Below are 461,373 nucleotides of genomic sequence, written 5' to 3'. Positions count from 1 at the left end.
ACTGGATATTACGGAAGATGTTTATTATGAGATTATCCGTCAGAAAACAGCGACCTTAATTGCTGCATGTTGTGAAATTGGTGTTCTGTCCAACAATGCGGATGAAGCGCTTGCTAAGAAAATGATGGATTTCGGGACCTATACCGGTATGGCTTTTCAGATTAAGGATGACCTTTTTGACTATTTAAGTTCAAATGTTATCGGGAAGCCTGTAGGAATCGACATTAAGGAACAGAAAATGACGCTTCCTCTTATCCATACTTTGAAAATTGCTAATGAAAAGGATCGGAAATATTATTTTAACACTATAAAACGGTATAATAATGATCCCAAACGTGTTAAAGAACTTATAGACTTTGTCAAAAATTCAGGAGGTATGAATTATGCTATTAAAGTGATGAAAGATTTTCAGCAGAAAGCAAAAGACATCCTGAATGAATTTCCTGATTCTGAAGCAAAAAAATCACTGCACAGTATGCTTGACTATGTAATCGAAAGAAAATTCTAAGAATTTGAATTCAATGAAATAAAAAACGGGATGCAAAAACATCCCGTTTTATTTTTAGATTAAATTTTTTGTACCGTAACATTCGTAACGTTTCCGTTTCCTGTAGGTCCCATTTCTGTTGACAATACTGTGCAGGCCTGGTTGGGTGCTGCAGTAAAGCGAACCTGATAATTAGCAGTAGGAATTATGAGCAATGTCGTATAATTCATTAGCTCACCAAGTCTTGTAGTAGAGGTTAGGTTAGGAGTTGTAGTAGCAGCGTAATGACTGCCTCTTCCTAAATAAGTTGCGTCAGGAACTGGCCTAATTCCTAAAAGCAGCTGTGCATCCGCAGAAATACCCGCAAAACTAGCCTGTAGCGTTACCAGATAATTTCCGGCCTGGGTGAAAGTTAAAACTCCTGTGCTTGTGTTATAGCTATAAAACGGAGATGTTGCTATGGGTGCAGCAAACAGAAGAGTGGTAATCGTAGCACTTCCGGAAATAGTTTGATCCGCTGCCAAACGGGCATGGAATAAGGAATAAGCAGTGAAATCTATTGTTTTCAATACCCCGTTTGTATCGGCTACAACTACTCTGTCAGTACCTCCAACTCCGATGTTAGTGTTGATGTTTCGGATTCGTGCATTTCCTGAAGCTACATCCAGTTTGTCCAATGGAGATGTAGTTCCGATACCTACGTTTGCTGTATTCGTTACAACGAAATCATTTACTTGTTGAGCGGCAGAAGGAGCTCCGGATAAGGGATTATCTTTTGCTGCATCAATGTGAAAACTAGCCTGTGGATTGTTTGTGTTTATACCTACTTGTGCGCAGATGATGCCTGACGTTAAAAAAACGCCAAGAAGCGAAATAAATTTTTTTCTCATTTCTAATTAATTTTTTTTCTTTTGTGTATTAAAATTACGTAACATTTCTTTCCGTTTATCAATTTTTATACCATTATAGAAATAATGATTAATAATATGATGGTTTTAATGTTGTTAATTGAAAGTATTGCAGATTATATTAGGGAATTATCACTTTTGTTTGATTTAATTTATACAGTGGAGAACCTTATTATTTACCATAATAAGAACTAAAAGGTGATTTATTTACAGCGAAAAAAGAATATTTTAAAAATTGAAATTATTAGATTATAGATTTAATCAATTATTTTAACAGTCACAATAACAACTGCTAAAACAATGCAAAATAAAGCGATTAAAAATAGATAATCCGCAATAGTCTCATATTTAGTCTCCCGTTGTTCGCTTTTCGTTCGGATCGCCAGGAAAGAGAAGAAGCAGCTGCATGCGAAAAGCAGGCACGATAAGCCGGCAAACTCATCCAGATGTGTATTCCCACTGATTTTAGTGATTTTTAGTGATGTGATAATGATCAAGGAAAAACCTAAAAGATTGCTTGATGCATTTAGAATGTGTGGTGACTTTTTTTCCATCATTTACAATTTTTCACAAGATAAAACACAATTTTTTTATTATCAAATTTTTAAAAAAAATTATTGAAAATTAAAATTAGTTTAAAAATTGTATATTAGCGCCATACTTGAAGAATAAAAACTTTTTATATCTAGCTATGCAGACAACCTATATTGAAACACAGCAAATCTCTTTCCAGGATTTTAAAAATCAGATACTTGAAGATTACAGGTTAGGAAGGATATCGCGCGAAATGTCTTATCTTGGAAGAAGGGAAGTACTTACAGGAAAAGCTAAATTCGGAATTTTTGGGGATGGTAAAGAGCTTCCTCAGCTGGCAATGGCGAAAGTTTTCAGAAATGGAGACTTCCGTTCAGGATATTACAGGGATCAGACTTTTGCATTAGCAGCAGATGCTTTAACAGTTGAAAGTTTCTTTGCACAACTGTATGCAGATACAAGTGTTGAAAGAGAACCGGCCTCAGCAGGAAGGCAGATGAACGGACACTTCGCAACAAGAAGTTTAAATGAAGACGGGAGCTGGAAAGACCTTACGGCACAGAAAAACATCTCGTCCGATATTTCTCCGACAGCAGGACAGATGCCTAGATTATTAGGATTGGCTCAGGCTTCCAAAGTATATAAAAGTGTAAAATTTGAAGGTTCAGAAAAATTCTCAAAGAATGGTAATGAAATTGCTTTCGGAACAATTGGGGACGCTTCTACGGCGGAAGGACATTTCTGGGAAACTTTGAATGCTGCATGTGCGCTTCAGGTTCCTATGATTGTTTCTATCTGGGATGACGGTTACGGAATTTCCGTTCCAACCAGAAATCAGCGTGCAAAAGCTGATATTGCTGAAATGTTAAGCGGTTTCCAGAGAAAAGAAGGCGAAAACCAGGGATGTGAGATCATTCAGGTAAAAGCATGGGATTATCCGGCATTATTGGATGCTTATGCTAAAGCTGAGCATTTTGCAAGAACAGAAAGTATTCCGGTTGTGGTTCACGTTATTGAAGTTACACAACCTCAGGGACACTCTACCTCAGGATCTCATGAGAGATATAAAAATGAAGAGCGTCTTTCTTGGGAAGCAGATTTTGATGGTTTGGTGAAGTTCAAAGAATGGATACTGAACTATTCGATCGAAATTGAAGGAAAAGAAGAAATTATTGCTTCTGCGGAAGAATTGGATGCGATAGATGATGAAGCTAAGAAAATAGTAAAGGCAGGCCAGAAAAATGCCTGGGAAAACTATCAGAAAACGATTACAGATTTAATTCAGGCCGTTCTTCCGTTAGTTGAAAACCTTAAAGGGCATAATGCTGAAATTGAAGGTTATGTTGCCCAGTTCAGTAAGTTGGTTTCCAAAGCTAAAAAAGATATTTTCCATCTGACAAGAAAAGCTTTATTGGCTACAAGAGGAACTAATTCTGCAGAAAGAATCCAATTGATGCAGAAGTACAATGAAGTTTTTGAAACAGAAAAAGATAACTATTCTTCTCACTTATATTCACAGTCTCAGTGGAAAGCTGAAAATGTGAAAGAGATCAAACCTGTCTTTTCAGACAGTTCTGAAGAAGTGGACGGAAGAGTAGTGGTAAGAAATAATTTTGACAAAATTTTCGAGAAATATCCTGAAACCTTAGTGTTTGGTGAAGATGCCGGAAATATCGGTGACGTAAACCAGGGGCTGGAAGGGATGCAGGAAAAATACGGTGATGTACGTGTAGCAGATACCGGAATCCGTGAAGCTACAATTCTTGGTCAGGGTATCGGGATGGCAATGAGAGGCTTAAGACCTATTGCTGAGATCCAGTACTTAGATTATATTCTATATTGTTTACAAGGAATGAGTGATGATCTGGCAACTGTTCAGTACAGAACAAAAGGCGGTCAGAAAGCTCCTGTAATCATCAGAACAAGAGGCCATAGATTAGAAGGTGTTTGGCATTCAGGTTCTCCAATGGCGGGGATTCTGAACCTTTCCAAAGGAATTCTGGTATTGGTACCTAGAAATTTAACGAAAGCTGCCGGATTCTACAATACAATGCTTCAAAGTGATGATCCAGCGGTAATCGTGGAATGTCTGAATGGGTACAGATTAAAAGAAAAGCAGCCAGATAACTTAGGTGAATTCACTGTTCCTGTTGGAAAAATTGAAGTGACGAAAGAAGGAAAAGATGTTACTTTAGTGACTTACGGTTCTACTTGGAGAGTTGTTATGGACGCAGCAGAACAATTAGAAAAAATAGGTATTTCTGCAGAAGTGATCGATGTACAGTCTTTAATTCCTTTCGATTTAACGAATGAAATTGCCGAAAGTGTTAAAAGAACCAACAGATTAGTCGTTATTGACGAAGATGTGGAAGGTGGAACTTCAGCATTTATTCTTCAGCAGATTCTTGAGAAACAGAAAGCATTCAGATATCTGGATTCAGATCCGTTGACGATCGCTGCTAACGATCACAGACCGGCTTATGCAAGTGACGGTGATTATTTCAGCAAGCCATCTTCTGATGATATGGTAGAAAAGATCTATGCTATGTTTAATGAAACAAACCCTCAGAAATATCCTGCGATATTTTAATTGGGATTTTAGATATAATAGAGCCGCTTTCTTTTTTGGAGAGCGGTTTTTTATTGATGAATGCGTAATTTTGAATAACCCTTAAATTTTAAAATACATAAAGATGAAGATCACCAAGCTTGTTATTCTTTTTAATTATCAAAAAATCCTGTTAGGGATTGTCATTTCCATTCTATTCTATGCTTTGTCATTTTGGATAAATTTCAATCCTATTATTTTATTATTGAGGATTTTAAGTGTTCTCATTATTTTAAATATAATTGCGTCACTCGTTGCTTCTTACATTTTGTACGACAATTCTGATCTGTATGAATTAAACAGTTTAAAAGGAATAATTGATTGGGACAAAACCAAAAATGCCATTTTAGTTCACGCGAGTTTTGATCCTTTGTCAAAGCGGTTAGAAGAGAAATATCCGGATTTGAATTTAACGGTTTGCGATATCTACGGAAATAGGCACGAACATGAAAAAGGAATAGAAACCTCAAAGAAAATATTTCCACCCAATCCCAAAGAAATAAAGATCTCACCGGATAAACTACCTTTTGAAAATCAGTCACAGGATGTAATTCTTGCTTTAACAGCATTGCATGAGATTTTAGATCATCAAAAAAGAGTTTTATTTTTTAAAGAAGCAAAAAGAATTTTAAAAGATGGTGGAGTAATTATTGTTTCTGAACAATTTAGAGATTTTACCAATTTTGTTTTCTTTAATATCGGAGCATTTCATTTTTTAAGTCAAAAGCAATGGAAGAAAGCAATTTCAGAAGCAGGTTTAAAAATAGTTTCCAATCAAAAAATTACTCCTTTTGCAAATATGCTGATCATAAAATAGTTAAAGATAAAAATATCAAACTTTAGCTACTTTTTGATCTTCTTTATTCAGGAAACTACAATTTTTATCATCCTGCAAATCTTTATTCTGATATTTAGCCTCCCATTCCTCCAGCATATACAGTATAGGTAAAAGCGCGAGTCCTTTTTCCGTAAGAGAATATTCCACTCTTGGAGGAAGCTCTTTAAACTCTTCACGGATAATCAGTCCATCACTTTCCATTTCTCTTAACTGATCGGTCAGAACTTTTCTGGAAATCACATGAATTCTTACGGCCAGTTCTCCGAAACGAAGCTTACGGTCTTTAATCACCAGAACTATAATCGGTTTCCATTTGCTCCCCAAAGCGGACATTGCCTTGCCTAAAGGACAGCTGTATTGCATCATTTCATTCTTTTTCATATCTGTTACTTTGATGTTACTAATGTAAGTTACTGCGAAGTTACCACTATTTTTTCAATATAAGATACAAAAACAAACTATTATTAGTTACTTTGTGTAACAATTATAAAATATCAATTTAAAAATGAGTATAGAATCATTATTTAAACCGTTTACTTACAAAAATCTGGAACTTAAAAATAGAATAGTAATGGCTCCTATGACAAGAGCACAATCTGATAATGGAGTTCCTACCCAAAATATCGCAGAATATTACGCTAGAAGAGCTGCTTCAGAAGTAGGGTTGATTCTCTCTGAAGGAACAGTAATTAACCGACCTTCTTCAAAAAATATGCAGAATATCCCGGATTTCTATGGAAATGAAGCATTGGCAGGCTGGAAAAACGTTATTAATGCCGTTCACCAAAACGGTGGAAAAATGGGACCACAAATCTGGCATGTAGGAGACACCAGAATGACAGAGGACTATCCGCTGGCTCCAATGGAAAAAGCATCAACAATGACTCTCGAAGACATTCAGGATACTATTGTACAGTTTGCTGCTTCCGCAAAAGCTGCGAAAGATTTAGGTTTTGATGTTGTTGAAGTTCATGGAGCGCACGGCTACCTTATCGACCAGTTCTTTTGGGAAGTAACCAATACAAGAACGGATGAATATGGCGGAAAAACAATCAAAGAAAGAAACCGTTTTGCAGTAGATGTGATTAAAGCAATAAGAGCTGCAGTAGGGGAAGATTTTACGATTATTCTACGTCTTTCACAATGGAAACAACAGGATTATAACAGTAAACTGACTGCTAACCCAAAAGAAATGGAAGAATGGCTATTACCATTAAAAGAAGCAGGAGTAGATATTTTCCATTGTTCACAGCGTCGTTTCTGGGAGCCGGAATTTGAAGGTTCAGACTTAAATTTTGCAGGTTGGGCAAAGAAGATTACAGGACAGCCGACAATAACAGTAGGTTCTGTAGGATTAAAGGGAGATTTCATGGGTGCTTTTGCCGGACAGGGAACAGAAAAAACTGATTTGACTGAGCTGATCAAAAGACTTGACAATGGAGAATTTGATCTTGTGGCAGTAGGACGTGCACTTTTACAGGATCCTCAATGGGTTAAAAAAATAAAAACCGGAAACACAGAAGAACTCCTGGACTTTTCAGCAGAAAGCATGGCTAAACTGTATTAAGATAAAAATCAAATATGAATAGTGAATTTGGTTGTCAATTTTTAGCCTTTAAATTAGGTTAATCCACAATTAACAATTGAAATTAATCATCACAGTTTTCTTTATTTTTATATTAAATTTTCACCTATTTATTTAAAAGAAACCCGCTTTCAGAATTTCCGGAAGCGGGTTTTGATTGGTTTAACCTGGGCATTCCATCGTATCTGAAATGCATTTCCATCGGGATGGAAACCCATTTTGAGGAGGAATGTAGCAGGCTGTTGTCCCTGTTGGACAATCAGGTGCATTGCCACCATTGATTTTCTTTAAATCAGATTTTGCTAGTTTTTTTAGATTTTTCATATTATCATAATTTGTTGATCATTAAAAGTATAATATTTTCACCAAATAGTGTAATAATTTAGAATAATTTTCAAATTATATAAAAATAACCGCGCTCCAAATATTTGGAGCGCGGTTTTAACAGATTTAAATATCTAAAATTACCGTAGTGACCGGTAACAGTGATTGCTTATTATAAACCAATATTTTTTGTAGGCTTTAATTGCTTAAGGATACTCTTTGGGACTGCATTCTTATGAACTAGAATCGCGGTTGATTTGTATTCAACATAAGGTCTTGTAACATAAATATAACCCTCAAAGTCGTTGGTTACACCCCAGGAATTCTTTACCATATAATATTCCTTACCTGTCTGATCTTTTGCCAATCCTACGATATGCATACCATGGTCATCTGTTGTAGAAAGATTGTTAAGCCCTTTTTGACGCAGATCTTCCGTGATTGTTTTATCTTTTTTAGATTCAGTGAATAATGACTGTTTGTTCTCGTCGGTAATCTGGTTCAGATCCATATCCGGAACATAAGCTACTCCATTCTTATAAGAAAAATAAGGTTCAGTAACATCTGTTGCCCATCCTACAGAATATCCTTTGTTTACAGCATTGTCGATAATGGTTGTAAGATCCTTCATCGGAACATTCCAATCGGTGTCATGGCTCCAGTTATCAGGAATTGGAACTACGAATTTCTGGTAATACGGATAATCTTTGTAAGAAGAGATTTCTACATAGTCTTCAGGATTAATGCCTACCACTTCTTTAGCAAATGTTTTAGGAGTGTAGTTTTTTCCTTCATAAGAAAAATTAGTAGGTACTTTTCCAAGGTATTCATCCAGGATTGCATCCACCGGGTCCATCCAGTTGTCAGTCAGTTTTGCTTTTGAACCGGCCTGAACAAGACTGTCTAAAACAGTTTTTAATTTTCCCTGCATTTCTTTGAAATTATTCAGGGTTTGTCCGGCTTTCAGTCCCGTATAAACTTCCTGAGGTACGGCACCGTATTTTTTGTACATATTGATTACATCATGAAGCTCACCACCGTCACCCCAGCTGATAGCTCCGTTATTCAGTACATATAGCTTTGCTTTATCGTGGTAAGAATTTCTTGCTGTAAAAATTTCAGCAAGGTCTATAGGTTTTTTCCCCATTCTCTGCATTTCAGATTCAAGGAAAGAATTTCCCGAGTAACTCCAGCAAGTTCCTGATGAACCCTGGTTTTTTACTGAAGTAGCGCCTATATCCTTTAACGTTGTGAACTGAAAATTAGCGTTTTGAGATTGATTGTTTTTTAATTTGTTGATTAAATCATCCTGGGCAAACATCATACTTCCTGCAGACAAAACAAAAAGTAATGAGGCAATTTTGGTATTTTTCATTACTATAAAAAGATTATTTATATAAATAGTCGTTCATAATAGAGATTTGTTACAAAGGGAAAAGTTAAATTTAGAAGTAAAAAAAATAAAAGGAGAACAAGTAAATTGGTTGATGTATGAATTAACTTTTTTAACTTTTTCCCATAAAAAATTAAATGTTTCCAACCTATCCAAAAGTTTATGCATCTATAAAAGTATAAAGCCTGACTATGGAAAGAGAATTACTAATAGAATGCCAAAGGAACAGCCGCAGTGCACAGCGGAAGGTTTACGAAAAAATGGCAGGCAAGCTGTACTCGGTCTGCCGACGCTATCTGAAAAATGATGAAGATATTGAAGAAGTATTGGCCGATACTTTCTACAAAATATTTACGAAAATCAACCAACTCCAGAATCTTGATACTTTTGAAGGATGGGCCAAAAAGATTGCTGTCAATGAATGCCTTCAGAAACTGAGAGCTGCCAAAGCACAGTTTATCTCTATGGATGACAGCTTTGCCGAAACTTCCGGCACTTTATCAGAAAGCGTTTCATTCGAGAAAGATATTCTGAGCCTGCTGAACTTTCTTCCTGAAGGCTGTCGGGCAATATTCAATTTGTTTGCAATTGAAGGTTATCCTCATAAGGAAATTGCATCAATGCTTTCCATAAGTGAGGGAACCTCAAAATCCCAGCTCAATTTCGCAAGAAAAAAACTACAGGAACTTTTGGTCAATCAGAACATTTAAATTTTAGGAAAATGGAAAATAATCACGATATAGATAAAAGATTCAATGATGCTTCTAAACTTTCAGAGGAGCCGGCTGTTTTTCCGGGTTTTGATAAGGTTTGGGCAAAAGTTGAGGAAAAATTAGATAAAAAAGAAGAAAAGAAAAGAATACTGCCGGTTTGGTTTCCTTATGGAGTTGCGGCAAGCTTGATTATTGGATTGGGAGCATTTTATTTCATCAGTAAGAATAAAACTGTAGATACTTCAAAACCTGTCATTGTAGAAAACAGACTTGAAACCCATTCTGAAAAAAATACAGTTCAAATGGTTGACAGTACTGTAAAGTCTAATATTGAAAAAGAAATTGAATCTTCAAAATCGTCTCAAAAACCACCTGTCTTAGCTTATGAGCCGGAAGTAATAAAAAAAGCTGCTGATAAAAGATACGATGAAATCTATTCTTCAAGAAAAGCAGACTATTCAACAGACGGATATTTGATTAAAAAGAAAGAAGAGATTGGAGCAATACCTCAAAGAAGAGGAGGGCAATGGAAGGATACTGCAAAAACACAGGATATTGAAGAGGTGGTAGTAACAGCTGCGTTTGGCATAAAGAAAACGGTATCTTCCACAACTTCATCAAGTGTTATAACTACTTCAACAGATAAATTAGCTGGAAGTATGACGGTATCTTCTACTTTGAGTGGTAAGGCAGCAGGATTGAAAATTTCTTCAGGACCTGGAAAATCTTCAGAAATCATGATAAGAGGTTCCAGAAGCATTAGTGTAGGCAAACCTCTGTTTGTAGTAGATGGGAAAGTGTTTGAAGCAGATTTGTTCAGTGTGCTGGATTCGAAAAATATCAAAGAAGTAAGAGTCATTAAAGGAACAGAGGCCACCGCTTTATATGGAAGCAAGGCGAGTAACGGGGTGATTTTGGTTACAACTAAAGGGTTATCAGCATCGGATCTGGAAAAGATTAAAGAAACTGCATCCAAAAAAACGGAAGAGATCATAAAAGAACCAGAGGTAGAACTTCCGAAAGCAGGACAGCTGACAGCCGGAGAAGTAAACGATTTTTCAAAATGGAATTACTGGAAAGATATTGCCGTTCCTACTCTTGATGAATATAAAAACCTCTGGAAGCTCTTTCCTGACAAAAGAGTTTCTGTACAGTTGGTTAATAAAAGCAGAAAGCCAATAATCGGAGAAAAAGTAAAATTGCTGAATGAGAAAAAAGAAATCATTTGGGAAGCTGTTTCTGATAACTTAGGAAATGCTGAACTGTGGATAGAGCCTAAGATTGGCGGTACATCTGCTTCGGCAAAATATTACCTGGCTGACGGTTCCGGACAGATCATCAGTACCAATATCAGGGATTTTAAAAGCGGACAAAACCTTATTATGCTGGATAAAGCCTGCCTTACAAAAAGAACTCTGGAACTGGCATTTGTAGTGGATGCTACGGGTTCTATGGGAGATGAAATTTACTACCTGCAGTCTGAACTTCTTGATGTTTTAAGAAAAGTTGAAAGCAATCTGAAAAATACAACCGTAAGATACGGATCTGTTTTTTACAGGGATCAGGGTGATGAATATGTAACCAGAAAATTTGATTTCTCAGACAAAGCAGAAGACCTGGTTAATTTTATTAAAAACCAAAAAGCAGGCGGAGGCGGAGATACTCCGGAAGCGGTAGTAGAAGCCATGCAGGTTTCCATTGATGACTTGAAATGGAGCAATGAAAATTCAGCTAAAATCATGTTTTTAATCCTGGATGCACCCCCACACCGTTCGGATGAGAATATTAATAAACTCTATGAGAAAATAAAACTGGCTGCTAAAAAAGGAATTACAGTTATTCCTTTAGCGGCAAGCGATACGGATAAACAGACAGAATATCTGATGAGAACCTTTGCTTTACTTACAAATGGAACCTATACTTTCCTTACCAACGATAGCGGAATCGGGAATGATCATATAAAACCTACCATTGATTCCTATGAAGTTGAGAAACTTAACACTTTGCTTTTACGATTAATTCTGCAGAGAGCTACGCTTCCGGAATGTAATGATGGTATCTCAAACGATTACCTGAACAAAAAGCTTGAAACTGAAGTTAATAACCAGCCGGAATCCAAAACCTTGATTTTTCCGAATCCTACAAAAGGTATTATCAACATAAAATCAAGAAGTACTATGGATGAGCTCTTTGTCTATGATCTGGCCGGAAAGATTATCATGAGAAAAGAGAATCTGAGTGAAGGTAAAAACATAATAGACATTACTTCCTATCCGCAAAGTATCTATCTGATAAGGCTGAGATCTAAGGATCAGTGGGAAACCTTTAAGGTGATTAAAAATTAATAGTTGTAAAATCCATTCAAAAATAACATCATAACAGACATTTAAAACAATGTCTGTTTTATTTTAAAATTAATTTTCAAAAATTATTGAAAATTCAAAAAATATAATTACATTTGTAGCAGAAATAGAAAATGAGAAGCCAATGAAACTTTCAGAAGCAAAAGAAAAATACATCCAGACATGGGGAACCTTCGCCACGAATTGGGGAATCAACCGTACTATGGCTCAGGTTCATGCACTGCTTCTGGCCAGCGGAAAACCTTTATCTACGGATGAGGTAATGGAGCATCTGGAAATTTCAAGAGGAAACGCCAATATGAACCTCCGTGCTTTAATAGACTGGGGAATTGTAAGAAAAGAATTCATAAAAGGTGACCGGAAAGAGTATTTTGTAGCAGAAAAAGATATCTGGTATCTGTTTAAACAAATTACCAAAGAACGCCGGAAAAGAGAGATAGAACCGGTAATTTCTTTTCTGGAAGAACTGAAGAATATAGAGGACAGTGATTCCCAGGAAGCTAAAGAATTTATAAAACTGATGGAAGATTTCAGTTCTGTAACCGGAAAGATCAATAATATTATGGATATGGCTATAAAAAGTGATGATCACTGGCTGGTAGGAAAAATTACCAATCTGTTAAAATAGAAAAGGACTTAAATCCTTTTTTATTTGAATTTAATTTTCAAAAATTACTGAAAATATAATATTTATAAAATGTTTAATATAATCTCATACATCATTTTCCTTACGGTCAGTTCTTACATTACTATAGATGTGGGAAGGAGATGCTTTCAGGCAGGAAAGTCTTATCTGGAATACCTTATTCATGACAAAGATACCTGTCTTACGATCAACAGGATACTTCTTGGGTGCTATTATCTTCTGAACCTCGGGTATATTGCTGTTAATCTGGCTTTCTGGGACAAGGTGTATACCACAGAACAAGTCATTGCTGTTAGCGCTGTCCGTATCGGATATATCGCTTTGATCCTTTGTGTACTACACTATATAAACATTTTTACACTTTACTTTTTAAGAAACAAATTAACCCTAAAATAATACAACTATGACAACAACAGTTTTAACCACGACGTACAATTTTTCAGCGTACATGATCTACCTGCCAATTGTAATTGCCCTTACCGTATTTGTATCCCAGTTTCTGTTCAAAAATTCAAAAACATTCATGATTGATATTTTTCACCAGAAAGAAGATATTGCAATGGCAACAAATTCCCTCTTCAAGATTGGTTTTTATCTGCTCAATATTGGTTTTGCCTTATGTATTATTGAATTTTTCCAGATTGAAACTGTAGAAAGACTGGTTGTTGCATTAAGCAAAAAGATCGGCGGATTCTCAATTTATCTCGGAATCATGATGCTTCTTAATCTTCTGTTATTTCTAAGAGGCCGTAAACATGCTATGAGAAAAGAAAAAATCATTGAAAATGAAAACACTGATATTTAAAATCTGGATGTATTTTACCTTCAGATTTCAGAACAAAAGAACCAGAGGCGATTTTCTGACCTTTTAAAATAAATCAAGATGAAAGCATTCGCAAAATATGATTTTTATATCCAGTTAGTGATTTTAATTATAGGAATCTCAATCCCAATAATAGATAGTTCTTTTATTGACGGATTATCATTTCATTTTATAGTAGGAATTTCACAAATTATAAGTTATACAATTAAGCTCTTTTTTAAGATAGAAAAATCTATACTATTTATCATTTACGGAATATTTATTATACCCATTTGGATTTCTCTGCTATTGCTTATGCTTTTTCAGTCAGGGGGGAGCGAAGTTTATAATTTGTTTATAACGATTCCGTTTTTCGGGTTTTTCTATAGTCCAGTTTTAGCGATGGTTTATATTTTCGACAGTTATAAATTCTACCAATATCAAAAATAAATACAATGAAAACCTTGAAAAACCATACACTCATCTACGACAACGAATGTCCGATGTGCAATATCTATTCTAAAGGCTTTACAAAATGCGGAATGCTGGATGAGAATGGGAGAGAAGCCTTTACAGAAATATCACAGACCAGCAAATCCATAATAGATTTCAACCGTGCAAAAAATGAGATTGCATTGATAGATCACAACAAAAATGAAGTGGTTTACGGATTGGAAAGTCTTCTTCTCATCATTGGAAATTCTTTTCCTCTGCTGGAAAAAACAGCCAGAATAAAACCTTTGTACTGGTTTTTCAAAAGACTGTATTCTTTTGTTTCTTATAACCGCAAGCAGATCATTCCGTCAGCAAAAGATCATACCGAACAGGCCTGTATTCCTGATTTTAATCTTAAATACAGAATGGCATACCTTACTTTTGGAGTCATCTTTTCAGCTTATGTTTTAAGTATGTTCTCCGGAAAACTTGGATTTCATTTAGATCATAATTTTACGAGAGAGTTTGCAGTATGTATTGGGCAGATCCTTTGGCAGACTTTATTTCTGAAAACCTATTTAAAAGACAAAGTCTGGGATTATCTTGGAAATATGATGACCGTTTCTCTGCTCGGAACATTACTTTTAATTCCGGCTTTATTGACTGATTTCAACTCTGTTTTTTATATCATTTATTTCGGAATTGTAGTATTCATCATGTTTCTGGAACATCTGAGAAGATGTAAAATCTTAAAACTGAACTACCTTCCTACCATTTCATGGATATTATTCAGAATGACAGCTTTAGCCCTTATTATTTGGTTTATTCATTAAAAATCGAAAATATGAATCACCTTGAACTCATCAAAAAAGTAGAATGGAAAGACCTCAAAACACTTTCCCAAAAAGAAATGCTGATCGAAAATAATATCAGTCTGCCGTGGTTTTTTATTTCTCTTCTTTTGGCTTACAAAGGATTTTACTGGCTGGCTTTACCCTTCTCCGGGTTTTATTTTCTGACAGCGCTCAGACAGGTGCATAATGGTTTTCATAATGCTTTGGGAACTGGAAAATTCCTTACCTGGCTGTCTCTGTATCTGAACAGTATTCTCATGATGACATCTATTCATGCTGTAAAGTTCAACCATATCAGACATCACAAATTTTGCCTTTCGGAAGAAGACTACGAAGGAAAATCTGCAGCTATGAAGTGGTATGAAGCCATTTTGTACGGCCCGAAACATATGTTTCTGATCCATTGGATCACTTTAAAAAAAGCCAATAAAAAGTACAGGAAAAATATGATTCTCGAGCTTGTTTCCATAGCAGTTTTTGCTTCTGCTGTATTCTATTTTCAGATTCATTTCCTGATGTATCACGTATTGGTTATGTTTTTTGGAGAATTTTTGATGGCATTCTTTGCAGTATGGACCGTTCATCACAATACCCATGAAAATCCTAATATAGCAAGAACACAGAGGGGATTCTGGAAAAATAAACTTACTTTCAGCATGTTTTACCATATGGAACACCATCTTTTTCCGGCCGTTCCTACAATCAAACTGCCGGAACTCGCCGAAAGAATTGATAAAACATTACCGGAATTGGATAAAAAACAAACCTTTTAAAATCAGAGTATGGCTGCAATTTATTTAGAAACGCCCATCAAAGCAGATATTCATAAAGTTTTTGATTTGGCAAGAGATATTGATCTGCACCAGCAATCAACAGGAAAGACCAATGAAAAAGCAATAGCAGGAAGAACTTCCGGTCTTATTGAAGAAAATGAAACCGTTACATGGAGAGCCAGACATTTAGGGGTTTATCAGACATTGACAACCAAAATCATTAGTATGGAAAAGCCGGTTCAGTTTACGGATATAATGCTGAAAGGAGCTTTTAAAATGATGAAACATCAGCACATTTTTAAAAAGAAAAATGATATTACATTAATGATTGATATTTTTGAATTTGAATCTCCGTTAGGATTAATCGGAAGACTTTTCAATCGTATTTTCCTTAAAAATTATATGAAAAATTTTTTACTGGAAAGAAATAAACTGATTAAAAATCTGGCTGAAAATCACTGACTAAACCTTAAAACACAATTATTAACTCTTAACTAAAAAAAATGAACTTCCTGAAAGCCGAGTGGCGGAAACTCGCCATTATCAATTACGAAATAAACCCGGAGATTCTGGAAAAATATCTTCCCGAAGGCACAGAACTCGATTTCTATCATGGAAAATGCTATGTAAGCCTTGTTGGATTTATGTTTTTAAATACTAAATTATTGGGACTTTCAATCCCTTTTTATAGAAATTTTGAAGAAGTGAACCTTAGGTTTTACGTTAAAAAGAAAGAAAAGAATGTCTGGAAAAGAGGTGTGGTTTTCATCAGAGAGATTGTTCCGAAATATGCACTTAGTTTTGTAGCCAATTTATTTTACAGGGAGAATTATAAAACAATGCCAATGAACAATGATATCCAGGTGAATAATGATGAACTGACAGTTAAATATTCCTGGAAAGACAAGAGTTGGCATTCTCTTCAGATTATTGCTGAAAGTAATGCATTGCCAATGGAAAATGATTCAGAATTTGAATTTATTACAGAACATTACTTCGGGTTTACCAAAAAAGAAACGAAAACCTCAGAATATGAAGTCTGCCACCCGAAATGGGATCATTATAAGGTCAAAGAGTACCGGCTTGATATTGAATTCAGTATGCTTTATGGAAAAGAATTTGAATTTCTGAATAATCAGGAACCTGTTTCAGTAATGCTTGCAGAAGGCTCTGAAATAGAAGTAAAAACAAAGAAATACATTATGTGATTTTAAAACAATAATATATAAAATGCGTAAACATCTCGAGCTCAAAAAAATCTGCGTCATCTGTAAAATCTGCGAGAGAAATGATAACAAATTTTATAATATAAAACCCAAACCAAATGAAAATAGTAATCGCCGGCGGAACCGGATTTCTTGGTGAAAGCCTGGAAAAATATTTCAAGGAAAAAGACGATCAGGTATATATCCTGACAAGAAAACCAAAACGCGACCACGAAGTATATTGGGATGCCAGAACATTAGGAGAATGGAAAAATACTATAGAAGGAACCGGTGTATTGATCAATCTCACAGGGAAATCCGTAGACTGCAGATATACGGATAAAAATAAAAAAGAAATTTATACTTCAAGAATTGAAAGTACAGGAATACTTCAGGAAGCAGTTGATCAATGCAATATGAAGCCTAAAGTCTGGCTGAATGCTTCTTCAGCAACGATTTATATACACTCAGAAACACAATTGAATACAGAAGAAAACGGAACCATAGGAGACGATTTTTCAATGAATATCTGCAAAAGCTGGGAAAAGGAATTCTTCATGGTTAATAATGAAAGTGTAAGAAAGGTAGCACTGAGAACTTCTATTGTTTTAGGAAACAACGGAGGTGCTTTTCCAAAGCTTCGTACCATTACAAAATTAGGACTGGGTGGAAAACAGGGCAGAGGGCAGCAGAAAGTCAGCTGGATCCACATTGATGATTTCTGTAAAGCTGTTGAATGGGTCATTGATAATGAAAATATATCAGGACCTGTCAATATAACAGCTCCAAATCCTGTATCCAATGAAGATCTTATGACAAAAATGAGAAAACACCTGAAAATCCCTTTTGGATTGAACGCCCCTGTCTGGCAGCTGGAAATAGCTTCCCTTTTTTTGAATACAGAAACCGAACTTTTACTTAAAAGCAGAAATGTATATCCTGAAAAACTAACCAAAAATGGTTTTCATTTTTCCTATCCTGATCTTGATGAGGCTCTTTATAATTTACTGAAAAATTAAGGCTTGCTGATTAACCGGAGGATGATTAAATTAGCAAAAACGAGCCACATATGTTCACTACACAGAAATCAAAAGCTCTTTTGCTTTCATCTTTCCTTATATCCTCAGTCTTCTTTTCGCAGGCACATAATGTCTCTGCAGGTTATCAAAAACCGGATGATCCATTAGTCATTCAGAATCTGGAGCAATGGCAGGACCTTAAATTCGGATTGTTTATGCATTGGGGAACCTACAGTCAGTGGGGAATTGTAGAAAGCTGGAGCTTATGCCCTGAAGATGAATCCTGGACGCAGAGAAAGCCGGAGCATGGAAAATCTTACAATGAGTATGTAAAGAATTACGAAAACCTTCAAACTACCTTTAACCCTGTAGAGTTCAATCCTCAGAAATGGGCAGATGCCGTAAAGAAAGCAGGAATGAAATATGTGGTCTTCACAACAAAGCATCATGATGGTTTTGCCATGTTTGATACCAAAGAATCTGATTATAAAATAACTTCTTCCAAAACACCTTTTTCAAAAAATCCAAAAGCTGATGCCGTCAAGGAAATTTTCAATACTTTCAGAAAAGACGGGTTCAAGATCGGTGCTTACTTTTCAAAACCCGATTGGCATTCCGAAAACTATTGGTGGTCCTATTTTCCGCCAAAAGACAGAAATGTGAATTACGATCCGAAAAAATATCCGGAGCGATGGGAAAACTTTAAAAAATTCACATTTAATCAGTTAAATGAAATTACTTCCAACTACGGTAAAATTGATATCCTTTGGCTGGATGGAGGTTGGGTACGACCTTTCAAAACCATTGATCCTTCCGTGGAATGGCAAAGAACCATTAAGGTAGAGCAAGACATTGATATGGATAAAATAGGAACCATGGCCAGGAAAAATCAGCCGGGAATCATTATTGTAGACCGTACTGTACCCGGAAAATGGGAAAATTATGTAACACCTGAGCAGGCGGTTCCCGAACATGCGCTCTCCATTCCCTGGGAAAGCTGCATCACTATGGGAGATTCTTTTTCCTATGTTCCCAATGATAACTACAAATCTTCCCGAAAGATCATAGAAACCCTTATAAAGATTATTTCAAGAGGCGGAAATTATCTGATGAATATAGCACCGGGACCTAATGGTGATTATGATGCTGTGGTTTATCAAAGGTTAAATGAAATCTCCGGATGGATGGAAAAAAATCAATCAGCTGTATTTTCAACAAGAAGTATAAAGCCATATCACGACGGGAACTTTTATTATACCCAGGCTAAAGACGGTAAAACTGTAAATGTTTTTCATATTGATGATCAGGCAGATTACAAAATCCCATCCGTCCTCACTTTTCTGCTTCCTGAAAATTTTAACCCCAAAACATTGAAAATTCTTGGACTTAATTCAAAAGTGCAATGGAAGCAGACCGGAAATAAAATTGAAGTAAAAATTCCCGGAGAAAGAACAAAACTTAAATATGCTGCTGTAATTCAAATGACGAACTAATAAGACAGAATACTTGTTTCAACAATACTAAAGAATGTTATTTGAAAACCATAAAAAACAATGGTATGATATATGTAATATTTATTTAAATGTGAATGAATTTAATTAATAATTATTAATTGGTTTAAATCATTCAGAAAAAGTAAATGTCATGAGAAAGTTTTTGATATCAACGCTGGTGCTATTAGGCTTATCAATGAATGTTAATGCCCAGAAAAGTCCTCCGGCTCCGCCGCATCCTTCCAAAGCCGAGCTGATTAGTATGAAATCACGTGAGCTGGACAAAAGATACAATACAGAAAAAAAACTGATCCTGAATCATCCGCTTGCTACTAAGAAAATGAAAAGAGATCAGCTAAAGGCTTTAAATGAAAAATATCAGAGCCAGAAAAGATTACTGAAAAAAATGTAATCTTAAAATTTTTAGAATAAAATAGGTAAGGAGAATGCTTTTTTGTATTCTCTTTTTTTGTTTAAAGTGAATGTGATCCATCTTCATAATACATTCTCAGATGAATTTACAGAAACGTGCTTCATCCAATATTTTTCCTTAAATTCGCATAAAAATTTTTAAAATAATGAACTACGATATCATTGTCATCGGAAGCGGTCCTGGCGGTTATGTTACAGCGATCAGAGCAGCACAATTGGGTTTCAAAACTGCAATTATCGAGAAAGAAAACTTAGGAGGTATCTGCCTGAACTGGGGATGTATTCCTACGAAAGCTTTATTGAAGTCTGCCCAGGTTTTTCATTATATCAACCATGCTGAGGACTATGGTCTGAATAAAGTGGAAGCCAGCTTTGAATTTCCAAACGTAATCCAGAGAAGCCGTGGCGTAGCCGGCAAAATGAGCAAAGGAATTGAATTCCTTATGAAGAAGAATAAGATAGACGTTATTCTTGGTACAGCTAAAGTTCAGAAAGGTAAAAAAGTTTCTGTTACAGATAACGATGGTAAAGTAACTGAGTATTCAGCAGAAAATATCATTATTGCAACAGGAGCCCGTTCAAGAGAACTTCCAAACCTTCCTCAGGATGGTAAAAAAGTAATCGGATACAGACAGGCTTTATCTCTTCCTGAGCAGCCGAAATCTATGATTGTTGTAGGTTCAGGTGCTATCGGGGTAGAATTTGCCGATTTCTATAATACAATGGGAACTAAAGTAACTGTCGTAGAATTTATGCCAAATATCGTTCCTGTAGAGGACGAAGAAATCTCCAAACATCTGGAAAAATCTCTTAAGAAGACAGGAATCGAGATTATGACCAATGCATCAGTGGAAAGCGTAGATACAAGCGGAGAAGGAGTAAAAGCTACTGTAAAAACGGCTAACGGAAACATTACCCTTGAAGCTGATATTTTACTTTCTGCCGTAGGTATTGCTGCCAATATCGAAAACATCGGATTGGAAGACGTAGGAATCCAGACAGATAAAGGAAGAGTTTTAGTAAACGAATGGTACGAAACTTCAGTTCCGGGTTACTATGCAATCGGTGATATTATTCCTACTCAGGCTCTGGCACACGTTGCTTCAGCTGAAGGAATCACCTGCGTTGAGAAAATCAAAGGAATGCATGTTGAAAAGATCGACTACGGTAATATCCCTGGATGTACGTACTGTCATCCTGAAGTTGCATCAGTAGGACTTACAGAAAAACAGGCTAAAGAAAAAGGATACGAAATCAAAGTAGGAAAATTCCCTCTTTCTGCAAGTGGTAAAGCTACTGCTAACGGAAATACGGACGGTTTCATCAAAGTTATCTTTGATGCTAAATATGGGGAGTGGTTAGGATGCCACATGATCGGGGAAGGAGTTACGGATATGGTGGCTGAAGCTGTTGTTGCAAGAAAACTGGAAACTACAGGTCATGAAATCATCAAATCAATTCACCCGCACCCGACAGTTTCTGAAGCAATTATGGAAGCTGCTGCTGCTGCTTACGGAGAAGTTATTCATATCTAATTATATATTTAAGAGACACAATTTATGTTCAAAAAACTAGCCGCGGAAGCATTAGGATTAGGAGACATCGGTAAAATTATTCCTTCTCACGATTATGATAAGGTAGATTCTGACGATTATATTTTATCCGAAGACAATGAGAAGATTTTCTTTTTGATTAAATCTAAAAGAGATGAATATTGTTTCACAAACAGAGCTTTAATTCATATCGACGGAGCAAGTGCCTTAGATAAAAAAAGAGTGTTAAAGAGATACGAGTATTATCAGTTTCCTTTTTCAAATATTGCGCTGCAGACTGCAGGAACAATAGATCTGGATGTTGAAATTTCTTTTAACATAGGAAATGTTCCTTTGATGATCAGCGTTGCAAAAGCTCAGATTGATCAGCTGAAAGATCTTTATAAGGCACTTTTGGCTATTCAGCAGGTTGTGCATCACAATCATTCACTGTTGAATTTTTCTAACGACAGTTTGCAGAAAGCAGTAACAACAGTGGCTTCAGGAAAACAGGAAAGTGTTTCTAAAAGTCAGGAACTGAAGGCCATCAACGAATATATTTTCGCCTGGAATACAAACAGTTTCGACAGATATAATCAGAAAGATTTTTCAGCGATTTTTGAAAAATATATCAATAATTAAAAGATCCAAAATCTTTAATATAAAAACCACGGGCATTTTGTCTGTGGTTTTTTTTGTAAATTCAGTCAAAATTTTAACAATGAAAAACAAATATATTGTTCTTGCCCTTTCTCTGGCAGGGCTCCTGTCTGCACAGACGAAAAATGAATTTGTAAGTCCCAATGAAAACCTTATTGCAGAAAATATCCTGCCTATTTCAAAAAGTCTGAATCAGGGTATCAAAAAATATTCAGAAAGCAGAAATGCAGGTATTGCAGGCGTTCATCCCAATGGAAAAGAAATCATTGCTACAACCCGTTTTGCCTCTACCAATCAGCTTCATAAAATTTCTGTTCCGATGGGTGCGAGAAAACAGATTACCTTCTTTGATGAACCTGTAAGTACAGCATCCTATGAACCTGTAAAAGGAGATTACCTGATTTATGGGAAAGATACCGGAGGAAATGAATTCGGGCAGCTTTTTAAGCTTGATCTGAAAACCCTGGAATCCAAACTGCTTACAGACGGCGGAAGATCACAGAACGGAGGAGTAACCTGGAAAAAAGACGGATCAGGATTCTACTTTTCATCAACCAAAAGAAATGGAGGCGACAGGGATATTTATTATATGAATCCTTTAAAGCCGGAAGAAACTCAGCTTGTTTTAGAAGTAAAAGGCGGTGGCTGGGGAATTTCCGATCTTTCTGAAGATGGTAAAAAACTTCTGATATCAGAATACGTTTCTGCCAACGACTCTTATTTGTATATCTATGATCTGGAAACCAAAAAACTGGAACCCATTACCGACAGAAAGGAAAAAGGAGTCGTACAGGGCGAGGCTTCTTTCTGTAAAAATCCTGACGAAATCTTTTATATTACAGACAGAAATAACGAATTCAGCAGACTGGCAGTTTTAAATTTAAAAACCAAAAAAACGGAATACCTGACATCTTCCATTCCATGGAAAGTAGAAGATTACGACCTTTCCGAAGATCAGTCTAAACTGGCATTTGTAACCAATGAAAGCGGAATCAACAGATTATATATTCTGGATACAGCTACGAAAAAATATGTACCTGTAAGCCAAATTCCTATCGGTTTAATTGGCGGAGTGAAATTTACCAATGACGGAAGATCTCTTTACTTTTCGCGATCTGCGGCAGATTCCGGTTCAGATATTTATAAAATGGATTTGACCAGCCAGAATATAGAAAGATGGACAGAAAGTGAACAAGGTGAAATGCAGCCTGCCGACATGTCTGTTCCAAAACTGATAGAGTGGAAGAGCTTTGACAATATGAAAATTTCAGGGTTCTATTACCCTGCAGCCTCTAAATTTACAGGTAAAAGACCTGTAATCATTTCTATTCACGGCGGCCCGGAAGGGCAGTCGATGGCTTCTTCTTTAGGTTCTTCCAACTATTTTACCAATGAAATGGGCGTGGCCATGATTTATCCCAATGTAAGAGGTTCATCAGGCTTTGGAAAAACATTTATTGCTGCGGATAACTGGGATCTGAGAATGAATTCCGTAAAAGATATCGGAGCCCTTCTGGACTGGATTGCTAAGCAACCTGAACTGGATAAAGACAGGATCATGATTATGGGAGGAAGCTACGGTGGTTTTATGACCTTAGCTACGGCTTATGAATATGCCGATAAGATCAGATGTTCAGTGGATATTGTGGGAATTTCGGATTTTAATACTTTTCTTAAAAACACAGAAGAATACCGCAGAGATTTAAGAAGAGTAGAATATGGTGACGAAAGAATTCCAAAGATGGCAGAATTCTTCACAAAAATAGCCCCTCTGAACAATATCGATAAGATCAAAAAACCAATGTTTATCATTCAGGGAACCAATGATCCAAGAGTTCCTGTTACAGAAGCTGTTCAGATGAGAGATAAGCTGAAAGCCCAGGGAAAAACAGTATGGTATCTGGAAGCTAAAAATGAAGGCCACGGATTCAGGAAAAAAGAAAATGTGGATTTTCAGCGCCTTGCAGTAATCAGATTTATGCAGGAATATCTGCTGAAATAATTTTTAACATAATATTTATACAATTTAAACTTAATTTCTCGCCCTGTTTTCTTACATTTATTCTATGAATTTTGAGAGAACAGGGCTGGTTTTATCAGGAGGCGGTACCAAAGGGATTGCCCATGCAGGAGTTTTAAAATTCTTGAACGAAAAAAACATAGATATTGATGTGCTGTCCTGCTGCAGCGCAGGATCTATTGTGGGATGCCTTTATGCAGTGGGAAAAACACCGGATGAGATTCTTGAATTCTTCAATTCGGTTTATTTTTTCAACTGGAAACATTTTACTTTCAACCAGCCGGGATTGGTTTCTTCCGTTATTTTCAGGAATTACCTTAAGCCTATTTTTCAGGATATGAAATTAGGAGATCTGAAAAAAGAAGTGAAAATTGTAGCAACAGAACTCGTTTCCGGAACCCAGAAAATATTTGATGAAAACTTTAAAGTGGTGGATGCCATTATTGCATCATGCTCCATTCCGGGAGTTACAACACCTTACATCATTGGTGAGGAAATGTACTGTGATGGAGGGGTACTGAACAATTTTCCGGCAGATATCATCAGGGACGAATGTGATCAGCTTATCGGTGTTTTTGTTTCTCCTCCCCATGATATTGATATCAAAGATTTAAAATCAATCAAAGCTATTGTTTCCCGTTCCTATGATCTTCTTTCCTATAGAATTGAGAAAGGAAAATTCGATTACTGTGACTGGTTTATCACTTCCCAAAAACTTTCCTCATACGGAACTTTTGAAAGAGGAAAAGACCGCCTGGAGGAAATTTTTAATATAGGTTATAAAGCTGCAGAAGAAAGCTATGAAGCAAGCCGTTTCCGTACACAGCTGAGACAGTCGGGAACATAGATATTAAAATATTATCCTCGCTTCATCAAATCAGCTTGCTGATTTCCTCTTAGCTTCCTTAAAATAATACAGAACCATATTGAAACCTTTGCGTTAAAAAAATCGCAAATTTGGGTAATTCCATAAATTTTTAATAATAAAAATCCCGCAGATTACACAAATTCCACAGATTGTATTGTAACTGAGAATATGGTAATCTGCAGGATTTATATTGGTTTTGCCTGTTTAAATTAGGATTGTTTTATTGTTTAACGACCATTCCGTCTTGACGTACCACTTCATTACCGTTTTCGTCATTTACGGCTAGTGTGTAAGGCGCTTTGGTAGCAGAATCGGTAAGGTAATTTCTCCATACCTGATAATTATAACCTTTATTTTCAAAGCTGAAATAATAATTTCCTCCCGAACCGTCAGGAATAAGCTCACCGTCACTGATGATCATGCTTGGTTTTGAAGTGATCCTTGCATTGGCAGCCCATGACTGGTAAAGATATTTTCCATTAGGCTGTTTATCGATCCTGATTTTAAATTTTTTCGTCTTGATGATTACTGTTTTAGGGACTTTCTGAAACGGCTGTACCTCGTTGGAAACAACAGGCAGGATTACTGGTTTTTCAATTGCATAAGCTAAAGAAAACTGAGCCATGCAAAAGGCTCCTAATAAAATCTTTTTGACCATTATATTAAGGTTATTGGTTAGGTTTTAGTCCCATCAAATATGAAGCCATTATGCCTGCCTTAATAGGGTCTCACTGATCCAGATATTTAACTCAGTAGTGTTTCTTAGAGTTTTCAGAAACCAGACATCTGTTTTATAATCTTCAACATATTGAGGAAAATAAACATTTAATCCTTTCCTGAAATTGAAAAAGCTGAGGTGTATATTTTCTCTCAAAAAATCAAGACGTTTGTTCAGCCACATTCTTTCATCTGATGAGCCGGATTTGTGATGCCTGATAAGAACTTCAATGATGGCGATGTCAATTCTTTCCGATTCTCTCAGTATTTTATCCAAAGCATTGGTTAATACTTTATCATTGATGAAATTAATATCAGGCAGATTTTCATCATTATTTTGAAAGAAATGTTCAAATTCAAAATCGCGAAGCAGGCAGTAAGCTCCATGCATCAATTCTGAAGCAGAACTGAAGCCATCATTATCCTTAGCAATAAATACCGCCGGAATATCTATCTTAAGTTTTGTATAAGCTTCAATTTTATGATGCCCGTCCAGTACAAAAGCACTGCTCATCTGTGGATCCCGGTTATACAGGCTGTAAAAGATTACAGGTTTTGGGCGGCCTCCATTTCTGATAAGCTGTGTATAATATTCTACTCTTTTCGGATTAATACTTTTACTCTCGAGCGTATACAGGTAATTAAAATCCTCAAAAGGGTAGAACCAGCCGGAAAATTTCTGGCTGTCAGGAGTATTTTCATCGGCAGGTAAAGGTCTGCTCATATAAAAACCGGAATTGTCAAACGGGATCGTACCTAAATTAACCTGGTAGCTTCCGTTTTCAAAAAGATGGAGAAAGACCTCAATTCCGGCCATGATTTCAGCCTCAGTTCCCTCCGTAAGTGATCGGTTAAGGTTATCGGCTAATGCGATCTTTTCTTCTTCAGAGAGTCCGGATACCGCATAATATTCACCAACACTTCCCCTGGAATCCGGCCAGTTAACGGCTACGGGACGCCTGACGATTAAACAGCTGGCATAGCCATCGCACAGAACCCGGATAATGTTCTGTCCGTTAGTAATGTGAATTTCCATGAATAATTAAGAAACAGCCGTATAGCTTGCAAAAGCTTCTTCAAGGCTGTCGAATCTGCCTTTGAATTCATCAATAGGGCAGTCCTGAAGAATATTTCCCTTATGAATAAGAATAACACGGGAGCACAATGCTTCCACTTCCTGCATGATGTGGGTAGACAGAAGTACTGTTTTTTGCTGGCCGATCTCTTTCACCACATTTCTGATCTCGATGATCTGGTTCGGATCCAGGCCGTTGGTTGGCTCATCCAGAATCAATAAGTCCGGCTGGTGGATGATAGCCTGTGCAAGTCCGACTCTTTGTTTATATCCTTTAGAAAGCTGTCCTATCTTTTTTGATCTTTCCGGGGTGATGCCCACAAGCTCAATCACTTCATCCACTCTGGCAGAAGAAATTTTATGGATATTGGCAACAAACTGAAGGTATTCTTTAACGTACATCTCCAGATACAGCGGATTGTTTTCAGGAAGGAAACCTATTTTTTTCTTGCTTTCAATCTCATTTTCGGAAATATTCATTCCGTTAAAGATAATTTCGCCCTGATCAATTTTCAATGCCCCGACAATGGATTTCATCAGTGTGGATTTTCCGGCACCGTTCGGACCGAGAAGGCCGATGATTTCATTTTTATCAATAGATATATTAATATTGTCCAGTGCAGTCTGTTCTCCAAACTTTTTGGTTAAATTGATTATCTGAAGCGGCATAATAAATAAGTCTTTGTGCAAAAGTAAAAATAAAAAACTCATTCGGATGAATGAGTTTGGTAATATTGAGAAATAATCGTGTTATTTCTTTGATTTTTTGTTTTTATTGCCAGTACCTGAGGCCGGTGCGGCAGTAGATGCCTGATTTGATGTAGATCTTACACCATTCATTCCGGGCTTCTCATACATTGCAGATTTTCCGTTTGTTTTTCCGAAGATCTTCTCAACCTGCTTTCTGGTCAGAAACTGGGATTTCCCAACATATTTACGGTTTTTATTGATGTACTGGATAAACTGTACGGTAGGCTGCCCGTAATTCTTCTCGTAATGAAGTTCTATAATATCATTAGGAAGTTCCAGAATAGTGTTTTCGTCCGGGATGGATATGAACCCGTCTACAATCAGTTTATACAGACCGGATACATCGCTGTCCAGATTCTGGAAAGAAAAAGACCTGATGGTATTCAGGTTACTTGTATTAAGATCCTGATAGTTGATGGTAAATTTATCCTCTTTTTTATATAAACCTACGGAATTATCTTTGCCAATTTCCACCAGGCTTTCATTCTTCAGCACTTTAATCTGTGAGAAAACTGAAATACCGAACATGCATGTAATGAGTAGAATTATTTTTCTCATGTGGAGGGATTTTAATGTTTATAAATTTGTGTCTTAAAATTACTAATAAAAAGCTTTTAAACAATCTTAATAGTTCAAGCAAAAGTAATACTTTTTTTAATATCCATAATGAGCAGGCTGCTGATATTATGCAATTCATTGAATGTGAAAACATTTGCCAATCTTTTATCTGCAGATATTTGTAATTATTTTTGTAGATTTTTTAAAAATCATAAATTAATTTAATAAGTCTTTTTTTGTTGATGTAAACTATTAATTTACAAGTGACAGGTATTTTGGAATCAAAAATTTATCGGGATTGCAATCTGATATTTATAGTTTAAAATTCCTAAATCCAGATAATCTAACGGTTTTTTATTCTATATAATTTGTACTTTTATCTTTCCATTACAATAATTTTCAATATGCGTATTCTACATCAGGATCAAAACTTCATAATCCGTGAATTTTCAGCAGAAGAACATAATTTGTTCTGTAATCTTTTTGAAGACGAGGAGGTTACAAAATATCTTCCCTATCGTTCTCCCGAGCAATATATGGAAATGTTTGAAATAGCACTGGCAGATTACCTTAAAGGTCCTTTCGGCCGTTTTGGAATATTCGGTGCAGAGAATAATGATTTTATCGGAATGTGCCTTATCAGAAACTTTGCCGATGTATCCGGTCAGGTTGAAATAGGGTATACCTTAAGTAAAAAATATTGGGGAAAAGGTATAGCAACGGACGTTAGCCGGGCTTTGGTTGTCTATGGCTTTTTAAATACAAATACAGATGATATTGTAGCTGTGACCGATCTGGATAATACCGGCTCACAGAAAGTATTGGAAAAGGCGGGTTTTAGCAGGATAAATAATCTGGAACGGGAAGACGGAGAGCTGGCCTACTATATTGTTACACGCAGTTAACTGCTTATTTTAAATAGTTCCTGTCAGGAATGGAACTTTACTGATTGGCGGATCCTTTAAAAATTCCTGTTACAAAAGCATTGAACTCATTCTTATAACTTCTGCCTACAGGAATATGATAAGCTCCAAGTATGACTTCGTTGTTGCTAAAAGCTGTAACAAATTTAGAATTGATTATAAATGAACGGTGAACTCTGACAAAATTTCTTCCTGATAAAACAGATTCCAGATCCGTTATTGTACCTTTTGAAATAATGGTTTCATTGCTGACCAATACCATCTTGATGTCGTTTCTCTGGCTTTCGGTATAAATAATTTCCTGAATGAAAATCTTTCTGTTCATTCCTTCCGTTTTTATGAGGATAAAGTCTTCCTGAGAATCAGTGCTGTTTCTTAAAACCCGCTCCACAGATTTGAAAAAGCGTTCAAAAGTAATAGGTTTCAAAAGATAATCTACTGCTTCCAGCTCAAAACCTTCTATTGCAAAATCACGGTAAGCTGTTGTGAATATGGTAGGCGGTTTCTGCGGTAATGACCTTAGAAAATCAATTCCGGTTAAGTGGGGCATCTGGATATCCAGAAACATAAGATCTACAGATTTTGTCTGCAGAAGTCGGTAGGCATCCATCGCGTTTTCAGCTTTTCCAGCTAGTTTTAAATGTTCTATTCTGGAAATATGTTTTTCCAGCAGGAGAGCGGCGAGAGGTTCGTCATCTACAATAATACAGTTGATCATAGGGTTGCCGGGGTTTTTATTTCAACCTTAAAAATATTATTTTCTTTTGAAACTTTAAGTATAAAATCATCCGGATAATGAAGCCTGAGCTGTCTTTCTATATTTTTCAGCCCGATTCCTTCAGAAGAATTATCTTCATCACCTTCACAAGTATTTTCAATTCTGAAAACAGAATAAGAGCGATCTGTAGATACATCAATTTTTATTTCAGTTTGGCCTGTAGTCTTTCCGGCGCCATGTTTAAAAGCATTTTCAACCAATGTGAGATAGAGAAGCGGAGGAATGGTGACTGCAGGATGTAATGTGACTGTTTTACTGATCTTTAATCTTCCTTCACTGTATCTGAGACTTTCCAATGCTGTATAATGATCAATTACAGCGAGTTCCTCAGATATAGGAACTTCATTTCTAGGACCTTTGTACAGGATATAATCCAAAATATCTGAAAGCCGGCTGATGGACTCAGACGTTTTCTCTGAATTGCTGAGTGAAAGGGAATAGATATTATTTAAAGTATTGAACAGAAAATGGGGATTGAGCTGGGATTTCAGGGATTTTAACTCAAGCTCGGCTTTTTCCTGCTGAAGTTTTGCGGTGTTTTCTTTTTCATCCTTATACCGGATCACAAACATCACTGAGATAAAAATAAAAGCTCCGGTGATAATCGGGAACGTATAATGGGTCCAAAGATAGCCGATGTCGGTAAAAATGCTGAAAAAGCTGTCTTTAGGAACACTCATGAATAAAGGTTCCGCAAAATAGACAATGAATATCCTGTTGATCACTGAAATGATATACAGACTGAAAATAAGGTACAGCGAAAAGGTGAGATATTTTTTCCGGTCGAAAAAATTCCGGATAAGAACAAAATAGATGAAATTAGCCCCTGCGATCTGAAAAATCCAGTGGCAGAAATTATAAATCAGGATCTCTGAGGAAATACCGCTGTCATTTTCACCATAATTTCTTGCCATTCCGAATAAGAATAAAGCTGTCCAAAATAACAGCTGAAAACAGATATTCTGCTTGAGATTATTTTCAGGTCCGAATTTCATAGCCCTCAAAAATAGAAAATCCTGGTACACAGCCCGACATTTTTTGATGAAAAGGGACAAATTAATGACAGAAAACCTTATTGACTATTTAAACAGCAGATTGTACTGTTTACATCAGGATCAGAGCTATATGTCATTTTCAGAAAATAATCCGGATCTGTTTTATAACATTTGCAGAAAAAAATAATGCCTGCAGACCAATATTCTTCAGAACGACTTTACGGATTGGATCATTTAAGAGCTTTAGCTATTCTATTGGTCTTAATGTATCATTATCGTGCCTTTAAACACCCTGTATGGATTGATACAATAGGAAAATTCGGATGGACAGGAGTAGACCTTTTTTTTGTATTGAGTGGTTTTTTGATATCAGGGCAACTGTTTAAAGAAATTGAAAGAAGTGGAAAGATAAGTTTAAAAACATTTTTTACCAAGCGTTTTTTCAGGATCATTCCACCTTTCTGTTTCACTTTGGTCCTGTACTTTTTATTTCCTTTTTTCAGGGAAAGAGAAGCATTGTCATCTTTCTGGAAATTTATCACCTTTACCCAGAATTATGGACTCGATGTCATAAACCGGGGAACATTTTCACACGCATGGTCTTTATGTATTGAGGAGCAGTTTTATCTTTTCCTTCCTTTAGTACTTTTAGCAGCGGTAAAAATAAAAGTATTCAGATATACAGTGTTTTTTGCTGTTTTTCTTATCATCCTTTCTTTATCATCCAGATTGATCACATGGAAAGAGTGTATTGTTCCTGTCCTGGATACTGAAGGCTTCTGGAAAGAGTGGTATATGAAAATTTATTATCCTACCCATACACGGCTTGATGGCTTGGCAATAGGAGTTATAATTGGTTATTTAATGCAGTATTCATTCCGGTTTAAAAATTTGGTTCATAACAATGGAAATAAGCTTTTTATTCTTGGAATTATTCTGCTGGGGATCACATTTTGGGTGTGTAATGATCAGGTTTCTGAGGGGGCTTCCATCTTTGGATTTACTTTTGTAGCGGTTAGTTATGGACTTATTTTGATGGCATCGGTTTCCGGATCATCATTTCTTTTCAGATCAAAATCCTATATTACTTCACAGCTGGCAGGGCTTTCTTACGCAGTTTACCTTTCACATAAAGGAATTATCCATATGATTCAGAATGTTCTGGGTCAGTTTGGGATGGACGTATCAGATCATATCAGCCTTTTGATTTGTTTTACAGGATGTATTGCCGGAGGTGTATTATATAGGGTAATGATTGAAAAGCCGTCTTCAAAGCTTAAATACAGGATCCTAAACAGAAAAGCAGGACATAATTGATCGGATAAATCCCCAAGGAAATCACCCGGGGATTTGTGTAATTTCAAGTATCTGCATTATTTTAAAGAAAGAGCAGAAGCTACAGCTCTTGCCGAGTGGATTGCTGTAGTATCAAAAACAGGTACTTTTACATCCGGTTGTTTAATCAGCAATGGAATTTCCGTACAGCCCAGTACAATTCCCTGTGCTCCCTGATCTATAAGCTCCTCGATAATAGTTAGAAAAGCTTCTTTTGTTTCGCTATTTATGATTTCTTTTTCTAATTCGTAATTGATGATATGTTGTATAAAATCTCTTGTTTCCTGTTTTTCAGGTATTATAGATTGAATACCTTCCTGAGCCAGTTTATTCCTGTAAAAATCCATTTCCATGGTGAATTTTGTACCGAGTAGCCCTACTTTTTCAAGTCCTTTCTCATGTATTGCATCAGCGGTTGCAGAAATAATATTGATAATTGGCAATGATATTTCACCTTGTAACCTGTCAGCTAAATAATGAGCGGTATTGGCTCCTAAAATAATGAGTTCTGCCCCGCTTTTTTCCAGATTTTTGCAGGCATTCAGCAGAATAAAATAAATTTCTTTCCAGTCCTTGCTGATAATTTCCTCAAAATTTAAAGAATAAATAATGCATTCGGCAGAATTTAAATTCCCTGAAACGTCATTGATCCCTTTATTGATAAGCCGGTAATATTCCATTGTGGATACCCAGGTCATTCCGCCCACTATTCCAATTTTTTTCATTTTTATTGTATTTTATGATTTTAAACAAGCCTGAAATGATAGTTTAGGATAATCAATATACCCTTCATCTCCGCCATGATAAAAAGTTTCTTCATCCCAATCTGCCTGTGGAAGATCATTTTTTATGCGTTCCACCAGATCAGGATTTGAAATATATAGTTTGCCAAAAGCTACCAGATCCACAAGTCCGGTCTGTAGAATGTCTTCTGCTGTTTCTGGGGTAAAGCCGCCTGCAATCATAATGATATTTTTAAAACGCTGTCTGGCATTCTCTAAAAAGCTTACTGGAATTGAAGGTTTCCCGTTGGTTACTGCATTGGAAAAGTGAATGTATAAAATATCCAGCTTCTGAAGTTCATCAAGAATATATTCATGTGTTGCCGATTCTTCAGGATAAGGTTTCAAATCATAAATTTTGCGGAAAGGAGACAATCTTATTCCTACTTTGTTTTTGCCAACTGCTGCGATAACTGCCTGCATAACTTCAAGTAGAAAACGGGTTCTGTTTTCAATGCTTCCGCCATATTCATCTGTTCTGATGTTACTGGCAGGATTGATAAACTGATCGATCAGGAAACCATGTGCTGCATGAATTTCAACACCGTCAAATCCTGCTTCCATTGCATTGATTGCTGCCTGCTTGAAAGCCATTATCCAAACCGGAACGTCTTCTGTATTTATAGCTACCGGTATTGTCATGCTTTGATAGCTATTATCGGGAATACGGATAGTTTCATTCACAGGTATGGGCGATGGTGCTACTAATGGCTCGTTATTTTGAATGGCCGGATGCCCGACACGACCAGCCTGTACCAATTGGGCAAATATCTTTCCCCCTTTTGCATGTACTCCTTCAACTACTTTTTTCCATGCCAATTTTTGTTCTTCATTATATATTCCAGGTGTATTCATATAGGCACCGCCATTGGAAGAAACAGCGAGGTTATCTGAGATTAATAATCCCGCGCCGGCTCTTTGCTCATAATAGGTGAGCATGGATGCTGACGGTACTCCCTTAACAGCTCTCCGGCGGTTCATTGGGGCCATTACAATTCTGTTGGAAAGAGAAAGATTTTTGCTGATAAACGGAGTGGTTAATTTTTTCTGTGACATCTTTTTTTAACAAAATTAGTATGAACCAACAGGATAAAACAGGAATATCGAGCGGTTTTTTTTGTACATTTCGGGTAATGAAAAACAGACATTTACATAAACCTTTAGACATATTTGTATCAGATATGGATCACTGGCACGAACGTCCTCTGATCTATCAGTTCTTTGAAATTGTACAGATCATAGATGGTGAAGGGATAAGAATTGTTAATGAAAACAAATTTTCATATAGTAAAGGAAGTATCTTTTTATTTACTCCGTTAGACTGCAGGGGTTTCGAGAGTACTACAAATACACGTTATTGTTCCATCCGGTTTTCAGAAGTTTTTCTTGAGCAGTACAAAACCAAACATGAAAAAGAAAAAGTTATTGAATGGTTAAAACAACTGGAAGCCATTTTTACCCATCACAACCGCTTTGAGCAGGTATTGATTAAAGATCAGCAGGATTGTGATATGATTGCTTCGTTAATTCAAAATATGATCACAGAGTATAATAATAAGCCTTCCTATTTTGATGAAAATCTGCAGCATCTGATAATCCTTGTTTTAAATATCATTTCCCGTAACGTCAATCCCCAGCAGGTTGTATCAGATGCAACAATGGATGAACCTTTGATTAATAAGATACTGGTTTATCTGCATCAGCACATACACTGTCCTAAAAATTTAAGAATAAAGCATCTTGCGGAACAATTTAACCTGTCTGCAAATTATATAGGGGAATATTTTAAAAATCTCACCGGAAGCAGTTTACACTGTTATCTCACTCAGTATAAAATGAACATTGTTGAGCAGCGGCTGCTCTATAGTGAATATTCGATAGGACAGATTGCAGACGATTTAGGTTTTTCTGATGAAAGCCATTTAAGCAGGCAGTTCAAAAAACATAAAGGAATAACGGCAGCCGCTTTCCGGAAGCAGTTCAAGAACTAAATCCCAAATTAATCGTCATCGAATCCGGAAGGCCAACCATAAAAATTTCTTTTCCGTATCACAAAATTTCCTTTTCGTATCATCCCGATGTTAAACATACTATTAATTTTGAGAGAATAGAACCTTTCACTATATAAATTATGAAAAAATACCTCTTATTCTTATTATATTTTCTGATTCCGGGCGTATTACCCGCACAGCAGTATCATTCACTTGCCCTTCCGGAAGCAGAAAAAAGATTGCTGCCCCAGTTTGGCCCTATGATCAATAATCCCATTAAGGATATTACGTTTGAAGAAGTGAAAAAAGAACGCAAAGCTCAGGCAGAAATGCCCTGGCCTGAGTTGAAAAACAAAGACAGCCTTGATGTGGTTCAATCTAAGATCCCGGGTCTCAATGCAAAAGATCCGGAGATCCCTGTAACGATTTATAAACCTAAAAATGCGAAGAATCTTCCTATATTTCTTTGGTTTCATGGTGGTGGTTTCGTTTATGGAACTCCAAAATGGGATCACCAGAAGTGTGCGGATTACGCCCTGAGAGGAAATGCTGTCATTATCAATGTAGATTATCGTTTCGCTCCGGAAAACCCTTTTCCAGCAGCCCTTCATGATGCTTATGCTTCCTTGCTGTGGGCCAGCAAAAATGCAGAGAAGATTGGCGGAAATCCAAAGCTCATTGCAGTGGGAGGGGAAAGCGCCGGAGCCGGGATATCCGGCAGCTTGGCACAATATACAAGAGATTTGAAAGGCCCGAAAATCAGTTTGGAAGTTCTGGAAATTCCTCCCGGCGATTTCGGGATGGATTATCCGTCTGTTATAGAATTTAAAAGAGTTCCAGGTCTTAAAAGCGATGATTTCCAGGTTTTAAAAGACTTTTATATAGGAAAAAACGGAAATTCAAAAGAAAAATATGTGCTGCCGGGAAATATTAAAGATGTTTCAAACCTTCCGCCAACTGTAATTTTTGTAGCCGGAGCAGATCCTTTGCGGGACAGCGGAATAGCTTATGCAGACCGCCTGATAAAAGCAGGTATTTTTACGGAACTGCACGTTTTTGCTGGCTATGCCCACGGAATGCCGCTTCCCGAGAGTATGGAGACCACAATAAGACTCATGAAACAGTTTCTTAAATAATTACGAAAGTCTTTATATTTAAATTAAAATGATGCAGTACTCACAAACAATATCTTTAATTCTCGTTTTATTTTCATCTGTCTTATTTTCCCAGACGTATAAGACTTCTTCAACAGTTTTACCCGGAAAAGAGTTTCCGAAAATAAATTCAGAGAGAAAAGCAGAATTTCATGTTTATTTTCCGGATGCAAAATCTGTAACCTTAGATGGTGGGGATGGAATGAAAAGTATAAAATCCTCTGTTTCCAAAGATAAGAATGGCTTCTGGAATATCTCCACTACACCTATGGAAATAGGTTTTCATTACTATTGGTTTAATGTGGATGGACAGCGTACAAACGATCCCAATACACAGCTGTATTTTGGGTACAGCCAGCCAACCAGTGGAATTGAAATTCCTTCCGGGGAAGATTTTTTCATAGAAAAAAATGTAAAACACGGAAAAATTATCAATGACAGTCTGAATTCGAAAATAACACAGGGTAAACGGAACTTTAAAGTATATCTTCCACCAGGTTACGGGCCTAAAAAGCTGCCTGTTTTATATCTGTATCATGGAACCGGAGAAGATATTACAGGCTGGGAAAAACAGGGTTATATTCTTCATATCCTTGATAATCTTTTCGCAGAAAAAAAAGCTCACGAAATGATTGTAGTGATGGATTATGGAGTTGCACTGAATCCTGAGCAGGAAAAAATGCCGGACAATTATCCCAGAACTGTTCTGTCTTCCAAAAATCTTGACAAAATTGTTACTCAGGAGCTGATTCCCTATATTGAAAAGAAATATAAAACTTCTGATAAGAAAGCTATTGCAGGACTTTCCCGAGGCAGTTATCAGGCTATGCTGATAGGAGTTTCCCACCCGGAGATATTTTCAGCAATCGGAGCATTCAGCCCGGTGATTTATGAAGGAACTGAAGCTGAACCTTTTAAAGAACTTCCCATAGAAAATTTACTGAAATCTAAGAAAAAACCTTATTTCTTTATTGGAATCGGGGAAAAAGAAGATGTATTGTTTTTTAAGTTTAATGAAGTATTGACGAATTTTTTAAACCGGAATAATTATCCTTATTTTGAATATAAGTCCCCGGAAACCCGCCACGAATGGCTTACCTGGAGAAGATCTCTTTATCAGTTCACACAGAAGATCTTTAAGTGAAAATTATGATATTTGTCATGTTTTAGAATTTTATTAACTTACACCTACTAAATTACCGTTTTATGGAATTACTCCTTCCTTATCTGGAGCCGGATGGTTTTAAACAAGGTCTAATCCAGGATTACAGATTTTGTGAAAAAGATTTTCTGAACTCTACAGTTCTGGAGATGCCGGAGGATTTAGGAGATGGGAAGTTGATTCTTTTCAATAAAAGGAATTTTCATTTTTTCCGTGGAAAATGGAACTTTCAGGAAGAAACCATTTTTCATTCACCCCATAAAGTAGGGGATAACGGAATGATGGATTTCCGGATCAATAAAGAAGGGAAAATCAGCAGTAATTTCATTAACAACGAAAAAGAATTTGAACACAATACTACTGATATTGACGGTGTGAGAATTTTTGTTCCGAAAAGTATTTTTCCAAAAGATAACGGGCTGCTGAAAGAGAAGCTGGAAAATGCACAGCGCAATTATCTGAGCCAGGAAAAGCTCAAAACCATTTTTGATACTCCGTTTGATGATGCTTCATGCAGTATCATCCTCGAAAGCAGGATTCTGGAATTCCTAAGCTACTGGATTCATTACCTGCTTTCTGATGAAAAAACATTTGAACACAAAAAAGCATTCGAAGACAAAATAAAACTGGCGAAAGATTTTGTAGATACCAATGCATTCCAGAGTCTGGCCATCAGAGAAATAAGCCGTTACTGCGGGCTCAACAGCAGCGATCTGAAAAAAGGATTTAAAGATTACACTCAATTTCCTATTCACCAGTACATTATAAAAACCAGAATGGAAACAGCAAGAGCTATGCTTCTGGAAACCGAAAAATCGGTAGGAGAAATCAGTGATTTTATTGGTTATAATAACCGAGGGCACTTTTCCCAGCTTTATTTCCGTTATTTTGGCAAGCTTCCTTCCGAAGAACGTTTGTAAACTTAAACACTTTTATATAGAATTCGGTGAATGTTAGTTATACTGATATTTACAGAGGATTATATTTTTATACACCTGGAAAAAATTTCTTTTTCGTATCACGGAATTTCCTTTTCGTGTCAGCATCTGTTCAGCATATTATTAATTTGGAGTTAAGATTAGTTCATATGAAATTTCCTTTAAACAAGGCAGTTTTCATATCAACATTAACTTAATATGAACAAAACTATGCTGAACTTATCAATTTTGTTGGAAGAAAGTGCCAGAAGAGACCCTGAAAGACCGGCTTTAACTATTGGTGAAACTACTATCAATTATAAAGTTTTCCATGAGAAAGTTTGTCAGGCAGCCAATGCTTTTACAAAAAAAGGAATCGGTTATGGGGATAAGATTGCTTTACTCTGTCCTAATATTCCCCAGTTCCCGATTATTTTTTTCGGAATATTAAAAACCGGAGCAGCAGTCGTTCCACTTAGTATTTTTCTTAAGCCTGAAGAGATCTCTTATCAGCTTTCCGATTCTGAAAGTAAAATGTTTCTGTGTTTTGCCGGAACTCCGGAAATGCCTGTAGGAAGATTTGGAAAAGAAGGCTTTGATAGCAGTGAGACATGCAGGGATTTTATCAGCATAGGAAATATAGCAGAAGATATTCAGAATTTTGATGATTTAATTGAAAATGAAGAAACAGACTTTGAATCTTATATTACCTCATCAGAAGATACGGCTGTCATTATTTATACTTCAGGAACTACAGGAAAGCCAAAAGGAGCGGAACTTTCACACATTAATCTTTTTACGAACGCAGAAGCCAGCACAACTATAATTGCGTCTGCTGAATTTGAAGCCCAGCTTGTAGTTTTACCGTTATTTCACATTTTTGGTTTAACGGTAATGATGCTTGCAGGAATCCGGAAATCACTTCATCTTGTCCTCCTTTCAAAATTTGATGCAAAAGCAGTTTACCGGCTTATTCCTCATTTTAATATCAGAATTTTTGCAGGGGTTCCCTCCATGTACTGGGCGCTTCTGAATGAAGAAAATACTGAAGAAAATATGAGCAGCATTAAAAAACTGCGAATCTGTATTTCCGGTGGAGCTTCTCTTCCTGTAAAAATCATTGATGAGTTCGAAAGCCGTTTCGGAGTTCCGATTATCGAAGGTTACGGAATGTCTGAAGGCTCTCCTGTAGTGACATTCAATCAATTAAAAATAGGCAGGAAGCCAGGTTCTATCGGAACTCCGATCTGGGGTGTTGAGGTAAAGATTGTAGATGACCGCTGTAAGGAACTCCCGGCAGGTGAAAAAGGAGAGCTGATCTATCGTGGTCCCAATGTGATGAAATCTTATTACAGAAAGCCTAAAGAAACTGAAGAAGTGCTGAGAAACGGATGGATGTTTTCCGGGGATATTGCAGTAAAGGATGAAGACGGTTTTTTCTTCATTGTTGACCGTAAAAAGGAAATGATCATCAGGGGCGGAATGAATGTTTATCCGCGTGAAGTAGAAGAAGTGATGATGAGGAATCCTGATATTTCTATGGTTGCCATTATCGGAGTCGAAGATGAAAAACTGGGTGAAGAGATTAAAGCATTTGTAGTGAGAAAAAAAGAAAGCATGGTGACTGAAGAAGAGATCAAACTATGGACAAAAGAAAGAATTGCCAGATACAAATATCCGAGAATCGTAGAATTTATTGATGAAATGCCTTTAAGCGCAACAGGAAAAATACTTAAAAAGAACTTAAAAACTAACTGAAATGAATTATTTTAAAATTGCAGTCCTGTCCATTGGATTATTGGCAGTAAGCTGCTCAGTACAAAAGACAGAAAGTCCCCACACGGTTTCTGTAAGTCTGAAAGAAGAAAAACTCACCGACATAAAATATGGTTCACATGAAAGAAATGTGATGGACATTTATCTTCCGGCCAATAGAAATCCTAAAACCGCATTTCTTGTTAATATTCACGGAGGAGCATGGACGCAGGGGAATAGAAAGTACGATGGTAAAATTTCAGAATATCTTCTTTCACAGGGAATTGCTGTAGCCAATCTGGATTACCGTTATGCAAATTTTACAGATACTCATCTTCCGGAGCTTCTGGATGATATCGATCAGGTGGTAAAATATCTTTCTGCCCATGCTCAGGAATGGAATACAAGGAAAAATGGCTTTTCAATTTCAGGAGGAAGTTCCGGGGCTCATGTTTCGATGATGTATGCCTACACAAAAAATCCTCAGATCAAAACCATAGTGGAAATGTGCGGCCCTGTAGATTTTACGGATGTTCAGACGTTACAATATGTGAAAGCAGCTAATCTTTTTGATGTTCTGGATAAAATGTCGGGAAATAAAGCAGTCTGGAATCCCGGCGATGCAATCCCGGAAGCTTATGCCAAAACCAGTCCAGTAAAATTTGTCAATCAGATTCCCATTATGATTATTCATGGTGATAAAGATGAGGTGGTTCCCGTTCAGCAGGCTTCTATCCTTGAAAAAGCCCTGAAAGCAAAAGGTGTTGAATACAAGCTGGTAATAGTTCCGGGAGCAGGGCATCTTATTACAAAACTACCGGAAGATGAGCAGGCTGTGTTCAGTAATGTGGCAGAATGGCTTAAAAAATATGGCACAAATTAATGATTATATATATGAAGACTAAACTTATAAATACAAAAATCACTGTTGCAATAGTTTTTCTGGCAGCATCTTCCAATATGATAGCACAGAAAAAAGAAGCTGATACAGCAAAAACAAAAGATATTGATGAAGTGATCATGACCGGGGTGTTTGATAAAAGGACAAGAATGAATGCTCCTATTGCCATCTCTGTTCTGAAAAGTGATGTCATTGAAAAGCAGGTTCCAAACAGTGCTGCAGACCTGCTTAAAAATGTTCCCGGTGTATATGTCAATTCATCATTGGGAGAGATCAGGAATAATGTAAGCTCAAGAGGAATAAGTGCCGGATCTTCAGATGGAACATTTGCTTATGAATACATATCTATGCAGGAAGATGGATTACCGGTGACCAATACAACCTATTTTAATTACGGACCGGATTTTTTTCTGAGGGCAGATGCCACCATTTCCCAAATTGATGCCGTGAGAGGAGGGCCTGCTTCTATTACTGCAGCCAACGCACCGGGTGGAATCTTCAACTATATCTCCAAAACGGGCGGAAACAAATTCGGAGGAGAAATTCGGGCAAAATATGGTATTCAGGGTGCTGATAATTCCGGATATCATAGAATTGATGCCAATTTTGGAGGTCCTTTGGGAAATAACTGGTTTTTTAATATTGGCGGATTTTACCGATACGACTTAGGAGCAAGATATGCCGGATATCCGTTTAATAATGGAGGGCAGGTAAAAGGAAACATTGTTAAAAAATACAGTAAAGGAAGTTTAAAAGTATTCCTAAAATACCTTGATGACAAAAATGGCTATGCCCAATTGATTCCTACAAGGAACTATACAGATCCTGAACCGGCAGAAGGCTTCAGCAGCAGCTCATCTTTACTGATTCCGAAATTACAGTATAATTCTCCGGATTTTATTCACGGAGGTAATATAGATTATAATTCAGGCCGTCTGGTCAGTAATAAATACCGTTCCGTAGGATTAAACTGGGATCACAACCTGGGAAATGAATGGAAGCTGTTCTTAGCCAGTAAATATGCTGATAATGATGTGGTACAGAACAGTGTGGGGAACTCTTTTCTCACATCGCTGGATGATATGACGTCTTATTTTCTGATTGGAGGGCTGGGAGTTGGGACATATTCTTTTAAGGATGCTCTTACAGGGCAGGAGCTTGCAAGTGTGAATTCTGCTTTGGGAGCCGGAGGGCTGCCTGTTTATCAGATAACCAAGAATCAGTTGCCGGGACAGTCTATTCAGAATAATTCATTTTTAATGTCTGCGCTTAATTTTTATGAAAATAAAGTGAAAGAATCAATGAACCAGCTGACCATCAATAAAAAATGGAATAATATGAATTTCTCCTTTGGAGGGTATTATGGTTATTCTGATGTATGGCGTTTTTCAGGTATTAACGGAATCGGGCTTACAACTTTAGAGAACAGGCCGAGAATGATGACACTGAGCTTAACGGGTGTTACTACTTTAGATTTTACAAAACCGGGTGTTTATCAGCTTACTAATGATGATGGCTTTGCACAGGCGGCAGGCAGTACGGGAGATTTGCTGGAATTCAAAGCTAAACAGCAGCAGGGAGCCGTGTTTTTCGGGCATACCTGGGATATAACGGATCACCTGACTCTGGACTGGGGAATACGGTATGAAAAAGTATGGATCAAAGGAGATAATACCAGAACATACCTGTTTTCGGATAAAAACGGAGGAACGGATGGCAGTATTTACACTCTGTACAATAATAATGCATTAACAAAGCTTACCAATGTTGTCTATAGCAGACAGCTGGAAAACTTTTCCTATTCGGCAGCGGTAAATTATAAATTCAATAATAATATTGCCATATATGCCAGATATTCCAAAGGCAGCAAATCTCCGGATCTTGATATGTTCTTTGCCGCCAACAGGCCGGAAACCATAGATTTACTCGATCCTCAATCCAGGAAAACCCAGCAGGTAGAAATGGGGTTTAAGGCTAAAACAACTTATTTTGATGCTTTTGTAACGCCTTTTTACAGTTTGCTGAGCAATGTTCCTTACAGTTTTATGGCAGATGACGGGAAGGGTGGGTTTTATACAACTCCGGCATTATATAATAAAAATGAAACCTATGGTATTGAATTGGAAACCAATATCAGACCTGCCGATAATTTCAGTATCAGAGCGGTGCTTACGTTACAGGACCCGAAAGTTAAGGAAGGGTATTTATGGAATCTGGGAAGCGCACCCGGTCCGTCTGATGATACCGTATTTTCATATTCAGGAACCAATATTGCCTATACACCAAAGATTATGGCCAATATAACGCCCAATCTGAAAATAGGTAAAGCATTCGGATTTGTAACCTGGAGCTATATGGGTAGAAGGGAAGGGAGCAATACCAATGTTTATAAACTGCCGGGATTTTCTCAGTTCGACCTTGGAATAGGGTATAATTTAAATGAAAACCTCAGCATGCTTGTTAATGTGAACAATGTATTTAATAAATACGGGGTGATGAGCTACCAGAGACCGGGAACTCTTCAGCAGCAGCTCGCCGGCTTCGAAAACTTTACTCAAGCGGAATATACATCTGCGGTGGCCAACAATACTCCTTATTTCACAATTGCCATTCCTCCGACTTCCGGATATATTACGGTAACCTATAAATTTTAATACAATGAAAAAGCTTTTAAATATCTTCTTTGCAGTTTTGCTCTTCATTATTCTGGTATTATTGGTTATTCCCATGATTTCAGTGTATCTGAAAGCGCCAATGCTTCTGAGTGGTTACAGCAGTTCGTTTGCCATGCAGTTCAATTCCCAGTTTGTTGTTTTGAGTCTGGTATTGGTCGTTATCTGTTTCCTTTTCTATCGGTATGGGAAATATTGGAGAAAATTATTGAGAGTTAATTTAATCCTTTCGGTTCTTTTTTTCATTGCACAGATTTTTTTCACTGCGGTTCTTTTTTCCACGGCTAAAAAATATGATACCAAAGTTTCATTTTTTCAGGGATTAAAAAGTTATGAAGAGCCGGTAAAACCTACAGAAACTTATTCTTATCTTACTATTTATAATGAGGAACAGCATATAGATGTTTTCCGTCCGGAAACAAAATCTTCAGTACCTGCAATTCCCGTTATCCTTGTTCATGGCGGTGCTTTTATTGAGGGAAACAGAACTCAGGTTGGTTATGCAGCCAACTGGTTTAAAGATCATGGGTATGCAGTTTTTTCCATTGATTACCCTCTGGGAAAAGAAAACCGCCACAATTGGGAATCTGCTGTTAATTCTGTAGTGACTTCAATGGGATTTATTGTGAAAAATTCAAAAAAATTCAATGTTGATCCGAACAAAATAGTTCTGGTAGGCGGTTCTGCGGGAGCGGCTTTGGTAATGCAGGCCGATTTAGGATTGAGAAAAGGTTTTGCCAAATCTTACGATTCTCTGCAGCCTCCGGTTCCGGCAGGAGTTATTGCTATTTATCCGCCCGTTAGTTTATCTGAAATCTGGCAGAAAATAGATGAGAAAAAGAATATTGACCTCAAAGATGCGGCAAGAAAATATCTTGGAGGTTCACCTGCTGAATTTCCGAAGCGTTATGCACAGCTGAACTTAATAGATCAGCTTTCCAAAGGAATTTCTCCTACATTTATTATTGCCGGAGAAATAGATCATGTTGTAAATGTAGAAGCTACAAGAAAATTTGCGAAAAAAACAGCAGAATTGAAGCTTCCTGTTTCCTATGTTGAAATTCCTTATGGTGAGCACGTTTTTGATGCTAATTCCAATTCCATTGCCGGACAGATTGAATGGAATAAGATAGGAGAGTTTTTAAAGAATAATCATCTGGAAAACTAATAGTTGTATATTGAAAATAACTGAAATAATAGTTTGAAAAGCATTGTAATGATAATATACAATGCTTTTTTTGAGCCCGTTATATTGTTCTGAACCTTTTGTGAAAGATATTGATAAGATTTTAAAGGAGAAAATGACCAATATTGGGGCGGAATTTGGTACTTACTATTTTTTAGAGCTTTACAAATTTTAATGAAAAAAATAAAGACTTTGAATTCCGATATATCTTGACAGAATTGCGTGGTATGCATTAACTTTGTAGTTTTATTAAAACTTTTTATCAGAATTGTTTTAATGATAACTGCATAATCTATGCAAAACAAGTTCCCATATTAATATGAAAAGATATCTTACTTATATTTTGCTTCTTGGATTTCCTTTTTTGGGAGTTCAGAATAAAATGGCCGGACAATCCACCTATGCTCAGGACTGGAAATTATCCGGACAGAAGAATGAAGCTCTTGCTTTTGATGCGGATATAAAATTATCGGATGCGGAAATGTCGCTGGATAAAAAACTATTTCAGTTGAGAAAACAGGTCCTTACCGAAGCAGAAACACAAAAAATATCCCTGTTCAACAGTTCTTTTAATGAATTAAAACCTCTGATTGAAACCAGCAGATTATTTAAAATTATCCAGACGATGCCGAAAGGAGGTTTGCTGCACAGCCACAGCGGAGGTTTGGCAGATGTAAAATGGGTGATTTCGGCGGCAAGAAAATATAAGGAATGCTATGTTTACGATCAGAAGGATAATGGCCAATATATTTACGGGCAGCTGGCTTTTTTTGCCAAGGAAAATGTTCCGGAAGGATTTGTGAGCCTGGATAAGAAACTGGCTTCGGATGCCGGTTTTGAAAAAGAGCTGCAGGATCTTCTTACCTTAAAACAGGATAAGCTCTGTACCTATACGGATTACTGGGTGGAGTTTGAGAAACGTTTCAAGCGCATCAATCTCCTGCTGCCTTACCGCTCTTTCTTCAAAGAATATTATTTGAAGGGTTTTCAGGATCTAGCTAAAGATCATGTACAGCATGTGGAAATCAGGTTCATATTTGATGAGCTTTACGATTTTCAGTATGGAAAATATCCTTTAAAAACTTCAATCACTGATCTGCAGGATGTTGTTAAAGAGATCCGTCAATCGAATCCGCAGTTCAGTTTGAAACTGATCTATTCCAGTTTTAAATTTCTGGACCCGGAAAGTGTAGAAAAACAGCTTGAAACAGCTTTTGAGCTCAAGAAAGAATTTCCGGACATGATTTCGGGTTTTGATCTTGTGGCGGATGAGGCTGCCGGAAACAGCATTTATTCTTTTCAGAAAGACTGGATGAAGCTGAATGAGCTTTCTAAAAAATATGGCGTAGAAATGCCACTTTTCCTTCATGCAGGCGAAAGCAATTCTGTATTCAATAAAAATATTCTGGATATTTCTTTACTGAATAACCAGCGGATAGGACATGGGCTTAACCTGATCTATTTCCCTGCTACTATGGAAGAGATCAGAAAACAGGGCAAATTGGTTGAAGTAAGTCCGATCAGTAACCAGATTCTGGGTTATGTAAGTGATCTGAGAAATCATCCTGCAAGGGTTTTGCTGAGCAACGGCGTGCAGTGTTCCATTAACAGCGACGATCCGTCAGTGTATGGGTATGAAGGCCTCAGCTATGATTTCTGGATGGCTTTTATGTACTGGGAGCTGGATGTGAAAGCACTTAAAAAGCTTGTCTTTAACTCTGTTAATTATTCTTCTTTGAATAAAGACCAGAAAAAGGAAGCCATTGTGTATCTGAATAAGCAGTGGAATGATTTTGTTCAAAAGGGAAATAAAACTTTAAACTAAAATCTCTGTTTATATTTTGCAGATAAAGAACAGCATCATTGGGTAGTGATGCTGTTTGTTTTTAATAATTCCGGAAAATTTAAAAACTAACGGGAAAAAATATATGTTTCAACGGCAATTGCAGATATGTTGAACAGGTATCTGATTTTCTTCTACTATTTCTTTTTATTCCAATATGGATGTAGTTTTCTGTCATTGTGTTTTTAAGTTTTAAAAACCTTCCTGCGTGGGCAGGAAGGTGATAAATAAGGTACAAATAAATAATAAGCCTAGATGTTTATGATATAATTTTTTTTCCACTTACTCACAGTATTTCTACTTATGTGGTATTTTTTTGCCAGAGTACTATTGTTTAGGTTATGAATTTTCTGCTCCTTTAAAAACTGCAGAATTGTAGCTTCATCATAGCATCTGAGCTTTTGATTCTCAATATGATGTTTACAAGGTGCAGTGCCGAATAATTCTTTTTCCAGTGTTAGAATATCTTTTACGGTTTTCAGGTTTTGGATCTTTTGTTTCAGCTTTTCAGTAAGAAGTTCTTCTTTTCCTTTATATTTTACAATATCAAGATATATTTTAGTATAGTTAGGAGGCATATTTTATTGATTTTAATATCCGGATAGAAGCTCTAATTTATTTTTCTTGCCAATAAAATATTTAAAAGAAAGGTTCCTGCCCAGTTAGTTCCGTTCCCGTTAATTTCACTTCGGGTTACACTTACTGTAAGACGTGTTTTACCTGTTGAGTTGTCTATTGAAATAAAGTTGGAAGTATATACATCCGGATAGCTGGTGTTATTTCCTACCGTTAGTATTGGGAATAAGTTGGTCAAAGTAAATGGTGTTCCCTGGTATTCATATACAATTACTTCTTTTGCATTGGTAATGGCTATTGAGGTACCGCTTCCGGAAGTGACGGCATTGGTAGAGCTTTTTTGAATTACAAACCAGTCCGTAGTATCATAAGTTGTCACGGCATGATTACTGAAATCGGAAGCAAAAGCATTATGAGGCGGGATTTTGGCTTGTCCGCCATATATTTCTACGTTGGTCAGACTGGGCATTGCTACATAGGATAAGTCCCATACGGGATTTGCTCCTGTTTTATTATTACATACTACTTCTATATAAGCTCCGGCCGGTATTACAAATGTTGATACATTTACGGATGTTGGTCTTAATGTAGCTCCGGCTGCCGGTGCCAAAGTTACGGATTGAGTAGATATGTTTTTTATGCGATACATTCTCCCTGAAAAAGAAATTCCTGTTACAGCAGGAAGGGTAATGGTCTGGCTGGCTGTAGTACCGCTGAAAGTAACATAATAGTCAGTATTATTAAGAGTTGTGCTGCTGGTAATTTCTCTGTATCCGGCTTCAAATGATCCTTCCACACTGAGAGTTGAACCGGGTTGTGGAGTGTTTATACCTACTTGTGCGAACAGAATGACACCAAAGAATAAATGCAATAATAGCAACGATTTCTTTTTCATAATTTAATGTTTTAACGCTACGAAATTATAAAATGTGGAAAAAAATACATTTTTTATTGCGTTATAATGTTACGCACAACTATACTCATTTATACGCAAAATACTGTAATATTTTGATAATCATGTGTTTATTTGTTGTTGTTCATGCTTCTTATTCTATGAATTTTTAGATAAAACCTGATTCTGATTAAGAATAAGTTGAAATTTCAAAATCCTGTTTTAATTTTTAAGAAAGTTTTATACAACTTATATCTGTTAAATAGGTGAAATACATGCTATAAGGATGACATTTTTTAATATCAAATTAATTTGTTTATTTAAAATAGATGTAATATTTTGCCTGCTTTAAAAAAAACACACTAATACTTAATGAAATCTGTTAATCTGCTAATATTATTATGCTCTACTTTATTTTTTGCTCAAAAAGACAAAAAAAGTATTGATAGTTTATATGCAATTATTAATAATAAAGATGCTTTTGCAAAATATGGAGAGGAAGAGCTTCTGAGACTTTGCACGGAGCTATACTACCACTCAAAGGAATCCGGAAATGAGCCGGGGCAACTGAATGCTTTAACCAAAATGGTCAGAATATACAGTGAGGCAGATAATCAGGGTGAGGTGCTGAAAAGAATGCCGGAAGCACTTGCTATGGCAGAAAAGCTTGAGGATTATGGCCAAAAAAGTGCCTTGTTAAATTATGAAGGGAGGGCATTTATAAAATTAGGTTTTTATGATAGAGCCAAAACAATAATAGATGACGGATTAAGAACTGCCAACAAGATACCGGACAGTGATACGAAATATATTTGGCGTTCACAGCTTTATGGAGCTACTGCAAGATGTATTGAAGATTCTAGTATAGATGTAGCCCAACACAAACAATCTTTGTTTTATTCTGTTCAGAAAGCATACAATGAAGCCAAAAAAATAGGCATTAAAAATCCTGAAAGAAACCGTTTTCTTGGTGAGCGTGCAAGGATATTAGGCTCAATAAATATTGCTTTTCTTCAAATGAAAGAAGGAAAGCAATATTTATTGAGCCGAAGTATTATTGCTGAAACAATCAGATCCAAGACTTTTGGCGCCTTTATATAGATTTCGTGGAATGATGTTGTACCATACGCCTGGTGCTGATCGTTTTCAGAATGCTATGACCTATTATGATAAAGCTATAGATATTGCTGAAAAGTATAACATGAAATATGAACTGTATTGTCTTTATATTGCAAAAGAGGGGCTTTTCAGTGATGTAAAAGATCATGAAAACCAGGTAAAGTGGGAAGCGAAATTCAGGTCTATGAAAAGTGATCTGGAGGCAGAAAATAAAAAGAGTTTTCCTTATGCTTATAAAATGGTGATTTCATCTCAAAACAATAATCAGTCATTAATAGGTAAATGGGGGATTATTTTCCTTTTGGCGGGTATTCTGGGAATAATATTGCTGTTTCTGGTGACCAGAGCCAGTAATAAGCCAAAAACTGAAGCAGAGGCAAAGAGAAATCCGAAAAATAGCAGTCATTCCCCGTCTGTTAATTCTGAGAATATTAATCATCTTCTGGATCTTGTTCAGAATAATGATTCCTCTTTTTATTTTAAATTTTTAGAAACATTTCCAAATTTTACCCAAAAGCTTTTAAATATAAATCCCAAGCTGACGGCTTACGATTTGGAATTCTGCGCATTAGTAAAGCTGAATTTTAATAATAAAGAAATTGCGCGCTTTACCAATACCACCATACGGTCTGTAGACAGCAAAAAATACAGATTGCGAAAAAAATTAAACCTCTCTACGGAGGAAAATATCTATGTTTGGATGCTTAATTTATGAAGGTTTTCAAAGGATATTTTGTTTGAAATAAGATCTCCTAAGCAAAGGACTTTCTATAAATCCGTACTTTACATTACCTGTTTTTCAGGAGCATAAAAACTTAAAAACCATGAAAAAAATTCTATTCATCTGTTTCTTTTTATTGAATCTTTCCATTGTATGTGCGCAGACTATAGAATCGGGAAACAGGAGTACAACAGGCTACATCAAACCGGACGGAACCATTGAGAACAGCAGTCGTTCAACAGTAGGGTATATCAAGTCTGATGGAACAATCGAGGATAAAAGCCGTTCCACAATCGGGTACATCAAAAGTGACGGCACCATAGAAGATAAAAGCCGTTCTACCGTGGGGTATGTAAAAGAAGACGGCACGATAGAAAACAGCAGCCGTTCCACCATTGGGTACATCAAAGACGATGGAACCGTGGAAAACAGCAGCCGTAGTACTATTGGCTATGCTAAAGGCATCAGAAAAGAGTGGGCGGCGGTAGTGTATTTCTTTTTCAAGCTGGATTGATCATTTGTATTGTTGCTTGTCCGGAACAGGGATTTTTAAATTAATAATATTCAAATTCTCTTTCTATTTTTTGTTTTAGGGTTCCATGATCATCCGCCAGTTCTTCATAAACAGGATTTTCATGCTGGTCGAGCTTTACATTCTGATAAATAAGCTTGGACTTTTTTTGCTTAATGACATCTTCAAGAAGCGTTTCTTTTTGGGGAGTATAGGTGTAAAGAATGATGCTGTTAACTGGTGTTTCAAAAAAAATTCCGGTTTCTTCTGTTTTGATGAGACGGTTGTTTTTGTCGAAATAAAATAGTTTGGTCAGTGATATATTGCGAAAAGGAGTTTCTGAAACTCTTTTGTACAGAGAATCAGAAATTTTTTCAAAATAGCCGGTTGTTTCTATTTTCTTATTTCCGGGGTTGAAGGCTTCGAAATATCGTTTGGCTTTGTCCTTTGAATTGTAGGTGATTATTTTATTGAGCGATCTTTTATGAGAAGGTTCGCTTTCCACAGCGTTATAGTATTCTATTTTCGTGAGAAAACCTTCTTTGTCAAAATAAGAAATACTTTTATCAATATCTTGATTTGAGAAAGTGGTGATCTCCGTAATTTTTTTAGGGTACCCTGTATAGTTAGAAAATTTCAGATCATTAATGACTGAATTTTCCTGACTGCTTACAAGAACATATAATAGAATAGACAGATAACTAAGTTTTGTTTTCATGCTTTAAGTGCTGTGGCTAACATTCAAATATAGACAACTCTTCCCAATATTGGAACAATTAACGGTTTTTCAATGATTTTGTGTGGTTAATGATCTCCAGGATATGTCTGCACCCCGTTCATAACCGCCTTAAGGGAATATGAAAGGGTCAGTACGTCTTCAATAAAGGCCTGAAGCCCATTTTATAAGCCTCCGGACACCGTTTTGCAACCGGTTTTACCCCCTTGGGTAAGGGGGTATCGGTAGTTCTTTAAGGGATGTTGGCAGTTGGGAAACTCCTTCCGGACGGTTGGAGAAATACCCGGGGACCCTTTGAAAGGGCCTGCAGGCTTTGTATGGGGTTTTTTGTGAATCTCGCGGATGTTTTTGTTCAGGTTGTTTTTATTATGGTCCTGCATGGGAGCAGGGTATCTGAACCTTTTGAGCGAAAGAGGTCATGAAATTTCTAAGAATAGAAATCTTTTCTATAAGTACCGGAAAGTTTTAAAAATTAGCGGACAAGAAGATAGACTCCAACACCAATAGCAGCATAAGCCACAACAGTAATAATATCTGCTATGGGTTGCGAAAAGCGTTTTTCCGCAATTTTCTCACCATTGATCTGGTTCTTATGGAATTTCAGCGTTTTTTTAGGATTATGTACCGGGTGTACAACCAGGCTGTCGTTTTCCCATTTGTCGACTATTACTTTATAGCTTCTGCCATCTACGTCTATTTTCACATTTTTACCGGCGGCAAGCTTCTCCTGAATATTTACCGGAGCAGGCATTGGCTGTGGGTTCAGGGATTCTGCTGCTGCACTTTTCATTTGGGTGGCAGTATTGTTACCGGCCATGGCAGCATTTTTTTTAGATTCCTGCTTATTGTTGGTTGCCGGATCTGCTGTTTTTTTTACCTGATAAGTATAGCAACTGGTAAGAGAACATAATATAATGATGAAATAAAGATTCTTTCGCATGAGCCAAATTTAAGAATTAAACGGAATATTTGGTGTTTTCTTTTGAAAGATGGTGATTTTTTAAATGCCATAAACAAATTATTATAAGTGTTACCATCTTCCGTAAAAGAAAAATCCCAGCAGTGCTGAGATTTTAAAATTACCGGTGATAATTCTTGGATCGGTTATCGATCATTTTGAATCTCCGGGTTTGTGTTTGTGAGGTTTTAGCTCCGGATGCTTTGGTTTTGTTTCTGGTGTTACTCTTCTCCTTTTGTCAGGAGTTCCGTCAGCCTTATCAGGTTTTGGACCAGGCTTAATTGCTTTAATTGTTTCCATAATAAAATTTATTTAACATACTAAATTTAAGGTAAGTTAAACTTTTCACATTACGGAAAACCACAATTGATATATTATAATCTTCTTATTTTTATATATAAATAACTTAATAATGATGCTAACACTAATTAATATCTCATTTGGTATTGGTGAATTTTTTTCAACGACATTTTTAATCTTAATTATTTTGTCTTTCTGCGTATATCTCTACAGAGTTTCTAAATATAAAAAATATCAGAAATCTAAATATGCAATTTCATGTCTTTCAATCATGTTAACTTTGCATTTAGTAGTGTTTCCTTTTTTGTACACCTTAATGCTTAAAAATGATCCAGCTAGTTTTGAATTTAAAACTGCTATTCATGATAGTAGAAAACGAGTGGTGTTTAATGAATGGCTTGATGACTCTAAAAATATTCCTTATGAGATTAAATATCTTGAAAATATTAAACTTTCAAATTATACTATCCTAAACAGGCAATTAAAACAACTAAAACAATTAAATTTTACTGAGAGTAATATAATATTTACGGATTATAAGATTAATATGCCTAGTAAAAATTTTGATTTTACTGCAACTATTTATATTTTTGATAGAAAAGGTATTTTAAAAAAGGAATTGTATCAGGTAGGAAGGCAGGTTGAATTAGATTCTACGAAATTTGGAAGTGTAATATCCGAAGATATTAATAACCTTAAAAATGAATTGAATTATTACAAAGTTAAAAAAGTCGAATTAGACAAAAATAATTTTTGGACTTTTGCAACACTACTTCCATACAGCATATCTTCAATATTCACAGGAAATATGTCTCCATTAACACCAATGGCTAATATACTTTACACTTTTCATTATATCATAATTTACTGTATTGGAATAGGTGTTTTCCTTCATTTTTTAATTATAAACCTGGAGTTAATAATTAGAAACCGAAAATCTTAATTCTTTTAGCTATGATTATTGAAAATGTTATGTTTGAAATACAATCTCCGAAGTTGGAAGACTTCGGAGAGAGGAAAATAAGAGATTAACTATTTTGTTCTTTCTCTTCTTTTTCTATTTTCTTAATGACTATTTCTACTAAATTTTTATATATATCATTCGTCTCTGTTTTAAATTCTTCTAGTATCTTTTGAGCGGTACTATATGTTTCTGCTAAAAACGGACCTTCAAAATTGGAAATATTGTGCCCCATAAAAAAAAGTCGAGGTTGAGTTAAGATCACAGATTGAGAAAATTTGCTGTCACGCAAATTTATAAACTCTCTAATTTCATAAAGGCATTCAGGAGTTTCATTAAAATAATGCTTTATATGCTCAGAAATTTCGTCAATTAATTCTTGTTTTTCAATTTTAAAAGGAGCAATATAAGACTCTATTAATTCAATTTTCTTTTGTTTAATGTCCATAATAAGTTATTTGTATTTTAGTACTTTTTAAGTGATATAGATGCTAAATAAAATTATCTCAATTTTTTATCTATCAAAGCAAGGTATTTCATGCCACTCTGATCAAAAATATTCTCGGACTTTTCTATTTTCAATGCAGAATAGACTGCATTCGCAAATCCTGGTAGACCCCAGATCATTGATTTTAAACTGCCTGTGGCAACAATGCCTTGTGTTGCGGCAATCAACCCACAAATAGATCCAAAAATGATGTTTCCTACATTACTTTCGTTCATTTTAGCCGTCAATTCACCTTTTCTTATTATTAATTCTCTGATGTTTTCATTAAATAAATCCGTTCCTTCTTTAATATGTGGATTAAGAACCAAAAGCTCTACTTTATTTTTAAATGCAGCAAGTAATTCTCCATTTTTTTCTTTAAATCGTAACATCTTATCCAATTTGATTTCTTGAGGAAAAGGTATTAAACTTTCTAAAATAGTTTCTCTCTTCTGCTGATTTTTGAGATTTTTAATGGTATAAAACCTTGGCTTTAAACTATCAGTTGTAGGAATTCTATTAGTTTTAGCGCCAATTATAGTAGCAATATATTTCATTAATTGATCTGCTGTTTTAGTCTCAACTGAATACCAATTTCCTTCTTCCCTAATAGCAAGTCCTAAACTTTCAAGGCTGTAAAAAACTTCATCATCAAATTTATCAGAATGTATCTGTGCTGAAAATTTTTGGGAATGCACTAAATTACGCCGAAGATTACTAAATCTATTTTGTGCTTTTTCAAGTGAATTTTTGTGCTTTTCAATCTCTGTTATAAATGGCTTTGTTACCGCCCAAGGATTGTCAAATACATCTATTGGATTTACAGGAATAACCAAAGACATACGGACTAGTTCCATCATGAATGAATCATAATTGCGTTCAGGGTCCCATATATATTCTTGGGGCACAATAGCAGCTATATCATTATAATAGAGTAATGTTCTAATAGTCCAATCATTATTAGGAATATTTATATACGGATAATATAAAATGTTACTCATAGTTTTAGTTTATTAATAAATTAAAATTTGGTAATAATTGTAAATAGGTTTTTATATTCCAATTATTTCTAAAAATAGGAAAGTATCTCAAAATTTTCAATCCGTATTTTCACGGAATTTTGACATAAAAAATCCTAACTCTCGTCAGGATTTATTTGAATAAAGGATCATTAAAAAATTCTTGTAATGTGATTTTTAAGAGTGTACAAACCTTATTTATAGTATATATTGTAACTCCTCGTTCACTTTCAAAACTTTCCCATCTGTTTACTTGTTGTCTATCAATATCATGAAGTTTGGCGAAATCACTTTGATTTAATCCAGTAGACTTTCTCAGATCAATTAATCTTTGAGTTATCTTATTTCTAAGTTCAATATCGTCTTTGTTAAGGCTGCTCATTTAACAATTTTAGAATATTTGATAAAAACTTTTGTAATCCATTTGGTTTACATTGTGATTTTTATATATATTTGGAAAAGATTACTTATTAAAGTAATTTTGCGATACTTCAAAAAATATTAGAAGCTATTGCTTAGAATCTCGCCCGAAAACTGGTAATTTTTAACACACGAGACGATAAGCAGGAAGCTCACGACCTAGGCGTGGGCTCTCTTATCTGTGTGTAAGGTATACCAGTACCTCAGGGCGGATATTGTAGAGTTCCATGCCGTTTTACTTTCATGCTGTTCTGTTTTTCTACAATCATCTTTTTCTATGCCGCTTCACTACATAAAGTATCATGATACGGTACAATGGAGTGTACAATCCATTGCGGCTTCAGGGCTTTCACGGGAAACACAAATTTTATCATATTCATTTGGCTTGTATAGGAAGGAAGTTCAGGCGGGCTTCCTCCTTTACGGCCAGCAAAAAAAGAATATCCCAGAAACAGACAGTATAAGATACCTTTTACAAAATACAAACTCATGAAAAAGAATAAAACAAACCTTACCTCCCGGTTTCGGGCAGGCAGTAAGAAGCGCTCCGGATTACAGCGGATGAAGAACTATTTCCGGTTCAATGATCTGGTGACCTCCAAAGAACGCTTACACAGCATAATGAATTGTGCCATCAACAGGAATAGATGGATCAGGGAAGATCCGTCCGTTATCTTTCACTTTCACCAGTCGGTGCGGTCGTTTATTCGTGCAGGCTATCTTATCATGCTGACGGAAAGAAAAAAGGGCTTCAATACCCCGTTGGAAAATCCGTCTCCGTTGCTTCTCGGCCTGCTTTCGGAGAAAGAATACCAAAATCCTCTGCTGGTATTCAAAAAAGCATTCAGAGAATACAGCATCAAGGAATTTGATTATTTTATGTCCGGGATTGTTTATTTCTCGATGGGAGTTTATGAGCACGTACCGGAAAGGAATATCATAAATCCATACATTCATCTGATCAAAATGCTGGATGCGGCACACATCATCCTTGAAAGAGGAAAGAAAACAGATACGGCGGGCCAATGTGGAGAGAAACAGAAAATGTAAGGGATAATGATTATTATAAAAATGGTCGGGTGTAAGGTTTTGGGAGAATAGGAGGGTGTTTTGTTTGTGCAGTTTGGTTTTAACGCAAAGGTTTATGATGATGTTGTTGTATTTTAAGGGGAGCAAAGGTGGAATCAACAGGGTTGATTCTTTCTAAGTGGGTGTATAGGGAGCATCTCTTGTTCCTATAGTAATGACTTTGGTGTGGTAAAGGAAGCAAATTTTAGAAGAGAAAATCACAAGTTTTAGATAGATAATCTTAATTCAATCAACTTTCAAATATCCGTTTTTCATATATCTCTAATGGTTAAGTTTTTTATTAGCTTTGTCATTTAAGAAGCAATTCAATCTATGAATTTTAAATTATCATTTTTTATTTCCTTTCTTATATATACTATTATGAATTTGAAAAATAGGAAGATTTAAGATAGTCCATATTCCTTAAGCTCTTCGTGGGGAAAGAAATCGGTCTAAATAGTATAAATATACATTGAGGGCTACTGAAAAGCCTCCAATTTAACTGGGAGGCTTTTGAATTTTTACTTTTTATATTGGCCTGGCGCGTAATGCTTAGCTGACTTAGCACCTGTTACTTTTTTAACCTGTCCCGGTGGAAGGCCATGATTTCCATTAGGCTTTAATCTGGGAGCACAAGAAGCGACAAATAATCCAACTAATATAGCTGCTCCAATACTTTTAATTATTTTCATCACATTTTTTTGAGTAATTATATAAAAAACTGTGCCAATTTAATTTAAGCATAAATAATTCCCAATAGCTAAAAACATATACGGATTGTAAACTATAGAAATTTTTATTGCAGGAACAATCTCCAGAAATGGGGCCGTTAATCAGTTTTTGGACATTTGAGCTTATTGGAAATAATGGTTATATTAAGTTTATCAAAAGCTTCTGATAACATCAAGGAATTTGATTATCTTATGTCCGGGATTATCTATTTCTCGATGGGAGTTTATGAGCACGTACCAGAAAGGAATATCATAAATCCATACATTCACCTGATCAAAATGCTGGATGCGGCACACATCATCCTTGAAAGAGGAAAGAAAACAGATACGGCGAGCAGTGTGGAGAGAAACAGAAAATGTAAGGGGAATGATTATTATAAAATGGCCGGGTGCAAATTTTTGGGGAGAATTAGGAGAGTGTTTTGTTTGTGTAGTTTGGTTTTAACGCAAAGGTTTATGATGATGATGTTGTATTTTAAGGGGAGCAAAGGTGGAATCAACGGGGTTGATTCTTTCTAAGCGGGCGCATATGTATGCTGCTTCATCGGCGACTTTGTCGCTTTCTTAGCTTCCTTATTAATAAATGATTGATTTTTATCTTTGCGTTAAAAAAAAGAAAAAACAGATTCAATATTAAAACTCTTGTTGTTTCCATTTTGTATGCTGTTTTAAACAACGAAGTCAGAAATAATCTGACCCGTTGTTATTTTAATTATAGATTTTCCTGGTAAAAAGGGATGAGTTTATTCAATGCAATTTTTACAGGTTCAGGTTTATCATAAAGATCATAATGTGACCAGCCATCAATGACTACTAATTCCTTCTTCTCAGAAGCAGCACGACGAATGATTTCAAATCCATCTCTGTAGGCTCCGAATGCCCCCGGTTTACGTCCCACAATTACGAGTAGCGGTTGGGTAAGTAGTTTTTCAGCGAGATTGTAAGCATCCCAGGTTATGGCTGTAGCATTATGGGAGAATAATGTTTTGTTTACCCCATTAGCGCTTTCACCACGGGAAGTACGGTAATATTCAGTAGCTTCCAGCAGATCAATATCTGCGCCTGATTCTTTAGCCATTTCATAAGTAGGATAAAGACCCTGGTTAACTCTCAAAGCCGCTCCTCTGGCTTCTGCTGTTCTTTGCTCTGCAATAACTTCAAGATTGGCGATCGGATCACCGAATTCACGCATTACACGACCGTAATTAGCTCCGGTTACCGTTGCCACTGCCTTGATACGACGTTCTTTCATCGTGGCGTTAATAGAATAGCCTCCTGCACCACAAATACCCAAAACTCCAATTCTTTTTTCATCTACGAACGGAAGTGTCACCAGATAATCACATGCATAGCTGTAATCTTCTACACGAAATGACGGGTCTTCTAAAAATCTGGGTTCACCACCACTTTCCCCCTGAAAAGAAGCGTCCGGAACCAAGACTACAAATCCTGCATCAGCAAATGCCTGTCCGTATACATTTCCTGAAGTTTGTTCTTTACAGCTTCCAATAGGATGGGTGCTTATGATAGTAGGGTATTTTTTATTTTCATCGAAATCCGGAGGGAATAACAAATCTGCTGCCACATCCCAATACAATGCTTTGAATTTTACTGATTTTTTCATTTTTGGATATTTTATCTTATTAAATGTTTTTTCATTTTGACAAGACAAAGTTAGGCGGGCTATGTGGCGATATTTGAAAACAAAATACTTTAAAACAGAAACATTTTACTGATTTCTAAATATCTTAGGAGAGATACCCGTTTTTTTACGAAAGAATCTGGTAAAATAGGTAGGATATTCGAAACCTAAACTATAAGCTATTTCATTAATGCTAAGCTTCGTCTCACGTAATTTGGACTTTGCTGATTGTATGATATATTGCTGAATGTGTTCTATGGGAGGTTGGCCGGTGAAATGTTTAATTACATCCCCAAAATAATTGACAGAAAGATGCACTCTGTCTGCAAAATAGGCAACAGAGGGAAATGTTTCTATAGTATTGTCTTTTCCAAAATACCAATCCAGGTCTTTATAGAAATCTGCTACTACTTTATTATAAATTTTGCTTCTTGAATCAAACTGGCGTTCATAGAAAGTTTGGGTATAAGAAAGTATGAGAGCAGTATAAGAAACCAAAATTTCCTGGGAAAAATCTTCCTGCTGGTATTCTTCGTAAGCTTGTATAAAAAGCTCATATAAGATTTTACTTTCCCGGTCAGTTAAAAATAGGGCTTCATGGCGTGTATACCCTGTAAATGTATAATCTTTTGCAAATTTATCAAGAAGTTTAGGATTGACAAAAATTCCATATCCTACAAATGGATGTTCTAGGTCCCATTCCATATTATTTCCAGGCCTGTCAAGGAAAAGACATGAGCTTGACATCTCTTCAACAGGTGCCTCTACAGCGATGTTGTTTTTGATGGCTATTACATAGAATTCCAGTTCTACAGAGGGAGATTTTAAAAGTAAATTCTCATGCTCATCATAATGAATCACCTGAATAGTGTCACTATTGGAACCCTGTACATTAATATATTTTAAAAAAGATGGTATGTTGTAGGACTTCGCCATTGTATTGTTTATCCAAAAATAAAGAAATACTGAATCCAGAGTAGCTAAAAACTTAGATAATGATGAGAATATCAAAAATTTTTATATCAATGATAATTTCATATAAAGATTAAATTTCTGTCCATAACGGCTTAAAAACTATGCAAAGACTCTAAATATTCTTCTTCGAACTTAGTACTTTTAGTTCTAGTTTTAAGAGTTCTATTTTTTTTTGTAATAGAAGATCTTGACTGGGATATTCTTCAAAAATTTCTTCTACGGAAACATCTAGCAGTCTGGCAATATCTTTCCATTCCTGATCCGAAATTTTAATTTTTCCTGTTTCTCTTTTTTGATACTGAGTCTGGCTTATTCTAAGGTAAGTTGCAATATCTGCCTGCGTAATTTTTCTTGCTTTTCTTACAGCAATTAACTTCTTGTTCATGGTTTTGCGAAAAATTTTTGGTGAAACGAAAGTATACAATATTTTTTTTAACACAAAATAAAAGGCTATAAAAAGCTATAATTTTTGCTTTTTTGTGTGAATTATGTTTGATACATTTGAAAAATATGACACTGAAAGGTGTCTTATTGTATGTGTACAGTACAGAAATATAAAACGCTGATCAGCATACCCATGTCAGGGTTTGTATGACGAAAACTATTATTAAATTTTAAAAATTATTTTATGAAAAAGAAGTTAGAAAGCTTAAAGCTGAAAAAATTTAAAATGCAAACAGTAAAAGGAGGAGGGCCATTAAAACCAGAAACAGGTTTTGAAGAAGATAGTTATAAAGCTGAAAATACATTTAACGGAACTTATTATGTTAATGACACCGTTAAATATGATTAAAATCTAAGGTAAAAACTAAAATAGGCTATTTGTATTTTATTACAAATAGCCTAATTTTAAGATTGAGATTATGATAATTATTTTTAGTAAAAATTACGGTGAGAATACAACAGATAATGTTTTAAATTGGTTGTATCATCATAAAAAAGACAATGAAGTAGTAGTTAGAATAAATGGTGATGATTTACTAAATAAAGACTTTTATATTGACATTTCCAATTCCGAATTTAATTTTAATAATCAAAAAATAGATAATCAAATTGTACATACTATTTGGTTCAGACGCACTTTTGATGAAGATTTTCTTAATATTGAGCCTAAAATTTTTAATGAATTTCATAATAACAAAACCCTGGAAAATCATTTATTCTCCGAATTAAGAACAATATATAGGTTTTTAGAATCGTTTTTAGAAGATTCAGTCTGGATCAATAAATACAGTGAAAGTTTAAATAAACTGAAAACTCTTAAACTTGCTGAAAAACATGGTTTAAATATTCCAGACACCTATATAACTAACAGAATAGAGATTATTAACAAATTAGCAACAGATAAAAATCTAATTACAAAGCCCATAAGCGATGCTGTAACGCTTTTTGATAATGATTCTCATTATATGATGTATACAAGTGAAGTAAGTGAAATTAAAAATGAAGGCCATATTTTTCCTACCAAACTTCAAAGTAAAATAGATAAAAAATTTGAACTTAGAATATTCTATATAGACGATGTTTTTTATTCTATGGCAATATTTTCTCAAAATGATAATAAAACCAGGGTGGATTTTAGAAATTATAATTTAAAAAAGAGTAATAGAAATGTACCCTATAAGCTACCGGTAAAGATAGAATCAAGTTTAAGAAATTTAGTTAAAGAATTAAATCTGAAAACCTGCTCGATAGACATGATAGTTTCAAAAGATGAAGAGTACTATTTTCTTGAAATAAATCCTGTAGGGCAGTTTGGAATGGTTTCTAAACCATGTAATTATCACTTAGAAGAACAAATGTCATTATATATATTAAAAAATTATGAAGAAAGTAACAACAAAATTAAAAAATAAAAAACTTCCTCTTCCTTACTGGAATATACAAAAAGAATTATCAGATAAAAAATTGGGTGATATTGCAATGATGTATTCTGATTCAGATTTTTATCAAACAAGAGGTTATGTTGTTGAAGGCTCTAGAGTAGTTATATCTAAAATCATCAGTTAATGGTGAAACATAATATTATTTGTTTTATTTCCAACCTCTTGTATAGAAATTAATTTTAGAAAAGAAATATTGGAATATGTTTCAAAACCAGACTCCTATCCTTTAGATGATAATATAAGATGACTTACTTTAATAGATTTGCTTGTTGCCTGGTAACTTATGGGCATACAAGAAGTATAATTTGCGATGTACAAAGAAATAATTATTACCTGATTCCAAATTCTCTCTATACTTTGCTCACTGAGGAGTTTCCAAATTTTTCCATTGAAGAAATTTATGACAGCTATGGAAAAGAAAATGAAAAATACTTAAAAGATTATTTAAATTTTTTATTGGCTAATGAAATAGGGTTCATAGATACCCAAATCATAGAAGAATTAATTCCTTTAAACTTAAATTATAAGGTTGCTGAACCAATTTCCAGTATAATAATTGATTTAAGTAAAGAATCTTTTTTTCTTGAAGATTCAGTTCAAATTGCAAAATTTATTGATACAAATAGAATAAAACAATTACAAATCAGATGCTATGATGTAATTGATTTAGATCTGTTTTTTAAATTTTTGAATGATCTATCTAAAACAACTCTAAAAGGTATTGAAATAATCCTGCCTTATAAAATAAAATTAGAAAATAGATTAATAAATAAAAACATTATTAAGTCAAATGATAAAATTTTTAGATTGATTTATTTTGGATGTGACAAAAATAAAAAGGATAAATATTTGAATAGAACTATAATTTATGTTGAAGATAAAATTATAAATAAAAAAAGTTGCGGATTGATTTCTTCAAACTACTTTAATTCTAATCTCGAAACATATACTTTATCCAACAGCCACAACTCCTGCCTCTACAAAAAAATTTCCATAGATTCTGAAGGGAATATTAGAAACTGCCCTTCCATGCCTCAAAGTTTTGGAAATATTAAAGATATTACCTTAGAAGAAACATTATCCCATCCTGATTTTAAAAAATACTGGAACCTGACCAAAGACAGTATAGAAGTTTGCAAAGATTGTGAATTTCGGTATATCTGTACAGATTGCAGGGCTTATACAGAAAGAACCCATACTAATTCTGAAGGTTTAGATACTTCAAAACCTTTAAAATGCGGATATGATCCATACACAGGTGAATGGGAAGAATGGAGTACCAATCCGCTTAAAGAAAAAGCAATCCATTATTACGGAATGCAGGATTTGGTAAAGGAAAAATAATACACAATCATTTAGGAAAAACTACCCATTTTACAACGAACCAAGGCCAAAGACTGTGATTCTACTTGCTTAAGAATAATTAGTAAACATTACGGGAAAAGTATCTCTCTTCAACATTTACGAGTAACTCTTTTTAGGATTTATTTGATAGTTTAATATACTTTTTCATATCAAAATCAAAGAGCTCTTGTATTGTAACATTAAGTTCTTTGCTGATTATGAGTAGAGTATCATATCGAGGATTGGTGTTACCTCTTTCTAATTCTCCTATTGTTTTTTTTGCATGCCCGGTTCTTAAGCCTAGTTCTTCTTGTGAAATAGGTTTATTAGTCTCGGGATTTATAACTTTCTTTCTTAATTCAGAAATTCTATAGCCAAGAGCTTTTTTACAATTTTGAAGTTCTATTTCATTCATTAATTGTAAAATTCTAAGTTTGAAGTTAAAATTTAGGATACTTATATGTATCCTTTTTGATTTTTTTATTATATTTGCAAAATAAGTTACAGTAAATGTAACTTTGCGATACTTCAAAGAATAATAGAAGCTATTGCTTAGAATCTTGTCATTGAAAACTGGTAATTTTTAGACACACAAGACGATAAGCAGGAAGCTCACGACCTAGGCGTGGGCTCTCTTATCTGTGTGTAAGGTATACCAGTGCCTCAATGACGGATATTGTAGAGTCCCATGCCGTTTTTATTTCATGCTGTTCTGTTTTTCTACAATCATCTTTTTCTAAGCTGCTTTTTACATATAAAGTATCATGATACGGTACAATGGAGTGTACAATCCATTGCGGCTTCAGGGCTTTCACGGGAACACAAATACTAACATATTTTTTTTGACCTGTACGGGAAGGAAGTTCAGGCGGGCTTCCTTCCTTATGGTCAGCAAAAACAGTACAACAGAAACAGTTACTATACAATCATTCATTACAAAATACAAACTCATGAAAAAGAACAGAACAGCCTTTGAAAACCGCTTTTGGACAGGTGGTAAGAAACGCTCCGGCTTAAAGCTGATGGAGGCTTATTTTCAGTTCAATGATCTGGCGGCCTCTAAAGAGCGGTTAAACAGCATTATGAATTACGCAGTCAATAGAAATGCGTGGATAGAAGAAGATCCGGCCGTTATTTTTCAATTTCATCAGTCTATGCGGTCGTTTGTGCGTGCAGGCTATCTCATAGCGAAGGAAAAGAAACGGACGGTGAATAATCAGTTTGAAAATCCCTCTCCGTTGATGCTCGGCTTGCTTTCTGAGAAAGAATACCAAAATCCGTTGTTGGTATTTAAGAAAGCATTCAAAGAATACAGCATCAGGGAATTTGATTATTTTATGTCCGGAATTGTCTATTTTTCACTGGGAGTCTACGACAATGTACCGGAAAGGAATATTGTAAATCCGTATATACATCTGATCAAAATGCTGGATACGGCACACATCATTCTTGAAAGAGGGAAGAAAATAGATACAGCAAACTAAAGTGTGGGGAGAAACAGAAAATGTAAGGTGTAATAATCATTAGAAAAAGGATCAGGTACAAAATTTTGGAGAAAATAAGAGAGTGTCTGTGCGGTTTAAATTTAACGCAAAGGTTTACTATGATGATGTTATATTTTAAAGGTTGCAAAGATGGAATCAACGAAGTTGATTTTTTCTAAGCGGATGCATAACTCTACAGCTTCATCTGCGACTTTGTCGCTCTCTTAGCTTCCTTTGCAATAATTAATTGCATCTGGTCTTTGCGTTTAAAAAAATCAGCATACACCTTATCACTCCAAAATTTTGTCACAAAAAAGACAAAAACGGCAAATATCAAAGATACTTGCCGTTTTTGTGAGTTTTCGGGTTGGAACATCGAACCTTTTTTTGGCGACTGCTGATTTTATGTTCTGTTTTGGCTGTAAGTAAAAAATGCAAGGAAAATGGAAGGAATAATGAAATTAGTACTATGGGACTTAATAAATTCATTATATTGTTACTGTGAAATATAAATGACTGATTTTCCATACATACTATTTGTGTATTGGAAAGTCCACTATAAAGACTCCAAACCATAACAAAGTAAAAACATACGAATTATGAAAAAAAACATTATTCTATTTCTTTCTTTCGTTGTTTATTTATCGGCACAAGCTCAAACGAACGCATCCGTAGATTCCATAGCACAACGGAATTTGTTCCAAAACTTAAAACCCGAATTTGAAGAATACGAAAAACAACACGGAAATTATATTCAAACCAATAATGTAAGAATGCATTATTTAGAGTGGGGAAATAAAAAAAATCCAACACTGGTCTGGATTCACGGAACTTACAGCAATGGTTATGAATTATACGAAATTGTAGATCAATTGGTGAAAATGAATTTGCATGTAATTGCAATTGATTACTACGGGCACGGATTTACACCAATTTCTCAAAAAAACCTGTCTATTTATAATGTTGCAGATGACATTAAGTTTCTTTTAGATAAAATGAAAATCAAAAAAGCGATTATCGGAGGTTGGTCGAGAGGTGGCACCATAAGTTCGGCATTTTATAATGCTTATCCGGAAATGGTTCAGGCCCTTATTTTGGAAGATGGCGGTTCTGTTGCCTGGGATTTTCAGGCAAAGCCGGCTAATATTGAGAAAGATATTGAAGAAATGAAACAGTATTACTCCACCAAAAAAACAATGGTTTTTGATAACGAATTTGATTCTTATTGGTTTATGTATAACAATTGGGGAATAAAAGGGAAAAAAAATGAAAAACTGAAAAAAGAAATTTTTACTTCTTATGCCCGGATAAAGAAAAACGCAAACGGGAAATATGAAATAAATCCTGGCGCAGAAGGACTTACCGGCGAAAACTCCGGAGAAGAGAACATCGCAATAATTTATACTCCTTTTACCTCTAAAACGGCTTTCGGTGCTTCAACACACCAGCTAAATCCTAAAATCATTTATCGAAATTTGGATAAGCCTTTACTCATTTTTGACCCTGTTAGTAAAAATGATTGGTTCGATTTTAAAGAAGAAAATGATAAACTCACAGATGAACACAAGCCTTTTATTGTTCACAAGGTTTATGAAAATACCTGGCATGGCGTAAAAGACGAGCATCCAGATGAAGTCGTTAATGACATTAAAGCTTTTTTAAATAGTGAGCTGATAAAAATGAAATATTGATGTAATATTTGTTCGGTTTAAAAAAATGAGTTGAGAGGATATAGTAGGAGAGAGGAACCTCATGCTTTGACAATTTAGAATGCCCTTGAGCAACAACTGGACATTGTTTGAACTGTTTTTAAATAAAAAAGCGCACCTTGGTGCGCTTTATGTGACCTCGACAGGATTCAAACCTGTAACCTTCTGAGCCGTAATCAGATGCGCTATTCAGTTGCGCCACGAGGCCTTCATTAAAGGTTTGCAAATATAGCACTTTTTTCCGTTCTTTGAAAGATGAAACAGAGAATTTTACTTTTATTTACAGTTATAGCGCTAATCTCCTGTAAAAGAGAACAAAAAATTTCGTCCTCAGACTGGACTCATCTATCAGCCCGTACCCAATTTAAGGAGCAGGAAGGTAATCTGGAACTGAAATCGGGAAATTTTACCTATAATTTTAAATCCAATCAGATCCCTTTTAAGAAAATTGTACTGTTAAATGCAAGTATGGCGGGATATATTTCCGAGCTGGAAGCCGAAAACCTGATTGTTGGGGTTTCAAGTCCGGAGTACATTTATTCAGATAAAATTCAGAATCTTTTAAAAGAAGGAAAGATTCAGAATGTAGGAAGCGAGCAGAAGTATGATGTGGAGAAAATCATTTCCATGAAGCCGGATGCTGTTTTTACCAATTATATTGCAAGCTTTGACAATACTTACCAGCTTTTAAAAAATAATGGAATTCAGGTAGTTTTCCTGGACGAATATATGGAACAGCTGCCTTTGGAAAAGACTGCTTACATCAAAATTTTTGGAGAATTATTCGGAAAAGAGAAAGAAGCCGAAGCAAAATATACTGAAATTGAAAAAAACTATGCAGAGCTAAAGCAATTGGCTTCAAAAGCAAAAGAAAAGCCCGTTGTATTGGCCAATGAAATGTATGGTGATGTCTGGTATCTGCCGGGCGGAAAAACATCGGTAGCGAATTATATTGCAGATGCCAATGCTTCTTACATTATAAAAGACAATAAAGACGAGAAGTCTTTAACCATGAGCTTTGAAGAGATATACGCTAAATCAGGCGGAGTACAGTACTGGATAAACGCCGGAAACCATCCATCCAAAAAAGAAATGCTTGGGACCAATCCTTTCTATGGAAAGCTTGAAGTATTCAATAAAGGAAAGATCTACACCGTTGCAGGGAAAGAAAAGCAGAAAGCCAATGACTTTTTCGAAAGCGGCGCCGTACGGGCAGACCTTGTCCTGAAAGATTACATCAAGATTTTTCATCCTGAGCTTCTTCCGGAATATCAGCTGACTTACATGAAAGAACTTCAATAACTCGGGTGAATTGTTTATTTTTGTAGTCCTTTTTAGAAATTATGTGGAAAAAAATTAAGCAGGCTATTTTTATCGTTCTTGTCCTGAATGTAGTTTTTATCATCTGGGGCAGGTTTTTTAATCCGCCTATTACCATTACCCAGATCGGAGGGCTTTTCGAATTTGGAAAATTGCACAGAGATTATATTTCCTACGACGAAATGGGAAATAATGTTAAAAAAGCAGTAATCGCTTCCGAAGACCAGAAATTCTTTGATCATAACGGTTTTGATTATACAGCTATCGAGAAGGCGATGAAGAATAACGAAAAAGGAAAAAGGGTTCGCGGCGGAAGTACAATTTCCCAGCAGACGGCAAAAAACGTTTTCCTTTGGCAGGGAAGGAGCTGGTTCAGAAAAGGACTGGAAGCTGTTTATACCTTCATCATTGAGAAAGTATGGAGTAAGGATATTATTTTAGAAAGATATCTGAACTCTATTGAAATGGGGCAGGGTGTATTTGGTGTGGAAGCTGCCGCCCAATATTATTTTGGAAAATCATCCAAAGATTTAAGTGCTTCAGATGCAGCCTGGATTGCAGCTGTACTGCCTAATCCAAAGAAGTATGATCCTAAAAATCCATCTCCGTATTTAAGAAAGAAACATAATTGGATCATGAGACAGATGAGGAATGTGAGTTTGAAATAGTATCTTTGTTCTAATGAAATTTTTTAATTCCAGTACAAGTTTTGAATCAGTTCTTAAAAAATATTTCTCTTTTAAGAACGAAACCATTTCTTTAGAACCATTTGCCGAGTTTTTAGAGAGCATTAAAAGGGCAGATTTTACGGATGTCCTTAATTTTCTGAAAAATAACCCGGATTTTGCCGAAAATTTTAAACATTACATTCATAATATTTTCAAAGGAAGACCTTTCAATCTTTCCCTGACAGAAGCCAATATTCTTTCAGAAAACGCCTTCTTTCCGGAACTTAAAAAAAGAATCCTGAATAAAATACTGCCACCCGTAGAAAATGAAAAAACGGTGTGGTATATGATTGATAATGTAAGTTTAAGGCCTAAAACAGACCTTAAATATCTTCACAACCTTCCTGAAAATGAAATTGATGAATTTCTGAGCCTTCTCGGTGCTTCAGACTTTATCATAAAACCCCACGTTAAAAAGGAACTGATTTTCTCTATGAATATTCTTTCCTGGCGTGTTACTGGAATGGCTATGGAAGTGGAGGTGGTAAGAATGGCCCCTCAATACAGAAATCTGGACAACCCGTTTCTGGCGCTTCAAAATGAGCTGGAAGCACTTACCGAAGACTTTAAAAAAGATCCGGAACTGCAGCTGCATTCCAGAGACAGCCGGTATAAGCAGATTAAGATCTATACAGAGCATTGTCAGGAATTCGTGAATATTGCTTTTAAAAACTCTGCTAAATATGGGATTTCAGGGAAGATCAATCAGGCACTTCTTAAAATCCGTCAGCAGACCGAAAGGATCTATGAGATTGTTCAGCTTTTGGTTATTGATAACGAACAGGATGTTACCATAAAATCAAAACAGCTTATTTTTAACATATTAAGTTATAAATCCCACAAAAATAACATTGCTGATCTGATCAATGACAGCACACGTCTGATTTCACACCTTATTACCAACCACACTGCAGAAACAGGTACCCATTACATTACATCTACCCGCAAGGAATATATGACAATGTTTTATAAAGCCAGCGGTGGAGGAATTATTGTAGGCGCACTTTGTGTTTTGAAAATGCTTTACGGGTATATTCCGGGAAGTGATTTCTCCCATGCATTTTTATACTCAATGAACTATGCAATGGGATTCATTATGATTTATCTGATGGGCTTTACACTGGCAACCAAACAGCCTGCAATGACTGCAGCTACAATGACCAAAGTATTGTCTGAAGAAGGAAACAGCAAGCGAAATAACACTGAATTTGCCCATCTCGTATCAAAACTTTTCAGAAGCCAGTTTATTGCATTTGTAGGAAATGTACTTCTTTCGTTTCCGATTGCGTTGGCTATTATTTATGGTTTAGATGTATTTTTCTCCCAGAATCTGGCGGTAGAAAGATCAGATAAATTACTGAAAGATCTTGATCCGTTTAAATCAAAAGCTATACTGCATGCCAGTATTGCCGGATTTTATCTCTTCATATCTGGGATCATATCAGGAAATATAGGAAACAATTCTGTATTCTATCAGATACCGGAAAGAATTGCAAAGAACCTTTCTATCAGAAGCTTTTTCGGTAAAAAATTTGCTAAAAGTTTATCTAAATACTATGCTAAAAACTGGCCGGGAATTGTTTCCAATTTCTGGTTTGGAGTATTTTTGGGGGCGACAGCTCCGGTAGGCTTATTCTTCGGATTGGACCTTGATATCAGACACATTACTTTTGCTGCCGGAAACTTTGCTCTGGGGCTTTATGGAAAAGATTTTTCAGTGGATTCCTATACATTCTGGATATCCTTCTTCACTGTTTTCCTGATAGGATTCTTCAATTTTCTGGTAAGCTTTACTTTATCTATGTTTTTGGCATTCAGATCCAGAAAAATGAACTTTGGGCAGGTGAGCGAAATTTACAGAGAGATTTTCAGGTATTTTGTAAAGCATCCATTTAAGTTTTTCTTCCCGTTGCGCTCAGGACTGGATAAAAGGGCAGACGATCTTATGAGCAGCACAATTTCTAATAAATCAGAGGATCATTAAAGAATGAACTTAATAAAGTATATATTATAAAAATGCTCCTGAAAAAGGAGCATTTTTTAATTTTTAAAGACAGATAGGAAGTAAAGGGCATTTTGTTGGCAGTTGTGTCCAGTATGCGCATTCATTTTCGTTGGCACAGCTTACAGCGCAGCATAGCTGGCCTGCCGATCCCTGAATTGTTTTTAATCTCTCTCTTGTTAATCTTTTTGATGATAAGTTTTTCATATTGGGGTGATTTATTTGTAATTCCAAATATAAGATTAAATTTTAATGGAGTTATAATTAAATTCTCAAATAATCTTTATATCATCAAATTTCTCCTCTCCGAATTTCTCCTTAAATTTTTTAAGGTAAAATGTTTTACGCATCTGGAAATCATGCTTCAATATGGGAGAATCTATCCTGATCACAATACATTTGTTCTCAATATTAACGCTTTTGATCTCATTGAAAAGACTTTCATCAAGATAATCTTCAAGGAAATCCTTAATTTCAAAAGCAATCAGTTTATGTTCAAAACCATGAATCCTCGCAAAAGATTTAACAAGTTCTGATGACTGAAATTCACGTTTTTTATTCTTCTTCATAGGGTCGGATTATGAGTTGCCTGCAGCATATTCAGATAAAAAATAATCTATAAATGTGGCAAATGTTTATTTTAAATACCTTGATTGTCCTCACTAATATCTAATTTTGTCTTAATCGCAATATCTTATCTGATACCATCCCATACAGAACGCTCATCAGCTCTGTCATCAATAGTGACCTGCGATACAATATCAAAACGCATAGATGTGCGGTTATTAACCTTATAAGTATCCCAGCCAGGATTGCCATGAGTAGCAAAATTAATCCATGCTTTATGCACAGTATCAGCCAATTGTTGCGGAGGTTCATTACCCAGCATATTCGAAAAGCCAGCATTAGTCAAATTATCAAATACAAAAGCAAGCTCAATACCATGGCAGGCACCAAGTAGATTATTATATGCAGGGGAGCCCCATGAAAATTCGTATACGTATGTTTTCTCATGTTTTTCAGCAACCCGTAATGCTGGTATACGGTAAAACCAATCTGTAATAATAGCACTTAGAACATCACCAGGAGAACTATCAGGACGATTAGTTCGATAGGTTTGAATAGATTTTTCGGATAGTCCATAAGCGGAAGCGGCAATATTCAAAGCGGAATCTGTAATTTTTGGCAGGATACCATCTGGGACAAGAAATAATCTAAATTCCTGGCTATTGGTACCAATAAGGATATCCACATCTTTACCAGCGCCATTGGCAATGCATTCTATTGGGGTTGCTGTTAATAATTGACCATCAATTACCGGTTCAAAAGGCATTAAGTTGAATGCTGCTTCACCCCATAGTTCCGTTAAAGGCTTTGCCATAATTTCAGATGATAATTGATCTTGTGCGGCAAAAACCTTTTCAATATCTACTTCTCCAATTGCTTCTCGTGTGGGTGCTACACCAAGAATTTCTGCTAGTCTTGTACCAATAAGCTTTGCTGAGGAAGGGCTAATAACTGAATGTCCTGCCCCTGATTCTGCAATTGCCCGTCGAAATAAACCCTGTGCTTCTTTTATAGCGATTAATGTGCAGACACTCATTCCGCCGGCAGACTCACCAAAAATGGTAACATTATCAGGATCACCGCCAAAGTTGGAAATATTGTCACGAACCCATTTTAGTGCAGCAATTTGGTCAAGCATACCAAGATTGGGTACTCCATCTCCAAACCATAAAAAGCCTTCAATTCCAATTCTATAATTTATGGTAACCAAAACAACACCATCCCGTGCAAAACTACTGCCATCATAGCCCGGAACAGCACCTGATCCAAGAGTAAAAGCGCCTCCATATATAAAAACCATAACAGGCTTTTTTTTGGTGGTACTTAAAGTCCAGATATTAAGGTTCAGATAATCGTCCCCGGGAATTACAACATTGGGGAGCAATTCGGCAAATGGTCCGGTTGTAGGTGTTATTTGAGGCGGAGTAGCTCCATATGCCGTTGCATCCTTTACACCAGTCCATGGCATAGGAGGCTTTGGGGGTTGAAAACGATTTGTACCTACCGGGGGGGCAGCATACGGTATACCTTTAAATGTTAATATACCATTGCTGGTTTTAATGCCACTAACGTCCCCATATTGAGTAGTAATTGTGTGTAAAGATTCCATAATAATTGTAAAAAAATGTTTTTGTAAGTTAACAACATTTGAGGATAAAAAATTAATTAAATTTTTTTATTGTAAGAGGATAAAAAATTAATTTGGTTTCCCAAAAAATACACATTACAGAGATATCACATGTTTTGTAATCGATTGATAATTAGGTTTAAAAAATTGGTGGAGATATAGATAATATAACTGTATAAATATATTAAGGATTGTTTAGTTTAGAAAATTTAGTCTTAATTGTAATGATATTATAATCTATAAATCCGCATATAAATTCCGCATCACACTTCAAAAATGATACTTTCCTCATTAATCTTCTTCACTACACTTTCTGTACGTTCCCGATGAGTATCTGTAATAAATATCTGTCCGAAACTTTCTTGGTTAACAAGCTCAATTAACTGCGAAACACGGGTATCATCAAGCTTATCAAAAATATCGTCCAGCAGAAGAATCGGAGTTTTCTTTGTCAGTTCTTTTACAAGACTCATTTGTGCCAGTTTTAAAGAAATCAGAAAAGATTTCTGCTGTCCTTGGGAGCCTATTTTTTTTATCAGAACATGATCCATTTCAAAAAGAAGATCATCTTTGTGAATTCCTTTTGAAGTATAGGTCAGCATTCGGTCTCTTTCAAGGCTTTCTGTTAAAAGCTGCTGAAAAGCTCTGTCAGGCTGAGCAGAGTCGAAGCCTGCAATTAAATCAGACTGATAATGAACGGAAACGGTTTCTTTCCCTCCGGAAATAATCCTGTAGAAATTCTGAACAATTGGCCCAAGTTTTTCAACGAAGTTTCTTCTTTTTTCAAAAATCTTTGTCCCGAATTTAGTAATCGGAGCATCATAGATTTCCAATGAATCTTTGTCCCAGGTTCTGTTTTTGGCAAAGTATTTTAATAGTGCATTTCTTTGCTGTACCGTTTTCTGGTATTGAATCAGGTCAAAAAGATATTCAGAATCTGTCTGAGAGATCATTGAATCCAGAAATTTTCGGCGGCTTTCCCCGGAATCAGAAATCAGGTTGGAATCATAAGGCGAGATCATCACACTTGGCAGGTACCCGATATGGTCTGCAAGCCTGTCATAACTTTTATCATTCTTTTTGATGATCTTTTTAGCTTCCTTGGGCTGGGAGATCTTAATAATATCTTCACTTTCCTCATTCAGGATTTCAGCATCAATGGTGAAAAAATCTTCCTCTCTTTTGATATTGTTAAAATCAGTGTTTCCTAAAAAACTTTTTCCTACCGATAAATAATGCAAAGCGTCAAGAATATTGGTTTTTCCGGCGCCGTTATTTCCCACAAAACAGTTGATCTGAGGAGAAAATTCAAATTTCTTTTCAGAATGGTTTTTGAAATTATAAAGGGAAAGCTTTCTGATAATCATTCGTCAAAAATACTCCAATATTAGTAAAAATAAAAAGGGAAGTGCAGAACATGTCTCTATCCCGAATGAAAAATAAACGTCATGTCTTTTATTTTCAGAGAAATAGATAAGAATAAATGTGATGATTCCCGATAAAAAAAATGCTGTGCTGTAAATTGGGTTCAGATAAAAAGAGGCAAGAAGAATACTGATGAACACCATTATATAGGCAATGTATTTGGTATTTTGCACCCCAATCAGTTTAGGAAAAGTCTGTACCCTGTCACTTTCCATATCACGGATGTCAAAGGGCAGAACCAGCGCCGTTATAAAAAAGAAACTGATCAGGAACAGGGGTAAACGGAATTCCGGGAGTGTAAGCCAGCTGTTGACCAATGCCCAGACCAACCCGACATAAAATACTTTGAGCAACGGAATCTTCCGGATGTAAACATCCAGAAAAAAACTGTTGTAAAGCAATCCCAGAACCACAATAACAAACCACTTCAAAAGCCTTATTTCATTATGGTTATGAATGATCAGGAACGCACAGATAATGCCTGCCGCTGCGTTCAGAAGCAATATCTTCAGAAAGTGTTTCGTATACTGATATTTGGTATAAAGATAGCCGCTGAAATAAGTGATAAAAATTAACAGTACAGTAGGGAAACGGAATGTGTTTTGCTCTTTCATGAAAAATACTGCAAATAAAGTTCCCATAACGGAGACATAAATTTGGCTGTCAATAACAGTTTTTTTCAGTATTTTTAAGAAATTCATTTATCAAAAATAACATATATGAAAAGATTTTCCAAGATTTTTATGCTTTTGCTTCTAATGCTGAGCTTTTCAACTGTTTCGGCGCAGAAATATTACGACGATCAGTGGAAAAAAGTGACTGAGAACAGTGCGAAAGGTGCCTATAAATCTAATCTTCCGATCATTTTAGACATACAAAACCACGCCATGAAAGAAAATAATACCATCCAGCTCATCCGTTCCCTGAAAGCAGAATTCAGTATTGTAAACAGTACGGTAGATGATGATCAGAATGATGCAGCTTCAAAATTCTTTACAAAGCTTAAAGATGCTGATGGCAAATTAAAGGGTGAAGAAAAACTGGTATTCCAAATTCTTTTGAACAGTTTCTTTATGGATTACTATAATCAGAATTCATGGGAAATAGGAAACAGAACCAATATCAATTCACAGGACGTTTCCCAGATTGAAACCTGGAGCAAACTTGATTTCAAAAACTATCTTAAAAAAAGCTATCAGGATCTTGATCAGCAGAAGCAGGAGATGAAGAAAATTTCCCTGGCAAAGTATAAAGATATTTTTACGGAAATAGAGGATATCACCTTTTTCCCAACTGTATATGATTGGTACTCTGTAAAAAAGATCGGTTTCCTTTCTGAAAACAGTCTTTTCACAAAAAATGAATTAACGGAGAATAGAACCGAGATCAATGTTATTTATGATGAGCTGATTGCTCAGAACACCGGAAATCCTAAGCTTTACTTTATGAAAGAAAAGCTGACAGAAAACTGTAATTACAATCAATGTAAAGACAAACTTGAGCAGCTGCAGAACCTTCTGAAAACTGATACGGAAGGGGATTATAAAGTGATCATCATGGAAGATATCATGAGTGAGCTTATAGCTAAAAAGAAAGAAAAAGAAGCCTTGGCTATTGCTGATCAGGCCAAAAAACAGTATCCGAAATCTCCATTCATTGAAAACATAAAAAATAAGGAAAATCAGATCATCAATCCGCTTCTTACCGTTAAATATGAACAGCAGACCCAGAATAATCTGCCGATCCATTTTGTAGCAGATCATAAGAATGTGACGGAATTTTCACTGAACATTTATGAAGTGAAAGAAGATTTTACAACATTGATGCAGTATATACAGAATTCTTACAGCAATACTTTTGGAAAGCTTAAAAAAAATCTGGTAAGAAAAGAAACATTTCAACTGGGTGATTCCAAAGATTATCAGACTCATAAAACCTCATTGGAGATCAAACCACTTCCTTCAGGAGTTTATGTTGTTGAATATTCCGTGGCCGGAGCAGAAGCTAATGAAAGTAATGGCAGACAGAATTTTTACTTTCTGGTTTCCGGAAACAGAATCATTTATCAGACCAAAACAGACAGAAACCAGCTTTCCAATGTAATGAGGCTGGTAAACAGCGAAAATGGAAAGCCAGCGGTTAATGAAGGTCTTACTTTTTATGAATTTGTAGCTAACAAAACACTAAACAAACTGGATGGTAAAACTGATGCGAACGGAGTTTTTAAATTCCCTTCCACAGACAGCAAAGAATATTACAGAACTTTCCTGATTCGCCAGCCAAAGACCAATGATTTCCAGATCATGCAGGTTTACGGAAACAGCGGAAATGCGGAAGATTATAATCCTAATAAGCAAACCCGTACCCAGGCGCAGATCTTTACAGACCGAGCCATTTACAGACCGGGACAGACCGTTTATTTTAAAGTAATTAATACAAAAATAGATAAGGAAACAGAATCCGTAGTTTCAGGTTTAAAACAGAAGATTACACTTCTTGATGCCAACAGTCAGGAAGTTTCTTCGCAGAGTTTTTCAACGAATGAATTCGGTTCGTACCATGGAAGCTTTATTCTTCCGAAAGGTCAGCTGAATGGAGTTTTTTACCTGAGAACTGATGACGGATCTGGGGAATATAAGGACATCAGGGTTGAAGAATACAAAAGACCAAAATTTGAAGTCACTTTTGATCCTGTAAAAGATGAGTACAAATACGGGCAGACTATCGAGCTGAAAGGAAAAGCAATGATGTTTTCCGGCGTAGCTTTAAGCAATACGACTGTTAATTATGAAATCAAAAAACACAACATCAGATGGAGGTATTTCTGGTGGTATCCGCAGGGTAACGACAATGAGAATTCTATTCTGGGAGAGGCTAAAACCAATGAAAAAGGAGAATTCGTAATCCGTCTTGATCTTAAAAAAGATGAAAAGCTGGAAGGAATCCAGATTGATAACTATGAAATTAATGCCTCAGTAACAGATATCAACGGAGAAACACAGTCTGCGGATACCCAATTGAAAGTAGCTTCAGTTTCCCATTATATTAAAGCTGATGCTGTCAAAAATACATTCAGTGACGAAAATGTAAAGCTGAAGGTAGAAACCCTGAACTATAACGAACAGGATCTTAAAAAAACATACAGTGTTAAATTGTCAAAACTGAATTCTCCCGACAGGATTTTCAGAGATAATTTTGCACAGGAAGTTCAGGATCAGCCGAAATATTCCAAAGAAGAATTCATCACTAAATTCCCACACGACCTGTTCGATAAAAATGATGAGACCAAAAACTGGAAAGCAGAAAAAGTAGTTTCTGAAAAGCTTCAACAGCCCTCTGCAGAATTGGATCTAGGAAAACTGGAAGCAGGAGACTACCAGCTTGAATTGTATAACATCGAAGGAAAAGACACTATAAAATCTTCCCAGAATTTCAGCATCTGGGACAAAAATTCTTTAAAACCCTCTCAGAAAACTTTCCTTACTGTTATTGAGCCAAAGAATGAATTCTTAAGAGGCGAAAAAGCTAAAGTATATGTATATTCTGCCGTTCCTGATGCACTTGTGAATGTATTCGTTCAGGATGGTTCAGGAAAAACTGTTTCAGAAGTTCATCAGCTGAAAAAAGGAGTTCTGGAATACACAGCAGATATTCCGAAAGATAAAAGCGTATCAGCATTGAATATCCAGTTCCAGATTGCGGCATTCAATGATGTGCAGACTCAATCTGTCACATTAAAAATAAAAGATACCAATCAGCCTTTAAAAATAGAAACGGTTACTTTCAGAGATAAACTGGAACCGAATTCAAAAGAAAAATGGACGGTAAAAGTTTCAGGAAATGATAAAGAAAAAGTAAACGCAGAAGTACTGGCCAATATGTACGATATGTCACTGGATCAGTTTGCTTCAAATGCTTTCAGCTGGCGGAATTTATATACGCCATATTCTATTGTGACCTCTTATGATATCAGACAATATCTGCTGCAGCAATATTATCAGAAAAGATTGAAATACTATAACGGGAAATATGTAGATGTACCGAATTTTAACTGGTTTGATGGTAATTTTGACAGTTATGGTTTAAGGGGAAGAGTAGCAGGATTACAGGTTAATAATGTTGCAATGCCAGCTCCGGCTGCTGTAGCAAAAGAAGCTATGGTAGAAGAAGTTGTTGTGACAGGATATGCTAAAAAGTCCAAGATGGCTTCAGTGGCAAAAGTAAGTGAGCAGGAAGCTGATGGAGCTGGATATTCAGATAATTCACCGGCAATAGCTGATAACCTTGAAAAAGTTCCCGTACGTCAAAATCTTAACGAAACTGCATTCTTCTACCCAGATCTGAAAACAGATGCAGAAGGAAATGTAAACTTCGAATTTACTTCTCCTGAAGCATTAACGAAATGGAAGCTGATGTTCCTGGCTCACACCAAAGATGCCAGAGCTGCAGTATTGGAAAAACAGGTGGTAACTCAAAAAGAATTCTCTGTAACACCAAACTATCCGAGATTTTTGAGAGAAGGCGATGAGCTGAATCTTCAGTCCAAATTATCCAATCTTACAGATAAAAAACTGAGCGGTTCTGCAGAGCTTCAGATCCTTGATGCCTTTACGAATGAAAATATTTCGTCCAAATTCGGAGTCAATGCAGGAGCTCAGAATTTTAATTTAGATGAAAAAGGAAACAGTGCATTAACATGGAAGCTGAAAGTTCCAAATGATGTTTCTTCCATCATTTTAAAAGTAGTGGCGAAAGCGGGAGCTTATTCAGATGGTGAGCAGCAGGCAGTTGCCATACTTCCGAACAGAATGCTTGTGACAGATGCAGTACCGGTTTTTGTAAAAGAAGGCGAAACGAAGACCTTTGTTTTGGATAACCTTAAAAATGCAAATTCCACAACGATTTCCAATGTTTCGAATACACTGGAATTGACTACCAATCCGATCTGGGAAATTATGTTTGCACTGCCAAGTCTGAAAAATGATCAGAACAGCTCTGCTGACGTAATTTTCAATAAATGGTTTGCCGATGTATTGGCTTCGGAAGTATTTAAAGCCAATCCAAAAATGAAGACCGTTTTTGAAGAATATCAGAATAAAGGACTGCTGAATTCAAATCTTGAAAAAAATCAGGAACTGAAACAGCTTTTACTGGAAGAAACCCCTTGGGTATTGGAAAGCAAAAATGAAGCAGAACAAATGCAGAAATTGGCTCTGTTATTTGATGCCAATACAATGAGAAATTCAATCAGCCAGGATTGGGATGATCTTAAGAAACTGCAGAACCCTGATGGCGGATTCTCATGGTATCCGGGATATCCAAGTTCTTACGGAACATCACTGTATATTCTTAAAAATTTAGGCAAGATCAATATCTGGTTAAAAGATAATGCAAAAGATTATCAAGGGTCAGGACAGAAAGAATTTGTAACAAAACTGGTTCAGTACGTAGATAATGAGATTGATAAATACTGGGATGTGAAGAAAGAAAACATCTGGAACAACTGGACGATTGATTACCTTGATACCCGGAATTACTGGGAAAAAGAATATCCTTTAAAAGGAAAAGGAGCCACTTTGAAATCACTGGTAAAACAGAAAGCAAAAACGGCGAAGATTACAGATTTCACATTCTTCGGGCTTCATCGTGTTGCTCTGTTGATGAATGACTACGGTCTGAAAGATGTTTCAGATAAATTAATGAACTATCTGAAAGAAACATCCACCGATACCAAAACTCAGGGAGTTTACTGGAAACAGAACTTAAATGACTGGGGCTGGTTCGGGTCAAAAGTAGTGAACCATGCAGGAGCTCTGGAAGCATTCAATACATTAAAGCCGAATGACCAGAAAATGATTGAAGATATGAAAATCTGGTTGATCACGCAGAAAGAGGTTAATTCATGGGGAAGCTCGAGAGGTACCTCTGAAGTAATCTTCACGATCCTGAATTCAGGGAAATCATGGACAAGTGCAGAAAGCGACAAAGCAACGATCGTTTGGGGCGGAAAAGAAGTAGTTCCGCAAACACAGGCTACAGGTTATGTGAAATCAGCAGTTAAAACTGATATTATAGACAAAAACTTAGGAACCGTGACCGTTACCAAGCCCGGTCCGGGAATTGTTCAGGGAGGATTGTTCTGGCAGTATTATGAAGATCTGGATAAAATAAAATCTTCAGAAAACTATATCTCCGTCACCAAAGAGCTTTACAAAAAAGTAAAAACGGTAAACGGGGAAGAGCTTCAGAAAATTTCATCTGATACTCCGTTGAAAATAGGGGATAAGGTAACCGTAAGAATGATTCTGAATACAGACAGGGCAATGGAATACATTCACATTAAAGATATGCGTGCTGCCGGATTTGAGCCGACAGATGCGCTGTCCGGCTATCAGTGGAAAAACAATCTGGGTTATTATCAGTCTACCAAAGATGCTTCCACTAATTTCTATATTCAGTACATGCCGAAAGGAAAATATGTTTTTGAATATGACCTTGTTTCCAATGCAGCCGGTAAGTTCTCCAACGGTATTACAACCATGCAGAACTACTACGCTCCGCAGATGAATGCGCATACCAAAGGAAGCAATGTGACAATTTCAGAGTAATTTATCAAATAAACAAAAAAACTGCAGTAAGAAGTTACTGCAGTTTTTTTTGTAATGAATGTTAAATTTTTACAGAAAGTTTTTATTAAATTAAACATTTGTTTAGTTTTGGAATGGTTTTTGAGAGTACAAAAGAAATTTTAAAAAAAACAAAATGAAATTTTCAAAGACGTTAATTACAGGATTGGTAATGTTGGCAGGGGTTAATGCTTTCGCTCAAAAGAAAGCAGAAAAATTTGAAAAATTACAGATTGAAATGTTCCCAAAAGCAAAAGAAGGCTTTAAGCAGGTGTACATCCAGTTGCCTGTTGCAAAAAACGAAAGCGATTTAAAGGTAGAATTTTTTGTAGGAACTGAGAAAATGCTGGATTGCAACAGATATTCTTTATTAGGGAATGTAAAAACCCAGGATTTGCAGGGTTGGGGATACAACTATTATGAAGTAGAATCAAATGGTGAAACAAGAGGGACATTAATGGCTTGTATAGACCAGAAAAAGACTATGAAGTTTGTTACACTTCAACCGGAGATTGTAAGATACAACAGTAAGCTGCCTTTGGTATTCTACGTACCGAAAGATCTTGAAGTGCGTTACAGAATTTTACGTCCTGATGCTAAAATGAAGTCAGCGGTTCAGAGATAATCTGAATGATTTTGAAATAATAACTCCTCACATCCGTGGGGAGTTTTTTATTTGTATAGCATGGTATTTAGCAGATAGCGCAGATCTATAGATTATCAAACAACGGGAAATTTTATTTATAATAATTTGATTCAGCTTAATTTCCCTTAAAAGCTTCAATACTCTTAATGTTTTAAAACTAAGCATAAGTAAATATTGCAAACAATGATGAATACGTCATAATTTAATTTTTTCATTTAAAACACTCCTCAAATTAAAATTAAACACCTTCTCCATCCTTATCACAACTAGAGGATTAAAGCTAAACATTTTTTAAACTTGTTTTAAATTCACTATTATAATGGTTTATCTTCGATGATTTAACAAATTTTTGCATTATATTTGTTATAAACATAAACCATGAAAAACAATTTATTGATTTTTGCGTTTAGTTTTTTGGCTTTCTCTGCTTTTTGCCGGGCACAGTCTGCGCCGGACTTCAAGGAACTTTTAGACAGTGCCATGGTTCGTGACTCCGATCTCAAAATGCAGATCACGCAGAACAAACTCACAGACCTTGACGGACATAAACTGAAAGACATCTTTCTTCCCACACTGGAAGTTAGTGGACAGGCCGGATATCTCAATGCAACGGCAAGACTAACATCACCCGAAATCAACCTGGCTCCTTTTATTAATATTCCTGAGGGAAGTTTTAATAATAATCTTAATGTTTCCGGTTTTTCCGGAATTGCCAAGGCAGATGCCAAAATGCTTCTTTATTCAGGTGGAAAGGTGAAATACCTGAAAAAAGCCAACGAAGAAAAGAAGATCTCCGAAGATATTCTCCTTGAAAAAACAAAAGATGACGTAATAGCTAATATTTCCAAAGCGTATGACCAGCTGGCATTGATCCATCAGTCTAAAAAAGTACTTGATGAAAGTAAGAAAAGACTGGATATCAATAGGAAAACAGCAGATAAAGCTTTAGGTTACGGTCTCATCACTCCTTACGACCATAAAAAAATAGAACTTGCCCAAGCCATTCTGAATGCCAGGATGGTAGAATATGAGGGTAAAAAAGAGCTTCTCCTTACCCAGCTTTATATTTTAACGGGAATTGGTAAAGAACGTTTAAGAATGATTGACCTTGTACTTTCTCCTGTAGAACTTTTATCATCAGAAAAGAGCATCGAAGAAAGAGCTGAAGTCCGGGCGCTGGAGCATGGAATAACGGCAGCAGATTACAAAATAAAAGCCGAAAGAACCTGGATGATCCCAAAAGTGCAATTGATGGCATCCGCTTACTATATCGGTCTTTACGGAAGCCGTATCAAAACATCAGAAAATGTGATTCCCGCAGTTCCGGCTTTAGGTTATGAAGGAGCGAAACTGGACTGGAGACCTACCAACGTTAACATTCTTCCCTTATTCACAGCCGGAGTAGGTTTTAAATGGGAGATTTTTGACGGAAAAGAAGGAAAACATGCAGAAGAAACTGCAAAAGTAGGAAAGGAAGTTCTTCAGAACAAAAAAGAAGATGCTCTTAAAAAGCTGACTTTGAATCTGGCTAATAATCAAACCAATTACGATATAGCGACTGCTCAGATTGCCTTGAAGGCCAAAGAAAAAGAACTGGCTAAAAATGCTCTCGTTCAGGCCGAAAAAGAATTCAGATACGGAATGAGCAAATCTTCACAGCTTATTGATGCGGAAAACGATCTTGAAATGGCAGAACTGGAATACCAGAATGCTCTGTTTAACCAGCGAAGAGCCGGAATAGAGCTGATGAGATCGACTCAGGAACTTGATATTACCAAACTTTATTAATCCCTAATCTTTAAAATGATGCATAAAAACATATTCATAGCCTTTGCTGCTCTTTTTATAGTGGGGAGCTGCAGTCAGAAAAAAGAAAACCTTAATGATTCAGAAGGTAAAACTAAAAAAGATGTCATCTCTTTTGCTCCAAAAGTAACCGGAAGAATCCTGAAAATATATGTAAGTGAAGGGCAGACTGTGAAAAAAGGCGATACACTGGCATTGCTCGATGTGCCGGAAGTTTCTGCAAAAATTGCCCAGGCTCAGGGTGCGGTAAGTGCTGCAGCCGCCCAGGAGCAGATGGCTAAAAACGGAGCTACGGCAGATCAGTTAAGACAGCTTAGGGCCAAGTATAAAGGTTTGAAGGAACAATATGAATTTGCTCAGAAATCCTTTAAAAGAGCCAATAATATGTACCGAGACAGTCTTATGTCCCCACAGGCATACGATGAGGTGTATGCCAAGCTTCAGGGAGCAAAAGCCCAGTATGATGCCGTTGTGGCCGAACTGGATGATGTACAGAGAGGAACCCGCTTCGAAAAAGTGGAAATGGCTGCAGGGCAGGCCTCACAGGCCAAAGGAGCACTTCAGGAAGCCAATGTGGCTTATTCCGAGAGGTATATTATTGCTACCAACGATATGGAGATAGAAACCATCAGCCTGAATACCGGGGAATTGGCTACGGCCGGTTTTGCCTTGTTCAACGGATATATTCCCGAAAGTACCTATTTCAGATTTACCGTTCCTGAAAGTGCCATTTCAAAATATAAAAAAGGACAGGAGGTTAATATGCAGATAGTTTATAATAAAGAAACCCTGACCGGAACTGTTGTCTATATCAAACAATTGACAAGATATGCAGATATCACAACTGCCTATCCTGATTACCAGCTGCAGGATGCTGTTTACGAGATCAAAGTAAAACCGGCAGATATGAACAAGGCTAAAAGTATACTGGTAAATGCTAACGTTATCCTGAAATAAATTATGAAAGAATTTTTCCGGCTTTTAAAACGAGAATTCAAACTTTTCATAGGCAATTCTACTCTGAGGACCGTATTTTTTCTGGCCCCGGTATTTTATGCCACATTGTTGGGCTTTGTATACAAAAGCGGAAAAGTGGAAAATACGCCGGTACTTGTGATCGACAGAGATAATACTCCTTTATCGAGCCAGCTTACGGACATGCTGGATGATAATAAAAGCATCAGCATCATTAAATATGCTCAGGAACCTTTAAGCATAAAAGATGAAGTCATCAGGCATGAAGCGGCAGCTGTAGTTATTATTCCGGCAAGGTTTGAGGCGGAAATGCTCCAGAAAAAATACCCCGAACTGAATGTCTATATCAATACAGGAAACGTTCTTACCGCCAATTTTGCATCCAAGGCTCTCCAGCTCACTATAGGGACATTTTCTGCGGGAGCTTCCATTAAAGCTTTACAGAAGGCGGGAATGCCTGCAACAAAGGCAGCTACACAATATGAACCGTTCAAAGCGAATTATATTACCCTTTTCAATACCACCGGAAATTATCTTATTTTCATGTGGCCGGCGATGCTGGCTGTGGTTCTGCAGCAGGTAATTCTTCTTGCAATGGCTGTAAGCTTTGCTGCTGAGTTTGAAAGAGGCTCATTCGTAAAAGAATACTTTAAGATGAAAAAATGGGCTTTTCCAACCATGCTCATTAAGGTGATCCCCATCTGGGTATTTTCAATACTGATTGTATGTGTCTATTATTTTATGCACATGATTTTCAGGGTTCCTATGCCGGAAGGAATACTCAATTTTATACTTCTCACAGCAGTATTTGTAGGTTCGGCCTCATTTTTAGGAGTATTCATCAGCATATTGATTCCCGATGCGCTTAAAGCAACCCAGATTCTGATGGTCATTGCCTCACCGGCGTTTATTATCAGCGGATTTACATGGCCGTTAAGTGCAATGCCGGCTTTTGTACAGTTTATTGCCAACATTATTCCCCTGACTCCATTCCTTCAGGCTTTTAAAATTTTACTGATCCAGAAAGGTTCGGTAGAGCTTACTTTTCCTTACCTGAAACATTTAAGCATTCTGCTTGTAATTTATGCCATTCTTGGCTGGATTGCTTTGAAAATCAAACTTTGGTTTATTTTTAAAAAAGCTGTACCACCGGAGGTTGAAGATGTTTGAAAACCTTAAAGCTTAGTAGTAAATTATTTGTAATACATAGGTGTTAAAATTCAGTTTTATTCAAATTATTCTTAACCAATAACTGATAAACCAGCAGCCAGCAACTCGTAACTCATATTCAGAACCCCATATCCCGTATCAGGAAAACACGTCACCACTTTTTTCACTACCCTATAAAATCAAAAAGAAAAAACTGATATATTTGCTTTCAGATAATTAGACATATTATGGAAAATGTATTTGATGCGAAAGATGCTCAGAACTATATTGACAGGATAAATAAATTGGTAGAGGACACCCACGGTTTATGGGGGAAAATGACGGTTGACCAGATGCTTGCACATTGCAGCGTGTCCTATGAAATGGTGTATGAGCCTGAAAAACATAAAAAACCGGGATCTATTGCTAAATTTATTTTAAAGACTTTTGTAAAGCCTAAAGTTGTTGGAGAGAAAGCGTATCCGAGAGATTCCCCTACAGCTCCACAGTTTTTAATTTCCGGAAGAAAGAATTTTGATGAAGAGAAAAGAAGGCTGATCGGTTTTATTCAGAAAACACAGCAGTTGGGAGCAGAAGCTTTTGACGGGAAAGAATCATTCTCTTTTGGTAAATTAAGTTCACAGGAATGGAACAATATGTTTGCAAAACATCTGAACCATCACCTGTCCCAATTTGGCGTTTAAACATTACACACTATGAAAAAACTTTTATGGATCCTCATTCTTGCGTGCAATTTTGCATGGGGGCAGATGCCGGATATTTCCAATGTCTGGCTGAATAACAGCAAGCCTTATACCGGAACAATAGGAGACCGCGGTCAGCCGCTTAAACTTAAAGTCAATATTTCTGAACAGAATAAAAAAAATGATCAGGAATATTTTATTTCCGGTTATTCTCTTGTAGATGACAACTATGCAAAATACGAAGGTAAAATTACCATCACAAAGTACAGAGATGCCAAAAGAAAAGGAGTTGTATTCGGTGATTATGAACTGGCTGAAGAACCTAAAGGAAAACATTCCGGTACTTTTAAAGGTAAATTCATCTATACCTTCAGATGGAATAAGAAAACTGAAAAAATAGAAGGCCAGTATATAGAGCTTATTGGAGATTGGAAAAGTTATGACGGAACACTGGACTTCAAAACCCGTTTAAAAAACCAATAACCATGTTAAGACGAATATTAGCTGTCCCGGCCGGGCTTATTGCCGGAATAATCTGTATCACCATTGTTGAAAAAATAGGTCATAGCCTGTATCCGCCTCCTGCTGCAGCTGCAAGCGGTGATATGGAAGCTATGAAAGAATATGTAGCTCAGGCTCCTTTTATGGCCCTTTTCTTTGTCATCATAGGATATGCATTGGCAGCTTTTGTTTCAGGATTTACAGCTTCAAAGATTGCAAATAATGGAAAACACACTTCGGCAGCTGTCTGTGGGGTTATTTTTCTGTTGATAACAATCTATATGATGTTTTCCCTTCCAACCCCGATCTGGTTCTGGATCTTAGGGATTCTTGTATGGACACTGGTATTTGCCGGAAGTAAATTAGCTTTAAAAACAAAAAAAATATGAGACTAGGAGTATTTTCTATTAGTTTAAGCGTAAAAGATCTTCAGAAATCCAAGGATTTTTATGAAAAATTAGGCTTTACCGCTATGGGCGGAAATATGGAACAGAATTATCTGATCATGAAGAACGGAAGTACTTTGATTGGTCTGTTTCAGGCTATGTTTGATGGTAATATGCTTACCTTTAATCCGGGATGGGATGAAAATGCCCAGAATCTGGAATCTTTTGATGATGTACGTATTATTCAGAAGCACTTAAAAGAAAATGGAATCGAGCTAGATAAATCTGCAGATGAAACCACTTCCGGACCTGAACATATTTTCCTGAAAGATCCGGATGGAAACATGATTTTAATTGACCAACACAGATAATTATTGTTTATGAAAATATTGAAAAAAATTATTATTGTTCTGGCTTCAATCCTCATTTTATGGATGGTAGTAGCCGCTTTTGTTCCGGGAGACTGTGTCTACGAAAAATCAATAACAATCAATGCGCCAACTGAAAAAGTATGGCAAAATACCAATACACTGAGAGCAATGGATCAGTGGAGCCCGTGGAATGACCTTGATCCTGCAATGAAAAAAGACTGGATCGGAACTACCGGACAGCCTGGTGAAAAAGTGTGCTGGGACAGTGAAAAAGATGCTGCAGGAAAAGGTTGTCAGGAAGTGAAAAAAATAGATGCTGCCGGTAAAAGAATTGATACTGAGATCAAATTTTTAACACCTTATGAAAGTGAAGCCAATGCTTATGTAAAAATTGTACCCGAAGGCAGCGGAAGCAAGGCCACCTGGGGATTCACATCAAAAATACCTTATCCCTTCACGGTAATGAAACTATTTATGAACATGGAAGATGCTATTGGAAAAGATTACCAGAAAGGACTTTCCAGATTAAAAGAATTATCTGAAAAACCTTAAACAGAAACTTTTTAAAACCTAACTAATAAAAAAAACAATCAATGGCATCAGTAAACGTTTATTTAACATTTAATGGAAACTGCAAAGAAGCATTCGACTTTTATAAATCAGTTTTCGGAGGAGAATATCCTTACATCGGAACTTTCGGGGAAATGCCTCCTATGGAAGGCAAAGAAACTTCTGAAGCAGACAAAGACAAAATTATGCATGTTTCTCTTCCAATTTCAAAAGAAACTACTTTAATGGGAAGTGATACAGGCGGCGAATGGGCTTCTAACTACAAAGCAGGAAATAATTTCTCTATTTCTGTAAATGCAGAATCTAAAGAAGAGGCAGATAAACTATTCGGTGGTCTTTCTGCTGGCGGACAGGTAACAATGCCTATGGCAGATACTTTCTGGGGAGCTTATTTCGGAATGTTTACCGATAAATTCGATATCAACTGGATGGTAAACTATGATGATCCTGCGAAAATGCAGCAGCACCCTTAAGATTTATATTTTATATACGAAATATAGTTAAAACTAACCGGCAGAAGTATCTGCTGGTTTTTATTTTATCCTATTTTTGCATTCCGAAAATTTTTAATTTTGAGGAAAGTGACAAATTATAACAAAATAAAAAAATAAACAGAGATGAAATTTACAATTGAACAGATCAAAGCAGAACACCAAAAAGTAAAAAGCGGTGCTGACTTTCCCAAATATATTCAGGCCATCAAAAATTTAGGAGTTTCAAAATATACGGTGTATGTCGCTAACGGAAATACTCAATATTTTGATACGGATAATGAAACAGCAAATTCCGGAAAGAAATATGATGAACTGTCCGTTTCGGAAAATTTGAATTTAGAGCACTTTAAAACAAGATTAAAACTTCATCAGCAAGGTGGGACAGATTATCTTACATTCTGTAACGACTGTGCGGAAAATGGAGTGGAAGGCTGGAAACTGGATCTGAATGCTATGACATGTACTTATTTTGATAAAGGGGAAAATGATATTCTGATAGAACAGATTCCTGGCTAATAAAAGCATAACTTCCGTAAAGTTCTGAATTTAAAATATTTTCAACCCAAAATCTTTAAATACCTTTCTCATTTAATAATGTTTGTTATTATTGATTTAAATTATTAATTTTGTTGTGTACGATAGATAATAGTAATTGAATTTATGAGAAAGGTCTTTACGAAGCTGGTATTTACAGTATTGAGTCTGGGGTCAATAACTACGTTTGCGCAGAAAAATGATTTGGGAGCGTGGTATATGTATTTTGGAAATAATAAGATCAGCAAAAAGCTGAACTGGCACAACGAAATTCAATACAGAAACTTTGATGCGGCAGGAGATCTTGAACAATTATTGATCCGTACAGGAATAGGATATGACCTGACTGAAAACAACAATAATGTTTTGTTGGGATACGGTTTTATTTTAAGCCAGCCTTATGTAAACAGTGAAAAAAAGGAGAATATTGAACACAGGATTTTCCAGCAGTTTATTACAAAACAGAAATTCGGACGTTTTAATCTGCAGCACAGATACCGTTTGGAAGAACGTTTTCTGCAGGATGATTTCAGGATGAGATTCCGTTATATGATTGGCCTTAATATCCCTATTACTCAGAAAGAAATGCTGCCGAAATCTCTGTATGCTTCAGTATATAATGAGATTTTCCTGCATTTTGACAGTCCGGTTTTCGATAGAAACAGGGTATATGGAGCTTTAGGATATGTCATCAATAAAAACATGAGGATAGAAGCCGGTTATATGAACCAGATCCAGGAAAACAAAAACCGCGGGCAGATCCAGATTGGTTTTTATAATAATATTCCTTTTAATAAAAATTAATATTAGCAGTCCTTGCCGGATGCATTGATGAAGGAGAAAACTGTTAGTTTAGAAAGCAGAATCAATACACCATTAAACAAATAAACACATATGCATTCAGGGAAGAGATTTGGGGCGCTTGAGTTCGCCACCTGGACAAGACGCAGTATCTATGTTTTAACGATATTGGCAGCAATACCCACTGTATTATATTTTTTAGGCTGGAAATTCGTTTCCGTTCCCTGGCAGCCTATTGCTATTTTGGGGACTGCAGTCGCTTTTATTGTAGGTTTTAAAAATAATGCCAGCTATAGCAGGCTTTGGGAGGCAAGACAGATTTATGGTGCAATCATCAATGACAGCCGTAGTTTCGGGTATATTCTGAGAGATTCTCTTTCTGCAAAAAATCCGGGAAAAGTAAAAGAGATGTTTTTGCGTCATTACGCATGGCTTACGGCACTCCGTTTCCAGTTAAGAGAGCCCAGAGCCTGGGAGAATATGGGGACTGCCCAATACGATGAGTATGCTAAGAAATACGATATTCCGGAGAGGCTGGTCCAATTGGATGATGAGCTGAAAAAATACATATCCGAAACAGAACTTCAATATATTTTAAGTAAAAAAAACAGAGCCACACAGCTGATGGCAAGTCAGAGCAAGGAATTGTCAGAAGCTTATGCGAGAGGAGATATCAACGATTTTCAATGGACACAGATTAACCAGCAACTTGTAAAATTTACTGATGATCAGGGAAAAGCAGAAAGAATTAAGAACTTTCCCTATCCCAGAAATTTTTCATCCATCACAACCTATCTTTTGCTGTTGTTTATTCTTTTTGTTCCTTTTGGATTATTGAAAGAACTGGATAAGTTAGGTGAAGGAACCCTTTTGGAAGGCTGGACCATATGGTTTAATATTCCGTTTTCATTAATGGTAACCTGGTGTTTCCATACGCTGGACAGTGTAGGTGAAGCTTCTGTAAATCCTTTTGAAGGAAGCCCGAACGATGTACCGATCACCCAGATCAGCCGTACCATAGAGATTGATATGAGAGATATGCTGGATGAATCTGATCTTCCGCCAGCCATTACTCCAAAGAACAATATTGTACTTTAGAAAAGTAATAAAAGGTTCAGTTTTATCTGAATGTTAACACCTTTAAGTTTAACCAAAACCAAAAAACAACTTAAAAAAACCAAAATCAAAATGATTCACAGTTATGTTATCATATCCATTGCAGTCCTGTTATCTGTAATGATATTGGTGATGATAGGGCAGAAGCTGAAAGTGGCTTATCCTATCTTCCTTGTGATTGCCGGTCTCCTGATCAGTCTGATCCCGGGAATGCCGCATATTGAAATAGAGCCTGATCTTGTATTCCTTATTTTCCTTCCTCCCATCCTTTTTGAAGCCGCATGGTTTACTTCGTGGCAGGATTTTCACAAATGGAGAAAACAGATCTTTTCAATGGCTTTCGGACTTGTGTTTTTAACTTCGGTTGTAGTAGCTTATCTTTCATCTTCCATTATTCCGGGGCTTACCGTTGCAATGGGCTTCCTGCTTGGAGGAGTAAATTCTCCACCTGATGCAGTAGCAGCTACTTCAGTGTTGAAACATATGAAGATCCCTAAAAAAATTACCAGTATTCTGGAAGGCGAAAGTCTTATTAATGATGCTTCCAGTTTAATTGTCTTTAAATTTGCTTTGGCAGCTGTAATTTCAGGGCAGTTTATCTGGAGAGATGCTATTCAGGATTTCTTTCTGATGGCTGTAGGCGGAGTGGCGGTTGGTGTTGCCGCAGGACTTTTATTTGGAGCTTTATTGAGAATTATTCCTTCCAACTCCAATATTGATACGGTAATTACGCTGATTATTCCGTATATTATGTATATAGGTGCAGAACATTTTCATTTTTCAGGTGTGTTGGCAGTAGTTGCAGGTGGTCTTTTAATGTCCTATAACTCTCACTGTTATTTAAGCCATACCTCAAGAATACAGTCAGGAAATGTATGGAGTGTCCTTATATTCCTGATGAATACCATTATTTTTATCCTTATCGGACTTGAGCTTCCTGTAGTTGTTGCCGCGATGAAAGATTACACCATCTCAGAAGGGATTTTTTATAGTGTGGTAATTGGGGGTGTCATTATTTTTACCAGAATACTGTACAGTTATGCTGTCATGTATTTCCCGAGACTCTGCTCAAAAGAATTGAGGTTAAAAGTTCCGAAACCTGATTGGAGGGAACCTTTTATTATCAGTTTTGCAGCGATGAGAGGGGTAGTTTCGCTGGCAGCAGCCCTTTCAATTCCTGCTTTTTTACCAAATGGGGAAGCTTTTCCGCACCGTAATATTATTTTATTTGTAACTTTCGTTATCATTTTGATCACGCTGGTAGGACAGGGACTTCTTCTGGCTCCAATACTGAAATGGTTAAAGATAGACGATGCCGGAAGCGAATTGCCTGAAGAAAAACAGGAAGTGATCCTGATGCGTAAACTGAAGGAAACAGCTCTGCACAAAATGGAAAATGATTTTTCGGATCTTGCAGAAAAAAATACCTTGGTACGTCATCAGAAGCATAAACTGGAAACCGAAATGATGCTCATGGCAGATAAAGCCCAGTGTATGGCTTCCACAGGAGATTATGTGAATGCCATTAATGAAAATAAAGATGTGCTCCGCCAGATTATCCAGGCTCAGAGAAATGAGCTGCACAGGATGAAAAAGGAGAAGATTTTTGATGACCATGTTATGAGAACCATTGAAATGCAGCTGGATTTTGATGAAGCAAAGATCACAGGATTTTCCCACAGTTAAATTGTAAATTAAATCTGATATATGAATACACCAATCACTGTTCAGTACAAAATAAATGCTCCGGCAGAAAAAGTCTGGAATGCATTAACCGATAAAAATGAAATGAAATCCTGGTATTTTGATATCCAGGATTTTGTGTTGGAAACCGGAAAAGAATTTAATTTCTATGAACCGGGTGAAGCTAAAAAATATCACCATCAGGGCCGCATTCTGGAAATTATTCCCAATAAAAAATTAAAACACACCTGGTCTTATCCGGAATTTTCAGATGCTGTGACTACCATAACATGGGAGCTTCAGGCAGAGGATAACGGTACGTTGGTAACATTGACACATGAGAATATTGAAGGTTTCGATGGTTTGGGTGAAAGTTTTTCAAGGAAAAGCTTTACTGACGGCTGGAATGGTATTATAGGACAAAGCATGAAAGAATATCTGGAAAAATAAATCATATGATACAACTGCTGCCTTTTACCATAGAAGATAGTTTTGAATTGATCTCTAAAATAAAAGACAAAAGAATGCTTCTTCAGTTTGCCGGACCTGCCTATCATTTTCCGCTTACAGAAGAACAGCTGGAAAGTGATCTGGAAAACGAAAAAAGATATATGTTCAGGGTTCTTGATGCATCGGAGCAAAATGTCATCGGTCATGCCCAGATTTTTTTGAAAGAAAATACTTTTCTGCTTGGAAGAATACTGATTTGGGATGAAAATAACAGAGGAAAAGGTTACGGAAAGAAGATTATGAAGGAACTGCTGGAATATGGCTTTAATTATTTTGACAGAGAAACAGCAGAACTTAATGTCTACGACTGGAATGCCGGGGCAATTGAATGCTATAAAAAAGTAGGCTTTGAAATTGATCCGGAAGTTTTGAGCGAAGTATGTATCGACAACGAACTATGGCTTTCCGTTAATATGAAAATTAATAAAAATACATTTGAATCTCTGAAACCATGACAACATTTACAGCACTTCGTCCCATACTTTGGGTTGAAAATATGGACGAAACAATAGGGTTTTATACCCAGATCCTCGGCTTTACTCTAATGGGAAGAAATGATGACTGGCAGTGGGCTTCGATCCGTAAAGATGAAGTACAGATTATGCTTTCCCAAAATGAATATGAAAAACCAAACGGAACAGGCTTTACAGGATCATTTTATTTCAATGTGGACAACGTTGATGATCTTTGGGAAGACCTTAAAACCAAAGCAAAAGTCTGCTATGAAATTGAGACTTTCGAATGGGATATGAGAGAGTTTGCAGTATATGATAACAACGGTTATATATTACAATTTGGACAGTCTGTGGATAATATTGGCAATACGGAATAAAATTTGCTATTTTTGGGGAAATATTTAGAAATTCAATGAAAAAAAATATAATAGTAGGTTTAGCAGTGGTTTTGATGCTGGCATCTTGTAACAAAGATGAGAAGATCCTGAACACTCTGAATGAGTATAATAATTCAATGACGGAGAAAGGATATCATTTCGGTGATAAACTAGAGCTTCCGAAAGAGGTGACGGAGAATGCAGAAAGTATCAGCATCAGCTTTGGAGATAAAGAAACTTCAAGTTTAACCGTTGATCCTAAATTTTTTACATTAGGTGATAACGCGGTTACTTTTAATATCAAAACTAAAGGAGGAAAAGTACTGAACCAGGATGCAACCATCAATGTATTTGCAAAAAATCCTGAAAAAAACCTTACTTACCAGATCGTAGCAGAATATCCGCATGATCCGAAGAATTTTGTTCAGGGCTTCCAGGCTGAAGGGAATACTATCTATGAAAGTGATGGTCAGAACGGTTCTTCACAGATCCTGAAATATACATTGGGAACTACCACACCGCTGGCTTCTACAAAACAGGCTCAGGAAGATTTCTCCGAAGGAAGCACGATTGTAGGAGATAAAGTATACCAGTTAACCTGGCAAAGCAAAAAAGGGTATATCTATGATAAAAGTTCTTTAAAACTTTTGTCTGAATTTCCTTATCCGAACGTATTAGGTGAAGGTTGGGGGCTAACTTATGACGGGAAAAACCTGATTGCTTCAGACGGAAGTAAGCTTTTATATTTCCTTGATGCCAATAATCCTTCAAAACTGATCAAATATATTGCTGTAGCGGGAAGCTCACAGGCTTATGACCAATTGAATGAACTGGAGTATCACAACGGATTTATCTATGCGAATGTGTGGCAGAAACCTGTTATATTAAAAATCAATCCTGCAACAGGAGAGGTAGTAGGTACATTTGATTTTACAGATATTGCCAAGCAAAACACCAAAGGAAGTGATGATGTACTGAACGGTATTGCTTTCAAAGGTGATAACATGCTTGTAACAGGTAAAAACTGGTCTAAGATCTATGAAGTTCTGATCAAATAATTCAATTGATTAATTTAAAATATATAGCGTTCTTCAGGGGCGCTATTTTTAGTTAAAAGATTAAGTTCGTATAGTTATTTCAATCCTATATTAATATTAAAGATAATTCCATTAGTTTTGGCCCTCTTTTGGATGAAATTATTTTTCAGTATCTTGACCTCATTAAAAAAGCAGAGTGAAGTTTTTCAACATAATATTCTTTTTCCTTTTCTGTACCGTTGCCGCACAGAAATCCCTTCCTTTGGATACGCTGAAACTGAAGGAAGCCAAAGACATGCTGGCAGACGATTACGGGAATTTATACATCTATAAAAATAAAGACTTCAGCTTTACCAAGTACGATTCTTTAGGGAAACAGCTCGGGAAAATGATGCTGACGGTTCCCTATAAAGTACAGACCGTCCAGAACCCTCTGAGCGTTCCCTTGTTTTCTGAAAATGCACAGGAAATGAAATTTGTGGACCAGAATATGAACGAAATCCAGAGGATTGATTTTAAGCAGAAATTCGGGTTCATTAAAATGGCCTATGCGGAAGACCTTCAGCAGTTATGGCTTCTGGATGACAGCACAAAACGTTTGATCCAGTACAATTTCAGAAATGATACAACCATTAATTCTTATCCCTTCGATATCAGTTTTGATGATCTTATGGATCTGCTGGTATTTGAGAATAAAGTATACATTTTAACCAGAAAACACATCAGGGTATATTCGCTGAAATTTGAAAAACTTTTTGAAGCCCCCCTTGAAAACGGGAAAAGATTCAGAAGAGAAAATGAAGTTATTCTAGTAGTAGCAGACAACACAATTTCAAAATATGATCCTGAAAAAGGGATGGTTAAAATTTTTGAAGATAAAGAGGCACAAATTGTGGATAAAAACATCCTCTCTTATTTTGAAATCAAAGCGAACAAACTTTATCTTTACAATCTTGAAAAAATAAAAGAAACTAAACAGCAGACGGAACCCGAAACCAAGCAGGAAACTGCACCGCCAGCCACAGAACCTCCATCTGAACAAACAATTGGAGAAGAAGTGAAGAAAACTGACGGAGAAAAGAAAGAATCTTCCGAAAAAGCTCCTGATAATACTTTACAGAAGCTGATGGAAGAAACTTCCGAGGTTCAGGCCGCAGGTGTTTAGCCCTCAATTAATAAAAAAATACTTAGGAGAATGCATATTGCAGTTACAGGAAATATTGGAGCCGGAAAAACCACTTTGACCACGATGCTTGCGAAGCATTACGGATGGGATGCACAGTTTGAAGATGTAGATCATAACCCTTATCTTGAAGATTTTTATGCAGATATGAGCAAGTGGAGCTTTGCACTTCAGATCTATTTTTTAGGAAGCAGATTCCGTCAGGTGAAAGAGATCAGGGAAAGCGGCAAAAATATTATCCAGGACCGTACGATCTATGAAGATGCCCATATTTTTGCAGAAAACCTGAATGATATGAAACTTCTTTCGGACAGGGATTTTAATAATTATGTATCTGTTTTCGGACTGATGAAATCTTTTGTTTCTGCACCGGATCTGTTAATTTACTTAAAATCTGATGTTCCTAATCTTGTGAAGAAAATTTATAAAAGAGGAAGGGAATATGAAGCATCAATCAGCATTGAATATCTTTCTAAACTGAACCAGAAATATGAGAAATGGATCTCCAATTATACAGAAGGAAGGCTTCTGGTAATTGAAGTTGATGATCTGGACTTTGTAGAAAAACCAGAGGATTTTGGATTTATTCTTGAAAAGATCGAAGCAGAACTGAACGGTTTGTTTTAACAAATTTTTATCAGAATTTAAGACAGCTTTCAATTCATTTCTTCCTAAATTTGATGGAAGGAGTTTAATTTTAAATGATTACATTATGATGGTTAAGGTTTTACATAACGGAAACTGCTCTAAATCGAATGCTGTACTTGAGTATCTTGATGAAAACGGTGTTCCTTTCGAGATCATCAACATTGTGGATGATCCGCTGAGCGTTCTGGAGATCAAAACAGTACTGAAAAAGCTGAATCAGAGCGTATTTCATATGATCCGCAAAACAGACAAGCTGTACACGGAAAATTATGCCGATAAAAATTATTCTGAAGAAGAATGGATCAGGATCCTGTCTGAAAATCCTTCCCTGATACAGAGACCTATCCTGATCAAAGGGTCTGTTGCCATGCTGGGAAGACCTATTGAAAATGTGAAATTCTTTATTGAAAAATAATACAAATAAAAAAGTCAGCAAACGCTGACTTTTTCTTTTTTACAACAGAATAACGCCTTCTATTTTGGCGACTTCCTTATAAATATTCACTACCTGATCTGAATCCAGAACGAATGCATTGATATTGCATGCAGTGTATTTTCCGTTTTTGCTTTCGCGGTTTCCCAATGTAAATTTAATACCATCAAAAACCTTGTAAATTTCAGTAAGTTTTGCCTGGTCTGTGGGAATGATAAATTTAAATAAATAATCCTCAGGAAAGTCGTGGTGACCTTCCAGTTTTTCCTTCAGAGAAGTATAAAATTCCTCTGGGCTTGCGTGTTGATTTCCTTGTAATATATCCATCTGCCGTTGTTAAATTATATATAAATATAGCGAAAAAAAATCTATTTTCCAAGAGGCCCAAGCAGTGACTTTGAATTCTGATGCTCGTAATCCTCGATGATATTGAACAGTCCGTTTACCAGTTGTTCAGAGGCCAGTTTACTCAATCCTCCGGCATTCACATTACTGTTGCTTCCTCCGAGAAGACTTCCAAGAAGATTACTTCCTGAAAGAGCTGTATTGATCGTTTTTGCAATTCCGTATTCGTTAAGCTTTTCATCCACTTTTGGAGCGATTGCTGCAACAAGCTGCTGGGAAGTCTTTTCCTTTAAGATCTGTGTTGCTGTAGTACCCTGGATGATTCTTGTGACATCCTGTGCGTTTAAACTGTTGACTGCGCCCTGTAAAATAGGTTTTGAAGTATTGACAGTATAAGCCGCTGCCTGAGCGATAAAATCTCTTTCCTTAGCTACGAGAGAGGGTGCAATTTTTTCAAGCGTAGAGTTGATATCTCTAAGTTCCTTCGGCAGGGCTTTATCTACCATATTATTTTGAAGGAAAGCTTCCTTATTGCTGTAGATTCCCATTCCTTTATCTATACCATTCAGTAAAACTCTTTTAATGATGGATAAACCAAGGTCAGAAGTAGCCATTGTTGTGCAGGATTGGACGCTGGTAAAAATTAATGTTCCGGTTCCAATTAATAATGTTGCTGCTATAATGTATTTTTTCATTGTTCTTTTTTCTTATTTTTTCAAATATTGCGCCAAAGGTAAACACTATAACTATATTAACAAAATATTAAATTCTTAGTACCTGTTTGGTGAATATTTTGTCAAAAATAAAGATTTTTCAATTGGATATTTTATTGTAAATTTATATTTATAATGTAATTTAATTACCTAAATTTAAATTATTGAGTTTTTTATTTAATATTTGTTTATTTTTTTTTAATTTTTAAGATATATTAACAATGTTCGATTTTTTTTCTATTTTTGACTAATGTCTTTTTTTGAGAATTTAAATAACTCCACTAATGAGGACATTGTTAAAATTAAGATTGTACGAATAAAATTGAACTATATGAAACAACGTGATTTAAAGTATTCATGTCTCATTGCAGTTTTGTACTTCGGTATGAACGTCAATGCACAGACTACTCCAAAAGATACTCTCAAAGAGCAGAAGATTGAGGAAGTAGTTTTGATAGGATATGGATCTCAGAAAAAAGAGAATGTGACCGGAAGTATCGGAACCATTTCAGCAAAAGACCTTGCAGATAAGCCTAATGCCAATCCAATAAGCTCAATACAAGGTAAACTATCTGGAGTTCAAATTTTGAATTCCGGAGCTCCTGGTAGCTCTCCTAGAGTAGATATCAGAGGAGTTGGATCTCTTACCGGAAAAACAGTTTTTATTGTTGATGGGATGATCACTGATGATATTTCATTTTTGAATCCACAGGATATTGAATCCATGAGTGTACTTAAAGATCCTTCAAGTTTAGCTATTTTTGGAGCCAGAGCTTCTAACGGAGCTGTAATTATCAAAACTAAAATGGGTAGAGGAAAGAAACCCGTTTTTAATTTTAATTCATATCTGGGCTTTAAAAAAGTTACCAATGTTCCGGAAATGGCTAACTCCGATCAGTACATAGAGCTATATAATGAAAAGCTGAGAAATGAAAATGTAACTGATCCGACAAAATTCCTAAGCAGATCGAATTTCCCTGCTGACACAAATTGGTTTAAAGAGATTTTCAGAACAAGTATTATTAATTCAAATGATTTTTCAGTTTCCGGTAACTTAGGGAAACTTAATTACTATGGAAGTATTGGAAATCTGCAGGATGAAGGTAATTTAGCTGCAGGAAGAGGAATTAATTCAGGAAGTGGTTTCAACAGATTAAATACAAAACTGAATTTAACTTATAAAATCACTGATAACATAACAATCGGAAATAATTTTTCATTTTCGAAAATGCGAACTGATGCAGCTCAGAATCCATTGCTAGATGCATACACTGCTCCTCCTATATTTTCAACGATGAACCCTGCAACAGGAAATTATCAGTTTTTCAACGGATATTCTATTCCGAACCCAAGAGCCAAACTGGATCTATTCCGTTCGCAGACCAGACAGGAAAGACTATTGAATAATATTTGGGGAGAATATAAATTCCTGAAAGATTTTACCTTGAGAGTTAGTTATACTTCGGATAATATTAATACAACGAAGTATGAATATACGCCGACTCTTACCTATGTTCCAGTTTCAGATCAAAAGCCTACAAAACTCATTACGAGAAATTCCAGAGATAGAAATTATGTTTGGGACAATACTTTAACATGGAAGAAAAGTTTTGGAAGCCATAATTTTGAAGTGTTGGCAGGTTTTTCCAGAACGAGAAACTCTTATTCAGAGATTTATTCCGAAGCGCAAAATGTACCTTATGACGGAACAAATGAATCTTTGAGTATAAGCAATGGAAACAATATTCTGATTTATACCAATGATAGACCTGATTTAAATCTTAATCAGGATCAGTATCGTATCGAATCATTCTTTGGAAGATTGAATTATGATTACAAAGGAAGATATCTTTTGAATGCTTCAATCCGTAGAGATGGTACTTCCCAGATTTCTACAGATGACAGATACAAATTCTTCCCTGCTGTAAGTGTAGGTTGGGTAGTTTCCAAAGAAGATTTTATGAGTGAGCAGAATCTGTTTAATCTCTTAAAATTGAGAGCAAGTTATGGTAAATTAGGAAACCCTAACGTAACAAGGAAATATACATTGAATGTTTCAAGTATTGCAGGTGGAGCATATTATGGAAATACAGGATATCCTGCACAAACTATTGATGAAATAATAGACCCAACTATTGGATGGGAAACTACATCCGGTGGAGATTTAGGTTTGGAAATGGCTTTACTTAATAATAAATTAAAAGTAGATGCTACCTATTTTAACAAGGATTCCAAAGATGTTGTATATGGAATTTTCCAGGGAACAGTTTCAGGAGCAAGTAACTGGCGTAATTATGTAACCAATGCTTACTCTTTCAATAATAAAGGATTTGAAGTTTCTGTAAATTATAACACTAAAATCAATGAAAATATTGGTATTGGAGTATATGGTAACTATACAGGACTGAAAAATAAAATTACTTCAGTATATGGAGGTTCATATCTGGAAACAGGTGTAAGTTTATTTGGTAACTCTATTGTCAGACTTCAGGAAGGTCAGGCGGTTGGTTCATACTATGGATATCAGGTTGCCGGAATTTTCCAGAGTCAGGCAGAAGTTAATGCTTCACCAACACAGAACCAGGCGCGTCCGGGAGCATTTAAATTTGCAGATTTGGATGGAAATGGGATTATTGACACAAGAGATAAAACATTCCTGGGAAGTCCTATTCCTAAAGGAACTTATGGATTTGGTGTGAATATGAATATCTATGATTTCGATTTTGCTATTGATTTCCAGGGAGTATTTGGTAATAAAATCTATAATTACAACCGTGAACAGCGTTTCGGAAATGAAAACTGGGATTTAGATTTCTATAACAACAGATGGACAGGTGCAGGTACATCGAATTCTTATTCAATGGTTACTAATGACCAGGCTATTATTTTGCCGAACAGTTTCTATGTAGAAAACGGAAGTTATATTAGAATTAGAAATGTTCAGATTGGATACAACTTACCAAAAGCCTTTACAAATTCTATGTCTATCACTAAACTAAGGCTATATATAAGTGCACAGAACCCTTGGACAAGCTTTAAATATCATGGTTTCTCACCTGAAATTATGAATACGGACAGAGTGCAAATGGGAGTTGATCAAAATATCTATCCTATCTCGGCGATCTATACATTCGGTATGAATTTAACATTTTAATTAGAAGAGTTATGAAAAAAATATTTTTATCAATCGCGTTAGTTTCTCTTTTAGCTAGCTGCAAAGATGATTTTTTAGATATAAAGGAAGAGGGTGAAATCGAAGCATCTACCTTCTTTACAACACAACAGGATGCAATGAATGGAACCAATGCTATTTACAGCTTTTTGAGAAGTTGGGAAAACTCAGCATTTCCTTATCAGTTTGTGTTTGGGGTACCGGCAGATGACGTTGTAAAAGGTTCAAATCCTGGAGATGCATCATTTATCAATGAGTATGATAATTTTACATACACCGTTAGTAATGACGGAGTAAGAGGATATTGGATTGGACAATGGCAGGCGGTTAACAGAGCTAATCAGGTAATTTCTAAGGTACCTGCTATTGAAATGGATGCAGATTTGAAAAACAGATTAGTTGCTGAGGCTAAAATGCTAAGAGCATATTTCTATTTTAATTTGGTAAGAATTTATGGTGGAGTTCCAATATTTGATGGTCTTCAAACCAATTATAATATTCCGAGAAATTCTGCAGATGAAGTGTATAATTTCATTATTTCAGATCTTACAAGTGCTGCTGCTGTTCTTCCGCAAAGCTATGGCGCTGCAGATTTAGGAAGAGTAACAAAAGGAGCTGCATTAGGACTGCTTTCAAAGGTTTATCTTTATAAAAGAGATTGGCAGAAAGCTTATGATACCTCTAATCAGGTGATTGCGATGGGATATGCTTTAGATCCGGATTTTAACCATTTGTTCAGACCGGCTGGAGAATTTGGATCAGAATCTGTTTTTGAAGTTAATTGTCAATGTTCCGCTCAGTTTGGTGGTAGTCAGTATGCTGAAGTTCAAGGTGTTAGAAATCAGTTTGGTTGGGGATTCTTTACTCCTTCTCAGGCATTGGAAAACGCATTTGAACCTGGAGATATAAGAAAAGAATTGACCATTCTGAGAAATGGAGAGACAACTCCGGAAGGAGACCTTATTGCAATGGGAGATCCTCAGTCTGTTACTACCTACAACCAAAAAGTGTATGTACCGACGTCACTTAATAATAATGCATGTGGTTATGGATCAATCCAGAATATTAGAATCTTAAGATTTGCTGAAATATTGCTAATTAATGCTGAGGCAGCAAATGAACTGGGGAATACTGCTACAGCTATTACAAATCTTAACAAGGTTAGAACCAGAGCAACATTACCGGGTACTACAGCTTCAACGCAGGCTGCTCTTAGAACAGCAATCTGGAATGAACGTAGGGTAGAGCTGGCTTTAGAAGGTGATCGTTTTGTAGATTTAGTAAGAACAGGGCAGGCCGCAACAGTGTTAGCTCCTTATGGATTCAAAGCTGGAAAGAATGAATTATTTCCGATTCCTTTGGATGCTATGGATCAAAGTAACGGGCTGTTTACCCAAAACCCAGGATATTAAATATAAACCATAAAACTTTAGAGGAGAATGAAAGTTCTCCTCTTCTTTTAGTAGAACCAGGTAAAAAAGATTTCATGAAAAGGACCGTATTATCAATTGCCATAACATCTTTATTCTTTGCATACTCCTGCAAAAACTCACAGCCATCTAAACAGGAAACTGTTCAGAAAGAGACTGTAAAAAGTAACATCACGGATGAACAGCTCATGGACAGAGTTCAGAAAGATGCTTTAAAATACTTCTGGGATTATGCTGAACCCAATTCAATGCTCGGAAGAGAACGTTACCATGAAGACAATATCTATCCCGATAAAGATAAGCATGTTGTAACAACCGGAGGTTCCGGGTTTGGACTTGCAACCCTTCTGGTAGGGGTGGAAAGAGGTTTCATTCCGAGAAAAGAAGTTGTAAAAAGACTGACTCATATGATGGACTTTCTTGCTAAAGCAGATCGTCATAAAGGTGCCTGGTCACACTGGATCAATGGAGAAACAGGAAAAACTGTTCCTTTCGGCAAAAAAGATAATGGGGGAGACCTTGTTGAGACTGCATTCCTTACTTCAGGAATTTTAATGGTTCGTGAGTATTTTAAAAACGGAAATGCCGAAGAAAAAGCTCTTGCCTCAAAATGTGATGAGCTTTGGAAAGGAATTCAATGGAACTGGTATACAAAAGGAGGTGAAAAAGTTCTTTACTGGCACTGGTCACCGGAATATCAATGGGAAATGAATTTTCCGCTTGAAGGCTATAATGAATGCCTGATTACCTATATCTTAGCCGCTTCTTCACCTACACATGCTATTGATGCAGAAACCTATTATAAAGGCTGGACAAGAAACGGAACCTACTTAACAGACAAAACAAAATACGGACTTCCTCTGTATGTAAAACACAATTATGCCGAAGAATACGGTGGGCCGCTCTTCTGGTCACAATACTCCTATATCGGTCTGGATCCTACCGGACTTTCTGATAAACTGGTGAAAAACTATTTTGATTTAAATAAAAATCAAGTCCTTATCGACTATAAATACTGCGTGGAAAACCCAAAACAATGGAAAGGTTACGGCCCGAACTATTGGGGGCTTACAGCAGGTTACACAAGAAATGAAGATGGTAGCGTAGGTTACACTGCTCACATGCCTACTAATGATAACAGCGTAATTACACCTACTGCTGCATTGAGCAGTTTTCCTTACACTCCAAAAGAATCTATGAATTTTCTGAGATTCCTTTACACACAAAAACCTGAATTCATTGGATCGGCAGGGCCTTACGATGCTACTTCGGTTAATTATAACAATTGGTTTACTCCAAGGTATTTAGCCATAGATCAGGGAACGATAGCTCCAATGATTGAAAATTACAGAACAGGATTTCTTTGGAAATTATTTATGAATGCATCTGAAATTCAACAGGGACTCAAAAAACTAAGTTTCCATTCTGAGAAATACGGAATTAAGTAATCTGATTTTTTAATATTATTTTTATTCAATGAAATAGATTTTAATCTGTTAAATAATAATACATCAAAGGCTTTAGCCTTATCAAAATAATAATTATGAAATTAAAACTTAAACATCTTCCATTTTTACTCCTTACATTCTCACTGCAGCTGAACGCACAGGAAATCAAAGGAGAATTAAACAAAGAAATTAAAAGGACGGAGAAAATGTCCTACATTCTGGATTATCCTCAAAAGGCAAAAGGAAATGTGCCTCTGATCGTGTTTCTTCACGGTTCAGGAGAGAGAGGAAACAATCTTGAAATGGTTAAAGCCCACAGTCCTTTCACTTATAAAAACCTGATCAAGGAACCTGTAGCTATTTTGGCTCCGCAGTGTCCCGCAGATTCATGGTGGGATACCATCACGATCTATAATCTGATCAGAGAGATTCAGGAAAAGTACAAGATTGATGCCTCCAGAATTTATCTCACGGGGCTTTCAATGGGAGGATGGGGGACATTGAAACTGGCGATGGAGCATCCTGAAATGTTTGCAGCAGTAGCTCCGGTTTGTGCTCCTACAGACATTATCATGTATGCAAATATCGAACAATACAAAAATCTGAATATGAAAATTTTTCATGGAGGAATGGATGATATAGTACCTCCGGAAAATGCACTTAATTTTTATCAGAAATTACATCCCGTAAACCCATCCGCAGAATTGGTTCTTTTCCCGAATGATAATCATAATTCATGGGATTCAACCTATTCTGACCCTAAGTTTTATGAGTGGATGTTAGGTAAGAAATCGAAAAATTAAGTGGATTTGGTCTTTATAGCATTGAATCGACCGGATCATGATGTCCTCGTTGATAAAGATATGTTTTTGGAAAAATAAATCTATATTCTCAAAATGAGAAAATAAATAATACATTTGTAAAATAAAGAGTATAACTATATGAAGAAGATTATAATCATAGCAACTTTAGCGCTTTCACCCATATTTTCTGCACAGGAAATGGTAAACAAGCCGGTTCAGTCTTATCAGACAGCTCAGTATCAGGCAAAGAAAAAAGCTTTTGTAGAAAATCTTTTGTCTAAGATGACCTTAGATGAAAAGATTGGCCAGCTTAACCTTCCGACTTCCGGAGATTTTACAACCGGACAGGCTCAAAGTTCAGACATTGGTAAAAAAGTAGAGCAGGGATTAGTAGGAGGACTATTCAATATAAAAGGAGCCGAAAAAATCAAAGCCGTTCAGAAAGTGGCCATCGAAAAAAGCCGTCTTAAAATTCCTTTGATTTTCGGAATGGACGTTATTCACGGCTACGAAACTACTTTCCCTATTCCATTGGGACTTGCCGCTTCATGGGATATGAACTTGGTACAGCAGTCTGCAAGGATAGCGGCAAAAGAAGCTTCATCAGACGGTATCAACTGGACCTTCTCGCCAATGGTGGATATTTCCCGTGAACCGAGATGGGGAAGAGTTTCCGAAGGTTCCGGAGAAGATCCTTATTTAGGCAGTGAAGTTTCTAAAAATATGGTCTATGGTTATCAGGGAAAAGACCTTTCCGTTGGTAATACTATTTTAGCATGTGTAAAACATTTTGCTCTGTATGGTGCAGGTGAGGCCGGCCGTGATTACAATACGGTAGACATGAGCCACGTGAGAATGTTCAACGAATATTTTCCTCCTTACAAAGCCGCAGTAGATGCCGGAGTAGCTTCTGTAATGGCTTCTTTCAACGAAGTGGATGGAGTTCCGGCAACCGGAAATAAGTGGCTTCAGACCGATGTACTGAGAAAAATGTGGAATTTCAAAGGTTTCGTGGTAACCGATTATACCGGGATCAATGAGATGATAGAGCACGGGATGGGAGATATTCAGCAGGTATCTGCTTTAGCCCTGAAAGCCGGAGTGGATATGGATATGGTAGGAGAAGGTTTTTTAACTACTCTTAAAAAATCTCTGAACGAAGGCAAAGTTACCCAGGCTGAGATCGATATGGCTGCAAGAAGAATCCTTGAAGCAAAATATGACCTTGGATTATTCGATGATCCTTACCGTTATGGCGATGCAAAGCTGGCTGCCAAAGAAGTTTACAGTATGGAAAACCGTAATGTAGCAAGAAGTGTGGCAGCACAATCTATGGTTTTATTAAAAAATGAAAATCAGATATTACCATTGAAAAAATCCGGTACAGTTGCTGTGATCGGACCATTGGTTAATAATTCTCTGAATATGGCCGGAACATGGAGTGTTGCTACAAAACATGCCGCTTCAGTTTCATTGATGCAGGGACTTGAAGCTAATTACGGAAAAGAAGTAAAATTTCTTTCTGCAAAAGGAGCAAATATAGACTATGATGCCAAATTAGAAGATATTTATGCAGCTCATGGTAAGAAAACAGACAGAGACAGCCGTTCCAAAGAAGAATTATTGAAAGAAGCTGTTGATGTAGCCAACAAAGCAGACGTTATCGTTCTGGCAATCGGAGAATCTGCAGAAATGAGCGGAGAATCCTCTTCAAGAACAGAAATTACGATTCCTCAGTCTCAGGTTGATTTATTAAATGAATTGAAAAAGACAGGAAAACCAATCGCAATGGTACTTTATACAGGACGTCCTTTAGCTTTAACCAATGTAAAAGACACACCTGATGCTATTTTGAATGCATGGTTTGCCGGTTCAGAAGCAGGAAATGCTATTTCAGATGTCTTATTCGGAAAAGTAAATCCTTCAGGAAAGCTTCCGATGACTTTCCCAAGAAGTTTAGGACAGGTGCCGATTTATTATAATGCCAAAAATACAGGCCGTCCGTTAAGCCAGGATAAAGTGGATAAATGTGTTTATGAAAGATTCCGTTCAAATTATATGGATGAGTGTAATACGCCATTGTATCCGTTCGGTTATGGTCTGAGTTATTCCAAATTCACTTATTCCGATCTGTCTGTTTCAAATGCCAATCCAAAAGGAAATCAGACGGTTCAGGCTTCGGTAACAGTTACCAATTCCGGAAGCTATGACGGAGCAGAAGTGGTACAGCTTTATATCAGAGATATGGTGGGAAGTATTACCAGACCGGTAAAAGAACTGAAAGGATTCCAGAAAGTATTCCTGAAAAAAGGAGAATCTAAAAAGGTAACTTTCGATATTACTCCGGAAAGCCTGAAATTCTACAATGGAGAACTGAAATTTGACTGGGAACCGGGTGATTTTGATATCATGGTGGGAACCAATTCTAATGATGTGAAACATTCAAAAATTACTTGGACAAAATAACAATAAACAATAGATAAAGCCATTCTTTGAGTGGCTTTTTCCTTTTCTTTGGCATGATTTTTCGTGACACAATGGTAGCTTTAATATAATAATTATGAAAAAAACGATTTTACTTAGCACAATGTTCATAGGATCTTTTATGTTTGCACAGACAGTAGGAGGAGATAGAGATGCACATGGATGCATAGGTTCGGCAGGGTATACCTACTCTCAGATCAAAAAAGATTGTGTAAGGGTTTTTGAGCAGAAAATTAAACTGACGGAGGTTGCTCCTAAAGGAAGCTCCACTTCAATGGCTGCCGTGATTTTCAGTAAGGATATGAAAAAAGCTGAAGTTTTTATCCCGGATACTGACGGAGAAAGCCTGATTCTTACAAGAATGGGAAAAGGCAGGATCTGGAAAAAAGACGGTTACGTACTGGTACCTTTCAAAAAAGATGAATATCAGCTTAAAAAAGATAATGTAGTAATTTACGAATAACCCTACATTTAATAAATACAATTGGGACTGTCTCTTAGGCAGTCTCTTTGTTTTTAATAACGTTGTTAGCTCTAAAAAAGAGACTTTAAAATATATATATGTATAAGTCATTCAAAACGAATGGCTTTTTTGTATCTTAGATAAAAATAACTAAAACCATTAATATTTTAAATATGAGAAAAACTATTTTATTGGGCACAATGCTTCTTGGTTTTTTAGCCTTTGCTCAACAAAAATCTCCTGTTAAGGGAGGTGATAAAGATGTTCATGGCTGTATAGGGTCTGCAGGGTACACTTATTCACAAATTAAGAATGATTGTGTGAGGGTTTTCGAACAGAAAATCAAATTAAAGGAAGTGAACTCAGATAAAAGTTACACTTCAATGACGGCTGTTATTTTCAGTAAAGACATGAAAAGAGCTGAAATTTTTATCCCGGACGGAAATGCAAAAAGCATTATCCTTAACAAGGACGGAAAAAGCAAAAAGTGGAAAAGCGGAAGCTATATTAAAGAAGTTTATGTTTTAACTCCTTACAAAAAAACTGGTTACCAGATTAAAAAAGATGATGTTGTAATCTATCAATAAAGTAAAAGCCACCCGTAAGAGTGGCTTTTGTTATTTCCGTAGAATTGTATATTCTTTGGACATAACAGTTTTAAAAATACCCTTCAGAAGTACTGAAAAGGTATTTTCATATCTAATTTTTAATTACTTTCTTGAGTAGTGTACCTTTATCGGTAATTACCTTAAAATAGTACATTCCCTGATTACTGCTGTGAATACTTACTTTGGTATTCTGGGAGTTGATTCCTATCTGTTTCTGAATAATTCTTCCCTGAGCGTCATACACTTCAACCGACTGAATTTGGGTACCGGCATCTATATTCACATCTCCTTTGGTAGGATTTGGATATAATTTTACAGATTCGTCTTTTGTTACTTCGGCAGATTTCAGAGTGCTTTCAATATTGGTTGCTGCTTCATTGGTAACAATCGGGAAATTATAATCAAAATAGATGTTCGCTTTATTGATTACCTGATCTCCAGGAGCCAGTGTATTTTTTGATTTTATTTTCATCAGAATATTTCCATGGCCTCCGCTTCCTAAATTGGCAAGCTTCATGATAAATTCAACTTTGTTGTCTTTTAATCTTGTATAAGCCAGATGAGAAGCATTTTGTAACTGCAGTGTAGAAATATCAAAATCTGCAGGATTTATGTCCATTTCAACAACAATATTAGTTGCACTGGCAGTGCCTGTGTTTTCAAAATTAACGATATAATGCAGGTTACTTCCAATCATAGCTGAAGGAATTGTGTTTCCTTCAATACACACAATATCATTAGGATCAAAAGAGTTGACAACGGTCTGCTTGTAAGTAAACATGTTATCCTGAGGGTTAATATCACCCGGAAGAGGATTTACATTGGCAGAGAAAATCAGCTGATCTCCTGAATTAACAGGATTGGTAGAGTGGGTAGGAGGATTGATCGTAAATATAATTTCTGAGGCCGTATTGGCATAAGGCTTTAGATTGCTGAAATTAAAAGTGATCTGGTTTCCTGAGATTGCAGATGGTAACGAAGAAGAAACAAAATTCATTTTTGATGCATCAAATGTAAGAACTGCACTTCCGGAAATGGTAGTGTTTCCTTTATTTCTCCACATCACTTTATAGGTTGCATTGAATCCCGGTACAGCATCAGTGACAGGAGCAATTACCACTTCAAGGTCGTTGGCGTTTCCGTTTTTCACAACACAGATATCCTGAGTGAAAATATGGTTGTTATTATCAGCGAAGCTTGTAGTAAAAGAAGCCGGCGTTACGGTAAAAAGAGAAGGGTTTTCCGGTTCTGCGGTTACTGTAAAGCTTCCGGCCTGAGTATAAAAATCATATTTCCCGTTATTCTTTACAAAAGTTTCTCCGGTGTTGGTACCATCACTTATTTTAAGTTTCATATGCTCGAAAATTTCATCACTGGTATCGCAACCGTTGTTATTCTCATCAAAACGTACCAAGCCTGTAATGGTATTATAGTTTCCACCTGGAACAAAAGAGCAGTAGGTATTGATATTACAGTTGGTAATCCCATTAGAAATCAGCATACTTTGAACTGTAGTAATCTCATCGTCATCACAGCAGAGGTACTGAAGGTTTGGAGAATTTAATATATCAACTCCGCCTGCATGCCCATTCTTAATAAATACCTTTTCTAGACTATTTACACTGTCTATTATTAATTGATTCAGACTGATACAGTTATTAGTATTTACTGTTTTTAAATACCCGGCATTACTGCTTGGAGGAAAATACATCGAATCGTTCCAAAGCCACAGCTCCTGCAGTTTTTGATGATTGCTTACATCCAGGTCTACAATTTTATTGTTTACTATGTTTAAATACTCCAGATTCGGATAATTACTAATATTAAAAGCAGTCAGATCATTACGTAAAATGTTTAATGATTTTAAAGCAGGTAAAGGAGTGTCAAATACAGTCAGTAAATTATCTTTACAGTCCAATATTTGTAAGTTGGTACATCCCTGTACATTTAAGTTTGATATCTGATGATAAAAACAATGCAGCTCCTGTAAGCTGGTAATTCCCTGTACATTTAGAGAAGACAAAGGACCGTTGTTGCTCCCCGGCATACTAAAAGCAGGAACGTAGCCTATTTCAAGATACTTCAGATTCTGTAAATTATTGTTTGATAAATCCAGAGCTGATCCTTGATATCGTAATGCTTTAATTTTATTTAGCTGAGTACAATTATTTACGGAAAGACCTGTTAAGTTTCTTACATCAATTGTTTCTAAATTCACACAATCATTAAATGATAATGATCCTCCGCCTCCATTTACAGAAATAAAATTGACAAGTCCCGGACAGTTATTTGAAATAATATTAGCTTCCACACTTCCTGTTTGAGATACATTATAGCTGGTTAAACTCGGACAGTTGCTGGAATTGATATTTACTACAGTTGAATTAGGGCTGGGAGTAATATAGTTTGAATCCAGTGTTATACTTTGTAATAAAGCACAATTGGATACATTTACGTCCAGACTGGTATGTATAAGCTTTAAGTTTAATAAATTACTATGACCACTTAAATTCAATGTAAAACCTAATGTTTGGTTACCATATCCGTTCAATTCTAAACTTTTTAGCTGAGACATTCCTTCAATGTCATTCAATGCATTCTGAGAGATAGAAAAATAGTCCCCTGCAATCAAATTTTCTACTAATGGCAGGCCACTAAGAGAGTTTATCTCAATTCCTTTGATGTTTATATTTTTTAGCAAAGGGCAATTATTGACATTTGCAGTTCCAGGGTCATAATTATTAAAGTTGATTGCCAATGTTTCCAAAGTATTTAAATTATTAATCATGAGTGGAACGCTTGGCGTATTAAATGAGCTTATACTCAGATTTTTAACATTAATGAAGGACAGAATTCCTTCATAGTCCTGAATAGGATTATTTCCTGTAAAGTTAGGATCGTTAGGATCATCATTATAGAAGCTTAAAGTTCCCACCAGAGTAGCTTCATTCTGCTGTATTTCACCATCACCATTAGCATCTATAGCAATATTGTTTCCCATAATGTCTTGAGCTATAGTATTAGCCGGAGAAGAAGACAAAAGAAGGGCTTTAAAATTCGTATCGGGAATATTTATAATCTGTGCCTTACAGAATAAGGACAGAAAGAAAACCGGGATGAGAAATAATAATCTTGTTTTCATAAATAGTGTTTAAATAATTTTTGTCAAATTTATTTTTTATTGTTTTTTTTAACTAGAGTGAGTGAGAATTTTGAGCATTCTATTTAGAATTTACAGCTTACTGATCAGTTCCTGTAATTTTTCCTTCTTTCTTTGTGATACGGGAAGCTTCGAGCCGTCTGACATAATGACGAAGCCACCATCTTTTTTGATGTAGGATTTCAGTTCATTTAAATTAATAAGATGAGACTGATGAATACGTTCAAAGCCATGTTCACCTAAAAGTTCCTCGTATTCCTTTAATGTTTTGGAGATAATGACTGTTTTGTGATTTTTAATGTAGAACTCCGTATAATTATCTTCGCTTTCACAACGGATGATATCTTTTATTTCAAACAGATGAATCCCTTCCGAAGTGGAAAGCGCAATCTTTTTAAAACTCTCCGTTTTCCTGCTGATATTATCCAGAAGCAGTTCTATATGCTTATGTGTATTGCTTCTGTGCTGTATTTCTTTAATCTTTATGATAACATTTTTCAGTTCATCGGGATCCACCGGCTTTAATAAAAAATCCAGAGCACTGAACCTGAAAGCCTTTATAGCAAACTTTTCATGGGCCGTAATAAAAATAACATGAGCAGAAATCTGTCCCTGTCTTTCGTTGAGCTGCTCCAAAATATCAAAACCGGTCCCGTCATTCATCAATATATCCAGAAAAACAATTTCAGGCTTCTTATTTTCGATCAGTTCGATACCGGATTTTACACTTTCTGCTTCTCCTAAAAGAACAATTTCCGGAGCGTAAAGCTTCAGCATTTCCTTCATGCCTTCCCGTAAGTTGGCATCATCATCTATAATAACAGCATTAATCATAATTATTAGTCTTTTATATATTCTAAAGGCAGTTCCAACACTACCTTTGTTCCTTCGGTTCTATTATTTTCCCCTTTTATTTCTGTTACCGTCAGGTTCACTTTTTTCTTTTCAAGTTCTTCAAGCGTTTCCAGTCTTTTTTGTGAAATTTCCATAGCCATGGATTTATGTACATTTACAAGGTTCTCTTTCAGTTTTTTAGAAGTTTCTATTCCTATTCCGTTGTCTGTAATTTCACAGATTAATGATTCCTCAGTCTGGCTGAATTTTACCTGAATCATACCTTTTCCCTCTTTGGGAACCACTCCATGAATCACCGAATTTTCTATATAAGGCTGGAGCAGGAGAGAAGGAAGTGCTGTATCGTCTTCTATTAAAGGATCTTTGGTGATTTTAAAATCAAACTTCTGATTAAATCTCAGCTGTTCAAGCTCCAGATAATTTTTTAAAGATTCAATTTCCTTATCAATAGTAATGAGTGATTCCTTAGAAAAGTCCAGTGTCAGACGCATAAGTTTGGAAAACTTTGCCAGGTATTTTATAGCCTCTTCCTTATCATTCTGCATAATAAATGAAGAAATGGCCGCCAGACAGTTGAAAACGAAATGAGGATTCATCTGAAGGTGCAGAGCCTTATGCTGAAACTCCGTCAGTTGTTTTTGAAGCAGGATTGTTTTTTCCCTCTCTTTATTTCTGAAAAAGAAATATACTCCAACTAGAATAATAATCAGAAGTAAAAGACCGAAGTACCATTTTATTTTCTCACGGTTTGTTTGTTCTTTTTGCTCGATCTGTTGCTTTTCAGATTCAAAATTTAGCTCTGTCCTGATGCGTTCCTTTGCATTTTCAATTTTTAGGAGCTTTTTATTTTCCGAACTGTAGTTTTTTAAATGAATAAGAGCCTGTTCCTTATTTCCCTTTTTATCAAAAATTTGAGAAAGTAGTTCCTCACTTTTTACAGTAGTTTCAGGCAAATCCAGCTCTTTGGAAATGGTAAGGCTTTTGTTGGCAAATTCCAGTGATTCGTCAGGTTTATTTTCACTATAATAAATTTTGCCTAAAAATAAATAGGTGTTGGATAAGCCAAATCTGTCTTCAGTACTTTTAAAAGCCTGCTCTGCTTTCAGCAAATACTCTTTGGCTGTTTCAAATTGCTTTTTAGCCATATAATATTGGGCAATATTATTATACAGCTCTCCCTGCTCACGGGAATTGGGATTGTTCTGAAATGCATCAAGACCTTCATCAAAAAATATTTTGGCCTTTTGAAGCAGATTTTTATCCAAATAGATTAAACCGATATTCGAACACGAAACTCCCAGTGAGGCTGCTTTTATCTTCTTTTGTAAAGTATAGGACTTCAGAAAATATTGTAAAGCTTTATCCTTGTCATCAATTGAATGATAAATAACCCCGATATTATTATAAATTTTGGATAGCTGGACTTCATTGTGACTGCTTTCATACAGTTTCATGGCTTTGAAATCATTATGTAAAGCCTGGGAATAATTATTCTGCTCCGAATATATAATTCCCTTACTGCCAAAAGTTTTAGCCAGTATTTCCTGTATATTCTGGTCAGCCTGATTCAGTTTTGATACTTTTTGCTCTGTTTGATCAAAATATTTGAGCGCCTGGTCATAATTTCCCAGAATAATACTTGAAGTTCCCAGATTTTGCAGGGCCAAAACCTCTTCTTTTATATTATTTGCCTTTTTTGCAGATTGCAGTGCTTCGTTGGCAAACTTTTGCATGGCATCCGGATCCGAAGTTTTATAGGAATCAGATATCCCATTTAAAATCCCTGCTCTTTTTGAAAGATCACTTGTCTTATTTAATACAATAACTAATGAATCCTGCACATTTTTTTGTGCTGAAAAAAAAGTAATGATAGAAAAAAAGAAAAAAAGAGAATAATTTTTTTTCATCAGTTGTGTTTCGGTGCAAATTTAAATGAATCTGAAAAAATAGGAAAACACAAATGAGGAAACTCAATTTTTGAACGAGAATTTGCGATACTATTGCAAGATTTTGGTTTACTTCAAAAAAGGTTAATATTTTTTGAAATAATTAATCAATAAGCATTAAAATTATGTTTTTGATTAAAAAAATGTATATTGGTACAATCAAATCATAGCAGAATCCGAAAAGCTTATAGAGTAGGAAAAATTAGAAAATACTATATGAAAAATCTAAAAAAACTTTCAAAACAGGAATTGAAAACAGTTCAGGGAGGTATTCCAATGTGTTTGGCAGGATATTTCTGGTGCTCATTCGTGAAAAAATGTATTCCTGTAGGAGCAGAATGCGGTCTTGCTGCATAACTGTCTTTACTTTAAAAACAAATAGCAAAGCCGTTCGGAAGAACGGCTTTGTTTATACTGTTGGAATAAGGATTCAGGATCAATTTTTTAGTTTAAATCAAAATTTAAAAGAAACATTCACAATTTTTATCTCTCATCGAAAATCCTTATTTTTGTACATCTAAAAAGTAAAAGAAAGAATGAATTCCTACAAAAATCCATTGGAAGAGCGCTATTCCAGTGAAGAAATGTTGTTTAATTTCTCACATAACAACAAATTTCGTACCTGGAGAAAGCTTTGGATAGCTCTGGCTGAAATTGAAAAAGATCTTGGTCTTGATATTACAGACGGGCAAATTGCTGAACTGAAAGCCAATGCTGAAAATATCGATTATGATAAAGCGGCAGAATATGAAAAAAAATTCCGTCATGATGTAATGGCTCACGTTCACACCTATGGTGATGTGGCGCCTTCAGCAAAAGGAATTATCCATTTAGGGGCTACTTCGGCTTTTGTAGGAGATAATACAGACCTTATTCAGATTCGTGACGGGCTTTTGATCTTAAAGAAAAAGCTGGTTAACGTAATGAAAAACTTAGCTGATTTCTCTATTCAATATAAAGATCTTCCTACTTTAGGATTTACTCATTTCCAGCCGGCTCAGCTTACAACCGTTGGTAAAAGAGCTACACTTTGGCTGCAGAGTCTGGTTCTTGATATTGAAGAGCTTGATTTCTTCCTGGAAACACTTCGTTTCAGAGGAGTAAAAGGAACAACCGGAACAGCTGCAAGTTTCCTTGAACTGTTCAATGGTGATTATTCTAAGGTAAAGCATCTTGATAAGGAACTTTCAAAAAGATTCGGTTTTGAGAAAGTTTTCGGAGTTTCAGGTCAGACTTATGACAGAAAAATTGATGCTAAGGTAGTCGCTTTACTAGGAAATATTGCTCAATCTGCACATAAATTTACAAACGATTTACGTCTTCTTCAAAATCTTAAAGAAATTGAAGAGCCATTCGAGAAAAACCAGATCGGTTCATCTGCAATGGCTTACAAACGTAATCCAATGAGAAGCGAAAGAATCGGGGCACTGGCAAAATATGTAATGTCTTTGACTACAAGTTCTGCTATGGTAGCTTCTACGCAATGGTTTGAAAGAACACTGGACGATTCTGCAAACAAGAGACTTACAATCCCTCAGGCTTTCCTGGCTGTTGATGCAATTCTGTTGATCTGGAACAATATCATGAATGGAATTGTTGTTTATCCGAACAGAATCAACAAGCATATTATGGAGGAACTTCCTTTCATGGCGACAGAGTACATCATCATGGAAGAGGTAAAAGCCGGCGGTGACCGTCAGGAAATTCACGAAGTGATAAGAGTTCATTCTATGGAAGCTTCCAAGAAAGTAAAAGAAGAAGGAAAAGAAAATGACCTTATTGAAAGAATCTTGAACGATGATTCTTTAAAACTAGATAAATCAAAATTAAAAGAAGTTTTAGATCCTAAAAACTTTATCGGTTTTGCGCCGATCCAGACGGAGGAATTCATCGGCAATGAGGTTCAGCCTATCCTGGATAAAAATAAAGACCTGATAGGTTTGGAGGCTGATCTTAAAGTATAAAGCATATGCAGTCCTTTTGGGCTGCATATTTTTTTTGAAATTAAATAATTCATGAGAAACCTGTCCATTTTTTTATTGATCATTATGTCTGCGAAAAGCTTTTCACAAAGCCAGAAAGACGTGTATGTAATCATGGATGCCAACGCGCAAAAACTTGCCCAGAAATCAGGAGCATACTCCGTTTCCATCGGAATTGTGAAAGATGGGAAGACCTATACAAAGCATTACGGAGAAATAGATAAAGGAAAAGGAAATAAAGCTGATGATAATACCTATTTTGAAATAGCTTCAGTTACAAAACTTTTTACCGGGCAATTGCTTGCAAAAGCCGTTCTGGAAGGAAAAATAAGTCTTGAAGACGATATCCGTAAATTTTTAAAAGAAGATTATCCAAATCTGCAGTATCAGGGAATTCCCGTTAAAATTAAAAACCTCATCTCCTATACAACAGCATTGCCAAGAAGTTTACCGGATGAAGATAAATTATTTGAAAATCCGACGGATGAAACTCCTTTTTTAATCAGAAACCTTGAAGCTGATTATTCCAGGGAACAGTTTTTTAAAGATCTTAAAAATGTAAAACTGGATACAATTCCCGGTGTAAAATATAAATACAGTAATTTAAGTTTGGAGCTTACAGGTCTTATCTTAGAAAATGTATACGGAAAAGATGTAGAAACTCTTTTTAATGAGAACATTTTTTCCGGGTTGGAAATGAACCATACCAAATTCACCTTGGGTAAAAATGAATATTTGGCAGATGGTTATTATGGAAACGGCAGGCTGATGCCACATTTTAGCTCAAATTTATGGGGTTCTACAGGGGCAAGAACAAAATCTACTCTGGGTGATTTGATGAAATTCCTGAAAGATGAACTCTACTCAAAAAATAAAGTAGTAAAGGAATCCCAGAAAAATATAGAAAACAGTAAAGAAAACTGGCACGGATACTTCTGGGACGACTATTATGTAAGTGAATACGGAAAAGTAGGATTTAAGCATGGTGGCGCTTTTGGAACACAAACATGGTTTACAATTTATCCCGAATATAACATCGGTATATGTATGATCATCAATGTAAGTGTACCGGGAGGCGGCTATACGCTTCAGAATACGGCTTCAGAAATCATGGAGGATTTCACTTCTTCATCAGATAAAAAGCAGGTTTACGGATATACTCTTAAAGGAGATAAAGTTGTTTTTGAATACACCCATTCAAATAATCTGGATGCAGGACTGCTCAATAATGTTTCTGTTGCAGGTTTATTCAACGACTGGAATCCTGCTAGCAAGGAATCCCAGATGAAGAAAAAAGATAAGAATCATTTTGAATTAGCAATTCCGGTATCTAAATTTGAAAAAGGCAAGACCTATTCCTTTAAATTTGTACTCAATAATATAAGCTGGGTGGTACCCCCTAAAAAAGCTTCCAATACAGACGGAACAGATGACAATAATCTTACCTTAAAGCTGTAAAATAAAGAGAATCATCCATTGATTCTGAAAAAAGTAAAAGAAAGTAATAAATCTAATATTAAAATCTGACATCTAATGTCTAATAACAAAAGAATTTTCGTAGAAAAAAGAGGAATTTTCGATGTTGAAAGTCCAAAAATTTTTGATGAAGTAAAAGCAGTCGTTCCGGCAGTCAAAAATGTGAAAGTGTATAATGTATATGATATTTTCGGACTGAATGACGGAGAATTTGAGAAAGTAGTCAATAGTACTTTTGTAGATCCTGTGACCGATATTTTACATACAGAAAATCCTGCAGAAGAGATCCATTTTGCGATGGAATTCCTGCCTGGTCAGTACGATCAGCGTGCAGATTCTGCACAGCAGTGTATTGCTTTATTAACAGAGAATGAAAAGTCCAAAGTAAGAAGCGGAAAACTTATCCAGTTTGAAGGAGTTTCCGGAGCAGATCTTGTAAAAATCAAAGACCTTCTGATCAATAAAGTGGAATCCCAGGAAAAAGATCTTTCTATCTTGGATATTCCGGCGGATGAAATACCGTCAAAAGTTTTGATCCACGAAAATTTTATCAATTTCAATGATGCAGAGCTTGAAAGTTTTTATAACAGTCATGGTTTTGCATTAGGTCTGGACGATTTAAAATTCATCCAGGAATATTTTAAGACCGAACAAAGAAATCCGACTGAAACGGAGCTTAAAGTTTTAGACACTTATTGGAGTGATCATTGCCGTCACACAACGTTTGAAACTGAATTGTCAAACATTGAGTTTGAAGGAGCTTTTAAACATACATTGGAAACTATTTTCAATGACTATATCGAAAAAAGAAAATTCTTAGGCCGTGAGCTGAAACCGATTTCCCTGATGGATCTGGCAACAGTTTGCGGAAGATACTTCCATAAAACAGGTAATCTGGAGAATCTTGTTGTTTCAGACGAGATCAATGCATGTACCATCCAGATTGAAGCAGAATATGACGGTAAAAAAGAACCTTGGTATTTGCTGTTTAAAAATGAAACCCACAATCACCCAACTGAAATTGAGCCTTTCGGAGGCGCTTCAACTTGTTTGGGAGGGGCTATCAGAGACCCGTTGTCCGGAAGATCATTTGTATTCCAGGCGATGAGACTTACCGGAGCTGCAGATGTTTTAGAATCTGTGGACAAAACTTTACCGGGCAAATTACCTCAGAAAACTATTACTAAGCAAGCTGCAAACGGTTATTCCTCTTACGGTAACCAGATTGGTCTCGCAACTACTATGGTCTCTGAAATCTATGACGAAGGCTACAAAGCAAAGAGAATGGAAGTTGGTTTCGTTACAGGAGCAGTTCCTATTGACTGGGTAAGACGTGAAAAACCGGCAGATGGTGATTCCATCATTATTTTAGGTGGTGCAACAGGTCGTGACGGAGTTGGGGGAGCAAGCGGAAGTTCAAAAGAGCAGGACGAAACATCAATCCACACAATGAGTTCTGAAGTTCAGAAAGGAAATGCTGTTGAAGAACGTAAGATCCAGAGGCTTTTCAGAAACCCTGAAGTAACAAGACTGATTAAAAAATCAAACGATTTCGGAGCTGGAGGAGTTTCTGTAGCGATTGGAGAGATTGCAGATTCTTTAGAAGTAAATCTTGATGTTTTGCCTTTAAAATATGAAGGATTAAACGGAACAGAGCTTGCGATCTCAGAATCTCAGGAAAGAATGGCCGTTGTTGTTGATCCTAAAGATAAAGAAAAGTTCATCAAATTCTGCGAAGATGAAAATATTGTAGCTGTAGAAGTAGCAAAAGTTACCGATTCAGGAAGAATGCAGATGTTCTGGAAAGGAGATAAGATTGTAGACCTTTCAAGAGCGTTTTTAGATACAAATGGTTGTTCTAAAAGCCAGGAAGTGAAAATTACTCATCTTGAAGAAGTAAAAGAAAAAACAGAATCTTTTACAAAAGAAAACTTCACTAAAATATTAAGTGACAAAAATGTAGCATCCCAAAAAGGATTGCTGGAAATGTTCGATTCTTCCGTAGGAGGAACCACTGTTGCTATGCCTCTTGGAGGAAAATATCAGCAGACCCTGATGGAAGGAAGCGTTCAGACCCTGCCAATTTTAGGAGCGAAAGATATTGAAACCGTTTCTTTTGCGAGCTGGGGATTTGATACAGGCATTTCAAAGCAGAATTCATTATTAGGAGCTTCTTATGCCGTGGTGGAAAGTGTTGTTAAGATTGCTGCGATGGGGGGCGATTACAAAAACATCAGATTAAGTTTCCAGGAGTATTTCGAAAAATTAGGTCAGAATCCTGAGAAATGGGGGAAACCTTTAGCCTCTCTTTTAGGTGCTTATGATGCGCAGATCAATCTTGGTCTTGCAGCGATCGGAGGAAAAGACTCTATGAGTGGTACTTACCAGGATCTGAATGTACCGCCGACATTAATTTCATTTGCCTGTGCAAACGGAGAGAAGAAAAATGTGATCTCTCCGGAATTTAAACAGGCAGGAAACAAACTGTACTTCTTCAATCATATTCCTCAGGAGAGCGGACTTCCAAACTATCAAAGCTTAAAAGAAATTTTTGAATTCATCTTTGAAAACATCAAATCCGGAAAAATTGTTTCTGTGAAAACAATTAAAGAAGGCGGTGCAGCAGTAGCTTTAGCAAAAATGAGCTTTGGAAACAGATTGGGTGCAGAGATCAATATTGATGAAAATGTTTTATTGACTAAAAATATCGGAAGCTTAATTATCGAATCGAAAGAAGAGCTGAATAATGCTTCCCTTCAGCAAATCGGTGAAGTAAAAGACACGGGTATTTTAAAAATAAACAATCTCGAATCTTCAATCTCAGAGCTTGAATCCGCCTACACAGGAACATTTGAGAATCTTTTCCCAACTAAAGAAAAAGAGAAACTAACGGTTGAAATTGATGAAAAATCAAATTCCGTCAACCCAAGAAATATTATCATTAAAAAGCATGGAATTGCCCAGCCAAAAGTATTTGCTCCTGTATTCCCGGGAACAAACTGCGAATATGATACGTTGAATGCATTCCAGAAAGAAGGTGCTGTGATCAGCAGCCTTCCACTGAAAAACATCAGCCATCAGCTGTTGGATGAAAGCATTGATGCATGGGTAGAAGAGATCAGAACCTCTCAGATCCTTGCATTCTCAGGTGGTTTCTCTGCAGGTGATGAGCCGGACGGTTCTGCCAAATTCATTGTGAATGTTCTGAAAAACGAAAAGATGAAGAATGCCGTTCACGAATTATTGGACAGAGATGGTATGATCATCGGGATCTGTAACGGTTTCCAGGCTTTGGTTAAATCCGGTCTGCTACCTTACGGAAGAATCAAAGATCTGGATGAAAACTCTCCTACATTGGCTCATAATGCTATCAGAAGACATATTTCCCAGATGGTTAATGTGAAAGTGGTCAACGATGAAAGCCCTTGGTTAAAAGGAATGAAAGGTCAGGTATTCACCATTCCTATTTCTCATGGTGAAGGACGTTTTATGGCTTCTGAAGAAGAAATCAAAAAACTTTATGAAAACGGGCAGGTCGCTACTCAGTATATCGATCTTGACGGAAATATAGCTCACGGAATGCCGTTCAATCCTAATAATTCATTATTCGGAATTGAAGGAATTACCAGCCCGTGCGGAAAGATTTACGGAAGGATGGGACACCCTGAACGTTTTGCGGAAGGTCTCATGAAAAATATACCGACTGCGAATTATCACAATATATTCAAAAATGGAGTTGAGTACTTCAAATAAAAATAACAGAAAAGTGACCGTCATTAATGGCGGTCACTTTTCAAATTTAGAAGGGTTCTACGATGAGGTATCCTCGGTGTTGATGAAAGATACAGATTGGAAAGCAGGCACACTGGACGGCTTTGATGATATTCTGTACGGAGGCTTCGGAGTATTTGAAGACGGAGAAGAAATAGAGATGATCTGGAAAGAGTCACAAAAATCGAAAAAAGACTTAGGTTTCGGGCCAACCCGTGATTTTTATGAGAGCAGGATCAGACAGGGGGAGCCTTTCAATATAAAGCTGATACAGCAAAAACTGGATGAATTGATTTCAGGAAAAGGTCAGACATTATTCGAAATTTTAGTTGAAATTATAGAGTCACACAAAAATATTACCCTAATTTTGGATTGATTTACAGAGATAATAGATTTGCTATATAAGCTTCATGTAACTGAAATTTCCTGCATTCAGTTACTTAAATTTAGGGTCTGATTTCTTAAACATATAATATAAATGAAGAAAATGATTTACGGACTGTTTTTCGGAGACAGCATTACGTATGGAGAATATGACGGAGTATTCGGAGGATGGGTGGATATCCTTAAAAGATATGCCCTGCAGAAGTTTCATGAAGGAAGCAACGAGCTGATTCTTTTTAATCTGGGAATAGGTGGCGAGACCACGGAAGGACTTCTGAAAAGAATGCCTTATGAACTGGCAGCCCGAAATTCGGCGGAAGGAAATATAGTTTTTATCGGGTACGGAGCCAATGATCTGGCAACAAAGGATGGAATATCTATGGTAGATCCTCTGCAGTTCAGAAATAATATTAATGAAGCCATTCATCATGCAAAGCAATATGCCGATGATATTTACCTGGTAAGCATTCTTCCTGTTTCCCAAAAGGTAGATGGGATAGTAAGCGCAACCGGGAAATTAAGAACAAATGAAGATGTTTTGGTTTATAACCAGATCGTTAAGGATATTGCCTCTGAAAAATCACTGCATTATGTTGATTTTTATTCTGCTGTTTTGGAAGACAAAGAGATTTTAATTTCTGCGGACGGAGTACATCCCAATGAAAAAGGGTATGGAGTCATGGCTGAAACAGCAATACCAATTGTTGAAAAATATTTATAATGGTTTACTTGTTCTCCTACGGAACTTTGCAGAAAGAACAGGTTCAGCTTGAAACATTCGGACGGATTCTGGAAGGTGAAAAAGATATTCTGACCGGCTATAAACTGAATATGGTTGAAATTACCGACCCTGAAGTTCTTCGGAAAAGCAACCAGAAATATCACCCTATTTTGGAATTTTCAGGGAACAGCAATGATACATTGGAAGGTTTACTTTTTAAAGTAACTGATGACGAGATTCTTCGCGCGGATGAATATGAGGTTGATAATTATAAAAGAATTGAAACGGTTTTCAAATCTGGAAAAACCGGGTTTATTTATGTTGCAAAATAGAGATATTTATGAACCTGCACGGTTCTGTTCCTCAAATTTTGTCTGCTTTACAGCGCCTTTTACATTGCTGTTGCCAAATTTATAATTGAGAGTGAGATATGCGCTTCTCGTAACCCATTTGGAATTATAGTCAGATTGATAATCCTGATAATAATTGACCCCTTTTGAACGGTTGGTATTAAAAATATCATTAAAATACAGGCTGATCAACAGGTTTTTATTCATCAGACTGAGCTTCATGCCGGCATAGGCAGCGGAACTCGTATAAGAATAATTATTTCCTCTTTTATTGGGCAGGTCTCCCCGGATACCGGCCAATAAAATTACTGATTTGTCCTTATTAATGAAAAAGCTGTTGTCTACATTAAAATTTGCTCCATAACCTGCCGGAACTGTTACTGCATCTTCCAGATATGTGCTGGATTTTGAGTAAAATCCGGCAGCAAAGAGATTAGATTCCAGCCATTTAAACTTATTAAAATTGTAGTTTATACTTATCCCGGCCTGATCTTCGTTGTAAAAATTGGTTACTGTATTGTACTTCAGATTACCTTCAATTTTCTGTATTCTGTCCCAAGAATCAATATTACGGTTATAATATAAAGTCGTGGTAAAATTATTCTTCATTACATAACTTAGTTCTAGATTATGGGCGAAGGAAGGTTTTAAATATGGATTTCCGGAAGAGTATTCATAGGCTGAAATATAAATTCTGAACGGATTAAGATTGGCAAAATATGGACGGCTTATTCTTTTTGAGTAGTTGAGTGAAAGGGTGTGGTCGTCAGAAACTTTAAAAGCTACATAAGCTGTTGGAAAAACTTTGCCATATTCACTTTTTGTAACCAGATTTTCATTGGGTGATGTTCCCTGTACGGTAGTATATTCATAACGTAAGCCTAATTTGGCTTTCCACTTTTCATTTTTGCTGATTTTAAAATCTGTAGAAATATAGGCTGCGTAGTTTCTTTCCTCGTAGAAAAAATCATTGCTTTTGGCAGTATTAAATATATTTTCTTCATTAATTACATCATAGTATTTCATAGAAGCATCATTGTTGATATTGGTGAATTTTATACCTGCTTCCGTTTTTATCTTTTTGAAATTTTTTTCAAGATCAGCCTGTCCGCTATAGATTTTGTATTGACTTACAGGAGTGTTTAATGCCGAAATACTTGTGGTAGAAGAAGTTGTAAGAAGATGATTGTTGTTATAGGAAATGTTGGACATGAAATTTGCAGAAATACTTACTTTGCTGTTAAGCGTATCTAATTTAACATCATAAAAAAATGTAGCAGTATGAGTCTTGATCTGATAGTTAAAACCTGATTCTGAAATGAAACCTTCCATTCCCTGATTATTTTTAATATCAGATTTGTTGATCCAGTTCATTGCTCCGTTTGAAAATGTACCGTTATAATTGATGCCGATTAAATTTTTGTTATTAACCCTATACTCAGCTTTTATACTATAAGGTTTATAATAGTTAGTATGAAAGGAATGATTGTCTGTGTTCCAGAAGTTTCCGTCAGCAATTTTATTTTGAGTATAAGATCTTTGTTCCCAGATGTTTTTAGATAGAGAACCATTCGCGGTGAGAGATAACTTGTTATCCTGATAATTAAAGATAATACCGTTCCTGAGACTTATATTCTTCGAGTAAGTTCCTGAAGTCTGAAAAGATGTATTCCATCCCAGAGAGGTATTTCTCTTCAAAATAATATTGATCAGTCCGCTTCTTCCCTCGGCGGTATACTTGGATGGAGGGGTGGTAATTACTTCGATTTTTGCAATATCATCAGAACGTATTGCTTTAAGGTAATCTATAAGTTCCTGACCGGATAAGTTGAGAAGCCTGTCATCAATCATCACTGCAACAGAACTTTTTCCTGCAATTGATAGGGCATCATCAGAAACCCTTATCATGGGAGTTTTTCCCAATGCTTCTATAGCATCGGATCCCTGAGAAGCTACAGAATTTTCAACATTGAATACCAGCCGGTCAATTTTTCTCTCCACAAGCTTTTTTCTACCGGAGATGGTAATTCCTTCAACCTGGGTTTCTTTTTCATACACTGAAAAATTTCTCTTTATCTCTCCGTTAATACTGACGGTTTCCCTGAATATATTGGAATTATCTTTGAAAATTTCTAAAACATAATCTCCGTTTTCAGGGAGTTTAATTTTATAGAAACCGGTTTCATCAGTAATGGCAGCATTTTTTTTCTTATCTCGGGTAATAATAACTTCAGCGAAAGGAACAGGTTTTGACCTCGTATCTGATACTTTTCCTTCAATGCTTTGGGCAGATACTATAATTCCGAGAACAGAAAAAAAAAGGATACAGCTTTTTTTCATAATTGAATTTCTGCTGCAAATGTTCTCAGGTTTTTATTAGGAAAAAAAAGATTGATTAAATATTTTATAAAAAATGGCGAAACTTTTTATAAAAAGTTTAAGATTAACATTTGATTAAATAACTGATAAGTAAATCAATTTTTCTTATTTTGGTGAAATATTTGATTTTATTTACTAGCTTTATTGTTTACAAATAAAAAATACTATGAAAAATTTAAAAAAACTTAAAAGACAAGAGCTGAAAAATGTAAAAGGAGGATTGGGTCCATCGTTAATTATTTATCCTACAGATGAAAACGGATACTGCAGCAATCCGCCATATATTTCTTACTGTGCAAAATTTGATGGCTGTATGACCTCGGAAGGATGGGATAAGTACTGCTCTTAAAACATAGAAGCATTCCAAAAAGGAATGCTTTTTTTATTGAAATACATATTTCCAGTAAACAATAACCCCAACAACAACAGATCCGGCTGCCATCAACAGAACAGCCCCTGCAGAAATATCCTTAATAAAACCAATTCTTTTATCAAAATCAGGCTGGATCATATCACAGATCTTTTCTATTGCCGTATTGAAAATTTCAGCACCTAAAACCGTAAATGATGCTATAAGAATTAACGCGGTATCAGCGGCTGAAAGTTTAAAATAAAAGATCAAAACCAGATTAATAAGAAAAGCGGCAAATTCGATCTGAAAGTTCCTTTCCGTTTTTATCATCATGAAAATACCCCGGAAAGCATTGAAAAAACTTTTGTGAATGGGTGGTTTTTGCATGATGTATTTTTAACAAAGATAGGATTTGTATTTTGACGGAGTGAGATATTTTTTAAGATATGTTTTCATAACTATATTCACCAGTCAATGAAAAATAAGCATACAGACTTTGATTCGAAAAGTAATAATCAGGGAAATATGAACATTAAAATCAAGGCTGAAAACAGGTTAGTGATATTTGTTCAAAACTCCTTAAGATTATTTTTTTCATTATAGTTTCTATTTATTATATTTGTAGAAACTTATTTTTAAATCTATGAAATTTATTATTTCAAGTGGTGAACTGCAGAAAGCATTGCAAACTGTAAGTGGCGTAATATCAAGCTCTCAGTCGAGACCGATTTTAGAAAACTATCTTTTTGAATTAGACGGGAATAACGTTACCATTACAGCATCTGATGGCGAGACTACTCTTGTTACTTCCCTGGAGGTAAAGTCTGACGATTCGGGGAAATTTGCCGTTCCTGCTAAAATTTTTCAGGATTTTATCAAGACTTATGGTGAACAGCCTTTGACATTTGTTGTAAAAGATAATGCAGAAGGAACCGGAAGCCAGCTTGAGATTTTAGATGAAAAAGACAATTTTGCTGTAGCCTTGGATAATGCTGATGATTATCCTGAGCTCCCGGAATTTGATGCATCTCAAAGCGTAACAATGCCTGCAGGTGTTTTATCTGAAGCATTGACAAATACTCTTTTTGCTACAAGTAATGATTCTCTTCGTCCGGTTATGACAGGAGTATTGTTCCAGTTTGGAGAAAACGAAACCAATTTCGTTTCTACAGATTCTCACAGACTAGTTGTTTATAAAAGAAGCGATTTGATGCATGCAGAGCCAATGGAATTCATCATGCCTAAAAAACCTCTGAACATTTTCAAAAATATACTGGCAAGCTCTAATGAAGACGTTACCATCGACTTCAATGAGAATATGGCTAAATTTACTTTTGGAAAACATATCTGGATCTGCCGACTGATAGATGGTAAATACCCTAATTACACAGCAGTAATTCCAAAGGAAAATCCAAATGTACTGACAATCAACAGAAATCTTCTTTTAGGAGCGATCAAAAGAGCCTCTATCATGTCCAATAAATCTACCAATCAGGTAAGATTTAAGCTGTCTGCCAATATTCTTCACCTTCACGCAGAAGATACAGAATATGCAAACAAAGCGGATATGCAGATTCCTTGTGATTATAACGGAGAAGATATCAATATCGGTTTCAGCTCGAAGTTTTTGACAGAAATGCTCACGATCCTAGGTTCTGATGATATTACCATGAAAATGTCCCAACCTAACAGACCGGGAATCATTGAGCCTCTTGACGGTCTTGAGGAAAGCGAAAATATTCTAATGTTATCAATGCCGGTAATCGGATTGTAATATTTTAAATAAATAAAACTAAAAGAGGCTGAACAATTCAGTCTCTTTTTTGTTTTAAATGAACTTTGAGGTTTTTAAAGATTTATTTAATAAATAGTTAAAAACTCTAAAGATAATATCACGAATTTGTCTGTTTCATAGAAAAATTTACTCAGTAAGCAGAAAGAAATTAACAAAAACTATTTGTTTTAAAATTGGTCCTAAATTTCTCTATTTCTCAAAAAAACACGACATTTGTACAGGAAAAACCGTGCAGGGAAAATTGTACGGAAATTCAATAAATTTTTCAAAATATAGCAAATGAAAATATCAAACAACTGGCTGAAGGACTTTATCAAAACGGAACTGAAAACGGAAAGAATAGGAGAATTCCTTACAGATATAGGTCTTGAAGTAGAGGGGATAGAAAAATTTGAAAGTGTAAAAGGCAGTCTGGAAGGTATTGTTGTAGGAAAAGTATTAACCTGTGAGAAACACCCGAATGCAGACAAACTAAAGAAAACGACAGTTGATGTAGGGAATGGGAAAGTATTAAATATTGTTTGTGGAGCTCCCAATGTGGAAGCAGGGCAAACTGTTCCTGTAGCAGTTGTTGGAACCAAAATTTATGATAAAACCGGAAACTTTTTTGAGATCAAGGAAGCTAAAATCAGAAGTGAGGTTTCTCAGGGAATGATCTGTGCAGAAGATGAGCTTGGCCTTAGCGAAGATCACGGTGGAATTATGGTTCTGGACGAAACAAAATATGAAGTAGGGAAGAATTTTGCTGACTATTTTGAATTGGCTAATGATGAAGTGATCGAGATCGGTTTAACACCAAACAGAACAGATGCCATGTCGCATTACGGGGTTGCAAGAGACCTTCACGCTTTCCTTTCAACCAACCAGCAGAAATCAACATTTGTAAAAGTGACTTCTGAAGTTTTAAATGGGGAAGGTTCACATAATTTTACTTTAGAAGTGGAAAATGCCGAGCTATGTCCAAGATATATCGGAGCTGTTATTGAAGATGTGAAAATAGCGGAATCTCCGTCATGGTTAAAAGACAGACTGAAAGCAATCGGATTAAGCCCGATCAATAATATTGTAGATATTACAAACTATATTCTTCATGGCTACGGACAACCACTTCATGCATTTGATGCAGATAAGATTACCGGCAGTAAAGTGAAAGTGGGAACCGTAAAAGAAGGAACGAAATTCACAACTTTGGATGGTGTAGAAAGAACGTTGAACGGTTCCGAAGTTATGATCAAAGACGGAAAAGACAATCCAATGTGTATTGCAGGGGTTTTCGGTGGTGCCAATTCAGGAGTTTCCGATGAAACAAAAACCATTTTCCTTGAAAGTGCTTACTTTAATCCGGTAGCGGTAAGAAAAGGAGCTAAATTCCATGGTTTGAATACAGATGCTTCTTTCAGATTTGAAAGAGGAGTAGACCCTAATATTACCAGAACAGCAATAACTCATGCCATCAAAATGATCCAGGAGATTGCAGGCGGAAAACTGGTTGGAGATCTTTTGGAAGAATATCCAAAGAAAATTGAGGATAATTATGTAATCATCAGATTCTCAAGAATCGAACAGATTCTGGGAACAAAAATTCATAGAGAAAAAGTAAAGGAAATCCTAAAATCTCTGGAAATCCAGGTTTTAAATGAAATCCAGAACGGTCTTGAAATTTCTGTACCGGCTTACAGAGCTGATGTAACCAGAGAAATTGACGTTATTGAAGAAATTTTGAGAATCTACGGATATAATAAAATTGATGCTCCACAGAAAATTTCTTTTACTCCGGTAAAACTGAGTGCGAATGATCAGGACGAGCTTGAAAATAACTGGGCAAGAACATTGCAGGGGCTTGGTTTCAATGAAGCAATGAACAATTCACTGACTTCTGTAAAAGATGAAACAGATGCTGTAAAATTACTGAATCCATTAAGCGGAGATCTTGCATTCATGAGAAAATCTTTGTTGGAAGGTCTTCTTCAAAATGCCGTTTATAATATCAACAGAAAGAATCAGGATATTAAGTTCTTCGAATTTGGAAAGATTTACCACAAAAAAGATAAGTACGAAGAAAGAAAACAGCTTGCCCTTCTTGTTACAGGAAGAGACGTTGCTGAAAACTGGCTTCAGCCTAAATCTGCAGTGAGCTTCTACAATCTTAAGGCCTATGTAAAAGTTTTATTGGAAAGACTTGGAGTTGATTACAAAGAAACAGCTTTAACTGACGAAAGATTCTCCGACTCATTGGCTTATGAAGCAGGCGGAAAAACGTTGGTGAGAATTGGAAAAGTATCTCCGGTTTTATTGAAGGACTTCGATATTGATCAGGAATGTTTCTATGCAGAAATCGAACTTGAACTGGCTCAGGAATTGCGTTCTAAAAATGTTCTTAAGTTTAAGGATATTCCTAAGTTCAACAAGATCAGAAGAGACCTTGCTTTACTGATTGATAAGAATATCAACTACCAGGACCTGTACCAAACAGCGAAAAAGAATAAATCTCCTTTCATCAAAGGAATCAACTTATTCGATGTATATGAAGGAAAGAACCTTCCGGAAGGAAAGAAATCTTATGCAATGAGCTTTGAGCTTCTTAATGAGGAAAAGACATTGGAAGAGAAAGAAATTTCTGAGGTAATGGATTCTTTAATCAAAGCGTTCCAAAAAGAATACAACGCAGAATTGAGATCTTAATAAAAAATGTTATAATATTGAAGCGGGCTTTAGCCCGCTTTTTTGTTTTGTTCCCACGATTAGGCAGATATAATGCAGATTTTTTTATGTACGGAATTATCTGGCACAAGTATAACATAATCATCTGCGTTATCTGCTCAATCTGCGAGAGATTACATGGAATTTTCAAATTTCATGTAATAATCCGTTTTATAATTCCCATAATATTCTTATTTAAAAAATAATCTTAAAATAGAACCTTAAAAAGTAATAAAATCCTCCGCGAGCCGTTTAAATAATATAATTTCCTTAAATTTGAGTAATTCAAAAAGAAAAAAATGAAAAATCTTTTTTTAAGTATATGTGCGGCTGCCGTTCTGGCATCGTGCGGTACAACATCCAGCGCTTCTGCATCTAAGGTAGGAAAGACACAACCTTCACTGGCCAATACAAAATGGACATTGGCGGATAATGTGAAAGGTAAGGTTCCTACTCTTAATATTGAAGGCGAAAAGATCAATGGAAACGGAGGATGCAACAACTATTTCGGAACAGCTAAAATAGACCCTTCAACAGGTGATTTCTCTGCAGGGCAGATGGGATCTACAAAAATGATGTGCAACAATATGAGTGTTGAGCAGAATTTTATGGATATGGTAGGGAAAGCCAATAAATATGTGGTTTCAGGAACTACCTTAGAACTTTATAAAGACAATCTGCTGCTGTTGAAATTCAACAAAGCGGAATAAAAATAAAAAGGAACTCAATTTGAGTTCCTTTTTTATGTTTAGGTAGTTATTATTCTTCCTCTTCTTCGTCGTACTTTGCCAACTCTTCATCACACCATTTAAATGCAGCTTCCACTACTTTTGTAGCCTCATCTGCCATGGTTTCCTCATCGTCTCCTTCCAAATCATCTAGCCATTCAACTTCTTCTTCCTCTACGTTTAAGATAAATCTTGGATATTCTGTGTGAACTACGAATAAATCTTCAGGAAATTCCGAATTGTCTGCTAATAAAAACTTTGGTAATTTCATTTTTTTAATATTTTAACTTTAATCAAAGATAATAAAATTATTGATATTTGTTCTTGTCGATTTTAATTTTTTGTAAAACTTTATACGTTGTAAGTGTAGTTCTGCGAAGTGTATCTTCAGGCTTGAAGGTTATCGTTATGTTTGAATTTACTGTACTTAAAAGTTCAGCAATCTGTATTTTGTCTAAATTTTCTTCTTTCAAAACAAAAAACTGTATGGGAACCTTATCCAGATTTTCACTTTGCAAAAAGTGTGAAACCTTTTTCCTGTTTTCGAGATAGTTTCCTTTAGAAAGCCAGGTAAAAGCCAGTCCTGATAGTATGCTTAGTACCGTTATAAGATATGTTTTAAAATTGAAAAGTCGGAATAATTTGTTAAAATAGATCAGCCACACCGGAATGATGAAAGGACTTATTATTCTGTAATCAATAGAAATTACTGAATAAAAATACTGAATAAAATAAGAACATACAATGCCGGAAATACTGATTACAATAAAAAAATACTCAGTTTCGGAGAGTTTGTTTTTTACCAAAAGATAGATCATTAGCAAAATATTGAGCCCACCAATACCATAGATAATGTAATTGATGAAACCTCCCCCAGGATTTGCAATATGGATGAAAGGATTGAATGAAGTGGCTAATCCTTGAATAAGTTCTGTCAAAAGCTTAGACGTTGGATGGAGTCCTATCGACAGAGCCTGATTGATATAGTTTTCATTAAAATAATCAATAAATAAAAACTTATATGCCACTACAAACGCCAGGCCTATAATACCGGAAATAATGAATACTGGCGAATATTTTTTTCTGAAAAATAGCAAGCCGTAGAGACCGGTTCCTCCAATAAAAAATAATGCACTGTATCTTATATTATAAAGGGCAATTAACGAAAGAGAAAGATAAAAAACAGCTTTTCCTTTTTCAAGTTTTCCTGTAATGATCTGGGAGGCGGTATACAGAAACAGAAAAACAAAAGGAATAATAAGAGCCTCGCTCATAGTATAGGCGAACAGCGATACAAAACTGAATAAACCTAGTACTGCAATAGCCTCACGTTTGTAGAAATCTTTTTTCCAGCAGAAAAAAATGATAAAAAGATAAGCTGTAATTCCAAGAGCTTTACTTCCCCAAAATTCATCGAATCCGAAAAGGGTAAATAACTTGATGCCTGCAGGATAGCCAACTGGAGTTGTTGTATTATCTATGACAGGCAAAACATGGGCAAACCTCATAAATCTTATAGAATCCGGGTTTATCCTTCCTTTTTCATTGAATATAAAACGTAGAATGGTCATCATAACTGTGATGATGACCATTGCTATTTGGATATTTTTCTCCTTTAATTTCATTCAATTATTTCAAAAACATTTTTGAAACTTTTTCAGCTTTTTTACTTTCAGAATAATCATAAAAACCTTCTCCTGACTTTACGCCCAGTTTTCCTGCCATTACCATGTTTACAAGAAGTGGGTTCGGAGCATATTTAGGGTTTTTGAAACCGTCGTACATTACATTAAGGATAGCAAGACAGATATCAAGACCAATAAAATCTGCAAGCTGAAGCGGACCCATCGGATGAGCCATTCCAAGTTTCATTACTGTGTCTATTTCCTCTACACCGGCCACTCCGTTATAAAGTGTTTCAATAGATTCGTTGATCATTGGCATAAGAATCCTGTTTGCCACAAAACCCGGATAATCATTCACTTCCACAGGAACTTTTCCTAACGTTTTGCTCATTTCATAAATAGCATCGAAAGTTTCTTTAGATGTAGAATATCCTTTGATGATTTCTACCAGTTTCATAATAGGAACCGGGTTCATAAAATGCATTCCGATTACCTTGTCAGCTCTTTTGGTAGCTGCAGCAATCTTCGTGATAGATATAGAAGAAGTATTGGTTGCAAGAATACAGTCAGCAGGCGCAAATTCGTCCATCTGCCCAAAGATCTTAAGTTTCAGATCCTGGTTTTCAGTAGCAGCTTCTACGATAAGGTCTGCGCTTCCTGCAGCATCTTTAAGTTCCGTGAAAGTGCTGATATTTCCTAATGTTTCAGCTTTTTGTTCTTCTGTAAGGTTTCCCTTTGCAATGATTCTGTCAAGATTTGTTGTAATTGTCTTCAGCCCTCTGTCCAGTGCATCCTGAGATACATCTACCAGATTTACTTTGAATCCGCTTTGTGCAAAAGTATGCGCAATACCATTTCCCATGGTTCCAGCTCCAATAACTACAATGTTTTTGATCATTTTTTCTTTTATTTTTTATAGATAGTTAAATTTTCAATATTTGGCCAGTATAGCTTTATTAATAAATGTTGAGCCAATTTTCTGCTTTTAAAAATAAGCTTAATATTTTATTTGTTAAAATCGTCCCAGACTGCCTTGGAAATATCAGAAACCATTTTACAGTTTATGGCTTCCGTTTCCATAGAATTGCTTACAAATACGGCAATTGCATAATGTTTTCCGTTGGGAAGCGTAATAATTCCCATATCATTTTCAGCAATCGTAAGACCGCTGTCAATTTTTCCGGAAGAACCCGTTTTGTGGGCAACCGGAGCACTTTTTGGTAATTGCTCAATAATTTTATTCGTTCCCGTTTTAGTTCCCAGCATGATCTGCATTAAATAATCTGTAGACTTTTTGGAAAGCATTTTTTCATCATAGAACTTCTTCAGGACCTGCACGGCAGAATTGGTTGTGCTGTAGTTTTCATACAGTGTTTTCCAATCTTTCGTATGCATATCCTGCTCATTGTACTTAATCTGGAAATCCTTTATCCCTTTGGAATTCATAAACTGCTGAACTGTTTTTGTACCGCCAATCAGCTTTAAAAGGATATCGCAAAGATTATTATCACTTAATGCAACCGTATAATCAATTACTTCATTTAAGGTAATTTCAATATTTCCGTTAGGATACTTTTCGCGGAATGGCGACCATGTTTTTTCCATCAGATCAGCCTTTTTAATAAATATTTTCTGGTCAAGCGACAATTTTCCTTTATCTACAAGATCCAATGCTGCACAGGCAATATGAAACTTGAAAATACTCAACATAGGTAATTTCTGGTCTCCGTTTTTACTGAATTTGAAATTGTTTTCAAAACCCAGAACAGAAACACCAACTGTTGCTTTTTTGCCTTTAGTGATTGAGTTTATTTTTTGTTCCAAAGCTGATTTCTGAGCTACTGCCAGCGATGAGACCAGAAGAAAGAAAAGTCCTATTTTTTTCATAATACTGCGATTAAAACAGGTGTACGGATTAAGAAATCAGTTTTACAATTTCCAGAGCAACCTTTAAAGCTTCTGTACCGTCTTCAAGGGAAACCTCCACATTTTTACCGTCAGTGATGGCATCTGCAAAAGAGTTTAATTCATCAAGAATTGCATTATTAGGCTGAATATCCGGATATTCGAATAAAATCTGGTTCTTTTCACCGTCCGCATTCTCAATAATCATGTCAAATGGAGTAGGATTTTCAGGAGCATCTTTCATACGGATTACTTCTGCTTTTTTCTCTAAGAAATCTACTGAAATGTAAGCGTCTTTCTGGAAAAAACGGCTTTTTCTCATAGCCTTCATTGAAATTCTTGAGGTTGTAAGATTAGCTACACAACCATTCTCAAATTCTATTCTGGCGTTCGCGATATCCGGGGTTTTGCTTACTACACATACACCGCTTGCATGAATATTTTTAACTTTAGATTTAGCTATGCTCAGCAAAATATCCAGATCATGAATCATAAGATCCAGTACTACAGAAACATCCGTTCCTCTTGGATTGAATTCCGCCAGCCTGTGAATCTCAATAAACATTGGATTCTTAATATATTCTTTAGTGGCAATAAAAGCAGGGTTATATCTTTCAACATGTCCAACCTGGGCTTTAATACCATTTTCCTGACATTTATGAAGGATTTCTTCAGCTTGTTCAAGCGTCTGGGTTACCGGCTTTTCAATGAAAAAATGAAGTCCTTTTTCAATAGCTTTTAAAGCATAATCATAATGATAGACTGTGGGAGTCACAATATCCAACATATCGATCTGCTCAAGAAGTTCATCAAAATTTTCAAAATATTTATATCCGAATTCAGCTTCTATTTTTTTTCCGTTTTCAGTATCTTTATCGTGGAAACCTACCAGCTCGTACTTATCTGACTGGTTAAGAAGTCGTAAATGGATCTTTCCCAGATGTCCGGCACCTACCAAACCTGCTTTTAACATAGATTTTTTAATTTTTGTAAAGATAAGAATTTTAGTTATTGGGAAGCAGGTTAAGGATTTTAGGTTGATAAATATTGATAGTTTTTTTACTTTTGTAGAAATACTATCCAAAACTTAATAACTACTATCTTACTAATGATGCATGATTCGTTTGTACATAAAGGAAAAAGAAAGATCCTCGTCGAATATCTGAGACATAAAATAGGGATCTCGGATGAGAATGTACTTTCGGCAATGAGTGAAGTTCCGAGACATCTTTTTATAGAAAGCATTTTTGAGGATTTTGCCTATGAAGACCGGGCTTTTCCAATTTTATCCCACCAAACCATTTCCCATCCCTCAACCGTAGCGGAACAATCTGAGCTGCTGCAGGTAAAACCGGGAGAAAAGGTTCTGGAAATAGGGACAGGGTGTGGATATCAGACTGCAGTTTTACTGGCGATGAAAGCTTTGGTTTATACTGTGGAAAGACAAAAAGATCTTTTTGATTTTTCAAAGAAAAAATTCCGTGAGCTGCATTTGAATCCAAAATTCCAGAGTTTCGGGGATGGTTTTGCAGGACTTCCTACTTTTGCTCCGTTTGACAAGATTATTGTAACGTGCGGAGCTTCAGTTTTACCTACGGAATTATTGAAACAATTGAACGTAGGTGGAATAATGGTAATTCCGTTAGGTCCGACTGATGAACAGATTTTATACAGATTTACCAAGACCAGCCCTACCCAGTTTGAAAAAGAAGAATTCGGAGCCTATAAATTCGTTCCTATGTTGGGAGACACAAATCATTGATCATTTTTTTGATACAAAAGGTTTTCATTAATTTCTTGCAGATTGGACAGATATCACAGATTTCTTTTAAAATTATTGTTTTTTAAGCCTAAATATACTTCGTAACAGTAGGAATTTAAACTTCAAATTTTCAAAAACTTTTGTGTCATTTGTGGTTAAAAAAAACATTTTTTTATTCTATTTTAATACATTTTAAGACCGCTTCGGAATGGTAATTGGATTCAGTCTAAAACCTAATCACTTAAATTTTTATTATTATGGATACGAATAGATTCAAATCATCACATGATTTTAGTAATATTCAGAAAAATCTACATAATAATCCGGGATATCATGTGGAGAGCTATTCCCAGCAGGTAAAGGATTATATGCATGATATGAAAACTAAGAATCAGGAAGCAACTAAACAGGGATTTGTGGCTCATGCCCAGAAATCGGCAAAGAATGTCTGGGATGAAATTCAGGAAATGGCTTCAGAAGCCTGGAACAAAAATCAGGATCATTCAGACGAAGATCAATAATTTTTAATAATTAAGTTAAAGAACCTCACTTTTAACAGGAGTGAGGTTTTTTAGTGAGAAATTTGAAACGAAATTAAATCAGAAATAGATAATGAAAGTATTTGTAAGTAAAAGAATTCCACAAGAAGGGATTGATATGCTGAAAGAAGCCGGACTGGAAGTTTTTATTCCCGGACATGAAAATTTGTCTCACGAAGAATGGCTCATTCATTGTCAGAGTAACGATGCGATTTTAAGCGTTGGTGCAGAATTTAAATACGACAGAGATTTTTTTGACCAATGCCCGAATATAAAGACAATCGCTTTATATTCTGTAGGTTTCGATCATGTGGATATCAAAGAAGCTAATCACAGAAATATTCCGGTGGGAAATACACCAGATGTGCTTAGTAAGGCGACTTCCGATGTGGCTTTTCTGTTGATGCAGTCTGTAGCAAGAAGGGCAAGCTCTAATTTTCAGAAGGTAAAAGACGGTAATTGGGGAGATTTTGATCCTCTACATGCATTAGGACAGGAATTATATAGAAAAACCTTAGGAATATTGGGATTAGGGAGAATAGGATTTGAAATGGCTAAAAAATCCCGGGCAGCCTTTGATATGAACATTATTTATCACAACCGCCACCAGAATGAGGAAGCGGAAAAGGAATTGAATGCAAAGTATGTTTCTTTTGAAGAACTTATAGAGCAATCCGATGTATTGAGTATTCATGCCAATTTTACCCCTGAGCAGAAAGACCTTTTCAACGGACCTGTTTTCGAGAAGATGAAAAAGAATGCCATTTTTATCAACACGGCGAGAGGAGGTTTCCAGAATGAAAATGATCTGTATGAAGCTTTAGTTTCAAAGCAAATTTGGGGAGCAGGCTTAGATGTAACCAATCCTGAACCCATGTCTAAGGAAAGTCCACTGCTGGAACTTTCCAATGTCTGTGTACTGCCACATATAGGCTCTGCAACTATTGAAGCGAGAACAGGAATGGCAAAGATTGCTGCCGAAAACATCATTGCTTTTTTCAAAGGAGAAAGAATTCCTTATTGTGCAAATCCAGAAGTATATTCTGAAAATTCATAGCAGCTTGGAATTATTTTTGTTCTCTATACATAAACCCAAAATACAAAACGTTATGATACCTGAAGACAACACCAATGAACAAAACAGAAAGCTGGAAGAAATGGATTACAGTCCCAGCGAAGATATATTCAATAAAGAAAAACATATTCCCCTCGACGGTGACGGAAATCCCATTCTGGATGAAGAAGATGATGATAAAATAGATAAAGGACTTGATATTCCCGGAACTGAAGATGATGACGATATGGAAGAAATAGGTTCTGAAGACGAGGAAAACAACTATTGGAGCTTAAGTGATAATGATGATGATCATGAGGAAGAAAATGATGATGTTTTAACTTAAATTTTTTTGACGTATAAATATATTTACCTTACTGATTTTCAGTGAGGTTTTTTATTTTTGAAAGCTATCCGTTTTCGGGGAAATATCATTCCCCTCCTTTGGAGGGGTGGATTCGACTGAAAGGAGAAGACGGGGTAGTTAAAAACAAAAAAAACAAAAACAAATGAAAGAAATACTAACACACATCAACGGCGTTCCCATCCACAGAAACTTCGTAGAAAAATTACCCTTTAATCCCTATTTAAAAGTCTTACTGAAAGAAAAACGCAAAGCAGGCATTCTCGGTGAAGTTCTCTTTTGGAAAAAGGTAAGAGCTGGAACATTCCATGATATAGATTTTGACAGACAGAGAATAATAGGAAATTATATTGTAGACTTTTATGTGAAAACTTTGGGTTTGGTTATTGAAATTGATGGTGGTAGTCATGAGGAGAAAATTGTTTATGATGGGATCAGGCAGGAATATTTGGAGTCTTTGGGACTTATTGTTTTTAGAATTTCGGATTTTGATATAAGAAATAACATGACGATAGTAATGAAGGATCTGGAATATTTTATTATTCAGTATTTTGGAACCACCCCGTCTTCCAAAATTCCTTGAATTTTGAAATCCACCCCTCCAGGGGAGGGGAATATTTAGTTGGTAATTCTAATATAGGAAAATGATCAGATATAGCAGGATCATCAGCAAATTTGCCTTTTCCTTGCTTATATTTTCTAATTTGAATATCTTTAAAACTTCAAACATTCATTCTAAACATTGAACTTTAAATAGCAATATGACATTTCAAGAACAGATACAGCAGGGGATTCCTGATCAGCTGCCACAGCCTAAACCGTACGAAACCAATATCAACCATGCACCGAAGCGTAAAGAAATTTTAGGGGAAGAAGAAAAGAAGCTTGCTCTTAAAAACGCATTACGTTATTTCGATCCGAAGTTTCATGCAGAGTTATTGCCGGAATTTAAGGAGGAACTGGAGAAATACGGGAGAATTTATATGTACCGTTTTCGTCCGGATTATGAAATGAAGGCGAGATCTATTGAAGAATATCCCGGAAAATCTGAGCAGGCAAAAGCCATTATGCTGATGATCCAGAATAATCTTGATTATGCCGTGGCACAGCACCCGCATGAACTTATAACTTATGGTGGTAACGGGGCGGTTTTTTCCAACTGGGCACAGTATCTTCTGACAATGAAGTATCTTTCGGAAATGACAGATGAGCAAACCCTTACTATGTATTCAGGGCATCCGATGGGATTATTTCCTTCACACAAAGATGCACCAAGAGTTGTGGTAACGAATGGAATGATGATTCCTAACTATTCTAAACCGGATGATTGGGAGAAATTCAATGCCTTAGGTGTTACTCAATATGGGCAGATGACCGCGGGAAGCTATATGTATATTGGCCCTCAGGGAATTGTTCACGGTACGACGATTACTGTTCTGAATGCTTTCAGAAAAATAAAGAAAGAACCGAAAGGAGGTCTTTTTGTGACTTCAGGATTGGGAGGAATGAGCGGTGCACAGCCAAAAGCAGGAAATATTGCAGGCTGCGTCACTGTTTGTGCAGAAGTAAATCCGAAGATCACTAGAATCCGTCACGATCAGAAGTGGGTGAATGAAATTCATGAAAACCTTGATGAACTGGTGGAAAGGGTAAAAGAAGCCCAGGAAAACAAAGAAACAGTTTCTCTGGCTTACCTTGGAAATATTGTTGAGGTTTGGGAAAAATTCGATGAGAAGAATTTAAAGATTGATATAGGATCTGACCAGACATCCCTTCACAATCCATGGGCGGGAGGATATTATCCGGTCGGACAGACTTTCGAGGAATCAAACAGGATGATGGCTGAGGAACCTGAATTATTCAAAGAGAAAGTTCAGGAAACGTTAAGAAGACACGCCGCTGCCATCAATAAGCATACACAGAAAGGAACCTATTTCTTTGATTACGGAAACGCTTTTTTACTGGAGGCTTCAAGAGCCGGAGCAGATGTAATGGCTGAAAATCCTAGTCTGGGAAGAGAATTTAAATATCCAAGTTATGTTCAGGATATTATGGGGCCTATGTGTTTCGATTATGGTTTCGGACCATTCCGTTGGGTATGTACAAGCGGAAAGCCGGAAGACCTGCAGAAAACGGATGACATTGCATGCGCTGTATTGGAAGAAATGGTGAAAAACTCTCCTGAAGAGATCCAGCAGCAGATGAAAGACAATATTCAGTGGATCAAAGGTGCTAAGGAAAACAAACTGGTTGTAGGTTCACAGGCTAGAATCCTTTATGCAGATTCAGAAGGAAGAATGAAGATTGCTGAAGCATTCAACAATGCTATTAAAAATGGTGAGATCGGGCCTGTAGTTTTAGGAAGGGATCATCATGATGTTTCCGGTACGGATTCGCCTTACAGAGAGACTTCCAATATCTATGACGGTTCAAGATTTACGGCCGATATGGCAATTCATAACGTGATTGGTGACAGCTTCCGCGGCGCTACATGGGTTTCTATCCATAATGGTGGCGGAGTCGGCTGGGGCGAAGTAATTAACGGAGGTTTCGGAATGCTGCTTGACGGAAGTGCAGAAGCGGACAGAAGATTAAAATCTATGCTCTTCTGGGACGTAAACAACGGAATTTCAAGAAGAAGCTGGGCCAGAAATGAAGGCGCTGTTTTCGCCATTAAAAGAGCTATGGAAGCAGAACCGAATCTGAAAGTGACGCTTCCGAATTTTGTGGATGAGAGCCTGTTTTAAGCAAAAAAATTATATTATATAAGAATGAACTTTGCTGTATTTATATAGCAAAGTTTTTTTATTTTTATTCAAAACTATCTGAAGTTGTCATTACTACAGTATGAAAAAATATACGGCCCAGATTATTAATAAGCAATTTGTTTTAATTTCAGAGGATAAAAAAGAGATCGGAAGAATTGTAGAAATGAATAAGATTTTTTATTCGGAGTACTACATTATTTTTAATTCCAGAAGTTACGATATAAAAAATGTTGGATTTCTTAAAAATGATGTGGAGCTTTCTGATGCTAAAAGAATCATTTATTTTACAGATTTGCAGAAAGAAAGAATCATTAAATCCGGGGCAGATGTCAGAATTTATTATTTCAAATTAGATAAAACGAATCAGTTATCTGAAAAAGGGAAATTATTAATAGAAATTAAAGAAGAAAAAAATAAACGTAAAGATTCCATTTATCATATTGAGGTAGATGATTCTGTTGATGACTTACTGATATTATTGTTTTTACATTATTCGACAAAGGAATTTAATTATATTGGCGGAGGTGAAGATTAAAAAAGAATAAAATTAGTTTTCTGAAAAAATAATGGTTCAGGAACAGAACTAGATAAAACGCTTGAATTTTGTGAATGATACATTTTAACTTATTAACATGAAAGCATTGACCGGTATTAATAAAAAACTTTTTTCGCATCTGAATATTGATGAAGAAGATCCGGCCTGGGAGAAGTTTACAAAATTTGAATTTTCAAAGAAAAAAATATTTTCGAACAATAAGGTCTATTTTGTTGAAGAAGGTCTTGTCCGGAAATTTTATATCAAAGAAATAGCAGATATGGATCAGGAAATATCTGCTGATTTCTATTTTCCCGGAGAAGTATTTGTAGTGGGAGAAGACACTAAAGAAAAGCCTTCTGAAGTATTTTTTGAGTCTATCAATAAGGGCTTTGCCTGGGAAATCGGGTTGGATGAGGTAAAGGATATGTTTGCCGTGAATCCGGAATGCCGGTTTGTTCAGAATTACTTTCTGAGCAGAAAACTGAATGCAGCCATGAAGAGAGAAATGCTCCTCCTGAAAAATACCCCACAGGATCTTTATAAATATCTTCTGAAAAATAAATCCCATTATATCAAACATATTCCGCTGAAATATCTGGCTTCTTATATAGGAATTACTCCTATTTCTTTAAGCAGGATCAGAAAGAGAATTAATTAACATTTGTTTATTGTTTACGGTTTCGTTTGTTCTTTCCTTTGGTGAAAAAAATATGGAAATACAAAAATTAAACTGGGCCGGAATAAAGATTGTTTCCGGCGGCAAAACAGTATTAATAGATGCTGTAGAAGATTTCTCTTATTATAAACCCGTTCTGGGTGAAGCAGTGGAAAACCTGCTGACTTTTTCTGATGACCTTCAGGCAGATTATATCCTTTTTACCCATTTACATCTGGATCATTTTGATAAAAGCATCATAGAAAAATGCCTTAAAAAAGACGGGAAACTGATTGTTTATTCAGAATTGGCGGAAAGGGTTAAAAAATATACCGGAGATACAGAAATGATTGTTCTGGATCTGAATGAAGTTTTTACCGAAAACAATATCACATTTAAACCTGTATTTGCAATGGATGGAGTAGGTGAAATACAGTCTTCATGGATTATTGAAGATCAGGATACGAAAATTTTTCATGGTGGCGATACTATCTGGCACAACCAGTTCTGGAAACTCGGACAGGAAAATCCGGATATAGATTATGCATTTCTTCCTGTAAATGGAGTGGTCGTCAATTTTGAGATAATAGGTTTAGAATTCAGTCAGATTCCTGCTTCTTTGGATCTGGAACAGGCTTTTGTAGCGACCCATCTTCTACATGCCAGAAAATTGGTCCCAATACATTACGGTTTATTTGAGCATGAACAATTTTATATTCCCAAAAAGTTTGAACAGAATGACCTGGAAACATTTTCTGAAAAAATAGGACAGGAGTATATTATTTTGAAAGATGGACAGATTTTGAATGAGGGTGAAAAATAATGTTTTTGAATTTTTGGATGGAAGTTTGTTTTAAAACTTTTTAGATATGGAAAAACCTGCTGAATAGTAGGTTTTTTATTTTTAATAATAAGAAAATAGGTGTTTTAATTAACTGTATCTTTTATAATGATTTCTTCATTTTGCCATATTTTTCAAATCATCCGGATCAATGCCTATTCCGATTGAGTTGCATTTTTTATTCAGTTCATCATAGTTTAAAAGCCCTATTCTAAAGCAGCGGAGTAGGAAAAAATAGACGGAATCCACTAAATCTTTTCTTGCGTCTGCTATTTCGGTTTTATGTTTCAGCTTAGGTAAAATTGGTTTTCCGTCACCAAATTCACATTTACCATTACACACCGGACAATAATCATAGACAACTGTACCGTGCTCTTCAATCCAATTTTTTTGAGCATTATATATATTGTCAAATCTTTTTTTGTGATTGTCAATCGTATGTAATGCTTCTATGACTTCATTGATCCAAAAATCAATATTCGAATAATGACCAACAACGTGATGAGTATAGCCTGTTGTAAACTTTTTTAGTTGCCCGGAAATAAGATTTGCCTTTTCAATTGTATATATCATTCATTTGGAATTCTTTGTTAATATCATATGACGTTTAAATTAGTGTTAATTTAAACATGGTTGTCAAATATAAAAGAATAGAATAATTAAAACACTTCCAACCTTTTCCCTAATCAAAGCATCTTTATATAAAAAGATCATATGAAAATCACGATACCAAAACCATGTCACGAAAACTGGGCAGCAATGACACCCGAAGAAAAAGGAAGATTCTGCTCTGTTTGCTCGAAAACCGTCCGGGATTTCACCATTGCTTCTGATGAAGAGATTATCAATACGTTTTCTAATTCCTCAGAGGATATTTGCGGAAACTTTTATGAATCACAGCTAAACAGGAATCTTCAGTATTCTTACATCAATTCAGTTTTTGTGAAGTTTGCAGTAGGTTTTATTTTAACCACGGGAGGTTTGATTTCTGTAAATGCACAACAAAATGTTGCAAATGATACTTTAAAGACAGAAGAACCAAAAAAAGTAGTGATTGCCACATTTCATAGCCGAAAAGATCAAAAAATGCTTGGATCAACCACAATAGTACCTACAGATACTTTAGTTAAGGCTCAAGAAAACGAAACAAAAGAAGTTCCTTCCAAAGTACCGGGCTTAATTATTAATCCGATGCCAGAAAGTAATTCAGGTAAGCAGGAAATAAGAATAGGAGGAGCCAATGCAAGTTTGAGAAATGATCAGAAACCTTTGGTAGTAATGAATAAGAAAGTAATCAGCTTCGATGATCTGCAGAAAGTTGATCCCAATTCTATAAAAACCATGAATGTTCTGAAAGGTGTTTCTGCAGTTGCAGTTTACGGTTCACAGGCTCAAAACGGAGTTATTGTAATAACTACGAAAAAGAAATGGAGAATAGAGAAATAAAAAGGTTCCGACGATCGAAGATCGTCGGAACCTTTTTATTGCAAAGCAAAACTTATTTCTTTACAGCTGCAATTGCCGCTTCATAATTCGGTTCGTGCGAAATATCTGCAACCTGCTCTTCATAAATAATTTTTCCGGAAGGATCAATTACTACAACAGCTCTGCTCAAAAGCCCTTTCATTACAGAATCTGTAATTTCCACACCATAGGTTTTCCCGAAATCCGAACGGAAATCCGAAAGCATTACCACATTCTTGATTCCTTCCGCACCGCAAAATCTCTTTTGGGCAAAAGGAAGATCTTTGGAAATACAAAGTACAACCGTATTCGGGATATTGCCCGCATCTTCATTGAAATGGTGTACAGAAGCAGAGCAAACACCTGTATCCACACTCGGAAAAATATTAAGGATCACATATTTTCCTTTGTAAGAATCCAGAGTCTGATCTTTCATCGTAATGTCTGTAAGCGTAAACTTAGGAGCAGCTTTATTCACCGCAGGTAATTTAGAGTAGGTATGTACTGGCTTTCCTCCCATCAGAACAGTATTCTGAGCAAAACTGAATACTGAGAAAAGGAACAGAGTACTGAAAATTAATCTTGATACCATGAATTTTATTTTTAAACAAAATTATTCTTTTTTTAGGTACACAACGTTAATTTTAATTCAAACACCCGTCAAATAGAACAAATCTATCAACTGCCTGTTTTTAAAATCAATTTTAACGGTTACCTTTATTCTGTAAAATTTTAGAATTATACTCAATTATCAAAAAACAAAAATTTATGGATTCAGTAAATAAGCCGTTATTTCAGAATATTTTTAAAAACGAAAACGAAATTCCCGAAGAATATAAAGTCCCCGAAATCCATCAGAAAGTTTATCTTCTTAACGGAGAACTGGTAGAATGGAAAGGAGAGGTTCAAAATATTTATTCGCCGGTATGTATTCCTACAGCCAATGGTCTTGAGAGGAAACTTTTGGGAAGCATCCCGAATATCAGTCCAAAAGAAGCGATGGAAGTTCTTGAAGCTTCTGTAAAAGCATATGATAATGGTCTTGGAGAATGGCCAACGATGTCAGTTGAGGAAAGAATTAAATGCATGCAGAAATTTGTGTATCTGATGATTGAGCAGCGTGAGCTCGTAATAAAGTTACTCATGTGGGAAATCGGGAAAACGCTGGCTGATTCCACAAAAGAATTCGACCGTACTGTAGATTATATCAACCAGACCATTGATGCACTGAAAGATCTGGACAGGGAATCTTCCCGTTTCCAGGAAGCAGAAGGAACCATAGCGCAGATAAGAAGAGCTCCTTTGGGTGTTGTTTTGAGTATGGGACCCTTCAATTATCCTTTGAATGAGATCTTCACAACATTGATTCCTGCATTGATAATGGGGAATACCATTTTGTTTAAACTTCCCAAGCATGGGGTTTTAGCTCATTATCCGTTACTGAATGCATTCAAAGAAGCATTTCCGAAAGGAACCGTAAATACCCTTTACGGAAAAGGCTCGGAAATTATTACCCCGATCATGGAAAGCGGAAAAGTAAATGTTCTGGCCTTCATCGGGTCCAGTAAAGTAGCAAACGGTCTGAAAAAACTGCATCCTAAAGTGAACCGTCTTCGTGCCATCCTCAGTCTTGATGCTAAAAATGCTGCGATCGTGACTAAAAATGCCAATCTGGATGTTGCAGTAAGCGAATGTATTCTTGGAGCTTTGTCATTTAACGGACAGCGGTGTACGGCGTTGAAGCTGATATTTGTTCAGAAAGAAATTGCCGAGGAGTTCACTCAAAAATTAAGCGCAGCCGTTTCTGCAATGAAGCCCGGTCTGCCATGGGAAAAGGATGTAAAAGTAACTCCGCTTCCGGAAGTGAATAAACCGCCTTACTTAAAAGAATGTATAGAAGATGCTTTGGCAAAAGGAGCAAAAGTTTTAAATGAAAACGGAGGATTTACCGAAGAGTCTTTTGTTTTCCCTGCGGTAGTGTATCCTGTTAATAATAATATGAAGCTGTACCATGAAGAACAGTTCGGTCCGGTGATCCCGGTGGTTCCGTTTGAAGACATAGAAGAACCTATAGATTATCAGGTAAATGCATCACATGGGATGCAGGTAAGTATTTTCAGTGAAGACCCACAGGAAGTTTCCAGACTGATTGATCCGTTTGTGAATCTTGTAAGCCGTGTCAATATCAATTGTCAGGCGCAGCGTGGACCAGATGTTTTTCCTTTTACGGGAAGAAAAGACAGTGCGGAAGGAACACTTTCTGTTTTTGATGCACTTCGTTCATTTTCAATCAGGTCTCTGGTAGCCGCAAAATTGACGGATTCTAACAAGAAATTATTAAATACAATCGTCAGAGAGCATGATTCTAATTTTTTAAGTACTGATTACATTTTCTAGACAGATTTCTGACTCTATTTAACATAAAATAATAATCCTCAATAAATTTCTTTATTTTTTGAGGATTTTGTACTTTGAGACGTGTAGTTTTTAGTTTTTATGTTAAAAAAGAAGTGTTTTGGTAAAAATGCTTCTTTATTATTGAGATTTGAAGAATGTCTTTAATGGAAAAAGAGTTTTTAGAGAAAATTGAAAAGCATAAAGGTGTTATTTTCAAAATCTCTAAAATGTATATGGACGATCAGGATGATCAAAATGATCTTTATCAGGAGATCATTTATCAGGCCTGGAAATCATATGGTGATTTCCAAAGGAGAAGCGACTTTTCAACATGGCTTTACAGAACTGCACTAAATACCGCGATCGTATTTCTGCGTAGCGAAAAAAAACGTAGTTTTATACAAAATCAGGGAGTAGAGAATCTTGTTGTTCCACAAGAGTCTTATAATGATGCAGATGATAGAAATATGAAGTTAATGTATGAAGCTATTCATCAGCTTAGTCCGATAGACAAGGCACTTATTTTTTTCTTTTTGGAAGATTTTTCGGGTAAGGAGATTGCCGGCCAGTTGGGTATAACTGAAGTGAATGCCCGTGTGAAGCTAAACAGAGCCAAAACAAAACTGAAGGAGATCATCGAAAAGCAAAAAAACAATCAGATTTAAAAACAAGAACAAATGGAGTTAGAAAATTTTAAAGAACTTTGGGATAAAGACAACAGGCAGGATCTGCCTGAGATCTCTCTGGAAAAACAACGGGAGATTCATTCGCCGATGCAGATGCTGAGAATCAACATGGAAACAGAATTCTGGTTGATGGTCATCACTATGCCTATGCTTTTAATAGGCTTTCCATTTGCTGCCAGTGATACAAATATTGTTATTATATCAGCTTTTGTCGTCGCACTCACACTTGCTTTTATTATTTATTTCTATTCCCGTTTTCTCAAGCTTTATAAAATACTCCGCAAGAGTGGTATTAATACCAACTATGACCTGTTTAACCTTAAAACACAGCTTTTAATATCGAAAGAAATCTACATCGCCTATTATATTTCCTACATTCCGCTTGCTTTCCTGCTGTCTCTTATTAAGATCAATTTTCATTTTGAGATAACATACAATCTTGCCATTTTCGGGATCAGTTTCCTGATTACCCTGATGCTGGTCTGGTTTATTATCAAATACTGGATTTATTATATGTATGGAAGGTACATTGAAGATGTTGTACGTCTGGTAGATGAGCTGAATGGTCTGGAAGTAGCTCCAAAAAAGAAACGGCAAAATTCATGGTTTGAACGTTCCCAGAGATTCTTTATGAATAAATTCGGGCTTAAAGGAAATATCCTCAATACAATTATCTGGTTTGTCTCGGTATATATTTTTATCATTATATTTTTAACATTGGTTCTTCTTCTTTTCATCATTATTGGTGTAAAACTCGATTGCATTGATATTCATTTGCTTCAAAAAGCATTGAACAGGCTGAATTAAATTTCCTCTTATGAATTTAAGCTAAGGATAACCTTAGAATAAAAAATTATAAATTAACCCCTGACAGAAATTTTCTGTCAGGGGTTTTTTAGAAAAAAATAAAAATACCTGATATCAATAATAATACTAAAAAGGCCCTATAGTAAAGGGATTACTAATGCTCTTAAAATAAAGAAAATAAAAATTCACTTTTTGGTGTAAATTTTTCTGTGTAAAGTGTAACATTTTTATTTTTTTCCTACTAACTGTTGGAAATGTAAAATGTTAGTAACGTATTTGAACTTTTGTTTGCTCAAATTTTAACTGACTGTTCAATTTAATAAATATGCGCTTCAAGAAGTGTTTATTGATTTAAATTATTTCGTAAGGCATCCGTTTTTATAAACAGGTGTTGGAGAACTTAAAAAAACACACAATGAGACCCGGCAGAAAACTTCTGTTGGGTTTTTATTTTTAATTTTTATTGCGAAATAATATTATTTTATATATTTTTTTTGATATAATATTTATAAAATATTTATTTTATTAAAAATATGTAACATTTTGTATGTTTCTCTACTAACTGTGAAATATAAAAAGTGTACTATGAAAAGAATAACTACTTTAGCCTGTGTTCTGGCTTTTACTATCACCATCAGTATTGCTCCGGCTGCTTTACTAAAGGCGCAGGACAGGGGACGAACTGAAATATCAGTTAAAGAACTTCCTAAAATTTCTGTTTCTTCTGCTATGGGTAACTTCAATGCAGATTTTAGCGGGCGAAACATTTCATCCGATTTTCTGATTAATCATTTAGGTGAGTGGCTGGGAACAGACGGTGATCATTCCTACAAATTTCTGAAACAGAATAAAGATGAGCTGGGTATCAAACATTCTGTTTACGAACATTATTACAAAGGGGTAAAAGTAATGGATGACATGGTTCTTGTACATGAAAAGAATGGAAATGTTACTTATGTCAATGGTGAAATCATTACAGATATTGACCTTTCCCCAAAACAGCAGCCAACTTCCAACAGAATAAGGTCTATCATTCTTTCTGATCTGAAGGCACAGGGCAAAGTAACTATTTCAAATATTGAAGAAGTTATTTCGAAGGTGAATAACGGAAGAAAAGCGGTAATGTACCACACTTCCAAGGTAGAAGCTCTTTCTATGAAACCTTTAAAAGCTTATACTTATTATATAGATAACGTTTCGGGAGCTGTTGTGAAAAAAATATCAAGAGTGCATGACGCGGATACCCCTTCTACAAGTACAACTTATTACAAAGGAAACCAGCCTGTGACTGTTGATTCCTATAACGGACAGTTCCGTCTGAAAGACAATGCCAGAAATATTCATACCATGAACGGAACAAACCTGGACGTGGATACCATAAATGGCGGAATTATCAATGTAGAAGAATATATTAATCCAGTTGCGGATTATACAGATGCCAATACAAAGCCCCCAGTAGAGGTTCACTGGGGAATGAAAACAGCCTATGATTACTATATAGCACGCCATAACAGAAACAGCTATGACGGTAACGGAGCCAAAATAGATAATTATTACAATTTTGATTTTGGAGGACTTACAGGAGGAGCCAATGCTGCGGCACTTGATACCCCGTTATACGGTGGAATTGTATGCATGCTTTATGGCAATGGAACATTATTTGGCGGTTTGCTTACCCTCATGAATCCAGTGGTCGGAATAGATGTGGCAGGACATGAATATTCTCACCTGATCATAGGAAGAAATGGTTTGGGAGGTTTAAATTATGAATCAGAATCAGGGGCTATTAACGAATCTATTGCAGATATGCTGGGGACAGCGATAGAGTTTTATTCCGGAAGCAGCCCGAACTGGACGATAGGAGAGGGAATTCCTACGGCATCATTCCTGAATCCTTCACCAAGCCCTTATATGAGAAGCATGTCAGACCCAAACAATGTAAATCCCGGGCCACAACCGGATACTTATAACGGAACTTATTGGGCAAATACGGCTAATCCTACGGCCGATAATGATCATGGCGGGGTACACACCAACAGTGGAGTGGGAAATTATTGGTTTTACCTTCTTTCGGAGGGAGGTTCCGGTACCAATGATATAGGAAATGCATTTAATGTAACAGGTATCACCATTGGAAAGGCTGAGAAAATCATTTACAGGGCTTTAACAAATTATATGACTCCGAATACGACCTATATGGATGCCTATAATTTTACAAAACAGGCTGTTACTGATCTTTATGGTGCTTCGAGCAATGAGCAGCAGCAAAATGTAAAGGCATGGTATGCTGTAGGAATCGGAAACGGTGTATTGGCAACCAATGAAACTGTTCGGGTTCAGGATCAGTTCAGTGTTTATCCTAATCCTGTAAGAGATGGTGTATTTACTGTGGAAATCGATAAAAATAATGTATCTGTGGAACTTTATGATGCCTCAGGAAGATTAATCAAAGGAGCCCAAAAATTAAATAAAGGAATCAATAAGGTTAATATCGGTGATGTTCATAAAGGTATTTATCTTTTAAAAATTACTTCTGACGGAAGTCCGGCTTTCTCTAAGAAAATTATAGTTGAATAGATCTTTTAAAAGTAAAAATGGGATCCGGTAGAAGTTTTTCTGCCGGATTTTTTATTTTTAAGAAATATCTGTAACATTTTTTTACATTTAAAACTAACTCTATAGAGCCCCGAACCATGAACTCATTAGAGCAGGAATTTTTAGATAAGATTGAAAAACATAAAGGAATCATTTTTAAGATTTCTAAAATGTACATGTCCGAAAAAGATGACCGAGATGATCTTTTTCAGGAAATCACCTATCAAATCTGGAAAGCATATCCAAATTTCAGAGGACAAAGTGAATTTTCTACATGGCTGTACAGGATTGCCCTCAATACAGCTATTATTTTTCTGAAAACTGAGAAGAAAAGGAGCTTTATTTCTAATGAAGATTTTTCCGGCTATAAAATTATTCAGGATGATTATGACTACGGAAAGGAAGAGAAATTAGTTCAAATGTATGAAGCCATCCGGCAACTGAATTCTATTGATAAAGCATTCATTTTTTATTATCTGGAAGATTTTTCAGGAAAAGAGATTGCAGAACAGATGGGAATCTCTGAAGGAAATGCAAGAGTAAGGATGAACCGCGCTAAAAATAAACTGAAAGATATTTTAAACTCAAATAAATCATAATTTTTAAATCAATACCAATGAATATAGACGAATTAAAAAGTGTTTGGAATGAAGATGCTTTCGAAGAAACACCTGAGATCAGTATTGATCAGAGAAACAAGATTAATCTTCCGTTGGAAAAAATGCGTAAAAATATGCGTATGGAATTTTGGTTTGTGATTGGGGTCTTTATTTTTTCATTTATAGTATGTGCTTTCTGCAGACCCTTTAAACTCCAGTTTTACATTACGGTTCTTATAGCCTCAATGCTTCTTGTCACTATCTTCTTTTTCAGTAAGTTTTTCAGGCTTTATAATGATATCAGCAATCCTATGCTCAAAACCTATGATTCTCTAAAAGACCTGGTCATGCAGTTCAATCTCAATAAGCAGTATTATTTATCTTATTATCTGAGCTTTGTGCCTTTTATTGTCTGCGAAATGATCATTGTGATAGAATTTATACCGTGGCCTCAGCCGATGAGTGAAATGAAGATCGCCGTGATTCTGTTAAGTTCCGTTACAGTAGGCCTTTTTGTACTGTTTTTAAGTGGAAAATTCTGGTTTTACCGTTACTATGGAAGATATATTGTACATATAGAGGATCTTTTGAAAGAATTAAAAAAATGAAAATAGTTTCGGCGGGCTGAAAGCCCGCCGAAACCTTATAAACTATTTAGTTTTTTCCTTTGCAATCTCTTTTTTCACCCATTCCAGCTGCGGATCTTTTTTATTAATGATATCCTGCATGCTTTCTTTGACGGTAACATTCGGAAAAACTCCTCTTTTTGTGTTTAGAAAATCAATGTTAGGCTGGACCAGCAAAAGTCCGATAGGAAGATTGATTCTTGAATGAGGAAGTTTCTGGTAAGAATAAAATCCGGCTACAGTTCCGTCATTTGCACCTCCGGTTTCTTCACCAACTAAAGTTGCCCGTTTGTCATATTTCAGTTTTGCGGTAATAATGGATGATGCAGAAAAACTTCCACCGTTGATCAGTACAAATACTTTTCCCTGAAAGGCATTCTTGTTAGGTTTTGTCGGTTTATCCGCTTTCATTTTGTAATATATCTTTCCGTCCTTTTTGTAAGTACTGAAGGTTTGTGCAAATACATAGGTGGGATAAGCAAGGCTTTTAAAAGCATATTGTAAGGGGGTACTCTTTCTGAAATAATTGGTTTTTAACGGGGTAATTCTCGAAGTCAGCTGTGAAGGTTTTATCAGGACATACGGTTCCGGAGCAAGATATGAATACAGGTTATTAATTTCGTGCAGGGATCCGCCATAATTATTGCGGACATCTATAATCAAATATTTAGCTCCTGCATTTTTTATTTTTGCAAACGTTTCCTTGTAAAATTTATCCGAGTAATCACTTGAAAAGCTTTTTATTTTCAGATATGCTGTTGTGCTGTCTTTATCCAGAAATTTAAAATTCCGGTTGTAAGAATTGCTGTAAGCTACATAATCATTAACTTTCTTTTCCGGAGTTCGTTTTTCCTGTTCTTTATCTTTTTCCAGATCGGTTTTAGATTTGGATTCCCGGTGCAGGGTGTAAGTCTGCCTTTTTCCATTGTATAGCGTTTCTATACATGCTGTATCTGTAAATCCGTTTTCTGCGGTATAAAAATTAAAAAAAACATCCTTCAGAAAATAGGGTTGGAAGGTAGTGTTGTAACCGTCACTGCTGATAAGTTCACGGTACTTTTTTACATATTCGGAGACAGGGATATTATTAATTGCCAATACCTCAGTTCCCGGCTTTATATTTTCTATTGAATCTTTATTTTGAATAATAAATAAACGGTTATCTTTTATATAGTACTCGAAACGGCTGAACATTCCTTTCTTATGCTCAAGAACCTTGATTTGCTTTTTGGTAAGCTGCTTTCTCGGAATTCTCAGTGATAAATGCCCTTCACGGATATCAGCAATTACCGGCTGTAATTTAAAATAAAACTCGAGAGGAGTTAAGGGTTGGTCGATAGTCTGTTTAAGACTGTCAAATTTATGATCAAGATCTTTTTTGGAAATATACCAGTAAAGCTGGGGATGCATCTTTTGGAGCTTTAAATAGGCGTAGTCTACATCCTCCTTAAGCTCGTCAGGGCCAATGCAGGCGGCTCTCTGTTCATTGTGTCTTCTGATAGATGCACACGAAGAGAGTGCTGCTGCCAGCAGTATTATCGAATAATTTTTCAACGTACTTTGAATTTTTTCAGTCGGCTAAGTTAAAAAGTTTAAGATGATTCTGATTTAAATAAATAATAAATTATTCAGAAATCTTTATAAATTAAGTTAAAAAAATGCTGAATTTTTTGCATCAAACTAAAAGTTAATAACTTTGCTGCCTATTTTAATGCAGATGATATATTTGATTTTACTGGCCGTTCTTTTAGTTATAGTTTACCTGATGAATATTCCTGCTTTCGGGAAAGCACCGGAAGGGAAAAGATTGGAACGTATAAAGAAATCCAAACTGTATAAAAACGGAAAATTTCAGAATATCAGTCATACACCGCCTGTTGCCGAAGGGTATAGCACAATAAAAGTTACTTATGACTTTATTTTGGGTAAAAAGCATCCATTGCTGAGACCTTTGAAAAATATTCCTTCTATTTGTACAGATTTGAAAAGTATGCCTAAAGATCAGGATACTTTTGTCTGGTTGGGGCATTCATCTTATTATCTGCAGACAGATGGTGTTTCTTTTCTCATAGATCCCGTTCTGAGTTTATATGGTTCTCCGTTTAAATATTTTAATAAAGCTTTTAAAGGCTCAGATATATTTAAGCCGGAAGATATTCCCGATTTGGATTATCTGGTTATTACACACGACCATTTTGATCATCTGGATTACCCGACAGTGAAATCAGTCAGAGATAGAACGGGTGTGGCAATTGTTCCTTTAGGTGCAGGTGCGCATTTGGAAAGGTGGGGCTACAGTGCAGAAAATTTGATTGAAGAAGAATGGGGGACAGAAACTCTTTTAAAAAATAATCTGAAAATTACTTTTACTCCGGCAAGGCATTTTTCAGGAAGAAAAATAAAACAGAATAATACGTTGTGGACTTCCTATGTATTGGAAACTCCTACAAAAAAGATTTTTCTTGGAGGCGACAGCGGGTATGACGCTCATTTTAAAATGATTGGCGAACAATTTGGCCCCTTTGATTATGCTGTTCTTGAGAATGGGCAGTATGATGAAGCCTGGCGGTATATTCATGCACTGCCGGAAGATGTCATTCAGGCAGCTATTGACCTCAAAGCTGAAAATATTATTCCTGTTCACTCTTCAAAATTTGCATTGGCTCTTCACCCGTGGAATGAACCACTTCAGAAAATTACAGGCTTAGGAAAAGAAAAAGGTCTCAGCATACTCACCCCTATGATTGGGGAAGTAGTAAATATGAACGGCTCTCACCATCAGTTTAAAGAATGGTGGGAAGAATGATTCAGGCATGCCAGATATCTTTATATCTTGCAGGATGATTTTCAAATTGCTGACGTACAAAATCACATTCCGGGTCTACCAGCAGATCTTTTTCCTCTGAATAGCGTACCAGTTCGTCAAGAAGCATTTTGGCATATCCGTGGCCTTCCCGTTCCTCAATAATTTTTGTGTAATAAACAATTAGCAGCCTTCCGTCAATTTTTATAGACATATACCCGGTTTTTTCTCCGTCAATCAGCAGCTGCAACTCATCCTGATATGGTGATATCTCAAACTTTATATTTTCCATAATAATTAAGATTTAGTGGAGTTAAATGACTTGCTTCATTTAATTCAAAGCATTTAATAATCTGGCGGCATTACAATCCTTCCGGATTTATATTTTCTTACTCTTAAAATTACAAATTAAAATCATATAATGGTTTATTTTTTTAGAATCTTAATGTGATTTGTTAATTAGATGAAAATAATTCACCATGTTGTGTTTTTTTGTACTTTTGAATAACTAATAAAAATATTACCATGAAAAATTCTAATTTACTTATTTGCATTATGTGTTTTACCAGGTGCTTTTCCCAGACAGGAATAAATACAGCTACCCCTGATCCTAACTCAGACCTTACACTCGGATCTACGAATAAAGGTCTTCTTTTGAACAGGATTCCTTTAATTTCCACCAATACAGGGGTATACAATGAAGGCATGTTCGTTTATAATACAGCGACAGCTAATGACGTGAGCCCCGGAGTATATATCAGCAACGGAACGGTCTGGTCTAAGCTTATTGATTCCCAGACGAATTTTGTAGGAACAAATAATTCCCAACCCTTATTATTTAAAACGAATGGCGTAGAAAAAATAAGAATAGATGTAGATGGTAAAATAGGGAATCGGTACGCAAACTCCTCAGGGAATTGTTGACATTTCTTCAGGAAACTCAACAATCATACTGCCCAGAAATGGAAACCCTCCGGTAAATGTAACTACCCCCATATCCGGTATGATTATTTATGATTCCACGAATAAAACGTTGCGGTATTTTAATGGTAGCCAATGGAGTACAATTATTTCTTCCCAAACATTAACGACAGCTAATGAAGGTGTTGTTAAAATAAACAGTGGAGCAGGAGTAAAACCTTCATTTGCCTTTAAAACCTCTGGAGGAATCCCTTTAAATGCATATCAGACCATTACTTATCAATCAGGAATAAATCCCTCAACAGATTTTGCTCCTTACCCAACAACAAGCTGGCCTGAGAATATTGCGTCTCCAGCTGCAGCGAATATAATTGACCCTGCAACCGGAAGATTTCTGGAGAATACTATTGCCGGACAGGTTCATATGTGGAGAGTTATTGCGAAATATGAAAACAAAAATAATGGTTCCGTAGGATATGTTACCGTAAACCTTGCGAATCCTGTTCCTCCTTCTACATTTTCAATAGATCAGACTGCTATCGCTCCTAATGGTGTAACGACAGGAAATCTTGTCTTTTATTTAGTTACCATTGCCGATTCTTTATCCATTAGCAACGGGTATACCATTAAAATAAAATCTGATACGGCAATGGACATCACTATTGATAGCATTACGAGAATTTCACAAGCTAAAGATTAAAGTTCCATCAATAATATTTCAAAGAATTTATTTGTAAGGTTCATTAGCCGGAAGAGTAAGAAGTCAAATTCTTACTCTTTTTTATGTGAATTTTATTTAATTCTGTAATAAATAATTTGCCCCGATTTTAAAGGACTTTATACTATGTTGACCATGAATTTTGATATCATAATTTTAGCTTATTTGAAAAAAACAGTACAGGATGAATAAAAGTTTTGGCATGTTAATTGACTAAGCTAAAACAGTTTAACTTTAAAATTAGATAAAGATGAAAAAAATATTAATCGCATTAATGCTTGCAGGTACATTTGGCCTCACTTATGCACAATCAGATTATTATAATGATTACAGAAGAAGTATAACTGATATCAACTGGCAGACAGTAGCTACAGATCTTCTGCTTTCAGTGGCACAGACTAACCAGTTAAATGCATTAAATGACAGATATCGTGATTATGATTCCTGGAACAGGGTATATGTAAATAATCCTGACCGATGGAGGGATGACAGATATTATGAAATAGAAAGAATTCTTGGAAGAGAAAAGTATACCAAGTTTAAAACCAAATACTATAAAGGCCAGAATCCTGTAGCAGTTTACAACCGCAACAAAAACAATTACAAGAAATACAATTCCAAACAATACAAAGAGTATAGAAAGGAATATAAAAAAGAACACAAAAAGGGACATCACTAAGTCTCAAATATCAACTATATATTCAATTTTAAATGGCCTGCGTTTGTCGGCCATTTTTATTTTATCAGTAATCAGAATGTTTTTATTTGTTTGAATTTTATAACTTAGCTGTATGGAATCTAAAGAAACAATAAAAGGATTTTACCTGCGGAACACCTCTATGGAAAGAGTGGATGCTGTTACAAGTCCCGGGGTGGGGCATTTTAACGTCTTTTCACGTGAAAGCTGCTCACTGATAACACCTTACAGCCGAAGAGATTATTATAAAATTGCACTCATTATAGGAAAGGGAAAACTGCACTATGCAGACAAATGGATCCATGTAGACCGTCCGGCACTTCTGTTTTCCAATCCTGTGGTTCCATACTCCTGGGATGCTGATGATGAGGATCAGACAGGATGGTTCTGTCTTTTTACGGATCAGTTCCTGCAAAACGGAACACGTCTGGGAAATCTGTTGGAATCACAGCTGTTTAAAATAGGGGGAACTCCTATTTTCTTCGTTGATGAAGAGCAGCAGAGAGTTATCTCAGATCTTTTTATCAAGATGATGACTGAGATTCAGACGGAATATCCGCACAAATATGATATGCTTCGTGTCTGTCTTCACCTTCTGATCCACGAAACAATGAAAATGCAGCCTGCGGAAAATTTTGAATCTTATCAGAATGCTTCCCAGAGGGTAGCATCACTGTTTATGGAGCTTCTGGAAAGGCAGTTTCCTATTGACAGCCCTGAAGCATACCTGAAATTAAAAGCACCTAATGACTATGCACAGAACCTTTCTGTACATGTAAATTCTTTAAACCGGGCAGTAAAAGAAATGACGGGAAAAACGACCAGTCAGCAGATTGCTTCAAGGATTGTTCAGGAGGCAAACGCTTTACTGAAGCACACAGACTGGAATATTTCCGAGATTGCCTACGGATTAGGCTTTGAGGAACCAGCTTATTTTACCAATTTTTTTAAAAAGCAAACCGGATTGGCTCCTAATGCAGTCAGAACAGAAATTGTTTGAATTTTATAATTCTTAGTTTGAATTCTATACATTATTCAATCTGTTCTTGTTCTAATTTTGTTCTATCAATTTAAAATCACAGCAATTATGAAATTCAGAAAATTAGGAAACACAGGAGAGCAGTTATCTGCAATAGGTTTAGGATGTATGGGAATGAGCTTTGCATATGGTCCTGCGGATGAACAGGAAAGCATCAATACCCTTCATAAAGCTCTGGATCTGGGAGTAAATTTCTGGGACACTGCAGATATGTATGCTGCCGGAGAAAATGAAAAACTGATCTCAAAAGTTCTGGTTCCGAACCGTGACAAGATCTTTATTGCTACCAAATTCGGATTCAGGTTTAAAGATGGAAAGCCCAGCCACAGTGGAGCTCCCGGAACTTATTTTGACGGTTCGCCGGAGTGGATCAGACAGGCTGTTGATTTAAGTCTTCAGCGACTTAAAATCGATACCATTGATCTTTATTACGCTCACAGAGTAGATCCGAACATTCCGGTAGAAGAAACGGTAGGAGCAATGGCGGAACTGGTGAAGGAAGGGAAAGTAAAATACCTTGGATTATCTGAAGCTTCGGCTGAATCCATCAGGAAAGCAAATGAAATTCATCCGATTACGGCATTACAATCAGAATATTCTATCCTTACCAAAGATGTAGAAAAAGAGATACTTCCAACCATCAGAGAGCTGGGTATTACGCTGGTGCCTTATTCTCCATTGGCAAGAGGACTTTTCGCGAATATTAATGAAGTACAGAATTTCGGAGATGAAGATTTCAGAAAAACACTTCCGCGTTATCAGGCAGAATATCTGGAAAATAACAGAAACCTGGCAAGAGAAATCAATGAATTTGCTGAATCTAAAGGGGTAAAAGGAACTCAACTGGCTTTAGCATGGGTATTGAACCAGGGTAAGGACATTATTCCGATTCCGGGAACTAAACGCATCAAATACCTTGAAGAGAATATTGAAGCCGTGAACATCAATTTGTCCCAATCAGATCTGGAAACTATTGATGCACTGCTGAAAAAATATCCTAACGTAGGCGAGAGATATACGGAAGGCTCTATGAAATTGGTAAACAACTAAAAAACATAGCTCCAGACTCCTGATTGTTATTCAGGAGTCTGTATTTTTAAATATACACATTTGATTATGAACAGAAGAGAACTTTTAAAAAACGGGCTCATGGCCGGAGCATTAAGCTTTGTTCCGTTTTCTGATGTTTTTGCCGGTACTAAAATACCTTCATTACGTATCGGAGAAGATCTTTCAGCCTTTAAAAAAATAATATTCGGAGAACTGGAACTTTTCATTCTTACAGACGGATATATTCATGAAAAAAGTATTGATACATTTGCTCCGAGAGCAGATATTTCCCAATTGAAAACAATTTTAAGAGACAATTTTCGCTCTGATGATTATATAGATATGGCGATGAACCTGATGCTTGTCAAGACAAATAACAGACTGATTTTGCTGGATGCCGGAATGGGAATTTTTGCAGATGAAAGAACGGGATTTATTCTGAAAAGTCTACAGAAAGCAGGATTTTCTCCAAAAGATATCACAGATGTTTTTATTTCTCATGCACACCCGGATCATATTGGCGGAGTGGTAGACAAACAGAATAATCTGGTTTTTCCCAATGCGGATATTTATATTTCAAAGATTGAGCATGATTTCTGGCTGCAGGCGTCCATCAAAGATTTTAAAAACAGCTTTTTAAAGAAGCAGCCGGAATTTCTTAACCAGATTATTCCGCCTATTCAGAATATTCTGAAGACAATTCGTCCGAAGCTTAAATTTTATGATTTTAAAAATCCTTTGTATGATCATTTCAGTTTTCAGCTGGCTCCGGGACATACACCGGGTCTTACGGTTACCACCATTTCTTCAGGAAGTGAAAAGCTTATGTACATTGCAGATCTGATCCATTCTGACGTTATTCTTTTCCCACATCCTGAATGGGGATTTTCAGGAGATACAGATCTGGATATTGCTACAGAATCCCGCAAAAAATTACTTAATCAGTTGGCCGAAACTAAAACCAAAGCTTTTGCCTACCATCTTCCTTGGCCGGGACTTGGCTTTACAAAGAAGAAAGATGCAGCCTATGAATGGATTCCGGAGAGTTTTATGAATTGATTACAATGATTTGAATAATAAACTTAAATTTTCTACGACATAGTTTCAATAATAAATCCTCCCATTTCCGGGAGGATTTATTTGTAAAAGATCCCCAATCAAATAATAAATAGAAAACGAAAAAGATAATTACCTGATTGGGGGGAACATAGATAAATTCTGCTTTGTTAATATCAGTTTATTGTATTTGCCTTATGGCAGAAAACTAGACAGATATTCCTTAATTAATGTTAGGCTAAAAGGTGATTATCAGTTTGCTTTCATTTCTTCAATATATTGACAAATCAGTGTTTTGAATTTCAGTTTTTTATTCCTGTTAATTCTTTTTGATGAAAAGCTGATTGCCTGCGCTTTATCTATCCTGAAAACAAATAATTCCTTGCTTTCATCATATATAAATTCATTTATATAGACTAATGGAATATCAAAATTTTCAATCATACAATCATTTCTTATCAGTTTAAATGCAAAAAATTCTTTAATAATCAGATGATGTGATGAAAGATGTATATAATGATATTTTGTATCAATAATTATTTTTATAATTGTTGCAGTACTTAAAATAGTTATACAATAAATAATTGCATCTTTATATTTAAGATAGGGGTAAACATAGATTGTAAAAACTATTATAATTAAAAAAAGTAAGATGATAATGATACTTAATGAACTGTAGATCAGTATTCTTTTTTTATTGTTTATTTTCATTAACACTGGTAAAGAGTTATATCAAAAAGAGCTTTTTCCATTTTGCAACTGAATTCCGGCTTATGTTGAATACCCTTGCCAGTTGCACATTATTTAATTTATTTTTCTTTTGATAATCCAATATTCTGAATATTGTCTGTTTATCATAGGAGCGGTGTTTTTGACTTAATGTATTTTTTTGTTTATCCTGATGATTAAAAAGCCGATCATTAATTTTTATAACATCTATTGCTAACCATTGTTCATCTTTAAGGGTATCCAGTAAATGCTTTTTTTCCGGATATTTTTCATTAATAAGATCTATATAAATTTTTCTGTAGTTTGGTCTATTAATATTTTGTAGCTTATTCATTTTTATAATCTTCTCCATATTTTTTTATCCATGTATGCAAAGTAGTTTTGGGAATTCCATAAATTTCCATAATTTCTTTTTGTGTTTTTTCTCCTTTATCAATTTTTTCCAGAATAAAATCAATTACCTGTTTTGTATATATTTTTTTCCTAAACTGTGGCAGCTTAGATCCGTTTTTATGAAGTGGATTTGCTCCAGCAGGAGGAGAATACAATATCAGATGTTGGGAATAAATTCTAAAAAAATCGTATTCCAGAAGTTTACTCCATTTAAGGAGGAAAAATGTACTAAGATCCTCAGCCATATACATTTTTTCTATTTTTCCTTTCTCAAGATTAAAAAAATTGCAAATTCTGAAAATATCAACATTATCTTCCTGAACTTTATTCTGAATCAAAGAGCCAATATTAATTTTTTTGAATACATCCATTAGAATTATTTTTTTGAAAGAGAAGAATTAGAGGAAGTTTCCTTAATCTTACCGAACTGTTTTTATAATTAAATCTGTGTTTTTAAAAATAACCCCGAATTTTGGGAAACTTCTAAAAAAGAAGTATCCATGTACTTGATCTATTTAAAAAATATTGTTTTGAAACCCTATTGTTTAGGTTTTTTAACTTAGTAAACCGAGGGGTTAGGAGAGGTAAATATATAATAGTATGATACCTCTTAGTCTCTTAGAATTGATAAATTCAGAATTTGCAGTTTTCTTAATAATTATTGCTCTACTATACTTAAATTATTAAAGCCTGCTCCTCCTGTATCACTGGCTGTGAAAATACGTAAAAAACGTGTATTTCCTGTATTATGCCATATATATGGATTCAAAGTCTCTCCAGCATTTAAGTAAATACTTCCGGAACAATAGGCTCCTCCGAAAGCATTAATAAAAGCTGGGAAAGATTTTACATATTTCAGAGTTTTTCCTGTACTGCTCAGCCAAACGTTCTCAATTTTAGAGCCGGCTGCAGTTCCTGAATAGCTTAATGTAGAGGTAAAAGAAATCATGTACACCCCATCTCTTGGTGCTGTAAAAGTACCTGTCGCAGGTTCAAATGCATCATAATTGTCCTGTATTTCGCTCCAATTCAATACACTTACAGGGGATGCGGTATTACTTGCAAAAGGCTGAGTATTTACTGTGTTATTATTGGCAAGAACTACAGCTTTAGAAATTGAAGAGGCCAGACAGTTCCAAATAATCCCATCTGAAAATTCCAGACATTTATTCGTGTTATTGTATCTAAGTGCTCCAGCCTGAGCAGCGCTGGCAGCCTGAGAAGTATAGCCAATACCGATTGCGCTGTTTCCAAGATTAGCCGCTCTGACGTCGAGTCTTGTTAAGGGTGATACGGTTCCAATTCCAACCATTCCTGCAGAAGTTGCAACAAAATCATTGGACTGGGCATTTACAGAAGGCATACCACTAGCTGGATTATCAGATCCTCCATCAACATGAAAAGTTGCAATAGGATTCTTAGTGTTGATTCCAGCCTGAGCGAAAATCATGCTTGATAAAAAAAGTAATGATGAATTGATATATTTTTTCATTTTTATGTGTTTTTAATTTTCCAGAATCGTGATACTATTGTATCCTGACCCTATATTGAGTATCTTGTTAGGACCAAGATTATGAAAAATTGTCGTTTTCAGTGTTTGTCCGGTTGTAAGATAAAATGAAGAAGAGCAAGCATCTCCTGCATCAGAGATTCCTGAAGCTGCATATGGTGATAAACAGTAATTGGTTTCTCCTGAAGAACTTATAAAGGCAAGTCTTGTAAAACTGTTACTGGCTATGCTTCCGTTGGCAAAATTAAATGCCATCGAAACATTATAAACCCCATTTCTTGGTGCTGTAAAAACACCTGTAATCGGATCAAAACTATTTGTTGTATCTGTGGTTTCAGACCAAGATGTAAAATCTGTCATCGAATTGTTAGGAAAATTAAGAACTGAGCTGTTATTCGCTACCACCCGAACTCTTGGACTGATAATTGGCTTTGTCTGAATCCATTCACTTCCGTTTGAATATACAATATTTGATATTGATGGGTCATATTTTATAGCTCCTGCTCCTGCTGCAGAAGGTGTCTGGTCAGTATTTCCTATACCAACAGCACTATTACCGCCATTTGCATCCCTTACATCAAGCTCTACTGACGGGGTGACATTTCCAATTCCTGTTCTTCCGTTTGCCATTATCACAAAATCATTGGTTTGCTGTGCCAGAGTAGGAAGGCCTGTTGCATTATTATCTTTACTTCCATCAATATGGAATATTCCTTGGGGATTTTGAGTACCTACTCCTACTTGCCCCAAAAGGAAGCAATTGGCAGAAAGAGAAAGTAGTATCGAAATATAAATCTGTATTTTTTTCATAATTGTAAATAAAAAGTATTAAACCTTATAATTCAGTGATGGAAAGAATGTTATACCCTGGGTTCACAATAAGACTCTTTGTGTAAGTATCCGTACCATTGTAAGGATAGGCCTGCACAATATCGTTCTTTTGCAGATTCATAGTTATAGATCCTGTAATTGCCACATAATTATTTCCTGCCCCACCGGCTTCTTTCCTGAATTTATATCTTTTAGTCCCGCTGGTATTGGAAACTACAACCTGTATCTCAATACCTGTATCTACTTTGGTTGTTCCAACATCGAAACAATAGGAAGCATTAAGCATAAAGTTACCAGCTCTGGGAGCAGTAAAAGTACCAGTTGCGGCATTAAAGCTGTTCGTTGTATCATAGCTTTCCGTCCAATTGGTAGGAATTGCACTCGATTGGGGGGCCAATGTAAACCCGCTCGTATTGTCTGCTTTGATAAAAACTTTGGTGGGAGCAGCTTGTACTTCATACCAGATCGTTCCATCGGAATATTGTATTTTTCCTCCTGAGACAGATGCATAGCGTATAGCTCCTGCTTTAGCACTTGAAGCAGATTGAGATGTGCTTCCGATAGCCATTGCCGAATTGCCCGAAGATGTACGCATATCAAGTTTCACGACAGGAGAATGAGTTCCTATTCCTGTGTTTCCGTTGGCATTTACTATAAAGTCATTGATCTGTTGCGACGTAGAAGAACTTCCGGATGTTGCATTATCTTTCCCTCCATCTACATTAAAAATACCTTGTGGATTTGCGGTATTTATTCCCAATTGCGCTAAACTTTTTTGACCAGCCAAAATAATACCTAAAAGCAATAATTTGTTTTTCATTTCATTAAATGTTTGTTTTATATTATACAAAGAAATCTGTGTTTTTTTTAAGAATAATAGACGAATGATCTATAATTGACCATTCGTTTGGTGATACTAAAGTGTTAGTTCCAGATAGCTGTTCTGTTCTTTAATTCTGATGCAATTTTATACAAATATTTGAACCAAAGCGAGCATTAGTATTGTTCAAATATATAAATGAACAAAATGGAAAATGTAGTTAAATTACTAACTATCAAATGCTTGAATTTGATTTCTTTTAAATGGGAAATTTAGAAGGTATATAATTCGACAAACTATTACTAATTTTGAAAAGTAATTTTTTAAATAATTAAAGTCGTTTTTGGACAAATCAGGCTTCCAAATTATCTCTTTGATTAACCTTTTTTTCTTATGAAGACTTTCATCTGAATATAATTATTTGTATCATAAAACTTCGTAGCAGTTATGATTATTTTATATCATATGACAAGGGATTGCAGATGTCACTAAGTCTATTTTTGCATCTATCATTTTCACAATCTATAAATAATTTATGAATAAATATTAATAAAATATTCTGATAACAGGGATAATGGTTTTCTTTTAGAAAATTTTAATTATCAAAATATATCAAATACATATAAAACACATATAGATGAAAAATCAGCTGACAATGAAAATATATTATACCGCATTGCTTTGTATCAGTATATTATCTAATGCTCAGGAATCAAAAATTATAGATTCTCTTTATTTATTAAGAGATAGTAATTTTAAAGAATTTGAAAGAGTATGGCAAACTATGGTGCCACAAATAAAATCTCAAAAAAATAAAATTAAAATTTATAATGCTGCCTCAAATGCTTACAAAGATTTAGGAAACATTGAGATGATGATAAAAACAAATGATATTGCAGTAAAACTAGCATTAGAGATAGATGATAATGAATCTGTAGCCAATTCATACATCAATAGATCAATGGGCTTTATTGCATTAGGTGTTTTAAATAAGGCAGAAGTACCATTAAATCTAGCTAATTATCACATAGATAAACTCCCGGAAAGTGAAAAAAAACATAAGATTCGAGGATTGGCTCATCATTTACAAGCTATTATATTTTTAAAAAGAAAACAATTCAATAATGCTATACCTTATTATGACAAAGCGATTAAAGAATCTAAACTATCCCCTTCACAAGATAGATTAAGAATGCTCGTTGATCTTTATAATGACAAAGGGTATACCTATTTTTTGATGAGGAAATATGATTCTGCCAAAAAAATATATTCAAAGATATTTCAATTAAAAAACTTTCAGACTCAGGAAATTTCACTAAGTGTAGTATATGGCAATTTAGGGATACTGTCATATCAAAGTGGGGATTTTAATAAAGCTTTTTTTTATTTTAATAAGTCAATTCCTGTTTTAGAAAAGAATAATCTCACCGAAGAATTAATTGAAAATTATCATGTTCTTTCCAGCCTTTATGAAAGAACTGAACAAAAGGAAAAAGCATCAGAATATCTTTTGAAAGAGTTTAAGCTTTATAAAACCTTAAATGATAAACAAAAGAATGGATTACAATCAATTTTAAATCAAATTGATGATGAATCGGAAAAAAATACACAAAAAGAGAAAACGACAAAACTGGTCATCTTTATTTCAGTTTTAATACTTATTCTATATTATTATTTCTATAAAAAGAAGAAGGAAAAGAAGAATGCAGAAATTGTCAAAACTAAAAAACAGGATCATAACATATTACAGAAACCTGTGAATAATGAAAAAAGGAGTCAAATATCCTCAGAAACTCTTGAAAATATCCTGCAAAGATTAAATGATTTTGAAAAGACCAATAAATTCACCAAAAAAAATATTACTTTATCATCATTGGCTACACAGCTGAAAACCAATAATCAATCTCTATCTGAAATCATTAATAAACATAAGGGAAAGAATTTCAATTCTTATATCAATGAACTGAGGATTTTATATATTGCTGAAAAGATAAAGAACGATGATGAATACCGAAAATATAAAATCTCTTATTTGGCAGAAGAGTCCGGTTTTTTATCTCATAGTACATTTACAAAAACTTTTAAACAAATAATTGGTGTTTCCCCTTCAGAATATATAGAAAATCACACATAAAATTCACTTTGATAGTTCACTTTCTGAATAGAGAACGGAGGTGAAAGTGTTTGTTGAGTACCGTCTAAAAATAGGTTGACCATAACTACAAATAAAAAAGCCCCTTAAAAAAGGAGCTTTTATTTATATCAAAATCTGAAATTAAATTCCGTCAATGATTTCATTTAAAACAGTGCTTGGTCTCATGGCTGCATACGTTTTGTATGTATCCGTTTTGTAATATCCGTCAATGTTTTGAGGTTTACCCTGAGCGCTTATTAATTCTTCATTGATCACAGCTTCGCTTTCCTTTAATGCTGCTGCAACCGGAGCAAAATGAGCTGCCAGTTCAGCATCAGCAGTCTGGTTTGCCAAAGCTTCAGCCCAGTACATTGCTAAATAGAAGTGAGAACCTCTGTTGTCTATCTGGCCTACTTTTCTTGCAGGAGATTTGTCTGTAGCAAGGAATTTAGCGTTAGCTTCGTCCAATGCATCAGCCAAAACCTGAGATTTTGTATTTCCCTGTGTCTGAGCCAAATGCTCTAAAGAAGCCTGAAGAGCCAGGAATTCACCCAGAGAATCCCATCTTAAATAACCTTCTTCAAGGAACTGCTCAATGTGTTTTGGAGCAGAGCCTCCCGCACCTGTTTCAAATAAACCTCCTCCGTTCATCAATGGAACAATAGAAAGCATTTTTGCAGAAGTACCTAATTCAAGGATAGGGAAAAGGTCTGTTAAATAATCTCTCAATACGTTACCTGAAACGGAGATGGTGTCTTTTCCTTCTCTTGCTCTTTTAAGCGTTTCAGTCATTGCATCTTTTACATCAAGGATTCTGATGTCAAGGCCAGTTGTATCGTGATCTTTAAGATATTTTTCTACTTTTTTGATGATCTCTCTGTCGTGTGCTCTTCCTTTGTCTAACCAGAAAATAGCAGGAGTATCAGAAAGTCTTGATCTGTTTACAGCCAATTTTACCCAATCCTGGATTGGTGCATCTTTAGTCTGACACATTCTGAAAATATCACCCTTTTCTACCTTTTGAGTAAGAAGAATATTTCCTGCTTCATCCTGTACTTCAATAGTTCCGGCAGCTGATGCCTGGAATGTTTTGTCATGAGAACCATACTCTTCAGCTTTCTGAGCCATCAAACCTACGTTTGGAACTGATCCCATTGTAGTAGGGTCAAGCTTTCCGTGAGCTTTCATATCGTCAATTACAGACTGATAGAAACCTGCATAAGAACGGTCCGGGATAATACATACCGTATCTTCTTCGTTACCGTCTTTGTTCCACATTTTACCGCCGCCTCTTACCAAAGCAGCCATAGAAGCATCAACGATGATATCAGAAGGAACGTGGAAATTGGTAATACCTTTATCAGAATTTACCATAGCCACTCTAGGTCCGTTAGCCAAAGCAGTTTCAATATCCGCCTTGATCTCAGCCTCCTGAGCATTTCCTTTGATTTTTTCGAAAAGATCGGCAAGACCGTTATTTGGATTAATGTCTAAAGACTTGAAAGTCTCAGCATATTTAGTGAAAACGTCTTTGAAATAAGTTTCTACGATCGCTCCGAAAATAATCGGATCAGAGATTTTCATCATCGTAGCCTTAAGGTGTGCAGAAAGAAGTACGTTTCTGTTTTTTGCTTCATCAATTGCTTTCTGAACAAATGCTTTTAAAGAGTTTAAATTCATTACAGAAGAATCAATTACTTCTCCGGCCTGAAGACCTGCAAAATCTTTTAATAAAGTTTCAGTACCGTCATTACCTTTAAATGTAATTTTGAATTTTGTAGCATTTTCTACAGTGGTTGAAGTTTCAGTACCGTAGAAATCTCCTCCATCCATATGTGCAACATCAGTTTTACTGTCAGAAGCCCAGTCACCCATTCTGTGAGGATTAGCTTTTGCATAGTTCTTAACCGCTTTTGGAGCACGTCTGTCAGAATTTCCTTCTCTTAATACAGGGTTTACCGCACTTCCTAAAACTTTTGCATATTTAGCTTTGATGGCTTTTTCTTCATCATTCTTAGGCTCTGCAGGATAGTTTGGAACTGCGAAACCTTTAGATTGTAATTCAGCGATAGCTTCATCTAACTGTGGTGCAGAAGCTGAAATATTAGGTAACTTGATAATATTTGCATCCGGCTGAGTTGCCAATTGACCCAATTCAGCCAATGCATCACCGATTTTCTGGTCATCTTTCAAAAACTCAGGGAAATTGGCTAAGATTCTTCCAGCCAAAGAAATATCCGGAACTGCAATCTCAATGTTTGCCGATTTTGTAAAAGCTTTTACAATAGGTAAAAATGAGTGTGTTGCCAACATTGGAGCCTCATCCGTAAGTGTGTAATAGATTTTTGATTTGTCTGACATTATACTGTGTATTTATTATTTGATTTTTAAGAATCACAAATTTACTAAATATGATTGTTTTATTAGAGTATTTTGAAATAAAAAAACTGCCTCATTAAGACAGTTTGATAAATATTAATTTGATCCGGAACTTGTAATATATCCTGCAGATGCACTACCACCGTCTTGTCCGTTCCAAGTATTGGTTTTGGCATTAAATACATAAGTTTTACCTTCTGATGAATTGTAGATGACAAAATTTCCATTTAATCCACTTATATAACCTGTAGAGGAGCTGCCTCCGTCCTGTCCGTTCCAAGTATTGGTTTTGGTATTAAATACATACGTTTTACTTTCCGAAGAATTATAGATAGCAAAATTTCCATTAGAAGCGATTATATATCCTGTGGAAGAACTTCCTCCGTTTTGTCCACTCCATGTGTTTGTTTTGGCGTTAAATACATACGTTTTACCTTCTGAGGAATTATAAACAGCAAAATTTCCATTAGAAGCGATTATATAACCTGTGGAAGCACTACCACCGTCTTGCCCGTTCCATGTGTTTGTTCTGGCATTAAATACATACGTTTTACTTTCTGAGGAATTATAAACAGCAAAATTTCCGTTTGAAGGGATTATATAACCTGTGGAAGCACTACCACCGTTTTGCCCACTCCATGTGTTTGTTCTGGCATTAAATACATACGTTTTACCTTCAGATGAATTGTAAACAGCAAAATTTGAAAATTTATTCTCTACAATATCATCATTTAATGAAGACGTGGTAAAATTCATATTTACTTTATCAGCTACTAATGCATAAGGAACACTCATCAGCTGATTTACTCCTACATTGGTATAGTTAGTACCTCCCTGCGGGTCCATTTCGACCTTCACGAATTTAGAATTTGTTCCCCAGTTGATACCTGTAAAATTTCCTGTCGTAGGAGTTCCCTGCCCGATATTAAGATTAACCAAACCTTTGGCATTGGTGGTTTTATTATGAGTTTCCGTATATAAAACAGTTCCTGTAGCACTGTTGTCGAGAATGCTTATTTTCAGAGCAACATTTCCGTTAGCAATGGGAGCTCCCGAAGCATTAAAAGCAATAGTCTGATAGCTGAAGGCCTGTGGAACCTGTGCGCTTAAAAGTATTGCAATAAATAATCCTATTGTAGCGTAAAGTTTTTTCATGTGTATATGTTTTTAAGGTTTTTTAATGATTTTAATAGGTTTGATGTCCGGATTTTTGAATGATACCATATAAACTCCGGAATTAAGACTACGCAGATCAAGTTTTCCGCTGTCTAATTTTATTTTTAAGACAAGTCTTCCGGCAGTGTCATACACTTCAGCCTCATCAATTTTAGAGTTTGAACTTAGTGTGATATGAACAAAATCAGCAGTAGGATTGGGATAAATTCTGATGTTGTCTTTTTCAAGTTCTTTGATTCCCAAAACCTGTAAAACAGACTGGTAAAGCATTCCCATTGTACCTGAACTAGCTTGGTCAGGATCAGAAGGAATTACATAGATTTCTCCTACGGAATGGGTGAAATTGGTTTCAGAAACTGCCCCGGAATTAATGTTTCCGATCACAGACTGAGCGAAACCAAAGACAGGCAATCCAAAGAGAAGGAAAGTAATTTTTTTTCGCATGATTGTTATTTTTTTGGATTGCGAATATAATTAAAATTTGACTCAGGTAAATTATTAGTAATAAATAAGTCTTTTTATTTCTACTTTAAGAATTATTTAACCTTTATTTGGCGCAGGAAACTGTGTATTTTGAGTAAATTTGAAAAACTAAAAAAATAAATTTATGTCAGCAATTACATTAAAAGGAAATGCAGTAAACACAATAGGTACTTTGCCATCAGTAGGAACTACAGTTAGAGATTTCGCCCTGGTAGATTCAGGTTTAAATATAAAAACCCTTGAAAGTTTTGAAGGAAAGAAAAAAGTATTCAATATTTTCCCAAGTATTGATACACCTACCTGTGCTTCCTCAGCAAGAAAATTCAATGAAGAAGCTTCAAGCCTGGATAATACTGTTGTAATTAACGTTTCTAAAGATCTGCCTTTTGCATTAACCAGATTTTGTGCAGCGGAAGGACTGAATAATGTAGAGACCCTTTCAGATTTCAGAAGCAGCTTCGGGGATGATTATGAGGTAACTATTACAGATTCTCCGTTAAAAGGACTTTTAAGCCGTGCTGTAATTGTAACGGATGAAAACAATAAAGTAGTTTATACAGAACAGGTTTCTGAAATTGCAGATGAACCTAATTATGAGGCAGCTCTTTCAGCATTAAAATAAGTCTGAAATAAAATTTTTATAAAAGCTAAGCCTTGTGAAAATTTTATTCGCAAGGCTTTTTAGGCAATAAGAATTACCAAATAAGGTTGTAACATGATAAAGAGGATTGTAGCCAATATAAAAGCTGAAGATTTATCAAGAGCAGACTGTTTTTATCAGGATATTTTAGGTCTTGATATTTTGATGGATCACGGCTGGATCAAAACTTTCGGAAACAGGGAAGAAGCAAGAGTTCAGGTAAGTTTGGCCATTCAGGGTGGAAATAATACGGAAGTTCCCTTATTGTCCATTGAAGTGGATAATGTGGATGAACTCTACAAAAAAATAAAGGCTGCAGGCTTTGAGATCACTTACGGAATTACTGATGAAGATTGGGGAGTACGCAGGTTTTATGTAAAAGATCCGTTTGGAAATTTAATTAATATACTTTCCCATCAATAAATGATGAGGTCAACATCAACCATCATTTTTCTTATAAATATTTTATTATGAAAGCAACACAGATCATTCCTGTCCTCAGAATTTTTGACTATCAGAAAACCATCGAATTTTATGTAGACTGGCTAGGTTTTGAAGTGGTATGGGAACATTATTTCGAAAAAAATACACCTGTTTATATGGAGGTGAAAAAAGAAAATATGGTTTTCCATCTAAGCGAGCATCATGGTGACGGAACCCCTGGAACAAGAGTGATGGTCTTTGGAGAAGGAATTCCTGCATACCACAAAGAATTAATTGATAAAAAGTATAAATACAACCGTCCCGGACTTGAAAAAACATTTTACGGAACTGTATCTTTCACAGTAAATGATCCGTTCGGAAATACCATTACGTTCAACGAAGAATTTGATGAGGAAAAACATAAAGACCTCGAATTTTCCTCTATTCACTGATTGTATTTACAAACACGGATTTTAGCAGTTCAATAAAAAAGACCTGTCATAGGTTTTAGCCAAACTGATGATCCGGATCATCAAAAAAATACAATATTAAAACTATCTTTACTCCACAATGAAACGTTCAGGAACTGCAGATTTACCATTACATTATGGAAAAGTACCACCGTGGCTGTACGAACGTATGTCTGTACTCGGGCTTTCCATTATTGAAGTGATCCTGATGGATTATGGCAAAGATGAGGTTCTCAGAAGACTTGCAGATCCTTTCTGGTTTCAGAGCTTTGGAGCGGTGATGGGGATGGACTGGCATTCTTCAGGAATTACCACTTCTGTAATGGGTGCTTTGAAACGTTCCATCAATCCCAATTCACAATCGCTGGGGCTTTACATCTGTGGCGGTAAAGGGAAGTTTTCAAGAGAAACTCCTTCAGAACTTCTTCAGATTGCTGATAAAACAGGCCTGAACGGTCATGAACTGGTAAGAGCCAGTAAACTTTCAGCAAAAGTGGATAATACAGCCATTCAGGATGGGTATCAGCTTTATCTGCATAATTTTATTCTTGCGGATAACGGAAGCTGGAGTGTTGTACAGCAGGGAATGCACGGGACTGATGGTACAGCAAGACGTTATCACTGGCATTCAGAAAATGTCAGATCATTTATAGAAGAACCCCACACAGGAATTAATGGTATTTCCAGAGGAAGAATTCTCAATCTTACCGATGCTGATGCCTCAGAAAACAGGAAGGGAATTTTGGATATTTCCCATGCTGATTCCATTGATGTAATGAAGGATTTTTCAAGATTAATTCTTCCGGATCACCATGATGTACAGGCTTCAGATGTTGATCTGAAACGTCTTGGTGCTCTTTTATATGTTACCCGTGAACAGCAGCCTCAGAATTTTGAAGACCTTTTAATGCTGGAAGGAGTAGGACCTAGGACGATGCAGTCTTTGGCACTTGTAAGTGAGGTCATTCACGGAGCGCCTTCAAGATTTGCTGATCCGGCAAGGTTTTCCTTTGCCCATGGTGGAAAAGACGGACATCCTTTTCCGGTTCCGACCAAAACTTATGATGAAAGTATCAGTATTCTCAGAAAGGGAATTGAAAAATCAAAACTTGGAAATTCTGACAAACTGAATACTTTGAATAAGCTGCATCAGATTGTAACAGCCACGGAGAAAGATTTTACCCCTGATTTTGACGTCCAACAGGTTATTGAGGAAGAAAGGCAGAATTCGTGGCGCTTTGGAGGAAAAACGGTTTTCGGAGATGCAGAGCCACCCAAACCACAGAAACCTATTCAGCTTTCCTTATTTTAATATCTTAAAAAGTTATTAATATGTAACCATATAATGTGCGATTATTCCCCTCCTTTGGAGGGGTGGCAAATCGAAGATTTGACGGGGTGGTTAAATAATTTGTTTAATTATATGTAAAAAGCTAAAATAGCTACCTATAGTGTAGTTAAGTGTAATTTTTGAGGCTGCTTCATCAATTTGTTTGATTTTTTTACCTTTGATTCAATTAAAAATTATATTTTTAAATCTTTACAAAAACACCAATTCAATGACCAGCAAAGCCTTAGAGATCTGCTATGATTTTCCGTTTTTTTTAGACGAAGAGCTTGATGAAATATTTAAAGCTCACGAAAAAGTCTCGTTTCAGAAAGGAGAGATGATTCTTGAAGAAGGAAAAACAGCCAATGAATATTATATTCTGGAAAAAGGTCTGGCCCGTTCGTATGTCAATGATTTTAACGGAAATGAAGTGACCACACATTTTTTTGCTGATAATGAAATCATTATTGAAGTATTATCACTTTTTCAAAGGATCCCGTCTCAGGAAAACATCATCTGTATTACAGACTGCGAATGCTGGAGATTCGATTATGATACATTTCAGGAGCTGTTCCATAAAATACCCAACCTCAGAGAATGGGGAAGATCATGGATGTCTAAAGAACTTTTTGCTTACAAACAGCGTTCCGTGGAGATGTTTACCCTTTCTGCAACCAGACGGTATCTTAATCTTTTGGAGCAGAAACCTCAGGTTGTACAGTTTGCTCCTCTCAAGCAGATTGCTTCCTATCTGGGTGTTACAGACACTTCTTTAAGCAGGATCCGTAAGGAAATTGTATCCCATCCAAAGAAAAATTAAATCTTGTCTTATGGCAAGTTGATTTTCATAAAGGCTTGGTAATTTTGGTTAAAAGTTTAACACCAAATAATTACAATTATGAAAGTCAATCAAATTTATGTCAACCTTCCGGTAAAAAATGTACAGAAAACAAAAGAATTCTGGACCAAACTCGGATTTGAAATTAACGAACAATTTTCAGATGAGAAGGCAACCTGCGTAGTAATGAAAGAAGACAGTATTTACGCTATGTTTCTCACAGAAGAATATTTCCAGACTTTTTCCGAAAGACCTGTTCCAAAAGGAGATACAACGCAGGTTCTTGTTGCTGTTGGACTTAACAGCCGTGAAGAAGTGGATCAGGTAGTGAATGCTGCTGTAGAAAATGGAGCGTCCCAGCATGAGGAGCCTCAGGATTACGGATGGATGTATCAGAACTCTTTTTGGGACTTAGACGGACATGGCTGGAACATAACATTTGCTGATATATCTCAAATGCCTGCAGAATTTTAGGAGATCTGTATTTATTGTTTAATCCATGGGAGAAAAACAGAAAGTATCCTATAAACTTCATTGTTATGGAAACAAAATCAAATGATACTGAAATCGTAAAAGTGCAGGTATTCAGTAATTACAAAGTGATTTTAATGAATATTGACGGTATTACCCAAGAAGAATCTATGGTTTTTCCAAATGGTGAAGCCAACTGCATGAACTGGATTCTGGGGCACCTACTTTACATAAGAAATGCTTTCCTGGAAACTCTTGGCGAAACATCTGTCTGGGACGACGAAAAATTTTCCTGCTACAACAGAGGGGCAATTCCGCTTGACAGAATTGATGAATTGGTCACTTTTGAAGAATTAAAATCTTATCTGCAGCAGTCACAGGATAAACTGGAAGCAAAACTTATCACAATTGAAAGCTTTAATCCTGAAACAATAAATGATATTGCCATCTTTTGTCTTCACGAACTTTATCACAGCGGACAGCTGGGTTATCTGAGAAGGGTTTTAGGAAAACCCGGTGCTATAAAATAGTATTAAATGATATTTGCTTAATCTGTACTTTGATAAAAATCTAAATTATGGAAAATTCTTTTTCAATTCTTCATGACCTTGAAGTAAATGCCAAACTGGAAGATGTATTTAGAATGGTTTCCGTTCCCGAATTTCTCAATGAATGGTGGACTCACTATTGCAAGGGTGTTCCGGAACTGAATTCAGAATATATTTTTGAATTTTCTGAAGAGTATATCTGGAAAGGTAAAATTTCAAAATTTAATCCTCCCTACGAAATTGAATTTCTAATAACTGATGCAGATGCAGACTGGACAGGAACAAAAGTTGGATTTATTTTAAAAGAAACTGTAAACGGGATTAAAATAAGTTTTTACCATACAGATTGGAAGCATACCAATGAGCATTTTAGACAGACTTCTTTCTGCTGGGCTGTATACTTAAGAATTCTGAGAAGATTTGTAGAAGAAGGGCTGCATATTCCTTATTCGGAAAGATATCATTTTTAAAACAACTAAAAATCAAAAAATGGACACACCAAAATCTAAAAAAATGGAGCTCGTTATTCCGGCTTACAGAATGCACTCCCAAAACTTTCTCAATGTTTTGGACGGTATTTCGGAAGAAGATGGATTGAAAAGAATTGAAGGAAAAACCAACCATATTGTCTGGATGGCAGGAAACTTTGTGAATATGCGTTATGGACTGGGCTGGGTTTTAGGACTCAGAGACGAAGATCCTTACAGTGATCTTTTCTTTCAGGGAAAAGCATTGGATGAAAGCTACAACTATCCTAGTTTAGATGAGCTGGAAAAAAACTTCCATGATATTTCGCCAAAAGTATATCAAAAGCTCTGGGAAGTTAGTGATGAAGAACTGGACGAAATTTTTGAGATCGGAATGAATATTCCCTTCGTTCGTGAAACAAAACTCAATTTTGCCGGAATGTGCATTGGCCGCGAAGACTATTTATGCGGACAGATAGGTTTGATGAGGAGAATTCTGGGGTATCCGGGAATGAAATATGATGTGGATGAAAATCTAAAATACTAATCAATGGAACCTAAAGAAAAAGGCTATAAGCATGTCAACGGGATCAATATGTATTATGAGATCTATGGTTCCGGAAAACCGCTGGTATTAGTTCATGGCGGAGGATCTTCAATCCTGTTTGATTTTAAAGAAGTAATTTCCAGACTTGACAATCAGTTTCAGCTGATAGGAATAGATCTGCAAAACCACGGAATGACCGATCACCGCGATATTCCTGAAACCTTTGAACAGGATGCCCACGATGTTGCTGCTCTTTTAAAAGAACTTCATATCGGAAAAGCTTCATTCTGGGGATTCAGCAACGGTGGAAATACCGTGATGCAGATTGCCCACCTTTACCCTGACATAACCGAAAAACTTATTGTCGCTTCTTCATTCTACAAACGAAACGGAATGATGGACGGTTTTTTCGAAAGCATGGCAGAAGCGACACTGGAATCAATGCCGGAACCTTTGAAAATTAATTTCCTTAATCTGAATCCTGATTTTTCAAAACTTGAAAATCTGTTTGATAAAGACAGCAAAAGGATGCAGACCTTTGAAGACTGGGACGAGAAAATTTTAACATCTATAAACGTTCCTGTATTATTCATAAGCGGTGATAAAGATGTCATGAAACCGGAACATGTGGTAGAAATGTGGCGTCTGGTACCAGGATCTCAGCTTATGATCCTTCCGGCAGGCCACGGTTCTTATATGATGGCAGATTTTGAAGGAAATACAGATGATCATTTAATAGATATGACCATAAATGAGGTGACAAAATTTTTAAACCATTAATAGTTCATAGCAGCAATATAAAAACCTGGCGTTCTCAGCATTTAAACCAAACACATACTAATTAACAATAACATTTAAAAACCAGAAATCATGGCTAAATTAAATCCATACCTAAATTTTGATGGAAAAGCAGAAGAAGCTTTCAATTTTTACAAATCAGTTTTCGGAGGAGAATTCCTTGGTGAAATTCATAAAATGGGTAACGCTCCCGGAACCGAAAATTTATCAGAAGAGGAAAAAAACAGGGTAATGCATGTTGCTCTGCCTATTGGAAAAGATCTTCTGATGGCTTCGGATATTGTTCCTAGCTTCGGACAAACTCTTAATGTAGGAAATAACAATTATGTTTCAATTTTCCCGGAATCTAAGGAAGAGGCAGACAGGCTTTTCAAAGGACTTTCTGAAGGTGGAAACATAGAAATGCCTATCGAGGACCAGTTTTGGGGAGATTATTTTGGAAGTTTCCAGGATAAATACGGAGTTCATTGGATGGTGAACTATAATGAAGAATATTCAAAATAATCTTATATTTAACTAAATTATTACGGGCAGTTCAACCTGAACTGCCTTTTTACTCAAATATTTAAAAATAAAACTATGGACCCGATTAAAATAGATATCACAATTTTAGCCCCGGTAGAAAAGGTTTGGAATTACTTTAATGAACCCAAACATATCACGAAATGGAATTTTGCCCATGAATCATGGCAGTGTCCCAGTTCAGAAAATGATTTACGGGTAGGAGGGAAATTTAAGACCAGAATGGAAGCAAAAGATAAAAGTTTTGGTTTTGATTTTGAGGGATTCTACGATGAAGTTGTCCCGAATGCTGTTATCAAATACCATATGGAAGACGGCCGGAAGGTTGAAGTCATTTTTGATAAGATAGACGAAAACACTACAAAGGTTACCGAAATTTTCGATCCTGAAAAACAGAATTCTGTGGAAATGCAGCGGGACGGCTGGTATGCTATCCTGAATAATTTTCACAAGTACGTTGAAAATCACTAAAACATTTATTGAAAGTCATGATAAATCTGGTCATAATGGCCAAATGTTTAAGCTCCATTTGTGCTGTTAATCATGTCGTTAAAAATAGTAATTTCCTGTCCGGTATTATTGCAGTACCGGCAAGAAGAGCTTTGGAAAGAGAAAAAATTGATTCTCTTGAAAAACTTTCGGACTATTCTGAAGAAGAAATCATGAAACTTCATGGCTTCGGAAGGAATGCCATGCAGAAACTCAAAAGTCATATGAAACAGCATCAGGTTTCCTTTAAAAACTGATTGCTATAAATACCAGATATTTACTATCATTGCAGGTATTTTATCAGCAATGATAATAAAACTATATTTTCACTCCTAAAATTTAATATTATGAATAACGACATTTTTCCATGTCTCTGGTTTGATACAGAATCAAAAGAGGCTGCAGAGTTTTATTGTCAGGTATTTGGCGGAAAGATTACTGCAGACACACCTGTAGTGATGAACATTGAAGTGTTCGGACAGAAACTAATGCTGCTGAACGGAGGCCCGCATTTTAAAACCAATCCATCAGTTTCTTTCATGGTCATCTGTGAAACAGAAGATGAGGTACAGCAATATTGGGATAAGCTTTTAGAAGGAGGAATGGCTCTCATGGCTCTGGATTCCTATTCCTGGAGCAAAAAATATGGTTGGGTACAGGACAAATACGGCGTTACATGGCAATTGTTTTTAGGTGACAAACCGGGATCCCAGAAAATTGTTCCTACTATGATGTTCATTCATCAGAATAACGGAAAAGCAATGGAAGCAATGGAATTTTATACCAAAACCTTCCCGGATTCCAGCATTGGAAATATCCTGAAATATGGTGACGGAGGAGAAGGACATTCTATACCTGAACCGGCAGGAAACATACAGCATGCTCAATTTACCATTGACGGTTACAGTTTTTTCTGTATGGATAATTCTTATGACCATCAGTTTGATTTTAATGAAGGGATTTCCATTGTAATCATGACTAATGATCAGGAAGAAACCGATCATCTCTGGAATACACTTACCTCAGATGGAGGAAGAGAAAGTATGTGTGGCTGGCTGAAAGACAGATACGGGCTGAGCTGGCAGATTGTTCCAAAAAGATTGATTGAACTGATGAATGATTCAGATCAGTTAAAGGCCCAGAAGGTAGTACAGGCCATGATGAAAATGCAGAAGATTGTTGTAAAAGATCTGGAAGACGCTTATAATTCATAGAATAAAAGATAAACCTTTCTATTTCAGAATTCATTTTTTCCTGTTTCGGCTTATCATTTGATGTGATTTATAAAAGATTTGCTTATGAAAACACAGAACAGATCAGACTCTAAATCAAAAGTTCCGAAAGAAGGACTCTTTCCGGAAATTATAAGGAACGATTATGAAGGAAGCAGAAAACTCTTTGGAAAAAAAGCAATCATTTCAGGCGGAGACAGTGGAATAGGACAGGCTGTAGCAGTTCATTTTGCAAGAGAAGGAGCAGATATCGCAATTATTTATAAAGAAAGCGATGACGATGCCGGAGAAACAAAAAAGCTCGTTGAAAAAGAAGGGCAGCAATGTATCCTTATAAAAGGCGATCTTACTAAGAAAGCATTCCGAACGAAATGTATAGAAAAGATAAGAAAGGTATGGAAGAATCTGGATATTCTGGTTAATAATGCAGGGATTCATACTTCCAAAAATAGTCTTGAAAAAATCTCGGATGTTCAGATTCAGGAAACATTCAATACCAATATTATTTCCATGATTTCTTTTACAAGAGATTTTTTACCGTTGATAGGCGAAGGAGGCCGGATTATCTGTACTACATCAGTTACGGCGTACAGAGGAAGTGATCATCTTATTGATTATGCTGCTACAAAAGGAGCTGTTTTATCCTTTATCCGCTCTCTATCAGCCAGTCTGGCCGAAAAGAAGATCTTAGTTAACGGAATTGCTCCCGGTCCCATCTGGACACCGCTTGTGAAAGAAGCCTTTGATGATCTTTCAACATTCGGGAAAGACACACCGTTGAAGCGGGCGGGACAACCGTCGGAAGTAGCTCCGGCATATGTTTTTCTCGCCTCTAAAGATGCCGGTTATATCACAGGAGAAGTAATTCATATCAATGGGGGAGACTTTGTAGGAGGTTAGGAACAGAAAATGGAAGTTAGAAAATGATGTCAGAATTGCTGATAATTATCGTTTGATATTTATCAACTAAAATTTAACGTTCTAAAAACTAATATCTAACTTCTAACAATCTAATATCTAAAATTAAAAAAATGCAGAAATTATTTTTTGAAATTCAAATAGAAGCAGACCCTGAAAAAGTATGGGATGTGCTTTGGAGCGATATAACGTACAGACAATGGACAACTGCTTTTACAGAAGGTTCTTTTTATATGGGGACTTTTGAAGAAGGAAGTATTATAAAATTTTTTGATCCGAATAATAACGGAATGTACAGCCGTATTGAAAAAAATATACCTCATAAAGAAATGAAATTTCTGCATCTGGGAGAAATTTATAACGGTGTAGAAAGTGAACAGGATTGGGGTGAGGCTACAGAAGGCTATATTTTAGAAGAAACAGGATCAGGGACAACATTGAAAATTGAAATTCAGACCCCTGAAGAATTTAAAGGTTTTTTTGAAGAAAAATTTCCTATCGCTTTGGGGATTGTGAAAAACCTGTCAGAAAACCAATTATAATGATTACATTAACCACAAAAATTTAAAATATGGAAACTTTATCGTACGAAATTGAAATCAATGCCTCACAACAGAAAATATGGGATATTCTCTGGAATTCTGATACCTATAGTGAATGGACGAAATTTTTCAGCCCGGGATCTGAAATGAGATCCGACTGGAAAGTAGGCGGTAAAACCTATTTTGTGAATGCAGAAGGTGCAGGAATGGTATCAACCATTGACAGCATCGACGAACCCAACCAGATTATATTTAAACATTTGGGAATGGTAGATAAAGAAGGTAATGAAGACACGCAAAGTAAAGAAGTAATGGAATGGAGCGGTTCCTTCGAAAAATATATCCTTATTGATCTGGATGGAAAAACAAAACTTCACGCCGAAGTACAGGTGGACAAAGAATGGAAAGATGATATAGATAAAGGGTTTACACAGGGGCTGGAAGTCGTGAAAAATCTTGCTGAAAATAAATAATGACAACACTACTTAATACAAAAACCTTACAGATTTCAAAAGCCTGTAAGGTTTTTGTATTAAAATAGGGTATGATATCGGAAATTTACATTATCTTTTCTTACGATAAAAACAACGATATGAAATTATTAACCATTCTTTTCGGTGCATTTATTTTAGCCCTGCTGGGAACCTGGACTTTCCAGGGAAAGCCGGACTTTTTATTCTCAGGAAATCTGGGAATGGCTGTATTCATTATATTCACAGGAGTTTCTCACTTTAAACTTCAGAAAGGAATGGCCATGATGATTCCTGACTTTCTTCCCGGCAAAATGTTCTGGGTATATTTTACAGGAGTTCTTGAAATTGCTGCAGGAATAGGGCTGATGATCCCTTCAATAAGAGAGATTACAGCTATTCTGCTTATTATCTTTTATATTCTGGTTTTTATTGCCAATATCAATTCTTCAAAGAAAAATATCAATATTTTTAAAGCAGATTACACCGGACCGGGCATGAAATATCTTTATACCCAAAGAATTCCCATGCAGCTGATTCTTATTGCATGGACCTGGTATTTTGGGATTTATTTAAATTAATAAGGATACTTTTATTGTTTAATTTGGTTTTTCATAAACTTTCATAATTTATGTAACATTTTGAATGAAAGGTTGTCATATTATGTATAAGGTTTTAATTATTTTAAAATCTGATCCAGATCATTCACTTAACCTTACAAAATATGAATTATGAATTTTAATACTAAAATTTTTGGTGCGGCTCAAATCGTACTCTCAGCAATTATGATTAATGCACAGACTTCAACGGCCAAACTGCCGGGCGATCCTACGCTTCCCTCCACTAAAGCAAATCTTGAAAAACTGATTTCTTATGATAAAGGAAACTTTAAATATAAAGTGGAAGACTATTTTGCAAGACCCAATGCTTCACAGTTTAAAATATCCCCGGACGGGCAGTACCTTTCCTACAAAGAAAAAGACAAGGATAAAAAGAATCATGTCTATGTTAAAGAGCTGAAAACAGGTAAAATCACCAAAGCTATTGTTGAAAAGGATGATCTTATCAAAAGTTACGGCTGGCTCGATAAAAAACGCCTTTTCTTTACTCAGGATAAAGGAGGCAATGAAAATATTCATCTTTATGCTGCTGACATAGACGGGAAAAACCTGAAAGACCTGACTCCTTTCGATGGAATTACCCTGGGCTCTGTAAGGTTGATAAAAGATACGGAATTTGTTGTGGTAACTATGAACAAAAACAACAAACAGATTTTTGAACCTTATAAAATCAATTTTAATACAGGAGAGATGACTCAGCTGTATGAAAATAAAGATGTCAACAGCCCTATTGATGATTATATTTTTGATAAAGAAGGTAATCTTAGGGGATATACCATCCTTGAGAATGGATTAACAACCAAAACTTACTACAAAGATCTTCAGACAGGAAAATTTAACCTGATTAAATCCACAGACTGGAAAGATACTTTCAGCATTATAGAACTCAACGAGAATTCCAAAAATAAGGATGAGGCCTATGTTGTAACTAATCTTGACGGGGACAAGTCCAGAATTGTACTTTATGATCTGAAGAAAAATGCAGTGATCAAAGAAGTGTATTCCAATCCTGTCTTTGATGTAAACTCTATAAGCACTGCCGGTAAAAGCAGAAATTACGAGCTTGATTATATCAGCTATGACGGGATTAAAAATGAAACAGTTCCGGTAAGCAAATTTTATAAAGAAGTTGATGATCAGCTGAAAGCTGAATTTAAAGACAAACAGTTTTCTATTGTTTCTTCAGATGATAATAATGATAAACTTTTGGTATATGTAGGAAGCGATAAATTCTATGGAGCCTACTACGAATATGATACAAAAAGTAAAAAAATAAGTCTTCTTTACAACCTGATGCCTCAGCTGAAGGAAGAAGATATGGCAGAAATGAGGCCTATTGAATTCAAAAGCAGGGACGGATTAACGATAAGAGGATATATCACTCTTCCCAAAGCAGCTCTTGAAGGTAAAAAAGTACCTTTAATTGTTAACCCTCACGGTGGTCCGCAAGGAATTCGGGATCAATGGGGATTCAATCCGGAAACACAGCTTTTTGCCAGCAGAGGATATGCAACGCTTCAGGTGAATTTCAGAATCTCAGGTGGCTATGGGAAAGAGTTCCAGAAAGCAGGGTATAAGCAGATCGGAAGAAAAGCTATGGATGATGTGGAAGATGGTGTAAAATATGCTATTGAGCAGGGATGGATAGATAAAGATAAGATTGCAATTTATGGAGGAAGCCACGGAGGCTATGCAACTCTGATGGGGCTTATCAAAACTCCGGACTTATATGCCTGCGGAGTAGATTATGTAGGAGTATCCAATATCTTTACCTTTTTCGATTCCTTCCCGGAATACTGGAAACCCTACAAAGAAATGGTAAAGCAGATCTGGTACGACCTTGATAACCCTGAAGAAGCAAAAATAGCCAAAGAAGTTTCCCCGGTTTTCCAGATTGATAAAATCAAGAAACCTTTATTTGTAGTACAGGGAGCTAATGACCCAAGAGTCAATATCAATGAATCCGACCAGATTGTAAAGGCAATGCGTGCAAAAGGCTTTGAAGTTCCTTATCTTGTTAAATATGATGAGGGCCACGGATTCGGAAAAGAGCCAAACAGACTTGAGTTGTACAAATATATGCTGGGCTTCTTCGCAGAGAACTTTAACAAAAAATAAAAGATAATTTTTATAATTTATAGAAACGGAAGGTATAATGCCTTCCTTTTTTATTAGGATCTCGTACTTAGAAGCCCGAAACCTGCATTAAACAACAAAAATCCACCAATCAATAATTTTTTTTAAATTTATTAAAGTAAAACCAAAAGACAGATCGTCATAGCAATATGGAGGTTGTCGAAGAAATAACAATGCCACAGGAGGAGAAAGCAAGTATCATCTCACAAACCGTTTCAAAGTACGGAGGAAAGCTGATGTCCTATATTCGTCCGAAAGTGAAAAACACCGAGGATGCGGAAGATATTCTGCAGGAGGTGTGGTTTCAGTTCAGCAGTCTGACCAATCTTTCAGAGATTGTAAATGTCGGGGGCTGGCTGTACAGGGTGACTGCAAATAAAATTACAGACCGTTACCGAAAAAAGAAAACTGAAAATCTTGAAGATTTCGTCTATGAAGATGAAGACGGGAGTTTTTCCATCAAAGATATTCTTTTGCTGGACGAGAGCGTTGGCCCTGAAGTGAAAATGTTCCAGGATGAAATATGGAAAAAACTTTTCGAGGCGCTGGATGAGCTTCCTGAAAAACAGAGATTGGTTTATGTAGAAAACGAACTGAATGATAAGACTCTGCAACAGATCGCTGACGAGCAGGGAGAAAATATAAAAACCATAATCAGCAGAAAAAATTATGCTGTAAAGCATTTAAGAAACAGACTGAGAAGATTATACGAAGATTTAAATAGTTAGTAAAGAAGAAATTATGAATCATAAACACAAAAAAGGCTGGATTTTTTTATTATTATGTCCGCCGCTGATCCTGGCAGTCGTTACATTTATTGTAATGTGGCTCTGGAACTGCCTCCTTCCTGAGATCCTTGGGGTAAAATCCATTACATTCTGGCAGGCGATGGGGATTCTGATCTTAAGCAAGATCCTTTTTGGAGGTTTTCATTTCGGAAAAGGGATGAGAGACTTTAAAGAAAGAAAAATGAGAGAAAAAATGGCCGGGCTTTCCCCTGAAGAACGTGAAAAATTCAAAGAAGTATGGAGAGACAGATGTTCAGGAGGATTCTTTAAGAAAAACAACGGATAATTTAAAAATTTTAAAGAAGTAGTAAAGTAAAATTAAAATTCATCCGTCTATATAAAAAACAAGAAGTAGTAAAATTTAAAATTTTGAAAAAATGAAAAATTCAGCATTAAAAGGAGCTCTTGGAGCACTAGTTGTTGTGGGAGTAGCATTGGCTGCCAAAAAAATAGCACAAAGAAAAAGATTTATGAAAGGTATTTTTAATGAATACGGAATCAAAGAAAAATCACCTTTTGGTCTTGCAGACAAGATCAGAGAAATGGACGAAGAGCAGTATCAGGAACTGAAAGGGAAATTCAAAAAAGAATTCGCTTCAAGATGCTGCAAAAGAAATCATACTGCAGAAACAACAACTGAAGCATAAGCAGTAAATAACTAAATTGAAATTGTTAATTCCGGCGCGGGAAGCATAGCTTCCCGCGCCGGAATCTTTTCATATCGTCATTGCGAGCGAAGCGAAGCAATCTCAAAATACTGGTGGCTTCGAGAGCTTCAGCCATCAAAAAAATATAACATATTTAGAATCTTTGCTAAGTGAAACGCCTTTGCGAACTTAAAAACACCAAGTATTCAAAAAAATCTTTGCGGTCTTTGCGTTAAAAGAGATTGCTTCGCTCGCAATGACAGTATGAAATTTTATTATGGGAATAAAACGAGACCTTTAGAAAAATTTTTTACATCTTTATTTTCATCAAATAGCCCTCTATATTTTCAATTATAAAAAAAATAAATCCTTATTTTTGTACAGTTCAATGAAAGATTACTACTATTTTCTCGGGATTTCTCCGGATGCTTCAGAAGAAGACATCAAAAAAGCTTATAGAAAATTATCTTTAAAATACCATCCGGATAAAAATGATAATGATGATTTCTTTGCCGGGCGGTTCCGTGAAATCCAGGAAGCTTATGAAATATTAAGTGATTCAGGGAAAAGACATACTTATGATCAGAATCTGGAGAATCATCAGAAAAGTTTCAGATATAATGTTCCGCCTTCCATTAAAACTTTTACGGCAAATAAAATTCATGCGAAAAAAGGGGAGGAGATTATTATTAACTGGCAGACGAATAATGCCGATGTAGTGAAAGTATTGCCTTTCGGTTTAGAAAAGCCTTTCGGAGAAAGGATCTTTAAGATCACAGAATTTAAAGACGGGAAATTTCAGATTTTGCTTCATGCAACAAATTCATTGCTTCATAAAACGGCGGTACAGGGAATTACCATTACTGAAGTCTTTGAGAACGATGGTGCTCAATTTAAAAACAGTGTTGAGGAAATGTTTAAGCCTCAGCCAAGAACGCGGATCAATAAATCCGGTCAGCCAAAGATTATGATGCTGATCTGGGGAATTATTATTCTGGCTGCAGCTATTTATTTTTTATCCAAAAATTTCGGCTAGCTTAAGCCATTTTTTTTCTTCCCGGACATTTTTTGCATCTTTTTCCTTTCTTGAATTTCTTGCAGCATGATTTTTTTTCACAGAACATGTCTTCATTGTTGAATGCATATACTGGAGTTAATGGTGGTACTTTAAACGGAGTAATCATATTCATGGTACAAATATATTAATTTAGAATAAATATAATTAATAAAATTTCATAAATGTTATCATACCTGTATATCAGTATGTTTAAAGGGAATTTTATACCCTGTTCACAGTTGAAAAATCAGGTTTTATAACAAACAGTCGTCCCCGAAATAGTAGTTTGTTCTAAACAGAAAGTTATAAACTTAGACTGAATAAACTTAAGACAGAAGTTTTTTTGAATTTGTGAAAATATATTTGTTGAAGAATTTTCAAATCAATTGATCTTAATTTTATAAAATTTATTGGTAAACTATAAACTGTACTGCCGATTTTGTAAAGCAATATATTTAGAGATGAAAAATCAGACTGTTAAATTTTAAATAATAAATAGACTGTATATTATTTTTTTCTAAACTGATATAAGTTTTTTGCTATCGCTTCGGCAATTCCGGGCTCTTGTATAGTCGTTTAAAAAATTGTAATTTTACGAATCTTTTTTACGAACAAAATCTAATAAATAAAAATGAATACAGAACAGTTTGTGAGCCGTCACATTTCCCTTAATGAAGCCGATAAACAGGCAATGTTGGAAAAATTGGGCGTTTCAAGTATTGAAGAACTAATTTCTCAGACCATTCCTTCTTCTATCCGTTTAGAGAAAGATCTTGAGATCTCCGCACCGCTGTCAGAATACGAAATGCTGAACCATTCCAAAGAGTTGGCATCGAAGAATACTGATTATACAAGCTATATCGGTTTTGGATACCACAATACACTTTTGCCATCAGCTATTCAGAGAAATATCTTTGAAAATCCCAGCTGGTATACGGCATATACTCCTTATCAGGCAGAAATTGCACAGGGAAGGCTGGAAGCTCTTCTTAATTTCCAGACTGTAGTGTGCGACCTTACAGGCTTTGAGCTGGCTAATGCTTCACTTCTTGATGAATCTACTGCTGCTGCTGAAGCTATGCACATGTTCTTTAACAACAGAACTAAGGATCAGAAAAAAGCTAACGCAAACAAATTTTTCGTTTCCGATCTTGTTTTACCACAAACAGTTTCCGTTTTAAAAACTAAAGCAGAAGGTTTAGACATCGAGATCGTAGAAGGTGATCACAAAACTCACCAGTTTGACGAAACGTATTACGGGGTTTTATTACAGTATCCTGGTAAAAACGGTGTTGTTTTAGACTATACAGAAGATATTGTAAACTATAAAAAATTAGATTTACAGGTGGTTGTAGCTTGTGATCCGATGGCTTTGGTTAAATTAAAATCACCGGCTTCTATGGGTGCTGACTGTGCTGTAGGTACTTCACAGAGATTTGGTATTCCATTGGGTTACGGAGGTCCTCACGCAGCATTTTTCTCTTGCAGGGAAGATTACAAAAGAGACATTCCGGGAAGAATCATCGGGGTTTCTCAGGATATGTACGGAAAACGTGCATTAAGAATGGCTTTACAAACCAGAGAGCAGCACATTAAAAGAGAAAGAGCAACTTCCAATATCTGTACAGCGCAGGTACTTCTTGCTGTAATGGCAGGAATGTATGCTGTTTACCACGGTCCGAAAGGATTAAACTATATCGCTGATCAGATACACTTTAAAGCCAATGCTTTGAAGAATGGTCTTAGTGCTTTGGGATATCAAACAGTTGAAGAACCGATCTTCGATACTGTGAAAATCACGATGACTGAAGACGAAAAAGGAAGATTAATGAGAATGATGCTTGATCACAGACTTAATCTGAATTATTTCACAGAAGGAATTGTAAGTATCGCGATCAACGAAAGTACAACATTAGAGAAACTAAACTATCTGATGGCTTCTTTCGCTCAGTTCAAAGACAAGCAGACATTCAAATTAGAAATAAAAGAAGGATACAGCATTCCTGAAGAATTGTTGAGAAAAGACGAGATTCTTACAGAGCAGGTATTCAACAAATATCATACGGAAACAGAACTGATGCGTTACATCAAGCGTCTTGAAAGAAAAGACCTTTCTTTAACGCACTCCATGATCTCTCTTGGATCTTGTACCATGAAGCTGAATGCAGCTACTCAGATGCTTCCGTTATCATGGGCAGACTGGGGAAGTGTACACCCGTTCGTACCGGTAGATCAGGCAGGAGGTTATCAGGAAATGATCAAAGAACTTGAGAAGGATCTTGCTGAGATCACAGGTTTTGCAGGAACTTCCCTACAGCCGAATTCAGGAGCACAGGGAGAGTACGCAGGATTAATGGTGATCAGAGAATATCACATTTCAAGAGGTGAAGGCCACAGAAACGTAGTATTGATCCCACAGTCTGCACACGGAACAAACCCGGCTTCTGCAGCAATGGCAGGAATGAAGATTGTTGTGGTTAAAAATCTTGAAAACGGAGAAATCGATTTTGAAGATTTAAAAGCTAAAACTGAGCAGCATTCAGAGAACTTATCTTGTGTGATGATTACTTATCCGTCAACTTACGGATTCTTCGATGCAAACATTAAAGAAATTACAAGCCTGATCCATGAACATGGCGGACAGGTATATATGGATGGTGCAAACATGAATGCTCAGGTAGGATTCACAAGCCCTGGAAACATTGGAGCAGACGTTTGTCACCTGAACTTACACAAAACCTTTGCTATTCCTCACGGAGGAGGAGGCCCTGGAGTTGGCCCGATCTGTGTGGCTAAGCACCTGGTTCCTTTCCTTCCTTCCAATGCGAATATCAGAATCGGAGCTAAGGAAGCGATCGACGGTATTTCTGCAGCACCTTACGGTTCTGGTTTAATTCTTAATATTTCTTACTCTTATATTAAGATGTTAGGAACAGATGGATTGAAAAAAGCAACAGGACATGCGATCATGAATGCTAATTATCTTAAAGAAATTTTAGCAGAGCATTTCCCGATCTTATATTCAAACGAGAATGGAAGAGTTGCTCACGAGTGTATCGTAGATTTCCGTCAATTCAAATCTTTAGGAATTGAAGTGGCAGATGTAGCGAAGAGATTAATGGACTATGGATTCCATGCACCTACCGTTTCTTTCCCTGTAGCTGGAACATTAATGATTGAGCCTACAGAATCTGAAAGCAAATCTGAAATCGACCGTTTTGCAGAAGCATTAATCTCTATCAAAAAAGAAATTGATGAGATTGCTAACGGAGAAGCAGATCAGGCAAATAACGTACTTAAAAATGCTCCACACACAGAGCAATTGGTTATCTCTGATTCATGGGATAAACCATACAGCAGAGAAAAAGCAGCTTATCCGCTGGAGTGGGTAAGAGACCACAAATTCTTTGCTTCTGTTTCGAGAGTGGATGAAGCTTACGGAGACAGAAACTTAGTATGTACTTGTGAGCCGATTGAAGCTTATATGTAATTAGAATTTATAATCAATATAAAACACCCGTCTGGAATCCAGACGGGTGTTTTTTTTATTTTTTTCGATTTTACTGCCTTCTTCGATAGCTATATGCCACAAGAAGTCCTATTGCCATGGTAGCAAAAGTTACCATTGAAACTGTTTTGATTGATATTTCACTGTCTTTTGCCTGTGATGTATTATCATACTTATTACATGAAGACAGGAAAACTACTGTCATGAATAGACAGCCCAAGAGTAATTTTTTAATCATATAAATGTATTTGGTTGGTTCTAAGTGTTTTATGAGCAAAAAATATACCGAACAAACCATTTTTGCAGGAATTCTGTATGTAATAAATAGGAAATACTTAGAAAATAATAGGAGGGTTTTCCAGAATGTTTAATTCCATTTTGCAGTGAAGGCAACAATCGCAAAATAAATTAAAAGCATTAAAATGTTTGTCAGAAGATTGACAGCCAAAAATGGTCTTAGTAATTCCCAGCCTTTCAGCTTTGCTTTTAATGAAAACCAGTAGAAGGGAAACTCAATAATTAAGGTTGCTGTAAAACTGCACAGAAATCCAATGAAAAAGCCTCCCAGTTCATATTCTCCAACTCTTGATTTCATGCCCCAAAAATCATTATAACCATTTAATAAAGAAAAGTAAGGAGCAATGTAATAATATCCTGCAAACATGGAAATGTAATTGGCAGCAATGATCAGCCATTTTCTGTTTTGGATATTAAACTTGTCCAGCAGAAATTTACTTTCAAATGTTCCGATAACAAAATTGATCCAAATCAGATGTAAGAAGCTAAACCACAGCATTGGAGAACCAGCATTGGCTAAAAGAAAATTTGGAACTAATAAAAGTAATGGCAAAAGATAGTTTTGATTATTGGTTTTCATATTTTTTTCTTCAGCTTTTCCCTTCATCCCAATAATAAGAATCCGTATAAACTCTCGCACCAAACACAGCTGTTCCCACTCTCACAATAGTAGATCCTTCTTCAATCGCAGTTTCCAGATCCTCGCTCATTCCCATGGAAAGCTCATTCATTTTTACATTGGGAATATTCAGACGGATAATTTCCTGCTGCAGGTTTTTAAGGATTTTAAAACAAGATCTCACTTTCTCCGTTTCTGCACTGAAAAGGCCGATTGTCATCAAGCCTTTGATCTTTATTGTACTGAACTCGGATACTTTTTTCGTCAGCTCAACTGCCTGATCAGGATGTACACCGAATTTACTTTCCTCGTTTGAAGTATTCACCTGGATCAGAACATCAATTGTTTTTCCTTCTTGCAAAAGTCTCTGATGAAGCTTCTCTGCAAGATCCAGACGATCGATAGACTGTACACAAACTACATCATATTTTAAAATATCCTTGATTTTATTGGTCTGTAAATGCCCGATAAAATGATTTTCGTGAGGGGTATCTTTCAGATCTTCGTATTTTTCCTTCAGTTCCTGAACTTTATTCTCTGCGATCAAAGTCTGGCCATTTTCTAAAGCTGTTTTAATACGTTCCGCAGAAACTGTCTTTGTTGCCAGTAATAATCTGACTTCATCGGTATTTCTGCCTGCTTTTTCACAGGCTTTCCTTATTCTGGCATTGATAACTTCGAGATTGTGGGGAATATCTTCTTTCATTACTTTGCAATTTCCTGAGATTCCAGTTTTTTAATTAATGCTGATTTTATTGAGGTTAAAGCATAATCTTTTGCTTCTGCAAACGAAATACTGTACTTGCGGTCTACATTTCTCAATTCTTCAGGGAATTTAGAGAGAAGATCATCGTAAAAAGTATCTAGAAACTCAGCAGAAGGCATTTCGTAATTAATTTTCAACTGGAAGCGTCTCAGCAGGGCAGTATCTATAATTTCTGCATGATTGGTGGCACAGATTAAAAGAGCATTTTCAGGATAGTAATCGATCAGTTGGATCAGAGTATTTACCAGCCTTCTCATTTCACCCACATCTTTATCATCACTTCCCCTTGCTTTCCCGATCTGGTCCAGTTCATCAAGGAAAAGAACAGATCTTTCTCTTGCTGCTTTGTCAAATATCATTTTAATATTCTGGGACGTTTCGCCGATACGGGATGAGACGATATTACTCAGGTTTAAGATCAGTATATTTTTACCTAAAGCATTGGCAATGGCTTTAGCGGTCATGGTTTTTCCACATCCGGAATTCCCCTGCAGAAGGATTTTATTATTTACGGGAAGGCCATATTCCTGCAGCTCTTTGACGTAAGTATGTTCTTTTATGAGCTGCACCAATTGAGCCCTGTTATTATTATTCAGAAATACATCGTTGAGCGTTACTTCTTCTTTGTCCTGAATGATGAGATTATACAGATTCATGTTAAAATTAAAAATAATTCTTATCCATACAAAGATAAACCTTTATTGAATGATTACCGGATCCTGAATTGGAATTAACAGATAGTCCAGTATACAAAAGTATAAAACAAGAAAAGCCGCACTATTGTACGGCTTCACTATTGGGATATATAAAATTTGCTATGAAATTTAGTTGGAAAATTATGTTTTCGGGCCCTTTTACTCCAATATTGAGTAAAAGAGCGGAATCTGAATATTCAGATTAAAAAACATAAACAATATAATTAGTATAGGTGTTCTATAGGCTTTCCTTTAAACAGAACTTAGTTTCTTTCTTCTCTTTTTACTGTCATAAAGTAAGAAGCGAATACTACTACACATGTTGCGATACCGATGTAAGTTACCATTTTTTGTTTTATTTAATTATTTGACTTTATTTTATCAATTTTCTAATTGCAATATTACTCTTTTCAAATCACGTGCCAAAGCAAATAATTATGATGTATATCAGTGTGTTATGTAGTTTAATTGTTAATTTTAACAGACTTTTTGTTTACATAAAATTAATATGTTTTTATGAAATTATTAATATCTTTATTGTCTTATCTGTAAAAAATTAAAAAGTTGGCAACTGTTTCAATACTTCTATAGTGGACTTGATAAAACAAAAGATTAAAAATGCAATGCATAGTAATCGCTTTTAGCTTCACTTTTGAATGTCATATTTTTGATAGCTGAAGAAATATTATGTTAAGAAAACTTATTCTTCGGACCCGAATTTTGGGCTTTAATTTTTAAAAGCTGACAAATTTTATGACATCAATTTGAAAAGTTTGTCACATGCATTGGAAATACTGACTGGTTGAAACAATCATTGTCAGACATTTTAAGAAATGAGTTTTTTATTTTTAAAATAATTAGCAATAAATATTTTTTGAATTTTTTCACTTTTATGGGATAATATGAGAGCTGTTTTTTAGATCAATTTTTTTAACTAACAGCTAATTAGGGATTTGTACAAAATGAAAATTTAAAACTCTGAGAAAGCAGAGTGTAGTAAAGATTTTATCCTCAGTTTCCGTTAAAAAGAATCTGCTTTTCATTATTTTTGTAGAAAATACGTCTTATGGTACGCAGTTATATATTTCTAGCCTTAGCAATCATATTTGAAATCATAGCGACAACTTTTCTGAAAAAATCAGAGGAATTCTCAAAGCTTTGGCCATCTGTAGTTACCATTACAGGATACGCTGCTGCATTTTACTTTCTGAGCATTACACTGCGTCAGATCCCTGTAGGAATAACGTACGCCATATGGTCTGGTGTAGGAATTGTTTTTATAACAATGATAGGCATTATTGCATTTAAGCAGGTTCCTGATCTGCCGGCTATCATAGGAATTGCATTGATTGTTATTGGTGTAATCGTTATTAATGTATTCTCAAAAATGGGGACACACTAAATTTTACATTTAAAATTTAATCATTTAATCGTTCCTGAAACCTGAGACCATTTATTTAAAGTATGGATGGTAGACTGGAAGAAATTGAACAGAAATATTTTGTCATAAAAGATCTCAATACTGTTCTCAATGATAAAATCAGTATGAAGTAAAGTATCGGCAACCGCATCTTCTTCTACAAAAACAAACCAGACTTCTTTAAGCAGATTTCTTCTTTTAAACTCTTCAAAAGCATTCCAGTCAAAAGGAGCAGAATGTTTAAGATTATAAAATAAAATTCCTTTTTCGACACCATTTTCTTCCACTATATTAATAGGATGCTGAATGTAATCTAAAATTCTGATTTCAGAATGAAAACATTCCACGAAATGATGCAGATCTATCATCTGGATTACTTTCTCTTCCTGCTGGGCTTCTGTCATATAAAAACATTCTGAGGTTATTTCTTCTGTAAGTTCCTGAAAAACGGCTAATTCCATAAGCATAAAAATTCAACAGCGCAAAGAAAGAGAGAATAGCGCCTTGCTAAATTTTTTTTATACGAAACCGCTTCTATTTTATACGAAATCCACATATTATAAAATTCGTATAAAAAAATACAGGGTTTGTATAATATTATAAAGATTTCCTGCGTTATTGCCTATTTTTGTTCTATATTAAAGCTGACAGAATGTTATGAAATACGGCACACAAAGATTTAAAGAAACACTTGTCATGGACTTTCTGGTTGAAGACCGGTTTAAGTTCCGCCGGCATTTGCTGTTTCTTATTTTCTTTTTTTTACTGCTGTATGGTGCAAGATTCTGGCACTGGTACTCCGGAATTTATCAGTACTATATTCTGTTGTTTGTATATGCGGTACTGATTACCATGGTATATATTAATATATATATTCTGGTACCCAGATTTTTCTTTAAAACAAAATATATTACCTATCTCATCCTGCTGGTGCTTATGGGAGTTTTAGGTTTGAATATGATAAGCTATGGGTTTAAATTCTTTTTTGAAGATTTCAGAGTGGAAAATATCCGCAAGGAAGGAGAGAGGGGCAGCATCTATGAAGGAATACTGATGTGTATTCCCATTATTCTGACCACAACCACAGTAAAGCTGCTGCAGAAATGGATCAGTGACAGTAAAAGAATAACGGAACTCAACAATCTTACTTTGCAAATGGAGCTGAACGAACTCCGCAACCAGATCAATCCGCATTTCCTTTTTAATATGCTGAATAATGTAAAGGCACTTACAAGGACAGATCCTGAAAAAGCATCAGCAGTCATTGTCAAACTTTCAGAATTTCTAAGATATCAGCTGTATGAAAACGGGGAGGAGAAAACCCTTTTAATTTCGGAAATAGATTTTTTGTCGAATTTCCTTAATCTTGAAAAAATAAGAAGGGAAAATTTTTCTTTTGATATTAATGCAGAAGCAGAAAGCAGAACAGTAAAAAGTACTTTTATTCCACCGAATCTATTCACCACTTTTGTTGAAAATGCTGTAAAACACAGTGTAGATATCAGCAGTAAAGGATGTTATGTGAAAATAAATATAAACGTTGAAAACAAAATTCTTCATTTTACCTGCACCAACTCAATGAATCCAAGCCTGACCGTATCCAATACCAATTACAGCGGGCTGGGGTTGGCCAATATTAAAAGAAGGCTTGAACTTCTTTACGGAAATACTTTCAGCCTGGATATTACTTCCGGAGAAAAAGAATACACTGTCAATTTAAAAATTCCTGTATGAACTGTATTATAGTAGATGATGAACCTCTGGCAAGGGCAGAAATGCGTTCATTGATCAATGAAACATCAAAGGTTGAAATTCTGGGAGAGTTTTCCAATGCTCCTTCAGCTTTGGACTTTCTTAAAACCAATGATGTGGATCTTATTTTTCTGGATATCGAAATGCCTATGGTAACCGGACTGGAATTTGCCGAAATGCTGCCCAAAAGGTCTCTGATTATTTTCACTACGGCCTATTCCCAGTACGCTCTGAAAAGCTACGAACTGGAAGCTGTAGATTACCTTCTGAAACCAATAGATGCCAAAAGGCTGGATAAAGCTATAGAAAAGGCGATTCTTTACACAGAACTTCTGTCTAAAGATACAGTGAAAAATACAGTGGAATCCAACACCGCAGATTTTTTATTCATCAAGGCAGACAGGAGGTTCTATAAAATCAGTTTTTCAGATATTAAATTTATAGAAGGGCTGAAAGATTATGTGGTGATTCATACCCGTCAGCAGAAGCTCATCACAGCTATGAATCTTAAAACCATCCATCAGAAAATTTCATGGGAAACTTTTCTTCGGGTAAGCAAATCTTATGTAGTCAACCTCGACTTTATAGATTCATTTGACAATCATAACATCTATATTGATGAATCCGAAATTCCCATAGGAGAAGTTTACAGATCTGATTTCTTCACAAAATATGCCGGCGGATTCCTGAACTCAGAAGGATAGATTACTGCTTCTGGCCTACAAAACGAATCACAGAACCGGTCCCGTTATGAAATAAACCTTCATTAAGCTCAATTTCTTTTTCCTCCAGTTCAATAATGTCATAATCCGGAAAATCAGCTTTGATTTCTTCTGTTGAAAACAGCGATCCAATGTCTTTAGGTCCGCCAACTTTCTCATTTTTTGCTATGTATTCAAGATGCTTTTTACTGAATGCTTCAAAAATAACAATTCCTCCTTTACGCAGATATCGATCCAGCGTTTGATGTATAGAAGATTTGATGTCAGCAGTAAAATGTGCATAAATAAGGGCAATTGCATCAAACTGTTCTGTCTGGAAATTTAAGGATTTTAACTCTCCAATTTGATAATCAATAGACACATTATTATTTTCAGCAAGTCGTAAAGCCTTATTTTTTCCTTCGCTGCTGATATCAAAAGCCGAAACATTCCATCCTTTTATAGCTGCAAAAACGGCATTTCTTCCTTCGCCTTCTGCGGGAAACAGAATAATACCAGGTTTTAATTTTTCCAGCTGTTCTTTTAAATAATTATTGGGTTCTGTTCCGTAAGCGAAATCTTCGCTGCTGTATCGCTCATTCCATCTCTCGAGCCATGCATTATCTGTCATTTCGTAAGAATTCAAAGGTGATTAATTTTTACCAAATATCGGATGTTTTTTCAGTATCTCCCGAACGGAAAAACCATTGCTCAAAATAGATTCTGTAAATAAGATTTTTGAAATTAAGCAGAATAATTGTTTTTTTAATATAAGAATTTATTTAAACTTTATTTTTTGAACCATTAAGATATAATAAGTTGTTAAGAGTATTAAGATACCTTCTTAAAGTATTAAAATCAGAATGATTGATCTTAATTATACTTCATTCCTTAACTTGTTCTTAATGGTTCAAAAATAACAGAGTTTTTTTAATAAATTTAAACGGGCTTACGTTTCTGTCAGTTATTTTCCTTCAAATGACTACAGGCTTTACCTTTCAATAAAAATCCAAATACTGTTCCGTAAAAATAAAATTTGGAGTAATTTTGAAAAATGATGAATTTAAACCAGATTTTCACGAATCAGCGTACAGGAAACAATCCGCATACTAAAGCTTCAAGAACTGATTTTCAGAGGGATTTCGACAGAATAATCTTCTCTTCTGCATTCAGAAGACTGCAGAATAAGACTCAGGTTTTTCCTCTTCCGGGAAGTGTTTTTGTGCACAACAGACTAACGCACTCGCTGGAAGTTTCGTCGGTAGGGCGAAGTTTGGGAAGTATTATAGGTGAATTTATCTTTGATGCTTATAAAAGTGAACTTACGGAAGACTCAAAAAACTTCTATCTTCATAATTTAGGAAATGTAATTGCAGCGGCGTGTCTTTGTCATGATGTAGGAAATCCTGCCTTTGGACATTCAGGAGAAGATGCAATTGCAAGTTATTTTGAGCGTAATGAAAAAGACCTGAAACTGAAATTCAATGAAAAAGAATGGGCAGATCTTGTTAATTTTGAAGGAAATGCCAATGCCATAAGAGTTCTGGCGCAACGTCAGCAGGGGAAAGATGATGGCGGAATCCAGCTTACTTTTTCCACACTTGCCAGTATCGCAAAATATCCTTGTGAAGCGGTTGCCAAGAAAAAAGGGATTATTCACAGGAAGAAATTCGGATTTTTCCAGAATGAGAAAGATATTTTTCTGGAAATAGCAAAAGCAACGAATTTAATCCTGGAAAATGAGGAACCCTATATTTTTAAAAGACATCCTTTCGTATGGCTTGTAGAAGCTGCGGATGACATCTGTTATAATATAATAGATATGGAAGATGCCCACAGATTGGGAATTGTATCTACAGCAGACTGTGAAAACCTGTTTTTTGAATTAATAAGGTCTGAAAGTCATGATACGGACAGAGTTAAAAATAAATTAGCTTCCATTTCCAATGAAAATGAAAAAATCTCTTATCTGAGGGCAAAAGCGATTAATGCGCTGATCAATAAATCCCTTGAAATTTACAAACATAATTTTGAAAATATTCTTCAGGGAAATCTGGGGAACGGGCTTCTTGATATTTATAAATCCGAGAACCGCGCTTTGCAGGATATAGAGGCATTCTCCATTGAAAAGATTTACAATCATAAAGCGGTGGTGGAAATTGAAAACGCAGGTTACAATGTAATGTATGAACTTCTTGATCATTTTATTCCATCCATTCTGAAACCAGAGGATGAGCGAAAATCTTATGATAAAAAAGCACTGAAACTGATTCCGAAACAGTTCGTTTATGAAGAAGGAACAGATTATCAGAAAGTACTTGGTGTTATAGATTTTGTTTCAGGAATGACTGATAATTTTGCGACCGATCTTTACAGAAAAATTAAAGGGATTGATATCGGAATGACCGTTTAATCTGAAAGAACTATAGATCTAAAATAAAAACTCCCGGAATTTCCGGGAGTTTTTTGTATTATTTCTTGGTTTTGGAAACCTCTTTGATCAATGTGTATTTTATGGAGGATCCGTCAGCCGGAGGATTGGCAATTTTTTCGGTTTTTACTTTTAAAACATATTCATATCCCGGTTCATAGGTAAATCCTTCAATATTTGTATAGAAATTGGTCCAGTTTTCTGAAGCCTTTTCTTTTACCTGCAGACATTTCATAGGGGCTACTCCTGTACAGTCTGCAGTTTCAGGTCCTACGATGAATGTTTTTTCATCTGCTCCGGCAGCATTGGCCGTAGTGGTACATTGTGTTATTGCGAATAGGGCTGCTGCAGGAACAATTCCTTTTAGAATGGTTGCGATAATTTTCATAAACTTTATTTTACATCTTAGGTCCAATTACTATGCCGAATTTTTTGACGCAGTTCTTCTATTGTTTTTTAGTTTTTAATTATTTAATTTGAGCGCTTCTAAAAATTTAACCAAAGGACACAAATACTAAAATATAATATGAATAATCCAATTCAAATTGAAAATTATAAAATTCAGAAACCTGAAAAATGGGCAGGAAATATAGAAGATCATGAGCTTATTGATAAGATCAAAGACTCTGAATTTTCCAGGAAACAGATTGATGAAGGAAGAGATTACTGCTATTTTCTTGATAAAAAATATTATACAAGCAATACCGAAAACAGTGAATATGTTTGTATGGCCTATACGCTCAATGAACCGGGAAATCTGGAAAGGGCTTCTGTTTCGGAGGTTATTGTAGAGGAAAATGAAGTATACAGTATTCACAGGATCAGTGTTCTGAGAGATGGAGTGTTAATTGATAAAATTCCGGATACCAAAATAAAAGTACTGGACAGTGAGAATCAGAGCAGCGGAGGGATTCTAAGCAGTAACAAGAAAATTAATATTACGATTAAGGATCTTCGTCTTTATGATGTCCTGATTCTGGAAGATTCAAGATTTAAAGCATTTACAGAGCGAGACTTTCTGAGAAAGGAATTTTCAAAGTATGTATGGGTAAGTCCGGATAATTACTGGGCATATGGCAGCTTTAAATTTACTTTTATCAATGACCGGGAACAGGATATTGCTTATAAAAAAACGTTTTTCAGGGATGAACAGGGAAATGTTCTGGAACCCGAGATCCATTATCTGAAGAAAGGAGAGAGGCTTTTGATCGAAGAAGAGAATTATATCAATCCGGTAGATGCGAGCCGTGAGATTTTCCCTTTTATAGATTTTGCAACAGTAAGCAACTGGAAAGATCTGTCCAACTATATTGCTCCGATTTATGAAGAAATATACAATAGATATTCTTTAAAAGATTTTGCCCCCAATCTTGCCGAAAAGCTGGATGCAGTATCCGGTCAGGATGAAAAGCTCCAGTTTGCCATAGAATATGTACAGAACCATATTTATTATATTTTCAATGCAGACGAGATGAACGGGCATAAGCCGCAGGAACCTTCCGTCACCTATGAAAATAAACAGGGCGATTGCAAGGCAAAATGTGTTCTGCTGAAAGTTATTTTAGATTATATCGGTGTGGATTCTTCGGTAGTTCTCGTTAATTTTCATACGGATTACTATATCAAATATTACCTTCCTTCGTTGCTTAGTTTTAATCATGTGGTGGTAAAGATCAATTATAAGGGTCAGGAGTATTTCATCGATGCTACAGTCCGTGATGAATTCGGGCTGATTGAAAACCGTGGCTTTATTTATTTTATGCATTACCTGGAAGTGAAACCGGATCAGGTACTGCAGGAAAGAAAATCACATAAGTTTCCGTATTACTGTATTGATGAAAAGGTTGAGTTTAATGCCCAGAATACTATAGGACAATTGAAATTGACCACCACTTACAAAGGAAACCGCGCCAACGCAATGAGAAGGTATTTTAAAAGCACCAATAAAAGGGAAATCATAGACAGTTGGAATAGCTTCCTGTTTTATGGGCTTAATTATTCCGGCGACAGAAACGGAACAGATGTCAGGAATATTTTCAAAGATGCAGTGATTGATATTGTAAGTGATGATAAAAAACTGAATGAATTCAAGATTCATTACGCCGCTACAGTAGAAAATCCTTATTATGTAGATCCGCAGAAAAACCGTTTTTTAATGTATTTTGACCGGAATGTTATCAAGGCAGGCGCAAGGGATTTTATGCATAAGGATCTTTCTTTCTGGCATAATTTCGACAGTGAAAAGTATGAGATCAATTTATATACAGATCAAAAAATTGATACCCAGGAAAAATATACGGTTCAGGAAAGCACCATAAGCAATCCGTATTTTGATTATAAAAGCCGTAAAAAAATTACTAAAAACGGAGCTACAGTTTTTATAGAATATAACCCTCTGGTGAATCTGGAAATTCCGCAGGATAAGTTTGAAGCATTCCGGGAAGATCATCATACTGTGGCAGACAGTAACTTTGGATTGGGGATTGATATTATTGAACCCGGCTTGATGAATATGATTAAATTTAACTTTAAAAAGAAGTTTAAATAATATTGATAATCAGTATTTTAAAAATATTACTTAAATTTAAGTTTAATGTTTTTATTTTAAAGTTTCGGCGGCCGGAGGCCGCCGAAACTTTAAAAATTACCCAAAGAACATCTATTAAAATGTACTTCTGAAACATTCAATACTAAACTAAATAAACTTAAGAGTCAAAAGTCTTTTGTGAATTTTGTAGTCCAAAAAATAGGTTAATGTAAACTCTCAGAATCTTTTGCTTCAGGAACTGTTCCCCTGAATTTCTGTTTGCCTGTCAACAATTCAAAAAACAATCTGAAATCAGAAATCAATGACCACAAAGGATATTTGAATGTAGCGGGTTTATTCTTCTCAATGACAGCATGACTGAACCATGCGAAACCGTATCCTACGATTGGAATATACCATAGAAACCTTTCCTTGCCTGAGCTGATAACATACCAGATTACAACAAATACCAGAAGAGTTCCGATAAAATGAAAGATTCTTGTTCCTGTTTTACTGTGTTCAGTAAGATAGAACTGATAGAATTCTCCGTAAGTTTTTATTCTTTGTGACATGGTGAATCAGTTTATAGTTATATTGAAAACTATGCAATAATTCTGCCGATTTAATGAAAAATAAAGGGCAAATTCACCGGATTGCGAATTTGCCTTTTATTATATTTATTTAGATAATTTTTATGCTGTTTCCTTTCTGAGCTTACTGTTTTTATAACCGTAGCAGAAATAGATTATCAAACCTAAAGCGAACCATAGACCGAACCAGAACCAGTTCTCATGGCTCATTCCCGTAAGGAGATATAGGCATGAACTTAAACCGATTAATGGAATCAATGAGAAATTTTTAATAAAGGCAAAAATGCACAGAACCAGATTAATCAGGATGAATACGAAAATAGAAGCTCTGAATTCTCCTTCTTTGGGATCGCTCCAGTCCATTAAATTGGTAAAAAACTCAGGCTGCCACAAATAGAAGCCAATTAATCCGCCAATGAAAATAACGGGGAATATGATTTTACCGTTAACATACGGAAGGTGAAATCTGCCTTTGATCTTTTCTTTTGCCGGAAGCATTAAGACCCCTGCACAAACCAGTACAAAAGCGAAGATTGTTCCGATACTTGTAAAATCAAGGATAAATGTTTTATCGGTAAACAGAATAGGAACTCCTACTGCAATTCCTGTAATAATAGTTGCAAATGAAGGTGTTTTATATTTTGGATGTACAGTCTTGAATTTCTCAGGCATCAGCCCGTCACGGCTCATGGCGTACCAGATCCTTGGCTGTCCCATTTGGAATACCAGTAATACGGTAGTAATAGCAACAATAGCCACGAAAGAAACAACAAGTTCCATCCATGCTACATTTGCATTAGATTTTTCAAATATGAATGAAAGCGGGTCACCTATACCGTCAAATTTCCTGTAATCAACCATTCCTGTTAAAACAAGAGTTAAAGCAATATAAATTACCGTACAAAGTACAAGAGAGATAATCATCCCTTTCGGAAGCGTTTTCTGAGGGTCTTTGGTTTCTTCGGAAAGAACACTTAATGCATCAAAACCGATGTAGGCAAAGAAAACCCCTGAAACTGCGCTCATAACTCCTGCAAAACCATTAGGCATGAATGAAGCCACCTGGGTTTCCGGATTTACAGGTGTCCAGTTATCCGTATTGATGTAAGCAAAACCTACAAGGATTACGAGAACAATAACCGCCAGCTTTAAAATAACCAAAGAATTATTGAAATTTTTACTTTCTTTTACCCCTACATAACAAAGCCATGTAATCAAACCGTTGATTACCAATGCAGGAACGTCAACGATGAACTTTAAACTTCCGATCAATGGTGCAGTGCTCCATGCATTTAAAAGTTCTTTATTTTCGGAACCGGATAGAAAAGCTTTTTTGGCTTCCGTATAACTGCAGGTAAGATAATCAGGAATGTGCATACCCAGACGCCCTAAGAAGCTGGTGAAATAATCAGACCAGGAAAAAGCAACGTAAATATTCCCGAAAGAATATTCCATGATCAGTGCCCATCCGATTACCCAGGCAATCAGTTCCCCAAAACTTGCATACGCATATGTATAAGCGGAACCGGCTGTAGGAATTCTACTCGCAAATTCAGCATAGCATAATGCTGTAAAACCACATGCAAAACCACAAATTAAATACAGTAGAATAACTCCGGGACCACCTCTGAAAACCGCTTCACCTAAGCTGCTGAAACTTCCGGCTCCGATAATGGCCGCAATACCAAAAAAAACAATATCCCAAACACCTAAAACCCTTAAAAGGCTTGTAGACGTATCTGTTTCTGAATAGTTTTTCCTTCTAAAAAGTTGATTCATTCAATATTTATTTGAGTTTGAAAAAAAGCAAATGTAATGATTTTTTATTTTGATGTTAACCGTCATCTTAATATTTAGTTAAAAATGCAGAAGTTTATAGGCTAAAAGCCTTTATTCTTGATAAATAGGTATTTCCACATAGCTGTCATTGTACCATTTTATTTCCAGTGGTTCACCGGCATCTTTTATGGTTTCATCACTTACATCTTTTCCGGTTCCGTAGTTGATCTGCCAGCTTGGGGTTTTATTTACACCGACTAACAAAACCAGTTTGCTTCCTTTTTCTATTTTTTTACTGATGAATATTGAATTTATAATAGGGATCTGTTCTATTTTACCGGGTGTAAGGAGCTGACGTACAGCATTGTTTTTTGCGTAGCTTGCTCTTACAATATGAGTGGATAGCAGAAACGTTTTTCCATCCGGCTGTACCTGATATAGGTAGGTATCCGTATCAAAATCTTTTTTATTGATGGCAACATTGAAAAAGCCAGACAGATTTCCACTGATAATAAGGTCTTTGTCTAAAACCTCACTTTCAAAATGAATGGAATTTGTAGTTTTAACACTATCAACTTTGCTTACTTTGTAATAGGTGTCTTTTTGGTCCCTGTTTTTAAAATCCACGGTTTGTTTAACGAAGTTTTTCTCGCTTGGCTGATTAAAAACTGATGAAGCGTTTTTATGGTCCTGAAGATAAAATTTAACCGTTGAAGTATGCATTTTTTCCAGAGTGGGAACATGTTTCCACGTATTTGTATTCATCACCTGAAAATTGATCTTATCTTTTAAAAGCTCAGGTTTTTTACCGTTTTTCAGGATATAATCAAACCACGAAAAAGCCAGATCATCAATGCTTATTCTCGCTGCAGTATCTATTGGCCTGCCGCCGACATAAGTAAATCCGTAACTTTGTGCTCCGCCATGATCATAAGGACCCATTACCAGATAATGATTGGCATTTTTATTATACTGATGATGAGCTTTAAAATAAGATAGTGCCCCGATCTGGTCATCGTCATAATAGCCCGTAGTTGTTAAGATCGGGATATTGATGTTAGCAAAATCCTCTTTATAAGGAACCATTTTCTGCCAGTATTCATCATATCCCGGATGATCCAGCCATCTCTGAAAGATCTTGTTGGGTTTACCGCTTATCGTATCCAGAGCTCTGAACGATTTTCCGCTTTTGTACCATGCAGTATTAATGGAATCCCATTTCGTGGAATTGTTAAAATCCGCTTCATCCGTAAGCTTATTGTTAGTTACATAATTGATCCACTGCAGCATATAGCTCATAAAAATATTATTTTGGGCCGGATAGTCTATTCCGATTCCTACAGCGACCTGCGGAACAATTGTCTTTAAAGCCGGATGTAGTTTCTTTACCGCAGCCCACTGGCTGAAACCCAGATAGCTTCCGCCAATCATTCCAACTTTACCGTTGCTCCAGGGTTGTTTGCTTATCCAGTCGATTACTTCATAAATATCCTGGGATTCATGTTCAAAAGGATTATTCTCATCATTGCTGTTTCTCTTGCCACGGGTGTTTACAACTGCTCCTACATAGTTATAAATAGCCGCTCTCTTTCCGAAATAAGTATCAAAAGGTCCCGCATAGATATTGTTTGTGAGAATAACAGGAAGAGGGGATGTGTTTTCCTTTTTTCTGACGATGGTGATGGTCAGTGTGCTCCCGTTTTTTGTTTTCAGATCTTTGGTCTCGATGATGAATTTCTCCTGCTCTTTTGCCTTTGCTAGATCCATTATCTGCGGTTTAATCCCGGAATAGGTCTTATAATTCAAATAATTATTACATAGAGCCAGTGCTGTCCCGTAATCTATGCTGTCTTTATCTTTCTGCTTATCCAGACTCTCTTTCAGAAGTTTTCTTGCAGCAGCAACATCTCCATCAACGGCCATATTTACTTTAGTGATTAATTTGTCCGTGAGGCTTTCATATTTTTTATTAAATGCTTTTTGAAGGGCATCATGAAAAGATATTTTGTCTTTTTCCTCAGCCAGTTTTGCCAGACTGTAGAATTCATAAGCAATGAATCTGTTTCCTGCCATACTGTGATCAGCGAATTCATTCCGGTAATCTGATAATGTGGCAACGGATTTTTTATAATCCTTAGCTACCATTTGCAGACGGAAAAGATTATCCGAAAAAGCAATTTTATTTGTGTTTTTTAATTTCTGCAAACGTGGTTGCGTTATCAGTTTTGAGGCAAGAAGCGGCATCTGTTTATCCAGAACGGTAGAGTCAGTCACTGCAGTTTTTGGAAAGTAAAATTTTTGAGCCTGCAGTAGATTGACAAAAATTAATGCTAAAAGTATTCTAATTTTCATGTTATGGTATGTTTTTAGCTGCTGTAGAATGAGGATTAAATCAAAATATTTTTTGACGGTTCAATATTGATTCTCTGTTCAATTTTGCTGACACTAAAATAATCATTTTTTGTCATCAGACAGGGAAATGTATTTAATTGATATTTTGGATTATTAAACCTTTAAAACTTGCTTAAACAATAAGTTTTTAATATTTTCGTTAACTTATATAGACTAATCTTTTTATTCAGAAAAAGAATGAATTCAAAAAAAATCCTTCTCTCAGCTGCCGTGCTTTATTTCGGAATTTCCGAAGCGCAACAGTCACAGTACTTTACACAGAAAGAAAACTACAGATTCAACCTCGCCGAAAATCTTTATCAGACCAAAATATACAATGCTTCCCAGTTCGAATATGCAAGACAATACTTCTATAACCAGAACTTGTCCAAATCGAGAAAAGAAGCAGCACAGTTTTTTGATAATGTGATCGGGGTGATTCTTCAGAAAAATCATGCAGAGGAAGGGTTGACTGCCTTCATGAAAGAGTATCCGAATTCTGCATATTTTGCTCAGGCTAATCTTCCATTGGCTGATTATTATTTAGCCAAAAAAGATTTTGAGAAAGCTCTGGAGACCCTGAAAAAAGTGAATCAGTACCAGCTTTCAAAAGAAGAAAATACACAGTATATTCTGAAACTGGGCTACGCCAAATTCATGATGGGAGATACCAAAGGAGCTACAGACGCTCTTGAGGAAGCCTATAAAACAGCTGATGAATCTCAAAAAGGAGATATAGCTTATATGCTGGGACATCTTTATTACTCAAACAGACAGAGTGATAAGGCTTTCCAGTATTTTGATTCGGTAAAAGACCAGCCTAAGTTTTCTAAACTGGTACGTCCTTATTATGTACAGATGTACTATAACGACAAAAATTATGACCAGGCAATTACAGAAGGAACAGCTCTTCTGAACGAAGATATTTCCGATTCTTACAAAGCGGAGGTTCGCAAGATCATCGGGGAAAGTTACTTCATGAAAAATGATTATACTTCGGCTTATCCGCACCTGAAAGATTACCTGAATGTACAGCAGAACCCTTCTGAAAATGACCTTTATGAAATGGGATTCGTAGCTGCCCAGCTTAAAAAATATGATGAGGCAGTTTCTTATTATAATCAGCTTGTTAACAGCAATTCAGCGCTTGCACAGAATGCTTACTATCAGTTGGGGAATGCCTATCTGGCGGTAGATAAAAAACAGGAAGCCCTTTCAGCATTCCGTTCTTCTTATCAGATGGATTATGATGCCAAAGTAAAGAAACTGGCACACGAACAATATGCAAAATTAAGTTATGATATAGGAAACCCATTTGAAAGCCCTTCTGCGGTGATTCAAAGCTATATCAATAACAATCAGAATGATGCGAATGCTCCGGAAATGAGATCGCTCCTTGTGAAATCATATTTATACTCCGGAAATTATAAGGAAACCCTTAATGCGATCGACAGACTTAAGGATTCTACCCCTGAAATCAATAAAGTGGATCAGGAGGTTTCCTATTTATTAGGAACGGAGGAATTCAACAAAGGGAATTATGACGAGGCAGAAACGTATTTCCTGAGAAGTTTAGGATTTAATATCAATAAAGAATTTTATAACAGAGCATTATACTGGTTGGGACAGGTGTATTACCAGAAGGGAAATTATCCCTCTGCCATTGCCCGTTATGAAAAGCTGCTTAACGAAAACTTTCCTGAAAAACAGCAATTGCCGTATGATTTGGGATATGCTTATTTTAAAGCTAAAAAATTCGACCAGGCACAGACCTATTTCAAACAGTATCTGAGCAATCCGAAACCTGAATTTAAAAACGATGCGGAACTTCGTCTGGCAGATATTCACTATGCGAATAATGACCTGAACGAAGCTATTGCAATTTATGATAAGAATGAAGATGCGACAGATTACACTTTATATCAGAAAGCAATGGCTTTAGGATTTAAAGGCGATACACAGGCAAAGATCACTAATCTTAAAAATCTTTTATCCAAATATCCGGATTCGGAATATTATGACGATGCCCAGTATGAAATGGGAACGGCATACGCAGCTCAGGATGATTTTACGAATTCCAATGATGCTTTTGCGAAAGTGATCAAAACATCTTCGGATAAAGATCTTGTTGCGAATGCATCCATCTACAGGGCACAGAATTATATTGACCAGAACCAGAGCGATAAAGCACTTTCTGAGCTTAAATCTTTAGGTGAGCAATATAAAAATACGGCTTACGCTGAAAAGATTGTTCAGGCTGCAAAACCTCTTTTCACGAAAAACGGCGACGTTTCAGGATATGAAAGCTTTGCAAAAAGCATCGGGGTAAATGTGGCCGCATCTGAAATAGATGAAATCAACCTTTCTACCGGGAAACAGTATTTCACGAAGAAAGACTATAAGAATGCCATTTCTTACTACGAAAAATATTTAACTCAGAATCCTACCGGAGAAGGTCTTTATCAGGCTAAATACGAGCTGGGAGAAAGTTATTACCAAACCAATAATGCTACGAAAGCGCTTCTTGTTCTTCAGGAAGTGGCATCGGTTCAGAATGATTACCAGGATGATGCTCAGACTCGTCTGGCACAGATTTTTGTAGCTCAGGGGAATACGGCAGAAGCCAAAAAATATCTTGAAAATATTAAAAACTCTTCTGACATCAACATTAAAAATTATGCTAATGTTGAGTTGATGAAGATTTATGCAGGCGAGAAAAACTTCTCCCAGGCTGAAAAGCTGGCGGACGCAGTGATCGCAAACACGAAAAACTCTGCAGCAGTTATTGAAACTGCAAAAGTGATCAAAGCGAGAAGCTTAATGAATTCAGGAAAAGATAAGGACGCACAGACGGCTTATACTTCTCTTGAGAAATCTTCCAATACATCTGTGGCAGCAGAAGCATTATATGCCAAAGCCTATTATCAGAATAAAGGAAAAGCATTCAAGTCGTCGAATGAGACAATCTTTAAACTGGCTAACAATTATGCTTCCGAAGATTACTGGGGAGCAAAAGCTTTGGTGCTGATGGCTAAAAACTATGTGGGACTGAAAGACAATTACCAGGCAAGCTACACCTGCGACCAGATCATCGAGAATTACAAAGATTTCCCGGAGATTGTAGCAGAAGCAAAAGAGGTTAAAAAGCAGATTAAAAAGTAAAAGTAGTATCGTGTTCATGTAAATATCATTAAACATTTTACATGAGTACATAAATACAAAGAATAATGAACAGAAAAATTCAATTATTATCCATATTATTTTTAGGGTTTTCGCAGTTTGCGTTTGCCCAGATCAAGGAGGAAAAACTGATTCTTAATAAGAAGCGGGAGCCAGAGGTGAAGAAGATCGAGAAGAAGAAGACTTCTGTGGAAACCATTAAGAATTATCCGCCGGAAGAAAAATCCCAGAATCCTGTAAAGTATACCATTACGGATGTGCCTGCAGTTTCGGATTTTAAAACTTCTACCATTCAGGGGCAGGATGTGACTCCGAAATTTGAGGGAACAGCTCAGAACAATTACGTTCAGTTTGGAATGGGTAACTTCGGAAAAATCCTTGCAGATGCCAATATTTCCAAAACACTTGACAATAAATTAGAAGTTGGAGCAGATTTTCACTTTCTATCTACATTAGGCCTGAAAAAAGAATATGCGTGGGATTCTAAACAGAGTTCTACGGCAATCGGAGCTTATTTAAATTCATACGGTGAAAAAGGGAAATTCAACCTGAATGCTCAGTATGGTTTGGATAATAACAGATATTACGGAATTTATGCCTTAGAACCGGCTGCAGATGTAGATTTGAAGCAGAAAGTAAACCAGTTTAAGGTGAATGGATATTATGATTTTTATTCCAATGAAATTTTAAATGATGTAAGGGTGAAATCTTCTTTCCTGAAAGATCATTTTGATGCGCAGGAAAATCAGGTTTCCATCTTGGCAAATCTTTCAAAGCATGCCGTTGAAATTGGCAAATCAGGAATCAATTTAAATGCAGATTTGGGAGTAGGTATTGAAGCTGTGAAAACAGAATTTGCCATCAGAGATAAAAATTCATCCAATTTCTTCAATACAACTTTAGATCCGAAAGTAACGTTCAGAAAAGGAGATTCTTATTTAATGCTTGGATCTACATTTTCTTTCCTGAACGCCAAGAATTCAAATGATCTGCTTGGCGGGGAAGTGAAAAACAATAAAACATACTGGTTTCCACAGGCGGAATTCCAGTTTGCTGCTGCTAAAGAATTTAAGTTCTATGGAGGGGTAGACGGCGGTCTTAAACTGAATACGTACGGAGACCTTTTACAGGCGAATCCATTCATCGTTTCTGACCAGTTTTTAAGACCTACTGAGACTCAGTATCATTTTTACGCAGGTTTGAGAGGGGATATTGATGAAACCTTCAAATATGACGTTTCCGCAGGCTATGGAAAGATGAGAAATATTATGTTCTTCCAGGGAAATAACCTGTTTGATGATACTTATACTCTGAACCGTTCTGCATATAATTTTGCCAACACATTTTCTGCCGTATATGATGACGGAAATGTAAGTGATATCAAAGGAAGTTTACAGTATTTCCCACTTGAAAACCTGATTTTAGATGCAGAAGTAAAGTTTACAAAGTACGATCTTAAAAACTATAAGGATATTTATAATGTTCCTTTATTAAATGCAAGTATCGGAGCGAAATATACCATGCTTGACAAAAAACTATTGTTAGGATTCAAGGGGATTTTTGCAAGTGACAGAACAACGAATTCTTTTGCCATTGAAGGGGTAGCAAATCCGGGAGGAATGGCATATCAGTCTACGGAAGACAGAAATGACAAAGTAGGTGGCTATGCAGATCTGAACCTTTCTGCGGAATATAAATTTCATAAAAACTTCAGCGTTTTTGCCATCGGAAATAACCTTCTGAACTCGAATTATCAGACATATAAAGGGTATAAGGTCCTGGGTGCACAAATTCTGGGGGGTGTGAAAATTACGTTCTAGACTTTAAGATATTTTAATAAAATAAAAAGCCTTACATTCCGGATGTAAGGCCTTTTTGTTCTTATAAAGTGTATTTATTTTTTGTCTGTAACAGTTGGCAGGACATCATTTAATAAGGTAACCAACATCTTTCCGGGTTCTTCCCAAGGGATAAGATGGGCGGAATTTTCAAACCAGATTCCTTTTTTTACAGGTGCTTTTACATTTTGTAACCATGTATTTGTAGGCTCAGAAGGAGTTGTGTAATCATGTCGCCCCATGAACATAAAAACTGGGATTGGAAAGTTTTTTACTCCTTTAAAATCAACGTTTAAAAACTCAGGTAGAAGTCTTTTCAATGTAAAAAGGCTTCCGCCACCAAGGGCATCAAGATCCTTTTCCGAATACTCTGAGAAGAGCAGAGGTGCCTGAAAATAATACCTAGAATTATTTCTGAATGCAGTAAGCCCGCCATAATACTGCGGCCATTTCCTTGCGATGATAATTCTTTCTCTTGTAACCGGTTGATTTCCGGGATAGGGTGCAATAGATTTCAGTTCTTTTATAGCTATGTCATTTTTTAAACGGATTGCTTCTTTTAAAGCATATTCTACACTTAAACGCTCATTGTCTTTGGTATTGATGATCTGACCAATTCCTACATAAGCATAAAAAAGATCAGGTCTTTTCAGGGCTGCATTCATAGAAACAATAGTTCCCCAGCTGTGTCCCATTAATATGACTTTTTTCTTGTTATATTTTTTCTGAATATACTCTGCCAATTGAATAGCATCCTTCACATATTGATCAATGTGTATGGTTTCTCCCAAATTAACGGTATCATTAATGGCATAAGTTTTTCCGGCTGCTCTCTGATCATAATTAACTACTGTGAAATATTCTTCAACAGGTCTCTGAAACATCCACATGACCGGAGCTACGGGGGAGGCTGGTCCGCCATGAACAAATAATATTATCGGGTTTTCTTTATTCTGTCCTCTTACATATACCTGCTGCTTTATATTTCCTATAGTGACAGGATAACTTTCCTGGATCCCGTTTGGTGAAACAATTGAATCCAGATCCTTAATGATTTCTTTGGCTTTGGCATACTCATCATTAGGTTGATTATTCTGTGCAAAGAATGCAACTGCCCAGAACAACAAAAAAGCTGACAATACTTTATTTCTCATAATTTTTTAATCTGTAAAACATATAATATGTTTATAATATAAGTCTGAAATTTATTTTGGATGTTACATGTTCTGTTTTAAATATCTGAGCTTTAATTATTTGTCCCTATTGACAATTTTTGCTTAATAATTTTCTCAACTGATCACTTGTGAAAAAGATGATTTATCCTGTCAATGATTTTGGAATTAAACTTTTGCAGGCTTTATAAATTGTAAAAAAATCAGTATTTTCGCAGTCGGAATCATAGCAATGATACTCTGAGATTATTTATTGCTTATGAGTAAGGCTGCATAGTTTAATGGATAGAACTTCGGATTTCGGCTCCGACAGTGAGGGTTCGAATCCTTCTGCGGTCACTTTTTAATAAAAAGAGAATTTGTAAATTGAATAATTGCATTTTCTCTTTTTTTGTTTGGATGATATTTAAAAGAATTAAAGCAGTATTATATTCATGAAAATTAAAATAGCATAGATATATGGATCATGTTTCAAGCATGTTCTGGAATTAAGCTATTCATTTCCTTTTTTATTTAAAAATAAAAACAATTTACTTATACTATATTCAAGATACATTTCCCATTAACATTCAATCTGAGTTTATAAAAATATTTTTATGTAAATTAGGATGATGAATGAAATTTTTAAAATGTTCAAAATAGATGTGGCAGAATCTGAGAGAATAAGCCGTTTAGAGAATGATCCGCATTACCATGATTTTGAGGAGCTGCTGATCGGGAAATCCGGTCAATTGGAACATTTTATTGATTCAAAATCTCAGCTGATGGATGCTCCGTTTGTGAGTTTTATTGCTCAGGGAAAAGTTCATCGGGTTCGGCCTTTGGCAAAAAATGATAAATGCGATATTTGGGCAATACGTTTCAAAACCGAATTTATTGCGGATACCGTTTTTCAGCTGTATGCTACTTATCACGACAAAGCCAATATTTGTCTTAAAACCGATGAATGTTTTGAAAGACTCAATATAATTTGTGAAATAATCTATCAGGAATATTTACAGCCTGCTCCGGACCTGTCTGTTATCAGGCAGCTGTTAAGCAGTTTATTTACTATTATAGAATCCGAAAGAAAAAAACTTAACCTTAACAATGATGAATCGAAAAAGATTCAGGGATTAACATTTAAGAATTTTCTACAGCTTTTGGAAACACATTATAAAGAAGCAAAAGATGTGAATTTCTATGCTGAAAAACTTTTTATGTCCACAAGAAATCTCAACTTGATTTGTCAGGATATCTTGCATCAAAGCGTATCCGAAATCATTGAAACCAGAAAACTGACTGAAGCCAAGAATCTTTTAATTACAACAGATAAGACAATTGCTGAAGTTGGTTATGAACTTGGATTCAATGAAAAAACCTATTTTACATATGCTTTTAAGAAAAAATCGGGCCTTACTCCTTCTGAATACAGAAAAGAAATGGCAAAACTGATTTCCTAAAATCACAACTATTTTTCTGATTTGTGTTATCCCTTCATTCTGTTGTTTTCAGAAATTTGTCTCATAATTTTAAAACAATAGAAAATGAAAAATTCATTTATTACAAAAGCAGTTTTTATAACATCATTTGTAGCAATGCTGGGGCTTACGGCCAATGCCCAAAGCAAAAAAAATTCAGAAAGCGAAAAAGCACTAAAGCAAATCAAGGAATTGGCAGCAGCCAATGAAATTATTTCTAAAAACCTGGCAACCTTTGATACGTTGGACTATATAGTTTTCAGTAACAGGGAATGGACCCGTCTTCATGAAAGTCATGCTAAAGATATTCTGGTACACTTTCCGGATGGACATACTGAAAAAGGATTGGATCAGCATATCAAAACACTGGATGCAATGTTTGTTTATGCTCCCGATACAAGAATCAAAGAACATCCGATCAAAATAGGAAGTGGAAATATCACGGCAGTAATGGGATATATGGAAGGAACATTTACCAAGCCAATGCCTTTGGGTGACGGAACATTTATACAGCCGACAGGCAAAAAATTCAGACTTCCGATGGCAACTATTGGTATTTGGAAAACGGACGGTACTATGAGTGAGGAGTATCTGTTCTGGGATAATAAATCTTATATGGATCAGATTATGGCTAAGTAAGCCTGAAATAAGCTTTTACATTCATAAAAAGAGATGCTCTTGTTTAAAAGCAAGGGGTCTCTTTTTATTTTTAACTCTCTGTATACAGAATGTTATTTCAAGTCTTATTTTATATTTCGTTTCTGCAGATGAACAGGTTTCCCATTTTTATTTAGGGTTAAATCTTATAATATTTTAAGTGGGCAAATTAAGGTTGGAAAATATTGTGTAGCAATAAGATGTGAGTATTAAAAGGTTAATTATATTGTATTTTTTATAGAATAATTAGTTAAAATTAACACATTGTATTGTGAAATATTATTAATAATTAATTATATTTGTTTGAAATTAAAAACCATCAAGTGCTGAATTAAACGATAAATAATGTTTTTTAGGTCTTCTGTAGTATGGTGAATTTTTTAAAAATCAAAGAGTTAAGGTATATACCTAGATGGTTAGTTTTTTTTATTGATATTGCAATAGTTTCCTTTTCTACCTTAACTACATATTTGCTCTTAAAAAACCTGCATGTAAAAATTAACTTTATTGAGTACTTCGATGAAGACTTTTTGGTGCTTATTGTTGTCAATGTCCTGTTTATGCTATCCTTTAAAACATATGCGGGTATTATAAGGCATTCTACTTTTTTTGACTTTTTTAGGATTTTATGGTCTTCAGGGAGTGTTCTTATTGTATTGCTGGGGCTGAATTTTATATCAGAATCAGCATTAGAAAGATCAATGTATCCATATCCTGCTATTTTCCTGCTTTTTTTTATTTCTATTTTTCTGATGTTCTTTTTCAGAATGATTACCAAACAGTTTTTTAGTGTATTTATAGGTCCTGAAAATAATTTTTCCAAAGTGAGAATTGCTGTTGTCGGGGTAGAAGGTGAATCTGTGTCATTGGCGAATGCGATTATTCACAATCCTGGTCATGCCTATCAGCTGGCTGGTTTTTTTAGTGCCAGGTCAGATTCTAAAAAAGCAATGCTGCTCGGGCGTAAGATTTATAATAAAAAAGAGCTTCTTAAAAATAATCATTTGACCGACCGGTTTGATGCGGTTTTAATCAGGGAAATGATGACCAGATCAGAAATGGAAGGATGGACGGCTTTTGCTCTGGATAAAGGATTGAAAATATTTAAAGCGCCTGATATCAGAAAAATAAAAGAAAGTACTCTTGTGGGAAGTATTCGTCCGCTTCAGATTGAAGATTTGCTGGACCGTGCCCCTATAGAAATAGAGAGTGGGGAGGTAAAAAGCTGTCATTTTAATAAAAGTATTTTGGTGACCGGAGGAGCAGGTTCAATAGGAAGTGAGATTGTAAGGCAGGTTGCCCGGTTGGACTCGTCACTTATTGTGGTTGTAGACCAGGCAGAATCTCCTTTGCATGAGCTGAAGGTTGAGCTGTTGGAGAAATTTCCTGATCAGAACTTCAAATTTGTTCTGGCGGATATTTCAAATCACTACAGGCTTGAAAAATTGTTTGATGAATACCGTTTTTCAATAGTTTATCATGCAGCAGCATACAAGCATGTTCCTTTAATAGAAGATAATCCGCATGAGGCTATCTTCGTAAATATCGGAGGAACTAAAAATTTGGCTTTATTATCCAGGCAGTATAATGTGGATTGTTTTGTCATGGTGTCTACGGATAAGGCTGTAAATCCCACCAATGTAATGGGAGCTTCCAAGAGGGCAGCTGAACTTTTTGTACAGTCACTGCAAAACTGTCCTGACAATACTACAAAATTTATTACAACACGCTTTGGGAATGTGTTGGGTTCCAATGGTTCCGTAATTCCGCATTTCAAAAGACAGATTGAAAAAGGAGGCCCGGTTACGATTACCCATCCTGATATCATCCGCTACTTTATGACGATTCCTGAAGCCTGCGAGCTGGTTCTTCAGGCGGGCACGATGGGACAGGGAGGTGAAATTTATGTTTTTGATATGGGTAAACCTATTAAAATCCTGGACCTGGCAAAAAGAATGATAAAACTGTCAGGATATACGCCTGATGTTGATGTTAAAATTGATTTTATCGGTTTAAGACCCGGTGAAAAACTGTATGAAGAGCTTTTGACTGATAATTCCACAACTATTCCTACGCATCATGAGAAAATACTGATATCAAGGGATCCGGTGATGGAATTTGAAGACATTGAAATTTTATGTAAACAGATTATGCGGGCGGCGATAAAGAAAGACAGTTTACAGGTCGTTAAGATTTTAAAGATTATTGTGCCGGAATTTAAAAGTAATAATTCGGAATTTGAAATTCTGGATAAAATACCGGAACATGAAGTGTGTCAGTAACATAGTTTTAATTATGTGAAAAATTATTTAAAAATAAATAAATATTTTTATCAATTTACTTCAATCGGAACGAAAATTGCTTCGAAAAGAATTAATCTTAGAATAATATAACGTATTAAGAAAATTTCACGAAAATGTGAAAATCTAAATAAAGCATAAAAACATACGTAGTACGCTCCTGTATAATGAATATTCTAAAAAAATGAGCGTAACACCACTAGATTAAGAAACATATGAAGAGAACTATTATTACGTATTTAATCCTGTTATCGGTTACTTTATTGTCATGTAAGCCGAAACAGAATATGGTATACATGTCAAAGCACAATATGGAGGAGGAAGTTACCAAAGCAAAATTTGAGGGATTGCATATTCAGGAAGGTGATGTTCTTCTCATTCTTGTTTCTGCTCTTGATGAAATTGCTGTAAAGCCTTTCAACCTTAATACAACCAATAAGGTGGGAAGTGATACCAATACCGGAATAAATCAGTATGTACAGCCAAGCGAATATCTGGTAAATGAAGAAGGCTATATAAATTTTCCCGTATTAGGAAATGTTTTTGCTAAAGGGATGACTCAGGTTCAGCTGAAACAGGACCTGGAATCCCGTCTGAAAAGATACCTTACAGATCCTATGGTGTCAATCACTCTGAAAAACTTCAATGTAAATATTCTGGGTGAAGTGAAAGACCCCGGACAGAAACAGAGTGTTTCGCAAAAGATTAATGTTTTTCAGGCACTTGGCCTTGCGGGCGATATGACAGATTATGGAGACCGTACGAATGTAAAACTTATCCGTACTGGAGATGATGGAACAGACCAGGTTGTTAATATTGACCTGACGAGATCCGATATTGTAAGCTCGCCGTACTATTATATGAAGCAAAACGACATATTGTATGTACAGCCTGATAAAAACAAGCAGGTTCTGGCTAATACGAACCCGAACAGAGCTCTTACATTCCAGATTATTGGAGCATTGCTAACGGCAGGGACACTTATTATTGCTTTAACACGAAGATAAAATATGCAGCAGACAGAATTTCAGGCAAAGGAGGAAAAATTAAATTTAAGGAAAGCCATTTCTAAATACCTCTATAAATGGCCGTGGTTTATTGCCTCTGTTTTAATCTTTGTATCATGTGCCTATATTTATCTTAGGTACAGTGTTCCTAAATACCAATCCAAAACGACCCTTAAATTTGATAAAAAGCAGAACGATCTTTCTTCAGCTTTAGCCGATCTTGATAATCTCGGGATAGGTCTGGGGAATGCAGATGAATTAAAAAGTGAAGCTGCAGTAGTGAATTCACGGCCTATACTCATGCAGGTGGTGAACAATCTCAACCTTAATGTAGAATACTACAGTGCAGGAGAAATTAAAGACTCACAGCTTTTTACGAAAGTGCCTATTACCGCAAAGATATTAACTTATACCAAAGAAAAATTTGTATCCTCTGCATATAGCATCACTGAAATAAAAGGTGACCAGTTTACCCTTCACAGCGAGAAAAAGAAGGATGTTACGGGAAGATTTAATATTCCTGTACAGTTGGATTTTGGAACTGTAGTGCTTCAGAGGAATTTTGCAATTCCTGCCAAATCAGAGTATAAAATTATTTTCTGGAACCCGATTGAGAAGGTAAAAAAACTGGAAAAAACAATTCAGGTAAATTTGCCGGATGAAAAAGCTATGTTGATGGATATCAGTCTGATAGGGTCTCTTCCTGAAAAATCAGAAGCCATTCTGAATGAGGTGACCAAACAGTATAATCTGGATGGCCAGAGAGATAAAAACTTACAGGCACAGAATACCCAGGAATTTATTGATAAAAGGCTCGAAGTTATCACCAAGGATCTTTCCGGAGTTGAAAACCAGAAAGAAGATTTCCAAAACCGTAACCGTATTGTAGATTTACAGGCACAGGCGGAACTGGCGCTGCAAAATACAAGCGAAAATACCAAAGTCCTTCTTCAGCAGCAGGCTCAGCTGGACCTTCTGAATTCCCTTTCATCGGAAGCTTCAAAAGGTAACAATCAGCTTATGCCTTCTAATTTAGGGCTTAATCCTTCGCTGGAGCAGACTATTTCTCAGTATAATCTGCTAGTCATCAGCAGAAATAAGACCCTGAAGCAGGCAACCAATGAAAACCCAGCTGTCATAGAAATGAACCGCGAAATTGCCTCTTTGAAAGATGTGATCCGTGACAATATCCGTGAGCAGAAGCAAACGGTACAGACAGGTATTTCTCAATTGCAAAACCAAATTACAACCAATAATAATGTTATCGAAAAGGTTCCCGGACAATCTAAAGTGTACAGGGGAATTGAACGCCAGCAGAACCTTAAGGAACAGCTTTTCCTGTTTCTTCTTCAGAAAAGAGAAGAAAATGCAATCAACCTGTCTGTAGATGTTCCGAAGGCTAAAATTGTAAATCCTGCATTTACAGAAGATACCCCGGTATCTCCTAAGAAAGATATTATTCTTCCCGGAGCATTTTTCCTTGGAATTTTGATTCCTTTTGCCATTTTCTATCTGTTGTTCCTTTTAGATGATAAGATTTACAGCAGGGACGATATTAAGGAACGTTCAAGACTAGGAGTGCTGGTTGATATACCGTCACTTAAAGATAACGAAAACCATCTGGTACAGAAAAACGACTTCTCTGAGCTTGCAGAAGCATTCAGGGTACTTGTCTCCAACCTGAAATTTGTTTTGCCGGCAAAAGAATCCGCCAAAGTAATCATGGTGACTTCTTCTGTGAAAGGAGAAGGAAAGACCCTGGTGTCCGTTAACCTTGCTCTTACCATAGCCAATAAAAACGGAAGGGCTCTTCTTATCGGTTCGGATATCCGTAATCCCCAGATCCAGAGATACGACAGCGAACCTGTAAAGCGAAAAGGTCTTACAGAATTTTTATATGATGACTCGGTAAATGTGGAAGATCTGATCCATACATCAACAACCAATCCTTTCTGTGATGTCATTTATGCAGGAGCAATTCCTCCCAATCCTCAGGAACTGCTTTCTAACGGAAGATATCAGAAGCTTATTGAGCAGATGTCTTCTAAGTATGCCTATATCATTATTGACTCCGCACCGCTTATGCTTGTTTCAGATACATTGAGTATTGCTGATGCTGCTGATGCAACGTTGTACGTGGTAAGATCCGGGGTATCAAAGAATATACTGATAGATTTTGCCAACGATCTGGTAAGAGATTCTAAACTGAGCAATGTGTCCTTTGTTATTAACGATGTTTCAAAACGTGCAGGAGGGTATGGATATAACTACAGCTATGGGTACGGCTACAGCCAGACCAAGGATAAGAAAAGCTGGTGGACGAAAATTTTTAAATCATAGAAATGCATAAAATTTTAATTACAGGCGGAGCGGGTTTTATTGGCTCAAACCTGACGGAGTATTTTTTGAATAAAGGCTATTATGTGGTATGCCTTGATAATTTTGCAACGGGACACCGCCATAATATCGCACCTTTCCTTGAAAATCCGAATTATAAACTTATTGAAGGTGATATACGTGATTTGGAAGTTTGCCAGAAGGCAGTGGAAAATGTAGATTATATATTGCATCAGGCTGCATTGGGGTCTGTTCCGAGATCAATTAAAGATCCCATTACAAGTAACGATGTGAATGTTTCAGGCTTCTTGAATATGCTGATTGCTGCACGTGATGCAAAAGTAAAACGTTTTGTATATGCTGCATCATCATCCACTTATGGAGATTCTGCTTCATTGCCAAAGGTGGAAGACGTGATCGGAAAACCATTATCACCATACGCTATTACCAAATATGTAAACGAATTATATGCCGATGTATTCGGAAAAACATACGGAATACAGTGTATCGGCCTAAGATACTTCAATGTATTCGGACGCAGACAGGATCCTAATGGAGCTTATGCGGCTGTGATTCCTTTATTTGTAAAACAGTTGATCAATCATGAATCACCTACAATCAATGGTACGGGAGATTATTCACGTGATTTTACTTACATCGACAATGTGATTCAGATGAATGAGCTGGCGATGCTTACTGAAAACCCTGAAGCGGTGAATACAGTTTACAATACAGCAGTTGGCGACCGTACAACATTGAATGACCTTGTAGGGTATCTTAAACAATACCTAAGCGAATTCGATGAAAAAATTGCTGACATTGATGTTATATACGGTCCGAACCGTGTAGGCGATATTCCGCATTCTCTGGCATCAGTGGAAAAAGCAGAAAAATTATTGGGATACCAGCCTTCCCATACCATAGACAAGGGGTTAAAAGAGGCTATCAGCTGGTATTGGGAAAATTTAAAATAAACAAGTATAAAACGAGTTTTTGTGGAAAAACAATATAAAATAGCCGTTATCGGACTAGGATACGTGGGTCTGCCTCTGGCACGATTATTTGCAACCAATTACCCGGTTGTAGGGTTCGATATCAATCAGGGAAGGATTGAGGAATTAAATAAGGGAGTTGATAATACGCTTGAAGTAGAAGATGAAGTATTAAAAGCTGTATTAAAACAGGAAAATCCTTTTAATCAGATCGAAAAAGGACTGTTCTGCTCGGCGGATATCAAGGATATTCAGGATGCGAACATTTACATTATTACCGTTCCGACTCCGGTTGACAAACATAACCGTCCTGATCTGACGCCATTATACAAATCTTCCGAAACAGTAGGTAAAGTATTGTCTGAAGGAGATATTGTAGTTTATGAGTCTACAGTATATCCGGGAGTTACGGAAGAAGAATGTGTGCCTGTTCTGGAAAAGGTTTCAGGATTGAAATTTAATCAGGATTTCTTTGCAGGATATTCTCCGGAACGTATCAATCCGGGAGATAAGGAGCATACGGTAGAGAAAATTCTTAAAGTTACTTCAGGTTCTACGCCTGAAATAGGAGAGGTGGTAGATGCTTTATATAAATCTGTAATCGTTGCCGGAACTCATCTGGCCCCGACTATTAAAATTGCAGAAGCTGCCAAAGTTATTGAAAACTCACAGAGAGATATCAATATAGCCTTTGTGAACGAACTGGCGAAAATTTTCAACCTTTTGGAGATTGATACTCATGCCGTTTTGAAAGCGGCAGGAACAAAATGGAACTTTTTACCATTCAAACCAGGGTTGGTAGGAGGACACTGTATTGGAGTTGACCCTTATTACCTGGCACAAAAAGCGCAGGAAAACGGGTATCATCCTGAGATCATATTGGCTGGACGCCGCCTGAACGATTCCATGGGGCAGTATGTGGCTTCCCAGCTGGTAAAAACGATGATTAAGAAGAAGATCACCATCAATGGAGCCAGAGTTTTGAATCTGGGAATTACATTTAAAGAAAACTGTCCGGATGTACGTAATACTAAAGCTGTAGACGTGATTCACGGGCTTGAAGACTATGCACTGCATGTAACGACTTTTGATCCGTGGGCCAAGCCTGAAGAAGTGCAGCATGAATATAGCCTTAATGTGGTTAATGAGATTCCGGATGAAAAGTTTGATGCTATTATCCTTACCGTTGCCCACAACGAATTTATGGGAATAGATCTGAATAACTACTTGAAGGAAGATGGGATCATCTACGATGTAAAGGGAGTTCTGGAAGAATGTGATTCCAGGTTATAATAAAAATTAAGCCGGGAGAAGAGATATACCTTGTTTTTTCTCTTGGCTTTTTCCGATTTATTCGGAAGGCTAGAATTGTTGTACCGTATCAATATTTATTTAAAAAGAAGTAAGCAGCCTGTTGAGCATGGGAGTAAATAAATCATATAAATTAGTTTTATTCACTTTAAGTTTTCTGTTTTTCTGTATAGGTTTTTTTATCTATGGGAAAATCAGTAATACTTCCTACCAGGATGTTTATTTTCTACCGATAGGTTTGGGCTTTTTTACCTTATTTATTTCAAACATATTTATAAAGCTTAAATCTTATTTTATTTTTTGGGTCATAACCATTCAGCAGATTATACGCTATGTGGTTATTCCTTTTCTCTTTATAACCGGTGACAAATTGAAATTCGGCAGTACCACTGTGAATGAAGCTTATGCGGTTTCGATGATGCTTATTGAGCTGCTGTTTATACTGATTGCCTATCATATCTGTACCTTTTCAAAAGAGGAAAAACCAAAGAAAGGGAAACTGGACTTTCTGCCCTTGAATACTGTTACTACCGGATTGTTTTTCCTGTTCATCCTGATTATTGCAACGAACAGAAGTTTCCTGCACAAATTAAGTTTTGTATGGGATATTGCCACTTATTTGAAGCTTAAAATATCCGGGGATCTTGAAAATGTTTCCCCGCTGGTGAGTATTATGTTCCCTGTGATGAGGGCGTATATTGTTCTTTTTATCTTTTCATTAATTAACTCATTCAAATTGAAGCAAGGGACAAAACTGATGCTTTCGATATTGGTTGTGCTGATAAACGCGACCATCATTGTAGGTATAAGCCGTTTCAGTATCGTTTATGCCTCTTTTCCTTTAATCCTTCTGCTAATTTATTTTTATCCGGCATACAGGAAAAAAGTAGTCACTTATACCTCTGTTTTCTTTGGACTGATTTTAATGGTGGCTTCACTCGCCAAGTTTTCCGGAAATACAAAAAATGCAGATGTAGGTGGTTTTTTCACACTTCACCAATTGAATGCTTATTTCGGAGGAGTAGCCAATTATGCGATCGGGTATGATTCCTATGAAAAGAATATGGTCAATCCTTTTGATAAGTATTATTATTTTATTTCCGATATCACACAAAATATACCTGTACTGTCTAAATTTTCAAATGACAATTATAAGACAAACATTAAATTCAACAATCATATTTATGGGGCCGGGCGTTCCAGGGATCAGATTGTTCCGGTTTCTGTAGCCGGATTATACCACTTTTCAAAATACTTTTTTTATATCTATATATTTGTCTTAACTGTCTTGGCCTTTAGATTTGAAACCAAAGCTTATACCGCAAATTCCCCTGTTTTATTTTTTTTATATATCATTTTAGCTTTTGGCTGTTCAACATCAATGATGATTAATATCGGTTCCCTTTCCGCTACATTATTTATCAACCTGGTTGTGTTTATACCATTCTTTACAATGATTAACAAATTAAATCTGGCAAAATGAAAAAGCTGATATTATTATTTTTCGTATCCATATATTTTTTGGGAAGCTGTCAATATTATGTTAAAGACCGTTTTTCAGGATATGAGGCTGTAAAAAGTCAATATTTTCAGAAAGCAAAGGATATTACTGTCTATCTGCCGAAAGGGTATTCCAAAAACGGAGATACAGATTATACCTCTTATATTCAGAAAGGATTCAATGAGAATTCTGCCCTTATAATGCCTGATTTTCCTGTTCTTATCAATGAAAACGGGCTTGCCTTGAAATCCAATCAGAAGGTTCTTTTTCAAAAGAATTCAAAGCTGATTATGAAACCGAATGGCAAGGACCGCAACGGGATGCTTAATTTATTCAATATTCAAAATGTAGATATTTACTATCCCAATATTACCGGAGACAAGCACAAGCACTTGTCGGCTACCGGAGAATGGGGAATGGGAATTTATATCCTATCGTCTGCTAACATCAATATCATCGGTTCTTATATCGAAAGCTGCTGGGGAGACGGAATTTGCATAGGCAGCAGAAATAATATCAATTCTTCAGATATAACGATTAAGAATGTCATTTTAAAAGATAACCGCAGAAATGGATTAACCATTGGAGGAGTCGTTAATCTGCTGCTGGAAAATGCCTACATCGCCAATACGTCGGGAACCAATCCTCAGGCCGGAATAGATATTGAACCGGACAGCAATTCTTACGAAGTAAAAAATGTAAAACTTAACAATATCGAAACTGAAAATAATGGTAATTACGGAATCATCATTTCTCCCGGAAATATGGTAGGTAAAAACCAAAAAGCAATTTCAGTGGCGATCAACAATTTTAAAGATAACGGATCTAAGATCGGTTTAGGCATGGCTATGACCAGAGATAAGCCTAATGCAGGATTTCCTCAGCTGAACGGAAATATAAGTGTGAGCAACTTCTCTTCACAAAACAATGCAACGGCGAAATTCAGATCATTTAAAGGAGCTTCACATCAGGTGAATGTGAAAATGGATTTTGGGAAACTGGGTGCAACTTCCAGAAATGCTACCAGCTATGGTCAGAAGTTTAAAAATAATGACGAAACGATTACCTTAAAATAATGGTTAACAGGATAAAAAAGATTTTTAACACTAAAGATAAAAAGGCGCTGTTGGAAAACTTCGTTTCATTATCTGCACTGCAGTTAGTAGGAATGTTGCTGCCGTTGATTACTCTGCCATACATTTTAAGGGTAATAGGCTTTGAAAAATACGGAGTTGTTGTCTTTTCCGCATCACTGATAGCTTATTTTACAGCTTTAACGGATTTCAGTTTCAGAATTACGGCTACCCGCGATGTGGCAATTCATAGGGATAGTCCTAAAAAACTGAATATTATCTACAGTAAAGTTTTAACCATTAAAACACTTTTCCTGATACTGTCCTGGTTAATTATTGCTATAGCGGTCTATGTATATCCTCCGTTTTATGAAAACAGGGAGATTTATTTTTATACGAGTTTGCTTTTATTGGGCTACGTCTTATTCCCTGAATGGTTTTTCCAGGGTATTGAAAAAATGCGCTATATCACTTATCTGAACTTAGGGATTAAGCTGTTTTTTACTCTTTGTGTTTTTATTTTCATTAAAAAAGAAAGTGATTTCTGGATTTACCCTTTACTGCAAAGTGCAGGGTATATAGGAGCGGGCTTAGTGGGACAATGTGTACTGGTAAAGAAGTATAAATTGAAATTCATTTTTCTGCCTTATAAACTGATCATTAAAACAATAAAGGTTAATTCACCAATCTTCATCAACCAGTTTGTTCCTAACCTGTATAACAATACCAGTACTTTCCTGCTGGGAATACTGGGAACACCGAAGTTGGTTGGAATTTATCAGGCTATTTTAACAATAGTAAACCTGATTGTAACCCTGATCGAAATTCTTTCCCGTGTATTTTTCCCTTTCCTCAACCGGAAAAAAGATGCATTCCAGTGGTATAAAAATATGATGCTGATCACCATAAGTGTAATGATAGCCGGAGTGCTGGTATTTAATAAATTGATCTTCTGGTATTTGAATGTGAATTACGAAAATGCCTTCTGGATCTTATTGATATTAGCCGTAGGACTCTTTGGGTATACACTGTACAATATTTTCGGGCTTAATTATTTTATTGTGCACCGTCAGGACAAGTTAGTTATGAAGAATACCTTATTTGCTTCTATTCTGGGATTTATTTTGGCCTATCCCCTGATTCATTTTTATTCAGTGTTGGGGGCTGCTATTAATTTATCACTGGCAAGATGCGTGATGGGGGGAGGATTATTTTATAAATTTTTTAGAACGAAGAAATGAAGATAGCAATACATCACCGTAAAGGCAGCTTTTCTGATCGCTGGATCGAATATCTGGAGGAAAAAAATATTCCTTATGTGTTATTAAATGCTTTTGATAACGATATTATCAGTCAGATAAAAGCAAATGAGATAACCCATTTTATGTGGCATTTCAATCAGAATTATTATGAAGATATGCTGCATGCAAGAACTTTGTTCAGGTCAATCAGCCAGATCGGTATAAAAACATTTCCCAGTGAAGATACCTATTGGCATTTTGACGATAAAGTAGCACAGAAATACCTATTGGAAGCATTGGAAGTTCCGCTGGTAAAGGCTGATGTCTTCTATCATCAGAAAGAAGCTGAAGAATATATAGAAAAGACAACATTCCCGAAAGTCTTTAAACTGAAAGGCGGCGCCGGGTCTATTAATGTAAAGCTCATCAGAACCAAAAGTCAGGCAAGAAAAATAGTCAGCCAGGCATTTGGACGCGGATTTGATGCTTTTGATTCATGGACGGTTTTCACGGATACCATCGAAAGATTCTGGAGACAGAAAACTACACATAATTTCCTTAGAGTTCTGAAATGGGGATTTAAAGGCATTTTTGTAGATAAACAATACAGGGTTTTTCCAAAACAGAGAAACTACGTCTATTTTCAGGAGTTTATTCCTAATCTGACCTATGATATAAGGCTTATCGTTATTGGTGAAAAGTGTTATTATCTGAAAAGAAATACGAGAGATAATGATTTCAGGGCTTCCGGCAGTGGAATGCTGGAATTCGCGCCCGGGAAGTTTAATCTGGAAGCAGTGGATATTGCTTTTAAAACAGCCCGAAAATTAAAAATGGTATGTGTTGCGTACGATTTTATTTTTGATGCAAAGGATCAGCCTTTGATTGTGGAGATAAGTTACGGGTTTCAGCCTTATGTTTATGACCGTTGTTTGGGATTTTATGATAAATCACTGAACTGGAATGAATCTAAGGTGAATCTGGAATATGAAATTGTCCATAGTTTTTTAAATGAATTGTCATAAATCCAGCTTTTTTAAGATAATTATAATTTTTCCCTCAAGTTATTAAAAATAAACTTATTTTCATGTATTTGTGATATATTATTTTTTGTATATTTGTTTTATGTAGTGAAAAATTCATTAATAATGCAATTATTATAATAAATATTTCACATAATTATATTATTTTAAAGATAATTTTTTGCTACGGCACTGTTAATATCTGAACACACAGATCTGAAAAAAAATCATTTTATTATTGAAAATAATAGCAACATTTTCAGGCTTTTATAGCTCTGAGAGTATTGTGGTTATTGATTTATGCCAAATTTTAGATTTTAAAAAAAACTTATAACCCAATTTATCTAATTCTATAATAATGAAAGTGTTATAAAAAAATGAACATAATTTTCCTTGAAGCCGTTCAAATTCATGGTGGTGCTCGTAAAAGCACCATAGAATTGGCAAAACGACTAAATGAAGAGGGGCATAATTCGGTTATCGTAGATTTCTGGGGTAGTTGCAACGAATTCGTTGACGATGTAAAAGCTAATAAGATCCCATTACAGATTTTAAAGAAAAATGATAGCCCTATTGCAATTTTCAGTACCAAAAACCCTTTTAAGATAGGGGTAAATATCGTTTCATTTTTGTTGGACTGGATCAGGCTGAAAAAAGAATTTAAAAAATTTCAGAACAGCTTTAAACCGGATGTGGTTATTGTTAATAATATAAAAACCAACTCAGTCTTAAAGAAAGGAAAGGATTATAAGATAGCCTATTTTGCAAGGGGCTGGTTCGCGTATAATTCTATCGGATTTCTTAAAAAACTGATGTTTAAGTATAATTCCGACTATTTTATCGGAGTATCACAATCTACGAGACAGGCCATTTTTACAGGAGGTTTGGCTCCTATGGAAAAGATTTTTGTTGTGCCCAATGCTATTGATTTAACGAAAGTGGATCAGTATAAAAAAGGTAAAGCAGAGCGTACGGATAATGATCCCATGGTGATCCTACATTGTGGAGGATTTTTACCGGCAAAAGGACAGGATATGTCGGTTTCTTTAGCCAGGAAGTTAAAAGATAACAACATCAATTTCAAAATGATCCTAATGGGAGCCGTATATGATACTCCTGTTTCAGAGAACTTTTTAAATAAAATCAGGAAAGAAATCGCTCAGTATAAGCTGGACAATCATATCGAGATTCTGCTCAACCAGAAAGATCCTTACAGTATTTTTAAAAACAGCGATATTTTAATACACCCGTCTGATACCGAAGGTTTACCTCGTGTCATTATGGAGGCTCTTGCCTTTGAAATTCCTGTTATTGCCAATCCTGTAGGAGGAGTTACAGATTATATCCTGCACAATTTTACAGGATATATTGCTACTCACAATAATGTGGATGATTATTATGAATACATCTATAAACTTTATCATGACAGGGAACTGTACCGGTTTATTGCCAATAACGGGAAATCACTGATCGTGAATAATTACGACAAGAAAAATCAGGTAGAAGAGTTTGATAAAATCTTTAAAAAATTGGGTAAAGCATGAAGTCAATTACCGTTTTTACACCGACTTACAATAGGGAAAAGACTCTTGTCAGACTTTATGATTCTCTGTGCAGTCAAAGCAGCTCAGATTTTAAATGGATCATTGTAGATGACGGCTCAGGTGACAATACTTCCGGGCAGGTTGAACAGTGGATAAAAGAAGGCAAAATCGGGATACAGTATTATTATCAGAAAAATAAAGGAAAACTGGCCGCTCAGATTTTAGCCTTAAATTATATAGATACCGAATTATTTACCTGTATAGATTCTGATGATTACATGCCCGAAGATGGCATCGAAAAAATATTAAAATTCTGGAGAGCCAATAAAAAAGCCAACTCTGCGGGGATTATCGGTCTGGATGCCTATGAAGACGGTTCCGTAGCTGGAGAACATTTACCGGAGGTAAAAGAATCTACCTATTCCGAACTGGTAGATCACTATAAAATCAAAGGAGACAAGAAATATGTTTTTGATACGGAAGTATACAAAAAGTATCTGCCGTATCCCTATTTTGAAAACGAAATATTTCATGAAGTAAGCTGGATATTTACACTGATTGATCAGGATTATAAATTTCTTCTTTCAAACGAGATATACTGTATCATAGAATACCAGCAGGACGGATTGTCCAATGGATTATATAAAAGATATAAAGAAAGTCCCAATTCATTTATTGAATACAGGAAAGTAAAAATGAAGTATGGGATCAACAGTAAAATAGTGCTGAAAAATTCAATACACTACGTATCCTCATGCCTTTTTGCAAAAAAGTGGAATTTTTTTAAAGACTCCCCAAACAAGCCATATACCCTCATCGCTATTCCCTTCGGAATATTGCTGAATATATATATAAACCGTAAGGTAAAACAGAACACACACAGGATTGAACAAGGAAAATTGATATAGAATGAATAATGCTATAATAGTACCCGGAGTAACAGATTTAAATAAAGGAGATCAGGCATTGGTCTGGGAAAGCTGGAGACTTGCCAAAGATACTGGGCTTTATGATGAGGTATATATACTGGATGCGGGTGATAATGCAGAAGAAAGAGCATTATTGTGTAAACAGTCTGAAGAACACGGCTTCAAACTATTGGATAATATTTTGAAACATCCCCGAAGAGGGCAGCACAAATCTGATGAGCATATTAAAGAATCCAGACTTGAGCTTTTAAAGCAGATTAAAAATGCCGGACTGGATTTTAAGAATACAAGATATTTAATTAAAATATGCAACGACCTCGATAAAGTAAAGAAAAACTTTGACGATAAAACGTACCGTACTGTTAAACAGTTCCACGATGCAAAAACCATTTTTGTAAAAGGAGGCGGTTTTATCCATGCTTACGGTGAAAAAACGGCACCTTACTTAATGTGGTATTTTCTATTCTATGTAAGGCTGGCTAAGGCAATGGGAAAGAAAGTTGTTTTTCTGCCCAATTCATACGGACCGTTTATAGGATTGACCGTTAAGAAGCAGGTACGTTCGGTATTCAATCAGCTGGATTTGGTGTATGCACGTGAAAATGTTTCTTCCAAAAGCCTGGGAGAGTTATTGGAAAAAAAGATTCCTGTAGAAATGGATCTTGGATTCTTCTTGGAAAAAGGAAGCCAGGAAGAAGCTTTGAAAATATTACAGAAATATAATTTCACAGCAGAAGACAAAATTGTAGGTGTTACTATCCGGCCATGGCGTTTTCCGGGCTTATCCAGTCCGGAAGCGTTGTACAAAAAATATATCGACTCTGTTGCAGACCTTACGAAACATTTATTAAGCAAAGGATACAAGGTTGCTTTATGTAATCAGTCATTGGGGCCCAATTCTCACGAAGACGACCGTAATGCTATAAAAGATTTGCTTGAAAAAGTTCAGGATCCTGATATGGTCTGGATTAACGAAAATTTATCTTGTGATATACTAAAAGCGGTGTATTCCAATTTTTACTTCTTCATAGGGACACGTTTTCACTCCATTATATTCTCACTGACTTCCCTGGTTCCGTCTATTGCTATCGGATATGGCGGTAATAAAGCTCTGGGGATAATGGGAGATTTTAATTTAGATGATTATGTGGTTCAGATTCAGGACGTACAGTCTGATTTGCTGATTAAAATGTTTGATAAAGCCATTTCAGAATATGATCATATAAAATCACAACTGGCTCAATCTATGAGTCTGGTCACGGACAGCAGGAACAGATTAATAAAAGATATTCAATCCTTATACTAGCATGAAAGTAATTCGGACATCAACAATACCATTGTCTTTAAATGTTCTTTTAAAAGGACAGTTAAAGTTCTTAAATGAATTTTATGAAGTTGTAGGAATAGCTTCAAAAGGTCAGTTGCTTGATGAAGTAGAGGAGAGAGAAGGTATAAAAACGATTGAAGTAGATATGGAAAGAGGAATAAGTCCTTTAAAAGATCTGGCTTCTCTTTACCAGTTATACAAAATTTTAAAAGCAGAAAAACCGGTAATCGTACACTCTATTACCCCTAAAGCTGGACTTTTAACCATGCTGTCAGGTAAAATGGCCGGAGTGCCTATCCGCATCCATACGTTCACCGGGCTTATTTTTCCAACCAGAAAGGGAGCTGTACAGAAACTTCTTATCGGTATGGATCAGTTATTGTGCTGGGCAGCTACCCATATTTATCCGGAAGGAGCAGGCGTTAAAAAGGATTTGATAAATTATAAAATAACTTCCAAATCCCTGAAAGTTATCGGAAATGGCAACGTAAACGGAATAGATCTGAACCATTTTTCACCGGAACAAATAACCGAAGTACAGAAAGAGCTTTTAAAAAAAGAACTGAATATAGGAAACACAGATTTTGTCTTTGTGTTTGTAGGGCGTCTGGTAGGAGATAAGGGAATTAATGAATTGGTTAAAGCTTTTTCACTTATTAATAAAACAGATATTCCGCAGCGCAGTGTCAAACTACTGCTTGTTGGTCCTCTTGAACAGGAGCTGGACCCGCTGCAGCCGGATACATTGAAAGAAATCAACGATAACCCCGATATCATATCTGTAGGATTTCAGAAAGATGTACGCCCTTATTTTTCCATTTCTGATGCATTGGTTTTTCCAAGCTATCGTGAAGGCTTTCCCAATGTAGTAATGCAGGCGGGAGCAATGGAATTGCCAAGCATAGTCTCCAATATCAACGGATGTAACGAAATTATTATAGAAGATCAGAACGGAGTAATAGTTCCTGTAAAAAACAGTGAAAAGCTTAAAGAAGCAATGACAAAAATAATTTCGGACAGGGATTATTACCATCAATTGAAAATGAATGCAAGGGAAATGATTGAATCCCGTTACGAGCAGTCATTCATTTGGGATGCCTTATTAAATGAATACAACAAACTGGTAAAAGAAAGAGAATATCGTGTATAAAAACTTTTTTAAACGGATAATAGATTTTCTGATCGCATTGATAGGACTGATTTTGTTATCACCTGTTTTTGTAGTGGTTATGATCCTGCTGTATTTTGCCAATCAGGGTAAACCATTCTTTTTCCAGGCCAGACCGGGTCTGAATGAAAAGATGTTCAATATCATCAAGTTCAAGACCATGAATGATAAAAAAGATGAAAAAGGAAATTATCTGCCCGATTCGGAACGTCTGACATCAGTTGGAAGTTTTATCCGCCAGACTTCCTTAGATGAGCTTCCGCAGCTGATCAATGTATTAAAAGGAGATATGGCGCTTATTGGGCCAAGGCCTCTGTTGCCGCAATATTTGTCTTTGTACAGTAAATCTCAGAAACGCAGACATGATATACGTCCGGGCATTACAGGCTGGGCGCAGGTAAATGGAAGAAATGCCATTTCCTGGACAAAGAAATTTGAATTAGACATATGGTATATAGATCATCTGTCACTTGAAACAGACTGCAGGGTGATCCTTCTTACTTTAAAAAAAGTGATAAAAAAAGAAGGAATAAACCAGGCAGGGCAGGCAACCGCAGAAATTTTTAATGGGAGTAATTAATTTAAATAATGTAGATAGAATATGTATTTATACGGAGCAAGTGGTCACGGTAAAGTGGTAGCAGAAATAGCTGAAGAAACAGGCTGTAAGATTGAAGCCTACATCGATGAAAATCCTTTGAAAGAAAGAGTGTTGAGCTATCCTGTTCTTAACGAGGTTCCCCCACATGAAATAGATGTACTTATTTCTATTGGAAACAATAAAACACGGAAGAGAATAGTCAAAGAAAATGAGTTGTTCAATTATGTTACACTCATTCATCCCAAATCCGTCATCTCCAAAAGGGTAAAGATCGGGGAAGGAACTATTGCCATGCCTGGTGTTACGGTAAATGCAGCTGTCAAAATAGGAAAGCACTGCATTATCAATACCAATGCTTCCATTGATCATGATTGTATTATTGAAGACTTTGTCCATATATCTCCCAATGTGGCACTGGCAGGAAACGTATATGTAGGTGAAGGAAGCCATATCGGGATTGGAGCCAGCGTGATACAGGGAATAGAAATCGGAAAATGGTGTACCATTGGTGCCGGAGCCGTTATTATCAGTGATGTTCCTGATGGAGCTACGGTAGTGGGCAATCCCGGTAAAGTAATAAAAAGTAGAAGTTTAAAAATATAGAATAGTAAAAGTAGAAATATGAAATCAAAAGTATGGCTGTCATCTCCCCACCTGGGAGGAAGCGAATTAAAGTACATTAAAGAAGCATTTGACACAAACTGGGTAGCACCGTTAGGGCCAAATGTTGATGGTTTTGAACAGGATTTGGAAATATTCTTAAATGAAGAAATCAAAGTAGCTGCACTTTCTGCCGGAACTGCTGCTTTACACCTGGCATTAATAGAGTGCAATGTAGGTCATGGAGATGAGGTTATATGCCAGTCTATGACATTTTCCGCCTCTGCCAATCCTATTGTTTATCTGGGAGCTGTTCCCGTTTTTATAGATTCTGAAAAAGATACCTGGAATATGTGTCCGGCAGCTTTACAGGAAGCAATAGAAGATAGAATTTTAAAAGGCAAAAAGCCAAAAGCCATTATTGTTGTCAACCTGTATGGAATGCCTGCAAAAATGGATGAAATTTTATCGATTGCTGCAGAGTATGATATTCCTTTAATTGAGGATGCTGCAGAATCATTAGGTTCCACGTATAAAGGAAAATCTTGCGGTACTTTTGGGCGTTTTGGTATTTTATCATTCAATGGTAACAAAATCATTACTACCTCAGGAGGAGGTGCATTAGTATGTCATTCCCAGGAGGATAAGGACAGAGCTGTATTTCTTTCCACACAGGCCAGAGACAATGCCCCGCATTATCAGCATTCCCAGATTGGATACAATTACAGAATGAGTAATATCAGTGCAGGAATCGGAAGAGGGCAAATGGAAGTCCTTAAGGATAGAATAGATGGCCGCAGACAGGTTCACGAGTTCTATTCTGAAATTTGTAAAAATATAGATGGAGTAACACTGTTTTCAGAACCTAGCTCTGATTTCTACAGTAATCACTGGCTATCCGTTATTACAATAGATGAAACAAAGACCTCAAAAAACTATGAAGACCTTCGTCTGGCATTTTTGAAAGATAATATTGAATCCCGTCCTATCTGGAAACCTATGCATTTGCAGCCCATATTTAAAGATGCGCCATATTATGGAGGAAAAGTGGCAGAGGATCTGTTCGGAAACAGTCTGTGTCTGCCTTCAGGCTCCAATCTTTCGGAGGATGAAAAAGAGAGAATTGCAAAAGTGATGACCGATGTTTTTTCAAATAAAAAAGAATATTCGGTTTTATAATAATTTTGCCGGTATCTGGGTGTTGCTGATTTGAGGAATAATTAATACCGAATCACTATATAAAGCATACTCTCATTAAGTTGACACCGCCAGCCGGTTTAGAGATAATTAAAAAGTGACCATCTTTGTAAATGGTCACTTTCTTTATTTTATGTATCCGGGTAACTCTTACTCTTTTTTAGACGTAAATTTTTCTACCGACTCTTTTGTTGCAGGTGTAAAGAAGTTCACCAGATTGCCATCAGGATCTCTGAAAAGTAAAGATTTATTGCCCCAGGGCATTATAGTTGGTTCCTGCACAATATTGGAAGACAGGAGGTGTTTTAACCGCCCGAATTCTTTATCTACATCATTAACTAGAAACTCTATAATTACAGAACGGTTTTCGGCAGGTTGTGCCACACTTTCCCCACCAAAGAATTGTAATGTCCGGATACTTCCGATAGCAATTGTTGCAGCTGCTGTTTTTAGTTCAGCAAAATCAGGAGTATACTGTATGGCCTGTATGTCTGTTATTTGTTCGTAAAATTTTACCAAACTTTCGATATTGGCTGTGATGATGCGTGTTGAAACTAAATTCATCTTGTTGGAATTTTAAATTATACCGCAAAAATAAGAGAGGGTCGTGACAAGAGGGTGTCAGTAGATGGAACTTAATTGATATTTTATTATTTGCCGGTACTATTAGTGAAAATAAAAACAGCATCATTAGATTTCTAGTGATGCTGCTTACATTTAGTGTTTTTACCTTAGCATTAGTATTTGAGAGTGTTTCATATAGTACGGAACAATCACTTTTTTCCTTCTTCAATGTTTCATCATTAGCCATTTTCAAAAACATAAATAGTGTTTAAATATATATAGAATGGTTTAGTTTGTGCAAATATACAAAATAAGACACTACGTAGTGTCTAAAATAATAAAAATTTTCATAAACTTGTATAATCTAATGTTTAGTCATGGAAAGAAAATCAGCAGCAGGCAGTATCCGGAACAAGGAACGCAGTAAAAAAAAATTTTTAGATGCGGTTGGAAAGATTCTGAAAACAAAAGGATATGCAGCATTAAAAGTAAATGATATTGCCGCCGTTGCCGGGGTAGATAAAAAAATGATCTATACCTATTTTGGCGGAATAGATGGCCTGATAGACGAGTATATCCGCTCCCAGGACTATTGGAGTAATGTAACGACAGATCAGATAATGCCGGATATAGGAGATGGGGGAAGATTGTTTATGGAAAAAATGTTACTCCAGCAATTTGATTATGTACATAGTAATAAAGAATTTCAAAAGCTCTTGCTCTGGCGTTTATCCGAATCCAGGAAATCTTTAACGAAACTTACCAATATGCAGGAAGAAAGCGGAGAAAGTCTCTTAAAACTGATCATTGACCCCTATTTTGGTGAACGCTCCTGGGATTTTCGTGCGATAGCGGCTATTATGGTTTCAGGACTTTATTATCTTAATATGTATGCTTCCGTAAATGGCAGTATCTTTTGTGGGATTGACCTAAATACAGCTGAAGGACGTGAAAAAATTAAAAAAGCGGTATCTTTTTTAGTAGATCAGACTTATGAGAATCTGTAATATCTGTACTTTTTATTTAAATACTAATTTTAAAAAGAATAAAAAAAGAGGCAGAAGTTTGCCTCTTGGTTTCATGTTTTTATAAGAAATTCTTATCCTTTATGATAAGGGCATCCAGTCGCAGTGTTACCTATATCATGTGGCTGTTTATCAAAAAACTGTTCTTCTATTACCCGTCTCTGATCTTCCGGGATATCTTCCAATTTACGAAGTGTATTTACCTGTATATGAGGCCAGCTTGTTGTCCCGCCGTCATTTCCGAAATCAAATTCAAAAAATACAATTTGTTCATATTGCAGCTGAAGAATTTTCTTTCCGTTTTCAATCACCGTTTCAATCCATAAGCGGAAATCCACTTCAACAGTAGGAACAAAACGGTTGACAAAAGGAACATTTAAGATTCCTCCCTGTGCACCGGTCTTCATTTTTGATGACATTTGAACAAGAACATAGTTGGCAACATTCTGGCCGCTTAAAGTATCTCTTAACCGTAAATCGGGTCGTACGGAATAAGGATACAGATCATTGGCAAGTATTCTTTGTGTATAAATTTTATTTGATCCGGGGTCATTGTGATCATTTAATTTTTCATGAACCCAGGCTGGTGCCGGCTCATCAAGATTGATAGGATGGGTAGGACTTGCACCTGCGCCACCCATGGTACGTGAAATAGCAAGATGATCAGGCTCCCAGGCTGCATTGCCATACGGGAATTTTGGTGAGCCATTGATTAAGTAGTTAGAACCGCTGGGCGTAATATCTCCCAGCAGCGTAATGGTACTGCCGTGAGGAATAACACCGCTTCTTGAAATAGAGTAGTCCGGAATAAAATAAGGTCCTTTTATACCATCTCCGGGCTTTAACTCTTGTGCCGGAATAATTTCATAATATTCCTGTCCCGGCTGTAATTCACTTAAAAGAATATACTTTTTATTATTCTTATCAGCTGATATCTGAACCAGAGGCTCATCCCTGTATTCTCCTTTATATCCGTAATTTTTATAGTCCTCATCAGAAAAGGCATGAATACCGCGGTCTTTCTCAATAGATTCTTTGGTCGCTGCATGATTGTATACATCACTCAGCCATAAATACATTCCGTTTTCTTCATGAATGGATGTATATTGCAGATCTGGTTTTCCTGCTTCCTTATTGACACTTTTAATCGTTTGCTCATATTTCACTGCACCGCAAAATAATTCACTGGCACCACCCCGGTTACGAACACCTCCGGGAACCAGAGAAAATGTCAGTTTTTCAATATATTCCTCACTGTCAAAACTGAATTTGCCTGGAATTGTACCTGAATTGGTACCCGGAGAGGGCATGATGGTTGTATGAATTCCGCTTGCTAATGAGGGTTTGTCTATATTTTTATTATAATTTGCGTTGTAGCTCACCCATGTACCATCCAATGCTGCTAAAATGCCATAATCCACATTATTTGCTATCTCCTGCAGATTTTCTTCTTTAAAGGGCATTACCGGATCATCAATAAGAAGTTTAGAATATCCGGACATCATTTGTGCTAGAATACCCTGATCCTCACCTGAACTTTTTCGGAGTAATTCACTTCCTGTTTCAAGACTTTCTTTTTTTCGTTTAAGCATGATATATAGTTTTTATGGTTATAAGTTGATGGATTCAAAAGTGGACCCGGAAATGGCTTGTTAAGCAATCTGTAGGTATCGGCTTTTGTCTACTCAAAATTAATCAGAAAGGGGTACAGGGGATTCAGTATTTCTACTTAATTTTTGTTTGCTTTCTTTTTTAATGCCTTTAAATAAGAGGTTTAAAAGGGTAATGCCTTCAACTGGATTAGAGTTGTTTTAAGTGAAAAGAAAGCGATTCAGAATTTATTGAGAATTTTTGATATTGAATCGTTTAATATTTCTTACTTTCATGCAATTTTAAAAAATACAGATAACCGAAACTAATTATTGAATGAAGAAGCTCATACCTCTTACTCTGTTATTGTCTCTCAACTTAACTGTAAAAGCACAATCAACTGAAAATCTGAGAAAGGAAATACAACAAATCATCTCAACAAAGAACGCCACTGCCGGTATATCTGTAAAAGGTATTGAAGATAAAGACACTTTAAGTATCAATGGAAATCTGAAAATGCCTGTGATGAGTGTATTTAAGTTTCATATTGCTCTGACTGTCCTTAATTTGGTAGATAAAGGGAAACTGAATTTAAATCAAAAGATTTTCGTGAAAAAAGAAGAGCTTCATCCGGATACTTGGAGCCCTATGAGAGATGAATTTCCGAATGGGAATGTTTATTTAACGCTGGACCAGATATTGAGATATACTGTTTCACACAGTGATAATAACGGTTGTGATATCCTTTTAAACAGAATAGGCGGTACTGAACCGGTTCAAAAATTCATTAATAAACAGGGAATTAAAGATTTTACCATTAAAGTCAATGAGCAGGAAATGTCTTCCTGGGAAAAATTATACCTGAATACATCAACGCCTTTAGCAACAACAGTGCTTTTAGAAAAATTTTATAAAGGAAAAATCCTGAAAAAAGAAACCACAAAATATTTATACCGGATCATGGTGGAAACTTCGCGTGGGCTTACCTGGATGAAAGCAGGACTGCCAAAAGATACGGAACTGGCTCACAGAACAGGAATTTCCGGAACGAATGACCAGAATCTCAGAGCAGCAATGAATGATGTAGGAATTGTGAAGCTTCCTAACGGAAAACACTTTATCCTTTCTGTTTACCTTAAAAATATTACCGAAGAAAGAGCAGAAACAGAAAAAATAATCGCAGATATTGCCAAAGCTGTGTGGAATTATTATACCAATGAAAAATAAAATTAAATGCAATTAAAATTTACAGGATTTCTACTTACCATACTTAGTTTCTCAATAGCCAAAGCCCAGAAAACAGATGATTTTTCAAAAAAAATAGACAGTATTATTACGAATACGGATCCTATAAAATTTAACGGAACTGTCCTGGTCACAAAAGCGGGAAAGGTTAGATATGCCAAAGCTTTTGGCTATAAAGATTTCAGTGCCGGTATTCCGCTAAAACTTGATGACCAGTTTGAAATTATGTCAAATTCGAAGCAGGTTACTGCGGTTCTTATTTTGAAGGAAGTAGAAAAAGGAAATATAAATTTGCAGTCTCCAATCAGAAAATATCTGCCATCTTTAACTCAGGGCTGGGCAGATTCAGTGACTGTTCACCAGCTTCTTAATCATACCCACGGAATAGTTGATACAGAAAAACCGCTTATTTTTAAACCCGGCTCACAATTCAAGTACGGGAATCTGTCTTATATGCTTTTAGGAGAAATCCTTGAAAAAGTAACGGGTAAAACATATGTAGAACTGGCTGATGAACTGTTCAGACAACTAAAAATGAAAAATACTTTCTGCTACAATAAAGATAACAAACGGGGACTTGTAAACGGTTATATGAACAAAGAAAATAACTTTGAAAAGGTGGAAAAATCGTTTTTGAATAAAGATATCCTGCCTGCTGCCGGAGTTGTATCAACTGTTTATGATCTTTCTTTATGGGATAATGCTTTGTTTGAAGGAGAATTATTAAAATCAGGAACATTTAAAATGATGACATCGCCTACAGCAATGTCACAGCATGATGTCTTTGGGAAAGAAAATATGGGATTTGGGTATAATGTACGTCTTATCAAAGAATCCGGACTCGGTTATTATGCGGTAACAGGGCTTGGAGACGGTTTTACCTGTTTAAATATTCATTTTCCTTCAGCTGATGTAAATCTGATTATTTTGGAAAACCAAATGCCGAGAAACAGCGACTATTGGAGTTATAAAGAGGCTCAGATTAAAAATATTATTTTGAAAAGCAGTTTACTTACCAGAGATTAGGATCTCATTGATTAACTGTGAAAACAGTGTAAAGATTTAATATATAAGAAAAGCAGAGATTAATCCTCTGCTTGTTCTTTTCTAACAGCCTGATGCATGACCAGGATAATTCCTAAAAGTATCACGGCAATCGCCAGATAACGCCAGGCAAGACCGTCCTGCTCACTCACTGTTCCACTTACAGAAATAATAAAACTTGTTATAGAAGTAATTACATATACCAATCCGCCCATCAGTCCGCCGGCTGTTCCTGCATTTTTAGGAAAATAAAGCATGCTGGTGGTGAAAAATGACGTAAACAGGACCCCTGAACATATATGAATGAAGAATGCAAAAGGAATCATAATAAAGAGGCTTTCTGCATAGAAACTTGTTGCAATCAGCCCCGTAATCAGGATAAGCTGTAGAATAATAGGCTGTAAGATCCGTTCTTTAAAATCAAGTTTAAGTCTTCGCTTCCCGATAAAACCGCCGATCATCCATGAAAACCCTAAGATCAGGGTACAATATCCGATAACCACAGGGGTAAAATGGAATGTATTTTCAATAATAAAAGGTCCTGTGATATTAAAAAGCATTACAATAGAGTAGCTTAGTCCCAAAATAAAAATTCCAAGCATGAAAATCCTGTTTTTCAGCATCATTTTATACAGGCTGATATTCTCAGAAAGGTTAAGCTTTTTTCTTTCGTGTAAGCTTTCACCACTGAAAAACCATTCAAAGAGAAGCAGAACTCCTGCATATAAAGCCAGAAAATAAAAATTGGCATGCCAATTAAAGAGCTTTTCAAGATATCCACCCAGAAAAGGAGCCAGAATAGGCCCGCAGGACCAGACAATTGTGAAATAGCTCAGATAGTGCTTTACTTTTTCAGAATCATAAAGATCTACAAAAATAGCACGGGTAGCTACAACCAGAACAGAAACAGCAGCTCCCTGAAGAATACGGAGCAGGCAGATCAGCAGAATACTGTCCGTCATCGTGATCAGGATACTGCTAATGATCAGTACAAGAAGGGCAATAAGTTTAGGACGGTAACGTCCGATACTGTCCAGGATTCCCCCGACAAAGAGCTGTGAGATACCGTAACTCAGTAAATAAGATGTTAATGTGATCTGGATGTCCTTTTCAGAGACCTGCATCTCCTTTGCCATCGATGGGAATGATGGTAAATAAATATCAGTGACAAACCCTGAAAGCGGGATCGACACAAAAGCCATAATGGTTATTAATCTGATTCTTTTTTCAGATGCTTCTTTCAACAACATATTCATTCGTTATTTTACTATGCAAAAATAAGCCGGGAATCTATAAATGTAATTTTAAAAGACAAAGTAAAAATTACAAAAATCAAAGATTTAAAATGCGTTCTTAAATTTTAAAGGAGAAACTTCAGCATGTTTTTTAAAGAAATTATTGAAATGAGATGGTTGTTCGAACCCCAGGGTGTATCCTATTTCAGCGATATCCCAATTGGTATATTTCAACAGGTTTTTGGACTCTTCAAATACTCTATCTTTAATAATTTGTGTAGTGGTAAGCTGAGTTACAGATTTTACCGATGAATTCAAGTGATTGACATGTACATTCAGATGATCTGCAAAGTCAGAAGCTGTTTTCAGGGCCAGCGGATAGGCCGGAGAATCCAGTGGGAACTGTTTGTTGAGAAGCTCATCAAATAAACGGTATAAACGGATATTAGCGGGAAGTTCACTGGGATTAATATCATCCACACGGTTCTCCAATGCCAGATGCATTACAGAGGCCAGATGACTTTTAATACTGCTGCACCGGAACGGGTACGCTGAATTATTCAGCTTATACATTTGTTCAAAATATAAGGTAGCCAGCTGGGTTTGTTCATCCGTTAAAAATATAATAGGCTTGCTCCATTCTTTAAATAATGAAGTCTTTTTGAAAAGATTGAATTCTGTATTTCCGCTGAAAAATTCCTGATTGAACAGGCAGAAATATCCTTCCTGAAGATCCCCGTCACATTCCCATGAATAAGGAATATTAGGTGAGGGAAAAAAAAGCGCAGGACGGTCAACATACAACTCATGATGTCCGTACTGGAACCTGCCTTTTCCTATAATAAAGCTTATTTTGTAATAATCCCGGCGGTTATATGGACTTTTAAAACTACAGTACCTCCGCATAGAAACATTGAAATGTGATTTTCCTGTTTCAAAATCATCAGAATCAAACATTTTTATCTGATCTTTTCTGATGCGTCTGTAATAATCTTCAATAGTTTCCAGCTGATCACTCATAATATAGAAATTATAAAAATCAAAGATACGTAAATCAATATTAATTGAACATTATTTTCACTGATGTAATGATAATGAATGTGATAGTTTTTCTCGATTTATCCTGAACTGTCTTTCAGAACTGCTTTTTACAATTATTTTTCACCACAAAAGTTTTACAATACCGAAAATAATAAGTTCAATCAAGAAGGAAATGTTACTTCAAAATAAACTTAAAGGTCAGAAGCTTTTGTGGTGAGAAAATTCTGCTGTAGAGTAAGATTTAATTTTTATTAAGTTCCAGTGCCAATATATGAGACGGAAGCTGAAAAGGTCCGGCTGTAGTATCAGCAGTAATGACAAAACCTGATTTTTTTAAAAACTCTAAAAGCGGATCATGGCTCATCATATTAAGCCATATAATATCTGTAAAACTGGCTGCAGATCTGCATTTTTTCCAAAGTGATTCTCTGATGTCCGGTGAATTGAATTCGGGAAGTATCACAAAACTGATCTCCGTAGCTCTTTTCCCTTCAGGAAGGGCAGGATGGTTGTGGCCGCTTTTCAGAATACTGTATCCAACAGGTTGATCATCTGCATAGGTTATAATAAGCTGGTTGGAAAGATCATTCAGATCATTGATCATTTTTCTGGGATCGATATCGTTGGCGATATATTTTTTGATATCCTCTTCAGGAACAAGATCCTTGTGCATGGTGTAGGTTGAAGAATCAATAATGGTTATAAGATCAGAAATTCCTTCTTCAGAACCGACTGTAAATTTTGACATTATATTCATGAATCTTTTTTATTCAAATTTAGAAGATTATTACATTCAAAAAGGATACAGTTTTCATTAATTTAATCAGCACAGTTTTTTTGTTTAAAAATTTTTACTGAATGAACAGAATTTAAGGAACCTTGATTATGATACACATCAAAAATTCTGCAACTTTGGAATAAGAATAAATACAGGGAATCAGTGGATGGAAAAATTGTCTGTTAATTGCCTGTAAGCCTCATTAACTTTAATAAAAGCCCTGAATTTTTAGTAGAAATGCAAAGAAAATCAGACTGATAATCAAAAAGCAGAAAAAAATAACATTTTAATCCAAACTTTTTTTGTCTGAGCTAGGCTGGAATTACCATAAAACCTATATTTGCAGCCTAAATTTTAAAAATAATGAAAGAACTAATTGAAAAAATCAACGCTGAATTCGAAGCGTTCGCAACTGAGGCTAACCAACAAGCAGAAAAAGGAAACAAAGCTGCTGGTACAAGAGCTCGTAAATCAGCTTTGGAACTTAGCAAATTGTTCAAAGAATTCAGAAAAGTTTCTGTAGAAGAAGCTAAAAAATAATTCGTTCCCAAGCCGGCTCACTGAGCCGGCTTTTTTTATGCACTGTTCTCAGTTTTAAATAACCGTATTGAATAAGTTAAAGACTATTAAATTTTATTCAGAAATTATCTTATTTCCCTGTACGGATATATATTTGTGTAATTGATTTTTTAAACCAATTATACAGATACCATGAAAAACTCTTATTTTTTATTAATCCTCTTTTTCGGGCTTTTTTCCGGGCAGAAATTAAAAGTTATAGATTCCGAAAGCGGAAGACCTGTTTCTAATGCAAGGATCCTTCTCCATGATCAGATCGTTTATACCAATGAAGATGGTTTTGCACCGGTAAACCAGGATGCGGCTAATTTTGAAATTACAGCTTCGGGTTATCAGAAAGAAAAATCTCAGGCTTTTAAAACTTTAATTAAGCTTAAACCCATTTATAAAGATATCGGGGAAATAAAAATAGTGGATGTAAATATCAAAAAGATTTTTGATGATGTAAACAGAAACTATCATAAAAGATACTATAATGAGCCTTCTCTTTATAATGTTGTGTATAAGGAAAAAAAGATTAATAATGATAAACTGGATTTCCTGGTGATTGCAGAAGCAAAGCTATGGAGCAAAAGCAATCATTACAATTTCAGGGATGGATATCATAAAAACTATGATGAGATTCTTCAGATGCAGCTGAACAATGTGAAATATCTTAAAAACTTGAAATCCGACAGTATATTTTCAAGAAATACAGATGAATTCTCTCATGAATATATGGGGAATTATTTTCTGAGCTTTGAGCTTAACCGTACACTCAAACATCTGAAATATAAAGAAACAAAATACTCGGGAAGACTGATTTTTGAAGAAGGAGAGGAGCAGCTGATCACATTTAAAATTAAATCCGGATCAGGTATTGAAATGAAAGGGGAGTTCAAATATAATACGAAGGATAAAGCAATTACTTATTTCGAGATCCATTACCTGCAGAGCAATTATCCGGTGCTTAAAAGAAAGGCTGCCAATGGAACGGAATATGATTACCAGCTTGGAGATGCAGTACTTATTTTTGATTTTTATAAAAAAGACGGTATGTATATACCTGCGCTAAACAAACTGGAAGGGGAAAAGTATGTGGCTTTCTATCTTGGTAAGAAATATGAAAGAAAATTCAGCCGGGAGATTATTTATAATACTTTCGAAAAATCAAACAAAACAGGTCTTGATCATAAGGTGGATTTCAGCAAAAGTATCTGGGAAAATGTACCTGTGAAAGAGCAGAAAGAAGATGCGATTCTCCTTTCGGCTGAAGAACAGGCTTTTGTTAATGAGAAATAACAACTTTTTGATTGAATCTTAGGATCATTACTTTTAAAATAAAATACAGAACTGATAAATTCGCAAATTATCCCTTTTACTTCTGCGTTTTTCTTCTTTATTCCCGTAAAATCCATTATCTTTAAGCAATCAATATATGTTATGAAGATAAATAAATTTTTTGCTGTGCCCGCAGTTGTGCTGGTCGCCCAGTTTTCATGGGCTCAGGTGAAGGTAGATACTAAAGAAAAGCTTGATCCTGTTGTAAAAAGCTTTGTGGATGAAATCAATAACAGTTCCCAGCTGGAAAATATGGCTTATGAGCTTCTGGATGGTATAGGACCACGTCTTGTGGGAACTCCTGAAATGCTGGCTGCCAATGAATGGTCTGCAGCTAAACTCCGTTCATGGGGAATAGAATCCAGTCTTCAGCAGTTCGGAACGTGGAAAGGATGGCAGCGTGGAATTACCCATGTTGATATGGTTTATCCTCGTGTAAAATCATTAGCTGCAACACAGCTGGCGTGGAGTCCTGCAACTAAAAAAGCAATAGAAGCTGAGGTTGTAGTGCTTCCAAAAGCTTCTTCCAAGGCTGAATTTGATGCATGGCTTCCTTCCGTGAAGGGGAAAATAGTCCTTATTGCTCAGTACCAGAAAATTGGACGCTCTGATGAGCAGATTAAAGAATTTGCCACTCCGGAGCTGTATGAAAAACTGAAAGCAGAAAAGGAGCAGGCCGGAAAGGACTTCCGTGATTATGTAAAGAATATAGGCTATGATAATAATACGCTTCCGGAAGCTTTAGAAAAAGCCGGTGCTGCCGGAATTGCCATTTCCAACTGGACAGGAATCATGGGAGCGAACAGGATTTTCGGAGCAAAAACATCAAAAATCCCAATGATTGATATTGATGTGGAAGATTATGGAATGCTCTACAGAATGGCAGAAAACGGAGCTAAACCTAAAATCAAAATAGATACCCAGTCTAAGATACTTCCGGATGCGAAAAGTTTTAACACTATAGGTATCATCAAAGGAAAAGAGAAACCTGAAGAATATGTGATCCTTTCTGCCCATCTTGATTCATGGGACGGGGCGCAGGGAGCGACAGACAACGGTACGGGTACGCTTACCATGCTTGAAACTATGAGGATATTGAAAAAATATTACCCAAACAATAAAAGAACTATTGTGATAGGACTTTGGGGAAGTGAAGAGCAGGGGCTGAACGGTTCAAGAGGTTTTGTAGCAGATAACCCGCAGATTATGAAAGGAACCCAGGCCGTTTTCAATCAGGATAACGGAACAGGTCGTGTAATCAATATTAGTGGACAGGGATTTGCAGATTCCTATAATTATATTGGAAAATGGCTGAACGGAGTTCCGAAAACGGTAAGAGACCAGATTAAAACGGACTTCCCGGGAATGCCGGGAGGCGGTGGTTCTGACCATGCTTCATTTGTAGCTGCAGGAGTACCCGGATTTTCTTTAAGTTCTCTGAACTGGGGATATTTTGGCTATACATGGCACACCACAAAAGATACATATGATAAGATCGTGTTTGATGAGGTGAAAAATAATGTGGTTTTAACGGCTGCACTGGCTTATATGGCATCAGAAGATCCTGAATTTACAAGCAGAGCAAGAAGAGTAATGCCTCTGGATGATAAAGGGGAAGCGGTAAAATGGCCAGAAGCTAAAGGACCGAGGAGAGATTCAAAGGATTTTAAATAAAAAGGCTTTCCAGCCCTTCAGATATTAAAATTAAAGGCTGTACAGATTATTGTGCAGCCTTTGTTTTTTCCTGATAAAGTAATTTCTTTATTTCTTCAATTTTATTTTCCTTAACAATATAAGTTTTACAGATTGTATTGTTCATATGCATACTGAAATTCATTAAAGTGGTCTCTTTTTCCCATGTATGGGTTGTTGGAGGGATGTAATCTGTAAATACCGGCCAAAAATTTGCAAGACACAGAAAATTTCTTTTTAAGGATAATAGCAGGTTAGGATAATTTCCAAAATCATCAAGCACTTTTATTTTAAATATGCTTTTGCCGAGGGTAGCTCCCCAAAATACTTCGCACAAGGCTCCAAAAATAATGGCAGAGGGGATTGAATATAGAAAACTGAGTACAGCCATTTTCCCAAACAATAGTAGATAAATAAGAAAGAAGGGCAGCATGTCGATAAGCTTGGCAAACAACCTTTCTCTTTCGTTGCCTTTATAGGTAGGATTGTAAGGAAAATCATATTCGAAAGAGTTATAAATTCTATATCCCATTTGGTCAAATTGACGGGTTGCTCTACGAATAATTCTTCTATCCTTAAGCTCAGATATTTTCATTAATTTTTATGTTCTAATTTCATTTTCACTCAAATTATTCTTAAGGCTTAATAGTATTTTAATTAAATATGGAGTTTTATATTCGAAAAATTTGAAATCAAAGGCTCATAATCAGAGGTGTTCAATTTTCCGAAACCATATTCGCAGAAGATAAACGATAGATCATTAGCTTTTGCAGAATCATAATCGGTTTGCGTATCACCGATATAAACTGAATTTTCAGGGCTCAAATGATTCCTTTCCATAACCAGCCGGATGTTCTCCGATTTTGGTTTTTTAGTCCGTCCGTAAGATTCAATATCAGTAAACAGGCTGTTGAACTTATAATATTCCAAAAACGATTCAATATATCCGTCCTGACAGTTGCTTACAATAAAAAGCTTATGGTTTTCTGCTAATGCTTTCAGGGTTTCCTCAACATCATCATAAAGAATACCACCTTCGATACGCAATACTTTGTTTTCATGTTGTACAATTTCAGAAAGGATTTCATGAACCTGCCGATCGGAAATTCCGGGAACAATGTCTTTTAAAATGTTGTCTGCCAGCAATCCCATATACTGATCCATATCTTCAGGCTTCAAATCTTTATTGATCAGTTGATGCTTATTTAAAACCTCATTCCATATTTTGATGATGGTGGCCCTTGGATCCCAAAGAGTCCCGTCTAAATCGAAAATTAAATTTTTAGTCCTCAAAATACTGCTATTTTTATTTAGTTTGTAGTGTTGAACAGTTTTTCAAGAATGGTCTACAAAATCATACTTAGCTGAACCCTTTTTCTTGACTCATCTACATCTGTAACCTTTACACGGACATGCTGATGCAGCTTCACGACCTCATTCACATCAGAAACAAATCCGTCTTTCAGCTGAGAAATATGGACAAGCCCGCTTTCCTTGATTCCAAGATCTACAAAACATCCGAAAGCTGTAATATTATTGACAATTCCGGGAAGGATCATTCCGGGTTTTAAATCTTTTATACTTTTTACATTCGGATCAAATTCAAATACTTTTGCAGCTTTTCTTGGATCTAATCCAGGTTTTTCAAGCTCTTTCAAAATATCCTTGATTCCTAAAATTCCTATTTCCTCTGTAATATAATTTTCTGGCTTTACCAAAGCTATTTTTTCTTTGCTGGCAATCAGTTCGTTGGTTTTAATACCTAAATCTTTAGCTATTTTTTCTACAATTCCATAGGCTTCAGGATGCACAGCTGAATTATCAAGAGGATTTTTAGCATTGGTGATTCTTACAAAGGCTGCAGCCTGCTGATAAGCTTTCTCTCCAAGCCTCGGAACTTTTTTAAGCTGCTTTCTATCCTCAAAAGCACCGTTTTCCATTCGGTAATTGACGATGTTTTCTGCCATCTTCTCTCCAATCCCGGATACGTAGCTTAAAAGAGACTTGCTTGCTGTATTTAAGTTGATTCCTACAGAGTTGACACATTTCATCACAGTGGAATCAAGTTCGTTCTTCAATTGGGTCTGATCCACATCATGCTGATATTGCCCCACACCAATTGACTTTGCATCAATTTTCACCAGCTCAGCTAAAGGATCGGCCAGTCTTCTTCCAATAGAAACTGCTCCACGTACCGTAACATCATAAGACGGAAATTCATCTCTTGCAATTTTACTTGCAGAATAAACCGATGCTCCTGCTTCTGAAACTACAAAAACCTGGAGCGGCTTATCAAAAGCAATTTTTTTAATGAAGAATTCTGTCTCACGGCTTGCTGTTCCGTTTCCGATAGATATTGCCTCAATATTGTAAGCGTTTACCATAGAACGGATCTTTTTCATGGCCATTCCGCTTTCGTTCTGCGGAGCATGAGGGTAGAGGGTTTCATTATGGAGAAGATCACCTTTTTCATCTATGCAGACTACTTTGCAGCCGCTTTTGTATCCCGGATCAATCGCTAGAATTCTTTTTTCGCCCAAAGGTGGAGCAAGCAGAAGCTGGCTGAGATTTTCAGAAAATATTTCAATGGCTTTCTTGTCTGCCTTTTCTTTCGCTTCCTGTAAAGCTTCATTGGAAATAGCAGGCTCTAAAAGTCTTTTATAGCTGTCTTTTACAGCTAAAGTAATCTGCTCCGAACTTTCATTATTGGATTTAATGATTGCTTTTTCGATAAAATCAACGGCCTCTTCTTTATCAATCCCTATATTCAATTTTACAAAACCTTCCGATTCTGCTCTAAGCATAGCTAAAAGTCTGTGAGAGGGTGTTCTGCCGAGATTTTCTTCCCATTCGAAATACTGTGAGAATTTCCGTGCCTCTTCTTCATCTTTTTTGGTTTTGACTGCTTTGGAGGTAATTACCGCTTTACGCTGAAATAATCTACGGAGGTTTTTGCGAACGTACATGTTTTCATTGATCCATTCCGCCATGATATCTCTTGCGCCTTGTAAAGCCTCTTCTTCTGACGGAACTTCACTGTTCAGGTATTTGGAAGCGAGGAACTGCAGATCGTTGCTTTTTTGGCTCATTATAATTCTGGCTAAAGGTTCCAGGCCTTTTTCCTTGGCGGTATCCGATTTTGTTTTTCTGCGTTTTTTGAACGGCAGGTATAAATCTTCCAGCTCTGTAATGTCAAAGCTTTCTTCAATCCTCTGTTTCAATTCAGGAGTTAAGGCATTCTGCTCTTCAACTGATTTTAAAATGCTTTCTTTACGCTTTATAATTTCGTCAAACTGTTTGCTGATTTTTGAAATCTGCTCGATCTGGACTTCATCGAGATTCCCGGTCTTATCCTTTCTGTAACGGGAAATAAATGGAATAGTGCAGTCTTCGGCCAGTAATTGAAGGGTATTGTTGATGCTCTTTTCAGATATATCGAGGATTTGTTTTATATAGTCTGTAACGTTCATTTTAAATTTTAAACAGCTAAAATAGGCAATTTTGCCATGGAGTGAATACTTTAAACGGTCCTTTTCAGTTTATAATAAACCGGATAAAATGAAAATTTTATTTCTTGATGTATGTTAAGATAATAAATGGTACGGTTTTTCTATTTTTGGAACTTGAAATTTTAATTAAATTTTTTTAAACAATAAATAATATGAAAAAACTTAGTGTAATTGCATTGGTAGGAATAGGATTGCTTGCAGCATCATGTAATAAAGAAAAATCAGCAGACGCTGCGGCTACAGCTACAGAACAGAAAGTAGCAGAAAGCAAAGGAGAAGCTCTGACAGTTGATGTTGCTACTTCTGTAGTAAACTGGAAAGCTACTCATAAAGGTGGTATGGCTCCTCGTTGGGGAACACTTAATGTAAAATCAGGTGATCTTAGTATTGAGGGAGGCCAATTAGCAGCAGGTAACTTTGTAATTGATATGAACTCTATCAAAGTAGATCCGGCTTCAGTAACAGAAAAAGATAAAAAACCGGGAGATCTGGAAGCTCACTTGAAAAACCCTGACTTCTTTGATGTAGCGAAGAATCCAACTTCAGACTTCAAAATTACAAGCGTTACAGATCTGAAAGACGCACCTGCAGATGCAGTAGCCGGAGCAAATAAAACCGTAAGCGGAAACCTTACTCTATCAGGAAAAACTGTGAACGTAACTTTCCCTGCTAAAGTGGATGTTACAGATAGCTCGGCTTCAGTTCAGGCTAAGTTTACAGTGAACAGAGCAGACTGGGGAATCAAATTCGGTACTTCAGAAGCAGATCCAGCGGAATGGATGATCAGCAAGGATATTGAGATCGCTGTTGATGTAAAAGCTAAAAAATAATTGTTAGATACAATATAAATACGGAAGGCTGCTTTTTATAAAGTGGTCTTTTTTATTACCCAATGCTAATTCATTATTTTTGTCTCATGATAATATATATTCTTCTTATAATAAATCTCTTCACCTTCATTATTTTTGGTTGGGATAAAAGACTTTCTGTAAAACATGCAAGAAGAATCCCGGAAAATACACTTTTAGGATTAACGTTTATAGGAGGAACTATAGGAGCTGCTTTTGGGATGATAGTTTTCAGACATAAAATCTCGAAAATGTCTTTTTTGCTGAAATTTGGATTTGTGGTTTTGGTTCAGGTGGGACTTATCTATTGGCTTTGGACTACTGAGTTAAGGAACATTTTTATTTGATAATAAGTGATATAGAAACAGGAGCAGAATACCTTGAAAATATTGTTATATTTTCTTGTTATTAAAAAAACATCTCCCAAAGGAGATATTTAACACTAATCAAACAGACGGATTTAAATTAAGCAGTTATAATTCCAAACTGTTTCCAGGTGTTTGTTCCGTCGGTTGTATTTACCCATCCGATAGGTGCATCTACGGCAGGCCCTACATTTAAAATAATATCACCACGTTTCCATTGGGAAGAAGATGTGGTAGGATAAGCATCTGCATACGTTATTTTTACCTTTCCTAAATGAAAAGAATCATTTAAGTTCTGATAATACACGTTTCCTAAATTATCATTGGTGATAAAGTTGCTGACAATATTAGGTTCAATTGCTGATAAACATTTGTTATTACTAATTGTCGTTTTCAATCCCTCGTATGCCCTGATATCGTGGACTTTAAAGTTTTTTACAGAATTACCTATTACATCATCATATAATGATCCTGAGCCAACAATATCAATGCCGATGGATATGACATCAGTTTCCTTATTGTCATAAATAAGGATGTCATTATTAATGATTTTATGTCCCCTAACCATTGGGTTGATAATATTGTTGGCTGAATATATTCCATATCCAGGCTTGTCAAGAGCGATATAATTGCTGTTTATATTCCAGTTATAGCATCCATCTAACATAACGATACCGATATGCTGGCAGAAATCAATCATACTGTTCATTAAATTTACATGAGATGTTTTCTCAGCATAAATAGCATCATAAGCCCCATAAATTAATGTATCAATAATCCGCCAGCCTTCTTTTTCAGTTTTTTCTTCATTTTCTCCTAAAAACCAGATTCCTTTACTATCGAGAGTATTGAAATCAAAAGACAGTGAGGTATTACCGGAAATTTCGTTGTTAACTGATTTTCCTTTCACAAGGATTCCTATCTGGCAATTACCTGTTTTAAGTGTCTGAATTTGTGAAGACCATAAATAGTTGACTTCTAATCCTATTTTGTATCCGTGAATTGAAATATCTCTTACAATCATCTCATAAGCGGCAACGTCAGAATTTCCATTGATCTTAATGCCGGTAAAGTTATTAGGAGTTTCCACATAAGATTCTATATTATAGATTCCGAATCCCTCTAAAACAACTCCTCTGGCATTCACTACAATCCCATCATTGTTGTGAGTTATAAGGAAAGGAGGATTATCTTTATCTTTAGTGGCAGAACCTATAATTTTAATAGATTTATTGATATGTAAAGTATCGAAAAGCATGTATCTTTTATTTTCAAGATTTAAAACCTGCCCAGTTTCCATTTCGTCAATAAGCTTCTGAATTTCGTAGTAATCATTTGTATTTCCATCACCCGAAGCTCCGCTGATTTTGACAGAAATATGTCCTGTATGCATTCTTCTATAATTGGCAAGGCTGTTATCTGAATTGGTTTTTGTGAAGTACAAAAATTTTCCGTCTGTAGGAATTGTGTTGTCTTTTCTGAAATTGACAAGCTCTCCCGTAAAATCGTCTATTAATGTTACAATATCCTTGTCTAAAGAAGGATCGTGAGTGCCAATAAATTCTGAAATCGTTAATAAATTTAAATTGTTGGTCATTTTTTTGTGATAAAGATTAATAATTAATTACATACATTCCTGCAGGAAATTTATAGATCAAAAATAAGGGGCCATAACGACAGAACTCGTCGTATTATTTATTGTTTCAAAAAATATAAGGTGATTACCCATTTAAACTTAATCTTATATTTGTTAATTTATTATTACAAAATATCATAAATGATTCTGTTTTAGGGCTTTAATGGGTGTTTTAGCTTAACGTTCTCATTATGAATTTGTTAATTAATTCATATTCTTGCTCATTATTCATTAGAAATCACTATTTTTGCACCCGTAAAAATCATTCATGCAAAACATTAGAAATATTGCGATTATCGCACACGTTGACCACGGGAAGACGACTTTGGTTGACAAGATTATTCATGCTACAAACATTTTCAGAGAAAATCAGGAAAGTGGAGAATTAATAATGGATAACAACGACCTTGAAAGAGAAAGAGGGATTACGATCTTATCCAAAAATATTTCTGTTACCTATAAAGACACTAAAATTAATGTAATTGATACCCCTGGTCACGCCGATTTCGGTGGTGAGGTAGAAAGAGTTTTAAAGATGGCAGACGGTGTGATCCTTTTGGTTGATGCCTTTGAAGGACCGATGCCTCAGACAAGATTCGTACTTCAGAAAGCATTGGAGCTTGGATTAAGACCATTGGTTGTTATCAATAAAGTAGATAAGCCAAACTGTCGTCCGGATGAAGTTCACGATCAGGTATTTGACTTATTCTTCAACCTTGAAGCTACTGAAGAACAATTGGATTTCCCAACGTTCTACGGATCTTCAAAACAAGGTTGGTTCAACACTTCATTAGAACAGACTGAAGATATTCTTCCATTATTGGATGGTATTTTACAATATGTTCCTGCACCGAAAGTAACTGAAGGTAACCTTCAGATGCAGATTACTTCACTGGATTTCTCTTCATTCCTGGGAAGAATTGCAATCGGGAAAGTAACGAGAGGTGAAATTAAAGAATCTCAATGGATCGGTCTTGCACAGGCAGACGGAAAAGTTGTAAAAGGAAAAGTAAAGGAACTTTATGTTTTCGAAGGTCTGGGAAAGAAAAAAGTAACTGAAGTACAGGCAGGAGATATTTGTGCTGTTGTTGGTTTTGATTCATTCCAGATTGGTGACTCATTCGTAGATCTTGAAAATCCTGAACCATTGGAAAGAACTGCAATTGATGAGCCTACACTGAACATGACGTTCTCTATCAACAATTCACCTTTCTTCGGAAAAGACGGTAAATATGTTACTTCTAACCACCTGAAAGAAAGATTAACTAAAGAACTAGAGAAAAACCTTGCATTGAGAGTTCAGCAGACTGACGATGCCAACACTTTCCTTGTTTTTGGTAGAGGTATTCTTCACTTGTCAGTTTTAATTGAAACGATGAGAAGAGAAGGGTATGAAATGACAATTGGTCAGCCACAGGTAATCCTGAGAGAAATTGATGGTGAAAAATGTGAGCCTTACGAATCTTTGGTTGTTGACGTGCCTGAAGAATATGCTTCAAGAGTAATTGACCTTGCTACACAGAGAAAAGGTGACCTTCACATTATGGAAACCAAAGGTGAGATGCAGCATATGGAATTCGAGATTCCTTCAAGAGGTCTGATCGGATTACGTTCTCAGATGTTGACAGCTACTGCTGGTGAAGCTATTATGGCGCACCGTTTTACAGAATACAAACCTTTCAAAGGAGCAATTCCTGGAAGAAACAACGGAGTATTGATCAGCAAAACTCAAGGGCCGGCTACAGAATATTCTATCGCTAAATTACAGGACAGAGGTAAATTCTTCGTTGATCCGGGTGAGGAAATCTACGCAGGTATGATTATCGGGGAACAAAACAAACCTGGAGATCTTGTTGTAAACATTGTAGAAGCAAAACAGCTGAACAACATGAGAGCTTCCGGAAAAGATAAAGATACCGGTGTTGCTCCAAAAATCTTGTTCTCACTGGAAGAATGTATGGAATACATCCAGGGTGATGAAGCGATTGAAGTAACTCCAAACTTCATCAGAATGAGAAAGAAACTCCTTTCCGAAGAAGAAAGAAAAAGAGTGGAAAGATCAGCAAAAGCATAAGAAATTCTTATATATCAGAAAAGCCTCGAATTTTTCGGGGCTTTTTTATTAGACTATGTCTTAAAATGTTTATTTTGGCATAATAATCTCTTAGAAAATATAAATTTAAAGTAGTTTGCAGACGATGAAAATGAATATTATAAAGCTTACCGTCTTAGCCGGAGCTTTCGCAACATATACCAGTTGCTCCGTACAGAACAATACAGTAAAAGCAACACCAACAAAAAATACAGCAAAGCCTAACAGCAATACTATAAAGCCTAAAGATCCGGTTACCACGGTAAAACCTGTAACAGCAACACCTCCCGCTGATGAAAATTTCAGAACAGTTCTTCCTGAGATCAAAAGAGAATTCCGGGGAGTCTGGATTGCAAGTGTAGCCAATATCAACTGGCCTTCAAGAAATAATTTAACGGTAGATCAGCAAAAAGCAGAAGCGATAAGCATGCTCGATATGCTGAAAGATAACAATTTCAATGCTGTGATCTTTCAGATAAGACCTTCTGCAGATGCTTTGTACACAAGTAATATAGAGCCTTGGTCATACTTTTTGACCGGAGAAACAGGAACTGCCCCATATCCGAATTATGATCCCCTCCAGTTCTGGATTGAAGAAGCTCATAAAAGAGGTTTGGAGCTCCATGTATGGCTGAATCCTTACCGTGCACACCATACAAACGGAGGCGCTGTAAACAGCCTTTCTATGGCGAACAAGCTTTCCGACATTGTTGTAAGATTAAAAAATGGAATGTATTGGTTCGATCCTGCCAATCCTAAGACCCAGGGACATGTTTCCAATGTTGTAAAAGATATTGTGAAAAGATATGATATTGATGCTATCCATTTTGATGATTATTTCTATCCTTATGCCACCTACAACAGGGGAGCTGATTTTCCTGATAATGTAAGCTGGAACGAATATCTGAGAAGCGGAGGAACGTTATCCAGGGCAGACTGGAGAAGAGATAATGTCAATAAATTTGTAGAGAGAATTTACAAAGAAATTCATGCGGAGAAAGATTATGTAAGATTTGGGATAAGCCCGTTCGGAATCTGGAAACCGGGATATCCTGAAGGAATCGTTGGATCTTCCCAATATGACGAATTGTATGCAGATGCAAAATTATGGCTCAATAAAGGCTGGGTAGATTATTTCTCGCCACAGTTGTACTGGCCCATCGATGCTAAAGGTCAAGGCTTTGAACCCCTGTTAAACTGGTGGAAATCTGAAAATACAATGAACCGTCATCTATGGCCGGGACTTAATACTGTTGAGATCAAAGTATCAGACCGTCCCACGGAAATTAAAAATCAGATTGAAATTTCAAGACAGATCTTAAAAAATGATGCCGGAGAAATCCATTGGAGTATTGCAGGATTAACGAGAAATGCAGGCATGTTGCCAACTCTGAAAAACGGACCTTACAACGAAAAAGCGTTAGTTCCGAAAACCCCTTGGATAAAAGCGGTTCCATTGCAAACCCCAACTTTATTTACAACCGATAACGGAAGCTTTGTGCAGGCTAATTGGAGTACTAAAAATATCGGAAATGTTTTTCAATGGGTGCTTTTCACACAGTATAACGGAGTCTGGGAAACAGAAATTCTTACATTGGACAGTCTTTCAAAAGATATTCCAAAATCAAAAGGAGGCAGAAAGCTGAATGCAGTAGCTATAAAAGCTGTAGACAGACTTGGGAATGAAAGTGATTATATGGCGAAAAAAGTAAAGTAATTACCTAAACACGAAAATAAACGATCAAACAAAACCGGTTCAGAAAAGAACTGGTTTTTTATTTTAGAATAGCTATAAATTATTCATTTAAATTAATATAAATCAGTTGTTTGTAAATTATTTTTGAATAAATGATTAAAAAAATAAATAGTGACGGAATCATTTTTGCATTATTATTTCCACAATCACAAAAATATACCATTATGAATACCAACAGACTTTCCCCAGCTATTGAAAAAGCACTGAGTAATCAGATGAACAAGGAAATTCATGCATCACATGTTTTTCTGTCGTATGGGATCTGGGCAGATGATAAGGGATATCAGGGAATTGCCAATTTCCTTTACAGACATGCTCAGGAAGAGAGAAATCATTCCATTAAATTTATGGAATATGTGTTGAACAGAGGTGGAAAGCCAAAAGTAGATGCCATTCCGGCACCTCCGGCAGATCCTGAATCATTGACAGCCTGTTTTGACGGTGTTTTTAAACATGAGGTTGATAATACTACAGCAATCTACAAAATTGTAGACCTGGCATTAAAAGAAAAAGACTGGGCTACATGGAATTTTATGCAGTGGTTTGTACAGGAACAGATAGAAGAAGAAACACTTGCCTCCAACCTGATTGATAAGCTGAAAATTGCCGGTGGTGACCGTGCTACAGATGAGTCTTTATTTACTTTAGATAAAACATTACAGGAAGCTCCGAACGATGTTCCTTTAGCTCAGAATGCTACCGGAGATAACCCATAAAAACCGATGGGTGAACAAAAATTATTCAAAATCTGCCAAAATTCAGGCAGATTTTTTTATTATGAAACTCCCTTTAAAATCACTATCTTTGCAGGCTGAAAGTTCAATGGTCAGAATAAGATGAAATAAGCTTTACAATCAGACCCTGAACTTAAATAGCATCATTGAATATTAAACTTTGAATTTTACAATATGAAATGTGGAATTGTAGGCCTTCCGAATGTAGGTAAATCAACTCTTTTTAACTGCTTAAGCAATGCTAAAGCTCAGTCAGCAAACTATCCTTTCTGTACGATAGAACCGAACCTTGGAACGGTATCTGTACCGGATCCCAGGCTGTTTGAACTGGAAAAAATAGTTAATCCGGAAAGAGTATTGCCGGCTGTAGTTGAAATTGTTGACATTGCAGGTCTTGTAAAAGGGGCCAGTAAAGGAGAAGGCTTGGGAAATCAGTTCCTTGCCAATATCCGCGAATGTGAGGCAATCATCCACGTTTTAAGATGCTTTGACAATGGTAATATTATCCACGTTGAAGGTTCTGTAGATCCGATGAGAGATAAAGAAATTATTGACATCGAATTACAGTTGAAAGACCTTGAAACTGTTGGAAAAGCTGTTGAAAAAGCTAAAAAATTCATCAAATCAGGAAAAAAAGACGATATCCTTGTTTATGAAACCCTTCAAAGTCTTGAGAAATTTATTGAGGATGGTAAAAATGCAAGGGAATTTCCGGTAAATGATTTAACGAAGCCTATTATTGATGATATCCAGCTTTTAACTAAAAAGCCTGTATTATATGTATGCAACGTAGACGAAAACTCTATCAAAAACGGAAACGAATGGATAGGGAAGATCGAGGCAATGGCAAAAAATGAAGGAGCAGAGATCGTTATATTGGCAGCCCAGATCGAAGCAGATATCAATGAACTTGAAACATTTGAAGAAAGAGAAATCTTCCTTGAAGAACTGGGGCTTACAGAGCCTGGAGTAAACCGATTGATCAGAAAAGCTTACGATTTATTAAAACTTCAGACCTACTTTACGGCCGGAGTAAAAGAAGTAAGAGCATGGACAATCGGGCAGGGATGGACAGCTCCACAAGCTGCCGGAGTGATCCACACTGATTTTGAAAAAGGTTTTATCCGTGCAGAAGTAATCAAGTTTAATGATTATGTAACTTATGGTTCCGAGGTTAAAATAAAAGAGGCCGGAAAACTTTCTGTAGAAGGTAAAGAATATATTGTTCAGGATGGTGACATCATGCACTTTAGATTTAACGTATAAGAATATATTAAAGTTAGTTATAATAAAAATGCTTCAGGGGGAATCTCCGGAGCATTTTTCTTTTTTGTCAGAAATAAATAAAGCCACCTTTATTCAGAGTGGCCTTTTCAATATTTTTGGATTTTGTTATTCTATAGGATCTACTAATCTGCATTTTAATTCAGCACAGCCTATTCCATATTTTCTACACTCTCCTGTAGCTGGATCAATGCATAATTCTTTTCCACCGGTAATTGATCTTAATTCTCTTTTGTTTAGTTTTTTTCCTTTGTCTAAGTTTGAATTTTTCATGGTCTTTGATTTTAATGTATTAGTTTAAACTAAGATAGGAAAAATATTTATATATATCACTTAATGAAGAAAAAATATTTCTAAATTGTATTCTGGTAATTAAAAATATCAATAAAAAACCGTTCAGTAAATGAACGGTTTTAATTTTATTCTATAGGGTCTATCACGGGCCTGCATTGCAGCTGTGCACAGCCTATTGATATCTTACTGCAGCCTCCGGTCATAGGATCGATACAATCCATTAATCCGCCGGTGATGCTTCTTAATTGTCTTTTGTTCAGTTTTTTTCCTTTCGGCAATTCTTGATTTTTCATTGTTTTGATTTTTAGTGAGTTAGTTTGAAAACTAAAGTAAGAAAAATATCCATAAGTATATCACCCCATATAGAAAAAAGTTAAAATATTTTGCTACTTGCAAATTCCGGTAACTTTGTATATTTGAATTTTACAAACAGTCAGCTATGGAAAAAACCACTCATTCATCCCTTGAAGATTTTTATAAAGAGATGGCAGCCAAACTGGGAAAAGATCTTGAAAGTATTTTCCCTAAAGGACTTCATAAAGATATTGGGCATTTTAATGTGTTTGATATCAGGCAGACGATTGAAAAAGTGAAAACCACTTCTGAAATGCCTTACAACAGAAGAAAATATTACAAAATAAGCCTGATCAGGGGAAAGAACAGGGCAGAATATGCAGATAAAATTATTGCTATTAAGAAAAATGCTTTATTATTTGCAACCCCGAAAGTTCCTTATCACTGGGTTCCGGAAGATCCCGACCAGTCAGGAAGCTTTTGTGTATTCACTGAAGACTTCTTCATCAAAGCACAGTCCCGGTTTTCATTAGAAGATCTGCCAATTTTTCAGCCGGGAAATATTCCATTGTTTGAGATTGATGATGAGCTGGCAGATGAAATAGATATTCTGTTTACAAAAATAAAAAAGGAAATAGCTTCCGATTATATTTTCAAATATGATTTAATCAGGAACTATGTTTTGGAACTGATTCATTACGGACAGAAACTTCAGCCTGCTGCGAAACTTTCAGCCTCAAATGATGCTTCATTAAGAGTGGTCTCATTATTCATAGAGCTGTTGGAAAGGCAGTTTCCAATCGAATCTTCAGAACAGAGGCTGCAGCTGAAAACAGCAAAAGATTATGCTGACAGGCTAGCGGTTCATGTAAATTATTTGAATAAAAAATTAAAAGAAAGCACTGGAAAAACAACTACTGAATTTATTGCAGACCGTATGATTCAGGAAGCTAAAATCCTTTTAAGACAAACCAAATGGAACGTTTCCGAGATATCATATGCACTGGGTTTTGAGGAAATTGCCCATTTTTCTAACTTTTTTAAAAGAAAGACCTCATTTACTCCAATGGAATTCCGTTCATGATTTGAATTTTGCAAATTTCGGATTGATTCAGGCAAATGTTTCTTCCTGGGAATTTTCCAACTTTGTATCATTAAATTATAAAACCAAATAATATAAAAGATGAATACAAAAACAAAAATTGCATTAATCACTGGTGGAAGCCGCGGACTTGGAAAAAATGCAGCTCTTAAAATCGCACAAAAAGGATTGGATGTCATTATTACTTATAAAAACAGCCGCGAAGAAGCTGATGCTGTGGTCAGCGAAATAAAAGCTTTAGGCCAAAATGCAGTTGCGTATCAACTGGATACAAGAGATGTAAAAAGTTTTGATGGGTTTGTAAAAAATATCACGGATCATCTGAAAACTGAAGCAGGAAGCCCAAATATTGATTTCCTGATCAATAATGCAGGAACCGCTTTATATTCTCCGATTACAGAAACCACGGAAGAACAATTTGATGATATTGTAAATGTTCACTTTAAAGGAGTTTTCTTTCTGACACAGAAAATGCTTCCTTTTATGAATGATGGAGGCGGAATTATTAATATTTCATCAGGGCTTGCAAGATTTGCTCTGCCGGGATCATCTGTTTATGGTTCAATGAAAGCAGGCGTAGAAATGCTGACAAAATATATGGCAAAAGAACTTGGACCCCGAAAAATAAAGGCAAATGTAATAGCTCCGGGAGCCATTGAAACAGATTTTGGAGGAGGAAGAACAAGAGATGATCAAAATGTAAATTCTATGATTTCCAACGTTACGGCATTGGGAAGAGCAGGACTTCCGGATGATATCGGAGGTGTAGTGGCATTCCTGTGTACCGAAGATGCGGGCTGGATCAACGGGCAGAGAATAGAGGCCTCAGGAGGAATGTTTTTATAAATCAAAAAGATTAAACTGAAAAAGGGCAAATTTGCCCTTTTTCAGTTTGAAACTATATTTTTATTAAAGCCTGGAAAGATTTTCAATTGCTCTTTCCAGTGTTTCCTGTTTTTTTGCAAAACATAACCGGATCACATGATCATTCCTTTTGTTTTTGTAAAATGATGAAAAAGGAACACTCGCCACTTTATGATTGATTGTCAGTTCTGAAGCGAAATCAAAATCATTTTTATCAGATATCTTATCATAGGTAAAAGCCTGGAAATAGGTTCCCTCACAGTCAAGAAGTCCGAAAGACGTACCTGAAAGTCCTTTTCTCAGAAAATCTCTCTTTTCCTGAAAAAATTGGTTCAGCTGGTTATAATGTTCGTCGTTTTTCATGTATTCGGCCAGGGCAAGCTGTATAGGGGTATTTACACAGAAAACATTGAACTGATGTACTTTCCGGAATTCCTCGGTGAGGTTTTTAGGAGCTGCACAATAGCCTGTTTTCCAGCCTGTAACATGGAATAGCTTTCCAAATGAAGCAACAAGAAGGCTTCTCTCTTTAAGTTCGGGATATTGGCAGATACTAAGATGTTTTTTTCCGTCAAATACAATATTTTCGTAAACTTCATCACTCAGAATAAGAATTGAAGTGCCTTTTACAAGTTTGATGAGTTCCTGAATATCATTTTCTTTTAAAATTTTTCCGGAAGGATTGTTCGGATTATTAAGAATGATCATTTTGGTTTTCTCACTCACCAGACTTTTTACTGCATTCCAGTCGATCTCATAATCTGGGGCTTTCATCTCAAAACGTTTTACAATTCCTCCAAAAAGCTCTACTGTAGGTTCATAACAGTCATAAGCCGGTTCAAATATAATTACTTCATCATCTTTTTTAACAAAAGTAGCGATGGCTGTGAAAATAGCCTGGGTTCCTCCTGCTGTAATGGTAATTTCAGAATCAGGATGATAAACAGCCTGATGGCTATTTTCAATTTTTCTGGCAATTTCCTCTTTCAGCGGCATCATTCCCCCCAGTGGAGCATATTGATTGAATCCCTTTTGAATGAAATTGTTTACAAGATCCAGTAACTCAGAATCTGGCATAAAATCAGGAAATCCCTGAGAAAGATTAATAGCCTCATTTTCATTGGCGAGCTGAGTCATTTGACTGAAAATGGTAGTTCCTACATTTGAAAGCTTGGATAATGGAAGTTGTATCATTAAAAATCTGGTTTTGTTGATTCTAATTTAATTTATTTTTTGCAATCACAAAACATGAGATACAAAAAAGACCGTTTCGGATAGAAACGGTCCTCTGTTTATTTTGCCTTATTTAAAAGAGTATCATAGATTCTACTCTGTTGTTGACATATCCGAGAATGCCCCAGAACATAACGGTGGAGGTTCCCCATCCGGCAAGAGAAACCAGGTGTTTTTTGAAGAACTTTTTGTCATAAAGATGTTCTACCATATAAATATGCTGTCTTTTATAACATCCTATTTTATTATTCCAGTTGTCAAAAAACCAGAATCCCAGGGTAGGAGTAAATGGTGACATCACATACTTATTTGAGCCATAAGGAATAATATCATCATACACCCGAAGCCATCCCGGGCTGAATGCACCAAAATAAAGCTGATACTGCTGTTTTTCAAATGCATAATATGAATCAGGCAGCTGTTCTCCGGCTTCCGCTACCTGAACCAAACCGTTAACTTCAGCATATTTCTGAATAGACTCATTAAATGCTTTGGTTTCACGGAATTTCAGGCCGTTCAGATCACCGTACTTCAGATATTTTTCCTCTGTTGAAAAAGTTCTCACCGTGATCACTGCGGATTGATCGGCGGGATTTTTCACCAAAGAAGCAACAGGAAATTTATCTTCCAGATCAGCAATCATATCAACCGGCTGGCCGTCAGAGAAATATTCTACAGTGATTTTATCAATATCAATACCGTCCTGAGCAAATTCCTCCCTGATTTCCGGAGGTGCGGGCGGTAGATTTGCCGGTTCTAATTTGTTTGAAGCAGTGATATTAGCTGCTGTTGATTCTTCAAGCTGCTCATTATTTTCCCTGCAGCCTGACAAAAGGAGAAGTCCTGCGGACCATCCCAGAATTACAATGTTTTTGATTTTCATAGGTTATCGTTTTTATGGTTGGTTTAGTTTTTCGGAAAATCATTTACTGATACCGTAGTTTAAAATTAATATCTTTTAAAATTCCCTTTTATGTGAATTGTTAAGTGTGGCAGTTTTTCTAATAAGTGTTAATAAATTGACGTTAAGTGTTGATTTTTGCAGGTGTATGAAAAATTTACCTGTATTTATTTTGGCTTAAACTGATATTACTCATCCCATTATTGCAGCAAGCCTCTTAAATTTGTTAGGATAAAGACTAAATCCTGTCAAAGATTAATACCATGAATATCACAAAAACTGAACTTCCCAAAGAATCTGTTTTATATAGGGAAAAACATTATTTCGACTATATGGATAGTTTTAAAGGAGAGCTGAATGGAAAGCGAGATATCACCACAGCGGAAATAGGTACCGCTTTTTTCACCAGCAGTCCTCAATGGGGGAAGAAAATGTTTGCTTTCAGAAATAAGATTGTTAAAATGTTTGGTTTGAAAACCGGAATCAACAACAAAATGCCGTTATCTGATAATTTTAAGCTTAAAGCAGGAGAGCAGGTTGGAATTTTTAAAATATTTGAGAAAACAGATCATGAAATCATCCTGGGCGAAGATGATAAGCACCTCGATTTCAGGGTTTCTCTCCTTTATGATAAGATACAGGATGGAACAGAAGGTAATTCTCTAACGATTTCAACCACTGTAAAATATCATAACTGGCTGGGAATACTGTATTTTATGCCTGTACGGCCTTTTCATCAGTTAATAGTTCCGGTTATGCTGAAGAGGGTGATTGCAAAACTGGAAAAGAATCCTGAATTGTAATTTTTTATTCCAGATCTTCAATTTTGTGCAGGAAATCATTCTTTTTACGAACAGAAACATCCAGTATGGAATGATCTGCCATCACTACCTGTCCGCCTTTTCCTTTAATATATTCTCTAAGGTGAAAAATATTGATTAGATGCTTATGATGGATCCTGAAAAAATTATATTTCGTAAGATGTTCCTCAAACTCATGAAGTGTTTTGGAAACAATGATCTTGGTTTTATCCGTAAGATAAAAGGTAGTATAGCTGGAATCTGCTTCACAACGGATAATATCGCTGATGTTGGTTAATTTGAAACCCTGAAGGGTAGGAAGGCTGATCTTATTCTCATTTGGGGAGATTCCGGAAGTGGTTTTGCTTTTTTTAATAGTTTCCAGCACCTTATTAACGGCAATGATAAAATCTATTTTCTTGATGGGCTTGAGCAGATAATCTGCCGCACCGTTTTTAATAGCCTGAATCGCAAAGTTTTCAAATGCTGTAATGAAAATGATCCGGGAATCTATTTCCCTGAATTTTGAAAGAAGATCGAAAGCAGTACCGTCTTTCAGCTGAACATCCAGAAAAAGGATGTCCGGTGTGTTTTTAGAGAGATAAATATATGCTTCCTCCACACTTGAGGCCTGAAATGCCGTCTGGATCTCAGGGAATTCATTCTCCAGCAGAAGAGCGATATAGTCTCTTCCGTCCTGTTCATCATCAATGATGCATGCTTGTATTTTGGTTTTCATAAGGTTTTATATAAAGTTTGATTTGAGTTCCCGGTCTTTGCTCTTTTTCAGAAAGATCATAGATCTCCAGTATGATATGAGTCTCAAAAAGCTGCCTGAATGTTTCAATTCTTTTCTGGGATAATTTTACCCCGAAAGAATCCGGACTTATCTGCCTTTTGCTGCCTATGCCTACACCGTTGTCTTCTATAGTTATACAGATTGACGTTCCGGTATGATTAAAAGTCACCTGTATGTTTCCTTTCCTGTCTTTTAAACCCGCGATTCCATGTTTTATTGCATTTTCCACAAAAGGCTGGATGAGCAGGGAAGGAATAACCCAGTTTTCATTAATGCTTTCAGATAAGATGACCTTATAGTCGAACTCATTTTTTAATCTGAGCTTTTCCATATTCAGATATAATGAAAGGTAATCTGCTTCATCTTTAATGGTCATAAATGTTTTTTCCGAATAATGCAGGGTTTTTCTGATCATTTGGGCAAATATTTCAAGATAATTCTCTGTTTCTTTGTAATCTTTTTTATATAAAAGGAACTGGATGGAATTGAGGCAGTTGTAAATAAAATGAGGGTTGATCTGAGCTTTTATGGCCTGAAGTTCAAGCTCGGCGATTTTCTTTTCATAGTATAAAGTTTCCAGTTTTTTATTTCTTTTTTTCTGGAAATATATGTTGATAAGAATGAATAAAGCAGCAGCCCCAAGACTGATTACCATAAGTTTGAACCACCAGGTCTGCCAGAACTTCGGACGGATCTCAAAATGCAGGTCGGTAGAAGTATAAGACCGTTTTCCATTATATCCGATTCCGAAAACTTTAAATGTATATCTGCCCGGAGGGAGAGAAGAGAAAATAATCTTTTGGGAATTACTCGTCTGCCATCCACTGCTGAGTTCTTCAATTTTATACAGGTAACTTATCTTCCCCTGTGAATTAAAATCAGGAAAACTTACGTTGAAGGCAATATCATTATTGGGTGTTTGACCTGTTAACGGCTGATGAATATCAAAAATTTCCCTGCTGCCAATTATTACTGAATTGATAATTACTTTTTTATTAATGAATTTTTTCTGGCTCATCAGGTTTTTAATAGAAAGAATTCCCAATCCTTTTGAAGTCCCTACATAAATGGTATCCCCTGAAATAACACATCCTGTTACGGAGTTTGACGGAAGACCGTCTGTTTGCGTAAAATTATTGATCTTTACATCTGATCCTTTGAGCTCAATTCTGCTGAGTCCATAATTAGTGCTTGCCCAAAATACATTTTTATTCTCTATTTCAATTTTTTTAACCTGGTCGGTAGGCAGACCAATGTTTTCCGAAATTTTCCTCAGTACTTTGGAATTATCAAAAAGTATAATTCCTCTGACGTTGGTAGCCCCTACATATAGATTATCCCCCAACTTTTTAAGATCTGTGAAATAATAACCTTCCAGAAATAACCTTTTCTTTTTTGTAATTGTATTCACTTTATATAAATCTTTAAAGCTTCCGGAAAACAAGCTGTCTTTATTGTAAACCAGTGCAGTATAAGTTCTTTCTCTGTTAAGGGTGTCTCCATAGCCCATGGTACGGAAATTATATTCAATGAGACCTTCAGAGGTACAAAGAAGAACAGAGCCGGGCTTGTACGGGGCTATTTCCTTTAAAACAAATTTTGTTACAAGCTGCTTTTCCCTGATTTTGGTATTATATTGAAGAAGCTCTCTTGTAAGACCAAATATGACCGTATTTCCTTCTGAAAATATAGCTTTATGTTCCAGCTTAATATTCTTTTCAAAAACAAGATCTGTTACCTGTCCGTTGTGGTAGATACCGCTTTTGGCCTCATTATATCCCAGAAAAATGCCGCGGTTATTTTTAACGATAACGTTGATGCTTGATGAATTGTTTTTAACCGGAAAGTGAATATAATTTCTAAAAAACCGGTCAGCAATGAAAAAAAATACCATTATTCCGGGTAGAAAACCAGGTATTATTGTCTTTATCAACCAGAATATCATTGATGATATAATGATCCATCATTTTGACGGGACTGGAAAATTTGCTGCTATCCAGCAATGACTGTTTAAAATATATTGTTCCTCCCTCTTCAAGGCATAGCCAGAGCCGGTAATTATTGTCTATGACAAGCCTGTGTATGTTTTCCTGTGCAGTATAGCTTTTAATTTTTTTGAAATGAAATTTATTGTAGAGTTTGTAAACATCTATTGTTCTTTTGTTTCTGACAACAAAAATATCGTCCTTTCTTAATACAAGGGTGTTTTTATCAGCAGAAATATTGCAGGCTGTTTTCTTTTTGGTAATGATGTCATAAGCATGGATAGCTTCCCTTTTCCCTTGAATAGATACATAATAGACCATTTTATCAGCCATACTGAGACCAAATACATAAAACTTATCTGAAGGAATGGTTTTAATAGCCAAAGGAATTTTGCTCACCTTTTCATTTTGATAGATATAAATGGTATTTGGATTATAGTTGGAATACAGATAAAGTGAATTACCTGCCGTATAACCATCAGGGTTATGAGTAAACTGTATTTTTTTCAGCTCGCTGTTTGAATCCGAATTGATGATCCTGCCATTTTTCAGGTAGGCAAAATCATTCAGAAAAGGGGCAATAAAAATTTCTCCGTTTGAAAGAGGCAGACAGGACAGAGCTTCGATATTTTTTAAACCCTGTTTATTGTTGAAATGTTTGAATTCTTTTCCATCAAACCGGAACAATCCGTTATCACTTCCTATCCAGAGAAGCCCGGAATTATCCTGACTAATAGAATAGGTGTATGAACTGTTCAGGCCATCCTCACCATTATAATTTATCATTCCTGGAATCTGGGCAGAAAATAAAGGTGATAATAATATGAACAAAAACAGATGAAAAAGGATAATTTTTTTCACGTGATATTGAATAATATTGTAAATATAGAGTTTGATTGATAATAATGCAATATCTAATGAGTATAATAATTACCAAATTAATAACCCGTCCGCAAAATCATTTAAAAAAGAAGAATAAAAATTTCACCATTTGGTAAAAGTTCAGAAGAAATAGTATCAATTTTTTTTTAAATCTTCCTTTTTTCCATATTGCTTAAATTTCTTTCCGTCAAACCTGGATAATCCCTATCCGGATAAAGTCATATTTATGCTGCTTTAAATGATAAGAGTAGGAATTGTTTAAGCGATCTCCTTTATTATATAATTAACCATTCCTGAAATCCGGGCAAAAAATAAAAGGGATATTAAAATACTGAAAGAAAATATTTAAAAAGTAAATTTTTTTTCACATAATATTGAATAATACTGTAAATATATAATTTGATTAATAATAATGCAATCTCTGAGGTTGAATATTGAAAAACAGATCGAAAAAATTCGGATAATTTTATACAATTTCGTACTTTTGTATGTTTGCTGAAATCATATATGTCACAAGAAATAAATCCAATCTACTCCGAAGATAATATCAGAACCCTCGACTGGCAGGAACACATCCGTCTGCGCCCCGGAATGTACATCGGGAAGCTCGGAGACGGCTCATCTGCTGATGACGGTATTTACATTCTGCTGAAAGAAATCCTGGACAACTCTATTGATGAGTTCAGAATGAAAGCAGGGAAAAGAATCGAAATAAAGGTGGACGACGGTAAAGTCAGCATCCGCGACTTTGGCCGTGGAATTCCATTGGGAAAGGTAGTAGATGCCGTTTCCAAAATGAATACGGGAGGTAAGTACGACAGCAAAGCTTTCAAAAAATCTGTTGGATTGAATGGAGTTGGTACCAAAGCTGTTAATGCCCTTTCAGAATATTTCCGTGTGAGATCTTTCCGTGAAGGAAAAATGAAGATGGCGGAATTCTCAAGAGGACTGATCACAGAAAATCATGACGAAAAAGATACTTCAGACCGTAATGGTACTGAAATATCCTTTGTTCCAGACGGAGATATCTTCCTTCATTTCAAATACAGAAAAGAATACATAGAAAAAATGCTGCGCAACTATGCGTATCTGAATCCTGGACTGAAAATTGTTTTCAACGGTGAAACCTATTATTCGGAGAACGGTCTTAAAGACCTTCTGGAAGAGGAAATGGAAAACGAAGTTCTGTATTCCATCATTCACCTGAAAGATGCTGATATAGAAGTAGCCATTACCCATTCTGACAAATCGCAGACAGAAACCTATTTTTCTTTCGTAAACGGACAGAATACCACACAGGGTGGTACACACCTTAATGCTTTCCGTGAAGCCTATGTAAAGACGATCCGTGAGTTTTTCAATAAAAATTTTGATGCTTCGGATATCAGAAAATCAATCATTGCTGCCATCTCTATCAATGTGGAAGAGCCGGTATTTGAATCTCAGACCAAAACAAAGCTGGGATCTAATGATATGGGACCAAACGGACCTACCGTAAGAACTTTCATTATTGATTTTCTGAAAAGCAAGCTGGATAATTTCCTTCATAAAAACCCTGAAATTGCCGAAGCAATCCAAAGAAAGATCCTTATTTCCGAAAGAGAAAGAAAAGAACTTTCAGGAATTCAGAAACTGGCAAGGGAAAGAGCTAAAAAAGTATCTCTTCACAATAAAAAGCTCCGCGACTGCAGACAGCATTACAATGACCAGAAAAATGAAAGAAAAGGGGAAACCCAGATTTTCATTACCGAGGGAGACTCTGCATCCGGATCCATTACGAAATCCAGAGATGTAGAAACCCAGGCTGTATTCTCATTAAAGGGTAAACCTCTGAACTGCTACGGACTTACTAAAAAAGTTGTATACGAAAATGAAGAATTTAACCTTCTTCAGGCTGCTTTGAATATTGAAGAAAGCCTTGAAGATCTAAGATACAACCAGGTAATTATCTCTACCGATGCCGATGTGGATGGTATGCACATCCGTTTGCTGATGATCACATTCTTCCTTCAGTTTTTCCCTGATCTGATTAAGAATGGACACCTTTATATTCTTCAGACCCCTTTGTTCAGGGTAAGAAATAAAAAAGAAACAAGATACTGCTACACTGAAACGGAGAGGATAAAAGCACTGAACGAGCTTGGAAAAAATCCGGAAATCACCCGATTCAAAGGACTTGGAGAGATCTCACCTGATGAATTCAAGCATTTTATCGGAAAAGATATCCGCCTGGAACCTGTGGTAGTAGGTAAAGATCAGACGATTGACCAGCTGCTGGAATTCTACATGGGTAAAAATACACCGGACAGACAGGTATTTATCCTTGAAAACCTTGTCGTAGAAGATCCTGATATAGATAAAAAAGAAATGTTGGATGAAGTGGCGGGCTAAACCAATCTAATAGACACACAAATACACAAAATTTATAAACACACAAAACACAAATGAGACTAAGCAACCGCAACAAGGCTTCAGTTTACAATTTTGTTCATACATTACTCGTAATGATGGTCATATTTGGAATTGCAGCGTTTTTGTTGAACGAATACAGATTTCATGCTGTAGGAAATGAAAGTTATATACTTCTTATTGTTCCGATTATAATGCTGGTGATTTTTCACCTGAACGGCAGACAGATTTTTGAATATGACAGTGACGGAGAAGCACTGAACTTTAAGAACAGGAATATCATCCCTTTTTTGGACAGGCCTCTTCATGATGAATTTCCAAAATATAAACTGATAAAATACGAGATTGTCCGTATTTTCTTTATTAAAAGACTATACGTTACTATCTCAAGTAAAAACAGTGGTTCTACCATTCTCAAATATGAAATATCTTATTTGAGTCAAAAAGAAGTAAACGATTTAAAACTCTCTCTGAATAAAGTAGTAAAAACTAATAAAGAGAAAAACGATTAAAAATAGATGACGACAGAAGAAAACTCGCACGAAGGTGAGAGCTTGAAAAAAGTCTCAGGGCTTTATAAAGACTGGTTTCTGGACTATGCTTCCTATGTGATTCTGGATAGAGCAATTCCTTCCGTTTATGATGGGCTCAAGCCTGTTCAGAGAAGGATCATGCACTCTATGCGGGAACTGGAAGACGGCCGCTACAATAAAGTAGCCAATATCGTAGGAAATACAATGAAGTATCACCCTCACGGAGATGCTTCCATTACTGATGCCATGGTACAGATCGGCCAGAAAGAACTTCTGATAGATACCCAGGGGAACTGGGGAAATATCTATACCGGAGATTCTGCGGCGGCGGCAAGATATATTGAAGCGAGACTGACACCTTTCGCACTGGAAGTGGTCTTTAATCCTAAGACTACAGAATGGGCTAAATCCTATGACGGGAGAAATAATGAACCTATTGATCTTCCCGTAAAATTTCCGTTATTGCTTGCACAGGGAGTAGAAGGAATCGGGGTAGGACTTTCCACAAAAATTCTTCCGCACAATTTCAATGAACTCATCAATGCGTCCGTTGCCTATTTGAAAGGAAAGAAATTTGAACTTTTCCCTGACTTTATGACAGCAGGCTACCTTGATGTTTCTGAATATAATGACGGACACAGAGGTGGAAAAGTTAGAGCAAGAGCAAGGATTACCCAAACGGATAAGCATACGCTGGTGATCTCTGAACTTCCTTTTTCAAAAACGACAAGCGACCTGATCGATTCTATTCTGAAAGCTAATGAAAGAGGAAAGATCAAGATCAAAAAGATTGAAGACAATACCTCTGATACCGTAGAGATTCTTGTTCATCTTCACAATGATATGTCGCCGGATAAAACTATTGATGCGCTTTATGCATTTACAGACTGTCAGGTAACGATATCTCCGAATGCGTGTGTGATTGTAGGAGATAAGCCGATGTTCATGAATGTTTCCGAGATCCTGAAAATGAATACGGATCATACCGTTTCCCTGCTTAAGAAAGAGCTGGAAATTGAACTTCACGAGCTTCAGGAAAGCTGGCATTTCTCTTCACTGGAAAGAATCTTTATAGAAAACAGGATCTACCATGATATTGAAGAAGTTAAAACCTGGGAAGATGTTATTAAAACTATTGATGCAGGATTAAAACCACATACCAAACATCTTTTAAGAGCTGTAACGGAAGAGGATATTTTAAAGCTGACCGAGATCAGGATCAAAAGAATTTCAAGATTCGATTTAGATAAATTTAAAGAAAATATAGCTGCCCTTGAAGGTAAAATAGAGCAGGTAAAACATCACCTTGCCAATCTGATTGCTTATGCAATTGAGTATTATTTAAATATTCAGAAGAAATACGGAAAAGACAGACAGAGAAAAACGGAACTGAGAATTTTTGATACTATTGATGCAACAAAAGTAGCAGTGGCTAATGAAAAATTCTATGCCAATTTTGAAGAAGGGTTTATCGGGACTTCTCTGAAAAAAGACCAGTATCTTTTTGACTGTTCTGATATTGATGATATCATCATATTCAGAAAGGATGGTACAATGAAGGTGGTAAAGGTAGATGCCAAGACATTCGTAGGAAAAGATATCCTGCACGTTGCCATCTGGAAGAAAAGCGACAAAAGAACGGTCTACAATATGATATATCGCGAAGGAAGGGACGGTCCTTACTACATGAAACGTTTTTCCGTAACTGCAGTTACAAGAAACACAGATTATCCGCTGGCTTCTGACAAAAAAGGCTCGGAAACACTCTATTTCTCTGCCAATCCTAATGGGGAAGCAGAAACGGTAACTGTCCTTTTAAAACCTAATCCAAGGATCAGGAAAAATAAAATGGAGATAGATTTCTCCGATCTGGCTATCAAAGGAAGAGATTCCAAAGGAAATCTGGTGACCAAATACTCCGTGAAAAAGGTGGATATGAAAGAAGAGGGTGTTTCTACGCTTGCTCCTAGAAAAATCTGGTTTGATGATACGGTAAGAAGACTGAATGCTGATGCCAGAGGAACTCTTTTGGGAAGCTTTAAAGGAGACGACAGAATCCTGACCATCAATACAAACGGAGAAGTAAAACTGGTTTCTTTCGATCTGGGTAACCGTTTCGATGATGAATATCTGGTTCTGGAAAAATGGAAACCGCGACAGCCAGTAACCTGTATCTATTACGACGGGGAAAAAGATATGTATTTTATTAAAAGATTCCTGCTGGAAAATACAGTGAATATACAGACCTTTATGCCTTCGGAGCACCCTAAATCATTCATCGAGAATGTAATTGTAGCAGATGGTGCTTCCGCTGAGATCATTTTTGCCAAAGATAAAGGCAAAGAACGTGATCCCGAAACAATACAGATTGACGAATTCATTGCCGTTAAAGGAATAAAGGCAATTGGAAACCAGTTCACAAAATTTAAAGTAAAAACAATCAATATCACCATTCCTGAACCGGTAGAAGAGGAACCGGAAATATATGAGGAACCTGAAACGGGTGACGGTATCGTGGATGATGACCGTACTGTGATCGGTGATCTGTTTGAAAGCAGAGAATCAGAAGAACCAGAATCTGAAAACTAAGAATTAAGCTTATGAATACAATTGTTTTAATCATTATTGCTGTTACCTGTATTATCAGTTATTTCGGGTTCAATAACACAGCCCTGTTTGAGAAATATAAGTTTAATGTAGGCGCTATTACCAATCGTAAAGAATATATCAGGCTGATAAGCTCGGCATTTTTGCATGCAGATTTTATGCATTTGTTCTTCAATATGCTTTCTTTATACTTTTTCCAGGGTGCTGTGACTTATTTCTTTGGAAATATAGGTTTCATTGTAATCTATTTTGGATCAATGATTCTTGGAAATTTATTCAGTTTGATGATTTATAAAAATCAGCCGTGGTATTCAGCTATTGGAGCGTCCGGAGCTGTTTCAGGAATCATTTTTGCTTCCATAGCAATGGCTCCGAGTGATATAAGCATCAATTTTTTACCCGGATGGCTGTTTGGAACATTATATTTTGGATATTCCGTCTATATGATGCTGAACCCGAAGCAATGGGATAATCTTGGGCATGCTGCTCATTTGGGTGGAGCATTTTTTGGCCTTGTATATTCTGTTGCACTGCATCCTCAGCTGGCGATGAGCAATATTCTTTATTTAGGAGTTATGTCTTTACCTCTAATCTATTTAGGCTATGAAATTTTCGTCAGGAAGAGAATAGGATAAAAGCTATCTTTACTTAAAATATCAAGACCAATGAACACATCAGAATTAAACCGCTTCATCGTTGTATTAATCTATGGTTCATTGGTTTTGCTTTCTTTACTGAAACTTTCCAATCCGCTGAAGGTAAACAGAAAGGCCAACTTCTGGTTTGGGATATTTCTTTTCTTATGGTCCAGTTTCTGGCTGGATGAGGTTCTTACCATGGTAAAAGGCTCTCAGATTGATATTCAGTCTATCATTACGGTTCAGATCATTCAGTTTCTGACTCCGGTTATGTTTTATTTCAGTGTCCTGTTTTATACCAATCCTTCATTTAAATTTAAAATTTCAGACCTGAAATACCTTATTCTGCCTGTTATCTTTTGGATTAATATTATGCTGCAGCGTTTTGGAGGATTTGAAGATAACAGCATTTTTAACTATGTTTTTATCGGGCTTATACTTTTTCAGGCTTTGTTCTATACCGGTCTTTCTTATTTTACCATTCAAAAACATAAGAAGAGAATCCAGCAGTTTTCCGCCAATACGGAAGGTATTAATCTGAACTGGCTGGAATATATTACGGTGATCATTTTCATTATTAACATTGCTTATGTAGTGTATAATTTATCCTATGATTCCAAGGCTTTGAATTTTTTCATTAACGGAGCTTTTCTGCTGGTGATTTATTTTGTAGGATATTATTCTTTAAAACAGAAAGAAATTTATCCTGTAGAAGAAAAACAGCGTGAGGAACTGATCTCTATTGATGAAGATCCCGAAACAGAGGAAGTAAGGAAGAAACTGATCTCAGATGAAGAACTGATAAACATCAAATATCAGCTGGAGGAAATTATGGATAAGCAAAAGCCTTATCTTGACAGTGAACTGAATCTGATCAAGCTTTCTGAACTCCTGTCTATTTCCACCCATCATCTTTCATATGTAATCAATACCGGATTTCAAAAGAACTTTTTCAAATATGTCAATGAGTACAGGATTGAATACGCCCAAAAACTCCTTAAAGATTCTCATAGTAAACTGTCGATTTTAGGTATTGCCTACGAATCGGGTTTCAATTCCAAAACTTCTTTCAATACCACCTTTAAAAAACTGACGGACCAAACACCCTCTGAGTATAAAAATGGTTCAGGTTTATAAATTTTAACGTTCTGTTTTATTTAATATATTGTATTTCAGTTTATTATATGTTTGCTTTTTTCAATTGAAAAATAGGTTCACTCGGATAATTCTGAACATTCGAAGGCTCTTTTCAGGATAGCTTTGTACCATAAAATTGTTTTATGGATACCAAAGAATCATATGCTGTAGTTACGGGAGCAAGTCAGGGATTGGGAAAAGCATTTGCTGAAAATCTTGCAAGTAAAAAGATCAACGTGATTTTAGTGAGCCTTCCCGGTCAGCATTTAGAAGAACTTTCCCAGCGCCTGGAAGAGATTTATCAGATCAGAGCACATTATTATGAAGTAGACCTTTCTGTGAATGAAAACGTATTAAAGCTTACGGAATGGCTGAACCGTTCTTTTGAAATTCATATCCTGATCAACAACGCAGGGCTTGGAGGAACTAAAAAGTTTGTAGATGCTTCGCCATCTTATATTAACACCATCTTACAGGTTAATGTGGCTGCTACTTCATTAATTACCCATCAGCTGCTTCCCAATCTTTTAAGACAGCCCAAAGCCTATATTTTGAATGTATCGAGCATGGCTGCCTTTTCACCGATTGGTTTTAAAACAGTGTATCCCGCCTCCAAAACCTTTATTCATTCATTTTCAAGAGGACTTCATGAAGAGCTGAAAGATACAAACGTTTTTGTAAGTGTTGTTAATCCCGGAGCAATGAAAACCAATATAGATGTCTGCAAAAGAATTGAAAAACAAGGTTTTTTAGGAAAACTTACGCTTCTCGATCCAAACAAAGTAGCAGCCTACTGCATCAGGCAACTTTTCAAAAAAGATTCCGTTATTATGGTGAATCCTATCAGTTGGCTGGTGATGAAAATCCTGCCGATATGGATTAAGCTGCCTTTGATGACCAGTGCCATAAAAAAAGAAATTGAAGCATGAAAAAAGTTTTCGTGACCGGAGCCACAGGGCTTCTGGGGACTAATACTGTTATTAAATTATTACAATATGATTATTCTGTTATTGCTCTGGTGCGTAAGAAAAGCAGCTGGATGGGTGAGGAGAGCGAAAATCTCCGACTTGTAGAAGGCAATCTGTTCTCAGATGTTTCAGAGTATTTACAAAACGTGGATGCTGTAATTCATATTGCTGCGGAAACCGGTCAGGATCTTCTGCATTATGAGGATTACAGAAAAATAAACTATGATGCTGTTGTTCATTTGTTTACACTGGCAACCACAGCCGGAATTGAAAAATTTCTCTTTGTGAGCACGGCAAATACTTTAGGCTATGGAGACTCTGAAGGCTGGGGAAATGAAAAATCTCCTCAAATTTATCCTTTTACGCATTCTTACTATGCCCAAAGTAAGTTGGAAACGGAGAATTATCTTCTTCATCAAAATAGGAAAACAAAGGTGGTTATTGTAAACCCCACTTTTATGATCGGAGCCTACGACTGGAAGCCCAGTTCCGGGAAAATAATCTTTTGGGCCTGGAAAAAGAAGCTTGTTTTTTATCCGAAAGGCGGGAAAAATTTTGTTCACGCAGAAGATGCTGCCAAAGGAATTATAAAAGCTGTTGAAAAAGGAAAAAATGGTGAAAAATATCTTCTTGCCAATGAAAACCTGACCTACAAAGAATTTTTCGAAAAAATAAATACTATTGCGGGCCAGAAACCTGTGATGATCCCAATTCCCAACTCAGGACTTGTCATGTTGGGAATGATTGGTGATGGTTTGAGAAAGCTGAAAATAAAAACCAGTCTCAGTTCAGCTAATATGAAAGCTTTGAGGATCAATAATTTTTATTCAAATACGAAATCTGTGGAGGAGTTGGGGATTACATATCAGTCCATTGATAAAGCAGTAGAAGATGCGATCCAGTTTTTTAGAAAGGGGGAGTAATGAGTCTAAAATTAATAAGTAGATAAGAGTTTGTTTATCCTAAAACTTCGTCAGATCAACTTGTTGATCATGTCTTTGCTATTCTTAAATAAACGATAAGGCTGGTAAACCTTTGCGTTAAAAAAGCTCTCGCAGATTTAGCAGATTACGCAGATTTTATTTGTGAAAATATTTGTGGAGATTAGTGCTGTTTGTGGTTTATTAAAACAAATATTATTATTGAATTTTTAATTTCCAAGCCTTTCCAAAGCATTCTCCAGGGTGTTAACAAAGTTAATATGCTTTGTTTTATTACTTTCAAAAATAAAATCCTTTATACTTTTACTTTCATACTTCTCAAAACTTCCAATGATGGCAAGGCTTACCCTATAGTTGGAGAATTTCTGCAGGATATCCCCGGCTATTTTTGTTTTCAGATCAAAAAATTCAGGAGTAAGGTTTTTTTCATAAACAATAACCTTGTCGAATCCCTGATAGTAGGCATTACCAAGAAGATCCAGCCCGTCCTGAGCAGACCGGATAATGATTTCATCAGAAGTAATTTCAGCAATTTTTATATTATTAACAAGATGGGAGATAATTTCCATGATTCAGTTTTTATTTTTTCCCGAAAATAAACCTGTCATTTTCAGATAAATCTTTGATAAGTTGAACTTCAGAAAAATGGTGAGTATACAATTCAAGGGTTTCAGGACCCAGTTTCTGATTAATTTCCAAAAATAAGAATCCATTATTATTCAGATGCTTTTTAGAATCTTCTGCAATTTTACGGTAAAAGATCAAAGCATCTTCAACAGGGGAGAAAAGGGCCATTTTGGGCTCAAACTCTTTGACAGAATCTACAATTTCTGTTTCTTCTTCAATTCCTATGTATGGAGGATTGGAAATAATAATGTCATAGTGATCCTGTAATTCAAAATTCAGATAATCTGCATGAATAAAGCGGATCTCCAGCTGATGGTGTTCAGCATTTCTTTTTGCAGTTTCCAGAGCTTTTTCAGAGAAATCAATGGATGAAACTTCTGCCTGGGGGAAATGTTTTTTTAAAACCAAAGGTATCACACCGCTGCCGGTCCCTATATCAAGAATCTTTAAACTTTGACCATTAAATCTCGAACTTTGAATTTTATGGATTGCTATTTCAAGCAGTTCTTCTGTTTCCGGACGTGGAATAAGAACATTTTCGTCGACGAAAAAGAGCATCCCGTAAAATTCAGTTTCTCCGAGAATCTGTTGATACGGTTTACCTATTTTTAAATCTGAAACTGCCTGAAAAAGTTGTTTCTCGTCATCTGTAAGAAGTTCCTGATAGGACAGTCTTCTTTGGTGAAAAGAATCAAGGCCTACAATTTTCTGGATAAAGACAGAGCATAAAAAAGTACTTTCCGATTCATTATAATGTTCGGAAAGCTCCATTTTAAAATATTTTTTGAATTCTGATATTGTCATTTATCTTGTGAAAACCAGTTTTGTATCTGTAGATTTTTCTTCATCAATCATATAACCTTCATAATTGAATGCTTTTACATCATTCAGGGTTTTGGCATTGGTTTCCGCACAGAACCTTACCACAAGACCTCTTGCGTGTTTGGTGTAAACAACGATGGTTTTCAGCTTTCCGTCTTTCAGTTCATAGAAATCAAAATCAATAACTTTATGATTTAATTTTTTTCTATCGATTACTTTTCCGTACTCATTACTCGCCAGATGAAGAAGAATTTCACCTTTTTTCATCTCGGAATTCAGCTGTTCCGTAATTTTTTCTCTCCAGAATTCATATAAATTTTTATACTGATCAAATTCAAAATGTCTTCCCATTTCCAGTCTGTAAAGCATTACTTTGTCAGAAGGCTTTAAAAGACCATACAGCCCGGAAAGCATTCTGTAATTCTTTTGCAGATAGTCAACGGCATTTTTATCCAGGGTTTTGGCATCCAGTCCTCTGTAAACTTCTCCTGTAAAGGCGAACAGGGCAGGGGCGGACTCTTTTGCCATTGGCTTGGCCTTCCATTTCTGGTTTCTTTCCCAGTTTTCATCAGCCAGCTTTGGGGATATTTCCATTAATTCGGAAAGATATTTCGGAGATTTATGTTTTAAATAAGACTGTATAAATGCAGCTTCTTCGATGAATTTTGGTGTAGTTGACCTCAGTAAATCAGTTGAATTGTCAACGTTCATCAGTTTTGCTGGAGAAGTTATAATTTTCATAATGTTAAAATGCAGATAAATGTTTAATATCAATTAAATTCATAATCATCATAGATACAAAGTCGTACATAAAATGACAGATGATTAAAATTTTAATGTTCGAATATTGTTTATAAAACATAGCAAAAACGATTCCGATAAAGAAAGGTACAACCACTTGTCCAATCGTTCCGTAAGTGCAGTGCAGAATTCCAAATAATATGGCGGAAATAAAAATACCGCAATATTGATTATTGTATATTCTTTCAATTCTTGGCTGAATGTATCCTCTCATAAGAAGTTCTTCCACCACTCCGGCAGTAAGGCAGATAAAGATCATCAGCAGATAATTATTTTTAAAAGCAGAAGAGATCTGAACCATCTTGCTGCTCATGCCCTCCTGAGTCAAAAGCTGGATAATTATACCGATAACGGAAGTTCCTATAAGACAGGTAAAATACAGACGGATTACCGATCTGGTATAGAATGATGCAGCATATTTCTTTTCTTTCCATAGCAGGAAAGGATTTTTTCCTACAAAAAAATTATAAAGAAAAACAAAACAAAGAACTATCCAAAGAATAATCCTTGTATAAAAAAAATTAATGGATGTAATTCCTTTTGTACCTGTAATTAGATAAATAAGCGGAAATGCATAAAGCATTACTGCAGCAAGAAGCACAAAGGTAAAAAGAATTCCCAGTGCATATTTACTGTACAAACTCATAATCCAAATGATGGGTTGACTGCTTCTGACTAAATAATTCCTTTTCCCTGGCGGATGATTTCCGGTTCTCCTGAGGTAAGATCCACAATGGTAGAAGCTACATTATCACCATAGCCGGAGTCAATAACAATATCTACAAGATGATCATACTTTTCTGCGATCAGTTCAGGATCTGTAGAATATTCAATGATTTCATCATCATCTTTTATAGAGGTTGAAGCAATCGGATGCCCCAGTTTTTCTACAATTAGCTGTGGAATCGGGTGATCAGGAACACGGATACCAATAGTTTTATGGTTTTTATAAGCTAAAGGAAGGCTTTTATTCGCATCCAGGATAAAAGTAAATGGCCCCGGAAGATGGCTTTTCAGAAACCTGAATACCGAAGTATCTATAGGTCTTGTAAAATCTGAAAGATGGCTTAAATCATTACAGATGATAGAAAACTGAGACTTTTCCAGTTTTACTTTTTTAAGCTGGGCCAGCTTTTCCATGGCTTTTATATCAAAAATATTACATCCCAGAGCATAGATTGTATCAGAAGGATAGATAATCAGTCCGCCATTTTTTAAGGTTTTAATAACCTCATTCACAAGATTTTCCTGAGGGTTGTCAGGGTAAATTTTCAGTATTTTTGCCATAAAACAAAGATACAAATAATAAAATAGTTTTCATAAAAGTCCTTTATTTAAAAGAAAAATTAGGATTTTTAAAAAATAGCCGTATCTTTGCACTCACAATATCGCGGGATGGAGCAGTAGGTAGCTCGTCGGGCTCATAACCCGAAGGTCATCGGTTCGAGTCCGGTTCCCGCTACTAAGCAAGTACTTTCGGTAAGTACTCTAAAAATATACCGCGGGATGGAGCAGTAGGTAGCTCGTCGGGCTCATAACCCGAAGGTCATCGGTTCGAGTCCGGTTCCCGCTACTAAGCTAAGTGCTTTCGGTAAGCACTCTAAAGATACACCGCGGGATGGAGCAGTAGGTAGCTCGTCGGGCTCATAACCCGAAGGTCATCGGTTCGAGTCCGGTTCCCGCTACTATAACGAAAGAAGCAATAATTTATTGCTTCTTTTTTGTTTTATATACTCCTGTATTTTAATTACTTATGTATCCGGATTATTGAATTCCGGAGAAATATATTTTTTAACGCAAAGATTTATTTAAGAAACTTCTAATTTCAGATTAGCAAAGAGGGTGGCATAGCCACTGATTAAGCAACCGGATAAACGTTCGCTTAGTCGAATCAATCTTGATTGATTCTATTCTTTGCATTCCTTAAACTATCCGGTATTAAAATAAAAACTTTGCGTTTAAAATAAATATTTTAAGTTTTTCATATCTATAAATTCTCCAGATTATACATTAATAAATTTACCATCATCCTTTATTTTTCCATTGATTATATTTCATTTTCATACAATGTCCGCATGGACGGTAATTATTTTCCAAGGCTTCTTTTTCTGATATAAAAAAGACCCTGTTTTCCCTTTTCATTCTCTTTCCGGAAGAACAGCCGAGGAGCCCGTAAATCTTTAATTTTCGGTTCCCTCCAAAATTAATTTCCCGGCTTCTGATCTGGCTTCTCAGGGCAGCTGGAGAGATTTCAGTATGTTTTTTCATTTATTAACTGGTAGCATCATGAAATATGATTCCCAACGTACAACGGCTGCCTTCTTTTATTTCACTGACACCATGTTTCATATTCACTCTGTAATATCCCTTAGTTCCTTTTTCCGGCTTGAAATTGGTAGTAAAAATTAAGATGTCACCTTTCTTTGGATTAAGAACAATAGCTTTGGACTGTGCTCTGGGAATCTGCTGGGTAAGTACAAACTCACCTCCTGTAAAATCCTTTTCCGGTTCACTGAGCATTAAAACGATCTGAATTGGGAAATAGATATCTCCGTAAAGATCCTGATGTAAAGTATTGAAACCTCCTTTTCCATACTTTAAAATTAAAACTGTAGCCTTCTTCTGGCCGTTATCATGGCATTGCTGAAGTAATGCTGTATGTTCCAATGGAAAATCTGTTTTGATATTTAATGCTTTAAACCATGCATTGGCAACAGGAACAAGATGCGGATAGATATGTGTTCTTATTGTTTGGATCAAACCGGGAAGTGGATAACTGAAATATTTATATTCACCTAACCCGAAGCGGTGGCGGGCCATTACAACTGTTTTTCTGTATAGGGCAGAGTTGTCATATTGGGATTTCAATGCTTCACACTCATTTTCTGATAATAAGCCGGGTATAATAGCATATCCATTTTGATGTAGGGTTTCGGTAATCGTCTGCCAGTCTGTGTTTTCAATTCTTTGGATTATATCATTCATTACTTTTTATTGATTTTATTACAAAGATCAAACGTTACCTTAGTTCATAAAATCCGAAACATGCTGAATTTTAATTAATCCTTTTTAATGTGAATGCCAAATTATTTTATTCTTTAAAAGTAGTATTACTTCTACAAAAGGTGTTATTTAATTCTACAGTCTTTTTTTAGCGGTACAGTACCAAAGCCTTACTTTTGTATTGCTTTTGTTAATCAGGAAGCTGGTTACAGAGTCTATTTATGTTTAATGATCTCCGCCTCATTTTCTACTTTTTACCGAATGTTTTTATGGTTAATACATAATTGCCTTCCGGCGGAGATCGTTTTCATATCAGCCTTAAAAATTTTATCATGATATAATAATGATTAATGTATTGTATATATTCTAACTGAAGAGAACTGCATCTGTGGTTCTTTTTTATGTAAAATAAAAATCCCACTTGAAAAAGTGGGATTTCATTATATTTAAAATTGATATTATTGAGCCAACTGACTGAAAGGAGCAAGTTTATTGTCATCAGACATTGTTTGTCCTAAAAAGTCTTTTTTCTGATCTCCCTTCATTCTTCCTGCAGCATCACTGGCACTGAAATAAGCTTCACTTAGTTTTGTACTGATTTCTGCCGGTTTGAAATCGAATTTCGTGTCACCTTCCACACCAAGATATCCGTTCTTTCTGGTAAGGTTTGAGATATAATTGTTGTAGTTGATGAATGTATTTCTTAAGTATTGTGTATGATATTCCATACATTTTTTAGCTTTTTTGGAAGAATTGTTAAGAATGCAGTTCTTCATATTATTTCTGTACAGGAACCATTCAGATTCCAGAATACCATATTCTTTTGCCAAAGCAGTCTTTCCGTTGGTAACGATATTGTTGTCACCTTCCTTATCCGCAATAGTCTGAAGATGTTTGATAACCAGTGGAACTGTGTTTTCAATCTTCGTTTTGGTTTCCTTTAAGATACTGAGATCTGCAGCCGGAGATTTTGTCTTTTGAGCTGTAGTAATGTTAAAAATAAGCAGTAATAGTACAATCAATAAGTTATATCTTTTCATGAGAAATTTTTAAAGCACTAAAATAAATATATTTTCTCACTTTAAACAAATTCATTTTAATTTTATTTAATAAAAATTAACAAGTTTTAAGAATTTATAGCTTAATATGAGCTTTTCCTGCATATTAAACAGGCAATAAATAAGGTATATTAAAAATTTAACATATTTTAATAAAATTTATTTTGTTGATTTTCAAACACTTACAACTGTTGATGTTTTATCACTAAAAAAATAGTTGTTTCATTCAATTTTATTTCTACATTTGTATAACTAATTTATTAGTGATATAGAATTTTATTAATTATATGTCACTTTATGATAAAATGAACAGGATATGAAAATTCAGAATTTGACAAAGGCAGAAGAACAGGTGATGCAGTATTTATGGAAACTCGAAAAGGGATTCCTGAAAGATATTCTGGACCTCTTTCCGGAACCGAAGCCTCATACCAATACGGTTTCTACAATTTTGAAAGTATTGAAGGACAAAGAATTTGTAGACTACAATGTATATGGCAGACAGCATGAATATTTCCCGCTGGTTACTAAAGAACAGTATTCCGGGAAAACAATGAAAAGCCTTGTAAAAAACTATTTTAAAGGATCTTATAAAAGTGCCGTTTCTTTCCTTGTAGAAAAAAATGAAATGACGGTAGAAGACCTTGAAATGCTTCTGAACGAACTCAAAAAGAAAAACTAACGGATCATGGAAACTCTACTTCTATACTTCGGAAAAGTAATTATAAGCTCCGGTGTAATGTTTTTGTATTATCAGTTGTCTTTAAAAGACAAGACATTCCATCATTACAACAGATTTTATTTACTGTCTGCAATGATTATATCGCTGCTGCTGCCTCTGATAAGGGTAGATGATTTTACGATAGAAGTAAACAGTGAGATGTATATGCTTCTTGACAAGATTCAAAATTTTAATACGGAAAAAAACATAGACAATGGCCACATTTATTTTAGAATTATTTTTTCAGCTCTGGGACTGGTTTCTCTCTATTTTTTAGGGAAATTAATCTTCGGGGTCCTCAAAATCCGGAAGCTTAAAAAACAGTTTCAGAAAGAAAGTTTTGACGGGATCAATTTTTACCGTACAGACCTGACCGAAGCTCCGTTTTCATATTTTAGAAACCTTTTCTGGAAGAATACCATCATGTTGGATTCTGATGTAGGAGAGCAGATTTTAAAGCATGAAATGGTTCACATTGAGCAGAAACACTCTTTCGATAAAATCTTTATTGAAATCATCACCTCTGTTTTCTGGTTCAATCCGTTTTTTCATATCATAAAAAAAGAGATCAGCCTGATCCACGAATACCTGGCGGATAAAAAAGCCGTTAAACAATCGGACACAAAAGCATTTGCGCAGATGCTTTTAGCAAGCCACTTTTCCGGAACACAGTTGCCTGCTGCCAGTCCGTTTTTAAGTTCAAATCTAAAAAAACGACTCAAAATGTTACAAAAACCAAAAACCAAATTCGGATATGCGCGGAGAATTTTTGCATTACCGGTTTTATTCTCAGTAGCCTTTGCCTATATGGTAAATGCCAAAAACAAAGAAATTAAAGAAACAAATATAGCGATTAAAGAAGCCGTTTCTCAGATTAGAAAAGACACAATACCACCTCAGGAAACTGAAAAAAGAGAAATTGTAAGTCCGAAATTCTTCAAAGAATCTTCAGGGAAGAAAGAAATAGCAGAGCTTGGAAAGAAAATTGAAGAAAAAAGTAAAGCTTTAAAAAACCTGAATCCTGAAAGTAAAGAGTTTCAGCAGAAGGTTGATGAGATCAGTGAACTTTCCGGAGAAATAGGAAGAATTACGAATTCTGATGATTTTAAAATGGCTTTTACCATTCCTGATATGGATTCAAAAAGACTGAATGATTTTTTCAAATCCGACGAATGGAAAAACAGAGCTAAGTCCCTTGAAGAGCTTGGCGTAGAAATGCCGGATCTTTCAAATATGGATTTTGATTTTCCCGATGCTCCGCCGGCTCCTCCTGCACCCAATGCTCCAAGAGTAAAAGTAATGAGGTTCAATGATGTTGTTTACCAAAACTGGGATTCAGGAGATACAAAAGCTTCAAGAAAAGCCATCAGAGAAGGAAAAGCAGCCAGAAAAAAAGCTGAGAAAGCCCGAAAAGAAGCTATGGAATTAAGTGAAAAAGCCAGAGCAATGGGAGAAGAAGCAAGAATAGCCGGAGAGAAAGCCCGAATTGAAGGAATGAAAGCAGGCAGAATAGCTGGGGAAAGGGCTAGAATCGAAGCTATGAAGGCTGGAGAGATCGGAAGAATAGCAGGTGAAAAAGCAAGAATTGAAGGAGAAAAAGCGAGAAAAATAGGCGAGAAAGCAAGATTAGAGGCATTAAAAGGAATTTCCGAAGGAGCCAAAGGAAATGTGTATTTCTTCAGAAGTTCAGATTCTGATAAACCATTTTCAGGAAACAGAACAATGGAACTTCAGGCGGATTATATGAAAAGAGATGCCAATGGAACCATTGCTTTAAACGGAGTGAAAAAATTTAAGGTAAACGGCTGGGATGATACCAGGATTTTTCTGGACGGAAGAGAGATTACCAAAAGTGAAATGGATGCGATAAAGCCTGAAAATATTGCCAGCATTACTATTAATAAAACAGATGGAGCAAACACCAGACGTGGAGAAATAAGAATTCAGACAAAGAAATAAGTACCACTAAGCTTTGTTAATTGTATATTAGCAAAGCTTTTTTATTATCAAATTCAAATTATGAAAACTAAAATTTTATTCTTTTTGCTTCTGGGAATAATAACCGGAGCCCAAACCAACAGATTTTTTTATGAATACAAATTCATTCCCGATTCCAATAACAAGGAAGAAGTTAAAAAGGAAATGATGCTTCTGGATATTAATAAAACCGGATCAGCCTATTACAGCCATGATAAATTTGTTGCAGATTCCACTTCAAAAGCAGATCTGGAGAAACAAATAAATTCAGGAAGCGGCAATATCAATATCAACAGAAGGGAAAGACCAGGACAGGTTTCTTATAAAGTAACCAAAACCTATCCTGATTTCAAAACCTATCTTTTTACAAGCATCAGTACAGACAAATATAAAATACTGGAAGACAAAAAACCGGAATGGAAAATTCTTTCCGATAAACAGAAAATAGGAGAATACAATACTCAGAAAGCAGTGACGAGCTACGGAGGAAGAGAATGGACAGCCTGGTTTTCATCAGATATTCCTTTTCAGGACGGACCATATAAATTCTATGGTCTTCCGGGACTGATTGTAAAACTGGAAGATGCTACAGGGTCTCACATTATGACACTAGTAGGAAATAAGAAGATACAGAATCCTGCAGAAGAAAAAGAAACTCAGCTGCCGGATAATATCAGAATATTGGGAATGGGTGGAAAAGAGCTGGAAATTACAAAAGACCAGTACAAAAAAGCATGGAAAGCTTATGTAAATGATCCTGCCAAAAATATGAGAGAAATGATGATGAGAAACGGAGGGGATTCAAATACAAAGATGGTATTTAAAATGAAAACCCCGGACGGGAAAGAACTGTCAGATCCGAATCAGGTATTCAAGGAAATGGAGAAAAGAACCAAAGAAGCACTTCAGAAAAATAATAACCCGATCGAACCGGATCTGGTGAAGTAGTCTACATAATTTTTTAATAGAAAACAGGATGGTTATTAATGACTATTCTGTTTTTTTTGTGATTATTGTACCTTTAAATCCTGAATTTAAACAAGATGACAGAGAAGGAAAAATGTATAGCCGGGCTTTTATACAATGCCAATTATGACCAGCAGCTGATCGGAGAACGTATGACATGCAAAGATCTGTGTCTGGAATATAATCATTTGAAAAATTCCGATACTCAAAACAGGAATCTATTAATTAAAAGAATTCTCGGAAAGACAAAGGAAAATATATGCATAGAGCCTTCCTTCTGGTGTGACTATGGGTATAATATTGAAGTCGGTGAGAATTTTTACGCCAATCATAATCTGACTATTTTAGACTGTGCAGAAGTGAAGTTTGGAGATAATGTCTTCATTGGACCAAACTGCAGTTTCTATACAGCAGGGCATCCACTGGACGCAAAACAGAGGAATGAAGGGCTGGAATACGCCCATCCGATCACAGTGGGAGATAATGTATGGCTGGGCGGAAATGTAGTTGTTCTACCAGGAGTAACTATTGGAAATAATGCTGTGATAGGAGCGGGAAGTGTGGTTACAAAAAATATTCCGGATAATGCAGTTGCTTTCGGAAATCCCTGTAAGGTTATTAAGAATATTGAGGAAAGTCTATAAAAGAAAATCCCGGAACAAAAGCTCCGGGATTTCTATATCTGAATTTGCTTCAATGATTAAGCTAATTTCTGAGAATCTGCAATAAACTGAGCCAGTCCGCTGTCCGTTAAAGGGTGCTTTAATAAGCTCAAGATCGGAGGAAGTGGAGATGTGATTACATCTGCCCCGATTTTAGCACAGTCAATGATGTGCATAGAATGACGGATAGATGCTGCCAGAATTTCAGTCTCATACATATAGTTATCAAAAATTAATCTGATTTCCTGAATAAGACCAAGTCCGTCTGTAGAAATATCATCTAATCTTCCCAGGAAAGGAGAAACATAAGTCGCTCCTGCTTTAGCTGCTAAAAGAGCTTGTCCTGCAGAGAAAATAAGCGTACAGTTTGTTTTGATTCCTTTATCGGAAAAATATTTTAAAGCTTTGATACCGTCTTTGATCATTGGGATCTTTACGACAATATTCGGGTGGATTGCTGCCAATTCTTCCCCTTCTTTGATCATTTCTTCATACGTGGTTGAAAGTACTTCAGCAGAAATGTCTCCGTCTACAAGTTCGCAGATCGTTTTGTAGTGATTTTTGATTGCTTCATTTCCCTGGATACCCTCTTTTGCCATTAATGAAGGATTGGTTGTTACACCATCTAAAATTCCAAGATCTCTTGCTTCTTTGATCTGCTCTAAATTGGCTGTGTCAATAAAAAATTTCATTTCGTTCGATAGATTTATTCCTGCAAAGATAATGATTCCGTTTGTGAGTGGAAAATTTTAATTTTGGTTAGAAGTTAGAAGTTAGAAGTTAGAAGTTAGAAGTTAGAAGGACAAATTATAGTCTGCACTTCGAATTCCATATCCCGTAACTTCTACAATAAAACCGTAACTTTGATAAACATGAAAAACAGGAGTTTTACAGCCGTACTGGAAATCATTGGAATCAATCCTTTTGTTTTTATTCCGGAAGATATTTTAAATACAATTTTTGAAACTTCCGGAAAGGATAAAAGCCCTATTCCCGTGAAAGGAACGGTAAACGGAAAAGAATATAAGCAGAACCTGATGAAATATCTGGGTGAATGGAGGCTGTATGTCAATCTTCTGATGCTGAAAAATTCTCCCAAAAGAATAGGTGAAACTATTGAAGTTTCAATAGAGTACGATGATTCGGACAGGAGTATTTCCATTCATCCCAAACTGGATACAGCCATTAAAGCAAGCCCGGTGGCAGCCACTAATTTTGATAATCTGATCCCGTCCAGAAGGCATGAGCTGATCCGGTACATCAACAATCTGAAAACCAATGCGAGCATAGAAAGAAATGTTGAAAAGATCATCAGACATCTTCATGGGGAAACGGATTTCTTTGGTAAAAGAATTGATTAAATTATTAACTATTTAAAAAAGCTAAACCATTAAGAGAGATTGAGAAACTAAGTATAGTTAAGATAATCAATTTGATTTTAAGATATTGAGGATTTTCTTAATATTCTTAATCACTGATTAAATCTTAATGGTTCAAATGATTTTTTTAAGCTCAATGCATAAAAAATCCGGAAAAATTAATTCTCCGGATTTTATTTTTTATGAATTTAAAGCCTTACTAAGCTTTACAGCATCCTGATTGGTTGGGTCATATTGTATGGACTTGGCAATATGTTCTTTTGCTTTACCCGGATCGGTTTTCTGTTCTGCAAAAGCAAGATAGAAATAAGCATAGGCCAGATTCTTCTTGTTTTGCTCTACCTCTTCAGGCTTTACAGTGGCAATATATTTTTCATAAGCAATTTTGGCGTTGGCATCATCTTTAGCAGACTGATAGGCATATGCCTGACTGTAGTAAGACGGAGCCCAGTCCGGTAATAAAACCGATATTTTCTTCCATGTATCCACTGCATTGGTCCAGTCTGAGGCTTCCTGATAGGCAGCAGCCAGTTTTGCCAGTGATTCCGTATCTTTTGGATTGGTTTCGATTTGCTTTTTAAGGCCATCGATGGTTGGGTTGCCTGCCTGAGCTGTAGCTGCTGTATTATTGGCACTGTCTGTTTGAGTAGTCTGCGCATTTGCAAAACCTGCAGTTCCTACAAGGATTAACCCTAAAAATAGATTTTTAATATTAACTTTAGTCATTTTCATAATCTTACATTTTAAAATTCTGTTTTCTAAAATTCAATAATAATTCCATAAAAACTTAAATTTTAGAGGCTTTAAGTTTTTTTAGAGAATATTAACGGATAAATTTATTTTTTTAGCTTAATTTTTGATTCGTTAGCGATTGAGTTTATCTTTGTCATTCAACTTTTTTAATAATCAAAATAATCATATGAATATCATACTGGCCTCAACCTCCACAATTTTTGGAGGAGAATATCTGGAATACTTAAGAGAAGAATTAATACAGCTATATAAAGGAATTGATGAGATCATCTTCGTTCCCTTTGCCAGACCGGGCGGAATGTCCCATGACGACTATACGGCAAAAGCACGTTCTTTCTTTGAAACCATCAATATTAAAGTAAAAGGTCTTCATGAATTTGAAAATAAAACGGAAGCTCTGAATAATGCTCAGGGATATTTTACAGGCGGAGGAAATACATTTTTGCTGGTAAAAACTCTTCATGAGGAAGGTTTAATGTCTGTTTTAAAAGAAAATGTTGAAGCAGGAAAAGCTTATCTCGGATGCAGTGCCGGAAGCAATATCGGAGGGCAGAATATGAAAACCACTAACGATATGCCTATTGTTTATCCGCCAAGCTTTGACTGTATGGGACTTGTTCCGTTCAACCTCAATCCACATTATCTGGACCCGAATCCTGATCTGAAACACAACGGAGAAACCAGAGAAACCAGAATTAAAGAATTCCTCACCCAGAATGATCTTAAAGTGGTAGGTCTCCGTGAAGGAAACTGGATCAGAAAAACCGGAGATAAGATCACGGTAGAAGGCAGCGAGCTTACAAGAATCTTTGAAAAAGGCAGAGAACCTTACGAAATAGAGGCGGGAAGTATACTTTAAATCATCAAAACAAGTTCTTATTTTTATTATATTTGATCAGAGTTTGGATGAAATGCTCCGACTCCGGCATAACTAAAATATTCTGTATCAACAATGTCATGCTGAGCGAAGTTGAAGCATAATAATAAATTTTGATCTATAAAAAACTTGCAATGAAAAAAACGCTTGCAGTTCTTATACTGTCGGTTCAGGTAATATCTGCACAGAATATTGCCCAGAAGCTGGATAAAGCAACCAAAGACCTTATGGATTCTTCGGGGGCTCTTTCGTCCGGTTTATCGTTTTACGTAACTGATGAAAACGGTACATTTATTTACGAATATCAGGGGAATAAAGGCCTGTCGACAGCCTCCACACAGAAAATTTTCACTGCCGGGGCAGCTCTTGAAACATTAGGAAAAAATTATACTTATAAAACAACGGCAGGATATTCCGGAACCTTATCTTCAGGTATTCTGAACGGGGATCTTATTATCAGTTCAAATGGAGACCCAACTCTGGGAAGCTGGCGGTATGATGCTTATAAACCTGAAAGTTTTAAAAAGAAATTCCTTGAAGCTCTTAAAAGCTCAGGGATTACAAAGATTTCCGGTAATCTGGTGATAAATGATTCTTATTTTGATCATCAGACAATTCCCGGAGGATGGCCGTGGGATGATCTGGGTAATTACTACGGAGCGGGAGTCTGGGGTATTAACTGGAGAGAAAATCAGTTTGATATTAATATTAACGGAACAGATTTTAAAGGATTCTCTTATCCGCTTGAAAATCTAAGATGGCTCAATGATCTGAAGGCTGGCGGGGATTCCGATCAAAGTCTCATTTTTACAGCCCCTTATTCTGAGGTAGCATTGATCAACGGAACACTTCCGGCAGGTAAAACAGTCACGGTTTCCGGGGCTTTACCGAATCCGCCGCTGCAACTGGGAACAGAGGCTCAGCAATGGCTTAAGGAATCAGGAATTGAAATTTCAGGAAAAGTCGTTACTGCATCGCAACTTGAATTGGAGGGAAAACAGGTACCGGGTACTGCAAAAAATATTATCCTGACTTACCAGTCGCCGACTTTAGATAAAATTGTGTATTGGTTTCTAAGGAAAAGTGTCAATCTTTACGGGGAGACTTTGATTAAAACTTTAGGAAAAGAAAAGAAGGGAAATTCAAGTTTTAAAAACGGTATTGCCTATTTAAAAGAATTCTGGAAGTCCAAAGGAATCAATCCGAATATGATCAATTTTGCAGACGGAAGCGGGCTTTCCCCACAAAATTATGTAGCTGCGAAAGCTGAAGTTCAGGCTTTACTGTATGCTAAAAAACAAACATGGTTTGATGCCTATTATGACGGATTTCCGGTTCAGGATAACGGGATGAAAATGAAAAGCGGAACAATGAGAGATACCAAATCTTTTGCAGGATATCATACTGCGAAAGACGGCAAAAAATATGTATTTTCAATCATTATTAATAATTATCAGGGAAGCGGAGGGGCAGAACTGCAGAAAATTCTGAATGTCTTAAAATAAAACAGCTTTGAGGAAATCCATACTTACCAGACTGAATAACTGGATCATATTTTTGCTGATGACTTTGGTGGTTGTCACTATTGTGGTTGCCTCAACTATTCTTATCAATTTTCTCCGAAAAGAGGAGATCAAGAGGGTGGATATTCTGGTAAGTGCTTTAAAATTCCAGCAGGAAGTAACTCCCAGTCTGGAAGTGCAGGAACTGATTCTCAAAATTTACAGCTCTAATAATACAATTCCAATGATTGTTCTGGACAGGGATGACAGGCCGATGGTTCATAAAAATATTCCGAAGGAAATAGAGAATGATCCGGTTCAGATCACCCTTCTGGCCAAGAAAATGGCGAAAAGCTATCCTCCCATTGAAATTAAGATCCCGGAAGGCAATAACCAGTTTGTTTATTACGATAACTCAAGATTACTTAATGATTTGAGGTATTCTCCTTATATCCTGGGCTTTTTTATTCTGTGTTATTTTCTGTTTTCATTCTGGTTTCTGCGAACGATCAAGAAAACCGATGAAGGCTATCTATGGGCCGGACTGGCTAAAGAAACTGCCCATCAGATCGGAACTCCTTTATCATCTATGATCGGATGGATGGAAATTATGAAACTGGATAACCCGGAATCCGAAGGCGTATACGAGATTGAAAAGGATATTGAAAGACTGAGGACCATTTCCGAACGTTTTTCCAAGATAGGTTCAGTTCCGGAACTGAACGACAAAGATTTTAATGAAACGATTGTAGAGAACTATAATTATCTCAAAACAAGAATCTCAAAGAAAATAGACTTCAGTCTGCATCTTCCGACGTATACTATTCTTGTTCCCCACAACAAGATCCTGATGAGCTGGGTGATCGAAAATCTGGTTAAAAATGCTGTGGATGCCATGAAAGGGGAAGGAACACTGGAAATGTATGTTTTTGAAAGAAACAAAAATATCCTCATCGAAGTAAAAGATTCCGGAAGCGGAATGACAAAGCAGCAGGCAAGAAATGCCTTTAAACCAGGCTATTCTACCAAAAAAAGAGGTTGGGGCCTTGGGCTTTCGCTGGCTAGAAGGGTTATTCATGAATACCACAATGGCGATATTAAAATTTCCCAGACTGAAGTAGGAAAGGGAAGTACATTCAGGATAACGATTAAAAAAGCGTAAATTATAAACTCTCATTGTTGAAATAGGTCTATTTCAAAACAATTCGTTATTAAATTTTAAAAATTTTACTTTTAAATCTCCTTTTATTCTCATACTACAATAGAACAGCAATTGTATTAAAAAAAGTTAAATCCTTCGAATGGGAATAGTTTTATACAAATTATAGATAAATTTGTACTTCTTCCGGACAACAATTGGGTCCAATTATTCCGTCCAATCTATATTTGATTTATCAACTAAATACTATAAAAATTATGAAGAAAAGTGTTAAGGCTTTTGCAATGCTGTGTTTATTCTCAATTAGTTTTTCCAATGCGCAGGTAAAAGATTTTGTTATAGAACCTCTTAGTCCGAAAAAGTTGTATTTATATCAGACATTTGGAGTTTTTGACGGTAAAGAATATTCAGCCAATGCTGCTTATCTTGTAACAAAAAAAGGAGTGGTATTATTTGATGTTCCATGGGAAAAAAGCCAATATCAAACCCTTATGGATACTATAAAAAAGAAACATAACCTGCCTGTAATTGCGGTATTTGCAACACATTCACATATGGACAGAGCCGGAGACCTGAGCTTTTACAATAATAAAGGAATCAGTACGTATGCGACGGCTAAAACCAATGAATTTCTGAAAAAAGAAGGCAAAGCAACTTCCAGTAAACTTATTAATGTCGGTAAAAAATATAAAATAGGAGGCGAAGAGTTTGTTGTAGATTTTCTTGGTGAAGGGCATACCGCAGATAACGTAGTCGTATGGTTCCCTAAATATAATGTTTTGGATGGAGGCTGCCTTGTGAAAAGCGTAAGTGCTACAGACCTTGGTTATACAGGAGAGGCAAACGTAAAACAGTGGCCGTCTACCATGAAAAACCTGCAGGCAAAATATCCTTCCGATGCTAAAGTAATTCCCGGCCATGATGAATGGAAAGGGGGAGGTCACGTAGAGCATACCCTTGAGCTTTTAAGTAAGTCACAAGACACAAAATAGAAAAAGCGGAGAAAATTTTCTCCGCTTTTTTATTATCTGCTAATTTTAAATTTTCATTACTTCTTCCCGGTCAGCCACTGACTTTGAAGCTTCAATTCTGCAGGAGTTGGATTGGCTTTATACTGCAGGGTTTCTATAGTCATTTTATCCAAAATAGCTTTTCCTTTAAGATCTATTTTATCTGTTTTGTCACCATTTTTTCTTAATACGGTAACTGTAACGTTCTGACCTTCTTTAATGGATTTGGCATAATTGATAAAATCCTGCATATTCTGTACATTGATGGTTTTCCCATCCAGAGCTAAAATTTCATCAGTGATCTTAAATCCTACACTTTTTGCAAAAGGGGACAGGGCAGAACTTTCGTCAAAAATAAAAGTATTATTCTTATCATTATACCCCGTCTGGTTCGGATCTTTGATGAACCAGAAAAGAGGCGGTGTATCCATTTTTTTTGTTTCTACGCCTACCATATTCAGGTATTCGGCATAAGGGGTCGGCTGGTTTCCTGCAATGTATTTGTTATAGAAATCCTTAACCTGTGGGTAGCCGGTTACAGTTACCAGTTCGTCTACCAACTTATCATCTTTGAAGGGTTTGTTTTCTCCGAATCTCTGGGACAGTTTTCTGATCATATCGCGGTAGCCCATTTCCCCGTTAGACAGCTTTCTCAGTTCAATATCCAGACACATGGTCAGCAATGCTCCTTTTTCATAAACGTTTCTGTACTGGTCTTTATATTCATCCTTCAGAACATTCTTACTCATGACCGTAAATGGCATCGTATCATCGTAATTCTTTGAATTAGTGATCTTTTCACCGATTCTTTTAAGGAATTCATCCTTGTTGATCAGGTTTTCCTGAATCTGGAAAAGATTGGCGAAATATTCTGTTCCGCCTTCGTACATCCATAAGTGCTGGGACATTTTAGGATCAGCATAATCAAAATAATGGATCTCTTCAGAATGTGTTTTCAAAGGGTTTACCGTATGGAAAAACTCGTGGGAAACCACATCTGTAATTGTTTTATCAATGGCATCTTTCGGCATCATTTCCGGAAGTACAACACTTGTGGACTCATGATGTTCCAGTGCTCCGAAACCTTTGATTTGCGGTCCGTCGCCTCCGGAAAGATAGAGCATGATCGCATATTTTTTATTTGTATTCATATCACCCAGGAACTTCTTCTGAGCCACTACCATTTTTTCAAGATTATCCTTAAAATCTGCAGCTTTATACTTTCCTGTAGGAGAATACACTCCGAGTACAAGATCCATCCCGCCTGCATTGAAGGTAATATAATCCGGCTTCGTGTACATAAGCGGAGAATCGGTCACTTTAGCATAATTGGCAAGAGTATAGGTGTCTGTAGCATCAGACTTATCCTGATCCACAAGAGCGGTTGTTCCATAGAATCCGGCAGGCTTCTGAACGATCAACTGATACGGAACATCCTGCATATTGTCAATATATCCGATAAAACCGTGAGTATTGATCATATATATTTTTCCTTCCTCAATATCGGTTCCTGAGGGAGAAAATACAGCCTTATGTTTTGAATTGTCCTGCTCATCATCAAAACTGTCATTAACGAGGTAAGTTACTTTGCTTAATGCCTGTGCATTTTTTAATGAATAGGTGTTGTCATTAACTTTTGTAAAGGCTAATTCTCTTCCTTTGTTATCATAAAATTTAATCCCTTCCACAAATCTTCCGTAATCATCCACGGAATAGGTGCCGGGAACGGTCTTAGGAAAATGGAATTTAATATCTCCGGATTTCATTTTCGGGAATTCCATAGTGACGGCTACCTTATCGTCTTTTACATTTACAAGATCAATCGTAGTTTTTATGGATTGGGCATTGGCCAAAAAGGCGGCGAAAAGACCCAGACTTATTGCTGCTTTTCTCATTAGATTTAATGTTTATGGTTAAATAGTAGTTTTTTTGATCGTTTTGTTACGAAATATTGTATTAAACTTTTCTTAAAATTTCAAAATGTTAATTTCCGGACTTTAGCACTTGAAATAAAAAGGCAAATCTGTAATGTTACGATTTGCCTTTTAGTCTTTATTTTACTGAACCTGGTTATAATTGATGTAATAATTCTTATTGAATTCTACCGGTGTGCTTTTTTTAAGCTTTACCGTCTGCCAGCTTTCGGTAGGGTTGATGGTTTGGTCACCATTGATGATAATAGGAAGTTTAAGTCCTTTAACGATATCTGTATACCTGAATTTTAAAGAATCTCCGTTTTGCGAATATTCAAGGTTAGGAATTTTTACTGTCCTTAAATACTGATTGAAAATGCTTGACAAATCAATTCCTGATTTTGATGACATATAATCTTCGATCTGTTTTGTGGTAACGGTCTGATGATAGAAATCTTTATTCATTCCTCTCAGGATCTGTCTGAATTTTTCATCATTATTGATTACCTGTCTGATTGTATGAAGCATACTGGCTCCTTTAGGATACATATCACCGCTGCCTTCATTTCGGACACCATATTTTCCAATGATAGGAATATCATTCTGAATCATATTACGGACCCCAACAGCATATATATCAGCTGATTTTTTATCCATAAATTTCTCGGTGAAAAGAACTTCGGAATACATTGTGAAACTTTCATGGATCCACATGTCTGCCTGATCTTTTGCCGTAATATTATTAGCATACCACTCATGTCCGCTTTCATGAATGATGATATAATCCCAATTGAGACCTACACCTGTTCCTGAAAGGTCTCTTCCCAGATAGCCGTTCATATATTTATTTCCGTAAGCAACATTACTTTGATGTTCCATACCCAGATAAGGAGTATCTACAAGCTTGTATGAATCTTCATAGAAAGGATACGCTCCGAACCAGTATTCAAACGCAGAAAGCATAGGTTTTACCTGCTGAAACTGTTTTTTTGCTTTTTCCAGATTGTAGTCCAGTACCCAGTAATCCAGATCAAGTTTTCCTTTTTCACCATTAAATGTATCTTTAAAATTGACATATTTACCAATATTCGGAATGATGGAATAAGCATTGATAGGATTTTTCACTTCCCATGTGTAAGCCGTTTTGCTGCCTTCTGTTTTTTTGCCAATAAGCCTTCCGTTTCCTACACCTACAAGATCATTCGGAGTGATGATCTTCATAATGATCCCGTTTTCAGGCTCATCGCTCCATATATCTTTTGTAGGAAGCCATATGGATGCCCCGATTCCCTCATCGGCAACACTCATCCACGGATTTCCCTTGTCGTCCTTCGTGAAAACCCAGCCTCCGTCCCAGGGAGCATTTTTTGCAATGGTGGGACTTCCGGAATAAGTTACATCAATACTAAATTTTTCTCCTTTTTTGAACTTCTTTTTGGCTGTAACGAAAATAAAATCCCCATCCTGTTTATAGCTGGCAACCGGGAAGCCGGCTTCCACTTTATCTGCTTTCATCGGTTTCTGTAAATCGATCTGGAAAACAGGATCAGTGATATCTTTGGTAATTTCAAAACTGATCTTATTATACCCTTTAATACTTTTCTGTGCAAAATCCGGTTCTACGGAAAGGTCATATTTTTTGACATCCCAAAAATTCCTGAATTGAGTATCAGAACCTTTCAAGGTATCCTGTTTAGTGTAGACTTTGTCTTTTTCAAAAAACTGCCCGAAAGCAAGCCCCGAAGCAAATAAAAGTGTATATGTCAGCTTTTTCATTTAGAATCAAATTAAATTCTATCAAAAATAGAAAAATTAATGGCACTATTGAATGGATAATGGAAAAAATAAAATAAAGGGAGAATAATTGATCAGAGAAGCAGCATATAAAAAGTCCGGCTAAAACCGGACTCTGATATTATAAACAATAAAGTTTCAATCTGATTTGTATTACTTCTGTACTGCCGGAAGATTTCCTGCTGCTTTCTGTACTTTTTTGTACGTGACAGAACACATCACGATACTGAATTCATATAAAATAAGCAGTGGAAAAGCAGCCATAAGCATACTTAAAACATCTGCCGGTGTAATGATCGCTGCAACAACCATGATCAGGACAATAGCATGGCGGCGGTAGGTCTTCATAAACATAGGCGTCAGAATTCCAATGCTGGTAAGGAAGTAGATCAGGATAGGGAACAGAAAAATAATTCCCATACCTAAAATGACCTGTAAAAATAAAGTGGTATAATCACTTAAGTCGTAAAGCGGAATAATAATATCGGAAATCTTAAAAATAACCCCGAAATTCACAGCGAACGGAAGAATCAGGAAGTAACCGCATAAAACCCCTGTCATAAACAGAATCCACACAGCATTGATAATAAAGATAGAATTCTTTCTTTCCTTTGGATGAAGAGCAGGACCTATAAATCTCCACAGCTCCCATACAATATAAGGAAAAGCACCTATCAAGCCTCCGAAAACAGAAACAGCCATCATCACATTAAACTGCTGGTAAAGCCGTTGTACACGAACCGGGAAGTCCTTTGGAAGATGAATACTGTCTTCCCCTAAAAGCATTCTTGAAAAATGGTTAACTACCCTGAAAGTTGGAAAATCATTTCTGGTAGGTCCAAAAAAGATATGGTCCATGATCCAGTTGATATTGAATCCTACAGCTATTGCAACGATTATAATAGCAATAATTGAGCGGACAAGGTGGCCTCTTAATTCTCCAATATGTCCCAAAAAGGACATTTCTTTTTTTTCGTCCATATACTAAAGTCTCTCTAAAATAGCCAACCTGTAAAAGCTAAGCCGTTTAAGTCTGCGAAATTATGAAATAATAATCAGTATTTAGAATTATTGAACGTGATTTTATTTAAGATGATCAGGTATCTGTTATTACTTTGAATTTTCGCAAAAAAAAAGACGATATTTTATAGATACCGTCTGTTGATTTATTATAAATGATTTTAAACACAATTAATTGATTCCTTCATCAAGCAATGTGTGAAGATCAATGATCCCGAAATATTTCCCGTTTTCTGTGACGATCAGCTGGCCGATATTGTTTTCTTTCAGGATTTTCATTGCTTCTTTTGCTAATGTATCTCTTTCGATGGTTTTAGGATTCGCAGACATAATATCTTTTGCCTGGATCTTACTAATATCATCTCCTTTCATCAACATTCTTCTCAAATCTCCGTCTGTGATTACCCCGATGATTTTTTCATCATGGGTTACCACTGTAATTCCGTGGCTTGATGCGCTGATTGAAATAATAACATCTCTTACCGGAGCATTTTCCTCAACCTGAGGTTTTTGAGGTGATAAAAACTGGTCTACTTTTGAAACGAGATTCTTTCCTAAGCTTCCTCCCGGATGGAATTTGGCAAAATCATTCTCCCTGAAATCGTTAAGTTCCATCAAAGCAACAGCCATAGCATCTCCAAGTGCCATTTGAATTGTGGTAGAACTTGTAGGAGCCAGTTTGTTCGGGCAGGCTTCCACATCTACATGGGTATCCAGAACAATCTCTGAAAATTCTGCAAGTTTGCTGTTTTTATTTCCTGTCATTCCGATCAAAGCGGAAGAATAATCTTTCAAATAAGGTACAAGGTTCGCTATTTCAGGTGAATTTCCGGAATTCGAGATGCATAAAACCACATCCTGCTTCTGAATCACCCCAAGATCTCCATGGATTGCTTCAGAAGCATGAAGAAATTGCGATGGCGTACCCGTAGAATTTAAAGTAGCCACAATTTTATTGCCTACGTGAGCAGATTTCCCGATTCCCACAACAATTAATTTCCCCTTTGCCGAGTGAATAATCTCCACTGCTTTGGCAAAATCTTCATTGATCCTGTTCTTTAATTTTTCAAGCTCTGAAATTTCTATTTCTAAAGTGCTTTTGGCAATTGAAATAATGTCGGTTCTTTCCATTTTATAATTTTAAGGCATACAAAAAATTCATTAAAAAACGTTATATTTAAAAAAGAATATTTAATATAAGTTTTATTTTTTATAAATTCGTTCGCTTTTATTTTAAGCAGAATTTTTATAACTTTGGGTTGGATGCAAATTTAGCAATAGAAAATTAGATGAACGCAAAAAAAGCCAATTTATCAGGCGAATTGAAAAAGTATTTCGGGTTTTCTACATTTAAAGGCCAGCAGGAACAAATTATAGACAACCTACTTGGTGGGAAGGATATATTTGTATTGATGCCTACAGGAGGTGGTAAGTCATTATGTTATCAGCTTCCGGCACTTATTTCAGAAGGTACGGCAATAGTAGTTTCGCCTCTAATAGCGTTAATGAAGAATCAGGTAGATGCGGTAAACGGCCTTTCATCTGACGATGGGGTAGCGCACGTTTTAAATTCATCATTAAATAAGACACAGACAAAACAGGTTTTTGACGACATCAAAGGAGGTAAAACCAAACTTTTGTATGTAGCTCCGGAATCGCTGATCAAAGACGATTACCTGGATTTCCTTAAAGAAGTTAAGATTTCTTTCGTAGCCATTGATGAAGCACACTGTATTTCAGAATGGGGACATGATTTCAGACCAGAATACAGGAATCTGAAATCAATTATTGACAAGATTGCCAAAGTTCCGGTGATCGCCTTGACTGCTACAGCAACTCCTAAGGTTCAGGACGATATCCAGAAAACTTTAGGAATGAGTGATGCATTGGTTTTTAAAGAAAGCTTCAACCGTCCGAACCTGTACTATGAAGTACGTCCCAAAGTTAATGTAGATAAAGAAATCGTAAGATTCATCAATCAGCATAAAGGAAAATCCGGGATTGTTTACTGTTTGAGCAGAAGAAAAGTAGAAGAGTTTGCCCAGCTGCTGCAGGTAAACGGTATCAATGCGCTTCCATATCATGCCGGTCTTGATCAGAAAGTGAGAGTGGCTAATCAGGATAAATTCCTGATGGAAGAAGTGGATGTGATTGTAGCAACTATTGCTTTCGGAATGGGAATTGACAAGCCGGATGTACGTTTTGTGATCCATTATGATTTTCCTAAATCTCTGGAAAGTTACTATCAGGAAACAGGAAGGGCAGGAAGAGACGGTGGCGAGGGCCATTGTCTGGCATTTTATGATCCCAAGGATATTGAAAAACTGGAAAAATTCCTTGCACAGAAGCCTGTTTCTGAAAGGGAAATCGGACTGCAGCTTTTAAATGAGGTAGTAGGATATGCTGAAACCTCAATGAGCAGAAGGCAGTATATTCTTTATTATTTTGGAGAGAACTTTGATCCGGTAAGTGGCGACGGAGCAAGTATGTGTGATAACTCATCAAACCCTCCGAAGCTAAAAGATGCAACAGCAGATCTGAAAAAAGTGTTAACCCTCATTAAAGATACGGGGGAAAAATTCAGGTCCAAGGATCTGATCTCAGTAATTGCCGGGAAAGAAAATGCAGTTACGAAATCATATAAATTAGAACAGACTTCTCATTTCGGTTTCGGAAAAGAGGAAAAAGATAATTACTGGAAAACCATTTTAAGACAGGCTACGGTTCAGGGATATCTGCAAAAAGATATTGAGACTTACGGAGTATTAAAAATGTCTGAAAGGGCCAGAAGTTTATTGGAAAACAAACTTAAAGAACCTTTTTTAATTGCTGAAGACAGAGAATTTGATCTTACTCAGGCTAAGGCAGAAAGCGATCAGGTTCAACAGCAGTCCGGAGGTGGTATGGATCAGAATCTCTTCAATCAGTTAAAAGATTTGAGAAAGAAAGTTGCTAAGAAACATGGAATTCCGCCTTATACGGTCTTCATGGATCCAAGTTTGGAGGATATGACGGTTCAGTATCCGATTTCACTGGAGGAGATTGCAAAGATCTATGGAGTAGGAGAAGGAAAAGCCAAAAAGTATGGTAAAGAATTCGCAGATTTCATCAAAGCTTACGTTGAGGAAAATAATATTGAACGTATGCAGGATATGGTACTGAAGCAGGTGGCCAACAAATCCAGCCACAAAGTTTTCATTATTCAGAGTACTGATAAAAAGATTGATCTTGAAGATATTGCAAGAGCTAAGAATCTTTCCATGAACGAACTTTTGAAAGAAATGGAAAGTATCGTTTATCAGGGAACAAAATTGAATATTGACTATTATATCGAAGATAATTTTGATGAAGACATTGTAGACGGCTTCATAGAATTCATGACTGAATCTGAAAGTGACAGCATGAAAGTGCTTCTTGATGAATTCGGAGATGAACTTTCTGATGAGGAAGTAAGAATGTTGAGAATAAAATTCATCAGTGATGTCGCAAACTAAAGTGAAAAAGTATTTAAAATATATACTTTATTTCGCTCTATTTTTAATAGGATGTTATGTTCTGATACTTGCTTTTAATTTTTTTATAGCTTGGTTTATACAAGGACGAAAATAAAATAATTTTGAAAGAAATTCTTCCACAGAAGAATTTCTTTTTTATTTAATAGTTTGAAAAAAATAGCCAAGTTTGTCATCCATAGGAATCTCGGTTATAAAGGGAAACAAAAACTTAGATTCCTATGGTATGATAATGATAAATTAAATAAATAGAAAAGTCAAAAATATCTTAATATTTTTAAGTTAAAAATCATTAATTACAAGCAGAAATTAAAGGTCAATAAAACTTTTTACTAACTTTACACTGATGAAAAAAATATCTGTCATATTTATTCTGCCGGACCTGGAAACCGGTGGAGCAGAAAGAATTGTTACCACTATAGCCAATCATCTTTCCAGAGACCGGTTTGAGCCTAAAATCCTGTTGCTTCGTAAACAGGGCGGATATCTTAATTTCCTTAAAAAAGATGTTGAAATCATAGACATCAATACAGAAAGGATCAGGCATTCTTTAAAACCTATTTTAGGTGAAATCTACCGAAGAAAACCGGATATTGTATTTTCGGGTTTTGGTGAAGTGAATGCTTATCTTGCTTTGTTTATCAAATTGTTTCCAAGAACAAAATTCATTGCCCGTGAAACAAATGTAGTAACGCAGCATGTGACCCGTAAAGAAATTAAATTCTTCTATAATTTTTACAATAACTATCAGAGAATTATTGCACAAAGTGATGACATGATGCATGATCTGGTAGATAATTTTAATATAAAAAAGAAGAAAATCGTCAAAATAAACAATCCCGTAGATTTTGATTTTATTAATGAAAAACTGACCATTTCTTTAAAGCCTGAAAGTTTTAAATACAATTATAAAAATGTAGTCGCAATAGGAAATCTTTCGGCAAGAAAAGGTTTTGATAACCTGCTTAAAGTATTTTCAAGACTTAAGAATGAAAATGTAATGCTCCATATTCTGGGTGATGGTAAAGACAAAGATGTATTGCTGCAAATGAAGGATTTTTTGGGGCTTAAAAATGTTATTTTCCATGGCAGAAAGGACAATCCGTACCAGTTTTTAAAATATGCCGATCTCTTTATTCTCTCTTCACGATACGAAGGTTTTCCGAACGTATTGCTGGAAGCAGGGGCTTGCGGTACCTATTCTCTGGCTAATAACTGCCCGGGAGGAATCAATGAAATCATTCAGCACCAGGTAAACGGGGAGATTTCAAATATTGAGAATTATGACAATTTCTCCCAGCAAATAATGAAAGTTCTGCAGGAGAATTATAACCGGGATGGTATAAAAAATTCTATCAGATCAAGGTTTTCAAAGGATATTATTCTGGATAAATATGAGAAGGTTCTACTGGATTTAATGAAGTAGTACTTGTCTTATGGAATTTTATTTTCTTAGATTTGGATCTGGTAAAATCAATAACAATCAATGAAGAAAATCCCCAAAATAGGATGCGCCTGTGAAAAGCCTGATCACAATTATACTGAATACAGAAGTTCGGAATTGGGTACAGATCACACGAACGGAAGATATGGAGAAGTAACAATTCAGCAGTGTAAGCTGTGTCAAAGAATATGGATTCATTATTTTGTTGAATACGAAAGTTTTTCCAAATCGGGAAGATGGTACAAAGGAATTGTTTCGAAAAAAGACCGTTCGCAGATCACACCGGAAAATGCAGTGGAATATCTGGAAAACCTTGAATGGTATGTATATGGAGGCTCCTATTTTGATAGTACAGGAACTATTGGACAGGGAAAATTGAATGTGTGACCATAAAGACCTGGAATATAATTTAAGATAATATAAAAATGGGAAATTTAATAAAGCCATTTATAATCGTTGTTTTGATACTGAATTCTGTTGTAATGATGGCTCAGCAAAAAACCATCTCCAGAAAGGAATTATTAAAAACCGCTATTGACCAAAAAATTAACTCTACAGAAATTCAGGAGATAACGATACCTGCAGGAGTTCAGGTTCCAGCGCATCTTCATCCTTGTCCCGTGGTGGGAGTCATAAAATCCGGAGAAGCTGTTTTTCAGATAGAAGGTCAGCAGAAAGTGATTCTTCATGAAGGAGAAGCTTTCTATGAGCCTAAAAATGTAAAAATTCTTCACTTTGATAACGCATCAGCAAAAAAGCCGCTTGTTTTCACGGCCATCTATCTGAAAGAAGGGGATGAAGAAAATATAAAATTATTAAAATAGATATTCCTCAAATCAAATCATCTGAATTATCAATCTCAAAATTGATAAAACTCACTTTGGTGCTTGGTAATTTATATGTAAATTTGTGAGAATTAAGAAAGATAATAATAAACAAATTCATAAAATAACATGAGTCAATTCGATGTTACCGTAATCGGTTCTGGTCCTGGAGGTTATGTGGCTGCTATCCGTGCGGCACAATTAGGTTTCAAAACAGCAATTATTGAAAAATATCCAACTTTAGGCGGAACTTGTCTTAACGTTGGATGTATTCCGTCAAAAGCGCTTTTAGACAGCTCTGAGCATTTCGAGAATGCAAAACACAATTTTGCAGGCCACGGAATCATCATCAATGAGCCACAGGCTGATATCGCAAGAATGATCGAGCGTAAGAACGAAGTGGTAAAACAGAATACAGATGGGATCAACTACCTGATGAGCAAAAACAAAATCACTGTTTTTGAAGGATTAGGAAGCTTCGAATCTGCTACTCAGATCAAAGTAACTAAAAATGATGGTTCTTCAGAAACTATCGAATCCAAATATACCATTATCGCAACAGGTTCCAAGCCGTCTTCACTTCCTTTTATTTCTCTTGATAAAGAAAGAGTGATTACTTCTACAGAAGCATTGAACCTTAAAGAAATTCCTAAGCACCTGGTAGTAATCGGTGGAGGAGTAATCGGTCTTGAATTAGGTTCTGTATACTTAAGACTAGGCGCTCAGGTAACTGTTGTTGAATTTATGGATAAGATCATTCCGGGAATGGATGGGGCTTTAAGCAAGGAATTGACTAAAGTTCTTAAAAAACAAGGAATGAAATTTATGCTTTCTACTGCTGTTTCTGCTGTGGAAAGAAACGGAGATACTGTAAAAGTAACTGCTAAAGATAAAAAAGGAGAAGAGGTTGTTGTAGAAGGAGATTACTGCCTGGTTTCTGTAGGTAGAAAACCTTATACAGAAGGTCTTGCTCTTGAAAAAGCAGGGGTGGAACTTGACGAAAGAGGAAGAGTAAAAACAAACGACCATCTGCAGACTAACGTTGCCAACATCTACGCGATCGGTGATGTTATCAAAGGAGCAATGCTTGCTCACAAAGCTGAAGAAGAAGGAGTTTTGGTTGCTGAAATATTGGCAGGCCAAAAACCTCACATCAATTACAACCTGATTCCTGGAGTAGTATACACTTGGCCTGAAGTTGCCGGAGTTGGTAAAACCGAAGAGCAGCTGAAAGAAGAAGGAGTAGCTTACAAAGTAGGATCTTTCCCAATGAGAGCATTAGGAAGAAGCCGTGCAAGTGGTGATATTGATGGTCTTGTGAAGATTATCGCAGATGAAAAAACTGACGAAGTTTTGGGAATGCACATTATCGGAGCAAGAGCTGCCGACCTTATTGCAGAAGGTGTAATTGCTATGGAATTCCGTGCAAGTGCAGAAGATATTGCAAGAAGCTCTCACGCTCACCCAACATATGCCGAGGCTATTAAAGAGGCGGCATTGGATGCTACAGCAAAAAGACCGATCCATATGTAATTTTTGATTGAAAGATTTAAAATTCAAATATTAAAAGAGAAGCATTTTGCTTCTCTTTTTTTGTTCCTGTTATTTTACATATAATATTCCAGTCTGTAACTTTTAAATAATAAGATTTTTCAGCTTTTTACATTATTGCTTATTTTATATTTTAAAAGGTTTATTATTTCTTCATTTTTATACATAAATCTCTTTTGGTGTATAAGATTCATAAATCATAATTTTTTATTACTCTATTATTTCAGGGCTTTTATTGATTTTTAATTAAAATATAGGCCAGATTAAATAATTCCACAATTTGTGAAGAAAAAAATCATGAAAAATTAGATGGTTTTTATTTTTATTTAGAAAAATTATAAATAGTTTTGCCAAAAATTGTTAAAGTTGAAGAAAAAAGTATTACTGCTTGCTTTTCAGTTCGTTATTCTTTCCGTAAGTGGTCAGACTATTACCGGAATTGTAGTGGCAGCGGATAGTAAGAAGCCTGTTTCGGGAGTTAAGGTCGGTGTGGATAATACCGGAATCTGGACGGTAACCGACAATTCGGGACTATTTAAGATTAATTATCAAACTAATGAGACGCTGGTATTTTCAAGATCCGGACTTCTTGAAGAAAGAAAAACATATACCGTTGTACCTGCTGAGGGAATCACTGTAGAAATGCAGGCTGCATCAATCCGTATTAAGGAAATTGCGCTGGCTGCCAAAAAGAAGAATTATTCTGAGATTGAGATCAAGGAAGAAGCTCTTAAAAATATCCAGGCATTTTCACTGAACGAGGTTCTGGAGCAGATTCCGGGGCAGAAACAGAGAAACCTTTCCCTTAATGAATTTAAACCGATTGTTTTCCGTTCAACAAATCTTGAATCTTTAACAAGAACAGGTGCAGATGGCTTCGGGAATAAGTCCTTCGGTACTGCGATTGTTGTAGACGGGATTCCTATCTCCAATAACGAAAATATGCAGGGGTATACTGGAAATTATTCTACCATATCACCGGTTTTAAGTAATGAAGGTTCACTGTTCAATCCCAATATGCTGGGATTCGGAAAGGGAAACGGTTATAACGGTTATTTTTCCAACGCTAATTTCGGAGTCGACCTCAGAGAGATTCCTGTAGAAAATATTGAAAGTGTGGAGGTGGTTCAGGGAATTCCGTCTGCTAAATACGGAGACCTTACTTCCGGTCTGGTTAATATTCAGCAGAAAAGTGGAAAGACCCCATACAGGGCATATATTGCTTTAAGAGAAGGAACACAGGAGTTTAACCTTAATAAAGGGCTTAAGATTAATGATAAGTTAGGATTCTTAAATGTTAATGTCAATTATTTAAGTTCAAATTCAGATCCCAGAACGAAGTTCAACCACTATCAAAGGGTAACTACCAGCTTGATGTGGACGGTTTACAACAAAAACAAGAACATCAGCAATTCCGTTTCCCTGGATTATGGTGATAATTTCGACAATGCCAATTTCGAGGAAGAAGATGCTTCCAAGCAGATCATTAAAAATAAAAACAGATCTTTCAAAATATCGAACCGTTTTAACTGGAGATTCAAAGATGCATTCGTGGATAATTTAAGCATCAATGCAAACTACAGCCAGGCTTACCAGAATACCTATGATTCCAAACTTGTGAATACCGGAGGTAAGATTGTAGGAACAAGTACTGAAGATGGTGTTTACACAGGTTCGTATACCCCGATTAATTACAGACAGGTACAGGAAGTGGAAGGAAAACCTATTTCTATGTTTCTTTCTGCCGAGCTTAAAAAGAATCTTAAAACAGAACGTGAATGGATCCATAATTTCTTAGTGGGAACCTCATTAAGAAGCAGCGACAATAAAGGGGCAGGAAGACTGGGAACTCCGGAAACGCTTATTACTCCTTTTGCGGGTGGCGGTCAGGCTTTCAGACCTTATAATTTCGGGCAGAATGTAAGGGCAGAATATCAATACTCTGTTTATGCAGAAGACAATGTATTCAAAAGATTCGGGAATTATATTTTCAATTTAAATGCTGGGGTGAGATTTGATAATCAGTTCGGAGCTTCCGTGCTGCAGCCGAGAATCAATTCATATCTTATCTATAAGAATTTCAAATTCAGGGGAGGTTTTGGGATTGCATCCAAAGCACCTTCCATCAATATGATCTATACAGGACCAAGATATTATGACCAGGTTCTCGCCGATGTGAGGCTTCCGGGATATTATAACCTTGGTGTAGTACAGACTTTTGTAGATTTTGCTGACAACAAAAATCTGAAACCATCAAAAAGTATCCGTTCTGAAATAGGAGTCGATTATAAATTTGCCTATGGTAACGTAGGGCTTACAGCTTACTATAATAAATTATATGATGGCTTTACCAACGAATATTATGCATCAAAAAGACAGCAGGCAAAGCTTCAGATCAATTATGACGGAACCAATACGCCGACCTATGATGTAATCGGGTATAATAATTTCTACTATCTGCAGAACAGGATTGTTAACAGCCTTAAATCAGAAGATAAAGGACTGGAATTAATGATGAATCTTAACAAGCTTCCGATAAAAAATATCAGTCTGGATATTAACGGAAGTTATGTGGAAACAAAGAACAATTCCAGTGTAGACCGTTATAAAGACTCCAAAACTCTTGCTGACGGAGCAATATACGGCTTATACAGGTCTGTGGAATCACAGTACAAACAAATGACGGTAAGTGCTGCAGTGAATTACCATCTCCCGAAAGCGGGACTCGTTATTTCCCTGCGTACCCAGCATTTCTTTATCGATGATAAGCTGATCTATAACCCGAAAGTTCTATATGCTTACATCAATACCAATATGGAAAAAGTAATGCTGACTCCTGAGCAGATCAATGATCCTACACAGTTTACCAGCATTAAGGATAATGATGTGGATGAGGAAAATTCAAAGCTGGGAAAGGTCTTTCATAATTTCAACCTTAAAATTTCCAAAGACTTCCAAAACGGATTTAAGTTTTCTTTTTATGCTAATAATTTCCTTGATTTAAAGCAGATCCAGACAAAAACTGAGAACGGGGCAACTATTGAGACACTGAAAACCGATCTTCTGAAACTTTCTTTCGGAGCCAAAATAGAATATCAATTTTAATACTTACTATAAAAAATAAACACTATGAAACAGTTATTGAGCTTTTTAACAATAATACTGATGCTTGTTTCCTGTCGTGATGACGATTTTGGAAACGGCAGCGGTACCTCTTTGCAACCGGTTGCTTACCAGGTAAAGGTATCATATGAGAAAGCAGTTTACGGAGATAAACAGACTAAAAAAGCAACGGTGGTAATGACCAATAATAATTCAGGGGACACTTATACACTGGATACTGATGCGAACGGATATGCCAATTTTCAGAATGTTATTCCGGGGACTTACAAGATTACCGTATCTAAAAAAATGCTTGCAGACGAATTTCTTACAACATTCGGATACCAGGCGGCTTCCGGGGAAATGAGCTTTAATGGTGTTCAGGAAAATGCCATTGTCAGCGCCAATATACAATCCACTTTCGTAGAAGTGAAAGGAGCCAGAGTGGGCGATCTTTTGATTAAGCAGATTTATTATGCCGGATCACATGCTTTGCAGGGAGCAAGTTTCAGAGACCAGTTTATTGAAATTTATAACAATTCTGATCAGATTATCTATGCAGACGGGCTTTACATTGGGCAGCTTTATGGAAAAGTAAATACGGCAACTAACAATAGTTATTCTCAGGCTAACGGACAGTTCGACTGGAGCAAATCTATCGGTATGACGATGGGGAATACAGCCAATACAGACTATGCTTATGCTGATTATATTTTAAAAGTTCCAGGAAACGGAACACAATACCCGATTTTGCCAGGAGAAAGCATTGTGATTGCCCAAAACGGAGTGAATCATAAAGCACCTTTAGTAGATAACACAGGAAGCCCGATTACCATTCAAAACCCTTCACTGACGGTAGATTTGAGTACCGCTAATTTTGAAGTGTATTTAGGAGACTACAACCTTTCTATCGGGCAGCCCGTTTATAAATTTGATATTCAGAATCCGGCAGTACCGGATATGCAGATTGCTTACTGGGGAAGAACAGGATACTGGAGCCCGAATAACGATTTTATTATGGACAATTTAGGAAGAGACAGCTTTGTGATCTTCAGAATTGATGATCTGAATGCACTTCCTGATTATTCTGATCCGTCGGTAACAACGGTTAATTCCAATACCAGATACTTTAAGCAGATCCCGAACAGCGCTATTATTGATGGGGTAGATCTTCAGCATAACAATCCCAACTCTCAGAGACCAAAAATGCTGAGCGCTTCCATTGATGCCTCATCTATTGCATGTGATGCTGCATTCAATTCTCAGGCTGTACTCAGAAAAACAAAAGCACTGGTAGATCTTCCTAATAACGGAGGGAAAAGAAAAGTTCTGGAAGACACCAATAATTCAGCAAATGACTTTGTAAAACAAACGGCAAACCCAAGAGGTTTCCAGTAATAAAAGAAAATGAAATTTAAGACTTTATATGTAATTCCTATGCTGTCATTCGGTTGTGTTTCTGCACAGCTGCATGACAGTATTTTTATTCCGAGAAATCAGGTTTATTATAATCAGTTAGACAGAATCTGGGAAAACCCGATCCAGTTTTCAAAACAGAAGTTTTCAGACTTTACGGAAACAGAACTGAGTGCTACGGTAAAAGACCTCAATATGAAAAGGGTACAGACCGCAGAAAGCTCTTACGAATATGGATTTAAAACACAGGGGATTTTCAATATCTCTGAAAAATTAAGACTTTTAGGAAGTTTTGACTATCAGTTCATCACAGAAAAAAATCTTGGTTTTAACCTTACCAACGGAAGAACAGAAGATCAGTTCGTTCTGAACCCTAATTACCTTTTTGTACCCAAAAAAGCCAATTGGGAAACACAAAATTATCATGTGCAGGGAGGTATATCCTATAATCCCTGGAAAGGCCTTGAACTTGGAGCTGTGATTGATTATAAAAACCAGAGTTCATACAGAAAATCTGATCCGAGACCGGACATTAATACAGCAGATTATTCAGGGAAACTATTTGCAGGGTATCGTTTGGGAAAACATCAGCTTTCAGTTTTCGGAGGTTTGGGAAGGAAATCTGAAACCTACGATCTGATGGCAGTGAATGAATCTGTAAATGCACCGGCAAATAACGATTATTATGTAAGATTTTCCAACGGATACGGCAGGCTGATTTATTTCCCGTCGTATACGGATTACAGTTACAGAACTACTGATAAAAACTTTGGAGGCGGATATGCATTTGAGAACGGAAGAAATTTCTTCAACATCAATTTTTCTTACAGCAAAAAAATGCAGGACCTTTTCGGAAACGATGGTGAAAAAAGAAATTCAGCAGTAGGATCTACCTACTTTGACGAAAGCCTGGAAAAAATGAAATACCGTTTGGTCAATTACCGTACGGATGCCAATTACTGGTACAAAGGTGACAAGATGGATTTCATGTCCAACGTGAATTTCCAAAGTATTACAGGTGACAATTACAATAATGCAGAGTTCGGGCAAAACTACAGGATGACACTGGACAGAGTAGCAACGGCCAACCATTTTCTTTTGAGAGAAGGCGAAAAAATAAAGCTGGGAACTACACTGGAAGCAGTTTACAGCGACTTTTCCGCAATTGACCTTCTTGGTGCAACGTATAAATATGTGAAAAGCCTGAACATTAATCTGAAATTCAATAAAGATATTTACTTTACAGACAAGCAGAAAGTAAATCTGGAAGTAGGAGCAATGTCTTATTTTCCTTTAAGTACAAGCCTTGATTACCAGACGGCATCGTCCAATACTTTGCTGTATGATAATGTGATCCGGAACGATCATGAATTCGACAGTACTTCAAAAATGGGACCTCAGTTCGGACTTCAGTTTTATCAGAAGGTAACTTCTAAAACAGACCTGAAAATATTTACTAATTTTGCAACACTGTTCGCACTGAACAAAAGATTGGAACAGAATACAGAATACAACGGAAACCCGAATCTGTATTTTAATGCGGGCATATCCTTGTTTTATTAGAAGATGAAGAAATATTTTTTGCCGCTTTCGGCAGTATTGTTTGCCATTTATTCCTTTTCTGATTTTGGGAATATCCGGAAGGGGTATACCAATCAGGAATTGAGAGACCTGTATGGAAGCGGAAATCAGGACCTTTGGCCGAAACCTCATTTATTTGATGAAGCCAAAGAAGGGTTTAAAGATATAGGTCCTATGTCCAAACCTGAGTTTCCCAAAGACAATCCTTATTCCAAAGATAAGGAAGAGCTGGGAAAAGTGCTTTTCTTTGATCCGAGGCTTTCCGCATCAGGACAGATTTCCTGTGCCAACTGCCATGATCCTGAACTGGCCTGGGCAGACGGAAGAAGGGTAGCTTATGGCCACGACAGGCAGCAGGGAACAAGAAATACACCTACCATCCTGAATATTATTTACGCTAGAGAATATTTCTGGGACGGAAGGGCTGGAACTCTGGAAGAACAGGCAAAAGCACCTATAGAAAATCCGGTGGAAATGAATCTTCATTCAAGGCTGGCTGTGAAAAGGATTGCTAAGATCAAAGGTTATAAAGAGTATTTTCAGAAAGCTTTTGGTGATGATAAAATTACAGAAGAAAATATCGTTAAAGCCATTGCTACTTTTGAAAGAACGATTATCAGTCCAAAATCAAAGTTTGACAAATTTGTTGGAGGTGAGAAGGATATACTGACGGATTCGGAGATTAATGGACTTCATCTGTTCAGAACAAAAGCGAACTGTATCAATTGCCACAATACACCTTACTTTTCAGATCAGAAATTTCATAATGTAGGTCTTACCTATTTCGGAAGAGAATATGAAGATCTCGGGCTTTATAATATCAGTAAAAAGAATGAAGATGTAGGAAAATTTAAAACACCTACTTTAAGAGAAGTATCGCAGACGGCTCCTTATATGCACAATGGCCTGTTTCCAAACATCAGGGGAGTCCTGAATATGTACAACGCAGGAATGCCGAACGAAAAAAGAAACAGAGACAGCCCGCTGGCCCCGAAAAAATCCGGTATGCTGGAAAAACTGAATCTTACCGATACTGAACTCACGGATTTGGAAAACTTTCTGAAAACACTGCACAGTTATCAATACAAAATGAGAGCTCCACAGCTCCCGAAATAAATACAAGAGAGGCACAAGCTTCTCTTTTTTTGCGGTATAGAAAAAATGATTGATTTGTCCATATAATTCTCTCTTTTGACCTATTTTTAAATACCAACAATCCCGATATTTGAATAAGAATAAATTTTAAATTATGGAAAATCAGGAATTGGATCTTTATTTAGAAAGAATCGGATCAGGAAGCCTGGAATACAATATCGGGAAATTAGAACTTCTGAAAAAACTTCACCGCCTGCATCCTGAAAATATCACATTTGAAAATATGGATTCGTTTACAGGAAAGGTACCTTCATTGCAGGCCGAAGATATATTCAACAAATTGGTAAAGCTTCAGAGAGGAGGGTATTGCTACGAACAGAATTTATTGTTCAAAAATGTTTTGGAAAGTCTTGGTTTCAGTATAAAAATACATCTGGCGAGAGTCGTATGGGGCAGTAAAGACGGAACCGGAACTGCACGTTCTCATATGCTGCTTACCACGGATATTGATAATGTTAAATACCTTGTTGATGTCGGCTTCGGTTCCATGACCCTTACTTCCCCGATTGTCTTGAAAACAGATATTGAGCAGGAAACACCAAACGGGCTATTCAGACTCATCAACACAGATGGTTTTTACAGACTTGAAGTTTTAAAGGATGAATGGCTGCCAATCTATAAATTTACACTGGAAGAGGCAGAATTCTCAGATCTGGAAATGGCAAACTGGTATATTGCTACCGGTCCGGGCTCCGTATTCATTAAATTTCTGATGATTACAAGGGTAGATAAAGAAGCCAGATACGCTCTTTTTAATAATACATTGAATGTCCGCCGGAATGACGGCAGAAAAGAAAGTTCAGAGATTTCAGGGCCGGATCAGCTGGCTTCTACACTGAAAAACTATTTTAACCTTCATCATCTCTCTGATGAGCTGTTGGATAAGATAGACGAGAAATTAAAAGACATTCAGACTCATTTTAATGTAGCACAATAGCGGAAGATAAAGAGGAAAACAGGATGTATAGTTTAAAATCTTCAATTTTCCGTACCTTTGTAGCTAATTTTATATCCAATGCAACTCGGAAAAACCCAGACTTTAAAAATTTCAGATAAAAACAATTCAGGATGGATCTTGACGGATGAATCGGGCGAAAAAGCTTTTCTGCCTAAGGTTTTCACCAGCGATGAAAAAGAAATTGATGATGATGTTGAAGTTTTTGTTTATCAGGATGACGGTAAATTAAAGGCAACTACTGAAATTCCATTAGCTGAGGTAGGTGAGTACGCTGTAATGAGCTGTGTTCAAAGTCTTCCGAGCGGAGCTTTCATGGATTGGGGAATCATAAAAGATCTTTTTATTCCTTACAAGCAGCAGAAATCCAAAATTATTGAAGGAAAAAGATATCTGGTTTATCTGTATGTAGATGAAGATCTGGAACTGATTACCGGAACTACAAAATTCAAAAGAAATCCGCAGTATCAGGATCTTCCTTTTCAAAAAGGGGATAAAGTAGACCTACTAATGATGAACGAAAGTGAGCTGGGCTGGAACGTGGTGATCAACAAAAAATATATCGGGCTTGTATATGCGTCAGATGTATTTAAAAAGCTGTATCCTTTATCAGAAGAAAGCGGTTATATCAAAGCGATTCGTGAAGATGGTAAAATTGACGTTTCTTTACAGCCTGAAGGTTTTGAGAATATAGATGAATTTAAACAGAAAATTCTCAATAAACTGGAAGAAAATTACGGACTTCTTTATCTTTCCGATAAATCTTCCCCTGAAGAAATCAAAGATGAGCTTCAGATGAGTAAAAAGAATTTCAAAAAAGCACTCGGCGGGCTTTATAAAGACAAGATCGTTGATATTTCAGAAGATAAGATAAAATTATTATAAAATAAAACGGGCAGAATTTTCTGCCCGTTTTTCTTTTACCATTACTATTATTCCTTATCCAGGCTATCTGCCTGATGTCCTTTCTGCCTAGAAATACAGACATTCTCTATCGGTCTCATACTGAAACTCTCAGGTTGAATACCAAAAAACATGATGCAAATCATAACAATTTTGTTTAATTATTTTGTTTAACAATTTTGTCAAAAACAGAATTTGATTTACATTTGCACAAAATTGTTTAACAATAATGTCAAATCAAGCGAAAAAAGACCAAACACAGGAATTGATCAAAGAGACAGCGAAGAATTTATTCTTTGTGAAAGGGAAGTTTGATGCTACTACCCAGGAGATCGCAGATGCAGCCGGAGTGAACAGAACACTGATTAATTATTATTTCCGTTCCAGAGATAATCTGATCCAGATTATTTTTGATGAAGCTCAACGGGTGGAACAGGAAAAATCTAAGATCATTCAGAATGCAGATCTGCCTTTTAAAGTAAAGATCAGCAAGTTTATAGAAGGCAGCCTTTCTACAAGCCTTCAGTATCCGTATCTGGAAACCTATATCGTTTCACAGATCAACAAAGGAAACTGCAATCAGAGAGATATTGAAGAAGATGTACTTGAAACTCTTTACAAAGACATCGAAAAAGAAATGGAACTGGGAAATATTGAAAAAATGGCTCCTGTTCAGTTTATTCTGAATATGGTTTCGTTGCTTGTTTTTCCAAGTGCCGTAAGACCTCTGTTTATGGAGAATCTGATGATCAGTGATGAAGAATACGATAAAATTATTTCCGAAAGAAAAGAGATCATTATCAACATGCTTTTCAAAAATTAAAAAAATGTTAAAGTATTTTATGAAATGATTCGTCATTTAGAAATAAAAACATCGACGAGAAAAACTACATTAAAAAAATAAACGAAGTATAAAATTATGAAAAGAAAACGTATAACTGCTAAAAAGCTAAAAATTGGGATAGCTGCAGCATTTATGATTTTCGGCTTTTCATCAGTATCTGCCCAGCAGCAGGTTTCTTTACAGGAAGCCATCAAGCAGGCACTGCAGAATAAGGCAGAAGCCAAAAAAGCAGCATTGCAGATCAAAAAAGCTGAATACAAAATTGATGAAGCCAGAGCCGGTGCCTTACCACAGATCAGTGCTACAGCAGGGTTAACTTATAATCCTGTTATTCAGGAGTCATTGCTTGAATTTGGCGGTGAGAAAATAAGAGCTCAGCTGGGACAGCCTTGGAGTTCTACTGCTTCTGTACAGCTTCAGCAGGCTATTTTTGACCAAAGAGTTTTCACAGGTCTTAAAGCAGCGAAATCTACAAGAGAATTTTACGTTCTGAATGCTCAACTCACCAATGAGCAGATTATTGAAAACGTAGCAACAGCCTACTATCAGGTTTTTGTACAGGAGGAAAATCTGAAGACAGTAGAAGCCAGCTACGCCAATACAGAAAGAGTAAGAAACGTGATTAAAAGCTTAGTAGATAACGGTCTGGCAAAGGCTATCGATCTGGATCGTACCAATGTACAGCTTACCAATATTGGTTCAAATAAACAACAGCTGATCAATTCCGTTGAACTTTCAAAAAATGCTTTGAAATTTTATATGGGAGTTCCTATCAGTACAGATATTGAGCTTGAAGAAAAAACAATTGAACCAAAACCTGAGTTGCTTGCAAGTAATTTAAACCTTGATGATCGTACAGAGCTTAAAGTATTAAATAAAAACAGAGAACTTCTGCAGTTTAACAAAAAAGCTACGGAAGCCTATCTTTATCCGACAGTGAATCTTACGGCAAACTACGGATGGGCCGGTATGGGGAAAAAATTTCCTTTAACGAATGGTCTTAGCAACGGAGTTCTTTGGAGCGATTACTCTGCGGTAGGTCTGAACATCAATGTTCCTATTTTCACGGGTGGTGCTACAAAAGCTAAAATTCAGCAGGCGGAAATAGATATTCAGGATATTGATCAGGATATTCAGAATACACAGCTAAGCTTGAGTTTGGATTATAAAAATGCCATTACCAATATGGAGAATTCTATAATCAATATTCAAAGCATGAAAGATAATGTGGATCTTGCTGAAAGAGTACAGAAAAATACACAGTCAAACTATCAATATGGTTTGGCAACGCTTACTGAAGTACTGGATTCTGAAAATGCTTTAACACAGGCGAAACAGAATTATTCAAATGCATTGCTGGATTACAAGCAGGCCGAGATCAAGCTGATCAAAGCTAAAGGAGAACTAAACACACTACAAAACTTATAATAAACTAAAATGAAAAAAACTTTAATATATATCATCGTAGCAGCTGTACTTATTGGTCTGGCGGCATACAAGATTGCAGGTAACAAAGAGAAACAGACACAGGAAGTAAAAGAAGTTGCCAAGCAGGTAGATAAAATTAATGTAAACGTTGTAACCGTAGCAAGAGAAAATATTGATACAGATTACTCAGCCAACGGAACTTTCCTTCCAAAGCAGGAAATGAATCAGTCTTCTGAAATTGCAGGACGTATCGTAAATGTTCTGGTAAAAGAAGGATCAAGAGTTTCTGCGGGTCAGACTTTAGCAACTATTAAAAGAGATGCTATTGAAGTTGATATAACCCAGGCTCAGAATAATCTTCAAAATGCAATTGTTGATAATCAGCGTTACGAAAATGCCTTTAAAACAGGAGGTGTTACAAAACAGCAGGTAGACAACTCAAGATTGCAGTTGAAAAATGCACAGGCAGCTGTAAGAGCTCAGGGGGTAAGAGTTAATGATACCAGCATCCGTGCAGGGATTAGCGGAACCATCAACAAAAAAATGGTAGAGCCGGGAACAGTAGTTTCAGTAGGAAGCTCTATGTTTGAAATTGTTAATATCAACAGTTTAAAACTATCTGTTTTAGTAGACGAAAGCCAGATCGGAAGAATTCAGCTGGGTCAGGAAGTTCCGATTAATGTGAATGTATTGCCTGAAGATTCTTTCTCAGGTAGAATTACATTTATTGCTCCGAAAAGTGATGCTTCTTTAAATTTCCCTGTTGAAATTGAAGTTCAGAACAGAGGAAACCTAAAAGCGGGTATGTATGCTACAGCTTTATTCAAAACAAACAACGGAGCAGAAACTCAGAATATGTTGACGGTTCCTGCAGAAGCATTCGTAAATGGAGTAAGTTCAGGTCAGCTGTTTGTTGTTCAGAATGGTGCTGCTAAACTTATCAAAGTAACCGTTGGAAAAGTATATGGAGATAAAGTTCAGGTACTAAGCGGATTGAATGGAGGAGAGCAGGTAGTAACAAGCGGACAGATCAACTTAGATAATGGTTCTAAAGTGAATATCATAAAGTAGAAGGAATATGAAGTTAGCAGAAATATCCATTAAAAGACCCTCGCTGGTTATCGTATTATTTACGATACTTACCTTGGGTGGGATCTTGAGTTACACCATGATGGGGTACGAATTGATTCCGAAGTTTGAAACCAACATGGTAACGATTTCTACGGTGTATCCCGGAGCTTCGCCTGCAGAGGTGGAAACTTCCGTTACCCGAAAGATCGAAGATGCCGTTGGTTCCCTGGAAAACGTAAAGAAAGTAGAATCCTCTTCATACGAAAGTTTATCCGTAATCATGGTTCAGCTGAATGACGGAGCAGATGTAGACTACGCTTTGAATGATGCTCAGAGAAAGGTAAATGCAATCCTGGCAGACCTTCCGGATGATGTGGACGCACCATCCCTGAACAAATTCTCTTTGGACGATTTACCGATTATCACGATGAGTGTTTCATCTGATAAGCTGAACAGTAAGGATCTTTATGACCTTTTAGATAAAAAAATTGAACCTATTTTCTCCCGTGTAAACGGTGTTGCGCAGGTTGACCTTGTAGGTGGACAGGAGAGAGAGATTCAGGTGAATCTTGATGAGAAAAAACTGCAGGGTTACGGACTTTCAATTTCAGACGTACAGCAGGCAATTCTTTCATCCAACCTTGATTTCCCGACAGGTAGCTTGAAGACAAGAACTTCAAAATCTACCATCAGATTATCAGGAAAATATAAGTCTACTCAGGAAATGAACAACCTTGTGGTTTCCAATAAAAATGGAGCTCAGGTACGTTTATCTGATATTGCAACAGTTTTTGACTCACAGAAAGATGCTGAAAAAGTAGCAAGATTCAACCAGTTTCCTACAATTTTGATGCAGGTTAAAAAACAGTCTGATGCCAATGCAGTTGCCGTATCTGAAAGTGTTCAGAAAACAATTGCAACAGTAGAAGCAGCTTATAAAGTTCAGGGAATAAAGGTAAAAGTGGTAAATGATACTACAGACTTTACCCTTGAATCTGCGAACCACGTTATTTTCGACTTATTCCTGGCAATTATCCTTGTGGCAATTGTGATGTTATTATTCCTTCACAGTATCAGAAACGCATTTATTGTAATGGTTTCTATTCCGGCTTCATTGATTGCAACATTTATCGGAATGAACCTGATGGGATATACCTTGAATTTGATGAGTTTATTGGGTCTGTCACTTGTGGTAGGTATCCTTGTGGATGACGCGATTGTGGTACTTGAAAACATTTACCGTCATATGGAGATGGGTAAAAGTAAGATCAGAGCGGCTTATGACGGAGCTTCCGAGATTGGGTTTACCGTTGCAGCGATTACGCTGGTAATTGTGGTGGTATTCTTACCGATTGCGATGAGTTCAGGTCTTGTGGCCAATATCCTTGCCCAGTTCTGCGTCACCGTAGTTATTGCGACGATGTTGTCACTATTGGCTTCCTTTACCATCATTCCTTGGTTATCATCAAGATTCGGTAAGCTTGAGCATTTAACAGGTAAAAACTGGTTCCAGAAATTTATCCTTTGGTTTGAAGGTTTAATTGATAAATTCACGCATTGGATTACAGGAATCCTTGAATGGTGTCTGAAATCCACTTTAAGAAGAATATCTACTGTTATTATAACTTTTGTTATCCTGATTGCTTCGTTCATGTTAGTAGCTTTCGGTTTTATCGGAGGAGAATTCTTCCCGCCAATTGACCGAGGTCAGTTCCTTGTTCAGATGGAATTATCAAAAGATGCTACCGTTGAAAAGACTAACCAGTTAACATTGGACGTTGAGAAGTTCTTAAGAAACGATAAAGATGTTGTTGATCTGATCACAACAGTAGGGCAGCAGTCTACAGGTTTTGGTGGAGCTCAGGCAACAACATACCAGTCTGAGGTTCAGGTAAACTTAACAGATAAGTCTGAACGTTCTGAAAGTACCAACATCAAAGCTGCAAAAGTAAAAAGAGCTTTAGAAGAGAAATTCACAGGAGTTGAATTCAAAACCGCTCCAATCGGTATTATGGGGGCAGAAAATGCTCCGATCGAAATGGTGGTAACCGCTCCGGATAACGCAACAGCGGTAAAAGAAGCGACAAGAATTTTAGAATTATTGAAAAAAGTTCCTGGAGCAGTAGATGCTGAATTATCTACGGATACAGGTAATCCGGAGGTTCAGGTGAATATTGACAGAGATAAAATGGCTTCTTTAGGTCTGAATCTTTCAAGTGTAGGACAAACGATGCAGACTGCATTCAACGGAAATACAGACGGAAAATTCAGAGCAGGAGAATATGAATACGACATTAATATCCGTTTTGGGGATGCAAACAGACAGTCTATTGATGATGTTAAGAACTTAATGTTTACAAACCCTCAGGGACAACAGATCCGTCTTAGCCAGTTTGCAGACGTGAAAATGGGTTCAGGACCAAGTTTGCTTGAACGTAGAGATAAATCTCCTTCTGTAAAAGTAAGAGCTAAAGCTGTTGGTAGACCTGTAGGTGACGTGGCAAATGAATGGGCTAACCAATTCATGGACAGTAAAAATAAACCTGTAGGAGTAGATTACATCTGGAGTGGAGATATGGAAAACCAGCAGGAAGGTTTCGGTACGTTAGGAATTGCTTTATTGGCAGCTATCGTATTGGTATACCTGGTAATGGTTTCATTGTATGACAGTTTTGTATATCCGTTTGTGGTATTGTTCTCAATTCCTTTGGCAATGATCGGGGTAATGGTAATCCTTGCTTTAACTGCCAACTCTTTGAACATTTTCACGATGTTGGGTATGATCATGTTGATTGGTCTTGTTGCGAAAAACGCGATTTTGATTGTCGACTTTACGAATGCAAGAAAAGCCGCAGGAGCGAATACACATGATGCACTGGTTCAGGCTAACCACGCCCGTCTTCGTCCGATTCTGATGACTACGATTGCGATGATCTTCGGTATGTTACCGATCGCATTGGCAACCGGAGCAGGAGCAGAGATGAACAAAGGTCTTGCATGGGTAGTTATTGGTGGTCTGACATCGTCTCTATTCCTTACCTTGATTATCGTACCTGTAGTGTACTCTCTGTTTGATTCTATTCTAAGAAGAATGGGTAAACATGAAAAAGTAGACTATGAAGCTGAAATGAAAGCAGATTATGTACACAAAGAACTAAGTGAAGACGGATATACTCCTAAGCACGTAGACTAAAATATTTTAACCTTAATTAACCGAAAAACCGTATCACTTTTGATACGGTTTTTATTTTATAACTTTTAATACTTCTTTGACTTTTCTAAATTCAGGAGAGTTCATATTATCATCCTTAAAATTAAAAAGTTTGGTTTTGCTTGTTACTAATGAATTTGATATCAATGTATTTGATGTATTTTTGCCAAATCAGGTTCCTGAAATTCATTAAAATAAATTGTAGTTATACTGATTATACTTTTTTGAGGTTTTTTATTATACTTTTCATAATGAGTGGATTCAGATTTTAAAACCCGGATAATCTTATCATTGGTATCTTTTGTAATTTGAATACTATAACCTATGGTGCCAATAGTTTTGTTCTTTTTATCTTTTATAAATCCAGAACCTTCAATGAGTTTGGTGGGATAATTACTTGAATACACATTTATACTGTCCAGGTGACTGTAATTTTTAAGTTTTATCCGGTTTTGTTCTTCATTATTAAGTTGCCCAAATAATAGAGCTGAATTAAAAAATAAGAGCAGAAAAAGTTTCATGTTATTTTCATTTTTAAGTTAAAATAAAAATACAAAAGCTTCCGGAATGTACCGAAAGCTTTTGTATTTTATATGTGGAGAGAATTAATCTGCCATTGCCTCACCAGATTTTCTGTAGGTAAAATTTCCGTAAATATGTCTTCTTGCAAAACGGCTCGGAGAATCAGAATTAACCATTTTTATATAAGTGTTTCTCGGAACCCCGATGTATTCATACATTTTTCCGTTCAGATGCTGAACCGTTAAAATTGCTTTTTCAAGATAAAAATCCTGAATATTAGATTTTGTTATCGTTTCAGTATATTCCTCTTTATATTTTTCCTGTGTTTCAGGGTTGATGCTCACCAAAAAGTGATAGGCTTCAATTACAGATTTGCTTTTTTCTTCTGCTTCCAGTTTACCTGCTTCATCATTTGCAAATTTATCAGGATGAGAATCTTTCATCGTATTCCTGTAAATTGTTTTTAACTCCTTCAATGTAACATTTTTGTCAACCTCGAGAAGTTTTCTGTATTCGCCTAATTTTTTCATAATGATGATCCTTTATTTCGGGGTGCAAAATTAGGGAATTTAATTTGAAAAACTGTAAGTTATTCATTATTAATTTATTTGATGCTATGGAAATGTTATGGAAAAGATACCAAACATGTATTCTTTTTAATCAGGATCATTTAAATTCCTGAGTTCATTGATGTCTTCAATATCTTTTTTTCGTCCACTTGATTTTTTATCTTCTATCAGATCGTCCAGACTGATAAAGTTGATATTTACGCCATCCAGCTGTATAACTTCCTTTCTGAGACTAGCTTTTGAGTAAGTTATTGCAGAACGGGTTCCTGGAAGAAGATCTAAAGTAAAATCAGGTAATTCCAGTTTAAAAAATGATTTTTTTGGATTTGGGCTACTTTCTGCTCTGTATTTTGTGACATCTTTTCCGAGACTTTCAATTGCGTTAATCAACCTGAAATAATTTTCATAAGTCGGATTATACCAGATATCAATATCAGGTTTCCCGGAAATGGTACCATCCATATTGGTGGAAGGTCTGTAATGACCATAATAAGCAACAGCTGTTCCGCCTATAATCATATACTGTACAGCATGCTTTTCGAAAATTTCACAGACGGACACCAGACTTATTTTGAAATCATCTTCCATATAGATTAGCTGCTTTTAGGTGGAGTTTTTTGGATGGATTTAATGAATTTTTCGAATTTCTTATGTTTTTTATCCACAGACTCCTTATCCAGTAGATCATGCTCATTGGATTTTAGCTCTTTAAAAGATGAATATTTTATAATTGCCTTCATTTTGGATAAAATAATTACTTTACTTATTGATACTAATTTACGAAATATATTATAAATTTCTTTATTTCTGATATGGATCTTTCAGTAATCATTTTTACTTTATTCCGGCTTTTATACTGATTGTGAATATTAATATTGGAATCAAAATACGGTTATTTTTTATTTGGGGAATTTGTCTTCGGATAAATATTAACCGGAAAGAAAATCCCAACAAAAAGTTGGGATCTATAGTATTGAGTCTATAACCAATGGTTTTTAAGCTTTTCCTGAGTTACATAAGCTGCAGCTGCTTCTTTTGAGGCTTCTACCATTGCAATCAGCGCCTTCTCCGTTTCATCCCAGTGGCGTGTTTTCAAACCACAGTCAGGATTCACCCAAAGCTGCTGTGCCGGAATAACAGCTTGTGCTTTTTTCAGCAAAAAGATCATTTCCTCTTTTGAAGGAACCCTCGGGGAATGGATGTCATAAACTCCCGGACCGATCTCATTCGGGTATTTGAAATCTGCAAAAGCCTGCAGCAGTTCCATCTGACTTCTGGAGCATTCTATAGTAATCACATCGGCGTCCATATCGGCAATATTCTGGATGATATCATTAAATTCAGAATAACACATGTGCGTATGAATTTGGGTTGAATCCTCTACACCGGAAGCTGAGATCCTGAAAGCTTCTACAGCCCATTTCAGATATTCCTGCCATTCGGATCTTCTGAGCGGAAGTCCTTCTCTGATAGCGGGTTCATCAATTTGGATAATCCTGATTCCTGCTTTTTCCAGATCATTCACCTCATCGCGGATAGCCAATGCAATCTGTTTGCAGGTTAGAGAACGGGGCTGATCATCGCGGACAAAAGACCACTGCAGGATCGTTACCGGACCTGTAAGCATTCCTTTTACCCATTTTTGAGTTAAAGATTGAGCATATTCAGACCAATAAACCGTCATCGGATGAGGTCTGTGAACATCACCATAAATCACCGGAGGTTTTACACATCGGCTTCCATAGCTCTGAACCCAGCCATTTTGAGTAAAAGCGAATCCTGAGAGCTGCTCTCCGAAATATTCCACCATATCATTACGCTCAAATTCTCCGTGAACCAGTACATCTATTCCGATTTCTTCCTGCCAGCGGATGGTTCTTTCTGTTTCTTTTTTAAGCAGACTATCATATTGCTCGGCGGTCAGTTCTCCTTTTTTGAATTTTGACCGCCAGGTTCTTACTTCTTTGGTCTGAGGAAATGAACCAATAGTTGTAGTTGGAAAAAGAGGAAGCTGAAGAACTTTCTGCTGATCTTCTTTTCTGATATTAAATGGGCTGTTTCTTTGAGCATCATCTTCAGTGGTTACATCTGCGCGGTTTTTTACTTCCTGATTGTGAATCAATGCAGAGATTTTTCGGTTATCAAGAGCTTTTTTATTTTCTGCATATTGCTGTAAAGCCTGATAATCTGCATTTCCGGAAGCCAGCTTTTTTAAGGCAGTAATTTCATATACTTTTTGTTTGGCAAAGGCCATCCATTGCTTGATTTCAGGAGATAATGTATTCTCATTGGTTTCCAGATCAAGATCGAAAGGCGAGTGGAGGAGAGAACATGACGGAGCAATGAAAACCCTTTCCGAACCAATAGAATTCACTGCTTTTTCTATGAAGCCCAAAGATTTTTCAAAATCATTTTTCCAGATATTTCTTCCGTCTACAATTCCTAATGAAAGGCTCAGTGTTTCAGGGATGGTATTTAAGACTTCATCCAATTGTTCAGGACAACGTACAAGATCTATATGCAGAATATCTACAGGAAGCGAAACCGCTAACGAAAGATTGTCCTTTAAGCCTTCAAAATAAGTTGCGATGATCAATTTAAGATCCGGGAATTGGTTTCTGATTTCGGTATAAACCGATTGATAAATTTCTTTTGCTTTTTCGGTAAGATCCAGAGCTAAAAACGGTTCATCAAACTGAATCCATGTGGCACCATGATTTTCAAGTTCTTTTAAAATTTCAATATATACTGGAAGCAGATTTTCAATAAGTTCCAGTTTATCAAAACCGTCTTCCTTTTCTTTACCCAGTAAAAGGTAAGTCAAAGGGCCGATGATAACAGGTTTTGCTTTTATTCCAGCTTGTTTTGCGCTGATGAATTCACTGATGATTTTTTTTGAAAACAATCTGAACTGCTGGTTTTTCTGAAATTCAGGGACAATGTAATGGTAATTGGTATCAAACCATTTTGTCATTTCCATAGCGGTAATGTCGAGATCTTCTTTCTGATAGCCTCTGGCCATTGCAAAATACAAATCAAGCTCAGAATTGGATGATCTTGATGCAATTTCCTTGTAACGTTCAGGAATAACTCCTACAGTCAGAGTCATATCCAAAACCTGATCATAATAGGAAAAATCATTACAGGGAATAAGATCGATTCCTGCTTCCTGCTGCATTTTCCAGTTTTGCAGACTGATGTTTTTTCCGGTTTCCAGAAGTTCATTTAATGATGCTTTGCCTGACCAATACTGCTCGCAGGCTTTTTTGAGTTCTCTGTGGCGGCCAATACGCGGGCTGCCAAGAATGTGCGTTTGCATGTTCTTAAACTTTTAAATTAAACAATGATGATTTTAAAAGCTCTTTTAGAATGCTTCGCAATGCTGACGGAAAAGAATTTTGAGGATATAAATGGATACAATGAGGACGTAATTTTCCCTGTAACGAAAAGGACGTTCAAAAAAGTATCATCTGTATGACCTGAAGCTTCAGACCGCGAAAGCATTGTCAATTCAGAATAGGCAGGTCTCCTGACTTGTAACGGCTTTTATCATCCTTCCCGCTTTTGGCAGTGGATATTCACGGATAAAAACTTTTGGTGTGTTACTTACAGTTGCGCGACAGCTCGTGATTCTCACACGATTCCCTATTAATCTACGTTATGTAAAACCTCTTCTGTTTGATGAAGTATGTTAAAGAACTATTTTCAGAACAAATGTAGGGAATATTTGTTTACAAAAAGCAGTGCCTGAAAAAACAGGCGGAGGCTTTAATTGTTAAAAATTAAATTTTTGAACTTAGATTAAATAAAGTTTATATCTGCCTAATTAAGATAATTTACATTAAAAATCCCTTTTTTTAACTTAACTTTTACGGTATCACCTGTTTTATATTCAAAAATAGATTTTAAGTCTTTTGTTTTTCTTTTTTTATCAATTAGATGTATTTCACCATCTTCATAGATAGAGTTATTTTTTCCTGCATTAAGCCAGAAAACCATTGCTTTTTTGTGGCTAATTATTTCATAAGTCTGAACTGTCTGAGAGATCTCAGTATGATAATTAATGAACAATAATATATTGGATATTAATGATTTTAAACTGAAAGTTAAAATTGTAGAAAGTATAATGACAATAATGATCTGGGAAATTTTTTTAGCTTTTGAAAGGATAATTATAACAATGGCTATAACGGCTGTAATCATGAATATATATTTCCACGAATCAATCTTAAAAGCATCCAAATCTGTTTTCAGATAATGTTCTCTGATGAAAGGTTTTAAAAGGAAACCTTCAAAACAGTAGAAAGGAATCAATAGCATTAAAACCCGGATATATGAATTTGATAATATAGCTTTCAGCTTTTCAGGAATGATCATTTTTTATAAATATTTGCCAGGTTATTGTTTTTTAATTTTAAAGTAATAGTTTTGATATAAATTAATATCTATGGAACTGCTTTTTCTTGCTTTTATTTTGCTGATAATTATGGGCTTAGCTTACCTGGTTATGCGTTTTTTTAACCGATGGACAGCAAAATCTCAGCATGCAACGATCTGGAACGGATTGATCTTTATTGCTTCATACGCACTTTTATTGTTCATCTCATTTGTTATTTTTATGATGAACGTAAGTTTTGAACGGTAATACTTTTTGATTTCTGATGATGAAATAGGCTACAGATAGATTAATGATCAGGGAAGCCCAGACATTCAATCCATAAAACAGTTCATAATCATAAAGATTTTCCTGATAAAACAGGTTTTTAATGATCCTGAAAGTAATGGCTGTAACTGTAACTGCATAACTTAAGATCATATATTTTTTATGTTCAGAAACTTTTCCCTTTTTAATGAAAAGAACTGCAGCAAGCGTAAAGTATGCCCAAATAATATCCTGCAGCAGAAATCCTGTAATCCCGAGCATTCCGCCATTCGAAAATAATCCGAGTACAAAGCATGCCGGAACATTAATGATGAGGATATTGTAAACATAAACTCTTCCTATCAACCGATGCAATTTCTTATTCTCAGTTAAAAATCTACTGGAAAATTGGGTCAGCCCAGCCAGAAGGCAAAGTATGATTGAAAAAATATGAATGTAAAAAAATGCCATCCAGTAGGGATTGCTGACCACTTTCTGTTTAAACATAAGGAAGCCTACATTTTTATCAAAACCTGTATATTGGGAAATGGTCTTCAGCATCAGAATGCTGAAAATTAAAACTGCAATGACAGCCAATATCCTTATGATCTTGATTGGCACCTTATTGATATAGTTTTAATGATTGATGGTCATATACATATTTCACATTATTGTTTCTAATGATCATGTCTTCATTTCCGGGCTTCAACACTAATGAATCCGTATCAAAAGTAAAAATGATTTTTTTATCAGATTCTTTAATCTTTAAAATATCAGTTAGCTTCTTTTCCTCATTTTTAGGTTCAATATCCAGATTTCCAATATGCTTTATTTTTCCTTTTTCCAATAAAAATGTATCACCGCCAAAGAAATATTCAAATGCCTGCTGACAAACTATAATGATATTTCCGTTTTGATTGTTCTTATAAAAATAAGGTTCATACAGATAAGCATCCCCGATTCCTTTTGATTTATAGATGATTTCGTTTTTACTGTTCAGCATTAAAAGTCTGTTTCCCCAATCATTTTCAGTGTCAGGCAGAGTCATTTTACCGTCAATAGGCTTATAATTTCCTGTTACGATATGATTTCCTTCTACAGAAAATGCGTGTTCAATATCAAATCCATTGATTTTTAAACCGGAAATACTTTCTGGCTTAAATTCAGTAAACACAATATCTTTTACAACTGCAGTTTCCGGAGCTTCAGAAATCTCTTTTCTGGCTGATTTTTTATTTTCTTTTTGAGATTCCTCCTTACAGTAGAATAGAGTGAATAGAGCCAGCACCGGTATTATTTTTTTCATCTGTTTTCTATACGATGTTTTTGATACGTAAGTATTGTAGCAGCATAATGGTTTTTGCATCCATAATCCCTCCGTTGTCTATCATTGTAAGAGCATCATTAAAAGGAAGTTCTAAAACCTCAATATTTTCACCCTCTTCTTCAAGCCCGCCACCGTCTGTAATCTTCATTTCATGAGAATATTCTGCAATGAAAAAGTGAAGGATTTCCGTTACAGACCCAGGTGACATATATGCTTCAAACACTTTCTCCACCTTTGATATCTTATAGCCCGTTTCCTCTTCAGTTTCTCTTTTGATACATTCTTCAGGATTATCATTATCTAACAAGCCTGCACAGGCCTCAATAAGCATACCTGTTGTATTTCCGTTGATAAAAGTAGGAAGTCTGAATTGTCTGGTTAAGATCACAGAACCTGAAACTTTATTGTAAAGAAGGATAACTGCTCCGTTTCCTCTGTCATATGCTTCTCTGCTCTGGGTTTCTGCTGTTTCGTCTTTTTTTACGATTGTGTATGTAACTTTTTTCAGGGTGTACCAGTTGTCAGAAAGAATTTCTGTTTTAATAATGTTAATGTTTGGTGTGTACATATATGTGTTAAATCTTTTAAATAATATTTATTTTGTCTGATGATGGATTAATAAATTTTCTAAAGCTCCCTTCAGATCGGGAAATTTAAATTGGAATCCTGTATCCTGTATCTTTTGTGATGAAGCTCTGGAACCTTCAAGCAAAGCATCCGCCAGTTCTCCAAATATAATTTTTAAAACGAATGCAGGTACATTAGGCATAAATAATGGTTTATTGAGAACTTCAGCGATCTTTTTAGTTAAATTCTCATTCGTTGTAGGCTGAGGTGAAACCGAATTGTAAGCTCCATCCATATCCTGGTTTTTCAAAGCAGATTCATAGATGGAACAAATATCATCAATATGAATCCATGGCATATATTGTTTCCCATTTCCTAAAGCTGATCCGATACCATACTTTATGGTGGGAATCATCTTCTTCAATGCACCGTCTTCTTTGGAAAGAACAATGGCTGTACGTATTTTAACGACTCTTTCTGCCAGATTCTGTTCTTTAAAATCATCAGCAGCTCTTTCCCATAAAACAACAACTTCGCTCAGAAAATCGTTTCCCGGAGGATCACTTTCTGTATAAATCTTATCCGTAGTTACAGTTCCGTAATAATTGATTCCTGAAGCAGAAATGAAAGATTTAAGCTTTATTTTCTTCTTTTTTACAGTTTTTAAAAGAAGTCCTGCGGAATCTATACGGCTGGATATCAGTTCTCGTTTTCTTTCGCTGGTCCAGCGTTTTTCTGAAATATTGGCTCCCGCCAGATGAATAATATGGGAAACATTGTCAAGAGCAGATTCATCCATCGTTCCGTTGCTGATATCCCATTCAAAATCATTGTCATGTCTTTTTTTACGGGTCAGGAACCTTACCGTATATTCTTTTTCTATTTTCTTTGACAGCTTTTGTGCGATCATGCCGCTGGCTCCGGTTATCAGAACGATTTCTTTCATGGTATAATATTTAAGAATAGTGTGGAATATTAAGCCTGGTTCTTTACAATCAATACAAAATCATCTTCCAGAAGTTTATAGCCGTAATCATAAATAAACCTGTATTCAGAGCCATTTTTATAAACTTTCAGATTGGTGAAATAATCGAAATCAAAACCCAAGCCGTCCATCCTTGATTTTGCAATTTTTGCTTTGCCGTCCGTATTCAGCTCCAAAAGGATACGGTAATTTTTGCGGAGCTTATTGTTAACATTCCGCATCAGGTTGGTAGAGTCTTTATTCTGCTTATTGTTGTAGGCATTCCGGCAGGCATCATTGCAGAATTTTTTATCAGCCCTTCCGATAATTTTTTCGCCACATTCGAGACAGTTCATACTTTATTTTTTCATATTGTGCATGTGTTCATGTTTTTTCCTTAATAACCTTTTAAACCTGGTATGGGAAGGGTAACTTCTGTTGGAGGTTATATTGTTAAATAAAAGAGCAGTCAGTAAAAGAATAATGCATCCTGATAAGACAGGAGAAAGAACATACCAGTATCCCAGTTCAGGAATTTTTCCTGTAGAACTTACTGCAATTAATGCTGTTGCCCCGCCGGGAGGATGAAGGGTTTTGGTATACTGCATCAGTACAATGGAAAAAGCTACAGCCAGCGGAGCAGAAAGCCAGATGATGTCAGGAACTATCTTATAAACGGTAACACCGACAAGAGCTGAAATAACATGTCCACCCACCAGATTTCTGGGTTGGGCAAGCGGACTTTGAATGGCTCCATAAATCAGAACACTTGAAGCTCCGAATGAACCGATCAGGAATATATTTTCAGTTGCCGCTAAAGTATGGGACTGAATAAATGCAATGATTCCAATCCCGACAAATGCTCCTAAAAAGGACCAGAAATGTTCTTTATAATCAACCAGCGTCTCTTTATAAATTACATATTTTGAAACCCTGAATGTTCTTTTTATAGTCTTCTTCATTAATCTTCTTTATTTTTTATTATTTGAATTAAATTTTTTACAAATGGTTGAGTATACATACCTTTCTGATCATAATCCGGATCCAGGACAGTGATTTCTATTCCAAAGCATAGAGGAGAATGAATCAGTGGTTTCAAAATTTCTCTGAGATTTTCATAATCAATTCCATCTTCCATTCTGCTGTCTACAGCAGGCATCAGCTCGTCTTTCAGAACATCAACGTCCAAATGAATAAAAAAACCATCCAGATTTTTTATTCCTGTCATTTTTAAGAAATCTTCAGCTGTTTTCCTAAAACCATTTTTTCTAACTTGTGTCAGATCAAAATAATGAATGTAAGAATTGACGATTTGTGCTACATATTCTTCATCATCTGTTTCTGCATTGCCGACACAAAAAATATTTTCCTCCTCAAAATAAGGTTTAAGTCCTTGAATATTAGTTAATTTTTCATGTCCCAATCCGGTAATAATAGCTAGATCCATTCCTGCAACGGCTTTAGTGGAAGAAAGGTTGGGAAGAATAAAATCAGTATGTCCGTCCAGATAAAAAAGCCCAAAATTTCCAAGTTTCTTTAAGGCCAGAGCAGTTCCGATCAGAATACTGCAGTCGCCTCCAAGCAAAATGTTGAAACTGTTGTCTTTATGATTGTTTAATATAAAATCTGCCTGCTTCTGAGCATAATCAATAATAGATAAAGAATTTAAGACACCAGATTCCTGATCAAGTTCCATGGAATATTCCGGAGCGTCTAATCTGAAAATATGATCGGGATTGATTTTCTTGTGAAAATCAAATTTTCTGAGCCAGTCCGGAAGCTTTCTGACTCCAGGCTCAGTTTCATGATCTTTTTTCTTTAATCCCAGGTTGAGAGGAAACTCAAAAATATTGATGTTCCTTTTCATAGATGATATTTGATCAAAGATACGGAATTATCCATTTTCAAATGGATAAAACTGACACAATGATATTTCTCCAATGGTTTTTTATTACTGTCGTTGTGAGGATAATTAAATAAAAATGACAAGAACATTTAAAAATTTTACTTAGTAGAATTAAAGTTTAATTTTTATCTCTTGATGAAAAAGAAAAGTGAATTTTTTAAATTAAAAGAAATATGACTATATCAAATTGATTGAGGCCATATGTCTGTTTAATGAAGCAAAATTTGTTAAAAATTATCGAAATATATTCGACAACAAACGAATACAAATGAATTTAAATAGTTTATAACCGACTATGATGTGCTGGCTTAACAATCTTTGCAACAGAGATTTGAGAAAGGCAGTGAACGTCTCTTATCTGAATTATTAATCTTAAAAATTTTAAAGTTATGTCACTAAGAAACAAAGTAACATTAATTGGTTACACAGGTAAAGAAGTTGAAACAGTAAACTTCGAAAGCGGGAACTTAAAAGCAAGTGTATCCTTAGCCACCAGCGATCATTACACAAATGCAAAAGGCGAAAAGGTAGAAGAAACACAATGGCACAATTTAATTGCCTTTGGAAAAACAGCTGAAATCCTTCAGAAGTACGCCCCCAAAGGAAAGGAAATTGCCATTGAAGGGAAACTTACATACAGATCGTATGATGACAAAGACGGCGTTAAGCGGTATATAACAGAGATCCGAGTTGATGAGATCCTTCTTTTAGGAGGTAAATAATTCTAAAAACACAAATGATGAAAGTAAAAGTTTTTAAAATCAGACTTTCCAAAGAATTTCTCCATCGAGATCAAAGAATGCTTGATGATTTTCTTGAAGTGAATGAAATTGTAAAAGTGGAAACCGCTTTTATAAATGATGAATGTTACTGGTCCGTGATCCTGTATTTCGAAGAGCTGAAAATAGCCAGAAATATGGTAAAGGAACCAAAAGCAGTAAAGTACTCTGCAGATAATGATGTTTTAAACTCCGATGAAGTGAAAATTTTGAATGCCCTGAAATACTGGAGATCTGAGAAGGCTAAAGAACAGAATCTTCCTACTTATTTTATCGCGAGCAATAAAGAACTGATGTCTGTAGCCAAGTATAAACCTGCTAAAAAAGAAGAACTGCTTGAGATCAAAGGTTTCGGAAAACATAAGATTGAAAATTATGGTGAAGAGATCCTTGAAATTCTTGAAAGCGTCTGATTTTTTCGGATTTAGTAATGATAATGCATCGGGAGCTGGAGAAGAGATTACTTCTCCGGCTTTTTATCTTTCGGAAAAGTCCTTTCAATTGCTTATTTTTGCATTCATCAAAATGACATACAGCAAATGAAGCCAAGTTTAGCGAAAGGAACGAGAGATTTTACAGCACAGGAAGTATCAAGAAGAAAATATATTATCAATATCTTACAGAAGAATTTTGAATTGTTCGGGTTTCAGCCACTGGAAACTCCAAGTTTTGAAAATCTTTCTACACTGACCGGGAAGTATGGAGAAGAAGGAGACCGATTGATCTTTAAAATATTAAATTCAGGAGAATATGCTTCAAAAGTAAACCAGGATGATTGGGATAATAAAAATCATCAGAAGCTTATTCCTCAAATTTCAGATAAGGCATTACGTTATGACCTTACCGTACCTTTTGCAAGATTTGTAGCGTTGAATCATGGTAAGCTGACATTTCCCTACAAACGCTATCAGATTCAGCCTGTATGGAGAGCTGACCGTCCACAGAAGGGTAGATTCAGAGAGTTTTACCAGTGTGATGCAGATGTAGTAGGAAGTGAAAGCTTATTGCAGGAAGTTGATTTGGTTCAGTTATATCTGAAATCATTCTCTGATCTGAAAATCCCTGTTACTATTCATATGAACAACAGAAAGATTCTTTCCGGTCTTGCAGAATATGCAGGTATTACAGATAAACTGATTGAGTTTACGGTAGCGTTGGATAAACTTGATAAAATAGGAAAAGAAGGGGTTGTTAAAGAATTGCTGGAAAGGGAAATTTCCCAGGAATCAATTGATAAATTGGAATTCTTATTTAATCAGTCAGATGATGCGCTGGAAAATCTTCTTCAACTTAAAGAAAAATTCTCAGGCAATGAAATTGGTTTGAAAGGAGTGGAGGAATTGGAATTTGTTCTTACACAATCTCTGAATCTTGGAGTAGATATGCAAAATCTTGTGTTCAATATTACGCTGGCCAGAGGTTTGGATTATTATACCGGAGCTATCTTTGAAGTGAAAGCGGATGAGGTGGCAATGGGATCAATCGGCGGTGGCGGAAGATATGATAATCTTACTGAAGTTTTCGGAGTTAAAAATATTCCTGGAATCGGGATTTCATTTGGTTTGGACAGGGTTTATCTGGTGATGGAAGAGCTTAATCTTTTCCCTGAAGAAGCATCAACTAAAGTGGAATATCTGTTTGCTAACTTTGGAGGAGAAGGAATTGCAGACGCATTAAAGCTGATCATGCAATTGAGAGGAAAAGGAATTTCTGCCGAGCTGTATCCGGAAAATGCAAAACTGAACAAACAGTTTACTTATGCTGAAAAGAAAGGTATTAAAAATCTGGTATTCTTAGGAGAAGAAGAGATTAAAAACGGAACGATTACTTTTAAAGATCTTGAAGCAGGAGAACAGAAAACAGTTTCCTTGGAAGAATTTTTAGGATAATATCTGAGAAATATAAAATGAAAAGCATTATCGTTTGATAATGCTTTCTTTATTTGGGAAAAAAATTAAATTTGTAATATCTACCATTTATAAAAACGAATAATGAGCGAAAAATCAAGACTTGACGAAATAAGAGATGAACTGGAAGCATTGGATATCAATCCTACCATTTTTGCCAGAAAAGAAATTCATGCACTCCCGGAAGTGCTTTCGGAAGATGAAAAGATTGTGTATCTGGTTGAGGGAAGAAATAAGCTTACCAATCATCATATCATTTTAGTGGCTACCGAAAGAAGATTGATTTTCGTGGATAAAGAATTTATGTATGGACTGAAAGTAGAAGATTTCTCCTATGATAAAGTAAGCTCTATACAATATGAAAAGTCCCTGATGCTGGCATCAATAGATATTCATATTTCAGATAATGTTTTAGAGATTGATAATGTCGGAAAATACTATGCTGAATTGTTTTGTGAAAAAGTAAGGGATTTTATGGCCCGCCCTAAGGAGTATTTTCAAAACAGATCAGAGCCTACAGTTTTAGATCAGCTGGAACAACTTGGAAAGTTGAGAGAAAATGGAGTTTTGACTGAGGAAGAATTTGCTGAACAGAAAAAGAAGCTTCTGGATCAGCTTTCATAAATATAGTATGGCTGATAAAGTATCTCATGATATTATAGAAAAATGGTTAAAAGCATGGTCTTTATCCAGAGAAATTTCTCCTCCGGAGAGATATCAATCAGGTTTTAAAGTAAATGTAGGAGAAGAAAATCAAAAAGTAAGATACGTTTTTCCTGAGCTGAATGATGACTATATTGAACTCTCAAAACTTATTGATGAATCTTGGATTTATCTTAAAGTATGTGCTTCTCCTGATAGCGTTAAAAATGTAGTCCCTCAAAGATGGGAAATACAGCCGGCCGGTTATATGATGTCCTGTTTCGGGCCAATGAACAGTTTGGATAACTATTATCTGCCGGAAGGTTATCAGCTTGAATATGAAAAATACAACTCTACATCAGTTGTGAAAATCATGACCGATAAGAGTGAACAAGCGTCCATTGGCCGTGTCGTTATTGTAGATGATCTGGCTGTTTATGACAGAATTATTACAGAAGCAAACCATCGTAGAAAAGGACTTGCTGCCTTTTTAATGAAGGAACTTGAAAAAATTGCGTTATCGAATACTATTTCCAATAATTTTTTAGTGGCGACTGAGCAGGGAAAAATGCTTTATGAGTCAATGGGATGGGAACTCTACAGTCCATATACTTCAATTGTTATTCCCCCGAATACAATAGTTTAAAAAGGCTGGTAAATGCTTCTGAAAGGATTAAACATTTATTATCTTAGCCAAAAACAATAACATTATGGAAAACTACTTAGAAATTAATAAGAACTCATGGAACGCCAAAGTAGATCCGCATGTGAAATCAGATTTCTATTTTGTGGATGAATTTCTGAAAGGAAGAAGTTCACTCAACTCAATAGAACTTGAACTTTTAGGAGATATAAAAGGTAAAAGTATTCTGCATCTTCAATGTCATTTTGGTCAGGATTCTATTTCCCTGTCAAGAATGGGAGCTGAAGTTACCGGAATAGACCTGTCGGATAAAGCAATTGAAACAGGAAAAGATCTTGCCCAAAAATGTGGTACAGACACAAAATTCATTTGTTCAGATGTGTATAGTCTTCCGGATATTCTGAATCAGAAATTTGATATTGTTTATACAAGTTACGGAGTGATAGGCTGGCTTCCTGATCTGGATAAGTGGGCCGGAGTAATCAGTCATTTTCTAAAACAGGGAGGGAAATTGGTAATGGCAGAATTTCATCCCGCAGTCTGGATGTTCGATGATGATTTTACAAAAGTATCGTATAATTACTTTAATGAAAAACCTATTGTGGAAACTTATGAAGGAACATATGCGGATAAATCGGCAGAGATAGTTCAGGAATATGTGATGTGGAACCATTCTTTAGCCGAAGTTTTGCAGAATCTGATAAAACATAATATAGAGCTGAAGGTTTTTCAGGAATTTGACTGGTCACCATATCCATGTTTCAACCATGTGGAAGAATTTGAAAAAGGAAAATGGCGGATTCCGGTATTTGGTAATAAATTACCTTTAGTTTATGCCCTGAAAGGAGAGAAGAAATAGGTTTTCTGCCTCAATAAAAGATAAATAAAAAGTCATCATAATTCTGAGATTATGATGACTTTTCATATATGAATGTTAAAAAAACTAATCTGCTTTTAGTTTAAAGAGTCTTCAGCTTTTGTTTTAGCTTCGTCTACTTTATTCTGAACCTGAGAAGCAACATCATTTGCTTTGCTCTTAAGATCATTTCCCCATTTGTTCAGATTATCCTTAGCATTATTTATTTTGTCTTTTACTGCCTGTTGTTCTTCAGGAGTAGAATTTTTATATTTCCAGAATGCCAAAGCACCAATACCTAATAAAGCTAATAAACCTTTTGTTTTGTTTCCCATGATTTCTATTTTTTAAAAATGTTGAATTAAAATTTGTTATTAGTAAACATGTAAAATACGTGCCAAAAAATTCAACCGAATGATAAAAAAATGTTAAATTATTGGAAAACCTGAAAATTTTCCCCATCAAAACTTGCGAAGACCATAGTAGGATAAGAATCCTGATGATAAATGTTTCCGTCTTTATCAATAGCAATTGCTCCTGCAAAGCCATCTATAGTCTTAAGCTCTTCAAATGTCTTGTTAAAAGCCTGCTCAAGACTCATTCCGTCTGTGGTCCTTGTTACAATCTTTGCAGCAGTAGCATTGCTTACAATATCTTCTCCAACACCTGTACAGCTCACGGCACAAACAGAATTGGCATAATTCCCTGCCACTGTGGCAGAATCTGAAATTCTTCCGGGTATCTCAAAGCCTTTTCCTCCGGTTGAAGTTGCAACAGCCAGTTTTCCTTCTTTATCAAGAGCTACACAGCCTACAGTTCCTTTACCTCCGTTACGAAGTTTCGCTTCATATTCACTTCTTCTTTGAGGAATTTCAGTTGAGAAATTTTCGAAGCCGTGTTCAGATGCATAAATTTTGGCACCTTTTCCGCCAAGAACCCTGTCATCTTCTTTCATCAGTTCTTTTGCTACGAAAACCGGATTTTTGACATCCTGAAGATTGATCACGCCGCTTAACTTTTGCGTTTGCCCATCCATAATGGCAGCACTCATACGAATCACGCCATCACTCTGTATCTGGGAACCAATACCTGCATTATATAAAGGATCATCCTCCAAAAGAGAAACAGCATAAGCAACTGTATCAAATGCAGAATGGGTCTGAAGATATTCAAAAGCCTTTTGTGCTATTTGTTTTAAAGAATTTTGTTTTGCAGTCTTTACTTCGTGACTTTGATCGCTTTCTGAGAAAAAGCCGCCGTGGATAATAATTTTCATAGTGTTATATTGGGCAATTGCAAAAAATCAATTGTCAATTTTAAAGTTAAGTATAAAAATGTAACCGGTGAAATTCATTATTCACCATTGACTTTTATTTATCTTGCGGTATCGGATTAAACTGGGAATTCTCGATCGTAAGTTTTTTTGTGGTAAGATCGTAATGATCATTCATAGACATTACATGTACCGTAAGATTATCAATTGAAATAGGCTCACCAAGGTTAATATTCGTAAGGTTGGTATCTTTAATAAATCTGCCGTCTACCAGAATTACAAGACCGGAACCTACAGCTGTCATCACATCATTATGAATAAAAAGCCCTGTATCTTCTCCCAATCCTATTCCTAAAGTTCTCGGATTGTTGACTACAGCCTGAAAAAGACGTCCGATTCTTCCACGCTGTACAAAATGCGTATCAATAATTACATTATCTATAAGACCCAGCCCTTGTGTTGTTTTAATTTCACCTTTTAAAAGAGCTTCAGAGCTGCTTCCCTGGTAAATCATATTTTCAGAAGCAGCTGCAGCACCTGCGGAAGTTCCTGAATAGATAAAATCCTGCTCCTGATATTTCAGTAAAATGGTATCATGAAATCTTGTTCCGCCAAGGATAGAAGTCAGCCTGAGCTGATCTCCACCGGTGAACATCACCACATCTGCTGCATTAGCTCTTGCAACCATAGCATCAGAATTGGCTTCTTCACGGTTATGGATGTCAAGGATATTTACATTTTTGGCACCAAGAAATTCAAAGGCCTTTTTATATTCTGTGCCTACAATTTGAGGGATTTGAGAGGCTGTAGTTACAATTTCAATGACAGAATTTTCCTTAAGTCTTGATTCATTGATGATCTTTCTCAGTATTCCTCTTTCAAAAAAGTTAAGGTTTTTTTCAATATTCTGGTCGAAATCGGTTTCTGCAAAGCTTCCTTTGTTTACAGCTCCTCCGATAACAATTAATTTTCCAACAGGTTTCATCATAGTGTGCAAATTTAAAAAATAATTAACATTTGGCGAAATTCATGCCACATTTTAATGATTTTTAATGTTTTAGAATACTTGATTTATTTTAATTTTTTTTTGAGAAATCTTTAAATCTGGTATAGTTTGGTTTAGGGTTTTACATTATCTTTGATTTCTGAAGGAGTTATTGTTAACTGATAAAAATACAAATAGACTATGAAAATTGAGAAGATACAGGCATTGCGGGGCCCAAATATCTGGAGTATCAGAAGAAAGAAGCTGATACAGATGAGACTGGATCTTGAAGAAATGGAAAACTATCCTACAAACAAAATAGATGGTTTCAGGGAAAGAATTGAAAAACTTATTCCGTCTCTCTATACACACAGGTGTTCAGAAGGAGTGGAAGGAGGGTTTTTCCACAGGATAGAGACGGGAACATGGATGGGGCATGTCATTGAACATATAGCACTGGAAATACAGACATTGGCAGGTATGGATGTAGGTTTCGGAAGAACCCGTGAAACAAAATCCCCCGGAGTATACAATGTTGTTTTTAATTATATCGAAGAAAATGCCGGAATCTATGCTGCTGAAGAAGCGGTAAATATAGCCCAGGCTTTAATCGAGAATAAAGAATATGATATTAATGCCTGTATACAGAAATTAAAAGAGATCAGGGAACGTGTCCGTCTCGGCCCTTCTACAGGAAGTATTGTAGAAGAAGCGGTTTCCAGAAGAATCCCTTGGATCAGATTGGGGACGAACTCTTTGGTACAGCTTGGTTACGGTGTAAATCAGCAGCGTTTTCAGGCTACTATTACCGGGAAAACAAGCTCAATTGCTGTAGATATTGCATGTAATAAAGAACTTACGAAAAAAATGCTTCATGATGCTGCTATTCCGGTTCCTATTGGAGATTTGGTGGTGGATGAAGAAGATTTAAATAATGTTATAAGAAAAATAGGTTATCCTATCGTTCTAAAGCCATTGGACGGGAATCATGGAAAAGGCTCTTCCATTAATGTAAATGATTGGGAAGCTGCAAAAACAGGCCTTGAACATGCCCAAAAATATTCCAGAAAAGTAATTGTGGAAAAATATATTACCGGTTATGATTTCAGGGTTTTGGTCATTAACAATAAAATGGTTGCGGCAGCAAGAAGAGTACCTGCGCATGTTGTTGGTGATGGCGAACTGAATTTACAGCAGTTGATAGATAAAGAAAATAAAGATCCGAGAAGAGGTTATGGGCATGAAAATGTCCTTACTGAAATAGAAGTTGACAAAGATACTTTGGAGCTTCTCGATAAGCTTCAGTATACCCTCGAAACTATTCCTCAGAAGGGAGAAGTAGTTTATTTAAAATCTACGGCTAATCTTTCTACAGGGGGAACATCAATAGATGTGACGGATATGGTGCATCCGGAAAATATCACCATGGCTGAAAGGGTTTCCAAAATTATAGGTCTGGATGTCTGCGGTATTGATATTATGGCGGAAAACCTTACGCAACCCCTTAAAGAAAGCGGAGCAGCCATTATAGAAGTGAATGCTGCGCCGGGATTCAGGATGCACCTGGCTCCAAGTGAAGGACTTCCAAGAAACGTTGCCGCTCCTGTGGTTGATATGCTTTATCCTCCGGGAAAACCATTCACAATTCCAATTATCGCAGTGACGGGAACAAATGGAAAAACAACGACAACAAGACTGATTTCACATATCGTAAAAAGCAATGGCTACAGGGTAGGTTTTACTACTTCTGACGGGATTTATATACAAAATACAATGCTTTCAAAAGGAGATACTACAGGACCTCTTTCCGCCGAATTTGTTCTGAAAGATCCTACCGTGGAATTTGCTGTTCTGGAAACAGCCAGAGGAGGAATTCTGCGTTCAGGTTTAGGATATTCGCAGTGTGACATCGGTGTTTTGACGAATATTGAGGAGGATCATTTGGGACTGAATGATATTCACAGCCTGAAAGACCTGACGAAAGTAAAAAGAGTGGTTCTGGACAGTGTAAAGAAAAACGGATGGAGTGTCCTGAATGCTGATAACGAGTATTCCATGAAGATCATCAGTGATCTTGACAGTAATGTTGCCATCTTCAGTATGGATGAAAATAACCCCCATATTGTAAAATTTGCCAAAGAAGGAAAAATCACCTGTATTTATGAAGAAGGTTTTGTTACGATTAAAAAAGGCGACTGGAAGATCAGAATAGGAAAAGCTAAAGACTTCCCGATTACAATGGATGGCAAGGCCAGATTTATGATTGAAAATGTTCTGGCAGCGAGTTTGGCAAGTTATCTTTATGGTTTCGGAATTGAAGACATATCAAATTCTTTAAGAACCTTTATCCCAAGTGCACAGCTTACACCGGGAAGGCTGAATATTTTTAAATTCAAAAGCTTTAAGGTCTTAATTGATTTCGCTCACAATCCTTCAGGGTATGAAGCTATTGAAGATTATCTTAAAAATGTGGAATCTACGAAGAAAATAGGGATTATTTCAGGAGTAGGAGACAGACGTGACAGTGATATCAGGGAATGTGGGAAAATTGCCGGAAGAATGTTTGACCATATTATTATCAGAAATGAAAAGCATCTGCGTGGAAGAACTGAAGAGGAAATCAACGGGTTGATCATTGAAGGAATGCAGTCTTCAGGAAGAGATGTCAGCTATGAGATCATTCCAAAAGAGATTGAAGCTTTAAAGCATGCCATGGGAATGGCTGAGGAAGGTACTTTCATTACAGCTTTAAGCGATGTGATTTCCAATGCTATTGATCTTGTTCAGGAATATCAGGCAAGAGAACTTTTGGAAGACGATAAAAATCCATAAAATAAATGTTCCATAACAAAAAAACGGCTGAGAACTCAGTCGTTTTTTATTTTTTCTTATCATTTCATTTAATGAATTTAGATTGACAGATTTTACTTCAGGTTAAATAATAATTTAGCTTTTTGAAGATCAGATTCTTTACCCGGAGATAGATTAAAGAAGTAAATGGTCTGCCATTTCTGAGTAGCAATTGCCTGCTTATTTTCTACAGAATCCCAATCCGGATACACCCTGATTCCTCTTTTTCCGGGTTTATTTTCATTAGATAAAATTCCCTTTTTAAGAAGTGCTTCCCTGGGAAAAATGAAAATACCTTTATTAACATCTTTGGAAGCAGAAATTAAATAAAAATCAAAAGGATCATTGGTATCAAACGGAGCTGTTTCACCTTTTTCATTCCTTTTCCAGATGGTTACAAACTGACCTGTTTTAGTCGGTGTTATTTTTGCTGTCCGGAATTTAATTTTGAACTGATTTAGACTAAGGCTACAGCCGGAATAATCTTTAGATTCCACATCTTCTTCAACATTTAAGAGTTCCAGCTCAAGTGGCTGAAAAAGCTGTTCATCAACATTTTTAAGATTCATTATATCATTTTATTTTTCACTGCCTTACAAATATAACAAATCCTCTGAATTCAGAGGATTTGTTATATTAATAGAAGTATTATTTGCCAATTTATTCTTCTCCAAAAAATGCATTGGAGCTTCCAATCCAGATTGCATCTTTCTTATTAAAATCTACATTCACCATTGCGGCTTTTGTCATTCTTCCAAGATTTTCCAGTAGAATAGGGCGTTCATCATTTTCATGCCATACATAAAGCAATCGGATTTCTGCTTTTGAAAACTCTCCGTTGATATCTTCAAAAATAGGTTCATAAGTTACTTTTCTCTGTAGGATATAGTTTTCCTTATCCTCAATAGCATCTGTAATTTCTTTAGTAGGATTTAAATTTACTCCGCTTCCTGCAAATGAAAATAAAGGTTTCAGTACAAAATTTTCAAGATTTTCATGCTCTGGAAATTCATGTAAGAAATAACTTTTCGGAACAAACTGATGTTTTAGAATAGGAAGAAGAAACTTTGATATTTTAAAGAACCAGTTAGGGTGGGTAATCCATTTTACATCAATATCATCACGGAAGTCAAATCCGGCTTTTAAATCCGGGATTCTGTCTAACTCATCAAAGATAACACGGTTATAGATCCTTTTGATTTCAGTAAGACTTCCATTGTTTTCATAGAACAGCTTTTTACCTTCTTTTTTTATTTTCGTCAGGCAGACTGTTTTTATTCCTAATAACTGTTCTGTTAAGGCAAAATCAATCGCTGTTTTTTGTTTTTCAGGAAATATTTCAAGGAGAATAACATTTTCCGGATTTTCATCACCAATGATCAGCTTTTTTAAATGATTTTCAAATTCCGAATGAGGCATTTTATTTTTGATCTCAGAGAGAAAAGAGTAGACCTCACAGAAAGTTTCCTCAAAAACCTTTTGAAAAGCATATAGTGAAGGGAAGGCCTGTAACTCTATCAGTTGTGGTTCTATTGCTCCGTTTTCACTTCGGCAGATCCCGAAATCGATGGTGAAAAAGTGAGGCTGAAGAGTATCATTGGGAACCCTGCAGTTGTCCGGAACAGCTTTATAAAGTACTTCAGCAGGAAGTTCTTTAATCTGGTCGATAATACTTTCACTGGCATCAAGAAGTTTGCCTTTAAATTCATTGGTAAGGAAGAGAGGGCTTTCCGAAATTCTGAATGCCGGTGCAATACCTCCTTTCTGAGCAAGTTTATCTTTAAGCTGATCGTATTTTTCTTGGGAAAACTCCTGGTTGAACTGTTTTCTGTATCTAGGGATCATATTTTTTCTTTGTGATTTTGATTTAAAAAATCGAGCTGTTATGCCCGATTGAATTATTGTGATTTATTTATGCTTCGACTCTGCTCGGCAGGACATTTCTAATACTATTTGTCTTTTTTGAGCTGTCACGCTGAGCGGAGTCGAAGCATTTATTTCATAAAAAGCTTAAGCTAAAACTTCACTTCCCTTCAAAATGTTTTTTTTTGCAGACTGAAGGAATCTCGGAAGGATCTGGCCTCTGGTAAGAATGATCTTATCTTCATCATCTATTCTGTCTATGGTTTCAAGATATTTCTCCATCCCGAAGTTTTCGATCATAGCTGCCTTATTTTTTTCGTCTTTCAGATTTTCAATCATGCCTTTCGGATCAGCTTCCGGGTGGAATTGTGTTCCAAATATTTCATCCGAGAAACGTACAGCCATAACAGCTCTTTCCAGATTAATATGCGGTCTGAATTTCTCAATGGCCATGATTTTCATATCCAGTTCATCAAAACGGTCCATATCCGGCTCAATAAACTGATAAGCTCTGGAATCTACAGCATAAAAAGGATCCTGAAGATTTTTGAATAAGAATTCCTGTTCGCCTTCCTCTGTCTTGTGAACCGGCATTACCCCAAAAGAATAAGATTTTCTTTTACAGATATTTCCCAGTTTCCAGTGGATGCTTGCCAATTGGAATGAATGGCAGATCAGGAACAGATATTTTTTATCTTCATTATATTTATTATGCTCTAAAACAGCATCCAGAAAGCTGGAATACTTATCTTCCCATTCCAGACCTTCCCTGTGTGGATTTCCCGGTCCTCCTGAAGAAATAAAGATATCAAAATCATTAATGTCCGGCATTTCATTCTTAAACCTTACATCAAATGTTTCGATGGTCACATTTTCTTCAGAATTCTGCTGGAAAGCTTCTGAAATCTCTTTAATATTTCTAAGGCCCTGATTTACATGATTGTTGTTCATGTCTATCAATGCAATTCGAATATCTCTCATACTACTTCATATTTTTTGCAAAGTTACCAAAAATATTATGAAGCTGTTTCGCCATGTGTTATGCCATACTCTGTTTCAGAGATCATATAATCTACCACTTTTGTAAGATCACCGGTCTCCTTAAACACTTTAAGCTGCCTGTCGGCTCCGGTTCCATTTTCCAGGATAGTCCAGGCGTATTCCACTTCTTTTCTGCAGTCAAGATCATCCACAACATCATCAATGAACTCCAGAAGTTCTTTTAAAAGATCCGGATAAGGAACGGATTCTTCTTTTCCGAAATCAATAAGATGAGCTTCAATACCGCTTTTGGACGCTCTCCACTTATTTTCGTTCAGTAATAATCTTCTGTAGCTTCTGAAACTTAAATTCTGCTGATGAAGCTTATAGATTTTTGCTACCAGACTCTGCATTATGGCAGCCATACAAACCGTTTCCTCCAGTCTTAAAGGCATATCACAGATTCTGAACTCAATAGTAGGGTAGAAAGGGTGAACACGCAGATCCCACCAGATTTTTTTTGCATTGTCGATAGTTCCGGTTTTTACCAGAAGGTCAACATAGCTGTCAAACTCGGCCAATGAATTGAAATAACTTGGAATACCTGTTCTTGGGAATTTTACAAAAATTTCCTGTCTGTAAGATTTGAACCCTGTATTTCTTCCAATCCAGAAAGGAGAGTTTGTAGAAAGCGCATAAACGTGAGGCAGGAAATATCGCATCACATTCTGTATTCTTACACCTTCTTCACGGTTGGGAATTCCGATATGAACGTGTAGTCCGAAAATTAGATTTCCACGGGCAACATCACCCATATCATCTACAATTTTGTTGTAACGTTCCCCATTGGTGATCGTATTATGTTCCCAGTTTGAAAAAGGGTGAGTTCCTCCTCCGGATACACGAAGTCCCTGTTCATGGGCTGTATTGATTAAATGTCTTCTAAGGTTCGTCAACTCGGCTCTGGCTTCTTTGATGTTCTGGCAGATGCCGGTTTCCATTTCGATCATAGATTCGTGCATTTCGTGTTTTAAATTCTCACTTAAAACCGCTTTTCCACCCTCTATGATCTTCGAAACATGAGATATTAAGTCTCTGCTCTCAACATCAATGATCTGATATTCTTCCTCGATTCCTATAGTAAATTGATGCATTTTTTTTTCGTGTTTTTTTATTTTTTTAATGATTATTTTACAGAGTCTTTTACGAAAGTACCCCAAGAGATATTAGGTTTTCCCGGAACATATTCTTTCGCTTTTTCAATAGCAAGTTTAGCCGCATGCTCTACGATCCAGGCAAAGTTTTCTTCACCTACAGAGTTTTTATCTGCATCCGGAGCCGGATTACAGAAGTCGATAGCATATGGAATTCCATCTCTGATGGCAAATTCCACAGTATTGAAATCGTAGCCCAGAGCTTCGTTCATTTTAATAGTATAGTCGTGGATCGTTTTTAATAATTTCTCCAGATCTTCACCCTGAGTCTGGTGCGTGGTGGCATATCTCAAATGATGCGGGTTACGAGGCTCATAAGGCATTATGTGAACATATTTTTTGCCCAGACAGTACACTCTGTAATAATCATCAAAGACAATTTCTTCCTGTACCATCATAACCAGCTGTTCCGTTTCACTTAATTTATCCCATAGATCTTCCGGGTTCTCCACTCTGTATACACTTTTCCATCCGCCTCCGTCATGAGGTTTCATGTAAGCCGGGAATCCTACATAATTGAAAATATATTCCCAGTCATGAGGAAATTTAAGGTTTCTGAATGATGTTTCCGATGTATCTGTAGGTCTTTCATGCGAAGGAAGCAATACTGTTTTAGGAAGTGGAATTCCCAGTTTTGTCATCAGTGCATTATTAAAGAATTTTTCATCTGCGCTCCACCAGAACGGGTTATTGATTACATAAGTTCCGTTAAGGGCTGCATTTTTCAAATAAGCTCTGTAAAAAGGAACGTCCTGCGAAATTCTGTCGATAATTACTGCATAGCCGTAATCAGCACCTTGTTCCAGTTTGTCGATATTTACTGCTTCAGCAACGATCTCGCCGCCTCCCAGTTCATTCACTTTGTCGATAAACGCCCAAGGAAATGTATCTTCCATACCGAATAGAATTCCCACTTTTTTTGCCATAATTTCTGTTTTTTAGTTGGTGTATGTGTTATTATTTTTATCTTCTTAAATATACTGTTTTTCAGGAGAAAAATGCTCCTATAAAGGTTGGAAAAACCATTCTCCATAATGGCCAGTCGTGGTTGATCCATTTTCTTTCATCATACCAGAAATCTATCCCTTTTGAGCTCAGGATCTCTGCCATTTCAATATTTTTATCCTTGCAGATGTCCTGATCGGAAGTACTCAATACAATGTGCATATGTTTATATTTCCAGGCTTCGTCATTCTTTACAAATTCCCTCGGACAGTTAAAATAAACAAGCTCATCCGAATATCCATCCATGAAATTCCTGATGCTGAACGCTCCGGAAAGACAGAACAGGTGTGAAACCACATCCGGGAATCTGAATGCAAAATTAGCGGCATGATAACCTCCGAAACTTGCTCCGGCCACTGCAACACGGTGTGTTTTGTGGATCTTCTGAATGTATGGAATAAATTCCTGGATCAGGAATTGTACATACATTTCATAATTTTTTATTCTCTGCTGAGGAGATATCTTTTCATCATAAAAACTCCAGCTGTCAATGGTCTGAATATTATAAAGCTTTACTTTTCCCTGCTCTATGAACCAATTGATACTTCCGTTAAGATGGAAATCATGATTTTGGGTGTACTGTCCCTGAGAAGTAGGAAACATGACAACCGGGTATCCGTAATGTCCTGTAACCTCTACTTTAAGGCTTGTTCCTAATATATTTGAGTAATAATCTGTATGTTCTATATGCGGCATTGATAAATTTCTTTTGTTATATTTTGTGTTTAGCTTGTCAGTTTACTTTTTGGGGGCAGAATATTCAGCATCTCTTCCTGAATCTTTTCAGCTGCACTGTCTAGCCTTTCCTGTATAATGTTCGGGTCACTGGATTTGTAGACAATCCCGACGTGGTAATCAATAGGAAGGAATTTTACAGCTTCTTCACTTTCAAAAGTGCTGTAATCAGGATGTTTATCTTTAATCAGAGCAACAATGAGTCCTGAATAATAACCGGTAGGTTTTGAAGCTTCATAAGTTTTTCCACGAAGCAGAGCATCTTCAATCTTTGCCCATTCCTTCCAGATGTTAATATTACTGGAAGCTTCAACAAGATCCGGAATATGCGCTCCTCCAACTCGGGAGGACGTTTCTAGGAAATACCATTTTCCATCAGCCTTTCCCCGGATAAATTCCGTATGAGTGGCTCCGTTAAGCAATCCGAAACTGGAAAGAACTTTGGCGTTGACTTCTTCAAGAGCTTTAAACTCATCAGAATATCTTCCCAGAGTTTTGGACCTGAACACGCCGCCTTCATGCGAAACCTGCATAGGCGGGGCAAGATATTTGGAAGCAGATGTAAATACAATTTCTTTATTAAAAGTCAGGCTGTCCACATGATAAACATCTCCGGGTTTAAAGCTTTCCAGTAAGAACAGGTGTCGCTCTTCACCAAGAGTATCCAGTTCATTCCAGAGTTCATCTTTGGAAGTCAGCTTTTTAATTCCGGATGCTGATGCCTCTGAACGAGGTTTCAATACCCACGGAGCCGGAACTTTTTCAATAAAGCTGTTGACTTCATCATTATTAAAAACCGCTGTAAATTCCGGAACGCTGATTCCCGAATCTTTTGCTTTCTGGCGCATAGCCAGTTTATCCCTGAAATACCGGTGTGTGGTCTGTCCCATCCCGGGAATACGGAATGTTTCCCTGATCAGTGCTGCCTTTTCTACGTCATAATCGTCGAGCGCCACTACAGCATCTACTTTTCTGGTTTTCATCAGGTGTGAAAATCCCTGGATCAGATGTTCCAGGTTCCAGACTGACGGTTTTAATTCAGCCATATAAAATACCTCATCAATAGCATGCCATGGCCAGTTTTTTTCTTTAAGGCCCTCTGATGTTACCAAGATAATTTTATTACCGAGCTTCTTCATTTCATCCATGAAATCATAGCCCTTGTAATAGCACGAAATACATACTATAGTTTTCTCCTCCATACAATGTTTTTTAGTTTTTGGTAAATTATCAAAAATAAAAGCAATTTTTTATTGATTAATTAATGTTAAAAAATATAATAAACTGCGTTTTTGAAAATGTACAATCAAGTATACAGAGAAATTTTGTAAAAAACTAATTTTTAGTGATAATTTTCAATTAAATCGGCCAGTAATTGTACCCCAAATCCGGTTGCTGCTTTTTCTTTTGAATATCCTGTACTTCCGAAGGCTACTCCTGCAATATCGAGATGGGCCCATTTAGGATGATTTTCAATGAATTGTTCCAGAAATTTAGCGGCAACAATACAGTCGCCAATAGGTTTCATGGAAATGTTTTTTAAATCTGCCACATCAGACTGTATATCATCTTTCCATACGTCCCATAAAGGAAGATTCCAGACTCTCTGGTTGGTAATATCTCCGGTTTTTATCAGAAGATTTTTCAAATCATCATTATTGGAAAACATAGCTCCGCAGGTATCACCGAACATTCTGACAGAGCTTCCGGTCAAAGTGGCAAGATCGATCAGGAAATCCGTTTTGTAGTTTTTGGCCAGATAAGAAAGTCCGTCGGCAAGGATCATCCTGCCTTCTGCATCCGTATTGAGGACTTCAATAGTTTTTCCGTTGTAGGCTGTAATAACATCGCTCGGAAGAAAAGCTTTTTCAGAAATAGCATTATCCGTAACAGGAAGCACAGCAATGATATTGACCGGAAGTTTCATTTCTGCTGCATAGATTAATGTTCCGATAACAGCCGTGGCGCCGCCCATATCAGATTTCATATAATGCATATTGTCCGGATTCTTCAGTGAAATACCTCCCGTGTCAAAGAGAACACATTTTCCTACCAGACCAAATGTTTTGGCGTTTTTAACAGCAGTTTTATATTCTATGATGGTAAAAGCTGCATCATAAGCACTTCCCTGATTAACGGAAAGATAAGCACCTAAACGAAGCTCTTCACATTTTTTTCTGTTGAATACTGTATATTTTAATTCATATTTCTTGGCTAAGTTTTTTAGATATAAACTTAACATATCGGGTTTTTTAAGATTGGCGGGTTTATTCAGCCATTCCTGACAGGCAGTTTGTCCGTTAGCAAGTGCTTCAGCTTTTGAACTGATTGTATCCAGTTTTTTCTGGCTTAAATTTTCAAAGTGAAGTTCAAATTTAGTATTCCAGAAAACATGTTTTTTATCAAAAGGATAAGAATAGGTTCCTAAAAGTAATCCTTTTACAAACTCTTCAAACTGTTTTTCTTTAAGAAAATCTGCCAAAATTAGGGTTGGAGCGGCCTGAAGCTTTTCTTTCTGGGTTTGAGAAAGCTTTACGGCAACCTGCTGGATCTCGAAATTCTGTAGTGCTGATTTTCCCAGGCCGATCAGATAGGTAATGCTTTCTTCATCAGTATGAATAAAAACCTCATATTTCTTTCCGGAGAAAAAGGAAGAAACATTTTTATTGTAATTCTTGCTGGATTTTGTCCATTCTTCCTCTGTAAACAGTTGAAAAATCTGGGTATATTTTTTATTTTTTTTATTGATTAATTTCATAAACTTAATTTTTAACGCTTTGTTGTTGTGGTGTTACTTCTACAGGATTTTCTGTATTATCATAGAACAGCCATTCAATGGCTCTCGGAAACTCCTGTGACCAGTAAAATTCACTGTGGGTTCCTTCCGGGTTGATGCTGGTCCTGAATTCAAAATCAAAAAGATTCTTCTTTTCCCAGCGTCTCAGATATTCTTCAAAGACATGGATTCTTTTTACCATTTTAGAACCTTCCTGACCGCCTCCGTACAGGTATATTTTTGTTTTAAAAGGAATCCTGAAATTCATCAGTGGAAAGTTATTGTTAGGCTCTACCCAAAGTGAAGGAGAGAAGATCAGCAGTTTAGAATAAACCTCGGGATAAAGAAATCCACTGTAAATGCTGATCAGAGCACCCAAAGAGCTGCCTCCGATTCCTGTATTTTCACGGTCTTTCTTGGTACGGTAGTTTTCGTCCACAAAAGGTTTCAAAGTATCTGTAATAAAACGGATGTATTTTTTACCCTCCGAGCCGTTGGCTACATTATCGTTATCAAAGATATATTCCTTGATACGTTCTTCACTGCCGTGCTCTATGGCTATAATAATTACGTCGCCCCGGCCGTATTCGGCAAGAATAGACAGCTTTTTATCTATTTCCCAGTTTCCGTATCCGCTTCCTTCATTGAAAAGGTTTTGGGCATCCTGGAGATAAAGTACAGGATAGCTTTTATCGGATACATAATAATCGTAGGGAAGTACAGCCCATATTTTACGGTAACGTTCAAGCTGCGGAATATAGAATTCCTCCGAAATAACTTCTGCGATCGGGAAAAATTCCTTTTTGAAAGGTCCCCAGTTGAGCCTCCATTTTTCTACGCTGTCAGAGGTTTTTCCCAATGCTTTTTCGGCTTTGCGGTTTGGAGTAATGCTTCCGTACTTATCAAGCTCTACGTTTTCCCAGCCTCCCTTTGTGAATTTGTATTCCACAGTATCAGGAAGGATTTCATTATCGATTTCTATAAAGTAATTGTGCGGATCCAGCTGTTTAAGCTGATAATTGGAGTCTCTGGGATTCCAGTTGTTAAAATTTCCGGTGATGTACACCGTTCTGTCATCGCTTTCTTCAGTATAAAGTTCAAACTTCATTATGTGTTTAATATAAAATTGTAGCTAAATTTATAAAAAAGATTGTTTTAAAATCATAAAAAAGTGAATGTAAAAAATAATATATTTGATTAATGTCCCAAAAAGAGAGAAATTAACATAATAATAATTTGATTAATTATTAATCATTATTGCAGGGAATTTTTGTAGTTTCAAAGAAAAAATAAAGTATAACGATATCTTGATGAATTCTGTTAAAACCTATACGCTGTTTACTGATCATGATGTCTACCTTTTTAAAGAAGGCAGGCATTATAAGCTGTATGGGAAATTTGGGGCACACTCTGCTGAAAAGGATGGAGTAAAAGGTGTTTATTTTTCGGTATGGGCTCCCAATGCCAAAAAGGTTTCCGTCATAGGAAATTTCAACAACTGGAATCATAAAGATCATATCCTGTTTCCCCGATGGGATGGATCCGGGATCTGGGAAGGCTTTATTACCGGACTTACGTGGGGCACATTGTATAAATATGCCATAGAAACTGCCAGAGGTGAAATTCTGGAGAAAAGTGACCCCTATGCTTTAAGCTGGGAGCAGAATTTACAGGCAGCCTCGCTGGTTTCCACAACCTGGTATGAATGGAAAGATGAAGACTGGATGGAAAATCGCTGGAAAAGCAATAGTCTGAACGCACCAATATCAGTTTACGAACTTCATTTAGGCTCCTGGGTAAGAGAGGGCAATGCTCCGGACAGGTATTTAAATTATCGAGACATTGCTGAGAAACTGGTTCCTTATGTTAAAGAAATGGGTTTTACCCATGTGGAATTCATGCCTGTTATGGAATATCCGTATGATCCGAGCTGGGGATATCAGATTACAGGGTTTTATGCAGCTACATCACGCTTTGGCTCGCCGCAGGATCTCATGTTCCTAGTTGATGAGCTTCATAAAAATGATATCGGAGTTATCCTGGATTGGGTACCGTCCCATTTTCCGGGAGATGCCAACGGACTTCATCGTTTTGACGGTTCTTTTCTTTACGAACATGAAGATCCCAGAAAAGGCTTTCATCCTGACTGGAAGTCCTATATTTTCAATTATGGCAGAAATGAGGTGAAGTCCTTTCTGATTTCCAATGCCATGTTCTGGCTGGAGCGTTATCATGCCGACGGGCTTCGTGTAGATGCGGTCACCTCAATGCTTCACCTCGATTATTCAAGGAATGAAGGCGAATGGGAACCTAATATAGAAGGAGGAAATGTAAATCTTGAAGCTAAAGCTTTTTTACAGGAATTTAATACAGCAGTTTACAAAGAATTCGGAGACAGTATTATTACAATAGCAGAAGAAAGTTCAGATTTTCCGATGCTTACAAAACCCGTTCATGACGGTGGAGTAGGTTTTGGAATGAAATGGATGATGGGATGGATGCATGATACACTGGACTATTTTAAAGAAGATCCGATAAACAGGAAATACCATCACCATAAAATTACTTTTGCATCCGTGTACATGTATAATGAAAATTATATGATGCCTTTGTCACATGATGAAGTGGTACATGGAAAAGCGAGTCTTATCTATAAAATGCCGGGTGATGAATGGCAGAAATTTGCCAATCTCCGGGCACTTTACGTCTATATGTATACTCATCCGGGAGCCAAGCTTCTCTTTATGGGAGATGAATTTGCACAAACGGGCGAATGGAACTTTACCCGAAGTTTAGATTGGCATTTGCTGCAGTACCCGGTTCATAAAGGAATGCAGATCCTTGTCAGAGATCTGAACCATTTGTACAGGCATGAATCTGCTTTTTATGAAAATCAGTTCAATAAAAATGGATTTGAATGGGTGGAAGCAGATGATCTGGAGAATTCGGTATATGTGTATCTCAGAAAAGGTAAAAAAAGAGATGACGTTTTAATGGTTGTTCTCAATCTGATTCCGCAGGTGTTAGAGTATACTGTTGGAGTAGATGCAGGAACCCACTGGGAAGTTGTATTTAATTCTGATGATGAGAAATATAACGGCAGTGGTGTGAATGCTGATATCATGAATGAAAAGCATGAAAAATGGAGGAATTATCCGAAATCTATCACCATAAAACTTCCACCGCTAGCAGGAATTATTTTAAGACAGAGAAAAGATAAAAAATATAAACTGCAAAGAATAAAACAGCATAAGAAATGATCCAGGTTTTAGATATTTTAGGAAAAGAATACCGGGAAATAAAAGAATTTGTAACAAGCCTGGATTTTGACGAAGAAACACTGGCGCAATTTGATATAGCAGGTTTTGATCCACCTATACCTATATTAGAAGGTAAATTGAATAAAGAATTTTATTTTTTTAATTTTCAAATTGAAAAACATAAAGTAAAATTTTCAAAGAATAGGGTGTCAGAAGTAGTTTTTGGGACTGATTATGATGAAACGGTTTTAATTATAAAATACCTGATCAGTGACACTAATTTTAAATTCAGGTATTTCTCCGAAGAATTAATTGACCATACCGAATTTAAGGATATTGGAAAGTCAGATAATGATGAGATCCAGTTTAAAATTAAAAGATTACATTTTGAAACTGAGAGGTCGGAGGAATTTGATATAGAAAAATTAAAAGAATATGGAATCCTGACATTTATTTCAGATGAGATGAACATTGTGATGGAGCATGAAATTCTGGGAGATGGTAGCTTGATTTATATTTTTACAATTAGTAAGATTGGGAAAACGGAATGAGAATGGTTCGGAATAAAAAACAAATGATATTTAAAAAATGAGTAAGGAAAAGACTATGGTAATATATCACTTAAGTACAGAATGTTATCCAGTAGCAAAAGTAGGTGGTCTTGCAGATGTTGTGGGAGCACTGCCAAAATATCAGAATAAAATAAAAGGAATAGAGGCGAAGGTGGTAATGCCTTGGTATAACAAACCTTTTGTCCATGAACATGAATTTGACATTATTTTTGATGGTTTTATCCATCAGGGAGGAAATATGCTTCAGGTTCAGGTAATGAAAGAGCAAACAGATGTTCTGGGATTTGAGCTTTATATGGTTAAAGTTCCCGGGCTTTTAGACAGGGACAATCCTTATGGATACCAGGACGAAAGCTACCAGTTTCTTGCTTTTCAGCATGGGGTTCTTCACTGGCTGAGTGCAATGAAAATCCGCCCTGATGTTCTGCATTGTCACGATTATCATACAGGATTGGTGCCTTTTATGACCCAGCATTGTCCTGAATTTGAATTCTTAAAAGGCGTAAAAACAATAGGAACTATCCATAACGGAGAGTATCAGGGAATGATGAGCTGGAATATGGCGAATTATATGCCGTCTTTTGATTCCTATAAGTGGGGACTCATGGACTGGAACGGTTATATGAATCCATTGGCAAGTATGATTAAATGCTCGGATGCTTTTACAACAGTTTCGGAAGGCTATCTGGAAGAACTTTTCATCAGCTTCCGGGGGCTGGAAAGTTTAGTGCGTCAGGAGTTCGGGAAAGCCTACGGGATTATCAACGGAATTGATACGGAAGTCTGGAATCCTGAAACCGACCCGATGCTGGATTTTAATTTTAATGTTAAAAACGCTGTAGCCCAAAAGAAAAAGAATAAGGAAAAGCTTTGCGAAGAATATGGTTTGAAACCGGAACTTCCCCTATTTGCCTTTATAGGAAGATTTGCTACCGAAAAAGGGGCAGATTTCCTTCCGGATGTAGTCTGGAAAAGTATCAAACAGAGCTATGGAGCATTGAATATTATGATTCTTGGCTCAGGGAACAGTTATATTGAAAATAAACTTAAGGAATACGCATATACATATACCAATTTTGCCCTGGATCTCGGATATAAAGAGTATCTTTCCCATAAGATCTATGCCTCGGCAGACTTTCTGCTGATGCCGTCAAGAGTGGAGCCATGCGGGCTTAACCAGATGTATTCCATGAGATACGGGACGGTTCCTGTAGTAAGATATACCGGAGGACTTAGAGATACGGTAGAAGATATTTCAACCGGTGGCGCAGGCCTGAATTTTACTTATCCGGGAGTAGATGATATTGTGCATGCCATGAACAGGGCATTAGTAGTTTATAACCAGAAAGGAGCCATGAAAGATCTTATCCATGCCAACATGAATTTTGATTTTGCATGGGAGAAATCTGCTGAAAAATATATAGCTTTATATAATAACTGATGTCATGAAAGTTTCCGGGCTTCTTTTCATAATCATGATCACATTTTTTTCATGTAAAGAAGATGAAGGGAGCTATCATGGAGGGTATTACTGGACTTATGGATACGGGCTTCCGGTAATGGGTGCGCAGGAAGCTATGGATGGTATCTCAGAAAAATGGAAAATTAAACATTATGCTGTAGCCGGTTGTATGATTGAGCCCGAACAGGAGAAAGCGGTCAATGCTGCCAATAAAAGAACATATGCAGCTTTGGAACGTAAATACGGGAAAGGGTGGCAGGATTTATACAGAAAAGATATGAACGATTTTGCCATGAAGAAAATAGATGTCATGGATGTTTTGATCACCAATGCATTATTCAGGGACGAACTGAAAAAACATTACATAGAAATCTATAACGTAGACAAAGAGGTGCTGGAACTTAATAATGATGAAGACTTCAGGGTTATTGTTTATAATGATGCCCTCAAATATGAAAATAAAGAGAGCTTCAGATTAATGGTAAATATTAAAAACAGAACAGTAAACTTAACAAAATAAAAACGCAACATAGCTTATGAATCGCAATGTTATTTCCATTGTTTTAGGAGGAGGAAGAGGGACAAGACTTTTTCCCCTTACTTATTCAAGATCAAAACCAGCTGTTCCGATTGCCGGAAAATACAGATTGGTAGATATTCCTATTTCCAATTGTCTCAACTCAGGACTGAATAAGATCCTGGTTTTAACACAGTTTAATTCGGCTTCATTAAATTCACATATCAAGAATTCCTATCACTTTGATATTTTCAGCAAAGGCTTTGTAGATATTCTTGCTGCCGAACAGAATGTGGAAAACGACAGTTGGTATCAGGGAACGGCAGATGCAGTCCGCCAATCCATGAAGCATCTTGAGAAATATGATTATGACTATATTCTTATCCTTTCCGGAGATCAGCTTTATCAGATGGATTTCAGGGAAATGCTGAACTTTCACATAGAAAATGAAGGAGATGTAACGATTGCCACCATTCCGGTAGTCGCAAAAGATGCTACAGGATTCGGAATTTTAAAGTCTGATGATGATGGTAATATAACCTCTTTCTATGAAAAACCGGAGTATGATATTCTGGATGGCTTAAAATCTGAAGTTTCAGAGGAAAATAAGTATAAAGGAAAAGAATATCTGGCATCAATGGGTATTTATATATTCACAAGAACCATCCTTAAAAAGATGTTTGAGGAAGGAGCTGGTGATGATTTCGGGAAAGATATTATTCCGAACTCAATCGGGAAATATAAAACCTTGAGCTACCAGTATGAAGGCTACTGGACAGACATCGGAACTATAGAATCCTTCTACGAAGCGAATCTGGATCTGTGTCAGGACTTTCCGCAGTTTAACCTGTTTTCGTCTTCTCCTATTTATACAAGAGCAAGAATGCTTCCGCCATCCAAGATCAACGGTTCATATGTAAGTAAAGCCGTTTTTGGAGACGGATGTATTATTATGGCGGACAAGATCGAAAATTCCGTGATTGGAAACCGAACGAGGATAGATAAAGGAAGTACCATTGTGAATTCTTACGTAATGGGTGCTGATTTCTATCAAAATACCACAGAAATTGTCCTTAATGACAGAAGCGGCCGCCCGAATATGGGAATCGGAAAATACTGCTATATTGAAAAGGCTATCCTTGATAAAAACTGTTATGTTGGTGACAATGTGAAAATAATTGGCGGAAAACATATTCCGGATGGAGACTATGGAACTTATTCCGTTCAGGATGGAATTGTCGTAGTGAAAAAAGGAGCAGTTCTGCCTTCAGGAACACATATAGGATAGAAACTGTATCAATTCAAAATAAAAAGTATCTCATCCGGGATACTTTTTTTTGTTTTTTTTAATAATTCAGATTTGAAAGAAATATTTATTGTTTTGCCCTGTTAATAGTCTTTTGAAGACAAATGGTCATATCTTTTCAACCATATTTCAAATGTTTTTTTAACAAATTTTATGATTTGGCACGCGGATTGTTAACAACTCTCCCGAAAAATACAAACTTTGAAATTATGAAAAAAATCTTGGTTATTGCGGCCGTAGCTGCATTCGGAATGGTGAGTGCTCAGAAAAATACTTTATTAGTAGGAGGTAACATTGGTTATAACAGTGATAACACTACTATTTCCGGAGAAAAAAGTAAAACAGAATCTTTTAGTTTTACTCCTACAGTGGGGTATCAGTTTAGTGATAATTGGACGGCAGGTATCAATTCTACCATTACATCAGGGAAAAGACCTTCGGATTTTGGAACATTAAAAGAAAACGGTTTTGCTATTGGACCATTTGTTCGTTATGCAGTGCCATTGAGCCAGACTTTTGCTGTTTATGGAGATTTAGGAGCAGGATATCAGAGCATGAAAAACACTTATACTGTTGGATCTGCTTCCAGTGAAGCAAAGCTTAACGGGTTTTATGCCAACTTTACACCGGCATTATTTATCAACTTTAAAAATGGTTTTGGATTGAATTTCAACATCGGAGGGATCAGATATGGCCATTTGAAACAGGATGGTGCTGATTTCAAAAACAATAAATTCAATTTCTCTTTTGGTAAAGAAGTGGGAGTGGGTATTTCTAAAAACTTCGGATTAAAATAATTCCAATAGAAATAATAAAAAGACTCTGTTAAAATTAAAAATCAAAGTGATCATCATATTGGTCACTTTTTTTATTTGTATTACTTTTGTGCGATGCGTTTTTTTAAAATAATAGCCGTAATTGTCATTCTTCTGGTAGGAGCTTATGCTGCTTCCATGTATTTTTTTGTGGACGAAAACAAAGATTTTAAGATTGAAAAAGAGATTGATTATCCCTTGGATAAAGTTTTTCCCCAGTTTAATAATCTGCAGCATTTTACCCGGTGGAACAATTTTTTTACGAGCTCGCCGTCTATCGATATAGATTATTATACTCCCTATGAAGGGCAGGGAAGCGCAATCAGTTATGTGGATTCTAAGAACGATACGGACGGAGAAATGTTCATCCGCTATGAAAATCCGGCTAAAAGTTTAAGATACCAGCTTTTTGAAGACAGAAATGAAAACCCAACAGTGGTGGATGTTCAATTCAAAGCTGTTTCTCCCGATAAAACAAAAATTACATGGTCTGTACATACACCCAAACTTTCCGTGTTGAGAAGAGTGGAAAATTTCTGGACAGAAGACCGGTTTGCCGAAAATATTACCAAAAGTATGGTAAATCTGAAGAATGTTCTGGGCAATAAAGTGGAAAAAGACAACCAGATGGCTTCTATCAAGTATGACAGTCTGATGGTTGAAAATGAAGAAAGTAAGCTGCTTTTGGGCATCAATGTAAGCACATCCAACAAAAAAGAGGCCCTCTATAAAAATATCGTTATGAATTACAGCAAAATTTATAACTATGTGACGATGGATCTTGGTAAAAAAGATGATGAATTTGGCTTTCCTGTGCTGATTACCGATGCGGACAACTATAAAGACAAAGAAGTTTCTTATTTCCTGGGAATTCCTCTTTCCAAGAAGATTGGAGTTCCTGATAATAATTTCAGTTTTCGTACTATAAATCCTTCCCAAAATTATGTAATGTACTACAAAGGAAATTACGAGGGCAGAATACGGGCGGTTCAGCAGCTGATTCAGAAGGCGAAAAAAGACGAGATGCGCTTCGGAGATGTCCGTCAGACCTTTATTGAACGTCCGATTGAAGGGCAGGAGGTGAACATTAAGCTCTCATTATCAGTGTTTAAGTAATTTTTTTCTGATTATTTTTTTCTTAATTTTTTTTAACGGTTTCAGGCTGTCTTAACTCGGTTTTTTTTATTAAATTTGAAGATTAATTCTACAAATAAATTTTAATAATAGATAAACTGTAATAATGGACAGATTTTCATTCCTAAACGCAGCTCATTCTCAGTTAATTGAGGATTTATACCAACAGTACTTAAAATTCCCGGATTCTTTAGAGCCATCATGGAAAGCCTTTTTTCAAGGGTTTGATTTTGCTTTGGAGAACTACGGAGATGACGATAACATCCAATACATCCAGGCTCCGGCCAGCGCTGCTCCGGCAGTACAGCAGATTTCTCAGGCAGTAGCCGGTGGAGAAGTTCCTGAACACATCAAAAAAGAGTTCAAGGTAGTAAACCTTATTGAGGCTTACAGAACAAGAGGGCACCTGTTCACAAAAACAAACCCTGTAAGAGAAAGAAGACATTATACACCTACTTTAGACATTGATAACTTCGGTCTTTCTAAAGAAGATTTAAATACAAAATTCAACTGTGCCCTTGAAACGGGGATGAAAGAGCCTGCTACACTTGCAGATCTGATCAAGCATCTTGAAAATATCTACTGCGATTCTATCGGGGTGGAATATATGCACATCAACAATGTTGAAGAAAAAGATTTCATCAAAAGATGGCTTCAGGTAAACGAAAACCACCCAAGTCTTTCTGCCAATGAAAAAACTGAGATTTTATTAAAATTAAATCAGGCAGTAGCTTTTGAAAACTATCTTCACACAAAATTTGTAGGACAGAAGAGATTCTCATTGGAAGGGGGAGAAACATTAATCCCTGCTTTAGACCAGTTAATCACAAGATCTTCTCAGTTGGGAGTGGATGAAGTGGTATTGGGAATGGCCCACAGAGGAAGATTAAATGTACTGACCAACATTTTCGGGAAATCTTATAAGCAGATTTTCTCAGAATTTGAAGGGAAAGAATTTGAAGAAGATGTATTTTCAGGTGACGTTAAATATCACTTGGGATCATCTAAAAAAATCAAAACGGCTTCAGGAGAGGAAGTTTGTATTAATTTGACTCCTAACCCGTCTCACCTTGAAACGGTTGCTGCTCTTGTAGAAGGTATCTGCCGTGCAAAAGTAGATGACAAGTATAAAGATTATTCCAAAATTTTACCAATTATCATTCATGGGGATGGAGCTATCGCAGGACAAGGGATCGCTTACGAAGTTGCCCAGATGATGACTTTGGAAGGGTACAGAACAGGAGGTACGGTTCACATCGTTGTAAATAACCAGGTTTCATTTACAACCAACTATATGGATGCAAGATCTTCAACATACTGTACAGACATCGCAAAAGTTACAGAATCTCCTGTAATGCATGTAAATGCTGACGATGCAGAAGCTGTTGTTCATGCAATCCACTTTGCTGCTGATTTCAGAGCAAAATTCGGAAAAGATGTCTACATTGACCTTTTAGGATATAGAAAATATGGGCACAATGAAGGAGATGAACCAAGATTCACTCAGCCTAATTTATATAAAACAATTTCAAAACATCCGAATCCAAGAGAAATTTATAAAGATAAATTGCTTAAAGACAGCGTTACTTCAAATGATGTTATTGCTAAAATGGAAACGGAATTCAAAGCTCTTTTAGATAAAGATTTTGATGCATCCAAAGAGATTGAAAAGAATGTAATGGATCTGTTCATGGCTGAAGATTGGGTAAACTATCCGATTGGGAAAAGAGGGGCTGTTCAGAATGCTGTAGATACTAAATACAATTTAGAGAAACTTAAAGAACTGGCAATTAAAATGTCAACCCTTCCTGCTGATAAGAAGTTCATCAATAAAATTACAAGATTATTCGAAAACCGTATCAAGGCTATCGAAGGAAATTCATTAGACTGGGCTCTTGGAGAATGGCTGGCTTATGCTACGCTTCTTGTGGAAGGTCACAACGTAAGAATTTCCGGGGAAGATGTGGAAAGAGGAACATTCTCTCACAGACATGCTGTAGTAAAAACAGAAGATACAGAAGAAGAATATATCCCGTTAAGACATGTTTCAGAAAGCAGATTTGATGTATTCAACTCTCATCTTTCAGAATATGGTGTTTTAGGTTTCGATTACGGATATGCTATGGCTTCTCCTAATACATTAACTATCTGGGAGGCTCAGTTCGGAGACTTCGTGAACGGTGCTCAGATCATCGTTGACCAATATCTTGCAGCTGCAGAAGAAAAATGGAAAATTCAGGACGGATTGGTAATGTTATTGCCTCACGGTTCAGAAGGCCAGGGTGCAGAGCACTCTTCTGCAAGATTAGAAAGATTCTTAACGCTTTGTGCGAACGAAAATATGGTGGTAGCCAATATCACTTCACCTGCTAACTATTTCCACTTATTAAGAAGACAGCTTAAATGGACATTTAGAAAGCCATTGATCGTAATGAGCCCTAAATCTTTATTAAGACATCCGAAAGTGGTTTCTCCACTGGAAGATTTCGCAAACGGTTCATTCCAGCCAATCTTGGATGATCCTGCAGCAGATCCTAAAAAAGTAGAAAAATTAGTATTGTGCTCAGGTAAATTATACTTCGAATTATTAGCGAAGAAAGAAGAACTTAACTGTGAAAATATTGCCCTGGTAAGATTCGAGCAGCTATATCCGCTACAGGCAGATGCTATTGATGCTATCTTCAGCAAATATGATAACAGAACACAACTTGTTTGGGCTCAGGAAGAACCTGAAAACATGGGAGCTTGGTCTTATATCCTGAGAAACTTCAGAGATACAGGAATCCAGGTGGTAGCTCCGGTACCAAGCGGTGCTCCGGCTCCGGGAAGTCACAAAATGTTTGAGAAAAACCAGAATGCAGTGATCAACAGAGTTTTCGACAGAGACGATGCTCCTGCAAAAAGACCCGTTACAGCGTAATTAAGAATAATATCCAATTAAAAAAATAAAAAATACTCAATATGTCAGTTTTAGAAATGAAAGTTCCTTCACCGGGAGAATCCATTACAGAAGTTGAAATTGCAACTTGGCTTGTGAAAGATGGTGATTATGTAGAAAAAGATCAGCCAATCGCAGAAGTAGACTCAGATAAAGCAACTCTTGAATTACCTGCAGAACAAAGCGGTGTGATTACTTTAAAAGCAGAAGAGGGTGATGTAGTACAGGTTGGTCAGGTAGTTTGTTTAATTGATATGGATGCTGCAAGACCTGAAGGTGCAAGCGCGCCTGCTGCTGAAGCTCCAAAACAGGAAGAAGCACCGAAAGCTGCTGAGCCGGCTAAACAGGAAGCTCCTAAACCAGCTGCTCCGGTAGCTGCTCCTCAAACTTATGCAACAGGAGCTCCATCTCCTGCAGCTAAAAAGATTCTTGACGAAAAAGGTGTTGATGCAGGACAGGTTTCAGGAAGCGGAAGAGACGGAAGAATCACTAAAACTGATGCAGAATTAGCTGCTGTTCCGGCTTTAGGAGGAAGCCCTGCTACTGCAACAGGAGCACGTACTACTACAACTACCAAACTTTCAGTTCTAAGAAGAAAAATTGCTCAGAGATTAGTATCTGTAAAGAATGAAACAGCAATGTTAACGACTTTCAATGAAGTTGACATGTCTGAAATTTTCAGATTAAGAAAGCAGTATAAAGAAGAATTTGCTCAGAAACATGGAGTAGGATTAGGCTTTATGTCTTTCTTTACAAAAGCGGTTACAAGAGCATTACAGATGTATCCGGATGTAAATGCATCTATCGACGGAGATTTCAAAGTAAACTATGATTTCTGTGATATTTCAATTGCGGTTTCAGGTCCTAAAGGATTAATGGTTCCGGTATTGAGAAATGCTGAAAACATGTCTTTCGCCGGAGTTGAAGCTAATATCAAAGATCTTGCGACTAAAGTAAGAGACGGTAAAATTACTGTTGATGAAATGACTGGCGGTACATTCACTATTACAAATGGTGGTACTTTCGGATCTATGATGTCTACACCAATCATCAACCCTCCACAATCTGCAATCTTAGGAATGCACAACATTATCCAGAGACCGGTAGCAGTTGACGGACAGGTTGTGATCAGACCAATGATGTATGTTGCCATGTCTTACGACCACAGAATTATTGACGGAAAAGAATCTGTAGGATTCCTTGTAGCAGTAAAAGAAGGTATCGACAACCCTGTTGAAATATTAATGGGAGGTGACGAAAGAAAAGGCCTTGGATTATAAATTTTAAGAAAATTATAACATATTCTTACAATCTCGCCCTAAAAAGGCGAGATTTTTGTATTTGTTAAGAAAATACTAAGATGATGTTCTCAAAAATGACTTCCAATATCAAAGTTTCAGTAATACCTGAATATGATAGTAAAAACAGTTATCCGTCTGAAAACCGTTACGTCTTCAAGTATAATATTACGATAGAAAATGACGGCAGCTTTCCTATTAAAGTCCTTAAAAGAAAATGGCTGATCTTCGACGTAGGTTTTGGATACACTGAGATTATAGGAGATGGTGTGATAGGATTGACACCAGAGATTCCTATAAGTGAAAATTTCGCTTATTTCTCCAATGTGATGCTTCGGTCCGGAGTAGGAAGTATGAGCGGAAAATACCTTGTTAAAAACATGGAAACGCAGGAAACTTTTGAGATTGAGATTCCAAAATTCAATCTGCTGTCTGAAGTGTTAAGTAATTAGGAGTATTCCTTTATATTTACCGTTTTTTAGATTTGATTTCCAAGAAGTGTATTCTTCCTGGCAGGCCGGAAATGAACTTGCAAATTTCTTTGGTTATAGCTTTTTAATATATTTATTTAAAAAAGAAGTATGTATTTCTTCATTTTCAGTCATGATCAGTTTTTCAAAAGCCAGTAAAGAAATCTTTGCACAGGCTTCGGCATCATCTCCCGCCCGGTGATGGTTGAGATTGATTTGATGGTGTTCAGCCAGATGTTTCAGTCCGTATTTCGGAAGATAATTCCATGATTTTTTTGCTAACTGAATACTGCAGAGATAATTCAGTTTCGGTTTAAACATACCATAATGCTCAAAGCATCCTCTTAAGACACCTGCATCAAAGCTTGCATTGTGAGCAATCATCAGTGTTCCGTACATCATTTCTTCAGCTTCATACCAGATTTCATCGAAAGTAGGAGCGTCTTTTACATCTTCAGGAGTTATTCCGTGAACTCCGATATTAAATCTGCTGAAATAGGGGAAGCTGGGAGGCTTTATCAGCCAGGTTTTTGTCTCTATGATTTTGGAATCCTGAACAACGCAAATACCCATTTCGCACGCCGAACTTTTTTCGTGTGTTGCTGTTTCAAAATCTATTGCGCAGAAATCCATATTTAATAAGTGAAGAATTTAAAGTGATGAATGATGAACTGTGTAAGTTATGACTTTTTTATGACATCAGGGTTTAGGAATCTATATTATGATGGATTGTTTTTAAACTACCCCGTCTTTTTGCTTGGCAAAAATTCACCCCTTCAGGGAAGGGGAATTAAAGCTGGTCTCATGAACCTGAATGTCGAAACGATTATTTGCTGCCCAAAAAATGCTTAAATATCAGCCATTTCGATTGATAGAACTCAGATTTCTGATGTTGCTGACGCAGTTTCCATGTTCCCGGAAGTTGTCCGTAAAATCCGAAATGTGCTCTTACAACAGCCCAGAGATGTGAAAAACCATTCTTTAGCCCGAAATAAATTCCTGCAATTCCATCCAGACATAGCCTGGAAAATATCAACCATACAAGCTTTGGAAATGGCAGATTTTTCAGCATCATGGAAAGATTGTTTCTGATATTTAAATAGGTTTTCTGAGCGCTTTGTTTATTCAGTGTTCCGCCACCCACATGATATACTTTTGATTTTCCCGTATAGAAAATTTTCTTTCCGGAATTAATCAGCCTCCAGCAAAGGTCAATTTCTTCCTGATGGGCAAAAAATCTTTCGTCGAAACCATTTTGTTCCCAGAAGTCTTTTGAACGGACGAAAAAGCAGCAGCCTGAAGCCCAGAAAATTTCAGCTTCATCATCATACTGACCTTTATCTTCTTCGAGATCGTCAAATACACGTCCCCGACAGTATGGATAGCCCAGATTATCAATGAGTCCTCCGGCAGCACCTGCAAACTCAAACTGGTTTTTATTGTTAAAAGATAAGATCTTAGGTTGTACGGCAGCAATGGAGGGATCTTTCTGAAGTAAGTCCAGAACCGGGTTTATCCAGTTTTCAGTAACCTCTACATCTGAATTGAGAAGACAGTAATATTCATTTTTTATCTCCTTTAAACCCTCATTATAACCGCCTGCAAAACCATAATTTTTATCGTTTTTAACGATTTTTACAGTTGGAAAATGAGTCTGTACAAATTCTATAGAATCGTCGGTAGAAAGGTTATCAATTACATAAATATCCGAATCCTGAGAAAAGCTGACCACACTGGGAAGAAATTTTTCAAGCCAGTTTTTACCATTCCAGTTTAAAATGACGACTGCTAAATTTTTAGGCATGAGGATTATATTTTTTCAGCATCAAAGGTTTTAATGGAATCCTGATACTTCCATTTTCTGTGTGACCATAAATAATTGTCCGGATGCTTTTGTAAAGTATTTTCCAGAAGTTTATGAAATTTTCTTACCACTTCATGCTCGGTAAACTTTTCACCATCAGGATAAATTCTGTGATAATTTACCTGATAATAGCCTCGTTTTACCTTTTTCATTTCACAGTAAATAAAGGCAAGGTCCATTCTGGTAGCCAGTTTATCGTACCCTATAAAAGCAGGGGTTTTCTGATTTAAAAATTCTAATCCGTAATTAACATGGGCAACGTGAGGAGTCTGGTCAGCTACAAACATATAGGCTGATTCTCCGTCATTTTTAGACCTGAAAATATTCATGATCACTTCATTGGCTTCTAATGCCTCATTTCCGAACTTATTCCTAACCTTCTTCATCTGGTTTTCCCAGAAATCACTGTTTACCTTTCTGTATACCGGATGGCAGTGTTTCTGAGGGATAATTCGTGCAAGTGCATTAATCCACTCCCAGTTGAAGACATGTCCCGCAAGCATGATAATATTTTTGCCTTCAGCTTTAGCTTCATGGAACAGTTCCTGATTGATATGCTGCATTCTTACGCGTGATTCCGTCTCGGAAATACTGAAAGATTTGATGGTTTCTACAAGATAATCCGAAAAGTTGAGATAGAATTTCTTTCTTATAACCCTGATTTCCTCTTCTGATTTTTCAGGAAAAGAGTTTCGGAGATTCTGCGTGATTACCTGTTTCCGGTAGCCGACAAGATAATAATTTAGGAAAAATATAACGTCCGAAAAAATATACAATACTTTAAGCGGAAGTTTAGAAATGAAATATAATATTTTGATAAGGAAACTCATAAAACATGCAAATCTAGTGATAATAAAATTATGGTTCTATTTTTGCTTGCAATAAGTATTATTTTTTTTATTTTTATGTTATGAAAAAATTGTCGGTCATAGCCTTTCTCGGACTAAGCATATTTGCTTTTTCCCAGGAAACAAAAAATACACCGGAAGGTAGAAAGCAGGATAATGCTCTTCTGGTAAAAGCTGATCATGCAGAACTGGATGCTAAAAAGAAAGCAGCTGAGGAAAAAGCAAAACTTCCAAAGCCTTATGATCCAAAAGCTAATGCAGAAGCTGATATTACCAAGTTAACAGCTCAGGCTAAAAAGGAGGGGAAAAATATAATGATCCAGGCAGGAGGAAACTGGTGTATCTGGTGTCTCCGTTTCAATAATTTTGTTCAGAATACTCCTGAACTGAAGGATACTGTAGACAAAAACTATGTATATTACCACCTGAATTATTCTCCGGATAATAAAAATGAGAAAGTTTTTGCCAAATATGTAGATATTAATGAGAAGCTGGGCTATCCTTTTTTCATTGTTCTGGATCAGAATGGTAAGGTCGTTCATGTTTTGAAAGACAGTTCAGTGCTTGAAGAAGGTAAAGGATACAGTAAGGAAAAAGTAAAAGAGTTCTTTGATCAATGGGCTCCTAAATCATAAGACAAAACCGGGATACTTCCCGGTTTTTTTATTTTATAACAACTTTCTGATCCATTTCAGTTTTTTCTCAGAATATGGCGGATACTTTATATCAGGTTCACCCCAGGTTGCTTTTTCCAGAATAGACTTCTGATGCGAAAAGGCCTCAAAACCATATTTTCCATGATAATTTCCGGTACCGGAATTTCCGACGCCACCAAAAGGAAGACGGTCGTTCCCCAAATGCATAACTACATCATTGATACATCCGCCACCAAATGATAATTTCATGGTAAAAGCTTCTTTTTCTTCTGAATTTTTAGTAAAAAGATAGGCAGCAAGCGGTTTTTCGTGCTCCAGGACAGAATTAAGGATATGATTAAAATTAGTAAATCTAATAACCGGTAGTATAGGTCCAAAGATTTCTTCCTGCATGACATCATCTTCCCAGTTAATATCATTCAAAAGAGTGGGTTCTATAAACAGTTTTTGCTCATCGGAATTTCCTCCAAAATATATTTTTTCTTTATTGATAAGCTTTACTAACCGCTGAAAATTTCTTTGATTGATAATTCTAGTATAGTTCCCGGAATCCGGGTCGTATTTAAATTCTGTGATATATTTTCTCAGCATTTCAAGAAACTGTTCGTGAATGGATTCTTCAACCAGCAGATAATCCGGAGCAACGCAGGTTTGTCCGGCATTGAGAAATTTACCCCATACAATTCTTTTGGCTGCTACTTCAAGGTCGGCGTCTTTGGTTACAATCGCTGGAGATTTACCTCCCAATTCAAGAACTACAGGGGTCAGGTTTTCTGCAGCAGCCTGATAGATAATCTTTCCGACTTTAGTGCTTCCGGTAAAGAATATTTTATCGAATCTTAACTTCAAAAGTGCCGTGGTTTCATCAATGCCGCCCTCATAAACGTACAGGTATTCAGGAGGAAAGTTTTCATTAATGAGCTTGGCCATTGCTTTCATGGTATTTTCAGCAATTTCACTTGGCTTCAAAATGCAGCAGTTTCCTGCAGCCAGTGCAGCAATCATAGGAGATAGCGATAACTGATAAGGGTAATTCCAGGCACCTATGACAAGAATACAACCCAAAGGTTCGGGATGAATTCTGCTTTTCCCCAGTTGATTCACCAGATTGGTCCTTACTTTTTTAGGTTTTGAAAGAGCATTTAAATTCTTCAGATAATAATCAATATCATTCAGAACAAACGAGATTTCTGTTGTAAAAGTATCAAATTTCGATTTCCCAAAATCTCTGTAAATGGCTTCATATAGAATTTCTTCATTGTTTATAATGAGATTGCGAAGCTTTTCAAGATACATTTTCCTGAACTTGATATTTTTTGTTTGCTGTGTTTTGAAAAAAGCTTTCTGATTATTCGCGATTTCCTGAATTTCCATACAATCCAATTTCATAAATTACAGCAAATTTCCGGCCTAAAAATTACATAATATTTCTCACGGCAATTTTTACAGGATGATAGAGTAGTAAAGCAAATGCTGTCATCAAAGCCAGCCAGAACAGCCCTGTAAAAATTTCCATATTGGAGAGAAGGATCGATTGAGCGGTTATTTTTGCTTTAAAAGCTCCGGCAGTCATAGATAAAGACTCATTCACCGGCAGTTTAGATAGGTGATTTCCCAAAAGCTGGTTCCACTGGCTGTAGAAAACAGGATTGGTATCTGTCATGTTAAAACTTAAGGTATCGGAATGTTTTAAGGTTAAAAACAACATCAGGTTCTGCATTAAAGCATATCCTATTGCTGTTGTCCAGAAACGGGTTGTGGTTCCTAAAGCTGTTGCGTTGGCAACATATTTATCCGGCATTCCGGAAATTAAAAAGAATACGAGAGGTGTAAACAGCAATCCCTGTGCGACTCCCTGCAGGAATAAAGGAGGGCAGACTGTGGAAAGGGTAGTGTCCGGATAAAATGTATAGGTAAACCATGCACAATCTATTGCCAGCAACAGAAATCCGGTGAAGAAAACAATTCTTGAAGAAATGCCCCGCATCAGGCAGATTCCGGATGAAATAACGCCAATGAGTGTTCCTGCTACATTCCAGTATTGAATATTGACAATATAGTCCCACGGCCATTTCCAGACCGTTGCCATAATGCTGTATACATTATTCAGACCTGAACGGATCAGGTAAAAAATGAAAAACAGAACCATTCCGACAATGACATTCTTTGAGCTGAAAACTTCAAAATGAAAGATCGGCCTTTTGGAATTTCTCTGTTTAAGCATGAATAGACCTCCGGAAAGAAGGAATATAAAAAGACATATGATAATGGTATCCGACTCAAACCACATTAATCTTTTGCCATAAATAATAGCATATCCTCCGGACTGAAGGCAGGCCCATAACAGGAACCAGCTTGTAATATCCAGTTGATAAAGAGGCATTTTAGGAAAAAATCTGTTGGTATTGAACAATGCGATCCCAATAATCAGGACAAAAACATGAAAATAAACCATCATTAAGATCATGTGCTGGAAATCATAATTTTCAATGCTTGATTTCAGTAATGAGGTAGTTATGGTTCCTCCTGTCAGCATAATGGAATACATGAAAAGATAGGCTATTACCTTAGCGTGTTTTGTTTTTAATTCAGCAATAATCAGCGGTAGGAAAATAGCCCCTTCAAGAAGCCCGAAAATACCTTCAAGAAAGCGTATGACTAAAATAACCTGGTAATTATTGGTGACGGATAAAACATATAGGATGATTACAGAAATGGAGGACATCAGTAAAATATAGTATTTCACACTGAAATACGCCATAAATCTTTGTAAAACCAAAAGAGTAACTACAAATGTTCCATACATCAAAATCATTAAATACTGGATGTCATCTGAGTCTGCATCCATGAAAGAAGAGGTGAAGGCGCTGTTGGAATGCAAAAGCGACAACAGCATCAGGTGGGGAAACAAGGCAAGTACCAGAAGAGGAATTTTCAGCCATTGTGGTACCCATTTATGATAAACAGTGTTGTGTTGCATGATGATATGAAGATTCGGTGAAATGTTAATATGCTGGTGTGAATAGATAAAATGCGGAAAGACAAAAGAGCAGAATGTAAAAGTAAAAGGTAAAACGACAAACGCTCATGAATAATCAAAAGCCTGTCACTGCAGTTCTGTCTTTCCGCTAAAAAATCTAATCCGGTAATTCCAATAATGAATTCATTTGAAAATGTACAGATATGAAAGCTCCTTCTACATAAATTATCTTCCAACTCTCATACCCTTACGCTATCAAACTCTTCCATACTATTTTATATTTTCTTGGCGCTTACCAGAACGTTCATCCCGGAAAGCAGCTTTTCATTATTTTGATTATGATCGAGAATAATTTTTACCGGAAACCTTTGCTCAATCTTGACAAAATTTCCTGTAGCATTGTCAGGTTTTATCAGAGAAAACTGAGAACCTGATGCGGGTGATATGGAAACTACTTTTCCTTTAAATTCAATATCAGGATAAGCATCTGCAGTAATCGTGACTTCCTGTTTTGAATCAATCTGTCCGAGTTGGGTTTCTTTATAATTGGCAATAATCCATTTTTCCTTACTGACGATTTGTACAAGTGCCTGACCTTCTTTAATCAGCTGCCCTTCCTGAATCGTTTTTTTACCCACCCAGCCGTCATACGGAGCAGTGATTACAGTATATGAAAGGAAAAGTCTGGCGTTGTTCAGGTTTGCGGAACTCTGCTGAATCTGGCTTTTGACCGGAGCTACTTTAGTCTGCTGTTCATTGGCTCCTGCTTTTATTGCATTTTTTTGCTGTTCTAAAGCTAGAAGATTGGCTTTGGCCTGCTCATAGGAAGCTTTCACATTCTCAAACTGCTGTTCGGTGGCAGCATCTTCAGAAACCAGGTTTCTGTATCTGTTAAAATCCTGTTCCGTTCTCCATATATCGATTTTGACTGAAGCTATTTTTGCATCAATGATCTTTGAGTCACTTTCTTTTGTGTTCACTCCGCTTTCAATGGTCGTGATGTTTTCAGCATTGGCATGAAGGCCGGCTTCAGCCATTTTTACCTGATTGACAAACTCCCTGTTGTCAATTACAATCAGTGTATCTCCTTGATGAACGAACTGGTTTTCCTCAAACCGTATAGTTTTAATAAATCCTGAAACTTTACTGGAAACCGGAGTAATATATTGCTCAATCTGGGCATCGTTCGTAGTGACATTCTTCCTTGAGAAAAGGTAAAAACTTACCATTCCTGTAATTCCACTTATAATTAGAATCCACGCCAGAAATGTAATGGTTTTGTTAATTCTTTTTTCCTTTTGTGTCAGTTGTTTATTTGCCATAGTTTTTATAAGTTTCCAATCGTATACTGGAGTTGGTAATATTTTAGTTGTCGGTTAATTTTTATGGAGATAAGATTGGATTCAGCCTCCAGAAAAGCATTGTCAGCATCAATAAGCTCAGTGATCAGGCTTAGTTTATTTGCATATTTTGTCTTTACGATACGGTAGTTTTCTTTAGCCTGGCTGATGGCTTCTTCAGCAATCTTTACCTTTTGATCTGTTTCTTCAAATTTTTTATAGGCTTCATAGACAGTATGTCTTATTTTCTCATCATTCTCCTCGATCTGAAGTTTTGCAAGGTCAATATTTTCCCGGGCTTCCTGCATTTTGTACTTATTTTTATACAAATTTTCGATAGGATAGGTAAGATTTACACCAAGCATTCCCAAACGGTAGGCATAAGGTTCAGGAGGGAAGAACATCATATTAGGGTATTTGATGAAATACTCGCCGCCTGCTGTAATTTTAGGTAAATAATTCGCTTTTGTGATTTTCTGATCCAGTTCTTTCAACGAAAGGTTTTTGTGGGCCATTTCTACAGATTCATTTTTGCTTAAAGCAGTGTCCGTTAATTCATCTATATAAGGAATTGTTGTTTTTTCAGAGATCAGATCTTCCGTATTCACATGCATTTCCTGATTTTCCGGAAGAGAAAGGATGGTTTTAAGCTTGTGCTCTGCAATTTGAATATCATTGTTCAGTTCTGTCCAGCTCATTGTATGGTTGGAAAGCTGTAAAGACGTTCTCAAAACTTCATTTACTGTCACAACTCCGTTAGCTTTTAAAGCTTTCACCTGTTTGATATTCACAGAATCCTCTTTTATTTTATCATCAATAAGACTTTGTTGTTCTTTTAAATGATGGATCTGGAGAAAAGCCGTAATAATCTCCATTTTTAGCTGTCTTTCATCCTGATGTGTTCTCAAAGCAGAGATGTCGGTATCAATCGATGCTTTCTTCTCTGTATTTCTGATTTTCCCACCCATATACACCGGAATCGATGCTGAAAGGGTAAAATCATACATTCCGTTAATGACATCATATTTGGTAGCTTTATTGAAGAAACCGTTTTGATGCTGGAAAAGATTGGTTATCTGATTATAGCTTGTATGAAAATCTATATCCGGAAGTTTTTCCATTGCAAGATCTTTTTCCCGGGTAGCGGACATTTCCTTTTTTAAATGGCTTATCTGTATGTTTTTGTTATTTTTTAAACCGGTCTCAATAGCCTGCTGAAGGCTGAGATGCTGGTAATCGATCATTTGTGAGTGTAAAAAACTGCCTGTCAGCAGTAAGCACAACGTCATGCACTGATATTTACATGCGTTAAATATCATATTCATAATTTACTTAAAGGTTTTTTGCTAAAATGATTTTGATGCTGCAAAGTTACGATGCCTCATACAGGACCCGATTTGTGAAAACAGAAAAAGATTTGCTCATTTACGCCAAAATGAAATTTTCTTCATACCTTTAGCTAATGAATGATAGTCATTTTAAAGCAGTAGAGGAAGATGATGCAGAGTTTTATGTCTATAATGTACTCACAGGAAATGTTACCACAGATATCCACCATCATAGTTCTGCCCAATTAGTTTACGCAGAAGGAGGAATTGTTCATGTCTTTACGGATCTTAAACACTGGTATCTTCCTGCAAGATGCTTCATGTGGATTCCGGCAGGAACACCTCATTATATTTTTTCCACAAGCCCGAAAGTTGATCTTTACAATTTTTATTTCAAAAAAGAAGAAAATGAAAATGGCTTTTTTGATGAAATTAATATCTATTCGGTGAGCCATCTGCTCAGAGAAATGATTTTGTACACAAAAGACTGGGATGGGAAAATCACAAAAAATGATGGAGCTAAATATTTTTTTCTCAAAGCCTTAAAAGGAATTCTTCCTGAGAAAAGAGATAAAAAGCTGGCTTTCCCGGTTCAGCACCCGTTTCCCAAGGATGAAACCCTTCTGAAGATTGCAAGATATATTCATGCTAATCTGGAAAAGCCCCTTACCATTGAATCTACGGCGAAAGAATTCGGAATGAGTACCAGAACCCTTTCCCGGAAGTTTAAAGAGATTTTAGGCATGAATTACGTCCGTTTTTTACGTGCTCTCAGAATTACCCGTTCTCTGGAACTAATGCTGGAAGGTAAGTATAATATGTACGAAATAGCAATGATGGTAGGGTATAACAGCTTGTCTTCTTTCAGTAATATCTTTAAGAAGGTTATCGGTGTACCGCCTACGGAATATCAGCAGAAACTGAAAGGGGATAAGTAAGCTGTGTGTTGGAGAGTTTGAGAGTGAGAGGGTTTGGGTTTTACGAGTTACAGGTTTTGGATGAAGAAGATGTGTAACTTATCCCAAATTTATCTCGACCCTGATTCCCCTTCTCTGAAGGGGTGGATTTTTGCAAAGCAAAAAGACGGGGTAGTTTAAAACAATTAATAAATAGAATTTAAAAATACAAAAAAACCACTTCAAACGAAGTGGTTTTATATTTCGAGAAAATTCTCAGCTTAATTAAGCTTCTTCTTCAGATTTTACTTCCTCTTTTTTAGCAGTTGGAGCAGCAGCTACTACTGGAGCATCAGATACGATGTCGAATTCATAGTTGTACTCAACATTTCTGTGAAGTCTGATAAGAGCTGTGAATTTACCAGTTCTCTTGATTGTGTTACCAGGAATTTTGATGTATTTTTTCTCTACAGAAACACCAGCTTTTCCTAAAGCTTCAGCAAGATCAGCATTGTTGATAGATCCGAATAATTTATCACCAGTACCTACTTTTGCAGGAATAGTAATAGATGTTTTCTTCAATTGCTCAACTACACCGTTAGCTGCAGCGATTAATTTAGCTTCTTCTTCTTTTCTAGCCTCTAAAGTAGCCTCTAAAGCTGCTTTATTTTTAGGAGTAGCTAAAAGAGCAAATCCTTGAGGGATTAGGAAGTTTCTTGCATAACCAGGTTTTACGCTTACTGTATCAAACTCAAGTCCTAAGTTTTCTACGTCTTTTTTTAGGATGATATCCATTGTTGTTGTCCTTTTTTTAGAATTTAGATGTTAGAAATTAGAATTTAGACTATGTCTGGTATCTGAAATCATTTATCCAAAATCAAGTTAGAATTAATTATTTATTCAGCAACAAAAGAAGAGGTTGCCCTCTTCTTTTATTTATTTTTTGTCTTATTTCAATAAGTCAGCTACGTAAGGTAGTAAAGAAAGGTGTCTTGCTCTTTTGATAGCAGCAGAAACTTTTCTTTGGTATTTTAAAGAAGTTCCAGTGTATCTTCTTGGTAAGATTTTACCTTGCTCGTTTACAAACTGTAATAAGAAATCAGCATCTTTATAGTCAACGTGCTTAATTCCGTATTTTTTGAATCTACAATATTTCTTTTCAGATTTTGTATTGATATCAAGTGGAGTAAGGAATTTTACTTCTGATTCTCCTCCAGCTGAGGCTTGTTTAGCCATTTCATCTATTGCCATGTCTTGTCTTTTTTAAAAAATAGGGTTAATAATTAAGCTCTAGCCGCTTTTACTTTTGCTCTTCTAGTTACAGCGTACTCAACAGCATGCTTGTCAAGTTTTGTAGTCAGGTAACGGATTACTCTCTCGTCACGCTTGAATGCCAATTCTAGATCAGCAACTACAGTACCTTCACCTTTAAACTCGATTAAAGTGTAGAATCCGTTCTTTTTCAATTGGATCGGATAAGCTAGTTTTTTTAATCCCCAGTTTTCTTTAGCAACGATTTCACAGTTCTTTTCTTTTAAAAGATCCTCAAATTTTTTCACTGCTTCCTCTACCTGAGCGTCAGATAGAACGGGAGTTAAAATGAAAACAGTTTCGTAATTGTTCATAATGTTAAATGAATTTGTTAATTATTTCGAGGTGCAAAATTAGAGAATATATTTGTAATATGCAATACTATCGGCAAAATAGTTAACAGCCATTAGTTGCTGGCTGATAGCTTTTTAGATTAAAATTGATTGTGGGTAATTTTAAAAAACTAAAAAAAGGGTATGTTTTTCAGATTGTAATTACCTGTAATAACTAATCTTTACCTCTGATTTCCGCTAAAAAATTCACTTTAATCACATCATATAAAGAATGTCTGCTTACCAGAATAGAAGCTATGGAAGAGACCATTCCGGCCAGCATCAGGTGAAAAATCAATGAATGTCTGTCCGTCATTTCCAGCACAATAATAGCGGACGTAAAAGGCGCTCTTGTAATTCCTGTAAGAAAGGCTACCATTCCTGCGAGAATGACTACATTGGTTTCATTGGCTGTCAAATGAATTGCTCCTGAAATTACAGATCCTATACTGGCGCCAGCGGTGAGGGCAGGAGCAAAAATACCTCCTGCACCACCTGATGTAAAAGATAGGGCGGGACCAAGCATTCTTAAGATCGGAACATACCATTCTTCGTGCTTATCTTTGGTAAAGAGAACACGTTCCATGATTTCTTTCCCGGAACCCAGAATTTCACGGTTGATAAAGTAAGCTATAGAAGCAATAAATAATGCGCAGATTACTAAAAAAACAACATTGGCTCTATCGGTTTTAAGTTTTCTTTTTTTCCAGTCATTCATTTTCAGCATTGTGACAGAAAGCTGGCTGGCCAGGATTCCGGCAACTCCGGCTACAAGGATAATGGGAAACATGACCATAAGGGAAACATCATTTGTTTTCGGATAACCTAAATATAAATAAGATCCTGCTAAAGTCTGAGCCGTTAAACCGGCAATAATTACAGCAGTAAATAAGGCTGTTTTGAAATAATTGATATGTGTTTTAGATAATTCTTCAACAGCAAATACAATTCCTCCCAAAGGCGTATTGAACGCTGCTGCAAGTCCTGCCGCAGCCCCTGTCATAATCATATTTTTCTTGGATATTTTCGGCCACCAGTGTGGAAGATATTCATTTACTTTCCTGAAAACCGAACCTGCAATCTGGATAGTGGGACCTTCCCGTCCCACAGCTCCGCCTCCGATTACCAGAACTACAGAAGAAATAATTTTAAAGACAATAATCTTAAGGCTTAAAAGACTTCTGATTTTTGTATGTTCCTTCGGGTTGGCCAGTTCTACGGCTGCCATAACCTGAGGAATACCACTGCCTTTGGAATAGGGCGCAAATTCTTTTACCAGCCACCATGAGAGCACAAAACCGATAGGAGCAATAATGAAGATCATCCATGCATGCCAGTTCATAATGAAATTCAGAAGGTTTTCTCCCCATGCAAATATCTTGGCGTACATTACCGCAAAAAAGCCTGTGATTACAGAACCAATCCAGAACGGAATGGCCTGAAGCAGATTATTTTTCAGCTGCTCGTTGCGTATGTTGTCAAAAGACTTTTTAAGGCCTTTTCGTATGAGGGAGAAAATTTTCAGCATTTGTGAACCAGGAAATTTTATTTAGCTGAAAAATATGAAAATTAGATGGTATTTAAAAATCCAATTTAAAAAGATATAACGGATACTAATTGCAGAAAAACAAAAAGCTTCCCAAAAGGAAGCTTTTTATATTGTATTTATAGGTATCAGGCAAATCCAAAAAGGAAAATACCGCTGATAAAGTAAGTTAATAATAGGATAAGGATAAAAGCAAGATTAATATTCCTTAGGATAAACTTTTTTTTCCTTTGTAAAATCACTGCTTCAATGATAATGAAAAGAAGCCATAATCCATGAAAAATTGCCATAAATATAAGGAACGCAATTTCTTCCCAGCCGCCTTTTTCTTCATTGATTGCAATAACAAAACAGATGGTTCCAAGAATAAAAACAGCAAGACGGGTCGTTATATGGCTTTTAACATTTTGATCCGTTACTTTACTGATCTTTTTATCTTTTTCTTTGTCTTCCTGCTTTATTTCAAAAAGCTCTCTCAGTTCAGGATTCATTCTTTCTGCTTATTATATAAAGTCACGAAGAATGGTAACAAACCAATAAAAGCAATCAGATTTAAAATACCAAATAATCTAAATAAGTTCATCGGGAAAAAATCGAAAAAACTCATAATAACCTGAATAAGATCAAGCAGAATAATAACTCCCAGTGAAATTATAGCAAGTAATGTTGCGTTTTTCATGTACTTATTTAGATTATTGGTTTATTTTGTTCTTATATTTCTGTATTCAGATCCCAGTTCTGAAGATAGTCGTGAACATGTTTCAGCATCATTCCGCCTAAAGATCCGTCTACCACTCTGTGGTCATAAGAGTGAGACATGAACATCAGCTGACGGATAGCAATCACATCACCATCTTTGGTTTCAAGAACTGCAGGTTTCTTAACGATAGCTCCGATAGCAAGGATAGCTACCTGAGGCTGAGGAATAATAGGTGTACCCATAAGATTTCCAAAACTTCCTACGTTAGAAATGGTATATGTTGCTCCCTGAGTATCTTCAGGTCTTAATTTTTTGTTTCTTGCTCTGTAAGCTAAATCGTTGATTGCTTTTGCCAAACCTGAAAGTGATAACTGGTCAGCATTTTTAATTACAGGAACGATAAGGTTTCCATCCGGTAAAGCAGTCGCCATACCGATATTGATATTTTTCTTTTTAATGATGTTTTCACCATTGATAGAAACATTAATCATCGGGAAATCCTGAATAGCTTTCACTACAGCTCTTACGAAAATAGGCATGAAAGTCAGTTTTTCTCCTTCACGTTTTTCGAAAATATCCTTATGCTTGTTTCTCCATTTTACAACGTTGGTAACGTCTGTTTCAATAAAAGAAGTAACATGTGGAGCAATTTGCTTAGCTTTTACCATGTTCTCAGCAATGATTTTTCTCATTCTGTCCATTGGAATGATTTCATCACCTGCTGCTGTCTGAACTGTAGAAACCGGTGTCGCTACAGGAGCTGTTGATGTAGCAGGAGTTGGCATTTGTACCGGTGCTGCCTGCTGAACAGGTTGGTTTCCTCTGTTGGAAACGTATGCTAATATATCTTCTTTTGTAATTCTTCCTTCTAAACCACTTCCTTTAATAGTTTTAAGCTCAGATTCAGAAATGTTTTCCTGTTGTGCGATTGATTTTACAAGTGGCGACAGATAAAGGTCTCCTGAAAATTCTGCGTTTGAAGCAGCTACCTGTAATGGCTGTTCAATAGTTTTTAAAGTTTCTGTATCCGGAGCGGCTGCAGGAGTTTCTGTTTTTACTTCTTCTGAAGCTGTGTTTCCGCCTTCTCCTTCAATTTCTAAAATAGCAATGGCTTCACCCACTTTAGCAACTTCGTCCTTCTGCTTCAGGATTTTTACAATTTTCCCCGAAACTGGTGTCGGAACGTCTGAATCTACCTTATCTGTTGCAATTTCAACTACGGAATCATCCTCTTTTACATTATCACCCTCATTGAATAACCAAGTGATAATTGTCGCTTCCATAACACCTTCTCCCATGGAAGGAAGCAATAATTTGTATTCTGCCATTTTTAATTTTTAGATTTTGACAAATATATAAAAAAAATCGGTTTTTTTATGAAATATATAATTTTAGACAAATTCAACATAGATATTCTCGCCTACATTGAGTCCAAACAGGCTTTTGGCCCCGTTTTTTTTACTTCCTTTATAGATGGTAAGCTCCAATAGCTGACTGTCATTGAAGATTGCTGCCGACTGTCCGTGAAATTCCGTTTCCCTTTCCCAGTCAGAAACCACTTCAGTATGGCTGGAATATACCCTTGAAAGTGTTAAATTTCTGAATTTTATAGTAAAACCTTCGTTTCCTTTACCGCTGCTTTCGAAAAAGTCTTTACTGATATTTGATATTATATTTCCGAAATTATCAATATATGTTACCTCACCAATGATCATTTTTTCAGATTCGTTGAAGACCGGTTTCGGGAACAGGAGTTGTTTGGATGTGTCTATTTTCCGCCCAATGACTTCAGGAAGCCCGCCGTTTGCTAAATGTACCGCTGCAGGTACAAAAACATCTGTGGAAGTGAAATTGACCACATCATCAAAACGGTTATTCAACGTAATCTCGTATATGGCTTCAGGTTTTATATCAAAAAATATAAGGCTTAAAAGTCCGTTGTCTGCAGCTAAAAAATAAGAACCATCCGCTTTATACAGTATATTTTTCCTTGATCTGTTGTAAAAACTGTCTACAGAAAGGATATGAATAGTACCTTTAGGAAAATATTTATAGGCATTCCGTACAATATAGGAGGTCTGTATCAGATTGAAAGCCTGAATGTCATGAGTGATATCAATGATATTAACCTTAGAATTTAAAGACAGAATTTTGCCTTTCACAGCTGCAACTCTGTAATCTAAATTTCCGAAATCCGAAGTAAGGGTAATAATTGACATGAATCGTTGGTAGAATAAATGGTGTTTACTGCAAAGTTATTTAAAATAAAAACAAAGCCCCAAAAGATTGTAGAAAGAATTGACATAAATTTGAAAAAAAGCTTTAATTTTAAAATCGAATAAAAATAAAATAGTGCATGTTTGAATTAACATATGATTTGGAAGATATCGATGTAAAGACCTTCTATGGCGTTAATAACCAATATTTCAATTTATTAAAATCAAGCTTTCCTACCCTTAAGATCACCGGAAGAGATCATTTTATCTTTGCGATGGGGAATCAGGAGGCCTTAGATATACTTAAACAAAAACTGGATGATATTGTAAAATTTATCTCTGCCAATAATTCTATTGCTTTAAAAGACGTTGAGAATGTCCTGAATATCAAGGACGAAAATGAAAAACAGTTGATTTTTGACCAGGATATTATTGTAAAAGGAGTCAATGGTAAAATTATTAAAGCTAAAACCACTAATCTTAAGAAGCTGGTAAAAGAAACCGAGAAAAAAGATATGGTTTTTGCCATTGGACCCGCAGGAACCGGCAAAACGTATACCAGTGTAGCGCTAGCAGCGAGAGCTTTGAGAGATAAGGAGGTGAAACGGATTGTCCTGACGAGACCTGCCGTAGAAGCAGGGGAGAGCCTTGGATTTTTGCCGGGAGATCTTAAAGAAAAGCTGGATCCGTATTTACAGCCTCTTTACGATGCGTTGAGAGACATGATTCCTCATGAAAAGCTGGAAGGTTTTATGGAGAAAAAGGTCATTGAAGTGGCTCCGTTGGCTTTTATGAGAGGACGTACACTGGATGATGCTTTTGTAATTCTGGATGAAGCTCAGAATACTACCCATGCTCAAATGAAAATGTTCCTGACAAGAATGGGTATGAATGCAAAATTCATCATTACCGGCGATCCCAGCCAGATAGATTTACCGCCAAAACAACAATCGGGGCTAAAAGAAGCCATGAGAATTCTGAAAGACGTTAAAGAGATTGGTTTTGTACACCTTACAGAAGAAGATGTGGTAAGACATCCGGTGGTGAAAAAGATTATTTTAGCATACAACGAGGAAGATAAAAGGCTCAAAGACTAAGATAATATCTTAAATTAATGAATGTCGATTAGCAAGTATAGTATTAATTTTTCTAAAAAATAAATTTTCAGAGGCTCAGCGTGCTCAATCACAGTTTTGTGATAATTATTTCCTGCAAAATTTGGTAATTTGAAAAAAAGACTTAGTTTTGTGGCCGAATACTAAAATAAAACCATGAGAAAAATTTTACTTATTGCAGCAGCAGCTGTAGTTAGCGCTAATCTGAGCGCTCAGGAAACAAGATTCGGGGCTAAGGCTGGTTACTCACTTTCAACTTTAAAATTCAAAGACGGAGGGAATTCTGAAAATTCTGATCCTTCACATACTTTCTATGTAGGAGGTTTGGTAGAGCATAAACTAAGCGATAAGTTTGCGCTTCAGGGAGAAGTTTTATATTCTCCGCTTGGAGGCAGACTGGATGCAGAAGAAGGCAGTGATGAAGCTATGGTTGGAGCAAAAGCAAAGATCACTTTCGGAACATTATTGGTTCCTGTTTCTGCTAAATATTTCATTACTGAAAGTTTATCGGTTTCTGCAGGGGCAAGTTTCGGATTTATCCTTTCTGCAAAAACAAAATATGATGTTAATGTAGGACTTGGTTTGCCAGGACTTGATGTGGCAATCGGTGACGAGGTTGATATCAAAGATCAGACGAATACTTTGAATATTGCTCCTTTCTTAGGTGCAGAGTACGCATTGGAAAATGGTTTGTTTTTTGACGCCAGATACAATATGGGAGTTTCTAACCTGGCAAAAGATTCCGGGGATGGAAAACTGACTAACAGCTTCCTTCAGGTAGGTGTTGGTTTTAAATTCGGAGGAAACTAATTCTTTAGAAATTAATTACAAGTTAGTTATAGAGCGGGCCAGAATTTGGTCCGCTTTTTTATTGTGATTAAGGTCTTTTGTTAATTTTATGTTAATAATAAAAATAATTAGTAATTTTGCAATATCAATCAAACTATTTAAAAAATGAAAAAATTATTTTTACTAGGTGCTTTTGCGCTGCTAGGCGGTGCTGCACAAGCGCAGGAAGGTTTTAAACTGGGTGGTCACATCGGAGTTCCGGTAGGTGATGCCAGTGATGCATCTTCATTTACATTAGGAGTGGATGCTGCTTATATGTGGAACATTACAAAAGGGCTTGACCTTGGGGTTACAACAGGATATTCTCATTTCTTTGGAAAAGATCATTTTGATGATTTCGGATTTATTCCTGTAGCTGTTTCCGGGAAATATAAATTTTCAGGAGCGCCTATCTTTGTTGGATTAGATCTTGGATACGGAATTTCTGTAAAAGATGGAGTAGATGGTGGTTTCTATGCTCAGCCTAAATTCGGATATCAGATGTCTAAAGGTGAGCTTTACTTAGGATACCAGACAATCAGCAACAGACGTGATTACGGATGGTATAAAGCAAACTGGAACGTAGGTGCCATTAATATCGGATACAATTTCTTCCTTAAATAAAGAGAAGCGAAAATAATATACCAAGCTCCAGCCGTAAGGCTGGAGCTTTTTTATATAAATACAATAAGACTTTATAAATTAAATAAATAATTAGAAAGGAAGAATTGGTCTTTGAACAAAAATAATTATTTAATATTAATACTAATATGTTAAATATTAACGATTTAGATTATAGATATTCGCAATAATTATAAAAAAATACCAATTTTAAAGAAAAGTGGGAAATTAAAAAAGTTAAGTATATTTAGCTCTTGTTGAGAAATTGTAGTTTTTTTATTCATAATATTGTGAAAAAGCCAAAAGACTATTATTGTTACATTTTATTACCGGAAAAAGCCAATATCCACCGATGATATTAATCACATTAACAAATTTTAATATTAGCAATACCCACTGTAAATTTGCCCTCAGAAAGTATTAAAATTTTTTAAAATGAAAAAATTATTATTAGCGGGTGCTGTTGCACTTTTCGGTTTATCTAATGCTCAGATTGCAAAAGGAACTGCATATATTTCAGGACAAGTAGGTTATTCTCAGGAAGAAAACAACAACAACGATACTAAAGTAGAAAGCTTCAGAATCGTTCCAACTGCAGGTTACTTTGTAGGTACTAACCTTGCTGTAGGTTTAGGAGTAGGTTATGCAAGTGATAAAGTTACTAAAACTACAACTGGATCAATCGGAGGAGGAAGCTTTGTTTCTGAAACAAAAGGTACTCAGTCTGCATTTGTTGTTGCTCCTTTCGTAAGAAAATATTGGACTTTGGCTGATAAATTATATATCTTCGGTCAATTAGAAGTTCCAATGGAGTTTGGACAATTTAAAGATGAAGCTGTTACAACAACTACTATCGGTTCAACTACGAATACTACATCTACTTCTGACAAAGCTAACTACACTTCAATCGGTGTTAACGTTAAACCAGGTTTAGATTATTTCTTAAACAAAAACTGGAGCATTGAAGCTACTATCGGTGAATTTGGATATAATACTTCTAAATTAGACGTTGATAATGCTAAGAGTGTAAACAACTACAAGTTCGGATTGAATTTATCTTCTGTAACTTTCGGAGTTAAATATGTATTTGCTAAGTAATTAACAAAGCATTATAAAAATAAAAGCCCTAATTATTTTAGGGCTTTTTTATCTTTAAAAACAATTTTTAAAATAAAATAATCATGAAAAAAATCTTATTAGCATCAGCCCTTGCTTTTTTTGCAGGTATGAATGCACAGACAACATTCGGTGTAAAAGCGGGATATGCATTATCAAAACTAAACTCTAATGAAAACGATATTGAATTCGGAGGAATAGAGGGAAGCTTAAAGTCAAAGTCAGGATTTTATGTTGGAGCTTTGGTTGAACATAAAGTTAATGACAAATTTGCTCTTCAGGGAGAAGTAGAATATGCAAATTTAGGAGGAAAAGCAGAAGTATCACTTCCTGGAAATATCAAAGTAACTGAAAAATTAAATTTTAACAGAATTGTAATTCCTGTATCAGCAAGATATTATGCTACCCCGGAATTAGGAGTTTATGCAGGTCCATATGTGAGCTTTAAAGCAAGTACAACAGCAAAAATTGAAGTGAGTGGAGCAACATCAAACCCACAATCAATCAATGAAGGAGAGCAGTATCTTGAAGATGCTTTCAATGATAATCTTAAATCTACGGATTTTGGACTTTTCCTGGGTGCTGATTATAATATTTACAAAGGATTATTTGTAGACGCCCGTTACAGCTTCGGATTGACTAACATGATTAAAGATCCGGTGAACGACGAGAAACTGAAAATGAATTTCTTCCAGATCGGATTAGGATATAAATTCAAATAAAAACAAAAAACTCTCAGAAATTTCTGAGAGTTTTTTATGTCTTATTCTTTTAAGCTTGGTTATTTCCCCATCATTCCACCCATTCCAGGCATATTCGGCATTTTGCTCATCATCTGCATCATCTGTTTTCCCTGAGGCCCCTGCATCATCTTCATCATTTTACCCATTTGCTCGAACTGCTTCATCAATTGGTTCACATCTTCAATTTTTCTTCCCGCACCTTTTGCAATTCTCTGTTTTCTCTGAGTATTGATGATGGAAGGTCTTCTTCTCTCATCAGGAGTCATAGAGTAGATGATTGCTTCAATGTGTTTGAAGGCATCATCACTGATCTCAACATCTTTGATCGCTTTTCCAACCCCCGGAATCATTCCCATAAGGTCTTTCATATTACCCATTTTCTTGATCTGGTTGATTTGCTTAAGGAAATCATCAAAACCGAATTCGTTTTTAGCGATCTTTTTGTGAAGTTTTTTAGCTTCTTCCTCATCAAACTGCTCCTGAGCTCTTTCTACTAAGGAAACAACGTCTCCCATTCCCAGGATTCTGTCCGCCATCCTTTCCGGATAGAAAAGATCCAAAGCTTCCATTTTCTCACCGGTAGAGATGAATTTGATCGGTTTTTCAACTACGGAACGGATTGTTAAAGCAGCACCCCCTCTTGTATCACCATCTAATTTGGTAAGAACAACACCATCAAAGTTCAGTGCATCGTTGAATGCTTTAGCTGTATTTACAGCATCCTGACCTGTCATGGAATCTACCACAAATAAAGTTTCGTGAGGTTTGATGAAGTAATGCACAGACTTGATCTCGTTCATCATCTGCTCGTCAATAGCAAGACGTCCTGCCGTATCGACGATCACTACATCATGACCATTTGCTTTTGCAAAATTAATAGCATTTTCAGCAATAGTAGAAGGGTTGGTAGCTCCTTCCTCTGTGAATACCGGAACTCCGATCTGACCACCCAATACTTTAAGCTGGTCAATTGCTGCAGGACGGTAAACGTCGCAGGCAACCAACAAAGGTTTTTTGGTTCTTTTTGTTTTTAAATAATTGGCAAGTTTTCCGGAGAACGTAGTTTTACCGGAACCCTGAAGACCTGCAATAAGAATTACAGTAGGCTTTCCTGAAAGATTGATTCCTTCCTGGGAACCTCCCATAAGGTCTACCAATTCATCATGAACGATTTTAGTCATTAATTGCCCCGGTGTAAGGGAAGTAAGAACATTCTGCCCTAAAGCTTTATCCTGAACTCTTTTCGTAAGATCTTTTGCAACTTTATAGTTAACGTCAGCATCTACCAGCGCTCTTCGGATTTCCTTTACGGTTTCCGCTACGTTGATCTCTGTGATTTTTCCGCGTCCGGAAATATTATGTAGAGCCTTGTCTAATTTATCCTGTAAACTATTAAACATATTTATTGTAAATTATAGGTTTGCAAAAATAAGGAATTTTTAGCATATCCAAAGTGTTCGGAGACGTAATATTATATATATGAAAAAAATGATAAAAATCAAATCGTGCAAAATTCAATAGAAAAAGTCTATTTTTGCGATCAGTTAAAATAAACCCTATTGATTATAGAGGTTGAAAATAAGTTTATAATGAAATTAAATCCTAATATCCTTGTTACGGTATTATTCTTTTTAACATTTCTGATTCATTTTTCCCTTTGGAAATTTGTTTTTCACCTGGATGAGATTATTATTGTTAAATTTTATCTTTTTTTAAGTGTAATGTTTATGATGATGATTACTCTGGTTATATTAATTAACAGAACTGTACCGCAGTTTTTAGGATTATCTGTAATTGGTCTTATCTTATTAAAATTCGGTTTAATGTATTTAATTCGCAAAAAACTGAACTTTGAAGTGATTCCTGGTTATAAATTTCATTTTATATTGCCGTATTTCGTCCTGACCACGCTGCTTACGTACTATGCAATCAGGCTGATTAATCATGACAAAAAACAGTAAAATTATTTATTGAAACTAGAAAAAAAATTATATTTTTGCACAACGAAAAAAACCTATCAATGTTTAAGAAATTCGCAGTTTTATTCTACAGTATTTTTGTATTAAACTTAGTGTCTGCACAGCACGGTGAGGCTGTCGCTGGGACAGCTCCTGCTCAAGAGCTTTCGGAGAAAGACAAAACAACTAAAGAAAACAAGGAGTTTATCACTCATCACTTGTTGGATGCTCACGATTTTACATTGATGGTAGATAAAGAAGGTCACCACATCGGTTTCCCTCTTCCTGTTATTTTCTATGATAACGGATTCCATAGCTTCATGAGTAATAAAGAAGGTTTTATGCATGGTGAAACAACTGAAGTAGATGGATCTTACTATAAACTGCACCACGAGAAAATTTATAAAACTGATGCAGCAGGAACTTTAACTTTAGATAAGGATGGTCACCCTACAAATGAAAAACCTTTAGATCTTTCAATTACGAAAAGTGTATTTATCATTTTCTTAGTTGCACTTCTAATGTTTGTATTATTTACAGGTATGGCAAGATCTTATAAAAAATCTGTTGTTCCTACAGGAGCTGCAAGATTTTTAGAGCCTTTGATTATTTTTGTAAGAGACGAGATTGCTATCCCAAACATCGGTCACAAGTATAAAAGATTTATGGGATACCTGTTAACTGTATTCTTCTTTATCTTACTTTTAAATGTTTTAGGTTTAATGCCTTTCGGAATCAATGTTACAGGTAATATTACAATGACATTCTTCCTTGCGATCCTTACTTATTTAATTACAACATTTTCAGCTAATAAAGATTACTGGAAACATATTTTCTGGATGCCAGGTGTTCCTGTTCCAATGAAGTTCATTATGTTGCCAATTGAATTATTAGGAACATTAACTAAGCCTTTTGCATTGATGATCCGTCTTTTTGCTAACATGACAGCAGGACACATCGTTGTAATGACGCTAATTGGTTCAATTTATATCTTCAAGAACTGGATTGCAGGAGTTGCATTCCCATTCTTAACCTTAGTAATTTATATCCTTGAGGTATTAGTTGCATTCCTTCAGGCTTATATCTTTACAATGCTTTCTGCCCTGTTCATCGGAATGGCTGTGGAAGAGCATGAGCACGAACATCACGCAGCTCATTAATAAAGAACAAGTTTGAAGCTTTAAAATATTAAAACAATTTTTTAAATTATATTTATTATGGAAATCCCTAGAATTATTGGTGGCGGTCTTATCGTACTTGGTGTAGGTATCGGTCTTGGTAAAATCGGAGCTGCTGCTCTTGAAGCTATCGCTAGACAGCCTGAGCAATCTGGAAAAATCCAAACTGCTATGCTTATTGCAGCTGCACTAGTAGAAGGTGTTGCATTTGCTGCGTTATTCGCATCATAAGCCAAACAAAAAAAACATTGTTGCAGCGGTTGGCTGCAGCAATGTTAATTTAAAAAAGAAAAAAGTAATAATTATTTATACATTATATAATGGAATTAATTCACCAGTTTTCATCAGGATTATTTATTATCCAGTCTGTTATTTTTCTAGCATTATTATTTTTGTTAGGCAAATTTGCTTGGAAACCTATTTTAAAATCAATCAACGACAGAGAAACTTCTATTGTTGATGCTCTTAATCAAGCTAAATTGGCAAGAAAAGAGATGGAGACTTTAAAAGAGGATAACGAAAGAATTATTCGTGAAGCTAAAATAGAAAGAGATGCTATCCTTAAAGAAGCGAGAGAAATTAAAGATAGAATCGTAGGTGAGGCTAAAGATGCTGCTAAAAATGAAGGTGACAAAATGATTGAAGCAGCTAAGCAGACTATCCAGACTGAGAAGAATGCTGCTATGGCAGATATCAAAACTCAAATCGGTGCTTTATCTGTAAACATCGCTGAATCTATCCTTAAGCAAAAGTTGGATAACAACGAAGCTCAAAACGAATTAGTTCAAAATTATTTAAACAAATCAAACCTTAACTAAGAATGCTTACATCTAAAGTAGCTAAAAGATACGCACAGGGACTACTTGATTTCACGAATGAATCAGGTCAGACAGCTGCTGTATTTTCTGAAATGAAAGATGTAGTGAAGATCATGTCTGAATCTAAGGATTTGAACAAATTTTTCCTTACGCCTTACATTGATTCAAAAAAGAAAATAGAGGCAGCAAACGAAATTTTTAAAGGTTTTTCAGCTTCTTCACAGAACCTGATCAGATTAGTGATCAAGCACGGACGTGAAAGCCAGTTGAAAAATATTGCTCAGGAGTTTATCAATAAAGTAGAGGATATCAACGGAGTACAGAGAGTAACTCTTACTACGGCGACTCAGCTTTCTAAAGAAAACCTTGATCAGATCTTAAGATCTACCAATCTGGTAAAACCAGGTTCAAACTTTGACCTGAACTTGAATGTGAAGCCTGAGATTTTAGGAGGTTACATTCTAAGAGTAGGTGATCAGCAGGTAGACGCGTCTGTAAAGACAAAACTTAACCAGGTTAAAAAAGATTTTCAGTTAAATTAAGACAAAAACAACCATACAATGGCAGAAATAAATCCGGCAGAAGTATCTGCGATCTTAAAACAGCAATTGGCCAACTTCGACACTCAATCAAATGTTGAGGAAGTAGGTACAGTTTTAACCATCGGTGATGGTATTGCTCGTGTATACGGGTTAGAAAACGTACAATACGGAGAGTTGGTGAAATTTTCTAGTGATGTAGAAGGTATTGTACTTAACCTTGAAGAAGACAACGTAGGAGTTGCTCTACTTGGTGAAAGTAAATTAGTAAAAGAAGGAGACACAGTAAGAAGAACAAACAGAATCTCTTCTATCAAAGTAGGAGAAGGTATGTTAGGAAGAGTAGTAGATACTCTTGGTAACCCTATCGATGGTAAAGGTCCTATTACTGGGGATTTATACGAAATGCCATTGGAAAGAAAAGCTCCTGGAGTTATCTTCAGACAGCCGGTAACTGAGCCTCTACAAACAGGTATCGTTGCTATTGACTCTATGATCCCTGTAGGAAGAGGACAGAGAGAGCTTATCATTGGTGACAGACAGACAGGTAAAACTACTGTTGCGATCGATACGATCATCAACCAGAAAGAATTCTTTGATGCAGGTAAGCCTGTATATTGTATATATGTTGCTATCGGTCAGAAAGCTTCTACTGTAGCACAAATCGTTAAAACCCTTTCTGATAAAGGTGCTTTAGCATATACTGTAATCGTTGCGGCTAACGCTTCAGATCCGGTTCCAATGCAGGTATATTCTGCAATGGCAGGTGCATCTATCGGTGAATTCTTCAGAGACACTGGTAGACCGGCATTGATCGTTTATGATGATTTATCCAAACAAGCGGTAGCTTACCGTGAGCTTTCTCTACTATTGAGAAGACCACCGGGCCGTGAAGCTTATCCTGGAGACGTTTTCTATCTTCACTCAAGACTATTGGAAAGAGCAGCAAAAGTAATTGCTGACGATCAGATCGCGAGCCAGATGAACGATTTACCGGATTCTCTAAAGCCAATCGTAAAAGGAGGAGGTTCATTAACTGCCCTTCCAATTATCGAAACTCAGGCTGGTGACGTTTCTGCATACATTCCAACGAACGTAATCTCTATTACAGACGGACAGATTTTCCTTGAATCAGATCTATTCAACTCAGGGGTTCGTCCTGCGATCAACGTAGGTATCTCTGTATCCAGAGTAGGAGGTAACGCTCAGATCAAGTCAATGAAAAAAGTATCTGGTACACTTAAACTAGACCAGGCTCAGTATAAAGAACTGGAAGCGTTCGCTAAATTCGGTTCTGACCTTGATGCTTCTACTTTAGCAGTAATCTCTAAAGGAGAAAGAAACGTTGAGATCCTTAAGCAGCCGGTAAACTCTCCACTTCCTGTAGACAGCCAGGTAGCTATGATCTACGCAGGAACAGAGAACCTTCTAAGAAATGTTCCTATCAGAAAAGTAAAAGAATTCCAGGTAGAATATATCGAATTCTTAAGATCTAAGCACCCTGATACAATGGCGGCTATTAAAGCTGGTAAAATCGATAACGATATTACAAACGTTCTTAAGCAGGCAGCTAACGATTTAGCTTCTAAATATAACTAAAATCTTCATTGTTTAAGGTTTGGAATCTTTTCTGAACCTTAAACTTTAGACCATAAACTTTGAACCCAAATTAATGGCAAACTTAAAAGAAATACGAGGTAGAATTGCGTCCATTTCATCTACGATGCAGATTACACGTGCTATGAAAATGGTTTCCGCTGCGAAACTTAAAAAAGCACAGGATGCAATCGTAATGTTGAGACCTTATTCTGAAAAACTGCAGGAAATCATCCAGAATGTAAATTCTAGCTCTGATCCTGACCAGGTTTCTGTCTATGCTCAAAAAAGAGAAGTGAAAAGAATTCTTTTCATCGCTGTTACTTCAAACAGAGGTCTTGCAGGAGCTTTCAACTCATCTATTGTAAAAGAACTTAATAATCAGTTTAGCGGAAAATCCCAATACGAAGTTGAAGTTCTTACAATCGGTAAAAAAGCTTTTGATGCGGTAAGAAGAACCCGTACGGTATATTCCAATGAAAGTGCTGTTTTTGATAACTTAAACTTTGATACGGTAGCTCATGTTACCGAAGGAGTAATGAGCAGCTTTAAAGAAGGCAAATTTGATGAAGTTTATCTGATCTACAATAAATTTGTTAATGCAGCTACTCAGGAAGTTACTACTGAACAGCTTCTTCCGATTTCTATGGCTGAAAAAGCTGAAGAAACTCAGGTAGAAACAGACTATATCTTTGAACCGAACAGAAATGAAATTCTGGATAATTTGATTCCTAAGGCAATCAAGACCCAGGTTTTCAAAGCGGTTTTAGATTCAGTAGCATCTGAGCATGGAGCGAGAATGACTGCAATGCATAAAGCAACAGACAACGCTCAGGCTTTAAAGAATGATCTTGTGATCTTCTACAACAAAGCGAGACAGGCAGCCATTACAAACGAGATCCTTGAGATCGTTTCCGGAGCAGAAGCTTTGAAAAATTCGTAAGAAATTACTTAAATATCATAGAAAGCATCGACACTGTCGGTGCTTTTTTCATGTATAAAAGGAAGAAAAAGCTTAAAGTTAAAATGTCCGGTAAAAACTTCTATTTCCCTGCTTCTGACTTCCATTCATCAAAAATTAACTTTCGAAATTCTTATCTCCAACTCAGGTTATTTTTATTTTATCTATCTTTGTAAATTAAAATTATACAACTTTCTAAATGGACTCGGATATAGTCAGGCTTTTGCTAGCCTTATTTCTTGTTTTATTAAATGGCTTTTTCGTAGCCGCAGAATTTTCAATTGTTAAAGTTCGTTATTCACAAATCCAGCTGAAAGCCGCTGAAGGTAACTCTATGGCAAAACAGGCAGAGCATATTATCAAGCATCTTGATGAGTACCTTTCTGCTACACAGCTTGGTATTACATTGGCTTCTCTTGCATTGGGTTGGGTAGGTGAAAGTGCTTTACATCATGTGGTTGAAAGCATCTTTCATTCTTTAAGCGTGGACTTAACTCAAACAACAATTACAACGATCTCAGTGGCAACAAGTTTTGTATTGATCACGGTGATGCATATTGTATTTGGTGAACTTATTCCAAAATCAATTGCTATCAGAAAATCTGAGTCAACCACAATGGCCACTGCAGTTCCATTAAGAATATTTTATACCATCTTCAAGCCTTTCATCTGGTTGATGAATTTAATGTCGAATACATTTTTAAGACTAGTAAAAATACATCCGGCTTCCGAACAGGAAATTCACTCTACCGAGGAACTTCAGCTTTTGGTAAAACAAAGTGCTGACAGTGGTGAAATTGAAGAAGAGAACTATGAGATCATTAAAAATGCATTTGATTTTACAGATCATTCCGCCAAGCAGATCATGGTTCCAAGACAGAATATCACATCTATTGATTTTGAAGAAGATATTAATGAAATCATCAACAAGATTATGGACAGCGGTTATTCCCGTATTCCGGTGTACCTTGATTCCATAGATAATGTGATAGGGGTTCTTTATACAAAAGAAATCATAAGAGAATTTGTTAAAAGAAAAGGAGAACTTAATCATGAAGACCTGAAAGAACTGATGCGCGATGCCTTTTTCGTGGTGGGAAGCAAAAAGATTTCAGACCTTCTAAAAATATTCCAGCAGAAAAAACAGCACCTTGCCATCGTTATTGATGAATTTGGTGGAACCGAAGGTATCATTACCCTGGAAGATATCTTAGAGGAACTTGTAGGAGAAATACAGGATGAGGAAGATGATGAAGATAAGCTGGTAGATAAAATGGGCGATAATATTTATTGGGTTCAGGCCACACAGCCGCTGGATGAAATAAATGAATATCTGCCTAAAAAACTGCCTCTGTCCGAAGAAAGCGAATATAACTCACTGGCAGGATTCATTCTGCATGCATTGGAAGATATTCCTGAAGAAAATGATGAATTCGATTTGGAAAACTATCATTTCAAGATTCTGAAAATGAATAATAAGAGTGTGGAGCTTGTAGAATTAGTATATGAAGGCCCGAGTGTACTCAACGATCTGGCAGATAAAATAGGAGAAGTTTAAAAAGATGAAGATGATTTTTTATAACAGCATAAAAGATTACGAAAATCCAAAACGTCAGTATGAAGAAGAAGTACTGGTTCTGGATGATACAGATGAAGTATATAAACTGGTTCTTCATAACGACGATATTCATACGTTTGATTATGTGATAGACTGCCTGATCGAAATATGCAAGCATACTCTGGAACAGGCGGAGCAATGTACCATATTGGTGCATTACAAAGGCAAATGTACAGTAAAAACCGGTTCTATGGACCTCCTTAAGCCGATGCACGAGAAGCTGTTATCAAGGGAATTAACAAGCGAGATAGTATAAATATAACTCTACCGGAAGGTAGAGTTTTTTTTGTTAAAAATGTAATATTTATTGATGATTATACACTTATTGGTGAAAAATTAGAATAAATTTATTTATATTAGCAATTAATACACACCTAATCTAAATATAAACCATGAAACAAAAAATTACTTCGATTATTCTCTGTGGTATACTTTGCTGTTCGGCATTAAACGCTCAGGAATCATCTTATGAAATTCCGGCAAAAAGCTGGATCAAAGAAAATTCAAGGAATTTGGGAATTCCGGGCTATACTTCACTGAAGTTGAGCTTTGTAAAAAAAGGACACTCGGGAGAAACACTTCGTTTTCAGCAAATGATTAAAGAAGTTCCTGTTTTTGAATCTGAAATTATCGTTCATTTTAACAAAGCGGGCAATATTTCTTATACTTCAACTGAAAATCTGAAAAATAATGTAAAGGATGTCAATGTAGTTGCTTCTTTTCCAGCTTCTGAAGCTTTAAAAAAAGCTCATGTTGCCTCAAAATCGAAAGGAGAGATTATTTATGAAGAAAACAAACTGTTTGTATACATTACTGATTCCGGTGATACAAAACTTGTTTTTAGAGTATTGACAAACTCCCATGACAATCCTGGTAGCTGGGAAACAGTTATTGATGCCCAAACCGGAGAAGTTATCAGTGTGAAAGATATTTCAGTATATCATCACAACAGAAATGAAGACCCCGGTACCAGAAAAAATAAAAAAGACGACGGAGCCAAGAAAACGACCTTGGAAACGGGTTCTGCCTATATTTTCCAGCCTGATCCGCTTTCCCAGATGCAGGTAGCTTATGGAGGACAGTATGTTGACGGAAGTGATGCTACCAATGCGAGTCTGGATGCGGCAAGAACTCTGGTGACTATTCCTGAACTGGAATTGGCTGCAGGAGTCTACAAATTAAAAGGAACTTACGTGGAAATTAAAGAACTGGAATCCCCAAGTACAGGACTTTTTACACAGGCAACCAACCAGTTTCTTTTTAACAGAAATGATCAGGGTTTCGAAGCCGTAAATGCTTACTGGCACCTTGATAACAATTTACGGTATATCAATATTACCCTTGGAATCCCATGTGTTCCTTCCCAGTATAATGGAGTTTTAAGATTTGACCCTCACGGATTGAGCGGGGCTGATAATTCCCATTATATACCTTCAAATGATACTTTAGCCTTCGGGGAAGGAGGAGTAGATGATGCAGAAGATGCAGACGTTATCATTCATGAATTAGGACACGGAATCCATGACTGGCTTACCAATGGAAGCTCATCTCAGGTTCAGGGGCTAGGTGAAGGCTCAGGAGATTATTGGGCACAGTCTTATAGCAGAAGCTTAAATCAATGGCCTTCTTCTGCGCCAGCTTATCACTGGATGTTCAGTTGGGATGGGCATAATCCTTTCTGGGCAGGGAGAGTTACCAATTATACGGCGACTTATCCTTCCGGGATTGTTGGGTCAATTCATACAGATGGGCAAATCTGGGCTTCAGCCTTAATGAGAATTTATAGCCAGATCGGAAAAGAAAAGACAGACAGAGCTTTTCTGGAGGGTTTGGCACTGACAGGATCAAATACCAACCAGCAAAATGCAGCTATTGCCGTAAGACAGGCTGCAATAGATATGCTTGGACAATTTGGATTTACCTGTAGCGATATCAATATAATGACCCAGGAATTTACTGCTACAGGATACATCCTGCCGGAATACAGTTGTGCATTAAGTACCAAAGAATTAGCTAAAGAAAATCAGACTAAAATATATCCAAATCCTGCCACTGATGTGCTCATTGTTTTATTAAAAGGAAATAAAGAAGAAAAAGCCGAAATCTATAATATGGAAGGCAGAAAAGTAATGGAAACCACTATTGGAAACGGAAATAATAAGATTGATATTTCAAATCTCCAGTCCGGAAATTATATTCTGTCCGTAAAAGGAGTAGAGTTATCATCCAAGTTTATTAAGAAATAAAAACCTAAGAATATGTTTAAATCCGGTGTCTTTGCATCGGATTTTTTTTGTTTAAACCAAATTCTATGGGGATTGTTTACTTGCATTCATCTAAAATAGTATATTTGTACCAACTATAAAGAAACTAAAAAGAATGCTTGTAATAGGAATTGCCGGAGGAACAGGATCCGGCAAAACTACAGTTGTTGACAAAATAATGCAGCAGCTTGATATTGAAGGAATGAATATCCTTTCCCAGGATAATTATTATCATGACAACCCGAATCTTACACTGACAGAGAGAGAAGCGCTCAATTATGACCATCCAAAGTCCATAGATTTCGATTTAATGATAAAACATGTAAAAGCTTTAAAAAATAATGAGTCTATAGAACAGCCCATTTACAGCTTTGTAACCCATTCCCGAACTGGCGACCACGTCACTGTAGAACCTAAGAATGTATTGGTAGTAGAAGGTATTCTGGTACTTACGAATAAAGAACTGCTGAAAGAATTTGATCTAAAAGTATTTGTTCATGCCGATTCTGATGAAAGACTGATCAGAAGGATCAGGCGGGATACCCAGGAAAGGGGGAGAGACCTTAACGAAGTTCTTCACCGTTACCAGACCACACTAAAACCAATGCACCAGGAATTCATAGAGCCATCTAAGAATGAAGCAGATTTAATCATTCCGAATATGAGACAGAATTCCGTAGCGATTGACTTTTTAACTACCGTTATTAAAAACTCGTTGAGAAAACATTAAAATGAAAGAAAACAAACTTATTAAAGACATTCAGCCGAAATCTGAAACATTCAAAATGATCCAGAAATATGTTCTGAATAAGTACACCATTACCATCTGTATGTTTCTGGTCTGGATGATTTTCTTTGATAAAACCTCTTTCCTTGTTATTAATGAACTGAACGGCGAGATCAGCCGATATGAAGACCAGCTTGAATATTATAAAAAAGAGTACGAAAAAAACGATGCTTTTTATAAAAAGCTGATGAATAATAAATCGGAAAAAGAAAAATACGCAAGAGAAAATTATTTCATGAAAAAACCGGATGAAGAGATTTTTATTCTGGTTGTAGACAGCACTAATATTGCTAAAAAATAAAAACATTTGAAGCGTGAATTGTCAATAGTGGTTTTTTTATTCACTATTTGATTTGCGAAGCAAAATTCACAATTTCGTCATAATAAACAGCCAATGTCAGCAGATATACTTCCAAACTGGGAAAATTTAGTAAAAAACCAGCTTAAAACAGAAGACATTTATTCCATTTTAAAGAAAGAAAATCTTGAAGGAATTGATGTAAAACCTTTTTACACTGAAGTTCAGAAACCACTGGCAAATCTGCCGAAAGTTGAAGAAAATACTCATCTGGTGGCCAGATATCATGAAAGTCTGGAAGAAGACGTATTTGCATTTCTTCTGGATCATAATGTAGAAAACCTTGAACAAAAAACAATTTTTGTCAATAATAAAGATCTTGCCGGACATATCAGTCCAAAAGAAGAAGACCAGTATTTTTCGCTGATTGATGTTTTTAATGAAAAAGAAGGTACTATTGATGACCAACTGGCTAAAGAGCTTTTATCAAAAGATTTTAAAAGAAATATCTGTATTGATGTTTCACTTCATCAGAATGCCGGAGCTGCCATTTATCAGCAGTTGGGAATTGCATTGGCAAAAACAAAAGAGCTTATAGAAGAATATGGAACTGAAATTCTAAATAAGCTGATTTTCAGAATAGCAGTCGGAGGAAATTATTTCTTTGAAATGGCTAAGCTGAGAGCATTTAAGATAGTTTTTAACCAGCTTACAAAGGAATATGGTTTAAATGAAACCCCTTATATCTTTGCAGAAACATCTCTGAGAAATAAAGCTGTTGCAGATAATGAAAACAATCTTATCCGTTCTACATTGGAACTGGCTTCTGCAATGATTGCAGGAGCTGATGCTGTTTTCAGCAATAACTATCTCGTGGACAGAAGTACTGATAATTCTGAAGAAATCTCTTTTAAACAGCAGATTGTTCTTGCTTATGAAAGCATCATTAATGTATTTGAAGATGCATCAAATGGGAGTTATTATGTGGAAGATATTACCCGCCAGATTGCGGAAAAATCCTGGGCACTGTTTGTTGAAATAGAGGAAGCGGGTGGTTACCTTGAACTTTTGAAGCAGGGAATTGTTCAGAAAAAGATTTATGACCATGCTGTTGAAGAGCAGAAATGGGTGGAAGAAGGAAAAATAAAGCTGATCGGGGTGAATTTATACCCCAAATTAGACGTTAAAAGATCAGTTGAAGACCTATACAGCGAAAAAGAAATAAAAGTCGTACGTTGGGCTGAAATGTTTGAGTAACTTATAGGTTTCCCAGATTTCTTAGACACACAGATAATCTGTTACAAGATATCTTTTTTATAAAACACACAAACACAATGAAGGAAAATGAGATAAGTTTTTATGTCAGAAAATGTATATTCTCTGTCTATAATGAGCTTGGACCGGGTTTATTGGAAAAAGTTTATGAAAAAGCTCTGGCTTATGAACTTGGGAACAATGGATTGATAGTAAAAACGCAGATCCCAATGAACCTTAAATTTAAAGATACTGTTATAGAATCCGGATTTATTGCTGATATTATTGTTGAAGATAAAGTGATTATAGAAGTGAAAGCAGTCACAGATATAGGTAATATACATCATCAGCAATTATTAACTTATTTAAAACTTACTGGATTAAAACTGGGAATTTTAGTGAACTTTAATACTGACTATATCAGTAAAAGTATTTTCAGAAAAGTAAATGGAGAATTAGATTAAAAATTATTCAACCACAGATTACACAGATTTGCACAGATGTTTTACGCTTAATTTTCTTATATATATTTCTATATAGAACTTTATACATAATAATCTGTGCAAATCTGTGTAATCTGTGGTTAAAAAAATAAAATCATTAAGTAATGAAGGAAAAGCTTATTGAAATTATTATTCGAATAAGGAAATAAATATATTTCAGAAAATAGACAGTGAAAAAAAATCAGTCTGATCGATTATATAGCAAATGCCTAGTAAATCTGTGGGAAATAAAATAAACAAACCAGAAATTCAGGAGTATATCAAGGCAAATCTCAATACAGATCTGCATTCTCTTCTGTTAAAAAAATCCCCGTTCCCGGATGTTTCCATGCAGGAAATTGTTCAGCAGATCAAAGGAAAACAGACTGCCCAGAAGAAATTTCCTTTTCTTTTGAAAGACGGAATTATTTTCCCTCCGCAGCTTAATCTGGAGCAGTCATCTTCAGAGGCTACGGCACTTTATAAATCACAAATCCTTAAAGGAAATAAGTTTATTGATCTTACCAGCGGTTTTGGAATTGATGCCTATTATCTGTCTCAAAACTTTAAAGAGGTTACTTTGGTTGAGCGGAATCCTGAATTATTGAAAATTGTAGAGCATAACTGGCATATTTTAGACCGAAAGGCTGTATTCATCAATCAGGATCTGGATGATTTTTTGAACGTTAATGAAGAACACTTTGACGTCATCTATTTAGATCCTGCAAGAAGGGATCAGAACAAAAACAAAGTTTTTCTGCTCGAAGATCTTTCACCTGACATTCTTCAGATCAAAGACAGGCTTCTTGCTATAGCAGATCAGGTAATTATAAAACTTTCTCCGTTAATCGATCTGAAGTATTTAATATCCGTCTTACCGGATATTTTCAGGATAGAAATTATAGCTGTTAAAAATGATGTTAAGGAAGCTGTTATTTTCCTTTCCGGTGAAAAAAGAGATGGAATTACAGTAGATTGTATCAATCTGGAAAGCGATGAATCTGCCTTTACATTTAAATTTGGAGAAGAAGAAAATGTTCAGGGAGTATATTCTGAGCCTGAAAAATTTATTTACATTCCTAATAACAGTATTTTAAAAGCAGGTGTTTTTAATCTGATTTCGGAAAGATTCAGGCTTAAAAAGCTTCATCCCAATACCCATATTTATACTTCAGCTCAAAAAGTTGATGGCTTTCCGGGAAGGATTTTGGAAATGGAAACTGTTGAATCTAAGCAGATTAAAAAGAAAGAGCAGTTCAATATTATTTCAAAGAATTATCCCTTAAAACCTGAAGATATCAAAAAGAAATACGGGATAAAAGACGGCGGAAAAGACTACCTTATTTTTACACAGTCCAAAAAAGGGAAAATTATTTTAAAATCAGTATAAAAATGTTGCCGAAAAAAGCAGGATTTCTTACTTTTGGGCAATCAAAAATTTAAGCATGAAATCGCTTGCTGTAAAAATAATTGAAACAGAGTAAATAATGCGATTCCATATGACCTTAGAAAAATAAATTTTGCATATGAAAAAATTAATTATATGTTTAGCTGTTGCAACAGTAGCCGTAAGCTGTAAAAAGATCCAGGCGGGAGGAAACAAGAATACTCTGAAACTGGAAGAAGGAGTAGAAAGATATTCCGACGATGTACAGGTAGGAGGTGAAGCACACGGTCATGAAGCTGCTGCAGGACATGGTTCTGAACATGCTGAGAAAAAATCTCAGGTTTCTATTGATTTAAATGGAGTTGCTTTGAAAGGTTTTGCTAACGGGATGGAAGACAGCATGATCAAGTACCTTAAATCAGGACAATACGCTTCTGCAACAGAAGACGGATTGAAAAGTGTATGGTATGACTTTGATAATGTAAACTTCAAAATAGGTTCTGCCAATCAACTGGAAGCTGGTTCTCAGGAGCAGCTGGACAACCTGGCTAAAATTTTGAAGGCTTACCCGGATTCAAAAATCAAAATCGGTGGTTATACTGACAAAACCGGAGATGAAGCTAAAAATGTAAAATTATCTCAGGATAGAGCCAATTTCATTAAGGCTCAACTTACAAGCTTAGGCGCCGGAGGACAGATCGTTTCAGCAGAAGGATACGGAAGCCAGTTTGCAAAAGTGGACGCAAAAGCATCTGATGCAGAAAGAGCATCTGACAGAAAAATGTCTGTAAGATTTACAAAATAAGCCAAATACAATAAAGTACATAAATGCCTTGCTCAAGCAGGGCATTTTTTTTATTTTTAACGAAACAAATTTTTAAAATGCAAGAGACATTAAATTACATTAACGAAAACAAACAGCGTTTCGTGGATGAATTATTTGAGTTATTGAGAATTCCTTCTATTTCTGCAGATCCGGCTTATAAAAATGATGTATTGAAGTGTGCGGAAGTATGTGCAGAACACCTTAAAAATGCGGGTGCAGATAATGTTGAAGTATGCAAAACAAATGGCTATCCTATCGTTTTTGGAGAAAAGATATTAGATAAAAACCTTCCTACGGTGCTTGTATATGGGCATTATGACGTACAGCCCGCAGATCCGCTGGAACTATGGAAAAAGCCACCTTTCGAACCATATATTGAAAAAACAGAGCTTCATCCGGAAGGTGCAATCTTCGCAAGAGGTTCTGCAGATGATAAAGGGCAGTTTTTCATGCACGTAAAAGCTTTTGAAGCTATGATGAAAACTAATGCTCTTCCTTGTAATGTAAAATTCATTTTAGAAGGTGAAGAAGAGGTAGGATCTGTAAGTTTAGGAGATTTCGTTAACGAAAATAAAGAAAAACTGGCTTGTGACTGCATCCTTATTTCTGATACACACATTTATAGCAACGAACAGCCTACTGTAACTACAGGTTTGAGAGGGTTAAGCTATGTGGAAGTTGAAATTGAAGGACCAAACAGAGACCTGCATTCAGGGCTTTACGGAGGGGCAGTTCCGAACCCGATTCATGTACTTTCCAGAATGATTGCCAAGCTGATTGATGAAGACGGACATATTACCATCGATGGATTCTATGATAATGTGGAGGTTGTTTCAGATGCAGAAAGAGCGGAAATGAACAAGCTGAAGGATAATCCTGAAGAATTTAAGAAATCTATCGGACTCAAAGGAGTGGAAGGTGAAAAAAGCTATACAACGCTTGAAAGAACCTCTATACGCCCTACCTTAGATTGTAACGGTATCTGGGGCGGATATACAGGAGAAGGAGCTAAAACAGTGATTCCTTCAAAAGCTTCTGCTAAAATCTCCATGCGTCTGGTTCCTTATCAGACTCCTGAAGAAATTACTGAGAAATTCACAAAATACTTTGAAAAGATTGCTCCTGATAATGTAAAAGTAAAAGTAACGCCTCACCACGGAGGAATGCCATATGTTTTACCAAGTGATACCAAAGAATTTTTAGCAGCTAAACAGGCTATGGAAACTGCATTTGGTAAAGAAGTTCTTCCTTACAGAAGTGGTGGAAGTATCCCGATTACAGCAATGTTCGAAAAAGTATTAGGTGCTAAATCTGTATTAATGGGCTTCGGCTTGGATTCAGATGCAATTCACTCGCCGAATGAGCATTACGGTCTGTTTAATTTCTATAAAGGAATTGAAAGTATTCCATTGTTCTTCGAGAATTATTCGAAATGATAAATATTAATCCTCAATTATTTTTTGAGGATTTTTTTTATTCATTTTCATGATTTATTTTAGATACTAACTAATATAGTAAATATTTTGTAATTAAAAGTGATATTTTTTTTGAACATTGATTTATATTTTGTAATTTCATGAGATAATAACAAAATATAAAAACTATGACAAAACTCTTTACTTCTTTAGCAACTTTGATTATTGCTGGGACAGCATTTTCCCAGGTTATAACTCAAAACACAACGTCTAATACAGTTTCCGCGACCGGTGCTGTTGCTTGTGCTAGTGGTGCTACAAGCACTAACTATTATACTGCAGATAATTCTTATTTAAGATTGTTTAAGCTGTCAGATTATGCAATAAATTATAATTATAAAATTACTAATATTGCATTTGGTGTGCAATTAGCATCAAGAACAGTTGCAGGAAGCTCTACGAATATTGGCGGCACATTTCCCGTTGAAGTTTGGCTTTATACTACAGCGGGTACTACACCAGTCTATGCAAATATGACTTCAGTTTCGGGAACAAGTCCGCTTACTACCGTAAATGTTTCTTCTGCCAATAATGCGGCTATGGTAAATACTGGTACAGCTGTAAACCAAACGATTCCTGCGGGATCTAATTTTGTAGTTGAAATCTGGCATGATGGTAATACAGGCCGTTTGGGTACCACAGCAAGTCCATATGAGAGGTTTTATATGGGAACCCATCCTGGTGGACAATCGGGTCCTTCTTATTTAGCATCAGAAACATGCGGAATAACGACTCCAACTGCAACGGGAACCGGAGCATTAGCAAGTTTTGCTTCTGCGCAGTGGGTGATGACTATAACAGGACAAAATGCAACATTAGGAACTACTGAAGTTATAAATTCTAAAGACTTACAGATTTATCCAAATCCCGTAAAAGATATTTTAAGATTTAAATTTGGAAATAATTTAAAGTCTGAAAGTATTGAAATAGTAGATATGAGTGGAAGATTAATTACTTCAATCAGCAATAACAAAAATGTAAATGAAGTCAATATGTCAAGTTATGCTAAAGGAAGTTATGTTCTTAGAGTAAAAGCAAGCGATGATAAAGTTTATATTCAGAAAATTATTAAAGAATAGTTTAAGTGATAGTTTGTATAAATGATATTAAAAAGAATATTATATCATTTTTGACAAAAAATGCTCTTTCTAAAAATTTATTAAAATTACTAATAAATCTTATTATAGGTAAAACGCTCCAATTAGGAGCGTTTTTTTGGGTGAAAGAATGAAAATAAATAATAATCCAGAAATGGAAAATTTATAATATTCTCATTGAAGTAATATTTTGTCGATTTTCTTTTGCTAAAATCACTATTCACAGGATTGTGTTCTTGTTCGAACGCGTTCCATTCTCTATATGGTCATTATTGATTATTTAATTTCTTTAAATTAATTTAAATCATTTGTTATATTTTTCAAACCTATAAAAATATAGAATATTAATTTTTTATTCGATATTTTTAATGATTTTTCAATTCATTTGTTGTTTTGTGTATATATTTACAATGAAATAATTTAAAAAAAAATCATTATGAGAAAAATTTTATTTTTGATAGCAGGGGCTGTATTTTCAGTAAATGCTTTCGGGCAGACCATTGTATCGGAAAATTTTAATGCATTCACAGCTGGTAATGTAGGGTCTGATACTACAGCAACAACGGCAGGTCAGGGAGGTTACTACCTTTACACCGGAACAGCTGCTGATTATCAGATTGCAATGATAGATGCAGCACACGGAAATTCCTTAAGAATTACAAGCGGAGCAGGATATAGTTCTACAGCAGTTACAAATAATAGGTATGTATTAAAACCAGTTTCTACTACAGCCACAGCTGGAAATAATATTTTGAAGGGTTCATTACAGTTTTATACAGGAGCTGCTACGGGTGCCGGAATAATTGAATGTATTGTTACTGATGCTACTATGGGAATTGTTGGAATAAATTATGATTTTACTACTAAAAAAATTACAGGCATGGGTAGATTAACAGCTGTTGCTACGGGAACTGCCAGTTTTTATAATATTCCTCTTGGAGCTGCTACTTACCCTGCGAATACTTGGGTATCAGTTTCTTTTACATATAATAAAACTACAGGAGCCTGTTCTTGGACTTATCCTGAAGGAACATATACATTTTCAAATCCAGCCTATACAGCTTCTCCTGGTTTAACGCCTACTCAACTTGACTTTATTTCTTTAACCAATACAGGTAATACTGTTGCTAATCAATCGGCAGTTGATAATGTTAATTTATCATTTGTAAATACGGCTACTTTAGGTACCAACGAGACAGTATCTGTCAAAGAAGGTTTAGTTATTTATCCAAATCCGGTAACTGATTATTTAACTGTTAAATCTGATTCTAAGGTTTATAGAATAGAAGTTTATGATATGGCCGGAAGAAATATGAACAGTAAACTGAATGGAGATAAAGTAGATGTTACTAATCTTAGCTCAGGAAACTATATCATCAATATAGAGACTAAAGAAGGGAAATCTACTCAAAAATTTATTAAAAAGTAAAATACTGATAAATCTTGGTATCAGCAAAACGCTCCAATTGGAGCGTTTTTGTTATTTTAGAGAATTAAAATTAAATAACATGCCAGAAAATAAAGTTGCTTATATAACCGGAGGAACCAAAGGAATAGGTTTTGGAATAGCCAGGATATTATTGGAAAATGGTATTTCAGTGGCGTTTTCAGGACGTAAAAGAGATGATGTGGAGAAAGCTGAAGAAGAACTTAGAAAATACTCAGAAAATGTTCTGGGGATTGTCTCAGATGTACGAAGTCTTGAAAGTGAAGAAGAAGCTGTAAAATATACCATTGCAAAATTTGGAAAACTGGATTTTGTTATTGCCAATGCCGGATTGGGGATATTCAAGCCTGTAGATGAGCTAACTGCTCAGGAATGGAATGATATGATAGAGACCAATCTCACAGGTGTTTTTTATACTTTAAAAGCCTCCGTAGAAGAACTAAAGAAGACAGAAGGTTATTATATTACGGTTTCAAGCCTGGCGGGAGCCAATTTCTTTGAAAACGGAACAGGTTACAATGCTTCTAAATTCGGAGTGGTGGGATTTACTCAGGCAGCAATGATTGACCTTAGAAAATATAATATTAAATCTACCGTCATTATGCCAGGATCGGTGGCCACAAATTTTAACGGAAATATTCCTTCAGAAAAAGACAGCTGGAAAATTCAGCCCGAAGATATGGGGAATCTGGTGCTCGATATTTTAAAAATGAATCCGCGTGTTCTGCCAAGCAAGATTGAGTTTAGGGCAACAAAACCTGCTTAGAAACTACATTTAATGTATTGAATAGTAAAATAATAAGTATTATGCATGCATAATATATTTTTTAATTATATTAGCAACAGTAAAATATAACAAAATCTCAGCATAAAACTCTAGGTTCTTTTATGCACAAAAGGGAAAAAATAAAATAGTACACATGAAAATATTAGTTTGTATCAGTAGTGTTCCGGATACTACTTCCAAGATTAACTTTACGGCAGATAAATCTGCTTTCGACAAAAATGGAATTCAGTGGGTAATTAATCCTTTAGATGAATTTGCGTTGACAAAAGCGGTTAAACTTCAGGAATCTCAGGGTGCAACTGTAACAGTGATCAACGTAGGGGATGCTGCTACAGAACCGGTAATCAGAAAGGCATTAGCTATTGGTGCCAATGACGCGGTGAGAGTAAACCTTGATCCTAAAGACAGCTATTCTACAGCAAAAGAAATTGCAGCTGTAGCTCAGAACGGAGGGTATGATCTTATCCTTTGCGGAAAAGAATCGATTGATTATAACGGAGGTTCTGTACCGGGAATGGTGGCTCAGTTATTGAACCAGCCTTTTGTAAACGCATCTGTAGGTTTAGATGTAGCCGGAAGTGAAGCTACTGCTATCAGAGAAATTGAAGGTGGAAAAGAAACTATATCAGTAAAATTACCTGCAGTAATCGCAGGGCAAAAAGGATTGGTAGATGAAAAAGATCTTATCATCCCGAATATGAGAGGAATCATGTCTGCAAGAACGAAGCCTTTACAGGTAGTAGAGCCTGCTTCTTCTGAAGTAAAAGTTCAGGGAGTAACTTATGACAGTGTGCCGCCAAGAGCTGCTGTGAAAATGGTTTCTCCTGATAACCTGGATGAGTTGGTAAGATTACTTCACGAAGAAGCTAAAGTAATCTAATCTTAATCCTTTAATTTTTAATCTTTAAATTTAAGAAAAATGGCAGTATTCGTATACGCAGAAAATATAAACGGAGTTTACAAAAAGGCAGCTTTGGAAGCCGTGTCTTATGCTAAAGCAATTGCAGATCAGGCAGGAGATACCGTTACGGCAATCTCTGTGAACCCTACAGATTCTTCAGATTTATTATATAAGTATGGAGCATCAAACGTTATTAATATCAAAGACGAAGGTCTTAAAAATTTCTCAGCAAAAGCATTTGCTCAGGCTGTAAGTGAAGTTGCAGATGGAAATACTATTGTTTTCCCTCATACAACAGACGCTTCTTCTATTGCTCCAATGCTTGCAGTAATGAAGAACTATTCTTTAATTACTAATGTTTTGGAAACACCGGAAAGCCTTTCTCCATTCCAGGTGAAAAGAAAAGCATTCTCAGGAAAAGGATTCATGCATGCCAAAGCTGAAGGAAACGGTGTTATCGTTACCGTTTCACAAAATGCTTTCGGAGTAAAAGAAAATTCTGTATCCGGATCAGAAGAAGTGAAAAACTTGTCAGTAGCTAATGAAGATACTAAGGTGATCTCTCATGAGCAGAGCTCAGGTAAATTGGATCTTAAAGAAGCTGAAGTTGTTGTTTCTGCAGGAAGAGGGATGAAAGGTCCTGAAAACTGGGGAATGATTGAAGACCTGGCTAATGTTCTTGGTGCTGCTACAGCATGTTCAAAACCGGTTTCAGATATCGGCTGGAGACCTCACACAGAGCACGTGGGACAGACAGGTAAGGCAATTTCACCTAATCTTTATATCGCAGTAGGTATTTCAGGAGCTATCCAGCATTTAGCCGGGGTAAACTCTTCTAAAACTATTGTAGTAATCAACAATGACGCTGAAGCACCATTCTTCAAATCTGCTGATTATGGAGTAGTGGGAGATGCTTTCCAGATTATTCCTGCATTAACTGAGAAAATTAAAGCAATAAAAGGATAAAACAGTCAATAGTGAATTTTACTTCGCAGGTCAATGTTGAAGTTTAATATTGACACGAAGTAATTCACAATTTACAATTCACCTATAAATAAAAGTTCGGGCTTTTCCGGGCTTTTATTTTTGCGTAAAAAACTGAAATCACAACAAAAAATTAATCTATATTTGTAGCTATGGATTATAAACAGCTAATTATTCGCGGAATATCGTACAGCCAGACCCAATCGGGGGCTTACGCTTTGTTATTGGAACATGAAGAATCACATATAAAATTACCTGTTGTCATAGGAAATTTCGAGGCTCAGTCCATTTCACTGGGACTGGAAAAAGATATCCATCCGCCTCGTCCGCTTACCCATGATTTATTCACAAAATTTATTGTTTCTGCCCACTATGAATTGGTTTCAGTAATTATTTACCAAATCGTAGACGGCGTATTTTTTTCTAATATCAATTTCAAAAATAAAGCTAATAACGAAGAGCTGATTCTGGATGCAAGAACTTCTGATGCCGTAGCAATGGCAGTAAGATTTGATGCTCCTATTTTTACCACTCAGCAGGTTCTTAATGAAGCCGGAATTCTTCTTGAACTGGAAGATGTTTCAAAAGAAGAACAGCCGTTCTCCGAAACCGTACAGTCTGAAGACAGTTTAAAAGCTGTATCTATGGAAGAGCTTCAGAAATTACTTGAAGAAGCTGTAAAAGAAGAAGACTTTGATACCGCTCTGGAAATTCAGGAAGAAATTAAAAGGAGAAAAAAGAAAATTGACTAAAAAGACACTTTATACTAAACTATGAATTTAAAATTACGACTTACCATCCTCAGTTTTCTCCAGTTTTTTGTTTGGGGAGCATGGCTGATTACGATGGCTAATTTTTGGTTCGGTACAAAACACTGGGATGGAACTCAGTTTGGGGCCGTTTTCGGAACCATGGGAATAGCTTCTATTTTTATGCCGACCATTACAGGGATTATTGCCGACCGTTGGGTGAATGCAGAACGAATCTATTCCGTGTTGCATATCCTTTATGGAGCTATCCTTTTTGTTCTGCCTCATTCTGCAGATCCTAATTCTTTTTTCTGGCTTATGCTTCTGGCTATGTGCTTTTACATGCCTACCATTGCTCTTGCCAATTCCATTTCCTATACCATTCTGAAAAACAGTAATCTGGATGTAGTAAAAGATTTTCCTCCCATTAGGGTATGGGGAACCATAGGGTTTATTGTGGCTATGTGGATTACGAATCTTACAGGGAATAAAGCAACGGAAGGGCAGTTTTATATTGGTGGAGCTATTGCTATATTTTTAGGAATTTATGCGCTGACTTTACCAAAATGCCCACCACAGAAACTGATTGATAAAAATGCTCCTTTATCCGAACAGTTGGGGCTTAATGCATTTAAGCTTTTTGGGAGCTACAAAATGGCATTATTCTTCCTGTTTTCAATGCTTTTAGGTGCAGCTCTTCAGTTGACCAATGCTTATGGGGATGTATTCTTAAGTGAATTTTCACATTTTCCTAAATATGCAGATTCATTTGTAGTGCAGAGATCTACAATTATTATGTCGATTTCGCAGGTTTCAGAGACTCTGTTTATCTTGGCGATTCCTTTCTTTCTGAAGAAGTTTGGAATCAAAAAAGTAATGCTGATGTCAATGTTGGCATGGGTGCTTAGATTTGGTTTCTTTGCTTATGGAGTTCCGGATGGATTCGGGCTTTCACTCATTATCTTCTCTTGTATCGTATACGGAATGGCATTTGATTTTTTCAATATTTCAGGTTCTCTTTTCGTAGAAACAACTACTGATAAAAAAATCAGATCTTCAGCACAGGGATTATTTATGATGATGACCAATGGTTTTGGTGCTCTTTTCGGAAGCTATATTGCAGGATGGGCTATTGATAAATTTTTCACACACAAATTTACAAACGCTACAGATCTTTCTGCATATCTGGATACAACAGCTGATAATCCTACTTTCCTTGAAATCCTTAAGAACAGTTTTAATTCAGGTGTAAATGCTGACGGAACACTTTCATCTATAGTAATGGTAAAAGACTGGCAGAATATCTGGCTTTCATTTGCAATTTATGCATTGGTTCTTGCTGTATTTTTTGCAGTTTTGTTCAGGCATAAACATAATCCGGATGAAGTTTCTTCAGTAAATCATTAATTTTATTATACTGATTATTAATATATTAAATTGCACTTTTGAAAAAGAGTGCAATTTTTTTTATTTTCAGGCAACCTTTTACAAAAAATTCCGTCTTATAGATAGAAACTGATACATGGAGAATCTTGAAAAGAATTTTTTACTGGCAAAAAAACAGGACCGGATGGCCCAGAAGGCTCTCTATGAAATGTTTTCAGCTAAAATGCTTGCCATATCAAATTCTTATACAAATAATCTTCATGATGCGGAAGATATTCTGGTGAGCGCATTTATGAAATGTTTTACCAAACTGGATGAATGCAGGGACTGGAAAAGCTTTCCGTTCTGGCTGAGGAAAATAATCGTCAATGATTCTATAAGCTTCGTAAGGAAAAACAGAAATGTTCTGTATGCAGATATAGAAATTGCAGATGATTATTCTGATGAAGACCTGGATGAGAGTCTCCATGACATCAATATCGAAGAGATATTCTCACAAATGCCGACAGGCTACAGACTGATCTTTAACTTATATGTATTTGAAGAAAAAAAGCATCAGGAAATTGCGGAAATTCTGAATATATCAGAAGGAACCAGCAAAAGCCAGCTGAGCAAAGCAAAAAAATGGCTTACAGAATTTTTAAAAGCGAAAGAACATGAAAAAAGAAATACTGAAACAATTAAAATCTGATTATGAGAGGCTCGAAATAAAGCCTTCAGCAGATCTTTGGGACAGAATAGATCAGAAATCAGAAGAAACAACTGAAACTGTATCAAAACCGTCTTTTCAGTGGTGGAAATATGCTGCCGTTATATTGGTATTGATCTCTGTAGGTACTCTTATTTATTATAATAGGTCCGGAAATAAATTTGATTATAAAAAAACAGACTATATCGTTAAGGATGTCTTGGAAAAAACAGTAAATCCTGTAAATTCTGATCATGAAAATCAATCTGTTATTTCAAATAATGATCCGGCCCGGATTCAGAGTAAGGAAGTAAAAATTGTAAGTGAAAACCATGAAAAACTAAACTCTGATAAAGGTTTGGATCTCAAAAAAGAAAAAAATACAGCTGTTAAGCAGATAACTGAAGAAAAGGAACAGCAGGTTGTAGCTCATCAATCTGAAAATCAATCAATCAATCAGGGAAAAACAGAGATCAGCAATGCTACTGATTTACCCGTTATTGCAGAGGTTCAAAGAGCAAAATCCAGTTACATCGATGCCAATGATCTTCTTCAGGGAAGGGAATATGATAAGGCCCGTGTAAAGGCCAATAATGACGACCGGAAATTTGGTGTGATTCACTTTGATAAAGTTGTTCCGAATGTAGGTAATGTAACGGTTTTGGGAGTAACAGTTTATCTGGATTCCAAATAATCTGAAAGTTTTACAAAAAATAAAATACTGCCCTTGAAGAGGTCAGAGCAAAAATATTGTCTAAAAATTAATAAAAAATATGAGAACAAAGTTAGCTTTAATGACTGCCATACTGGCTTTTGCCTGCAGTTTTGCTCAGGAAACACCGGAAATGAATCCGAAAATAAAACTTTATTCCAGAAAGATCGACAGCATTGTAGTATCCGAAAAGTTAAAAATGAATACAGAACTGGATGCGATAGATAAAAGCTTCAGCGAAAAAAAGATCACCATTGAAGAAAAACAGAAGCAGCGTGAAGAAACAGCACGGAAATACCAGCAAGCGATTAACGAAAAAGTAGATGCACAGCAGCAGGAGCTTGAGGCGGCAACAAAAGAAATGGTTAAAAATTCTGTTTTCATGGATCGTGACTCAACACGCTCTAAAAATGAATTCCGGATTGGTCATGACGGTGTAAACGTGAAATTCGGGCAGAATAAGGAAAGACGAGATCCAAAATTCTTCCTGAGAACTGTTGATCTTTCCGTAAGTATAATGGGAAGCGGTCTTACTTCAAAAGATGAACCATTCAATTTTTATAACGGTGATTCAGATACCAGAAATACGATAATTAATTCTTCTCAGTTTGCTTTACGTTATGAAGATCAGATCGGAGGTTTCAGAAGTCCAGTTTTTTACCGTTTTGGCTTAGGAGTCAGATCGGACCGATATGTTCCTAAATATGGAAAAGTTTTCAAACAAGATAATAACAGCCTTTTTGTAGATGATTTTGACCGGGGTAGCTTAAGAAAGACAAAGCTGAATGTTCATTATCTTTATGTGCCTCTGGACCTCAGATTTGTTTTGAATCCTAAGTATACGGAATATAAAGGAGTGAGCTATCTGGATAATAGAAAAAAACAGCTAAGCCTGATTATGGGAGTGTACGGTGGTTTAAGACTGGGAAGTAGCAACTATATTAAATATTCAAACGAAAATTCCAGAAGAATTGTAGAAAGAGAGAGAATGATGCACGGAGTGAATGACTTTATTTTTGGGAGTAAATTCGGGATCAGCTATGCAGGCTTTAACCTGTTTGTTCAGAAAGATTTTATACCGGCATTTAATGACAGTGCTCTGCTGAAGAAAAAATATGGTCTTCAGATTGGGATTGAGATCGCTAATCTTGATTTTTAATTTAGCAATAAATATTAATTTTTCTTGAATTAAATATAAATTTAATGGTCTTTCTTTATGTCTGATAAGTGTCTGTATGAAGATAAGCCGTTTTTAAAACACACTGTTTAAAAGTGTGTTTTTTTTTGTATTTTGGCACTTTAGTAAATATGAAAAACATTCAGTTATTAGGATTGATATTAGTAGTGGCAGGTAGTTTTCTGCCGCTTGTTCATGTTCCCATTATCGGGAACTGGAACTACTGGAAACTGGATCATTATCTGGCTATTGCTTGCTGGATTTTTGCTGCATGTGCAGTTTTCGGGATTGTTAATAACAATGGAAAAGTGGTAAGATTCTTCGGAATACTTTTGCTTATTCTTTTTGCATTCACCCTTGTTGCTGTAAAAATGCAGTCATTGGAATATTTCAGCTTTGTACCATTTAAATCCTGGAGGGAAGCATTTGCAGGAGTTGTAAAGCTGAAATGGGGCTGGATTGCAGAATTTTCAGGAGCTTTCCTTATGATTTTTGCTACAGGTAATAAGAAAGTAAATAAACGAACGCAGATATGATATATTTAAAAATTGCATCAGATGCTTAATATAATATTGAAAGCAACCAGTTTGAAACTATCTGTATAAAAAGAAAAAATAGAATTGCATAACGTTGCCAAAAGGCAAAACTTCATTAAAAAAAGTAAAATATAATACACATGAAAGAAGTATTCATAGTTTCCGCAGTAAGAACTCCTATAGGGAGCTTTATGGGAAGCCTTTCAACGGTTCCTGCTACAAAGCTGGGATCTGCTGCTGTAAAAGGGGCATTAAATAAAATTGGTCTTGATCCTAAAAATGTTCAGGAGATCTATATGGGCAATGTACTGCAGGCGGGAGAAGGACAGGCGCCGGCTCGTCAGGTAGCTTTGGGTGCAGGTCTGTCTATTGAGACACCTTCTACTACAGTAAACAAAGTATGTGCTTCAGGAATGAAGGCTGTAACAATGGCAGCACAGGCAATTAAAGCTGGTGATGCTGAAGTGATCGTAGCCGGAGGTATGGAAAACATGTCTTTGGTGCCGCACTATTATAATGCAAGAGTTGCCACTAAATTAGGCGACATCAAAATGCAGGACGGAATGGTACTGGATGGTCTTACAGACGTGTACAATAAAGTGCATATGGGAGTATGTGCAGAGAAATGTGCTGTAGACTATAGTATTTCAAGAGAAGATCAGGATAATTTTGCAATAGAATCTTACAAAAGATCTGCAAAAGCCTGGAGTGAAGGGAAATTTACTGAAGAGGTAGTTCCTGTAGAAATTCCTCAAAGAAAAGGAGATCCTGTAATTTTTGCTGAAGATGAAGAGTATAAAGCGGTAAACTTCGACAGAATTGCAACGCTTCCTACTGTATTCAAAAAAGAAGAAGGGACAGTAACGGCTGCCAATGCATCTACATTAAATGACGGTGCTTCTGCTTTGATCCTTGTTTCTAAAGAAAAAATGGAAGAACTGGGCCTTAAGCCTTTAGCAAAAATCGTTTCTTATGCTGATGCTGCCCAGGAACCTGAAAACTTTACGACTGCCCCTGCAAAGGCACTTCCGATTGCTCTTAAAAAAGCAGGTCTGGAGATTTCAGATATTGACTTCTTTGAATTTAATGAAGCATTCTCTGTTGTAGGCCTTGCCAACAATAAAATTTTAGGACTGGATGCATCTAAAGTAAACGTAAACGGTGGAGCAGTAGCTATTGGCCATCCGCTTGGTAGTTCAGGATCCAGAATCATCGTTACGCTTATCAATGTATTGAAGCAGAATAATGCAAAATATGGTGCTGCAGCGATCTGTAACGGTGGTGGTGGTGCTTCTGCTATCGTGATTGAAAATCTATAAAATTCTCTTAAAGAATATTTTACCATTAAGGAATCGATAATTTTTCTAAAATCTTATCAATTTCTTAATGGTTTTTCTATTTTTGTGCTACTAATATTTATTTGAAATGTCTGAAATTGAGAATCAACGACCTCAAAATATAAAGAATAATCCAAGGATTATGAAAGCCTGGGCGGTTTATGACTGGGCGAATTCTGTTTATTCACTGGTTATTACCTCGACTATTTTCCCTATTTATTATTCTATACTGACTACTGCGTATGAGAAAAAGGAGTATGTAGAGGAAACAAAATCATGGATTGATGTTCCGGTAAGGCATATGATAAAGATTTTCGGGAGAGAATACCAGCCGGATGCGGTATATGGATATTCACTTACGATATCGTTTTTTATTGTAGTGCTGCTTTCTCCGTTTCTGTCTTCGCTGGCTGATACCATTGGAAATAAGAAATCCTTTCTTCAGTTTTTCTGTTATCTGGGAGCCACTTCGTGTATGGGGCTTGCTATGTTTACAGGAATGCACAATGTGTTTTTAGGTCTTCTTTTCAGTATTACGGCAAGTGTTGGGTTCTGGGGAAGTCTGGTATTTTATAACTCTTTTCTGCCGGATATTGCAACGCGGGATAAGCAGGATGCACTTTCTGCAAAAGGCTATGTTTACGGATATATAGGTTCTGTAGTTCTGGTTGTGATCTGTCTGGTACTGATCCAGGTTTTTGCAAAAGGGGCGGCACAGCAGCTTTTATTTACCAGAATCAGCTTTCTGCTAACTGGTGCATGGTGGTTTGGATTTTCACAGTATACATTCAAGCACCTACCACAATTCGGGGACGTTAAAGAAAAACTTCCTAAAGATCTGGTACTTTTAAACTATAAAAATATTTTCAAGAAACATGAGGAGCAGGGTGGTTTCTTTGAGGTTCTTAAAGATAATATGAGCTTTTATAAGGACATTGCCAAAGAAAGCTTTCATGAGCTGTTCAAAGTAGGTGGCGTGTTGTTTAAAGATAAAAATTTAAAATTCTTTCTTTCCAGCTTTTTCTTTTACAGTGTCGGGATGCAGACCATTTTCTTAATGGCAACCTTATTTGGTAAAAGTGAGATCAATCTGGCTCAGGACAAACTTATTGGAACCCTTTTGGTAATCCAGATTGAGGCAATCATCGGAGCGGTAATATTCTCAAGATTATCAAAAAAAATAGGAAACAAGAACGTAATTTCAATTGCGATCATATTATGGATAGTGGCATGTCTTTGGGCATACTTCCTGAATAAAGAAAATCCTACGGTAGAATATCAGTTTTATGGAGTGGCAGCAGTAGTAGGGCTTGTAATGGGCGGACTTCAGGCCATGTCCAGATCTACTTATTCAAAACTTCTTCCGGAAGATTCTATGGAAAATACTACATATTTCAGTTTCTATGATGTGTTGGAAAAGATAGCAATCATTATAGGGACATTTATTTTTGCCACATTAATCGAGCATTTTAACAATATGCGTATTGCTGCACTTTCTATGACTGTATTCTTTGCTGCAGGCCTTATTCTGATCCGGTTTTTAAAAGTAAATATGCTGAAAAACAGAGATACCCTCTAAAAGCTTTAACAAAATACAATAAAAAGATGTCTTAAAACTAAGACATCTTTTTTTATGCTAGGTCTTATATTTTGAAAAGTAAACACATGTTAATTTGTTAATTGGCTGATTGGCATTTTAATTGCAGCAATTCTGAATCAAATTTTAATACGAATATTATGAAAAAAACACTGATCTTATCTATTCTTTTTATAGGAGTAAGTTTAGCACATGCACAAAAAACATCGAAAGTTAACTCTCAACACGGAACAAGTACGCAGCAAGACAAACATATTGAAGTAAATGGTATAGGACATAATAGTTCTTATTCTTTAGAAGGAGGAAGCGCAGAAGTTTCGGGTGGCAGTAATGTGATTACAATTAACGGTTATGCGGATAAACTTGAAGTATCCGGTACCAACAATACGGTTTATGTAGACAAAGTAGCGCGTGTTATAGTGGAAGGAGGCAATAATAAGGTGTTTTATAAGATATCGCCTACTAAAACAGGTAAACCCAATGTTTCCATTACAGGAGTAGGGAATAGTGTGAAGAAAAAGTAAATTAATTACTTATAAAATAATTGGGAGCTTATTTTGGCTCCCTTTATTTTTGGGTGAATATGCCGCTTCAGTTCTTCGGATAGGTAAACAGCTAGTATTCTTTACTGTTCTGGGTTTATTGTCTCAAATTAAGAAAAATGCTTCCTGTCGTATATCTGTTGTAAGCTGTCAAAAAAATAACTAAAAACATTGATTATTTCTCACTAAACTTTGATTTTTTTTGTTTATTTGCACATCTAATTAAGTGAAAATGATTAAGAAACTTCTACTATTATGCCTGGTGCAATGCTTTGTACTTGGTTTTTCTCAAAAACTAAGACCAGTTGCCCAAAAGATTTCCGAATTTCATGCAGCGAAAAATACTTTTCAAAAGTACGATCTTTTTGAGGTCAATAAGAATCCTGCAAAGCTTGCTGAATATAAAAGAGCAGCTACTGACATTACAGTTCTTAATGTAAAATCTGCCGAGCTTAAAAGACTGATCAGCGAAAAGCCTGAATATCTTGAAATAAGCTTTCCTTTTGAAGGAGACAGACAGATTACTGTAGAGCTTTATAAAAACCAGATTTTTACCAATGATTTTAAGGTGGTTACCAATAAAGGAGAGGTTGTGAACTATACTCCGGGTGCCTATTATATTGGAATTGTAAAAGGTGACGATACTTCTGTTGCAGCTTTCAGTTTCTTTAATAATGATATTGTTGGAGTAGCTTCTACCTCTGAACTTGGAAATGTAGTATTGGGTAAAGCGAAAAATGCTGAAGATTTTGTAAGCTATTCAGAATCTAAACTGACTGGCGCCAATCCTTTTGTATGCGGAGTAGATGAGCTGAAAGAAAATCAGACAAAAAAGGTATCATTTGACCCTTCTGTGAGCAAGAAAGCTATGACGGAGAATTGTGTGAGAATTTACTATGAAGTATGCTTTAAACCTTATCAGAATAACAATTCTGATATAACAACCACAACCAATTGGCTTACAGCTGTTCATAACAATATTGCAACACTTTACAGCAATGATGATATCAGGGTGGCATTAAATGAAATCTATATCTGGACAACACAGGATCCTTATACTGGAAATCCGAATACAAATCTGGGTAATTTTAGAAACAACAGACAGACTTTCAACGGGGATTTGGCCCATCTTATCAATGCACCGGCTACTACCAGTGTTGCTTATGTAAATTCTTTATGTGGGACTTATAAACATGCTTATTCGGGTATTTCACAGACGTATTCTAATGTTCCTGTATATTCATGGACGATTCAGGCAATGACGCATGAAATGGGGCATAGTTTAGGGTCTCCCCACACTCATGCCTGTGCCTGGAACGGAAACAATACTGCAATTGACGGTTGTGGAGCTCAGGCTGGTTACAGCGAAGGATGTACAGGTCCGATTCCTTCTACAACAGTTAAGGGATCAATTATGAGCTACTGCCACCTTATTTCAGGAGTAGGAATAAGTTTTAATAATGGTTTTGGACCGCAGCCTGCAGCCCTGATCAGAAATACGGTTGATTCAAAGCCTTGTCTTGGAACTAACTGTACTACAGCCTGTACATCTACGATTACACAGATGAATGTTTCAAACATAACCCAGGTTTCAGCGAATGCAACCTTTACTGATGCGGTTTCTACATCGTGGAAATATAAATTAACCAAAATGGATGATACTCCTGTTACATCAGGAAATACAAGCTCCCAGACATTGAATTTCAGCAGTCTTCAGCCTGCAACGTATTATAAATTATCTGTTGGTACAAACTGTTCCGGATCCAATGCATTTCAAAGAACTCAGGTGTTTCTTACGGATGCATCATGGTGTGATGGCGCTTTGTTTACAGACACAGGCGGTCAGACTGCAGGTTATGGAAACGATGAAACTATTGTCAAAACTTTTTATCCAACTTCAGGGGCACTTAGCATGAGCTTTACTGAATTTGCTCTGGAGCAGGATTATGATTTTATGTATGTTTATAATGGCCCTTCTACATCATCTCCTTTATTTGCAAACGGAAACAATCTTACAGGAAATACAGTTCCGGGCCCGTTCACTTCCACACACTCATCAGGAGCTATTACAGTAAAATTCGTATCAGATCCGGGAGTTACGGATAATGGTTGGAAAGCTGCTTTCTCCTGCAATGTTTTAGGAGTTGATGATGTTACTAAAAATGATAATTTGATAAGTATTTATCCCAATCCAGCTAAGAATCTAATCGTTATTTCATCCAAAGATGCTTTAAAATCATATAAGATTTATGATGAGGCAGGAAGAGTGGTAATTTCAGCTTCTTCATTAAAAGGAAATAAGCAGGAGATCAATATTTCATCTATCCAGACAGGAAATTATATTGTAACGGTAGAAACAGATAAGCAGACTGTCAATAAAAAATTAATTAAACACTAATTTTATTTACATAATTTAATAATAAAAAGCCTGATTATTTCAGGCTTTTTGTTGTATCTGGATGAAATGATTTCTATTTTTTAGATGAATGTAAAGCTATAAAACTCTTTTCTGTAGAAATAAGTTGGATTTCGGCTTGAGTTTTGCTTATATTCAGCGGAATAATTTTAACTTTGCAAAAAGATTTATTGTCAAAATGACCAACCCTCTATTTTATGCAAAAATAATTCTGTTCGGAGAATATGGGATGATTGAAGACTCCCAGGGGCTTGTAGTACCTTACAGTTTCTATAAAGGAGCTTTAAAATTCTCGGATCTGAGTTCTGAATTTGAACTTAAATCGAACAGACACCTGCAGAAATACTCTGATTTCCTTGCAGCGCTTGATCTTTCTGATGATTTTAAATTGGATATCGAACGCTTTAAAAATGATATTACATCCGGACTTTTCTTTGATTCCAATATTCCGCAGGGATATGGAGTAGGAAGTTCAGGAGCTTTGGTAGCTGCTATTTTTGAAAGATATGCAGTCAATAAGCTCGATCCTGAACAGATTTCAAAAGACAATCTGAAAAAATTAAAGTTTGTTTTCGGGGAAATGGAAAGCTATTTCCATGGCAAGAGCTCAGGAATGGATCCGTTGATCTGCTACATGAACCTGCCCATCCTCATTGAGAATAAAGAAAACCTTGACAGGGTTTCTATCCCCGATGGTGAAGAAGGGAAAGGAGCTATATTCCTTATCGACAGCGGTATTACAGGAGAAACCGGACCTATGATCCAGATCTTCTTCGAAAAAATGAAAACGGAAGGTTTCCGGAAAACATTAAAAGAAGAGTTTATCCGTTACAATAATGCCTGCATCGAATCTTTCCTTAAAAAAGACATGAATCCTTTCTTCAGGAATCTGAAAAAGCTTTCTCACTGGGCATATGAACATTTCCGTCCTATGATCCCTGAAAGTATTTTCAACATCTGGAAAAAAGGTCTTGATTCTAATGCATACTATCTGAAGCTGTGTGGAAGTGGCGGCGGTGGATATATTCTGGGCTTCACAAAAGACTATGCGAAAGCAGAAAAAATGCTTGAAGGCTTCCAAAAAGAAGTGATTTACAGATTTTAAAAGGGTTGGAATGAATTCTGAAAAAGAAACTTTCCAATCTAAAAATTATATCTCTAAATCTATTTTTTACAGATTCTCACAATTTGTGGGTTTTCTGATCGGTGTCCGTTTTTTTGTGGCAGCACTCCTTACATTTGCTCTGTACGTATCTACTTTTTTCCTGTTCAATCAGGATGAAACTTTCAGAAAATTTGTTTTCGACTTTAAGGTACACGGCATCATTTTCTGTACGGTTATAACTATACTGGCTGGCGGAATCATTAATCAGTTTTATGATCTTGAGAAAGATCATATTATGAAACCATTCCGGACCAGAATCCAAAGTTTTATCAAGCAAAAATATTTCCTGTATGCTTATCTTGCTCTCACCGCAATTTCTCTTGGTGTTGCATGGATGATCTCGCACAGGGTTTTTGTTTTTTTCCTTGTATATCAGTTTTTTATGTGGTTTTACAGCCATAAATTAAGCAGATTGCTGATCATAAATAATCTTACTTTTGTAAGCCTTACTTTGTATCCTTTTTTTGGTATGATGGTGTACTACGAAACTTTTTCCAAGAAGGTACTTTTAATGGCTGTCTTTCTTTTTCTGATTCTTTTATGTGTTGATATAGTGAAAGATATGCTTACAAAAAGTGTTGACAAAGCATTCGGATATACAACAATTCCCAACTATTTTAAAAACAGGAATACTCTGATCATTATTATTTCTTTACTGGTGATCACAATAGGTGTTTCTATGAAATTAATTGCCAAAACAGGGATAACAGGTTTTATGGCTTATTATTTTACCAGCGGAATGTTTGTGATGATTCTTTGTATTTATCTCCTGCTAAAGTCTACGAGAAGAAGTAAATTCTTCACACTCAATATATTAAGATTTTGGGTTTTTGTAGGAATTATCGCGATGCTTTTGAACGGAATCGAGAACAAATTATAGAAATATTTCTTTAAATAAACTGAGGTTATTATTACCTTTGCAAAACTAAATTTAATAAAAAGGAATGCCCATTTTTAACGATACTAAAGTTGCATTTGCAGACAAGTCTGATGCACAATTGAGAAAGGCGTACTGGATGTTTAAAATGATTGAACAACCCGCTCTTACAAGCCTTGGAACTTCTGTCCTTAATTTTACGGTACACAACAATTTTCCTTTCGTGACCGGAATTGTAAAAAGCACTTTGTTTGAGCAGTTCTGTGGAGGCGAAACACGTGAAGAGAGTATGAAGGCCGTAAAACAGCTTTTCAAGAGAGGAGTGGGAAGCATTTTCGATTATTCTATCGAGGGAAAAGAGGATGAAGAAACTTTTGATGCAGTATGCAAGGAGATCAAAGATATTATCAGATTTTCAGTAGGAAATCCGGCTATTCCTTTTATCGTATTTAAACCGACTGCTTTTGGAAGAATTGATTTGTATGAAGCAGTAGGAAGCGGTGCAGAACTTACTTCAAGCCAGAAAGAGGAATGGGAAAGAGTGGTAAGAAGATTTGATGAGGTATGCAGCCTTTGTCATGAAAATAACAAAAAAGTAATGGTAGATGCAGAAGAAACCTGGATGCAGGATGCAGCAGACCAGCTTTGTGAAGAAATGATGGAGAAATATAATCAGGAAAAACCAATTGTCTGGAATACCATTCAGATGTACAGAATCGGAAGATTGGAATATATGGAGGCTCATCTTCAGAAAGCCAGAGAAAAGAATTATTTTATAGGGTATAAGATTGTTCGTGGAGCCTATATGGAGAAAGAAAGAGCAAGAGCGGAAGAAAAAGGTTATCCTGATCCTATTCAGCCGAATAAAGAGGCTTCGGATAAAAATTATAACGCCGGAATTGATTTTGTAATGAATCACTTGGATAAAGTATCTGCATTCTTTGGTACCCATAATGAAGTTTCATCTGAATTGGTTATGGATAAAATGAAAGCCAAATCTCTTGAAAACGGTAATCCGCATGTCTATTTTGGGCAGCTTTATGGCATGAGTGATAATATTACATTCTATTTATCTGATAAAGGCTATAATGTGGCTAAATATCTTCCATATGGTCCTGTAAAGGATGTAGTTCCATATCTTACAAGAAGAGCAAGAGAGAATACTTCTGTGGCCGGACAGACAGGAAGAGAATTAGGGCTCATCAAGAAGGAATTGGAAAGAAGAAAGAAATAGTATCTTATAAAATATAATAAAAAGACATACGGAAAACTGTATGTCTTTTTTTGTTTTGTTATATTTATATTGGTGAGTCTTTTATGGCTCAAAACTTTCAAATTTTCCGTTTTCGTAGAACAGAACAATTCTTTTTATTTTATTTTGTTGATTATCAGTTATTTGATTAATAATTTTGTCATTAGAATTTTCTAATCGCTGAGAATCGTATAAATTTTCCTGAGTCTTATATGGGCGTGGTATAAACGATTCTCGCGAGCCTTCTTTCAGAGAGTCAATTTCTTCTTCAGTTCCAAAATCTTCATCGTCCTTCATCATAGTGAACAGATCGGGAAGCGGAGTAGGTTTTACCTTTTCGTCTTCTGCTTTCTCTAACGGAGCAGATTCAAGTTCCGGTAATTCTGACTTCAGCATTTCACCTTCGCCTGTAACCAGCCAATCCCATAGAATTTCAGGGAAACGTGATTTTATTTTTATAATGAATTCTAAAGACGGCTTGTTTCTTCCGGAAGTGATATGGGAAATAGAAGAACGCTGTACATCGATCTCATCTGCAAACTCAGAAGGACTGAGATTGGAATACTCTATAACTTTGGAAATTCTCTCGTTTAAACTCATAAATATAAGTTGTCAATTGTTTTACAAATGTAAATGTTTTGATTTACTTTGGCAAATTACAAAAGTAAATAAATTTAACTACTATTAATGTACAGATGTAAATTAATATATAATAACCTGATAAACAGTATTTTATATTTTTTAGATATAAAATTAAATATAATTGAATAAAGTAAACTCATGTCATTCCAATAAATTTCTTAGAATAGTTTTCTCTTTAATAAACAACGCTAAAAATAAATACTTTTATGGTAGTAAGAGTATAAGGTATTGTTTATTAATGTTTTCAATTGTAAATTGTATTTTATATCAAAATGCTTCTAAGATGTTTTTTAACAGATAAAAAGCATTTACTGGGCTATATACAAATGTAAAACAACATACTAAATTACTATATATCAGTTGTTTAATGTGATATTTGAAAATTAATAATTATACTTAAGCCATTTAAACTTCTTAATTCTGTTATTACGAGTTTTTGATTCCCAGATATGATTAAATTCACGGATAAATACTAAAAAATAGTAATTTACATATGTGTAATTCTGTTTTGACCGAAGTTTTCCACAATTAAATTGTTTAACTAAATTATGACTATTTGAGAATAAACACCCTTTTATTTACTTAAAGTAATCTTCTAAATATTATTTATATAAATTTTGTAATTAGCTGAAAATTAATAATATTGATAATTTAATTAATCATATATTCAATTAACAATTTTATCCACAGACAAAATGTCAGCTGGGGTTGTTTAGATAAGTTACAAATGTTAATCTTATTTTTATACTCAAAAATCAGTAAATTTGACTCTTGTAAATTATTTATGATGAATTTTGAACAGATCTATTTTCCGAATCCTGATTTCTCAAACCGCTATATTTCCCCTGAAAAATTATTTTCTTACCTACAGACGAATCTCAGCGATTATATTCAGGAGATCGGAAGATCATATTTAGACAAACCTATTTATCAGCTAAGCATAGGAACCGGAAATATCAATGTTCTTGCATGGTCACAAATGCATGGAAATGAATCCAACGCCAGCCATGCCATGCTAGATCTTCTTGAAACTTTGGATAAGGCTCCGGAAATGAAAAAAGATCTTTTCAGTAAGATTAAACTGGATTTTATTTTTATGCTTAATCCTGACGGATCGGAAAGATGGACAAGACTGAATGCCGCAGATATTGATCTGAACAGGGATTTTCATAATGAATCCAGTACAGAAATTAAATTTCTTAAGAAAGCTGTTGCTTCAAAAAAATACGACTATGCACTAAATCTGCACGAGCAGAGAACGATTTTTACTACGGATGGAGTACATCCTGCAACACTTTCTTTTTTGGCCCCTTCTGAAAATGTAGAACGTACAATAACTGATAACAGGAAAAAATGTATGGCTGTAATCGGAAGAATTTACGATCAATTGAAGAACTTAATTCCCAATCAGATCGGCAGGTATTCTGATGAATTTTATCCTACCTCTACAGGCGATAATTTTATTAAAGCGGGAATGCCTACTATCTTGTTTGAAGGCGGACATTTTGTAGATGACTATACCAGAAAAGGAACAAGAAAATATTATACAGTTGCTCTATATTACGCGCTAAAGGCAATCAGTGAACTGAACTCCGATATAGAAGGATGGGAAAAATATCTTGAAATCCCTGAGAATCAGGAAACCCATTATGATATTATTTACAGGAAAGTAAAACTGAATACAGATCACGAATGCATTTTGGATGTTGCTGTTCAATATCGGGAGATCATAGAAGAAGGAAAAGATGAAATATCTTTTATACCCTTTGTAATGGAAGTGGGAGATGTAAAAAAAAAGAAAGGCTGGCTGGAAATAGACTGTACAGGAAAGAAATTTGTAGCTGCCACCAAATATCCGAAACTGGATGCTCCTGCAGAATTTACAATAGAGGATTAAAATACTACAGATTAAAGTAAGTACAAACATCTGCCAAATTCACTCAATCTGTGAGTGTCTAAAAAACAAATGTCCTCAAAAAGTATTACTTTTTGAGGACATTATTTATTTTATACAGAATTAGTTTACCACCTTAATTCCATTAGCTACAAATCTGATCTCTTCTTTAGGAGTAGTAATTGCATCAATTTCAGCCTGAGGTTTTTTAGCATCCTCTGCATAATGTTTCTGTTCGTCAATTGAAGTTACTTTTCTTTCTGCAGTACCTTCCAATACAACATTTTTACCTTTTAAAGCAGTTGGAACAAAGAATGCATAATCTTTCATTTTCACAAAAAACTGAGAATTGTCCTCAGTCTGAATGGTAAGCCAGCATCCCTTTTTCTCACAAACATCAGTTACTTTCCCTTTTACTGCTACACCTTCAACTTTTTTGTTGTCTTTCTTAAGTTTCTTGCTCAGCTTATCTACCGTAATAGCTTTAGATTCTGATACTACTCCAGCTCCGTACGTATCACCTACGATAGCATTTCCTGCCGGAGGTCCGGCTTTTTTCTGTGATGTCTCCTGCGCAAAAGCTAAAGTGGAAACACTTACAGCTGCAGCAAATAATATAGCTTTGAATTTCATTTTTAATATTTTTTTCAAAAGTACTAATTAAAATTGAATAATAATTCGATAAAAAATTGATAAAAAGCAGATGGTGCACTAAATTTTAAACTAATTTCTAAATCAATGTCAGATTTGTTTATATTTGATGCCTATACTTAACTATGCAGAAAAAACTGAAACTATGGGATGCCATTATGCTCGTAATGGGATCTATGATCGGAAGCGGAATTTTTATTGTAAGTGCTGATATGATGCGGAATCTGGGATCCGGTTTCTGGCTGATAGTAGTTTGGATCATCACCGGAGTGATGACAGTTGCTGCAGCAATCAGTTACGGGGAACTTTCAGCATTATTTCCAAAAGCAGGCGGGCAGTATACCTACCTTAAGGAGATTTTTGGAAAAAAGATGGGCTTCTTGTATGGTTGGGGATTGTTTACAGTAATTCAGACAGGAACTATTGCAGCGGTTGCCATGGCTTTTGGTAAATTTACAGCTTATCTTATTCCTTCATTGAATGATGCGGCACCTCTTTTCCAAAGTGGAGAATTCAAGATCACATGGATACAGATTCTGGCAATAGCCGTTATTCTTTTGCTTACTTATATTAATACAAGAGGGGTACAGAGTGGTAAATTGCTTCAGAATGTGTTTACAGGCTCAAAAATCATTGCCTTACTGGGATTAATTGCTGTCGGATTTATTCTGGTCGATTACTCGCATCTATCTGAGAATTTTAACTTTGGTTTTGATTCATTTAATAATCTGAAGAAGGATCTTACAGGTAATTTCCTTAAAGAAGGCTGGGAGCCAATAAGTGGAATGACTTTGCTTGGTGGGATTGCAGCAGCTATGGTAGGCTCGGTTTTCAGCTCTGTAGCATGGGAAAGTGTAACTTTCGTTTCAGGAGAAGTAGAAAACCCGAAGAAAAACATTGTTAAATCAATGATATACGGAACTTCTGCAGTAATGATCCTTTATCTTGCAGTCAATTATGTATATCTTAATGCTTTAGACAGAGATAGTATTGCTTTTGCAGCTAATGACAGGGTTGCAGTTGCTGCATCACAGAATATTTTTGGAAGTGCAGGGACAATTATTATTGCTGTTCTTGTAATGATTTCTACATTCGGATGTGATAACGGGCTGATTTTGGCTGGGGCCAGAGTGTTTCAGACTATGGCAAAAGACGGAATGTTTTTCAAATCGGCAGAGAAGAACAATAAAAATGAGGTTCCTGAAAATGCTTTATGGATGCAGGGAATTTGGGCATCGGTTTTATGCCTTAGCGGGCAGTATGGTAATCTTCTGGATATGATTTCTTTTGTAATCGTGTTGTTTTATATGATTACTGTTTTTGGAGTTATTTATTTAAGATTTAAAAAACCGGAACTTGAAAGACCTTATAGAACCTGGCTTTATCCGGTGACTCCTGTTATTTATCTCTTGATAGGAACTGGATTTTGTGTACTACTTCTGATATACAAGCAGCAATATACGTGGCCTGGATTTTTAATGGTGCTTCTGGGACTTCCGGTGTATTATTTTATTAACAGGAAAAAGCAAATGGATCAATAGCATAGAATTTGACCGTTTTTTATAATATTTTAGGGCTTCCGGATGAATCTGGAAGCCCTTTTTTCAATGATATTTTTGATTTCTTTTCTTATTTATTTCATGAAAATGCGTATTTTGGTATTTCTTTTTTAAGTGAACTACTAGACTATGAAGTAAAAATAAGAAGCTGACTATGGATACACCAAATTACAGAATGCCTTTTGTACCTTCAACATTAATGACTGAAGGAGGGAGCATTGATATCTGCGACATGGGCGAAAGCATTGCGCACAATATCATGCTTCTGATTACCACAAAAAAAGGCGAGAACAGATATGATGACAATTATGGAAACGACGTTTGGAATCTGGAATTCGATAATGGAGTTACCAGTGCCGTTTGGGAAAGCGTTTTCATTAAAAGTCTTAGAAGACAGATTCAGGAATATGAACCCCGCATCGTGCATCCACAGGTTGATGCTCACATTCAATTCGTAGAACACAGTTACGATACCAAGGAACATACGGAGATTAAAAAGAAAGTAAGAATTGCCATCAACGCAAAAATGGAGGCAACAGGAGAGCGTTTCAGCTTTTCTACAGAACTGTTTTTAAGTCCGATGTCTATTGACTAAATATCTTTCTAATAACCTACACAAAATTTATGAACCTAGATCAAAATATATATTCCAAAGAATCTGTAAAGGCAAGAATGCTTCAGAACGCCACCAAAGTGTGGGGACTGAAAAGCCCGCAATCCTTGGATCCCTTTGTAAAACTCCTGATAGATGCATTCAGTACGGAAGTTTTTAAAGCTAATAATGAAATTCAGACAGTTAATGCAAGGATTCTTGAGAAACTGGCAAAGCTTCTGACGCCATCTATTTATACCCATCCGATTCCTGCACATGCTGTTGCTTTTACACTGCCTTATGAGTCTTCGGAAGTTCTGTTGGAGCATACTGAATTCTTTTTCCGCAAGCAAATGACATCCACGGTAAAATCAGAATCGGATAAACAGCTTAATATTCCTTTTACACCTGTGGGGAATGTAAGGATCAATAAAATTCAGACGGCAGTAATGTTTGTGGGAAATACCTGCTACAGTGTAGACGACAGACTTAATAAAATACCGGTAGCTCGATTTCAGGGAAAACCTGAAGATTACAGAAAGATTACCATAGGAGTGGACGTGAGCAGGTATGTAAGTGAAAACTTTCCTAAATATATCAGCGTATTCTGTTCAAATCCTGCATTTGAACATATAGATTTTGTGTACAAACTTCTTCCGTATATAACAGTTACAAGTAATGGAAACCCTTTATTTGTAAGAGAGGGGCTAAGTTATCTTGCGAACACTCAACAGGAAGGATATGAACAGATGTTCAGGGAGCAATCAATCAGGAATAAAGCGATTGAAGATATTAAAAGTATCTACCGTCATAAATTCATTGAGATCACAGGGCTTTCAAGCAGTCTTTTTTCGGAACCGGGTGTATTGCCGCAGAATCTGGATTTTCTTAATGGTAAAGAAGAAATAAGAAAACAGATTGGAGATAAGCGTTATCTGTGGCTTACTTTTGAATTCCCGCCGCAGTTTTCTGCTGAAATCCTGGACAATTTCTCATTTGTAATGAATGCTTTTCCTATCTATAACAGAGGCTGGAAGAAAACGGAATACAGTCTGGATATTATGGGGAACAATATTCCTCTGGTTACGGACGAAGGGGAGCACTTCCTGTATGTAGATGAAGTTCAGGATGGAGACGGTAGAAGGTATACTGAGATCCCTTTTACCCCTGCAGATGATCTTAAAAAAGGCTTGTATACTGTAAGAAAAGGTGGAATGGAACGTTTTACCAATAGAAATGCTGTAGATATGATCGCCAATGTACTGGAGCTGACAAGGGATGAGATTGCTGCATTTTCACTTTTAAACAGAGATAATGTCAAAGGAGTACTTAGTGAAATGTCTGACAAGATGAAGACAATGGTACAAAAGGTGAATAATGCAAAAAGAAATATCAGGCAGGAACTGAATTATGTAATTATGGAGCCTGTTGAAAAAACAGACCATACATATGCTTCTTTCTGGGTCACACACTGTACGCTGGCCAATCATATGCGTCCGGGAACAGAACTTTCCAACCAGTTGAAATCACAGACTGTCGTACTTCTTACAGAAACGATAGGCGGTTCTGAGGAACAGAAAGGAACAGACAGTATTCAGGCTTACAGATATGCCTTAACAACAAGAGATAAGATCATTTCCCTTGAAGATGTTAAGAATTACTGCAGAATGGTACTGAAAGATGAGGTAAAGGAAGTAAGGGTAAGAAGAGGAACTATGATCAGCAACAGACCAAAGGAAGGCTTTGTAAGAACTGTTGAAGTAGAAATCATACCGCAGAATTATTCTTTCTACGGACGGGCTTACTGGGAAAATATGGCCAATATCCTTAGAAATCAGATCATTTCAAAAGCTATTGACGGAATAGAATATGTAGTGAAGATAAGCAATGAAGACATCGATATTGATGAAATATAAGCTAAACCAAAACTATAAAATATGAGAAAAATTATCGTACTTGCAATGGCCTTGACCTTTACATCGGTCAGTGTCATCAGTTGTAAAAAAGATATAGATAAGCTTGGAAAATCTGTTCTGAATCTAGGTAATGCCAATGATGCCAATGCCATTATTGATTTCAACAACAATTTTTTAGATTCTTACAAGAGTACATCGAAGCATATTGAGAATATCCTTAAATATGCAGATGCAGCCGTAGCAAAATCAAAAGGAGAGAATGTAATGATGATGCCTGTTGTTATTGGCTCCATGGATTATTCGTTCGGAAAAATAAAAGGCGTACCGTCAGGTTTCGGAAAGGATAAGGCTGCAATAGAAGGAGACTTTAATACTTACAAAACTAAAAAGGAAAATATAGAGAAAAAGTTTGAAGAACTTAAATCCTATATGAATTCCGAAGACTATAAAGACGATAAGGGAGCAAAGGCAGATGCTATCACAAAGGACATTGAGACCGAAGCTCAGGCTTTATTTGTTTCAGGAGAAAATATAGTGGCTAAGATCAAGCCTGCAACGGATGCAGCAGAAGAAATCATTCTGAAAGATCACCCGATGAAGGAATATATCATTTCTTCTAAAAATGTAATGAATTCCCTTGATTCTAATATCGATGTATTGGATAAGCAGTATTCTGGAAAGTTCAACGAAGCGGAAGCTCAGAAAAAATATGATGAGCTGGCTAAAACAGTGGAAGCTAATTCAAAATTAGAATTCAATGTGAAAGATCCGCAGTATTCTTATAAAAAAGCTTTGTTTGAAAGTTTCAATAAAAGTGCATCCGGCTTTTTGGATACTTACAGAAAGGTGATCCGTGATTCCAAAGGAACAGGAAAAATATCAGACAGCGATATTCAGCAGATTGATTCCTCTTATGAATCCGTACTGAATTCATACAATTCATTTGTAAAATAAACTCACAATAAAACCAATAATAAAAGGCTGATACAATGTGTCAGTCTTTTTTGTTTGAGAATGGCTGAATGGCTGTAAAATAATCCTGTATAATTTCAATATGGTCTCTTAAAAATTTAACTAAAATTAAACCTGAATAAAAACTTTCCGGTTCATACAATTCCATAAAATTCCGTAATTTTGCACATCGTGATTTTCAGGCAGAATCACTCCAAATTATGAGTAAATCAACAGAATATATAGAAGTTTACGGAGCCCGTGAACACAATCTTAAAAATATTAATGTCAAGATCCCACGTAACGAGTTGGTGGTAATTACTGGACTTTCCGGAAGTGGGAAATCATCTCTGGCTTTTGATACCATCTTTGCAGAAGGACAGCGTCGCTACATCGAAACATTTTCTGCTTACGCACGCCAGTTTTTGGGAGGTCTGGAGCGTCCTGATGTAGATAAGATTGAAGGGCTTTCTCCCGTAATTGCCATTGAGCAGAAAACCACCAATAAAAATCCAAGATCTACGGTAGGTACCGTTACCGAACTGTATGACTTCCTGCGTTTGCTGTTTGCAAGGGTTTCGGATGCATATTCCCTTTCTACAGGGAAAAGATTGGTAAGCTATACGGAAGATCAGATCCTTGAAACCATCAAAGAAAATTATAAAAGCGAAAAAATAATGCTTCTTGCTCCTGTAGTACGTTCCAGAAAAGGACATTATCATGAACTTTTTGTACAGATGGCTAAAAAAGGTTACGGCCAGGCAAGAATTGATGGTGAGCTGCAGGATATAGAGTATGACTTGAAACTGGACCGTTATAAAACCCACGATATTGATATTGTGATTGACCGTTGGATCATTGGAGAAAATGCTTCCGAAGCCAGAATGGAAAAATCTCTGCGTACTGCAATGGAAATGGGAGAAGGAATTATCGGAATCCAGAAACTGGGAAGCACTGATATAGAATATTTCTCTAAAAATCTGATGGATGCTGAAACCGGACATTCACTCGCTTTGCCTGAGCCGAACACATTCTCTTTCAATTCCCCGAAAGGAAGCTGCCCGGAATGTAAAGGCCTGGGAACAATCAAAAAAATCAATACGGACTATTTTATTGATAATCCTAAATTGTCTATCAACCAAGGTGGATTGCTGCCGTTGGAAGATATTAAATCTAATAAATGGATCCTGTCGCAGATTAAAAATATCCTTGAGATATTTGGATTAGGTATGGCAACGCCAATGCAGGATATCCCGGAAGAAGCTTTGGATTATATTTACAACGGATGCCATAAAGAATTTAATAAAGATCTGAAATATGCAGGTATTACGAAAAAGATAAAAATAAGCTTCGATGGTCTGATCTCTTTTATGGAAGAAATCATTGAGGAAAGAGAATCTTATGAAGCAGTACTTCTGGAAAGGCACTTCACTACTGAAGAAACCTGTCCTGAATGCGGCGGAACCCGTCTTCAGCCCGCAAGTTTAAGCTTCAAGATAGACGGTAAAAATATTGCTGAGGTGAATTCTTTAAGCCTGGCCGATTTAAAAGAATGGTTAGCTGATGTTAAAGATAAATTCTCGGAAAAGCATAAAATTATTGCTCACGAAATCTTAAAAGAGATTGAAACAAGACTTCAGTTCCTTCTGGATGTTGGTTTGGATTATCTGAGCTTGAGCAGAAGCTCGAAAACCCTTTCAGGTGGAGAATCTCAGAGGATTCGTCTTGCTACGCAGATTGGTTCACAGCTTGTGAATGTTTTGTATATTCTGGATGAACCAAGTATCGGACTTCACCAGAGAGACAACGAAAGACTGATCAGTTCATTGAAAAACCTCAGAGATATCGGTAACTCCGTACTCGTGGTAGAGCATGATAAAGATATGATCCTCGAAGCCGATGAGGTACTGGATATTGGCCCAAGAGCAGGAAAATTCGGAGGAGAGATACTTTGGCAGGGGAAACCGAAAGATCTGTTAAAAGCAGATACCATCACGGCAGAATACATCAACGGGAAAAGAAAAATTGAAATTCCTGCGGAAAGAAGAGCAGGAAGCGGTAAAAATATTCTCTTAAAAGGAGCTACGGGAAATAATCTTAAAAATGTTACCCTTGATATTCCATTAGGTAAACTGGTTGTGGTGACCGGGATTTCCGGAAGCGGAAAATCTTCCCTGATCAATGGAACTCTGTACCCGATCCTTAATAAACATTTTTACAGAGCGGTTCAGGAGCCTCTTCCTTATAAAAAAATTGAAGGTCTTGAGAATATTGATAAAATTGTAGATGTAGATCAGACCCCGATCGGAAGAACACCACGCTCAAACCCTGCAACCTACACAGGAATGTTTACTGATATCAGAAACCTTTTTGCAGAACTTCCGGAAAGTAAGATCCGTGGCTATAAGCCGGGAAGATTCTCATTCAACGTAAAAGGCGGAAGATGTGAAACCTGTCAGGGTGGAGGACTGAAAGTGATTGAAATGAATTTCCTTCCCGATGTATACGTACATTGTGAAACCTGTAATGGGAAAAGGTTCAACAGGGAAACTCTGGAAGTACGTTATAAAGGGAAATCCATTTCCGATGTTCTGGATATGACCATTGATGAAGCGGTGGATTTCTTTCAGCCGATCCCGAAGATTTTTGTTAAAGTAAAAACCCTCCAGGATGTAGGATTGGGATATATTACACTTGGGCAGCAGTCTACGACGCTTTCAGGAGGTGAGGCACAGCGTATCAAGCTTGCTACCGAACTTTCAAAAAGACAGACCGGAAATACGCTGTACATTTTAGATGAACCTACAACAGGGCTTCATTTTGAAGATGTAAAAATACTGATGGATGCAATCAATCAGCTGGTAGAGCTGGGGAATTCATTTATTATCATTGAACACAATATGGATGTAATTAAACTGGCAGATCATATTATAGACGTTGGCCCGGAAGGAGGGAAACATGGCGGACAGATTGTAGCGCAGGGAACTCCTGAAGAAATTGTAAAGTCTAAGAAAAGTCTTACCGGAAAATTCCTGAAACGCGAATTGGAATAAAAACTTTTATGAAGACATTAGCACAAAAGGATGGAAGAAATACCAGATATTTTGAGATTAAAGAAGACGGGGTTTTTGTAAGAACTAAGCTTGCAAAAGATTTTAATGAGTATAAAGTTCACTTTACAGATATCCACGATGATGAAAGTGTTTTTAGAAAGTCAAAAGATCTTGTCCTTATAGCAATAGTTATATCTGCGGTATTTAATTCAATAATGCTTACAATCATTATTAATGAAAGTTATCAGCTTTCCGGATCTGCAGGAATGATTGTTTTTGGTATCGCAATGTTCCCTGCTTTAATTATAACAGGTTTATGTAATAATGAATTTAGGATAGAAAATGTTAAGAATCTTGCTGCTGCAAAACCGCTTATTTTTTCATATACAAAAAAAGAAATGGAAGAAGTAGATGCATTTATTGCTGAAATTAAAAACAGCAAAAAAGATTACTACCTGAAAGAATACTATAAAGTTGATAATCTGATTCCTGTTCATGTCCAGATATCAAGGATTCATTGGCTTTATGAAAATAAATATATTACGGAAAGTGATGCACAGTTCATTATTGATGAGCTTGAGACTAAAAGAATAATTACCGGATTGTAATATATCGGGATATAATAAAAGACGAAAAAGAATTTGCAAAAGCAGATTCTTTTTTTATTTTTATCTGAACCGAACCAAAGCATTTATTATGAAGAATTATATAGTCCTGGTATTATTTTTATCTCTTTTTTCCTGCAAAAAAGAAAAAGCGACACCCCATGAAAATCCTGTTCAAAGAATCGACAGTACTACAGCTCAGAAAACAGAATATAAACTAGATAAGAACTCTGTTTTTGGAGTATACCAACTGACTGGTAAGGATATTGCGATTTGTGTTCCGGTCCAGTTTGGTAACCAGGATCTTCCTTTATCTAAAAAATATGAAGATTTTCTGGTTAAAGATTCTGTCCCATGGATCTATAACAGGGATATGAAAGATTATAAATATTATGACACATTATCTGTAGACAGGCTGATCTATAACAAAAGATTTGAAGAGACTTTTAAAAAAGAAATGAAAGATACTTATTTTGTTTACGGAACGAAGGCTTCCCAGGCTTGTACAGTAAAAAGAATAGTTTTTAAATCTGACGAATGTGGAAATGATTATATAGCCTATATCCTGAATGCAGATAAAAACCTGATCGGAAATCCGCTTATTGCTTCAGAAAAAGAAATTCCTCTGAAATATGGTAAAGATTATTCAGGACAAAACCTGTCTGTAAAAAAAGCGTTTTCTAAAGAAAGCACTGAAAATAATTATGGACATGGAAAGTATAATCCCATTGTATTTGCCAGTTATAATAACCTATATTTTAGTTATTATGATGATTTCAAATGGTATGATAAACATTCGGGTTCTGAAGTTCAGTTTCCGGAAAGAGCTGTTTTTGAAGTAGGTTCCAAAGGAAAAATAAATCTGTTGTGGAGTTCGGAAATGGACCTTCTCGGACTGCCATGTCTATGATATGTTTTTTAGTGTAAATGTAAATATTGAAATGTTTGAATGTAAAACTTATAATAAAGAATAATAAAATCCGTTATAATTTTACCAAACTATAATTAAAACAATATGAAAAATTTGAAAAAATTGACTAAAGCAGATCTGAAGTCAGTGTACGGAGGAGCACCTAAAATTTATTGCGTATTCTGTGAAAGATTAAACAAAACTGTTTGCAGTGAAGCTCAGATCTCTCAATGTCCTTAAAAAACCAAAGCTGCTTTTAAAGCAGCTTTTTTTATGATAAAATATGATTATTATTTTGTACCCTGAACAAATTCTTTGAGATTTGCTCTCAGATCTTTTGAATTTCCTAAACTGTCAAAACTAACGTTATCAATCTTCCATTCATTACCTGATTTTATTAAATGTACTTTGTCAGTCCATGCGAATTTAGGTGAAGACTTTGTATATTCAAAGGCAACTGATGCATCAGCTGAATCGCCGGAAGGATCTATGGCAACAGATTTTATTTTGTAATTATTGTATCCTTCATACAGACTTGAAAAAACAGCTCCTTCAAACAATAGTGGTTTGTCAGTAGGATGATCGCTTTGTTTTACTTTTTCAATATCAGCTTTGGATGCGTTCACAGCGTTTTCCAGTGTTTTTTTTAGTTCCGGGGAAAACAGGCTGTCAGAAAATGGTTTGTTGTAAACATCTTCAGAGCTTCCATACAGTTTATAAAGCTCATTTACTTTTTGGGTGATCTCAGTTTCTGCAGATACTTTCGGGAGGGAATCAGTCTTTTTGCAGGCTGCAAAAAAGAAAAAAATGCTCAGATAAAAAAAGATTTGTTTCATTATTGTGTAATATATTTTTTTGTCTGATGATCAAATGATGTGCCATATTCCGGCTATTTTTCCATTTTATAAGTTTAAAAATAAATTGAGCGGCCAATCATAAAATTTTATACATTTGATTATAAAAACATGATCTGTGAACCCCATTCTTAATGTTGTAGTACGTTCCCTATGCGTTTATCTTTTTATGGTAATCGCTATTCGTATCTTTGGTAAAAATCAGCTTTCCCAGCTTAATGCCGGAGACGTAGTATTACTTCTTCTTATTTCCAATGCCGTTCAGAATGCAATGGTAGGTCCGGATACCTCTTTGCAGGGTGGTCTTATTGCAGCACTTGTTCTGTTTGCAGCTAATTTTATTTTAAAAAGGCTTATGTTCTCCAACAGGAAGTTTGAAACATTTATGGAAGAAGATCCTGTAATTCTGATCAGAGACGGAGTAGTAGACCAGCCTGCCCTGAACAGGGTGAAAATTACCCGTGACGAGCTGGAAGAAGCCATAAGGGAACACGGTGTGGAAAAAATAAAGGATGTAAAACTTTCTATTCTTGAAGTGGATGGCAATATAAGCGTTATCTCGGAAGATGAAAAAGAAAAACAGACCCATTACTCAAGGATCAAAAGAAAAAATAAAAGAAAATACCATTAATACAGAATGAATTACGAATTAAGAGAAATGCTTCCCGGCGATGAAAAAAGAGTGCTGGAAATTTATAAACAGGGATTAGAGGGAGGTATATCCACTTTTGAAACAGAAGTCCCTACCGTTGAGGCATGGAATATGGAATACTTCAACGATTGCCGATGGGTACTGGAAAATGAAAATAACGAAATAGTAGGATGGTGTGCTTTGAAGCCGGTAAGCAAAAGAGAGTGCTATAAAGGAGTTGCTGAAGTAAGCATTTATTTTGACAATAATTATCAAGGTAAAGGTTTAGGGTCAGTTCTGCTGAAAAAGATGATTCTTGATAGCGAAAGCCATGGTTTCTGGACTCTGCAGGCCAGTATCTTCCCTGAAAATGAAGCTTCTGTAAAATTTCATCAGAAAAACGGTTTCAGAACGGTAGGAGTAAGGAAAAAGATCGGAAAGCTCAACGGACAATGGAAAGACGTTGTCCTGTTTGAAAAACGAAGCGAAATTATATAGTAAATAGAAGAGTCCTGAGTCATTCTTTTTTAATCTTTCAATCTTTAAATTGAATATTTTGCCTCATCCCTAAAACCCTGATGCTATATACACTCAGACCCTTTAGTCCTCCAAGTCAGAAAACGCTCTGGCCCACTTTGGCATTAACCTTGTTATCTCCCTATTGAAATTTGAAAAAGTGGAAAATATGAAAGGTTTAATTAAAATTGCAGGAGTAATGACCGTTATGTTGATGATGACATCATGTGTGGTGCATGATCATCATGTAAGAAGACTCCCGCCGGGACAGGCTAAAAAAGTGTATGGAGGAAGTGCTAGGTATTATGCCCCGGGACAAGTAAAAAAAAGAGTGTATTATTATGATTATGGTGACAACAGAGGTCATGGCCATAAAAAGAAAGGACACAGACATCACAGAGATTGAAAAAAATAAAAAAGCCCTGATTTTTCAGGGCTTTTGATTTGTATCTAAAATCTGGATTTTTTAGGATTCAGAAACGTATTGAAGATCATCACTTCTGTCCCGAATTTCTTCTCGACTCTTTCCGCAATGTTCAGCATTTCACTCTTAATAAAATCCTCCCTGAGCTCTTCATTGTCAAAGATCAGAAGAAGATTGTAATTTTTGCCTTCCTCTATATAATCACTGTGTACTTCAGAAAGAATATATTTGTTGACATCCATCAGGTTTTCCGCCATCAGAACCAATGTTTCGTCGATATAATTTTCCCATTCTTCAATATTGTTTTTTGTACAATGGAAAGTTATACTTAATAAGCTCATATTTTATGAATTTTTAAGATTTTGTGGATAAATTCTAGCACAAAAATCGGTAAAAATTTCGTAAATTAGCCCGTTAATAAAAATTGGAAATAAATAATTTTCAGACGCACAGCTAAAGGTCTGACTGTCATTATAATAAAATTTGTTTATGCAAAAAGAAGGAGAAAGACTGATTCCTATCAACATTGTTGATGAAATGAAATCGTCTTATATCGATTATTCGATGTCGGTTATCGTTTCAAGAGCGCTGCCGGATGTAAGAGACGGACTGAAACCCGTTCATAGAAGAGTACTTTACGGTATGTATGGACTAGGGGTTTTTTCTAACAGAAAATACTTAAAATCTGCAAGAATTGTTGGGGACGTTTTGGGTAAATACCACCCTCATGGAGATTCCTCTGTATATGATGCAATGGTGAGAATGGCTCAGGAATGGAGCTTACGTTATCCCCAGGTGGACGGACAGGGTAACTTCGGTTCAATGGACGGCGACCCGCCTGCAGCAATGCGTTATACCGAGGCAAGACTGAAAAAAATCTCTGATGAGGTTCTTTCAGACTTGGACAAGGAAACTGTTGATTTTCAGAATAACTTCGACGACAGTTTGCAGGAACCTACAGTGCTTCCTACAAAAGTTCCTAACCTTTTGGTAAACGGTACTTCAGGTATTGCAGTAGGTATGGCTACCAATATGGCACCGCACAACCTTTCGGAATCTATTGATGCTATCTGTGCTTATATCGATAACAGAGAAATCACTATCGATGAATTAATGCACCACATTACAGCGCCGGATTTCCCTACAGGAGGTATTATATATGGTTACGATGGAGTAAGGGATGCTTTCCATACAGGAAGAGGAAGAGTAGTGCTGAGAGCAAAAGTGAATTTCGAAGAAATCGGAAACAGAAATGCCATCATCGTTACTGAAGTTCCTTATCAGGTAAATAAAGCTGATATGATTGCCAGAACAGCCGAACTTATCAAAGACGATAAAATTGTTGGGATCCATGAAATCAGAGACGAATCGGACAGAAATGGTCTGCGTGTAGTTTATGAACTGAAGAATGATGCCATTCCTAATGTTGTCTTAAACCTGTTATATAAATATACAGCACTTCAGACTTCTTTCAGTGTTAATAATATTGCACTGGTTAAAGGTAGACCGGAGCAGCTGAATTTAAAAGATATCATCCATCATTTCGTAGAACACAGACACGAAGTGATTGTAAGAAGAACTCAATACGAGCTGAAGAAAGCCAGAGAAAGAGCTCACATCCTTGAAGGTTTCATGAAAGTGATCGGTACTCAGGATGCTTTAGACAGAGCTATTTCGATTATCCGTCACAGTGCTAACCCTCAGGCTGCAAAAGAAGGCTTGATCGAAGCATTTGAGCTTTCTGAAATCCAGGCTCAGGCTATTCTTGATTTAAGATTAGCGCGTCTTACAGGAATGGAGCTTGATAAGATCCGTGATGAGTATGACGCGATCATGAAAGAAATCATGAACTTGGAAGATATTTTGGCTAACGAACCAAGAAGATTCGAGATCATCAAAGAAGAATTGCTTGAAATCAAAGAAAAATACGGTGACGAAAGAAGAACTGCTATTGACTATTCAGGAGGGGAGATGTCTATTGAAGATATCATTCCGAATGAAGCAGTAGTTCTTACAATTTCTCACGCAGGATATGTTAAGAGAACCTCACTTTCTGAATACAAAATTCAGAGCAGAGGGGGTGTAGGGAACAGAGCGGCAACTACAAGGGATGAAGACTTCCTTGAGTATATTGTTTCTGCAACCAATCACCAATACATGTTATTCTTTACAGAAAAAGGAAGATGTTACTGGTTAAGAGTGTTCGAGATTCCTGAAGGTTCCAAAACATCCAAAGGAAGAGCGGTACAGAACCTGATCAATATTGAGCAGGACGATAAGATCAAAGCATATATCAGAACCAATAACCTGAAAGATGCAGAGTATGTCAACCAAATGAGTGTTGTGATGGTTACCAAAAATGGTACGATCAAGAAAACATCTCTTGAAGCTTATTCAAGACCAAGAGTTAATGGGGTTAATGCGATCGAAATCAGAGATAATGACCAGTTGTTGGGAGCATACCTGACAAACGGAACTTCACAGATCATGATTGCGACTAAAAACGGTAAATGTATCCGTTTCCCTGAAGAAAAAGTAAGAGAAGTAGGTAGAGGATCCATCGGGGTACGTGGTATTACTATGGATGATAATGACGAGGCAATTGGTATGATTGTTGTGAATGATGTAGAGAAAGAGACAGTTCTTGTAGTTTCCGAAAAAGGATATGGTAAGAGAACTGCTGTAGAAGACTACAGAATCACCAACAGAGGAGGAAAAGGAGTTATTACCCTTAATATTACCGAAAAAACAGGAAATCTGATTGCTATTCAGAATGTAACAGATGATGACGGATTGATGATCATCAATAAGTCCGGTGTTGCCATCAGAATGGGAATGGATGAAATGAGAGTAATGGGAAGGAATACTCAGGGAGTAAGACTGATTAACCTTAAGAAAAATGACGAAATTGCAGCCATTGCAAAAGTAGAAATGGATAAAGATGTAGAAGATGATTCTGAAGAAAATGAAGAAGGAACAGGAATTGTAACTGATAACCAGGAAAACGGTACAACACCTCAGGCTGAAAATGAAAACCCAGCTGAGGAGAATGAGAATTCTGATTCTGAAGAATAAAATGTACAATTAATATAATATAGTTAATATGAAGAAACTCATTTTAGGTATAGCAATCGTAGCTTCTGCTTTCGTTTTCGGTCAGAAGAATGATGTTAATGCCAAACTACAGGAAACGAATAAAGCTGCAATGGATGCATATAATGCAAAAAATTATACAGCTGCTGCACCTAAGTTTATAGAAGTTTATAACTTATTAAAGACAAACGGGCAGGATGATAAGATATATATGTATTATGCAGGATTAAGCTATGCTTTGGCAAATAACAGCGACGAATCCATCAAAATATATACAGAGCTTGTAAATTCAGGTTTCACAGGGGTTCAGACAACGTATACTGCAAAAGAGAAGAAGACTGGTCAGGTAGTACCTTTGGACAAAGCAACCTGGGAGCTTATGAAAAAGAATTCTGAGTATTCAGATTTCAAAACTGAGCAGACTCCTAGTGTTGAACCGGAACTATATGAAACCTTAACAACTTTGCTTCTTAACGCAAAGAAACCTAATGATGCATTAGTGATCATCGAGAAAGGACTGGCAAAATTTCCAAATAATGCTAAACTTAAAGATGCTCAGGGAACTGCATATTACGAATCAGGAAACACTGAAAAATTCATAGGAACTCTTAAAGAACAGCTTACTAAAAACCCTACAGATGCTACCAACTGGTATAATCTTGGAGTAATGCAGTCTAAAAATCCTGCTACAGTAGAAGATGCAGTTGCTTCATTCAAAAAAGCAATCGAGATCAAGCCGGATTTTGACAACGCATACCAGAATCTTGTTTATACTGTAATTGGTGACGATTCTAAAATTGTAGACCAGATTAATGCTACAAGAAAAGATAAGCCGGATGAAGCTACTAAACTGATTGATGCAAGAAGAGAAAGATTTGCGAAAGCGCTTCCATATGCTGAAGGATGGTACAAAGCAGCACCAGAAAATCTTGATGCAGTTTCTGCATTGAAAGATATCTATGTTGTAACAAAAAATACAGATAAACTTAAAGATCTGAAAACCAAAGAAGCTGAGCTTAAAGCAAAAGCAAAATAATATTCTTTAGCTGAATAAATAAAAGAAACCGGAGTAGAAATGTTCCGGTTTCTTTATTTTTAAACCCTAAAAAACAAGTCTGTTTTTTACCTTTATTATCCTTAAATTTCACCATAAAAATTCTCTGCAATTCCGTATCTTTGAGAAAAATTTTTTACAAGATGATAGAGTGGAAAACCGCCAAAGAATACGAAGATATTACCTATAAAAAATGTAATGGGGTCGCAAGAATTGCTTTCAACAGACCGGAAGTAAGAAATGCTTTCAGACCTAAAACAACTTCAGAACTGTATGATGCTTTCTATGACGCTTATGAAGACTCTTCAATAGGTGTTGTTTTGCTTTCAGGAGAAGGACCAAGTCCAAAAGACGGTGGCTGGGCTTTCTGCAGCGGAGGAGACCAGAAAGCAAGAGGTCATCAGGGATATGTAGGTGAAGATGGAAGACATCGTTTGAATATTCTTGAAGTTCAGCGTTTGATCCGTTTTATGCCGAAAGTTGTTATTGCAGTGGTTCCCGGATGGGCTGTAGGTGGCGGACATTCTCTTCATGTGGTATGCGACCTTACTCTGGCAAGTAAAGAGCATGCTATTTTCAAACAGACAGATGCTGATGTAACCAGTTTTGATGGTGGTTACGGATCCGCTTATCTTGCTAAAATGGTAGGCCAGAAAAAAGCGCGTGAAATATTCTTTCTGGGAAGAAACTATTCTGCTCAGGAAGCTTTGGATATGGGAATGGTTAATGCCGTAATTCCACATGCAGAATTAGAAGATACTGCTTACGAGTGGGCTCAGGAAATATTGGCAAAATCTCCGACTTCCATCAGAATGCTGAAATTTGCCATGAACCTTACAGATGACGGAATGGTCGGTCAGCAGGTATTTGCAGGTGAAGCAACCCGTTTAGCTTATATGACGGAAGAAGCTCAGGAGGGAAGAAATGCATTCCTTGAAAAAAGAAAACCGGACTTCGGAGAAAATCAGTGGATATCTTAAAAATATAAATGATAATTGATAAATGATAGTTGATATTGTCATTTATCGATTATCGGTTATCAATTATAAACTATGTCGGATTGGATAAAAGCCGCAAGGCTAAGAACATTACCGCTTTCCCTGAGCGGAATCATCATGGGAGCTTTTATTGCAAAATGGAGGCTTTACGGCGAAGGAGGAACCTGGGACTGGAAAATTTTTGCGCTGGCCCTTTTGGTAACACTTTTATACCAGATTCTGTCAAACTATGCAAATGACTATGGGGATGGTGTAAAAGGAACGGATGCAAAAAGAATCAATGAAGCAGAATCCAGAGCTGTAGCCTCAGGGAAAATTACGGCAAAACAGATGAAAAATGCTGTAATCCTTTTCTCAGTTCTGTCGTTTGTTGCTACAATTGCTTTATTATATGTTGCTTTTATTCCGGATTATATGAATGAGTTCTATATTTTCATAGGACTGGGAGTAGCTTCTATTTTAGCGGCAATTGGTTATACAGTTGGGAAAAAACCTTACGGATATATGGGATTGGGAGATCTTTTCGTATTTATCTTTTTTGGTCTGGTTTCGGTTTGTGGAAGTTATTTTCTTTTTACCAAAACTTTCAGCTGGGATATGTTATTACCTGGAACAGCAATAGGAATGATGAGTATGGCTGTCTTGAATCTCAATAATATGAGAGATATAGAAAGCGACAGATTATCGGGAAAAAATAGCTTTGCATTAAGAATAGGTTTCAGAAATGCAATGATTTACGAAATGATCCTGTTACAGCTTCCTTTAATTCTGATTCTTATATTTTTAGGATTAAATGGTTTCATACAGTCTCAAAACTATTACGTTTTCATTGTAATGATCTTATTGATTCCGTTCGCTAAGTTAAGAAGGAAAATTATGTCTGTAAAAGAACCCAAAGAATTGGATCCGTTCCTGAAACAGGTTGGCATTCTTACATTTACAATGGCGGTTCTTACAGCTATTGGACTTAATTTCTTTAAATAAATTATCATTATTATGAGTTCAAATATCTATGTAGAAGCTCAGATGCTTATCAGAAAACCGGTTGAAGATGTCTTTGAGGCATTCATCAATCCTGAAGTGACTACCAATTTCTGGTTTACAAAATCTACCGGGAAATTGGAAGAAGGCAAAACCATTACATGGGAATGGGAGATGTACAATGTAAAATCTGAAGTTCAGGTGCATGAGATCGTTCCAAACCAGCTGATAAAAACAGAGTGGGGGAACCCTGCAGTACATGTGGATTATGAATTCAAAATAATGGAAAAAGGAACTCTTGTGGTTATTAAAAGCTACGGATTCAGCCAGACAGGTGAAGATCTTTTAAAAGTAATTAATGACAACACAGGTGGTTTTACAACAGTTCTGGACGGCTGTAAAGCATACCTTGAACATGGAATCAATTTAAAGCTTATTGAGGATAAGTTTCCATCAAAATAAATATAATGAATATAGCTTTAAAAATAACTTCTTGTTTATCCATTCTTTTAGCTTTATTTCTTATTTATACTTGTGTTGATGAATTACAGGGTAATATGTCAGTTTCTGATATTAGCTTTCTTCCTCTTTTAATTTTAATTGTTGTTGTTTCAAATGCAGTTTTCGCTTTACTTTTATTAATTGGAAAGAAAAAACCTCAAAGGGAATTTTTGATTCTTCAGATTTTTATCATTATACCGACAGGTTTGCTGTTGTATCAGATTCTTTTTAACTCAACAATTTCATGTACTTAATTAAAAAATAAATTAAAAATGAAAATACAATTTCTAGGACAAAACTGTTTTTTGTTTACTTACAAAGACAAAACAATTTTAAGTGATCCTTTCTACAATTACAAAAAAGCAGAGTCCGGCTTTGATATATCAGCTCAGAAAATAGATTATATCTTACTGACTCACGCACACGGAGATCATATTGCTGATGTGGAAGAGGTATTACAGTTTCATCCGGAGGCGGCAATTATTGCTGTTCCTGAGATCTGTGCCTATTTTAAAGCAGCAAAAAATAAAAGCGATGTAAACTTAGGAGGATCGGCAAAAATCGATGATCTTAAAATTTCCATGGTTCCGGCTCATCATACAAGTTCTTTTCCGGACGGAAGCTATGGAGGCGTTCCAGTGGGCTATATCTTCAGATTACCTGAAGGTAAGAACATTTATATGGCAGGAGATACAGGCGTAATGACGGATATGGAACTTTTCCCTAGACTTTTCGGAAAAATAGACCTTTCTATTCTTCCCATTGGAAGCCACTACACGATGGGGCCTGTAACAGCATCTTTTGCGGCAGCAGAATTATTGAAAACTCCGAAAGTAATCGGATGCCATTTTGATACTTTCCCTGTTATTGAAATTAATCACGAAAGTGCATTAAAACATTTTGCAGATAAAAATGTAGAACTTATTCTTCCAAAACTAGGAGAGGAGTTCGAATTTTAAATAAAAAATGAAAGGTAATTTGAAAATTGGAATGGAAAAACTGAAAAGTTCAGAAACAAAAAAAGATAATTTTCCAATTACCTTGCTTCAGTTTAGACCAAAAAAAATGGCAAGCTACCTAAATCACACCGCTACGACCAATTACCTTTGCTGTGTTCCCACCCTGGAGGATTCTCAGGAGCTGGTTGTTTAGGACTTGCCGTTGCAAAGGTAGGAATAATTTATAAACTTCAAAATATAATTAAAGAAAATTAGTCGAAAAAATGCAGTAATAAAGCTAAATAGCTGGAATTTAGTGCAATAATTTTTCAATTTTTTTCTAAAAAATCTAACATGACGAAAAGTCCATCAACATTAGGAATTTTACTTTTTATCGCTACAATGATCATCTTTTTTGTAGCCTATTACTTTTTCTCAGGAATCAATTATTTTGATACCTCTTTGAAAATCAATGCGTTTATACTTCCTGTTTTATATGCAGGAGCAGCCTTTTGGTCCGTGAAATCCTTCTGGAACAAAAACAGGGTGGTAACTTTTAAAAATGCTTTTTCAAGAGCGTTTGTTCCTATGTTCATCGGGGGAATTCTTTCTATTTTCAGTATCTATGCTTTTCTGAATTTTGTAGATCCGGATGCTAAAAAACTGCTTAATTATCAGTATGTGCAGAGACAGAAAAAAGAATTAGACACTGAATATCATTCTGCAAGGAAGATTATGAAACATCAGAAAGATATTGATGAATTAGACAAAAAATATCAGGAAAGATTACCAAGTTTTTCTCCTGAAGCTATTAAAGGAAAGGATATGCTTACAGCAAGTCATTTTTCAGGATATTTTGCTGCAATTCTTATATTTTACGTAGTTTTGTCAGTGTTTTTTGGAGCATTTTTCAGAACAAGAACAGTGTATCAGGAAACAGAAAATCAAGAATAATTTTATTAAAATTAAATGAATTTATCTATAGTTATTCCGTTATTAAACGAAGAAGCTTCTTTGGAAGAGCTTTTTTCAAGGATCGACAATGTCTGTTATACCAACAGCCTGTCCTATGAAATCTGGTTTGTAGATGACGGAAGTACAGATTTATCGTGGAGTATTATTGAAAATATGAAGGTTCAGCACCCTCAGATCCACGCGATAAAATTTTCCAGAAATTATGGAAAATCACAGGCTCTTCACGCTGCTTTTGAAAGAACAAACGGAGAGGTAGTAATTACCATGGATGCTGATTTACAGGATTTCCCGGAAGAAATTCCTGAATTATACAAGATGGTGATGGAAGATAATTACGATATTGTTTCGGGCTGGAAAAAGAAACGTTTTGATAACGTAATGACAAAAAATGTCCCGTCAAAACTGTTCAATGCAGCAGCAAGAAAAGTTTCGGGAGTGTATCTTCATGATTTCAACTGCGGACTTAAAGCCTATAAAAAGCAGGTTGTAAAATCAATTGATGTTTACGGAGATATGCACCGTTATATCCCTGTACTTGCTGCTAATGCAGGATTCAGAAGAATTACCGAAAAAGAGGTGCAGCATCAGGCAAGACCTTACGGAACTTCAAAATTCGGAACCGAGAGATTTATCAGAGGATTTCTGGATCTTGTAACCCTTTGGTTTGTCAGCCGTTTTGGTGGAAGACCTATGCATTTCTTTGGTGCAGTGGGAACGGTAATGTTCATTGTAGGATTCCTTTCTGCTCTTTGGCTGGGAGTTTCAAAACTGATTGATGTGGCAAGAGGAATTTACGGACATCTGATTACTAATAATCCATGGTTTTATATTGCCCTGACAATGATGATTATGGGAACATTACTTTTCATAGCAGGATTTTTAGGCGAAATGATTATCAGAACCAACAGGGAGCATAAGAATTATAATATTGATGAAGTGATTTAAAATATAAATCCAGAATCAATTAAAATATCAATATCCCAAAAAGATTCTTTTTTGGGATATTTTTTATTATTATAAGACTGCACATTATTTTATAGCTGGAAGAATAAGTCTTTTTAGAATTTAAATCTTATTTTTGTTTGAATAAGATAAATTGACTTGCAGAAACTTTCTGTGAGGATTTTCAATGGTGATTTTTATATAAAAATATTTTAAATTGAGTATGAAGAAGATATTATACGCATCTTTACTTGTAGTGGCCGTTTCCTGCGGAAAAGTTTCTCCAAAAGGTAATATTGAGAATAAGGAAGTTCCTGTTGAAAATTTTAAAAATATTTTTCTTAAGGGAAAATTCAGGGTTTTCTATGCAAGAGGAGAAAAGAATATGGTGAATGTGGAAACATATCCGAATGTATTTGACAATCTGGATATTGATGTGAAAGATGATGGATTATTCATTACCGAATCAAGAGAAACTAAAGGAGTGGATTTTTACAATATCACCATTTATTCGAAATATAATCCTGAAAAAATCAGTATTTCCGATTCTGCCGAAATGAATATTTCGAGCGAAATTAAGACCGATAATTTTAGGCTTAATTTAAAAAATTATGCTACTTTTATGGGTTCAGTAAAAACGAGAAGAGCAGAAGTAGAAATGCAGAACAGAAGCCGGGCCAACTTTCTGGGATTTACCAAAGATGCAGTGATAAAAATCTCAGATACAGCAAGTTTGATTGCTCCTTACTGGAAAATAGAGAACCTGAATATAGACTCTAAAAATGGGAATTATGCAGAAGTAAATGTAAAGGATTCTCTGAAAGGAAATATTCAGAACACGGCAAAATTTATTTATTATAACAACCCGATTCGTGCTTTTAAAATTGATAAAACGACAAAGGTTGAAAATAAGAAATTAGACTAGAAATTAAAAGGTTAAAAATTTTTAAATTATAAAAATAATAAAACACAAGCAGGAAATATGAATATGATGGGTAGCTGTTCTTCCATCTTCAAACCTCCCGCTTCCAAACTTAAATACAAATATGACAACATTAGAAAAAGCGAAACTTTGGTTAAGTGATACATTCGATAAAGAAACAAAAGATGCTGTACAGGCTTTAATCGACAGCAATTCCCCGGATCTGGAAGATTCTTTCTATAGAGAACTTGAATTTGGAACAGGTGGAATGAGGGGGATCATGGGAGTAGGAACCAACCGCTTGAACAAATATACATTAGGACAGGCTACGCAGGGATTGGCGAATTATATGCTTCAGCAGTTTAAAGGTGAAGAAATAAAGGTAGCCATTGCTTATGATGTTCGCCATAATTCAAAAGAATTTGGTAAACTGGTTGCCGATGTTTTAACGGCAAACGGAATTAAAGTACTTCTTTTTAAAGACCACAGACCAACTCCGGAACTGTCTTTTACCGTAAGAGATAAAAAATGTAACGGAGGAATTGTTCTTACAGCATCCCACAACCCGCCTGAATATAATGGGTATAAAGTATACTGGAATGACGGTGCACAAATTGTTCCGCCACATGATGAAGCAATTATCAAGGAAGTATACTCCGTAAAATTTGAAGAAATTAAATTCAATGGAAATGATGACCTGATCGAATGGATCGGAGAGGAGCAGGACGATGTGTATATAGATGCCTGTATTGAAAATTCAACCTATCAGAATGTTGGAAAAGAAAATTTAAATATCGTTTTCACATCCATCCACGGAACAACTTATACAACGGTTCCGAAAGCGCTGGAAAAAGCAGGGTTCAAAAAAATCGATTTAGTTAAGGAACAAATGATTCCCAGCGGTAATTTTACTACAGTAGAATCTCCGAACCCGGAAGAGCCTGCAGCACTTCAAATGGCACTGGATCTGGCAAAAATTACCAACGCGGATATCGTTATCGGAACGGATCCGGACGGTGACAGATTAGGAATTGCCGTGAGAAACCTTGATGGCGAAATGCAGCTTTTGAACGGTAACCAAACCAATACCATCCTTACTTATTACATTTTAAATGAATGGAGAAAGCAGGGAAGAATCACAGGAAAAGAATTCATTGGTTCTACAATCGTAACTTCAGATATTTTCTTTGATATTGCCCAGAAATTTGGGGTTGACTGTAAAGTTGGCCTTACAGGATTCAAGTGGATCGGAAAAATGATCCGTGATTTTGAAGGAAAAGAAAAATTCGTTTGCGGTGGGGAAGAAAGTTTCGGTTTTATGACCGGGGATTTCGTGCGTGATAAAGACTCGTGCGGAAGTATTCTTCTTGCCTGTGAAATAGCTGCATGGTGTAAAGCCAACGGAAGAACAATGTATCAGTACATGATCGAGATTTATGAAGATCTCGGAATGTATTACGAAGGATTGGTAAATATTGTAAGAAAAGGAAAAGAAGGTGCTGAAGAAATTCAGAACATGATGAAAAACTTCCGTGAAAACCCACCGAAAGAACTGGCCGGATCATTAGTGGAAGAGGTTAAGGATTTTAAAGAGCAGACCAGCTTCTCCGTTTCAAAGAACGAAACAAAAGTAATGAACGACATTCCGAAATCGAATGTACTTATTTATTATACCCAGGATGGAACCAAAGTGTGTGTAAGACCTTCAGGAACCGAACCGAAAATTAAATTTTATGTTTCAGTAAAAGATAGTGTTACCTCTGAAGCGGATTTTAAAGATAAACTGAAATCTTTGGAGGCTAAAATTGAAGAAGTAAGAAAAGATCTGAAGCTGGATTAATTTCAAAATTATCTTCATGATAAAAAAGAGTTTATCAGCTTTTATTCTGTTGATTTGTATTTTTTCCTGTAAAAAAGAAGCCCAAAAAACTTCTGAGGGAAAGATTGAAAAAGATACCGTTTCGAAAATAGAAGAGAAAGAAGAAGATTTATTCAAACCTATTGATACTGTTTGTACTTCTAAAAATAAAACAGAAGATTATATTGCAGCTCTTCAATGGTATCAGCAGAAAACAGAAAAAGAAATTGCCCGGAATTCACCTGAACAGAATGATAAATTATACGAAGATTATATTAAAATTCGTGATAAATATACAGCCTGTTTAAGTGAAAGCCTGAGCAAAGTCCTGGTAGAATATGTTAATTATTATGATTCTGAAAGTGACAGTTACAAATTTCCTGAAAATATAAAGGAACTGAGTACCCAACTTAAGAAAGGAAGTCTTGAATTTACAGAAGTAGGAGAAGGCTACACCGAAATCTGGTCTTTGCCTGATCATTATTTTTCTCTCTTTAAAGGTAAAGTAACTCCGGATTATAATAGTTATATTGAGCAGCTGTCGAAAGAGAGTGAAGGTTTATATTCAGCGGATGCGGGATTGGTGATTTCTTGGAAAGATTTGGGAGAAAGAACAATATTTTGGGAAAACTTCATTAAAAGATATCCTAAAAGTTCCTTAGTTTCCAGAGCGAAAGAAATGTACAGTGATTATCTGTATGATTATTTATTCGGGATGGATAATACCCCGACTCATGAGCATTCCGATGGAACTATATATGATGAAAACAGGGAAGAATTCAACAGGATTATAAAGAAATATCCGAATTCAAATGTTGCCAAAAAATCAAAGGAATTGATGGACCTTTTTGACGCCAAAATTCCTGAAGAAGAGATTCATAAGAGAATAAATATTGAGAGAGAATATTAAATAAATTTAAATAAAATAAAGTGAAAGTTTCAAAATTAGCGGCGAACCTGATTGGTTCCGAAATTGTAAAAATTGGTAATGAAGTAAATGATTTAAAAGCAAAAGGAGCGGAAATAGCCAATCTTACTATTGGTGACCTTAATTCTAATCTCTATCCTATTCCGGCATTGCTGAAAGAAGAGATTCAGAAGGCATATCAGAATAATCTGACAAACTACCCGCCAGCGAACGGACTTTTATCTTTAAGAAAAGAAGTTTCCAAAGATTTAAAAAACAGATGGAATCTTGATTATTCACCAAATGATATCTTAATTACTGCAGGATCAAGACCTTTGATCTATGCAGTTTATAAAACAATCGTTGATGAGGGGGATAAGGTAGTGTATCCTACACCATCCTGGAACAATAACCATTATGCTTATCTTACTTCTGCAGAAGCAGTAGAAGTGAAAACAACGGAGGAAAACAATTTCCTTCCTACAGCAGATGACCTGAGACCCCATTTAGGCGGTGCAGTTCTTCTGGCACTATGTTCACCCCTGAATCCTACAGGAACGATGTTTACAAAAGAACAGCTTTCAGCGATTTGCAAACTGGTTCTTGAAGAAAATAAAAAGAGAGGTGAAAACGAAAAACCATTGTACCTGATGTACGATCAGATCTATTCTAACCTTACTTTCGGGGCACAGCACGTAGATCCGGTTTCTCTTTTCCCTGAACTGAAAGAGTATACGATTTATATCGACGGTATCTCTAAATGCCTTGCTGCAACCGGAGTACGTGTAGGATGGGGATTCGGACCGGCTCATATTCTTGATAAAATGAAAGCTTTGCTGACTCACGTTGGAGCCTGGGCTCCAAAACCAGAGCAGGAAGCTACTGCAAAGTTCTTTGAAAACCCTGAGAATGTAAATGTTTTCGTAGAAGATTTCAAGGGAAAATTAGAAGAAAGTCTAAAAGTTCTTCATGGTGGAATTCAGGATTTAAAAGAAAAAGGATTAGCCGTAGAAAGCATCAAGCCGATGGGTGCCCTTTATCTGACAATCAAATTGGATTATATCGGAAAAACAAAACCGGACGGGTCTGTTATTGAGAATTCTTCTGATCTGGTATTCTACTTAATTAATGATGCCGGAGTAGCCTTAGTCCCTTTTTCTGCTTTCGGAGAGGCAAAATCCGAACCTTGGTTCCGTGCTTCCGTTGGAGGTTTAGCTGTTGATGAGATTAAAGTAATGCTTCCGAAACTGGAAAATGCTTTAAATAATCTTAAATAGTTTTTAATGTAACAATCTAATAGTGTAACGGTTTACCAATATTTTAAGGATTAAAATCGTTATAGTGTTAGATTGAGAAAATATATGCTTCGACTCCGCTCAGCATGACACATTTCACAAACAGTTAGTATGAGCAGTGTCACGCTGAGCGGAGTCGAAGCGTTTTAAAATACAGTTTATAAAATGAAGATTTTCAGAAAATATTTCTATAAATCAAGTTATTATAATTCTTAAAATAATTTTATCAATGAAAATCATAGCAGTTATTCCTGCCCGTTACGAAGCAAGCCGTTTTCCGGCAAAACTCATGCAGATGTTAGGTGAAAAAACAGTCATTACAACCACATACCAGAATGTTTTGGAAACAGGACTGTTTGATGAAGTATTTGTTGCCACGGATTCAGAAATTATTTTTGATGAGATTGTGGAAAATGGAGGAAAAGCAGTTATGACCGGACAGCATGAAACCGGTAGCGACCGCATCGCAGAAGCTGTACAGAATATCGACTGTGATATCGTTATCAATGTTCAGGGAGATGAGCCTTTCTTGAAACTGGAGCCTTTAAAACAACTGATAGAGGTATTCAAAGAAGATGATAATCAGGAAATATCTTTAGCTTCTTTAAAAATAAAACTGACCGAAAAAGAAGAAATTGAAAACCCCAATAATGTAAAAGTAATTACGGATAATAACGGTTTTGCTCTTTATTTCAGCCGCTCTGTAATTCCTTTTCACAGGGAAATCTCTTATGATATAAGTTATTTTAAGCACATTGGAGTATACGCCTTCAGAAAACATGCATTGCTTCAGTTCTCCAAACTGGAAATGAAACCTCTTGAAATATCAGAGAAAATTGAATGTATCCGTTATCTGGAATATGGAATGAAAATTAAATTAATAGAAACAAATTTCATCGGAGTAGGTATTGACACTCCTGAGGATCTGGAAAAAGCCAGAAAGTTAATTTGATAGCTTGCACATCACCGATAAGCAAATAAGTCCGTACACCTGTTAGCTTTCTTTGCTTTTTCGCCCAATTCCTCTTATATTTGAAATATAAATAAGATTAATGAAGAAATTACTTTTAGTATTCGTATTGATACTTTCGCAGTTGTCTTTTGCACAGACCGCAAAAGAAATTATAGAAAAAAATATAGAGCTGTCCGGAGGATTAACGAATTGGAAACTCTTAAATTCAGTGTTGCTGCAGGGAAAAGTGATTTTGGGAATTAAGGATGAATATCCTATAAAAATCTATCAGCAGCGTCCCAATCTTACTAAAACAGTGATCAGCATTAACGGAAAAGAAACTGCGATTGAAGGCTTTGACGGAACTAAAGGATATGCAATGAACTATGCAACAAATAAGCTTCAGGAATATCCGGAATACATTCCTGAAAGCTTTGATAATGATTTCATTGACTGGGAAAACAAAGGTTTTAATGCAAAATATCTTGGAAAAGAAAAAGTAGGAGAGATCTATTGTCATAAAGTAGAACTTACCAAAAATGTCAATAAAAATATCTACTATTTTGATGTGAAAACCTATATGCTTTTAAAAGAAGTTAAAAAGGATGAAACACTCGTGTATTCAGATTATAAAAAAGTGGGAAATCTTGTGATGTCTTTCAGAATTGAATCTTCAAGTACTAAAAAAGATGGAGATTATGTAATGATTTTGAACAGAATTGATGTCAATAAAGTATTTCCTGCCAATATTTTTAAGTTTTAAATAACTAAAATTGATAAGAATGAAAAAGGTTTTCTTATTGCTGCTTTCTTTTGTGGCATTTTTACAGAGCTGTACCAATCAGAAAAGTGAAATTTCTCAAGCTAAAACCAAAGAACTTATGGGAAAAACAATATATGATTTCAAAGTTGAGAGCCTTGATGGTAAAGAGATCAACTTTGCAGATTTTAAAGGAAAAAAGATCCTTATTGTAAACACAGCATCCGAATGCGGTTTTACCCCACAATATGCGGATCTGGAAAAAGTCTACGAAGAATATAAAGACAAACTTGTGATCGTAGGTTTCCCTGCGAATAATTTTGGAGGACAGGAACCCGGAACCAATACTGAAATTGGTGCTTTCTGCCAGAAAAATTACGGAGTAACATTTCCTTTGGCAGCAAAAGTTTCTGTAAAAGGTGATGATACTGCTCCCATCTTCAGGTATTTAACAGAAAAAGATTTGAACGGAGTAAAAAATACGACCATCCTTTGGAATTTTACTAAATTCCTGCTCGATGAAAATGGAAAGCTGATTGACACCTTCATAAGTACTACAAAACCTACAGATGAAGCAATCACAAAGCATTTAAAATAAAAAACAGAACAATTTTTAAAAGTGGATTTTTATCCACTTTTTTTATGCCGAAAATATTGCAAAATAATTGATTGAATTATTTGGTTTGAAAAAGGGCTCTTTGGTTACCCATACTTACCCTCATATTTCAAAAACACATTGCATTTATGAGTACAAATCTATAACTTAAAGCATTTTTTGTATTAATGATAATTGATTCTGTTTTAAAATAAATACAATTGAAGTTTATTCTGCATATGGGAATATCAGACACCTAAAAGCTTAAGACAATAAAATCTGTATGATGCAGGGGAAAGCTTAATCATTGCTTTTCTCTGCAAAACAGAATATATTTCCAAGTTTTATGCTTGAATAGCCGTTACTTTTTATTTTTGATGAATTGATCATAGCTTTAGCCAAAATATCTGTTGGAAGAGGTTTCTGACTTTCTAAAAGTCCAATTTTGTTGGCAAATTTTATAATTCTGCTTCCCAAAACTTCCCCGGTTCTGTGAGATTCCTTTCTTTCCAGCATTCCAGGCTTGAAAATTGTGATTTTGGTAAAATGCAGCTGTTTTACAGCTTCCTCCAGTTCACCTTTCATTTTTGAATAGAAAATTTTGGATTTCGGGTTGGCTCCATATGCTGAAACAAGAATATAATCTTCTACATTGTTTTCTTTAGCTGCTTTGGCAAACTCATACTGGTAATCGAAATCCACTTTTCTTTGGGCTTCTTTGCTTCCGGCATCTTTCAATGTGGTTCCCAGGCATGAGAATGCAATGTCTCCCTTCACCATATCCTTCCATTCTTCTGGCTTTTCAAAATCAACCACATGAACTTTCAGCTTATCATTCTGAATGTCCACAGGTTTTCTTACAAAGATATCTACTTCCTCAAACTCCTTGTCGTTGAGAAGCTGCTTTACCAGATCTTTTCCTGTAGCGCCCGTTGCGCCAATTATCAAAGCTTTCATAATAATTGTGATGATTTATGATCCTATTTCTTTCTTAAATTTACTAAATTTGGAATTAATATCAATTATCATTAACCACTTATCATTGATAAAAATTCATGGATGCTAACGAAATTCTAGATTATTGCCTTTCCAAAAAAGGAGTTACAGAAACTTTTCCTTTTGATAATGAAACTCTTGTCATGAAAGTAGGGACTAAAATGTTCTTATTAATGCCCTTGGAAAAGCAACCATTAAGTATCAATGTAAAAACAGAGCCAGAATGGAGTGCAGAATTACGTGAACAGCATCCGCAGATCACAGGTGCATTCCACATGAATAAAACACACTGGAATTCAGTATTGACAGATGGCTTGAAAAGAGATCTTATCTTTAAATTAATAGATCAGTCTTATGAATTGGTTTTTAATTCTTTGACGAAAAAAGCCAGAGAGGAGATTGTAAACGGTTAGAATTTAAATCTTTGGGTTCTTTAAGGTTGAGGCAATCAACTGTTCAACACTTACTTATAGTGGGTCTGCTGCTAATTTAGCATAAAATTAATCTAAATTTAAGCACTTAATAGTGGAGATGATTCTACTATAGTAAGTGCAGTTTTACCATGAAAATATCACTGATGCATTATCATAAAAAGCTACTTCAATTATTATTCATCTTATTTTATAATGTTTTATTTTACGCCCAATCATACAAACAGGATACTTTGCGTGGAGAGTTCACTTATCAGTTAAAAGCTAAATTTGATACACGAACTGATTATAGACATGAAGAACTATTTTTATTACAAATAGGGGATAATCGTGCATTTTTTGCGAGTACCATATCGCTGAAAGGTGATTCGGTAATGGCAAATTCAGGAATAACGACAAATAATCCTGATGGAAGTATAACTCTTAGTTGGAAAAAAGGGGTGGTAATCCCAAAAACAAAATTATCCTTTACCATAATACAGTCGAACGAAGATATAAGGTATTTTAGATTAGTTGGAATGTCGTTACTTACTTATAAAGAGCAGGTAATAAAGAATTGGAAACTTGTGAATGAAACAAAAATAATCAATACAATTAATTGTAAAAAAGCAGTAGTTACCTTTAAAGGAAGAAATTGGATTGCATGGTATTCCCCCGAAATTCCTTTACCATATGGCCCTTATAAGTTTAGCGGATTACCCGGATTGATAATAAAAATAACAGATGATAAAGGAGATTATGATTTTGAGCTTGTAAAATCTGCACCTGCTTCTCAACTGAAAGGGAAATTAATCAATATGAAGAAAAGCAGATATACTGAAGCAATAGAAACAACGCAGCCAAAATTTAAACAAGCATTAAGAAATGCTGAAGCCAATGCAGCGGCTGTACTTGCAAGCTATGGAACCACCATTATAAAAGGAGAAGAAATGATAAGGCAAAGACAAAAAGAAAGAGAAGAAAACCTAAAATACGAAAATCCGCTAGAGTTGGATAATTAAAAAATAAAATTTTCTGTCAATCTTTTATCCTCATCCAATCTTTCGATAAGTTTTTCAATACCTTCAAATTTGATTTCGTCATGAAGAAAATCCCTGAATTTTACAGTAATCTTTTCATCATAGATATCGCCCTCAAAATCAAGAATATATACTTCAACGGTTAATTTTTCACCATTCACAGTAGGATTGGTACCAACGCTGAGCATTCCTTTATATTGCTGTCCTTTTACTTCCACTTCAACGATATAAGCTCCTTTTTTGGGAAGAAGTTTAATAGATTCAGTTTCAATATTGGCTGTAGGATAACCGATTGTTCTTCCGATCTTTTTCCCATGAACAACAGTTCCGGAGACAGAGTAGGAATAGCCGAGCATTTCATTGGCATCCTTAATATTTCCTGTCAGAAGAGCATTGCGGACTTTAGTGGAGCTGATATTGTTTTCGTGAATATTGATAGCTTCCATTTGTTCTACCACAAAATCCAGTTCTTTTGAAAGCTTCTGAAGAAGCTCAAAATTTCCGCTTTTATTTTTTCCGAAGGAATGATCGTAACCTATAATAAGGTATTTTACATTCAGTTTATCAATCAGGATCTGTCGTACAAACTCTTCTCCTGTGAGGTTTCTGAACTCTTCATCAAATTCTTTCAGGAATAAATGATTGATACCGTATTTTTCGATCAGCTGTTTTTTTTCTTCCAGTGTATTGAGAAGCTTAAGATCTTCATTTGGGTTAAAAACGAAGCGCGGATGTGGCCAGAAAGTAAGTATAGCTGTTTCCAGATTATTCTCTGTGCCTACATTAATCAGTTCATCGATAATACTTTTATGTCCGAGATGTACTCCGTCGAACATCCCTAAAGATAAGGCTAAAGGCTTTTGAGAGGAATAATCTTTAAAATTCTTGAAAACTTTCAAAACGAAAAAATTTGACTGCAAAGATATACATAATGTAACAATGTATCAATATAACAATGGACCAATATTTTTTTCGAAGAAATAATTACTAGACTGGTAAACTGCTATATTGGTATATTAACAAAAAAGTATGATAAAAATCTTTTTTTTACCAATTGTGGGTTTATGAAGAATCATTATATTTGCACCAAGAAAAAATTTAGCAATGGCAAACCAAATTAAAGGTAAAATTTCTCAAATTATTGGTCCGGTAATCGACGTTGTCTTCACAGATGTGGAAGCAGTTCCAAGTATTTATGACGCGTTAGAAATTACAAAAGGAAACGGTGAAAAAGTAGTCTTAGAAGTAGAGCAGCATATTGGTGAAGATACAGTAAGATGTATTGCAATGGATGCTACAGACGGTCTTCAAAGAGGGCAGGATGTAATCGGATACGGAAATCCTATTACAATGCCAATTGGTGAAGCTGTAAACGGAAGACTATTCAACGTTGTTGGGGATGCTATCGACGGACTTCAAAATATAACTAAAGAAGGTGGTCTGCCAATTCACAGACCAGCTCCAAAATTTGATCAACTTTCAACTTCTGCAGAAGTTTTATTTACAGGTATTAAAGTAATCGACTTAGTTGAGCCTTACGCAAAAGGGGGTAAAATTGGTTTGTTCGGTGGTGCAGGTGTAGGTAAAACTGTATTGATCCAGGAGTTGATTAACAATATTGCAAAAGGACACGGAGGTCTTTCAGTTTTCGCCGGAGTAGGTGAAAGAACGAGAGAAGGAAATGACCTTTTGAGAGAGATGCTTGAATCAGGAATTATCAAGTATGGTGATGATTTCATGCACTCTATGGAAAACGGTGGTTGGGATCTTTCTAAAGTAGACTTAGAAGCTATGAAAGATTCAAAAGCTGCATTCGTTTTCGGACAGATGAACGAGCCGCCAGGTGCAAGAGCGAGAGTAGCACTTTCAGGTCTTACATTGGCTGAGTACTACAGAGACGGTGGAGAAAGCGGACAAGGTAGAGACGTACTTTTCTTCGTAGACAACATCTTCCGTTTTACACAGGCTGGTTCTGAGGTATCTGCACTTCTTGGTCGTATGCCGTCAGCGGTAGGTTACCAACCGACTCTTGCTTCTGAGATGGGTGCGATGCAGGAAAGAATTACTTCAACTAAAAACGGTTCAATTACTTCAGTACAGGCGGTTTACGTACCTGCGGATGACTTAACTGACCCGGCTCCTGCAACTACGTTTGCTCACTTGGATGCAACTACGGTACTAGACAGAAAGATTGCTTCATTGGGTATCTATCCAGCGGTAGATCCATTGGCTTCTACTTCAAGAATCCTTGCTCCGGAAATTATCGGTGCTGAACATTATGACTGTGCTCAGAGAGTAAAAGAAATTCTTCAGAGATATAAAGCGCTTCAGGATATCATCGCGATTCTTGGTATGGAAGAACTTTCTGAAGAAGATAAATCAGTAGTTTACCGTGCAAGAAAAGTTCAGAGATTCTTATCTCAGCCTTTCCACGTAGCAGAACAGTTTACAGGTATTCCAGGATCATTGGTGGATATCAAAGATACTATCAAAGGATTCAACATGATTATGGATGGTGAATTAGACCACTTACCGGAAGCTGCTTTCAACCTGAAAGGAACTATCGAGGAAGCTATCGAAGCTGGACAAAAAATGCTAGCTGAAAACGCTTAAGAAAATTTTAAATGTTAAATTTTAGATTTTAGATTGAAAACATCATTTAAAATTTAAAATCTATAATCTATAATTCATAAAAAATGAATATAAAAATTTTAACACCAGAATACGTAGTTTTTGAAGGAGAAGTAGATTCTGTATTACTGCCGGGAAAAAATGGTGAATTTCACATCATGAAAAACCACGCAGGAATTGTTTCTTCTTTGGTTGGAGGTAAAGTAAAGCTTTTCACAGCTTCAGTTGGTGAAGCTTATGCTAAAAACTTCACTAAAGAAAATGATAAAGATTCTGTTTTTTCTTATCCTATCAAAAGCGGTGTTGTAGAATTTAATCATGATAAAGGAATTATCCTTTGTGAATAATTAAATTGAAAAGCTAAATATATTTTCAAGAAAGTGTAACTTTGGTTACACTTTTTTTATTTGTGTAAAAGTCTGATTTTATGAAGAGAAGTATAATCATATTCTTTACCGTTCTGGGAGTTTTATGCAATGCCCAGAATTTCAAAACCAAAAGAGGTATCATAAGTCTTGATGGTGCTCATGTGGCTAAGATCTCAAACAAATCCAATATCTATACATTCATGGACCTGAATGATACCCCGATGTATACTATAGAGTTCATAGATAAAAGCATAGTGGATTCAGTAAGAGACAGCTACATAAAAGTGAACAGGGTTTATAACAGGGATAAAACAATTGAGCTGGACTATATTTCTCCGTCGGCATTTTCCGGGGAAGAGAAATCAGCGGTATATACTTCTATAAAGGGCCTTAAGATTATTGACAACAAAGGAATCAATATTAAAAATCTGGACGAGATATTTAAGAATGTTCCGAAAAGAAAGCTGGATAGCAAAACAAAGGATGCGTATACCACCCGAAGTAAAATTGATAAAATGAATATTGAAGTCAATAAAGTGGGAGAGATCATCAGTAATGGAGTTCCTGTGGGATATTTCACCAATCTTCCTGTAAGTTTCGGCTCTGAAGATACCATTACGGACAAAACATTTATAGATATCGAGATCTATGATGCTAAAAGTAAATACATTGGGAGATATATTACCACAACAAAACAATTAAAAACAGCCGGTGGAAAGACCTTTACAATTTACAGGGAAATGTCAGGAAGGGCCTCTCTTTTAAAATTCCCAACTTATAAAGCTATTGCCGAACGATTGGCAATGATGGACCCGAATTTTATTAAAATACAGGATAAGGTAACTGTAGGTCCCGTGTCAAAAGAAACACCCAATTAATTAGTCATTTAATAGAAATTCATCATTATTTGGAAATCCCTGAGAAAAAATTGAAAATTTTATAAACTCAGAATTACTCCATTTTCCTTCAGCTGCTGTATGGGTTTTGAAAACCAGAATAATTCAAAATCTTCAAAATTTTCCTCAAATTGATTCTTAAGTTGCTGAGCTGTAACTTTTTTCGGATTTTCTATAGAATTTTCTTCCAGAGCATTCATAAGCCATTCTGCTTTATCCTGCTCCAGATCTATCTTGACAATGTTTGTTTTTAAATGGAATGTGAGAAGCGTATATGTACCGGAATATTTCTTTTTGTTTTTTACGCGATTCTCAGCGATTACGTTTTTCGCTAAAAAAACAACTTTTGAATTGCCTTTAAAACCAAATTGATGATCATCCAGAAGGCAGTCATGAATATAGTCAGGGTGAACTGTAGTTCTTGGAATTTTAAAATCAAACCATTCCTGAAGCGGAATTTCAAAATTGATTCCGTGCATATAATTGAAAAGAGATTTTTTCAAACCAAAGCTGAATTTACTATGATCAATTCCTGTTTTGTCTTTAAAATCAATATCATTGTTTGCAAACAAAATTTCTTCCTTCACAGGAGTTACTCCAAATTCTTCTGGATTAATTCCTACAGGTGAATGAGCCGTCATAGCAAACTGATGCCAGAATCCACTTTGCAGAATTCCCATTTCAAACATTTGCCTTACCATTTCCAGTGAGTCTACGGTTTCCTGGACAGTTTGGGTTGGGTATCCATACATCAGGTAAGCATGAACCATGATTCCGGCTTCAGTGAAATTTCTTGTCACTTTGGCAACCTGCTCTACTGAAACACCTTTATCTATCAATTGTAATAATCGGTCGCTGGCCACTTCAAGTCCTCC

At 36.1% G+C, this 461,373-nt stretch carries 444 protein-coding genes, 5 tRNA genes, 1 other RNA gene and 1 riboswitch (2 of these 451 running past the window's edge); of the genes, 303 read left to right on the top strand and 147 right to left on the bottom strand.

Annotated elements, in window-relative coordinates; translation table 11 throughout:
- Positions 1-508, top strand: partial view of a polyprenyl synthetase family protein gene (locus ACQWU4_RS04445; protein WP_429934556.1) — the 3' portion only. It extends 470 nt beyond the left edge of the window; only the last 508 of its 978 coding nucleotides appear in the window; its start codon lies off the left edge, out of view; its stop codon occupies positions 506-508.
- Positions 509-567: 59 nt separating this feature from the next.
- On the opposite strand, the gene ACQWU4_RS04440 is transcribed toward ACQWU4_RS04445, so the two are convergent.
- Complete coding sequence (locus ACQWU4_RS04440) at positions 568-1,377, bottom strand: hypothetical protein (RefSeq protein ID WP_429934555.1); 810 nt, start codon at positions 1,375-1,377, stop codon at positions 568-570.
- A 275-nt stretch (positions 1,378-1,652) separates the two neighbouring features.
- Positions 1,653-1,952 carry a hypothetical protein gene (locus ACQWU4_RS04435; RefSeq protein WP_429934554.1) on the bottom strand — a complete coding sequence of 100 codons (300 nt, stop codon included), beginning with the start codon at positions 1,950-1,952 and terminating at the stop codon, positions 1,653-1,655.
- Between the two features lie 134 nt (positions 1,953-2,086).
- Here ACQWU4_RS04435 and ACQWU4_RS04430 point away from each other — a divergent pair, with 134 nt between their 5' ends.
- Both ACQWU4_RS04430 and ACQWU4_RS04425 read left to right on the top strand, forming a co-directional pair.
- The gene (locus ACQWU4_RS04430; protein WP_429934553.1) at positions 2,087-4,519 is read left to right on the top strand and encodes an alpha-ketoacid dehydrogenase subunit alpha/beta; all 2,433 of its coding nucleotides are present in this window, start codon (positions 2,087-2,089) and stop codon (positions 4,517-4,519) included.
- 103 nt (positions 4,520-4,622) lie between these two features.
- Positions 4,623-5,354 carry a class I SAM-dependent methyltransferase gene (locus ACQWU4_RS04425; protein ID WP_429934552.1) on the top strand — a complete coding sequence of 244 codons (732 nt, stop codon included), beginning with the start codon at positions 4,623-4,625 and terminating at the stop codon, positions 5,352-5,354.
- Positions 5,355-5,369: 15 nt separating this feature from the next.
- Here the strand turns inward: ACQWU4_RS04425 and ACQWU4_RS04420 are convergent, their stop codons facing one another.
- Entirely contained in the window at positions 5,370-5,756 is a 387-nt protein-coding gene (locus tag ACQWU4_RS04420; RefSeq protein WP_429934551.1) for a winged helix-turn-helix transcriptional regulator, read from the bottom strand.
- A gap of 124 nt (positions 5,757-5,880) precedes the next feature.
- Between ACQWU4_RS04420 and ACQWU4_RS04415 the strand changes: the two genes are divergently transcribed.
- Positions 5,881-6,942, top strand: a complete 1,062-nt coding sequence (locus ACQWU4_RS04415) for an NADH:flavin oxidoreductase (protein ID WP_429934550.1) — start codon at positions 5,881-5,883, stop codon at positions 6,940-6,942.
- A 180-nt stretch (positions 6,943-7,122) separates the two neighbouring features.
- Here ACQWU4_RS04415 and ACQWU4_RS04410 read toward each other — a convergent pair whose 3' ends face one another.
- The gene (locus ACQWU4_RS04410) at positions 7,123-7,284 is read right to left on the bottom strand and encodes a bacteriocin-like protein (RefSeq protein WP_429934549.1); all 162 of its coding nucleotides are present in this window, start codon (positions 7,282-7,284) and stop codon (positions 7,123-7,125) included.
- A 172-nt stretch (positions 7,285-7,456) separates the two neighbouring features.
- On the bottom strand, positions 7,457-8,659 hold the full coding sequence (locus ACQWU4_RS04405; protein WP_429934548.1) for an aminopeptidase C: 1,203 nt from the start codon (positions 8,657-8,659) through the stop codon (positions 7,457-7,459).
- 209 nt (positions 8,660-8,868) lie between these two features.
- Here ACQWU4_RS04405 and ACQWU4_RS04400 point away from each other — a divergent pair, with 209 nt between their 5' ends.
- From ACQWU4_RS04400 to ACQWU4_RS04325, 16 genes are all read left to right on the top strand, one after another.
- Entirely contained in the window at positions 8,869-9,387 is a 519-nt protein-coding gene (locus tag ACQWU4_RS04400) for an RNA polymerase sigma factor (RefSeq protein WP_429934547.1), read from the top strand.
- An 11-nt stretch (positions 9,388-9,398) separates the two neighbouring features.
- Positions 9,399-11,735: a TonB-dependent receptor plug domain-containing protein gene (locus ACQWU4_RS04395; RefSeq protein ID WP_429934546.1), complete on the top strand. Its 2,337-nt coding sequence runs from the start codon at positions 9,399-9,401 to the stop codon at positions 11,733-11,735.
- A gap of 142 nt (positions 11,736-11,877) precedes the next feature.
- Entirely contained in the window at positions 11,878-12,381 is a 504-nt protein-coding gene (locus ACQWU4_RS04390) for a GbsR/MarR family transcriptional regulator (protein ID WP_429934545.1), read from the top strand.
- A gap of 69 nt (positions 12,382-12,450) precedes the next feature.
- Positions 12,451-12,795 (top strand): hypothetical protein, encoded by a 345-nt coding sequence (locus ACQWU4_RS04385; protein WP_429934544.1) that lies wholly within the window; start codon positions 12,451-12,453, stop codon positions 12,793-12,795.
- A gap of 7 nt (positions 12,796-12,802) precedes the next feature.
- The gene (locus tag ACQWU4_RS04380; RefSeq protein ID WP_429934543.1) at positions 12,803-13,204 is read left to right on the top strand and encodes a hypothetical protein; all 402 of its coding nucleotides are present in this window, start codon (positions 12,803-12,805) and stop codon (positions 13,202-13,204) included.
- Positions 13,205-13,656: 452 nt separating this feature from the next.
- Entirely contained in the window at positions 13,657-14,469 is an 813-nt protein-coding gene (locus tag ACQWU4_RS04375) for a DCC1-like thiol-disulfide oxidoreductase family protein (RefSeq protein ID WP_429934542.1), read from the top strand.
- Between the two features lie 11 nt (positions 14,470-14,480).
- On the top strand, positions 14,481-15,263 hold the full coding sequence (locus ACQWU4_RS04370) for a fatty acid desaturase family protein (RefSeq protein WP_429934541.1): 783 nt from the start codon (positions 14,481-14,483) through the stop codon (positions 15,261-15,263).
- Positions 15,264-15,272: 9 nt separating this feature from the next.
- Complete coding sequence (locus tag ACQWU4_RS04365) at positions 15,273-15,725, top strand: SRPBCC family protein (RefSeq protein ID WP_429934540.1); 453 nt, start codon at positions 15,273-15,275, stop codon at positions 15,723-15,725.
- A 41-nt stretch (positions 15,726-15,766) separates the two neighbouring features.
- Positions 15,767-16,471 (top strand): YqjF family protein, encoded by a 705-nt coding sequence (locus ACQWU4_RS04360; protein WP_429934539.1) that lies wholly within the window; start codon positions 15,767-15,769, stop codon positions 16,469-16,471.
- A 116-nt stretch (positions 16,472-16,587) separates the two neighbouring features.
- Positions 16,588-17,487 carry a TIGR01777 family oxidoreductase gene (locus ACQWU4_RS04355; protein WP_429934538.1) on the top strand — a complete coding sequence of 300 codons (900 nt, stop codon included), beginning with the start codon at positions 16,588-16,590 and terminating at the stop codon, positions 17,485-17,487.
- 50 nt (positions 17,488-17,537) lie between these two features.
- On the top strand, positions 17,538-18,980 hold the full coding sequence (locus ACQWU4_RS04350; protein ID WP_429934537.1) for an alpha-L-fucosidase: 1,443 nt from the start codon (positions 17,538-17,540) through the stop codon (positions 18,978-18,980).
- A gap of 151 nt (positions 18,981-19,131) precedes the next feature.
- Positions 19,132-19,392 (top strand): hypothetical protein, encoded by a 261-nt coding sequence (locus tag ACQWU4_RS04345; RefSeq protein WP_429934536.1) that lies wholly within the window; start codon positions 19,132-19,134, stop codon positions 19,390-19,392.
- A 166-nt stretch (positions 19,393-19,558) separates the two neighbouring features.
- Entirely contained in the window at positions 19,559-20,947 is a 1,389-nt protein-coding gene (gene lpdA, locus ACQWU4_RS04340; protein ID WP_429934535.1) for a dihydrolipoyl dehydrogenase, read from the top strand.
- A gap of 24 nt (positions 20,948-20,971) precedes the next feature.
- Positions 20,972-21,586: a PH domain-containing protein gene (locus ACQWU4_RS04335; protein ID WP_429934534.1), complete on the top strand. Its 615-nt coding sequence runs from the start codon at positions 20,972-20,974 to the stop codon at positions 21,584-21,586.
- A gap of 79 nt (positions 21,587-21,665) precedes the next feature.
- Positions 21,666-23,606, top strand: coding sequence for a prolyl oligopeptidase family serine peptidase (locus tag ACQWU4_RS04330; RefSeq protein WP_429934533.1), 1,941 nt, complete (start codon positions 21,666-21,668; stop codon positions 23,604-23,606).
- Between the two features lie 64 nt (positions 23,607-23,670).
- Positions 23,671-24,471 (top strand): patatin-like phospholipase family protein, encoded by an 801-nt coding sequence (locus tag ACQWU4_RS04325; RefSeq protein WP_429934532.1) that lies wholly within the window; start codon positions 23,671-23,673, stop codon positions 24,469-24,471.
- Positions 24,472-24,712: 241 nt separating this feature from the next.
- Here the strand turns inward: ACQWU4_RS04325 and ACQWU4_RS04320 are convergent, their stop codons facing one another.
- The 4 genes from ACQWU4_RS04320 to ACQWU4_RS04305 all read right to left on the bottom strand — a co-directional run bounded on the left by ACQWU4_RS04320 (position 24,713) and on the right by ACQWU4_RS04305 (position 27,592).
- The gene (locus tag ACQWU4_RS04320) at positions 24,713-25,150 is read right to left on the bottom strand and encodes a hypothetical protein (RefSeq protein ID WP_429934531.1); all 438 of its coding nucleotides are present in this window, start codon (positions 25,148-25,150) and stop codon (positions 24,713-24,715) included.
- A 48-nt stretch (positions 25,151-25,198) separates the two neighbouring features.
- A complete protein-coding gene (locus tag ACQWU4_RS04315) occupies positions 25,199-26,245 on the bottom strand; it encodes a hypothetical protein (protein ID WP_429934530.1) in 1,047 nt (348 codons plus the stop codon).
- Between the two features lie 6 nt (positions 26,246-26,251).
- Positions 26,252-26,953 (bottom strand): ABC transporter ATP-binding protein, encoded by a 702-nt coding sequence (locus tag ACQWU4_RS04310; protein WP_429934529.1) that lies wholly within the window; start codon positions 26,951-26,953, stop codon positions 26,252-26,254.
- Positions 26,954-27,034: 81 nt separating this feature from the next.
- Complete coding sequence (locus ACQWU4_RS04305; RefSeq protein ID WP_429934528.1) at positions 27,035-27,592, bottom strand: hypothetical protein; 558 nt, start codon at positions 27,590-27,592, stop codon at positions 27,035-27,037.
- A 404-nt stretch (positions 27,593-27,996) separates the two neighbouring features.
- Between ACQWU4_RS04305 and ACQWU4_RS04300 the strand changes: the two genes are divergently transcribed.
- Positions 27,997-28,497, top strand: a complete 501-nt coding sequence (locus tag ACQWU4_RS04300) for a GNAT family N-acetyltransferase (RefSeq protein WP_429934527.1) — start codon at positions 27,997-27,999, stop codon at positions 28,495-28,497.
- A gap of 37 nt (positions 28,498-28,534) precedes the next feature.
- Here ACQWU4_RS04300 and ACQWU4_RS04295 read toward each other — a convergent pair whose 3' ends face one another.
- The gene (locus ACQWU4_RS04295) at positions 28,535-29,233 is read right to left on the bottom strand and encodes a LytR/AlgR family response regulator transcription factor (RefSeq protein ID WP_429934526.1); all 699 of its coding nucleotides are present in this window, start codon (positions 29,231-29,233) and stop codon (positions 28,535-28,537) included.
- A complete protein-coding gene (locus ACQWU4_RS04290; RefSeq protein ID WP_429934525.1) occupies positions 29,230-30,288 on the bottom strand; it encodes a sensor histidine kinase in 1,059 nt (352 codons plus the stop codon). The genes ACQWU4_RS04295 and ACQWU4_RS04290 overlap by 4 nt, the downstream gene beginning before the upstream one ends.
- A 186-nt stretch (positions 30,289-30,474) precedes the next feature.
- On the opposite strand from ACQWU4_RS04290, the gene ACQWU4_RS04285 reads away from it, so the two are divergent.
- Positions 30,475-31,605: an acyltransferase family protein gene (locus tag ACQWU4_RS04285; protein WP_429934524.1), complete on the top strand. Its 1,131-nt coding sequence runs from the start codon at positions 30,475-30,477 to the stop codon at positions 31,603-31,605.
- A 56-nt stretch (positions 31,606-31,661) separates the two neighbouring features.
- Here the strand turns inward: ACQWU4_RS04285 and ACQWU4_RS04280 are convergent, their stop codons facing one another.
- Together ACQWU4_RS04280 and ACQWU4_RS04275 are read right to left on the bottom strand one after the other, a co-directional pair.
- Positions 31,662-32,348 (bottom strand): aspartate/glutamate racemase family protein, encoded by a 687-nt coding sequence (locus tag ACQWU4_RS04280; RefSeq protein ID WP_429934523.1) that lies wholly within the window; start codon positions 32,346-32,348, stop codon positions 31,662-31,664.
- 12 nt (positions 32,349-32,360) lie between these two features.
- Positions 32,361-33,461, bottom strand: a complete 1,101-nt coding sequence (locus tag ACQWU4_RS04275; protein ID WP_429934522.1) for an alkene reductase — start codon at positions 33,459-33,461, stop codon at positions 32,361-32,363.
- 77 nt (positions 33,462-33,538) lie between these two features.
- Here ACQWU4_RS04275 and ACQWU4_RS04270 point away from each other — a divergent pair, with 77 nt between their 5' ends.
- The 9 genes from ACQWU4_RS04270 to ACQWU4_RS04230 all read left to right on the top strand — a co-directional run bounded on the left by ACQWU4_RS04270 (position 33,539) and on the right by ACQWU4_RS04230 (position 45,968).
- Positions 33,539-34,396 carry an AraC family transcriptional regulator gene (locus ACQWU4_RS04270; protein WP_429934521.1) on the top strand — a complete coding sequence of 286 codons (858 nt, stop codon included), beginning with the start codon at positions 33,539-33,541 and terminating at the stop codon, positions 34,394-34,396.
- A gap of 140 nt (positions 34,397-34,536) precedes the next feature.
- Positions 34,537-35,532 (top strand): alpha/beta hydrolase, encoded by a 996-nt coding sequence (locus ACQWU4_RS04265; RefSeq protein ID WP_429934520.1) that lies wholly within the window; start codon positions 34,537-34,539, stop codon positions 35,530-35,532.
- 28 nt (positions 35,533-35,560) lie between these two features.
- On the top strand, positions 35,561-36,694 hold the full coding sequence (locus ACQWU4_RS04260; protein ID WP_429934519.1) for an alpha/beta hydrolase-fold protein: 1,134 nt from the start codon (positions 35,561-35,563) through the stop codon (positions 36,692-36,694).
- 62 nt (positions 36,695-36,756) lie between these two features.
- Complete coding sequence (locus ACQWU4_RS04255) at positions 36,757-37,632, top strand: helix-turn-helix transcriptional regulator (RefSeq protein WP_429934518.1); 876 nt, start codon at positions 36,757-36,759, stop codon at positions 37,630-37,632.
- Between the two features lie 228 nt (positions 37,633-37,860).
- Positions 37,861-39,387, top strand: coding sequence for a long-chain-fatty-acid--CoA ligase (locus ACQWU4_RS04250; RefSeq protein WP_429934517.1), 1,527 nt, complete (start codon positions 37,861-37,863; stop codon positions 39,385-39,387).
- Between the two features lies 1 nt (position 39,388).
- Positions 39,389-40,267 carry a prolyl oligopeptidase family serine peptidase gene (locus tag ACQWU4_RS04245; protein WP_429934516.1) on the top strand — a complete coding sequence of 293 codons (879 nt, stop codon included), beginning with the start codon at positions 39,389-39,391 and terminating at the stop codon, positions 40,265-40,267.
- An 11-nt stretch (positions 40,268-40,278) separates the two neighbouring features.
- A complete protein-coding gene (locus tag ACQWU4_RS04240; protein ID WP_429934515.1) occupies positions 40,279-42,939 on the top strand; it encodes a TonB-dependent receptor in 2,661 nt (886 codons plus the stop codon).
- A 4-nt stretch (positions 42,940-42,943) separates the two neighbouring features.
- Complete coding sequence (locus ACQWU4_RS04235) at positions 42,944-44,125, top strand: alpha/beta hydrolase (RefSeq protein WP_429934514.1); 1,182 nt, start codon at positions 42,944-42,946, stop codon at positions 44,123-44,125.
- Between the two features lie 337 nt (positions 44,126-44,462).
- The gene (locus tag ACQWU4_RS04230) at positions 44,463-45,968 is read left to right on the top strand and encodes an adenosine kinase (protein ID WP_429934513.1); all 1,506 of its coding nucleotides are present in this window, start codon (positions 44,463-44,465) and stop codon (positions 45,966-45,968) included.
- A gap of 269 nt (positions 45,969-46,237) precedes the next feature.
- Here the strand turns inward: ACQWU4_RS04230 and ACQWU4_RS04225 are convergent, their stop codons facing one another.
- Positions 46,238-46,564: a helix-turn-helix domain-containing protein gene (locus tag ACQWU4_RS04225; RefSeq protein ID WP_429934512.1), complete on the bottom strand. Its 327-nt coding sequence runs from the start codon at positions 46,562-46,564 to the stop codon at positions 46,238-46,240.
- Between the two features lie 32 nt (positions 46,565-46,596).
- On the bottom strand, positions 46,597-47,457 hold the full coding sequence (locus ACQWU4_RS04220) for a hypothetical protein (protein WP_429934511.1): 861 nt from the start codon (positions 47,455-47,457) through the stop codon (positions 46,597-46,599).
- A gap of 369 nt (positions 47,458-47,826) precedes the next feature.
- Here ACQWU4_RS04220 and ACQWU4_RS04215 point away from each other — a divergent pair, with 369 nt between their 5' ends.
- The 3 genes from ACQWU4_RS04215 (at position 47,827) to ACQWU4_RS04205 (ending at position 49,808) form a co-directional block, all read left to right on the top strand.
- A complete protein-coding gene (locus tag ACQWU4_RS04215; protein ID WP_429934510.1) occupies positions 47,827-48,555 on the top strand; it encodes a hypothetical protein in 729 nt (242 codons plus the stop codon).
- A gap of 10 nt (positions 48,556-48,565) precedes the next feature.
- Positions 48,566-49,288 (top strand): helix-turn-helix transcriptional regulator, encoded by a 723-nt coding sequence (locus ACQWU4_RS04210; RefSeq protein ID WP_429934509.1) that lies wholly within the window; start codon positions 48,566-48,568, stop codon positions 49,286-49,288.
- Positions 49,289-49,397: 109 nt separating this feature from the next.
- Positions 49,398-49,808 carry a 5-fold beta-flower protein gene (locus tag ACQWU4_RS04205; protein WP_429934508.1) on the top strand — a complete coding sequence of 137 codons (411 nt, stop codon included), beginning with the start codon at positions 49,398-49,400 and terminating at the stop codon, positions 49,806-49,808.
- Positions 49,809-49,848: 40 nt separating this feature from the next.
- On the opposite strand, the gene ACQWU4_RS04200 is transcribed toward ACQWU4_RS04205, so the two are convergent.
- The 3 genes from ACQWU4_RS04200 to ACQWU4_RS04190 all read right to left on the bottom strand — a co-directional run bounded on the left by ACQWU4_RS04200 (position 49,849) and on the right by ACQWU4_RS04190 (position 51,799).
- On the bottom strand, positions 49,849-50,523 hold the full coding sequence (locus ACQWU4_RS04200) for a hypothetical protein (RefSeq protein WP_429934507.1): 675 nt from the start codon (positions 50,521-50,523) through the stop codon (positions 49,849-49,851).
- Positions 50,524-51,013: 490 nt separating this feature from the next.
- On the bottom strand, positions 51,014-51,481 hold the full coding sequence (locus ACQWU4_RS04195; protein ID WP_429934506.1) for a hypothetical protein: 468 nt from the start codon (positions 51,479-51,481) through the stop codon (positions 51,014-51,016).
- Positions 51,482-51,652: 171 nt separating this feature from the next.
- Complete coding sequence (locus tag ACQWU4_RS04190; RefSeq protein ID WP_429934505.1) at positions 51,653-51,799, bottom strand: hypothetical protein; 147 nt, start codon at positions 51,797-51,799, stop codon at positions 51,653-51,655.
- A gap of 112 nt (positions 51,800-51,911) precedes the next feature.
- On the opposite strand from ACQWU4_RS04190, the gene ACQWU4_RS04185 reads away from it, so the two are divergent.
- Complete coding sequence (locus ACQWU4_RS04185; protein WP_429934504.1) at positions 51,912-52,742, top strand: hypothetical protein; 831 nt, start codon at positions 51,912-51,914, stop codon at positions 52,740-52,742.
- Positions 52,743-52,827: 85 nt separating this feature from the next.
- Here the strand turns inward: ACQWU4_RS04185 and ACQWU4_RS04180 are convergent, their stop codons facing one another.
- The 4 genes from ACQWU4_RS04180 to ACQWU4_RS04165 form a co-directional block, all read right to left on the bottom strand.
- Positions 52,828-53,208, bottom strand: a complete 381-nt coding sequence (locus tag ACQWU4_RS04180) for a hypothetical protein (RefSeq protein ID WP_429934503.1) — start codon at positions 53,206-53,208, stop codon at positions 52,828-52,830.
- Between the two features lie 53 nt (positions 53,209-53,261).
- Positions 53,262-54,248, bottom strand: a complete 987-nt coding sequence (locus ACQWU4_RS04175) for a kinase (RefSeq protein WP_429934502.1) — start codon at positions 54,246-54,248, stop codon at positions 53,262-53,264.
- Between the two features lie 151 nt (positions 54,249-54,399).
- Entirely contained in the window at positions 54,400-54,648 is a 249-nt protein-coding gene (locus ACQWU4_RS04170) for a helix-turn-helix transcriptional regulator (protein WP_429934501.1), read from the bottom strand.
- A 313-nt stretch (positions 54,649-54,961) separates the two neighbouring features.
- Positions 54,962-55,177: a hypothetical protein gene (locus tag ACQWU4_RS04165; RefSeq protein WP_429934500.1), complete on the bottom strand. Its 216-nt coding sequence runs from the start codon at positions 55,175-55,177 to the stop codon at positions 54,962-54,964.
- Here ACQWU4_RS04165 and ACQWU4_RS04160 point away from each other — a divergent pair.
- A complete protein-coding gene (locus tag ACQWU4_RS04160; protein ID WP_429934499.1) occupies positions 55,176-55,736 on the top strand; it encodes a hypothetical protein in 561 nt (186 codons plus the stop codon). The genes ACQWU4_RS04165 and ACQWU4_RS04160 overlap by 2 nt on opposite strands.
- 539 nt (positions 55,737-56,275) lie before the next feature.
- Here the strand turns inward: ACQWU4_RS04160 and ACQWU4_RS04155 are convergent.
- On the bottom strand, positions 56,276-56,446 hold the full coding sequence (locus ACQWU4_RS04155) for a hypothetical protein (RefSeq protein WP_429934498.1): 171 nt from the start codon (positions 56,444-56,446) through the stop codon (positions 56,276-56,278).
- A 174-nt stretch (positions 56,447-56,620) separates the two neighbouring features.
- Here ACQWU4_RS04155 and ACQWU4_RS04150 point away from each other — a divergent pair, with 174 nt between their 5' ends.
- Positions 56,621-57,004, top strand: a complete 384-nt coding sequence (locus ACQWU4_RS04150) for a hypothetical protein (RefSeq protein WP_429934497.1) — start codon at positions 56,621-56,623, stop codon at positions 57,002-57,004.
- 193 nt (positions 57,005-57,197) lie between these two features.
- Here ACQWU4_RS04150 and ACQWU4_RS04145 read toward each other — a convergent pair whose 3' ends face one another.
- The 3 genes from ACQWU4_RS04145 to ACQWU4_RS04135 form a co-directional block, all read right to left on the bottom strand.
- Positions 57,198-58,109: an alpha/beta hydrolase gene (locus ACQWU4_RS04145; RefSeq protein WP_429934496.1), complete on the bottom strand. Its 912-nt coding sequence runs from the start codon at positions 58,107-58,109 to the stop codon at positions 57,198-57,200.
- A gap of 105 nt (positions 58,110-58,214) precedes the next feature.
- Complete coding sequence (locus ACQWU4_RS04140; protein WP_429934495.1) at positions 58,215-59,063, bottom strand: helix-turn-helix domain-containing protein; 849 nt, start codon at positions 59,061-59,063, stop codon at positions 58,215-58,217.
- Positions 59,064-59,214: 151 nt separating this feature from the next.
- Positions 59,215-59,487 carry a helix-turn-helix transcriptional regulator gene (locus tag ACQWU4_RS04135; protein ID WP_429934494.1) on the bottom strand — a complete coding sequence of 91 codons (273 nt, stop codon included), beginning with the start codon at positions 59,485-59,487 and terminating at the stop codon, positions 59,215-59,217.
- A gap of 243 nt (positions 59,488-59,730) precedes the next feature.
- Between ACQWU4_RS04135 and ACQWU4_RS04130 the strand changes: the two genes are divergently transcribed.
- The 5 genes from ACQWU4_RS04130 (at position 59,731) to ACQWU4_RS04110 (ending at position 62,488) form a co-directional block, all read left to right on the top strand.
- Complete coding sequence (locus ACQWU4_RS04130) at positions 59,731-59,895, top strand: hypothetical protein (RefSeq protein ID WP_429934493.1); 165 nt, start codon at positions 59,731-59,733, stop codon at positions 59,893-59,895.
- Between the two features lie 70 nt (positions 59,896-59,965).
- Positions 59,966-60,958, top strand: a complete 993-nt coding sequence (gene gwsG / locus ACQWU4_RS04125) for a grasp-with-spasm system ATP-grasp peptide maturase (RefSeq protein ID WP_429934492.1) — start codon at positions 59,966-59,968, stop codon at positions 60,956-60,958.
- The gene (locus ACQWU4_RS04120; protein ID WP_429934491.1) at positions 60,927-61,112 is read left to right on the top strand and encodes a hypothetical protein; all 186 of its coding nucleotides are present in this window, start codon (positions 60,927-60,929) and stop codon (positions 61,110-61,112) included. The genes gwsG and ACQWU4_RS04120 overlap by 32 nt, the downstream gene beginning before the upstream one ends.
- Before the next feature lie 119 nt (positions 61,113-61,231).
- The gene (gene gwsS / locus ACQWU4_RS04115; RefSeq protein ID WP_429934490.1) at positions 61,232-62,332 is read left to right on the top strand and encodes a grasp-with-spasm system SPASM domain peptide maturase; all 1,101 of its coding nucleotides are present in this window, start codon (positions 61,232-61,234) and stop codon (positions 62,330-62,332) included.
- A 27-nt stretch (positions 62,333-62,359) separates the two neighbouring features.
- Positions 62,360-62,488 carry a cysteine peptidase family C39 domain-containing protein gene (locus ACQWU4_RS04110; RefSeq protein ID WP_429935076.1) on the top strand — a complete coding sequence of 43 codons (129 nt, stop codon included), beginning with the start codon at positions 62,360-62,362 and terminating at the stop codon, positions 62,486-62,488.
- On the opposite strand, the gene ACQWU4_RS04105 is transcribed toward ACQWU4_RS04110, so the two are convergent.
- Positions 62,466-62,747 carry a helix-turn-helix domain-containing protein gene (locus tag ACQWU4_RS04105; RefSeq protein ID WP_429934489.1) on the bottom strand — a complete coding sequence of 94 codons (282 nt, stop codon included), beginning with the start codon at positions 62,745-62,747 and terminating at the stop codon, positions 62,466-62,468. The genes ACQWU4_RS04110 and ACQWU4_RS04105 overlap by 23 nt on opposite strands.
- A 535-nt stretch (positions 62,748-63,282) precedes the next feature.
- Here ACQWU4_RS04105 and ACQWU4_RS04100 point away from each other — a divergent pair.
- Positions 63,283-63,816, top strand: a complete 534-nt coding sequence (locus ACQWU4_RS04100; protein WP_429934488.1) for a hypothetical protein — start codon at positions 63,283-63,285, stop codon at positions 63,814-63,816.
- A 599-nt stretch (positions 63,817-64,415) separates the two neighbouring features.
- Positions 64,416-65,507 carry an alpha/beta fold hydrolase gene (locus ACQWU4_RS04095; RefSeq protein WP_429934487.1) on the top strand — a complete coding sequence of 364 codons (1,092 nt, stop codon included), beginning with the start codon at positions 64,416-64,418 and terminating at the stop codon, positions 65,505-65,507.
- A gap of 152 nt (positions 65,508-65,659) precedes the next feature.
- Here ACQWU4_RS04095 and ACQWU4_RS04090 read toward each other — a convergent pair.
- A tRNA-Arg gene (locus tag ACQWU4_RS04090) sits at positions 65,660-65,733 on the bottom strand.
- Positions 65,734-65,780: 47 nt separating this feature from the next.
- On the opposite strand from ACQWU4_RS04090, the gene ACQWU4_RS04085 reads away from it, so the two are divergent.
- From ACQWU4_RS04085 to ACQWU4_RS04075, 3 genes are read left to right on the top strand one after another with little or no spacing between them, the layout of a single operon-like run.
- The gene (locus ACQWU4_RS04085; RefSeq protein ID WP_429934486.1) at positions 65,781-66,827 is read left to right on the top strand and encodes an ABC transporter substrate-binding protein; all 1,047 of its coding nucleotides are present in this window, start codon (positions 65,781-65,783) and stop codon (positions 66,825-66,827) included.
- Positions 66,828-66,868: 41 nt separating this feature from the next.
- The gene (gene mtgA, locus ACQWU4_RS04080) at positions 66,869-67,513 is read left to right on the top strand and encodes a monofunctional biosynthetic peptidoglycan transglycosylase (RefSeq protein WP_429934485.1); all 645 of its coding nucleotides are present in this window, start codon (positions 66,869-66,871) and stop codon (positions 67,511-67,513) included.
- A gap of 13 nt (positions 67,514-67,526) precedes the next feature.
- Positions 67,527-69,557: a recombinase gene (locus tag ACQWU4_RS04075; protein ID WP_429934484.1), complete on the top strand. Its 2,031-nt coding sequence runs from the start codon at positions 67,527-67,529 to the stop codon at positions 69,555-69,557.
- A 63-nt stretch (positions 69,558-69,620) separates the two neighbouring features.
- Here ACQWU4_RS04075 and ACQWU4_RS04070 read toward each other — a convergent pair whose 3' ends face one another.
- The 5 genes from ACQWU4_RS04070 to ACQWU4_RS04050 all read right to left on the bottom strand — a co-directional run bounded on the left by ACQWU4_RS04070 (position 69,621) and on the right by ACQWU4_RS04050 (position 73,835).
- The gene (locus ACQWU4_RS04070) at positions 69,621-69,782 is read right to left on the bottom strand and encodes a hypothetical protein (protein WP_429934483.1); all 162 of its coding nucleotides are present in this window, start codon (positions 69,780-69,782) and stop codon (positions 69,621-69,623) included.
- A gap of 65 nt (positions 69,783-69,847) precedes the next feature.
- On the bottom strand, positions 69,848-70,144 hold the full coding sequence (locus ACQWU4_RS04065) for a DciA family protein (RefSeq protein ID WP_429934482.1): 297 nt from the start codon (positions 70,142-70,144) through the stop codon (positions 69,848-69,850).
- A 125-nt stretch (positions 70,145-70,269) separates the two neighbouring features.
- Complete coding sequence (locus tag ACQWU4_RS04060; protein WP_429934481.1) at positions 70,270-71,751, bottom strand: carboxylesterase/lipase family protein; 1,482 nt, start codon at positions 71,749-71,751, stop codon at positions 70,270-70,272.
- Between the two features lie 281 nt (positions 71,752-72,032).
- Positions 72,033-73,136 carry a DNA replication/repair protein RecF gene (gene recF, locus ACQWU4_RS04055; RefSeq protein ID WP_429934480.1) on the bottom strand — a complete coding sequence of 368 codons (1,104 nt, stop codon included), beginning with the start codon at positions 73,134-73,136 and terminating at the stop codon, positions 72,033-72,035.
- A 3-nt stretch (positions 73,137-73,139) separates the two neighbouring features.
- Complete coding sequence (locus ACQWU4_RS04050) at positions 73,140-73,835, bottom strand: hypothetical protein (protein ID WP_429934479.1); 696 nt, start codon at positions 73,833-73,835, stop codon at positions 73,140-73,142.
- A 78-nt stretch (positions 73,836-73,913) separates the two neighbouring features.
- On the opposite strand from ACQWU4_RS04050, the gene ACQWU4_RS04045 reads away from it, so the two are divergent.
- The 22 genes from ACQWU4_RS04045 (at position 73,914) to ACQWU4_RS03940 (ending at position 96,181) form a co-directional block, all read left to right on the top strand.
- Positions 73,914-79,802, top strand: a complete 5,889-nt coding sequence (locus ACQWU4_RS04045; RefSeq protein WP_429934478.1) for an alpha-2-macroglobulin family protein — start codon at positions 73,914-73,916, stop codon at positions 79,800-79,802.
- Positions 79,803-79,956: 154 nt separating this feature from the next.
- On the top strand, positions 79,957-80,445 hold the full coding sequence (gene eco, locus ACQWU4_RS04040) for a serine protease inhibitor ecotin (RefSeq protein ID WP_429934477.1): 489 nt from the start codon (positions 79,957-79,959) through the stop codon (positions 80,443-80,445).
- Positions 80,446-80,844: 399 nt separating this feature from the next.
- Positions 80,845-82,254 carry a TolC family protein gene (locus ACQWU4_RS04035; RefSeq protein ID WP_429934476.1) on the top strand — a complete coding sequence of 470 codons (1,410 nt, stop codon included), beginning with the start codon at positions 80,845-80,847 and terminating at the stop codon, positions 82,252-82,254.
- Positions 82,255-82,272: 18 nt separating this feature from the next.
- Entirely contained in the window at positions 82,273-83,229 is a 957-nt protein-coding gene (locus ACQWU4_RS04030) for an HlyD family secretion protein (protein WP_429935075.1), read from the top strand.
- 3 nt (positions 83,230-83,232) lie between these two features.
- Positions 83,233-84,417, top strand: coding sequence for an ABC transporter permease (locus tag ACQWU4_RS04025; RefSeq protein ID WP_429934475.1), 1,185 nt, complete (start codon positions 83,233-83,235; stop codon positions 84,415-84,417).
- 227 nt (positions 84,418-84,644) lie between these two features.
- Positions 84,645-85,100, top strand: a complete 456-nt coding sequence (locus ACQWU4_RS04020) for a DUF1569 domain-containing protein (RefSeq protein WP_429934474.1) — start codon at positions 84,645-84,647, stop codon at positions 85,098-85,100.
- Positions 85,101-85,112: 12 nt separating this feature from the next.
- Complete coding sequence (locus ACQWU4_RS04015; protein WP_429934473.1) at positions 85,113-85,583, top strand: hypothetical protein; 471 nt, start codon at positions 85,113-85,115, stop codon at positions 85,581-85,583.
- 2 nt (positions 85,584-85,585) lie between these two features.
- The gene (locus ACQWU4_RS04010; RefSeq protein WP_429934472.1) at positions 85,586-85,990 is read left to right on the top strand and encodes a hypothetical protein; all 405 of its coding nucleotides are present in this window, start codon (positions 85,586-85,588) and stop codon (positions 85,988-85,990) included.
- Entirely contained in the window at positions 85,987-86,358 is a 372-nt protein-coding gene (locus ACQWU4_RS04005; protein WP_429934471.1) for a VOC family protein, read from the top strand. Before ACQWU4_RS04010 ends, ACQWU4_RS04005 begins: the two co-directional genes overlap by 4 nt.
- A gap of 9 nt (positions 86,359-86,367) precedes the next feature.
- Entirely contained in the window at positions 86,368-86,910 is a 543-nt protein-coding gene (locus ACQWU4_RS04000; protein WP_429934470.1) for an SRPBCC family protein, read from the top strand.
- Between the two features lie 41 nt (positions 86,911-86,951).
- The gene (locus ACQWU4_RS03995) at positions 86,952-87,401 is read left to right on the top strand and encodes a VOC family protein (protein ID WP_429934469.1); all 450 of its coding nucleotides are present in this window, start codon (positions 86,952-86,954) and stop codon (positions 87,399-87,401) included.
- Between the two features lie 144 nt (positions 87,402-87,545).
- Positions 87,546-87,938: a DUF1398 domain-containing protein gene (locus tag ACQWU4_RS03990; RefSeq protein ID WP_429934468.1), complete on the top strand. Its 393-nt coding sequence runs from the start codon at positions 87,546-87,548 to the stop codon at positions 87,936-87,938.
- Between the two features lie 144 nt (positions 87,939-88,082).
- Positions 88,083-88,760, top strand: coding sequence for a DUF2490 domain-containing protein (locus ACQWU4_RS03985; protein WP_429934467.1), 678 nt, complete (start codon positions 88,083-88,085; stop codon positions 88,758-88,760).
- Between the two features lie 90 nt (positions 88,761-88,850).
- The gene (locus tag ACQWU4_RS03980) at positions 88,851-89,855 is read left to right on the top strand and encodes a bestrophin family protein (protein ID WP_429934466.1); all 1,005 of its coding nucleotides are present in this window, start codon (positions 88,851-88,853) and stop codon (positions 89,853-89,855) included.
- Between the two features lie 90 nt (positions 89,856-89,945).
- On the top strand, positions 89,946-91,559 hold the full coding sequence (locus ACQWU4_RS03975; RefSeq protein ID WP_429934465.1) for a Na+/H+ antiporter: 1,614 nt from the start codon (positions 89,946-89,948) through the stop codon (positions 91,557-91,559).
- Between the two features lie 21 nt (positions 91,560-91,580).
- Positions 91,581-92,006: an SRPBCC family protein gene (locus ACQWU4_RS03970; protein ID WP_429934464.1), complete on the top strand. Its 426-nt coding sequence runs from the start codon at positions 91,581-91,583 to the stop codon at positions 92,004-92,006.
- 5 nt (positions 92,007-92,011) lie between these two features.
- A complete protein-coding gene (locus ACQWU4_RS03965; protein ID WP_429934463.1) occupies positions 92,012-92,521 on the top strand; it encodes a GNAT family N-acetyltransferase in 510 nt (169 codons plus the stop codon).
- Positions 92,518-92,898, top strand: a complete 381-nt coding sequence (locus ACQWU4_RS03960) for a bleomycin resistance protein (protein ID WP_429934462.1) — start codon at positions 92,518-92,520, stop codon at positions 92,896-92,898. The genes ACQWU4_RS03965 and ACQWU4_RS03960 overlap by 4 nt, the downstream gene beginning before the upstream one ends.
- Before the next feature lie 35 nt (positions 92,899-92,933).
- Positions 92,934-93,956 (top strand): glutaminyl-peptide cyclotransferase, encoded by a 1,023-nt coding sequence (locus tag ACQWU4_RS03955; RefSeq protein WP_429934461.1) that lies wholly within the window; start codon positions 92,934-92,936, stop codon positions 93,954-93,956.
- 175 nt (positions 93,957-94,131) lie between these two features.
- Complete coding sequence (locus ACQWU4_RS03950) at positions 94,132-95,100, top strand: hypothetical protein (RefSeq protein WP_429934460.1); 969 nt, start codon at positions 94,132-94,134, stop codon at positions 95,098-95,100.
- Positions 95,101-95,130: 30 nt separating this feature from the next.
- Positions 95,131-95,745, top strand: coding sequence for a deoxynucleoside kinase (locus ACQWU4_RS03945; RefSeq protein ID WP_429934459.1), 615 nt, complete (start codon positions 95,131-95,133; stop codon positions 95,743-95,745).
- A gap of 85 nt (positions 95,746-95,830) precedes the next feature.
- Positions 95,831-96,181, top strand: a complete 351-nt coding sequence (locus tag ACQWU4_RS03940) for an ArsC/Spx/MgsR family protein (protein ID WP_429934458.1) — start codon at positions 95,831-95,833, stop codon at positions 96,179-96,181.
- A gap of 39 nt (positions 96,182-96,220) precedes the next feature.
- On the opposite strand, the gene ACQWU4_RS03935 is transcribed toward ACQWU4_RS03940, so the two are convergent.
- Both ACQWU4_RS03935 and ACQWU4_RS03930 read right to left on the bottom strand, forming a co-directional pair.
- On the bottom strand, positions 96,221-96,526 hold the full coding sequence (locus ACQWU4_RS03935; RefSeq protein ID WP_429934457.1) for a DUF493 family protein: 306 nt from the start codon (positions 96,524-96,526) through the stop codon (positions 96,221-96,223).
- 41 nt (positions 96,527-96,567) lie between these two features.
- On the bottom strand, positions 96,568-97,239 hold the full coding sequence (locus ACQWU4_RS03930; protein ID WP_429934456.1) for a DUF4197 family protein: 672 nt from the start codon (positions 97,237-97,239) through the stop codon (positions 96,568-96,570).
- 349 nt (positions 97,240-97,588) lie between these two features.
- Here ACQWU4_RS03930 and ACQWU4_RS03925 point away from each other — a divergent pair, with 349 nt between their 5' ends.
- The 7 genes from ACQWU4_RS03925 to ACQWU4_RS03895 all read left to right on the top strand — a co-directional run bounded on the left by ACQWU4_RS03925 (position 97,589) and on the right by ACQWU4_RS03895 (position 107,644).
- Complete coding sequence (locus ACQWU4_RS03925; protein ID WP_429934455.1) at positions 97,589-100,411, top strand: SusC/RagA family TonB-linked outer membrane protein; 2,823 nt, start codon at positions 97,589-97,591, stop codon at positions 100,409-100,411.
- Positions 100,412-100,422: 11 nt separating this feature from the next.
- Positions 100,423-101,841, top strand: a complete 1,419-nt coding sequence (locus ACQWU4_RS03920; RefSeq protein ID WP_429934454.1) for a RagB/SusD family nutrient uptake outer membrane protein — start codon at positions 100,423-100,425, stop codon at positions 101,839-101,841.
- A 74-nt stretch (positions 101,842-101,915) separates the two neighbouring features.
- On the top strand, positions 101,916-103,307 hold the full coding sequence (locus ACQWU4_RS03915; protein WP_429934453.1) for a glucoamylase family protein: 1,392 nt from the start codon (positions 101,916-101,918) through the stop codon (positions 103,305-103,307).
- 95 nt (positions 103,308-103,402) lie between these two features.
- Entirely contained in the window at positions 103,403-104,110 is a 708-nt protein-coding gene (locus ACQWU4_RS03910) for a prolyl oligopeptidase family serine peptidase (protein WP_429934452.1), read from the top strand.
- Between the two features lie 138 nt (positions 104,111-104,248).
- A complete protein-coding gene (gene bglX / locus ACQWU4_RS03905; RefSeq protein ID WP_429934451.1) occupies positions 104,249-106,576 on the top strand; it encodes a beta-glucosidase BglX in 2,328 nt (775 codons plus the stop codon).
- Positions 106,577-106,670: 94 nt separating this feature from the next.
- Positions 106,671-107,057 (top strand): hypothetical protein, encoded by a 387-nt coding sequence (locus ACQWU4_RS03900; protein ID WP_429934450.1) that lies wholly within the window; start codon positions 106,671-106,673, stop codon positions 107,055-107,057.
- A 173-nt stretch (positions 107,058-107,230) separates the two neighbouring features.
- A complete protein-coding gene (locus ACQWU4_RS03895; RefSeq protein WP_429934449.1) occupies positions 107,231-107,644 on the top strand; it encodes a hypothetical protein in 414 nt (137 codons plus the stop codon).
- Positions 107,645-107,756: 112 nt separating this feature from the next.
- Here the strand turns inward: ACQWU4_RS03895 and ACQWU4_RS03890 are convergent, their stop codons facing one another.
- From ACQWU4_RS03890 to ACQWU4_RS03880, 3 genes are all read right to left on the bottom strand, one after another.
- Positions 107,757-110,807: a DUF7619 domain-containing protein gene (locus ACQWU4_RS03890; protein ID WP_429934448.1), complete on the bottom strand. Its 3,051-nt coding sequence runs from the start codon at positions 110,805-110,807 to the stop codon at positions 107,757-107,759.
- 90 nt (positions 110,808-110,897) lie between these two features.
- Positions 110,898-111,659 carry a LytR/AlgR family response regulator transcription factor gene (locus ACQWU4_RS03885; RefSeq protein WP_429934447.1) on the bottom strand — a complete coding sequence of 254 codons (762 nt, stop codon included), beginning with the start codon at positions 111,657-111,659 and terminating at the stop codon, positions 110,898-110,900.
- 5 nt (positions 111,660-111,664) lie between these two features.
- Positions 111,665-113,521, bottom strand: coding sequence for a tetratricopeptide repeat protein (locus ACQWU4_RS03880; protein WP_429934446.1), 1,857 nt, complete (start codon positions 113,519-113,521; stop codon positions 111,665-111,667).
- A 321-nt stretch (positions 113,522-113,842) separates the two neighbouring features.
- Here ACQWU4_RS03880 and ACQWU4_RS03875 point away from each other — a divergent pair, with 321 nt between their 5' ends.
- From ACQWU4_RS03875 to ACQWU4_RS03845, 7 genes are all read left to right on the top strand, one after another.
- Positions 113,843-113,983 carry a bacteriocin-like protein gene (locus tag ACQWU4_RS03875; RefSeq protein ID WP_429934445.1) on the top strand — a complete coding sequence of 47 codons (141 nt, stop codon included), beginning with the start codon at positions 113,843-113,845 and terminating at the stop codon, positions 113,981-113,983.
- Positions 113,984-114,162: 179 nt separating this feature from the next.
- Positions 114,163-115,590 (top strand): adenylosuccinate lyase, encoded by a 1,428-nt coding sequence (purB, locus tag ACQWU4_RS03870; protein ID WP_429934444.1) that lies wholly within the window; start codon positions 114,163-114,165, stop codon positions 115,588-115,590.
- Between the two features lie 51 nt (positions 115,591-115,641).
- The gene (locus ACQWU4_RS03865) at positions 115,642-117,066 is read left to right on the top strand and encodes a serine hydrolase (RefSeq protein WP_429934443.1); all 1,425 of its coding nucleotides are present in this window, start codon (positions 115,642-115,644) and stop codon (positions 117,064-117,066) included.
- 75 nt (positions 117,067-117,141) lie between these two features.
- Positions 117,142-120,837, top strand: a complete 3,696-nt coding sequence (locus tag ACQWU4_RS03860; RefSeq protein WP_429934442.1) for a phosphoribosylformylglycinamidine synthase — start codon at positions 117,142-117,144, stop codon at positions 120,835-120,837.
- On the top strand, positions 120,815-121,231 hold the full coding sequence (locus tag ACQWU4_RS03855) for a ribonuclease inhibitor (protein ID WP_429934441.1): 417 nt from the start codon (positions 120,815-120,817) through the stop codon (positions 121,229-121,231). The genes ACQWU4_RS03860 and ACQWU4_RS03855 overlap by 23 nt, the downstream gene beginning before the upstream one ends.
- Before the next feature lie 102 nt (positions 121,232-121,333).
- Positions 121,334-121,960, top strand: a complete 627-nt coding sequence (locus ACQWU4_RS03850; RefSeq protein ID WP_429934440.1) for an SGNH/GDSL hydrolase family protein — start codon at positions 121,334-121,336, stop codon at positions 121,958-121,960.
- A complete protein-coding gene (locus ACQWU4_RS03845) occupies positions 121,960-122,292 on the top strand; it encodes a gamma-glutamylcyclotransferase family protein (protein ID WP_429934439.1) in 333 nt (110 codons plus the stop codon). The genes ACQWU4_RS03850 and ACQWU4_RS03845 overlap by 1 nt, the downstream gene beginning before the upstream one ends.
- 6 nt (positions 122,293-122,298) lie before the next feature.
- On the opposite strand, the gene ACQWU4_RS03840 is transcribed toward ACQWU4_RS03845, so the two are convergent.
- Positions 122,299-124,650: a TonB-dependent receptor domain-containing protein gene (locus ACQWU4_RS03840; protein ID WP_429934438.1), complete on the bottom strand. Its 2,352-nt coding sequence runs from the start codon at positions 124,648-124,650 to the stop codon at positions 122,299-122,301.
- 205 nt (positions 124,651-124,855) lie between these two features.
- Between ACQWU4_RS03840 and ACQWU4_RS03835 the strand changes: the two genes are divergently transcribed.
- Positions 124,856-125,038, top strand: coding sequence for a bacteriocin-like protein (locus tag ACQWU4_RS03835; RefSeq protein ID WP_429934437.1), 183 nt, complete (start codon positions 124,856-124,858; stop codon positions 125,036-125,038).
- Positions 125,039-125,071: 33 nt separating this feature from the next.
- On the opposite strand, the gene ACQWU4_RS03830 is transcribed toward ACQWU4_RS03835, so the two are convergent.
- The gene (locus tag ACQWU4_RS03830; RefSeq protein ID WP_429934436.1) at positions 125,072-125,428 is read right to left on the bottom strand and encodes a diacylglycerol kinase family protein; all 357 of its coding nucleotides are present in this window, start codon (positions 125,426-125,428) and stop codon (positions 125,072-125,074) included.
- A 256-nt stretch (positions 125,429-125,684) separates the two neighbouring features.
- On the opposite strand from ACQWU4_RS03830, the gene dnaN reads away from it, so the two are divergent.
- From dnaN to ACQWU4_RS03815, 3 genes are all read left to right on the top strand, one after another.
- Positions 125,685-126,815 (top strand): DNA polymerase III subunit beta, encoded by a 1,131-nt coding sequence (dnaN, locus tag ACQWU4_RS03825; RefSeq protein WP_429934435.1) that lies wholly within the window; start codon positions 125,685-125,687, stop codon positions 126,813-126,815.
- A gap of 300 nt (positions 126,816-127,115) precedes the next feature.
- A complete protein-coding gene (gene pheT / locus ACQWU4_RS03820) occupies positions 127,116-129,518 on the top strand; it encodes a phenylalanine--tRNA ligase subunit beta (protein ID WP_429934434.1) in 2,403 nt (800 codons plus the stop codon).
- A 317-nt stretch (positions 129,519-129,835) separates the two neighbouring features.
- Entirely contained in the window at positions 129,836-130,246 is a 411-nt protein-coding gene (locus ACQWU4_RS03815; protein ID WP_429934433.1) for an META domain-containing protein, read from the top strand.
- Between the two features lie 49 nt (positions 130,247-130,295).
- On the opposite strand, the gene ACQWU4_RS03810 is transcribed toward ACQWU4_RS03815, so the two are convergent.
- The 5 genes from ACQWU4_RS03810 to ACQWU4_RS03790 form a co-directional block, all read right to left on the bottom strand.
- The gene (locus tag ACQWU4_RS03810; protein WP_007845674.1) at positions 130,296-130,535 is read right to left on the bottom strand and encodes a hypothetical protein; all 240 of its coding nucleotides are present in this window, start codon (positions 130,533-130,535) and stop codon (positions 130,296-130,298) included.
- Positions 130,536-130,572: 37 nt separating this feature from the next.
- Positions 130,573-131,889 carry a hypothetical protein gene (locus ACQWU4_RS03805; RefSeq protein ID WP_429934432.1) on the bottom strand — a complete coding sequence of 439 codons (1,317 nt, stop codon included), beginning with the start codon at positions 131,887-131,889 and terminating at the stop codon, positions 130,573-130,575.
- A 4-nt stretch (positions 131,890-131,893) separates the two neighbouring features.
- Positions 131,894-132,784 (bottom strand): 3-hydroxybutyryl-CoA dehydrogenase, encoded by an 891-nt coding sequence (locus tag ACQWU4_RS03800; protein ID WP_429935074.1) that lies wholly within the window; start codon positions 132,782-132,784, stop codon positions 131,894-131,896.
- Between the two features lie 110 nt (positions 132,785-132,894).
- Entirely contained in the window at positions 132,895-133,776 is an 882-nt protein-coding gene (gene bla-A / locus ACQWU4_RS03795) for a CGA/CIA family class A beta-lactamase (RefSeq protein ID WP_429934431.1), read from the bottom strand.
- Between the two features lie 28 nt (positions 133,777-133,804).
- On the bottom strand, positions 133,805-134,767 hold the full coding sequence (locus ACQWU4_RS03790) for a Gfo/Idh/MocA family protein (RefSeq protein ID WP_429934430.1): 963 nt from the start codon (positions 134,765-134,767) through the stop codon (positions 133,805-133,807).
- Between the two features lie 138 nt (positions 134,768-134,905).
- Here ACQWU4_RS03790 and ACQWU4_RS03785 point away from each other — a divergent pair, with 138 nt between their 5' ends.
- The 9 genes from ACQWU4_RS03785 to ACQWU4_RS03745 all read left to right on the top strand — a co-directional run bounded on the left by ACQWU4_RS03785 (position 134,906) and on the right by ACQWU4_RS03745 (position 142,297).
- Positions 134,906-135,556 (top strand): protein-L-isoaspartate(D-aspartate) O-methyltransferase, encoded by a 651-nt coding sequence (locus ACQWU4_RS03785; protein ID WP_429935073.1) that lies wholly within the window; start codon positions 134,906-134,908, stop codon positions 135,554-135,556.
- 257 nt (positions 135,557-135,813) lie between these two features.
- Positions 135,814-136,077 (top strand): prevent-host-death protein, encoded by a 264-nt coding sequence (locus tag ACQWU4_RS03780; protein ID WP_429934429.1) that lies wholly within the window; start codon positions 135,814-135,816, stop codon positions 136,075-136,077.
- Positions 136,078-136,168: 91 nt separating this feature from the next.
- Entirely contained in the window at positions 136,169-137,152 is a 984-nt protein-coding gene (locus ACQWU4_RS03775) for a 2-hydroxyacid dehydrogenase (protein ID WP_429934428.1), read from the top strand.
- A gap of 52 nt (positions 137,153-137,204) precedes the next feature.
- On the top strand, positions 137,205-137,495 hold the full coding sequence (locus tag ACQWU4_RS03770; protein ID WP_429934427.1) for a hypothetical protein: 291 nt from the start codon (positions 137,205-137,207) through the stop codon (positions 137,493-137,495).
- Positions 137,496-137,658: 163 nt separating this feature from the next.
- Positions 137,659-138,096, top strand: a complete 438-nt coding sequence (locus ACQWU4_RS03765) for an endonuclease domain-containing protein (protein WP_429934426.1) — start codon at positions 137,659-137,661, stop codon at positions 138,094-138,096.
- 178 nt (positions 138,097-138,274) lie between these two features.
- Positions 138,275-140,260 carry a urocanate hydratase gene (locus ACQWU4_RS03760; RefSeq protein WP_429934425.1) on the top strand — a complete coding sequence of 662 codons (1,986 nt, stop codon included), beginning with the start codon at positions 138,275-138,277 and terminating at the stop codon, positions 140,258-140,260.
- 100 nt (positions 140,261-140,360) lie between these two features.
- Positions 140,361-140,816 carry a hypothetical protein gene (locus tag ACQWU4_RS03755; RefSeq protein ID WP_429934424.1) on the top strand — a complete coding sequence of 152 codons (456 nt, stop codon included), beginning with the start codon at positions 140,361-140,363 and terminating at the stop codon, positions 140,814-140,816.
- Between the two features lie 97 nt (positions 140,817-140,913).
- Positions 140,914-141,477 (top strand): Crp/Fnr family transcriptional regulator, encoded by a 564-nt coding sequence (locus ACQWU4_RS03750; protein WP_429934423.1) that lies wholly within the window; start codon positions 140,914-140,916, stop codon positions 141,475-141,477.
- A 52-nt stretch (positions 141,478-141,529) separates the two neighbouring features.
- Entirely contained in the window at positions 141,530-142,297 is a 768-nt protein-coding gene (locus ACQWU4_RS03745; RefSeq protein WP_429934422.1) for an MBL fold metallo-hydrolase, read from the top strand.
- A gap of 135 nt (positions 142,298-142,432) precedes the next feature.
- Here ACQWU4_RS03745 and ACQWU4_RS03740 read toward each other — a convergent pair whose 3' ends face one another.
- On the bottom strand, positions 142,433-142,888 hold the full coding sequence (locus ACQWU4_RS03740; protein WP_429934421.1) for a hypothetical protein: 456 nt from the start codon (positions 142,886-142,888) through the stop codon (positions 142,433-142,435).
- A gap of 141 nt (positions 142,889-143,029) precedes the next feature.
- On the opposite strand from ACQWU4_RS03740, the gene ACQWU4_RS03735 reads away from it, so the two are divergent.
- Complete coding sequence (locus ACQWU4_RS03735; RefSeq protein WP_429934420.1) at positions 143,030-143,761, top strand: TonB-dependent receptor plug domain-containing protein; 732 nt, start codon at positions 143,030-143,032, stop codon at positions 143,759-143,761.
- Positions 143,762-143,813: 52 nt separating this feature from the next.
- Here the strand turns inward: ACQWU4_RS03735 and tpx (ACQWU4_RS03730) are convergent, their stop codons facing one another.
- Positions 143,814-144,371, bottom strand: coding sequence for a thiol peroxidase (gene tpx, locus ACQWU4_RS03730; RefSeq protein WP_429934419.1), 558 nt, complete (start codon positions 144,369-144,371; stop codon positions 143,814-143,816).
- Positions 144,372-144,547: 176 nt separating this feature from the next.
- Here tpx (ACQWU4_RS03730) and ACQWU4_RS03725 point away from each other — a divergent pair, with 176 nt between their 5' ends.
- From ACQWU4_RS03725 to ACQWU4_RS03700, 6 genes are all read left to right on the top strand, one after another.
- Positions 144,548-146,176, top strand: coding sequence for an NADP-dependent glyceraldehyde-3-phosphate dehydrogenase (locus ACQWU4_RS03725; RefSeq protein WP_429934418.1), 1,629 nt, complete (start codon positions 144,548-144,550; stop codon positions 146,174-146,176).
- A gap of 155 nt (positions 146,177-146,331) precedes the next feature.
- A complete protein-coding gene (locus ACQWU4_RS03720; protein WP_429934417.1) occupies positions 146,332-146,841 on the top strand; it encodes an RNA polymerase sigma factor in 510 nt (169 codons plus the stop codon).
- A 12-nt stretch (positions 146,842-146,853) separates the two neighbouring features.
- Positions 146,854-147,669, top strand: a complete 816-nt coding sequence (locus ACQWU4_RS03715) for a hypothetical protein (RefSeq protein WP_429934416.1) — start codon at positions 146,854-146,856, stop codon at positions 147,667-147,669.
- A gap of 585 nt (positions 147,670-148,254) precedes the next feature.
- Positions 148,255-150,246: a M4 family metallopeptidase gene (locus ACQWU4_RS03710; RefSeq protein WP_429934415.1), complete on the top strand. Its 1,992-nt coding sequence runs from the start codon at positions 148,255-148,257 to the stop codon at positions 150,244-150,246.
- Between the two features lie 116 nt (positions 150,247-150,362).
- Positions 150,363-150,863: an RNA polymerase sigma factor gene (locus ACQWU4_RS03705; protein ID WP_429934414.1), complete on the top strand. Its 501-nt coding sequence runs from the start codon at positions 150,363-150,365 to the stop codon at positions 150,861-150,863.
- 17 nt (positions 150,864-150,880) lie between these two features.
- The gene (locus tag ACQWU4_RS03700; protein ID WP_429934413.1) at positions 150,881-151,471 is read left to right on the top strand and encodes a hypothetical protein; all 591 of its coding nucleotides are present in this window, start codon (positions 150,881-150,883) and stop codon (positions 151,469-151,471) included.
- 42 nt (positions 151,472-151,513) lie between these two features.
- Here ACQWU4_RS03700 and ACQWU4_RS03695 read toward each other — a convergent pair whose 3' ends face one another.
- A complete protein-coding gene (locus ACQWU4_RS03695) occupies positions 151,514-153,043 on the bottom strand; it encodes a S41 family peptidase (protein ID WP_429934412.1) in 1,530 nt (509 codons plus the stop codon).
- A gap of 163 nt (positions 153,044-153,206) precedes the next feature.
- On the opposite strand from ACQWU4_RS03695, the gene ACQWU4_RS03690 reads away from it, so the two are divergent.
- Positions 153,207-154,295: an MBL fold metallo-hydrolase gene (locus ACQWU4_RS03690; RefSeq protein WP_429934411.1), complete on the top strand. Its 1,089-nt coding sequence runs from the start codon at positions 153,207-153,209 to the stop codon at positions 154,293-154,295.
- Between the two features lies 1 nt (position 154,296).
- Here ACQWU4_RS03690 and ACQWU4_RS03685 read toward each other — a convergent pair whose 3' ends face one another.
- Positions 154,297-154,584, bottom strand: coding sequence for a GNAT family N-acetyltransferase (locus tag ACQWU4_RS03685; RefSeq protein ID WP_429934410.1), 288 nt, complete (start codon positions 154,582-154,584; stop codon positions 154,297-154,299).
- Between the two features lie 233 nt (positions 154,585-154,817).
- Between ACQWU4_RS03685 and ACQWU4_RS03680 the strand changes: the two genes are divergently transcribed.
- The 6 genes from ACQWU4_RS03680 to ACQWU4_RS03655 all read left to right on the top strand — a co-directional run bounded on the left by ACQWU4_RS03680 (position 154,818) and on the right by ACQWU4_RS03655 (position 159,776).
- A complete protein-coding gene (locus ACQWU4_RS03680) occupies positions 154,818-155,216 on the top strand; it encodes a hypothetical protein (protein ID WP_429934409.1) in 399 nt (132 codons plus the stop codon).
- 79 nt (positions 155,217-155,295) lie between these two features.
- A complete protein-coding gene (locus ACQWU4_RS03675) occupies positions 155,296-155,913 on the top strand; it encodes a hypothetical protein (RefSeq protein WP_429934408.1) in 618 nt (205 codons plus the stop codon).
- A 268-nt stretch (positions 155,914-156,181) separates the two neighbouring features.
- Positions 156,182-156,610, top strand: a complete 429-nt coding sequence (locus tag ACQWU4_RS03670) for a hypothetical protein (protein WP_429934407.1) — start codon at positions 156,182-156,184, stop codon at positions 156,608-156,610.
- A 112-nt stretch (positions 156,611-156,722) separates the two neighbouring features.
- Positions 156,723-157,628 (top strand): helix-turn-helix domain-containing protein, encoded by a 906-nt coding sequence (locus tag ACQWU4_RS03665; protein WP_429934406.1) that lies wholly within the window; start codon positions 156,723-156,725, stop codon positions 157,626-157,628.
- An 87-nt stretch (positions 157,629-157,715) separates the two neighbouring features.
- A complete protein-coding gene (locus tag ACQWU4_RS03660) occupies positions 157,716-158,717 on the top strand; it encodes an aldo/keto reductase (RefSeq protein WP_429934405.1) in 1,002 nt (333 codons plus the stop codon).
- Between the two features lie 66 nt (positions 158,718-158,783).
- Complete coding sequence (locus ACQWU4_RS03655) at positions 158,784-159,776, top strand: MBL fold metallo-hydrolase (RefSeq protein WP_429934404.1); 993 nt, start codon at positions 158,784-158,786, stop codon at positions 159,774-159,776.
- A 249-nt stretch (positions 159,777-160,025) separates the two neighbouring features.
- On the opposite strand, the gene ACQWU4_RS03650 is transcribed toward ACQWU4_RS03655, so the two are convergent.
- From ACQWU4_RS03650 to ACQWU4_RS03625, 6 genes are all read right to left on the bottom strand, one after another.
- Positions 160,026-160,484 (bottom strand): hypothetical protein, encoded by a 459-nt coding sequence (locus ACQWU4_RS03650; RefSeq protein ID WP_429934403.1) that lies wholly within the window; start codon positions 160,482-160,484, stop codon positions 160,026-160,028.
- Between the two features lie 16 nt (positions 160,485-160,500).
- Positions 160,501-160,854 (bottom strand): helix-turn-helix domain-containing protein, encoded by a 354-nt coding sequence (locus tag ACQWU4_RS03645; RefSeq protein WP_429934402.1) that lies wholly within the window; start codon positions 160,852-160,854, stop codon positions 160,501-160,503.
- Positions 160,829-161,266 carry a helix-turn-helix domain-containing protein gene (locus ACQWU4_RS03640; protein ID WP_429934401.1) on the bottom strand — a complete coding sequence of 146 codons (438 nt, stop codon included), beginning with the start codon at positions 161,264-161,266 and terminating at the stop codon, positions 160,829-160,831. The genes ACQWU4_RS03645 and ACQWU4_RS03640 overlap by 26 nt, the downstream gene beginning before the upstream one ends.
- Before the next feature lie 287 nt (positions 161,267-161,553).
- A complete protein-coding gene (locus ACQWU4_RS03635; RefSeq protein ID WP_429934400.1) occupies positions 161,554-162,387 on the bottom strand; it encodes a hypothetical protein in 834 nt (277 codons plus the stop codon).
- 12 nt (positions 162,388-162,399) lie between these two features.
- Positions 162,400-163,215: a hypothetical protein gene (locus ACQWU4_RS03630; RefSeq protein WP_429934399.1), complete on the bottom strand. Its 816-nt coding sequence runs from the start codon at positions 163,213-163,215 to the stop codon at positions 162,400-162,402.
- Positions 163,216-163,240: 25 nt separating this feature from the next.
- Complete coding sequence (locus ACQWU4_RS03625; RefSeq protein WP_429934398.1) at positions 163,241-164,056, bottom strand: hypothetical protein; 816 nt, start codon at positions 164,054-164,056, stop codon at positions 163,241-163,243.
- A gap of 637 nt (positions 164,057-164,693) precedes the next feature.
- On the opposite strand from ACQWU4_RS03625, the gene ACQWU4_RS03620 reads away from it, so the two are divergent.
- A complete protein-coding gene (locus ACQWU4_RS03620; RefSeq protein ID WP_429934397.1) occupies positions 164,694-166,190 on the top strand; it encodes a helix-turn-helix domain-containing protein in 1,497 nt (498 codons plus the stop codon).
- A 141-nt stretch (positions 166,191-166,331) separates the two neighbouring features.
- Here the strand turns inward: ACQWU4_RS03620 and ACQWU4_RS03615 are convergent, their stop codons facing one another.
- From ACQWU4_RS03615 to ACQWU4_RS03605, 3 genes are all read right to left on the bottom strand, one after another.
- On the bottom strand, positions 166,332-168,551 hold the full coding sequence (locus ACQWU4_RS03615; protein ID WP_429934396.1) for an NADP-dependent isocitrate dehydrogenase: 2,220 nt from the start codon (positions 168,549-168,551) through the stop codon (positions 166,332-166,334).
- A 114-nt stretch (positions 168,552-168,665) separates the two neighbouring features.
- Positions 168,666-169,724 carry a hypothetical protein gene (locus ACQWU4_RS03610; protein ID WP_429934395.1) on the bottom strand — a complete coding sequence of 353 codons (1,059 nt, stop codon included), beginning with the start codon at positions 169,722-169,724 and terminating at the stop codon, positions 168,666-168,668.
- Positions 169,725-169,736: 12 nt separating this feature from the next.
- Positions 169,737-170,189, bottom strand: coding sequence for a T9SS type A sorting domain-containing protein (locus ACQWU4_RS03605; RefSeq protein WP_429934394.1), 453 nt, complete (start codon positions 170,187-170,189; stop codon positions 169,737-169,739).
- Positions 170,190-170,352: 163 nt separating this feature from the next.
- Between ACQWU4_RS03605 and tpx (ACQWU4_RS03600) the strand changes: the two genes are divergently transcribed.
- From tpx (ACQWU4_RS03600) to gcvP, 24 genes are all read left to right on the top strand, one after another.
- On the top strand, positions 170,353-170,850 hold the full coding sequence (gene tpx / locus ACQWU4_RS03600; RefSeq protein ID WP_429934393.1) for a thiol peroxidase: 498 nt from the start codon (positions 170,353-170,355) through the stop codon (positions 170,848-170,850).
- A gap of 93 nt (positions 170,851-170,943) precedes the next feature.
- Complete coding sequence (locus ACQWU4_RS03595; RefSeq protein ID WP_429934392.1) at positions 170,944-171,291, top strand: glyoxalase superfamily protein; 348 nt, start codon at positions 170,944-170,946, stop codon at positions 171,289-171,291.
- A 47-nt stretch (positions 171,292-171,338) separates the two neighbouring features.
- Positions 171,339-171,743 (top strand): glyoxalase superfamily protein, encoded by a 405-nt coding sequence (locus ACQWU4_RS03590; RefSeq protein WP_429934391.1) that lies wholly within the window; start codon positions 171,339-171,341, stop codon positions 171,741-171,743.
- Between the two features lie 118 nt (positions 171,744-171,861).
- A complete protein-coding gene (locus ACQWU4_RS03585; RefSeq protein WP_429934390.1) occupies positions 171,862-173,073 on the top strand; it encodes a DUF763 domain-containing protein in 1,212 nt (403 codons plus the stop codon).
- A gap of 247 nt (positions 173,074-173,320) precedes the next feature.
- Positions 173,321-173,911: a Crp/Fnr family transcriptional regulator gene (locus tag ACQWU4_RS03580; RefSeq protein ID WP_429934389.1), complete on the top strand. Its 591-nt coding sequence runs from the start codon at positions 173,321-173,323 to the stop codon at positions 173,909-173,911.
- 78 nt (positions 173,912-173,989) lie between these two features.
- Positions 173,990-174,403 carry a VOC family protein gene (locus ACQWU4_RS03575; protein WP_429934388.1) on the top strand — a complete coding sequence of 138 codons (414 nt, stop codon included), beginning with the start codon at positions 173,990-173,992 and terminating at the stop codon, positions 174,401-174,403.
- A 65-nt stretch (positions 174,404-174,468) separates the two neighbouring features.
- The gene (locus ACQWU4_RS03570; protein WP_429934387.1) at positions 174,469-174,930 is read left to right on the top strand and encodes a hypothetical protein; all 462 of its coding nucleotides are present in this window, start codon (positions 174,469-174,471) and stop codon (positions 174,928-174,930) included.
- A 47-nt stretch (positions 174,931-174,977) separates the two neighbouring features.
- The gene (locus ACQWU4_RS03565; protein WP_429934386.1) at positions 174,978-175,418 is read left to right on the top strand and encodes an SRPBCC family protein; all 441 of its coding nucleotides are present in this window, start codon (positions 174,978-174,980) and stop codon (positions 175,416-175,418) included.
- A gap of 19 nt (positions 175,419-175,437) precedes the next feature.
- Positions 175,438-175,962 (top strand): DinB family protein, encoded by a 525-nt coding sequence (locus ACQWU4_RS03560; RefSeq protein ID WP_429934385.1) that lies wholly within the window; start codon positions 175,438-175,440, stop codon positions 175,960-175,962.
- A 3-nt stretch (positions 175,963-175,965) separates the two neighbouring features.
- Positions 175,966-176,742 carry an alpha/beta fold hydrolase gene (locus ACQWU4_RS03555; protein WP_429934384.1) on the top strand — a complete coding sequence of 259 codons (777 nt, stop codon included), beginning with the start codon at positions 175,966-175,968 and terminating at the stop codon, positions 176,740-176,742.
- Positions 176,743-176,832: 90 nt separating this feature from the next.
- Positions 176,833-177,264 carry a VOC family protein gene (locus ACQWU4_RS03550; protein WP_429934383.1) on the top strand — a complete coding sequence of 144 codons (432 nt, stop codon included), beginning with the start codon at positions 176,833-176,835 and terminating at the stop codon, positions 177,262-177,264.
- Positions 177,265-177,339: 75 nt separating this feature from the next.
- On the top strand, positions 177,340-177,753 hold the full coding sequence (locus ACQWU4_RS03545) for an SRPBCC family protein (RefSeq protein WP_429934382.1): 414 nt from the start codon (positions 177,340-177,342) through the stop codon (positions 177,751-177,753).
- Positions 177,754-177,788: 35 nt separating this feature from the next.
- Positions 177,789-178,028, top strand: coding sequence for a DNA-directed RNA polymerase subunit alpha C-terminal domain-containing protein (locus tag ACQWU4_RS03540; protein ID WP_429934381.1), 240 nt, complete (start codon positions 177,789-177,791; stop codon positions 178,026-178,028).
- Between the two features lie 90 nt (positions 178,029-178,118).
- Positions 178,119-178,985 (top strand): VOC family protein, encoded by an 867-nt coding sequence (locus ACQWU4_RS03535; RefSeq protein WP_429934380.1) that lies wholly within the window; start codon positions 178,119-178,121, stop codon positions 178,983-178,985.
- 84 nt (positions 178,986-179,069) lie between these two features.
- Positions 179,070-179,903: an SDR family oxidoreductase gene (locus tag ACQWU4_RS03530; protein ID WP_429934379.1), complete on the top strand. Its 834-nt coding sequence runs from the start codon at positions 179,070-179,072 to the stop codon at positions 179,901-179,903.
- Positions 179,904-180,034: 131 nt separating this feature from the next.
- On the top strand, positions 180,035-180,463 hold the full coding sequence (locus ACQWU4_RS03525; protein ID WP_429934378.1) for an SRPBCC domain-containing protein: 429 nt from the start codon (positions 180,035-180,037) through the stop codon (positions 180,461-180,463).
- Positions 180,464-180,492: 29 nt separating this feature from the next.
- Positions 180,493-180,936, top strand: a complete 444-nt coding sequence (locus tag ACQWU4_RS03520; protein WP_429934377.1) for an SRPBCC family protein — start codon at positions 180,493-180,495, stop codon at positions 180,934-180,936.
- Positions 180,937-181,055: 119 nt separating this feature from the next.
- Complete coding sequence (locus tag ACQWU4_RS03515) at positions 181,056-181,514, top strand: DoxX family protein (RefSeq protein ID WP_429934376.1); 459 nt, start codon at positions 181,056-181,058, stop codon at positions 181,512-181,514.
- A 150-nt stretch (positions 181,515-181,664) separates the two neighbouring features.
- Complete coding sequence (locus ACQWU4_RS03510; RefSeq protein ID WP_429934375.1) at positions 181,665-183,671, top strand: S9 family peptidase; 2,007 nt, start codon at positions 181,665-181,667, stop codon at positions 183,669-183,671.
- 167 nt (positions 183,672-183,838) lie between these two features.
- The gene (locus tag ACQWU4_RS03505) at positions 183,839-184,417 is read left to right on the top strand and encodes an RNA polymerase sigma factor (protein WP_429934374.1); all 579 of its coding nucleotides are present in this window, start codon (positions 183,839-183,841) and stop codon (positions 184,415-184,417) included.
- A 13-nt stretch (positions 184,418-184,430) separates the two neighbouring features.
- Positions 184,431-184,763: a hypothetical protein gene (locus ACQWU4_RS03500; protein ID WP_429934373.1), complete on the top strand. Its 333-nt coding sequence runs from the start codon at positions 184,431-184,433 to the stop codon at positions 184,761-184,763.
- A 91-nt stretch (positions 184,764-184,854) separates the two neighbouring features.
- A complete protein-coding gene (locus ACQWU4_RS03495; RefSeq protein ID WP_429934372.1) occupies positions 184,855-185,124 on the top strand; it encodes a hypothetical protein in 270 nt (89 codons plus the stop codon).
- Positions 185,125-185,512: 388 nt separating this feature from the next.
- The gene (locus ACQWU4_RS03490; RefSeq protein ID WP_429934371.1) at positions 185,513-186,160 is read left to right on the top strand and encodes a J domain-containing protein; all 648 of its coding nucleotides are present in this window, start codon (positions 185,513-185,515) and stop codon (positions 186,158-186,160) included.
- A 652-nt stretch (positions 186,161-186,812) separates the two neighbouring features.
- Positions 186,813-189,671, top strand: a complete 2,859-nt coding sequence (gcvP, locus tag ACQWU4_RS03485) for an aminomethyl-transferring glycine dehydrogenase (protein WP_429934370.1) — start codon at positions 186,813-186,815, stop codon at positions 189,669-189,671.
- Positions 189,672-189,741: 70 nt separating this feature from the next.
- Here the strand turns inward: gcvP and ACQWU4_RS03480 are convergent, their stop codons facing one another.
- The 4 genes from ACQWU4_RS03480 to ACQWU4_RS03465 all read right to left on the bottom strand — a co-directional run bounded on the left by ACQWU4_RS03480 (position 189,742) and on the right by ACQWU4_RS03465 (position 192,027).
- Complete coding sequence (locus ACQWU4_RS03480) at positions 189,742-189,909, bottom strand: hypothetical protein (protein WP_429934369.1); 168 nt, start codon at positions 189,907-189,909, stop codon at positions 189,742-189,744.
- Positions 189,910-190,056: 147 nt separating this feature from the next.
- Positions 190,057-190,566 (bottom strand): hypothetical protein, encoded by a 510-nt coding sequence (locus tag ACQWU4_RS03475; protein WP_429934368.1) that lies wholly within the window; start codon positions 190,564-190,566, stop codon positions 190,057-190,059.
- A 10-nt stretch (positions 190,567-190,576) separates the two neighbouring features.
- Positions 190,577-191,311, bottom strand: a complete 735-nt coding sequence (locus ACQWU4_RS03470; RefSeq protein ID WP_429934367.1) for a YggS family pyridoxal phosphate-dependent enzyme — start codon at positions 191,309-191,311, stop codon at positions 190,577-190,579.
- Entirely contained in the window at positions 191,311-192,027 is a 717-nt protein-coding gene (locus tag ACQWU4_RS03465; RefSeq protein ID WP_429934366.1) for an AAA family ATPase, read from the bottom strand. Before ACQWU4_RS03465 ends, ACQWU4_RS03470 begins: the two co-directional genes overlap by 1 nt.
- 1,105 nt (positions 192,028-193,132) lie before the next feature.
- On the opposite strand from ACQWU4_RS03465, the gene ACQWU4_RS03460 reads away from it, so the two are divergent.
- Positions 193,133-193,468 carry a DMT family transporter gene (locus ACQWU4_RS03460; protein ID WP_429934365.1) on the top strand — a complete coding sequence of 112 codons (336 nt, stop codon included), beginning with the start codon at positions 193,133-193,135 and terminating at the stop codon, positions 193,466-193,468.
- Between the two features lie 20 nt (positions 193,469-193,488).
- On the opposite strand, the gene ACQWU4_RS03455 is transcribed toward ACQWU4_RS03460, so the two are convergent.
- Positions 193,489-193,947: a hypothetical protein gene (locus tag ACQWU4_RS03455; RefSeq protein ID WP_429934364.1), complete on the bottom strand. Its 459-nt coding sequence runs from the start codon at positions 193,945-193,947 to the stop codon at positions 193,489-193,491.
- Positions 193,948-194,143: 196 nt separating this feature from the next.
- On the opposite strand from ACQWU4_RS03455, the gene ACQWU4_RS03450 reads away from it, so the two are divergent.
- Together ACQWU4_RS03450 and ACQWU4_RS03445 are read left to right on the top strand one after the other, a co-directional pair.
- Positions 194,144-195,220: a sensor histidine kinase gene (locus ACQWU4_RS03450; RefSeq protein ID WP_429934363.1), complete on the top strand. Its 1,077-nt coding sequence runs from the start codon at positions 194,144-194,146 to the stop codon at positions 195,218-195,220.
- Positions 195,217-195,942 (top strand): LytR/AlgR family response regulator transcription factor, encoded by a 726-nt coding sequence (locus ACQWU4_RS03445; RefSeq protein ID WP_429934362.1) that lies wholly within the window; start codon positions 195,217-195,219, stop codon positions 195,940-195,942. Before ACQWU4_RS03450 ends, ACQWU4_RS03445 begins: the two co-directional genes overlap by 4 nt.
- A 1-nt stretch (position 195,943) precedes the next feature.
- Here ACQWU4_RS03445 and ACQWU4_RS03440 read toward each other — a convergent pair whose 3' ends face one another.
- Positions 195,944-196,570 carry a class I SAM-dependent methyltransferase gene (locus ACQWU4_RS03440; protein WP_429935072.1) on the bottom strand — a complete coding sequence of 209 codons (627 nt, stop codon included), beginning with the start codon at positions 196,568-196,570 and terminating at the stop codon, positions 195,944-195,946.
- A 426-nt stretch (positions 196,571-196,996) separates the two neighbouring features.
- Here ACQWU4_RS03440 and ACQWU4_RS03435 point away from each other — a divergent pair, with 426 nt between their 5' ends.
- Positions 196,997-198,352: a deoxyguanosinetriphosphate triphosphohydrolase gene (locus ACQWU4_RS03435; RefSeq protein ID WP_429935071.1), complete on the top strand. Its 1,356-nt coding sequence runs from the start codon at positions 196,997-196,999 to the stop codon at positions 198,350-198,352.
- Between the two features lie 58 nt (positions 198,353-198,410).
- Here ACQWU4_RS03435 and ACQWU4_RS03430 read toward each other — a convergent pair whose 3' ends face one another.
- The gene (locus ACQWU4_RS03430) at positions 198,411-198,758 is read right to left on the bottom strand and encodes a DUF4377 domain-containing protein (protein WP_429934361.1); all 348 of its coding nucleotides are present in this window, start codon (positions 198,756-198,758) and stop codon (positions 198,411-198,413) included.
- A 138-nt stretch (positions 198,759-198,896) separates the two neighbouring features.
- On the opposite strand from ACQWU4_RS03430, the gene ACQWU4_RS03425 reads away from it, so the two are divergent.
- On the top strand, positions 198,897-200,918 hold the full coding sequence (locus ACQWU4_RS03425; protein ID WP_429934360.1) for a hypothetical protein: 2,022 nt from the start codon (positions 198,897-198,899) through the stop codon (positions 200,916-200,918).
- 203 nt (positions 200,919-201,121) lie between these two features.
- On the opposite strand, the gene ACQWU4_RS03420 is transcribed toward ACQWU4_RS03425, so the two are convergent.
- The 3 genes from ACQWU4_RS03420 to ACQWU4_RS03410 all read right to left on the bottom strand — a co-directional run bounded on the left by ACQWU4_RS03420 (position 201,122) and on the right by ACQWU4_RS03410 (position 205,618).
- Complete coding sequence (locus ACQWU4_RS03420) at positions 201,122-201,469, bottom strand: Mpo1-like protein (RefSeq protein WP_429934359.1); 348 nt, start codon at positions 201,467-201,469, stop codon at positions 201,122-201,124.
- A 120-nt stretch (positions 201,470-201,589) separates the two neighbouring features.
- Positions 201,590-203,266 carry an APC family permease gene (locus ACQWU4_RS03415; protein WP_429934358.1) on the bottom strand — a complete coding sequence of 559 codons (1,677 nt, stop codon included), beginning with the start codon at positions 203,264-203,266 and terminating at the stop codon, positions 201,590-201,592.
- A gap of 111 nt (positions 203,267-203,377) precedes the next feature.
- A complete protein-coding gene (locus tag ACQWU4_RS03410; RefSeq protein WP_429934357.1) occupies positions 203,378-205,618 on the bottom strand; it encodes a CocE/NonD family hydrolase in 2,241 nt (746 codons plus the stop codon).
- Positions 205,619-205,855: 237 nt separating this feature from the next.
- Between ACQWU4_RS03410 and ACQWU4_RS03405 the strand changes: the two genes are divergently transcribed.
- Together ACQWU4_RS03405 and ACQWU4_RS03400 are read left to right on the top strand one after the other, a co-directional pair.
- Entirely contained in the window at positions 205,856-208,819 is a 2,964-nt protein-coding gene (locus ACQWU4_RS03405) for a tetratricopeptide repeat protein (protein WP_429934356.1), read from the top strand.
- 65 nt (positions 208,820-208,884) lie between these two features.
- Positions 208,885-210,657 carry a TonB-dependent receptor gene (locus ACQWU4_RS03400; RefSeq protein ID WP_429934355.1) on the top strand — a complete coding sequence of 591 codons (1,773 nt, stop codon included), beginning with the start codon at positions 208,885-208,887 and terminating at the stop codon, positions 210,655-210,657.
- Between the two features lie 74 nt (positions 210,658-210,731).
- Here ACQWU4_RS03400 and ACQWU4_RS03395 read toward each other — a convergent pair whose 3' ends face one another.
- Positions 210,732-211,829 carry an alpha/beta hydrolase gene (locus ACQWU4_RS03395; protein ID WP_429934354.1) on the bottom strand — a complete coding sequence of 366 codons (1,098 nt, stop codon included), beginning with the start codon at positions 211,827-211,829 and terminating at the stop codon, positions 210,732-210,734.
- A gap of 285 nt (positions 211,830-212,114) precedes the next feature.
- Between ACQWU4_RS03395 and ACQWU4_RS03390 the strand changes: the two genes are divergently transcribed.
- From ACQWU4_RS03390 to ACQWU4_RS03300, 19 genes are all read left to right on the top strand, one after another.
- A tRNA-Arg gene (locus tag ACQWU4_RS03390) sits at positions 212,115-212,186 on the top strand.
- Between the two features lie 290 nt (positions 212,187-212,476).
- Complete coding sequence (locus ACQWU4_RS03385; RefSeq protein ID WP_429934353.1) at positions 212,477-213,289, top strand: helix-turn-helix domain-containing protein; 813 nt, start codon at positions 212,477-212,479, stop codon at positions 213,287-213,289.
- A gap of 84 nt (positions 213,290-213,373) precedes the next feature.
- Positions 213,374-213,946 (top strand): ester cyclase, encoded by a 573-nt coding sequence (locus ACQWU4_RS03380; RefSeq protein WP_429934352.1) that lies wholly within the window; start codon positions 213,374-213,376, stop codon positions 213,944-213,946.
- A gap of 386 nt (positions 213,947-214,332) precedes the next feature.
- Positions 214,333-216,246 carry a polysaccharide biosynthesis protein gene (locus ACQWU4_RS03375; protein WP_429934351.1) on the top strand — a complete coding sequence of 638 codons (1,914 nt, stop codon included), beginning with the start codon at positions 214,333-214,335 and terminating at the stop codon, positions 216,244-216,246.
- Between the two features lie 314 nt (positions 216,247-216,560).
- Positions 216,561-217,271 (top strand): polysaccharide biosynthesis/export family protein, encoded by a 711-nt coding sequence (locus ACQWU4_RS03370; RefSeq protein ID WP_429934350.1) that lies wholly within the window; start codon positions 216,561-216,563, stop codon positions 217,269-217,271.
- Between the two features lie 3 nt (positions 217,272-217,274).
- Positions 217,275-219,611, top strand: coding sequence for a GumC family protein (locus ACQWU4_RS03365; protein WP_429934349.1), 2,337 nt, complete (start codon positions 217,275-217,277; stop codon positions 219,609-219,611).
- A 2-nt stretch (positions 219,612-219,613) separates the two neighbouring features.
- Positions 219,614-220,582, top strand: a complete 969-nt coding sequence (locus tag ACQWU4_RS03360) for an SDR family oxidoreductase (RefSeq protein WP_429934348.1) — start codon at positions 219,614-219,616, stop codon at positions 220,580-220,582.
- Positions 220,583-220,603: 21 nt separating this feature from the next.
- Positions 220,604-221,893, top strand: a complete 1,290-nt coding sequence (locus ACQWU4_RS03355) for a nucleotide sugar dehydrogenase (protein ID WP_429934347.1) — start codon at positions 220,604-220,606, stop codon at positions 221,891-221,893.
- A 388-nt stretch (positions 221,894-222,281) separates the two neighbouring features.
- The gene (locus tag ACQWU4_RS03350) at positions 222,282-223,394 is read left to right on the top strand and encodes a hypothetical protein (RefSeq protein ID WP_429934346.1); all 1,113 of its coding nucleotides are present in this window, start codon (positions 222,282-222,284) and stop codon (positions 223,392-223,394) included.
- The gene (locus ACQWU4_RS03345) at positions 223,391-224,488 is read left to right on the top strand and encodes a right-handed parallel beta-helix repeat-containing protein (protein WP_429934345.1); all 1,098 of its coding nucleotides are present in this window, start codon (positions 223,391-223,393) and stop codon (positions 224,486-224,488) included. Before ACQWU4_RS03350 ends, ACQWU4_RS03345 begins: the two co-directional genes overlap by 4 nt.
- Positions 224,488-225,726 carry an oligosaccharide flippase family protein gene (locus ACQWU4_RS03340; protein WP_429934344.1) on the top strand — a complete coding sequence of 413 codons (1,239 nt, stop codon included), beginning with the start codon at positions 224,488-224,490 and terminating at the stop codon, positions 225,724-225,726. The genes ACQWU4_RS03345 and ACQWU4_RS03340 overlap by 1 nt, the downstream gene beginning before the upstream one ends.
- On the top strand, positions 225,723-226,751 hold the full coding sequence (locus tag ACQWU4_RS03335) for an ATP-grasp domain-containing protein (protein ID WP_429934343.1): 1,029 nt from the start codon (positions 225,723-225,725) through the stop codon (positions 226,749-226,751). The genes ACQWU4_RS03340 and ACQWU4_RS03335 overlap by 4 nt, the downstream gene beginning before the upstream one ends.
- A 374-nt stretch (positions 226,752-227,125) precedes the next feature.
- The gene (locus tag ACQWU4_RS03330; RefSeq protein ID WP_429934342.1) at positions 227,126-228,292 is read left to right on the top strand and encodes a glycosyltransferase family 4 protein; all 1,167 of its coding nucleotides are present in this window, start codon (positions 227,126-227,128) and stop codon (positions 228,290-228,292) included.
- On the top strand, positions 228,289-229,200 hold the full coding sequence (locus ACQWU4_RS03325; protein ID WP_429934341.1) for a glycosyltransferase family 2 protein: 912 nt from the start codon (positions 228,289-228,291) through the stop codon (positions 229,198-229,200). The genes ACQWU4_RS03330 and ACQWU4_RS03325 overlap by 4 nt, the downstream gene beginning before the upstream one ends.
- A gap of 1 nt (position 229,201) precedes the next feature.
- Entirely contained in the window at positions 229,202-230,527 is a 1,326-nt protein-coding gene (locus tag ACQWU4_RS03320; protein WP_429934340.1) for a polysaccharide pyruvyl transferase family protein, read from the top strand.
- A gap of 1 nt (position 230,528) precedes the next feature.
- The gene (locus tag ACQWU4_RS03315) at positions 230,529-231,698 is read left to right on the top strand and encodes a glycosyltransferase family 4 protein (protein WP_429934339.1); all 1,170 of its coding nucleotides are present in this window, start codon (positions 230,529-230,531) and stop codon (positions 231,696-231,698) included.
- The gene (locus ACQWU4_RS03310; RefSeq protein WP_429934338.1) at positions 231,691-232,296 is read left to right on the top strand and encodes a sugar transferase; all 606 of its coding nucleotides are present in this window, start codon (positions 231,691-231,693) and stop codon (positions 232,294-232,296) included. The genes ACQWU4_RS03315 and ACQWU4_RS03310 overlap by 8 nt, the downstream gene beginning before the upstream one ends.
- Before the next feature lie 21 nt (positions 232,297-232,317).
- The gene (locus tag ACQWU4_RS03305) at positions 232,318-232,920 is read left to right on the top strand and encodes an acetyltransferase (protein ID WP_429934337.1); all 603 of its coding nucleotides are present in this window, start codon (positions 232,318-232,320) and stop codon (positions 232,918-232,920) included.
- A gap of 18 nt (positions 232,921-232,938) precedes the next feature.
- Positions 232,939-234,096, top strand: a complete 1,158-nt coding sequence (locus ACQWU4_RS03300) for a DegT/DnrJ/EryC1/StrS family aminotransferase (RefSeq protein WP_429934336.1) — start codon at positions 232,939-232,941, stop codon at positions 234,094-234,096.
- Positions 234,097-234,264: 168 nt separating this feature from the next.
- Here ACQWU4_RS03300 and ACQWU4_RS03295 read toward each other — a convergent pair whose 3' ends face one another.
- A complete protein-coding gene (locus ACQWU4_RS03295; protein ID WP_429934335.1) occupies positions 234,265-234,678 on the bottom strand; it encodes a VOC family protein in 414 nt (137 codons plus the stop codon).
- 377 nt (positions 234,679-235,055) lie between these two features.
- Between ACQWU4_RS03295 and ACQWU4_RS03290 the strand changes: the two genes are divergently transcribed.
- Positions 235,056-235,685: a TetR/AcrR family transcriptional regulator gene (locus ACQWU4_RS03290; RefSeq protein WP_429934334.1), complete on the top strand. Its 630-nt coding sequence runs from the start codon at positions 235,056-235,058 to the stop codon at positions 235,683-235,685.
- A 92-nt stretch (positions 235,686-235,777) separates the two neighbouring features.
- Here ACQWU4_RS03290 and ACQWU4_RS03285 read toward each other — a convergent pair whose 3' ends face one another.
- Positions 235,778-237,295 carry a peroxidase, FMP-type gene (locus ACQWU4_RS03285; protein ID WP_429934333.1) on the bottom strand — a complete coding sequence of 506 codons (1,518 nt, stop codon included), beginning with the start codon at positions 237,293-237,295 and terminating at the stop codon, positions 235,778-235,780.
- Positions 237,296-237,629: 334 nt separating this feature from the next.
- On the opposite strand from ACQWU4_RS03285, the gene bla reads away from it, so the two are divergent.
- Both bla and ACQWU4_RS03275 read left to right on the top strand, forming a co-directional pair.
- Positions 237,630-238,520, top strand: a complete 891-nt coding sequence (bla, locus tag ACQWU4_RS03280) for a class A beta-lactamase, subclass A2 (protein ID WP_429934332.1) — start codon at positions 237,630-237,632, stop codon at positions 238,518-238,520.
- Between the two features lie 6 nt (positions 238,521-238,526).
- A complete protein-coding gene (locus ACQWU4_RS03275; RefSeq protein ID WP_429934331.1) occupies positions 238,527-239,564 on the top strand; it encodes a serine hydrolase domain-containing protein in 1,038 nt (345 codons plus the stop codon).
- A 59-nt stretch (positions 239,565-239,623) separates the two neighbouring features.
- Here the strand turns inward: ACQWU4_RS03275 and ACQWU4_RS03270 are convergent, their stop codons facing one another.
- From ACQWU4_RS03270 to ACQWU4_RS03260, 3 genes are all read right to left on the bottom strand, one after another.
- The gene (locus ACQWU4_RS03270) at positions 239,624-240,829 is read right to left on the bottom strand and encodes a Bcr/CflA family efflux MFS transporter (RefSeq protein ID WP_429935070.1); all 1,206 of its coding nucleotides are present in this window, start codon (positions 240,827-240,829) and stop codon (positions 239,624-239,626) included.
- Positions 240,830-240,922: 93 nt separating this feature from the next.
- Positions 240,923-241,837, bottom strand: a complete 915-nt coding sequence (locus ACQWU4_RS03265) for a helix-turn-helix domain-containing protein (RefSeq protein ID WP_429934330.1) — start codon at positions 241,835-241,837, stop codon at positions 240,923-240,925.
- Positions 241,838-242,099: 262 nt separating this feature from the next.
- Entirely contained in the window at positions 242,100-242,606 is a 507-nt protein-coding gene (locus ACQWU4_RS03260; RefSeq protein WP_429934329.1) for a hypothetical protein, read from the bottom strand.
- Positions 242,607-242,999: 393 nt separating this feature from the next.
- On the opposite strand from ACQWU4_RS03260, the gene ACQWU4_RS03255 reads away from it, so the two are divergent.
- From ACQWU4_RS03255 to ACQWU4_RS03245, 3 genes are all read left to right on the top strand, one after another.
- Positions 243,000-243,176: a histone H1 gene (locus tag ACQWU4_RS03255; protein WP_040994607.1), complete on the top strand. Its 177-nt coding sequence runs from the start codon at positions 243,000-243,002 to the stop codon at positions 243,174-243,176.
- 171 nt (positions 243,177-243,347) lie between these two features.
- Positions 243,348-244,496, top strand: a complete 1,149-nt coding sequence (locus tag ACQWU4_RS03250; protein WP_429934328.1) for a hypothetical protein — start codon at positions 243,348-243,350, stop codon at positions 244,494-244,496.
- A gap of 141 nt (positions 244,497-244,637) precedes the next feature.
- Complete coding sequence (locus tag ACQWU4_RS03245) at positions 244,638-246,209, top strand: M20/M25/M40 family metallo-hydrolase (protein WP_429934327.1); 1,572 nt, start codon at positions 244,638-244,640, stop codon at positions 246,207-246,209.
- A 46-nt stretch (positions 246,210-246,255) separates the two neighbouring features.
- On the opposite strand, the gene ACQWU4_RS03240 is transcribed toward ACQWU4_RS03245, so the two are convergent.
- From ACQWU4_RS03240 to ACQWU4_RS03230, 3 genes are all read right to left on the bottom strand, one after another.
- A complete protein-coding gene (locus ACQWU4_RS03240; protein WP_429934326.1) occupies positions 246,256-246,822 on the bottom strand; it encodes an RDD family protein in 567 nt (188 codons plus the stop codon).
- Between the two features lie 62 nt (positions 246,823-246,884).
- Positions 246,885-247,520, bottom strand: coding sequence for an HAD family hydrolase (locus tag ACQWU4_RS03235; RefSeq protein ID WP_429934325.1), 636 nt, complete (start codon positions 247,518-247,520; stop codon positions 246,885-246,887).
- A 53-nt stretch (positions 247,521-247,573) separates the two neighbouring features.
- Positions 247,574-249,697, bottom strand: coding sequence for a Tex family protein (locus tag ACQWU4_RS03230; RefSeq protein WP_429934324.1), 2,124 nt, complete (start codon positions 249,695-249,697; stop codon positions 247,574-247,576).
- A gap of 191 nt (positions 249,698-249,888) precedes the next feature.
- On the opposite strand from ACQWU4_RS03230, the gene ACQWU4_RS03225 reads away from it, so the two are divergent.
- Together ACQWU4_RS03225 and ACQWU4_RS03220 are read left to right on the top strand one after the other, a co-directional pair.
- A complete protein-coding gene (locus tag ACQWU4_RS03225; RefSeq protein WP_429934323.1) occupies positions 249,889-250,566 on the top strand; it encodes a YceI family protein in 678 nt (225 codons plus the stop codon).
- 86 nt (positions 250,567-250,652) lie between these two features.
- Entirely contained in the window at positions 250,653-250,931 is a 279-nt protein-coding gene (locus tag ACQWU4_RS03220) for a DUF1294 domain-containing protein (RefSeq protein WP_429934322.1), read from the top strand.
- A 118-nt stretch (positions 250,932-251,049) separates the two neighbouring features.
- On the opposite strand, the gene ACQWU4_RS03215 is transcribed toward ACQWU4_RS03220, so the two are convergent.
- A complete protein-coding gene (locus tag ACQWU4_RS03215) occupies positions 251,050-252,546 on the bottom strand; it encodes a hypothetical protein (protein ID WP_429934321.1) in 1,497 nt (498 codons plus the stop codon).
- A 307-nt stretch (positions 252,547-252,853) separates the two neighbouring features.
- Here ACQWU4_RS03215 and typA point away from each other — a divergent pair, with 307 nt between their 5' ends.
- The 4 genes from typA (at position 252,854) to ychF (ending at position 258,433) form a co-directional block, all read left to right on the top strand.
- Positions 252,854-254,659: a translational GTPase TypA gene (typA, locus tag ACQWU4_RS03210; RefSeq protein WP_429934320.1), complete on the top strand. Its 1,806-nt coding sequence runs from the start codon at positions 252,854-252,856 to the stop codon at positions 254,657-254,659.
- A 124-nt stretch (positions 254,660-254,783) separates the two neighbouring features.
- Positions 254,784-256,394: a glycoside hydrolase family 10 protein gene (locus tag ACQWU4_RS03205; protein ID WP_429934319.1), complete on the top strand. Its 1,611-nt coding sequence runs from the start codon at positions 254,784-254,786 to the stop codon at positions 256,392-256,394.
- Between the two features lie 131 nt (positions 256,395-256,525).
- On the top strand, positions 256,526-257,149 hold the full coding sequence (locus tag ACQWU4_RS03200; RefSeq protein WP_429934318.1) for a ferritin: 624 nt from the start codon (positions 256,526-256,528) through the stop codon (positions 257,147-257,149).
- Between the two features lie 192 nt (positions 257,150-257,341).
- Positions 257,342-258,433, top strand: coding sequence for a redox-regulated ATPase YchF (gene ychF, locus ACQWU4_RS03195; protein ID WP_429934317.1), 1,092 nt, complete (start codon positions 257,342-257,344; stop codon positions 258,431-258,433).
- 126 nt (positions 258,434-258,559) lie between these two features.
- Here the strand turns inward: ychF and ACQWU4_RS03190 are convergent, their stop codons facing one another.
- Positions 258,560-258,724, bottom strand: coding sequence for a hypothetical protein (locus tag ACQWU4_RS03190; RefSeq protein ID WP_429934316.1), 165 nt, complete (start codon positions 258,722-258,724; stop codon positions 258,560-258,562).
- A 146-nt stretch (positions 258,725-258,870) separates the two neighbouring features.
- Positions 258,871-259,038, bottom strand: a complete 168-nt coding sequence (locus ACQWU4_RS03185; protein ID WP_429934315.1) for a hypothetical protein — start codon at positions 259,036-259,038, stop codon at positions 258,871-258,873.
- 146 nt (positions 259,039-259,184) lie between these two features.
- Here ACQWU4_RS03185 and ACQWU4_RS03180 point away from each other — a divergent pair, with 146 nt between their 5' ends.
- Positions 259,185-260,123: a helix-turn-helix domain-containing protein gene (locus tag ACQWU4_RS03180; RefSeq protein WP_429934314.1), complete on the top strand. Its 939-nt coding sequence runs from the start codon at positions 259,185-259,187 to the stop codon at positions 260,121-260,123.
- A 99-nt stretch (positions 260,124-260,222) separates the two neighbouring features.
- Positions 260,223-260,987, top strand: a complete 765-nt coding sequence (locus ACQWU4_RS03175) for an SDR family NAD(P)-dependent oxidoreductase (protein ID WP_429934313.1) — start codon at positions 260,223-260,225, stop codon at positions 260,985-260,987.
- 63 nt (positions 260,988-261,050) lie between these two features.
- On the opposite strand, the gene ACQWU4_RS03170 is transcribed toward ACQWU4_RS03175, so the two are convergent.
- The gene (locus ACQWU4_RS03170; RefSeq protein WP_429934312.1) at positions 261,051-262,199 is read right to left on the bottom strand and encodes a methionine aminotransferase; all 1,149 of its coding nucleotides are present in this window, start codon (positions 262,197-262,199) and stop codon (positions 261,051-261,053) included.
- 112 nt (positions 262,200-262,311) lie between these two features.
- Complete coding sequence (locus ACQWU4_RS03165) at positions 262,312-263,121, bottom strand: hypothetical protein (RefSeq protein WP_429934311.1); 810 nt, start codon at positions 263,119-263,121, stop codon at positions 262,312-262,314.
- Between the two features lie 281 nt (positions 263,122-263,402).
- Between ACQWU4_RS03165 and ACQWU4_RS03160 the strand changes: the two genes are divergently transcribed.
- On the top strand, positions 263,403-263,942 hold the full coding sequence (locus ACQWU4_RS03160) for a DUF2867 domain-containing protein (RefSeq protein WP_429934310.1): 540 nt from the start codon (positions 263,403-263,405) through the stop codon (positions 263,940-263,942).
- A gap of 4 nt (positions 263,943-263,946) precedes the next feature.
- Here ACQWU4_RS03160 and ACQWU4_RS03155 read toward each other — a convergent pair whose 3' ends face one another.
- From ACQWU4_RS03155 to ACQWU4_RS03145, 3 genes are read right to left on the bottom strand one after another with little or no spacing between them, the layout of a single operon-like run.
- Positions 263,947-264,678: a LytR/AlgR family response regulator transcription factor gene (locus tag ACQWU4_RS03155; RefSeq protein ID WP_429934309.1), complete on the bottom strand. Its 732-nt coding sequence runs from the start codon at positions 264,676-264,678 to the stop codon at positions 263,947-263,949.
- On the bottom strand, positions 264,647-266,632 hold the full coding sequence (locus ACQWU4_RS03150) for a histidine kinase (RefSeq protein WP_429934308.1): 1,986 nt from the start codon (positions 266,630-266,632) through the stop codon (positions 264,647-264,649). Before ACQWU4_RS03150 ends, ACQWU4_RS03155 begins: the two co-directional genes overlap by 32 nt.
- Complete coding sequence (locus tag ACQWU4_RS03145; protein ID WP_429934307.1) at positions 266,610-267,509, bottom strand: two-component regulator propeller domain-containing protein; 900 nt, start codon at positions 267,507-267,509, stop codon at positions 266,610-266,612. Before ACQWU4_RS03145 ends, ACQWU4_RS03150 begins: the two co-directional genes overlap by 23 nt.
- 603 nt (positions 267,510-268,112) lie before the next feature.
- On the opposite strand from ACQWU4_RS03145, the gene ACQWU4_RS03140 reads away from it, so the two are divergent.
- From ACQWU4_RS03140 to ACQWU4_RS03110, 7 genes are all read left to right on the top strand, one after another.
- The gene (locus ACQWU4_RS03140) at positions 268,113-269,996 is read left to right on the top strand and encodes a DNA topoisomerase IV subunit B (protein WP_429934306.1); all 1,884 of its coding nucleotides are present in this window, start codon (positions 268,113-268,115) and stop codon (positions 269,994-269,996) included.
- Positions 269,997-270,109: 113 nt separating this feature from the next.
- Positions 270,110-270,526 (top strand): hypothetical protein, encoded by a 417-nt coding sequence (locus ACQWU4_RS03135; RefSeq protein WP_429934305.1) that lies wholly within the window; start codon positions 270,110-270,112, stop codon positions 270,524-270,526.
- 6 nt (positions 270,527-270,532) lie between these two features.
- Positions 270,533-273,136, top strand: a complete 2,604-nt coding sequence (locus ACQWU4_RS03130; RefSeq protein WP_429934304.1) for a DNA gyrase/topoisomerase IV subunit A — start codon at positions 270,533-270,535, stop codon at positions 273,134-273,136.
- An 11-nt stretch (positions 273,137-273,147) separates the two neighbouring features.
- A complete protein-coding gene (locus ACQWU4_RS03125) occupies positions 273,148-273,789 on the top strand; it encodes a rhomboid family intramembrane serine protease (RefSeq protein WP_429934303.1) in 642 nt (213 codons plus the stop codon).
- 30 nt (positions 273,790-273,819) lie between these two features.
- A complete protein-coding gene (locus tag ACQWU4_RS03120) occupies positions 273,820-274,929 on the top strand; it encodes a helix-turn-helix domain-containing protein (RefSeq protein WP_429934302.1) in 1,110 nt (369 codons plus the stop codon).
- Between the two features lie 143 nt (positions 274,930-275,072).
- Positions 275,073-275,858, top strand: a complete 786-nt coding sequence (locus tag ACQWU4_RS03115) for an SDR family NAD(P)-dependent oxidoreductase (protein ID WP_429934301.1) — start codon at positions 275,073-275,075, stop codon at positions 275,856-275,858.
- Positions 275,855-276,820: an NAD-dependent epimerase/dehydratase family protein gene (locus tag ACQWU4_RS03110; RefSeq protein ID WP_429934300.1), complete on the top strand. Its 966-nt coding sequence runs from the start codon at positions 275,855-275,857 to the stop codon at positions 276,818-276,820. Before ACQWU4_RS03115 ends, ACQWU4_RS03110 begins: the two co-directional genes overlap by 4 nt.
- A gap of 227 nt (positions 276,821-277,047) precedes the next feature.
- On the opposite strand, the gene ACQWU4_RS03105 is transcribed toward ACQWU4_RS03110, so the two are convergent.
- From ACQWU4_RS03105 to ACQWU4_RS03085, 5 genes are read right to left on the bottom strand one after another with little or no spacing between them, the layout of a single operon-like run.
- Entirely contained in the window at positions 277,048-277,407 is a 360-nt protein-coding gene (locus ACQWU4_RS03105; RefSeq protein WP_429934299.1) for a DUF4180 domain-containing protein, read from the bottom strand.
- A gap of 10 nt (positions 277,408-277,417) precedes the next feature.
- Positions 277,418-278,269, bottom strand: a complete 852-nt coding sequence (prmC, locus tag ACQWU4_RS03100; protein ID WP_429934298.1) for a peptide chain release factor N(5)-glutamine methyltransferase — start codon at positions 278,267-278,269, stop codon at positions 277,418-277,420.
- Positions 278,270-279,028 carry a peroxide stress protein YaaA gene (yaaA, locus tag ACQWU4_RS03095; protein WP_429934297.1) on the bottom strand — a complete coding sequence of 253 codons (759 nt, stop codon included), beginning with the start codon at positions 279,026-279,028 and terminating at the stop codon, positions 278,270-278,272.
- 4 nt (positions 279,029-279,032) lie between these two features.
- Positions 279,033-279,734, bottom strand: coding sequence for a CPBP family intramembrane glutamic endopeptidase (locus ACQWU4_RS03090; RefSeq protein WP_429934296.1), 702 nt, complete (start codon positions 279,732-279,734; stop codon positions 279,033-279,035).
- A gap of 29 nt (positions 279,735-279,763) precedes the next feature.
- Positions 279,764-280,375 carry an L-threonylcarbamoyladenylate synthase gene (locus ACQWU4_RS03085; protein WP_429934295.1) on the bottom strand — a complete coding sequence of 204 codons (612 nt, stop codon included), beginning with the start codon at positions 280,373-280,375 and terminating at the stop codon, positions 279,764-279,766.
- 102 nt (positions 280,376-280,477) lie between these two features.
- Between ACQWU4_RS03085 and ACQWU4_RS03080 the strand changes: the two genes are divergently transcribed.
- From ACQWU4_RS03080 to ACQWU4_RS03070, 3 genes are all read left to right on the top strand, one after another.
- Positions 280,478-280,550, top strand: a tRNA-Met gene (locus tag ACQWU4_RS03080).
- 38 nt (positions 280,551-280,588) lie between these two features.
- A tRNA-Met gene (locus ACQWU4_RS03075) sits at positions 280,589-280,661 on the top strand.
- Between the two features lie 39 nt (positions 280,662-280,700).
- Positions 280,701-280,773, top strand: a tRNA-Met gene (locus ACQWU4_RS03070).
- A gap of 340 nt (positions 280,774-281,113) precedes the next feature.
- Here the strand turns inward: ACQWU4_RS03070 and ACQWU4_RS03065 are convergent.
- From ACQWU4_RS03065 to ACQWU4_RS03055, 3 genes are all read right to left on the bottom strand, one after another.
- A complete protein-coding gene (locus ACQWU4_RS03065; RefSeq protein ID WP_429934294.1) occupies positions 281,114-281,356 on the bottom strand; it encodes an Ada metal-binding domain-containing protein in 243 nt (80 codons plus the stop codon).
- A gap of 3 nt (positions 281,357-281,359) precedes the next feature.
- Positions 281,360-282,073, bottom strand: a complete 714-nt coding sequence (locus ACQWU4_RS03060; protein ID WP_429934293.1) for a 2OG-Fe(II) oxygenase — start codon at positions 282,071-282,073, stop codon at positions 281,360-281,362.
- Between the two features lie 476 nt (positions 282,074-282,549).
- The gene (locus tag ACQWU4_RS03055; RefSeq protein WP_429934292.1) at positions 282,550-283,131 is read right to left on the bottom strand and encodes a hypothetical protein; all 582 of its coding nucleotides are present in this window, start codon (positions 283,129-283,131) and stop codon (positions 282,550-282,552) included.
- Positions 283,132-283,465: 334 nt separating this feature from the next.
- Here ACQWU4_RS03055 and ACQWU4_RS03050 point away from each other — a divergent pair, with 334 nt between their 5' ends.
- The 4 genes from ACQWU4_RS03050 (at position 283,466) to ACQWU4_RS03035 (ending at position 287,457) form a co-directional block, all read left to right on the top strand.
- Positions 283,466-283,831 carry a BlaI/MecI/CopY family transcriptional regulator gene (locus ACQWU4_RS03050; RefSeq protein WP_429934291.1) on the top strand — a complete coding sequence of 122 codons (366 nt, stop codon included), beginning with the start codon at positions 283,466-283,468 and terminating at the stop codon, positions 283,829-283,831.
- 6 nt (positions 283,832-283,837) lie between these two features.
- Positions 283,838-285,829 carry a M56 family metallopeptidase gene (locus ACQWU4_RS03045; RefSeq protein WP_429934290.1) on the top strand — a complete coding sequence of 664 codons (1,992 nt, stop codon included), beginning with the start codon at positions 283,838-283,840 and terminating at the stop codon, positions 285,827-285,829.
- 60 nt (positions 285,830-285,889) lie between these two features.
- Positions 285,890-286,795: a GLPGLI family protein gene (locus tag ACQWU4_RS03040; protein WP_429934289.1), complete on the top strand. Its 906-nt coding sequence runs from the start codon at positions 285,890-285,892 to the stop codon at positions 286,793-286,795.
- A gap of 95 nt (positions 286,796-286,890) precedes the next feature.
- A complete protein-coding gene (locus ACQWU4_RS03035; RefSeq protein WP_429934288.1) occupies positions 286,891-287,457 on the top strand; it encodes a sugar O-acetyltransferase in 567 nt (188 codons plus the stop codon).
- Positions 287,458-287,513: 56 nt separating this feature from the next.
- Here ACQWU4_RS03035 and fsa read toward each other — a convergent pair whose 3' ends face one another.
- On the bottom strand, positions 287,514-288,167 hold the full coding sequence (gene fsa / locus ACQWU4_RS03030) for a fructose-6-phosphate aldolase (protein ID WP_184159140.1): 654 nt from the start codon (positions 288,165-288,167) through the stop codon (positions 287,514-287,516).
- Between the two features lie 180 nt (positions 288,168-288,347).
- On the opposite strand from fsa, the gene ACQWU4_RS03025 reads away from it, so the two are divergent.
- Positions 288,348-288,836, top strand: a complete 489-nt coding sequence (locus ACQWU4_RS03025) for a YdeI/OmpD-associated family protein (RefSeq protein ID WP_429934287.1) — start codon at positions 288,348-288,350, stop codon at positions 288,834-288,836.
- Between the two features lie 198 nt (positions 288,837-289,034).
- Here ACQWU4_RS03025 and ACQWU4_RS03020 read toward each other — a convergent pair whose 3' ends face one another.
- Positions 289,035-289,586, bottom strand: a complete 552-nt coding sequence (locus ACQWU4_RS03020; RefSeq protein WP_429934286.1) for a tetratricopeptide repeat protein — start codon at positions 289,584-289,586, stop codon at positions 289,035-289,037.
- Positions 289,587-289,773: 187 nt separating this feature from the next.
- Here ACQWU4_RS03020 and pepE point away from each other — a divergent pair, with 187 nt between their 5' ends.
- From pepE to blaIND, 4 genes are all read left to right on the top strand, one after another.
- A complete protein-coding gene (gene pepE / locus ACQWU4_RS03015) occupies positions 289,774-290,466 on the top strand; it encodes a dipeptidase PepE (protein WP_429934285.1) in 693 nt (230 codons plus the stop codon).
- Between the two features lie 152 nt (positions 290,467-290,618).
- Complete coding sequence (gene dacB, locus ACQWU4_RS03010; RefSeq protein WP_429934284.1) at positions 290,619-291,989, top strand: D-alanyl-D-alanine carboxypeptidase/D-alanyl-D-alanine endopeptidase; 1,371 nt, start codon at positions 290,619-290,621, stop codon at positions 291,987-291,989.
- 7 nt (positions 291,990-291,996) lie between these two features.
- Positions 291,997-293,148, top strand: a complete 1,152-nt coding sequence (locus ACQWU4_RS03005; protein ID WP_429934283.1) for a sensor histidine kinase — start codon at positions 291,997-291,999, stop codon at positions 293,146-293,148.
- Positions 293,149-293,402: 254 nt separating this feature from the next.
- Positions 293,403-294,137 (top strand): IND family subclass B1 metallo-beta-lactamase, encoded by a 735-nt coding sequence (gene blaIND / locus ACQWU4_RS03000; protein ID WP_429934282.1) that lies wholly within the window; start codon positions 293,403-293,405, stop codon positions 294,135-294,137.
- A gap of 56 nt (positions 294,138-294,193) precedes the next feature.
- Here blaIND and ACQWU4_RS02995 read toward each other — a convergent pair whose 3' ends face one another.
- The 4 genes from ACQWU4_RS02995 to ACQWU4_RS02980 all read right to left on the bottom strand — a co-directional run bounded on the left by ACQWU4_RS02995 (position 294,194) and on the right by ACQWU4_RS02980 (position 300,013).
- A complete protein-coding gene (locus ACQWU4_RS02995; RefSeq protein WP_429934281.1) occupies positions 294,194-296,050 on the bottom strand; it encodes a PDZ domain-containing protein in 1,857 nt (618 codons plus the stop codon).
- A 162-nt stretch (positions 296,051-296,212) separates the two neighbouring features.
- Positions 296,213-297,844, bottom strand: a complete 1,632-nt coding sequence (locus ACQWU4_RS02990) for a M1 family metallopeptidase (protein WP_429934280.1) — start codon at positions 297,842-297,844, stop codon at positions 296,213-296,215.
- A gap of 171 nt (positions 297,845-298,015) precedes the next feature.
- Entirely contained in the window at positions 298,016-298,843 is an 828-nt protein-coding gene (tatC, locus tag ACQWU4_RS02985) for a twin-arginine translocase subunit TatC (protein WP_429934279.1), read from the bottom strand.
- A 210-nt stretch (positions 298,844-299,053) separates the two neighbouring features.
- The gene (locus ACQWU4_RS02980; RefSeq protein ID WP_429934278.1) at positions 299,054-300,013 is read right to left on the bottom strand and encodes a KpsF/GutQ family sugar-phosphate isomerase; all 960 of its coding nucleotides are present in this window, start codon (positions 300,011-300,013) and stop codon (positions 299,054-299,056) included.
- Positions 300,014-300,171: 158 nt separating this feature from the next.
- On the opposite strand from ACQWU4_RS02980, the gene recQ reads away from it, so the two are divergent.
- The 15 genes from recQ to ACQWU4_RS02905 all read left to right on the top strand — a co-directional run bounded on the left by recQ (position 300,172) and on the right by ACQWU4_RS02905 (position 321,861).
- Positions 300,172-302,376 carry a DNA helicase RecQ gene (recQ, locus tag ACQWU4_RS02975; RefSeq protein ID WP_429934277.1) on the top strand — a complete coding sequence of 735 codons (2,205 nt, stop codon included), beginning with the start codon at positions 300,172-300,174 and terminating at the stop codon, positions 302,374-302,376.
- A gap of 364 nt (positions 302,377-302,740) precedes the next feature.
- Complete coding sequence (locus ACQWU4_RS02970) at positions 302,741-303,820, top strand: glycosyltransferase (RefSeq protein WP_429934276.1); 1,080 nt, start codon at positions 302,741-302,743, stop codon at positions 303,818-303,820.
- 60 nt (positions 303,821-303,880) lie between these two features.
- Positions 303,881-304,225 (top strand): hypothetical protein, encoded by a 345-nt coding sequence (locus ACQWU4_RS02965; RefSeq protein ID WP_429934275.1) that lies wholly within the window; start codon positions 303,881-303,883, stop codon positions 304,223-304,225.
- Between the two features lie 38 nt (positions 304,226-304,263).
- Positions 304,264-304,662, top strand: coding sequence for a cupin domain-containing protein (locus ACQWU4_RS02960; RefSeq protein WP_429934274.1), 399 nt, complete (start codon positions 304,264-304,266; stop codon positions 304,660-304,662).
- A gap of 129 nt (positions 304,663-304,791) precedes the next feature.
- Complete coding sequence (lpdA, locus tag ACQWU4_RS02955) at positions 304,792-306,195, top strand: dihydrolipoyl dehydrogenase (protein WP_429934273.1); 1,404 nt, start codon at positions 304,792-304,794, stop codon at positions 306,193-306,195.
- A 384-nt stretch (positions 306,196-306,579) separates the two neighbouring features.
- Positions 306,580-309,318: a TonB-dependent receptor gene (locus tag ACQWU4_RS02950; RefSeq protein ID WP_429934272.1), complete on the top strand. Its 2,739-nt coding sequence runs from the start codon at positions 306,580-306,582 to the stop codon at positions 309,316-309,318.
- Positions 309,319-309,342: 24 nt separating this feature from the next.
- Positions 309,343-310,713, top strand: a complete 1,371-nt coding sequence (locus tag ACQWU4_RS02945; RefSeq protein WP_429934271.1) for a DUF4876 domain-containing protein — start codon at positions 309,343-309,345, stop codon at positions 310,711-310,713.
- 9 nt (positions 310,714-310,722) lie between these two features.
- Entirely contained in the window at positions 310,723-312,294 is a 1,572-nt protein-coding gene (locus tag ACQWU4_RS02940; RefSeq protein ID WP_429934270.1) for a DUF6850 family outer membrane beta-barrel protein, read from the top strand.
- A 3-nt stretch (positions 312,295-312,297) separates the two neighbouring features.
- Positions 312,298-313,428 carry a cytochrome-c peroxidase gene (locus ACQWU4_RS02935; RefSeq protein WP_429934269.1) on the top strand — a complete coding sequence of 377 codons (1,131 nt, stop codon included), beginning with the start codon at positions 312,298-312,300 and terminating at the stop codon, positions 313,426-313,428.
- Between the two features lie 133 nt (positions 313,429-313,561).
- Positions 313,562-314,404 carry an arylamine N-acetyltransferase family protein gene (locus tag ACQWU4_RS02930; RefSeq protein ID WP_429934268.1) on the top strand — a complete coding sequence of 281 codons (843 nt, stop codon included), beginning with the start codon at positions 313,562-313,564 and terminating at the stop codon, positions 314,402-314,404.
- Between the two features lie 78 nt (positions 314,405-314,482).
- The gene (locus ACQWU4_RS02925) at positions 314,483-315,307 is read left to right on the top strand and encodes a CvfB family protein (protein ID WP_429934267.1); all 825 of its coding nucleotides are present in this window, start codon (positions 314,483-314,485) and stop codon (positions 315,305-315,307) included.
- A 247-nt stretch (positions 315,308-315,554) separates the two neighbouring features.
- Positions 315,555-316,148: a TetR/AcrR family transcriptional regulator gene (locus ACQWU4_RS02920; RefSeq protein ID WP_429934266.1), complete on the top strand. Its 594-nt coding sequence runs from the start codon at positions 315,555-315,557 to the stop codon at positions 316,146-316,148.
- 96 nt (positions 316,149-316,244) lie between these two features.
- Positions 316,245-317,597, top strand: a complete 1,353-nt coding sequence (locus ACQWU4_RS02915; RefSeq protein WP_429934265.1) for a TolC family protein — start codon at positions 316,245-316,247, stop codon at positions 317,595-317,597.
- A 9-nt stretch (positions 317,598-317,606) separates the two neighbouring features.
- On the top strand, positions 317,607-318,668 hold the full coding sequence (locus ACQWU4_RS02910; protein ID WP_429934264.1) for an efflux RND transporter periplasmic adaptor subunit: 1,062 nt from the start codon (positions 317,607-317,609) through the stop codon (positions 318,666-318,668).
- 7 nt (positions 318,669-318,675) lie between these two features.
- On the top strand, positions 318,676-321,861 hold the full coding sequence (locus ACQWU4_RS02905) for an efflux RND transporter permease subunit (protein ID WP_429934263.1): 3,186 nt from the start codon (positions 318,676-318,678) through the stop codon (positions 321,859-321,861).
- A 161-nt stretch (positions 321,862-322,022) separates the two neighbouring features.
- Here the strand turns inward: ACQWU4_RS02905 and ACQWU4_RS02900 are convergent, their stop codons facing one another.
- The 4 genes from ACQWU4_RS02900 to metE all read right to left on the bottom strand — a co-directional run bounded on the left by ACQWU4_RS02900 (position 322,023) and on the right by metE (position 326,289).
- Positions 322,023-322,400: a hypothetical protein gene (locus ACQWU4_RS02900; protein WP_429934262.1), complete on the bottom strand. Its 378-nt coding sequence runs from the start codon at positions 322,398-322,400 to the stop codon at positions 322,023-322,025.
- Between the two features lie 84 nt (positions 322,401-322,484).
- Positions 322,485-322,931: a KTSC domain-containing protein gene (locus ACQWU4_RS02895; protein WP_429934261.1), complete on the bottom strand. Its 447-nt coding sequence runs from the start codon at positions 322,929-322,931 to the stop codon at positions 322,485-322,487.
- 126 nt (positions 322,932-323,057) lie between these two features.
- Positions 323,058-323,558, bottom strand: a complete 501-nt coding sequence (locus tag ACQWU4_RS02890) for a hypothetical protein (protein WP_429934260.1) — start codon at positions 323,556-323,558, stop codon at positions 323,058-323,060.
- Positions 323,559-323,949: 391 nt separating this feature from the next.
- Positions 323,950-326,289 carry a 5-methyltetrahydropteroyltriglutamate--homocysteine S-methyltransferase gene (gene metE / locus ACQWU4_RS02885; RefSeq protein WP_429934259.1) on the bottom strand — a complete coding sequence of 780 codons (2,340 nt, stop codon included), beginning with the start codon at positions 326,287-326,289 and terminating at the stop codon, positions 323,950-323,952.
- Positions 326,290-326,313: 24 nt separating this feature from the next.
- Here metE and ACQWU4_RS02880 point away from each other — a divergent pair, with 24 nt between their 5' ends.
- The gene (locus ACQWU4_RS02880; protein WP_429934258.1) at positions 326,314-326,448 is read left to right on the top strand and encodes a hypothetical protein; all 135 of its coding nucleotides are present in this window, start codon (positions 326,314-326,316) and stop codon (positions 326,446-326,448) included.
- A gap of 24 nt (positions 326,449-326,472) precedes the next feature.
- Positions 326,473-326,658: riboswitch (cobalamin riboswitch) on the bottom strand.
- Between the two features lie 134 nt (positions 326,659-326,792).
- On the opposite strand, the gene ACQWU4_RS02875 is transcribed toward ACQWU4_RS02880, so the two are convergent.
- The 8 genes from ACQWU4_RS02875 to ACQWU4_RS02840 all read right to left on the bottom strand — a co-directional run bounded on the left by ACQWU4_RS02875 (position 326,793) and on the right by ACQWU4_RS02840 (position 332,337).
- Entirely contained in the window at positions 326,793-327,347 is a 555-nt protein-coding gene (locus ACQWU4_RS02875; protein WP_429934257.1) for a hypothetical protein, read from the bottom strand.
- A 226-nt stretch (positions 327,348-327,573) separates the two neighbouring features.
- Positions 327,574-328,233 carry a DUF2306 domain-containing protein gene (locus ACQWU4_RS02870; RefSeq protein ID WP_429934256.1) on the bottom strand — a complete coding sequence of 220 codons (660 nt, stop codon included), beginning with the start codon at positions 328,231-328,233 and terminating at the stop codon, positions 327,574-327,576.
- A gap of 1 nt (position 328,234) precedes the next feature.
- Positions 328,235-328,918, bottom strand: a complete 684-nt coding sequence (locus ACQWU4_RS02865) for a hypothetical protein (protein WP_429934255.1) — start codon at positions 328,916-328,918, stop codon at positions 328,235-328,237.
- 7 nt (positions 328,919-328,925) lie between these two features.
- Positions 328,926-329,507, bottom strand: coding sequence for a GDP-mannose pyrophosphatase NudK (gene nudK, locus ACQWU4_RS02860; RefSeq protein ID WP_429934254.1), 582 nt, complete (start codon positions 329,505-329,507; stop codon positions 328,926-328,928).
- 27 nt (positions 329,508-329,534) lie between these two features.
- Positions 329,535-330,452, bottom strand: coding sequence for a TIGR01777 family oxidoreductase (locus ACQWU4_RS02855; RefSeq protein WP_429934253.1), 918 nt, complete (start codon positions 330,450-330,452; stop codon positions 329,535-329,537).
- Between the two features lie 29 nt (positions 330,453-330,481).
- Positions 330,482-330,826 carry a hypothetical protein gene (locus tag ACQWU4_RS02850; RefSeq protein WP_429934252.1) on the bottom strand — a complete coding sequence of 115 codons (345 nt, stop codon included), beginning with the start codon at positions 330,824-330,826 and terminating at the stop codon, positions 330,482-330,484.
- A 3-nt stretch (positions 330,827-330,829) separates the two neighbouring features.
- Positions 330,830-331,432, bottom strand: coding sequence for an HPP family protein (locus ACQWU4_RS02845; RefSeq protein ID WP_429934251.1), 603 nt, complete (start codon positions 331,430-331,432; stop codon positions 330,830-330,832).
- Positions 331,432-332,337 carry an arginase family protein gene (locus tag ACQWU4_RS02840; RefSeq protein ID WP_429934250.1) on the bottom strand — a complete coding sequence of 302 codons (906 nt, stop codon included), beginning with the start codon at positions 332,335-332,337 and terminating at the stop codon, positions 331,432-331,434. The genes ACQWU4_RS02845 and ACQWU4_RS02840 overlap by 1 nt, the downstream gene beginning before the upstream one ends.
- 428 nt (positions 332,338-332,765) lie before the next feature.
- Here ACQWU4_RS02840 and ACQWU4_RS02835 point away from each other — a divergent pair, with 428 nt between their 5' ends.
- The 6 genes from ACQWU4_RS02835 (at position 332,766) to ACQWU4_RS02810 (ending at position 337,206) form a co-directional block, all read left to right on the top strand.
- Positions 332,766-333,098, top strand: a complete 333-nt coding sequence (locus ACQWU4_RS02835; RefSeq protein ID WP_429934249.1) for a single-stranded DNA-binding protein — start codon at positions 332,766-332,768, stop codon at positions 333,096-333,098.
- A 14-nt stretch (positions 333,099-333,112) separates the two neighbouring features.
- On the top strand, positions 333,113-333,568 hold the full coding sequence (locus tag ACQWU4_RS02830; RefSeq protein ID WP_429934248.1) for an HRDC domain-containing protein: 456 nt from the start codon (positions 333,113-333,115) through the stop codon (positions 333,566-333,568).
- Positions 333,569-333,694: 126 nt separating this feature from the next.
- The gene (hisS, locus tag ACQWU4_RS02825) at positions 333,695-335,044 is read left to right on the top strand and encodes a histidine--tRNA ligase (RefSeq protein ID WP_429934247.1); all 1,350 of its coding nucleotides are present in this window, start codon (positions 333,695-333,697) and stop codon (positions 335,042-335,044) included.
- 102 nt (positions 335,045-335,146) lie between these two features.
- Positions 335,147-335,686, top strand: a complete 540-nt coding sequence (locus ACQWU4_RS02820) for a PH domain-containing protein (RefSeq protein ID WP_429934246.1) — start codon at positions 335,147-335,149, stop codon at positions 335,684-335,686.
- Between the two features lie 7 nt (positions 335,687-335,693).
- Entirely contained in the window at positions 335,694-336,350 is a 657-nt protein-coding gene (locus ACQWU4_RS02815; RefSeq protein WP_429934245.1) for a GNAT family N-acetyltransferase, read from the top strand.
- Positions 336,351-336,414: 64 nt separating this feature from the next.
- A complete protein-coding gene (locus ACQWU4_RS02810; RefSeq protein WP_429934244.1) occupies positions 336,415-337,206 on the top strand; it encodes a class I SAM-dependent methyltransferase in 792 nt (263 codons plus the stop codon).
- Positions 337,207-337,301: 95 nt separating this feature from the next.
- On the opposite strand, the gene ACQWU4_RS02805 is transcribed toward ACQWU4_RS02810, so the two are convergent.
- The 3 genes from ACQWU4_RS02805 to ACQWU4_RS02795 all read right to left on the bottom strand — a co-directional run bounded on the left by ACQWU4_RS02805 (position 337,302) and on the right by ACQWU4_RS02795 (position 339,461).
- Positions 337,302-337,538 carry a YtxH domain-containing protein gene (locus ACQWU4_RS02805; protein ID WP_429934243.1) on the bottom strand — a complete coding sequence of 79 codons (237 nt, stop codon included), beginning with the start codon at positions 337,536-337,538 and terminating at the stop codon, positions 337,302-337,304.
- A 98-nt stretch (positions 337,539-337,636) separates the two neighbouring features.
- Positions 337,637-338,479 carry an isoaspartyl peptidase/L-asparaginase gene (locus ACQWU4_RS02800; RefSeq protein ID WP_429934242.1) on the bottom strand — a complete coding sequence of 281 codons (843 nt, stop codon included), beginning with the start codon at positions 338,477-338,479 and terminating at the stop codon, positions 337,637-337,639.
- A 94-nt stretch (positions 338,480-338,573) separates the two neighbouring features.
- Positions 338,574-339,461 carry a cyanophycinase gene (locus tag ACQWU4_RS02795; protein WP_429935069.1) on the bottom strand — a complete coding sequence of 296 codons (888 nt, stop codon included), beginning with the start codon at positions 339,459-339,461 and terminating at the stop codon, positions 338,574-338,576.
- A 201-nt stretch (positions 339,462-339,662) separates the two neighbouring features.
- Between ACQWU4_RS02795 and cphA the strand changes: the two genes are divergently transcribed.
- Complete coding sequence (cphA, locus tag ACQWU4_RS02790) at positions 339,663-342,293, top strand: cyanophycin synthetase (protein WP_429934241.1); 2,631 nt, start codon at positions 339,663-339,665, stop codon at positions 342,291-342,293.
- A gap of 92 nt (positions 342,294-342,385) precedes the next feature.
- Here cphA and ACQWU4_RS02785 read toward each other — a convergent pair whose 3' ends face one another.
- The 9 genes from ACQWU4_RS02785 to ACQWU4_RS02745 form a co-directional block, all read right to left on the bottom strand.
- Complete coding sequence (locus ACQWU4_RS02785) at positions 342,386-342,880, bottom strand: MepB family protein (protein WP_429934240.1); 495 nt, start codon at positions 342,878-342,880, stop codon at positions 342,386-342,388.
- A 91-nt stretch (positions 342,881-342,971) separates the two neighbouring features.
- Positions 342,972-344,156 carry a hypothetical protein gene (locus tag ACQWU4_RS02780; protein WP_429934239.1) on the bottom strand — a complete coding sequence of 395 codons (1,185 nt, stop codon included), beginning with the start codon at positions 344,154-344,156 and terminating at the stop codon, positions 342,972-342,974.
- Positions 344,157-344,321: 165 nt separating this feature from the next.
- Complete coding sequence (locus ACQWU4_RS02775; RefSeq protein ID WP_429934238.1) at positions 344,322-345,155, bottom strand: type 1 glutamine amidotransferase; 834 nt, start codon at positions 345,153-345,155, stop codon at positions 344,322-344,324.
- A gap of 35 nt (positions 345,156-345,190) precedes the next feature.
- A complete protein-coding gene (locus tag ACQWU4_RS02770) occupies positions 345,191-346,309 on the bottom strand; it encodes a carboxylate-amine ligase (protein ID WP_429934237.1) in 1,119 nt (372 codons plus the stop codon).
- A 32-nt stretch (positions 346,310-346,341) separates the two neighbouring features.
- A complete protein-coding gene (locus ACQWU4_RS02765) occupies positions 346,342-347,295 on the bottom strand; it encodes an ATP-grasp domain-containing protein (RefSeq protein WP_429934236.1) in 954 nt (317 codons plus the stop codon).
- 61 nt (positions 347,296-347,356) lie between these two features.
- Positions 347,357-348,070 carry an alpha/beta hydrolase-fold protein gene (locus tag ACQWU4_RS02760; RefSeq protein ID WP_429934235.1) on the bottom strand — a complete coding sequence of 238 codons (714 nt, stop codon included), beginning with the start codon at positions 348,068-348,070 and terminating at the stop codon, positions 347,357-347,359.
- 29 nt (positions 348,071-348,099) lie between these two features.
- Positions 348,100-349,311, bottom strand: a complete 1,212-nt coding sequence (locus ACQWU4_RS02755; protein WP_429934234.1) for an ATP-grasp domain-containing protein — start codon at positions 349,309-349,311, stop codon at positions 348,100-348,102.
- A 140-nt stretch (positions 349,312-349,451) separates the two neighbouring features.
- Positions 349,452-350,867, bottom strand: a complete 1,416-nt coding sequence (locus tag ACQWU4_RS02750; protein ID WP_429934233.1) for a leucyl aminopeptidase family protein — start codon at positions 350,865-350,867, stop codon at positions 349,452-349,454.
- A 4-nt stretch (positions 350,868-350,871) separates the two neighbouring features.
- The gene (locus ACQWU4_RS02745; protein ID WP_429934232.1) at positions 350,872-351,993 is read right to left on the bottom strand and encodes an alpha/beta hydrolase-fold protein; all 1,122 of its coding nucleotides are present in this window, start codon (positions 351,991-351,993) and stop codon (positions 350,872-350,874) included.
- Between the two features lie 202 nt (positions 351,994-352,195).
- Between ACQWU4_RS02745 and glgB the strand changes: the two genes are divergently transcribed.
- The 10 genes from glgB (at position 352,196) to apaG (ending at position 364,639) form a co-directional block, all read left to right on the top strand.
- The gene (gene glgB / locus ACQWU4_RS02740) at positions 352,196-354,145 is read left to right on the top strand and encodes a 1,4-alpha-glucan branching protein GlgB (protein WP_429934231.1); all 1,950 of its coding nucleotides are present in this window, start codon (positions 352,196-352,198) and stop codon (positions 354,143-354,145) included.
- Positions 354,142-354,696 (top strand): hypothetical protein, encoded by a 555-nt coding sequence (locus tag ACQWU4_RS02735; protein WP_429934230.1) that lies wholly within the window; start codon positions 354,142-354,144, stop codon positions 354,694-354,696. Before glgB ends, ACQWU4_RS02735 begins: the two co-directional genes overlap by 4 nt.
- Positions 354,697-354,733: 37 nt before the next feature.
- On the top strand, positions 354,734-356,158 hold the full coding sequence (locus tag ACQWU4_RS02730) for a glycogen synthase (protein ID WP_429934229.1): 1,425 nt from the start codon (positions 354,734-354,736) through the stop codon (positions 356,156-356,158).
- A gap of 34 nt (positions 356,159-356,192) precedes the next feature.
- Positions 356,193-356,699, top strand: coding sequence for a hypothetical protein (locus ACQWU4_RS02725; RefSeq protein WP_429934228.1), 507 nt, complete (start codon positions 356,193-356,195; stop codon positions 356,697-356,699).
- 16 nt (positions 356,700-356,715) lie between these two features.
- The gene (locus ACQWU4_RS02720) at positions 356,716-357,984 is read left to right on the top strand and encodes a glucose-1-phosphate adenylyltransferase (RefSeq protein WP_429934227.1); all 1,269 of its coding nucleotides are present in this window, start codon (positions 356,716-356,718) and stop codon (positions 357,982-357,984) included.
- A gap of 227 nt (positions 357,985-358,211) precedes the next feature.
- The gene (locus ACQWU4_RS02715) at positions 358,212-358,799 is read left to right on the top strand and encodes an outer membrane beta-barrel protein (protein WP_429934226.1); all 588 of its coding nucleotides are present in this window, start codon (positions 358,212-358,214) and stop codon (positions 358,797-358,799) included.
- Positions 358,800-358,892: 93 nt separating this feature from the next.
- Positions 358,893-359,933, top strand: coding sequence for an SRPBCC domain-containing protein (locus ACQWU4_RS02710; RefSeq protein WP_429934225.1), 1,041 nt, complete (start codon positions 358,893-358,895; stop codon positions 359,931-359,933).
- 124 nt (positions 359,934-360,057) lie between these two features.
- A complete protein-coding gene (locus ACQWU4_RS02705) occupies positions 360,058-362,871 on the top strand; it encodes a 2-oxoglutarate dehydrogenase E1 component (RefSeq protein ID WP_429934224.1) in 2,814 nt (937 codons plus the stop codon).
- 41 nt (positions 362,872-362,912) lie between these two features.
- Entirely contained in the window at positions 362,913-364,169 is a 1,257-nt protein-coding gene (gene odhB, locus ACQWU4_RS02700) for a 2-oxoglutarate dehydrogenase complex dihydrolipoyllysine-residue succinyltransferase (protein ID WP_429934223.1), read from the top strand.
- Between the two features lie 80 nt (positions 364,170-364,249).
- A complete protein-coding gene (gene apaG / locus ACQWU4_RS02695; RefSeq protein WP_429934222.1) occupies positions 364,250-364,639 on the top strand; it encodes a Co2+/Mg2+ efflux protein ApaG in 390 nt (129 codons plus the stop codon).
- A 93-nt stretch (positions 364,640-364,732) separates the two neighbouring features.
- Here apaG and ACQWU4_RS02690 read toward each other — a convergent pair whose 3' ends face one another.
- The 3 genes from ACQWU4_RS02690 to ACQWU4_RS02680 all read right to left on the bottom strand — a co-directional run bounded on the left by ACQWU4_RS02690 (position 364,733) and on the right by ACQWU4_RS02680 (position 367,351).
- Positions 364,733-365,290, bottom strand: a complete 558-nt coding sequence (locus ACQWU4_RS02690) for a 3'-5' exonuclease (protein ID WP_429934221.1) — start codon at positions 365,288-365,290, stop codon at positions 364,733-364,735.
- 193 nt (positions 365,291-365,483) lie between these two features.
- Positions 365,484-366,461: a glycosyltransferase family 2 protein gene (locus ACQWU4_RS02685; RefSeq protein WP_429934220.1), complete on the bottom strand. Its 978-nt coding sequence runs from the start codon at positions 366,459-366,461 to the stop codon at positions 365,484-365,486.
- 5 nt (positions 366,462-366,466) lie between these two features.
- Positions 366,467-367,351, bottom strand: coding sequence for a lysophospholipid acyltransferase family protein (locus ACQWU4_RS02680; RefSeq protein WP_429934219.1), 885 nt, complete (start codon positions 367,349-367,351; stop codon positions 366,467-366,469).
- 80 nt (positions 367,352-367,431) lie between these two features.
- Here ACQWU4_RS02680 and ACQWU4_RS02675 point away from each other — a divergent pair, with 80 nt between their 5' ends.
- A complete protein-coding gene (locus tag ACQWU4_RS02675) occupies positions 367,432-368,004 on the top strand; it encodes a thioredoxin family protein (protein ID WP_429934218.1) in 573 nt (190 codons plus the stop codon).
- 33 nt (positions 368,005-368,037) lie between these two features.
- Here the strand turns inward: ACQWU4_RS02675 and ACQWU4_RS02670 are convergent, their stop codons facing one another.
- The 4 genes from ACQWU4_RS02670 to ACQWU4_RS02655 form a co-directional block, all read right to left on the bottom strand.
- Positions 368,038-369,399: an aldehyde dehydrogenase gene (locus tag ACQWU4_RS02670; protein ID WP_429934217.1), complete on the bottom strand. Its 1,362-nt coding sequence runs from the start codon at positions 369,397-369,399 to the stop codon at positions 368,038-368,040.
- 43 nt (positions 369,400-369,442) lie between these two features.
- Entirely contained in the window at positions 369,443-371,005 is a 1,563-nt protein-coding gene (locus ACQWU4_RS02665; RefSeq protein WP_429934216.1) for a hypothetical protein, read from the bottom strand.
- Between the two features lie 275 nt (positions 371,006-371,280).
- Positions 371,281-372,327 (bottom strand): HlyD family secretion protein, encoded by a 1,047-nt coding sequence (locus tag ACQWU4_RS02660; protein WP_429934215.1) that lies wholly within the window; start codon positions 372,325-372,327, stop codon positions 371,281-371,283.
- Between the two features lie 5 nt (positions 372,328-372,332).
- The gene (locus ACQWU4_RS02655) at positions 372,333-373,634 is read right to left on the bottom strand and encodes a TolC family protein (protein ID WP_429934214.1); all 1,302 of its coding nucleotides are present in this window, start codon (positions 373,632-373,634) and stop codon (positions 372,333-372,335) included.
- A gap of 173 nt (positions 373,635-373,807) precedes the next feature.
- On the opposite strand from ACQWU4_RS02655, the gene ACQWU4_RS02650 reads away from it, so the two are divergent.
- On the top strand, positions 373,808-374,611 hold the full coding sequence (locus ACQWU4_RS02650; protein ID WP_429934213.1) for a helix-turn-helix domain-containing protein: 804 nt from the start codon (positions 373,808-373,810) through the stop codon (positions 374,609-374,611).
- 243 nt (positions 374,612-374,854) lie between these two features.
- Here ACQWU4_RS02650 and rplI read toward each other — a convergent pair whose 3' ends face one another.
- The 8 genes from rplI to ACQWU4_RS02610 form a co-directional block, all read right to left on the bottom strand.
- Complete coding sequence (rplI, locus tag ACQWU4_RS02645) at positions 374,855-375,364, bottom strand: 50S ribosomal protein L9 (protein WP_429934212.1); 510 nt, start codon at positions 375,362-375,364, stop codon at positions 374,855-374,857.
- 153 nt (positions 375,365-375,517) lie between these two features.
- Positions 375,518-375,820: a 30S ribosomal protein S18 gene (gene rpsR / locus ACQWU4_RS02640; protein ID WP_034706728.1), complete on the bottom strand. Its 303-nt coding sequence runs from the start codon at positions 375,818-375,820 to the stop codon at positions 375,518-375,520.
- 32 nt (positions 375,821-375,852) lie between these two features.
- Positions 375,853-376,194, bottom strand: coding sequence for a 30S ribosomal protein S6 (rpsF, locus tag ACQWU4_RS02635; RefSeq protein ID WP_429934211.1), 342 nt, complete (start codon positions 376,192-376,194; stop codon positions 375,853-375,855).
- A gap of 193 nt (positions 376,195-376,387) precedes the next feature.
- Positions 376,388-377,740 carry a chloride channel protein gene (locus ACQWU4_RS02630; protein ID WP_429934210.1) on the bottom strand — a complete coding sequence of 451 codons (1,353 nt, stop codon included), beginning with the start codon at positions 377,738-377,740 and terminating at the stop codon, positions 376,388-376,390.
- 146 nt (positions 377,741-377,886) lie between these two features.
- Positions 377,887-378,249, bottom strand: coding sequence for a hypothetical protein (locus ACQWU4_RS02625; RefSeq protein WP_429934209.1), 363 nt, complete (start codon positions 378,247-378,249; stop codon positions 377,887-377,889).
- Positions 378,246-378,437 (bottom strand): hypothetical protein, encoded by a 192-nt coding sequence (locus tag ACQWU4_RS02620; RefSeq protein WP_429934208.1) that lies wholly within the window; start codon positions 378,435-378,437, stop codon positions 378,246-378,248. The genes ACQWU4_RS02625 and ACQWU4_RS02620 overlap by 4 nt, the downstream gene beginning before the upstream one ends.
- 32 nt (positions 378,438-378,469) lie before the next feature.
- The gene (locus ACQWU4_RS02615; protein WP_429934207.1) at positions 378,470-379,786 is read right to left on the bottom strand and encodes a dihydrolipoamide acetyltransferase family protein; all 1,317 of its coding nucleotides are present in this window, start codon (positions 379,784-379,786) and stop codon (positions 378,470-378,472) included.
- Between the two features lie 63 nt (positions 379,787-379,849).
- Positions 379,850-380,677: an SAM hydrolase/SAM-dependent halogenase family protein gene (locus tag ACQWU4_RS02610; RefSeq protein WP_429934206.1), complete on the bottom strand. Its 828-nt coding sequence runs from the start codon at positions 380,675-380,677 to the stop codon at positions 379,850-379,852.
- Between the two features lie 137 nt (positions 380,678-380,814).
- Here ACQWU4_RS02610 and ACQWU4_RS02605 point away from each other — a divergent pair, with 137 nt between their 5' ends.
- The 5 genes from ACQWU4_RS02605 (at position 380,815) to ACQWU4_RS02585 (ending at position 385,076) form a co-directional block, all read left to right on the top strand.
- Complete coding sequence (locus tag ACQWU4_RS02605) at positions 380,815-381,771, top strand: PhoH family protein (RefSeq protein WP_429934205.1); 957 nt, start codon at positions 380,815-380,817, stop codon at positions 381,769-381,771.
- Between the two features lie 174 nt (positions 381,772-381,945).
- A complete protein-coding gene (locus ACQWU4_RS02600; RefSeq protein ID WP_429934204.1) occupies positions 381,946-382,599 on the top strand; it encodes a porin family protein in 654 nt (217 codons plus the stop codon).
- Between the two features lie 144 nt (positions 382,600-382,743).
- Entirely contained in the window at positions 382,744-383,241 is a 498-nt protein-coding gene (locus tag ACQWU4_RS02595; protein ID WP_429934203.1) for a hypothetical protein, read from the top strand.
- A gap of 432 nt (positions 383,242-383,673) precedes the next feature.
- Positions 383,674-384,336, top strand: a complete 663-nt coding sequence (locus ACQWU4_RS02590; RefSeq protein WP_429934202.1) for an outer membrane beta-barrel protein — start codon at positions 383,674-383,676, stop codon at positions 384,334-384,336.
- Between the two features lie 83 nt (positions 384,337-384,419).
- On the top strand, positions 384,420-385,076 hold the full coding sequence (locus tag ACQWU4_RS02585) for a porin family protein (RefSeq protein ID WP_429934201.1): 657 nt from the start codon (positions 384,420-384,422) through the stop codon (positions 385,074-385,076).
- Between the two features lie 59 nt (positions 385,077-385,135).
- On the opposite strand, the gene ffh is transcribed toward ACQWU4_RS02585, so the two are convergent.
- Entirely contained in the window at positions 385,136-386,497 is a 1,362-nt protein-coding gene (gene ffh / locus ACQWU4_RS02580; RefSeq protein ID WP_429934200.1) for a signal recognition particle protein, read from the bottom strand.
- Between the two features lie 189 nt (positions 386,498-386,686).
- Here ffh and ACQWU4_RS02575 point away from each other — a divergent pair, with 189 nt between their 5' ends.
- From ACQWU4_RS02575 to ACQWU4_RS02405, 35 genes are all read left to right on the top strand, one after another.
- Positions 386,687-387,058 (top strand): hypothetical protein, encoded by a 372-nt coding sequence (locus ACQWU4_RS02575; protein ID WP_429934199.1) that lies wholly within the window; start codon positions 386,687-386,689, stop codon positions 387,056-387,058.
- 59 nt (positions 387,059-387,117) lie between these two features.
- Positions 387,118-388,215 carry a F0F1 ATP synthase subunit A gene (gene atpB, locus ACQWU4_RS02570; protein WP_429934198.1) on the top strand — a complete coding sequence of 366 codons (1,098 nt, stop codon included), beginning with the start codon at positions 387,118-387,120 and terminating at the stop codon, positions 388,213-388,215.
- 57 nt (positions 388,216-388,272) lie between these two features.
- Positions 388,273-388,464 (top strand): ATP synthase F0 subunit C, encoded by a 192-nt coding sequence (gene atpE / locus ACQWU4_RS02565; RefSeq protein ID WP_040994829.1) that lies wholly within the window; start codon positions 388,273-388,275, stop codon positions 388,462-388,464.
- A gap of 89 nt (positions 388,465-388,553) precedes the next feature.
- A complete protein-coding gene (locus ACQWU4_RS02560; protein WP_034725377.1) occupies positions 388,554-389,051 on the top strand; it encodes a F0F1 ATP synthase subunit B in 498 nt (165 codons plus the stop codon).
- A gap of 2 nt (positions 389,052-389,053) precedes the next feature.
- The gene (gene atpH, locus ACQWU4_RS02555) at positions 389,054-389,593 is read left to right on the top strand and encodes an ATP synthase F1 subunit delta (protein WP_429934197.1); all 540 of its coding nucleotides are present in this window, start codon (positions 389,054-389,056) and stop codon (positions 389,591-389,593) included.
- A gap of 18 nt (positions 389,594-389,611) precedes the next feature.
- The gene (atpA, locus tag ACQWU4_RS02550; RefSeq protein WP_429934196.1) at positions 389,612-391,189 is read left to right on the top strand and encodes a F0F1 ATP synthase subunit alpha; all 1,578 of its coding nucleotides are present in this window, start codon (positions 389,612-389,614) and stop codon (positions 391,187-391,189) included.
- Positions 391,190-391,262: 73 nt separating this feature from the next.
- Positions 391,263-392,129, top strand: coding sequence for an ATP synthase F1 subunit gamma (gene atpG / locus ACQWU4_RS02545; RefSeq protein ID WP_429934195.1), 867 nt, complete (start codon positions 391,263-391,265; stop codon positions 392,127-392,129).
- Between the two features lie 217 nt (positions 392,130-392,346).
- Positions 392,347-393,705 carry a hemolysin family protein gene (locus tag ACQWU4_RS02540; protein ID WP_429934194.1) on the top strand — a complete coding sequence of 453 codons (1,359 nt, stop codon included), beginning with the start codon at positions 392,347-392,349 and terminating at the stop codon, positions 393,703-393,705.
- A 10-nt stretch (positions 393,706-393,715) separates the two neighbouring features.
- Positions 393,716-394,021 carry an ATP-dependent Clp protease adaptor ClpS gene (locus ACQWU4_RS02535; protein WP_429934193.1) on the top strand — a complete coding sequence of 102 codons (306 nt, stop codon included), beginning with the start codon at positions 393,716-393,718 and terminating at the stop codon, positions 394,019-394,021.
- Between the two features lie 136 nt (positions 394,022-394,157).
- Entirely contained in the window at positions 394,158-396,011 is a 1,854-nt protein-coding gene (locus tag ACQWU4_RS02530; protein WP_429934192.1) for a T9SS type A sorting domain-containing protein, read from the top strand.
- A 133-nt stretch (positions 396,012-396,144) separates the two neighbouring features.
- Entirely contained in the window at positions 396,145-396,759 is a 615-nt protein-coding gene (gene udk, locus ACQWU4_RS02525; RefSeq protein WP_184159304.1) for a uridine kinase, read from the top strand.
- Between the two features lies 1 nt (position 396,760).
- Positions 396,761-397,117 (top strand): FtsB family cell division protein, encoded by a 357-nt coding sequence (locus ACQWU4_RS02520; RefSeq protein ID WP_429934191.1) that lies wholly within the window; start codon positions 396,761-396,763, stop codon positions 397,115-397,117.
- Positions 397,118-397,210: 93 nt separating this feature from the next.
- Positions 397,211-398,371, top strand: coding sequence for a methylmalonyl-CoA mutase family protein (locus ACQWU4_RS02515; RefSeq protein WP_429934190.1), 1,161 nt, complete (start codon positions 397,211-397,213; stop codon positions 398,369-398,371).
- 77 nt (positions 398,372-398,448) lie between these two features.
- Complete coding sequence (locus tag ACQWU4_RS02510; RefSeq protein ID WP_429934189.1) at positions 398,449-398,832, top strand: GxxExxY protein; 384 nt, start codon at positions 398,449-398,451, stop codon at positions 398,830-398,832.
- Between the two features lie 244 nt (positions 398,833-399,076).
- The gene (locus ACQWU4_RS02505; RefSeq protein ID WP_429934188.1) at positions 399,077-400,240 is read left to right on the top strand and encodes a class I SAM-dependent methyltransferase; all 1,164 of its coding nucleotides are present in this window, start codon (positions 399,077-399,079) and stop codon (positions 400,238-400,240) included.
- A gap of 136 nt (positions 400,241-400,376) precedes the next feature.
- Complete coding sequence (locus tag ACQWU4_RS02500; RefSeq protein WP_429934187.1) at positions 400,377-401,042, top strand: OmpA family protein; 666 nt, start codon at positions 400,377-400,379, stop codon at positions 401,040-401,042.
- A gap of 77 nt (positions 401,043-401,119) precedes the next feature.
- Positions 401,120-402,499, top strand: coding sequence for a dipeptidase (locus ACQWU4_RS02495; RefSeq protein ID WP_429934186.1), 1,380 nt, complete (start codon positions 401,120-401,122; stop codon positions 402,497-402,499).
- Between the two features lie 167 nt (positions 402,500-402,666).
- A complete protein-coding gene (locus ACQWU4_RS02490; protein WP_429934185.1) occupies positions 402,667-403,617 on the top strand; it encodes a T9SS type A sorting domain-containing protein in 951 nt (316 codons plus the stop codon).
- A 454-nt stretch (positions 403,618-404,071) separates the two neighbouring features.
- Positions 404,072-405,064, top strand: coding sequence for a T9SS type A sorting domain-containing protein (locus ACQWU4_RS02485; protein WP_429934184.1), 993 nt, complete (start codon positions 404,072-404,074; stop codon positions 405,062-405,064).
- 79 nt (positions 405,065-405,143) lie between these two features.
- Positions 405,144-405,848 carry an SDR family oxidoreductase gene (locus tag ACQWU4_RS02480; RefSeq protein WP_429934183.1) on the top strand — a complete coding sequence of 235 codons (705 nt, stop codon included), beginning with the start codon at positions 405,144-405,146 and terminating at the stop codon, positions 405,846-405,848.
- Between the two features lie 154 nt (positions 405,849-406,002).
- Entirely contained in the window at positions 406,003-406,749 is a 747-nt protein-coding gene (locus ACQWU4_RS02475) for an electron transfer flavoprotein subunit beta/FixA family protein (RefSeq protein ID WP_429934182.1), read from the top strand.
- A gap of 39 nt (positions 406,750-406,788) precedes the next feature.
- The gene (locus ACQWU4_RS02470) at positions 406,789-407,736 is read left to right on the top strand and encodes an electron transfer flavoprotein subunit alpha/FixB family protein (RefSeq protein WP_429934181.1); all 948 of its coding nucleotides are present in this window, start codon (positions 406,789-406,791) and stop codon (positions 407,734-407,736) included.
- A gap of 170 nt (positions 407,737-407,906) precedes the next feature.
- On the top strand, positions 407,907-408,506 hold the full coding sequence (locus tag ACQWU4_RS02465) for a bifunctional nuclease family protein (protein WP_429934180.1): 600 nt from the start codon (positions 407,907-407,909) through the stop codon (positions 408,504-408,506).
- A gap of 21 nt (positions 408,507-408,527) precedes the next feature.
- Positions 408,528-409,910 (top strand): nucleoside permease, encoded by a 1,383-nt coding sequence (locus ACQWU4_RS02460; RefSeq protein WP_429934179.1) that lies wholly within the window; start codon positions 408,528-408,530, stop codon positions 409,908-409,910.
- Positions 409,911-410,025: 115 nt separating this feature from the next.
- The gene (locus ACQWU4_RS02455; protein WP_429934178.1) at positions 410,026-410,580 is read left to right on the top strand and encodes an RNA polymerase sigma factor; all 555 of its coding nucleotides are present in this window, start codon (positions 410,026-410,028) and stop codon (positions 410,578-410,580) included.
- On the top strand, positions 410,546-411,271 hold the full coding sequence (locus tag ACQWU4_RS02450; RefSeq protein ID WP_429934177.1) for a hypothetical protein: 726 nt from the start codon (positions 410,546-410,548) through the stop codon (positions 411,269-411,271). The genes ACQWU4_RS02455 and ACQWU4_RS02450 overlap by 35 nt, the downstream gene beginning before the upstream one ends.
- 79 nt (positions 411,272-411,350) lie before the next feature.
- Complete coding sequence (locus ACQWU4_RS02445) at positions 411,351-412,448, top strand: hypothetical protein (RefSeq protein ID WP_429934176.1); 1,098 nt, start codon at positions 411,351-411,353, stop codon at positions 412,446-412,448.
- 149 nt (positions 412,449-412,597) lie between these two features.
- Positions 412,598-413,002: a hypothetical protein gene (locus ACQWU4_RS02440; protein WP_429934175.1), complete on the top strand. Its 405-nt coding sequence runs from the start codon at positions 412,598-412,600 to the stop codon at positions 413,000-413,002.
- A gap of 140 nt (positions 413,003-413,142) precedes the next feature.
- Positions 413,143-414,321: an acetyl-CoA C-acyltransferase gene (locus ACQWU4_RS02435; RefSeq protein WP_429934174.1), complete on the top strand. Its 1,179-nt coding sequence runs from the start codon at positions 413,143-413,145 to the stop codon at positions 414,319-414,321.
- 106 nt (positions 414,322-414,427) lie between these two features.
- Positions 414,428-415,918 (top strand): MFS transporter, encoded by a 1,491-nt coding sequence (locus ACQWU4_RS02430; RefSeq protein ID WP_429934173.1) that lies wholly within the window; start codon positions 414,428-414,430, stop codon positions 415,916-415,918.
- 158 nt (positions 415,919-416,076) lie between these two features.
- Positions 416,077-416,460 (top strand): DUF3060 domain-containing protein, encoded by a 384-nt coding sequence (locus ACQWU4_RS02425; RefSeq protein ID WP_429934172.1) that lies wholly within the window; start codon positions 416,077-416,079, stop codon positions 416,458-416,460.
- Positions 416,461-416,710: 250 nt separating this feature from the next.
- Entirely contained in the window at positions 416,711-418,876 is a 2,166-nt protein-coding gene (locus ACQWU4_RS02420; RefSeq protein WP_429934171.1) for a M12 family metallo-peptidase, read from the top strand.
- Between the two features lie 196 nt (positions 418,877-419,072).
- Entirely contained in the window at positions 419,073-419,999 is a 927-nt protein-coding gene (locus ACQWU4_RS02415) for a mevalonate kinase family protein (protein ID WP_429934170.1), read from the top strand.
- Positions 420,000-420,009: 10 nt separating this feature from the next.
- The gene (locus tag ACQWU4_RS02410) at positions 420,010-420,939 is read left to right on the top strand and encodes a UbiA family prenyltransferase (protein WP_429934169.1); all 930 of its coding nucleotides are present in this window, start codon (positions 420,010-420,012) and stop codon (positions 420,937-420,939) included.
- Between the two features lie 64 nt (positions 420,940-421,003).
- Positions 421,004-422,170: a proline dehydrogenase family protein gene (locus tag ACQWU4_RS02405; protein WP_429934168.1), complete on the top strand. Its 1,167-nt coding sequence runs from the start codon at positions 421,004-421,006 to the stop codon at positions 422,168-422,170.
- Between the two features lie 81 nt (positions 422,171-422,251).
- On the opposite strand, the gene ACQWU4_RS02400 is transcribed toward ACQWU4_RS02405, so the two are convergent.
- The gene (locus ACQWU4_RS02400) at positions 422,252-422,788 is read right to left on the bottom strand and encodes a helix-turn-helix domain-containing protein (RefSeq protein WP_429934167.1); all 537 of its coding nucleotides are present in this window, start codon (positions 422,786-422,788) and stop codon (positions 422,252-422,254) included.
- An 829-nt stretch (positions 422,789-423,617) separates the two neighbouring features.
- Between ACQWU4_RS02400 and ACQWU4_RS02395 the strand changes: the two genes are divergently transcribed.
- A complete protein-coding gene (locus ACQWU4_RS02395) occupies positions 423,618-424,727 on the top strand; it encodes a M14 family zinc carboxypeptidase (protein ID WP_429935068.1) in 1,110 nt (369 codons plus the stop codon).
- A 120-nt stretch (positions 424,728-424,847) separates the two neighbouring features.
- On the opposite strand, the gene ACQWU4_RS02390 is transcribed toward ACQWU4_RS02395, so the two are convergent.
- Complete coding sequence (locus tag ACQWU4_RS02390; RefSeq protein WP_429934166.1) at positions 424,848-425,357, bottom strand: DUF4920 domain-containing protein; 510 nt, start codon at positions 425,355-425,357, stop codon at positions 424,848-424,850.
- A 143-nt stretch (positions 425,358-425,500) separates the two neighbouring features.
- Between ACQWU4_RS02390 and ACQWU4_RS02385 the strand changes: the two genes are divergently transcribed.
- From ACQWU4_RS02385 to ACQWU4_RS02350, 8 genes are all read left to right on the top strand, one after another.
- Positions 425,501-426,916: an APC family permease gene (locus ACQWU4_RS02385; protein WP_429934165.1), complete on the top strand. Its 1,416-nt coding sequence runs from the start codon at positions 425,501-425,503 to the stop codon at positions 426,914-426,916.
- A 172-nt stretch (positions 426,917-427,088) separates the two neighbouring features.
- Entirely contained in the window at positions 427,089-427,529 is a 441-nt protein-coding gene (locus ACQWU4_RS02380; RefSeq protein WP_429934164.1) for a GPW/gp25 family protein, read from the top strand.
- Between the two features lie 29 nt (positions 427,530-427,558).
- Positions 427,559-429,442, top strand: a complete 1,884-nt coding sequence (locus ACQWU4_RS02375) for a type VI secretion system baseplate subunit TssF (protein WP_429934163.1) — start codon at positions 427,559-427,561, stop codon at positions 429,440-429,442.
- Between the two features lie 21 nt (positions 429,443-429,463).
- Positions 429,464-430,396 (top strand): hypothetical protein, encoded by a 933-nt coding sequence (locus ACQWU4_RS02370; protein WP_429934162.1) that lies wholly within the window; start codon positions 429,464-429,466, stop codon positions 430,394-430,396.
- 218 nt (positions 430,397-430,614) lie between these two features.
- A complete protein-coding gene (gene uvrA, locus ACQWU4_RS02365; RefSeq protein ID WP_429934161.1) occupies positions 430,615-433,446 on the top strand; it encodes an excinuclease ABC subunit UvrA in 2,832 nt (943 codons plus the stop codon).
- Positions 433,447-433,454: 8 nt separating this feature from the next.
- Complete coding sequence (locus tag ACQWU4_RS02360; RefSeq protein WP_429934160.1) at positions 433,455-434,054, top strand: hypothetical protein; 600 nt, start codon at positions 433,455-433,457, stop codon at positions 434,052-434,054.
- An 88-nt stretch (positions 434,055-434,142) separates the two neighbouring features.
- On the top strand, positions 434,143-434,961 hold the full coding sequence (locus tag ACQWU4_RS02355; RefSeq protein WP_429934159.1) for a hypothetical protein: 819 nt from the start codon (positions 434,143-434,145) through the stop codon (positions 434,959-434,961).
- A 105-nt stretch (positions 434,962-435,066) separates the two neighbouring features.
- Positions 435,067-435,201 (top strand): bacteriocin-like protein, encoded by a 135-nt coding sequence (locus tag ACQWU4_RS02350; protein ID WP_429934158.1) that lies wholly within the window; start codon positions 435,067-435,069, stop codon positions 435,199-435,201.
- 50 nt (positions 435,202-435,251) lie between these two features.
- Here ACQWU4_RS02350 and ACQWU4_RS02345 read toward each other — a convergent pair whose 3' ends face one another.
- Complete coding sequence (locus ACQWU4_RS02345) at positions 435,252-435,797, bottom strand: hypothetical protein (protein WP_429934157.1); 546 nt, start codon at positions 435,795-435,797, stop codon at positions 435,252-435,254.
- Positions 435,798-435,933: 136 nt separating this feature from the next.
- Here ACQWU4_RS02345 and ACQWU4_RS02340 point away from each other — a divergent pair, with 136 nt between their 5' ends.
- The 3 genes from ACQWU4_RS02340 (at position 435,934) to ACQWU4_RS02330 (ending at position 437,368) form a co-directional block, all read left to right on the top strand.
- Positions 435,934-436,446 carry a DUF421 domain-containing protein gene (locus tag ACQWU4_RS02340; RefSeq protein WP_429934156.1) on the top strand — a complete coding sequence of 171 codons (513 nt, stop codon included), beginning with the start codon at positions 435,934-435,936 and terminating at the stop codon, positions 436,444-436,446.
- Positions 436,447-436,452: 6 nt separating this feature from the next.
- Complete coding sequence (locus ACQWU4_RS02335) at positions 436,453-436,944, top strand: N-acetyltransferase family protein (protein ID WP_429934155.1); 492 nt, start codon at positions 436,453-436,455, stop codon at positions 436,942-436,944.
- 187 nt (positions 436,945-437,131) lie between these two features.
- Entirely contained in the window at positions 437,132-437,368 is a 237-nt protein-coding gene (locus ACQWU4_RS02330; RefSeq protein ID WP_429934154.1) for a hypothetical protein, read from the top strand.
- A 44-nt stretch (positions 437,369-437,412) separates the two neighbouring features.
- On the opposite strand, the gene ACQWU4_RS02325 is transcribed toward ACQWU4_RS02330, so the two are convergent.
- Positions 437,413-437,727, bottom strand: coding sequence for a DUF4286 family protein (locus ACQWU4_RS02325; RefSeq protein WP_099767412.1), 315 nt, complete (start codon positions 437,725-437,727; stop codon positions 437,413-437,415).
- A 148-nt stretch (positions 437,728-437,875) separates the two neighbouring features.
- On the opposite strand from ACQWU4_RS02325, the gene gyrA reads away from it, so the two are divergent.
- The 7 genes from gyrA (at position 437,876) to ACQWU4_RS02290 (ending at position 444,972) form a co-directional block, all read left to right on the top strand.
- Positions 437,876-440,461 carry a DNA gyrase subunit A gene (gene gyrA, locus ACQWU4_RS02320; RefSeq protein ID WP_429934153.1) on the top strand — a complete coding sequence of 862 codons (2,586 nt, stop codon included), beginning with the start codon at positions 437,876-437,878 and terminating at the stop codon, positions 440,459-440,461.
- 28 nt (positions 440,462-440,489) lie between these two features.
- Positions 440,490-441,515 (top strand): tetratricopeptide repeat protein, encoded by a 1,026-nt coding sequence (locus ACQWU4_RS02315; protein ID WP_429934152.1) that lies wholly within the window; start codon positions 440,490-440,492, stop codon positions 441,513-441,515.
- A 161-nt stretch (positions 441,516-441,676) separates the two neighbouring features.
- Positions 441,677-442,513: a 1,4-dihydroxy-2-naphthoyl-CoA synthase gene (locus tag ACQWU4_RS02310; protein WP_429934151.1), complete on the top strand. Its 837-nt coding sequence runs from the start codon at positions 441,677-441,679 to the stop codon at positions 442,511-442,513.
- Between the two features lie 72 nt (positions 442,514-442,585).
- Positions 442,586-443,515 (top strand): 1,4-dihydroxy-2-naphthoate octaprenyltransferase, encoded by a 930-nt coding sequence (gene menA / locus ACQWU4_RS02305; protein WP_429934150.1) that lies wholly within the window; start codon positions 442,586-442,588, stop codon positions 443,513-443,515.
- A gap of 12 nt (positions 443,516-443,527) precedes the next feature.
- Positions 443,528-443,974 (top strand): SRPBCC family protein, encoded by a 447-nt coding sequence (locus ACQWU4_RS02300; RefSeq protein ID WP_429934149.1) that lies wholly within the window; start codon positions 443,528-443,530, stop codon positions 443,972-443,974.
- A gap of 5 nt (positions 443,975-443,979) precedes the next feature.
- Positions 443,980-444,267, top strand: a complete 288-nt coding sequence (locus ACQWU4_RS02295; protein ID WP_429934148.1) for a hypothetical protein — start codon at positions 443,980-443,982, stop codon at positions 444,265-444,267.
- Positions 444,268-444,285: 18 nt separating this feature from the next.
- The gene (locus ACQWU4_RS02290) at positions 444,286-444,972 is read left to right on the top strand and encodes a metal-dependent hydrolase (protein ID WP_429934147.1); all 687 of its coding nucleotides are present in this window, start codon (positions 444,286-444,288) and stop codon (positions 444,970-444,972) included.
- 104 nt (positions 444,973-445,076) lie between these two features.
- On the opposite strand, the gene ffs is transcribed toward ACQWU4_RS02290, so the two are convergent.
- An RNA gene (gene ffs / locus ACQWU4_RS02285) (signal recognition particle sRNA small type) lies at positions 445,077-445,174 on the bottom strand.
- Between the two features lie 131 nt (positions 445,175-445,305).
- Here ffs and ACQWU4_RS02280 point away from each other — a divergent pair.
- The 9 genes from ACQWU4_RS02280 to ACQWU4_RS02240 all read left to right on the top strand — a co-directional run bounded on the left by ACQWU4_RS02280 (position 445,306) and on the right by ACQWU4_RS02240 (position 454,160).
- Positions 445,306-445,905: a DUF4199 domain-containing protein gene (locus ACQWU4_RS02280; protein ID WP_429934146.1), complete on the top strand. Its 600-nt coding sequence runs from the start codon at positions 445,306-445,308 to the stop codon at positions 445,903-445,905.
- Positions 445,906-445,920: 15 nt separating this feature from the next.
- Positions 445,921-446,871, top strand: coding sequence for a glycosyltransferase family 2 protein (locus ACQWU4_RS02275; RefSeq protein WP_429934145.1), 951 nt, complete (start codon positions 445,921-445,923; stop codon positions 446,869-446,871).
- Positions 446,872-447,091: 220 nt separating this feature from the next.
- Entirely contained in the window at positions 447,092-447,793 is a 702-nt protein-coding gene (locus ACQWU4_RS02270) for a GIN domain-containing protein (protein ID WP_429934144.1), read from the top strand.
- A gap of 121 nt (positions 447,794-447,914) precedes the next feature.
- Positions 447,915-449,630 (top strand): phospho-sugar mutase, encoded by a 1,716-nt coding sequence (locus tag ACQWU4_RS02265; RefSeq protein ID WP_429934143.1) that lies wholly within the window; start codon positions 447,915-447,917, stop codon positions 449,628-449,630.
- A 16-nt stretch (positions 449,631-449,646) separates the two neighbouring features.
- The gene (locus ACQWU4_RS02260) at positions 449,647-450,558 is read left to right on the top strand and encodes a tetratricopeptide repeat protein (protein WP_429934142.1); all 912 of its coding nucleotides are present in this window, start codon (positions 449,647-449,649) and stop codon (positions 450,556-450,558) included.
- Between the two features lie 20 nt (positions 450,559-450,578).
- A complete protein-coding gene (locus tag ACQWU4_RS02255; RefSeq protein ID WP_429934141.1) occupies positions 450,579-451,832 on the top strand; it encodes a pyridoxal phosphate-dependent aminotransferase in 1,254 nt (417 codons plus the stop codon).
- 247 nt (positions 451,833-452,079) lie between these two features.
- Positions 452,080-452,802: a 3-deoxy-manno-octulosonate cytidylyltransferase gene (gene kdsB / locus ACQWU4_RS02250; protein ID WP_429934140.1), complete on the top strand. Its 723-nt coding sequence runs from the start codon at positions 452,080-452,082 to the stop codon at positions 452,800-452,802.
- 100 nt (positions 452,803-452,902) lie between these two features.
- On the top strand, positions 452,903-453,565 hold the full coding sequence (locus ACQWU4_RS02245; RefSeq protein ID WP_429934139.1) for a histidine kinase: 663 nt from the start codon (positions 452,903-452,905) through the stop codon (positions 453,563-453,565).
- A 19-nt stretch (positions 453,566-453,584) separates the two neighbouring features.
- Positions 453,585-454,160 (top strand): glutathione peroxidase, encoded by a 576-nt coding sequence (locus ACQWU4_RS02240; RefSeq protein WP_429934138.1) that lies wholly within the window; start codon positions 453,585-453,587, stop codon positions 454,158-454,160.
- 297 nt (positions 454,161-454,457) lie between these two features.
- Here the strand turns inward: ACQWU4_RS02240 and ACQWU4_RS02235 are convergent, their stop codons facing one another.
- Positions 454,458-455,114: an NAD(P)H-binding protein gene (locus ACQWU4_RS02235; RefSeq protein WP_429934137.1), complete on the bottom strand. Its 657-nt coding sequence runs from the start codon at positions 455,112-455,114 to the stop codon at positions 454,458-454,460.
- Positions 455,115-455,212: 98 nt separating this feature from the next.
- Here ACQWU4_RS02235 and ACQWU4_RS02230 point away from each other — a divergent pair, with 98 nt between their 5' ends.
- Positions 455,213-455,566, top strand: coding sequence for an MmcQ/YjbR family DNA-binding protein (locus tag ACQWU4_RS02230; RefSeq protein ID WP_429934136.1), 354 nt, complete (start codon positions 455,213-455,215; stop codon positions 455,564-455,566).
- A 164-nt stretch (positions 455,567-455,730) separates the two neighbouring features.
- On the top strand, positions 455,731-456,585 hold the full coding sequence (locus ACQWU4_RS02225; RefSeq protein WP_429934135.1) for a GLPGLI family protein: 855 nt from the start codon (positions 455,731-455,733) through the stop codon (positions 456,583-456,585).
- Here ACQWU4_RS02225 and ACQWU4_RS02220 read toward each other — a convergent pair.
- Positions 456,582-457,502: a bifunctional riboflavin kinase/FAD synthetase gene (locus tag ACQWU4_RS02220; protein ID WP_429934134.1), complete on the bottom strand. Its 921-nt coding sequence runs from the start codon at positions 457,500-457,502 to the stop codon at positions 456,582-456,584. The two genes, ACQWU4_RS02225 and ACQWU4_RS02220, sit on opposite strands and share 4 nt — an antisense overlap.
- A 205-nt stretch (positions 457,503-457,707) precedes the next feature.
- On the opposite strand from ACQWU4_RS02220, the gene atpD reads away from it, so the two are divergent.
- The 3 genes from atpD (at position 457,708) to ACQWU4_RS02205 (ending at position 460,480) form a co-directional block, all read left to right on the top strand.
- Positions 457,708-459,216: a F0F1 ATP synthase subunit beta gene (gene atpD, locus ACQWU4_RS02215; protein WP_429934133.1), complete on the top strand. Its 1,509-nt coding sequence runs from the start codon at positions 457,708-457,710 to the stop codon at positions 459,214-459,216.
- Between the two features lie 83 nt (positions 459,217-459,299).
- Positions 459,300-459,581 (top strand): FoF1 ATP synthase subunit delta/epsilon, encoded by a 282-nt coding sequence (locus ACQWU4_RS02210; RefSeq protein WP_429934132.1) that lies wholly within the window; start codon positions 459,300-459,302, stop codon positions 459,579-459,581.
- Between the two features lie 80 nt (positions 459,582-459,661).
- A complete protein-coding gene (locus ACQWU4_RS02205; RefSeq protein WP_429934131.1) occupies positions 459,662-460,480 on the top strand; it encodes a hypothetical protein in 819 nt (272 codons plus the stop codon).
- Between the two features lie 59 nt (positions 460,481-460,539).
- Here ACQWU4_RS02205 and ACQWU4_RS02200 read toward each other — a convergent pair whose 3' ends face one another.
- Positions 460,540-461,373, bottom strand: partial view of a B12-binding domain-containing radical SAM protein gene (locus ACQWU4_RS02200; protein WP_429934130.1) — the 3' end only. 1,356 nt of this gene lie beyond the right edge of the window; only the last 834 of its 2,190 coding nucleotides appear in the window; its start codon lies off the right edge, out of view; it ends in the stop codon at positions 460,540-460,542.

This window comes from Chryseobacterium sp. MIQD13 (assembly GCF_050496705.1).
Lineage (GTDB): Bacteria > Bacteroidota > Bacteroidia > Flavobacteriales > Weeksellaceae > Chryseobacterium.
Note: the sequence above shows the minus strand (reverse complement) of the source record. Positions and strands in the feature narration are given on the sequence as shown.

What these genes read in the sequence shown, in the direction of transcription:
- tpx (WP_429934419.1), bottom strand. Translation starts at nt 144,371, where the DNA reads ATGGTATCAAGATTAATTTTCAGTACTCTGTTCCTTTTCTCAGTATTC.
- ACQWU4_RS02325 (WP_099767412.1), bottom strand. Translation starts at nt 437,727, where the DNA reads ATGAGCTTATTAAGTATAACTTTCCATTGTACAAAAAACAATATTGAA.
- ACQWU4_RS04185 (WP_429934504.1), top strand. Translation starts at nt 51,912, where the DNA reads ATGATGCTAACACTAATTAATATCTCATTTGGTATTGGTGAATTTTTT.
- ACQWU4_RS03790 (WP_429934430.1), bottom strand. Translation starts at nt 134,767, where the DNA reads ATGTTAAAAGCAGGTTTGGTAGGTGCCGGACATCTGGGAAAGATCCAT.
- ACQWU4_RS04100 (WP_429934488.1), top strand. Translation starts at nt 63,283, where the DNA reads ATGAAAAAGAACAGAACAGCCTTTGAAAACCGCTTTTGGACAGGTGGT.
- ACQWU4_RS03065 (WP_429934294.1), bottom strand. Translation starts at nt 281,356, where the DNA reads ATGAAAAAACATACTGAAATCTCTCCAGCTGCCCTGAGAAGCCAGATC.
- ACQWU4_RS03885 (WP_429934447.1), bottom strand. Translation starts at nt 111,659, where the DNA reads ATGATTAATGCTGTTATTATAGATGATGATGCCAACTTACGGGAAGGC.
- ACQWU4_RS03840 (WP_429934438.1), bottom strand. Translation starts at nt 124,650, where the DNA reads ATGAAAAAAAGCTGTATCCTTTTTTTTTCTGTTCTCGGAATTATAGTA.
- ACQWU4_RS02415 (WP_429934170.1), top strand. Translation starts at nt 419,073, where the DNA reads ATGACCAACCCTCTATTTTATGCAAAAATAATTCTGTTCGGAGAATAT.
- ACQWU4_RS03970 (WP_429934464.1), top strand. Translation starts at nt 91,581, where the DNA reads ATGAATACACCAATCACTGTTCAGTACAAAATAAATGCTCCGGCAGAA.
- ACQWU4_RS03495 (WP_429934372.1), top strand. Translation starts at nt 184,855, where the DNA reads ATGAAAAATTCAGCATTAAAAGGAGCTCTTGGAGCACTAGTTGTTGTG.
- ACQWU4_RS03460 (WP_429934365.1), top strand. Translation starts at nt 193,133, where the DNA reads ATGGTACGCAGTTATATATTTCTAGCCTTAGCAATCATATTTGAAATC.
- ACQWU4_RS04315 (WP_429934530.1), bottom strand. Translation starts at nt 26,245, where the DNA reads ATGGAAATTCACATTACTAACGGACAGAACATTATCCGGGTTCTGTGC.
- ACQWU4_RS03025 (WP_429934287.1), top strand. Translation starts at nt 288,348, where the DNA reads ATGAAAAACAGGAGTTTTACAGCCGTACTGGAAATCATTGGAATCAAT.
- ACQWU4_RS02420 (WP_429934171.1), top strand. Translation starts at nt 416,711, where the DNA reads ATGATTAAGAAACTTCTACTATTATGCCTGGTGCAATGCTTTGTACTT.
- ACQWU4_RS04260 (WP_429934519.1), top strand. Translation starts at nt 35,561, where the DNA reads ATGATGCAGTACTCACAAACAATATCTTTAATTCTCGTTTTATTTTCA.
- ACQWU4_RS03335 (WP_429934343.1), top strand. Translation starts at nt 225,723, where the DNA reads ATGAAGATAGCAATACATCACCGTAAAGGCAGCTTTTCTGATCGCTGG.
- ACQWU4_RS03170 (WP_429934312.1), bottom strand. Translation starts at nt 262,199, where the DNA reads ATGATACAACTTCCATTATCCAAGCTTTCAAATGTAGGAACTACCATT.
- ACQWU4_RS02665 (WP_429934216.1), bottom strand. Translation starts at nt 371,005, where the DNA reads ATGCAACACAACACTGTTTATCATAAATGGGTACCACAATGGCTGAAA.
- ACQWU4_RS02630 (WP_429934210.1), bottom strand. Translation starts at nt 377,740, where the DNA reads ATGCTGAAAATTTTCTCCCTCATACGAAAAGGCCTTAAAAAGTCTTTT.
- ACQWU4_RS02875 (WP_429934257.1), bottom strand. Translation starts at nt 327,347, where the DNA reads ATGATCATTCCTGAAAAGCTGAAAGCTATATTATCAAATTCATATATC.
- ACQWU4_RS03940 (WP_429934458.1), top strand. Translation starts at nt 95,831, where the DNA reads ATGATGGTTAAGGTTTTACATAACGGAAACTGCTCTAAATCGAATGCT.
- ACQWU4_RS02485 (WP_429934184.1), top strand. Translation starts at nt 404,072, where the DNA reads ATGAGAAAAATTTTATTTTTGATAGCAGGGGCTGTATTTTCAGTAAAT.
- ACQWU4_RS02300 (WP_429934149.1), top strand. Translation starts at nt 443,528, where the DNA reads ATGAGTTCAAATATCTATGTAGAAGCTCAGATGCTTATCAGAAAACCG.
- ACQWU4_RS02505 (WP_429934188.1), top strand. Translation starts at nt 399,077, where the DNA reads ATGCCTAGTAAATCTGTGGGAAATAAAATAAACAAACCAGAAATTCAG.
- ACQWU4_RS03110 (WP_429934300.1), top strand. Translation starts at nt 275,855, where the DNA reads ATGAAAAAAGTTTTCGTGACCGGAGCCACAGGGCTTCTGGGGACTAAT.
- ACQWU4_RS03710 (WP_429934415.1), top strand. Translation starts at nt 148,255, where the DNA reads ATGAAAAGAATAACTACTTTAGCCTGTGTTCTGGCTTTTACTATCACC.
- ACQWU4_RS03330 (WP_429934342.1), top strand. Translation starts at nt 227,126, where the DNA reads ATGAACATAATTTTCCTTGAAGCCGTTCAAATTCATGGTGGTGCTCGT.
- ACQWU4_RS02705 (WP_429934224.1), top strand. Translation starts at nt 360,058, where the DNA reads ATGGACAGATTTTCATTCCTAAACGCAGCTCATTCTCAGTTAATTGAG.
- ACQWU4_RS03415 (WP_429934358.1), bottom strand. Translation starts at nt 203,266, where the DNA reads ATGAATCAACTTTTTAGAAGGAAAAACTATTCAGAAACAGATACGTCT.
- ACQWU4_RS02345 (WP_429934157.1), bottom strand. Translation starts at nt 435,797, where the DNA reads ATGAAACAAATCTTTTTTTATCTGAGCATTTTTTTCTTTTTTGCAGCC.
- ACQWU4_RS03585 (WP_429934390.1), top strand. Translation starts at nt 171,862, where the DNA reads ATGAAACGTTCAGGAACTGCAGATTTACCATTACATTATGGAAAAGTA.
- ACQWU4_RS04195 (WP_429934506.1), bottom strand. Translation starts at nt 51,481, where the DNA reads ATGCGAAAGAATCTTTATTTCATCATTATATTATGTTCTCTTACCAGT.
- ACQWU4_RS03275 (WP_429934331.1), top strand. Translation starts at nt 238,527, where the DNA reads ATGCAATTAAAATTTACAGGATTTCTACTTACCATACTTAGTTTCTCA.
- ACQWU4_RS04180 (WP_429934503.1), bottom strand. Translation starts at nt 53,208, where the DNA reads ATGGACATTAAACAAAAGAAAATTGAATTAATAGAGTCTTATATTGCT.
- ACQWU4_RS02680 (WP_429934219.1), bottom strand. Translation starts at nt 367,351, where the DNA reads ATGAGTTTCCTTATCAAAATATTATATTTCATTTCTAAACTTCCGCTT.
- ACQWU4_RS02435 (WP_429934174.1), top strand. Translation starts at nt 413,143, where the DNA reads ATGAAAGAAGTATTCATAGTTTCCGCAGTAAGAACTCCTATAGGGAGC.
- ACQWU4_RS02520 (WP_429934191.1), top strand. Translation starts at nt 396,761, where the DNA reads ATGAAAGAAAACAAACTTATTAAAGACATTCAGCCGAAATCTGAAACA.
- ACQWU4_RS02585 (WP_429934201.1), top strand. Translation starts at nt 384,420, where the DNA reads ATGAAAAAAATCTTATTAGCATCAGCCCTTGCTTTTTTTGCAGGTATG.
- ACQWU4_RS03850 (WP_429934440.1), top strand. Translation starts at nt 121,334, where the DNA reads ATGAAGAAAATGATTTACGGACTGTTTTTCGGAGACAGCATTACGTAT.
- ACQWU4_RS04310 (WP_429934529.1), bottom strand. Translation starts at nt 26,953, where the DNA reads ATGCCGCTTCAGATAATCAATTTAACCAAAAAGTTTGGAGAACAGACT.
- ACQWU4_RS02270 (WP_429934144.1), top strand. Translation starts at nt 447,092, where the DNA reads ATGAAGAAGATATTATACGCATCTTTACTTGTAGTGGCCGTTTCCTGC.
- ACQWU4_RS03960 (WP_429934462.1), top strand. Translation starts at nt 92,518, where the DNA reads ATGACAACATTTACAGCACTTCGTCCCATACTTTGGGTTGAAAATATG.
- ACQWU4_RS04050 (WP_429934479.1), bottom strand. Translation starts at nt 73,835, where the DNA reads ATGGGAACTTTATTTGCAGTATTTTTCATGAAAGAGCAAAACACATTC.
- ACQWU4_RS02855 (WP_429934253.1), bottom strand. Translation starts at nt 330,452, where the DNA reads ATGAAAGAAATCGTTCTGATAACCGGAGCCAGCGGCATGATCGCACAA.
- ACQWU4_RS03465 (WP_429934366.1), bottom strand. Translation starts at nt 192,027, where the DNA reads ATGAATCTGTATAATCTCATCATTCAGGACAAAGAAGAAGTAACGCTC.
- ACQWU4_RS04395 (WP_429934546.1), top strand. Translation starts at nt 9,399, where the DNA reads ATGGAAAATAATCACGATATAGATAAAAGATTCAATGATGCTTCTAAA.
- ACQWU4_RS03550 (WP_429934383.1), top strand. Translation starts at nt 176,833, where the DNA reads ATGGCTAAATTAAATCCATACCTAAATTTTGATGGAAAAGCAGAAGAA.
- ACQWU4_RS02225 (WP_429934135.1), top strand. Translation starts at nt 455,731, where the DNA reads ATGCATTATCATAAAAAGCTACTTCAATTATTATTCATCTTATTTTAT.
- ACQWU4_RS03205 (WP_429934319.1), top strand. Translation starts at nt 254,784, where the DNA reads ATGAAAATGAATATTATAAAGCTTACCGTCTTAGCCGGAGCTTTCGCA.
- ACQWU4_RS03035 (WP_429934288.1), top strand. Translation starts at nt 286,891, where the DNA reads ATGACAGAGAAGGAAAAATGTATAGCCGGGCTTTTATACAATGCCAAT.
- ACQWU4_RS02280 (WP_429934146.1), top strand. Translation starts at nt 445,306, where the DNA reads ATGACGAAAAGTCCATCAACATTAGGAATTTTACTTTTTATCGCTACA.
- ACQWU4_RS02775 (WP_429934238.1), bottom strand. Translation starts at nt 345,155, where the DNA reads ATGAGAGATATTCGAATTGCATTGATAGACATGAACAACAATCATGTA.
- ACQWU4_RS02930 (WP_429934268.1), top strand. Translation starts at nt 313,562, where the DNA reads ATGGAAAATCAGGAATTGGATCTTTATTTAGAAAGAATCGGATCAGGA.
- ACQWU4_RS03750 (WP_429934423.1), top strand. Translation starts at nt 140,914, where the DNA reads ATGAAAGCATTGACCGGTATTAATAAAAAACTTTTTTCGCATCTGAAT.
- ACQWU4_RS03955 (WP_429934461.1), top strand. Translation starts at nt 92,934, where the DNA reads ATGAAAAAAAATATAATAGTAGGTTTAGCAGTGGTTTTGATGCTGGCA.
- ACQWU4_RS03125 (WP_429934303.1), top strand. Translation starts at nt 273,148, where the DNA reads ATGAATACAATTGTTTTAATCATTATTGCTGTTACCTGTATTATCAGT.
- ACQWU4_RS02770 (WP_429934237.1), bottom strand. Translation starts at nt 346,309, where the DNA reads ATGCATCAATTTACTATAGGAATCGAGGAAGAATATCAGATCATTGAT.
- ACQWU4_RS03835 (WP_429934437.1), top strand. Translation starts at nt 124,856, where the DNA reads ATGAAAAATTTAAAAAAACTTAAAAGACAAGAGCTGAAAAATGTAAAA.
- prmC (WP_429934298.1), bottom strand. Translation starts at nt 278,269, where the DNA reads ATGACAATATCAGAATTCAAAAAATATTTTAAAATGGAGCTTTCCGAA.
- eco (WP_429934477.1), top strand. Translation starts at nt 79,957, where the DNA reads ATGAAATTTTCAAAGACGTTAATTACAGGATTGGTAATGTTGGCAGGG.
- ACQWU4_RS02755 (WP_429934234.1), bottom strand. Translation starts at nt 349,311, where the DNA reads ATGGAGGAGAAAACTATAGTATGTATTTCGTGCTATTACAAGGGCTAT.
- ACQWU4_RS02595 (WP_429934203.1), top strand. Translation starts at nt 382,744, where the DNA reads ATGAAAAAATTATTTTTACTAGGTGCTTTTGCGCTGCTAGGCGGTGCT.
- glgB (WP_429934231.1), top strand. Translation starts at nt 352,196, where the DNA reads ATGAATTCTGTTAAAACCTATACGCTGTTTACTGATCATGATGTCTAC.
- ACQWU4_RS02450 (WP_429934177.1), top strand. Translation starts at nt 410,546, where the DNA reads ATGAAAAAAGAAATACTGAAACAATTAAAATCTGATTATGAGAGGCTC.
- ACQWU4_RS04400 (WP_429934547.1), top strand. Translation starts at nt 8,869, where the DNA reads ATGGAAAGAGAATTACTAATAGAATGCCAAAGGAACAGCCGCAGTGCA.
- ACQWU4_RS04325 (WP_429934532.1), top strand. Translation starts at nt 23,671, where the DNA reads ATGAATTTTGAGAGAACAGGGCTGGTTTTATCAGGAGGCGGTACCAAA.
- ACQWU4_RS03575 (WP_429934388.1), top strand. Translation starts at nt 173,990, where the DNA reads ATGAAAGTCAATCAAATTTATGTCAACCTTCCGGTAAAAAATGTACAG.
- ACQWU4_RS03920 (WP_429934454.1), top strand. Translation starts at nt 100,423, where the DNA reads ATGAAAAAAATATTTTTATCAATCGCGTTAGTTTCTCTTTTAGCTAGC.
- lpdA (WP_429934273.1), top strand. Translation starts at nt 304,792, where the DNA reads ATGAGTCAATTCGATGTTACCGTAATCGGTTCTGGTCCTGGAGGTTAT.
- rplI (WP_429934212.1), bottom strand. Translation starts at nt 375,364, where the DNA reads ATGGATATCATCCTAAAAAAAGACGTAGAAAACTTAGGACTTGAGTTT.
- ACQWU4_RS04275 (WP_429934522.1), bottom strand. Translation starts at nt 33,461, where the DNA reads ATGTCACAGAAAAAATTAACCACTCCGTTTATCAGCAAAAATCTTTCT.
- udk (WP_184159304.1), top strand. Translation starts at nt 396,145, where the DNA reads ATGCTTGTAATAGGAATTGCCGGAGGAACAGGATCCGGCAAAACTACA.
- ACQWU4_RS03570 (WP_429934387.1), top strand. Translation starts at nt 174,469, where the DNA reads ATGGAAACAAAATCAAATGATACTGAAATCGTAAAAGTGCAGGTATTC.
- ACQWU4_RS03155 (WP_429934309.1), bottom strand. Translation starts at nt 264,678, where the DNA reads ATGAAAACCAAAATACAAGCATGCATCATTGATGATGAACAGGACGGA.
- recQ (WP_429934277.1), top strand. Translation starts at nt 300,172, where the DNA reads ATGAACGCAAAAAAAGCCAATTTATCAGGCGAATTGAAAAAGTATTTC.
- ACQWU4_RS04430 (WP_429934553.1), top strand. Translation starts at nt 2,087, where the DNA reads ATGCAGACAACCTATATTGAAACACAGCAAATCTCTTTCCAGGATTTT.
- ACQWU4_RS04255 (WP_429934518.1), top strand. Translation starts at nt 36,757, where the DNA reads ATGGAATTACTCCTTCCTTATCTGGAGCCGGATGGTTTTAAACAAGGT.
- ACQWU4_RS03405 (WP_429934356.1), top strand. Translation starts at nt 205,856, where the DNA reads ATGAATTCAAAAAAAATCCTTCTCTCAGCTGCCGTGCTTTATTTCGGA.
- ACQWU4_RS02335 (WP_429934155.1), top strand. Translation starts at nt 436,453, where the DNA reads ATGAATTACGAATTAAGAGAAATGCTTCCCGGCGATGAAAAAAGAGTG.
- typA (WP_429934320.1), top strand. Translation starts at nt 252,854, where the DNA reads ATGCAAAACATTAGAAATATTGCGATTATCGCACACGTTGACCACGGG.
- ACQWU4_RS02810 (WP_429934244.1), top strand. Translation starts at nt 336,415, where the DNA reads ATGGAAAACTACTTAGAAATTAATAAGAACTCATGGAACGCCAAAGTA.
- ACQWU4_RS02610 (WP_429934206.1), bottom strand. Translation starts at nt 380,677, where the DNA reads ATGTCAATTATTACCCTTACTTCGGATTTCGGAAATTTAGATTACAGA.
- ACQWU4_RS03845 (WP_429934439.1), top strand. Translation starts at nt 121,960, where the DNA reads ATGGTTTACTTGTTCTCCTACGGAACTTTGCAGAAAGAACAGGTTCAG.
- ACQWU4_RS03455 (WP_429934364.1), bottom strand. Translation starts at nt 193,947, where the DNA reads ATGGAATTAGCCGTTTTTCAGGAACTTACAGAAGAAATAACCTCAGAA.
- ACQWU4_RS04045 (WP_429934478.1), top strand. Translation starts at nt 73,914, where the DNA reads ATGAAAAGATTTTCCAAGATTTTTATGCTTTTGCTTCTAATGCTGAGC.
- ACQWU4_RS03685 (WP_429934410.1), bottom strand. Translation starts at nt 154,584, where the DNA reads ATGGAAAATATAAAGTTTGAGATATCACCATATCAGGATGAGTTGCAG.
- ACQWU4_RS04075 (WP_429934484.1), top strand. Translation starts at nt 67,527, where the DNA reads ATGAAATTTTTTAATTCCAGTACAAGTTTTGAATCAGTTCTTAAAAAA.
- ACQWU4_RS04105 (WP_429934489.1), bottom strand. Translation starts at nt 62,747, where the DNA reads ATGAATGAAATAGAACTTCAAAATTGTAAAAAAGCTCTTGGCTATAGA.
- ACQWU4_RS03625 (WP_429934398.1), bottom strand. Translation starts at nt 164,056, where the DNA reads ATGAAAAACAAATTATTGCTTTTAGGTATTATTTTGGCTGGTCAAAAA.
- ACQWU4_RS04060 (WP_429934481.1), bottom strand. Translation starts at nt 71,751, where the DNA reads ATGGAATCTTTACACACAATTACTACTCAATATGGGGACGTTAGTGGC.
- ACQWU4_RS02410 (WP_429934169.1), top strand. Translation starts at nt 420,010, where the DNA reads ATGAATTCTGAAAAAGAAACTTTCCAATCTAAAAATTATATCTCTAAA.
- ACQWU4_RS02465 (WP_429934180.1), top strand. Translation starts at nt 407,907, where the DNA reads ATGGATTATAAACAGCTAATTATTCGCGGAATATCGTACAGCCAGACC.
- ACQWU4_RS04150 (WP_429934497.1), top strand. Translation starts at nt 56,621, where the DNA reads ATGGTTATATTAAGTTTATCAAAAGCTTCTGATAACATCAAGGAATTT.
- ACQWU4_RS02440 (WP_429934175.1), top strand. Translation starts at nt 412,598, where the DNA reads ATGAAAAACATTCAGTTATTAGGATTGATATTAGTAGTGGCAGGTAGT.
- ACQWU4_RS04320 (WP_429934531.1), bottom strand. Translation starts at nt 25,150, where the DNA reads ATGGTCAAAAAGATTTTATTAGGAGCCTTTTGCATGGCTCAGTTTTCT.
- ACQWU4_RS04160 (WP_429934499.1), top strand. Translation starts at nt 55,176, where the DNA reads ATGAAAAAGAATAAAACAAACCTTACCTCCCGGTTTCGGGCAGGCAGT.
- ACQWU4_RS02445 (WP_429934176.1), top strand. Translation starts at nt 411,351, where the DNA reads ATGAGAACAAAGTTAGCTTTAATGACTGCCATACTGGCTTTTGCCTGC.
- ACQWU4_RS04230 (WP_429934513.1), top strand. Translation starts at nt 44,463, where the DNA reads ATGAAAAGATATCTTACTTATATTTTGCTTCTTGGATTTCCTTTTTTG.
- ACQWU4_RS03860 (WP_429934442.1), top strand. Translation starts at nt 117,142, where the DNA reads ATGTCTAATAACAAAAGAATTTTCGTAGAAAAAAGAGGAATTTTCGAT.
- ACQWU4_RS02760 (WP_429934235.1), bottom strand. Translation starts at nt 348,070, where the DNA reads ATGCCGCATATAGAACATACAGATTATTACTCAAATATATTAGGAACA.
- ACQWU4_RS02840 (WP_429934250.1), bottom strand. Translation starts at nt 332,337, where the DNA reads ATGAAAAGGAACATCAATATTTTTGAGTTTCCTCTCAACCTGGGATTA.
- ACQWU4_RS02990 (WP_429934280.1), bottom strand. Translation starts at nt 297,844, where the DNA reads ATGAAAAAGCTGACATATACACTTTTATTTGCTTCGGGGCTTGCTTTC.
- ACQWU4_RS04145 (WP_429934496.1), bottom strand. Translation starts at nt 58,109, where the DNA reads ATGAAAAAATCAGTAAAATTCAAAGCATTGTATTGGGATGTGGCAGCA.
- ACQWU4_RS03325 (WP_429934341.1), top strand. Translation starts at nt 228,289, where the DNA reads ATGAAGTCAATTACCGTTTTTACACCGACTTACAATAGGGAAAAGACT.
- ACQWU4_RS03535 (WP_429934380.1), top strand. Translation starts at nt 178,119, where the DNA reads ATGAATAACGACATTTTTCCATGTCTCTGGTTTGATACAGAATCAAAA.
- fsa (WP_184159140.1), bottom strand. Translation starts at nt 288,167, where the DNA reads ATGAAATTTTTTATTGACACAGCCAATTTAGAGCAGATCAAAGAAGCA.
- ACQWU4_RS03060 (WP_429934293.1), bottom strand. Translation starts at nt 282,073, where the DNA reads ATGAATGATATAATCCAAAGAATTGAAAACACAGACTGGCAGACGATT.
- ACQWU4_RS02560 (WP_034725377.1), top strand. Translation starts at nt 388,554, where the DNA reads ATGGAATTAATTCACCAGTTTTCATCAGGATTATTTATTATCCAGTCT.
- ACQWU4_RS02890 (WP_429934260.1), bottom strand. Translation starts at nt 323,558, where the DNA reads ATGGAAGATGATTTCAAAATAAGTCTGGTGTCCGTCTGTGAAATTTTC.
- ACQWU4_RS02495 (WP_429934186.1), top strand. Translation starts at nt 401,120, where the DNA reads ATGCAAGAGACATTAAATTACATTAACGAAAACAAACAGCGTTTCGTG.
- ACQWU4_RS02725 (WP_429934228.1), top strand. Translation starts at nt 356,193, where the DNA reads ATGATCACATTTTTTTCATGTAAAGAAGATGAAGGGAGCTATCATGGA.
- ACQWU4_RS03470 (WP_429934367.1), bottom strand. Translation starts at nt 191,311, where the DNA reads ATGAAAGAAGATATTCCCCACAATCTCGAAGTTATCAATGCCAGAATA.
- ACQWU4_RS03120 (WP_429934302.1), top strand. Translation starts at nt 273,820, where the DNA reads ATGAACACATCAGAATTAAACCGCTTCATCGTTGTATTAATCTATGGT.
- ACQWU4_RS04295 (WP_429934526.1), bottom strand. Translation starts at nt 29,233, where the DNA reads ATGATCAACTGTATTATTGTAGATGACGAACCTCTCGCCGCTCTCCTG.
- pepE (WP_429934285.1), top strand. Translation starts at nt 289,774, where the DNA reads ATGAATATCATACTGGCCTCAACCTCCACAATTTTTGGAGGAGAATAT.
- apaG (WP_429934222.1), top strand. Translation starts at nt 364,250, where the DNA reads ATGATGTTCTCAAAAATGACTTCCAATATCAAAGTTTCAGTAATACCT.
- atpB (WP_429934198.1), top strand. Translation starts at nt 387,118, where the DNA reads ATGTTTAAGAAATTCGCAGTTTTATTCTACAGTATTTTTGTATTAAAC.
- ACQWU4_RS03815 (WP_429934433.1), top strand. Translation starts at nt 129,836, where the DNA reads ATGAAAAATCTTTTTTTAAGTATATGTGCGGCTGCCGTTCTGGCATCG.
- ACQWU4_RS03615 (WP_429934396.1), bottom strand. Translation starts at nt 168,551, where the DNA reads ATGTCAGACAAATCAAAAATCTATTACACACTTACGGATGAGGCTCCA.
- ACQWU4_RS04200 (WP_429934507.1), bottom strand. Translation starts at nt 50,523, where the DNA reads ATGAAAACAAAACTTAGTTATCTGTCTATTCTATTATATGTTCTTGTA.
- ACQWU4_RS02835 (WP_429934249.1), top strand. Translation starts at nt 332,766, where the DNA reads ATGTCACTAAGAAACAAAGTAACATTAATTGGTTACACAGGTAAAGAA.
- ACQWU4_RS03665 (WP_429934406.1), top strand. Translation starts at nt 156,723, where the DNA reads ATGGAATCTAAAGAAACAATAAAAGGATTTTACCTGCGGAACACCTCT.
- ACQWU4_RS03420 (WP_429934359.1), bottom strand. Translation starts at nt 201,469, where the DNA reads ATGTCACAAAGAATAAAAACTTACGGAGAATTCTATCAGTTCTATCTT.
- ACQWU4_RS03430 (WP_429934361.1), bottom strand. Translation starts at nt 198,758, where the DNA reads ATGAAAATTATCGCAACCATTCTAAAAGGAATTGTTCCTGCAGCAGCC.
- ACQWU4_RS04170 (WP_429934501.1), bottom strand. Translation starts at nt 54,648, where the DNA reads ATGAGCAGCCTTAACAAAGACGATATTGAACTTAGAAATAAGATAACT.
- ACQWU4_RS02370 (WP_429934162.1), top strand. Translation starts at nt 429,464, where the DNA reads ATGAGAAAAATTATCGTACTTGCAATGGCCTTGACCTTTACATCGGTC.
- ACQWU4_RS04155 (WP_429934498.1), bottom strand. Translation starts at nt 56,446, where the DNA reads ATGAAAATAATTAAAAGTATTGGAGCAGCTATATTAGTTGGATTATTT.
- ACQWU4_RS04220 (WP_429934511.1), bottom strand. Translation starts at nt 47,457, where the DNA reads ATGAAAAAGAAATCGTTGCTATTATTGCATTTATTCTTTGGTGTCATT.
- ACQWU4_RS04205 (WP_429934508.1), top strand. Translation starts at nt 49,398, where the DNA reads ATGAAAAAAATTCTATTCATCTGTTTCTTTTTATTGAATCTTTCCATT.
- gcvP (WP_429934370.1), top strand. Translation starts at nt 186,813, where the DNA reads ATGAATACAGAACAGTTTGTGAGCCGTCACATTTCCCTTAATGAAGCC.
- pheT (WP_429934434.1), top strand. Translation starts at nt 127,116, where the DNA reads ATGAAAATATCAAACAACTGGCTGAAGGACTTTATCAAAACGGAACTG.
- ACQWU4_RS03175 (WP_429934313.1), top strand. Translation starts at nt 260,223, where the DNA reads ATGAATACAAAAACAAAAATTGCATTAATCACTGGTGGAAGCCGCGGA.
- yaaA (WP_429934297.1), bottom strand. Translation starts at nt 279,028, where the DNA reads ATGAAAATTATAACTTCTCCAGCAAAACTGATGAACGTTGACAATTCA.
- rpsF (WP_429934211.1), bottom strand. Translation starts at nt 376,194, where the DNA reads ATGAACAATTACGAAACTGTTTTCATTTTAACTCCCGTTCTATCTGAC.
- ACQWU4_RS03540 (WP_429934381.1), top strand. Translation starts at nt 177,789, where the DNA reads ATGGCCAAATGTTTAAGCTCCATTTGTGCTGTTAATCATGTCGTTAAA.
- gwsG (WP_429934492.1), top strand. Translation starts at nt 59,966, where the DNA reads ATGATAATTATTTTTAGTAAAAATTACGGTGAGAATACAACAGATAAT.
- ACQWU4_RS02865 (WP_429934255.1), bottom strand. Translation starts at nt 328,918, where the DNA reads ATGAAAAAAATAATACCGGTGCTGGCTCTATTCACTCTATTCTACTGT.
- ACQWU4_RS02240 (WP_429934138.1), top strand. Translation starts at nt 453,585, where the DNA reads ATGAAAAAGGTTTTCTTATTGCTGCTTTCTTTTGTGGCATTTTTACAG.
- ACQWU4_RS03865 (WP_429934443.1), top strand. Translation starts at nt 115,642, where the DNA reads ATGAGAAACCTGTCCATTTTTTTATTGATCATTATGTCTGCGAAAAGC.
- ACQWU4_RS02230 (WP_429934136.1), top strand. Translation starts at nt 455,213, where the DNA reads ATGGATGCTAACGAAATTCTAGATTATTGCCTTTCCAAAAAAGGAGTT.
- ACQWU4_RS02720 (WP_429934227.1), top strand. Translation starts at nt 356,716, where the DNA reads ATGAATCGCAATGTTATTTCCATTGTTTTAGGAGGAGGAAGAGGGACA.
- ACQWU4_RS04420 (WP_429934551.1), bottom strand. Translation starts at nt 5,756, where the DNA reads ATGAAAAAGAATGAAATGATGCAATACAGCTGTCCTTTAGGCAAGGCA.
- ACQWU4_RS04285 (WP_429934524.1), top strand. Translation starts at nt 30,475, where the DNA reads ATGCCTGCAGACCAATATTCTTCAGAACGACTTTACGGATTGGATCAT.
- ACQWU4_RS03370 (WP_429934350.1), top strand. Translation starts at nt 216,561, where the DNA reads ATGTCAAAGCACAATATGGAGGAGGAAGTTACCAAAGCAAAATTTGAG.
- ACQWU4_RS02385 (WP_429934165.1), top strand. Translation starts at nt 425,501, where the DNA reads ATGCAGAAAAAACTGAAACTATGGGATGCCATTATGCTCGTAATGGGA.
- ACQWU4_RS04305 (WP_429934528.1), bottom strand. Translation starts at nt 27,592, where the DNA reads ATGAGAAAAATAATTCTACTCATTACATGCATGTTCGGTATTTCAGTT.
- ACQWU4_RS04415 (WP_429934550.1), top strand. Translation starts at nt 5,881, where the DNA reads ATGAGTATAGAATCATTATTTAAACCGTTTACTTACAAAAATCTGGAA.
- ACQWU4_RS03530 (WP_429934379.1), top strand. Translation starts at nt 179,070, where the DNA reads ATGAAAACACAGAACAGATCAGACTCTAAATCAAAAGTTCCGAAAGAA.
- ACQWU4_RS02310 (WP_429934151.1), top strand. Translation starts at nt 441,677, where the DNA reads ATGATAGAGTGGAAAACCGCCAAAGAATACGAAGATATTACCTATAAA.
- ACQWU4_RS03365 (WP_429934349.1), top strand. Translation starts at nt 217,275, where the DNA reads ATGCAGCAGACAGAATTTCAGGCAAAGGAGGAAAAATTAAATTTAAGG.
- ACQWU4_RS02995 (WP_429934281.1), bottom strand. Translation starts at nt 296,050, where the DNA reads ATGAGAAAAGCAGCAATAAGTCTGGGTCTTTTCGCCGCCTTTTTGGCC.
- ACQWU4_RS04250 (WP_429934517.1), top strand. Translation starts at nt 37,861, where the DNA reads ATGCTGAACTTATCAATTTTGTTGGAAGAAAGTGCCAGAAGAGACCCT.
- ACQWU4_RS03595 (WP_429934392.1), top strand. Translation starts at nt 170,944, where the DNA reads ATGATAAAGAGGATTGTAGCCAATATAAAAGCTGAAGATTTATCAAGA.
- ACQWU4_RS02925 (WP_429934267.1), top strand. Translation starts at nt 314,483, where the DNA reads ATGCAACTCGGAAAAACCCAGACTTTAAAAATTTCAGATAAAAACAAT.
- ACQWU4_RS03925 (WP_429934455.1), top strand. Translation starts at nt 97,589, where the DNA reads ATGAAACAACGTGATTTAAAGTATTCATGTCTCATTGCAGTTTTGTAC.
- ACQWU4_RS04440 (WP_429934555.1), bottom strand. Translation starts at nt 1,377, where the DNA reads ATGAGAAAAAAATTTATTTCGCTTCTTGGCGTTTTTTTAACGTCAGGC.
- ACQWU4_RS04360 (WP_429934539.1), top strand. Translation starts at nt 15,767, where the DNA reads ATGAACTTCCTGAAAGCCGAGTGGCGGAAACTCGCCATTATCAATTAC.
- ACQWU4_RS04335 (WP_429934534.1), top strand. Translation starts at nt 20,972, where the DNA reads ATGTTCAAAAAACTAGCCGCGGAAGCATTAGGATTAGGAGACATCGGT.
- ACQWU4_RS02205 (WP_429934131.1), top strand. Translation starts at nt 459,662, where the DNA reads ATGAAGAGAAGTATAATCATATTCTTTACCGTTCTGGGAGTTTTATGC.
- ACQWU4_RS03385 (WP_429934353.1), top strand. Translation starts at nt 212,477, where the DNA reads ATGTTCAAAATAGATGTGGCAGAATCTGAGAGAATAAGCCGTTTAGAG.
- ACQWU4_RS02405 (WP_429934168.1), top strand. Translation starts at nt 421,004, where the DNA reads ATGCCCATTTTTAACGATACTAAAGTTGCATTTGCAGACAAGTCTGAT.
- nudK (WP_429934254.1), bottom strand. Translation starts at nt 329,507, where the DNA reads ATGTACACACCAAACATTAACATTATTAAAACAGAAATTCTTTCTGAC.
- ACQWU4_RS02965 (WP_429934275.1), top strand. Translation starts at nt 303,881, where the DNA reads ATGAAGAAAATCCCCAAAATAGGATGCGCCTGTGAAAAGCCTGATCAC.
- ACQWU4_RS03655 (WP_429934404.1), top strand. Translation starts at nt 158,784, where the DNA reads ATGAACAGAAGAGAACTTTTAAAAAACGGGCTCATGGCCGGAGCATTA.
- ACQWU4_RS04330 (WP_429934533.1), top strand. Translation starts at nt 21,666, where the DNA reads ATGAAAAACAAATATATTGTTCTTGCCCTTTCTCTGGCAGGGCTCCTG.
- ACQWU4_RS04000 (WP_429934470.1), top strand. Translation starts at nt 86,368, where the DNA reads ATGAAAATATTGAAAAAAATTATTATTGTTCTGGCTTCAATCCTCATT.
- ACQWU4_RS02830 (WP_429934248.1), top strand. Translation starts at nt 333,113, where the DNA reads ATGATGAAAGTAAAAGTTTTTAAAATCAGACTTTCCAAAGAATTTCTC.
- ACQWU4_RS03220 (WP_429934322.1), top strand. Translation starts at nt 250,653, where the DNA reads ATGATAATATATATTCTTCTTATAATAAATCTCTTCACCTTCATTATT.
- ACQWU4_RS04390 (WP_429934545.1), top strand. Translation starts at nt 11,878, where the DNA reads ATGAAACTTTCAGAAGCAAAAGAAAAATACATCCAGACATGGGGAACC.
- ACQWU4_RS02795 (WP_429935069.1), bottom strand. Translation starts at nt 339,461, where the DNA reads ATGAAACCTGTTGGAAAATTAATTGTTATCGGAGGAGCTGTAAACAAA.
- ACQWU4_RS03775 (WP_429934428.1), top strand. Translation starts at nt 136,169, where the DNA reads ATGAAAGTATTTGTAAGTAAAAGAATTCCACAAGAAGGGATTGATATG.
- ACQWU4_RS03855 (WP_429934441.1), top strand. Translation starts at nt 120,815, where the DNA reads ATGGAGTTGAGTACTTCAAATAAAAATAACAGAAAAGTGACCGTCATT.
- ACQWU4_RS03705 (WP_429934414.1), top strand. Translation starts at nt 150,363, where the DNA reads ATGAACTCATTAGAGCAGGAATTTTTAGATAAGATTGAAAAACATAAA.
- ACQWU4_RS02350 (WP_429934158.1), top strand. Translation starts at nt 435,067, where the DNA reads ATGAAAAATTTGAAAAAATTGACTAAAGCAGATCTGAAGTCAGTGTAC.
- ACQWU4_RS03020 (WP_429934286.1), bottom strand. Translation starts at nt 289,586, where the DNA reads ATGAAAATGACTAAAGTTAATATTAAAAATCTATTTTTAGGGTTAATC.
- ACQWU4_RS03945 (WP_429934459.1), top strand. Translation starts at nt 95,131, where the DNA reads ATGCATATTGCAGTTACAGGAAATATTGGAGCCGGAAAAACCACTTTG.
- ACQWU4_RS02750 (WP_429934233.1), bottom strand. Translation starts at nt 350,867, where the DNA reads ATGAAATTAATCAATAAAAAAAATAAAAAATATACCCAGATTTTTCAA.
- ACQWU4_RS04030 (WP_429935075.1), top strand. Translation starts at nt 82,273, where the DNA reads ATGCATAAAAACATATTCATAGCCTTTGCTGCTCTTTTTATAGTGGGG.
- uvrA (WP_429934161.1), top strand. Translation starts at nt 430,615, where the DNA reads ATGAGTAAATCAACAGAATATATAGAAGTTTACGGAGCCCGTGAACAC.
- atpG (WP_429934195.1), top strand. Translation starts at nt 391,263, where the DNA reads ATGGCAAACTTAAAAGAAATACGAGGTAGAATTGCGTCCATTTCATCT.
- ACQWU4_RS04005 (WP_429934471.1), top strand. Translation starts at nt 85,987, where the DNA reads ATGAGACTAGGAGTATTTTCTATTAGTTTAAGCGTAAAAGATCTTCAG.
- ACQWU4_RS03635 (WP_429934400.1), bottom strand. Translation starts at nt 162,387, where the DNA reads ATGAAAAAATATATCAATTCATCATTACTTTTTTTATCAAGCATGATT.
- ACQWU4_RS02660 (WP_429934215.1), bottom strand. Translation starts at nt 372,327, where the DNA reads ATGGCAAATAAACAACTGACACAAAAGGAAAAAAGAATTAACAAAACC.
- ACQWU4_RS03660 (WP_429934405.1), top strand. Translation starts at nt 157,716, where the DNA reads ATGAAATTCAGAAAATTAGGAAACACAGGAGAGCAGTTATCTGCAATA.
- menA (WP_429934150.1), top strand. Translation starts at nt 442,586, where the DNA reads ATGTCGGATTGGATAAAAGCCGCAAGGCTAAGAACATTACCGCTTTCC.
- ACQWU4_RS03760 (WP_429934425.1), top strand. Translation starts at nt 138,275, where the DNA reads ATGACATTTCAAGAACAGATACAGCAGGGGATTCCTGATCAGCTGCCA.
- ACQWU4_RS03135 (WP_429934305.1), top strand. Translation starts at nt 270,110, where the DNA reads ATGATGGTCATATTTGGAATTGCAGCGTTTTTGTTGAACGAATACAGA.
- ACQWU4_RS03400 (WP_429934355.1), top strand. Translation starts at nt 208,885, where the DNA reads ATGAACAGAAAAATTCAATTATTATCCATATTATTTTTAGGGTTTTCG.
- purB (WP_429934444.1), top strand. Translation starts at nt 114,163, where the DNA reads ATGAATTCCTACAAAAATCCATTGGAAGAGCGCTATTCCAGTGAAGAA.
- ACQWU4_RS04015 (WP_429934473.1), top strand. Translation starts at nt 85,113, where the DNA reads ATGAAAAAACTTTTATGGATCCTCATTCTTGCGTGCAATTTTGCATGG.
- ACQWU4_RS03345 (WP_429934345.1), top strand. Translation starts at nt 223,391, where the DNA reads ATGAAAAAGCTGATATTATTATTTTTCGTATCCATATATTTTTTGGGA.
- ACQWU4_RS03255 (WP_040994607.1), top strand. Translation starts at nt 243,000, where the DNA reads ATGAAAGAACTAATTGAAAAAATCAACGCTGAATTCGAAGCGTTCGCA.
- ACQWU4_RS03915 (WP_429934453.1), top strand. Translation starts at nt 101,916, where the DNA reads ATGAAAAGGACCGTATTATCAATTGCCATAACATCTTTATTCTTTGCA.
- ACQWU4_RS03610 (WP_429934395.1), bottom strand. Translation starts at nt 169,724, where the DNA reads ATGAAAAAACTTTACGCTACAATAGGATTATTTATTGCAATACTTTTA.
- ACQWU4_RS03315 (WP_429934339.1), top strand. Translation starts at nt 230,529, where the DNA reads ATGAAAGTAATTCGGACATCAACAATACCATTGTCTTTAAATGTTCTT.
- ACQWU4_RS02785 (WP_429934240.1), bottom strand. Translation starts at nt 342,880, where the DNA reads ATGAATCTTAAAAATGTTGATGAACAGCTTTTTCAGCCACTTGAGCTG.
- ACQWU4_RS03305 (WP_429934337.1), top strand. Translation starts at nt 232,318, where the DNA reads ATGTATTTATACGGAGCAAGTGGTCACGGTAAAGTGGTAGCAGAAATA.
- ACQWU4_RS03200 (WP_429934318.1), top strand. Translation starts at nt 256,526, where the DNA reads ATGATTAAAAAAATAAATAGTGACGGAATCATTTTTGCATTATTATTT.
- tatC (WP_429934279.1), bottom strand. Translation starts at nt 298,843, where the DNA reads ATGGACGAAAAAAAAGAAATGTCCTTTTTGGGACATATTGGAGAATTA.
- ACQWU4_RS02275 (WP_429934145.1), top strand. Translation starts at nt 445,921, where the DNA reads ATGAATTTATCTATAGTTATTCCGTTATTAAACGAAGAAGCTTCTTTG.
- ACQWU4_RS03450 (WP_429934363.1), top strand. Translation starts at nt 194,144, where the DNA reads ATGAAATACGGCACACAAAGATTTAAAGAAACACTTGTCATGGACTTT.
- ACQWU4_RS04095 (WP_429934487.1), top strand. Translation starts at nt 64,416, where the DNA reads ATGAAAAAAAACATTATTCTATTTCTTTCTTTCGTTGTTTATTTATCG.
- ACQWU4_RS04270 (WP_429934521.1), top strand. Translation starts at nt 33,539, where the DNA reads ATGAAAAACAGACATTTACATAAACCTTTAGACATATTTGTATCAGAT.
- ACQWU4_RS02390 (WP_429934166.1), bottom strand. Translation starts at nt 425,357, where the DNA reads ATGAAATTCAAAGCTATATTATTTGCTGCAGCTGTAAGTGTTTCCACT.
- ACQWU4_RS03745 (WP_429934422.1), top strand. Translation starts at nt 141,530, where the DNA reads ATGGAAATACAAAAATTAAACTGGGCCGGAATAAAGATTGTTTCCGGC.
- ACQWU4_RS02620 (WP_429934208.1), bottom strand. Translation starts at nt 378,437, where the DNA reads ATGAAAAACGCAACATTACTTGCTATAATTTCACTGGGAGTTATTATT.
- ACQWU4_RS02530 (WP_429934192.1), top strand. Translation starts at nt 394,158, where the DNA reads ATGAAACAAAAAATTACTTCGATTATTCTCTGTGGTATACTTTGCTGT.
- ACQWU4_RS03180 (WP_429934314.1), top strand. Translation starts at nt 259,185, where the DNA reads ATGGAAAAAACCACTCATTCATCCCTTGAAGATTTTTATAAAGAGATG.
- ACQWU4_RS04245 (WP_429934516.1), top strand. Translation starts at nt 39,389, where the DNA reads ATGAATTATTTTAAAATTGCAGTCCTGTCCATTGGATTATTGGCAGTA.
- ffh (WP_429934200.1), bottom strand. Translation starts at nt 386,497, where the DNA reads ATGTTTAATAGTTTACAGGATAAATTAGACAAGGCTCTACATAATATT.
- ACQWU4_RS02655 (WP_429934214.1), bottom strand. Translation starts at nt 373,634, where the DNA reads ATGACGTTGTGCTTACTGCTGACAGGCAGTTTTTTACACTCACAAATG.
- gwsS (WP_429934490.1), top strand. Translation starts at nt 61,232, where the DNA reads ATGACTTACTTTAATAGATTTGCTTGTTGCCTGGTAACTTATGGGCAT.
- ACQWU4_RS04290 (WP_429934525.1), bottom strand. Translation starts at nt 30,288, where the DNA reads ATGAAATTCGGACCTGAAAATAATCTCAAGCAGAATATCTGTTTTCAG.
- ACQWU4_RS04300 (WP_429934527.1), top strand. Translation starts at nt 27,997, where the DNA reads ATGCGTATTCTACATCAGGATCAAAACTTCATAATCCGTGAATTTTCA.
- ACQWU4_RS02460 (WP_429934179.1), top strand. Translation starts at nt 408,528, where the DNA reads ATGAATTTAAAATTACGACTTACCATCCTCAGTTTTCTCCAGTTTTTT.
- ACQWU4_RS02820 (WP_429934246.1), top strand. Translation starts at nt 335,147, where the DNA reads ATGAGCGAAAAATCAAGACTTGACGAAATAAGAGATGAACTGGAAGCA.
- ACQWU4_RS03910 (WP_429934452.1), top strand. Translation starts at nt 103,403, where the DNA reads ATGAAATTAAAACTTAAACATCTTCCATTTTTACTCCTTACATTCTCA.
- ACQWU4_RS04165 (WP_429934500.1), bottom strand. Translation starts at nt 55,177, where the DNA reads ATGAGTTTGTATTTTGTAAAAGGTATCTTATACTGTCTGTTTCTGGGA.
- ACQWU4_RS02360 (WP_429934160.1), top strand. Translation starts at nt 433,455, where the DNA reads ATGAAGACATTAGCACAAAAGGATGGAAGAAATACCAGATATTTTGAG.
- ACQWU4_RS03755 (WP_429934424.1), top strand. Translation starts at nt 140,361, where the DNA reads ATGAAAAAATATACGGCCCAGATTATTAATAAGCAATTTGTTTTAATT.
- ACQWU4_RS03720 (WP_429934417.1), top strand. Translation starts at nt 146,332, where the DNA reads ATGTCTTTAATGGAAAAAGAGTTTTTAGAGAAAATTGAAAAGCATAAA.
- ACQWU4_RS03525 (WP_429934378.1), top strand. Translation starts at nt 180,035, where the DNA reads ATGCAGAAATTATTTTTTGAAATTCAAATAGAAGCAGACCCTGAAAAA.
- ACQWU4_RS02500 (WP_429934187.1), top strand. Translation starts at nt 400,377, where the DNA reads ATGAAAAAATTAATTATATGTTTAGCTGTTGCAACAGTAGCCGTAAGC.
- ACQWU4_RS02575 (WP_429934199.1), top strand. Translation starts at nt 386,687, where the DNA reads ATGAAATTAAATCCTAATATCCTTGTTACGGTATTATTCTTTTTAACA.
- ACQWU4_RS02815 (WP_429934245.1), top strand. Translation starts at nt 335,694, where the DNA reads ATGGCTGATAAAGTATCTCATGATATTATAGAAAAATGGTTAAAAGCA.
- ACQWU4_RS02295 (WP_429934148.1), top strand. Translation starts at nt 443,980, where the DNA reads ATGAATATAGCTTTAAAAATAACTTCTTGTTTATCCATTCTTTTAGCT.
- ACQWU4_RS02735 (WP_429934230.1), top strand. Translation starts at nt 354,142, where the DNA reads ATGATCCAGGTTTTAGATATTTTAGGAAAAGAATACCGGGAAATAAAA.
- ACQWU4_RS03150 (WP_429934308.1), bottom strand. Translation starts at nt 266,632, where the DNA reads ATGGTATTTTTTTTCATTGCTGACCGGTTTTTTAGAAATTATATTCAC.
- bla-A (WP_429934431.1), bottom strand. Translation starts at nt 133,776, where the DNA reads ATGAAAAAAATAGGACTTTTCTTTCTTCTGGTCTCATCGCTGGCAGTA.
- ACQWU4_RS02475 (WP_429934182.1), top strand. Translation starts at nt 406,003, where the DNA reads ATGAAAATATTAGTTTGTATCAGTAGTGTTCCGGATACTACTTCCAAG.
- mtgA (WP_429934485.1), top strand. Translation starts at nt 66,869, where the DNA reads ATGTGGAAAAAAATTAAGCAGGCTATTTTTATCGTTCTTGTCCTGAAT.
- ACQWU4_RS02730 (WP_429934229.1), top strand. Translation starts at nt 354,734, where the DNA reads ATGAGTAAGGAAAAGACTATGGTAATATATCACTTAAGTACAGAATGT.
- ACQWU4_RS03250 (WP_429934328.1), top strand. Translation starts at nt 243,348, where the DNA reads ATGAAAAACTCTTATTTTTTATTAATCCTCTTTTTCGGGCTTTTTTCC.
- ACQWU4_RS04370 (WP_429934541.1), top strand. Translation starts at nt 14,481, where the DNA reads ATGAATCACCTTGAACTCATCAAAAAAGTAGAATGGAAAGACCTCAAA.
- ACQWU4_RS04070 (WP_429934483.1), bottom strand. Translation starts at nt 69,782, where the DNA reads ATGAAAAACTTATCATCAAAAAGATTAACAAGAGAGAGATTAAAAACA.
- blaIND (WP_429934282.1), top strand. Translation starts at nt 293,403, where the DNA reads ATGAAGAAAAGTGTTAAGGCTTTTGCAATGCTGTGTTTATTCTCAATT.
- ACQWU4_RS03340 (WP_429934344.1), top strand. Translation starts at nt 224,488, where the DNA reads ATGGTTAACAGGATAAAAAAGATTTTTAACACTAAAGATAAAAAGGCG.
- ACQWU4_RS04375 (WP_429934542.1), top strand. Translation starts at nt 13,657, where the DNA reads ATGAAAACCTTGAAAAACCATACACTCATCTACGACAACGAATGTCCG.
- ACQWU4_RS04435 (WP_429934554.1), bottom strand. Translation starts at nt 1,952, where the DNA reads ATGATGGAAAAAAAGTCACCACACATTCTAAATGCATCAAGCAATCTT.
- ACQWU4_RS02470 (WP_429934181.1), top strand. Translation starts at nt 406,789, where the DNA reads ATGGCAGTATTCGTATACGCAGAAAATATAAACGGAGTTTACAAAAAG.
- ACQWU4_RS02265 (WP_429934143.1), top strand. Translation starts at nt 447,915, where the DNA reads ATGACAACATTAGAAAAAGCGAAACTTTGGTTAAGTGATACATTCGAT.
- ACQWU4_RS03050 (WP_429934291.1), top strand. Translation starts at nt 283,466, where the DNA reads ATGAAAATTCAGAATTTGACAAAGGCAGAAGAACAGGTGATGCAGTAT.
- ACQWU4_RS03515 (WP_429934376.1), top strand. Translation starts at nt 181,056, where the DNA reads ATGAAATTATTAACCATTCTTTTCGGTGCATTTATTTTAGCCCTGCTG.
- ACQWU4_RS04140 (WP_429934495.1), bottom strand. Translation starts at nt 59,063, where the DNA reads ATGGCGAAGTCCTACAACATACCATCTTTTTTAAAATATATTAATGTA.
- kdsB (WP_429934140.1), top strand. Translation starts at nt 452,080, where the DNA reads ATGAAAATCATAGCAGTTATTCCTGCCCGTTACGAAGCAAGCCGTTTT.
- ACQWU4_RS02945 (WP_429934271.1), top strand. Translation starts at nt 309,343, where the DNA reads ATGAAACAGTTATTGAGCTTTTTAACAATAATACTGATGCTTGTTTCC.
- ACQWU4_RS02315 (WP_429934152.1), top strand. Translation starts at nt 440,490, where the DNA reads ATGAAGAAACTCATTTTAGGTATAGCAATCGTAGCTTCTGCTTTCGTT.
- ACQWU4_RS03975 (WP_429934465.1), top strand. Translation starts at nt 89,946, where the DNA reads ATGATTCACAGTTATGTTATCATATCCATTGCAGTCCTGTTATCTGTA.
- ychF (WP_429934317.1), top strand. Translation starts at nt 257,342, where the DNA reads ATGAAATGTGGAATTGTAGGCCTTCCGAATGTAGGTAAATCAACTCTT.
- ACQWU4_RS03380 (WP_429934352.1), top strand. Translation starts at nt 213,374, where the DNA reads ATGAAAAATTCATTTATTACAAAAGCAGTTTTTATAACATCATTTGTA.
- ACQWU4_RS02210 (WP_429934132.1), top strand. Translation starts at nt 459,300, where the DNA reads ATGAATATAAAAATTTTAACACCAGAATACGTAGTTTTTGAAGGAGAA.
- ACQWU4_RS02880 (WP_429934258.1), top strand. Translation starts at nt 326,314, where the DNA reads ATGATGATTTTAAAAGCTCTTTTAGAATGCTTCGCAATGCTGACGGAA.
- ACQWU4_RS03085 (WP_429934295.1), bottom strand. Translation starts at nt 280,375, where the DNA reads ATGGCAAAAATACTGAAAATTTACCCTGACAACCCTCAGGAAAATCTT.
- ACQWU4_RS03875 (WP_429934445.1), top strand. Translation starts at nt 113,843, where the DNA reads ATGAAAAATCTAAAAAAACTTTCAAAACAGGAATTGAAAACAGTTCAG.
- ACQWU4_RS03700 (WP_429934413.1), top strand. Translation starts at nt 150,881, where the DNA reads ATGAATATAGACGAATTAAAAAGTGTTTGGAATGAAGATGCTTTCGAA.
- ACQWU4_RS03490 (WP_429934371.1), top strand. Translation starts at nt 185,513, where the DNA reads ATGAAAGATTACTACTATTTTCTCGGGATTTCTCCGGATGCTTCAGAA.
- ACQWU4_RS03040 (WP_429934289.1), top strand. Translation starts at nt 285,890, where the DNA reads ATGAAAACTAAAATTTTATTCTTTTTGCTTCTGGGAATAATAACCGGA.
- tpx (WP_429934393.1), top strand. Translation starts at nt 170,353, where the DNA reads ATGTCAGCAATTACATTAAAAGGAAATGCAGTAAACACAATAGGTACT.
- rpsR (WP_034706728.1), bottom strand. Translation starts at nt 375,820, where the DNA reads ATGGCAATAGATGAAATGGCTAAACAAGCCTCAGCTGGAGGAGAATCA.
- ACQWU4_RS02800 (WP_429934242.1), bottom strand. Translation starts at nt 338,479, where the DNA reads ATGAAAATTATTATCCACGGCGGCTTTTTCTCAGAAAGCGATCAAAGT.
- ACQWU4_RS03675 (WP_429934408.1), top strand. Translation starts at nt 155,296, where the DNA reads ATGATTATTTATGATTCCACGAATAAAACGTTGCGGTATTTTAATGGT.
- ACQWU4_RS02940 (WP_429934270.1), top strand. Translation starts at nt 310,723, where the DNA reads ATGAAATTTAAGACTTTATATGTAATTCCTATGCTGTCATTCGGTTGT.
- ACQWU4_RS03375 (WP_429934351.1), top strand. Translation starts at nt 214,333, where the DNA reads ATGGTGAATTTTTTAAAAATCAAAGAGTTAAGGTATATACCTAGATGG.
- ACQWU4_RS03645 (WP_429934402.1), bottom strand. Translation starts at nt 160,854, where the DNA reads ATGGAGAAGATTATAAAAATGAATAAGCTACAAAATATTAATAGACCA.
- ACQWU4_RS03560 (WP_429934385.1), top strand. Translation starts at nt 175,438, where the DNA reads ATGGACACACCAAAATCTAAAAAAATGGAGCTCGTTATTCCGGCTTAC.
- ACQWU4_RS04410 (WP_429934549.1), bottom strand. Translation starts at nt 7,284, where the DNA reads ATGAAAAATCTAAAAAAACTAGCAAAATCTGATTTAAAGAAAATCAAT.
- ACQWU4_RS03785 (WP_429935073.1), top strand. Translation starts at nt 134,906, where the DNA reads ATGCATGATTCGTTTGTACATAAAGGAAAAAGAAAGATCCTCGTCGAA.
- ACQWU4_RS03680 (WP_429934409.1), top strand. Translation starts at nt 154,818, where the DNA reads ATGAAAAATTCTAATTTACTTATTTGCATTATGTGTTTTACCAGGTGC.
- ACQWU4_RS03090 (WP_429934296.1), bottom strand. Translation starts at nt 279,734, where the DNA reads ATGAGTTTGTACAGTAAATATGCACTGGGAATTCTTTTTACCTTTGTG.
- ACQWU4_RS02540 (WP_429934194.1), top strand. Translation starts at nt 392,347, where the DNA reads ATGGACTCGGATATAGTCAGGCTTTTGCTAGCCTTATTTCTTGTTTTA.
- ACQWU4_RS03475 (WP_429934368.1), bottom strand. Translation starts at nt 190,566, where the DNA reads ATGAAAACCAATAATCAAAACTATCTTTTGCCATTACTTTTATTAGTT.
- ACQWU4_RS02625 (WP_429934209.1), bottom strand. Translation starts at nt 378,249, where the DNA reads ATGAATCCTGAACTGAGAGAGCTTTTTGAAATAAAGCAGGAAGACAAA.
- odhB (WP_429934223.1), top strand. Translation starts at nt 362,913, where the DNA reads ATGTCAGTTTTAGAAATGAAAGTTCCTTCACCGGGAGAATCCATTACA.
- ACQWU4_RS03930 (WP_429934456.1), bottom strand. Translation starts at nt 97,239, where the DNA reads ATGAAAAAATACATTATAGCAGCAACATTATTAATTGGAACCGGAACA.
- ACQWU4_RS03435 (WP_429935071.1), top strand. Translation starts at nt 196,997, where the DNA reads ATGAATTTAAACCAGATTTTCACGAATCAGCGTACAGGAAACAATCCG.
- ACQWU4_RS03140 (WP_429934306.1), top strand. Translation starts at nt 268,113, where the DNA reads ATGTCACAAGAAATAAATCCAATCTACTCCGAAGATAATATCAGAACC.
- ACQWU4_RS02515 (WP_429934190.1), top strand. Translation starts at nt 397,211, where the DNA reads ATGTCAGCAGATATACTTCCAAACTGGGAAAATTTAGTAAAAAACCAG.
- ACQWU4_RS04350 (WP_429934537.1), top strand. Translation starts at nt 17,538, where the DNA reads ATGTTCACTACACAGAAATCAAAAGCTCTTTTGCTTTCATCTTTCCTT.
- ACQWU4_RS03900 (WP_429934450.1), top strand. Translation starts at nt 106,671, where the DNA reads ATGAAAAAAACGATTTTACTTAGCACAATGTTCATAGGATCTTTTATG.
- recF (WP_429934480.1), bottom strand. Translation starts at nt 73,136, where the DNA reads ATGATTATCAGAAAGCTTTCCCTTTATAATTTCAAAAACCATTCTGAA.
- atpA (WP_429934196.1), top strand. Translation starts at nt 389,612, where the DNA reads ATGGCAGAAATAAATCCGGCAGAAGTATCTGCGATCTTAAAACAGCAA.
- ACQWU4_RS04405 (WP_429934548.1), bottom strand. Translation starts at nt 8,659, where the DNA reads ATGAAAAATACCAAAATTGCCTCATTACTTTTTGTTTTGTCTGCAGGA.
- ACQWU4_RS03105 (WP_429934299.1), bottom strand. Translation starts at nt 277,407, where the DNA reads ATGGAAATTATCTCCCATCTTGTTAATAATATAAAAATTGCTGAAATT.
- ACQWU4_RS03805 (WP_429934432.1), bottom strand. Translation starts at nt 131,889, where the DNA reads ATGAAATTAAAGGAGAAAAATATCCAAATAGCAATGGTCATCATCACA.
- ACQWU4_RS03935 (WP_429934457.1), bottom strand. Translation starts at nt 96,526, where the DNA reads ATGGATATATTACAAGGAAATCAACACGCAAGCCCAGAGGAATTTTAT.
- ACQWU4_RS03985 (WP_429934467.1), top strand. Translation starts at nt 88,083, where the DNA reads ATGAGAAAGGTCTTTACGAAGCTGGTATTTACAGTATTGAGTCTGGGG.
- ACQWU4_RS02430 (WP_429934173.1), top strand. Translation starts at nt 414,428, where the DNA reads ATGTCTGAAATTGAGAATCAACGACCTCAAAATATAAAGAATAATCCA.
- ACQWU4_RS03045 (WP_429934290.1), top strand. Translation starts at nt 283,838, where the DNA reads ATGGAAACTCTACTTCTATACTTCGGAAAAGTAATTATAAGCTCCGGT.
- ACQWU4_RS04235 (WP_429934514.1), top strand. Translation starts at nt 42,944, where the DNA reads ATGAAAAAGCTTTTAAATATCTTCTTTGCAGTTTTGCTCTTCATTATT.
- ACQWU4_RS04385 (WP_429934544.1), top strand. Translation starts at nt 12,451, where the DNA reads ATGTTTAATATAATCTCATACATCATTTTCCTTACGGTCAGTTCTTAC.
- ACQWU4_RS03285 (WP_429934333.1), bottom strand. Translation starts at nt 237,295, where the DNA reads ATGCTTAAACGAAAAAAAGAAAGTCTTGAAACAGGAAGTGAATTACTC.
- hisS (WP_429934247.1), top strand. Translation starts at nt 333,695, where the DNA reads ATGAAGCCAAGTTTAGCGAAAGGAACGAGAGATTTTACAGCACAGGAA.
- ACQWU4_RS02590 (WP_429934202.1), top strand. Translation starts at nt 383,674, where the DNA reads ATGAAAAAATTATTATTAGCGGGTGCTGTTGCACTTTTCGGTTTATCT.
- ACQWU4_RS02675 (WP_429934218.1), top strand. Translation starts at nt 367,432, where the DNA reads ATGAAAAAATTGTCGGTCATAGCCTTTCTCGGACTAAGCATATTTGCT.
- ACQWU4_RS03690 (WP_429934411.1), top strand. Translation starts at nt 153,207, where the DNA reads ATGATATATTTGATTTTACTGGCCGTTCTTTTAGTTATAGTTTACCTG.
- ACQWU4_RS02400 (WP_429934167.1), bottom strand. Translation starts at nt 422,788, where the DNA reads ATGAGTTTAAACGAGAGAATTTCCAAAGTTATAGAGTATTCCAATCTC.
- ACQWU4_RS04215 (WP_429934510.1), top strand. Translation starts at nt 47,827, where the DNA reads ATGAAATCTGTTAATCTGCTAATATTATTATGCTCTACTTTATTTTTT.
- ACQWU4_RS02510 (WP_429934189.1), top strand. Translation starts at nt 398,449, where the DNA reads ATGAAGGAAAATGAGATAAGTTTTTATGTCAGAAAATGTATATTCTCT.
- ACQWU4_RS04240 (WP_429934515.1), top strand. Translation starts at nt 40,279, where the DNA reads ATGAAGACTAAACTTATAAATACAAAAATCACTGTTGCAATAGTTTTT.
- ACQWU4_RS02615 (WP_429934207.1), bottom strand. Translation starts at nt 379,786, where the DNA reads ATGGCAGAATACAAATTATTGCTTCCTTCCATGGGAGAAGGTGTTATG.
- ACQWU4_RS03590 (WP_429934391.1), top strand. Translation starts at nt 171,339, where the DNA reads ATGAAAGCAACACAGATCATTCCTGTCCTCAGAATTTTTGACTATCAG.
- ACQWU4_RS03640 (WP_429934401.1), bottom strand. Translation starts at nt 161,266, where the DNA reads ATGGATGTATTCAAAAAAATTAATATTGGCTCTTTGATTCAGAATAAA.
- ACQWU4_RS02235 (WP_429934137.1), bottom strand. Translation starts at nt 455,114, where the DNA reads ATGAAAGCTTTGATAATTGGCGCAACGGGCGCTACAGGAAAAGATCTG.
- atpE (WP_040994829.1), top strand. Translation starts at nt 388,273, where the DNA reads ATGGAAATCCCTAGAATTATTGGTGGCGGTCTTATCGTACTTGGTGTA.
- ACQWU4_RS02605 (WP_429934205.1), top strand. Translation starts at nt 380,815, where the DNA reads ATGTTTGAATTAACATATGATTTGGAAGATATCGATGTAAAGACCTTC.
- ACQWU4_RS02895 (WP_429934261.1), bottom strand. Translation starts at nt 322,931, where the DNA reads ATGAAAAAATTAGGCGAATACAGAAAACTTCTCGAGGTTGACAAAAAT.
- lpdA (WP_429934535.1), top strand. Translation starts at nt 19,559, where the DNA reads ATGAACTACGATATCATTGTCATCGGAAGCGGTCCTGGCGGTTATGTT.
- ACQWU4_RS02935 (WP_429934269.1), top strand. Translation starts at nt 312,298, where the DNA reads ATGAAGAAATATTTTTTGCCGCTTTCGGCAGTATTGTTTGCCATTTAT.
- ACQWU4_RS02915 (WP_429934265.1), top strand. Translation starts at nt 316,245, where the DNA reads ATGAAAAGAAAACGTATAACTGCTAAAAAGCTAAAAATTGGGATAGCT.
- ACQWU4_RS02710 (WP_429934225.1), top strand. Translation starts at nt 358,893, where the DNA reads ATGCGTTTTTTTAAAATAATAGCCGTAATTGTCATTCTTCTGGTAGGA.
- ACQWU4_RS03230 (WP_429934324.1), bottom strand. Translation starts at nt 249,697, where the DNA reads ATGAACGTTACAGACTATATAAAACAAATCCTCGATATATCTGAAAAG.
- ACQWU4_RS03320 (WP_429934340.1), top strand. Translation starts at nt 229,202, where the DNA reads ATGAATAATGCTATAATAGTACCCGGAGTAACAGATTTAAATAAAGGA.
- ACQWU4_RS03630 (WP_429934399.1), bottom strand. Translation starts at nt 163,215, where the DNA reads ATGAAAAAAATACAGATTTATATTTCGATACTACTTTCTCTTTCTGCC.
- ACQWU4_RS03580 (WP_429934389.1), top strand. Translation starts at nt 173,321, where the DNA reads ATGACCAGCAAAGCCTTAGAGATCTGCTATGATTTTCCGTTTTTTTTA.
- ACQWU4_RS02980 (WP_429934278.1), bottom strand. Translation starts at nt 300,013, where the DNA reads ATGGAAAGAACCGACATTATTTCAATTGCCAAAAGCACTTTAGAAATA.
- ACQWU4_RS02535 (WP_429934193.1), top strand. Translation starts at nt 393,716, where the DNA reads ATGATTTTTTATAACAGCATAAAAGATTACGAAAATCCAAAACGTCAG.
- ACQWU4_RS04380 (WP_429934543.1), top strand. Translation starts at nt 12,803, where the DNA reads ATGACAACAACAGTTTTAACCACGACGTACAATTTTTCAGCGTACATG.
- ACQWU4_RS03895 (WP_429934449.1), top strand. Translation starts at nt 107,231, where the DNA reads ATGAGAAAAACTATTTTATTGGGCACAATGCTTCTTGGTTTTTTAGCC.
- ACQWU4_RS02455 (WP_429934178.1), top strand. Translation starts at nt 410,026, where the DNA reads ATGGAGAATCTTGAAAAGAATTTTTTACTGGCAAAAAAACAGGACCGG.
- ACQWU4_RS02600 (WP_429934204.1), top strand. Translation starts at nt 381,946, where the DNA reads ATGAGAAAAATTTTACTTATTGCAGCAGCAGCTGTAGTTAGCGCTAAT.
- ACQWU4_RS03770 (WP_429934427.1), top strand. Translation starts at nt 137,205, where the DNA reads ATGATACCTGAAGACAACACCAATGAACAAAACAGAAAGCTGGAAGAA.
- ACQWU4_RS03565 (WP_429934386.1), top strand. Translation starts at nt 174,978, where the DNA reads ATGGAAAATTCTTTTTCAATTCTTCATGACCTTGAAGTAAATGCCAAA.
- ACQWU4_RS02490 (WP_429934185.1), top strand. Translation starts at nt 402,667, where the DNA reads ATGACAAAACTCTTTACTTCTTTAGCAACTTTGATTATTGCTGGGACA.
- ACQWU4_RS02960 (WP_429934274.1), top strand. Translation starts at nt 304,264, where the DNA reads ATGGGAAATTTAATAAAGCCATTTATAATCGTTGTTTTGATACTGAAT.
- ACQWU4_RS03165 (WP_429934311.1), bottom strand. Translation starts at nt 263,121, where the DNA reads ATGAAAATCAAAAACATTGTAATTCTGGGATGGTCCGCAGGACTTCTC.
- ACQWU4_RS03225 (WP_429934323.1), top strand. Translation starts at nt 249,889, where the DNA reads ATGAAAAAACTTAGTGTAATTGCATTGGTAGGAATAGGATTGCTTGCA.
- ACQWU4_RS03245 (WP_429934327.1), top strand. Translation starts at nt 244,638, where the DNA reads ATGAAGATAAATAAATTTTTTGCTGTGCCCGCAGTTGTGCTGGTCGCC.
- ACQWU4_RS03445 (WP_429934362.1), top strand. Translation starts at nt 195,217, where the DNA reads ATGAACTGTATTATAGTAGATGATGAACCTCTGGCAAGGGCAGAAATG.
- ACQWU4_RS02395 (WP_429935068.1), top strand. Translation starts at nt 423,618, where the DNA reads ATGAATTTTGAACAGATCTATTTTCCGAATCCTGATTTCTCAAACCGC.
- ACQWU4_RS04135 (WP_429934494.1), bottom strand. Translation starts at nt 59,487, where the DNA reads ATGAACAAGAAGTTAATTGCTGTAAGAAAAGCAAGAAAAATTACGCAG.
- ACQWU4_RS04280 (WP_429934523.1), bottom strand. Translation starts at nt 32,348, where the DNA reads ATGAAAAAAATTGGAATAGTGGGCGGAATGACCTGGGTATCCACAATG.
- ACQWU4_RS02970 (WP_429934276.1), top strand. Translation starts at nt 302,741, where the DNA reads ATGAAAAAAATATCTGTCATATTTATTCTGCCGGACCTGGAAACCGGT.
- ACQWU4_RS03620 (WP_429934397.1), top strand. Translation starts at nt 164,694, where the DNA reads ATGAAAAATCAGCTGACAATGAAAATATATTATACCGCATTGCTTTGT.
- ACQWU4_RS02715 (WP_429934226.1), top strand. Translation starts at nt 358,212, where the DNA reads ATGAAAAAAATCTTGGTTATTGCGGCCGTAGCTGCATTCGGAATGGTG.
- ACQWU4_RS03995 (WP_429934469.1), top strand. Translation starts at nt 86,952, where the DNA reads ATGGCATCAGTAAACGTTTATTTAACATTTAATGGAAACTGCAAAGAA.
- ACQWU4_RS02765 (WP_429934236.1), bottom strand. Translation starts at nt 347,295, where the DNA reads ATGGCAAAAAAAGTGGGAATTCTATTCGGTATGGAAGATACATTTCCT.
- ACQWU4_RS02380 (WP_429934164.1), top strand. Translation starts at nt 427,089, where the DNA reads ATGGATACACCAAATTACAGAATGCCTTTTGTACCTTCAACATTAATG.
- ACQWU4_RS04265 (WP_429934520.1), top strand. Translation starts at nt 34,537, where the DNA reads ATGAAAAAATACCTCTTATTCTTATTATATTTTCTGATTCCGGGCGTA.
- ACQWU4_RS03830 (WP_429934436.1), bottom strand. Translation starts at nt 125,428, where the DNA reads ATGCAAAAACCACCCATTCACAAAAGTTTTTTCAATGCTTTCCGGGGT.
- bla (WP_429934332.1), top strand. Translation starts at nt 237,630, where the DNA reads ATGAAGAAGCTCATACCTCTTACTCTGTTATTGTCTCTCAACTTAACT.
- ACQWU4_RS04065 (WP_429934482.1), bottom strand. Translation starts at nt 70,144, where the DNA reads ATGAAGAAGAATAAAAAACGTGAATTTCAGTCATCAGAACTTGTTAAA.
- ACQWU4_RS03890 (WP_429934448.1), bottom strand. Translation starts at nt 110,807, where the DNA reads ATGAAAACAAGATTATTATTTCTCATCCCGGTTTTCTTTCTGTCCTTA.
- ACQWU4_RS03965 (WP_429934463.1), top strand. Translation starts at nt 92,012, where the DNA reads ATGATACAACTGCTGCCTTTTACCATAGAAGATAGTTTTGAATTGATC.
- ACQWU4_RS03160 (WP_429934310.1), top strand. Translation starts at nt 263,403, where the DNA reads ATGAATATCACAAAAACTGAACTTCCCAAAGAATCTGTTTTATATAGG.
- ACQWU4_RS03510 (WP_429934375.1), top strand. Translation starts at nt 181,665, where the DNA reads ATGAATTTTAATACTAAAATTTTTGGTGCGGCTCAAATCGTACTCTCA.
- ACQWU4_RS02290 (WP_429934147.1), top strand. Translation starts at nt 444,286, where the DNA reads ATGAAAATACAATTTCTAGGACAAAACTGTTTTTTGTTTACTTACAAA.
- ACQWU4_RS02245 (WP_429934139.1), top strand. Translation starts at nt 452,903, where the DNA reads ATGAAGAAATTACTTTTAGTATTCGTATTGATACTTTCGCAGTTGTCT.
- ACQWU4_RS02650 (WP_429934213.1), top strand. Translation starts at nt 373,808, where the DNA reads ATGAATGATAGTCATTTTAAAGCAGTAGAGGAAGATGATGCAGAGTTT.
- ACQWU4_RS03395 (WP_429934354.1), bottom strand. Translation starts at nt 211,829, where the DNA reads ATGAGAAATAAAGTATTGTCAGCTTTTTTGTTGTTCTGGGCAGTTGCA.
- ACQWU4_RS04130 (WP_429934493.1), top strand. Translation starts at nt 59,731, where the DNA reads ATGAAAAAGAAGTTAGAAAGCTTAAAGCTGAAAAAATTTAAAATGCAA.
- ACQWU4_RS03740 (WP_429934421.1), bottom strand. Translation starts at nt 142,888, where the DNA reads ATGATATATACAATTGAAAAGGCAAATCTTATTTCCGGGCAACTAAAA.
- ACQWU4_RS02780 (WP_429934239.1), bottom strand. Translation starts at nt 344,156, where the DNA reads ATGATCCCTAGATACAGAAAACAGTTCAACCAGGAGTTTTCCCAAGAA.
- ACQWU4_RS03290 (WP_429934334.1), top strand. Translation starts at nt 235,056, where the DNA reads ATGGAAAGAAAATCAGCAGCAGGCAGTATCCGGAACAAGGAACGCAGT.
- ACQWU4_RS04365 (WP_429934540.1), top strand. Translation starts at nt 15,273, where the DNA reads ATGGCTGCAATTTATTTAGAAACGCCCATCAAAGCAGATATTCATAAA.
- ACQWU4_RS02805 (WP_429934243.1), bottom strand. Translation starts at nt 337,538, where the DNA reads ATGGGAAACAAAACAAAAGGTTTATTAGCTTTATTAGGTATTGGTGCT.
- ACQWU4_RS02260 (WP_429934142.1), top strand. Translation starts at nt 449,647, where the DNA reads ATGATAAAAAAGAGTTTATCAGCTTTTATTCTGTTGATTTGTATTTTT.
- ACQWU4_RS03605 (WP_429934394.1), bottom strand. Translation starts at nt 170,189, where the DNA reads ATGCGAAAAAAAATTACTTTCCTTCTCTTTGGATTGCCTGTCTTTGGT.
- ACQWU4_RS02690 (WP_429934221.1), bottom strand. Translation starts at nt 365,290, where the DNA reads ATGGATTTCTGCGCAATAGATTTTGAAACAGCAACACACGAAAAAAGT.
- ACQWU4_RS04025 (WP_429934475.1), top strand. Translation starts at nt 83,233, where the DNA reads ATGAAAGAATTTTTCCGGCTTTTAAAACGAGAATTCAAACTTTTCATA.
- ACQWU4_RS02375 (WP_429934163.1), top strand. Translation starts at nt 427,559, where the DNA reads ATGAACCTAGATCAAAATATATATTCCAAAGAATCTGTAAAGGCAAGA.
- ACQWU4_RS03715 (WP_429934416.1), top strand. Translation starts at nt 146,854, where the DNA reads ATGGAGTTAGAAAATTTTAAAGAACTTTGGGATAAAGACAACAGGCAG.
- ACQWU4_RS04175 (WP_429934502.1), bottom strand. Translation starts at nt 54,248, where the DNA reads ATGAGTAACATTTTATATTATCCGTATATAAATATTCCTAATAATGAT.
- ACQWU4_RS03555 (WP_429934384.1), top strand. Translation starts at nt 175,966, where the DNA reads ATGGAACCTAAAGAAAAAGGCTATAAGCATGTCAACGGGATCAATATG.
- ACQWU4_RS03115 (WP_429934301.1), top strand. Translation starts at nt 275,073, where the DNA reads ATGGATACCAAAGAATCATATGCTGTAGTTACGGGAGCAAGTCAGGGA.
- ACQWU4_RS03295 (WP_429934335.1), bottom strand. Translation starts at nt 234,678, where the DNA reads ATGAATTTAGTTTCAACACGCATCATCACAGCCAATATCGAAAGTTTG.
- ACQWU4_RS03780 (WP_429934429.1), top strand. Translation starts at nt 135,814, where the DNA reads ATGGATACGAATAGATTCAAATCATCACATGATTTTAGTAATATTCAG.
- ACQWU4_RS03265 (WP_429934330.1), bottom strand. Translation starts at nt 241,837, where the DNA reads ATGAGTGATCAGCTGGAAACTATTGAAGATTATTACAGACGCATCAGA.
- ACQWU4_RS03725 (WP_429934418.1), top strand. Translation starts at nt 144,548, where the DNA reads ATGGATTCAGTAAATAAGCCGTTATTTCAGAATATTTTTAAAAACGAA.
- ACQWU4_RS02480 (WP_429934183.1), top strand. Translation starts at nt 405,144, where the DNA reads ATGCCAGAAAATAAAGTTGCTTATATAACCGGAGGAACCAAAGGAATA.
- ACQWU4_RS04210 (WP_429934509.1), top strand. Translation starts at nt 48,566, where the DNA reads ATGATGTTGTACCATACGCCTGGTGCTGATCGTTTTCAGAATGCTATG.
- ACQWU4_RS03520 (WP_429934377.1), top strand. Translation starts at nt 180,493, where the DNA reads ATGGAAACTTTATCGTACGAAATTGAAATCAATGCCTCACAACAGAAA.
- ACQWU4_RS02845 (WP_429934251.1), bottom strand. Translation starts at nt 331,432, where the DNA reads ATGAAGAAGACTATAAAAAGAACATTCAGGGTTTCAAAATATGTAATT.
- ACQWU4_RS03425 (WP_429934360.1), top strand. Translation starts at nt 198,897, where the DNA reads ATGAATAATCCAATTCAAATTGAAAATTATAAAATTCAGAAACCTGAA.
- ACQWU4_RS03765 (WP_429934426.1), top strand. Translation starts at nt 137,659, where the DNA reads ATGAAAGAAATACTAACACACATCAACGGCGTTCCCATCCACAGAAAC.
- ACQWU4_RS03650 (WP_429934403.1), bottom strand. Translation starts at nt 160,484, where the DNA reads ATGAAAATAAACAATAAAAAAAGAATACTGATCTACAGTTCATTAAGT.
- ACQWU4_RS03735 (WP_429934420.1), top strand. Translation starts at nt 143,030, where the DNA reads ATGAAAATCACGATACCAAAACCATGTCACGAAAACTGGGCAGCAATG.
- ACQWU4_RS02900 (WP_429934262.1), bottom strand. Translation starts at nt 322,400, where the DNA reads ATGAAACTTTTTCTGCTCTTATTTTTTAATTCAGCTCTATTATTTGGG.
- ACQWU4_RS02850 (WP_429934252.1), bottom strand. Translation starts at nt 330,826, where the DNA reads ATGAACTGTCTCGAATGTGGCGAAAAAATTATCGGAAGGGCTGATAAA.
- ACQWU4_RS02920 (WP_429934266.1), top strand. Translation starts at nt 315,555, where the DNA reads ATGTCAAATCAAGCGAAAAAAGACCAAACACAGGAATTGATCAAAGAG.
- ACQWU4_RS03545 (WP_429934382.1), top strand. Translation starts at nt 177,340, where the DNA reads ATGGACCCGATTAAAATAGATATCACAATTTTAGCCCCGGTAGAAAAG.
- ACQWU4_RS02685 (WP_429934220.1), bottom strand. Translation starts at nt 366,461, where the DNA reads ATGCCTAAAAATTTAGCAGTCGTCATTTTAAACTGGAATGGTAAAAAC.
- ACQWU4_RS02355 (WP_429934159.1), top strand. Translation starts at nt 434,143, where the DNA reads ATGAAGAATTATATAGTCCTGGTATTATTTTTATCTCTTTTTTCCTGC.
- ACQWU4_RS04425 (WP_429934552.1), top strand. Translation starts at nt 4,623, where the DNA reads ATGAAGATCACCAAGCTTGTTATTCTTTTTAATTATCAAAAAATCCTG.
- ACQWU4_RS02425 (WP_429934172.1), top strand. Translation starts at nt 416,077, where the DNA reads ATGAAAAAAACACTGATCTTATCTATTCTTTTTATAGGAGTAAGTTTA.
- ACQWU4_RS04190 (WP_429934505.1), bottom strand. Translation starts at nt 51,799, where the DNA reads ATGGAAACAATTAAAGCAATTAAGCCTGGTCCAAAACCTGATAAGGCT.
- ACQWU4_RS03300 (WP_429934336.1), top strand. Translation starts at nt 232,939, where the DNA reads ATGAAATCAAAAGTATGGCTGTCATCTCCCCACCTGGGAGGAAGCGAA.
- ACQWU4_RS02745 (WP_429934232.1), bottom strand. Translation starts at nt 351,993, where the DNA reads ATGAAGTTTGAACTTTATACTGAAGAAAGCGATGACAGAACGGTGTAC.
- ACQWU4_RS03145 (WP_429934307.1), bottom strand. Translation starts at nt 267,509, where the DNA reads ATGATAAATTATAATGGTGAGGATGGCCTGAACAGTTCATACACCTAT.
- dnaN (WP_429934435.1), top strand. Translation starts at nt 125,685, where the DNA reads ATGAAATTTATTATTTCAAGTGGTGAACTGCAGAAAGCATTGCAAACT.
- ACQWU4_RS04020 (WP_429934474.1), top strand. Translation starts at nt 84,645, where the DNA reads ATGGAAAATGTATTTGATGCGAAAGATGCTCAGAACTATATTGACAGG.
- ACQWU4_RS03185 (WP_429934315.1), bottom strand. Translation starts at nt 259,038, where the DNA reads ATGAAAAATCAAGAATTGCCGAAAGGAAAAAAACTGAACAAAAGACAA.
- ACQWU4_RS03410 (WP_429934357.1), bottom strand. Translation starts at nt 205,618, where the DNA reads ATGAAAATTAGAATACTTTTAGCATTAATTTTTGTCAATCTACTGCAG.
- ACQWU4_RS03190 (WP_429934316.1), bottom strand. Translation starts at nt 258,724, where the DNA reads ATGAAAAATTCAAACTTAGACAAAGGAAAAAAACTAAACAAAAGAGAA.
- ACQWU4_RS03055 (WP_429934292.1), bottom strand. Translation starts at nt 283,131, where the DNA reads ATGAAAAGATATAACTTATTGATTGTACTATTACTGCTTATTTTTAAC.
- ACQWU4_RS04355 (WP_429934538.1), top strand. Translation starts at nt 16,588, where the DNA reads ATGAAAATAGTAATCGCCGGCGGAACCGGATTTCTTGGTGAAAGCCTG.
- ACQWU4_RS03980 (WP_429934466.1), top strand. Translation starts at nt 88,851, where the DNA reads ATGCATTCAGGGAAGAGATTTGGGGCGCTTGAGTTCGCCACCTGGACA.
- ACQWU4_RS03990 (WP_429934468.1), top strand. Translation starts at nt 87,546, where the DNA reads ATGAAATTTACAATTGAACAGATCAAAGCAGAACACCAAAAAGTAAAA.
- atpD (WP_429934133.1), top strand. Translation starts at nt 457,708, where the DNA reads ATGGCAAACCAAATTAAAGGTAAAATTTCTCAAATTATTGGTCCGGTA.
- metE (WP_429934259.1), bottom strand. Translation starts at nt 326,289, where the DNA reads ATGCAAACGCACATTCTTGGCAGCCCGCGTATTGGCCGCCACAGAGAA.
- cphA (WP_429934241.1), top strand. Translation starts at nt 339,663, where the DNA reads ATGAAAATTGAGAAGATACAGGCATTGCGGGGCCCAAATATCTGGAGT.
- ACQWU4_RS03505 (WP_429934374.1), top strand. Translation starts at nt 183,839, where the DNA reads ATGGAGGTTGTCGAAGAAATAACAATGCCACAGGAGGAGAAAGCAAGT.
- ACQWU4_RS02905 (WP_429934263.1), top strand. Translation starts at nt 318,676, where the DNA reads ATGAAGTTAGCAGAAATATCCATTAAAAGACCCTCGCTGGTTATCGTA.
- ACQWU4_RS04085 (WP_429934486.1), top strand. Translation starts at nt 65,781, where the DNA reads ATGAAACAGAGAATTTTACTTTTATTTACAGTTATAGCGCTAATCTCC.
- ACQWU4_RS04120 (WP_429934491.1), top strand. Translation starts at nt 60,927, where the DNA reads ATGAAGAAAGTAACAACAAAATTAAAAAATAAAAAACTTCCTCTTCCT.
- atpH (WP_429934197.1), top strand. Translation starts at nt 389,054, where the DNA reads ATGCTTACATCTAAAGTAGCTAAAAGATACGCACAGGGACTACTTGAT.
- gyrA (WP_429934153.1), top strand. Translation starts at nt 437,876, where the DNA reads ATGCAAAAAGAAGGAGAAAGACTGATTCCTATCAACATTGTTGATGAA.
- ACQWU4_RS04345 (WP_429934536.1), top strand. Translation starts at nt 19,132, where the DNA reads ATGAGAAAGTTTTTGATATCAACGCTGGTGCTATTAGGCTTATCAATG.
- ACQWU4_RS03240 (WP_429934326.1), bottom strand. Translation starts at nt 246,822, where the DNA reads ATGAAAATATCTGAGCTTAAGGATAGAAGAATTATTCGTAGAGCAACC.
- bglX (WP_429934451.1), top strand. Translation starts at nt 104,249, where the DNA reads ATGAAGAAGATTATAATCATAGCAACTTTAGCGCTTTCACCCATATTT.
- ACQWU4_RS03360 (WP_429934348.1), top strand. Translation starts at nt 219,614, where the DNA reads ATGCATAAAATTTTAATTACAGGCGGAGCGGGTTTTATTGGCTCAAAC.
- ACQWU4_RS04225 (WP_429934512.1), bottom strand. Translation starts at nt 46,564, where the DNA reads ATGCCTCCTAACTATACTAAAATATATCTTGATATTGTAAAATATAAA.
- dacB (WP_429934284.1), top strand. Translation starts at nt 290,619, where the DNA reads ATGAAAAAAACGCTTGCAGTTCTTATACTGTCGGTTCAGGTAATATCT.
- ACQWU4_RS03215 (WP_429934321.1), bottom strand. Translation starts at nt 252,546, where the DNA reads ATGACCAACAATTTAAATTTATTAACGATTTCAGAATTTATTGGCACT.
- ACQWU4_RS02910 (WP_429934264.1), top strand. Translation starts at nt 317,607, where the DNA reads ATGAAAAAAACTTTAATATATATCATCGTAGCAGCTGTACTTATTGGT.
- ACQWU4_RS02330 (WP_429934154.1), top strand. Translation starts at nt 437,132, where the DNA reads ATGAAAGGTTTAATTAAAATTGCAGGAGTAATGACCGTTATGTTGATG.
- ACQWU4_RS03810 (WP_007845674.1), bottom strand. Translation starts at nt 130,535, where the DNA reads ATGAAATTACCAAAGTTTTTATTAGCAGACAATTCGGAATTTCCTGAA.
- ACQWU4_RS04035 (WP_429934476.1), top strand. Translation starts at nt 80,845, where the DNA reads ATGAAAAACAATTTATTGATTTTTGCGTTTAGTTTTTTGGCTTTCTCT.
- ACQWU4_RS03500 (WP_429934373.1), top strand. Translation starts at nt 184,431, where the DNA reads ATGAATCATAAACACAAAAAAGGCTGGATTTTTTTATTATTATGTCCG.
- ACQWU4_RS03260 (WP_429934329.1), bottom strand. Translation starts at nt 242,606, where the DNA reads ATGTCAAAATTTACAGTCGGTTCTGAAGAAGGAATTTCTGATCTTATA.
- ACQWU4_RS02670 (WP_429934217.1), bottom strand. Translation starts at nt 369,399, where the DNA reads ATGGAAATTCAGGAAATCGCGAATAATCAGAAAGCTTTTTTCAAAACA.
- ACQWU4_RS03670 (WP_429934407.1), top strand. Translation starts at nt 156,182, where the DNA reads ATGAAAAAAATATTAATCGCATTAATGCTTGCAGGTACATTTGGCCTC.
- ACQWU4_RS04010 (WP_429934472.1), top strand. Translation starts at nt 85,586, where the DNA reads ATGTTAAGACGAATATTAGCTGTCCCGGCCGGGCTTATTGCCGGAATA.
- ACQWU4_RS03440 (WP_429935072.1), bottom strand. Translation starts at nt 196,570, where the DNA reads ATGACAGATAATGCATGGCTCGAGAGATGGAATGAGCGATACAGCAGC.
- ACQWU4_RS03130 (WP_429934304.1), top strand. Translation starts at nt 270,533, where the DNA reads ATGACGACAGAAGAAAACTCGCACGAAGGTGAGAGCTTGAAAAAAGTC.